The 461,373-nt window shown below is 51.8% G+C and carries 412 protein-coding genes, 8 tRNA genes, 11 pseudogenes and 1 other annotated feature (1 of these 432 running past the window's edge); of the genes and pseudogenes, 192 read left to right on the top strand and 239 right to left on the bottom strand.

Features of this window, described 5'->3' with window-relative positions:
* Both araA and araD read left to right on the top strand, forming a co-directional pair.
* Nucleotides 1-867, top strand: partial view of an L-arabinose isomerase gene (gene araA, locus J4645_RS14085; RefSeq protein WP_000151696.1) — the 3' portion only. The gene continues 636 nt to the left of window position 1, outside the view; 867 of the gene's 1,503 nt are visible here — the last part of the coding sequence; the start codon falls outside the window, past its left edge; its stop codon occupies nt 865-867.
* Between the two features lie 140 nt (nt 868-1,007).
* Nucleotides 1,008-1,703, top strand: a complete 696-nt coding sequence (araD, locus tag J4645_RS14090; RefSeq protein ID WP_000888685.1) for an L-ribulose-5-phosphate 4-epimerase — start codon at nt 1,008-1,010, stop codon at nt 1,701-1,703.
* Between the two features lie 5 nt (nt 1,704-1,708).
* Here araD and J4645_RS14095 read toward each other — a convergent pair whose 3' ends face one another.
* Nucleotides 1,709-2,128: a DUF4751 family protein gene (locus tag J4645_RS14095; protein WP_001102194.1), complete on the bottom strand. Its 420-nt coding sequence runs from the start codon at nt 2,126-2,128 to the stop codon at nt 1,709-1,711.
* Nucleotides 2,129-2,645: 517 nt separating this feature from the next.
* Between J4645_RS14095 and J4645_RS14105 the strand changes: the two genes are divergently transcribed.
* The 4 genes from J4645_RS14105 (at nt 2,646) to rluA (ending at nt 9,412) form a co-directional block, all read left to right on the top strand.
* Nucleotides 2,646-3,266, top strand: a complete 621-nt coding sequence (locus J4645_RS14105) for a YdcF family protein (protein ID WP_000877516.1) — start codon at nt 2,646-2,648, stop codon at nt 3,264-3,266.
* Nucleotides 3,267-3,309: 43 nt separating this feature from the next.
* Nucleotides 3,310-5,661, top strand: coding sequence for a DNA polymerase II (gene polB, locus J4645_RS14110; protein WP_023214740.1), 2,352 nt, complete (start codon nt 3,310-3,312; stop codon nt 5,659-5,661).
* 173 nt (nt 5,662-5,834) lie between these two features.
* Complete coding sequence (gene rapA, locus J4645_RS14115; protein ID WP_001116966.1) at nt 5,835-8,741, top strand: RNA polymerase-associated protein RapA; 2,907 nt, start codon at nt 5,835-5,837, stop codon at nt 8,739-8,741.
* 11 nt (nt 8,742-8,752) lie between these two features.
* Nucleotides 8,753-9,412, top strand: a complete 660-nt coding sequence (rluA, locus tag J4645_RS14120; RefSeq protein WP_000525196.1) for a bifunctional tRNA pseudouridine(32) synthase/23S rRNA pseudouridine(746) synthase RluA — start codon at nt 8,753-8,755, stop codon at nt 9,410-9,412.
* Nucleotides 9,413-9,506: 94 nt separating this feature from the next.
* On the opposite strand, the gene djlA is transcribed toward rluA, so the two are convergent.
* Entirely contained in the window at nt 9,507-10,319 is an 813-nt protein-coding gene (djlA, locus tag J4645_RS14125; protein WP_001200595.1) for a co-chaperone DjlA, read from the bottom strand.
* Nucleotides 10,320-10,572: 253 nt separating this feature from the next.
* On the opposite strand from djlA, the gene lptD reads away from it, so the two are divergent.
* The 6 genes from lptD to apaH are packed head-to-tail and all read left to right on the top strand — an operon-like array spanning nt 10,573 to nt 17,313.
* Nucleotides 10,573-12,927, top strand: a complete 2,355-nt coding sequence (gene lptD, locus J4645_RS14130) for an LPS assembly protein LptD (protein WP_023214739.1) — start codon at nt 10,573-10,575, stop codon at nt 12,925-12,927.
* A 53-nt stretch (nt 12,928-12,980) separates the two neighbouring features.
* Nucleotides 12,981-14,267: a peptidylprolyl isomerase SurA gene (gene surA, locus J4645_RS14135; RefSeq protein WP_023214738.1), complete on the top strand. Its 1,287-nt coding sequence runs from the start codon at nt 12,981-12,983 to the stop codon at nt 14,265-14,267.
* Nucleotides 14,267-15,256 carry a 4-hydroxythreonine-4-phosphate dehydrogenase PdxA gene (gene pdxA, locus J4645_RS14140; RefSeq protein ID WP_000093001.1) on the top strand — a complete coding sequence of 330 codons (990 nt, stop codon included), beginning with the start codon at nt 14,267-14,269 and terminating at the stop codon, nt 15,254-15,256. Before surA ends, pdxA begins: the two co-directional genes overlap by 1 nt.
* The gene (gene rsmA, locus J4645_RS14145; RefSeq protein ID WP_001601738.1) at nt 15,253-16,074 is read left to right on the top strand and encodes a 16S rRNA (adenine(1518)-N(6)/adenine(1519)-N(6))-dimethyltransferase RsmA; all 822 of its coding nucleotides are present in this window, start codon (nt 15,253-15,255) and stop codon (nt 16,072-16,074) included. The genes pdxA and rsmA overlap by 4 nt, the downstream gene beginning before the upstream one ends.
* Before the next feature lie 2 nt (nt 16,075-16,076).
* A complete protein-coding gene (apaG, locus tag J4645_RS14150; protein ID WP_000610894.1) occupies nt 16,077-16,454 on the top strand; it encodes a Co2+/Mg2+ efflux protein ApaG in 378 nt (125 codons plus the stop codon).
* Between the two features lie 10 nt (nt 16,455-16,464).
* Nucleotides 16,465-17,313, top strand: a complete 849-nt coding sequence (gene apaH / locus J4645_RS14155) for a bis(5'-nucleosyl)-tetraphosphatase (symmetrical) ApaH (protein WP_000257211.1) — start codon at nt 16,465-16,467, stop codon at nt 17,311-17,313.
* A 158-nt stretch (nt 17,314-17,471) separates the two neighbouring features.
* Here the strand turns inward: apaH and folA are convergent, their stop codons facing one another.
* The 4 genes from folA to J4645_RS14175 form a co-directional block, all read right to left on the bottom strand.
* A complete protein-coding gene (gene folA / locus J4645_RS14160; protein WP_000624379.1) occupies nt 17,472-17,951 on the bottom strand; it encodes a type 3 dihydrofolate reductase in 480 nt (159 codons plus the stop codon).
* Nucleotides 17,952-18,149: 198 nt separating this feature from the next.
* Complete coding sequence (gene kefC / locus J4645_RS14165; RefSeq protein WP_000377169.1) at nt 18,150-20,012, bottom strand: glutathione-regulated potassium-efflux system protein KefC; 1,863 nt, start codon at nt 20,010-20,012, stop codon at nt 18,150-18,152.
* Nucleotides 20,005-20,535 (bottom strand): glutathione-regulated potassium-efflux system oxidoreductase KefF, encoded by a 531-nt coding sequence (gene kefF, locus J4645_RS14170; protein ID WP_023214737.1) that lies wholly within the window; start codon nt 20,533-20,535, stop codon nt 20,005-20,007. The genes kefC and kefF overlap by 8 nt, the downstream gene beginning before the upstream one ends.
* Nucleotides 20,536-21,086: 551 nt before the next feature.
* Entirely contained in the window at nt 21,087-22,976 is a 1,890-nt protein-coding gene (locus tag J4645_RS14175; RefSeq protein WP_023214736.1) for a sulfatase-like hydrolase/transferase, read from the bottom strand.
* Between the two features lie 897 nt (nt 22,977-23,873).
* Between J4645_RS14175 and srfN the strand changes: the two genes are divergently transcribed.
* The gene (srfN, locus tag J4645_RS14180; RefSeq protein ID WP_000745960.1) at nt 23,874-24,164 is read left to right on the top strand and encodes a DUF1471 family virulence protein SrfN; all 291 of its coding nucleotides are present in this window, start codon (nt 23,874-23,876) and stop codon (nt 24,162-24,164) included.
* Nucleotides 24,165-24,387: 223 nt separating this feature from the next.
* Here the strand turns inward: srfN and J4645_RS14185 are convergent, their stop codons facing one another.
* The 7 genes from J4645_RS14185 to J4645_RS14215 form a co-directional block, all read right to left on the bottom strand.
* A complete protein-coding gene (locus J4645_RS14185) occupies nt 24,388-24,804 on the bottom strand; it encodes a hypothetical protein (RefSeq protein WP_161971892.1) in 417 nt (138 codons plus the stop codon).
* Between the two features lie 299 nt (nt 24,805-25,103).
* A complete protein-coding gene (locus J4645_RS14190) occupies nt 25,104-25,334 on the bottom strand; it encodes a YgdI/YgdR family lipoprotein (protein WP_001172089.1) in 231 nt (76 codons plus the stop codon).
* Nucleotides 25,335-25,422: 88 nt separating this feature from the next.
* The gene (locus J4645_RS14195; RefSeq protein ID WP_001187057.1) at nt 25,423-26,763 is read right to left on the bottom strand and encodes an MFS transporter; all 1,341 of its coding nucleotides are present in this window, start codon (nt 26,761-26,763) and stop codon (nt 25,423-25,425) included.
* A gap of 146 nt (nt 26,764-26,909) precedes the next feature.
* Nucleotides 26,910-27,197 carry a ferredoxin-like protein FixX gene (fixX, locus tag J4645_RS14200; protein ID WP_000203736.1) on the bottom strand — a complete coding sequence of 96 codons (288 nt, stop codon included), beginning with the start codon at nt 27,195-27,197 and terminating at the stop codon, nt 26,910-26,912.
* A complete protein-coding gene (locus J4645_RS14205) occupies nt 27,194-28,480 on the bottom strand; it encodes an FAD-dependent oxidoreductase (RefSeq protein WP_001287763.1) in 1,287 nt (428 codons plus the stop codon). Before J4645_RS14205 ends, fixX begins: the two co-directional genes overlap by 4 nt.
* A 49-nt stretch (nt 28,481-28,529) precedes the next feature.
* A complete protein-coding gene (locus tag J4645_RS14210; RefSeq protein WP_001032188.1) occupies nt 28,530-29,471 on the bottom strand; it encodes an electron transfer flavoprotein subunit alpha/FixB family protein in 942 nt (313 codons plus the stop codon).
* 15 nt (nt 29,472-29,486) lie between these two features.
* The gene (locus J4645_RS14215) at nt 29,487-30,257 is read right to left on the bottom strand and encodes an electron transfer flavoprotein FixA (protein WP_023214734.1); all 771 of its coding nucleotides are present in this window, start codon (nt 30,255-30,257) and stop codon (nt 29,487-29,489) included.
* Between the two features lie 480 nt (nt 30,258-30,737).
* Here J4645_RS14215 and caiT point away from each other — a divergent pair, with 480 nt between their 5' ends.
* The 6 genes from caiT (at nt 30,738) to caiE (ending at nt 37,922) form a co-directional block, all read left to right on the top strand.
* Entirely contained in the window at nt 30,738-32,255 is a 1,518-nt protein-coding gene (caiT, locus tag J4645_RS14220) for an L-carnitine/gamma-butyrobetaine antiporter (protein WP_000787073.1), read from the top strand.
* A 34-nt stretch (nt 32,256-32,289) separates the two neighbouring features.
* Entirely contained in the window at nt 32,290-33,432 is a 1,143-nt protein-coding gene (gene caiA / locus J4645_RS14225) for a crotonobetainyl-CoA dehydrogenase (RefSeq protein WP_000347134.1), read from the top strand.
* A gap of 111 nt (nt 33,433-33,543) precedes the next feature.
* Nucleotides 33,544-34,761 (top strand): L-carnitine CoA-transferase, encoded by a 1,218-nt coding sequence (gene caiB, locus J4645_RS14230; RefSeq protein WP_001016212.1) that lies wholly within the window; start codon nt 33,544-33,546, stop codon nt 34,759-34,761.
* A gap of 62 nt (nt 34,762-34,823) precedes the next feature.
* On the top strand, nt 34,824-36,377 hold the full coding sequence (caiC, locus tag J4645_RS14235) for a crotonobetaine/carnitine-CoA ligase (protein ID WP_023214733.1): 1,554 nt from the start codon (nt 34,824-34,826) through the stop codon (nt 36,375-36,377).
* A 53-nt stretch (nt 36,378-36,430) separates the two neighbouring features.
* The gene (gene caiD, locus J4645_RS14240; protein ID WP_000004378.1) at nt 36,431-37,216 is read left to right on the top strand and encodes a crotonobetainyl-CoA hydratase; all 786 of its coding nucleotides are present in this window, start codon (nt 36,431-36,433) and stop codon (nt 37,214-37,216) included.
* A 109-nt stretch (nt 37,217-37,325) separates the two neighbouring features.
* Nucleotides 37,326-37,922, top strand: coding sequence for a carnitine operon protein CaiE (gene caiE / locus J4645_RS14245; protein WP_000122863.1), 597 nt, complete (start codon nt 37,326-37,328; stop codon nt 37,920-37,922).
* A gap of 76 nt (nt 37,923-37,998) precedes the next feature.
* Here caiE and caiF read toward each other — a convergent pair whose 3' ends face one another.
* The 3 genes from caiF to carA all read right to left on the bottom strand — a co-directional run bounded on the left by caiF (nt 37,999) and on the right by carA (nt 43,062).
* Complete coding sequence (gene caiF / locus J4645_RS14250) at nt 37,999-38,394, bottom strand: carnitine metabolism transcriptional regulator CaiF (RefSeq protein ID WP_000333324.1); 396 nt, start codon at nt 38,392-38,394, stop codon at nt 37,999-38,001.
* A gap of 273 nt (nt 38,395-38,667) precedes the next feature.
* On the bottom strand, nt 38,668-41,895 hold the full coding sequence (carB, locus tag J4645_RS14255; protein ID WP_001126310.1) for a carbamoyl-phosphate synthase large subunit: 3,228 nt from the start codon (nt 41,893-41,895) through the stop codon (nt 38,668-38,670).
* Between the two features lie 18 nt (nt 41,896-41,913).
* Complete coding sequence (carA, locus tag J4645_RS14260) at nt 41,914-43,062, bottom strand: glutamine-hydrolyzing carbamoyl-phosphate synthase small subunit (RefSeq protein ID WP_023214732.1); 1,149 nt, start codon at nt 43,060-43,062, stop codon at nt 41,914-41,916.
* Nucleotides 43,063-43,811: 749 nt separating this feature from the next.
* On the opposite strand from carA, the gene J4645_RS14270 reads away from it, so the two are divergent.
* On the top strand, nt 43,812-43,976 hold the full coding sequence (locus J4645_RS14270; protein WP_023214731.1) for a hypothetical protein: 165 nt from the start codon (nt 43,812-43,814) through the stop codon (nt 43,974-43,976).
* Between the two features lie 126 nt (nt 43,977-44,102).
* Here J4645_RS14270 and dapB read toward each other — a convergent pair whose 3' ends face one another.
* The 7 genes from dapB to citC form a co-directional block, all read right to left on the bottom strand.
* Complete coding sequence (gene dapB, locus J4645_RS14275; RefSeq protein ID WP_023214730.1) at nt 44,103-44,924, bottom strand: 4-hydroxy-tetrahydrodipicolinate reductase; 822 nt, start codon at nt 44,922-44,924, stop codon at nt 44,103-44,105.
* Nucleotides 44,925-45,103: 179 nt separating this feature from the next.
* Nucleotides 45,104-46,012: a triphosphoribosyl-dephospho-CoA synthase CitG gene (citG, locus tag J4645_RS14280; RefSeq protein ID WP_001103238.1), complete on the bottom strand. Its 909-nt coding sequence runs from the start codon at nt 46,010-46,012 to the stop codon at nt 45,104-45,106.
* On the bottom strand, nt 45,990-46,541 hold the full coding sequence (gene citX, locus J4645_RS14285; RefSeq protein WP_000679050.1) for a citrate lyase holo-[acyl-carrier protein] synthase: 552 nt from the start codon (nt 46,539-46,541) through the stop codon (nt 45,990-45,992). Before citX ends, citG begins: the two co-directional genes overlap by 23 nt.
* Nucleotides 46,541-48,061 carry a citrate lyase subunit alpha gene (citF, locus tag J4645_RS14290; RefSeq protein WP_023214729.1) on the bottom strand — a complete coding sequence of 507 codons (1,521 nt, stop codon included), beginning with the start codon at nt 48,059-48,061 and terminating at the stop codon, nt 46,541-46,543. The genes citX and citF overlap by 1 nt, the downstream gene beginning before the upstream one ends.
* Nucleotides 48,062-48,071: 10 nt before the next feature.
* Nucleotides 48,072-48,941, bottom strand: a complete 870-nt coding sequence (citE, locus tag J4645_RS14295) for a citrate (pro-3S)-lyase subunit beta (protein ID WP_001247811.1) — start codon at nt 48,939-48,941, stop codon at nt 48,072-48,074.
* On the bottom strand, nt 48,938-49,231 hold the full coding sequence (gene citD, locus J4645_RS14300) for a citrate lyase acyl carrier protein (RefSeq protein WP_000691461.1): 294 nt from the start codon (nt 49,229-49,231) through the stop codon (nt 48,938-48,940). The genes citE and citD overlap by 4 nt, the downstream gene beginning before the upstream one ends.
* Before the next feature lie 29 nt (nt 49,232-49,260).
* Nucleotides 49,261-50,304 (bottom strand): [citrate (pro-3S)-lyase] ligase, encoded by a 1,044-nt coding sequence (citC, locus tag J4645_RS14305; RefSeq protein WP_000934789.1) that lies wholly within the window; start codon nt 50,302-50,304, stop codon nt 49,261-49,263.
* A 244-nt stretch (nt 50,305-50,548) separates the two neighbouring features.
* Between citC and citS the strand changes: the two genes are divergently transcribed.
* From citS to J4645_RS14335, 6 genes are all read left to right on the top strand, one after another.
* Complete coding sequence (gene citS / locus J4645_RS14310) at nt 50,549-51,889, top strand: citrate/sodium symporter CitS (RefSeq protein ID WP_023214728.1); 1,341 nt, start codon at nt 50,549-50,551, stop codon at nt 51,887-51,889.
* A gap of 158 nt (nt 51,890-52,047) precedes the next feature.
* Entirely contained in the window at nt 52,048-52,287 is a 240-nt protein-coding gene (locus J4645_RS14315; RefSeq protein WP_001001155.1) for an oxaloacetate decarboxylase subunit gamma, read from the top strand.
* 15 nt (nt 52,288-52,302) lie between these two features.
* The gene (gene oadA, locus J4645_RS14320) at nt 52,303-54,072 is read left to right on the top strand and encodes a sodium-extruding oxaloacetate decarboxylase subunit alpha (protein ID WP_023214727.1); all 1,770 of its coding nucleotides are present in this window, start codon (nt 52,303-52,305) and stop codon (nt 54,070-54,072) included.
* A gap of 12 nt (nt 54,073-54,084) precedes the next feature.
* Nucleotides 54,085-55,386, top strand: coding sequence for an oxalacetate decarboxylase subunit beta (locus J4645_RS14325; RefSeq protein WP_000444883.1), 1,302 nt, complete (start codon nt 54,085-54,087; stop codon nt 55,384-55,386).
* Between the two features lie 134 nt (nt 55,387-55,520).
* Nucleotides 55,521-57,140 (top strand): sensor histidine kinase, encoded by a 1,620-nt coding sequence (locus J4645_RS14330; protein ID WP_023215404.1) that lies wholly within the window; start codon nt 55,521-55,523, stop codon nt 57,138-57,140.
* 1 nt (nt 57,141) lies between these two features.
* Nucleotides 57,142-57,828: a response regulator gene (locus J4645_RS14335; protein ID WP_000377415.1), complete on the top strand. Its 687-nt coding sequence runs from the start codon at nt 57,142-57,144 to the stop codon at nt 57,826-57,828.
* A 21-nt stretch (nt 57,829-57,849) separates the two neighbouring features.
* Here J4645_RS14335 and rihC read toward each other — a convergent pair whose 3' ends face one another.
* From rihC to J4645_RS14375, 8 genes are all read right to left on the bottom strand, one after another.
* The gene (gene rihC, locus J4645_RS14340) at nt 57,850-58,770 is read right to left on the bottom strand and encodes a ribonucleoside hydrolase RihC (RefSeq protein WP_023214726.1); all 921 of its coding nucleotides are present in this window, start codon (nt 58,768-58,770) and stop codon (nt 57,850-57,852) included.
* A gap of 15 nt (nt 58,771-58,785) precedes the next feature.
* A complete protein-coding gene (locus J4645_RS14345) occupies nt 58,786-59,988 on the bottom strand; it encodes a hypothetical protein (protein ID WP_023214725.1) in 1,203 nt (400 codons plus the stop codon).
* 199 nt (nt 59,989-60,187) lie between these two features.
* Nucleotides 60,188-61,138 (bottom strand): 4-hydroxy-3-methylbut-2-enyl diphosphate reductase, encoded by a 951-nt coding sequence (gene ispH / locus J4645_RS14350; RefSeq protein ID WP_001166423.1) that lies wholly within the window; start codon nt 61,136-61,138, stop codon nt 60,188-60,190.
* 2 nt (nt 61,139-61,140) lie between these two features.
* On the bottom strand, nt 61,141-61,590 hold the full coding sequence (gene fkpB / locus J4645_RS14355) for an FKBP-type peptidyl-prolyl cis-trans isomerase (protein ID WP_000047269.1): 450 nt from the start codon (nt 61,588-61,590) through the stop codon (nt 61,141-61,143).
* Between the two features lie 154 nt (nt 61,591-61,744).
* A complete protein-coding gene (lspA, locus tag J4645_RS14360) occupies nt 61,745-62,245 on the bottom strand; it encodes a signal peptidase II (RefSeq protein WP_000042736.1) in 501 nt (166 codons plus the stop codon).
* Nucleotides 62,245-65,079, bottom strand: coding sequence for an isoleucine--tRNA ligase (gene ileS, locus J4645_RS14365; protein ID WP_001563101.1), 2,835 nt, complete (start codon nt 65,077-65,079; stop codon nt 62,245-62,247). Before ileS ends, lspA begins: the two co-directional genes overlap by 1 nt.
* A gap of 44 nt (nt 65,080-65,123) precedes the next feature.
* A complete protein-coding gene (ribF, locus tag J4645_RS14370) occupies nt 65,124-66,062 on the bottom strand; it encodes a bifunctional riboflavin kinase/FAD synthetase (RefSeq protein ID WP_000767311.1) in 939 nt (312 codons plus the stop codon).
* A 7-nt stretch (nt 66,063-66,069) separates the two neighbouring features.
* A complete protein-coding gene (locus J4645_RS14375; protein WP_001538903.1) occupies nt 66,070-66,285 on the bottom strand; it encodes a DUF2575 family protein in 216 nt (71 codons plus the stop codon).
* Nucleotides 66,286-66,390: 105 nt separating this feature from the next.
* Between J4645_RS14375 and rpsT the strand changes: the two genes are divergently transcribed.
* The 3 genes from rpsT (at nt 66,391) to J4645_RS14390 (ending at nt 70,567) form a co-directional block, all read left to right on the top strand.
* Nucleotides 66,391-66,654: a 30S ribosomal protein S20 gene (rpsT, locus tag J4645_RS14380; protein ID WP_001518655.1), complete on the top strand. Its 264-nt coding sequence runs from the start codon at nt 66,391-66,393 to the stop codon at nt 66,652-66,654.
* 460 nt (nt 66,655-67,114) lie between these two features.
* Complete coding sequence (locus J4645_RS14385; protein WP_000099988.1) at nt 67,115-68,488, top strand: MFS transporter; 1,374 nt, start codon at nt 67,115-67,117, stop codon at nt 68,486-68,488.
* Nucleotides 68,489-68,527: 39 nt separating this feature from the next.
* Nucleotides 68,528-70,567 (top strand): glycoside hydrolase family 31 protein, encoded by a 2,040-nt coding sequence (locus tag J4645_RS14390; protein WP_023207913.1) that lies wholly within the window; start codon nt 68,528-68,530, stop codon nt 70,565-70,567.
* Between the two features lie 54 nt (nt 70,568-70,621).
* Here J4645_RS14390 and nhaR read toward each other — a convergent pair whose 3' ends face one another.
* The 6 genes from nhaR to J4645_RS14420 form a co-directional block, all read right to left on the bottom strand.
* Complete coding sequence (gene nhaR, locus J4645_RS14395) at nt 70,622-71,521, bottom strand: transcriptional activator NhaR (protein WP_000062872.1); 900 nt, start codon at nt 71,519-71,521, stop codon at nt 70,622-70,624.
* A 61-nt stretch (nt 71,522-71,582) separates the two neighbouring features.
* Nucleotides 71,583-72,749, bottom strand: coding sequence for a Na+/H+ antiporter NhaA (nhaA, locus tag J4645_RS14400; RefSeq protein ID WP_000681340.1), 1,167 nt, complete (start codon nt 72,747-72,749; stop codon nt 71,583-71,585).
* A 162-nt stretch (nt 72,750-72,911) separates the two neighbouring features.
* The gene (locus J4645_RS14405; RefSeq protein ID WP_023214723.1) at nt 72,912-74,627 is read right to left on the bottom strand and encodes an aryl-sulfate sulfotransferase; all 1,716 of its coding nucleotides are present in this window, start codon (nt 74,625-74,627) and stop codon (nt 72,912-72,914) included.
* Nucleotides 74,628-74,753: 126 nt separating this feature from the next.
* Nucleotides 74,754-76,007: a cytoplasmic protein gene (locus J4645_RS14410; RefSeq protein ID WP_077911091.1), complete on the bottom strand. Its 1,254-nt coding sequence runs from the start codon at nt 76,005-76,007 to the stop codon at nt 74,754-74,756.
* 18 nt (nt 76,008-76,025) lie between these two features.
* Nucleotides 76,026-77,216: an anaerobic sulfatase maturase gene (locus J4645_RS14415; protein WP_023214721.1), complete on the bottom strand. Its 1,191-nt coding sequence runs from the start codon at nt 77,214-77,216 to the stop codon at nt 76,026-76,028.
* Nucleotides 77,217-77,314: 98 nt separating this feature from the next.
* Nucleotides 77,315-78,808, bottom strand: coding sequence for a sulfatase-like hydrolase/transferase (locus tag J4645_RS14420; RefSeq protein ID WP_000831886.1), 1,494 nt, complete (start codon nt 78,806-78,808; stop codon nt 77,315-77,317).
* Between the two features lie 594 nt (nt 78,809-79,402).
* Here J4645_RS14420 and J4645_RS14425 point away from each other — a divergent pair.
* The gene (locus tag J4645_RS14425) at nt 79,403-80,164 is read left to right on the top strand and encodes an outer membrane protein OmpK (RefSeq protein WP_000791534.1); all 762 of its coding nucleotides are present in this window, start codon (nt 79,403-79,405) and stop codon (nt 80,162-80,164) included.
* Nucleotides 80,165-80,262: 98 nt separating this feature from the next.
* Complete coding sequence (locus tag J4645_RS14430) at nt 80,263-81,834, top strand: bifunctional UDP-sugar hydrolase/5'-nucleotidase (RefSeq protein WP_000262866.1); 1,572 nt, start codon at nt 80,263-80,265, stop codon at nt 81,832-81,834.
* 45 nt (nt 81,835-81,879) lie between these two features.
* On the opposite strand, the gene J4645_RS14435 is transcribed toward J4645_RS14430, so the two are convergent.
* Entirely contained in the window at nt 81,880-83,598 is a 1,719-nt protein-coding gene (locus tag J4645_RS14435; protein ID WP_001036504.1) for an aryl-sulfate sulfotransferase, read from the bottom strand.
* A 522-nt stretch (nt 83,599-84,120) separates the two neighbouring features.
* Here J4645_RS14435 and J4645_RS14440 point away from each other — a divergent pair.
* Nucleotides 84,121-84,558 carry a transcriptional regulator gene (locus J4645_RS14440; protein WP_000158343.1) on the top strand — a complete coding sequence of 146 codons (438 nt, stop codon included), beginning with the start codon at nt 84,121-84,123 and terminating at the stop codon, nt 84,556-84,558.
* A 7-nt stretch (nt 84,559-84,565) separates the two neighbouring features.
* Here J4645_RS14440 and J4645_RS14445 read toward each other — a convergent pair whose 3' ends face one another.
* Entirely contained in the window at nt 84,566-85,570 is a 1,005-nt protein-coding gene (locus J4645_RS14445; protein WP_001247389.1) for a LysR family transcriptional regulator, read from the bottom strand.
* 369 nt (nt 85,571-85,939) lie between these two features.
* Between J4645_RS14445 and J4645_RS14450 the strand changes: the two genes are divergently transcribed.
* The gene (locus J4645_RS14450) at nt 85,940-86,389 is read left to right on the top strand and encodes a transcriptional regulator (RefSeq protein ID WP_001601508.1); all 450 of its coding nucleotides are present in this window, start codon (nt 85,940-85,942) and stop codon (nt 86,387-86,389) included.
* A 99-nt stretch (nt 86,390-86,488) separates the two neighbouring features.
* Here J4645_RS14450 and J4645_RS14455 read toward each other — a convergent pair whose 3' ends face one another.
* The 12 genes from J4645_RS14455 to J4645_RS14510 all read right to left on the bottom strand — a co-directional run bounded on the left by J4645_RS14455 (nt 86,489) and on the right by J4645_RS14510 (nt 101,068).
* Entirely contained in the window at nt 86,489-86,776 is a 288-nt protein-coding gene (locus J4645_RS14455) for a hypothetical protein (protein ID WP_000839834.1), read from the bottom strand.
* 38 nt (nt 86,777-86,814) lie between these two features.
* The gene (locus J4645_RS14460) at nt 86,815-87,660 is read right to left on the bottom strand and encodes a DsbA family protein (RefSeq protein ID WP_000291397.1); all 846 of its coding nucleotides are present in this window, start codon (nt 87,658-87,660) and stop codon (nt 86,815-86,817) included.
* A 64-nt stretch (nt 87,661-87,724) separates the two neighbouring features.
* Nucleotides 87,725-88,456 (bottom strand): fimbrial chaperone BcfG, encoded by a 732-nt coding sequence (gene bcfG, locus J4645_RS14465; protein ID WP_001135032.1) that lies wholly within the window; start codon nt 88,454-88,456, stop codon nt 87,725-87,727.
* Nucleotides 88,422-88,940, bottom strand: coding sequence for a fimbrial protein BcfF (locus J4645_RS14470; protein WP_001243232.1), 519 nt, complete (start codon nt 88,938-88,940; stop codon nt 88,422-88,424). Before J4645_RS14470 ends, bcfG begins: the two co-directional genes overlap by 35 nt.
* A gap of 15 nt (nt 88,941-88,955) precedes the next feature.
* Entirely contained in the window at nt 88,956-89,501 is a 546-nt protein-coding gene (locus J4645_RS14475) for a fimbrial protein BcfE (protein ID WP_001082038.1), read from the bottom strand.
* A complete protein-coding gene (locus J4645_RS14480; protein ID WP_000701256.1) occupies nt 89,502-90,509 on the bottom strand; it encodes a fimbrial protein BcfD in 1,008 nt (335 codons plus the stop codon).
* Complete coding sequence (bcfC, locus tag J4645_RS14485; protein WP_023214718.1) at nt 90,510-93,131, bottom strand: fimbrial usher BcfC; 2,622 nt, start codon at nt 93,129-93,131, stop codon at nt 90,510-90,512.
* Between the two features lie 4 nt (nt 93,132-93,135).
* The gene (gene bcfB / locus J4645_RS14490) at nt 93,136-93,822 is read right to left on the bottom strand and encodes a fimbrial biogenesis chaperone BcfB (RefSeq protein ID WP_000742551.1); all 687 of its coding nucleotides are present in this window, start codon (nt 93,820-93,822) and stop codon (nt 93,136-93,138) included.
* Nucleotides 93,823-93,922: 100 nt separating this feature from the next.
* Nucleotides 93,923-94,465: a fimbrial protein BcfA gene (locus J4645_RS14495; RefSeq protein WP_000743357.1), complete on the bottom strand. Its 543-nt coding sequence runs from the start codon at nt 94,463-94,465 to the stop codon at nt 93,923-93,925.
* 430 nt (nt 94,466-94,895) lie between these two features.
* Nucleotides 94,896-95,591, bottom strand: a complete 696-nt coding sequence (locus J4645_RS14500) for a winged helix-turn-helix transcriptional regulator (RefSeq protein ID WP_000980522.1) — start codon at nt 95,589-95,591, stop codon at nt 94,896-94,898.
* Between the two features lie 288 nt (nt 95,592-95,879).
* Complete coding sequence (locus J4645_RS14505) at nt 95,880-98,876, bottom strand: hypothetical protein (RefSeq protein WP_023214717.1); 2,997 nt, start codon at nt 98,874-98,876, stop codon at nt 95,880-95,882.
* Between the two features lie 92 nt (nt 98,877-98,968).
* A complete protein-coding gene (locus tag J4645_RS14510; RefSeq protein ID WP_023214716.1) occupies nt 98,969-101,068 on the bottom strand; it encodes a glycosyl hydrolase family 18 protein in 2,100 nt (699 codons plus the stop codon).
* 380 nt (nt 101,069-101,448) lie between these two features.
* Here J4645_RS14510 and J4645_RS14515 point away from each other — a divergent pair, with 380 nt between their 5' ends.
* Together J4645_RS14515 and J4645_RS14520 are read left to right on the top strand one after the other, a co-directional pair.
* Nucleotides 101,449-101,892, top strand: coding sequence for a transcriptional regulator (locus J4645_RS14515; RefSeq protein ID WP_000860681.1), 444 nt, complete (start codon nt 101,449-101,451; stop codon nt 101,890-101,892).
* Nucleotides 101,893-101,908: 16 nt separating this feature from the next.
* Entirely contained in the window at nt 101,909-102,442 is a 534-nt protein-coding gene (locus J4645_RS14520; protein ID WP_001068134.1) for a glycoside hydrolase family 108 protein, read from the top strand.
* Nucleotides 102,443-102,502: 60 nt separating this feature from the next.
* On the opposite strand, the gene J4645_RS14525 is transcribed toward J4645_RS14520, so the two are convergent.
* From J4645_RS14525 to dnaK, 4 genes are all read right to left on the bottom strand, one after another.
* Entirely contained in the window at nt 102,503-102,847 is a 345-nt protein-coding gene (locus J4645_RS14525; RefSeq protein WP_000026889.1) for a phage holin family protein, read from the bottom strand.
* 126 nt (nt 102,848-102,973) lie between these two features.
* A complete protein-coding gene (locus J4645_RS14530) occupies nt 102,974-103,921 on the bottom strand; it encodes a LysR family transcriptional regulator (protein ID WP_023214715.1) in 948 nt (315 codons plus the stop codon).
* Between the two features lie 280 nt (nt 103,922-104,201).
* Nucleotides 104,202-105,341: a molecular chaperone DnaJ gene (dnaJ, locus tag J4645_RS14535; protein WP_001119009.1), complete on the bottom strand. Its 1,140-nt coding sequence runs from the start codon at nt 105,339-105,341 to the stop codon at nt 104,202-104,204.
* 85 nt (nt 105,342-105,426) lie between these two features.
* Nucleotides 105,427-107,343, bottom strand: coding sequence for a molecular chaperone DnaK (gene dnaK, locus J4645_RS14540; protein ID WP_000516126.1), 1,917 nt, complete (start codon nt 107,341-107,343; stop codon nt 105,427-105,429).
* Nucleotides 107,344-107,691: 348 nt separating this feature from the next.
* On the opposite strand from dnaK, the gene J4645_RS14545 reads away from it, so the two are divergent.
* The 3 genes from J4645_RS14545 to satP all read left to right on the top strand — a co-directional run bounded on the left by J4645_RS14545 (nt 107,692) and on the right by satP (nt 109,561).
* Nucleotides 107,692-108,096, top strand: a complete 405-nt coding sequence (locus tag J4645_RS14545) for a DUF2541 family protein (RefSeq protein WP_001258082.1) — start codon at nt 107,692-107,694, stop codon at nt 108,094-108,096.
* A gap of 35 nt (nt 108,097-108,131) precedes the next feature.
* A complete protein-coding gene (gene msyB / locus J4645_RS14550; protein WP_001103472.1) occupies nt 108,132-108,845 on the top strand; it encodes an acidic protein MsyB in 714 nt (237 codons plus the stop codon).
* A 149-nt stretch (nt 108,846-108,994) separates the two neighbouring features.
* Complete coding sequence (satP, locus tag J4645_RS14555) at nt 108,995-109,561, top strand: acetate uptake transporter (protein WP_000528525.1); 567 nt, start codon at nt 108,995-108,997, stop codon at nt 109,559-109,561.
* 56 nt (nt 109,562-109,617) lie between these two features.
* Here satP and mog read toward each other — a convergent pair whose 3' ends face one another.
* Together mog and tal are read right to left on the bottom strand one after the other, a co-directional pair.
* Nucleotides 109,618-110,208 carry a molybdopterin adenylyltransferase gene (gene mog / locus J4645_RS14560; RefSeq protein WP_000380373.1) on the bottom strand — a complete coding sequence of 197 codons (591 nt, stop codon included), beginning with the start codon at nt 110,206-110,208 and terminating at the stop codon, nt 109,618-109,620.
* Nucleotides 110,209-110,318: 110 nt separating this feature from the next.
* Nucleotides 110,319-111,272, bottom strand: coding sequence for a transaldolase (gene tal, locus J4645_RS14565; protein ID WP_000130179.1), 954 nt, complete (start codon nt 111,270-111,272; stop codon nt 110,319-110,321).
* Between the two features lie 268 nt (nt 111,273-111,540).
* Between tal and J4645_RS14570 the strand changes: the two genes are divergently transcribed.
* Nucleotides 111,541-112,971, top strand: coding sequence for a sodium:alanine symporter family protein (locus J4645_RS14570; RefSeq protein WP_001113801.1), 1,431 nt, complete (start codon nt 111,541-111,543; stop codon nt 112,969-112,971).
* Between the two features lie 78 nt (nt 112,972-113,049).
* Nucleotides 113,050-113,823, top strand: a complete 774-nt coding sequence (gene yaaA, locus J4645_RS14575) for a peroxide stress protein YaaA (protein ID WP_000906175.1) — start codon at nt 113,050-113,052, stop codon at nt 113,821-113,823.
* Between the two features lie 93 nt (nt 113,824-113,916).
* Here yaaA and thrC read toward each other — a convergent pair whose 3' ends face one another.
* The 6 genes from thrC to yjjY form a co-directional block, all read right to left on the bottom strand.
* Nucleotides 113,917-115,203: a threonine synthase gene (gene thrC / locus J4645_RS14580; RefSeq protein ID WP_000781092.1), complete on the bottom strand. Its 1,287-nt coding sequence runs from the start codon at nt 115,201-115,203 to the stop codon at nt 113,917-113,919.
* Nucleotides 115,204-115,206: 3 nt separating this feature from the next.
* Complete coding sequence (gene thrB, locus J4645_RS14585) at nt 115,207-116,136, bottom strand: homoserine kinase (RefSeq protein WP_000241685.1); 930 nt, start codon at nt 116,134-116,136, stop codon at nt 115,207-115,209.
* 1 nt (nt 116,137) lies between these two features.
* Entirely contained in the window at nt 116,138-118,600 is a 2,463-nt protein-coding gene (thrA, locus tag J4645_RS14590) for a bifunctional aspartate kinase/homoserine dehydrogenase I (protein WP_001264678.1), read from the bottom strand.
* Between the two features lie 25 nt (nt 118,601-118,625).
* Nucleotides 118,626-118,746, bottom strand: a sequence feature (Thr leader region).
* Nucleotides 118,682-118,747 carry a thr operon leader peptide gene (gene thrL, locus J4645_RS14595; protein ID WP_001575544.1) on the bottom strand — a complete coding sequence of 22 codons (66 nt, stop codon included), beginning with the start codon at nt 118,745-118,747 and terminating at the stop codon, nt 118,682-118,684. (Overlaps the previous feature by 65 nt.)
* Nucleotides 118,748-118,960: 213 nt before the next feature.
* The gene (locus tag J4645_RS14600) at nt 118,961-119,647 is read right to left on the bottom strand and encodes a tRNA/rRNA methyltransferase (protein ID WP_001266763.1); all 687 of its coding nucleotides are present in this window, start codon (nt 119,645-119,647) and stop codon (nt 118,961-118,963) included.
* A 399-nt stretch (nt 119,648-120,046) separates the two neighbouring features.
* The gene (gene yjjY / locus J4645_RS14605; RefSeq protein ID WP_001541509.1) at nt 120,047-120,187 is read right to left on the bottom strand and encodes a protein YjjY; all 141 of its coding nucleotides are present in this window, start codon (nt 120,185-120,187) and stop codon (nt 120,047-120,049) included.
* 95 nt (nt 120,188-120,282) lie between these two features.
* Between yjjY and arcA (J4645_RS14610) the strand changes: the two genes are divergently transcribed.
* The 8 genes from arcA (J4645_RS14610) to sthE all read left to right on the top strand — a co-directional run bounded on the left by arcA (J4645_RS14610) (nt 120,283) and on the right by sthE (nt 128,558).
* Nucleotides 120,283-120,999 carry a two-component system response regulator ArcA gene (gene arcA, locus J4645_RS14610; protein ID WP_001194359.1) on the top strand — a complete coding sequence of 239 codons (717 nt, stop codon included), beginning with the start codon at nt 120,283-120,285 and terminating at the stop codon, nt 120,997-120,999.
* 266 nt (nt 121,000-121,265) lie between these two features.
* Nucleotides 121,266-121,580: a hypothetical protein gene (locus J4645_RS14615; RefSeq protein WP_000749516.1), complete on the top strand. Its 315-nt coding sequence runs from the start codon at nt 121,266-121,268 to the stop codon at nt 121,578-121,580.
* A 384-nt stretch (nt 121,581-121,964) separates the two neighbouring features.
* Entirely contained in the window at nt 121,965-122,636 is a 672-nt protein-coding gene (locus J4645_RS14620) for a winged helix-turn-helix transcriptional regulator (protein WP_000811635.1), read from the top strand.
* Between the two features lie 338 nt (nt 122,637-122,974).
* The gene (locus J4645_RS14625) at nt 122,975-123,520 is read left to right on the top strand and encodes a fimbrial protein (RefSeq protein WP_023214714.1); all 546 of its coding nucleotides are present in this window, start codon (nt 122,975-122,977) and stop codon (nt 123,518-123,520) included.
* Between the two features lie 70 nt (nt 123,521-123,590).
* Nucleotides 123,591-124,274, top strand: coding sequence for a fimbrial biogenesis chaperone SthA (gene sthA / locus J4645_RS14630; protein WP_000680526.1), 684 nt, complete (start codon nt 123,591-123,593; stop codon nt 124,272-124,274).
* Between the two features lie 45 nt (nt 124,275-124,319).
* A complete protein-coding gene (locus tag J4645_RS14635; protein ID WP_023214713.1) occupies nt 124,320-126,857 on the top strand; it encodes a fimbrial outer membrane usher protein in 2,538 nt (845 codons plus the stop codon).
* A gap of 17 nt (nt 126,858-126,874) precedes the next feature.
* Nucleotides 126,875-127,432, top strand: coding sequence for a fimbrial protein (locus J4645_RS14640; protein ID WP_001056991.1), 558 nt, complete (start codon nt 126,875-126,877; stop codon nt 127,430-127,432).
* A gap of 40 nt (nt 127,433-127,472) precedes the next feature.
* Nucleotides 127,473-128,558, top strand: a complete 1,086-nt coding sequence (sthE, locus tag J4645_RS14645; protein WP_023214712.1) for a fimbrial major subunit SthE — start codon at nt 127,473-127,475, stop codon at nt 128,556-128,558.
* A 57-nt stretch (nt 128,559-128,615) separates the two neighbouring features.
* Here the strand turns inward: sthE and creD are convergent, their stop codons facing one another.
* From creD to creA, 4 genes are read right to left on the bottom strand one after another with little or no spacing between them, the layout of a single operon-like run.
* Nucleotides 128,616-129,965 carry a cell envelope integrity protein CreD gene (creD, locus tag J4645_RS14650; protein WP_000920387.1) on the bottom strand — a complete coding sequence of 450 codons (1,350 nt, stop codon included), beginning with the start codon at nt 129,963-129,965 and terminating at the stop codon, nt 128,616-128,618.
* Between the two features lie 57 nt (nt 129,966-130,022).
* Nucleotides 130,023-131,447, bottom strand: coding sequence for a two-component system sensor histidine kinase CreC (gene creC, locus J4645_RS14655; RefSeq protein ID WP_023214711.1), 1,425 nt, complete (start codon nt 131,445-131,447; stop codon nt 130,023-130,025).
* The gene (creB, locus tag J4645_RS14660; RefSeq protein ID WP_001187046.1) at nt 131,447-132,136 is read right to left on the bottom strand and encodes a two-component system response regulator CreB; all 690 of its coding nucleotides are present in this window, start codon (nt 132,134-132,136) and stop codon (nt 131,447-131,449) included. Before creB ends, creC begins: the two co-directional genes overlap by 1 nt.
* Before the next feature lie 12 nt (nt 132,137-132,148).
* A complete protein-coding gene (creA, locus tag J4645_RS14665; protein WP_000875813.1) occupies nt 132,149-132,622 on the bottom strand; it encodes a protein CreA in 474 nt (157 codons plus the stop codon).
* Nucleotides 132,623-132,833: 211 nt separating this feature from the next.
* On the opposite strand from creA, the gene robA reads away from it, so the two are divergent.
* Entirely contained in the window at nt 132,834-133,703 is an 870-nt protein-coding gene (robA, locus tag J4645_RS14670) for an MDR efflux pump AcrAB transcriptional activator RobA (protein WP_208208985.1), read from the top strand.
* On the opposite strand, the gene gpmB is transcribed toward robA, so the two are convergent.
* A complete protein-coding gene (gene gpmB, locus J4645_RS14675) occupies nt 133,700-134,347 on the bottom strand; it encodes a 2,3-diphosphoglycerate-dependent phosphoglycerate mutase GpmB (protein WP_000942358.1) in 648 nt (215 codons plus the stop codon). The genes robA and gpmB overlap by 4 nt on opposite strands.
* 48 nt (nt 134,348-134,395) lie before the next feature.
* Between gpmB and yjjX the strand changes: the two genes are divergently transcribed.
* The gene (gene yjjX, locus J4645_RS14680) at nt 134,396-134,911 is read left to right on the top strand and encodes an inosine/xanthosine triphosphatase (RefSeq protein WP_000554310.1); all 516 of its coding nucleotides are present in this window, start codon (nt 134,396-134,398) and stop codon (nt 134,909-134,911) included.
* Between the two features lie 101 nt (nt 134,912-135,012).
* Here yjjX and trpR read toward each other — a convergent pair whose 3' ends face one another.
* The gene (gene trpR, locus J4645_RS14685) at nt 135,013-135,339 is read right to left on the bottom strand and encodes a trp operon repressor (protein ID WP_000192005.1); all 327 of its coding nucleotides are present in this window, start codon (nt 135,337-135,339) and stop codon (nt 135,013-135,015) included.
* A 57-nt stretch (nt 135,340-135,396) separates the two neighbouring features.
* Nucleotides 135,397-137,334 (bottom strand): murein transglycosylase, encoded by a 1,938-nt coding sequence (gene sltY, locus J4645_RS14690; protein ID WP_000373272.1) that lies wholly within the window; start codon nt 137,332-137,334, stop codon nt 135,397-135,399.
* Between the two features lie 208 nt (nt 137,335-137,542).
* On the opposite strand from sltY, the gene ettA reads away from it, so the two are divergent.
* The gene (gene ettA / locus J4645_RS14695) at nt 137,543-139,210 is read left to right on the top strand and encodes an energy-dependent translational throttle protein EttA (protein WP_000046773.1); all 1,668 of its coding nucleotides are present in this window, start codon (nt 137,543-137,545) and stop codon (nt 139,208-139,210) included.
* 117 nt (nt 139,211-139,327) lie between these two features.
* Here the strand turns inward: ettA and nadR are convergent, their stop codons facing one another.
* The 3 genes from nadR to serB form a co-directional block, all read right to left on the bottom strand.
* Nucleotides 139,328-140,560 carry a multifunctional transcriptional regulator/nicotinamide-nucleotide adenylyltransferase/ribosylnicotinamide kinase NadR gene (gene nadR, locus J4645_RS14700; RefSeq protein WP_000093829.1) on the bottom strand — a complete coding sequence of 411 codons (1,233 nt, stop codon included), beginning with the start codon at nt 140,558-140,560 and terminating at the stop codon, nt 139,328-139,330.
* A gap of 150 nt (nt 140,561-140,710) precedes the next feature.
* Nucleotides 140,711-142,093, bottom strand: a complete 1,383-nt coding sequence (gene radA, locus J4645_RS14705) for a DNA repair protein RadA (RefSeq protein WP_001029710.1) — start codon at nt 142,091-142,093, stop codon at nt 140,711-140,713.
* Nucleotides 142,094-142,176: 83 nt separating this feature from the next.
* A complete protein-coding gene (serB, locus tag J4645_RS14710; protein ID WP_001132983.1) occupies nt 142,177-143,145 on the bottom strand; it encodes a phosphoserine phosphatase in 969 nt (322 codons plus the stop codon).
* 116 nt (nt 143,146-143,261) lie between these two features.
* Between serB and J4645_RS14715 the strand changes: the two genes are divergently transcribed.
* The 7 genes from J4645_RS14715 (at nt 143,262) to J4645_RS14745 (ending at nt 150,469) form a co-directional block, all read left to right on the top strand.
* Nucleotides 143,262-143,906, top strand: a complete 645-nt coding sequence (locus J4645_RS14715) for a YtjB family periplasmic protein (RefSeq protein WP_000090067.1) — start codon at nt 143,262-143,264, stop codon at nt 143,904-143,906.
* A gap of 33 nt (nt 143,907-143,939) precedes the next feature.
* Nucleotides 143,940-144,956, top strand: coding sequence for a lipoate--protein ligase LplA (gene lplA / locus J4645_RS14720; RefSeq protein ID WP_001647421.1), 1,017 nt, complete (start codon nt 143,940-143,942; stop codon nt 144,954-144,956).
* Nucleotides 144,957-145,266: 310 nt separating this feature from the next.
* On the top strand, nt 145,267-145,956 hold the full coding sequence (locus J4645_RS14725; protein ID WP_001527213.1) for a DUF1120 domain-containing protein: 690 nt from the start codon (nt 145,267-145,269) through the stop codon (nt 145,954-145,956).
* Between the two features lie 47 nt (nt 145,957-146,003).
* Nucleotides 146,004-146,693, top strand: a complete 690-nt coding sequence (locus tag J4645_RS14730; protein WP_000722273.1) for a DUF1120 domain-containing protein — start codon at nt 146,004-146,006, stop codon at nt 146,691-146,693.
* A 77-nt stretch (nt 146,694-146,770) separates the two neighbouring features.
* Complete coding sequence (gene stjC / locus J4645_RS14735) at nt 146,771-147,478, top strand: fimbrial biogenesis chaperone StjC (RefSeq protein ID WP_023214710.1); 708 nt, start codon at nt 146,771-146,773, stop codon at nt 147,476-147,478.
* Between the two features lie 13 nt (nt 147,479-147,491).
* On the top strand, nt 147,492-149,900 hold the full coding sequence (locus J4645_RS14740) for a fimbrial biogenesis outer membrane usher protein (protein ID WP_023376826.1): 2,409 nt from the start codon (nt 147,492-147,494) through the stop codon (nt 149,898-149,900).
* Entirely contained in the window at nt 149,897-150,469 is a 573-nt protein-coding gene (locus J4645_RS14745) for a membrane protein (RefSeq protein WP_000841610.1), read from the top strand. Before J4645_RS14740 ends, J4645_RS14745 begins: the two co-directional genes overlap by 4 nt.
* Before the next feature lie 37 nt (nt 150,470-150,506).
* Here J4645_RS14745 and deoD read toward each other — a convergent pair whose 3' ends face one another.
* The 4 genes from deoD to deoC all read right to left on the bottom strand — a co-directional run bounded on the left by deoD (nt 150,507) and on the right by deoC (nt 154,936).
* On the bottom strand, nt 150,507-151,226 hold the full coding sequence (gene deoD, locus J4645_RS14750) for a purine-nucleoside phosphorylase (protein WP_000224864.1): 720 nt from the start codon (nt 151,224-151,226) through the stop codon (nt 150,507-150,509).
* Nucleotides 151,227-151,435: 209 nt separating this feature from the next.
* Entirely contained in the window at nt 151,436-152,659 is a 1,224-nt protein-coding gene (deoB, locus tag J4645_RS14755) for a phosphopentomutase (protein ID WP_000816459.1), read from the bottom strand.
* A 51-nt stretch (nt 152,660-152,710) separates the two neighbouring features.
* Complete coding sequence (deoA, locus tag J4645_RS14760; protein ID WP_001647417.1) at nt 152,711-154,033, bottom strand: thymidine phosphorylase; 1,323 nt, start codon at nt 154,031-154,033, stop codon at nt 152,711-152,713.
* Between the two features lie 123 nt (nt 154,034-154,156).
* Nucleotides 154,157-154,936 (bottom strand): deoxyribose-phosphate aldolase, encoded by a 780-nt coding sequence (gene deoC, locus J4645_RS14765; RefSeq protein ID WP_001519713.1) that lies wholly within the window; start codon nt 154,934-154,936, stop codon nt 154,157-154,159.
* 259 nt (nt 154,937-155,195) lie between these two features.
* Here deoC and J4645_RS14770 point away from each other — a divergent pair, with 259 nt between their 5' ends.
* Nucleotides 155,196-156,746: a YjjI family glycine radical enzyme gene (locus tag J4645_RS14770; protein ID WP_001111686.1), complete on the top strand. Its 1,551-nt coding sequence runs from the start codon at nt 155,196-155,198 to the stop codon at nt 156,744-156,746.
* Complete coding sequence (locus tag J4645_RS14775; RefSeq protein WP_001064951.1) at nt 156,718-157,581, top strand: YjjW family glycine radical enzyme activase; 864 nt, start codon at nt 156,718-156,720, stop codon at nt 157,579-157,581. Before J4645_RS14770 ends, J4645_RS14775 begins: the two co-directional genes overlap by 29 nt.
* Before the next feature lie 32 nt (nt 157,582-157,613).
* Here the strand turns inward: J4645_RS14775 and J4645_RS14780 are convergent, their stop codons facing one another.
* From J4645_RS14780 to J4645_RS14815, 8 genes are all read right to left on the bottom strand, one after another.
* The gene (locus J4645_RS14780) at nt 157,614-158,387 is read right to left on the bottom strand and encodes a metal-dependent hydrolase (RefSeq protein WP_000119022.1); all 774 of its coding nucleotides are present in this window, start codon (nt 158,385-158,387) and stop codon (nt 157,614-157,616) included.
* On the bottom strand, nt 158,384-159,457 hold the full coding sequence (locus tag J4645_RS14785) for a patatin family protein (protein ID WP_000531540.1): 1,074 nt from the start codon (nt 159,455-159,457) through the stop codon (nt 158,384-158,386). Before J4645_RS14785 ends, J4645_RS14780 begins: the two co-directional genes overlap by 4 nt.
* Before the next feature lie 123 nt (nt 159,458-159,580).
* Complete coding sequence (locus tag J4645_RS14790; RefSeq protein WP_000490276.1) at nt 159,581-159,742, bottom strand: DUF1328 family protein; 162 nt, start codon at nt 159,740-159,742, stop codon at nt 159,581-159,583.
* Nucleotides 159,743-159,870: 128 nt separating this feature from the next.
* On the bottom strand, nt 159,871-160,488 hold the full coding sequence (osmY, locus tag J4645_RS14795) for a molecular chaperone OsmY (protein ID WP_000178963.1): 618 nt from the start codon (nt 160,486-160,488) through the stop codon (nt 159,871-159,873).
* Between the two features lie 401 nt (nt 160,489-160,889).
* Entirely contained in the window at nt 160,890-162,479 is a 1,590-nt protein-coding gene (gene prfC, locus J4645_RS14800) for a peptide chain release factor 3 (RefSeq protein ID WP_000175965.1), read from the bottom strand.
* 91 nt (nt 162,480-162,570) lie between these two features.
* Nucleotides 162,571-163,248 (bottom strand): pyrimidine 5'-nucleotidase, encoded by a 678-nt coding sequence (gene yjjG, locus J4645_RS14805; protein WP_208208994.1) that lies wholly within the window; start codon nt 163,246-163,248, stop codon nt 162,571-162,573.
* 21 nt (nt 163,249-163,269) lie between these two features.
* Nucleotides 163,270-163,716, bottom strand: coding sequence for a ribosomal protein S18-alanine N-acetyltransferase (gene rimI, locus J4645_RS14810; RefSeq protein WP_001092434.1), 447 nt, complete (start codon nt 163,714-163,716; stop codon nt 163,270-163,272).
* Nucleotides 163,661-164,098, bottom strand: a complete 438-nt coding sequence (locus J4645_RS14815; protein ID WP_000204003.1) for a DNA polymerase III subunit psi — start codon at nt 164,096-164,098, stop codon at nt 163,661-163,663. Before J4645_RS14815 ends, rimI begins: the two co-directional genes overlap by 56 nt.
* Nucleotides 164,099-164,200: 102 nt before the next feature.
* Here J4645_RS14815 and rsmC point away from each other — a divergent pair, with 102 nt between their 5' ends.
* From rsmC to J4645_RS14835, 4 genes are all read left to right on the top strand, one after another.
* Nucleotides 164,201-165,229, top strand: a complete 1,029-nt coding sequence (rsmC, locus tag J4645_RS14820) for a 16S rRNA (guanine(1207)-N(2))-methyltransferase RsmC (RefSeq protein WP_001272293.1) — start codon at nt 164,201-164,203, stop codon at nt 165,227-165,229.
* Between the two features lie 190 nt (nt 165,230-165,419).
* Nucleotides 165,420-165,506: transfer RNA gene (locus J4645_RS14825), tRNA-Leu, on the top strand.
* Between the two features lie 27 nt (nt 165,507-165,533).
* Nucleotides 165,534-165,620 (top strand) — tRNA-Leu (locus J4645_RS14830).
* 31 nt (nt 165,621-165,651) lie between these two features.
* Nucleotides 165,652-165,738: transfer RNA gene (locus J4645_RS14835), tRNA-Leu, on the top strand.
* 31 nt (nt 165,739-165,769) lie between these two features.
* Here the strand turns inward: J4645_RS14835 and J4645_RS14840 are convergent.
* Nucleotides 165,770-166,006, bottom strand: a complete 237-nt coding sequence (locus J4645_RS14840) for a DUF1435 domain-containing protein (RefSeq protein ID WP_000941878.1) — start codon at nt 166,004-166,006, stop codon at nt 165,770-165,772.
* Between the two features lie 250 nt (nt 166,007-166,256).
* Between J4645_RS14840 and J4645_RS14845 the strand changes: the two genes are divergently transcribed.
* From J4645_RS14845 to J4645_RS14855, 3 genes are all read left to right on the top strand, one after another.
* Nucleotides 166,257-167,321 carry a GGDEF domain-containing protein gene (locus J4645_RS14845; protein ID WP_000211204.1) on the top strand — a complete coding sequence of 355 codons (1,065 nt, stop codon included), beginning with the start codon at nt 166,257-166,259 and terminating at the stop codon, nt 167,319-167,321.
* A 120-nt stretch (nt 167,322-167,441) separates the two neighbouring features.
* The gene (gene fhuF / locus J4645_RS14850; protein WP_001645896.1) at nt 167,442-168,230 is read left to right on the top strand and encodes a siderophore-iron reductase FhuF; all 789 of its coding nucleotides are present in this window, start codon (nt 167,442-167,444) and stop codon (nt 168,228-168,230) included.
* A 150-nt stretch (nt 168,231-168,380) separates the two neighbouring features.
* Nucleotides 168,381-168,839 (top strand): YbaK/EbsC family protein, encoded by a 459-nt coding sequence (locus J4645_RS14855; protein ID WP_000058269.1) that lies wholly within the window; start codon nt 168,381-168,383, stop codon nt 168,837-168,839.
* Nucleotides 168,840-168,889: 50 nt separating this feature from the next.
* On the opposite strand, the gene bglJ is transcribed toward J4645_RS14855, so the two are convergent.
* Together bglJ and J4645_RS14865 are read right to left on the bottom strand one after the other, a co-directional pair.
* On the bottom strand, nt 168,890-169,564 hold the full coding sequence (gene bglJ / locus J4645_RS14860; RefSeq protein WP_000431546.1) for a DNA-binding transcriptional activator BglJ: 675 nt from the start codon (nt 169,562-169,564) through the stop codon (nt 168,890-168,892).
* Nucleotides 169,525-170,250, bottom strand: coding sequence for a response regulator transcription factor (locus tag J4645_RS14865; RefSeq protein ID WP_000936659.1), 726 nt, complete (start codon nt 170,248-170,250; stop codon nt 169,525-169,527). The genes bglJ and J4645_RS14865 overlap by 40 nt, the downstream gene beginning before the upstream one ends.
* Before the next feature lie 711 nt (nt 170,251-170,961).
* Between J4645_RS14865 and J4645_RS14870 the strand changes: the two genes are divergently transcribed.
* The 6 genes from J4645_RS14870 (at nt 170,962) to opgB (ending at nt 176,697) form a co-directional block, all read left to right on the top strand.
* Nucleotides 170,962-171,738 (top strand): threonine/serine exporter ThrE family protein, encoded by a 777-nt coding sequence (locus J4645_RS14870; RefSeq protein WP_001674846.1) that lies wholly within the window; start codon nt 170,962-170,964, stop codon nt 171,736-171,738.
* Nucleotides 171,729-172,202 (top strand): threonine/serine exporter, encoded by a 474-nt coding sequence (locus J4645_RS14875; protein WP_000511329.1) that lies wholly within the window; start codon nt 171,729-171,731, stop codon nt 172,200-172,202. The genes J4645_RS14870 and J4645_RS14875 overlap by 10 nt, the downstream gene beginning before the upstream one ends.
* Nucleotides 172,203-172,294: 92 nt before the next feature.
* Nucleotides 172,295-172,834: a primosomal protein DnaT gene (gene dnaT / locus J4645_RS14880; protein WP_000098578.1), complete on the top strand. Its 540-nt coding sequence runs from the start codon at nt 172,295-172,297 to the stop codon at nt 172,832-172,834.
* 2 nt (nt 172,835-172,836) lie between these two features.
* Complete coding sequence (dnaC, locus tag J4645_RS14885; RefSeq protein WP_000799924.1) at nt 172,837-173,574, top strand: DNA replication protein DnaC; 738 nt, start codon at nt 172,837-172,839, stop codon at nt 173,572-173,574.
* 57 nt (nt 173,575-173,631) lie between these two features.
* Nucleotides 173,632-174,123: a DUF2501 domain-containing protein gene (locus tag J4645_RS14890; protein WP_001090316.1), complete on the top strand. Its 492-nt coding sequence runs from the start codon at nt 173,632-173,634 to the stop codon at nt 174,121-174,123.
* 282 nt (nt 174,124-174,405) lie between these two features.
* Complete coding sequence (gene opgB, locus J4645_RS14895) at nt 174,406-176,697, top strand: phosphatidylglycerol--membrane-oligosaccharide glycerophosphotransferase (protein WP_023214708.1); 2,292 nt, start codon at nt 174,406-174,408, stop codon at nt 176,695-176,697.
* 133 nt (nt 176,698-176,830) lie between these two features.
* Here opgB and J4645_RS14900 read toward each other — a convergent pair whose 3' ends face one another.
* The 7 genes from J4645_RS14900 to J4645_RS14930 form a co-directional block, all read right to left on the bottom strand.
* Nucleotides 176,831-177,841, bottom strand: coding sequence for an SIS domain-containing protein (locus J4645_RS14900; protein WP_023214707.1), 1,011 nt, complete (start codon nt 177,839-177,841; stop codon nt 176,831-176,833).
* A gap of 17 nt (nt 177,842-177,858) precedes the next feature.
* Complete coding sequence (locus tag J4645_RS14905; RefSeq protein WP_000075417.1) at nt 177,859-178,920, bottom strand: SIS domain-containing protein; 1,062 nt, start codon at nt 178,918-178,920, stop codon at nt 177,859-177,861.
* Nucleotides 178,921-178,932: 12 nt separating this feature from the next.
* Nucleotides 178,933-179,781, bottom strand: a complete 849-nt coding sequence (locus tag J4645_RS14910; protein ID WP_000178065.1) for a PTS system mannose/fructose/sorbose family transporter subunit IID — start codon at nt 179,779-179,781, stop codon at nt 178,933-178,935.
* The gene (locus J4645_RS14915) at nt 179,759-180,538 is read right to left on the bottom strand and encodes a PTS mannose/fructose/sorbose/N-acetylgalactosamine transporter subunit IIC (RefSeq protein ID WP_000228866.1); all 780 of its coding nucleotides are present in this window, start codon (nt 180,536-180,538) and stop codon (nt 179,759-179,761) included. Before J4645_RS14915 ends, J4645_RS14910 begins: the two co-directional genes overlap by 23 nt.
* Before the next feature lie 25 nt (nt 180,539-180,563).
* On the bottom strand, nt 180,564-181,025 hold the full coding sequence (locus tag J4645_RS14920) for a PTS system mannose/fructose/N-acetylgalactosamine-transporter subunit IIB (RefSeq protein ID WP_000634729.1): 462 nt from the start codon (nt 181,023-181,025) through the stop codon (nt 180,564-180,566).
* Nucleotides 181,026-181,039: 14 nt separating this feature from the next.
* Nucleotides 181,040-181,462, bottom strand: coding sequence for a PTS sugar transporter subunit IIA (locus J4645_RS14925; protein WP_000820693.1), 423 nt, complete (start codon nt 181,460-181,462; stop codon nt 181,040-181,042).
* Nucleotides 181,463-181,563: 101 nt separating this feature from the next.
* Nucleotides 181,564-184,329 (bottom strand): sigma-54-dependent transcriptional regulator, encoded by a 2,766-nt coding sequence (locus tag J4645_RS14930; protein ID WP_023214706.1) that lies wholly within the window; start codon nt 184,327-184,329, stop codon nt 181,564-181,566.
* 136 nt (nt 184,330-184,465) lie between these two features.
* Between J4645_RS14930 and J4645_RS22260 the strand changes: the two are divergent.
* Nucleotides 184,466-184,540, top strand: a pseudogene (locus J4645_RS22260) (GNAT family N-acetyltransferase); the annotation flags it as partial.
* Between the two features lie 111 nt (nt 184,541-184,651).
* Here J4645_RS22260 and tsr read toward each other — a convergent pair.
* Nucleotides 184,652-186,313, bottom strand: coding sequence for a methyl-accepting chemotaxis protein (tsr, locus tag J4645_RS14935; protein WP_000919521.1), 1,662 nt, complete (start codon nt 186,311-186,313; stop codon nt 184,652-184,654).
* Between the two features lie 366 nt (nt 186,314-186,679).
* Between tsr and btsT the strand changes: the two genes are divergently transcribed.
* The 7 genes from btsT to J4645_RS14970 all read left to right on the top strand — a co-directional run bounded on the left by btsT (nt 186,680) and on the right by J4645_RS14970 (nt 193,038).
* The gene (gene btsT / locus J4645_RS14940; RefSeq protein WP_000379929.1) at nt 186,680-188,830 is read left to right on the top strand and encodes a pyruvate/proton symporter BtsT; all 2,151 of its coding nucleotides are present in this window, start codon (nt 186,680-186,682) and stop codon (nt 188,828-188,830) included.
* A 94-nt stretch (nt 188,831-188,924) separates the two neighbouring features.
* Complete coding sequence (locus tag J4645_RS14945; protein WP_000460616.1) at nt 188,925-189,128, top strand: YbdD/YjiX family protein; 204 nt, start codon at nt 188,925-188,927, stop codon at nt 189,126-189,128.
* Between the two features lie 10 nt (nt 189,129-189,138).
* Nucleotides 189,139-190,095, top strand: coding sequence for a GTPase (gene yjiA / locus J4645_RS14950; RefSeq protein WP_000187838.1), 957 nt, complete (start codon nt 189,139-189,141; stop codon nt 190,093-190,095).
* Nucleotides 190,096-190,131: 36 nt separating this feature from the next.
* The gene (locus J4645_RS14955) at nt 190,132-190,947 is read left to right on the top strand and encodes an AraC family transcriptional regulator (RefSeq protein ID WP_023214705.1); all 816 of its coding nucleotides are present in this window, start codon (nt 190,132-190,134) and stop codon (nt 190,945-190,947) included.
* 47 nt (nt 190,948-190,994) lie between these two features.
* Nucleotides 190,995-191,636, top strand: a complete 642-nt coding sequence (locus J4645_RS14960) for a LysE family translocator (RefSeq protein WP_000438685.1) — start codon at nt 190,995-190,997, stop codon at nt 191,634-191,636.
* A gap of 294 nt (nt 191,637-191,930) precedes the next feature.
* Nucleotides 191,931-192,263 (top strand): endoribonuclease SymE, encoded by a 333-nt coding sequence (symE, locus tag J4645_RS14965; RefSeq protein ID WP_001647389.1) that lies wholly within the window; start codon nt 191,931-191,933, stop codon nt 192,261-192,263.
* Nucleotides 192,264-192,336: 73 nt separating this feature from the next.
* Nucleotides 192,337-193,038, top strand: a complete 702-nt coding sequence (locus J4645_RS14970; RefSeq protein WP_208208988.1) for a hypothetical protein — start codon at nt 192,337-192,339, stop codon at nt 193,036-193,038.
* A 74-nt stretch (nt 193,039-193,112) separates the two neighbouring features.
* Here the strand turns inward: J4645_RS14970 and yjiS are convergent, their stop codons facing one another.
* Nucleotides 193,113-193,277: a DUF1127 domain-containing protein YjiS gene (gene yjiS, locus J4645_RS14975; protein ID WP_000397917.1), complete on the bottom strand. Its 165-nt coding sequence runs from the start codon at nt 193,275-193,277 to the stop codon at nt 193,113-193,115.
* Between yjiS and J4645_RS14980 the strand changes: the two genes are divergently transcribed.
* Nucleotides 193,244-193,387, top strand: a complete 144-nt coding sequence (locus J4645_RS14980; protein WP_001647387.1) for a hypothetical protein — start codon at nt 193,244-193,246, stop codon at nt 193,385-193,387. The two genes, yjiS and J4645_RS14980, sit on opposite strands and share 34 nt — an antisense overlap.
* 95 nt (nt 193,388-193,482) lie before the next feature.
* On the opposite strand, the gene J4645_RS14985 is transcribed toward J4645_RS14980, so the two are convergent.
* Nucleotides 193,483-194,853: an NAD-dependent succinate-semialdehyde dehydrogenase gene (locus tag J4645_RS14985; RefSeq protein ID WP_001647386.1), complete on the bottom strand. Its 1,371-nt coding sequence runs from the start codon at nt 194,851-194,853 to the stop codon at nt 193,483-193,485.
* Between the two features lie 180 nt (nt 194,854-195,033).
* Nucleotides 195,034-195,987 (bottom strand): Rpn family recombination-promoting nuclease/putative transposase, encoded by a 954-nt coding sequence (locus tag J4645_RS14990; protein WP_023214704.1) that lies wholly within the window; start codon nt 195,985-195,987, stop codon nt 195,034-195,036.
* A gap of 478 nt (nt 195,988-196,465) precedes the next feature.
* Here J4645_RS14990 and mdtM point away from each other — a divergent pair, with 478 nt between their 5' ends.
* The 7 genes from mdtM to hypT all read left to right on the top strand — a co-directional run bounded on the left by mdtM (nt 196,466) and on the right by hypT (nt 204,681).
* Complete coding sequence (gene mdtM, locus J4645_RS14995) at nt 196,466-197,707, top strand: multidrug efflux MFS transporter MdtM (protein ID WP_001188918.1); 1,242 nt, start codon at nt 196,466-196,468, stop codon at nt 197,705-197,707.
* Nucleotides 197,708-197,793: 86 nt separating this feature from the next.
* Nucleotides 197,794-199,065 carry a DUF445 domain-containing protein gene (locus J4645_RS15000; protein WP_023214703.1) on the top strand — a complete coding sequence of 424 codons (1,272 nt, stop codon included), beginning with the start codon at nt 197,794-197,796 and terminating at the stop codon, nt 199,063-199,065.
* Nucleotides 199,066-199,284: 219 nt separating this feature from the next.
* On the top strand, nt 199,285-200,469 hold the full coding sequence (locus J4645_RS15005; protein ID WP_023214702.1) for an MFS transporter: 1,185 nt from the start codon (nt 199,285-199,287) through the stop codon (nt 200,467-200,469).
* A gap of 870 nt (nt 200,470-201,339) precedes the next feature.
* Complete coding sequence (locus J4645_RS15010) at nt 201,340-202,011, top strand: nucleoside recognition domain-containing protein (protein ID WP_000068751.1); 672 nt, start codon at nt 201,340-201,342, stop codon at nt 202,009-202,011.
* Nucleotides 202,008-202,469: a YjiG family protein gene (locus J4645_RS15015; protein ID WP_000211979.1), complete on the top strand. Its 462-nt coding sequence runs from the start codon at nt 202,008-202,010 to the stop codon at nt 202,467-202,469. Before J4645_RS15010 ends, J4645_RS15015 begins: the two co-directional genes overlap by 4 nt.
* 12 nt (nt 202,470-202,481) lie before the next feature.
* On the top strand, nt 202,482-203,654 hold the full coding sequence (gene iadA, locus J4645_RS15020) for a beta-aspartyl-peptidase (protein ID WP_023214701.1): 1,173 nt from the start codon (nt 202,482-202,484) through the stop codon (nt 203,652-203,654).
* Between the two features lie 118 nt (nt 203,655-203,772).
* Nucleotides 203,773-204,681: a hypochlorite stress DNA-binding transcriptional regulator HypT gene (gene hypT / locus J4645_RS15025; RefSeq protein ID WP_000383509.1), complete on the top strand. Its 909-nt coding sequence runs from the start codon at nt 203,773-203,775 to the stop codon at nt 204,679-204,681.
* A 5-nt stretch (nt 204,682-204,686) separates the two neighbouring features.
* Here hypT and J4645_RS15030 read toward each other — a convergent pair whose 3' ends face one another.
* A complete protein-coding gene (locus J4645_RS15030) occupies nt 204,687-205,421 on the bottom strand; it encodes an aspartate/glutamate racemase family protein (protein ID WP_000683243.1) in 735 nt (244 codons plus the stop codon).
* Nucleotides 205,422-205,659: 238 nt separating this feature from the next.
* Complete coding sequence (locus J4645_RS15035) at nt 205,660-206,190, bottom strand: Hcp family type VI secretion system effector (RefSeq protein WP_000907671.1); 531 nt, start codon at nt 206,188-206,190, stop codon at nt 205,660-205,662.
* Between the two features lie 717 nt (nt 206,191-206,907).
* On the opposite strand from J4645_RS15035, the gene trpS reads away from it, so the two are divergent.
* Complete coding sequence (gene trpS / locus J4645_RS15040) at nt 206,908-207,921, top strand: tryptophan--tRNA ligase (RefSeq protein ID WP_023214700.1); 1,014 nt, start codon at nt 206,908-206,910, stop codon at nt 207,919-207,921.
* Here trpS and uxuR read toward each other — a convergent pair whose 3' ends face one another.
* Nucleotides 207,922-208,695, bottom strand: a complete 774-nt coding sequence (gene uxuR / locus J4645_RS15045; RefSeq protein ID WP_000841654.1) for a Uxu operon transcriptional regulator — start codon at nt 208,693-208,695, stop codon at nt 207,922-207,924. It lies immediately after the preceding gene.
* A 349-nt stretch (nt 208,696-209,044) separates the two neighbouring features.
* On the opposite strand from uxuR, the gene J4645_RS15050 reads away from it, so the two are divergent.
* Nucleotides 209,045-209,719 (top strand): dienelactone hydrolase family protein, encoded by a 675-nt coding sequence (locus tag J4645_RS15050; protein ID WP_023214699.1) that lies wholly within the window; start codon nt 209,045-209,047, stop codon nt 209,717-209,719.
* Here J4645_RS15050 and J4645_RS15055 read toward each other — a convergent pair.
* The 3 genes from J4645_RS15055 to J4645_RS15065 all read right to left on the bottom strand — a co-directional run bounded on the left by J4645_RS15055 (nt 209,716) and on the right by J4645_RS15065 (nt 212,247).
* Complete coding sequence (locus tag J4645_RS15055; RefSeq protein WP_023214698.1) at nt 209,716-210,177, bottom strand: DUF302 domain-containing protein; 462 nt, start codon at nt 210,175-210,177, stop codon at nt 209,716-209,718. The two genes, J4645_RS15050 and J4645_RS15055, sit on opposite strands and share 4 nt — an antisense overlap.
* 204 nt (nt 210,178-210,381) lie before the next feature.
* Nucleotides 210,382-211,293 (bottom strand): hypothetical protein, encoded by a 912-nt coding sequence (locus J4645_RS15060; protein ID WP_023214697.1) that lies wholly within the window; start codon nt 211,291-211,293, stop codon nt 210,382-210,384.
* 351 nt (nt 211,294-211,644) lie between these two features.
* Nucleotides 211,645-212,247, bottom strand: coding sequence for a DUF1062 domain-containing protein (locus J4645_RS15065; RefSeq protein ID WP_023214696.1), 603 nt, complete (start codon nt 212,245-212,247; stop codon nt 211,645-211,647).
* Nucleotides 212,248-212,734: 487 nt separating this feature from the next.
* Here J4645_RS15065 and J4645_RS15070 point away from each other — a divergent pair, with 487 nt between their 5' ends.
* The 3 genes from J4645_RS15070 (at nt 212,735) to J4645_RS15080 (ending at nt 215,904) form a co-directional block, all read left to right on the top strand.
* Nucleotides 212,735-212,992 carry a YjhX family toxin gene (locus J4645_RS15070; RefSeq protein WP_001054380.1) on the top strand — a complete coding sequence of 86 codons (258 nt, stop codon included), beginning with the start codon at nt 212,735-212,737 and terminating at the stop codon, nt 212,990-212,992.
* Nucleotides 212,993-212,996: 4 nt separating this feature from the next.
* Nucleotides 212,997-214,628 (top strand): class I SAM-dependent methyltransferase, encoded by a 1,632-nt coding sequence (locus tag J4645_RS15075; RefSeq protein ID WP_077911088.1) that lies wholly within the window; start codon nt 212,997-212,999, stop codon nt 214,626-214,628.
* 559 nt (nt 214,629-215,187) lie between these two features.
* Nucleotides 215,188-215,904: a YebC/PmpR family DNA-binding transcriptional regulator gene (locus J4645_RS15080; RefSeq protein WP_000532939.1), complete on the top strand. Its 717-nt coding sequence runs from the start codon at nt 215,188-215,190 to the stop codon at nt 215,902-215,904.
* A 196-nt stretch (nt 215,905-216,100) separates the two neighbouring features.
* On the opposite strand, the gene J4645_RS15085 is transcribed toward J4645_RS15080, so the two are convergent.
* A protein-coding gene (locus J4645_RS15085; RefSeq protein WP_099596388.1) for an IS3 family transposase occupies nt 216,101-217,200 on the bottom strand; the annotation gives its coding sequence in 2 pieces (ribosomal slippage) (nt 216,101-216,945 and nt 216,945-217,200; 1,101 coding nt in all).
* Between the two features lie 201 nt (nt 217,201-217,401).
* Here J4645_RS15085 and J4645_RS15090 point away from each other — a divergent pair.
* On the top strand, nt 217,402-218,781 hold the full coding sequence (locus J4645_RS15090; protein ID WP_023215270.1) for a DNA cytosine methyltransferase: 1,380 nt from the start codon (nt 217,402-217,404) through the stop codon (nt 218,779-218,781).
* A gap of 31 nt (nt 218,782-218,812) precedes the next feature.
* On the opposite strand, the gene J4645_RS15095 is transcribed toward J4645_RS15090, so the two are convergent.
* The 3 genes and pseudogenes from J4645_RS15095 to J4645_RS15105 form a co-directional block, all read right to left on the bottom strand.
* The gene (locus J4645_RS15095; protein ID WP_023214691.1) at nt 218,813-219,505 is read right to left on the bottom strand and encodes a SinI family restriction endonuclease; all 693 of its coding nucleotides are present in this window, start codon (nt 219,503-219,505) and stop codon (nt 218,813-218,815) included.
* 95 nt (nt 219,506-219,600) lie between these two features.
* A pseudogene (locus tag J4645_RS15100) lies at nt 219,601-220,850 on the bottom strand (integrase arm-type DNA-binding domain-containing protein).
* A 188-nt stretch (nt 220,851-221,038) separates the two neighbouring features.
* Nucleotides 221,039-221,123, bottom strand: a tRNA-Leu gene (locus J4645_RS15105).
* Between the two features lie 222 nt (nt 221,124-221,345).
* Here J4645_RS15105 and J4645_RS15110 point away from each other — a divergent pair.
* Entirely contained in the window at nt 221,346-222,365 is a 1,020-nt protein-coding gene (locus tag J4645_RS15110) for an NAD(P)-dependent alcohol dehydrogenase (RefSeq protein ID WP_000152566.1), read from the top strand.
* A gap of 27 nt (nt 222,366-222,392) precedes the next feature.
* Here J4645_RS15110 and idnK read toward each other — a convergent pair whose 3' ends face one another.
* Nucleotides 222,393-222,923, bottom strand: a complete 531-nt coding sequence (idnK, locus tag J4645_RS15115; RefSeq protein WP_000896756.1) for a gluconokinase — start codon at nt 222,921-222,923, stop codon at nt 222,393-222,395.
* A 216-nt stretch (nt 222,924-223,139) separates the two neighbouring features.
* On the opposite strand from idnK, the gene idnD reads away from it, so the two are divergent.
* The 4 genes from idnD to J4645_RS15135 all read left to right on the top strand — a co-directional run bounded on the left by idnD (nt 223,140) and on the right by J4645_RS15135 (nt 227,403).
* Nucleotides 223,140-224,171, top strand: coding sequence for an L-idonate 5-dehydrogenase (gene idnD, locus J4645_RS15120; RefSeq protein WP_023214689.1), 1,032 nt, complete (start codon nt 223,140-223,142; stop codon nt 224,169-224,171).
* A gap of 24 nt (nt 224,172-224,195) precedes the next feature.
* Complete coding sequence (gene idnO, locus J4645_RS15125) at nt 224,196-224,960, top strand: gluconate 5-dehydrogenase (RefSeq protein WP_000998688.1); 765 nt, start codon at nt 224,196-224,198, stop codon at nt 224,958-224,960.
* Nucleotides 224,961-225,021: 61 nt separating this feature from the next.
* Nucleotides 225,022-226,341 (top strand): gnt-II system L-idonate transporter, encoded by a 1,320-nt coding sequence (gene idnT, locus J4645_RS15130; RefSeq protein WP_001128356.1) that lies wholly within the window; start codon nt 225,022-225,024, stop codon nt 226,339-226,341.
* 63 nt (nt 226,342-226,404) lie between these two features.
* Nucleotides 226,405-227,403 carry a LacI family DNA-binding transcriptional regulator gene (locus J4645_RS15135; RefSeq protein WP_001244061.1) on the top strand — a complete coding sequence of 333 codons (999 nt, stop codon included), beginning with the start codon at nt 226,405-226,407 and terminating at the stop codon, nt 227,401-227,403.
* Nucleotides 227,404-227,619: 216 nt separating this feature from the next.
* Here the strand turns inward: J4645_RS15135 and lptG are convergent, their stop codons facing one another.
* From lptG to J4645_RS22265, 3 genes are all read right to left on the bottom strand, one after another.
* Nucleotides 227,620-228,702, bottom strand: coding sequence for an LPS export ABC transporter permease LptG (gene lptG, locus J4645_RS15140; protein WP_001182242.1), 1,083 nt, complete (start codon nt 228,700-228,702; stop codon nt 227,620-227,622).
* Nucleotides 228,702-229,802 carry an LPS export ABC transporter permease LptF gene (gene lptF, locus J4645_RS15145; RefSeq protein ID WP_000584132.1) on the bottom strand — a complete coding sequence of 367 codons (1,101 nt, stop codon included), beginning with the start codon at nt 229,800-229,802 and terminating at the stop codon, nt 228,702-228,704. The genes lptG and lptF overlap by 1 nt, the downstream gene beginning before the upstream one ends.
* A gap of 63 nt (nt 229,803-229,865) precedes the next feature.
* On the bottom strand, nt 229,866-229,916 hold the full coding sequence (locus J4645_RS22265; RefSeq protein ID WP_212724070.1) for a hypothetical protein: 51 nt from the start codon (nt 229,914-229,916) through the stop codon (nt 229,866-229,868).
* A 280-nt stretch (nt 229,917-230,196) separates the two neighbouring features.
* On the opposite strand from J4645_RS22265, the gene pepA reads away from it, so the two are divergent.
* The 3 genes from pepA to J4645_RS15160 all read left to right on the top strand — a co-directional run bounded on the left by pepA (nt 230,197) and on the right by J4645_RS15160 (nt 235,143).
* A complete protein-coding gene (gene pepA / locus J4645_RS15150; protein WP_000397158.1) occupies nt 230,197-231,708 on the top strand; it encodes a leucyl aminopeptidase in 1,512 nt (503 codons plus the stop codon).
* 136 nt (nt 231,709-231,844) lie between these two features.
* Nucleotides 231,845-232,288 carry a DNA polymerase III subunit chi gene (gene holC, locus J4645_RS15155; RefSeq protein ID WP_001523689.1) on the top strand — a complete coding sequence of 148 codons (444 nt, stop codon included), beginning with the start codon at nt 231,845-231,847 and terminating at the stop codon, nt 232,286-232,288.
* Nucleotides 232,288-235,143, top strand: coding sequence for a valine--tRNA ligase (locus J4645_RS15160; protein ID WP_001647332.1), 2,856 nt, complete (start codon nt 232,288-232,290; stop codon nt 235,141-235,143). Before holC ends, J4645_RS15160 begins: the two co-directional genes overlap by 1 nt.
* A gap of 141 nt (nt 235,144-235,284) precedes the next feature.
* Here J4645_RS15160 and J4645_RS15165 read toward each other — a convergent pair whose 3' ends face one another.
* Nucleotides 235,285-236,472: a YjgN family protein gene (locus J4645_RS15165; protein ID WP_001066974.1), complete on the bottom strand. Its 1,188-nt coding sequence runs from the start codon at nt 236,470-236,472 to the stop codon at nt 235,285-235,287.
* A 194-nt stretch (nt 236,473-236,666) separates the two neighbouring features.
* Between J4645_RS15165 and J4645_RS15170 the strand changes: the two genes are divergently transcribed.
* Nucleotides 236,667-237,170, top strand: a complete 504-nt coding sequence (locus J4645_RS15170; RefSeq protein WP_001519079.1) for a GNAT family N-acetyltransferase — start codon at nt 236,667-236,669, stop codon at nt 237,168-237,170.
* A gap of 106 nt (nt 237,171-237,276) precedes the next feature.
* Nucleotides 237,277-237,758, top strand: a pseudogene (locus J4645_RS15175) (DUF3617 domain-containing protein).
* Nucleotides 237,759-238,002: 244 nt separating this feature from the next.
* Here the strand turns inward: J4645_RS15175 and miaE are convergent.
* Together miaE and rraB are read right to left on the bottom strand one after the other, a co-directional pair.
* A pseudogene (gene miaE / locus J4645_RS15180) lies at nt 238,003-238,814 on the bottom strand (tRNA isopentenyl-2-thiomethyl-A-37 hydroxylase MiaE).
* Nucleotides 238,815-238,825: 11 nt separating this feature from the next.
* Nucleotides 238,826-239,242: a ribonuclease E inhibitor RraB gene (rraB, locus tag J4645_RS15185; RefSeq protein ID WP_000002940.1), complete on the bottom strand. Its 417-nt coding sequence runs from the start codon at nt 239,240-239,242 to the stop codon at nt 238,826-238,828.
* A 165-nt stretch (nt 239,243-239,407) separates the two neighbouring features.
* Here rraB and argF (J4645_RS15190) point away from each other — a divergent pair, with 165 nt between their 5' ends.
* The gene (argF, locus tag J4645_RS15190; RefSeq protein ID WP_000103041.1) at nt 239,408-240,412 is read left to right on the top strand and encodes an ornithine carbamoyltransferase; all 1,005 of its coding nucleotides are present in this window, start codon (nt 239,408-239,410) and stop codon (nt 240,410-240,412) included.
* A 72-nt stretch (nt 240,413-240,484) separates the two neighbouring features.
* On the opposite strand, the gene J4645_RS15195 is transcribed toward argF (J4645_RS15190), so the two are convergent.
* Nucleotides 240,485-240,937, bottom strand: a complete 453-nt coding sequence (locus J4645_RS15195) for a YhcH/YjgK/YiaL family protein (protein ID WP_000583457.1) — start codon at nt 240,935-240,937, stop codon at nt 240,485-240,487.
* A 676-nt stretch (nt 240,938-241,613) separates the two neighbouring features.
* Between J4645_RS15195 and arcA (J4645_RS15200) the strand changes: the two genes are divergently transcribed.
* The 5 genes from arcA (J4645_RS15200) to J4645_RS15220 all read left to right on the top strand — a co-directional run bounded on the left by arcA (J4645_RS15200) (nt 241,614) and on the right by J4645_RS15220 (nt 247,027).
* Complete coding sequence (gene arcA, locus J4645_RS15200; protein WP_000410838.1) at nt 241,614-242,834, top strand: arginine deiminase; 1,221 nt, start codon at nt 241,614-241,616, stop codon at nt 242,832-242,834.
* 10 nt (nt 242,835-242,844) lie between these two features.
* On the top strand, nt 242,845-243,777 hold the full coding sequence (arcC, locus tag J4645_RS15205; RefSeq protein ID WP_000428751.1) for a carbamate kinase: 933 nt from the start codon (nt 242,845-242,847) through the stop codon (nt 243,775-243,777).
* Nucleotides 243,778-243,888: 111 nt separating this feature from the next.
* Nucleotides 243,889-244,893, top strand: coding sequence for an ornithine carbamoyltransferase (gene argF, locus J4645_RS15210; protein ID WP_000237031.1), 1,005 nt, complete (start codon nt 243,889-243,891; stop codon nt 244,891-244,893).
* Between the two features lie 55 nt (nt 244,894-244,948).
* Nucleotides 244,949-246,352, top strand: a complete 1,404-nt coding sequence (locus J4645_RS15215) for a YfcC family protein (protein ID WP_023214687.1) — start codon at nt 244,949-244,951, stop codon at nt 246,350-246,352.
* A 186-nt stretch (nt 246,353-246,538) separates the two neighbouring features.
* Complete coding sequence (locus tag J4645_RS15220; protein ID WP_000666051.1) at nt 246,539-247,027, top strand: arginine repressor; 489 nt, start codon at nt 246,539-246,541, stop codon at nt 247,025-247,027.
* On the opposite strand, the gene J4645_RS15225 is transcribed toward J4645_RS15220, so the two are convergent.
* The gene (locus J4645_RS15225) at nt 246,997-247,137 is read right to left on the bottom strand and encodes a hypothetical protein (RefSeq protein ID WP_077905461.1); all 141 of its coding nucleotides are present in this window, start codon (nt 247,135-247,137) and stop codon (nt 246,997-246,999) included. The two genes, J4645_RS15220 and J4645_RS15225, sit on opposite strands and share 31 nt — an antisense overlap.
* Here J4645_RS15225 and pyrL point away from each other — a divergent pair.
* The 5 genes from pyrL (at nt 247,117) to J4645_RS15250 (ending at nt 249,647) form a co-directional block, all read left to right on the top strand.
* The gene (pyrL, locus tag J4645_RS15230) at nt 247,117-247,218 is read left to right on the top strand and encodes a pyr operon leader peptide (RefSeq protein ID WP_000249504.1); all 102 of its coding nucleotides are present in this window, start codon (nt 247,117-247,119) and stop codon (nt 247,216-247,218) included. The two genes, J4645_RS15225 and pyrL, sit on opposite strands and share 21 nt — an antisense overlap.
* A gap of 35 nt (nt 247,219-247,253) precedes the next feature.
* Complete coding sequence (gene pyrB / locus J4645_RS15235; protein WP_000013034.1) at nt 247,254-248,189, top strand: aspartate carbamoyltransferase; 936 nt, start codon at nt 247,254-247,256, stop codon at nt 248,187-248,189.
* A gap of 12 nt (nt 248,190-248,201) precedes the next feature.
* Complete coding sequence (pyrI, locus tag J4645_RS15240) at nt 248,202-248,663, top strand: aspartate carbamoyltransferase regulatory subunit (protein WP_000148567.1); 462 nt, start codon at nt 248,202-248,204, stop codon at nt 248,661-248,663.
* 76 nt (nt 248,664-248,739) lie between these two features.
* Entirely contained in the window at nt 248,740-249,126 is a 387-nt protein-coding gene (gene ridA / locus J4645_RS15245) for a 2-iminobutanoate/2-iminopropanoate deaminase (RefSeq protein ID WP_000047544.1), read from the top strand.
* 74 nt (nt 249,127-249,200) lie between these two features.
* Nucleotides 249,201-249,647, top strand: coding sequence for a transposase (locus J4645_RS15250; protein WP_000252557.1), 447 nt, complete (start codon nt 249,201-249,203; stop codon nt 249,645-249,647).
* A 115-nt stretch (nt 249,648-249,762) separates the two neighbouring features.
* Here J4645_RS15250 and mgtA read toward each other — a convergent pair whose 3' ends face one another.
* Nucleotides 249,763-252,471, bottom strand: coding sequence for a magnesium-translocating P-type ATPase (gene mgtA / locus J4645_RS15255; RefSeq protein WP_060634052.1), 2,709 nt, complete (start codon nt 252,469-252,471; stop codon nt 249,763-249,765).
* Between the two features lie 383 nt (nt 252,472-252,854).
* On the opposite strand from mgtA, the gene treR reads away from it, so the two are divergent.
* The 5 genes from treR to nrdG all read left to right on the top strand — a co-directional run bounded on the left by treR (nt 252,855) and on the right by nrdG (nt 260,288).
* On the top strand, nt 252,855-253,802 hold the full coding sequence (gene treR / locus J4645_RS15265; protein ID WP_001181294.1) for a trehalose operon repressor TreR: 948 nt from the start codon (nt 252,855-252,857) through the stop codon (nt 253,800-253,802).
* A 137-nt stretch (nt 253,803-253,939) separates the two neighbouring features.
* Entirely contained in the window at nt 253,940-255,358 is a 1,419-nt protein-coding gene (treB, locus tag J4645_RS15270; protein ID WP_001631984.1) for a PTS trehalose transporter subunit IIBC, read from the top strand.
* Between the two features lie 49 nt (nt 255,359-255,407).
* Nucleotides 255,408-257,060, top strand: a complete 1,653-nt coding sequence (gene treC / locus J4645_RS15275; RefSeq protein ID WP_023215157.1) for an alpha,alpha-phosphotrehalase — start codon at nt 255,408-255,410, stop codon at nt 257,058-257,060.
* Between the two features lie 408 nt (nt 257,061-257,468).
* Entirely contained in the window at nt 257,469-259,607 is a 2,139-nt protein-coding gene (gene nrdD / locus J4645_RS15280; RefSeq protein ID WP_000187821.1) for an anaerobic ribonucleoside-triphosphate reductase, read from the top strand.
* A gap of 216 nt (nt 259,608-259,823) precedes the next feature.
* Nucleotides 259,824-260,288, top strand: a complete 465-nt coding sequence (gene nrdG, locus J4645_RS15285) for an anaerobic ribonucleoside-triphosphate reductase-activating protein (protein WP_001009178.1) — start codon at nt 259,824-259,826, stop codon at nt 260,286-260,288.
* A 3-nt stretch (nt 260,289-260,291) separates the two neighbouring features.
* Here nrdG and J4645_RS15290 read toward each other — a convergent pair whose 3' ends face one another.
* From J4645_RS15290 to pmbA, 13 genes are all read right to left on the bottom strand, one after another.
* Complete coding sequence (locus J4645_RS15290; protein WP_023215156.1) at nt 260,292-260,576, bottom strand: type II toxin-antitoxin system RelE/ParE family toxin; 285 nt, start codon at nt 260,574-260,576, stop codon at nt 260,292-260,294.
* Nucleotides 260,566-260,808 carry a type II toxin-antitoxin system RelB/DinJ family antitoxin gene (locus tag J4645_RS15295; RefSeq protein WP_000212722.1) on the bottom strand — a complete coding sequence of 81 codons (243 nt, stop codon included), beginning with the start codon at nt 260,806-260,808 and terminating at the stop codon, nt 260,566-260,568. Before J4645_RS15295 ends, J4645_RS15290 begins: the two co-directional genes overlap by 11 nt.
* 77 nt (nt 260,809-260,885) lie before the next feature.
* Nucleotides 260,886-262,799 (bottom strand): BglG family transcription antiterminator, encoded by a 1,914-nt coding sequence (locus tag J4645_RS15300; RefSeq protein ID WP_023215155.1) that lies wholly within the window; start codon nt 262,797-262,799, stop codon nt 260,886-260,888.
* Between the two features lie 16 nt (nt 262,800-262,815).
* Nucleotides 262,816-263,556: a KDGP aldolase family protein gene (locus J4645_RS15305; RefSeq protein ID WP_000779254.1), complete on the bottom strand. Its 741-nt coding sequence runs from the start codon at nt 263,554-263,556 to the stop codon at nt 262,816-262,818.
* Entirely contained in the window at nt 263,553-264,671 is a 1,119-nt protein-coding gene (locus J4645_RS15310) for a DgaE family pyridoxal phosphate-dependent ammonia lyase (protein WP_023137277.1), read from the bottom strand. The genes J4645_RS15305 and J4645_RS15310 overlap by 4 nt, the downstream gene beginning before the upstream one ends.
* On the bottom strand, nt 264,655-265,788 hold the full coding sequence (locus tag J4645_RS15315; RefSeq protein ID WP_023215154.1) for an amidohydrolase/deacetylase family metallohydrolase: 1,134 nt from the start codon (nt 265,786-265,788) through the stop codon (nt 264,655-264,657). Before J4645_RS15315 ends, J4645_RS15310 begins: the two co-directional genes overlap by 17 nt.
* A 58-nt stretch (nt 265,789-265,846) precedes the next feature.
* A complete protein-coding gene (locus J4645_RS15320) occupies nt 265,847-266,491 on the bottom strand; it encodes a DUF4310 family protein (RefSeq protein ID WP_000392127.1) in 645 nt (214 codons plus the stop codon).
* Nucleotides 266,492-266,502: 11 nt separating this feature from the next.
* The gene (locus J4645_RS15325) at nt 266,503-267,279 is read right to left on the bottom strand and encodes a DUF4311 domain-containing protein (RefSeq protein WP_000478578.1); all 777 of its coding nucleotides are present in this window, start codon (nt 267,277-267,279) and stop codon (nt 266,503-266,505) included.
* Between the two features lie 22 nt (nt 267,280-267,301).
* Complete coding sequence (locus tag J4645_RS15330; protein ID WP_000975187.1) at nt 267,302-267,604, bottom strand: DUF4312 family protein; 303 nt, start codon at nt 267,602-267,604, stop codon at nt 267,302-267,304.
* Nucleotides 267,604-267,966 (bottom strand): SFCGS family glycine-rich protein, encoded by a 363-nt coding sequence (locus J4645_RS15335; RefSeq protein WP_000435389.1) that lies wholly within the window; start codon nt 267,964-267,966, stop codon nt 267,604-267,606. The genes J4645_RS15330 and J4645_RS15335 overlap by 1 nt, the downstream gene beginning before the upstream one ends.
* A gap of 10 nt (nt 267,967-267,976) precedes the next feature.
* Nucleotides 267,977-268,315, bottom strand: coding sequence for a glycine dehydrogenase (locus tag J4645_RS15340; RefSeq protein ID WP_001255103.1), 339 nt, complete (start codon nt 268,313-268,315; stop codon nt 267,977-267,979).
* Between the two features lie 277 nt (nt 268,316-268,592).
* Entirely contained in the window at nt 268,593-268,979 is a 387-nt protein-coding gene (gene cybC, locus J4645_RS15345) for a cytochrome b562 (RefSeq protein WP_001232233.1), read from the bottom strand.
* A gap of 98 nt (nt 268,980-269,077) precedes the next feature.
* Nucleotides 269,078-270,430, bottom strand: a complete 1,353-nt coding sequence (pmbA, locus tag J4645_RS15350; protein WP_000852994.1) for a metalloprotease PmbA — start codon at nt 270,428-270,430, stop codon at nt 269,078-269,080.
* Between the two features lie 95 nt (nt 270,431-270,525).
* On the opposite strand from pmbA, the gene yjgA reads away from it, so the two are divergent.
* On the top strand, nt 270,526-271,077 hold the full coding sequence (gene yjgA, locus J4645_RS15355; RefSeq protein ID WP_000166287.1) for a ribosome biogenesis factor YjgA: 552 nt from the start codon (nt 270,526-270,528) through the stop codon (nt 271,075-271,077).
* A 106-nt stretch (nt 271,078-271,183) separates the two neighbouring features.
* Here yjgA and mpl read toward each other — a convergent pair whose 3' ends face one another.
* Nucleotides 271,184-272,557 carry a UDP-N-acetylmuramate:L-alanyl-gamma-D-glutamyl-meso-diaminopimelate ligase gene (mpl, locus tag J4645_RS15360; RefSeq protein WP_023215153.1) on the bottom strand — a complete coding sequence of 458 codons (1,374 nt, stop codon included), beginning with the start codon at nt 272,555-272,557 and terminating at the stop codon, nt 271,184-271,186.
* Nucleotides 272,558-272,731: 174 nt separating this feature from the next.
* Between mpl and fbp the strand changes: the two genes are divergently transcribed.
* From fbp to J4645_RS15380, 4 genes are all read left to right on the top strand, one after another.
* Entirely contained in the window at nt 272,732-273,730 is a 999-nt protein-coding gene (fbp, locus tag J4645_RS15365) for a class 1 fructose-bisphosphatase (RefSeq protein ID WP_000853764.1), read from the top strand.
* A gap of 226 nt (nt 273,731-273,956) precedes the next feature.
* Nucleotides 273,957-274,487, top strand: coding sequence for an inorganic diphosphatase (ppa, locus tag J4645_RS15370; protein ID WP_000055079.1), 531 nt, complete (start codon nt 273,957-273,959; stop codon nt 274,485-274,487).
* Between the two features lie 409 nt (nt 274,488-274,896).
* Entirely contained in the window at nt 274,897-276,060 is a 1,164-nt protein-coding gene (locus J4645_RS15375) for a metallo-dependent hydrolase (protein WP_001647281.1), read from the top strand.
* Nucleotides 276,057-277,265, top strand: a complete 1,209-nt coding sequence (locus tag J4645_RS15380) for an MFS transporter (RefSeq protein WP_000203131.1) — start codon at nt 276,057-276,059, stop codon at nt 277,263-277,265. The genes J4645_RS15375 and J4645_RS15380 overlap by 4 nt, the downstream gene beginning before the upstream one ends.
* A 54-nt stretch (nt 277,266-277,319) precedes the next feature.
* Here J4645_RS15380 and J4645_RS15385 read toward each other — a convergent pair whose 3' ends face one another.
* Genes J4645_RS15385 through tamA form a run of 3 tightly spaced genes read right to left on the bottom strand, consistent with a single transcriptional unit; the run spans nt 277,320 to nt 283,176 of the window.
* On the bottom strand, nt 277,320-277,664 hold the full coding sequence (locus J4645_RS15385) for a gamma-glutamylcyclotransferase (RefSeq protein WP_001219167.1): 345 nt from the start codon (nt 277,662-277,664) through the stop codon (nt 277,320-277,322).
* Nucleotides 277,665-277,666: 2 nt separating this feature from the next.
* On the bottom strand, nt 277,667-281,446 hold the full coding sequence (gene tamB / locus J4645_RS15390) for an autotransporter assembly complex protein TamB (protein WP_023215150.1): 3,780 nt from the start codon (nt 281,444-281,446) through the stop codon (nt 277,667-277,669).
* Nucleotides 281,443-283,176, bottom strand: coding sequence for an autotransporter assembly complex protein TamA (gene tamA / locus J4645_RS15395; protein WP_001120237.1), 1,734 nt, complete (start codon nt 283,174-283,176; stop codon nt 281,443-281,445). Before tamA ends, tamB begins: the two co-directional genes overlap by 4 nt.
* A gap of 212 nt (nt 283,177-283,388) precedes the next feature.
* Here tamA and msrA point away from each other — a divergent pair, with 212 nt between their 5' ends.
* On the top strand, nt 283,389-284,027 hold the full coding sequence (gene msrA / locus J4645_RS15400) for a peptide-methionine (S)-S-oxide reductase MsrA (RefSeq protein WP_023215149.1): 639 nt from the start codon (nt 283,389-283,391) through the stop codon (nt 284,025-284,027).
* Nucleotides 284,028-284,209: 182 nt separating this feature from the next.
* The gene (locus tag J4645_RS15405; protein ID WP_000934970.1) at nt 284,210-285,553 is read left to right on the top strand and encodes a hemolysin family protein; all 1,344 of its coding nucleotides are present in this window, start codon (nt 284,210-284,212) and stop codon (nt 285,551-285,553) included.
* Between the two features lie 83 nt (nt 285,554-285,636).
* Here J4645_RS15405 and J4645_RS15410 read toward each other — a convergent pair whose 3' ends face one another.
* On the bottom strand, nt 285,637-285,843 hold the full coding sequence (locus tag J4645_RS15410) for a DUF1107 domain-containing protein (RefSeq protein ID WP_000689229.1): 207 nt from the start codon (nt 285,841-285,843) through the stop codon (nt 285,637-285,639).
* A 326-nt stretch (nt 285,844-286,169) separates the two neighbouring features.
* Here J4645_RS15410 and J4645_RS15415 point away from each other — a divergent pair, with 326 nt between their 5' ends.
* Nucleotides 286,170-286,727: a YtfJ family protein gene (locus tag J4645_RS15415; protein WP_000175303.1), complete on the top strand. Its 558-nt coding sequence runs from the start codon at nt 286,170-286,172 to the stop codon at nt 286,725-286,727.
* Here J4645_RS15415 and cysQ read toward each other — a convergent pair.
* Nucleotides 286,717-287,457 (bottom strand): 3'(2'),5'-bisphosphate nucleotidase CysQ, encoded by a 741-nt coding sequence (gene cysQ, locus J4645_RS15420; protein ID WP_023215148.1) that lies wholly within the window; start codon nt 287,455-287,457, stop codon nt 286,717-286,719. The genes J4645_RS15415 and cysQ overlap by 11 nt on opposite strands.
* 267 nt (nt 287,458-287,724) lie before the next feature.
* Here cysQ and J4645_RS15425 point away from each other — a divergent pair, with 267 nt between their 5' ends.
* Nucleotides 287,725-289,668, top strand: a complete 1,944-nt coding sequence (locus J4645_RS15425) for a bifunctional 2',3'-cyclic-nucleotide 2'-phosphodiesterase/3'-nucleotidase (RefSeq protein ID WP_000589376.1) — start codon at nt 287,725-287,727, stop codon at nt 289,666-289,668.
* A 57-nt stretch (nt 289,669-289,725) separates the two neighbouring features.
* Here J4645_RS15425 and J4645_RS15430 read toward each other — a convergent pair whose 3' ends face one another.
* The gene (locus J4645_RS15430) at nt 289,726-290,112 is read right to left on the bottom strand and encodes a helix-turn-helix domain-containing protein (RefSeq protein WP_001201297.1); all 387 of its coding nucleotides are present in this window, start codon (nt 290,110-290,112) and stop codon (nt 289,726-289,728) included.
* A gap of 87 nt (nt 290,113-290,199) precedes the next feature.
* On the opposite strand from J4645_RS15430, the gene J4645_RS15435 reads away from it, so the two are divergent.
* The 3 genes from J4645_RS15435 (at nt 290,200) to ytfE (ending at nt 292,859) form a co-directional block, all read left to right on the top strand.
* Nucleotides 290,200-291,048 carry an SDR family oxidoreductase gene (locus tag J4645_RS15435; RefSeq protein WP_000560614.1) on the top strand — a complete coding sequence of 283 codons (849 nt, stop codon included), beginning with the start codon at nt 290,200-290,202 and terminating at the stop codon, nt 291,046-291,048.
* An 80-nt stretch (nt 291,049-291,128) separates the two neighbouring features.
* The gene (locus J4645_RS15440) at nt 291,129-292,094 is read left to right on the top strand and encodes a DMT family transporter (protein WP_000623288.1); all 966 of its coding nucleotides are present in this window, start codon (nt 291,129-291,131) and stop codon (nt 292,092-292,094) included.
* Between the two features lie 102 nt (nt 292,095-292,196).
* The gene (ytfE, locus tag J4645_RS15445) at nt 292,197-292,859 is read left to right on the top strand and encodes an iron-sulfur cluster repair protein YtfE (protein WP_000331471.1); all 663 of its coding nucleotides are present in this window, start codon (nt 292,197-292,199) and stop codon (nt 292,857-292,859) included.
* Nucleotides 292,860-292,970: 111 nt separating this feature from the next.
* On the opposite strand, the gene cycA is transcribed toward ytfE, so the two are convergent.
* Both cycA and fklB read right to left on the bottom strand, forming a co-directional pair.
* Nucleotides 292,971-294,380: a D-serine/D-alanine/glycine transporter gene (gene cycA / locus J4645_RS15450; protein ID WP_000228322.1), complete on the bottom strand. Its 1,410-nt coding sequence runs from the start codon at nt 294,378-294,380 to the stop codon at nt 292,971-292,973.
* Between the two features lie 295 nt (nt 294,381-294,675).
* The gene (gene fklB / locus J4645_RS15455; protein ID WP_000235164.1) at nt 294,676-295,296 is read right to left on the bottom strand and encodes an FKBP-type peptidyl-prolyl cis-trans isomerase; all 621 of its coding nucleotides are present in this window, start codon (nt 295,294-295,296) and stop codon (nt 294,676-294,678) included.
* Between the two features lie 219 nt (nt 295,297-295,515).
* Between fklB and J4645_RS15460 the strand changes: the two genes are divergently transcribed.
* A complete protein-coding gene (locus J4645_RS15460; RefSeq protein ID WP_023215147.1) occupies nt 295,516-296,151 on the top strand; it encodes an OapA family protein in 636 nt (211 codons plus the stop codon).
* 49 nt (nt 296,152-296,200) lie between these two features.
* Here J4645_RS15460 and J4645_RS15465 read toward each other — a convergent pair whose 3' ends face one another.
* From J4645_RS15465 to rpsF, 5 genes are all read right to left on the bottom strand, one after another.
* On the bottom strand, nt 296,201-297,127 hold the full coding sequence (locus J4645_RS15465) for a DMT family transporter (RefSeq protein WP_023215146.1): 927 nt from the start codon (nt 297,125-297,127) through the stop codon (nt 296,201-296,203).
* Between the two features lie 147 nt (nt 297,128-297,274).
* Nucleotides 297,275-297,724: a 50S ribosomal protein L9 gene (rplI, locus tag J4645_RS15470; protein ID WP_001196065.1), complete on the bottom strand. Its 450-nt coding sequence runs from the start codon at nt 297,722-297,724 to the stop codon at nt 297,275-297,277.
* A 41-nt stretch (nt 297,725-297,765) separates the two neighbouring features.
* A complete protein-coding gene (gene rpsR / locus J4645_RS15475; protein WP_000135199.1) occupies nt 297,766-297,993 on the bottom strand; it encodes a 30S ribosomal protein S18 in 228 nt (75 codons plus the stop codon).
* A gap of 4 nt (nt 297,994-297,997) precedes the next feature.
* Nucleotides 297,998-298,312 (bottom strand): primosomal replication protein N, encoded by a 315-nt coding sequence (gene priB, locus J4645_RS15480; RefSeq protein WP_208208989.1) that lies wholly within the window; start codon nt 298,310-298,312, stop codon nt 297,998-298,000.
* A 6-nt stretch (nt 298,313-298,318) separates the two neighbouring features.
* Nucleotides 298,319-298,714 carry a 30S ribosomal protein S6 gene (gene rpsF, locus J4645_RS15485; RefSeq protein WP_001216673.1) on the bottom strand — a complete coding sequence of 132 codons (396 nt, stop codon included), beginning with the start codon at nt 298,712-298,714 and terminating at the stop codon, nt 298,319-298,321.
* A 386-nt stretch (nt 298,715-299,100) separates the two neighbouring features.
* On the opposite strand from rpsF, the gene yjfY reads away from it, so the two are divergent.
* Nucleotides 299,101-299,376, top strand: a complete 276-nt coding sequence (yjfY, locus tag J4645_RS15490) for a DUF1471 family protein YjfY (protein WP_023215145.1) — start codon at nt 299,101-299,103, stop codon at nt 299,374-299,376.
* Between the two features lie 52 nt (nt 299,377-299,428).
* Here yjfY and J4645_RS15495 read toward each other — a convergent pair whose 3' ends face one another.
* From J4645_RS15495 to ulaA, 7 genes are all read right to left on the bottom strand, one after another.
* A complete protein-coding gene (locus tag J4645_RS15495) occupies nt 299,429-299,986 on the bottom strand; it encodes a DUF1440 domain-containing protein (protein WP_000026294.1) in 558 nt (185 codons plus the stop codon).
* Nucleotides 299,987-300,073: 87 nt separating this feature from the next.
* Nucleotides 300,074-300,760 (bottom strand): L-ribulose-5-phosphate 4-epimerase, encoded by a 687-nt coding sequence (locus J4645_RS15500; RefSeq protein WP_001170774.1) that lies wholly within the window; start codon nt 300,758-300,760, stop codon nt 300,074-300,076.
* Nucleotides 300,760-301,614 carry an L-ribulose-5-phosphate 3-epimerase UlaE gene (ulaE, locus tag J4645_RS15505; RefSeq protein WP_000949530.1) on the bottom strand — a complete coding sequence of 285 codons (855 nt, stop codon included), beginning with the start codon at nt 301,612-301,614 and terminating at the stop codon, nt 300,760-300,762. Before ulaE ends, J4645_RS15500 begins: the two co-directional genes overlap by 1 nt.
* A gap of 9 nt (nt 301,615-301,623) precedes the next feature.
* Nucleotides 301,624-302,274: a 3-keto-L-gulonate-6-phosphate decarboxylase UlaD gene (gene ulaD / locus J4645_RS15510; RefSeq protein ID WP_000056761.1), complete on the bottom strand. Its 651-nt coding sequence runs from the start codon at nt 302,272-302,274 to the stop codon at nt 301,624-301,626.
* A 13-nt stretch (nt 302,275-302,287) separates the two neighbouring features.
* A complete protein-coding gene (ulaC, locus tag J4645_RS15515; RefSeq protein WP_000776531.1) occupies nt 302,288-302,752 on the bottom strand; it encodes a PTS ascorbate transporter subunit IIA in 465 nt (154 codons plus the stop codon).
* Between the two features lie 9 nt (nt 302,753-302,761).
* Nucleotides 302,762-303,067, bottom strand: coding sequence for a PTS ascorbate transporter subunit IIB (gene ulaB, locus J4645_RS15520; protein WP_000218358.1), 306 nt, complete (start codon nt 303,065-303,067; stop codon nt 302,762-302,764).
* A 15-nt stretch (nt 303,068-303,082) separates the two neighbouring features.
* Entirely contained in the window at nt 303,083-304,480 is a 1,398-nt protein-coding gene (gene ulaA / locus J4645_RS15525; protein WP_208208990.1) for a PTS ascorbate transporter subunit IIC, read from the bottom strand.
* Nucleotides 304,481-304,842: 362 nt separating this feature from the next.
* On the opposite strand from ulaA, the gene ulaG reads away from it, so the two are divergent.
* Both ulaG and ulaR read left to right on the top strand, forming a co-directional pair.
* Nucleotides 304,843-305,907 carry an L-ascorbate 6-phosphate lactonase gene (gene ulaG, locus J4645_RS15530; protein WP_000049161.1) on the top strand — a complete coding sequence of 355 codons (1,065 nt, stop codon included), beginning with the start codon at nt 304,843-304,845 and terminating at the stop codon, nt 305,905-305,907.
* A gap of 104 nt (nt 305,908-306,011) precedes the next feature.
* Nucleotides 306,012-306,767, top strand: coding sequence for an HTH-type transcriptional regulator UlaR (gene ulaR / locus J4645_RS15535; RefSeq protein ID WP_000133618.1), 756 nt, complete (start codon nt 306,012-306,014; stop codon nt 306,765-306,767).
* Here the strand turns inward: ulaR and yjfP are convergent.
* On the bottom strand, nt 306,764-307,513 hold the full coding sequence (yjfP, locus tag J4645_RS15540; RefSeq protein ID WP_000560303.1) for an esterase: 750 nt from the start codon (nt 307,511-307,513) through the stop codon (nt 306,764-306,766). The two genes, ulaR and yjfP, sit on opposite strands and share 4 nt — an antisense overlap.
* Before the next feature lie 183 nt (nt 307,514-307,696).
* Between yjfP and bsmA the strand changes: the two genes are divergently transcribed.
* Nucleotides 307,697-308,026, top strand: a complete 330-nt coding sequence (bsmA, locus tag J4645_RS15545) for a biofilm peroxide resistance protein BsmA (RefSeq protein WP_000586836.1) — start codon at nt 307,697-307,699, stop codon at nt 308,024-308,026.
* A gap of 130 nt (nt 308,027-308,156) precedes the next feature.
* Nucleotides 308,157-308,432 carry a DUF1471 family protease activator YjfN gene (yjfN, locus tag J4645_RS15550; protein ID WP_001518964.1) on the top strand — a complete coding sequence of 92 codons (276 nt, stop codon included), beginning with the start codon at nt 308,157-308,159 and terminating at the stop codon, nt 308,430-308,432.
* 44 nt (nt 308,433-308,476) lie between these two features.
* Here yjfN and J4645_RS15555 read toward each other — a convergent pair whose 3' ends face one another.
* From J4645_RS15555 to nnr, 22 genes and pseudogenes are all read right to left on the bottom strand, one after another.
* Nucleotides 308,477-310,099 (bottom strand): isovaleryl-CoA dehydrogenase, encoded by a 1,623-nt coding sequence (locus tag J4645_RS15555; RefSeq protein WP_000118990.1) that lies wholly within the window; start codon nt 310,097-310,099, stop codon nt 308,477-308,479.
* Nucleotides 310,100-310,183: 84 nt separating this feature from the next.
* Nucleotides 310,184-311,347 (bottom strand): glutathionylspermidine synthase family protein, encoded by a 1,164-nt coding sequence (locus J4645_RS15560; protein ID WP_023212821.1) that lies wholly within the window; start codon nt 311,345-311,347, stop codon nt 310,184-310,186.
* A 2-nt stretch (nt 311,348-311,349) separates the two neighbouring features.
* Nucleotides 311,350-311,988 (bottom strand): DUF1190 domain-containing protein, encoded by a 639-nt coding sequence (locus tag J4645_RS15565; protein WP_001085585.1) that lies wholly within the window; start codon nt 311,986-311,988, stop codon nt 311,350-311,352.
* A gap of 9 nt (nt 311,989-311,997) precedes the next feature.
* Nucleotides 311,998-312,396, bottom strand: coding sequence for a DUF350 domain-containing protein (locus J4645_RS15570; protein ID WP_000547736.1), 399 nt, complete (start codon nt 312,394-312,396; stop codon nt 311,998-312,000).
* Between the two features lie 17 nt (nt 312,397-312,413).
* A complete protein-coding gene (locus tag J4645_RS15575) occupies nt 312,414-313,097 on the bottom strand; it encodes a YjfK family protein (RefSeq protein WP_023215267.1) in 684 nt (227 codons plus the stop codon).
* A 121-nt stretch (nt 313,098-313,218) separates the two neighbouring features.
* Nucleotides 313,219-313,306, bottom strand: a pseudogene (locus tag J4645_RS22275) (hypothetical protein); the annotation flags it as partial.
* Complete coding sequence (locus tag J4645_RS15580) at nt 313,306-314,004, bottom strand: PspA/IM30 family protein (protein ID WP_000511981.1); 699 nt, start codon at nt 314,002-314,004, stop codon at nt 313,306-313,308. The gene J4645_RS15580 and the pseudogene J4645_RS22275, both read right to left, overlap by 1 nt.
* A 14-nt stretch (nt 314,005-314,018) precedes the next feature.
* On the bottom strand, nt 314,019-314,423 hold the full coding sequence (locus J4645_RS15585; RefSeq protein ID WP_000312612.1) for a DUF2170 family protein: 405 nt from the start codon (nt 314,421-314,423) through the stop codon (nt 314,019-314,021).
* A 132-nt stretch (nt 314,424-314,555) separates the two neighbouring features.
* Entirely contained in the window at nt 314,556-315,287 is a 732-nt protein-coding gene (gene rlmB / locus J4645_RS15590) for a 23S rRNA (guanosine(2251)-2'-O)-methyltransferase RlmB (RefSeq protein WP_001293274.1), read from the bottom strand.
* A 90-nt stretch (nt 315,288-315,377) separates the two neighbouring features.
* Complete coding sequence (gene rnr / locus J4645_RS15595) at nt 315,378-317,816, bottom strand: ribonuclease R (RefSeq protein WP_000076354.1); 2,439 nt, start codon at nt 317,814-317,816, stop codon at nt 315,378-315,380.
* Nucleotides 317,817-317,853: 37 nt separating this feature from the next.
* Nucleotides 317,854-318,279, bottom strand: coding sequence for a nitric oxide-sensing transcriptional repressor NsrR (gene nsrR, locus J4645_RS15600; protein ID WP_001177632.1), 426 nt, complete (start codon nt 318,277-318,279; stop codon nt 317,854-317,856).
* 219 nt (nt 318,280-318,498) lie between these two features.
* Nucleotides 318,499-319,797: an adenylosuccinate synthase gene (gene purA / locus J4645_RS15605; RefSeq protein ID WP_000527972.1), complete on the bottom strand. Its 1,299-nt coding sequence runs from the start codon at nt 319,795-319,797 to the stop codon at nt 318,499-318,501.
* A gap of 102 nt (nt 319,798-319,899) precedes the next feature.
* Nucleotides 319,900-320,097 (bottom strand): DUF2065 family protein, encoded by a 198-nt coding sequence (locus J4645_RS15610; protein ID WP_001089290.1) that lies wholly within the window; start codon nt 320,095-320,097, stop codon nt 319,900-319,902.
* 78 nt (nt 320,098-320,175) lie between these two features.
* A complete protein-coding gene (hflC, locus tag J4645_RS15615; RefSeq protein WP_001232417.1) occupies nt 320,176-321,180 on the bottom strand; it encodes a protease modulator HflC in 1,005 nt (334 codons plus the stop codon).
* 2 nt (nt 321,181-321,182) lie between these two features.
* Nucleotides 321,183-322,442 (bottom strand): FtsH protease activity modulator HflK, encoded by a 1,260-nt coding sequence (gene hflK / locus J4645_RS15620; RefSeq protein WP_000312505.1) that lies wholly within the window; start codon nt 322,440-322,442, stop codon nt 321,183-321,185.
* 214 nt (nt 322,443-322,656) lie between these two features.
* The gene (gene hflX / locus J4645_RS15625; protein ID WP_000460338.1) at nt 322,657-323,937 is read right to left on the bottom strand and encodes a ribosome rescue GTPase HflX; all 1,281 of its coding nucleotides are present in this window, start codon (nt 323,935-323,937) and stop codon (nt 322,657-322,659) included.
* A gap of 71 nt (nt 323,938-324,008) precedes the next feature.
* Nucleotides 324,009-324,317 carry an RNA chaperone Hfq gene (hfq, locus tag J4645_RS15630; RefSeq protein WP_001051875.1) on the bottom strand — a complete coding sequence of 103 codons (309 nt, stop codon included), beginning with the start codon at nt 324,315-324,317 and terminating at the stop codon, nt 324,009-324,011.
* Between the two features lie 82 nt (nt 324,318-324,399).
* Complete coding sequence (miaA, locus tag J4645_RS15635; protein WP_001000734.1) at nt 324,400-325,350, bottom strand: tRNA (adenosine(37)-N6)-dimethylallyltransferase MiaA; 951 nt, start codon at nt 325,348-325,350, stop codon at nt 324,400-324,402.
* Nucleotides 325,343-327,199 (bottom strand): DNA mismatch repair endonuclease MutL, encoded by a 1,857-nt coding sequence (gene mutL / locus J4645_RS15640; protein ID WP_001627583.1) that lies wholly within the window; start codon nt 327,197-327,199, stop codon nt 325,343-325,345. Before mutL ends, miaA begins: the two co-directional genes overlap by 8 nt.
* A gap of 9 nt (nt 327,200-327,208) precedes the next feature.
* Entirely contained in the window at nt 327,209-328,528 is a 1,320-nt protein-coding gene (gene amiB / locus J4645_RS15645; protein ID WP_000640362.1) for an N-acetylmuramoyl-L-alanine amidase AmiB, read from the bottom strand.
* 16 nt (nt 328,529-328,544) lie between these two features.
* Complete coding sequence (gene tsaE, locus J4645_RS15650; protein WP_000981984.1) at nt 328,545-329,006, bottom strand: tRNA (adenosine(37)-N6)-threonylcarbamoyltransferase complex ATPase subunit type 1 TsaE; 462 nt, start codon at nt 329,004-329,006, stop codon at nt 328,545-328,547.
* On the bottom strand, nt 328,978-330,525 hold the full coding sequence (gene nnr / locus J4645_RS15655; protein ID WP_023215143.1) for a bifunctional ADP-dependent NAD(P)H-hydrate dehydratase/NAD(P)H-hydrate epimerase: 1,548 nt from the start codon (nt 330,523-330,525) through the stop codon (nt 328,978-328,980). The genes tsaE and nnr overlap by 29 nt, the downstream gene beginning before the upstream one ends.
* Between nnr and queG the strand changes: the two genes are divergently transcribed.
* Nucleotides 330,524-331,663 carry a tRNA epoxyqueuosine(34) reductase QueG gene (gene queG / locus J4645_RS15660; RefSeq protein ID WP_023215142.1) on the top strand — a complete coding sequence of 380 codons (1,140 nt, stop codon included), beginning with the start codon at nt 330,524-330,526 and terminating at the stop codon, nt 331,661-331,663. The genes nnr and queG overlap by 2 nt on opposite strands.
* A 269-nt stretch (nt 331,664-331,932) precedes the next feature.
* Here the strand turns inward: queG and J4645_RS15665 are convergent.
* From J4645_RS15665 to J4645_RS15675, 3 genes are all read right to left on the bottom strand, one after another.
* A tRNA-Gly gene (locus J4645_RS15665) sits at nt 331,933-332,008 on the bottom strand.
* A 156-nt stretch (nt 332,009-332,164) separates the two neighbouring features.
* A tRNA-Gly gene (locus J4645_RS15670) sits at nt 332,165-332,240 on the bottom strand.
* Between the two features lie 37 nt (nt 332,241-332,277).
* Nucleotides 332,278-332,353 (bottom strand) — tRNA-Gly (locus J4645_RS15675).
* 275 nt (nt 332,354-332,628) lie between these two features.
* Here J4645_RS15675 and J4645_RS15680 point away from each other — a divergent pair.
* Nucleotides 332,629-333,369: an arginine ABC transporter substrate-binding protein gene (locus J4645_RS15680; protein ID WP_000727892.1), complete on the top strand. Its 741-nt coding sequence runs from the start codon at nt 332,629-332,631 to the stop codon at nt 333,367-333,369.
* 61 nt (nt 333,370-333,430) lie between these two features.
* On the opposite strand, the gene orn is transcribed toward J4645_RS15680, so the two are convergent.
* Complete coding sequence (orn, locus tag J4645_RS15685; protein ID WP_001271546.1) at nt 333,431-333,976, bottom strand: oligoribonuclease; 546 nt, start codon at nt 333,974-333,976, stop codon at nt 333,431-333,433.
* A 106-nt stretch (nt 333,977-334,082) separates the two neighbouring features.
* Between orn and rsgA the strand changes: the two genes are divergently transcribed.
* The 3 genes from rsgA to mscM all read left to right on the top strand — a co-directional run bounded on the left by rsgA (nt 334,083) and on the right by mscM (nt 339,540).
* A complete protein-coding gene (gene rsgA / locus J4645_RS15690) occupies nt 334,083-335,135 on the top strand; it encodes a small ribosomal subunit biogenesis GTPase RsgA (RefSeq protein WP_208208991.1) in 1,053 nt (350 codons plus the stop codon).
* Between the two features lie 91 nt (nt 335,136-335,226).
* On the top strand, nt 335,227-336,195 hold the full coding sequence (asd, locus tag J4645_RS15695; protein WP_000934949.1) for an archaetidylserine decarboxylase: 969 nt from the start codon (nt 335,227-335,229) through the stop codon (nt 336,193-336,195).
* Nucleotides 336,196-336,213: 18 nt separating this feature from the next.
* Entirely contained in the window at nt 336,214-339,540 is a 3,327-nt protein-coding gene (mscM, locus tag J4645_RS15700) for a miniconductance mechanosensitive channel MscM (protein ID WP_001236749.1), read from the top strand.
* Between the two features lie 123 nt (nt 339,541-339,663).
* Here mscM and J4645_RS15705 read toward each other — a convergent pair whose 3' ends face one another.
* The 3 genes from J4645_RS15705 to epmA form a co-directional block, all read right to left on the bottom strand.
* Complete coding sequence (locus J4645_RS15705) at nt 339,664-339,984, bottom strand: hypothetical protein (RefSeq protein WP_023215141.1); 321 nt, start codon at nt 339,982-339,984, stop codon at nt 339,664-339,666.
* Nucleotides 339,985-340,048: 64 nt separating this feature from the next.
* Nucleotides 340,049-341,551 (bottom strand): glutamate/gamma-aminobutyrate family transporter YjeM, encoded by a 1,503-nt coding sequence (gene yjeM / locus J4645_RS15710; protein ID WP_000149872.1) that lies wholly within the window; start codon nt 341,549-341,551, stop codon nt 340,049-340,051.
* A gap of 225 nt (nt 341,552-341,776) precedes the next feature.
* Nucleotides 341,777-342,754 carry an elongation factor P--(R)-beta-lysine ligase gene (epmA, locus tag J4645_RS15715; protein WP_000004797.1) on the bottom strand — a complete coding sequence of 326 codons (978 nt, stop codon included), beginning with the start codon at nt 342,752-342,754 and terminating at the stop codon, nt 341,777-341,779.
* Nucleotides 342,755-343,076: 322 nt separating this feature from the next.
* On the opposite strand from epmA, the gene frdA reads away from it, so the two are divergent.
* The 5 genes from frdA to J4645_RS15740 all read left to right on the top strand — a co-directional run bounded on the left by frdA (nt 343,077) and on the right by J4645_RS15740 (nt 347,014).
* Nucleotides 343,077-344,867: a fumarate reductase (quinol) flavoprotein subunit gene (gene frdA / locus J4645_RS15720; RefSeq protein WP_001192952.1), complete on the top strand. Its 1,791-nt coding sequence runs from the start codon at nt 343,077-343,079 to the stop codon at nt 344,865-344,867.
* Nucleotides 344,860-345,594, top strand: a complete 735-nt coding sequence (gene frdB, locus J4645_RS15725; RefSeq protein ID WP_000829509.1) for a fumarate reductase iron-sulfur protein — start codon at nt 344,860-344,862, stop codon at nt 345,592-345,594. The genes frdA and frdB overlap by 8 nt, the downstream gene beginning before the upstream one ends.
* A gap of 10 nt (nt 345,595-345,604) precedes the next feature.
* Nucleotides 345,605-346,000, top strand: a complete 396-nt coding sequence (frdC, locus tag J4645_RS15730; RefSeq protein ID WP_000208749.1) for a fumarate reductase subunit FrdC — start codon at nt 345,605-345,607, stop codon at nt 345,998-346,000.
* 10 nt (nt 346,001-346,010) lie between these two features.
* Nucleotides 346,011-346,370: a fumarate reductase subunit FrdD gene (gene frdD / locus J4645_RS15735; protein WP_000609650.1), complete on the top strand. Its 360-nt coding sequence runs from the start codon at nt 346,011-346,013 to the stop codon at nt 346,368-346,370.
* A gap of 110 nt (nt 346,371-346,480) precedes the next feature.
* Nucleotides 346,481-347,014 (top strand): lipocalin family protein, encoded by a 534-nt coding sequence (locus tag J4645_RS15740; RefSeq protein WP_001221670.1) that lies wholly within the window; start codon nt 346,481-346,483, stop codon nt 347,012-347,014.
* A gap of 16 nt (nt 347,015-347,030) precedes the next feature.
* Here the strand turns inward: J4645_RS15740 and sugE are convergent, their stop codons facing one another.
* Nucleotides 347,031-347,348 (bottom strand): quaternary ammonium compound efflux SMR transporter SugE, encoded by a 318-nt coding sequence (sugE, locus tag J4645_RS15745; protein WP_000118469.1) that lies wholly within the window; start codon nt 347,346-347,348, stop codon nt 347,031-347,033.
* Between the two features lie 256 nt (nt 347,349-347,604).
* On the opposite strand from sugE, the gene J4645_RS15750 reads away from it, so the two are divergent.
* On the top strand, nt 347,605-348,192 hold the full coding sequence (locus J4645_RS15750) for a LuxR C-terminal-related transcriptional regulator (RefSeq protein ID WP_000912959.1): 588 nt from the start codon (nt 347,605-347,607) through the stop codon (nt 348,190-348,192).
* A 30-nt stretch (nt 348,193-348,222) separates the two neighbouring features.
* Here the strand turns inward: J4645_RS15750 and ecnB are convergent, their stop codons facing one another.
* The 3 genes from ecnB to efp form a co-directional block, all read right to left on the bottom strand.
* Complete coding sequence (gene ecnB, locus J4645_RS15755) at nt 348,223-348,369, bottom strand: lipoprotein toxin entericidin B (protein ID WP_000239598.1); 147 nt, start codon at nt 348,367-348,369, stop codon at nt 348,223-348,225.
* 107 nt (nt 348,370-348,476) lie between these two features.
* Nucleotides 348,477-348,611: an entericidin A/B family lipoprotein gene (locus J4645_RS15760; protein WP_001670700.1), complete on the bottom strand. Its 135-nt coding sequence runs from the start codon at nt 348,609-348,611 to the stop codon at nt 348,477-348,479.
* A gap of 60 nt (nt 348,612-348,671) precedes the next feature.
* A complete protein-coding gene (gene efp / locus J4645_RS15765; protein ID WP_000257282.1) occupies nt 348,672-349,238 on the bottom strand; it encodes an elongation factor P in 567 nt (188 codons plus the stop codon).
* Nucleotides 349,239-349,278: 40 nt separating this feature from the next.
* Here efp and epmB point away from each other — a divergent pair, with 40 nt between their 5' ends.
* Together epmB and J4645_RS15775 are read left to right on the top strand one after the other, a co-directional pair.
* A complete protein-coding gene (gene epmB / locus J4645_RS15770) occupies nt 349,279-350,307 on the top strand; it encodes an EF-P beta-lysylation protein EpmB (protein WP_023215140.1) in 1,029 nt (342 codons plus the stop codon).
* A 280-nt stretch (nt 350,308-350,587) separates the two neighbouring features.
* Nucleotides 350,588-351,445: a YjeJ family protein gene (locus J4645_RS15775; protein ID WP_001229228.1), complete on the top strand. Its 858-nt coding sequence runs from the start codon at nt 350,588-350,590 to the stop codon at nt 351,443-351,445.
* A gap of 47 nt (nt 351,446-351,492) precedes the next feature.
* On the opposite strand, the gene J4645_RS15780 is transcribed toward J4645_RS15775, so the two are convergent.
* The 3 genes from J4645_RS15780 to J4645_RS15790 form a co-directional block, all read right to left on the bottom strand.
* A complete protein-coding gene (locus J4645_RS15780; RefSeq protein ID WP_000558210.1) occupies nt 351,493-351,846 on the bottom strand; it encodes a DUF4156 domain-containing protein in 354 nt (117 codons plus the stop codon).
* A gap of 243 nt (nt 351,847-352,089) precedes the next feature.
* A complete protein-coding gene (gene groL / locus J4645_RS15785) occupies nt 352,090-353,736 on the bottom strand; it encodes a chaperonin GroEL (protein WP_000729126.1) in 1,647 nt (548 codons plus the stop codon).
* 43 nt (nt 353,737-353,779) lie between these two features.
* Entirely contained in the window at nt 353,780-354,073 is a 294-nt protein-coding gene (locus J4645_RS15790; RefSeq protein WP_000027827.1) for a co-chaperone GroES, read from the bottom strand.
* 275 nt (nt 354,074-354,348) lie between these two features.
* Here J4645_RS15790 and yjeH point away from each other — a divergent pair, with 275 nt between their 5' ends.
* Entirely contained in the window at nt 354,349-355,590 is a 1,242-nt protein-coding gene (gene yjeH, locus J4645_RS15795) for an L-methionine/branched-chain amino acid transporter (protein WP_023215139.1), read from the top strand.
* A 58-nt stretch (nt 355,591-355,648) separates the two neighbouring features.
* Here the strand turns inward: yjeH and J4645_RS15800 are convergent, their stop codons facing one another.
* Nucleotides 355,649-356,125 carry an FxsA family protein gene (locus J4645_RS15800; protein ID WP_001267291.1) on the bottom strand — a complete coding sequence of 159 codons (477 nt, stop codon included), beginning with the start codon at nt 356,123-356,125 and terminating at the stop codon, nt 355,649-355,651.
* A 339-nt stretch (nt 356,126-356,464) separates the two neighbouring features.
* Here J4645_RS15800 and aspA point away from each other — a divergent pair, with 339 nt between their 5' ends.
* The 6 genes from aspA to J4645_RS15830 all read left to right on the top strand — a co-directional run bounded on the left by aspA (nt 356,465) and on the right by J4645_RS15830 (nt 362,268).
* Nucleotides 356,465-357,901, top strand: a complete 1,437-nt coding sequence (gene aspA / locus J4645_RS15805) for an aspartate ammonia-lyase (protein ID WP_000069439.1) — start codon at nt 356,465-356,467, stop codon at nt 357,899-357,901.
* A gap of 114 nt (nt 357,902-358,015) precedes the next feature.
* Nucleotides 358,016-359,317: an anaerobic C4-dicarboxylate transporter DcuA gene (gene dcuA, locus J4645_RS15810; RefSeq protein ID WP_000637595.1), complete on the top strand. Its 1,302-nt coding sequence runs from the start codon at nt 358,016-358,018 to the stop codon at nt 359,315-359,317.
* A gap of 120 nt (nt 359,318-359,437) precedes the next feature.
* Complete coding sequence (gene cutA / locus J4645_RS15815; RefSeq protein ID WP_023212832.1) at nt 359,438-359,785, top strand: divalent cation tolerance protein CutA; 348 nt, start codon at nt 359,438-359,440, stop codon at nt 359,783-359,785.
* Nucleotides 359,761-361,464, top strand: coding sequence for a protein-disulfide reductase DsbD (locus J4645_RS15820; RefSeq protein ID WP_001636563.1), 1,704 nt, complete (start codon nt 359,761-359,763; stop codon nt 361,462-361,464). Before cutA ends, J4645_RS15820 begins: the two co-directional genes overlap by 25 nt.
* Before the next feature lie 36 nt (nt 361,465-361,500).
* On the top strand, nt 361,501-362,076 hold the full coding sequence (locus tag J4645_RS15825) for a transcriptional regulator (protein WP_001188511.1): 576 nt from the start codon (nt 361,501-361,503) through the stop codon (nt 362,074-362,076).
* 116 nt (nt 362,077-362,192) lie between these two features.
* Nucleotides 362,193-362,268, top strand: a tRNA-Phe gene (locus J4645_RS15830).
* 97 nt (nt 362,269-362,365) lie between these two features.
* On the opposite strand, the gene J4645_RS22415 is transcribed toward J4645_RS15830, so the two are convergent.
* Nucleotides 362,366-362,425: a helix-turn-helix domain-containing protein gene (locus tag J4645_RS22415; protein WP_071667760.1), complete on the bottom strand. Its 60-nt coding sequence runs from the start codon at nt 362,423-362,425 to the stop codon at nt 362,366-362,368.
* A 393-nt stretch (nt 362,426-362,818) separates the two neighbouring features.
* On the opposite strand from J4645_RS22415, the pseudogene J4645_RS22280 reads away from it, so the two are divergent.
* Together J4645_RS22280 and J4645_RS15840 are read left to right on the top strand one after the other, a co-directional pair.
* Nucleotides 362,819-362,905, top strand: a pseudogene (locus J4645_RS22280) (porin family protein); the annotation flags it as partial.
* Nucleotides 362,906-362,995: 90 nt separating this feature from the next.
* The gene (locus J4645_RS15840) at nt 362,996-363,748 is read left to right on the top strand and encodes a non-specific acid phosphatase (protein ID WP_000842407.1); all 753 of its coding nucleotides are present in this window, start codon (nt 362,996-362,998) and stop codon (nt 363,746-363,748) included.
* A gap of 144 nt (nt 363,749-363,892) precedes the next feature.
* Here the strand turns inward: J4645_RS15840 and J4645_RS15845 are convergent, their stop codons facing one another.
* From J4645_RS15845 to J4645_RS15910, 14 genes are all read right to left on the bottom strand, one after another.
* Entirely contained in the window at nt 363,893-364,741 is an 849-nt protein-coding gene (locus J4645_RS15845) for an SdiA-regulated domain-containing protein (RefSeq protein ID WP_023215138.1), read from the bottom strand.
* A gap of 25 nt (nt 364,742-364,766) precedes the next feature.
* Complete coding sequence (locus J4645_RS15850) at nt 364,767-364,928, bottom strand: hypothetical protein (RefSeq protein ID WP_001816720.1); 162 nt, start codon at nt 364,926-364,928, stop codon at nt 364,767-364,769.
* A gap of 260 nt (nt 364,929-365,188) precedes the next feature.
* Entirely contained in the window at nt 365,189-365,401 is a 213-nt protein-coding gene (locus tag J4645_RS15855; protein WP_000063794.1) for a FaeA/PapI family transcriptional regulator, read from the bottom strand.
* A gap of 72 nt (nt 365,402-365,473) precedes the next feature.
* A complete protein-coding gene (locus J4645_RS15860) occupies nt 365,474-366,058 on the bottom strand; it encodes a hypothetical protein (protein ID WP_024147086.1) in 585 nt (194 codons plus the stop codon).
* 125 nt (nt 366,059-366,183) lie between these two features.
* On the bottom strand, nt 366,184-366,897 hold the full coding sequence (locus J4645_RS15865) for a hypothetical protein (RefSeq protein ID WP_023215137.1): 714 nt from the start codon (nt 366,895-366,897) through the stop codon (nt 366,184-366,186).
* Nucleotides 366,897-367,172: a hypothetical protein gene (locus J4645_RS15870; protein WP_023215264.1), complete on the bottom strand. Its 276-nt coding sequence runs from the start codon at nt 367,170-367,172 to the stop codon at nt 366,897-366,899. The genes J4645_RS15865 and J4645_RS15870 overlap by 1 nt, the downstream gene beginning before the upstream one ends.
* Nucleotides 367,159-367,923, bottom strand: a complete 765-nt coding sequence (locus J4645_RS15875) for a minor fimbrial protein (protein WP_023215136.1) — start codon at nt 367,921-367,923, stop codon at nt 367,159-367,161. Before J4645_RS15875 ends, J4645_RS15870 begins: the two co-directional genes overlap by 14 nt.
* A 27-nt stretch (nt 367,924-367,950) precedes the next feature.
* Nucleotides 367,951-368,748, bottom strand: a complete 798-nt coding sequence (gene faeH, locus J4645_RS15880) for a F4 (K88) fimbria minor subunit FaeH (protein ID WP_000704721.1) — start codon at nt 368,746-368,748, stop codon at nt 367,951-367,953.
* Nucleotides 368,749-368,980: 232 nt separating this feature from the next.
* On the bottom strand, nt 368,981-369,751 hold the full coding sequence (locus J4645_RS15885; RefSeq protein ID WP_001636553.1) for a hypothetical protein: 771 nt from the start codon (nt 369,749-369,751) through the stop codon (nt 368,981-368,983).
* A gap of 222 nt (nt 369,752-369,973) precedes the next feature.
* Nucleotides 369,974-370,465, bottom strand: a complete 492-nt coding sequence (locus J4645_RS15890; RefSeq protein WP_023215134.1) for a DUF5462 family protein — start codon at nt 370,463-370,465, stop codon at nt 369,974-369,976.
* Between the two features lie 35 nt (nt 370,466-370,500).
* Complete coding sequence (locus J4645_RS15895) at nt 370,501-371,292, bottom strand: fimbria/pilus periplasmic chaperone (protein WP_024147084.1); 792 nt, start codon at nt 371,290-371,292, stop codon at nt 370,501-370,503.
* Between the two features lie 22 nt (nt 371,293-371,314).
* On the bottom strand, nt 371,315-373,753 hold the full coding sequence (gene faeD / locus J4645_RS15900; RefSeq protein ID WP_023215132.1) for a F4 (K88) fimbrial usher FaeD: 2,439 nt from the start codon (nt 373,751-373,753) through the stop codon (nt 371,315-371,317).
* Between the two features lie 9 nt (nt 373,754-373,762).
* On the bottom strand, nt 373,763-374,302 hold the full coding sequence (locus tag J4645_RS15905; RefSeq protein ID WP_000721295.1) for a type 1 fimbrial protein: 540 nt from the start codon (nt 374,300-374,302) through the stop codon (nt 373,763-373,765).
* Between the two features lie 34 nt (nt 374,303-374,336).
* Complete coding sequence (locus J4645_RS15910) at nt 374,337-374,627, bottom strand: PapB/FocB family fimbrial expression transcriptional regulator (protein ID WP_000773469.1); 291 nt, start codon at nt 374,625-374,627, stop codon at nt 374,337-374,339.
* Between the two features lie 586 nt (nt 374,628-375,213).
* On the opposite strand from J4645_RS15910, the gene J4645_RS15915 reads away from it, so the two are divergent.
* The gene (locus J4645_RS15915) at nt 375,214-375,471 is read left to right on the top strand and encodes a hypothetical protein (RefSeq protein ID WP_001112996.1); all 258 of its coding nucleotides are present in this window, start codon (nt 375,214-375,216) and stop codon (nt 375,469-375,471) included.
* A gap of 244 nt (nt 375,472-375,715) precedes the next feature.
* Here J4645_RS15915 and J4645_RS15920 read toward each other — a convergent pair.
* The 3 genes and pseudogenes from J4645_RS15920 to J4645_RS15930 form a co-directional block, all read right to left on the bottom strand.
* Nucleotides 375,716-375,949: pseudogene (locus J4645_RS15920) on the bottom strand (IS481 family transposase); the annotation flags it as partial.
* A 234-nt stretch (nt 375,950-376,183) separates the two neighbouring features.
* Nucleotides 376,184-376,675, bottom strand: a complete 492-nt coding sequence (locus tag J4645_RS15925; RefSeq protein WP_000625912.1) for a GNAT family N-acetyltransferase — start codon at nt 376,673-376,675, stop codon at nt 376,184-376,186.
* Nucleotides 376,672-376,965 carry a DUF1778 domain-containing protein gene (locus J4645_RS15930; RefSeq protein ID WP_001110450.1) on the bottom strand — a complete coding sequence of 98 codons (294 nt, stop codon included), beginning with the start codon at nt 376,963-376,965 and terminating at the stop codon, nt 376,672-376,674. The genes J4645_RS15925 and J4645_RS15930 overlap by 4 nt, the downstream gene beginning before the upstream one ends.
* A gap of 317 nt (nt 376,966-377,282) precedes the next feature.
* Here J4645_RS15930 and J4645_RS22285 point away from each other — a divergent pair.
* From J4645_RS22285 to rtsB, 3 genes and pseudogenes are all read left to right on the top strand, one after another.
* Nucleotides 377,283-377,505 (top strand): annotated as a pseudogene (locus J4645_RS22285) (hypothetical protein).
* Between the two features lie 263 nt (nt 377,506-377,768).
* Nucleotides 377,769-378,644 carry an AraC family transcriptional regulator gene (locus tag J4645_RS15935; protein WP_208208992.1) on the top strand — a complete coding sequence of 292 codons (876 nt, stop codon included), beginning with the start codon at nt 377,769-377,771 and terminating at the stop codon, nt 378,642-378,644.
* A complete protein-coding gene (gene rtsB / locus J4645_RS15940) occupies nt 378,641-378,928 on the top strand; it encodes a transcriptional regulator RtsB (RefSeq protein ID WP_001269916.1) in 288 nt (95 codons plus the stop codon). The genes J4645_RS15935 and rtsB overlap by 4 nt, the downstream gene beginning before the upstream one ends.
* Here rtsB and J4645_RS22290 read toward each other — a convergent pair.
* Complete coding sequence (locus J4645_RS22290) at nt 378,921-379,103, bottom strand: ATP-binding cassette domain-containing protein (RefSeq protein WP_001527266.1); 183 nt, start codon at nt 379,101-379,103, stop codon at nt 378,921-378,923. The two genes, rtsB and J4645_RS22290, sit on opposite strands and share 8 nt — an antisense overlap.
* Nucleotides 379,104-379,122: 19 nt before the next feature.
* Between J4645_RS22290 and J4645_RS22295 the strand changes: the two are divergent.
* Both J4645_RS22295 and J4645_RS22300 read left to right on the top strand, forming a co-directional pair.
* Nucleotides 379,123-379,222 (top strand): annotated as a pseudogene (locus tag J4645_RS22295) (hypothetical protein); the annotation flags it as partial.
* A 109-nt stretch (nt 379,223-379,331) separates the two neighbouring features.
* Nucleotides 379,332-379,466, top strand: a pseudogene (locus J4645_RS22300) (hypothetical protein); the annotation flags it as partial.
* 294 nt (nt 379,467-379,760) lie between these two features.
* On the opposite strand, the gene J4645_RS15950 reads toward J4645_RS22300, so the two are convergent.
* Nucleotides 379,761-380,666: a YjiK family protein gene (locus tag J4645_RS15950; RefSeq protein WP_001268201.1), complete on the bottom strand. Its 906-nt coding sequence runs from the start codon at nt 380,664-380,666 to the stop codon at nt 379,761-379,763.
* Nucleotides 380,667-380,969: 303 nt separating this feature from the next.
* On the opposite strand from J4645_RS15950, the gene J4645_RS15955 reads away from it, so the two are divergent.
* Nucleotides 380,970-382,370 (top strand): DUF1996 domain-containing protein, encoded by a 1,401-nt coding sequence (locus tag J4645_RS15955; protein WP_023215131.1) that lies wholly within the window; start codon nt 380,970-380,972, stop codon nt 382,368-382,370.
* A gap of 83 nt (nt 382,371-382,453) precedes the next feature.
* On the opposite strand, the gene J4645_RS15960 is transcribed toward J4645_RS15955, so the two are convergent.
* The 4 genes from J4645_RS15960 to J4645_RS15975 all read right to left on the bottom strand — a co-directional run bounded on the left by J4645_RS15960 (nt 382,454) and on the right by J4645_RS15975 (nt 386,958).
* Nucleotides 382,454-383,047, bottom strand: coding sequence for a molecular chaperone (locus J4645_RS15960; RefSeq protein WP_001542855.1), 594 nt, complete (start codon nt 383,045-383,047; stop codon nt 382,454-382,456).
* A 75-nt stretch (nt 383,048-383,122) separates the two neighbouring features.
* Nucleotides 383,123-383,896 (bottom strand): DmsC/YnfH family molybdoenzyme membrane anchor subunit, encoded by a 774-nt coding sequence (locus J4645_RS15965; protein WP_000544921.1) that lies wholly within the window; start codon nt 383,894-383,896, stop codon nt 383,123-383,125.
* A complete protein-coding gene (locus J4645_RS15970) occupies nt 383,889-384,515 on the bottom strand; it encodes a DMSO/selenate family reductase complex B subunit (protein WP_000816143.1) in 627 nt (208 codons plus the stop codon). Before J4645_RS15970 ends, J4645_RS15965 begins: the two co-directional genes overlap by 8 nt.
* 13 nt (nt 384,516-384,528) lie before the next feature.
* Nucleotides 384,529-386,958 (bottom strand): DMSO/selenate family reductase complex A subunit, encoded by a 2,430-nt coding sequence (locus J4645_RS15975; protein WP_023215130.1) that lies wholly within the window; start codon nt 386,956-386,958, stop codon nt 384,529-384,531.
* Nucleotides 386,959-387,332: 374 nt separating this feature from the next.
* On the opposite strand from J4645_RS15975, the gene J4645_RS15980 reads away from it, so the two are divergent.
* The 5 genes from J4645_RS15980 to fumA all read left to right on the top strand — a co-directional run bounded on the left by J4645_RS15980 (nt 387,333) and on the right by fumA (nt 393,492).
* Nucleotides 387,333-388,964, top strand: a complete 1,632-nt coding sequence (locus J4645_RS15980; RefSeq protein WP_000682903.1) for a sensor histidine kinase — start codon at nt 387,333-387,335, stop codon at nt 388,962-388,964.
* A complete protein-coding gene (dcuR, locus tag J4645_RS15985) occupies nt 388,961-389,680 on the top strand; it encodes a two-component system response regulator DcuR (RefSeq protein ID WP_000611307.1) in 720 nt (239 codons plus the stop codon). Before J4645_RS15980 ends, dcuR begins: the two co-directional genes overlap by 4 nt.
* A 316-nt stretch (nt 389,681-389,996) precedes the next feature.
* Nucleotides 389,997-390,263 carry a hypothetical protein gene (locus J4645_RS15990; protein WP_001530565.1) on the top strand — a complete coding sequence of 89 codons (267 nt, stop codon included), beginning with the start codon at nt 389,997-389,999 and terminating at the stop codon, nt 390,261-390,263.
* A 146-nt stretch (nt 390,264-390,409) separates the two neighbouring features.
* On the top strand, nt 390,410-391,750 hold the full coding sequence (dcuB, locus tag J4645_RS15995) for an anaerobic C4-dicarboxylate transporter DcuB (RefSeq protein ID WP_000899149.1): 1,341 nt from the start codon (nt 390,410-390,412) through the stop codon (nt 391,748-391,750).
* A 95-nt stretch (nt 391,751-391,845) separates the two neighbouring features.
* A complete protein-coding gene (gene fumA / locus J4645_RS16000) occupies nt 391,846-393,492 on the top strand; it encodes a class I fumarate hydratase FumA (RefSeq protein WP_000037187.1) in 1,647 nt (548 codons plus the stop codon).
* A gap of 88 nt (nt 393,493-393,580) precedes the next feature.
* Here fumA and melB read toward each other — a convergent pair whose 3' ends face one another.
* Both melB and melA read right to left on the bottom strand, forming a co-directional pair.
* Complete coding sequence (gene melB / locus J4645_RS16005) at nt 393,581-395,011, bottom strand: melibiose:sodium transporter MelB (protein ID WP_023215129.1); 1,431 nt, start codon at nt 395,009-395,011, stop codon at nt 393,581-393,583.
* An 83-nt stretch (nt 395,012-395,094) separates the two neighbouring features.
* On the bottom strand, nt 395,095-396,450 hold the full coding sequence (melA, locus tag J4645_RS16010) for an alpha-galactosidase (protein ID WP_001527488.1): 1,356 nt from the start codon (nt 396,448-396,450) through the stop codon (nt 395,095-395,097).
* Nucleotides 396,451-396,718: 268 nt separating this feature from the next.
* Between melA and melR the strand changes: the two genes are divergently transcribed.
* From melR to pmrB, 7 genes are all read left to right on the top strand, one after another.
* Entirely contained in the window at nt 396,719-397,651 is a 933-nt protein-coding gene (melR, locus tag J4645_RS16015) for a transcriptional regulator MelR (RefSeq protein ID WP_000106992.1), read from the top strand.
* Nucleotides 397,652-397,883: 232 nt separating this feature from the next.
* Nucleotides 397,884-400,151, top strand: coding sequence for an arginine decarboxylase (adiA, locus tag J4645_RS16020; RefSeq protein ID WP_001542850.1), 2,268 nt, complete (start codon nt 397,884-397,886; stop codon nt 400,149-400,151).
* 297 nt (nt 400,152-400,448) lie between these two features.
* The gene (locus J4645_RS16025; RefSeq protein WP_001217075.1) at nt 400,449-401,210 is read left to right on the top strand and encodes an AraC family transcriptional regulator; all 762 of its coding nucleotides are present in this window, start codon (nt 400,449-400,451) and stop codon (nt 401,208-401,210) included.
* Between the two features lie 139 nt (nt 401,211-401,349).
* On the top strand, nt 401,350-402,687 hold the full coding sequence (adiC, locus tag J4645_RS16030; protein ID WP_000093130.1) for an arginine/agmatine antiporter: 1,338 nt from the start codon (nt 401,350-401,352) through the stop codon (nt 402,685-402,687).
* Nucleotides 402,688-402,820: 133 nt separating this feature from the next.
* Nucleotides 402,821-404,464, top strand: a complete 1,644-nt coding sequence (gene eptA / locus J4645_RS16035; protein WP_000919290.1) for a phosphoethanolamine transferase EptA — start codon at nt 402,821-402,823, stop codon at nt 404,462-404,464.
* Nucleotides 404,461-405,129 carry a two-component system response regulator PmrA gene (gene pmrA / locus J4645_RS16040; RefSeq protein ID WP_000697894.1) on the top strand — a complete coding sequence of 223 codons (669 nt, stop codon included), beginning with the start codon at nt 404,461-404,463 and terminating at the stop codon, nt 405,127-405,129. Before eptA ends, pmrA begins: the two co-directional genes overlap by 4 nt.
* A gap of 9 nt (nt 405,130-405,138) precedes the next feature.
* Entirely contained in the window at nt 405,139-406,209 is a 1,071-nt protein-coding gene (gene pmrB / locus J4645_RS16045) for a two-component system sensor histidine kinase PmrB (RefSeq protein ID WP_071585826.1), read from the top strand.
* Between the two features lie 7 nt (nt 406,210-406,216).
* On the opposite strand, the gene pmrR is transcribed toward pmrB, so the two are convergent.
* A complete protein-coding gene (gene pmrR / locus J4645_RS16050; protein WP_000844399.1) occupies nt 406,217-406,306 on the bottom strand; it encodes an LpxT activity modulator PmrR in 90 nt (29 codons plus the stop codon).
* Between the two features lie 69 nt (nt 406,307-406,375).
* Nucleotides 406,376-407,878: a glycine betaine/L-proline transporter ProP gene (gene proP / locus J4645_RS16055; RefSeq protein ID WP_000919710.1), complete on the bottom strand. Its 1,503-nt coding sequence runs from the start codon at nt 407,876-407,878 to the stop codon at nt 406,376-406,378.
* Between the two features lie 467 nt (nt 407,879-408,345).
* Here proP and J4645_RS16060 point away from each other — a divergent pair, with 467 nt between their 5' ends.
* From J4645_RS16060 to yjcO, 6 genes are all read left to right on the top strand, one after another.
* On the top strand, nt 408,346-408,681 hold the full coding sequence (locus J4645_RS16060) for a zinc ribbon domain-containing protein YjdM (RefSeq protein WP_000056482.1): 336 nt from the start codon (nt 408,346-408,348) through the stop codon (nt 408,679-408,681).
* A 119-nt stretch (nt 408,682-408,800) separates the two neighbouring features.
* Nucleotides 408,801-409,244: a VOC family metalloprotein YjdN gene (yjdN, locus tag J4645_RS16065; protein ID WP_001131301.1), complete on the top strand. Its 444-nt coding sequence runs from the start codon at nt 408,801-408,803 to the stop codon at nt 409,242-409,244.
* A gap of 151 nt (nt 409,245-409,395) precedes the next feature.
* Nucleotides 409,396-409,830, top strand: coding sequence for an aminoalkylphosphonate N-acetyltransferase (gene phnO / locus J4645_RS16070; RefSeq protein WP_001527229.1), 435 nt, complete (start codon nt 409,396-409,398; stop codon nt 409,828-409,830).
* 257 nt (nt 409,831-410,087) lie between these two features.
* On the top strand, nt 410,088-410,996 hold the full coding sequence (gene lpxO, locus J4645_RS16075) for a lipid A hydroxylase LpxO (protein WP_000457029.1): 909 nt from the start codon (nt 410,088-410,090) through the stop codon (nt 410,994-410,996).
* A gap of 365 nt (nt 410,997-411,361) precedes the next feature.
* On the top strand, nt 411,362-413,509 hold the full coding sequence (locus J4645_RS16080; RefSeq protein ID WP_011233236.1) for a formate dehydrogenase H subunit alpha, selenocysteine-containing: 2,148 nt from the start codon (nt 411,362-411,364) through the stop codon (nt 413,507-413,509).
* A 176-nt stretch (nt 413,510-413,685) separates the two neighbouring features.
* Nucleotides 413,686-414,375 (top strand): Sel1 family TPR-like repeat protein YjcO, encoded by a 690-nt coding sequence (yjcO, locus tag J4645_RS16085; RefSeq protein WP_023215128.1) that lies wholly within the window; start codon nt 413,686-413,688, stop codon nt 414,373-414,375.
* Nucleotides 414,376-414,532: 157 nt separating this feature from the next.
* Here yjcO and gltP read toward each other — a convergent pair whose 3' ends face one another.
* The 7 genes and pseudogenes from gltP to nrfA form a co-directional block, all read right to left on the bottom strand.
* Nucleotides 414,533-415,843, bottom strand: a complete 1,311-nt coding sequence (gltP, locus tag J4645_RS16090; protein ID WP_000793278.1) for a glutamate/aspartate:proton symporter GltP — start codon at nt 415,841-415,843, stop codon at nt 414,533-414,535.
* A 344-nt stretch (nt 415,844-416,187) separates the two neighbouring features.
* Nucleotides 416,188-416,808: a heme lyase NrfEFG subunit NrfG gene (gene nrfG, locus J4645_RS16095; protein ID WP_001609647.1), complete on the bottom strand. Its 621-nt coding sequence runs from the start codon at nt 416,806-416,808 to the stop codon at nt 416,188-416,190.
* A pseudogene (gene nrfF, locus J4645_RS16105) lies at nt 416,805-419,043 on the bottom strand (heme lyase NrfEFG subunit NrfF). Before nrfF ends, nrfG begins: the two are co-directional and overlap by 4 nt.
* On the bottom strand, nt 419,036-419,992 hold the full coding sequence (gene nrfD / locus J4645_RS16110; RefSeq protein WP_000186606.1) for a cytochrome c nitrite reductase subunit NrfD: 957 nt from the start codon (nt 419,990-419,992) through the stop codon (nt 419,036-419,038). Before nrfD ends, nrfF begins: the two are co-directional and overlap by 8 nt.
* Nucleotides 419,989-420,660 carry a cytochrome c nitrite reductase Fe-S protein gene (nrfC, locus tag J4645_RS16115; RefSeq protein ID WP_001278026.1) on the bottom strand — a complete coding sequence of 224 codons (672 nt, stop codon included), beginning with the start codon at nt 420,658-420,660 and terminating at the stop codon, nt 419,989-419,991. The genes nrfD and nrfC overlap by 4 nt, the downstream gene beginning before the upstream one ends.
* Nucleotides 420,657-421,223 carry a cytochrome c nitrite reductase pentaheme subunit gene (nrfB, locus tag J4645_RS16120; RefSeq protein ID WP_023215126.1) on the bottom strand — a complete coding sequence of 189 codons (567 nt, stop codon included), beginning with the start codon at nt 421,221-421,223 and terminating at the stop codon, nt 420,657-420,659. Before nrfB ends, nrfC begins: the two co-directional genes overlap by 4 nt.
* 69 nt (nt 421,224-421,292) lie before the next feature.
* Entirely contained in the window at nt 421,293-422,729 is a 1,437-nt protein-coding gene (nrfA, locus tag J4645_RS16125; RefSeq protein ID WP_023215125.1) for an ammonia-forming nitrite reductase cytochrome c552 subunit, read from the bottom strand.
* A 431-nt stretch (nt 422,730-423,160) separates the two neighbouring features.
* Here nrfA and acs point away from each other — a divergent pair, with 431 nt between their 5' ends.
* The 3 genes from acs to actP all read left to right on the top strand — a co-directional run bounded on the left by acs (nt 423,161) and on the right by actP (nt 427,319).
* Entirely contained in the window at nt 423,161-425,119 is a 1,959-nt protein-coding gene (gene acs / locus J4645_RS16130; RefSeq protein WP_000083874.1) for an acetate--CoA ligase, read from the top strand.
* Nucleotides 425,120-425,358: 239 nt separating this feature from the next.
* Nucleotides 425,359-425,673: a DUF485 domain-containing protein gene (locus J4645_RS16135; protein WP_000999620.1), complete on the top strand. Its 315-nt coding sequence runs from the start codon at nt 425,359-425,361 to the stop codon at nt 425,671-425,673.
* On the top strand, nt 425,670-427,319 hold the full coding sequence (gene actP, locus J4645_RS16140; RefSeq protein ID WP_000832536.1) for a cation/acetate symporter ActP: 1,650 nt from the start codon (nt 425,670-425,672) through the stop codon (nt 427,317-427,319). Before J4645_RS16135 ends, actP begins: the two co-directional genes overlap by 4 nt.
* A 38-nt stretch (nt 427,320-427,357) precedes the next feature.
* Here actP and J4645_RS16145 read toward each other — a convergent pair whose 3' ends face one another.
* Both J4645_RS16145 and J4645_RS16150 read right to left on the bottom strand, forming a co-directional pair.
* Nucleotides 427,358-428,047 (bottom strand): LrgB family protein, encoded by a 690-nt coding sequence (locus tag J4645_RS16145; protein ID WP_001067096.1) that lies wholly within the window; start codon nt 428,045-428,047, stop codon nt 427,358-427,360.
* Nucleotides 428,040-428,450 carry a CidA/LrgA family protein gene (locus J4645_RS16150; RefSeq protein ID WP_000257347.1) on the bottom strand — a complete coding sequence of 137 codons (411 nt, stop codon included), beginning with the start codon at nt 428,448-428,450 and terminating at the stop codon, nt 428,040-428,042. The genes J4645_RS16145 and J4645_RS16150 overlap by 8 nt, the downstream gene beginning before the upstream one ends.
* A gap of 103 nt (nt 428,451-428,553) precedes the next feature.
* Here J4645_RS16150 and J4645_RS16155 point away from each other — a divergent pair, with 103 nt between their 5' ends.
* Complete coding sequence (locus J4645_RS16155; protein WP_000354962.1) at nt 428,554-429,441, top strand: LysR family transcriptional regulator; 888 nt, start codon at nt 428,554-428,556, stop codon at nt 429,439-429,441.
* 94 nt (nt 429,442-429,535) lie between these two features.
* Here the strand turns inward: J4645_RS16155 and J4645_RS16160 are convergent, their stop codons facing one another.
* The 4 genes from J4645_RS16160 to soxR all read right to left on the bottom strand — a co-directional run bounded on the left by J4645_RS16160 (nt 429,536) and on the right by soxR (nt 434,447).
* Complete coding sequence (locus J4645_RS16160; RefSeq protein ID WP_001549778.1) at nt 429,536-431,182, bottom strand: Na+/H+ antiporter; 1,647 nt, start codon at nt 431,180-431,182, stop codon at nt 429,536-429,538.
* A 149-nt stretch (nt 431,183-431,331) separates the two neighbouring features.
* Nucleotides 431,332-432,681 carry a guanine/hypoxanthine transporter GhxP gene (gene ghxP, locus J4645_RS16165; RefSeq protein ID WP_000106907.1) on the bottom strand — a complete coding sequence of 450 codons (1,350 nt, stop codon included), beginning with the start codon at nt 432,679-432,681 and terminating at the stop codon, nt 431,332-431,334.
* Between the two features lie 346 nt (nt 432,682-433,027).
* Nucleotides 433,028-433,696 carry a glutathione S-transferase gene (locus tag J4645_RS16170; protein ID WP_000958575.1) on the bottom strand — a complete coding sequence of 223 codons (669 nt, stop codon included), beginning with the start codon at nt 433,694-433,696 and terminating at the stop codon, nt 433,028-433,030.
* A gap of 292 nt (nt 433,697-433,988) precedes the next feature.
* Nucleotides 433,989-434,447: a redox-sensitive transcriptional activator SoxR gene (gene soxR / locus J4645_RS16175; protein WP_000412686.1), complete on the bottom strand. Its 459-nt coding sequence runs from the start codon at nt 434,445-434,447 to the stop codon at nt 433,989-433,991.
* 86 nt (nt 434,448-434,533) lie between these two features.
* Here soxR and soxS point away from each other — a divergent pair, with 86 nt between their 5' ends.
* Nucleotides 434,534-434,857 carry a superoxide response transcriptional regulator SoxS gene (soxS, locus tag J4645_RS16180; RefSeq protein WP_000019483.1) on the top strand — a complete coding sequence of 108 codons (324 nt, stop codon included), beginning with the start codon at nt 434,534-434,536 and terminating at the stop codon, nt 434,855-434,857.
* On the opposite strand, the gene J4645_RS16185 is transcribed toward soxS, so the two are convergent.
* The gene (locus J4645_RS16185) at nt 434,845-436,446 is read right to left on the bottom strand and encodes an EAL domain-containing protein (RefSeq protein WP_023215124.1); all 1,602 of its coding nucleotides are present in this window, start codon (nt 436,444-436,446) and stop codon (nt 434,845-434,847) included. The genes soxS and J4645_RS16185 overlap by 13 nt on opposite strands.
* 563 nt (nt 436,447-437,009) lie before the next feature.
* Between J4645_RS16185 and J4645_RS16190 the strand changes: the two genes are divergently transcribed.
* Nucleotides 437,010-437,291, top strand: a complete 282-nt coding sequence (locus J4645_RS16190) for a YjcB family protein (protein WP_000719058.1) — start codon at nt 437,010-437,012, stop codon at nt 437,289-437,291.
* Nucleotides 437,292-437,568: 277 nt separating this feature from the next.
* On the opposite strand, the gene siiF is transcribed toward J4645_RS16190, so the two are convergent.
* The 6 genes from siiF to siiA are packed head-to-tail and all read right to left on the bottom strand — an operon-like array spanning nt 437,569 to nt 460,977.
* Nucleotides 437,569-439,635 (bottom strand): SPI-4 type I secretion system protein SiiF, encoded by a 2,067-nt coding sequence (siiF, locus tag J4645_RS16195; protein ID WP_000358574.1) that lies wholly within the window; start codon nt 439,633-439,635, stop codon nt 437,569-437,571.
* A gap of 39 nt (nt 439,636-439,674) precedes the next feature.
* Entirely contained in the window at nt 439,675-456,360 is a 16,686-nt protein-coding gene (gene siiE / locus J4645_RS16200; protein WP_208208993.1) for a non-fimbrial adhesin SiiE, read from the bottom strand.
* Between the two features lie 16 nt (nt 456,361-456,376).
* Nucleotides 456,377-457,654 carry an SPI-4 type I secretion system protein SiiD gene (siiD, locus tag J4645_RS16205; protein ID WP_001081935.1) on the bottom strand — a complete coding sequence of 426 codons (1,278 nt, stop codon included), beginning with the start codon at nt 457,652-457,654 and terminating at the stop codon, nt 456,377-456,379.
* Nucleotides 457,651-458,970, bottom strand: coding sequence for an SPI-4 type I secretion system protein SiiC (gene siiC, locus J4645_RS16210; protein ID WP_001541306.1), 1,320 nt, complete (start codon nt 458,968-458,970; stop codon nt 457,651-457,653). Before siiC ends, siiD begins: the two co-directional genes overlap by 4 nt.
* Nucleotides 458,960-460,348, bottom strand: coding sequence for a MotA/TolQ/ExbB proton channel family protein (locus tag J4645_RS16215; RefSeq protein WP_000875200.1), 1,389 nt, complete (start codon nt 460,346-460,348; stop codon nt 458,960-458,962). The genes siiC and J4645_RS16215 overlap by 11 nt, the downstream gene beginning before the upstream one ends.
* Complete coding sequence (siiA, locus tag J4645_RS16220; protein WP_000389240.1) at nt 460,345-460,977, bottom strand: SPI-4 type I secretion system auxiliary protein SiiA; 633 nt, start codon at nt 460,975-460,977, stop codon at nt 460,345-460,347. Before siiA ends, J4645_RS16215 begins: the two co-directional genes overlap by 4 nt.
* Between the last annotated feature and the right edge of the window lie 396 nt (nt 460,978-461,373).

The following is a 461,373-nucleotide window of genomic DNA, read 5'->3' on the forward strand; positions in this document are numbered from 1 at the left end:
GATCTGGTGCAGGTGGTGAATTCCATCGGCGACGGCGATATCAACGCTCTGATTGACGAGTATGAAAGCAGCTATACCCTGACGCCCGCCACCCGGATCCACGGCGATAAACGCCAGAACGTGCGGGAAGCGGCGCGTATTGAACTCGGTATGAAGCGTTTCCTGGAACAGGGCGGCTTCCACGCATTCACTACTACCTTTGAAGATTTACACGGTCTGAAACAACTCCCGGGTCTGGCCGTACAGCGTCTGATGCAACAGGGCTACGGCTTTGCGGGCGAAGGCGACTGGAAAACCGCCGCTCTGCTTCGCATTATGAAAGTGATGTCAACCGGTCTGCAGGGCGGCACCTCATTTATGGAGGATTACACCTACCACTTCGAGAAAGGCAACGATCTGGTGCTCGGCTCGCACATGCTGGAGGTGTGTCCGTCCATCGCGGTGGAAGAGAAACCGATCCTCGACGTCCAGCACCTCGGCATTGGCGGTAAGGAAGATCCGGCGCGTTTGATTTTCAATACCCAAACCGGCCCGGCGATCGTCGCCAGCCTGATCGACCTCGGCGATCGTTATCGCCTGCTGGTCAACTGCATTGACACCGTAAAAACGCCGCACTCCCTGCCGAAACTGCCGGTGGCTAACGCGCTGTGGAAGGCGCAGCCGGATCTGCCGACCGCCTCCGAAGCGTGGATTCTGGCTGGCGGCGCGCACCATACCGTCTTCAGCCACGCGCTGGATCTGAACGATATGCGCCAGTTCGCAGAAATACACGATATCGAAATCGCGGTAATTGATAACGATACCCGTCTGCCAGCCTTTAAGGACGCGCTGCGCTGGAATGAAGTGTATTACGGGTTCAAACGTTAATTGGTGAAACGGATTGCCCGGCGGCACTGCATTTACCGGGCCTACGGTCCTGTAGGCCGAATAAGGCATTAGTGTCGCCATCCGGCACACCGTCGCTCGTAGGCCGGATAAGCGAAGCGCCATCCGGCAGGGAGAAAACAATGTTAGAAGATCTCAAACGCCAGGTACTGGAAGCCAATCTGGCGCTGCCAAAACACAACCTGGTCACCCTCACCTGGGGTAACGTTAGCGCCGTCGATCGCGAACGCGGCGTACTGGTGATTAAGCCGTCCGGCGTCGATTATAGCGTCATGACCGCTGACGATATGGTGGTGGTTAGTCTGGAGACCGGTGAAGTCGTTGAAGGTCATAAGAAACCGTCGTCCGATACGCCAACCCACCGTTTGTTATATCAGGCATTTCCGACTATCGGCGGCATCGTACACACCCATTCGCGCCACGCGACTATCTGGGCGCAGGCGGGTCAGCCGATTCCGGCGACGGGAACCACCCATGCCGACTATTTCTACGGTACGATTCCCTGCACTCGCAAAATGACCGAAGCGGAAATTAATGGCGAGTATGAATGGGAAACGGGCAATGTCATTGTTGAAACCTTTGAAAAACAAGGTATTGACGCCGCTCAAATGCCCGGCGTGCTTGTCCATTCGCACGGCCCGTTTGCCTGGGGTAAAAATGCCGAGGATGCAGTGCATAACGCCATCGTGCTGGAAGAAGTGGCCTATATGGGGATCTTCTGCCGCCAGCTTGCGCCGCAGTTGCCCGACATGCAGCAATCCCTGCTGGATAAACACTATCTACGCAAACACGGCGCAAAAGCCTATTACGGGCAGTAATGCCTCTAAAAACGCGTCCCATTGGGGGCGCGTTGATGAATCTGGTCGGTGATATATTCAGCAAATGCGCTTTGATAGACGTAATTATCAGAACTCACATATTCAATAATATTATCATAATGTCCCTGCAACACTTTTCCTTCCAGCGCATGGAAGAAAATATAATCTTCAATTGTTGACTGCCAGCGTTGCCCATTTAACAGATAATTAATAATGGTATCCCGATGCCCGTTTTTTCTGTCGTGTCCTTGCCAGTGAAAAAAAGCATTGCCGTTTTCAATAATTTCGGTACGCCAAATCTGATCTGTCCATGTTTTATACTCAAAAAATCGACTCACGGTTTTTATGGAAGGGTTAGCGCGTTGAGTATTGACGAAAAGATAACGTTCGTTCCCTACCGGACACGCCTGCATATTCACATTCATAAAAGATAATTCCCGAATACCACACATTTTGATAAAAACACCCGCACCTGAAAGTCAAAATAAAATTATATTCTAAAATAAAAATTAAATTATGCAGAGAGTTCCCGACGAATTCGCACTGTAATCCATTTTTATTTAACCATAGCGGCCAATTGGAATATTATATTTCTACCTGACGATGCGGATGTTTCAAATGAAATTCTTACACTTTTCATTAATTAAAACAAACAAAAAATATCGCTTTTTTGTTAATCCGAGAAATAAGTAACAAATTCGAGCAAGCACTATTCTGAAAAATACTTAATGTATGGAAACAGACTTGACACAAAACAGCCAACCTATGGATAAAAATTGTAAATAAACATGATTCAAAATTAGCAGTTATAGGATAATTATATCAGCTGTCTACACCGACATCATTATATTGATAAATACACGTCAGCAAAAATATCTGACGCTAAAAGTTCTTTTATCGTTAAAATATTCATTACACCCGTCACGGGGAACGAACTCATCCATGAAATATCGCTACATCCTCAGAATCGCGGCAGGCATAATTCTCATTATGGCCACGGTGTTTATCAATAACGCTATCGCTATTTATCAGTTCAGTCAGCAAGACCAGACGCGCGTAGCTGACTGCGCGATTGTCGCAGGAGCAGGCGTTAGCGGAAAAACGCCTTCTCCCGTTTTTCAGGCCAGACTGGATCATGCCATCTGGCTTTACCAACAACACATTGTCCGCGCGTTGGTATTAACCGGCGGCTACGGCGCTGGCGCAACGGTTTCCGACGCGGCGATAGCCCGTCAATACGTTCTGGAAAAAGGCATTCCGGCTAAGGCGATTTTTATTGAAGAGCGCTCTACCGTGACGCGCGAAAATATTCGTTACGCAAAACAGATACTGCGACAACAACAATGGCGCACAGCGTTACTGGTCAGCGATCCGCTGCATATGCTGCGTCTGAAAACTATCGCTCAGGATAATGGTATCGATAGCCGCTCATCACCCACGCGATCCACCCGCTATAAATCCTGGTGGGCGCAAACCCGCTTCTTACTGCGAGAAACTTTTTATTACAGCGGATATCGGCTTTTACGTTATATGCCTGTACAAAATAACAGTATTACCCCCTAAAACAGGTTATAATTAGCGTGAATTTTTTAGACAGGTAATCATCGTGGCGCAGGCAGGTTTCATTTTAACCCGGCACTGGCGGGATACGCCGCAAGGAACGGAGGTCTCTTTCTGGCTGGCGACAGACAACGGCCCTGTGCAGGCGACGCTGGCGCCGCAAGAGTCCGTGGCGTTTATTCCGACCAGCCAGACCTCCCGCGCCGCCTCGCTGCTACAGGCGGAAAAAGACTATCGCCTGACGCCGCTCCAGCTGCGAGACTTTCATCGTCAGCCGGTCTCCGGTCTGTATTGCCGTACTCACCGCCAGCTTATGCGGATGGAGAAACTGCTGCGCGAAAACGGCGTCACCGTTTATGAAGCGGATGTACGCCCGCCGGAACGTTACCTGATGGAGCGTTTTATTACGTCGCCCGTTTGGGTAGACGGCGAGATGCGCAACGGCGTTATCCGCAATGCGCGTCTTAAACCCCACCCCGACTATCGACCGCCGCTAAAATGGGTCTCGCTGGATATCGAAACCACGCGACACGGCGAACTGTATTGCATTGGTCTGGAAGGCTGCGGCCAGCGTACCGTTTATATGCTGGGCCCGGCGAATGGCGATGACCGCCAACTGGACTTCGAGCTTGTGTATGTCGCCAGCCGCCCGCAGCTGCTGGAAAAACTCAACGCCTGGTTTGCCGAACATGATCCTGACGTCATCATCGGCTGGAACGTGGTGCAGTTCGACCTGCGTATGCTGCAAAAACATGCCGAACGCTACCGTATCCCTTTACGGCTGGGGCGAGACAATAGCGAACTGGAGTGGCGCGAACATGGCTTCAAAAACGGCGTTTTTTTCGCCCAGGCCAGAGGGCGAGTCATTATCGATGGTATCGACGCGCTTAAATCCGCGTTCTGGAATTTTTCGTCTTTTTCGCTGGAAGCCGTCTCGCAGGAACTGCTCGGCGAAGGAAAATCCATTGATAATCCCTGGGATCGTATGGATGAGATCGATCGCCGCTTTTCCCAGGATAAACCCGCCCTCGCCACCTACAACCTGAAAGACTGCGAGCTGGTCACGCGCATTTTCCATAAAACCGAGATCATGCCGTTTTTGCTGGAACGCGCGACGATCAACGGTCTGCCGGTCGATCGCCACGGCGGTTCGGTCGCCGCATTTGGGCATCTTTACTTTCCGCGAATGCACCGCGCCGGCTATGTCGCGCCCAATCTCGGCGAAGTGCCGCCGCTGGCAAGTCCCGGCGGCTACGTAATGGATTCACAACCCGGATTATACGATTCAGTACTGGTGCTGGATTATAAAAGCCTGTACCCGTCGATTATCCGCACGTTTTTGATTGATCCCGTCGGGCTGGTCGAAGGCATGGCGCAGCCGGATCCGGAACACAGTACCGAAGGTTTCCTTGACGCCTGGTTTTCACGAGAAAAGCACTGCCTGCCGGAAATTGTTAGCCAAATCTGGCACGGGCGCGATGAAGCCAAACGTCAGGGCAATAAACCGCTCTCGCAGGCGCTTAAAATCATTATGAACGCCTTTTATGGCGTACTCGGCACCACGGCCTGTCGCTTTTTCGATCCCCGTCTGGCGTCGTCAATCACCATGCGCGGCCATGCGATTATGCGCCAGACCAAAGCGCTGATTGAGGCGCAGGGTTATAACGTAATTTATGGCGATACCGATTCCACTTTCGTCTGGCTCCGGCGCGCGCATTCAGAAGCCGACGCGGCGGAAATCGGGCACAGGCTGGTGCGTCACGTGAACGAATGGTGGGCGCAGACGTTACAACAGCAAAATTTGACCAGCGCGCTGGAGCTGGAGTTTGAAACCCACTTTTGCCGTTTTCTGATGCCGACCATCCGCGGCGCGGATACTGGCAGTAAAAAACGCTACGCGGGCCTGATTCAGGAAGGCGGCAGCCAGCGCATGGTATTTAAAGGTCTGGAAACGGTGCGGACCGACTGGACGCCGCTGGCGCAGCGCTTTCAACAGGAGCTGTATCTGCGCGTTTTTCGCAATGAACCTTATCAAGACTATGTGCGCGAGACTATTGATAAACTGATGGCGGGCGAGCTGGACGCGCAGCTGGTTTATCGTAAGCGTCTGCGTCGCCCTTTACATGAGTACCAACGTAACATCCCGCCGCACGTTCGCGCCGCCCGGTTGGCGGATGAACAAAACCTGAAGCGGGGTCGTCCGGTGCAGTATCAGAATCGCGGCGCCATAAAATATGTCTGGACTGTTAACGGCCCCGAGCCCGTGGATTACCAGCAGTCGCCGCTGGATTACGAACACTATCTTACCCGCCAGCTACAACCCGTGGCGGAAGGAATTCTTCCCTTCGTTGAAGATAATTTTGCTACACTACTGACCGGGCAACTGGGGTTATTTTGACGCGTGACGAAAGCGCCGCCTTCCAGTACCATAGCGCCCTTTCCATTCCTGGACCTAATTAACGCCACTACCACATTAGCCTGGTAGCGGGGTCGTATACTCGCAATTATCCAGTGCTGTCGCCTGGGAATGGCGAGTAATGCCTGCAATTAAAGATATAGAGCCGAACACATATGCCTTTTACACTTGGTCAACGCTGGATCAGCGATACAGAAAGCGAGCTGGGACTTGGAACCGTTGTTGCGATGGATGCGCGAACCGTCACCTTACTTTTCCCGTCCACGGGGGAAAACCGCCTGTATGCGCGTAGTGATTCTCCCGTGACCCGCGTCATGTTCAACCCTGGCGATACGATTACAAGCCATGAAGGCTGGCAGCTACATATCGATGAAGTAAAAGAAGAAAATGGCCTGCTTGTTTATGTCGGCACCCGCCTGGATACCGAAGAGACCAATGTGACGCTGCGCGAAGTTCTGCTCGACAGCAAGTTGGTTTTCAGTAAGCCCCAGGATCGTCTGTTCGCCGGTCAAATCGATCGAATGGATCGGTTCGCGCTGCGCTATCGCGCCCGTAAATTTCAGAGCGAGCAGTACCGGATGCCATACAGCGGCCTGCGCGGTCAGCGGACCAACCTGATCCCGCATCAGCTTAATATCGCTCATGATGTGGGTCGTCGCCATGCGCCGCGCGTACTGCTGGCGGATGAAGTGGGCTTAGGTAAAACCATTGAAGCCGGGATGATTCTGCATCAACAGTTATTATCCGGCGCGGCGGAACGCGTATTGATCATTGTTCCGGAAACCCTGCAACACCAGTGGCTGGTAGAAATGCTGCGCCGTTTCAACCTGCGCTTCGCGCTGTTCGATGACGAACGCTATACCGAAGCGCAGCACGACGCGTATAACCCGTTTGAAACCGAGCAACTGGTGATCTGCTCGCTGGATTTCGCCCGCCGTAATAAGCAGCGTCTGGAACATTTGTGCGACGCCGAGTGGGATTTGCTGGTGGTCGACGAAGCGCATCATCTGGTGTGGAGCACCGATGCGCCGAGCCGTGAATATATGGCCATCGAACAATTAGCTGAACGCGTACCGGGCGTGCTGCTGCTGACCGCCACGCCAGAACAGCTGGGGATGGAAAGCCATTTCGCCCGTCTGCGCCTGCTGGATCCGAACCGTTTCCACGATTTCGAACAGTTTGTCGAAGAACAGAAAAACTACCGCCCTGTCGCCGATGCGGTGGCCATGCTGCTGGCGGGCAATAAACTCAGCAACGACGAACTGAACAGGCTGGGCGATCTGATCGGCGAACAGGATATTGAACCGCTGTTGCAGGCCGCTAATAGCGATCGCGACGACGCGCAGGCCGCCCGTGATGAGCTGGTGTCGATGCTGATGGATCGCCACGGCACCAGCCGCGTTTTGTTCCGCAACACCCGTAACGGCGTCAAGGGGTTCCCGAAACGTGAACTGCATACGGTAAAACTGCCGCTGCCGACCCAGTATCAGACCGCCATTAAGGTCTCCGGCATTATGGGCGCGCGTAAGAGCGCGGAAGATCGCGCCCGCGATATGCTCTATCCGGAACAAATTTATCAGGAGTTCGAAGGCGATACCGGCACCTGGTGGAACTTCGACCCACGCGTTGAGTGGCTAATGGGCTATCTGACCAGCCATCGTTCGCAAAAAGTGCTGGTGATCTGCGCTAAGGCGACCACCGCGTTACAGCTGGAGCAGGTGCTGCGCGAACGCGAAGGCATCCGCGCCGCCGTGTTCCATGAGGGCATGTCGATTATCGAACGCGACCGCGCCGCCGCCTGGTTCGCCGAAGAAGATACCGGCGCGCAGGTGCTGTTATGTTCTGAAATCGGCTCCGAAGGACGTAACTTCCAGTTTGCCAGCAATCTGGTGATGTTCGACTTGCCGTTTAACCCGGATCTGCTGGAACAGCGTATTGGTCGTCTGGATCGTATCGGCCAGGCGCATGATATCCAGATCCACGTCCCGTACCTGGAAAAAACCGCCCAGTCGGTGCTGGTTCGCTGGTATCACGAAGGGCTGGACGCCTTTGAGCACACCTGCCCGACCGGTCGCGCGATTTATGATTCAGCCTACGCCAGTCTGATTAACTATCTGGCCGCGCCTGAAGAAACCGACGGGTTTGACGATCTGATCAAATCCTGCCGCGAACAGCATGAAGCGCTAAAAGCCCAGTTAGAACAGGGCCGCGACCGCCTGCTGGAGATCCACTCCAACGGCGGAGAAAAAGCCCAACAGCTCGCACAAAGCATTGAAGAACAGGACGACGACACCAACCTGATCGCGTTCGCCATGAACCTGTTCGATATCGTCGGCATTAACCAGGACGATCGCGGCGACAATCTGATCGTGCTGACGCCGTCTGACCACATGTTGGTGCCGGATTTCCCCGGCCTGCCGGAAGACGGCTGTACTATCACGTTTGAACGTGACGTAGCCCTGTCTCGCGAAGATGCGCAGTTTATTACCTGGGAACATCCGCTCATCCGTAACGGACTGGATCTGATCCTCTCCGGCGATACCGGCAGCAGCACCATTTCGCTGTTGAAAAATAAAGCGCTGCCCGTCGGCACGCTGCTGGTCGAACTGGTTTACGTCGTGGAAGCGCAGGCGCCGAAACAGCTACAACTGAACCGCTTCCTGCCGCCGACGCCGGTACGTATGCTGTTAGATAAAAACGGCAACAATCTGGCCGCCCAGGTCGAGTTTGAAACCTTCAACCGCCAGCTCAGCGCCGTGAATCGCCACACCGGCAGCAAACTGGTGAACGCCGTGCAACAGGACGTCCACGCCATTTTGCAACTGGGTGAGACGCAGATTGAAAAGTCCGCCAGAGCGCTGATTGATAACGCGCGTCGCGAGGCGGATGAAAAACTGTCCGGGGAACTGTCGCGTCTGGAAGCGCTGCGCGCCGTCAACCCGAACATCCGCGACGACGAACTTGCCGCTATCGACAGCAACCGTCAGCAGGTACTGGAAAGCCTGAATCAGGCAGGCTGGCGTCTGGACGCGCTGCGTCTTATCGTCGTCACGCACCAATAACGGAGCCGTACATGGGGATGGAAAACTACAATCCGCCGCAGGAACCCTGGCTGGTTATCCTGTATCAGGATGAGCACATTATGGTGGTCAATAAGCCCAGCGGCCTGTTGTCCGTGCCGGGGCGTCTGGAAGCGCACAAAGACAGCATTATGACGCGTATCCAGCGCGACTACCCGCAGGCAGAATCGGTGCATCGTCTGGATATGGCCACCAGCGGCGTAATTGTAGTGGCGCTGACCAAAGCCGCGGAGCGGGAGCTAAAACGCCAGTTCCGCGAACGTGAGCCGAAAAAGCAGTATGTGGCGCGCGTATGGGGGCATCCCTCCCCGGCGGAAGGACTGGTCGACTTACCGCTCATCTGCGACTGGCCGAACCGGCCAAAGCAGAAAGTGTGTTATGAAACCGGCAAACCGGCGCAAACGGAATATAACGTGGTGGAGTTTGCGGCGGATAATACTGCCCGCGTGGTGCTAAAACCGATCACCGGACGTTCGCATCAGCTTCGTGTGCATATGCTGGCGTTAGGCCACCCGATTTTAGGCGATCGGTTTTACGCCTCGCCGGAAGCGTTGTCGCTGGCGCCGCGTTTGCAGTTACACGCCGAAATGCTGACCATTACCCATCCCGCTTACGGTAACAGCATGACGTTTAAAGTCCCGGCAGATTTTTAAATTCTGAGCCAATTTATGCCGGGGCGCTTCGCTTGCCCGGCCTACATTCATTAACGTAGGCCGGATAAGGCGCTAGCCGCATCCGGCAATTCAATCACTTGAAGCCTTTCTGTTCTTTGATTAGCTCATACGCTTTCTGAATTTCCTGCGCTTTTTGCTTCGCCATTTCCATCATTTCCGGCGGCAAACCTTTCGCGACCAGTTTGTCCGGATGATGCTCGCTCATCAGTTTGCGATAAGCGCGTTTAATGGTGGTTGCATCGTCGGTGGTTTTAACCCCCAGCACATTACAGGCATCTTCCAGCGTCGGGCCGCGCTGCGCCTGCTGCCAGCCGCCGCCGGACTGTTGATGATAACCACCGCCAAACTGCGCGCCGCCCTGCATCATGCGCAGAAACTGATCGAACTGTACGCGGGAAATACCTAACTCTTCCGCAATCACATACAGCACTTCCCGCTCATTAGGGTGCAGCGAGCCATCGGCAAACGCCGCCTGGATCTGAATTTCCAGAAACATCCGGATCAGATCAAAACGCCCGAAGCAGACGCTACGAAACTGCCGCATCTTTTCACGTAATGGGTAATTATCCGCTTTTCCGACCCGAAAGGCGTTCTGCGCGGCAGTACGTGAATCGCCGTGTAAATTCATGCGATCCATCAACTGACTGGCGATATGAATATCCGCTTCCGTCACCCGTCCTTTTGATTTGGTTAAGTGGCCCATCACCTCAAAGGTGGTGGCAAAAAACAGCGCCTGCCGTTCCCGCTGGTTGGCAAACCACGCCATTTTTCGGCTGCGGGCTTTGTCGAACATATGGCCCACCAGCAGACCCAGGACCACGCCCCAAAAGCCGCCGCCCATCATCAGGGCTACGGCGACGCCAATTATCTTTCCCCAGTACTGCATAGACTCCCCAAAACGTTACGCTATCGGTGAGGCTATCTCCCACAAAATAAGGTGCTTTTCTGCGAATGAAGGCTACGGTCAATTGTGGGACATCGCCTATAATTTGCATTATCATACCTGTCATTCAATGCCGTGCCTAACACCACAGACGCTAAACGGCAGGATTAACACTGGCGCAGCGAAGATGAGTAAGTTAGGCTGTGACCGTTTGTCACGCGCAACGCTACCGATGATGGAACAATAAATACAACGTATGAAAAAACGTATTCCCACTCTTCTGGCCACCATGATCGCCAGCGCCCTTTATAGTCATCAGGGGCTGGCAGCCGATCTCGCCTCACAGTGTATGTTGGGCGTGCCGAGCTACGATCGTCCTCTGGTAAAAGGCGATACCAACGATCTGCCGGTTACTATCAATGCCGATAACGCTAAAGGTAACTACCCGGACGATGCCGTTTTTACCGGCAACGTGGACATTATGCAGGGGAATAGCCGCCTGCAAGCGGATGAAGTGCAGCTTCATCAGAAGCAGGCGGAAGGTCAGCCGGAACCTGTACGCACCGTCGATGCGCAGGGTAATGTGCATTATGATGACAATCAAGTCATCCTTAAAGGGCCGAAGGGCTGGGCGAACCTGAACACCAAAGACACGAACGTCTGGGAAGGCGATTACCAGATGGTGGGCCGTCAGGGACGCGGTAAAGCCGATCTCATGAAGCAGCGCGGCGAAAACCGCTATACCATTCTGGAAAACGGCAGCTTTACCTCCTGTCTGCCTGGCTCCGATACCTGGAGCGTGGTGGGGAGTGAAGTCATCCATGACCGTGAAGAACAGGTTGCGGAGATCTGGAACGCCCGGTTTAAAGTAGGTCCGGTTCCGATCTTTTATAGCCCCTATTTACAGCTCCCCGTCGGTGACAAACGTCGCTCAGGTTTCCTGATCCCGAACGCGAAATACACGACCAAGAACTATTTCGAGTTCTACTTACCGTATTACTGGAACATCGCGCCCAATATGGACGCCACCATCACCCCGCACTATATGCACCGCCGCGGCAATATTATGTGGGAGAACGAATTCCGTTATCTCACGCAGGCAGGCGCCGGGTTGATGGAATTAGATTATCTGCCTTCTGATAAAGTCTACGAGGACGAACATCCCAAAGAGGGCGATAAGCACCGCTGGTTATTCTACTGGCAGCACTCAGGCGTGATGGATCAGGTGTGGCGTTTTAACGTCGATTACACCAAAGTCAGCGACTCCAGCTATTTTAATGATTTCGACAGTAAGTACGGTTCCAGTACCGACGGCTACGCAACGCAGAAATTCAGCGTCGGCTACGCCGTACAAAACTTTGACGCTACGGTGTCGACCAAGCAATTCCAGGTGTTTAACGATCAGAACACCAGCAGCTACTCTGCGGAGCCGCAGTTAGACGTTAACTACTACTATAACGATCTCGGGCCGTTTGATACCCGGATTTACGGCCAGGCGGTACATTTCGTCAACACCAAAGACAATATGCCGGAAGCGACCCGCGTCCACCTGGAGCCAACCATCAATTTGCCGCTCTCCAACCGCTGGGGCAGCCTGAACACCGAAGCGAAGCTGATGGCGACGCACTATCAGCAAACGAATCTGGACTGGTACAACGCCAATAACAGCAAAAAACTGGAAGATTCGGTTAACCGCGTCATGCCACAGTTTAAAGTCGACGGTAAGCTCGTCTTCGAACGCGATATGGCGATGCTGGCGCCGGGGTATACCCAGACGCTGGAACCACGCGTGCAGTACCTGTATGTGCCGTACCGCGACCAGAGCGGCATCTATAACTACGATTCTTCTTTGCTGCAATCCGACTATAACGGCCTGTTCCGCGACCGCACTTATGGTGGTCTCGACCGTATTGCTTCCGCCAACCAGGTCACGACCGGCGTCACAACACGCGTTTATGATGATGCCGCCGTTGAACGTTTTAACGTTTCTGTTGGTCAAATCTACTATTTCACGGAGTCTCGCACCGGCGATGACAACATTAAATGGGAGAATGACGACAAAACCGGTTCGCTGGTTTGGGCAGGCGACACTTACTGGCGTATTTCAGAACGCTGGGGGCTGCGTAGCGGAGTGCAGTACGATACCCGTCTGGATAGCGTCGCTACCAGCAGCAGCAGCCTCGAATACCGTCGGGATCAGGATCGTCTGGTACAGTTGAACTACCGCTATGCCAGCCCGGAATATATTCAGGCTACGTTGCCTTCGTATTATTCCACGGCAGAGCAGTATAAAAACGGCATCAACCAGGTGGGCGCGGTGGCAAGTTGGCCGATTGCCGATCGCTGGTCGATTGTCGGCGCGTACTACTTCGATACCAATTCGAGCAAACCTGCAGACCAGATGCTCGGCTTGCAGTACAACTCTTGCTGCTATGCGATCCGCGTCGGATACGAACGTAAGCTGAACGGTTGGGATAACGATAAACAACACGCGATTTATGATAACGCGATTGGCTTCAACATTGAGCTGCGCGGTTTGAGCTCTAACTACGGCCTCGGCACGCAAGAAATGTTGCGTTCGAACATTCTGCCGTACCAAAGCTCTATGTAATCTGATTGATTTACAACGTAATCCGCATTGCGGTTAATTGAAATGGAAAAAGTATGAAGAACTGGAAAACGCTGCTTCTCGGTATCGCCATGATCGCGAATACCAGTTTCGCTGCCCCCCAGGTAGTCGATAAAGTCGCAGCCGTCGTCAATAATGGCGTCGTGCTGGAAAGCGACGTTGATGGCTTAATGCAATCAGTCAAACTCAACGCGGGTCAGGCAGGTCAGCAGCTTCCGGACGACGCCACGCTGCGTCACCAGATCCTGGAGCGTTTGATTATGGATCAAATTATCCTGCAGATGGGTCAGAAGATGGGGGTGAAGATTACGGATGAGCAGTTGGATCAGGCCATCGCCAACATCGCCAAACAAAACAATATGACGATGGATCAGATGCGCAGCCGTCTGGCTTACGATGGGCTGAACTATTCAACCTACCGTAACCAGATTCGTAAAGAGATGATTATCTCTGAAGTGCGCAACAACGAGGTTCGTCGCCGTATCACCGTTTTGCCGCAAGAAGTTGACGCGCTGGCAAAACAGATTGGCACCCAAAACGACGCCAGCACCGAGCTGAACCTGAGCCATATCCTGATTGCTCTGCCGGAAAACCCAACCTCCGAGCAGGTTAACGACGCGCAGCGCCAGGCGGAAAGCATTGTTGAAGAAGCGCGTAACGGCGCAGATTTCGGCAAACTGGCGATTACCTACTCTGCCGACCAGCAGGCGCTAAAAGGCGGTCAGATGGGCTGGGGCCGTATCCAGGAGCTGCCGGGGATTTTCGCCCAGGCGCTGAGCACCGCGAAGAAAGGCGACATTGTCGGCCCGATTCGCTCCGGCGTCGGCTTCCACATTCTGAAAGTAAACGATCTGCGCGGTCAGAGCCAGAGTATCTCCGTGACCGAAGTTCACGCTCGTCACATTCTGCTTAAGCCGTCGCCGATCATGAACGATCAGCAGGCGCGCCTGAAGCTGGAAGAAATCGCGGCTGACATTAAGAGTGGTAAAACCACATTTGCCGCTGCGGCGAAAGAGTACTCTCAGGACCCGGGCTCCGCTAACCAGGGCGGTGATTTGGGTTGGGCTACGCCAGATATTTTCGATCCGGCGTTCCGCGACGCGCTGACGAAGCTGCATAAAGACCAAATAAGCGCGCCGGTACACTCCTCTTTCGGCTGGCATCTGATCGAATTGCTGGATACGCGTAAGGTAGACAAAACCGATGCGGCGCAGAAAGATCGCGCTTATCGTATGCTGATGAACCGTAAATTCTCAGAAGAAGCGGCGACCTGGATGCAAGAACAGCGCGCCAGCGCTTACGTTAAGATTTTGAGTAACTAATGAGCAGTGCGCAACGCGTTGTTATCACTCCCGGCGAACCCGCCGGGATTGGCCCCGATCTTGTTGTCCAACTGGCGCAACGCGCGTGGCCGATTGAACTGGTCGTCTGTGCGGACGGCGCGCTCCTGACGGAGCGGGCCGCCATGCTCGGCCTGCCCCTCTCGCTTCTCCCTTACTCGCCTGATGTCCCCGCTGCGCCGCAGCCCGCGGGAACGCTGACCCTATTGCCGGTCTCGCTGCGCGCGCCTGCCATCCCCGGTCAGTTGACGGTAGAAAATGGCCCCTATGTGGTAGAGACGCTGGCGCGAGCGTGTGATGGCTGTCTGAACGGTGAATTTGCCGCGCTGATCACAGGCCCCGTGCACAAAGGCGTTATTAACGACGCAGGCATTCCGTTTACCGGTCATACCGAGTTTTTCGAAGAGCGTTCGCAGGCGAAAAAAGTCGTGATGATGCTGGCAACCGAAGAACTTCGCGTGGCGCTGGCGACCACGCATCTGCCGCTACGGGCGATTGCAGACGCCATCACCCCTGCGCTTTTGCACGAAGTGATTGCTATTTTGCATCACGATTTGCGGACCAAATTTGGTATTGCCGAACCGCGCATTCTTGTCTGTGGCCTGAATCCGCACGCGGGCGAAGGCGGTCATATGGGCACGGAAGAGATAGACACCATCATTCCGGTGCTCGACGAGCTGCGGGCGCAGGGAATGAAACTCAACGGGCCGCTACCTGCTGATACGCTGTTTCAGCCCAAATATCTCGATAATGCCGACGCGGTGCTGGCGATGTACCACGATCAGGGCCTGCCCGTGCTAAAATACCAGGGATTCGGTCGGGGAGTGAATATAACGCTCGGCCTACCTTTTATTCGAACCTCCGTTGACCACGGCACCGCGCTTGAACTGGCAGGTCGTGGAAAAGCGGATGTCGGCAGTTTTATTACGGCGCTTAATCTCGCCATCAAAATGATTGTTAATACCCAATGAATAATCGAGTCCATCAGGGCCATTTAGCCCGTAAACGCTTCGGGCAAAACTTTCTCAACGATCGGTTTGTGATCGACAGTATTGTTTCTGCTATTAATCCGCAAAAAGGCCAGGCGATGGTTGAAATCGGCCCCGGTCTGGCGGCGCTGACGGAGCCGGTCGGCGAACGACTGGATAAGCTCACGGTCATTGAACTTGACCGCGATCTGGCGGCGCGTTTGCAAACCCATCCGTTCTTAGGGCCGAAGCTGACTATTTATCAGCAGGACGCCATGACCATGAACTTTGGTGAACTGTCTGCGCAGTTGGACCAACCGCTGCGTGTGTTCGGCAATCTGCCCTATAATATCTCCACCCCGCTGATGTTCCATCTCTTTAGCTATACTGATGCCATTGCCGACATGCACTTTATGTTGCAAAAAGAAGTGGTAAATCGTCTGGTTGCAGGGCCGAACAGCAAAGCGTATGGTCGTTTAAGCGTGATGGCGCAATATTACTGTCAGGTGATCCCGGTGCTTGAAGTGCCGCCATCCGCCTTCACGCCGCCGCCCAAAGTGGACTCCGCCGTGGTGCGTCTGGTTCCACACGCAACAATGCCTTACCCGGTTAAAGATATTCGCGTGTTGAGCCGTATTACCACCGAGGCCTTTAACCAGCGCCGTAAAACGATCCGTAATAGTCTCGGCAATCTTTTTAGCGTTGAGACGTTGACGGAAATGGGTATTGACCCGGCAATGCGCGCGGAAAATATCTCTGTCGCGCAGTACTGCCAGATGGCCAATTATCTGTCGGAAAACGCGCCTTTGAAGGAGAGTTAAACATGATCAATTCGCCCAGAGTGTGTATTCAGGTGCAAAGCGTCTACATTGAGGCGCAATCCTCACCTGACGATGAACGTTACGTTTTTGCCTATACCGTAACCATCCGCAATCTGGGCCGGGCGCCAGTGCAGCTATTGGGCCGCTACTGGCTGATTACCAATGGTCATGGCCGTGAAACCGAAGTCCAGGGCGAAGGTGTGGTTGGCGTCCAGCCGCGCATTGCGCCTGGCGAAGAGTATCAGTACACCAGCGGCGCGGTAATTGAAACGCCGCTGGGCACCATGCAGGGTCATTACGAAATGATCGATGAAAATGGCGACGCCTTTACCATCGACATTCCCGTGTTTCGACTCGCCGTCCCTACACTCATTCACTAAAATTATAACAATGGCAACTTATCTCATCGGCGACGTTCACGGTTGCTACGACGAACTGATCGCCTTATTACAGCAAGTGGAATTTACGCCAGACACAGACACTCTGTGGCTGACTGGCGATTTGGTCGCCCGCGGTCCCGGTTCGCTGGACGTGTTACGCTACGTCAAATCGCTTGGCAATAGCGTGCGTTTGGTGCTGGGGAATCACGATTTACACCTGTTGGCCGTATTCGCCGGGATTAGCCGCAACAAACCTAAAGACCGGCTGACCCCGCTTCTTGAAGCGCCGGACGCCGATGAGCTGTTGAATTGGTTACGCCGTCAGCCGCTGTTGCAGGTAGATGAAGAGAAAAAGCTGGTCATGGCGCATGCGGGTATTACCCCGCAGTGGGATTTGCAGACGGCAAAAGAGTGCGCCCGCGATGTTGAAGCGGTGCTGTCGAGCGACTCGTACCCCTTTTTCCTCGACGCGATGTATGGCGATATGCCGAATAACTGGTCGCCGGAGTTAAGCGGTCTGGCGCGGCTACGCTTTATTACTAATGCCTTTACCCGTATGCGTTACTGCTTTCCTAACGGTCAACTGGATATGTACAGCAAAGCGTCGCCGGAAAATGCCCCTGCGCCGCTGAAGCCGTGGTTCGCCATTCCGGGGCCGGTGAGCGAGGCTTACAGTATTGCGTTCGGGCACTGGGCGTCGCTGGAAGGGAAAGGGACGCCGGAAGGTATTTACGCGCTGGATACCGGCTGCTGCTGGGGCGGGGAGTTGACCTGTTTACGCTGGGAAGATAAACAGTATTTTGTGCAGCCGTCAAACCGCCAGATGGATATGGGCGAAGGCGAAGCGGTCAACGCCTGATAGGTTTATGCCTGATGGCGCTACGCTTATCAGGCCCACATCTGGCTCAAGGATTGGTTTATGCCTGATGGCGCTACGCTTTTCAGGCCTACATCTGGCTACATCTGGCTCAAGAGTAGGCCGGATAAGGCGTTTCGCCGCCATCCGGCACTACAGCGTTAACGACGTTCCAGAATCTCGAAACAATAGCTGTGAGAATTCTGCGCGTCGGCATCGTGAAACTCACTGAATACCGATTCCCAGTCATCCGGTTCATAATCCGGAAAATGGGTATCGCCTTCGACTTCCGCATCAATATGCGTCAGATAAAGCTTCTGTGCCTTTGGCAGGAACTGCTCGTACACGCGCCCGCCGCCAATGACCATAATTTCCGGCGCGTCGCCGCAAGCGGCAATCGCCTCATCGACAGACTTCACCCACTGCACGCGATCGTCGGTGCCTGGCTGGCTGCTGATAACAATATTTTTACGTCCCGGTAAGGGGCGTCCGATGGACTCCCAGGTGTGACGTCCCATGACGACAGGTTTATTTAACGTGTTACGTTTAAACCAGGCGAGATCGGCAGGCAGGTTCCACGGCATGGCGTTTTCCATACCGATGACGCGATCCACCGCTAACGCCGCAATCAGACTGATCATTAATTATTTCCTGATACAAAAAAAATTGCCGCCACTATACGTAAAGCGCAATCTTTCGTCGACTGACGAAAAGAGGATGAGCACGAAAATTTTTCGTTCTGCTGGCGACGCCACTCATTTGATGTGGAGCGCCAGCATTACAGTAGTTCAAAAACAGCCAATTAGCAGTAAAGTTTGCAGAACATCACATTTTTTACTTTAGATTGACGGTTTGACCTCGGGTTCATCAGCGGCCTCCCCGGAATGTTTGCCCTCAGCCGTTCCCTGCCAGCCGTGGCGCTGAATCAACGACAGATGCTCCCGGTCCTCGGTAATAATTTCGCTCAACATCGCGCTGGTACGTTTATAGGCGGCGGCACGAGATAACGGATCGTTTTCCCCTTTCGCCATCTCTTCCACCATCCGGGTATTAAAATGGCGGAACAGATCCGCGCGCTCGCGGGCTTCATAACGCCCTAGCCCCAGCGCTTCCAGCGCCTGTCGTCCGCTTTTGAGCGCGCCTTCGAAGGTTTCACGTTCGGGCATCGCCACACCAGCCTGGCGCAGGCGAATGTAATGATCGACATCACGGGCGCGGGCGATAATCTGCAGATGCGGGAAATGCGACTTCACCAGTTCACTCAGTTGCAAATTGGTTTGCGGATCGTCAATAGCGTTAATCAATACCTCCGCCTTCGCCGCTCCGGCAGATTCCAGCAAATCCATACGCGTCGCGTCGCCATAAAAAACCTTCATGCCGAATTTACGCAGCGTTTCGATATGATCGGGGTCGTGATCGAGCACCACCATCTTCACCCCGCTCGACAGCAGCAAACGCCCGGCTATCTGCCCAAATCGTCCAAACCCGGCCACAATAACCCGCGGCTGCTCTTCGTCGATTTCATCCGCCTCGCGCGCTTCACCCGTCGCGGTCTTCTCCATGCGCGTCAGCAGCACCAGAAAAATCGGCGTTGCCGCCATCGACAGCGCGACCGCCAGCGTCAGCGCTTTTGCCCATTCCGGCTCAAGTACACCCGCCATTTGCGCCGCGCCAAAAACCACAAACGCAAACTCACTTCCCTGGCCTAATAAGACGGCAAACCAGCGACGCTGTTTTGCCGGTACGCCCAGCGGCCTCGCGACCAGCCACAGCATGACGATTTTGATTGCCAGAAAACCGGCCAACAACAGCAGAATGCGCAGTGGATTCTCCACCAGCGTGCCGAAATCAATCGACATGCCGACGCCAATAAAGAACAGCCCCAGCAGCAACCCCTTAAAGGGTTCAATATCGCTTTCCAGCGCATGACGATATTCTGAACTCGCCAGCAGAACGCCCGCCAGGAACGCGCCCATCGCCATTGACAGCCCAACCTCTTCCAGCAACAGGCCGAAACCAAACACCAGAAATAGCGCCACGGCGCTGAACACTTCCCGCAAACCAGAACGCGCGACAAAGCGCAGCGCCGGGCGCGTGACGTAGCGTCCCAGCAGCACCACCAGCGCCAACGCGCCTGCGACTTTCAACGCCGATAGCGCAAACGCGCCAAGCGTGGTGGATGCGCCGCTGGCGGCCAGCAGCGGGATCATCGCCACCAGCGGGATCGCCGCGATATCCTGGAACAAGAGCACTGCGAATGCGCTACGTCCTACTTGTGAAACGGTCAGGTTACGCTCATTCATTGCCTGCATGGCGATAGCCGTGGACGAAAGCGCCAGCGTCATGCCAATCAGTTCCGCCACCTGCCAACGCAGGCCAAGAAACATGCAGAACAGACCAATCAGTCCGCCGCAGACCACCATTTGTAACGCGCCGCCGCCAAATACCGAGGCGCGCAGCTTCCATAACCGTTGTGGATCCAGCTCAAGCCCAATAACAAACAACATCAGCACAACGCCGATTTCCGCAAAATGCAGAATAGATTCGGCGTCCGTTACCAGCCGTAGCCCCCAGGGGCCGATAATGCAACCCGCAATCAGATACCCCAGCACCGATCCTAAGCCCAAACGTACCGCAATCGGCACAATCAACGCCGCCGAACCAAGATAGATCAGCGCCTGCAGAAGAGTATGGCTATCCATGATTCACCTCCTGCCATGCCAGTAAACGCTGTTTATACTGACGCGCCTGCGCCTGTAAGGTGTCGTCATCGCAAATGAACGTGCAGTGCATGGTAAACGGCGGCAGCCATTTGAGGCCGCAATAGAGCGCCGTCGCCTGTAGCGGCTGAGAAAGGACGTCAAATCCCGGATGTGAACCGATAGTAAAATGGTTTTCACCGCCGCCGGTCGTTACCGCCCACAGCAGATGTTTACCGTGCAATGCCGTACCGCCATGACCGTAAGCCCAGCCGTGGGTGAGGACTTTATCCATCCATAATTTGAGTAAAGGAGGGACGCTGTACCACTGCATCGGATGCTGCCAGACGATAAGACTCGCGCGCGACAGCGCCTCCTGCTCGGCGGCAACGTCAATATTGAAATCGGGATAGAGGTGATAAAGCGAACGTATTTCGACGTTTTCCAGCGTCCCTGCCTGTTCAAGCATCCGTTTATTCGCATGAGAATGATGCGGATACGGATGCGCATAAATAATGAGGATCATGATTAGCCTGTGATGATCTGTTTTTTATTACAAAGTGTAGTGACAAATTCGCCAGGCTAATAGTGAATATTATTGAGCGGCTAACCAGAAAAAATTGAATTAACGCCAGCAAGGGTTGACGCCATCCTGCCCCCGGAAGACGCTCTCGAAGGGCCGCAGGCGTTTGCGGAAAAGCGCGATCCGGTGTGGAAAGGTCGGTGATGATGGCGGCCTTAAATCGCTGACAAATCGGTTTAAGGCCTTCTTGTCGGGCGGCGCTGCGCTAAATTTGCCTGTAATGACTGTAATATAAATCCATTACATGATGACACAGGCCCAATAAGCGCAGCGCCAACAGCATCTGAACCTCCAGACACGCTGGATGCCAGATCGCCGACGCATAAGTTAACCTAATGGGTCAGGTACTTAGAGCCTGGCCCACCAGGCGTAATTGTTGAAGCCAGTTTGGGGCCGACCAGCGCGCAGAAACCGGAGCGTACACGTAGTACGTGAGGATTTTGAGCACTGCCCGGTCCCAAAATGGCGAATAAAATAGCCTAATGGCCAGGCTCTTAATCTTTCGCCATGCGGTTAAACTGCTCAATAGTAAGATCCCACGGCTCACGGGCCGCATCCGGCATAAAACTGCCGTCATCCACGCCAATTTCGTCTTTGATAATTTTATTCAGTTTTTCATTCATCGTAAGTATGAGAGCCTGATATTTCTGTTTATCAGCAGCAAGGTTATGGTTCTCATCGGGATCATTTTTAAGATCGTAAAGTTCAAGATCGTTGTACTTAATAAGATCCTCCCAGGTTTCCGGCGTATTATGCTCCCTTAGCGAGAAATAACGCGCAAACTTATAACGACCATCGTTAATCATCCGCGTCCCTGAACGATGGCTGAAATCAGGATGCAAATGGGATATTTCCTGCTTGATTTGCGCCACCGTTTTTTGTTTATCTCTTTGTAGCGCGATAACGCGGTGGAGATAATGGGCATCGGTATACAAGATCATGCCATAGCAATATAAGCTGGCATTTCTCACCGCATTAACCGCAACGCCCTCCGGGTTTTTTAGCAATCCGCTAAAATTAACGCCTTTGCGGTTGCCTAACGCCTGGTGCTGTTTTTCTTCCGGCAAACCGGTCAGCCCAACTAATGTCGGCGCGATATCAAGATGACAGGTCAACGCCTGACATTTCTTATTACCCGGGTACGCCGGGTGGGAAATAATCATCGGTACATGGATCTGTTCTTTATAAACGGAAGCGCCTTTACCGTGCATCTGATGGCTTCCGCCTAATTCGCCATGATCGGCAGTAAATACAACAATCGTTTTATCAGTTAACTTGAGGGCATCAAGTTCATTTAATATCCGGTCAAGGTGAGTATCACAATCGCGGATACAGTTGAAATAGTAGTCAAGCAGTTTACGCCAACGACGATCTTCATCAGGAAACTGCCCTTCCAGCGCAGCGCGCGCCGTCTGGTATTCAAGATGCGCCGGCGGTCTTCCCTGCTCATTGAATGATTGATGCCTGTTTGCCGGCAGCGGATAGTTCGGCCAGCTTGCCTGATAAAGTTCGTTTTCCGGTGGCTGCGTGGGCGCCAGGGTATTATCATCCTGATCCAACTCGCCACGCCACTGTACCTTTTCTCCCTCTTTATCGGTATCAATAAACATGACGTCATGAGGATTAACGAGGTTAACGGCCAGGAACCAGGGCTTGTGTTGGTCATTCAAGGGCTGCCCCTTGCATCTTAACCAATTTATAGTCTGAGCCGTGGTGGTTGAATCATAAAAATAGCCGCCTTTACTATGGCCTATAATATCGCCGATGCCGTGATAGTCAGCAAAACCATATTTTTCCATAATTTTATGTAATTCTGGTTCAGGAATATCCCCGACATCAATATCCTCATCTTTTTCGTCAGGCAAAGGCTTCTCCAGTTTTTCTGTAAGATGCCACTTACCTTTATAGGCCGTATAGTATCCCAGTTCCCGCATCATATGGCCTGTGGTTCCAAGAGCGGGGTCAAGGTCATAAGGCATCCAGGGCAATCCCAGATTATCAAACATCTTTGTCTGGGGCATATGTAAGCCGGTATACAATACGGAGCGGGAAGGCGTGCAGACATTACTGGTATTCTGATGATTACAGAATGTCACCCCCGTTTTCATAAGCCGCTCTCTGCCGGGTACCGGGAAAGGAAACGTAGGAAAAAAACGCTCCTGGTCGGTCACGACTAACAGAATATTATATCCTTCTGGCAATTTTTCCGGGATTTCGCCAGTAAACGGTTTATCCCACGCCGGTTTCGCCTTGACGGCGCATTTTTCATCAGCCTTTACCGCGCCGGATAACATACCGCCTGCGGCAAGAATACCGGCACTGGTTAACAGTTTCCTACGCGTAAGATCCGTCTCTTCTGCGGACAGATTTTTTTTATTACTCATATTATTATACCTGTAGTCAGTAACTTTATCACATATTCATTTATTACTGTACGAGGAAACGTGGATATGTATCAATGCCTTCCGGGTAAGAATATGTGTTATAAATTGATTTGTATTTCAAATTAGAAATATATTAATAAACAACCATAATTCACTGAAAAATTATTTAGATGAAAAGCTCATTATTTTTATTTTAGAGATACAACTGCAGACATTACTTCATAAAAAAATACATTATTAAACATACTCTATAGCGCTGTGTTCGTGCCTTTTCCCTTCAGCTACGGTGATTACCCTATGCCGCTACAAGAAAATCTCCCCAAAAGAAACACTATCAGTAACAGGCCGCGTAACCATAGACATACAACCGGTAATATCACTCTGGGAAATTAAAACATAACTCAATTCTGTTATGTTGCTTATGAATAAAACTAGCGTATTGCCGCGTCATTCAATAAAAATTACGCCATTAAAAGAAATAATATAAAAACTATTATTTACAGGGGGTTAAGTTTCTTTTTAGCTGGCAGCGCATTATTTTACATTGACAACAACATAAAGAGGTGACTATAACAAGATATAAGACGGTCACACCAAATAAGGCTATTTTCAGATAATCAACCGAGGTTATTACCCAAAATAATTCGAGTTGCTTAAAGGCGGCAAGGGAGTGAGTCCCCAGGAGCATAGATAATTATGTGACTGAGGTGAGCGACAAATCTGCCGGGAGCAGATTTGAACGTCGCGTGCGACGGCCCGTCAGGGCGAGTCCCATAGGTGGGCCGAGTAATCCGTAGCCAACCCATAAGCAACCTGAAGTATGAAGGGTATAAATAATTTCGTTACGGATTACTGATATTGCGCAAACCTTATCATCAATGCAACAGGAACAGAACCATGAAAAAACGCATTATTGCCGCCGCATTACTGGCGACGGTTGCTTCATTCAGCACGCTTGCGGCAGAGCAGGTCTCTAAGCAAGAAATCAGCCACTTCAAACTGGTTAAGGTCGGCACCATAAATGTGTCCCAGAGTGGCGGACAGATTTCCTCACCCTCTGATCTACGCGAAAAACTGTCAGAATTAGCCGATGCGAAAGGCGGAAAATATTATCATATTATCGCTGCACGTGAGCATGGTCCGAATTTTGAAGCCGTTGCCGAAGTTTATAACGATGCGGCGAAATAAAGCTCTGATTGCGCCATAACGAGGGCACAGGCATGAAATAATAAGAGAGCGCCAGCAAGGTGCCATGTTCCGTCACAATCCACTCAGGGCCGTCTGGAAACAGATGCTGGCCCTCTTTTTTATCAACAGTTCATCCGGGGCAGGCAAGTCGGTAGAATGTATGCGCGCAGGCAGTAAGCCCTTCGTGAATAAGACGGTTTTGCGGGCTGTTTTAAGATGATGTTTAGTGCGCTTTTACCTGCCTGAACCAATAATTTTCCATTTTCGTTATCCATTTCCCCTTTTTATTTTTCGGTATTACGCCAGCCCAAAGTAATTGCAGCTGTCGGTTATAGGTTCCAATAGCGTGTCCACCATACGCCCCTTCAAATGCTATCACCATGGGTCCCTGCCCTTTTACCCCCTCTTGTCCTTCATGGCAATAAAGCGCGTTGCGGTGAGTCACGTCAAGTTCATACTGCACGTTCAGTTTCACACATTTTTCCCCGCAGCCTTCTACTGGCGGCAATATTGTCATGGTATAAGTCGGGTTATCTGCCGTGGTTTTCCATGTTCCGATCAGGTCTTTGCAGGCGTTTATCTCCGTAGCCCCGGAGGCGGCAGAAAATAGCGCGAGCAAATAAAAAGGTATTAGTTTCAGTTTCATTACAGACTCCTGTTCCTTATACCTCATCATTTATACCTCATCATAAGGATAAATGCCCTGCGATATGTTTTTTTCCGGGAAATGTTGAGCCGCTGTTCAGAGAAATGTTGATGAGTGTAACCTCATGTAAGCGGACAGCGCGGTGGGGAAAGCGGGAACACGGGCGAATGGTCTAACGTATTTCGACGTTTTCCGGCGTCCCTGCCTGTTCAGGCATCCGTTTATTCGCATGGGAATAAATGGATGCGCATAAAGAGAGAATATTATTGAGCGGCTAATCAGAAAAAATTGAATTAATTATCCAGCTCGCTCATATTTTTCAGCTGATCGCGGTTAATCTGTTCGGTTTTCCCGGTGGCGGCGTTTTTGTAAGACACCATACCGGTATCGTTATCGACCTCGGGTTTCCCGTCGGTGACAATAGTTTTGCCATCCGTGGTTTCAACCGCCTGGTTAGAAGAGCATCCTGCGACGGTGAATAGTGTTGCTGCGGTAAACAGTGCGGTCATAAGACGTTTTTGCATGGTGTTCTCCCTGCTTTTCAGTTGTTTTAGCATGTGACTGTTAACTGTAGCGTTATTGGCGAAAAGTAGGGAGAAATGCAGAACACTCTTAACGAGGGTTATCCGATGGCGTTCCGCGCAAAGTCATGTTTCCGGTCTGTGTTAGCGTCAAGCCGCGAGTTTCCGGGGCAAACATCACCGATACGCCAAGCCCGACTAACGAAATCAACGCGCCAATCAGCATGACGTTATTAATGCCGTAACGAGTAATAAAAATCGGTAATGCCCAGGTGGAGACAATGGTTCCGATGCGGCTTAATGACATGATGACCCCCACGGCCGAAGCGCGAATATCCGTCGGGAAGAGTTCATTAGGATAAAGCCATTGCAGTATGCCCGGCCCGCCGGAAAAGAAGGCGTATACCGCAAACGCCACCACGACCAGTATGATGCCCAGATTTGACACCAGCCCCAGCAGCGCCAGCGCGATAGTCATCATGGCGAAGCTGCCAATAAGCAGAGGGCGACGGCCAATACTGTTTAGCCAGAACATCGCCGGTATACAGCCCAGCATAAAAAAGAGGCTAATCACCACATTGCCGAGCGCCGCGTTGCGCCCCTGCTCCCAGCCGAGTAACCCGACGATCTGCGGCCCAAAGGTATAGATAGCGAACATCGGGATTACCTGACAGGTCCAGATAGCCGCAACGAACAGTACAAACGGGAAATGACGGCGATTAAACAGTTGCAGGAAGCGGGTCTCCTGCGGCGGCTCATCGTCAAAGCAGACCGGTTCGCCGAACAGTTTGATCATCATTTGTTCGCACTCTTTTACCCGTCCTTTTCGCAATAGCCAGCGTGGTGATTCCGGCAGGTCAAATCGGCCAATCAAAATGATTAAGCACGGGATAAAGGCGCTGCCAAGCATCCAGCGCCAGCCGCCTTCCATGTCATACAGCCAGTAACCCACCAGGTTGGCGCAGGTCGCGCCGACGTACCACATCGCGGCGATAAAACCGATGGAGAACGCGCGCTGGCGGGTGTTGGAAAACTCCGTAATCATGGAAGTGGCGATAGGGTAATCCGCGCCGATAACAATGCCAATTAAAACGCGCATCACCAGCAATTCAAGCGGCGTGGAAACAAACATGGTCGCCACGGAGATAACGCCGATAGCGATAATATCAAGCAGGAACATTTTACGCCGCCCGACTTTATCGCAAATATAGCCAAACAACGAGGTGCCGATAAACAGTCCGGCAAGCGTAGCCGCGCCGAGCGCGCCAATCCATTCAGCATCAAGGTGCAATAGCGGCGTCAGTTGTTCCAGCGCCACGCCAATGATCACCAGCACGTAGCCATCAAGGAACGGGCCGCCGCTTCCCCACAGCATAATTCTGCGATGAATGGAGGAGAATTTAAGGTCATCAAAGTTCCTGGGCTGCTGCATGGTGATGTCCTGTTTCAACACGGGCAAAGCGCATCTGTAGGCCGGATAAGGCGTTTCCGCCGCCATCCGGCATTGGCGCCACATGATTGCCGGATGGCGACGCTACCGCATCTTATCCGGCCTACGGGGGCACAACTTCGTACTTATTAGCCGTAGCGGAACTCCACGCCAAACGTCCCGCGCGGGTATTCCCATTTTTCCAGCGCCGTATCAAGGCCGAGGATCCGGCACGTTCCGCACTCCAGGCACCCGGCGTAATCAAAACGAACGCTGCCGTCGTCCTGCTTTTTATACAATCCCGCCGGACAGGCCTTAATCAGCACCTCCAGCGCCTGTTTATCAGGATCGGTTTTGAGAATGATGTGCGGGCTATCTTCATCCACATTGAACTTATTGACGCCCAGTTTGACGTCCACATTAACGGGAGATGTCATAATACGGTCACTCCTTTCAGGCCATCTTTCATCAGATTGATGAAGCCCACTTTCTTCGCATGGCGCAGGATTTTTTTACGCATCGGCACCGGAGCGGAGCCATCCACGGTGAACAGGTCGCGCGCGATATTGACCGCCATTTCGGGATAGGCGGTAAACATGCGGGGATTATCAAGAAAAGCCGGTAGTTTCTGATACATGCGCATATCGCGCATCGGACCTTCGTCCAGATGCTGACGGTATTCCCCCAACGACTGCTTGCTAAAATCGTCGCGCTTCATCGCCGAAAGCACCGTCTTCGCCGCCGCTTCGCCTGCGGATATGGCGAGATCCATACCACGGATGGTAAAGCCGAGGTTCATACACATGCCGGCAGCATCCCCGGCAATCAGTACGCCATCGCCCACCAGTTCAGGCTGCATATTCATTCCCGCCTCGGGTACAACGTGCGCGGCATATTCCACCAGCTTGCCACCGGCGATCAGCGGCGCAACTGCCGGATGCTGTTTGAAATCTTCCAGCATTTGCGGGACCGATTTTTTCGCGTCTTTCAAATGATGAAGACCGCAGACCAGCCCCAGGGAAAGGGTTGTTTCATTCGTATACAGGAAGCCACCGCCCATCAGACCATCGGTTGGCGCTCCGGCAAACAGACAGGCGGCACCTTCGTTGCCCTGTAGCTGGAAACGATCTTCAATGACCGACTTCGGCAATTCGATCAGTTCCTTCACGCCGACGGCAACATGTGATGCCTCAACGCGTTTGGCCATGCCCAGCTTTTCAGCCAGCAGAGAATTCACCCCGTCAGCGAGGATTACGACTTTGGCTTCCAGAATATCGCCATCGGCTTCCACGCCCACGACGTTGCCATCACGCTGAACGACGTTATCGACGCGAATACCGGTGATCAGTTGCGCCCCCGCCTCTTCGGCCTGCTCCATCAGCCAGGCGTCAAATTTACTGCGCAAAACGGAATAAGAAACTTGCGACGATGCGGCGTCCTCGCCGTTGCAATAATCCATCGTCATCGCCCCTTTGTCGGTCATAAAGGCGAGTTTTTCGTGGGTGATCATGCGTTCAATGGGGGCCTGATCCGCAAAGCCGGGAATGATGCGTTCCAGGCTATGTGCATACAAACGCCCACCGGTGACATTCTTCGCGCCAGCAGAATTGCCGCGCTCGATAACCAGCACCTGTGCACCTTCGCGAGCAAGCACCAGCGCCGCAACCGAACCGGCCAGACCTGCACCCACGATGATGGCATCAAAGATATCTTCGGACATACGTACTCCTGTCAGCGGCAGGATACCTTCGCATCCTGCCCGAAATGGTTTATCGCGCTAAGGCAGCCGTCAGCGCAGGCAGGATCTTCAGCGCATCGCCAACGATGCCAAAATCCGCATACTGGAAGATTGGCGCGTTTTTATCTTTGTTGATGGCGAAAATCGTCTGCGCGCCGTTGGCGCCGACCATGTGTTGGATCTGCCCGGAGATCCCCACCGCCAGATACAGTTCAGGCTTGAGCATCAGGTTGGAGATACCGACGTAGCGCTCGTGCTCCATCCACTTCTCGTTTTCCGCCACCGGGCGAGAACAGGCCAGCTCGGCGCCAATCGTCTGGCACAGCGCTTCGGCCAGCGAGATATTCTCTTTGCTGCCGATGCCGCGTCCCACGCTGACCACCAGACGCGCTTTGTCGAGGTCAACGCTGTTGCTCTGACGCGCCTGGGTTGCGGTGCGGGTCACGGCAGTGGCCGGAGCCTGCCACTGCACGGTGTGCATCTCGCCGCTGCGGGAAGCATCCGGTTGTTGTGCGTCAAACGTTCCGCTGCTGAGTGTGATCACGGCAAACGGCGAAGCGATGGTCTCTGCCCCTATCGCCAGACCGCCGTAGACCATATGTTTAACCGCCGCTTTTCCATCCTGCAGGGCGACGTCGCTGGCGTCGTTGGAAACCGCAGCCGACAAGCGATAGCCCAGCTTTGCCGCCAACAGCTTGCCCCGACGCGTATTCGGCAGCAGCACCGCGCCGCCCTCGCTATGCTGACGAATAGTCTCAGCCATCGCAGCAGCGTAGTCTTCGATCATGCGGTCTTCTGGTTTGCCGCTGAGCAGCCAGACATGATCCGCGCCTAAGTGACATGCTGTCGCGCTATCCGCTTCGTTCAGTACGAACGCGTTAACTTTTTCACCTACAGCCTGCGCGCCACTCATCAGTTCGGGCAGACGAGAAGGGGTATCGCTGAATACCCAGACACTGGAAAATTTGTTCATAACATCCCCTGATAATTAAATGATTTTGCGCAGATTCTCGACAAACGCGGCGATTTGTTCTTCACCGTCACCTTCAATCACCACACGCTGACGCTCGCGCTGCTTCGGTGCGGCAACCTGTTGTGCGGAATACGCGGGTACGCTGTTCAGCCCGATATCCGCAGGCGACCAGACCTGAACCGTTTTTTTCGCCGCGCCAAGAATGGCTTTCATCGAAGGGATTTGTGGGGTGTTAATGTCGGTGGAAACCGCGATCACCGCCGGGAGCGGGATGCTCAGCGTTTCAACTTCATCTTCCAGTTCGCGTTCTACCGTCAATGTGCTGTCGGTAAGAGAGAGGATCTTACTCACGCCGTTAATCGCCGGAATGTTCAACGCTTCGCCCACCAGCAAACCAACCTGCTGAGCATAAAGATCGGAAGAACCGTCGCCGCAGATAAGCAGATCGAAACCTGATTTTTGCGCGGCAGCGGCCAGCGCGGTAGCGGTGTGTTGCGGCAGCGCCTGCTCAAATTGATCGTCAATGACCACAATCAGTTCATCAGGGCCACGAGAGAGGACATCTTTGCGCCCTTTTGCATTAGTCAGCGCTTTGCCGCCAACGCTCATGGCGACAACCTGAGCGTCTCCCAACTGCTGTTTTAACTGGCAAGCAGCTTCAATTGCATTCAGATCATATTGGCTGATTTTGCTATCCGCTTTGCTGAAATCGAGTGTTCCGTCAGCATTATTAATCGCAATATCCTGCTCATCAGGTACGCATTTGTAGCAAGTAATTATCTTCATTGCATCTCCAGAAATCATGAAGGAAACGTATTTATATCGGCGGTGTTAAATACAGATATCACGCTCTTTAATTCGGAAATAAAACCTTAATCACCAATATTGAAAATGTCACACATTGATATTCGTAACTTTCAATAGTGTTACGCACCTCACCAATATTGAAAGAAATATGCCAAATATGAAAATTTTCAATATTGTTTGCTGGCTCAACAATATTGAACGTCAGATACTTAAAAAAGTTAAAAAACCACAACCAACAAATTGATAAATAAAGCAAAAATCAAAATTTAGACACAAAATAATCAACGCAAAAAAGTGTGACGAAGATAACAGAATCACCCGAAGTGAATACCCATCATGAGTTACTCATTGAGGCGTCCCAGAGGTTAAAAACTTATCAACAAATCATTAATAATAAATAAACAAACGTTCATGGACTGGCACGCTAAATAAATTTCGTTTTCACACTGGAATTCACTTATGAAAAATGAAAAGAAAAAATCGGGAATTGAACCGAAGGTTTTTTTTCCGCCATTAATAATTGTCGGGATACTTTGCTGGCTAACAGTCAGAGATCTTGATGCCGCTAACGTCGTTATTAATGCGGTATTCAGTTATGTCACCAACGTCTGGGGTTGGGCATTTGAATGGTATATGGTCGTCATGCTCTTCGGCTGGTTCTGGCTGGTTTTTGGCCCCTATGCCAAAAAGAGATTAGGTGACGAAAAACCGGAGTTTAGCACCGCCAGCTGGATTTTCATGATGTTCGCCTCCTGTACATCCGCTGCGGTTCTGTTCTGGGGCTCTATTGAGATCTACTACTATATCTCCACCCCGCCGTTCGGCCTGGAACCCAATTCCACCGGCGCGAAAGAGATAGGTCTGGCGTACAGCCTGTTCCACTGGGGGCCGCTACCGTGGGCAACCTATAGCTTCCTTTCCGTGGCCTTCGCCTACTTCTTCTTTGTACGCAAGATGGATGTCATCCGTCCCAGCTCCACGCTGGTACCGCTCGTCGGTGAAAAGCATGCGAAAGGGTTGTTCGGTACCATCGTCGATAACTTCTACCTGGTGGCGCTGATCTTCGCGATGGGCACCAGTCTCGGTCTGGCTACCCCGCTGGTCACCGAGTGTATGCAATGGCTGTTCGGTATTCCGCATACGCTGCAATTGGATGCCATCATCATTACCTGCTGGATCATTCTGAACGCGATTTGCGTGGCCTGCGGCCTGCAAAAAGGGGTCAGAATCGCCAGCGATGTGCGTAGCTACCTGAGCTTCCTGATGCTCGGCTGGGTGTTTATCGTCAGCGGCGCCAGCTTCATCATGAACTACTTCACCGACTCCGTCGGGATGCTGTTAATGCACCTGCCACGGATGCTGTTCTATACCGACGCCATCGGTAAAGGCGGCTTCCCACAGGGCTGGACTGTTTTCTACTGGGCGTGGTGGGTTATTTACGCCATCCAGATGAGTATCTTCCTGGCCCGTATTTCCCGTGGTCGTACCGTACGTGAACTGTGCTTCGGGATGGTGATGGGTCTGACCGCGTCTACCTGGATCCTGTGGACAGTGCTGGGCAGCAACACGCTGCTGCTGATGGATAAAAACATCCTCAACATTCCGCAGTTGATTGAACAACACGGCGTGGCGCGCGCCATTATCGAAACCTGGGCCGCCTTGCCGCTCAGCACCGCCACCATGTGGGGCTTCTTCATCCTCTGCTTTATTGCCACCGTCACGCTGATTAACGCCTGCTCTTACACCCTGGCGATGTCGACCTGTCGTGAAGTTCGCGATGGTGAAGAGCCGCCTCTGTTAGTGCGTATCGGCTGGTCGGTGCTGGTCGGCATCATCGGTATCGTTCTGCTGGCGCTGGGTGGGTTGAAGCCGATTCAGACCGCGATTATCGCCGGAGGATGCCCGCTGTTCTTCGTCAACATTATGGTGACGCTGTCCTTTATTAAAGACGCCAAAGTGCACTGGAAAGACAAGTAATTCTTATTAACCCAATTGATCAAGAGGCTGAAAGATGGATTTCAACTTAAATGACGAACAGGAGCTGTTTGTCGCCGGTATTCGCGAACTGATGGCCAGTGAGAACTGGGAAGCTTATTTTGCCGAGTGCGATCGTGACAGCGTCTACCCTGAGCGTTTTGTAAAAGCACTGGCGGATATGGGTATTGATAGCCTGCTGATCCCGGAAGAACACGGCGGTCTGGAAGCGGGTTTTGTTACCGTCGCTGCCGTCTGGATGGAGCTGGGACGTCTTGGCGCGCCAACTTACGTGTTGTACCAATTGCCGGGAGGTTTTAACACTTTCCTGCGTGAAGGAACTCAGGAGCAAATTGATAAAATCATGGCCTTCCGGGGCACCGGTAAGCAGATGTGGAACTCTGCTATCACCGAACCGGGAGCGGGATCGGATGTTGGTAGTCTGAAAACCACTTATACACGCAAAAATGGTAAGGTTTATCTCAATGGCAGTAAGTGCTTTATCACCAGTAGCGCCTATACCCCGTACATCGTGGTCATGGCGAGAGACGGTGCATCGCCGGATAAACCGGTTTACACCGAGTGGTTTGTGGACATGAGCAAAGCAGGTATCAAGGTCAACAAACTGGAGAAACTCGGTCTGCGCATGGACAGCTGCTGTGAAATCACCTTTGACGACGTTGAACTGGACGAGAAAGACATGTTCGGTCGGGAAGGTAACGGCTTCAACCGCGTGAAAGAAGAGTTTGACCATGAGCGCTTCCTCGTCGCGCTGACCAACTACGGTACCGCAATGTGCGCTTTTGAAGACGCTGCGCGTTACGCGAATCAGCGCGTGCAGTTTGGTGAAGCTATTGGCCGTTTCCAGCTGATTCAGGAGAAGTTTGCGCATATGGCGATCAAACTGAACTCCATGAAAAATATGCTGCTGGAAGCCGCGTGGAAAGCAGATAACGGGACTATTACCTCCGGCGACGCGGCAATGTGCAAATACTTCTGCGCCAACGCCGCGTTTGAAGTGGTAGACACCGCCATGCAGGTACTGGGAGGTGTTGGTATCGCGGGCAACCACCGCATCACGCGTTTCTGGCGTGACCTGCGCGTTGACCGTGTTTCTGGTGGTTCTGATGAAATGCAGATCCTGACGTTGGGTCGTGCGGTACTTAAGCAATACCGCTAATCGATCCCTTGTAGGCCTGATAAGACGCGGGGCGTCGCCATCAGGCAATCATGCCGGATGGCGCTGTGCTTATCCGGCCTACATACCGCAAAAAATGCCAGGAGAAAAATGATGAATCATTTACCAATGCCAACCTTTGGCCCGCTTGCTGGGGTACGCGTTGTTTTTTCAGGAATCGAAATCGCCGGTCCATTCGCCGGACAGATGTTCGCCGAATGGGGCGCCGAGGTTATCTGGATTGAAAACGTCGCATGGGCCGATACCATCCGCGTACAGCCTAACTACCCGCAGCTCTCACGCCGCAACCTGCACGCCCTGTCGCTGAATATTTTCAAAGATGAAGGTCGGGAAGCGTTTCTGAAACTGATGGAAACCACCGATATTTTCATTGAAGCCAGTAAAGGCCCGGCCTTTGCCCGCCGCGGTATTACTGATGAAGTGCTGTGGGAACATAACCCGAAACTGGTCATTGCCCACCTTTCCGGCTTCGGCCAGTATGGTACCGAGGAGTACACCAATCTTCCGGCGTATAACACCATCGCGCAGGCATTCAGTGGTTATCTGATCCAAAACGGCGACGTTGATCAGCCGATGCCAGCCTTCCCGTATACCGCCGATTACTTCTCCGGGATGACCGCGACGACAGCCGCGCTGGCAGCCCTGCACAAAGTACGCGAAACGGGTAAAGGTGAAAGCATCGATATCGCCATGTACGAAGTGATGCTGCGCATGGGTCAGTATTTCATGATGGACTACTTCAACGGCGGCGAAATCTGTCCACGTATGACGAAAGGGAAAGACCCCTACTACGCCGGTTGCGGCCTGTATAAATGCGCCGATGGTTACATCGTCATGGAGTTGGTCGGCATCACGCAAATCAACGAGTGCTTTAAAGATATTGGCCTGGCCCACATTCTCGGTACGCCGGAAGTTCCGGAAGGCACGCAGCTCATCCATCGCGTGGAATGCCCTTACGGCCCGCTCGTCGAAGAGAAACTGGACGCCTGGCTGGCAACACACACCATCGCCGACGTTCAGGCGCGTTTTGCTGAGCTGAATATCGCCTGTGCGAAGGTGCTCACCATTCCGGAACTGGAAGGTAATCCGCAGTACGTTGCCCGCGAATCGATTACTCAGTGGCAAACAATGGACGGTCGCACCTGTAAAGGGCCGAACATCATGCCGAAATTTAAAAACAACCCGGGGAAAATCTGGCGTGGCATGCCATCACACGGCATGGATACCGCCGCCATTCTGAAAAACATTGGTTATAGCGAAGCAGATATTAAGGAACTGGTCGGCAAAGGCCTGGCCAAAGTTGAGGATTAAACGCGATGCGCTAATCGGTTTTCCGGTTAGCGCTCACGCCTGATTTCAGTGGATAAAGCAATATGGATATCGTTGGCGGACAAAACTTACGTCAGATGTGGGACGACCTGGCCGGGGTGTACGGAGATAAAACGGCGTTAATTTTCGAATCCTGTGAGGGAATCGTTCGGCAGTTTAGCTATGCCTCGCTCAATGAAGAGATTAACCGCACGGCGAACCTTTTTTACTCCTTAGGGATCCGCAAGGGTGATAGGGTCGCGCTGCATCTGGATAACTGTCCGGAATTCATCTTTTGCTGGTTTGGACTGGCAAAAATCGGCGCCATTATGGTGCCGATTAATGCCCGCTTACTGGGCGAAGAAAGCGCCTGGATCCTGCAAAACAGCCAGGTGAGTCTGCTGGTTACCAGCGTCCAGTTTTATCCTATGTACCGTGAAATACGCCAGGACAATAGCACTCCGCTTAATCATATCTGTCTGATTGGCGAGCAGCTTCCGGCTGACGATGGCGTGAGTCACTTTACCCAACTACAAGCACGCCAGTCGGCCACGCTGTGCTATACGCCCGCGTTATCCACTGACGATACGGCGGAAATTCTGTTTACCTCCGGTACCACCTCGCGTCCAAAAGGGGTGGTGATTACCCACTATAACCTGCGTTTTGCAGGCTACTACTCTGCCTGGCAAATCGCCCTGCGCGATGATGACGTGTACATGACGGTGATGCCCGCTTTTCATATCGACTGCCAGTGTACCGCCGCAATGCCAGCCTTTTCCGCCGGCAGCACCTTTGTGCTCCTGGAGAAGTACAGCGCCAGGGCCTTCTGGGATCAGGTACGTAAATATCAGGCGACGGTGACCGAGTGCATTCCGATGATGATCCGCACGCTGATGGTCCAGCCCGCCGCACCAACGGACAGGCAGCATCATCTGCGCGAAGTGATGTTCTATCTCAATCTATCCGCGCAGGAAAAAGACGCCTTTACCGAACGCTTTGGCGTCAGGCTGCTGACCTCTTATGGTATGACTGAAACCATTGTCGGAATTATTGGCGACCGTCCCGGAGACAAACGGCGCTGGCCTTCCATTGGTCGCGTGGGTTTTAGCTATGAAGCTGAAATTCGCGACGATCAAAATCGCCCGCTGCCCGCCGGAGAAATTGGCGAAATCTGTATTAAAGGCATCCCCGGCAAGACTATCTTCAAAGAGTATTACATGCAGCCGGAGGCAACCGCCAGGGCGCTGGAACCAGAGGGCTGGTTACATACCGGTGATTCGGGTTACCAGGATGAGGATGGCTATTTCTATTTTGTCGACAGACGCTGCAACATGATTAAACGTGGCGGAGAAAATGTCTCCTGCGTCGAGCTGGAAAATATTATTTCTGCACATCCGAAAATTCAGGACATTGTGGTGGTCGGTATTAAAGATGCGATCCGTGATGAAGCCATTAAAGCGTTTATCGTCCTTAATGAAGGTGAAACATTAAGCGAGGCCGAGTTTTTCAGCTTCTGCGAAAACAATATGGCGAAATTCAAGGTTCCCTCTTTTATGGAGATCAGAACCGACCTGCCGCGCAACTGTTCAGGAAAAATAATCAAAAAAAATCTGAAATAAACCTTCCGGCAGGAATCCCTCCCGCCGGAAAACTATTTATCTGGAGATGAACTATGAGTGAGTCATTACATCTGACCCGTAACGGCCCGATCCTGGAAATTACCCTCGACCGACCTAAAGCGAATGCCATTGACGCCAAAACCAGCTTTGCAATGGGTGAAGCTTTTCTTAATTTCCGTGACGATCCGGAATTACGCGTAGCAATCATTACCGGCGGCGGGGAGAAATTCTTTTCTGCTGGCTGGGACTTAAAAGCGGCAGCGGAAGGTGAAGCGCCGGATGCCGATTTTGGTCCCGGCGGCTTTGCCGGTTTAACCGAAATATTTGACCTCGATAAGCCGGTTATCGCCGCGGTGAACGGCTACGCGTTTGGCGGCGGTTTTGAGCTGGCGCTGGCGGCGGACTTTATTGTCTGCGCCGAAAACGCCAGCTTCGCGCTGCCGGAAGCAAAGCTCGGCATCGTGCCTGACAGCGGCGGCGTATTGCGTCTGCCTAAGCTGCTGCCACCGGCTATCGTCAACGAAATGGTGATGACCGGCAGACGAATGAGCGCCGAAGAAGCGCTGCGTTGGGGGATCGTGAACCGCGTTGTCAGCCAGAGCGAACTGATGGAGAGCGCGCGCGAACTGGCGCAACAACTGGTCAATAGCGCCCCGCTGGCTATCGCGGCGCTGAAAGAGATTTATCGCGCGACCAGCGAAATGCCGGTAGAAGAAGGCTACCGCTACATCCGCAGCGGCGTGCTGAAACATTATCCGTCGGTACTGCATTCAGAAGATGCGCTCGAAGGACCGCAGGCATTTGCCGAAAAACGCGATCCGGTGTGGAAGGGTCGTTAATGTGACTATGCCGGATGGCGCTTCGCTTATCCGGCCTACAGCACATGCGCAACCGTAGGCCGGATAAGGTGTTTACGCCGCCATCCGGCAAAAAAACCGAGGTACAACCATGAGCTATTACGCCTTTGAAGGACTGATCCCGGTGGTGCATCCGGACGCGTTTGTCCATCCCAGCGCCGTGCTGATTGGCGATGTCATCGTGGGCGCCGGTGTTTATATTGGCCCACTCGCGTCATTGCGTGGGGATTATGGTCGCCTGATCCTGGAGGCAGGATCTAATCTGCAGGATGGCTGCATTATGCATGGCTACTGCGATACCGATACCATCGTGCATGAAAACGGCCATATCGGCCACGGCGCTATTCTACATGGCTGCGTGGTGGGACGGGACGCCCTGGTCGGCATGAATAGCGTCATTATGGACGGCGCAGTGATTGGCGAAGAGAGCATTGTCGCCGCCATGAGTTTTGTCAAAGCCGGATTTCAGGGTGAGGCAAGGCAACTGCTGGTGGGTTCACCGGCGCGCGTACTACGCCAGGTTACGGATCAGGAGCTGCACTGGAAACGCCTCAACACTAAAGAATATCAGGATCTTGCGATCCGTTGTCGAACGGGGTTATCTGAAACGAAGCCGTTAACGCAGGTCGAAGAAAACCGGCCGCGCCTGAAAGGCACGACGGACGTGAAGCCAAAATCAGCACAGTAATTGATGCCGGATGCGCTCACGCTTATCCGGCCTACGCGTCAATTACCGTTTACCCCGCCAGCAGGTAAACAGACAATTATCGACGCATACTCTTGGAGAGCATCATCTGCCATTTCTGCTCACGGTTTAGCTCTGTGGGGGGAACGGCAGACAGTCGCGGCGCTTTCGCCACGCTCACTTTTCTTTCCTGCAAATTATGATTCAATCGGCGATAGAGTTGAGAGTCGATACTCACGACTTTCACCAGACGCTGGCACTGGCAGCCTCGTCCTGCAATCTGGTTAGGGATCATCTTCACTTCACAAACAATTTCCCCCACTTCTGACAGAATATAGGAGAGCGTATTAATTGCTTTGCAGTGTTCAATATCAAATTGACGGGAAATCTCCCTGGCCGTGATCCATCGGTTCTCAGCCATCATCCAGTCAGCAATTAACAAATAAAGCGGTCTTTCAACATATTTTTCACACATAAGCACACCATTTCACAAATTAAAAATCTGGCTACGGCCTGTCCAAACTAATAAAAACTAAGCCATATTAAAATTGTGGATATGCAAGATAGTATGCGACTTAAATATTGATTAGTGTGAGCAATATCGTGCTTATTACATAGAAAATGTGGTTACGGAAACGGACTTCTCCAGGAATGACCTTACGCAAGATAAAAAAAGGGTTTCTTTACAGAAACCCTTTCAGAATTATATTACAGGTCCGGTTAGAGCAATATCCACCGGCCCCTTTATTTACGACTTTTTGATCTGCGCGTGCATTTCCTGCACCGAGGTTACCTTCTCGGTGGCATCGGCATTGAGCGCCATCGTCGTGGCAAAACCGCCGTTCAGCGTGGTGTCATAATGCACTTTATACTGCAGCGCGCTACGACGAATCACCCTGGAGTCTTCAATCGCGCGGCGGCCTGCGGTGGTATTGATGATATAGGTATATTCGCCATTCTTGATGCGGTCCTGAATGTGCGGACGACCTTCATGCACCTTATTCACCAGACGCGGGTTGATACCGGCTTCGCCCAGCACAATCGCCGTACCGTGAGTGGCATCCAGCTCAAAGCCCTGTTTCAGCAGCTTGGCCGCGAGATCCACCACGCGCTCTTTGTCGCCTTCGCGAACGGAGAGCAGCGCACGGCCCTGTTTCTTCATCGTGGAGTTACTGCCCAACTGTGCCTTAGCGAACGCTTCCGCGAAGGTACGGCCCACGCCCATCACTTCCCCGGTGGAGCGCATTTCTGGCCCTAACAGAGGGTCAACGCCGGGGAATTTGTTGAACGGCAGCACCACTTCTTTCACCGAGTAGTACGGCGGGATAATTTCTTGGGTCACGCCCTGCTCGGTCAGCGATTTGCCGGCCATCACGCGCGCCGCCACTTTCGCCAGCGGCACGCCGGTGGCTTTGGAGACGAACGGTACGGTACGCGCCGCGCGCGGGTTGACTTCAATCAGATAGACTTCGTTGTCTTTCACCGCAAACTGCACGTTCATCAGGCCGCGCACCTGCAACTCGAAAGCCAGCTTCTGCACCTGCTGGCGCATCACGTCCTGAATTTCCTGGCTCAGCGTGTAGGCTGGCAGGGAACAGGCGGAGTCGCCGGAGTGTACGCCAGCCTGCTCAATGTGCTCCATAATGCCGCCAATCAGCACCATTTCGCCGTCGCAGATAGCGTCCACGTCCACTTCAACCGCGTCATCAAGGAAGCGGTCCAGCAGTACCGGCGCATCGTTAGAGACGCTGACCGCTGTCTGGAAGTAGCGACGCAGGTCGGCTTCGTCGTAGACAATTTCCATCGCCCGACCGCCCAGCACGTAAGACGGACGTACCACCAGCGGGTAGCCAATTTCTTTCGCCTTCTCAACCGCTTGTTCAATGGCGGTGACGGTGGCGTTGGCCGGTTGCTTCAGCTTCAGACGGTCAACCGCATGCTGGAAGCGTTCACGGTCTTCCGCGCGGTCGATGGCGTCCGGGCTGGTGCCGATAACCGGCACGCCTGCCGCTTCCAGCGCGCGCGCCAGCTTCAGCGGCGTCTGGCCGCCGTACTGCACGATAACGCCTTTCGGCTTCTCGATACGCACGATTTCCAGCACGTCTTCCAGCGTCACCGGCTCGAAGTACAGGCGGTCGGAAGTGTCGTAGTCGGTAGAGACAGTTTCCGGGTTACAGTTGACCATAATGGTCTCGTAACCGTCTTCGCGCAGCGCCAGCGAGGCGTGTACGCAGCAGTAGTCGAATTCGATGCCCTGGCCGATACGGTTCGGGCCGCCGCCGAGGACCATGATTTTATCGCGATCAACGGACGGGTTCGCTTCGCACTCATCTTCATAAGTGGAGTACATATAGGCGGTATCGGTGGCGAATTCCGCCGCGCAGGTATCCACACGCTTGTAGACCGGGTGCAGGTCATACTGGTCGCGTAGCTTGCGGATTTCCGCCTCGCGCACGCCCGCCAGTTTCGCCAGACGCGCATCGGCAAACCCTTTACGCTTCAGCTGACGCAGGAAGTCGGCGTTGAGGCCGGTAATCCCGACTTCAGCCACTTTCTCTTCCAGACGCACCAGCTCTTCAATCTGCACCAGGAACCAGCGGTCAATGTTGGTCAGGTTGAACACGCCATCCACAGACAAGCCTGCGCGGAAAGCATCGGCGATGTACCAGATACGATCTGCGCCCGCATCTTTCAGCTCGCGGCGGATTTTGGTCAGAGCTTCCGGGTCGTCAAGGCTGACTTTCGGGTCGAAGCCGGTAGCGCCCACTTCCAGGCCGCGCAGCGCTTTTTGCAGGGATTCCTGCTGCGTGCGGCCAATCGCCATCACTTCCCCGACCGATTTCATCTGGGTGGTCAGACGGTCGTTGGCACCGGCGAATTTCTCGAAGTTAAAGCGCGGAATTTTGGTGACAACGTAGTCGATAGACGGCTCGAAGGAGGCCGGTGTACGGCCACCGGTGATGTCGTTCATCAGCTCGTCGAGGGTATAACCCACCGCCAGTTTGGCGGCCACTTTGGCAATCGGGAAGCCGGTGGCTTTCGACGCCAGCGCCGAGGAGCGGGAGACGCGCGGGTTCATTTCGATAACGATCAGACGACCGTTTTTCGGGTTCACTGCGAACTGGACGTTAGAACCGCCGGTTTCGACGCCGATTTCACGCAGTACCGCCATCGAGGCGTTACGCATGATTTGGTATTCTTTGTCGGTCAGCGTCTGTGCCGGGGCCACGGTGATCGAGTCCCCAGTATGGATACCCATTGCGTCGAAGTTTTCGATAGAGCAGACGATGATGCAGTTGTCGTTTTTATCACGCACCACTTCCATCTCGTACTCTTTCCAGCCGATCAGCGATTCATCAATCAGCAGCTCGTTGGTTGGCGAGAGGTCCAGACCGCGTTCGCAGATTTCTTCGAACTCTTCACGGTTGTAAGCGATACCGCCACCGGTGCCGCCCATGGTAAAGGACGGACGGATGATGCACGGGAAGCCCACATCAGCGGCAACCGCCAGCGCTTCTTCCATAGTGTGCGCGATACCGGAACGCGCGGTGTCGAGACCAATTTTCTTCATCGCGATATCGAAGCGACGACGGTCTTCGGCTTTATCAATGGCGTCGGCGGTGGCGCCAATCATGGTGACGCCGAACTCTTCGAGCACGCCCTGCCGCTCCAGCTCCAGCGCGCAGTTCAGCGCCGTCTGGCCGCCCATGGTCGGCAGCACCGCATCCGGACGCTCTTTTTCGATGATTTTGCGTACCACTTCCCAGTGAATCGGCTCGATGTAGGTGGCATCGGCCATTTCCGGGTCGGTCATGATGGTGGCCGGGTTGGAGTTCACCAGAATGACGCGGTAACCCTCTTCGCGCAGCGCTTTACACGCCTGAGCGCCGGAGTAGTCAAACTCACACGCCTGACCGATAACAATCGGGCCCGCGCCCAGAATCAGGATGCTTTTTATATCTGTACGTTTTGGCATGGCTCTTATTACTCCTGATTATTTCGCGGACTGACGGTATTGCTCAATAAGCTCGATAAAGTGGTCGAACAGCGGTGCAGCATCGTGCGGGCCGGGGCTGGCTTCCGGGTGGCCCTGGAAGCTGAACGCCGGTTTATCGGTACGGTGAATGCCCTGCAGGGTGCCGTCGAACAGCGACTTGTGGGTCACGCGCAGGTTGGCTGGCAGCGAGTCTTCATCCACCGCAAAGCCGTGGTTCTGCGCGGTGATCATCACCACGTTTCTGTCCATATCTTTTACCGGATGGTTGCCGCCGTGATGGCCGAACTTCATCTTAACGGTCTTCGCACCGCTCGCCAGCGCCAGCAGTTGATGGCCGAGGCAGATGCCAAATACCGGAATGTCGGTTTCGAGGAATTTCTGGATAGCAGTAATCGCGTAGTCGCACGGGGCCGGATCGCCAGGGCCGTTTGACAGGAAGATGCCGTCCGGATTCATTTTCAGCACCTCTTCAGCAGAGGTCTGCGCTGGTACCACCGTCAGGCGGCAGCCGCGATCCGCCAGCATGCGCAGGATGTTGCGCTTGGCGCCAAAATCGTAGGCCACCACGTGGAACGGCAGGTCATCCTCAGATTTCGCTTCCGGTAAACCGTCTTTCAGCGTCCAGCTACCCTGCGTCCAGCGGTAAGTTTCCGCCGTGGTCACTTCTTTCGCCAGATCCATACCGTTCAGTCCAGGAAATGCTTTCGCTTTTTCCAGCGCCAGCTTCGCATCCGGGCTATCGCCTGCAATGATGCAGCCGTTCAGTGCACCTTTCTCACGCAGCAGACGCGTCAGCTTGCGGGTATCGATATCAGCAATCGCCACAATGTTATGCCGTTTGAGGTAAGAAGAGAGGTCTTCGGTGTTACGGAAGTTGCTGGCAATCAGCGGCAGGTCGCGAATTACCAGACCTTGTGCATGTACCTGAGAAGATTCTTCATCGGCTTCATTGGTGCCGACATTACCAATATGGGGATAAGTAAGAGTGACGATTTGGCGGGAATAGGAAGGATCAGTGAGGATTTCTTGATAACCGGTCATTGAAGTATTGAAAACGACTTCCCCAACCGCCGAACCCGTTGCCCCAATGGCCCGACCGTGAAACTGGGTTCCGTCTTCCAGAACCAATAGCGCTGACTTAATCAAAACACCCTCCAGAGAATATTCACTCACTTTATTTGCATATTAATTCATTCAGTCAGTATGAAGCAATGCAAATTTGCTTACCCGTGGATTTCTGGCAAACGGCGGCATTCTGAAGTTAAGCCGGATAAAAGTCAACTTAAAGAGGGTATTTTTTATGTTATTTTGCACATTATAAGGAAGTTATTCTGTTTAACAGGCAAAAAGATCAACTAAGTGACGATAGAAAACGCTTGCGCTTCCTTGAGTTCGAAAAAAGCTGACTGGAACGATAAAAAGTGGACCAAATGGTCAAATTTCACATTAAAACAGCGAAAAACAACGATAAAAATTAAATTAATAACCATTAATACAATTAAATGAATAAAAATTCAAAATAAAGAAAATTAACTATAAAAATAATTTAAAAATCAAGCACTTGTTAAAATAAAAAACAAACCAAACACATCAAAAAATCGACAAAAACAGCAAATTAAGATAATGTAATGAGAATCACAATCGCGATATAAAGGTCTAACTTCTTTTTCTTTAAGACTAACGCATACGATTGAACCACAACCAGCCTCACTACAGCATAAAAAAGCTAACCTATTGAAACAAAAGAGATAAAACGCCCCCCCCCGAGGAACAGCACTCCCCCCCAATGGATATCAGTCTTATCAGTCTGGTCGAGGTGCCTTTTGCATACGGTAAGCCACTGCGGCTGAATATGACTAACATCAGTTCAGGCAGTATTTTTCCCGTTGAACGTAATGGCCCGTACCGATGCGCCTGAAGGGCTAATTAACCGCATTTATCGTAATGGCAATTACGTCACGCAAATGGATGCCGTTGGCCCGGATGTCTTTAAACTGACTATTCTTAACGCGCAAACAGCGGCAGAACATGTCGTGGGCGAAGAAACTGTCGAAACATGAATAGTGAAAGGCGTTATTTATCTGGCCGAATAACCGGGGGGCAAAAAACAAAAGGGCAATAATATATTGCCCTTTGTAATCAATTAATCTTGATTACCACAACCACATCACGAAGGTATTTAGTCGTTATAGTACATCCAGTCCCAGCACATCCCGCATGTCAAATAGCCCATTTTTCTTCGTTTTTAGCCATAACGCCGATCGCAACGCGCCATTTGCAAACGTCATGCGACTGGAAGCTTTATGCGTAATCTCTACGCGCTCGCCAATATCGGCAAACATCGCGGTATGTTCGCCGACGATGTCGCCCGCGCGTACGGTCGCAAAGCCAATCGTGCCCGGTACGCGCTCGCCGGTATAACCTTCACGCGAGTAGACCGCGCAGTCCTTCAGATCTTTATCCAGCGCCCCGGCGATTGCCTCGCCCATTGCCAGCGCCGTACCCGACGGTGCATCCACTTTATGGCGGTGGTGCGCTTCAATAATTTCAATATCGCTATAGTCGCCCATTACCTTCGCGGCTTTCTCCAGCAACTTGAGCATGACGTTAACGCCGACGCTAAAGTTTGCGGCGAAAACGATCGCAATCTCTTGCGACGCCTCGCGAATGGCCTGTTTACCGGCGTCGTCAAAGCCGGTAGTACCAATCACCATCCCTTTACCATGTTTACGGCAAAACGCCAGATGCGCCAGTGTGCCTTCAGGACGGGTAAAATCGACCAGAACATCGAAATCATCTTTGACCGACGCCAGATCGCTTTGAATGATGACGCCCGTTTTCCCCACGCCTGCCAGTTCGCCAGCATCGCTGCCCAGCAAGGAAGAGCCTTCGCGCTCCAGCGCGGCACCCAGCTGAACATCTTCCATCGCCATGGCGGCCTGGATTAACTGCCGTCCCATGCGGCCACCGGCGCCGACAATCGCAACGCGGATCTGTGCTTCATGCATAGCTATTCTCTTTTGTAAAAATTGCGTAAACCGTTTTCAGAGTAACCAGCGCGCCCGGAGGCCGCCATCTAAAATCGCCGATAATTAGAAATTAATGATAAACAGGGAGCGATATCAGTAAAAGACATGATTCATCCCGCAGGATGAATCATTGCTGGAGAGAATGAAAGAAGAGAAACTTACTCAGGATAGAGGGAACCGGCAGGAAAATGACTTAAAAACCAGGTCACTGCCAGTAAATCCGCGCTACCGCCAGGGCTTAAGTTACGCAGGATGAGTTCATCATCGAGGGACTGCATCGCTTCAATGCCCCCCTCAACCAATACGCCCCCTTGCCACAACAATTTTTGTGCCTGCTGCTGCACGTAGTAAAGCCCTTCCAGGCCTCCCCGTGACACCAGATTGGTATCATCATTCCACGCCATCAGATGCAACAATGTTTGCAGCAGGGCAAGATGGGTATCGTCATGCTCCTGCACGACCCGGTTAAACACCGGCAAAGCCTGCGTTCTGACGGTTCGAAAACCGCTTTCCGCTTCTCCCCGCGCGCCCGACAGGCCATAGCACTGGAAATGGGTTTCACTCTTTGTCAGTTTTCCCGCTTTTTTTGCTGAGAGCTCGTGGGCAACAATATTCCGACTCAGGCGGGCAACCTGGTCGCAGATACGATTTTGCTCCAACGGTTCTCCCCGCGCGAGAAGTCGGCCAATCGCTGCGCTCAGCAGGCCAAAAGCGAAAATCGCCCCGCGATGGGTATTCACACCATTGGTCGCCTGTAGCATATCGTTCTCACAGGCCATCCCCAGCGGACGCAGCATCACCAGGACATTTTCTGCCGCCAGCGCCGCCGTGTTGTTGCCCATGATAAAAAACTTTTCCATCCACGGAGCAATGGCGGTAGTGCTACGTTCAAATGCCGCCAGATCCATATCCCTATGCGCTCCCGAATTACGAATATCGACCAGACCGGGTTTTGGTGTCAGCCTGGCTTCCGTCAGCAGCGCTCTTGCAACCAACCCATTAAGTTCGCCAGCCGCCAGCGATGAGTACGCTGGCGTACGCCGTTCAGTCACAACGCTCACGTTCATAGCATTCAATCCTTCGTGCAATTTCATCCAACAAAAGGTCAAGGGTGTGATGCTTGCCCCGGGCACAGAGATGAGCATCCTGCTGGCATATCAAACATGGCCGGGCAGGATGCCCGAGTTCACGGCGTGATAGCGACTTACCGTCGCTATCAATAATGTCGATGTCCCAAAGCCGCCCTAACGGATGGCTCATCTCTAGTGTCGACATGTGCTGTTTCAACGCCATTGCCGGCGCACAGACCGCTGCCATCCATTCCGGGCCGCTGCGTTCATTTACCTGCATTTCCCAGACGTTGACCCACTCCTTCTGTTCGCAAAGCGCCAGTATTTCGGCAATTGCGTAATCGGCGACACGCCGCCAGACCGCTGAGTTTTTAACGGCGCCCGGTGCAACCAGCGTGAGGGAAATCAACGGTAGCCGATAGCAGTTCAACGCCTGACGCTGCCTGGCGGCACGTTTATCGCGCGCTTGTAGCATCTCCTCCAGCGTAACTGCCTGGCCCTGGTACAGCAGGTCTGTGCCCTTCATCAGCCTTTAACCTGGCGAATCACGTCAATCACTGAACCGTCGCGATAACGCACCACCGCCACCACCCGATCGGTAAACTCAATCGGATGCGGTTTACCGGTCAGTTGCTCAGCGCGCTGTTGCAGTTGTTCGATGGTCATCAGCGCCACGCCCGCAGCACGCAGGTTATCAAGCAGATCCTGACGCGCAGGGTTCACTGCAATACCATGGTCGGTAACCAGCACATCAACACTTGCCCCAGGCGTGACGGTAGTCAGCACTTTTTCCACCACGCATGGGATTCGGCCACGGACCAGCGGTGCGGTAATAATGGTGAGATCGGCCCCTGCTGCCGTATCGCTATGGCCGCCCGATGCGCCACGCAGTACGCCGTTTGAACCGGTCATCACGTTAACGTTGAAATTCACGTCAATTTCCAGTGCGCTCAGCATCACCACATTCAGGCGTTCGCATGCCGCGCCTTTAGAGGCGGGGTTCGCGTATTGATTGGTTGAGATTTCAATATGATGTGGATTCTGCGCCAGCGAACGGGCTGCATCGCCATCGAATGATTGCGTATCCAGCAGCGCTTTGATCAACCCTTTCTCATGCAGATCCACCATGGTGCCGGTGATCCCGCCCAGGCCAAAACTCGCCGTAATGTTGTGGCGACGCATTTTGTCTTCCAGGAAACGGGTGACCGCCAGAGAAGCGCCACCGGTGCCGGTTTGCAGCGAGAAACCATCACAAAAATAACCTGAGTGTTCGATCACATTGGCCGCCTGCCGGGCGATCAACAGTTCACGCGGGTTGCTGGACAGACGAATCGCGCCCGCAGTGATTTTTTCCGGATCCCCTACTTCGTCCACCTGTACGATCAAATCAACCTGATCCTGCGCGATACTGGCCGGATAATTGGGGAATTCGACCCACTCTTCAGTCAGGAGCACCACACATTTAGCGTACTGCGCATCAACCTGCGCATACCCCAAAGAGCCGCAGCGTGACTTGCCGCTAAAGCCGTTCGCATTACCAAATTCGTCGCAGCACGGCACGCCGAGGAAAGCGACATCAATATTCAGCTCACCGCTCTGAATCAGTTTTACGCGGCCACCGTGAGAGTGGATCTGTACCGGGTTTTCCATCAGGCCAGCGGAGATCTCTTCCCCTAACTTGCCGCGCAGCCCGGAGGTGTAAATCTGCCGCACCACGCCATTTTTAATGTGTTCGATAAGCGGCCAGTGGGCATCAATTAATGAGCTGGAGGCAAGCGTCAGATCGCGGAATCCCATTTCCGCCAGCTTCGCCATCACCATATTGACGACTTTGTCGCCACCACGAAACGCATGGTGGAAGGATATCGTCATGCCATTTTTAAGCCCGGAACGACGAATAGCCTCTTCAAGCGAGTCACAAATTTTACGCCGACGCTTTTCCGTTTCACTGGCAAGCCACGGGCTGTTCGCTGTTACCCCCTGGTAGGGCTGTAATCCTTCCGGTACGACATATTGCTGGTTGAGCATGGTTACAGTCTCTTTCATGGTTCCTTCCTTAATCACGAATACCGGAAGCCGACAGCGCCACCACTTTGCGCGCGTGGTCGATAATCGGGCCGTCAATCATTTTGCCGTTGAGTGAAACGACGCCCAGACCGCGAGACTCAGCCTCTTCAGCGGCGGCAATCACCTCATACGCATGCTCAACTTCTTTACGTGTCGGAGAATAAGCCTGATGTAACAGCTCAATCTGACGTGGATTCACTAAGGACTTACCGTTAAAACCAAGTCCTTTCGCCAACTGCACTTCCTTCAGGAAGCCTTCTTCATTATTGATATCCGACCAAACAACATCATAGGCGGCAATACCCGCAACACGCGCCGCGTGCAGCACTGCGCAGCGGGCGTAGAACAGCTCGGTGCCATCGCCCCGGCTGGTGCCCATATCCATCACGTAATCAAATGCCGCCAGCGCAATTGCCACCATGCGCGGGCTGGAGGTGGCGATGTCGACGGCATTGACCACGCCTTTCGCTGATTCGATCGCCGCCATCAGCCTGGTACTGCCGACCTCGCGTCCGCATTCACGTTCGATCCGTTCGACCTGCGCTTCCAGCTCCAGCACATCGTTTTTGCTGTCGGTTTTCGGCAGACGCACAATATCCGCGCCACCACGCACGACGGCCTCAAGATCGGCCAGACCAAACGGCGTGTTCAGTGGATTAATGCGCACCACTTTTTCAACATCCTGATAGAACGGATGTTGAAGCGCGTGATGAACCAAAAGACGGGCAGTGTCTTTTTCACGTAACGCTACGGCGTCTTCTAAGTCGAACATCACCGCGTCCGCACCGTAGACAAACGAGGTGCTCAACATGGCCGCATTTGCGCCGGGGATAAACAACATACTGCGACGTGGTCTCATAACGCACTCCATTGAATTTCCGTTTGTTCTGCAGCGCGCAGCGCCGCCGCCTGCACTCGGGCGCGTAAAATACACTCCAGCGCGCCTTTGTCATCGACGCTAACCAGCGCGCGTTCGACGCCCAGCTTCGCCAGCGTTTCGCGCACGACTTGCTCAATCGCCGCGCCGAACTGCTGCTTCACCAGACTCTCTAGCTCCAGCCGAATTCCTGGCTCGCTGGATGGACCAATCCTGATCATCACATCGCTGGATTCCAGCGTGCCTGCCAGGGCATCTTTAATGATTTTCATTAGTTATGTTCCTTGTTAACGGTGTTACGTCATATGGTTTCAGTGTGTCTGGCGGCATGCCGCTGCAGATATGCCAGGGTACCAGCAGGCACCAGCGCGCTTATCGCCGGCCAATTACGTTCGCTATACAGTTTTCTGACGCGAGAGGCGGAAATAGCCGTGCCGTTTTTCTCCACCCGCGCCAGCTCGACGACCTCAATAACCGGGCCGCTACGCTTCGGATCGTGTAAAATGTCGTGCATTCGCTGGTTATAGGCACAGGTCAGAGGACAAAACGGTTCACTGCCGACAAAACGATGGGTAATCCCCAGCGCTGGAGCCAAATGTTCACGGAAGAGTTGCAGATCGATCTGGCAATGGCAGTCGTCCACAACCCCTTTTTCTTTGAGGAAATAGCCGGGAAACGTCGCACGCGAGATCATATAAGCGGAGCCGGAATGCAACGTGACGTTGTCAATGCCCGCGATTCCTTGTTCGATCAGCGCCCAACGGTCGGTATAGGAAAAAAATGAAGCATCTTCTTTGACCACAAACAGATGCAGCCAGTCACAGGCCGCAGCCGCTTGCTCCACCAGATAACGGTGGCCCAATGTAAACGGATTGGCGTTCATGACGATGGCGCCGATCGTTTTTCCCGGTTGACGATAAAGCGCCAGTTGGCGACAAAAGCGCGCTAACCGTTCACTGCTGTTCTCCATTAACACCGCCAGCTGACCTGCCTGCGCAATGGGCCAAAACCCCGCGCCAGAAAACAGCAACCGATTTTGCGGCTTAGTGAACAGGAAAAGCTCGCTGCGGTTTAACTCGTAGGCCAATGTAAGCAACTCAGTCAGCAGTTTGAGGCTGAGCCCTTCCCCTTGTAAAACTGGGGAAACAGCGATGCATTTCAGTACGTTCCCGGCCAGCGAGCCGCATCCAACTATCTCACCCTGCCAATATGCGCATACCGCGATTTCACAATCGTCTTCCAGAGCGAGTCCCTCGCCCTCCAGAAACATGGCGACCGACTCGCGACGCAATACATCCTTTTGCAAATAAATGCGTTTAAATATCAGATTCACTCTATTCAGCATCCGTCAGCAAATAACGCCGCATATTTCGCCAGTGTTTATATTATTCGTCTGGAATAGACATCACACTTTCCCCGCTGCCTTTATGACCTTTATAGTTTTTATTTCCTTAATTAATCAGAGTTAATAAAAACAATTAAATTAATTAAAAACACAACCATTCAGTGAAGATAGTCACATCTCACGGTTCATTGAATTTATTAGTATGCGCAGGTCTTGTTACCCATCAATACACAGGAAAATGTTTATGACCAACATGACCCAGGCTTCGGCTACGGAGAGAAAGGGGGCCAGCGATTTACTCAGATTCAAAATCTTTGGTATGCCGCTACCGCTTTATGCTTTTGCATTAATTACTTTATTACTTTCTCATTTTTATAATGCTATACCTACTGACTTAGTCGGTGGTTTTGCCCTTATGTTTGTGATGGGGGCCATTTTTGGTGAAATCGGCAAACGTTTACCGATCTTCAATAAATATATTGGCGGCGCACCGGTTATGATATTTCTGGTTGCAGCTTATTTTGTCTATGCTGGCATATTTACGCAGAAAGAAATTGATGCGATCAGCAACGTAATGGATAAAAGCAACTTCCTTAACCTGTTTATCGCGGTGTTGATCACAGGCGCTATCCTGTCGGTAAACCGTAAGCTGCTATTAAAATCACTGCTGGGCTATATCCCAACCATCCTCGCCGGGATCGTCGGCGCGTCCCTTTTCGGTATCGTCATTGGTCTGTGCTTCGGTATCCCGGTCGACCGTATCATGATGCTGTACGTTCTGCCGATTATGGGCGGTGGTAACGGCGCGGGCGCCGTGCCTCTGTCTGAAATTTATCACTCGGTTACCGGACGTTCTCGCGAAGAGTACTACTCAACGGCTATCGCCATTCTGACCATCGCAAACATCTTCGCCATTATTTTCGCTGCACTCCTCGATATGGTCGGTAAAAAATACACCTGGCTTAGCGGTGAAGGTGAGTTGGTTCGTAAGGCTTCCTTCAAAACCGAAGATGATGAAAAGGCCGGTCAGATTACCCATCGTGAAACGGCGGTTGGCATGGTGTTATCCACCACCTGCTTCCTGCTGGCCTATGTTGTTGCCAAGAAAATTCTGCCAAGCATCGGCGGCGTCTCTATTCACTACTTCGCCTGGATGGTTCTGATTGTTGCTGCGCTGAACGCATCAGGTCTTTGCTCACCGGAGATTAAAGCCGGGGCAAAACGTCTTTCTGACTTCTTCTCCAAACAACTGCTGTGGGTGTTGATGGTCGGTGTGGGTGTTTGCTACACCGATCTGCAAGAGATCATCGACGCCCTGACGTTCACCAACGTCGTTATCGCCGCGATCATTGTGGTCGGCGCTGTCGTTGGCGCAGCTATCGGGGGCTGGTTGATTGGCTTCTACCCGATTGAATCATCCATTACTGCGGGTCTTTGTATGGCCAACCGCGGCGGCTCCGGCGATCTGGAAGTGCTCTCCGCCTGTAACCGTATGAACCTCATTTCATATGCACAAATTTCCTCTCGTCTGGGCGGCGGTATTGTGCTGGTTATCGCTAGCATCGTGTTCAGCATGATGGTGTAAAAAAACGCACGGCGGTGTCTTTGCCGCAAACGACCTGGAGAAAAGTAGAGGCCAAAGCCAGAGGTGGCCAAGGGAAATCCACTCTACTCCTTAGCCGGATTCACCAGGAAGGTTGTCGTCAAGGCCACCGTCGTGCCTCTCATTATGGAAAATGATTCATGAATGAAGCTGTACTACTGGGTGAAGGTTTCACCCTGATGTTTTTAGGGATGGGGTTCGTACTGAGCTTTCTGTTCCTGCTCATCTTTGCTATTCGCGGCATGTCTGCCGTGATTACTCGCTTCTTCCCGGAACCCGTCGCCGCGCCCGCACCGCGCGCCGTTCCCGTCGTGGACGACTTCACCCGCTTAAAGCCGGTGATTGCCGCCGCCATTCACCATCACCGCCTTAACGCTTAATTCCCGGAGGGATCCATGACTATTGCCATTACCGATGTCGTCCTGCGCGACGCCCACCAGTCCCTGTTCGCCACCCGTCTGCGTCTTGATGATATGCTGCCCATTGCCGCCGCGCTCGATGACGTGGGCTACGGCTCCCTCGAATGCTGGGGCGGCGCCACCTTTGACGCCTGCATTCGCTTTCTCGGCGAAGACCCGTGGCTGCGCCTGCGCGAACTCAAAAAAGCCATGCCCAAAACCCCGCTGCAGATGCTGCTGCGTGGCCAGAACCTGCTCGGCTACCGCCACTACGCCGATGACGTGGTGGAGCGTTTTGTCGAACGCGCGGTGAAAAACGGCATGGACGTGTTCCGCGTGTTTGATGCCATGAACGACCCGCGCAATATGAAAGCCGCCCTGCAGGCGGTGCGCAGCCACGGCGCACACGCCCAGGGCACGCTCTCTTACACCACCAGCCCGGCGCACACCCTGCAGACCTGGCTGGATTTAACGGAGCAACTGCTGGAAACCGGCGTTGACTCGATTGCCATCAAGGATATGTCCGGCATCCTGACGCCGATGGTCGCCTTTGAGCTGGTCAGTGAAATCAAAAAACGTTTTGAGGTGCGCCTGCACCTGCACTGTCACGCCACCACCGGGATGGCGGAGATGGCGCTGCTGAAGGCCATCGAGGCGGGCGTTGACGGCGTCGACACGGCGATTTCCTCCATGAGCGCCACCTACGGCCACCCGGCCACCGAGGCGCTGGTGGCGACGTTGGCAGGTACTGAGCACGACACCGGGCTGGATATCCTGAAACTGGAAAACATCGCCGCGTACTTCCGCGAGGTGCGCAAGAAATACCACGCCTTTGAAGGCCAGCTGAAGGGCTACGACAGCCGCATTCTGGTGGCGCAGGTGCCGGGCGGAATGCTGACCAACCTCGAAAGCCAGCTGAAGCAGCAGAACGCGGCGGACAAACTCGACCAGGTGCTGGCGGAAATCCCCCGCGTGCGCGAGGACCTCGGTTTTATCCCGCTGGTGACCCCCACCTCGCAGATTGTCGGCACCCAGGCGGTGCTCAACGTCCTGACCGGCGAACGCTACAAAACCATTGCCAAAGAAACGGCGGGCATTCTGAAAGGCGAATACGGCCACACCCCGGTGCCGGTTAACGCCGCGTTACAGGCCCGCGTGCTGGAAGGGGCAGCCCCGGTGACCTGCCGTCCGGCGGATTTACTCAAACCGGAACTGGCTGAACTGGAAGCGGACGTCAGGCGCCAGGCGCAGGAGAAGGGCATCCAGCTTGCGGGAAACGCCATCGACGACGTGCTCACCGTGGCGCTGTTCCCGCAAATCGGCCTCAAATTCCTTGAGAACCGCCACAACCCGGCGGCGTTTGAGCCACTGCCGCAGGCGGAAGCCGCGCAGCCGGTGGCAAAAGCAGAGAAGCCTGCCGCCTCCGGTATCTACACCGTGGAAGTGGAAGGCAAAGCCTTTGTGGTGAAGGTCAGCGACGGCGGCGATATCAGCCAGCTCACTGCTGCCACCCCGTCTTCCGCACCGGTTCAGGCAGCCGCCCCGGCAGGCGCAGGCACCCCGGTCACCGCCCCGCTGGCGGGCAACATCTGGAAGGTGATTGCCACCGAGGGCCAGACGGTGGCCGAAGGCGATGTGCTGCTGATTCTGGAGGCCATGAAGATGGAAACCGAAATCCGCGCCGCGCAGGCCGGGACGGTACGCGGTATTGCGGTGAAGTCCGGGGACGCGGTTTCCGTGGGCGACACCCTGATGACGCTGGCGTAACGGAGAACTGAAATGGAAAGTCTGAACGCCCTGCTTCAGGGCATGGGGCTGATGCACCTTGGCGCGGGCCAGGCCATCATGCTGCTGGTCAGCCTGCTGTTGCTGTGGCTGGCGATAGCGAAAAAGTTCGAACCGTTACTGCTGCTGCCGATTGGCTTCGGCGGCCTGCTCTCCAACATCCCGGAAGCGGGCATGGCGCTGACCGCGCTGGAGAGCCTGCTGGCGCATCACGACGCCGGGCAGCTGGCGGTGATTGCCGCGAAGCTTAACTGCGCGCCGGACGTGCACGCCATTAAAGAGGCATTAGCGCTGGCGCTGCCGTCAGTGCAGAGTCAGATGGAAAATCTGGCGGTGGACATGGGCTACACGCCGGGGGTACTGGCGCTGTTCTATAAAGTGGCGATTGGCTCCGGCGTCGCGCCGCTGGTCATCTTTATGGGCGTGGGGGCGATGACCGACTTCGGCCCGCTGCTGGCCAACCCGCGCACCCTGCTGCTCGGCGCGGCGGCGCAGTTCGGTATCTTCGCTACGGTGCTGGGGGCGCTGACGCTGAACTACTTCGGCCTGATTTCCTTCACCCTGCCGCAGGCTGCGGCCATCGGCATTATCGGCGGCGCGGACGGCCCGACGGCGATTTATCTGTCGGGCAAGCTGGCGCCGGAGCTGCTGGGGGCCATCGCGGTGGCGGCGTATTCGTATATGGCGCTGGTGCCGTTAATCCAGCCGCCGATTATGAAGGCGCTGACCACGGAGACTGAGCGCAAAATCCGCATGGTGCAGCTGCGCACCGTCAGCAAGCGGGAAAAAATCCTCTTCCCGGTGGTGCTGCTCATGCTGGTGGCCCTGCTGCTGCCGGACGCCGCGCCGCTGCTGGGGATGTTCTGCTTTGGCAACCTGATGCGCGAAAGCGGCGTGGTGGAGCGTCTGAGCGACACGGTACAGAACGGGCTGATTAATATCGTGACCATCTTCCTCGGGCTGTCGGTGGGCGCGAAGCTGGTGGCGGACAAGTTCCTGCAGCCGCAGACGCTGGGCATTCTGCTGCTGGGTGTGATTGCGTTCGGGATTGGGACGGCGGCCGGGGTGCTGATGGCGAAGCTGCTGAACCTGTGCAGTAAGAACAAAATCAACCCGCTTATCGGTTCGGCGGGGGTGTCGGCGGTGCCGATGGCGGCACGCGTATCGAACAAGGTGGGGCTGGAATCGGACCCGCAGAACTTCCTGCTGATGCACGCGATGGGCCCGAACGTGGCGGGGGTGATTGGCTCGGCGATAGCTGCCGGGGTGATGCTGAAATACGTGCTGGCGATGTAATAGTGGATGGGATACGCATGTCGTATCCCATTTTCATCCAAATTTTTTCTGAAAGAAAAGTAAGTATGAACTGGTTCAGGTTCCGGTGATGCCGAATGCAAGAAAATACCGTAATTAAATATCTAAATACCAATATGTTTATACGGGAAATTACACACTGGTTTGCCAGACGCTCGTTTCAAAACCGGATATTTCTACTGATCCTGTTTACATCCACCATCGTGATGCTGGCAATCACCTGGTATCTGACCGATATCACGAAAGAGCGCCTGCATTATCAGGTGGGCCAACGTGCGCTTATTCAGGCAATGCAAATATCCGCTATGCCAGAATTAGTTGAAGCCGTAGAGGCGCATGATTTGCCACGCATCAAAGCGCTGATTGACCCAATGCGCTCGTTTTCGGACGCGACTTACATTACCGTTGGCAACGAAAAAGGTCAGCGACTGTATCACGTCAACCCGAATGAGATCGGCAAATATATGGAGGGCGGCGATAGCGACGACGCACTGTATAACGCTAAAAGCTACGTATCGGTGCGCAAAGGTTCATTAGGCTCTTCCTTACGTGGTAAATCCCCGATTCAGGACAGTACCGGTAAAGTCATCGGTATTGTTTCCGTCGGCTATACTCTGGAACAGTTGGAGAGCTGGCTTAACTTACAAATCAGCTCGTTGCTGTTCCCGATGGCGTTACTGCTGCTGGTACTGTTGTACTGCGCCCGCCGCTTCTCGCTGCATATTAAAAAGCAGATGCTTAACATGGAGCCGCAGCAGCTTTCACAACTATTAATTCAGCAAAGCGTGTTGTTTGAGTCGGTATTTGAAGGGTTGATCGCCATTGACTCCCATCACCGTATTACCGCCATTAACCAAACGGCTCGCCGCTTACTGAATCTGAGCCAACCGGAGTCTGAACTCATTGGCTATGCAATCCACCATATCGTGTTGCCGGAGGCTTTTTTTTACGATGCGCCGCAAAAAAACAAAAAAGATGAGATCGTCACCTTTAACCAAATGAAAGTCATCGCCAGTCGCATGGCGGTCATTATTGACAACCAGCCTCAGGGCTGGGTTATTAGCTTTCGCAACAAAGACGATATCAATACACTCAGCCTGCAGTTAAGTCAGGTGCGGCAATACGCCGATAACCTGCGCGCCGTGCAGCATGAGCATCGCAACCTTATTTCCACCATTGCCGGACTGCTGTTCCTGAAGCGCTACGATAATGCGCTGGCGCTGATTCAGCAGCAATCGGAAAGCCACCAGAAAGTACTCGATTTTATTTCCCATAATTTCCGCGACCACCACCTTGCGGGGCTATTAATCGGTAAATATTATCGGGCAAAAGAGCTGGGGCTGGAGCTGATTTTCGATCCTTCAAGCTTTGTTGAACACCTGCCGTCATCGCTCTCGCATAATGAATGGATTTCGATTGTTGGCAATTTATTGGACAACGCCTATAACGCCACCCTGCTCAATCGCGAAGGCTCGCGACAGATTGAGTGCCTGATCAACAGCGAAGGTAATGAAGTCATTATTGAAGTTGCCGATCAGGGATGTGGTATTGACGAAAATATCCGCCAGCATATTTTCGAGCGTGGAGTGACCACCCACAACAACGGCGATCACGGAATTGGATTATGGTTGGTGCACAGCTACGTCAAGCAGGCCAATGGTGACATTATCGTCGATAACAATAATCCTTTTGGCACCATTTTTACCCTCTATATCCCTTTTACCAGAGAAGAATAACATGGATAGCATTACGACACTCATCGTTGAAGACGAACCGATGCTAGCGGAAATCCTGGTGGACACCATCAAGCTTTTTCCCCAGTTTTCAATCGTCGGCATCGCAGACAAACTGGAAAGTGCAAAGAAGCAAATACGCCTCTATCAACCACAGTTAATTCTATTAGATAATTTTTTACCCGATGGCAAAGGGATCGATTTAATTCGTCATACCATCAGCACCAACTACACGGGGCGAATTATTTTCATTACCGCCGACAATCATATGGATACCATCAGCGATGCCTTACGCATGGGCGTATTCGATTATCTGATTAAGCCGGTACATTATCAGCGCCTGCAGCATACCCTGGAGCGGTTCACCCGTTACCGCAGTTCGTTACGTTCCAGTGAGCAGGCAAACCAGACGCACGTTGATGCCTTATTTAATATCCAGGCCAAAGAACAAACCGCAGAACCGAATAGCGGACTGCGGGGAATTGATGAAAACACCTTCAACCGGGTACGACAAATATTCGCCGACCCGCAGGCAGTACATACAGCAGACACTCTGGCGCAAATTCTGGGCAGCAGTAAAACCACTGCCCGACGCTATCTGGAACAAGGCGTGAAAAATAACTTTCTCGAAGCGGAGATCAGCTACGGGAAAGTGGGCAGGCCGGAGAGACTCTATCGCGGCAAAGTATGAGATTATGGCGCCAACATGTAATTACGGCGCACAGGCAAACACCTCAGCCACCCACTGACGAAAACCGTCCACATCCAGCGCCAGCGCCACCTGCGCGTTGGCGGGCTGCCCCAGACGCCCTTCAATATCCACCACCGTGGTACCTGCGGTATATTGCCCCTGCGTTTCTACGGCCACAAAACAGGATTGCAGGGTAAAAAGCTCCGAACGCACCAGCCAGGCGATAGCGCAGAGATCGTGCATCCGCAGACCGCTTTGCATACTGCCGCTGCGGTAATGGCTGAACAATGCATGCAGCATGCCGCCGGTTTTATTAAGCGCAGGAAGCGTAGCCAGATACTCCGGCGTCAACACGGCCTGATTGGTGACGTCCAGCCCACACATCACAATCTCAATGCCGCTACGAAATACGTGGGCGGCGGCTTCCGGATCGACAGCAATGTTAAATTCAGCATTAGGCGTAAAATTGCCGCGCCCTGCGGAACCGCCCATAATCACCAGCCGGTGAATGTTGAAGCGGCACTCCGGATAGTGCATCAGTAGCAACGCAATATTGGTCAATGGCCCTATCGCCACCAATGTCATGGGCTCCGGGGCGTTCATCAGCACATCCCGGATAGCGATAAACGCTGGCTTCGCCAACGGTTGGCGCTGATGGTCGACAAAATCATAGCCTTCCATGCCGGATTCGCCGTGGACGTATGCCGCATCGCGTAACGGACGCAGCAGCGGCGTCGCGGCCCCCTGGGCAAGTGGCACATCGGCGTCCCAGAAATGCAGGAGCTGTAAGCCGTTACGGGTGGTTTTTTCGACCGAAACGTTGCCGGCAACGGTGGTCATCAGTTGCAGATCCAGCTCGGGGGCAAACAGCGCAGCGGCAATCGCGGCGGCGTCATCAATGCCTGGATCGGTATCAAGAATAATGTGTAGGGATGCTGCCATTAACGCTCTCCTGACCTATTGTTTTATATCTTCGTACTCAGCGCGACTGATACAGGTATCAGGCACATCGTCATCCGTCACCAGACGCGGACTTAGCTTATTACCTTCGACAAACGGAACTAATGGGCAAAAACGCCCTGGCGATGCTTTGTTTTCCTGCCACTGAATCTCAAGCGATTCGGGCTCAGCGCCGGGTTTTTCTGCCTGAATCACGGTACGAACATTACCGGTTAGCCAAAAAGGTTGACACGTCTCATCAAGGCTAAAAGGCGGCGTCAAATGACCATTTTTACGTACTAGCGGATAAATAATACGCCCATCAGCGTAGGAAGGTATCATGTAGCAGTTATACATTTTGCCTTTACTGATCACAGGCTGAAAATAGCTTTCACCGCGATCGATCAGTTCAATCGTTTTTCCTTTCCAGCGATACACATTGACGCCATGACTGCAGCAACCACCGCGCCAATAGCTAACAATCTGTTTATGTTCAGCATCGATCTCTGGTGAAGTGATTTCCTGATAAGACGCTGGCGCATCAACATAACGCTGTTTGGCGGGGTCATAGAGCCATGTTTGTTCTGGAGCATTCGGCCCTGCAAGTAGCTCTGTTACAATCGACAGATCCGGGTAGCCATCAAAATTGACATCCCCCCATTGAGGCATAAACGGGCTACAAGTGCCCACCGAGGCGGTATCTAAGGTCTGTATGAGTTTACCATCACGGTATAATTTTATCGCCGAAATGGCCGGCGTATTGCCGCAATCAATCTCTTTGGAAGGGTCGTAACCCCCTGCATCATTCGTGTTCGTGACCAGCACAATATCAGGGGAGTTTTTAGGTTTGAGGTAGATAAGGGCAACAGGAAAATGTCGTTTTTTATCTGCGGACGTCCATTCGCCTTTAATCTCACTGCTGGAGATTTCCGCATTCCAGTAACCTGAAAGCGCCTTTACGCGTTCTTCAAGATGCACCTCTTTATCCTGGAGTGAGCCGCGTAGAACAATCGCTGCCTTGTGCTGATTGCAGGGTTCATAGCAGTAATACCCATAAAGCGTGTTACCAAATCGCGTGATATTAACGTTTACCGGTTTCCCCGCGATAGTTCCGGTATAGTTTCGCTCCCAGGCGGGTAGCTCCAGCACCGTGGCGCTTGTCGCGCCCATCCAAAATCCGATGGCGAGTAACGTTGCCAATCCATATTTTATTTTGCCCATTTCCCTTATCCCTGTAGGCATTACAACCCAAAAACCAGCAACGATTGTGCTGGTTTTTCAGATGAATAGCAAAAAGGTGGGGCATTAGCAAAGGATGACGACTACGCCTTATTCTTCCTGTCGCACATTGAATATCAAAAGAAATTCTTAAGATCTGGTCAACGTAGCGTCATCAGGCAGATTTCTGAATTGTGAAATCTTATTCGACCTCACGAACATCCACACGCAGCTCTTTCGGCACTTCGAAAACAATATTTTCTTCGCGCCCCTCAAGCGTGACAGCTTCGCCGCCGCCAAACTCGCGCAGACGCGCAATAACATTCTGCACCAGAATATCCGGCGCGGAAGCGCCAGCGGTGACGCCGACGCAGGCGGCGTCTTTCACCCACGCCTCCTGGATATCCGTCGCATCGTCGATAAGAAACGCGGTTCTTCCCATCCGTTGGGCCAGTTCCGCCAGCCGGTTAGAGTTAGAAGAGTTTTTCGAGCCGACCACCAGCACCACGTCAGCCTGCTCCGCCAGCGCCCGCACCGCTTCCTGACGATTAGTAGTGGCATAGCAAATATCGTCTTTGCGCGGGCCGACGATTTTCGGAAAGCGTTTACGCAGCGCATCAATCACATCGGACGTATCGTCCACGGAAAGCGTGGTTTGCGTCATGAAGGAGAGCTTGCCTTCATTTTTGACATTCAGCGTCCAGACGTCCTCTGGCGACTCAACCAGGTACATCCCCCCTTCCGGGTTGCTGTACTGGCCCATGGTGCCTTCCACTTCCGGGTGCCCGGCGTGGCCGATGAGAATAGACTCTTCACCGCGACGGCTGGCGCGCGCCACTTCCATATGGACTTTCGTCACCAGCGGGCAGGTGGCGTCAAAAACGGTAAGATCGCGGCTTTTCGCCTCGTTACGCACCGCCTGGGAAACCCCATGAGCGGAGAAGATCAGAATGGCGCCATCCGGCACTTCGCTAATTTGTTCTATAAAGATCGCCCCGCGCTTGCGCAGGCTGTCCACTACATAGCGGTTATGCACGACTTCGTGCCGAACGTAAATTGGCGCGCCGTAAATGGCGAGCGCATTTTCAACAATGCTGATAGCGCGGTCTACCCCGGCGCAAAAACCGCGTGGGTTGGCCAACAGGATCTGCATGTTTATGCCTCCAGCGCCGGATCGATTTCCAGCACTTCAATATCAAAGTGAACGGTATGCCCGGCCAGCGGATGGTTAAAATCAACGGTAATCGAGTCGCCGTTGATTTCGCGAATCACGCCAGGCATTTCGCTGCCATCCATTGCGGTAAAAAGCATAATCGCCCCGACTTCCGGTTCGCCCGCCGCCATAAACTCACGGCGCGAGAAATACTGGATCAAGTCCGGACTGGGGACGCCAAACGCGGCGTCAGGCTCCAGCGAAAACGCTTTCTTTTCCCCTTCTTTCAACCCCAGAAGCTGCTGCTCCAGACCTTCGGAAAGCGAGGTATCGCCAAGACGGAACAGGGCTGGCTTGCCGTTATTGCGGGTAGATTCCGCCGTTGAGCCATCATCCAGTTTCAGGGTGAAGTGAACGAGGATCGCGCTGTTGCTCTGTACGGATTTAGACATGCAAATTGCTCACGTGTTTTGCCCGGAGGCACAAAGAACGATAAAACCGTAGGCCGGATAAGGCGTTTTCACCGCCATCCGGCACCACGTTTGCCTGATGGCGCTGCGCTTATCAGGCCTACAAAACCGGATAAGCGCCACCCGGTATTTACGCTTATGCCTGTTCTTTCGCTGTCGGCTTCGGCAAAAAGCCTTCCAGTACTATCAGCGCAGCACCGATACAGATCGCGCTATCGGCAAGGTTGAACGTCGCGAAATGCCAGTCGCCGACGTAAAAATCGATCATATCGACAACAAAGCCGTGCCACAGACGATCGAACAAATTCCCCAGCGCGCCGCCGATGATTAACGCATAAGCGATGTTATTCAGCTTCTGCGTCGCTTTCGAGCGATACATCATCACCAAAAGAATTACGCAGATCCCTATCGCAATCCCGGCAAAGAACCAGCGCTGCCAGCCGCCGCTATCCGCCAGGAAGCTAAAAGCCGCGCCGTAGTTACGCGCATAATGCAGATTAAGCGACGGGAACAGCCCTACCGTATCCCCCAGAGCGAAATTCTGGAGGATCAGGTATTTGCTGCCCAAATCGATAATCAGCACGACTACTACCAGCCATAGCCAGCGTAGTCCTGTTGAACAGAGTGGTTTACTCATCAGGCAAATTTACGTTGTTCGCCATTACCGGCGATGTTGCTGACACAGCGTCCGCAGATATCTGCATGTTCCGCCACCTTGCCGACATCAGTAGTGTAGTGCCAGCAGCGCGGACACTTATCACCCTCGGCACGCGTTACCACTGCCTGAACTGTCGTATTACCAGCATTGTACTGAATATTTTCATCATCAATACCCCCCGCTTGCTCAGAAATCACGAACTGGGAAGTAATGAAGATAAATCTGACCTCTTCACCCAACAGTTTCAGCTTCTTGATCGTACCGTTAGCATCGTCAGCATATTTCAGCGTCACTTTTGCTTCCAGGTTCGATTTGATGCCATTGGCTTTCTGATTTTCCAGCTCTTTGTTGACCTGGTCCTTGATATAGCGGACATCGTCCCAGAATGCGTCATTAAATTCTTCATTCTCTTCCAGGCCAAACAACCCGTCGTACCATTCGCCGGTGAAGACATATTTTTCACGCTCGCCCGGCAGGTAGCCCCAGATTTCATCAGCCGTGAAGGACATGATCGGCGCCATCCAGCGAACCAGAGCTTCTGCGATATGATACAGCGCAGTCTGGCAGCTACGACGCGCGACGCTATCGGCCTTCGCGGTGTACTGGCGGTCTTTGATGATGTCGAGGTAGAACGAGCCCATTTCAACGGAGCAGAAGCGCATCAGGCGCTGTACCACTTCATGGAAGTCGTAAGCTTCGTATGCCTTCAGAATCTCTTGCTGCGCCGTTTTCGCGCAGCCCACCGCCCACCTGTCCAGCACCACCATCTCTTCCGGTTTGACCATATCGGTGGCCGGATTGAAGCCATTGAGGTTCGCCAGCAGGAAGCGCGCGGTATTACGGATACGACGATAGCTGTCGGCGGCGCGTTTGAGGATCTCGTCAGAGACCGCCATTTCGCCGGTATAGTCAGTAGACGCCACCCACAGACGCAGGATATCCGCGCCCAGTTTATTCATCACATCCTGCGGCGACACGGTGTTACCGATGGACTTGGACATTTTGCGCCCCTGACCATCGACGGTGAAGCCGTGAGTCAGTACCTGGCGGTATGGCGCTTTGCCTTTCATCGCCACGCTAATCATCAGGGAGGACATAAACCAGCCGCGATGCTGGTCAGAGCCTTCCAGATACATATCGGCAGCGTGACCGGCGAATTCCGGACGTGCGTCAACCACGGAGTAACTGGTGGAACCGGAATCAAACCAAACGTCCAACGTATCCGGAACTTTCTCGTATTGATCAGCATCTTCGCCGAGGATCTCTTTCGGGTCGAGATCCCACCATGCCTGGATACCGTCAACTTCGACGCGTTTCGCCACCTCTTCCATCGCCGCCAGAGTACGCTCAATCGGCAGCAGCTCCTGCGTTTCTTTATGCACGAACAGCGACATCGGTACGCCCCAGGTACGCTGACGTGAGATACACCAGTCAGGACGGTTAGCGACCATTGATTCAATACGCGCCTGACCCCAGTCCGGGATCCACTGAACGCCTTTGATCTCTTTCAGGGACTGTTGACGAAGCCCTTCTTTATCCATGCTGACGAACCACTGCGGGGTCGCGCGGAAAATGATCGGCGTTTTGTGACGCCAACAGCACGGATAGCTGTGCTGCATTTTTTCGACATGCAGTAGCGCGCCTTTTTCTTTCAGCAGTTCAATAACGATATCGTTCGCTTTGAAGACGTTAACACCGTCAAGCGTTGGATATGTGCCTGGCAGGTAAGCGCCGTCCGGCCCAACCGGGTTAGCCGTTTCCAGGCCATACTTTTGACCGATCACGTAGTCATCCGGGCCGTGACCAGGGGCGGTATGTACCGCGCCGGTACCGGCGTCCAGGGTGACGTGATCGCCGAGGATCGCCGGCACGTCAAAGCCCATAAACGGATGGGTAAAGCGCAGCAGTTCCAGCTCCGCGCCTTTAACTGTGCCGAGAATGGTGTATTCAGCCGCGCCAATACGCTGCATGACGCTTTCAACCAGATCTTTCGCCAGAATCACCGCCTGGCCGTCAATCTGCACCAGCGCATAATCAAAGTCCGGCGCCAGGGAGATGGCGCGGTTAGCCGGTAGTGTCCACGGCGTGGTGGTCCAGATAACCAACGAGATCGGGCCGCTCACGCCCGGCAAACCAAACTTCGCTTTCACCGCATCCTGATCGACGGCGCGGAACGCCACGTCGATAGACGGCGACGTTTTGTCGTAATATTCAACTTCCGCTTCCGCCAGCGCGGAACGGCAGTCAACGCACCAGTGCACCGGCTTAGCGCCTTTGTGCAGATGACCGTTTTTGATAATTCTGCCCAGCGCGCGGATGATGTTGGCTTCGGTTTTGAAGTCCATGGTCAGGTACGGATGCGACCAGTCGCCCAACACGCCCAGACGAATGAAGTCCTTACGCTGGCCGTCAACCTGAGTGGCGGCATATTCGCGGCACTTGGCGCGGAATTCAGCGGCAGTAAATTTCTCGCCCGGCTTACCGAACTCCTGCTCGACTTTCAGCTCGATAGGCAGACCGTGACAGTCCCAGCCCGGCACGTAAGGCGAGTCAAATCCCGACAGTCCTTTGGACTTCACGATAATGTCTTTCAGAATCTTGTTAACTGAGTGACCAATATGAATGCTGCCATTCGCATATGGAGGGCCATCATGCAGAATGAAGGTTTTTTTGCCTTTTTTGGCCGCACGAATGATGCCGTACAGATCATCATCGGTCCAACGCGCCAGCATTCCCGGTTCACGCTTGGCGAGGTCGCCGCGCATCGGGAACCCTGTTTCCGGCAAATTCAGGGTCGATTTATAGTCACTCATCAGATTCTCGGTTCCGTATTTCGGTTTGATAAACACCGTCAGGATTACACCTGCCCGGCTAGCCCAAAAAACTTGCGGGCCGTTAACTCATCGCGTGCGATTTGCGCTTTTAGCTCATCAAGCGACGCAAATCGCTGCTCATTACGTATCTTTTTACGCAGTATTACATCTATATGGCGACCGTAGAGGTCCATTACAACGTCCAGCAGATGCACTTCCAGTTGTTGACGCACGCCAGCCACCGTTGGACGAGTGCCAATGTTCGCTACGCCGGGTAACGGCTTATCGCCAAGCCCGGTGACTTCCACCGCATAGACCCCTTTTACCGGGGAGACCTGACGGCGCAGCGGTAAGTTCGCCGTCGGGAAGCCAATGGTACGTCCCAGCTCGTCGCCATGAACGACACGCCCGGAAATAGTAAAGGGATGTCCCAGCAGGCTTTCGGCAAGCGCCAGGTTATCTTCCGCCAGCGCCTGTCTCACTGCGGTACTACTGATACGCACGCCGCCTTCACAAAAGGTTTGGGTGCTGGAAACCGCAAAACCATACTCCGCCCCCGCCTTCTGTAATAACAAGAAATCGCCCGCGCGGCTAGCACCAAAGCGGAAATCATCGCCGACGGCAAGAAATTGCACGCCAAGTCGCTCCACCAGCAGTTCGCTGATAAACGTTTGCGCCGTCAAAGCGGCAAAGCGGCGATCGAATTTCACGCACAGCACATAGTCCACGCCGCACTGCGCAAGGTAATGCAGTTTTTCACGCAGGCGCGTCAGGCGAGCGGGCGCTTTATCCGTCGCGAACAGCTCCAGCGGCTGCGGTTCGAAAATCATGACCACCACCGGCAGACCGCGTCTGCGTCCTTCTTCCTGCAAACCCTGCAGTAGAGCGCGATGCCCCCGATGTACGCCGTCGAAATTACCAATGGTCAGCACACACCCATGCGGGGCCTGACTGAGATTATGTATGCCGCGTATCAGCTTCATGTCTGACTCAAAACAGTGAAAATCGCAAGAGTATACCTTGTACAGCGGTCAAGGTTAACCGACTATTGCCCTGAGGAAACATAAAGAAGATGCTTTTCATCGCCATGCGGCAAACTCCGCCCCAAAACCCGCCGCTTAATGCAATTTTTCTCATGGAAAGGCTGTATTCACAGCACGCAAGCTGGTAGAATCCTGCGCCATCACTACGCAACGAGTGCTGCAATTTAAACGGCGCTTATTTGCACAAATCCATTGACAAAAGAAGGCTAAAAGGGCATATTCCTCGGCCTTTGAATTGTCCATATAGAACACATTTGGGAGTTGGACCTTGGCTAATATCAAATCAGCTAAGAAGCGCGCCGTTCAGTCTGAAAAGGCTCGTAAGCACAACGCAAGCCGTCGCTCTATGATGCGTACTTTCATCAAGAAAGTATACGCAGCTATCGAAGCTGGCGACAAAGCTGCTGCACTGAAAGCATTTAACGAAATGCAACCGATCGTGGACCGTCAGGCTGCTAAAGGTCTGATCCACAAAAACAAAGCTGCACGTCATAAAGCTAACCTGACTGCACAGATCAACAAACTGGCTTAATCGCCTGCTTGTTATCAGCTTTGTAAAAAAACCCGCGTAAAGCGGGTTTTTTTATGCCTGCTATCTGGCGTTTTTCTCGTCAACCGCTGGCGCCGATCTCACTCGTTAACGCTCTTACTAACCAGCCTCTTTTTTCAGCTACTCCTCCCTTAGCCACGTCACGTAATACGTGAAAGTTATTTTCTTTCACTGTTTTCCTTTTTTTATTTCATTATTAAAAAAACTGTGACCACCTTAGCAAATAGAAACATCGCTCATTCAAAAACTAATAAACGCAATCCTGATGTAAGATTTGATAATTGATTGATGCCGTCGGGTTAACTACTTTTCATGTACACCTTACTCACTCATTTTAATCTGAGGTTAAATTCAGAAACGACATAAAAATAATATTTAAAACTTGCTTAGAAAGTAGAGGTTGTTTTTCTGGGCGTATCGTACCAATATCGGAGTTATCATTATGAGTTCTGTCATTGAGGATACCCAGCCTTCCGGGTCAGCATCATTGTCTTTACTACAGCGTATTAGCTACGGCTCTTTGGATGTGGCGGGTAATCTGCTGTACTGCTTCGGTTCAACGTACATTTTATATTTCTACACAGACGTTGCGGGCATTAGCCTTGCCGTAGCAGGCGTTATCCTGCTGCTGGCGCGTATTATCGATGGCATAGACGCCCCCATATGGGGGATCATCATCGATAAAACGCGTTCACGCTACGGTAAATGTCGTCCCTGGTTTTTATGGTTACCGCTGCCTTTTGCGGTATTCAGCGCGCTATCATTTTGGTCTCCTGATATCAGTATGACAGGAAAAGCCATCTATGCAGCAATATCTTATATGATTGCCAGCATTCTATTTACCGGACTTAATACACCACTCAGTGCAATATTACCCCTGATGACCTTATCTCCCAAGGAAAGACTGGTTTTAAATTCCTGGCGAATGACCGGTGGGCAAATTGGGGTTTTATTAATGAACGCGACCGCCTTGCCGTTAGTCGCTTTTTTAGGTAACGGTGATGATCACGCTGGTTTTATTTATACGGCAATTACATTTGCCATTATATCCTGCGCGCTAACGCTCTTTGCGTTTAAAAACATTCGTGAAATGGATACGGATAAAATACAGCATGAACCTAAGTTGCCGATGAAAAAAAGTTTCGCGGCGATGAAAGGTAACTGGCCGTGGATCCTGATGGTGCTGGCTAATCTGATCTTCTGGATTGCCCTACAGCAGCGCAACACGACCATTGTCTATTATCTGACCTACAACCTCGACCGTAAAGATCTGGTACCGCTGATTAACAGCCTGGCGACGATTCAGATCCTGTTTATCATCGCTATCCCCTTCTTTAGCAAATACCTGGCTAAAACCTGGATATGGGTAGGCGGTCTGCTGGTCGCCACGTTTGGCGGCGTCATGATGTGGCTGGCAGCGGACAACATTACTTTCCTCATCGCCGCCTGGATACTCGGCAATATCGGCAGCGGTATCGCCTGCTCAATGCCGTTTGCCATGCTGGGGTTCGCCGTCGATTTCGGCGCCTGGAAAACCGGTATTAAGGCTACCGGCATTCTTATCGCCTTCGGCAGCACCTTCTGCATCAAGATGGGTAGTGGCCTCGGCACCGCTTTCGCCGCCTGGATCATGAACAGTTTTGGCTATGTCCCCAACCATGCCCAGAGTGCTGCGGGTCTGGAGGGAATTATCTGGGCCTTTATCTGGGCACCCGCCCTACTCTTCGCGCTCGCAGCGATCCCACTACTTTTCTTTCGCAAATACGAAGCGATGGAAGAGAAGATTCGCCACGATCTGGAAACCATCAACTCATAACGTTCTTTACCTTCACCCTCGAATATGGGAGGCACCACCATGCCATTTATGCAACAAGACCCGCGTCGTCTGGTCTGGCAGCAAAACGATCGCTATTTATGGATTGAACCCTGGGGCGAGAACAGCCTGCGCGTACGCAGCGGCCGTCATCTGCCGGTAATGAGAAATGAAGACTGGGCATTGACTGAGCCAGTCGCAGAAAGTCAGTGCCACATTGATTATGAGCACCACCAGGCAACGCTGACCAACGGCAAAATTATCGCTATCGTCAATCAAAAAGGACAAGTTACCTTTTACCGCCATCCACACAAACCCCTGTTGCAGGAGTTCTGGCGCCTGCGGGGCGAAATTGGCGAGGATGAATCATCTCACGGCCAGTACGTCAGCGCACTCAACCTTGAGGGACGCGAGTTCCGCCCTATTCAGGGTGGGAAATATTCACTGAAAGCCCGCTTCGAAGCCACCGAAGGGGAAAAAATTTATGGTATGGGGCAGTATCAACAGGCCAACCTGGATCTCAAAGGATGCGTGCTTGAGCTGGCGCAACGTAACTCCCAGGCCTCAGTACCGTTTATGCTCTCCAGTCTGGGCTACGGATTTTTATGGAACAATCCGGCAGTCGGACGCGTAACCTTTGCCCAAAACGTTACCGAATGGGAAGCGCAGGTCAGCGAACAGTTAGACTACTGGATCACGGCTGGCGATACCCCGGCAGAAATTAGCCGGGCTTACGCGCTGGCTACCGGCACGCCGCCGATGATGCCGGACTACGCCATGGGCTTCTGGCAGTGCAAACTCCGTTATCGTACGCAGGAAGAGCTGCTGGAGGTCGCCCGCGAATATAAGCGCCGCAATCTGCCTATCTCAGTGATCGTTATCGACTTCTTTCACTGGCCGAATCAGGGTGACTGGATGTTCGATGCGCGCGACTGGCCCGATCCTGATGCCATGATTGCCGAGCTGAAATCGCTGGGAATTGAGCTGATGGTCTCCGTCTGGCCGACGGTAGATAACCGTACCGAAAGCTATCGGGAGATGCGTGAAAACGGCTGGCTGGTACAAACGGAACGTGGCTTGCCGATCAATATGGATTTCCTCGGCAACACCACTTTCTTTGATGCGACTCATCCGGGCGCGCGCGACTACGTCTGGGGCAAAGCCAAACGCAACTATTACGATAAAGGCGTGAAGCTATTCTGGTTAGATGAAGCCGAACCTGAGTTCAGCGTTTACGACTACGACAACTATCGCTACCATGCCGGGCCGGTACTGGAAGTGGGCAATATCTACCCACGTATGTACGCTAAAACCTTTTTTGACGGCATGAAAGCTGATGGCGAAGACCAGGTTATCAACCTGCTACGCTGCGCCTGGGCCGGCAGTCAGAAGTACGGCGCGCTGGTCTGGTCAGGGGATATTCACTCCTCGTTTAGATCGCTGCGCAACCAGTTTGCCGCCGGACTCAATATGGGAATCGCGGGGATACCGTGGTGGACGACGGATATCGGCGGTTTTCATGGCGGTAATATTCACGACCCGAAATTCCATGAATTGCTAATTCGCTGGTTCCAGTGGGGCGTCTTTAGTCCGGTGATGCGTCTGCACGGCAACCGCGATCCGCAAATTTTACCCGCGCAACCGTACCGGGATGGTATCGCCCAGTGCCCTACAGGTGCGCCGAACGAGGTCTGGAGCTACGGTGAGGAAGTATGCGACGTACTGACAGGTTGCCTGGCGTTGCGAGAAAAACTCAAGCCCTATATCAAAGCGCTGATGGAGGAAACCCATAAGCACAATTCGCCAGTGATGCGCCCCCTGTTCTTTGAATTCCCCGAACAGGAAACAAGTTGGGCAATCACCGACCAGTATTGTTTTGGTCCTGACCTGCTGATCGCCCCCGTCATGCATGAAGGTATGCGCGAACGTGATATCTGGCTACCGGAAGGGGAAACATGGACGGATCTTGCGACCGGTGAAAGCTATTCAGGAGGGCAAACGCTGCAGTACGCTACGCCACTGAACAGAATTCCGGTGTTTATCCGCGAAGGTGGGCAGTACCGCAGCCTACTGAATTTGTAGAATGACTCCGGCTGCGGGCTAGTACCGCAGCCGGAAGTATTACGGTAGGTATGTCTACTGAAGCTTAAACAATGCCGAGTAGTCCGCATTGCAAATACGCTGCACCGCCGGATGCTGGATCATTCTCTCGGCAAAAATCGCATGATATTCTTCCATGACATTCTCCACGCGTCCAATCTCTATTACCGACTCATCGGCATAAAAATCCAGCGAATAAAGGCTCGGCGCCACAAAAATCGCATCGTGTGTCGCGCCAAACGCCTTCATTAAGGCCGCGTCATCAAATTCGCCGAGGATCTCAACCTGCAACCCCTGCGAATTAAACCAGTTCAACAACTTACGCCCCAGCATTGAGCGCCGTCCCGGCACCAGCAACCGTCTCTCTTCCAGGCAGGCAGGGAACGCTTTTTCAGGAAGCGGATTCGTACACCAGAAACTGACGCTACATTCGCCGATTTTGACTGAGAATAGCCCCTCCTGCTGCGTCGAATCTATCGGGCAGTCGGAGATAATCATATCCAGCTTGTGCTGGCTGAGCTGTTCGAGCAACATTTCGTGCGTCGACTCAAAGCAACGCAGATGTATGGGTTCGTCCACCACCACCGCCGCATCCAGAACGCTGCTGACCAGACGCTTGGATAAAGCATCGGCGACGCCGACATCAAACAACAGGTTTGATTCTTTGCGGTAATTGACGATATCCAGCATCTCCTGGCTTAGCGTAAACATTTTGTCCGCATAGCGAAAAACCAGCTCGCCCAGTTCGCTGGGTTCAAGACCGCGTCCCTTACGTTTAAATAGCTTCCCCTGTAAACGCTCTTCCAGGGCTTTAATTTGACCAGTAATGGTTTGCGGCGTCAGAAAAAGCGCCTCTGCGGCACCCACGACAGAACCTTCTTTATAGACATGCCAGAAGTAATAAAGATGGTTGTAGTTAATATGAGACATGCTCATTCCTCTCCCTGTTCAATGTCGCAAGGGAGCGATACATCGCTCCCCCTTTCCTTCGTACTGGTTATGCCGGCGCGTTCAAACGCGCGCGCAACCAGCTATACCCCACCACTGCGGAGAGCAATGAACCAATCAAAATGCCCAATTTCGCCCAGTTAATAAGTTCCGGATCGACATTGCCAAATGCCAGGCTGGCGATAAAGATGGACATCGTAAAGCCAATGCCACACAAAATGCCGACCGCCATGATTTGCTGATAAGTGGTCCCCTGCGGCAGATGCGCCAGCTTGAAACGCAGCGCCAGCCAGCAAAACAGGCTAATCCCCAGCGGCTTACCAATCAGCAGACCGGCAATAATTCCCAGCGGCAGCATGGAGGTCAGACCGTCAATCGTGACGCCCTGAAGAGAAACGCCGGCATTCGCAAAAGCGAAGAGCGGCAGGATCAGGTACGCAACCCACGGGTGCAGAACATGCTCCAGACGCTTCGCCGGCGAGCGACCGTGTTTTTCTTTCAGCGGAATAAAGAAGCCGACAATGACGCCTGCCAGCGTCGCGTGAACGCCGGACTTCAGTACCGCCGTCCACAGCACTGCCCCGACCAGAATATATACCCCAGTCCGTCTGACGCCGCACAGGTTCAGCAGCGCCAGCACGGCAATCGCGAACGCCGCCACGCCCAGCGAGACGATAGAAAGATCGCTGGTATAAAACAGTGCGATAATAACGATGGCGCCGAGATCATCGATGATTGCCAGCGCCATCAGGAATATTTTCAGCGCCAGCGGAACCCGGCTGCCCAACAGCGCCAACACGCCCAGCGCAAAGGCGATATCCGTCGCGGCAGGAATAGCCCAGCCCTCGCGAGTGACCGGATCGGAGTAGTTAAAGGCCAGATAGAGCAATGCCGGTACAATCATCCCGCCGATGGCGGCAATCACCGGAAAAGCGGCCTGGCGCAGACTGGCTAACGAGCCTTGCATCAGTTCACGCTTAACTTCCAGACCAATCAACAGGAAAAACACGGCCATCAGCGCATCGTTGATCCACAGCAGCATGTTTTTGTTGATTTCAAGCGCCCCAACCCGTAGCTGAACCGGCGTCTCCAGAAAATCATGATACCATCCACTGGTCGCGCCCATATTGGCCATCAGCATAGCCAGCGCAGCGGCGATGATGAGAATGATGCCCCCAGAGGCATCGCTGCTAAAAAATCGGTGCAGATGTTTCACTTTTTATTCTCTCAATCAGGTGAATTCTTCGAATCTACTATCTTACCTCGCCTGACTCATCGTTAAAATTAGATTATATATGATGAATAGCTCGTTTTTTACGAAATGAAGTCCGACTTACGCCGGACCTTTTTAGTGCAGTCAGTTATTGATGATAGACCGCTACGCGTACAGATCCATTTTATACACCCGGAAACTGGTAATATCGTAGCGATAGCCTTCCCCGTTCGTTTCCGCGTTTTTGTAGTAACCTGACGTCATGGTCGCTTCAAAAAGCACGGTTTTCTCCGTAGGCGCAATCTCCTGTAAAATTAGCAGCCCCATCGCCTCACTGCCCGCCTGCGGATCGATAATATCGCTCTCGCCAGGCTGGCAAGAGATGGCGCGGCCATTTTCATCAAACGTGCAGTCGGCAAAATGCACCACAATATTGCCATTCTGTTGAATCGCTTTCGCGCTAACGCAGCTACTATAGCCACGCGCGCCCAGCTCCTTGCCGTATTCAAATGGCCGCATAACGGTCATCTCATTCATATTCACCACGAAATGGACAATGCGGCTGTAGTTATCCGGCGGTAACAGACTTTTGCTGTCATCACGCGAACGGTAGTTACCGTTATCAAACACCATAAACTCCACCATGCCCGGCGTATTATTGGCGATTTCAACGACGTTATGCTGGCCCCACGTCCAAAAGTCACGGTCAGCCGCGTCGATATCCTCCTGTTTGCTAAAGTCGTAAAGCGCCACACCTTCACTGTCGACCGGGGTTAAAAGATAAGGCTGATAAGCGTCGTCCCAGTCTTCATGCGTTGACAAAATAAAGCGTAGCGCTTGCGTTTGTAGATCGACGCCAAACACCGCGCTCTGATGACGCCCGGACGCAATTAACAACTGATTCGTCTCATTCACGTAGCTCTGGTTTATGTGCAGCCAGTCTTTAACCGTCGGGTCTTCTCCCGGCGCCGTACCTGAAGGACGGGAAACCCGCGTCGTATCCAGCACTTTCGCCATATCGTAGTAAGCGGTCTCCAGCCCGGTAGTCAGATCGACAACCGATACGCCGTCTTCATTGGTTTTCAAATCGTCGGGCCGACCCGAGGTATATTCAGAGGGCGCAACAATGGTATTGCTATCCCACGGCCAGATAGAATGGTGAAATTGATTATCGAGATTATAGAATGTGTGAAGACGCCCCATCATGTCGAACTCATACATATCCAGATAGGTATTTTTCGCTTCTGAAGTGGTGAGGAAATGGCCATTATCAATTCGAACAAAATTATAAGACGGATAATCCTGAGTAACGTACCAGCGCACCAGACCATTCTGATCTAATGCGTAATTATAGCGATCGAAATGCGTAATAAAATAAAACCCTGGCGCCATCTTGTCCGCATCGGTAGCAGGTTGCGTCACGTTGATAATCGGAAAACCTAATACGACCTCCGCGGAATCTACCGGCGGTAATGGCTGTGTGATGAGCGTATAGACGGCAAGCGGCGTATCTGCCTGAGAAAAGACAATACGGTTTTCAGTATCCGCTACCAGCCCCAGAACCGGCAACAGATTTGCGCCTGGCGTAAGGGTATAAAGATGTTCTACCGGCATCGCCGTTTTTGCCGCATCCTGGACCGTGACTATGATCTCAGCCGGTTCCAGACTCCAGACGCCGGCATAAGCGCTTAAAGGCGCCGTGCCGTAAGGGTCTAACAACATCAGCGCATTTTCTACCGTATTCTCTTGCGTGACCTGCGCAAGGCAATTTTCATAAATAGCAGTATGGTTAAGCACCATTTCATTATTGATATCGATACCCTGATTAATCGCCGGACGCGGCGCAGGAAGGACAACAGACGTTGCAGTTAACGTATTCATGATAAATCTCCAGTGTATTAATCTCATCACCCCTCATGGGGACCACGAAAATTAATACTCTGGATTTTTAAGCCGTCCGAATAAAATACCGCAACAACACCTCATCACACTTTTTATTTTAGCAATTTAGTTACGTGAAGCGTTATATTCAAATTTTAGGTAATCCAGTACGGCAACAACATTGCCAGGAGACATCCGGTTAAGATGCGGCAGGAAGGGATGGTTGTGAACATAGCGAATAAACGCCGTCGCGCTATTTAACGTCGCATGGCGTAACAAACCCACCTTTTTATTTCCTGTGAGATTGCATACCGCCATCGCATAATCCCGTGTGGAAAATGTACGCCAGACGTTGTTGCGAATTCCGCCGCTCAAAAACAACCGCGGAGGGAGATCGCGCTTGGGCGGCGTAACGCCTCTTTCACGCACAAACGAAATATGGCAGCGACCCTGACGAAGATAGCTAAAATTCGCCATCATACAGCCGCCGAGAATGAAGCATTCGTGATCGAGATAATGCTGGACATTCAGGGAGCGCTCATCCGTCAACGCCTGAACCAACTCAAAATGGCGATAAGCAGGTAATACGGGTTTTACTAACATCCCCGGATCGTTTTTATATAAAATGGCGGGGCCGTAATCCACATCAAATAATACATTGCGGCGCATGGTCAGCGCCTCTTTTCGCTGCACCAGATGCGCCAGCGTGCCGGACGGGAGTCGTTCTTCGTAATCAGAATGATATTGATAATCCGCTTCCACCGGTTGTGCGGAGTAATTCGTTGAGATCGCGACGACCTTACCGCTCTCTTCTTCCGCCGTCACCAACACGTATAAGCTGCTGTCGCCGCCGTTAAATTTCACGCGAAACGCCCGCGTGCTCATAGCGATGTCAAACGCGGGAAACACAAAATCGCGTTCCGCTTGATTAGCGCGACGGGACAGTTTTTGTAATTCGCGGCTAAAACCCGTGCTGTCTATCGCCAGCGCCGCCCGTATTTCAACTAGCGACGCTCCTTCGCCAATCAACGTGGCAAGGTTCTCTTGTCTGGCGTCGCCCCTGATAGCGGTATAGGAGATGAACGTTTTATTACACTGGCGGCAATACATACGCCGCTCACCTTTAGTGGAAAAACCATATTTTTTCAGCGACGTCCCGCCACAATGCGGACAGGACTTCACCAGACCTTTCCAGGATTGATTCGCCGCCTGGCGAAAAAGATTAAGCGATCTGGCTGAGATAATGGGGAACAAAAAACCGCACGCTCGACAGAGAACATTTTTCCCTTGCGGTAGATAGTCTGGACTCTCCAGAATCCCCAGATTTTTGCAGCCGGGCGTTTTGCAAGCATCGACATTAATGTGAGAAAACATATTCACTCCCTGCGAATACTACCTTCAAACAAATATTGACTTTATTTCTGCAGGTGAGATGCCTTTTTCATACAGGGTTCGCATGGCACTCATCGCCGTCGCGGTATGCGAGAAAAAAGCCTGATAACCTGCACACAGATAGTTATGATTGGTTGCGCCTGACGCAGAGAGTAAAAAACGATGTTTCGGACAGCCGCCATAGCAGGCGAACTTCCATTGACAGCGATGGCACTCCTGCGCCATTGAACGCTGTTTATCGCTGCCGAACTGGCGATTTTGTTCGCCCTGATTCATTTGACGCAGCGTCTTCTGGTGGATATTCCCCAGTTTAAATTGCGGATATACGAAGTGATCGCAGTTATAAACATCGCCGTTCATTTCCATCGCAAACGCGCTGCCGCAGGTGGGAGCAAAAACGCAAACCTGCGGCGGCAGGCCGCACCAGGCCGCCAGCGTCTGTTCAAATAGCTGGATGCCGATATCGCCGATATCCTCACGGATCCAGATATCAAATACCGCATTCAGAAACTGACCAAATTGCAGGCTATCGACCGACCACGGCGTCATCGCGATGTGTTTATCCTGCGGCTGCGCCAGCCCATTTTCCCCACAGCGTTCAACTAAAGGGATAAATTGCATATAGCGACTACCAATGCTTTTCAGGTAGCGATAGACCTGAACAGGATGGTGCATATTGGTACGGTTAACCACCGTGAGGGTATTAAATTCCACGTCGTGCTGCGCCAGACAACGCACCGCATTTTCTACTTTTTCATGCGTCGGCTTTCCGGAGCGCGTCACTCGCCATTCATCGTGTAACGCGGCATCGCCATCAATAGAGACGCCAACCAGAAAATCATGCTCCCGGAAGAAGGTCGCCCAGTCGTCGTTGATCAGGATGCCGTTAGTCTGGAAGGTATTGACGATGGTTTTGCCGCCACAATAGCGCTGCTGAAATTCAACGGCTTTACGATAAAACGGGATGCCCATTAATGTGGGTTCCCCGCCCTGCCACGCAAAAATGACCTCATCAATATCCTGTGCGGCAATCTGCTGCCTGATGAAGAGGTCGAGGGTCTCTTCCGACATTTTGTAATGGTTTTTTCGATCCGGATAGAGCTTTTCTTTCTCCAGATAAAAACAGTATTTGCAGTCAAGGTTACACACCGATCCGGTTGGTTTAACCATGACCTGACAACTTTTCCCAAACATCATTACCTTCCCTGAAATAAAAGAACCTGATCCGGCACAGAGTGACCGGATCAGGTGGGCATCGCCCTAAGTGGCATACTTAATTTTTTATAATTATTCCATTAGCCCCAGGTGACAGGCGTCGGCTTATCGCCACGGGCTTTCATCAGCGAATCGTTATCAATATCCTTTTTATACTTCAGGAACTTACCGTAAAGCTGTTTCTCAATCTGCGGCTGTTTACCAATTTGATTGAGCGTCTCGAAACGATCGGTTTTCAGGTTATAGAGATATTTAGGTTTATTCTGGCGATCGATGATCATCTTCCAGTCGCCGTCGCGGATCGCCCACTCATCCGTCGGATCGTCCTGGAACGGCATATCGATACCGAAGATCAGCGGTTTCTGGCGTTTTAAAGTCTTGTCCTTCAGGAGCGGAACTAAAGACTGACCGTCGTAGGTACGATCGGTCGGAAGTTTAAAGTCCATCATGTTGGCCAGCGTCGGCAGCCAGTCAAGACCATATACCGGCGTGTCCGTTACCATCCCCTGTGGAATGTGCTTGCCGTATTTGATGATTGCCGGTACGCGAATTCCGCCTTCCCACAGGTTGTCTTTACGCCCGCGCAGACCGTCGGTTTCCCCGGCCAGGTTCAGCTCGTATACCTTACGCGCTTCACGCGTGACAGGGCCGTTGTCGCTGGTAAAGATGACGATGGTGTTATCTTCCTCGCCCATCGCCTTAATTTTATCCAGCACTTTACCGACCTGCTCATCCATGTAGCTGATATTGGCGTAATATTCGCCGGTGCCGCGCCACGGTTTGTCTGCCCAGTCGCCGTAGAACAGATCCGGATGCTGCTTCTGGTAGTCGGTCATGTACTGCGAATACATATCAAGGTATTTTTTCGGCGACGCCAGCGGGCTATGGACTTCGGTAAAGGCGACATATAAGAAGAACGGATTATCGTCTTTCTTATTATCCAGCCAGTTCACCACTTCAGAGCTCACAAACTCGCCGCTCATCTTATCTGCGCGGCCAATATGTTGGCCATTACGAATCCACCCCGTAGGATGCACCACGCCATAGCGCGGGCGCTCCTTGGCGTTGTCCAGCGTAGCATCGGTGACAAATCCCGCCGGATTAACCAACGTATAGTCAAAGCCCATGTCTTTCGCCTGCGGCTGATCGGTGCGATCGCCGCCCGCATTCAGGTGTAATTTCCCCATCATCGCCGTATCGTAGCCCTGCTGTTTTAGCAGGTTGGCGATAGTCAGTTCATTACGCCCCAGCGCAACATCTTTGCCTTCCGGTATCCAGGAACGGATTCCGGTACGGAACGGCATACGGCCGGTTAACAGGCCCGCGCGGGAAGGAGAACACAGAGGCGCTGGCGCATAATAGTCGGTAAACTTCACCCCCTCCTGCGCCAATTTGTCTATGTTAGGTGTTTTAACGATGCGGTGCCCGTAGGTGGCGAGATCGCCATACCCTAAATCATCCGCCAGAATAATGACTAAGTTAGGACGCTTTGCGGTTGCCGCTTGCGCGGTTGATAATACGCTTCCAGCGCATAGCGCCAACCCTATCATACTGGCAACGACTGTTCTTTTCATTTCAACTCCTTTGAGTTATCGCACGGTCTGATTACGATATATTTGCCGATAGACCCGGCTGCGGAATACAGCCTGAATTAATTGCACTATATATATTCGATTTGTCTTATATTTCTTCCATTAACATCATTTTATCGTAGAAAATTATTCACACTCATTATAATATTAATACCATAAATATATTTCGTGCTAAAGAAAACACGCCTGAAGCAGTCTATAAAAAAAGAAATCGCGAACGAGTGATGCAGATCTCAAATATGGCCCATATGTCAGAACCGCTATTGTGATGTCAATATATGTTGCTGTTTCAACGGTAACACCCTCATTTACTGGCAGTAAGTTGTCTTTACGAGAGATTATTCCCATTCGAAGTTTCATTAATTTCATGCTATCCGGTGTGACTTTTACAACAGAGACATAAACTATAAATCAAATAGTTATTGCGTAATAAACAACATTATCTGACACGAATATTTGACGATTATATGTCGCTGATATTTTTGAGACATCTATCACCTACGTATAAAAAGACACTCCTTAGAATTCGCTTCTTTACACAACATTTCACTGTGTTTTTACCTCATGGAGTTGAGCATGAAAAATAAGAAATATATTAATAGTCTACTCGCCGCATGTGTTCTTTTCTCTTGCTTTAATGGCCAGGCAGCGGAATTGAAACGCGTATACGGTAAACTTAGCTTCGGATATGGCGACTGGAATAAAGGCTTTGTCAATGTCGATCGCGGCGAAGTGTGGAAAGCGGTAGCCGATTTCGGCGCCGTGTTTGACAGGGGCGAATTTGCATCATTTTATGAAATGAACGTGCTCAACCATCCGGTAGAAGGCCGTAACCATGTTACCCAATTTCTGGGACATTATAGGGTGGTAGAAGGCTCTAACTTTACCGCAATGATGAAACTCTATATGTCGATGGAGAATAAATTCGGTGATGAATTAAACATGATGTACGGGGTAGGTTATCTGGGTTTAACCAGCCCATCAGGCTTTATTAAGCCCTATTTCGCTGTTCATAACTTATCGAACGATTATACCTCTAAAAAGTATGGACAGGCGACAGGCTTTAACGGTTATGTTCTCGGTTGGGTCGCGGCTTATAACTTCGATATGTTTAATGAAAAGTTCGTCATTTCAAACTGGAACGAAGTTGAAATGGATCGTAATGACGCCTACGCCGAACAACAGGGTGGGACGACCGGCCTGAACGGCGCGGTAACGTTTACATGGAAATTTATGCCGCGATGGACCGCCTCCGTCTCTTACCGTTACTTCAATAATAAATTGGGGTATGACGGCTACGGCGACCGTATGAATTACCTGATCGGCTTCGAGTTTTAATAATTAATAAACTTGATGAATATTACTTAATTTCCCCGGTTTGTAGTCGTGAATGATACGACTACAGACATTGTTTTTCTTTAATGTAGCGTAAATGGATGGTTTATATGAACAAAAAGTTTTCGATATCCCTACTGTCGCTGTGCATTGGTTTGTCTTCAGCCATTTCCTTTTCAGCCGATGCGCGTGACATCACAATTTATTATACAAACGATTTACATGCCCATGTGACCCCGGAAATTATCCCCTATGTATCCAAGACACGTCCGGTAGGAGGCTTTGCTCCCATCTCGAAAATTGTCAAAGATGCAAAAGCGAAAGAGAAAGATGTCTTTTTCTTTGATGCTGGCGACTATTTCACCGGACCTTTTATCAGTACGCTGACCAAAGGCGAGGCTATTATTGATATTTTAAATACCATGCCTTACGACGCCGTCTCTGTCGGTAACCATGAATTTGACCATGGCCATGAGAATCTGGTTAAACAACTCAGCAAATTGCAATTCCCGGTATTGTTGGATAATGTTTTTTACAGCGGCACAGATACGCCATTAATTAAAGAACCGTATACCATCGTGGAAAAAGATGGATTCAAGATCGGCGTCATCGGTATGCACGGCGTTTCCGCATTCTATGAAGCGATTGCCGCAGGCGTGCGTGAAGGCGTTGACTGCCGCGATCCGATTCCTTATGTGAAAAAACAGCTGGAAGAGTTAAAAGGGAAAGTTGACCTGACCGTGCTGCTGGCCCACGAAGGCGTGCCGGGTATGCAGTCCAGCGCGGGCGAGGCTGATGTCGCACGCGCGCTGAAAACCGACGTTGATATGGCGAAATCGCTGGAAGGCTATGGACTTAACGTCCTGATTACCGGCCATGCGCATAAAGGTACGCCAGAACCGATTAAAGTGGGCGATACCCTTGTCGTTTCCACGGATGCGTACACCATCGAATTAGGTAAACTGGTGCTTGACTGGAACCCGGAAACCAAAAAAGTGGACAGCTACAATGGTAAGTTGATCACCATGTATGCGGATACTTATAAGCCAGATCCGGTCACGCAGGCCAAAATTGACGAATGGGATAACAAGGTTAAGAAAATTACCGATGAGGTGGTCGCGCACTCTCCGGAAGTGCTGACCCGTTCTTACGGTGAATCCGCGCCAACCGGCAACTTAATCACCGATGCCCTGATGGCTACCGTTCCTGGCGCCGACGCATCCTTCTATAATGCTGGCGGCATCCGTACCGAATTGCCTAAAGGTAATATCACCTATGGTGATGTGCTGAGTATGTATCCGTTCACCAACGATGTCATGAGCATGGAAATCAGCGGTAAGGACCTGAAATCCATCATGTCACACGCTGCCGATCTGAAAAACGGTATGCTGCACGTATCGAAAACCGTCCAGTTTAAATATGACAGCACCAAACCGCTGGGCCAGCGTATTGTTGAATTTGATATCAAAGGCAAACCGGTAGAAGACAATAAACTCTATACCGTCGCGCTGGATTCCTTTATCGGTAAAGGTGGTGGCGGATTTACCTTCACTAAAGGTAAAAATATCAAATATATAGGGATACAAACCGCACCAGCGTTGGTTAACTATATGAAGCAGGTTAACAATATTCAACCTGACCACACCATGCGCGTGGATGATATTAGCAAATAAGCCATAATGTTATGCGGTCGATAACCGGCCGCATAACATACTTAGTTATGCAAACAGCGGCATTTTGTATACCCGAAATGCAGAAATATCATAACGATAATTCGTGCCATTCGTCTCTTCGTTCTTGAAATAGCCCGACGTCACCATCGCTTCGAATAAAACCTCTTTCGTCTCTTTATTGATTTCTTGTAATACCAGTCGGCCTAACGCCTGTTGCCCTTCATCCGGATCGACAAGATCGCTGGAACCTGGTTGCGCGGTAATGGTATGTTCAAACTCATCAACCGTCGTCGCGCCGAAGTGAATAACCAGGTGACCATTAGTCAATAAATGCTTAGCGCTCACAAAACTGCTATAGCCCCGGTTCCCGACTTCCGTTTTACCATATTCATACGGACGCGTTACGGTCATCGTGTTTAGGTTTATTTTAAACTGCACCACCCGGCTGAAGTTATCGAGAGGCAACAGACTTTTCGCATCTTCGCGTGAACGATAGTTACCATTATCAAAGACCATAAACTCCAGGATACCAGGCTCATCATTTGGAATTTCAACAATGTTATGCTGCCCCCAGGTCCAGAAATTCTTATCTGCCGCATCAATCCCTCCCGGCGAGGTAAGATCATACAGCGGGACGCCATCATCATCGACAGGGGTTAATAAGTATTGCCTGAATTCGTCAGACCAATCCTCATGGTTCGCCATAATAAAGCGCAGTTCGCCGGAATCCACATTTACGCCAAAAATCGCGCTCTGATGTCGACCGGAACAGATCAGCAAATTGTTGGGTTCATTAATATAGCTTTGGTTGATATGCAGCCAGTCATCCATTGATACGTCCTGACCTGGCGCGCTTCCGGAAGGACGCGGCGATCTGGAATAATCCATCACATACAGCATATCGTAATAGGCGACTTCAAGTCCGGTAGATAAGTTAATAATAGAAACGCCATCTTTCCCGGTTGAGTAACCATCTGGCCGTCCATTGCTATATTCTGAAGGCGCAATCGCCAGATTGTTCTCAATGGGAAGAATGGAGTGATGGAACTCATTGTCGAGAAGATAAACCGTATAAACCCGTCCCATAATGTCAAATTCATACATATTCAGACAATGGTTTATTCCCTGTGACGTCGCCAGGAAATGGCCGTTATCCATTCTGACAAAATTATAAGAAGGGATTTCCTGACTTACATACCACCGGACAATCCCGTTATGATCAAAAGCCAGATTATACCGATCAAAATAAGTGGAGAAATAAAGCCCTTCCTCCATCAGCGAGGCCTGCTGCGCAGGACAGGAGACGCTAATAATAGGGAAACCGAGGCTCACGTTAGCCGAATCCGTGGGCGGTAATGCGTCTGTCATTACTGTATATTGCCCGACAATTTGCGAGGCAAGGCGTAGGGTAATCTGATTATTCACCGCGGATACCATCCCACACACAGGAATAAGGTTAGCGCCCGGATGTACATCATATTGATAACGCACTGCCTCTGTCGTCGCTTCGCTATCAACAACATTGATCTCAAGCGCGGCAGCTTCATCAATCCAAATCCCCAGATAGAGACTCAACGGGGCGGTCCCGTAGGGATTTACGGTGACAATGGCCTTGTCACAGGTATTAGATTGCGTGATCTCCGCTAATCGTTGTTCATATATGGCGTTATGGTTTAACACCAATGCGTTATTGGTATCGATTTTCTGGTTAATCGGCTCACGCGGTGCGGGCAAGTTAACCATTGACGAACTTTTCTTATTCATACGTTTCTCCTTATTAATTCAGATATAGACAACGAGCGGCCACAACATGCCAGCCCGTTGCTTAGCAAATAACCCTACGTCAACAAGAGAAATCGGTTTAATAATTTAAAATAAAACATCCATAAAATAACACCCAGACTAACACTATTCTTTATCATCCGGAGATTTTATTTCCCTGGCGCTACTATAAAAGCATAACAATTATGTAGCATTAATGCTTTGCGACCAATAGCCTATACCTTTTTAATGGTTGGCATAGGCCTTACGCCGTAATTCAAATTATTTTATACCAACAATAAATCAATCAAAGCACATCAATCTACTGATAAAAATTAACACTACTATCATTTTATTTTTAGAGTAACTAAAAATAAAACTTTAGCTTTTCTAAAAAACCATCATTTTTGTGACATGATACGATTTTCTCTGGAAAAAAGGCGCTATTACAGTCACGCCAGTTGATCCCTAAATTTAATATGCATATTATTATCGCCACCCCCATTAAACCCATAAAATAACATCATGACTATTTATTTAATTAACAGCACGCACACTTACAATGATAAGACCAATGAGCTAAAAAACATAAAAACGGGAAAGATGATAAAAATTGCCGCAATGCGTATAAAGTGTCTGGAATATATGCTGAATCACGCACAACAAGAGATTATTTATAAAAAACAGCTCACTAATGAACTTTGGGGGGAAAGAAGTCAATTTATCAGCGACGCCAATCTGACCCAGATTTTATATCTACTGCGGCGCGACCTTAAAGGCTTTGGCCTGAGCCAGTTTTTTTCCACGGTGCCCCGAACTGGTATTAAAGTTGATGCTAACATTATTATCAGCAATGAAAATAAAAACCATCCCTCTTCTTTAAAAAAAGAAGGGTATAAATATATGGCATTACTTTTCGCTTTACTGACCATGGTCATAACGGTTATTTATTTAATACAATAATTTGATATTAAACCGACAAATCGCATAAGGATGTGCTTCCTTCAACCAAAGCGTCAGGCTGCTTTTCCTGGCTAAAAAGAAAGGTCGACTGAAATGTTGATATCAGTTTTTTGGCATTTTTATAATGGATGCTGTTTGTAGCCAGATAAGCATAAACGGGTAACGTACGAAAAATTATTTCATCAGGCATACGTAGTATTTTTATATTATAACGCCGTACATCTCTAAAATAAGTAGCAATCTTTCCTGGCAAAATCGCAACCATATCGCTTTTCTCAACAACACCGATAACTCCAAATAGTGAATCACTATAATAACCTATTTCCCTGCGCCCCGCATAAGGCGTACTGCTCTTGAATAAATCAATGCTATCAGCGGTGAAAGAAGAGAACATATCTGAATGATAGACAGCATGTCTGGCAGCATAAAAATTATATAAAGAAATTTTTTCAAGCCCAACCAATGGACTTTTTTCACCACAAACACAAACAAAATCAGATAAATTATCAATAAGATAACTTTCGATCATCTCACTCTTAATATCCAGAATTCCCATGATGACATCCGCATAACCATGCGTCAGCATGGAGGCTGGCGAGTATTCCCCTGTTTTTTTAATCGCATAGTGTTTAATAATATATCGATTCACCAACATCATATCCAGCAACGCCGGAAAATAGTAATTTTCAGTGATATCACTCCCCAGAACAATGAGTTCATTACTCTCCTGAGCATCTGTTTTATCGCAAAGTGTGTTTTCTATAGATTCAATTGCCTGGCGAAATACCTGGTGGAGCGATTTACCTTTGCTGGACGGGACTAATCCTTTGCGGGTTCTGATAAATAACTCTTCGCCATAAAGATTTTGTAAGCGAAGAAGAGCCTGAGAGATCGCCGCAGGCGTGACATCCAGTTTCCTCGCCGCCCTGGTTGCATTTCCTTCAGTAATAACCGTATCGAATACTTTGATCAGATTGTAGTCAATTTTTTTAGCATTTTTTATTGGCCGCATATAGGTTATCCTGGCTGGTATAATCTGGCACCATCATTTAAAGCGCAGATTAACCTTGCACCACACTTATTTCAATAAGTAAATCATTTCCTCTACCTGTTTGTTATTAAATTATAGTTTTATTGATATCATTTCAGCCTGCATGAAATAAAAACACATGATACTATTTTATAAAAAACATCAAAAACATCTGGCACACTTTATAAAAAAGTAAAAAAGCATAATGTTATCCTGTTTAATCACAAATGATTCTCTTATTTCTTTGAGATTCTCTACGCTTATCCGTGCTGATGCAAGAAGTACTTTACCGCCAGTGAACACACTGACAGTGTGAAACTTACCTTATGAATATCAAAATGGAGTGAATTCATGAGACAATACTCTATTAATAACGAATTTATTTATAATGAGTCGTTAAGAGAAATAATATCATTACATGATAAAAAAGTGCTAAAGATGACGTTAATGCGTGCGCGCTGCTTAAGCTATCTTATTGAAAACGCCTACAGGAAGTTGATTACGCGAGAAATGATTTCACACGCAGTTTGGGGAGAGCGAAGTCAATTTGTTAGCGATGCTAATTTGACGCAACTTCTTTATCTGCTGCGACGAGATTTACAACAAATCGGGCTTTTCGAACTGTTCGTTACGCTCCCCAGGCAGGGAATAAAAATCGATGAAAGATTTATCATTGACGCTGCTGACATACCGCCACAAGCTATTCAACATCATACTCACCGATGTAATAAAATTATATCTATTGGTATTCCCACTCTTTTTTTATTGATCGTACTTTTCTTTTTAGCGCCGTTTATCTGAAGATAAAGTCTGTAGACCGTGTCCCGGGAAGGTGAGAACATTTTTCATAATATCCTCACACGACACTGACGGGACACCATCTGCGGTCTGCTACGCGGTTCAGTCATAGACAATGCGTAGCACTGTTAATTGCTTATCTTCATCCAAATAATCTCGTTTTACCGTTGCATGAGGAGACGATATCGGCGTGATAATATTCTCGACAATAATATAACGTTCAACTCCCTGTTTATTATGGCATTGAATTTCTAAGGTTCCCACGTCATTCCAGCAACCTGCCTCAACAACCGATCCCATAAAATGAATCTGAGCGGTCGGTTTCGCTGTCCCTTCATGAACGATAAAGGAAAGTAAAATCACCGGTATGACGCAACGCATAGACTTCATTTTACTTTCACTCCTGTGCGTTCTCCTCTGAGCGAATATCACCCCTTCGCTTTCTGAATTGCCATTTGCAACATATCCTGAGTCGTGCTTCCCGGGATCACGGTCACCCGTTTTACATCACCGTTTTGCGTCTGAGGCATGACGACAAAAGCAGGCGTGCCGCTAAAATCCATATGCTGCGCCAGTGCCTGGTTAGTGAGGAGCGCATCATGTACTGCACCGCTGCTTTGCGCTTCTTTTACGGCGGCCAACTGCGTCGGCGTTAGATAATGTTGCGCCAGGGTATAGACATCGTGTTCCGTTAACGCGCCTTCCACCTTCCCTGTGGCATAAAGCGCATTATGCCAGTCGAGATATTTCGCCCCGCCCTGGGTAAGCCATACCTGTTCGCCGACTCTGGCCGCCAGTCCGGATACCGGCCAGCGGGAGGAAAAAATAGGAAACTCTTTGAAAATAAACCGGGTATCCGGGTTCGCCTTAATCAGGTTTTCGACCACAGGCGCCATTTTGCTACACCACGAGCACTGGTAATCAAAGAACATCACCACCACCGCTTTTGCCTCGTTGGGCCCAACGGAAGGACTGCTGCTACTGAGCAACTCAGCACGATACTGTAATGCCAGTTGAACATATGCCTGTTGTTGCGCAATCTGCTGACGCTGATGCAATGTCTCGCTGGCGGCGACCAAAAATTCCGGATGTTCGGCCAAATACGTTGCCACCACCTCTCCCACTTTATCCGGATGACTGACGATGTAGGCTTCCGCCGTCGGACCAATTTGCGACGTCGGGGCAGAATCGGCGGCGATTGCCGAGGCGGATACGGCAACGCCTGCCAACGTCAACATCGCCAGTCGGGAAAGTTTTAACGCGTGATAATACATAATAAAAGTCTCGTTCGATAAGATCGGAAAGCCTCCCGCTATCGGGAGACGCCTGAAAAATAGGTTAATGAATACGCGTCAGATCCACGGTTTGCGCTGGCATTACCCGCCCATAGTCATTAATACTTTGCCAGCGCACAGTGCAGCGAACCGTGTGCCGGCACCAGTCCGTTTGACGCGTTGCAAAGGGAGCCACGACCCCGGCGTTGTCCTGGGCGCGCTCGTTAGCGCGTAATAAAAAGAGCGTAACGTAATAGGGTGTCGGATTGCGTACCGTCGCGCCATCAGGGGTAAGCAACCAGATCAGATGCCGGTAGGCCTGCTGCGGATTGCCGGCGAGTCCCTCAGGGCGATAGAGCAATTTTAAAGCCGAACGAAACGCCATTTGTACACGGTTCGCCTCCGGTTTACCGGAGGGAATGGCGGCGATACTCAAGGTAAACAGACTTTCCCTGTCGGCGGGTAGCGGTCCGCCGGTATAAACCACCCGCATTGAGTTTTCCTGGCGCGCTGAAAGCATAAATAATGGCGGCGTGACCACGAAGGGCGTGATATTCCCTTCGTTTTTGGTTCCTGGCCAGCGGCCACCAGGTAAAATATGCGTATCAATTAACCAGGACGCTTCTGAATGGTTACTTACCGGTACGCTTAATGCCGGGGCGCCCGCATGATAGATAAAGCGAGTACCGCCAATCACCACGCCAGCCTGCGCCCATGATATGGGAAGCAAGCACCAATATATCGCGCAGCGTAAAAAGAACTTATTCATAGGCAAGAATGAAGGTTGCGGAGGCATTGGCGTCCCCGGGCGTTACCGCGCCGCCATCAGCAAGATAACGCGCATAAAATTGCAGATGCGCCGACGCCTGGCCCGGACTGAGCGTCACCACATCACTCTCCTGCCCCAGTGGGATTAAGGTTTTATTTTGATCATAAAGCGCAATCCCAATGCCTGAAGCGTCGCTTTCCCCTGCGGTAAGCGCCAATAAATCCGTATTACGGCTGTCCGCCGCACCGCTAAAACTGACCGTTACGCCGCTGGCAGTGCTGCCGCAGTTTTGTAAATCGATAGCAAAAGGTTGCCATGCAGAACCGTCGCCTGCGCGATAAAACTGCCGTTGAGAAACCGCTCCCATCGCCACGTTAATATTTTCCGAGCCTGGAGAGAGCGAACACGTATTGTCCGTGATGGTTCCGGAGACATAGACCCGGCCATCGTGCGCCTGGACGCCGGATGCCGCCAGCAGCATCCCGATGCCGTACAGGATATCGTTACGCATAATTACGATGGCTCCTCATTCATACTGCATATCGAAATACATGACCGCCGTCGCGTTCCCGGACGTGACCGTCGGCCGGGTCGATTTATAGCGAATATAAAAAGACAGCGTGTTGCGTCCGGCTTTCAACGGATAGACCACCGAGTCGGCATTATTGATACTGATGGTATCCTGATCATCATTCAGAATTTCCACCCCAACCCCGCTTGCTAACATGTTTCCGCTTCCCATTCCGGTATCGGTTATCGCCAGTAGCGCGGGATTGTCCGGATCGGGTTCGCCGGTAAACCAGATCTTCGCCCCGGCAATTCCTCGGGAACAATTCTTGAGGTTGATATTAAAGGGCTTAAATTTTGTCGTTGTTCCTGTCGAAGGAAAATCGCCAACTGCAAACTGCCCTAAATCAATACTTTGACTGAGACTGGAAATATCTATGTCGCAGGTTTGCGCCACAATAGTGCCGGTAAATTCGAGGTTGTAAGCGAGGTCGTCAGCGCTGGCATTGATTTGTGGACACAGCATCAGTCCCATGGCAAAAAGAGCGCAGTGTGATCTGTTCATTTAGTCAAAGTCCACTCGCAGGCTGGCCAGCGCGGTAAACGCCCCTTCCGCTGGCGTTTCGCCTGTTGTACTTACCGGGTAGGCCTGCAATGTGATGTTAGCGCGTCCGGCGCTATCGGTGATAAAAGGCGCGACGCTCTGTGCATCATTGGGGATAAGCGCGTTTCCTTCATCGGTTTCGACCACTACGCCGACATCCGCATTATCCGAAGCGATAGCCTGGGGAACGTGGCTATCCGGCGTAGCGATAAGGCGCATTGTTAAATTGACCTGCGAATCCAGGCCGCTGCACTTTACCGGTACGCTAAATTTTTTCGCTCGTACCCCCTCCGGCTTTTGGCCTGCATGGTTGAAATTGCCACTGTACAATGCGCCGAAATTCACCAGAATCGTTTGTCCGGCGTTGATTTCGCAGCTTTGCGGTACGGTCACCGTTCCACTATAAAGAATGCTGTACACGACATCTGTCAGCGGATCGCCTGCGGCGGTCATGACATAAACATTGAACATAGTCTTAGGACTAATATTCACCGTGCCGACGAACGGTTTAACAATTTTGAGCTGAAACTCCAGATTTGAGTCACGAACGTAAAACGGTTGACCCGCTTTCACATTTTCATCATATCCCATCAGGACATTGTTCATTGGCGGATAGATATCGCCCGCCGAAGAATCCTCAATTCGCATTCCGCCTTCAAGATAGTCCGGGTCCAGCTTTAAATATTTCCAGTTACCGCTCGTTTCTACGATCGGATATGGCGACACATAGGAGCGATAAGTCTGGCTATTGGTCGCCGCGCCGGCGGGACACACCGCCTGTACATTAACTTCCTGGCTTTTTTCCAGTTGAACCGTCTTTCCCACCTGGTTTTGTTCTGCCGTCAGAGTGGTCGTTAAATCGTAATTAATACTGGAAGGTACACCGTTAACGTTTTTACACACGTCTGCGAATGCGTACTGCGATACGACACTTCCCACCAGCAGAGCAAATAAAAGAGGTATTTTCATTTAATGACACTCCGCATGTTGTCGACTCAGAATCTGACGGGAGGAAGAGAGATGATAGGACGCGACACACTGTTGATCCGGCAGGTTCCCCCAGCGAACGTGCAGAATGCCTTGCGCTGACAACCCGGAAAGATAGACTTCCCCGGCCTCGTCAACAATCGCCTCCGCATGACGATCATTCACCGTCACCGTTGCGCCAAAGGGTACAGGCTTACCGTTATGATTCAGCGTTACCAGGGCACGCGCGCCGACTCGCGCTTTAAAGCGGGCCAGAACCAGCGCGCCTTCGGTCGGCACAACGCGAGTCACCGCGTCATCAATATCGACATCATCAGCCATCGCGTTAACGTCCAGCGCCATACGGTTTTGGCGATATGTTGTCGCATACGGCACCACCGCATAGCCACGCGCGTCCGTATGAATACCCGGCTGGTCGACAACGCCGACGTTGGCTGCGCCCGGCGCGGCAATCAAAATATTGGTATTGCCCAGCGGCTGGCTTAGCGTCACTCCATGCGCGTGCGCCACCAGGCCGCCGCTCAGGCCATAATTCACCTGCTGGTAATCGCCGTTATCGCTAACGTTATAGCCAATGTTGGCGTTGCCTTTCGCCCCATCGTATTCCAGGCTGGCGGAGCCGCTTTCGCCAATACCGTGATTCTGATAACCTTGCTGTATGTTGTAACTAAGATTGTTTTCGTCCAGCAGTGTGCCGCTAAGGCCCGCATTCTGCGTAACGTTATGCTGTTTATCCGTACTGGTGCTAAAGGTAGCGTAAACATTGTGATGGCGCGTAACCTCATCATCGTGTTGCAGCCATTGACTTAGCGGCACCGAGATATTCAGCGCGAAAATTTGATCGCGCTCCGCATCGCCTGCGGATTTGTTATTGTTATAAGAAACACTCCATGCAATACCCGCCAGCGTATCGCTGTATCCCACCTGCAACAAAGAATCCTTTTCATCAGTGTGCCAGTAACTTTGTTGACTGCCGGTAATAAAAAGCGATCCCAACCCGCCTAGCTGTTGATTGATATCGAGTTGTACTTTCCCCCTTCTGGTATAATAAAGATTGTAATAATCCGCCCATTCCGGCCTGCTTTTATCGCTGTCAGTCCGACTGTCATCGTCATAGCCGCTCATCCGTTTCCACGTGGTATCATCCAGCGTATAAAAGCCCGAGGTTGAATAGCGATAGCCCATAAGCTGTAAATTGGTTCCTGACTGTGCAAGCGATTTGGCATACAGGAAACGCAGCGATTGCCCCTGGTAGGTGTTATTATCCGCCAGCGTACTGGTAGCCTGGGTGACATCCAGCGACACCGCGCCCCAGTCGCCCAGATTTGCGCCGCTGCCGATCGCCAGCGCGTGATAATGACTGGAAAGTTGTGTTCCGCCATACAGCGTAAAACCATGCGGTAACCCCCATATCAAGGTCGCCTGACTGAATTTCACCTTCTCTTTTTGACTACTATCGCTGCGATACTCCGCCACCGTCGCCGCATACTTCAGCCGCCCTTCTCGTTGTAGAATCGGCACGGCGGAATAGGGCACGTTATAGCGATTAATAGAACCGTCAGACTCTTTGACTTCCACAGTCAAATCGCCGCTGGCGGCGGTGGGATAGAGATCATTAATAGTAAATGCCCCGGGCGGCACATAGCGCTGATTGATGATGTAGCCGTTTTGCCGAATGGTCACTTGCGCGTTGCTTCTGGCAATCCCGTGAATGGTCGGCGCGAAGCCCTTCATGCTGTCTGGCAACATATTGTCGTCAGACGCCAGTTGTAGCCCGCGAAAAGGAAGGCTATCGAATAATGCGGAGGGGGTATAACTATCGCCTGCCGTCAGTTCTCCCTGCAAAAAGACCACATCACGTTCCAGATAAGTACTGATGTGCTGCCAGTCGCTGTCGCTATTCTGATCGCCGCTATTCGCGTTCCATGTGGAGTAGTCGCGTAACCGCCAGGCCCCCAGATTAAGGCCGCTATTCAACCCAAGAAAATAGCTGTTCTCCGCACTGCCGCCTGGGCTCCGATCCTGACTATTCGCGCCGGTAAAGGTGTAATTCAATAACAACGCGTTAATACCTTCATCCCAGTATTGCGGTGGGATATAGCCTCTGGCGCTGGCAACCATCGCCGCCTGCGGGATGCTAATGTCGAGACGTTGCTGCGCAAAATCAAAGCGGGTCCGGGCGGCCGGTATCGCACTGGCGAGATCCGGGCAACTTCCCGCCGCCGCCTTCGCCAACAGTGGAAACGCCCCGGTGTTTACCCCCATATTTTTAAGCATTTCAGGCGTCAGGCAGGCGCGTAATCCGCTGTCATCGGTGGGCGCGCTTTTTGCCGTCGTTTTCACCGCCTGGAAGGCAATGTCTCTGGTCGCGAGAAACGTATTGTTCAGGTAAACGTCAACGCGATACATCCCCGCCGCCTGGGCATTACGGGAAAAGGTCGATAAGTCGGCCACCGCAGACGGGTCGTCAGACAGAAATGCCGGGTTGAAATAGTTTTCCGCCCACCCCGGCGCAGGCGCCAATGCGATAGCCAACGCCAGCGGGGTTAATACGGGTTTAGCTACGCTGGAGTAATATCGCGTCATGAAAAGCTGATTACGCATAACATCATGAAGCTGGACAAACGCGTGCTGGCGTCGTTGCGCCAAAATCGTTTACCGTGCGCAAAGATACCTGGCCGGGCGTCGCCGGGAGAGTGATCGCGCCTTTCGGCGGTACCATAGTATTCGGCAGTTTTTTCCCCGCGCTGTACAGTTCAACCATCGAAACGTAGTACGGCGAAGGGTTAGTAATCGTTAGCTGGCCGCGCTCGTTACGGCAGCGAAGCGTCGACGGGGCATGAGCTGGCGCCTCCGCCAGATTTTTCGGGCGGATAAATAGCTTAATCACGCTTTGCGTCGCAATTTGCAGGGAGTTGCCGGTCAATTTATTTTTATCGACAGAGGGTATCGCTTTACTGTTTAAATAAAATACGCTTTCGCGATCGGTCGGTAATGACGGCCCGACATACATAATACGTAATATATTTTCTTTTTTAGGCTGGATCACAAAGAGAGGCGGCGTAATGATAAAATCCGTCGAGCGTGAACCATCGGCATTGGCGACCCATGACTGAATTAAAAAAACATTGCTGGCAGAAGAATTAATAATCGGCAAGGAGGTTTGCTTACTTCCCTGCGGATAAATCACCCTGGTCGCGCCCAGCGCAATGCCTCCCGCCTGCGCGGCAAACGACAGGCCGGCCGCCGACAGCAGTAGCAATAATCGAAGGAAAATCGGTACGTTTTTTTTCATCTGCGTAATATCCTGATGCCGTCGGTTTGTTACGCGCAGTGACGCGCGTAACGCCCCTTTCTCGCCTCCCAACAGACGAGAAAAAAATCCCGATAAGGAATCAGGAATAAACCATGCTAAATGTCGCCGTCGCGGTAACATTACCGGCAGTCGCCGTACCGGTAGCGATATAATCCACGCTAAGCGGAATAACGTTTTCGCCATCGTTCAAGGTAACAGTACTGGACGATTCACCGATATTCAGCGCCTGGCCATCTGGTCCATAAAGTTGTAATGCCACATTCGTCGCCGAACCTGCCCCAGCGGTATTCGCCAGTGAACCCGGCTGGTTTGCGTCCTGCTGGCCATTAAAAATCACCGCCGCATTCTGGCTGGTCTGAGTATCGCAGTCTTCCAGTTTAATGGTGAAATCTTCTTTTTGATTCGCCACCATACCGGCCTCGGTTAATTTACTGGCGCGAACCTGGCCTAATGTCACGGTCTGATCGACAGAGTCAGCGGAAACAGAACAGGCGGCGTCAACGACCTGTCCGACAAAATTTACCGTACCGCCAGTGACGGTTGTAGTATCCGCTTGCGCGGTGGACAACATTCCGCCAAAGGCAATTGCAGAGACCATTAATGCTAGTACAGGCTTTTTCATTCAAGCTCCTTTTAAATATAAAAATGAGGGTAATCAGATTTTTTTAACGAAACGGCTGCTGATATTTTTTCACAGCAATATCACGACTTTTTCTTATGCGAAAAAAAGTGTCTTCTTGTTCTGATATAAATGTCAGAAGCAATAAAACAGCCACTCAACGTCGTGAGTTAATCTTTACGTTATAATGAGATAACGATGTTATTAATTATTAGCAAGCCAACGGCAAGTTGCAATCATCGACATTTGGTTTTATAGGACTAAGCATAACTTATTGTTTTATATTAACTTTACACCAGTCGTTCGGCCTATCTCCTTTAGCAGTATTGACTTTTTAAAAATAGCCTTCATAACAACCTTCAATAAAACATTCTATTAACGATAACAGGCAAATTCAGTCGAGATATGTAAATATATCGTTGCATATAGTACATTAATACGCCACTGGCAGTTTTCCGAGCGCCGTCAGCCGCCCATTATCAATATGGATATACCCGCCTTTTTTTAGTTCAGACAGAATCTTCATGGTCCGACTGCGCGATATCCCGGTACGTCGTTGAATAAAATTCAACACGATAATGCTTTCCCGGTAGGCCTGTGGATAAGCCCAGATTTCAGTCAGCAGCGCCCGAACTTTCAGATAAGAATCGACGCCGACTAATTCACGATCGCGCGCGCTCATCACCATCAGACGGTAAGCCAGACAACGGGCCACGTCGTGCCATAAATCGCATTCATCGGCGATTTTTATAAAATCCGGCAGGCGAACAAATCTACCGGTACAAACCGTTTCTGCGAGCAAAAAGTGTTCCGGTCGCGCGGGGACATTATAGGTAGCGCCATAGCTGTCAACCATACCCACGACCGATGGCGCAAACGATGAAGATATATGGAGTCGTTTGTCATTATGACAGAAAGAAACAACGCCAGACTCCAGTAATACAATGTAGTGTTCATCATTTGCCTGTAAATAAAACTCATCGCCGATACCCAGCGTAAACGGTTGACCAAATGGCAACAATGCCGAAAATAAGGCATCAATCGCCGCGTGAGGTTTAGCCTGCTGAGAAAAAAGAAAAGAGTGTAATGAATTCTCATTATTATCTTTAGCAAAAGCGTCGTTCATCATTTTTTCATTAACGGTTATCTACTCAATGTAGCGCCACAGTATAACCTCTCAAAAAGTACTTAAATTAATAATAAATAACATCGCTATGCAGTATTTCTGTATTCACAAGGCACTAATACGCAATATTTTTAAGATTAAGACAATTCTTAATACAAAATGATTACAGAAAATTAATAACGAATTACGCATAAAGAATGAGAGGTCAGGGGGCGCAAGAAAAGAGATTCGAAAGAACGCGCCTTCGAATCTCAAACTAATAGTCCAGATTAATGCAAATAAGCAGTGATATTATCTGAAATAGCGTGGAGCAGCATAATACTCTACCATTTTATCCGCCAGCCAGCCGCCGTCTTCACCGTTAGAATGGATTGTCGTAATACTGATAGTAGAACCACCGCCCCATAAGATCGAAAAGACGTTAAAGTCCGGTAGGTTCAGCGCCTGCATCTGGCCCCAGTCATACCCTTTATCTTTACGTAAAAAGTCGCCGACGGTCGGGACGCCGTAAGTCGCGCTATTTAAGGCCGTATTGAGTAGCTGCAAAGAGAGCGTGTCAGGATCGCTGCCAATGCGGGCGTCCCCCATAAAAAAGGTTCCGCCGGATGCAAAGTGCGCAGCGCTGATTTTACTGACGCCCTCTTCTACTGTAGGCATATGGCCGCCAGGGATTTGCCACAGCATGGCGGGCGTCAGCAGCGCTTTAGTCACCTGTTTGACCATCGCCAGGTAATTAAGCCAGCATGTCGCATTCCAGCCATAGTGGGCAAGCGCATCAGGACTGAAACAGTCACGCTCAAATTTATCAAACGCAATAAAGTCCGGCGCATATTCTCCGCTATAAACGCCCAGTTCATGAATAAATTCGGCGATCGCCTGCCCTTCAGCTACCGGATCAGCGGTATCGCGCAGCACCCAGTCCGCCGTTCCTGTCGCCCAGACATTCGTCTGCCAGCCAAAAGCCACATCCGGGGCAAACTGACGAACAAGATAGTTCACCGCCTGAATATAGCCGTAGAGATCGTCGCTAAACGTCGGCAACGAAGGCGCGATAAAGCCAGCCATCGCCGGTAATGCTTGTATCGCCGCCGCCAGTTGGGTATTCACCGGCACGCTGTTTTTTTGCCGTACTACGGTATAGCCATACGGTCCTTGCTGTAGCGCCCCCAGAAAATCCGGGTTAAGCACAAAGGTGGCCGGGACAGGATGCGTCTCATCTTTGTATGACTGCGCCGCCAGACACTGGGTAATAAAGTTACCAAAATGGTTACGTAGCTTTTGCGCATCCTGTAAATCCGCCAGGGCGCTACCGCCGCTGGCATTCGCGGTATAAATAACCATTACCGGCATGACGCTACGCCCGGCTTCTTTTTCTATCTGGCGCACCAGCGCAACGGTTTTATGGATCGGTAACGTCGCGTAATCCAGAAAACCATCCCCGTTCACGTCAACCTCCGCGGCCGGAACCGGATCGCCGCCGCCGTCAAAACCATCGTATTTAAACAACGCGCTAAACGGTATATCACGATAAAGAGAAACCGTCTCTGGCGCGTTAACCGTCACGCCGCCATGAGCAAGGTAATCAGGCCAACCTTTTACCTGTAGCGTCACGCCGGGCAGAAACTCCAGCGCCACATGGTTGACCTTTTGCAACAACCGTAGCGGCCCGGCCTGTTCACAACGCCACGGCACGCTGTCGATGAAAATATCGTCCGTCTGAACATCATACAGCCCGGGCGCAAAGCGTAATGCCAACGTCTGCCGATCGCTACCGCTCTCCAGTATTAATGAGTATTGATATTTACCGCTGCTGAACAGATAACGCTGCGGCGCGACGCCATCGGGCAGGCCCAGTAGAGTGGCATCCACCGTCACGAAACTCGCCGTGTCGATCGCTGCCTGCAGGTAAGCGACAGCAACCTCGGCAACCTGCGCCGCGGCAGGGATAAAACCCGTAAGCTGTATGGGTGCCGATATAAAGCGGTTATTAATCATCGCAGGCTGCAGATTGACCGTATAATGATGCCCCGCCAGTAGCCGGGTGATTAACTGCGGTTGGTTGGCGATAAGCGTGACGGTACGCTCATCCGCTTGCGTAGCATCGGCGATCTCAACGGTCAATTTCGCATTACCAAGCGCAGGGGCGTCAATCATCAGACGCGCGCTGGCATAACGGACAATCGGCAGACAGGATACCTGGACCTGCGCGGCGGCATCGCCGGTTTGCAGCGTAACGGTAAAAGAGGACTCGACTGGCGCGATTTGCATCTCATCATTCGCCAGTACCGGTACGGTAAGCCGATACGTTCCTGCGCTAAGATCGCCTATTGTCAGCACCTCTCCCCACTCACCGACAAAGCGCCGGGTTTCGCCGGCAGGAAACAGCAGCTCAATCGCCGGTTTAAGCGCCACGGTCTGCGTCATGGCAGGAAAATGAACGCAAATTTTTCCCTGACGGGCAGGGTCATGGGCCAACGTCACGCTCAAATCGCTGATGGCAACTGGCGTCTGCGTGGCGGCCAGATAGCACTGTAATTCGGCGGTATCCCCCGCCGCCAGCATCAGCGCGCCGTCATGATTAATGGTGATGGTATTCTTCTCGATGGGCCATCCCCCATCGCTGGCCAGCGTCACGGCCTGATTCCCCAGCATTGTTCCCTGAAACGGACTGTAGGGGTCGGGGTGCGCGCTGGCCGTAAAATTCAGTTGAAGCTGATTGAGATCTACCGCCTGGGCGTAGAGGTTGGTCAGCGTAAAGGTGACGCGTTGATACCAACTCGCGGTATTCAACTCGCTAACGTTAAGCGTAAGGCCGCGTTCCTGAAGGTCGTTATCCTTTTCCGGCGCATCGGGTTCGGCGGGGTGTTCATCTGCGGCGGGTATCGCTGGCGTCTCCTCATCGGATAAGGTTTCAGACTCTGTGTCTTCGGATGACGATGACGCCAGCATCAAGGTGATGGTGGACATTTTTACCGGCACCTGTGTCGCCGCGAGGCTGAAAGAGAGCGTCCCGCGTTCGCCCGGCTGAAGAAGTAATGCATCGCTGTTATTAATGATGATGTTGTTAGTTTCCAGCGTGCCATACGAACTATCGTTCAACGTAAGCGGCAGGTTCCCTTTGAGCGTACCGCCGCTATTTCCCCATGGATCGATGTGCCCGGAGGCCGTGAACGATATTGCGGCATGGTTCATATCGACCGCATTACCGCTCTCATTAATAAAGGTTAAGGTGATTTTTTGATACCAGCTGTTGACGTCAAATTCGCTGGCATGGATGGAAATGGTCATGGTCTACTCTTCCTCTGTCCCTGGTGGAGAAAAGCCCCGGTAAACCGGGGCTTGAATCATGAAGCCCAATACATCGTGCTTAATGCCGTGTATTAGTAAGCGCCAAGATCGGTCCATGCACCGCCGACACCGCAGTTCAGGTCAGGCTGGTTGCCCATAGACCACCATTTCACCTGATAGTTATGGCCTTTCCAGCTAACGATTTCGAAAGAACCCCAGTTTGCGCCATAAACGGTCAAAGCATCCCACTGTGCGTAAGGTGACGTTTTGTCATCTGCTGGCGTATCATCCTCAGCTGGCGTGGTATCTTCTTCCTCGTCCGGTACAGGAACGATAATCTCTTCTTCCTCTTCCGGTTCCGGTTGAACCTGAGATAGCGCAGGCACAGCCGTCAGAACAAAGCGCTGTTGAGAGGACGGTTCGTTGTAGCAGTCGCGTACAAACAGGGTGAACTGAAAGGCTGTTTTTTCGCTAACTTCCGGTACCACAACCTCAATGATTTCTGCCGTTTTGTCTGCCACAGCGATTTGAGAAGGCACGCCCCAGCTAAAGGACAACTCATCACTATCTTCATCAGAAGAACCTGCGCCAGACAGCTGTACCGTAGATCCGCCTACGACCAGCAGTTCAATCGCCGCTTTCGGCGCGTGGTTGACTTTCTGCGCGTCGTCGCTATCGCCCTGTTCTTCACCATTTTCTACATTGATACCTTCGAAGTAGAACGGTTCCATATCGATAACTTCAGATTCGATTTCATAACCCAGACCTTCACGCACGGCGTTAACCAGCACGCCGTTGTCCTGATCGATAGTCCAGGTAAACACGCCGCCCAGGCCCAGTTTCGCTGCATATTCGCCTTTTGCTTTGACAGTACGCGGCGTATCCAGGGATAAAAACAGTTTGGATTCCGGGCTATACAGGTAGTCAGCGTCAGCGACCTGGTCGGTGTAAACGTTGAAACCGTTACGACCTTTCTGGTTTTCCAGATCCAGGTAGCTATAAATGACGTCATACCATTCGCTGGTGCCGGATTCGAAAGAACCTGTAGTGTCACCTGTTCCCGGGTTATAAGAACCTTTCAGCGGCGACAGGGATTCAATTTCTACCTGACGAGCGTTACGGGTATAGCCGGCATAACCGATGTTGATACGGTCAGCGGAGAAACCTTCCGCCAGTAGGTGATCAACGATGGTTTCGACAGCCCAGCCACCCTCTTCCAGCGCTTTGCGGTTGGTGTGGTGGCCCAGCGTTTCCGCCCACGGCGTACCGAAGAAATCATAGGTCATCAGGTTGATGCCATACAGGCCGGCAGCCAGCAGATCTTTTACTTTAGCGTGATCAAAAATCGTGGTCACTGCGGAAGCAGCGATAGAGATCTTCACATTGCTCAGACCAGCGGAATCCAGCTGTTTACGCAGTTCGGCAATCAGCAGCGCGTAGTTAGCGCCATCTTCCGGACCAAACGGGTTGCCCGCCCCTTCATCGTTCGGGTATTCCCAGTCAATATCCACTTCGCTGAACATCGGGAACTGTTTGAACAGTTTCACCACGCCTTTGGCGAAGATTTTACGAGAAGAGTCAGAAGCGGCGGTTTCGTGGAACCCGTTACTCATGCTCCAGCCGCCGATACTCATGGAGAGCGCCAGCGTGTGACCTGCGGCTTTCGCTTTTGCCTGCATATCACGCAGCGCACCCAGCATACCTTTGGCGTTAGCCTGGGTCACGGTTTTCGGATCAACATCCCAGCCGCTGGTTTCAAAACCCAGGTTGATATAAGACTGGAAATCGCCCCACGGATCGAGGAAGGTCGGCTCATATTTCACTTTGCCGCACTGTGCTGCCGCTTCTGCTACGACATCGCGGTTTTCTTTATCAATTTTTCTGAAACCGGTGATGCCAACAAAGCCGAAAATCAGTTTGTCATAAGCCGTCGGTGAAACGTTGGTTAAATCATAACCACGGCCCGGTTGGGACATATTGCCTTGCAGACGGCTGTCATACTGTGACCAGTCGGTGTAATAACCGAATACCTTCGGTTTAGTCGTGGAATTTTTATATTTATTATATACCGGTTTCGCAACACGAGCGGAAGTATAGCTTATTTTATCATCGCTTGTTGCAGGGTCAAAACCATTCGCTGCATGGGTAGTTTCAGTAATTGTATCGCCTTGAATCAGTTTGCTTGTAGCCATTTTCAAATTTCCTTTTACGTTTCAAAATTGTCACAGCTCGTTCTGCGGGGTCCATAATCGTTACAGGCATAAAAAATAGCTAATCACAAAACATCATCTTTTTAGATGATATAAAAATCATAAAAATGAGGTTAACAACACCGTCTACCGAAGAGAAAACAACACCTCTCAGCGCCCGCTTAGTCCGTTCTGGTGAGAACATAGTAAATATCATTTATCATGTAATTAAATATCATTTAATTACAATGAAATAATGTGATTACACTCGCTATAGACAATGACAATACAATAAAACCAGTGACATTTATTGGATTAAGACATTTCTCATACAATATAGTCACCACAGACAACCAGGATGTACATTTCTAAAGGAAGACGTTATGAAAACTTATATCATTAATAGCAACTGCATTTACAATGAAGGTAAATATGAACTGAGGACGGTCTCAAATTCACAGGTTATTAAAATGACTGCGATGAGAGCCAAATGTCTCAGTTTCATCATCGAGAATGCTCATCTGGAGATTATCGAGCGACAAAAAATAACCACCGCGTTATGGGGAAGTCGAAGCCACTATGTTAATGATGCAAATCTAACGCAGATTCTCTATTTAATCAGACGTGACCTTAAAGCGCTTGGTATTAACGATCTTTTTATTACCATTCCAAGACAAGGCCTCAAAGTTAATAGTGATATCGCCATTATCGCGACGGATAGCGAAACAAAGGGAAGAAAAAAACAGATTGTACGGCAAACCATCGCTGCCCTGACGACCGTATTTTCAGTAACGTTAGGTTCTCTCATGTATCTGCATATTCACTAAGCGAAGGAAAGGGAAGATGAATCCAATTATAGATGGAATTATTGCGCTTGAAGGCGGTTACGTATTTAACCCTAAAGATAAAGGCGGCGCCACCCATTGGGGCATTACCGAAGCCACGGCGCGAGCGCATGGCTACGCTGGCGATATGCGGGATCTGACCCGCGCTGAAGCCTACGCGATTCTCGAAGAGGATTACTGGATAAAACCAGGCTTTGATGTCATCTCGACGCTATCGTGGCCAGTCTCCTTCGAGCTGTGCGATGCGGCAGTCAACATAGGCGCTTACCACCCCAGCGCGTGGCTGCAACGCTGGTTGAACGTCTTTAATCACGAAGGTAAACGCTACCCGGATATTCATGTGGATGGCAATATTGGCCCGCGGACGCTTGCCGCTCTCGAACATTATTTGGCCTGGCGAGGCCAGGAAGGGGAAGCCGTTTTGGTGAAAGCCCTCAATTGCAGTCAGGGCACGTACTACTTAAACGTTGCTGAAAAAAACCACAATAACGAACAATTTATTTATGGCTGGATCAAGAATAGAGTGACCTAGACCCGGCTGAAAAAAGACGCGTAAAAGGCTCACGGATGAGCCTGATACTGCGAATGATAATTAATCTGAATTATTTCCTTCGATAATTTTTTTAATCCGCCGCCCAAGAATTTTTAAGATCGGACTCGCGAAAACACCGCCTAAGCCTGCCGCCAACAGAACAATGTTGAAACTGCATTCTTTTTCGATTGCAATCGCGCTTAACAAGAAACTGGTGAAGCAGGAAATCACGATCTGCGTTAAGCAATATTTTATACTTTCATGAGAACTATTATATTCTGTCTTATCTTTGCGTAAAAGATAGCTGACAAAGCCTCCCCACGCGCCAATCGAAATAATAGTGAGTAAGATCTCTAGCTCCAATAGCACAACTTCCGTTGTCGACACATGGTTGGGAATAGACATTTTAACACTCCGAAATCATTATAAATGAATAATTAACACAAGGAGTGTAAGCGCCCTGTCAGGCGGGTGAAAATCAAAGCACATCATTTAAAACCATATTAAATCAAAGCGTAAAAATGAGGTGTATTAGCGACGGAAGGAGGAAAGCGTTTGTAACATACTTACCATCTCATTAATCGTCGATATATTTCTACTATTTTTATTCCAGGATGCATAGACCTGAACTGACTTCAAAGCCAGTTCGGGCGGAGGCTGAATAAATTTAATGTCATATTTACGATGGTTTTTATAAAAAAGCGCTAATTTCAAAGGCATCAATGCAATCAATGAGGTTCGTTCGATCATGCTCATCAAACCGTTAAGCGAATCACTGCGATAGCCGACAATACGCCTGCCAGTATAGTAAAGCTCATCCTTAAATAACTCGCTATCATGATATATCACTGAAGCCCCCATCCCCGGCTGATATAACGCATGACGCGAAGAATAAAAATGATGTAGCGATAGCTGTGAGAGGGTACTCAGCATGTGTTTACTGCTACAGATACAAACAAATGATTTAAAACTATCAATAATTTGATTCTCTATGCCGGACTCCAGCAAAGGTTCGGCACCAATCAACAGATCGCCTTGCGCAGTAAACAGAAGTTCGCTGGTATGCTCCCGATTCATATTTCTGACAGAGAAATGATTTATCAAAATACGGTCAAAAATATCGCTGTTATAGAGCTGAGAAAGATAATAGCTTTCAACAATATCACTGCCTAATAACGTTATCTGGAACGCTTCATCTTTTTTGCTATTACAGAGAAATGTGTCATCCACCAGTTTCATCACCTGACTGAAATTTTGGTGAATGTCGACAGCCTTAGCTGTGGGGATGAGCCCGCCTTTCCCTCTGCTAAACAGTTCTTCCGGGTAATAACTCTGCAGGCGCTTTAACGCCATAGAGACGGCAGCCGGTGTAATGCCTAGCTTTTTTGCCGCCATAGCCGCATTTCCTGACAAAATAACAGCGTCAAGAATTTTGATTAAATTATAATCAAAGCTCTTGTTGGCACCTTTCGATCCCATTCGCTGTCTGCCTCCGGAAACTAAAAAAAGCAATATAGATAATACTCAAGATAAATCAATTCACAGCATCTAAAAAAGCAATCGTTAATGTCATCACATCACGTTTTTTTAAAGAATAAGCGTATACAAAACTGCTGATTAACATCAATTTGTTTATCAGTAAAAACAAAATATCAACAAATGAGAGGATACGATGCGTTTAACAGAAGCCTGGGCGCGTACAGGCAGAAAAAAGCCCGGATAAACACCCGGGCTGAAGAAAAATACAACGGGAAAAAGATTAGCGAGTCAAATCGTCAAAGAATTTTTTCACGCCGTCAAAGAAGCTTTTTGAACGCGGGCTGTTTTTCTCTCCCGTCGGGCCGCCAAAACTTTCCTGAAGATCTTTTAGCAATTGCTTCTGTTTTTCGCTCAGACCGACCGGCGTTTCAACCACCACACGGCACAGCAAATCGCCCTGCGCGCCACCGCGTACGGACTTCACGCCTTTGCCGCGCATACGGAACAACTTGCCCGTTTGTGTTTCGCTCGGTACTTTCAGCATCACGCGACCATCTAACGTCGGCACTTCAATTTCACCGCCCAGCGCCGCCATCGCAAAGTTGATCGGCACTTCGCAATAAAGATTATTGCCTTCACGCTCGAAAATAGGGTGTTGTTTCACCTGGACCTGAACGTACAAGTCGCCTGCCGGTGCGCCATGCTCGCCCGCTTCGCCCTCGCCTGCCAGACGAATACGATCGCCGGTATCCACGCCCGCCGGGATTTTAACGGACAGAGTTTTACTCTTTTCAACACGCCCATGACCGTGGCATTTATGGCACGGATCTTTGATCAGCGTACCGCGTCCCTGACAGTGTGGGCAGGTCTGCTGTACAGCAAAGAATCCCTGGCGCATCTGTACCTGACCAGAACCATGACAGGTCGGACAGGTTTGCGGTTGCGTACCAGCTTTCGCGCCGCTGCCGTGGCAAACGTCGCACTCCTCCAGCGTCGGAATACGGATCTCTTTGGTCACGCCACGCACCGCTTCTTCCAGGGTGAGATCCATGTTATAACGCAAATCAGCCCCACGCGCCGCACGTTGGCGACCACGCCCGCCGCCAAAGATATCGCCAAAAACGTCACCAAAAATATCACTGAAATCAGCGCCGCCATTAAAGCCGCCGCCAAATCCGCCGCCCATACCGCCTTGTTCAAACGCGGCGTGACCATACTGATCGTAGGCTGCGCGTTTTTGCGCATCGGTCAGCACTTCATAGGCTTCTTTAATCTCTTTAAATTTAGCTTCGGCCTCTTTATCACCCTGATTGCGGTCCGGATGATATTTCATGGCCAGGCGCTTATACGCCTTTTTGATTTCACGCTCTTCCGCTGTTTTGGAAACGCCTAAAATCTCGTAGTAATCTCTTTTCGCCATCTCTTTTTATCTGCCCTTAACATGCATACACGGGCGGAGAGGAAACCTCTTCGCCCGTGCCAGTAATTACCCGTTCAAAGGGCGATTATTTTTTATCTTTTACTTCTTCAAACTCAGCGTCGACAACGTCGTCATCTTTCGCGTTGTTTGCAGAAGCGTCAGCGGAGCCAGCCTGCTGCTGCGCATGTTGCTGCTGAGCGATTTCCATCAGTTTCTGGGAAACCTGCGCCAGTTCCTGCATTTTCGCTTCGATAGCGGCTTTATCTTCGCCTTTCAGGGCAGTTTCCAGCGCGCTCAGGGCAGACTCGATAGCGGTTTTGTCATCAGCCGGCAGTTTATCGCCTGCTTCTTCAACCTGCTTACGGGTGCTGTGCAGCAGATGGTCGCCCTGGTTACGGGTCTGAACCAGCTCTTCGAACTTGCGGTCGGATTCAGCGTTCGCTTCTGCATCGCGAACCATTTTCTGAATTTCTTCCTCGTTCAGACCAGAAGATGCCTTGATGGTGATCTTCTGCTCTTTACCGCTATTTTTGTCTTTCGCGGAAACGTGCAGGATACCGTCAGCATCGATATCGAAGGTAACTTCGATCTGCGGCATACCGCGCGGCGCCGGGTTGATACCATCCAGGTTGAACTGACCCAGAGATTTGTTATCAGACGCACGTTTACGCTCACCCTGCAGCACATGGATGGTTACCGCAGACTGGTTGTCTTCCGCAGTAGAGAACACCTGGCTGTGCTTGGTCGGGATGGTGGTGTTTTTGGTGATAAGCGGAGTCATCACGCCACCCATCGTTTCGATACCCAGAGACAGCGGGGTAACGTCCAGCAGCAGCACATCTTTCACGTCGCCGGTCAGAACGCCGCCCTGAACCGCTGCGCCGATAGCCACAGCTTCGTCCGGGTTAACGTCTTTACGCGGCTCTTTACCAAAGAATTCAGCCACTTTTTTCTGCACCATTGGCATACGGGTCTGACCGCCAACGAGGATCACGTCGTTGATATCAGACACGGACAGGCCAGCGTCCTGCAGTGCGACTTTCAGCGGCTCGATAGAACGGTTCACCAGATCTTCAACCAGGCTTTCCAGTTTCGCACGAGTCACTTTGATGTTCATGTGTTTCGGACCGGTGGCATCTGCGGTAATGTACGGCAGGTTCACGTCGGTCTGCTGCGCAGAAGACAGCTCGATTTTGGCTTTTTCTGCGGCTTCTTTCAGGCGCTGCATTGCCAGCGGATCGTTACGCAGGTCAATGCCCTGATCTTTCTTAAACTCGTCAACGAGGTAGTTGATCAGGCGGGTATCGAAGTCTTCACCACCCAGGTGGGTATCACCGTTGGTTGCCAGAACTTCAAAGGTTTTTTCGCCATCAACTTCGTCGATTTCGATAATAGAGATATCGAAAGTACCACCACCGAGGTCGTAAACCGCGATAGTACGGTTGCCGACTTCTTTATCCAGACCGTAAGCCAGCGCTGCGGCAGTCGGTTCGTTGATGATACGTTTGACTTCCAGACCTGCGATACGGCCGGCGTCTTTGGTAGCCTGACGCTGAGCATCGTTAAAGTAAGCCGGTACGGTGATAACCGCTTCAGTTACCGGTTCGCCCAGATAATCTTCAGCCGTTTTCTTCATTTTCTTCAGCACTTCGGCAGAAATCTGCGGCGGCGCCATTTTCTGACCTTTCACATCAAGCCATGCGTCGCCGTTGTCGGCGCCGATGATTTTGTACGGCATGATAGAAACGTCACGTTGAACTTCTTCGTCCTGGAAGCGGCGGCCAATCAGGCGTTTAATCGCAAACAGGGTGTTTTGCGGGTTTGTCACTGCCTGACGTTTAGCCGGCTGACCAACCAGAGTTTCACCATCCTGGGTATAAGCAATGATAGAAGGCGTAGTGCGATCGCCCTCGGCGTTCTCCAGCACGCGTGCCTGCGTTCCATCCATAATCGCTACACAAGAGTTGGTAGTACCCAGGTCGATACCAATAATTTTACCCATCTAAACGTCTCCACTAAAAATTCGGTCATCATGTGGTTGTGAATCTGTAATAAGGGCGAAACGTGCGGTTTCAACTACCCTGAATCGTTTTTTTTCAGACTCACCACTGCGGTTGACTACAAGATGGGGTCGTAACCCACGTCATCAAGGGGGAGATGAAAAAATTTTTTAGTGACGAGAGGGCGCGATGGAAAACCAGACAGATAAATATTCATGAAATAAATTAAACAACGAATACCATTCACGGAAAAATTGTAATAAAAAGAAAAGATTACAAAACTGAATCGTTGCCATGAGCAGAGTATGATAGACGGTAATTGCTTATTGAACCCGTCAAAGAGAAATTCCATGCGATCTGTGTTAACGATTTCCGCCGGCCTGCTTTTCGGCCTGGCGTTAAGTAGCGTCGCGCACGCGAACGACCATAAAATACTGGGTGTTATTGCCATGCCCAGAAATGAAACGAACGATCTCGCGCTGAAAATTCCCGTCTGCCGCATCGTGAAGCGCATTCAACTCACGGCGGATCACGGCGACATCGAACTTAGCGGCGCATCCGTCTATTTTAAAACTGCGCGTAGCGCCAGCCAAAACCTGAACGTCCCTTCCTCAATCAAAGAGGGCCAGACGACAGGCTGGATCAATATTAATAGCGATAACGACAACAAACGCTGCGTATCAAAGATTACCTTCTCAGGTCATACGGTAAATTCTTCCGATATGGCGAGACTTAAAGTCATTGGCGACGATTAATCGCTGTTATTTCTATTCCAAAAGCCAGACTGAAAATGAACGTCACCTATTTACACGACGAGGATTTAGACTTTCTTCAGCATTGTAGCGAAGAACAACTCGCCGATTTCGCCCGTTTGCTGACGCATAACGAAAAGGGCAAAGCTCGCTTGTCGAGCGTCCTTAGTCATAACGAGCTGTTCAAAGCGATGGAAGGTCACCCGGAGCAACACCGCCGTAACTGGCAGCTCATTGCCGGCGAGTTTCAGCATTACGGCGGCGACAGTATCGCCAACAAATTGCGCGGACACGGAAAACAGTACCGCGCGATTCTGCTGGATGTCGCAAAACGGCTAAAACTCAAAGCAGATAAAAGCATGTCGACGTTTGAAATAGAACAGCAACTACTGGAGCATTTTTTACGTCATACCTGGCAGAAGATGGACGCGGCGCATAAGCAGGAATTTCTGCAAGCCGTAGACGCCAAAGTTTCTGAACTGGAAGAACTGCTGCCGCTGCTCATGAAAGATCGCCGTCTGGCAAAAGGGGTCTCCCACCTGCTTTCCACCCAGCTTACCCGCATTTTGCGTACCCATGCCGCAATGAGCATCCTGGGTCACGGATTACTGCGCGGCGCAGGTCTTGGCGGCCCGGTCGGCGCGGCGTTAAACGGCGTCAAAGCGATGAGCGGCAGCGCGTATCGCGTGACTATTCCGGCGGTGTTGCAAATAGCCTGCCTGCGACGAATGATGGCAGCCGTTCAGGCGTGAATGCCCTCACAGGGGGAAATATTTTCTTTTCCCCCTTATTAGATCATAGACAGTCCTCTTCCCCCTGATTATTATGCCGCGCCCCGAATACGGAACTCGTTATTCTGGGAAACTATTTCACCATTCAATTATGATGATTTTGAGGAATTATGGGCAACACTAAGTTGGCTAATCCGGCACCGCTGGGCCTGATGGGCTTCGGCATGACCACCATTCTGCTTAACCTGCACAATGCCGGTTTTTTCGCCCTGGACGGTATTATTCTGGCGATGGGGATTTTCTACGGCGGTATCGCGCAAATTTTTGCCGGTCTGCTGGAGTATAAAAAAGGCAATACCTTTGGTTTAACGGCCTTTACCTCTTACGGTTCGTTCTGGCTGACGCTGGTCGCTATCCTGCTGATGCCGAAAATGGGCCTGACGGATGCGCCTGACGCTCAGCTACTCGGCGCTTATTTAGGTCTGTGGGGCGTGTTCACGCTGTTTATGTTCTTCGGTACGCTGAAAGCCGCCCGCGCGCTGCAATTTGTTTTCCTGAGCCTGACCGTACTGTTCGCTCTGCTGGCGGTCGGCAATATCACCGGCAACGAAGCCATTATCCATATCGCAGGCTGGGTTGGTCTGGTTTGTGGCGCCAGCGCTATTTATCTGGCGATGGGTGAAGTACTAAACGAGCAATTTGGCCGCACTATTCTGCCAATCGGCGAGGCGCACTAAATCTCTTTTATTCCTCCCGCACCGGGAGGAATAACCCTACTATCAGTATCTTCCGGTCAGGATGACATATTCTCACGTCTGGCGCTCTTCGGACGGAAAGCGGCAACCACTTCCGGCGCGGTTTCGACATACGGCCCGTCAAGCAGCTGTATGCAATACGGCACGCTCGCAAAAATGCCCGGCACGCTAACGCTGCCATCGTCCGCTTTTACGCCTTCCAGCGTTTCTTTGATCGATTTTGGCTGTCCAGGCAGATTAAGAATTAACGCCTGTTTACGGATAACGCCCACCTGGCGGGAAAGAATGGCGGTCGGCACAAAGCGCAGGCTGATCTGGCGCATCTGCTCGCCAAAACCTGGCATTTCACGGTCGGCGATGGCAAGGGTCGCGTCCGGCGTGACGTCGCGACGCGCCGGACCGGTACCGCCAGTGGTCAGCACCAGATGACAGCTCATCTCATCGACCAGTTCACACAACGTTTGCTCGATAATTTCCTGTTCATCAGGAATTAAGCGCCGTTGGACCTCGAAAGGCGTGGTCAGTGCAGAAGCGAGCCACTCCTCAAGCGCAGGAATGCCTTTATCCTGGTAAACGCCGCTTGAAGCGCGGTCGGAGATAGAAACTAAGCCAATACGTAAGGTATCCATAATTATTCCGTTAAAACAGTCTCGTTAAACAGAATGATACACTGCGAAGGGAAGGACAGACAGGTTTCAGAAGAGGTAGCGTGACCCATATCAGGGCCACGCGTTAATGATTACAGCAGATCGCCGATCATTTTTTCCAGTTTTTCCTGGTCTACCGCAAACTTACGGATACCATCCGCCAGTTTATCAACCGCCATCGGATCCTGGTGATGCTGCCACAGGAACTCGGCTTCGGTAATGCGTTCCGGACGCGCTTTGACTTCGCCGGAGAATGAGAGCTTGCGCTCAATCGCCCCTTCGCTTTCCGCCAGTTCTTTCAGCAATGCCGGCGCGATAGTCAGACGGTCGCAGCCCGCCAGCTCCAGAATTTCGCCTACGTTACGGAAGCTTGCGCCCATAACGACGGTTTCGTAACCATGCTGTTTGTAGTACTCGTAGATTTCCGTTACGGAAACCACGCCCGGATCTTCAGCTGGCGCATAGTCTTTCTTGTCGGTATTGGCTTTATACCAGTCAAGAATACGACCTACGAACGGCGAGATCAGGTAGACGCCCGCTTCGGCGCACGCACGCGCCTGCGCGAAGGAGAACAGCAGCGTCAGGTTACAGTTGATGCCTTCTTTTTCCAGCTGTTCGGCTGCGCGAATGCCCTGCCAGGTGGACGCCAGCTTGATCAGGATACGATCGTTGCTGATACCCGCATCATTGTAGAGTTTAATGATACGTTTTGCTTTGGCGATAGACGCTTCAGTGTCATAAGACAGACGCGCGTCAACTTCGGTAGAAATACGCCCCGGCACCAGCTTCAGGATTTCCAGGCCAATATTCACCGCCAGCTTATCGGTCGCGTCAACAACCTGCTGCGCGCGGTTGCTGCTCTGCTGTTTCGCCCAGGCGACAGCATCGTCAATCAGCTTACGATATTCCGGGATTTGCGCTGCGTTAAGAATGAGAGAAGGGTTAGTTGTAGCATCCTGCGGCTGGTACAGCTTCATTGCCGCAATATCTCCGGTATCAGCCACTACGGTGGTGAACTGACGAAGGGAGGTCAATTTGTCCGTCATGATAGAGTTTCTCTTTAAACAGCTTGTTAGGGGATGTAACCGGTCTACCCTGATGATAACACGACGCACTCACAGCGCAACCGCCTACATGCACCTGGCTGCCCTTGTGCACTGTTTGCGTATCTGCCGACGGTTGATGCGCAATTAAAGGATACCGCCGTATTTATGGTAAACTGCCGTTAATATTAGTCTGACAAGGTCATCTACATCATGGGTCACGCTTATACAGGATTATCAAAGCGTGCCGGCATCAACAAGAGGGACGTTAATGCCTGAGTTTTTCAGTTTTATTAACGAAATACTCTGGGGCTCGGTAATGATTTACCTGCTGCTCGGCGCAGGATGTTGGTTTACCTGGCGTACCGGATTCATTCAGTTTCGTTATATTCGCCAATTTGGCCGCAGTCTGAAAGGCAGCCTTAGCCCGCAGCCAGGCGGCCTGACGTCATTTCAGGCGCTGTGTACCAGCCTCGCGGCGCGGATTGGCAGCGGTAATCTGGCCGGCGTGGCGCTGGCTATCGCCGCAGGCGGTCCCGGCGCGGTATTCTGGATGTGGGTCTCGGCCATCATTGGCATGGCGACCTCCTTCGCCGAGTGTTCGCTTGCCCAGCTTTATAAAGAACGTGACCCGACAGGCCAGTTCCGCGGCGGCCCGGCGTGGTATATGGCGCGCGGGCTGGGAATGCGCTGGATGGGCGTGGTTTTCGCCCTCTTTCTGCTCGTCGCCTACGGGTTGATTTTTAATAGCGTGCAGGCGAATGCCGTCTCACGCGCGCTCCATTTCGCCTTCAACATTCCGCCACTTATCTCCGGCATTGCTCTGGCGTTCTGTGCCCTGTTAATTATCATTCGCGGCATAAAAGGCGTCGCCCGCCTGATGCAATGGCTGATTCCCCTCATCGCGTTATTGTGGGTCGCCGGCAGCGTATTCATTTGCTTCTGGCATATTGAGCAAATGCCTGGCGTTATCGCCTCGATAGTCAAAAGCGCATTTGGCTGGCAGGAAGCCGCGGCAGGCGCAGCCGGATATACGCTCACTCAGGCTATTACCAGCGGTTTTCAGCGTGGGATGTTCTCTAATGAAGCGGGTATGGGGTCAACGCCTAATGCGGCCGCGGCGGCAACGTCGTATCCCCCTCACCCAGTCGCGCAGGGGATTGTGCAAATGATTGGCGTATTCAGTGACACCATTATCATCTGTACCGCCAGCGCGATGATTATCCTGCTGGCGGGGAATCACGCGTCCCACTCGTCAACAGAAGGCATTCAGCTTCTCCAACATGCAATGGTTTCGTTGACCGGTGAATGGGGCGCCAGTTTTGTCGCGCTTATCGTCATTCTGTTCGCGTTCAGTTCTATCGTCGCCAACTATATTTACGCTGAAAACAATCTGTTTTTTCTGCGGTTACATAACGCAAAGGCCATCTGGCTATTACGCCTTGCGACGCTTGGCATGGTTATCGCCGGTACGCTTATCAGTTTTCCGCTGATATGGCAGCTCGCTGACATGATCATGGCCTGTATGGCCATTACCAATCTGACGGCGATTTTGTTGCTCTCACCGGTGGTGTATACCCTCGCCAGCGATTATCTGCGACAACGGAAACTGGGCGTAAGACCGCAGTTCGATCCGCGGCGCTTCCCGGATATCGAACCACAACTGGCGCCAGATACCTGGGATGCGGCATCGCGCGATTAAGCCGACAATCGCAACCATCGGTCAACTCTGCGGCGTTTTTTTGCTAAAGTCGCAGAAAATTCCCTGCAAGGACTGGATATGCTGATTCTGATTTCACCTGCAAAAACGCTTGATTATCAAAGCCCGCTGGCCACGACCCGCTATACCCAGCCGGAGCTGTTGGATCACAGCCAGCAGCTTATTCAACAGGCCCGCCAGCTTTCGGCGCCGCAAATTTCCAGGCTGATGGGAATTAGCGACAAACTGGCGGATCTCAACGCCACGCGTTTTCATGACTGGCAGCCTCATTTTACGCCGGATAATGCACGCCAGGCGATTCTGGCGTTCAAAGGCGATGTTTATACTGGCCTACAGGCGGAAACGTTCAACGACGCGGATTTTGATTTTGCTCAACAACATCTGCGTATGCTCTCTGGCTTGTATGGCGTATTGCGCCCGCTGGATTTAATGCAGCCTTATCGTCTGGAGATGGGGATTCGCCTGGAGAATCCGCGCGGCAAAGATCTTTATCAATTCTGGGGCGATATCATTACCGATAAGCTCAACGAAGCGCTTGAGGCGCAGGGCGATCGGGTGGTGGTGAATCTGGCCTCCGAGGAATATTTTAAATCGGTGAAGCCGAAGAAACTGAATGCCGAACTGATTAAGCCCGTGTTCCTTGATGAGAAAAACGGCAAGTTTAAGGTGGTAAGCTTCTACGCCAAAAAAGCGCGCGGACTGATGAGCCGTTTTATTATTGAAAACCGCTTAACGAAGCCGGAACAGCTTACCGCGTTTGACCGTGAAGGGTATTTCTTTGATGAAGAAACCTCCACACAAGACGAGCTGGTCTTTAAACGCTACGAGCAGTAACGGCATCGCCGGATGGCGGTTACGCCTTATCCGGCTTACAAATCGACACCACCCCATAGGCCCGGTAAGCGACATCGCCACCGGGCGCAATGGTTACTGGCGGGTCATCATTAGCTTACGCAGGGCGGCAAAATCCGCAGGCAGATGATGTGAAAGTAGCGGCAGATCGGCGCGTTCGGCGAGCGCTTCAGGCAAGGCCAGCGTTTCTCCCAGAATGGACTCCACGCTTTCTTTAAACTTCGCCGGATGCGCCGTTCCGAGAAACAAGCCATACTCGCCAGGGTTTAACTGGTCGCGTAATGCCCGATACGCTACCGCCGCATGAGGTTCCGAGATATAACCTTTCGCTTTCAGCTCGCGCATCGTCTGTTGTGTCGTAGTGTCATCCACCGCCGCATAGCCCAGCTCAGTCAGGCGCCAGATTTTACGGCGGAATAGCTCCTCCACGCGCGGCCAGTTATTCGGCTGGCTGACATCCATCGCATTCGACAGGGTCGCCTGCGTCGCTTTCGGCGCCCACTTTCCGTCATGCAGAAAACGCGGCACCGTGTCGTTGACGTTGGTGGCGGCGATAAAACGTTTCACCGGTAGGCCTAACGACTTCGCCAGCAGCCCTGCCGTCAAATCGCCAAAGTTGCCGCTGGGGACGGAGATCACCAGTTGGTTACGCGCCCCCTGCGGCAGTTGCGCCACGGCTTCAAAGTAGTAGCAAATTTGCGCCAACAGGCGGCTGATATTAATCGAATTAGCCGAATTCAGCCCCAGCGCCGTTTTCAGTTCTTCGTCATCAAATGCCTGTTTCACCAGCGCCTGGCAAGCGTCGAAATCGCCGTCGATCGCCACGGTTTCAATGTTGCCGCCCAGCGTACAGAACAGTTTTTCCTGCAACGGACTGATCTTACCGCGCGGGTAGAGAATGACGACCCGCACATTTTCCAGGCCATAGAACGCGTGAGCCACCGCCGCGCCGGTATCGCCTGACGTTGCGGTCAGAATCGTCACCGGTTTGTCGCCGCTGATATGCGTCAGCATTTGCGCCATAAAACGCCCGCCGAAGTCTTTAAAGGCCAGCGTCGGACCATGGAATAGCTCCAGGCAACCGACATCGCTTTCTACCTGCGCTACCGGCGCCGGGAACGCAAACGCCGCGCGGACGCGCTCTTCCAGAATTTGCTGCGGTATTTCATCGCCAATAAATGCCGAGAGGATCTTTGCGCTACGGCTGACAAAGTCCTGGTTGAACATCTCATCAATTTCCGTCAGGCTAAACTCCGGCAGATCGTGCGGAAAAAAAAGTCCCTGCTGTTTGCCCAGTCCTTGCGTGACGGCCTGCGCAAAGCTGACCTGCTCATTATGGTCTTTCAGATTATAGAGTTTCATTGATTATCCCACTACTCGTGCGCCCGCCGTATCCAGCCGGCAAATATGAACGAAGCCTTCCTGATTTTGCAGATAATGTTTGCTCAGCCAGTCCGCGACGCGCTGCGCCGTCTCCGGTTTATCGCATAGCGCAAACAGCGTCGGCCCCGACCCGGAAATCCCGCTCGCCAGCGCGCCGATCTCCGATACCGCCTGCCGCGCCTGGCTAAAGCCCGGCAGTAAACGCGCGCGGTATGGTTCGGCAATAACATCTTTCATCAGCGCGGCGGCAAGCTGCGGCTGCCGCGAGTAACAGGCGTGAATAAAACCGGCCAGATGCCGTCCATGCGCAATGCAATCCTGACGGCGATACTGCGCAGGCAAAATGGCCCGTGCTTCTGCGGTGGAAACTTTAATGCCCGGATAAGCCAGTACCCATAGCCACTCATCAAAGCCCGGCACCTGCTGACTAATAATGCCGTTTTCTTCAATCATCAGCTGCATACCGCCAAGAAAGCACGGCGCGACGTTATCGTAATGGATGCTGCCGGAGATACGGCCTTCCAGCTCGCCCATCAGCGCCAACAGACGCGTGTCGTTTAACGGTTTGCCGCAGTGCTCATTCATCGCGACCAGCGCAGCAACGACGGAACAGGCGCTGGACCCTAACCCGGAACCAATCGGCATATTTTTTTCCAGCGTCATCGCCACCGGGATGGTTTTCCCCAATGCCTGGCAAAAACGTTCCCAGCACTGATAAACAATATTTTCACGCGGCTCCGGCGGCAGTTTATCGGCAAATCGCCCCAGGTTATGCAGACGGAAATGGTCCGCTGCTTCAACGGATACCACATCGCCCAGCAACGTGCCGTCAACGGGTGTGACGGCCGCGCCCAACACGTCGAAACCGACGCTCATGTTCGCGCTGGAAGCCGGGGCATACACTTTCACCATGTTAAACTCCTAACTTCCATGAGAGGGTCCGTAACAGATCGGCAAACACGCCCGCCGCCGTCACATCATTGCCTGCGCCGTAGCCGCGCAGCACCAACGGCAAGGGCTGATAATAGTGGCTGTAGAACGCCAGTGCGTTTTCACCGTTTTTCACTTTGAAGAGCGGATCGTTACCATCAACTTCGGCAATCTTCACGCGGCACACGCCATCCTCTTCGATATTGCCCACATAGCGCAATACCTTACCTTCATCACGAGCTTTTGCCACACGGGCGGCAAACGCATCGTCAAGCTGCGGCAGATGCGCCATAAAGGTGGTCACATCGCCGGAGGCGTCAAACTCGTCCGGCAACACCGGTTCAATCACGATATCGGAAAGCTCCAGCTCGCGACCCGTCTCGCGGGCAAGGATCAACAGTTTACGCGCCACATCCATACCGGAAAGATCGTCGCGCGGATCGGGTTCGGTATAGCCCATCTCGCGCGCCAGCGCGGTCGCCTGTGAGAGACTCATCCCCTCTTCCAGTTTACCGAAAATAAAAGAGAGCGACCCGGAAAGAATGCCGGAAAATTTTTGCAGTTCATCACCCGCATTCAGCAGGTTTTGCAGGTTTTCGATTACCGGCAAACCGGCACCGACGTTGGTGTCATACAAGAATTTGCGCCGTGATTGCGCGGCGGCGAAACGTAGCTGATGGTAGTAGTCCATCGACGAGGTGTTCGCTTTCTTGTTCGGCGTCACCACATGGAACCCTTCACGCAGGAAGTCGGCATACTGGTCGGCCACCGCCTGACTGGAGGTACAATCAACAATCACCGGATTGAGTAGATGATATTCTTTCACCAGGCGAATTAAGCGTCCCAGATTGAACGGCGCGTTCGCTTGCGCCAGTTCCGCCTGCCAGTTGTCCAGATTCAGGCCATGCACATTGGTTAGCAACGCCTTTGAGTTCGCCACGCCGCACACGCGTAAATCGATGTGCTTGTTCTTCAGCCAGGTTTGCTGACGTTTAAGCTGTTCCAGTAGCGCGCCGCCGACGCCGCCGACGCCAATGACAAACACTTCAATCACCTGATCGGTATTGAACAGCATCTGGTGCGTTACCCGCACGCCGGTGGTGGCATCGTCGTTATTCACCACCACAGAAATGGAACGCTCAGAAGATCCCTGAGCGATCGCCACGATATTGATATTAGCCCGCGCCAGCGCGGCGAAGAATTTCGCTGAAATGCCGCGTAGCGTGCGCATACCGTCGCCGACAACAGAGATAATCGCCAACCGCTCAGTAACCGCCAGCGGCTCCAGCAGCCCCTCTTTCAGCTCCAGATAGAACTCATCCTGCATCGCACGTCGGGCACGCGCGCAGTCACTCTGCGGCACACAGAAGCTGATGCTGTACTCAGAGGAGGACTGGGTAATGAGCACCACCGAGATCCCGGCGCGAGACATGGCGGCGAAAACACGCGCCGCCATCCCAATCATCCCTTTCATTCCCGGGCCGGAGACGCTAAACATCGCCATGTTGTTAAGGTTAGAGATCCCTTTAACCGGCAGATTATCATCGTCGCTGGATGCGCCGATCAGCGTTCCTGGCGCCTGCGGATTGCCGGTATTTTTAATCAGACAGGGGATCTGGAACTGGGCGATAGGCGTAATGGTGCGAGGGTGAAGGACTTTGGCGCCGAAGTAAGAGAGTTCCATCGCTTCCTGGTAGGACATCGATTTCAGCAGCCTGGCGTCCGGCACCTGACGTGGGTCACAGGTATACACGCCATCGACGTCAGTCCAGATTTCACAGCAGTCAGCGCGTAAACAGGCGGCCAGCACGGCGGCGGAATAGTCGGAACCATTACGGCCCAGCACCACCAGTTCACCCTTTTCATTACCGGCGGTAAAGCCCGCCATCAGGATCATGTGATCGGCTGGGATCTGGCTGGCGGCGATACGGCGAGTCGATTCCGCGATATCGACGGTAGATTCAAGGTAATGGCCCACCGCCAGCAATTTTTCTACCGGATCAATCACCGTGACGCGATGTCCACGCGCCTCCAGGAGTCCCGCCATAATCGCGATCGACATTTTTTCGCCACGGCAAATCAGCGCGGCGTTGATGCTATCCGGGCACTGACCCAGCAGGCTGATACCATGCAGAACATGTTTGATCTGAGCGAATTCTTGTTCGACAACCATTTTCAACCGTGCAAGCGGGAATCCCGGCTGCGCGCTGGCAAGTCCTGCGAGCAGGTCAGAAAAAATACGTTCGGCATCGCTGATATTCGGCAAAGCATCCTGGCCGCCGATAGTTTTTTCAATCATCGCCACCAGATGGTTGGTAATTTTCGCGGGGGCGGAAAGTACGGTCGCTACCTGCCCTTGCCTGGCATTGCTTTCCAGAATATCGGCAACACGCAGAAAACGTTCTGCATTTGCCACTGATGTACCGCCGAACTTCAACACTCGCATGGTTGTTACCTCGTGATCTCTGGTCGAAAAAAAAGCCCGCACTGTTCAGGTGCGGGCTTTTTTCTGTGTTTCCTGTACGCGTCAGCCCGCACCGTTACCTGTGGTAATGGTGATGGTGGTAATGGTGGTGGTGCTGATGCGGTTCATGGATGTTGTGTACTCTGTCATTTTTATTTGTCTGTCTTGTATTCCTATATTGGTTAAAGTATCTGCCCGCCTAAGTCAATAAATTTTTAAATTGATCACATTCCGAAACTTGTTCATGTGCTGCTGGCGATATATTTATTTTCAACCAATTCCACCTGTTATGATCTCTTGCAACCAGACGTAATCTCTTATTATTTTAAAAATTACAGCACGTTATTTTGTTAGTTTTTTTTCAATATCATGAACCAAACGGTGCAACATTACCGTATCTCGCTGTCCCAGCAGGCCGATTCGCTGTTGTAGCCAGTCGGTTAATTTGTGGTCATCGGCCGCCTCCAGAGTCGTTAACAGACGTAAAAGGCGCGCGCGTAACGCCTGTAACTGCGATTCATCAGCAATATCAACGGATTCAGTGGTCTGTTGCATTAAACCTGCTAATTGATAGCAATACACCATGACTGCCTGACCCAGATTGAGCGAAGGGTAATCCGCCGCCATCGGCACGCCTGTCAATACATCCGCCAGCGCCAGCTCGTCATTGGTCAAACCGGAATCCTCACGGCCAAAAACCAGCGCGGCATGACGCATCCAGCGTGATTTTTCCTGTAATAAGGGAACCAGTTCAGCGGGCGAAGCGTAGTAATGAAATTTTGCCCGGCTGCGGGCTGTCGTCGCGACGGTAAAATCCACATCGTGGAGCGCGTCGGCAAGGGTGTGGAAAATCTCAATATTATCAATAATATCTCCAGATCCATGTGCGACCCAACGGGTAGCGGGCTCCAGGTGCGCCTGGCTGTCGACAATACGCAGGTCAGTAAATCCCATGGTCTTCATAGCCCGGGCGGCTGCGCCGATATTTTCCGCTCTGGCGGGAGCGACAAGAACGATTGTTACACGCATTTCATTACTCTTTTTGACTAATTTACAGGAAATTAGCTGGCGTTTGTAAGCATATTACGCTTCGCAAATTTACAAAATTTTAACGGATATCACTGAAAAAGCATTTTTGATTTCGTAAAAGACGCTACACTATTGCGTATCTGTACTATTGCTGTTTATGTTAACAGAACATCGTTATCCTGCTGTTTATTTAGGATAATTTAATTTAAAATAGATCCTGTTCTTTGGATTCATCACATTTATTAGTTGGCTTACGTAACTAGTTGGAATATTGCAAATTTGTGATGAAAGCTAGCATTTAGCTACGATGATTTCATCAAACTGTTAACGTGCTACAATTGAACTTGATATATGTCAACGAAGCGTAGTTTTATTAGGTGTCCGGTACGTCTTAGCCTGTTATGTTGCTGTTAAAATGGTTAGGATGACAGCCGTTTTTGACACTGTCGGGTCCAGAGGGAAAGTACCCACGACCAAGCTAATGATGTTGTTGACGTTGATGGAAAGTGCATCAAGAACGCAATTACGTACTTTAGTCATGTTACGCCGATCATGTTAATTTGCGACATGCATCAGGCAGGTCAGGGACTTTTGTACTTCCTGTTTCGATTTAGTTGGCAATTTAGGTAGCAAACATGCAGACCCCGCACATTCTTATCGTTGAAGACGAGTTGGTAACACGCAACACGTTGAAAAGTATTTTCGAAGCGGAAGGCTATGATGTATTCGAAGCGACAGATGGCGCGGAAATGCATCAGATCCTCTCTGAATATGACATCAACCTGGTGATCATGGATATCAATCTGCCAGGGAAAAACGGTCTCCTGTTAGCGCGTGAACTGCGTGAACAGGCTAACGTTGCGCTGATGTTCCTGACGGGCCGCGATAACGAAGTCGACAAAATTCTCGGCCTCGAAATCGGCGCGGATGATTACATCACCAAACCGTTTAACCCACGCGAATTGACCATCCGTGCCCGCAACCTGCTGTCCCGTACCATGAACCTGGGTACCGTCAGCGAAGAGCGTCGTAGCGTTGAAAGCTACAAGTTCAACGGTTGGGAACTGGATATCAACAGTCGTTCACTGATCGGCCCGGACGGCGAGCAGTATAAACTACCGCGCAGCGAGTTCCGCGCGATGCTTCACTTCTGCGAAAACCCTGGCAAAATTCAGTCGCGCGCAGAGCTGTTGAAGAAAATGACCGGGCGCGAGCTGAAGCCGCATGACCGTACTGTTGACGTTACCATTCGTCGTATTCGTAAGCATTTCGAATCCACGCCGGATACGCCGGAAATCATCGCCACCATTCACGGCGAAGGTTATCGCTTCTGCGGCGACCTGCAGGATTAATTCGGCCCAGGCGCCAAACTGTAAAAACAGCCGGTAAGTTATTCTTACTGGCTGTTTCTTATGCTCCCCTTCCGCTAAGCGGCCCCGCTTTCCCTCCTGACCTGCCGTTATGACGTACTCTTTTACATAAAAATTGTCATATAGCGCTGTTTATCTCAGCTTGCGAAAGTTAAGGTAGTTTGTGTATTTACATTAAAGAGTAATACACGGGATTTGTTAGTCCCCAAAAAATAAGGGGATGCTCACAGGACGTGAGGTTTCAAAGGATGAAAAAATCACCATTATGCTGCTACCTGTTTTGTGCAGCGATGTCAGCTTCATCAGCCGCGCTGGCTGCTACCGCGCCGGTCTCCGCAGGCGTTATTCATTTCAAAGGCCAGATTGTCGAATATGGTTGTAACCTTGCGCCTCACGATCGCAATATCGAGGTATCATGTTCGCGGAATAATATCCCCCATTTGCAGACAGTCGCCACACCGTCTGGAAACGCTATTTCGTTGATGAATGGAATCGCCACGGTACGGCACGTGTCGTTAAAAGATCATCCGGAGATTCAAAGTTTGATCGTCCAGTACCGCTAACCGCTTATGGCTCCCGCCGGGAGGAGTTCCGGCAGGCGGCGATTTCGCTCAGTAAAACGCCGCCCGCCTGCATTTTGTACTTTTCTCTCATTCGTATCCTACAACAGCGATGAACATCGCTTCGCTATCCTGTACGCTCTACGCGCTCGTTAAGCACGGTACCTATGATAGCTGTCATAAAATGATTGCAAATAAAATCATCACATTTACTATGGTTAACCTTACAAACAGCGTTGTCGCTCATGCATTGATAAGGTGAATACATTGACTTAAATATTCTTGTTGGCTATTTTAATTTACTTAATTATAATTTTAAGTGAATATTAAATTTATGTTTACCTTTTAATAGTCAACCACTTTATCAGCCATAATAATGGGGAAGATATGAAGCAGTTAAACGGCGGGAATGTGTATCGTCCCACAGGGAAAGAAAAAAACCTGCAAGCCATTTTAAATATTCATCGGCACGTTATTCAAAACATCTCTCCTGTCACTATTACGGCCGGTAAAACACTGGATATCAAGATTGATAATCAATCCCACATCCTGTTAATCACTAAAGGCGCTATTAAAGTATGTCGGCGTATCGACAGCATTGTAATGGGCTGCGGTGTCTCACCAATGATTTTAGGCCTTGTAGATGCCTATGCTGACTTATACCAGTTAGAAGAGAATTCAGACGTCTTTTTTATCGCCGAAACCACCTGTGAATATTATCCTGTCCCAGTAAAAGATTTTGTGGAAATAGCCGATGAAAAGCATCTCTGGCGTGACATTTCGAACATCCTGATGTACCGCATTGCTTTCATGACTAACCGTGACAGAAACCTTATCGGGCAGGACGCCTATAGCCAGATAAAAGCGCTGTTACTTGAACTGTGGTCGTATCCTGAAAGCTCACGATTTGAGATCAACGCACAGAACTTCATACAGCAGAGAACCGGGCTTTCACGCAGCCGTATCATGCAGGTACTTTCAGAACTAAAAGCGGGGGACTATATAAAAATACTGCATGGAAGACTGTTAGAGCTTCGAAACCTGCCGGTTTCATTTTAAACGGACAAGCGTCGTATATTCTTAAAAATAAAGCAATATAGAGTTAAATAAACCCTCCAGGAAATAATAACTATTATCAAAAAAGAGATCTTGCTCTATAAATCCAGTCATCAACCGTACTTCTTTAGTGGTATTTTATTAAACTTTGTTACCGGGTCCGAAACTGGACTGCCGTTCAATATTGCATCAGAATTTTTATTGAGTTCATAGTTGATATACGTAGAATAGCCGCCTGCTTATCTACAGAACAGAAAGAAGCGCATACAGAGTAAAATATAATATTTTATTTTATATAGCTATCTTTATTTTTCAGCGAATAGAATCAGGCAACAATTAATATGTTTAATAAGAAAATTATCATCCTGGCAATGTTAACTGCCGTAGCATCCACACCGGTATTTGCCCAGAACACGATTACGTTCAATGGCAAAATTTACGATCAGGCGTGTACGGTTCAGGTTAATGGCTCCACGGATACCACCATTGATTTAGGTAATTACAGCAAAGAACGCATCGCGGAAAAAGGCGCCACAACCTATTACGTGCCGTTTACCGTAAGCCTGGTTAGCTGCCCGGAAGCAGGGACTGGCGTACCAACCCAGGCCATGTTCCGCTTCCACGGCGCAACAGATGATTCTAACCCAACGTACTTCAAAAACGCGGACGAAGGATCGGAAACGGGCGCCGCGGGTGTCGGTATTTCTATTCAGAACGCTTCACATAGCGATGTGACAGATAACACGGATGATGCCGCAGTAAACCTGCCAACCGACGGCTCGACAGCAGACTTTACCTATTACGCCGCCATGGCAAACGATGGTTCCGCAACCGTAACCGGTGGAGATGTTAGCACTCAGGTTACGTATACCGTTTCGTATCAGTAAGGCATTCTCATCCTGATGTGGACAGGCAGGATGCCAGTCCATAGCGTAAAACATCTTTACAGAGTAAAAAATGAAACACATAAAGAAATCCGTGTTGGTCGTATTACTGACAAGCCATGTTGCCCATGCCAGCATTGTTGTTGGCGGAACCCGACTGGTTTTCGACGGCAATAATGATGAGTCGTCAATCAATGTAGAGAATAAAGACAGCAAAGCGAATCTTGTTCAGTCATGGTTATCGGTTGCCGATCCCCAGGTCACAAATAAGCAGGCGTTTATTATCACCCCGCCTCTTTTTCGCCTTGATGCCGGGCAAAAGAACAGCATTCGAGTTATTCGCTCTGGCGCCCCTCTACCTACAGATCGAGAATCTATGTACTGGCTCAATATTAAGGGTATTCCTTCTATTGATGATAATGCCTCCGCGAACCGCGTGGAAATCTCCATTAATACCCAAATAAAGCTTATATATCGGCCGCCAGCATTAACAAAATCGACGCCTGATAGCCAGAGCCAACAATTAAAATGGCAGACGGCAGGTGATGTTATTACCGTAAATAACCCCACGCCCTATTATATGAACTTTGCCAGTGTGACGCTTAACAGCCATGAAGTGAAATCAGCGACCTTCGTTCCACCAAAATCATCAGCGTCATTTAAATTGAGTTCTACTGCCGCCCCTCATGGCACGGTAACGTGGCGATTAATCAGCGATTATGGGATGAGTTTAGAGCCGCATTCCGGTTCATTCTAGCCATTAACGACTTCACTTTACTTTTACCCTTTCAGGACTTTTACTGTGCAATTCTCCAGAGTAGAGCCCCGTTCTCAATTAGCGTTATCGTTTCTCTTTATATGCTGTTCCATAAAACCAGCGTTAGCGCATGATCATTTTAATCCATTATCGTTGGAAAATGATGAACCGGGCGTGGAGAATGTCGATCTATCTGTTTTCGAAAAGGGGGGGCAGGCAGAAGGCACCTATAATGTTGATATTTATATTAATAACACCAGTATTGAAACAAAAAATATTGCCTTTAAAAATAAAAAATCAGCAGATAATAAGCTCTCCCTACAGCCGTGTCTTAGCGTTGAACAACTCAAGCAGTGGGGCGTAAAAACAGAAAACTTCCCCGAGCTTAAAAATGCCCCAAACGGGTGTACCGATCTTAGTCTGCTGGCTGGCGCTGTAGCAAAGTTTAATGTCATCGGTAACCGGCTGGATTTAGCGATCCCTCAAATCGCGTTGATCGCCGACCCGCGAGAATTCGTCCCTACCAGCGAATGGGATGAAGGCATTAATGCTTTTTTGCTGAACTACAGTTTTACCGGATCGCAGGATCACGATATTGATGAAAACCGGACGGAAAATAGCGAATACGCTAACCTGCGCCCAGGTATTAACATTGGCGCATGGCGTTTTCGTAACTACTCAACCTGGAATCATGATAGCGATGGGCAAAATAGCTGGGATTCTGCCTACACCTATGTTTCTCGCGATATCGAATTTTTAAAAGGACAGCTGATCGCCGGGGAAAATAACACGCCCGCGGACGTCTTTGACAGTATTTCATTTAAGGGCGTACAGATCTCTTCTGATGACGATATGTTGCCGGACAGTATGAAAGGGTTCGCCCCGGTCATTCGCGGGGTGGCCAAAAGCAGCGCGCAGGTAACCGTTGAACAAAACGGTTATACCATCTACAAAACTAACGTTCCGGCGGGTCCATTCGCCATCAATGATCTTTATCCAACCGGCGGTTCGGGCGACCTGTACGTCACCATCAAAGAATCCGATGGTTCTGAACAGCATTTCATTGTGCCCTACGCCAGCGTTCCGGTATTACAGCGTGAAGGCCACCTGAAATACGACCTGACGGTAGGCCGCACGCGTTCATCAGATACGCATTCCGCGCAACAGAATTTTGCAGAACTGACGGCCTTATACGGATTAGCAGGCGGCATAACCGCCTATGGCGGAATAGAGAGTACGCTGAGCAATGATGTTTATCATGCGGCGCTCATCGGGACAGGTTTAAACCTTGGCGATCTGGGCGCATTGTCTTTAGACGTCACCAATTCATGGTCAAAAATTAAAGCAGGCGATGTGGTTAGCGATACGCTTACCGGACAGTCCTGGCGTATTCGTTACAGCAAAGATATTCAGTCAACAGGCACCAATTTCACTGTCGCCGGCTACCGTTATTCGACCAAAGATTACTACGCTCTTGAGGATGTGCTGGATACCTATAGCGATAATAGTCACTATGATCATGTACGTAATCGCACCGACCTGTCGTTATCGCAAGACATTATCTACGGTTCCATTTCACTCACTTTATATAATGAAGATTACTGGAATGACACTCATACCACATCATTAGGTATTGGCTATAACAACACATGGCATAACGTAAGCTATGGCATTAACTATTCTTATACGCTGAACGCCGATAATTCTCAGGATGAAGACGACGATACGGAAGACAGTAATGACCAGCAAATTTCAATCAATATTAGTATTCCGTTAGATGCCTTTATGCCGTCAACGTATGCCACCTACAATATGAACTCCGCGAAAGACGGCGATACCACGCATACTGTCGGTTTAAACGGAACAGCGCTGGCACAGAAAAATCTCTCATGGAGCGTTCAGGAAGGTTATTCCTCTCAAGAGAAAGCCACCAGCGGTAATGTGAGCGCAACCTATAACGGGACGTATGCGGATATTAACGGCGGGTATAGCTACGATAATCATATGCGTCGCCTGAATTATGGCGTTCAGGGCGGCGTACTACTACATCGAAATGGCCTGACACTATCCCAGCCAATGGACGACACCATCATATTGGTTAAAGCCCCTGGCGCAGCGGGTGTCCCCGTGAATAACGAAACGGGCGTGGACACCGATTTTCGGGGTTATGCCGTCGTACCTTATGCTTCGCCTTACCATCGTAATGAAGTGTCTTTAGATACGACGGGCATTAGAAAAAATATTGAGCTCATTGATACCAGTAAAACGCTGGTGCCTACCCGTGGCGCGGTGGTCAGGGCCGAATATAAAACCAATATTGGTTACAAGGCATTGATGGTATTAACCCGCATAAACAATCTGCCTGTTCCTTTTGGCGCGACCGTCTCGTCTTTAACAAAACCAGACAATCACAGCAGTTTTGTTGGTGATGCGGGGCAAGCCTGGTTAACCGGACTGGAAAAACAAGGGCGGTTATTAGTGAAGTGGGGGCCAACAGCAGCAGACCAGTGTCAGGTCTCTTATCGTATACCGAGCTCCCCCTCCGCTTCTGGCGTAGAAATCTTACACGAGCAATGCCAGTGATTCTGGTGGGATAAAAGATGAATATGAACAGATTTGCTGCATTAACCGCCCTGTTAACGTTCACGGGTCTGGCATTATGGTCGCCCTCGATCAGCGCGGCATACAATACCGCAGATGCCGTAGACATTAACGTTACGGGATTAATTTATGCCGATCCGTGTACCGTGACGGTACCTGACACGATCTCTCTTGGGCAATATGCCCGGGCGGATATCGCTGTGGCCGGTGGCAATACCGCCACCATTCCTTTCACCATAAAAATGACGAATTGCCCGGCAACGACCACAAAAGCCGCGATTTCATTTAACGGCGTACCTTATCCCGATCCAAATTATGCTTCTGCAATTTATGCAAACAGCGCGGCCAATCCGGCGCAGGATTTAGGATTACAGCTTTTTAACCTGGACGGCAAAAGTCTGGTCAATCTGGCCAACAACGTCACTTACACGGTGGATATCAACAGTAATACCCATGAAGCCAATTTGCCTGTCGCCGCAAGGATGTATACCCCGTATGGAAAAGTCACGGCAGGGGATTTCACGTCCGTTGTGACGATCACTATCGCATGGCAATAACATCTTTCTATTTCACCTGGTATAAAAGCAGGAATTTTTCATGAGAAGGTTATATCTGGCGCTTATTCTGCTGTTCGCGTATTCCAGTCATGGTTACGCCTCCTGTAAACGTTCCGGTAATGAAGGCGCGATCACTATCACCCCGCCGTCGCAGCTTGTGGTGGATAGCCACGCCTATACCGCAGGCGAAGTGTTGTGGCAATCGGGCTGGGTTTCCACCTCCGAAGTCACAATGGATGGCTGTAGTCGCGATTATAAGGTCGGTTTTTTATATGAACCCGGTAGCGCGCAGTCAAATACATCGGCGACAATCAATGCGAATGACGGGAACAACACGCCGGTATTTAGCACCGGGATTTCCGGCGTGGGCATTGCGATTAAAACCCAAACGAATGCTGGCCCTTACGATAATGTCATGCCAATCGATAATACCTACCATAATGGCGATGGCAATAAAACACACCATGCGATGGCTCCCGCCTACAATGTTGAACTGGTCGCCTTAGGCGGTCCGATCACCTCCGGTACCGCGACATTCCAAAGTCCACTGGCGCGCGTATCTTTTCGCGATAGCGCAACAGAAGACTCCGGCGGCGATATCCTGACCCATCTGTATTTGGGGAATACGCAATTGATTATGAAAGCGATGGGATGTCGGGTAGAAACACCTGCCATCACCGTGGATTTAGGCAGCGTCAATTTAGGCAGTTTCGCTAACAGTCAAACCGCGGGCACAGGCGAGCAGGATATCTTATTGACCTGCGAACAAGGCACCGCCATTTCCGCATCGTTAAGCGCCCAACCGGCCAGCGGAAACAATCCTGATAATTCAGTCATCCAGTTGAGCAATGCAAGCGCGCCAACCAGCGCAACCGGCGTTGGCGTACAGTTGGGTATTCAGGCGCCGGACGCCGGTTTCTTTACCGACAGTTTGCCAATCAATCAAAAAATTGATCTCTTTACTCACACGATTACTACCAATGCCGATGGCGGCCAGACGGTTAACGGCGGAACCATGAATATGTCCACCACCCTGAAAATTAGCGCGCACTACTATAAAACCGCCGCCACGGTAACGGCCGGGCAAGCGAATGCCACGGCAACATTAAACCTGACCTATAACTAACGGCATCACAGTTTCTGGCGCTGCGCGGGAAAACGTTAACGCGCGCGCCCGTTAGATTTATTTCCACAAACGTAATTCGTCATCTTTTACTGGCGGTAATGACTTACGTTGCTGACAAGAGAGCGAATACCAGTCCAGATGGCGCGTCAGGAACATCACGCCGCCAAGCGCCAGTAGCAGAACGCCGGTACCCAGAAGCAACGAGCTATCTTCCGAACGCAGCAATCCCCACATCACGCCATCCAGCGCCAATAACGCTAGCGTAAACAGTACGCTATTGCGCCATCCTTTCAGCACCGCCTGCAAATAAACGCTATTCATCAACGCGCCCACCAGGCTTGCGGCGATCCAGGCTGGCGTGAAACCGATATGTTCCGACAGTGCCAGCAACAGCAGGTAGAACATCACCAGCGATAACCCCACCAGCAGATACTGCATCGGGTGTAACCGCTGTCCCGTCAGGGTTTCGAAGACAAAGAAAGCCATAAACGTTAGCGCAATCAACAAAATGGCATATTTCGTCGCTCTGTCCGTCAGTTGATACTGATCGGCTGGCGTCGATACAGCGACGCTAAACGCCGGTAAGTTGTCCCAATCCACCTTTTGCACATCAGCAAACCGTTCGCCGAGATTCGTGGCAAACCGGCTGGTTTGCCACTGGGCCTGAAATCCTGAACCGCTGATTTCGCGTTTACCGGGAAGAAAATCCCCCACAAAATTTGGGTGCGGCCAGTTGCTGGTCAGGGTCATTTCACTGCTACGCCCGACGGGAACCAGTGAAAAGCTGCCGGTTCCGCTTAAATTTAGCGACATCGCCAACGTCAGGTTGCGCGTCGCCCACTGACTGTCCGGCAGCGGGATATGAATGCCCTCTCTACTTTCCGGTAAGCCGGTCCCCGGTTCTACAGTGAGCGTTTCACCATTCACCTGCGGCGCTTTTACTGCGCTGATACCGCGCGCATCGCCGACGCCCACGACGATAAAGGGCTTTCCAAGGGTAATGTTCGGTCTGTTCAGCTCATGCAGACGGGCCACATCAAACTCCGCCTTTATCGCCATATCGGTATGCCACACCTGCCCCTGATAAATACCTATTTTTCGCGCTTCAACGTTTTGATTGCCTTCAACCAATAGCGACTCCGGCAGCCAAAAATAGAGATAGCTGCGCTTATACTGGACCTCTTTCTCCTCTTCCAGCACGGTATAGAGCTCTGTCACCGGAACCGCCACCAGCGGGCCGACAACCTTTTGCGGGCCGCTGGTACTCTGACGAATAGCGGCTTCTACATGGCTTCGATAATCAGCACGTTCCACGATGGTGTGCCGTACCATCATCAGGGGAATTAACAGCAGGATCATGGCGCCGCCTAACGTAATCATTTTCCACAACAGGGGGGATTTCAACATAGCGTTCTCCTTTGCAATGCCAGCAGTGTAAGAACGCGATGTGGGGAGAATTTGAAGTTATGTGAAGTGACGGTGAGGTGTCAACGAGGCCAGCACGCCGCCTTCGGGACGATTGCACAACGTCACCTCACCGTTGAGGAGCCGCGCCGCCTCGCTGACAAACGCCAGCCCAAGCCCGCTGCTTTTACGCCCGTTTTCGCGGGGCAACGAATAGAACCGGTCGAAAATGCGCGGCAGCGCAAAATCAGGAATACCACAGCCGGAATCCGTCACCTGCAGGATCGCTTTCTCCCCCATCGGCTGAGCGCTTAATGTGATAACGCCATTTTCAGGCGTAAAGTCGATGGCATTGTCCAACACATTGCCCAGCGCCTGCGCCAGAAGCTCCGCGTCGGCGACGACAACCAGCGAGGAAGGCCGTAGAGTAAGGGTGATCTTTTTTGCCGCCAACTGAATACTGCGCGCCTCGCTAAGCTGCGTAAATAGCTCATCAACAGCAACCGGCGCGAGAGGGATATCCTGTCGGTTTTCCAGCCGCGCCTGGCGCAGCAGGGTTTCTACCAGCGCCTGCATTCGCGTATTTTGCGCCAGTATATTCTCTGTAAAGCGGGTAACCACATCCGCGGGCGGTCCTTCACGCAGAATCTCCGCCGCGCCGCGTATCGCCGCCAGCGGACTTTTCAGCTCATGAGTCAACGCATACACGTACTGCTCAATGTCATTCTTGCCTTCCAGCTTAATGCGCATACTCTCCAGCGCCTGCGCCAGTTTACGCAGCTCGCTGCTGCCTAATGCAGGTAACGCAAGCGGGCGGTTTTCGGTGACAGAATCCGCATAGCGCGTCAACCGGGCGATGGAGCGGTTAATCCACCAGACCATCCCCGCGCCAATCGCCAGCGCAATCCCCAGTAAAACGGCGCTGGCCCACAGAATGCGCCGTTCGCTGCGCTTAATCACCGGCGCCATTGCCGCATTCGGTTTGCCGACAGTCAGGACGCCGATAATCCGTCCATCGCTGATTATCGGCGCGGCTACGTACATCACCGTGCTATTGGGATCGGCAGAATCTTTTGCCGTGCTGCGGGCGCCATACTGTCCGCGCAGCGTAAGCCAGACGTCATTCCAGCGAGAATAATCCTGCCCCACCGCTTTGTTTTCCGAATCAAACAACACCTTCCCCTGCGCATCCGTCATGTAGACATGGTATTCATTGCGCACTTTGACGATCCCGCTGATATTGGCGCGAAACGGGCGATGTTGCAGCTGGGCGAATGCCTTCGCCAACTGGCCGTCAGTCGGGTTGCCGGAAAGGAGATCGTCGCGGGCCAGCGCCGCCAGCAGCGTCGCGGTGTCAATCAGCGTCCCTTCCGTCGCGCGGCGGACGCCCGGCTTTATCTCCTGAACGAAGATAGACAGCACAAACACGGCGGCGACGGCGACAATAAGAAAGTAGCCCAGCAGCAAACGCATTCCGATGCGCATCAGACGCTCCTCAGGCTGTATCCCATTCCACGATGCGTGTTAATTGGCGAGAGATCCGGGTTGATCGCGCGTAGCTTAGCGCGCAGGGTTTTGATGTGTGTATCGACCGTCCGATCGAAGGTCTCCTGGGCATCAGACCAAACAATATCCATCAATTGCTGGCGCGAGTACACGCGCTCCGGCGACAGCAGCAGGGTTTTAAGGAGCAGAAACTCATAACGCGTCAGCGAGAGCGGCGTACCAAACCAGGCGATCTGCGCCGCCGGTTCATTGAGTTCAAAATGTCCGGTACGCACCACCGGCGACGGCGCAGCAAACTTTTTCACCCGGCGCAGCAGCGTGCGCACGCGGGCGCTCACTTCGCGCGGCGAGAACGGCTTGGCGACATAATCATCTGCGCCGATCTCCAGACCAAGCAATCGATCCACTTCATCGCTACGGGCAGTCAGGAAAAGAATCGGCAGCGCAGGATGGCGTTCCAGCAACTGCCGACACAGCTCAAAGCCGCTGATATCCGGTAGTCCCACATCGAGAATCACCGCATCCGGCCGTTGCTGACGCGCTTTTTCCAGCGCGGGCAGCCCGCGAGCGAATAGCTCAACGGTAAACCCTTCCAGTTGCAGGGTGTAGATGAGCGTATCGGCGATTCCCTGTTCATCCTCGACTAACCAGACCTGCGGTTGCTGCATACGCTTTCCCTGTTATTGTCGCCACGGCATGACCGGCACCGCGCTGATGGCGTTCTTCGGCGACCCGTCGACTACTTTGTCGGAGTAGGCCAGATACGCCAGCGTGTTACGTTTCTCATCATAGAAACGCACGACCTGCAATGACTTAAATATCAATGAGGTGCGTTTTTTGAAAACCACCTCTCCCTGCGCCTTGCCGTTCTTAATTCTGTCGCTCAGTTCAATAGGCCCGACCTGCTGACAAGAGATAGCGGCGTCAGACGTATCTTCCGCCAGCCCCAATCCGCCTTTTATGCCGCCCGTTTTCGCCCGGCTAACATAGCACGTCACGTTTTTGACATCAGGATCGTCAAAAGCTTCCACCACGATTTTATGGTCAGGACCGAACATTTTAAATACCGTATCGACTGAACCAATTTGTTCCGCGCGGGCGCTCTGCCCCAGCAGCAACAAAATTGAGAAAAGTACTAAGCTCTTGTATTTCATATTGTTACCATTCATAAAAGTTACATTGCGTAATTATTAGACATTCTAAAATAAAATGGTTATAGATCACAGGATTAGAATAATTACCTGTCACGTTGCCTAAAAAAAGCATTTAAGCTCAAAAAAAACACTGAATGCTAAAAGAACAAAAAATGCTATTATCCTCTTACCTGATATCGGGTGCTCGTTGTTGAAAGGATGGGGATATTTTATGGATCAGGCTGGCATAATTCGCGACCTGTTAATCTGGCTGGAAGGTCATCTGGATCAGCCGCTGTCACTTGACAATGTGGCGGCAAAAGCAGGCTATTCCAAGTGGCACCTGCAGAGAATGTTTAAGGACGTGACGGGCCACGCCATTGGCGCTTACATCCGCGCCCGTCGTTTATCGAAATCAGCAGTGGCGCTGCGTTTGACCGCGCGTCCAATTCTGGATATTGCTCTTCAGTACCGCTTCGATTCTCAGCAAACCTTTACGCGCGCCTTTAAGAAACAGTTTTCCCAGACGCCAGCGCTGTATCGTCGCTCCTCGGAATGGAGCGCCTTTGGCATTCGTCCGCCATTACGGCTGGGCGAGTTTACCGTGCCGGAACATCAGTTCGTTACGCTGGAAGATACGCCGCTCCTTGGCGTCACGCAGAGCTATTCCTGCTCGCTGGAACAGATTTCCGACTTCCGCCACGAAATGCGCGTGCAATTCTGGCATGATTTCCTCGGTCATTCGCCAACTATTCCGCCAGTGCTTTATGGGCTTAATGAAACGCGCCCCAGCATGGAGAAAGACGATGAGCAGGAAGTATTCTATACCACCGCACTGCCGCAAAAGCAGGCCGATGGCTATGTTCAGTCGGCGCATCCTGTGCTGTTGCAGGGCGGTGAATACGTCATGTTCACCTATGAAGGGTTAGGAACCGGCGTGCAGGATTTTATCCTGACCGTTTACGGCACCTGTATGCCAATGCTGAATCTGACCCGTCGTAAAGGACAGGATATAGAGCGATACTACCCGTCAGAAGATACCAAAACCGGCGATCGCCCTATCAACCTGCGCTGCGAATTTCTGATCCCGATTCGTCGTTAACGCTGTAGCTCATCCAATGCAGGGGCGTCCAGATGCGAAACGTCCCCTGCGGTTTCTACCACCCACCCAGACGCCAGCCACTGACTTTCCTGGTAATCGATGCGAGAAATAGAGCAGTTGCGCAAACGTAACCGGCGTTCCGCCCAGGCGGGTAGTCCCAGTATAGTACTGACCAGACAGCCCAACGCGATACCGTGACTGACCAATAAAGGTCGGCTGCCCTGCGGTAGCTCCAGACAGGACGCCAGCGCGGCATGAACGCGATCGCTCAACTCCTGCATCGATTCCCCGCCGGGAATGCGGCCATCCTGCGTGCCGTTGACCAGCTGACGACGCCAGCCCTCTTCTTCTTCCGTCAGCGAATCGATCTGGCGCTTTTCCAGCACGCCCATATCCAGCTCGCGCAGGCGGGAGTCAAAGGCGATATCACACCCGCACGCCTGGGCGATAATCTCCGCCGTGCGTTTTGTGCGGCCTAAATCGCTGCTGATGATATGGGTGATGCCGAGGCTGCGGGCGCGTTCTCCTACCTGCATGGCCTGCTGCTCGCCTTTTGCTGTCAGGGGACTGTCCGATTGGCCCTGAATACGTCGCTCGGCGTTCCACTGCGTTTCACCGTGGCGAACAAGGTATACCTGTAACATGTTTTTTTTCCGTTATACTGCGATAAATTTTTAAAACTGAGCTTAATTATGCACCAGGTTATCTCTGCGACCACCAATCCTGCCAAAATTCAGGCAATTCTACAGGCATTTGAAGAGATTTTCGGCGAAGGATCGTGCCATATTACGCCCGTCGCCGTCGAGAGCGGCGTACCGGAGCAGCCCTTCGGAAGCGAGGAAACGCGTGCTGGCGCACGAAATCGCGTGGATAATGCGCGACGCCTGCATCCACAAGCTGATTTCTGGGTAGCCATTGAAGCCGGAATTGACGATGACGCCACCTTCAGTTGGGTGGTGATTGATAACGGCGTTCAGCGCGGTGAAGCGCGATCGGCCACGCTGCCGCTGCCCGCCGTCATTCTCGACAGAGTCCGCCAGGGAGAAGCGCTTGGCCCGGTGATGTCCCACTATACCGGTATTGACGAGATTGGTCGCAAAGAGGGCGCCATTGGCGTATTTACCGCCGGAAAATTAACGCGCTCCAGCGTTTACTACCAGGCGGTGATCCTGGCGTTAAGCCCGTTTCATAACGCGGTGTATCGATAATTATTTGCGCTATGTTGTAGGCCTGATAAGCACAGCGCCATCAGGCATTTCGCGGCGATGTTGCCGGATGGCCGCTTCGCCTTATCCGGCCTACGAGCAAATCAGGCGCTTTTCAGCAGTATCTGCTCAAGCCAATGACGCAGTTCAACCGGCGCGGATTTCAGGCTGTTTGACCCGCGCGTGATGGTGGCGATGCCCGCCCCCAGCTCGGTTTTCAACTCGCGCTGGCTCATTTCGCCACGCAGCAACTCCTCAATAATGCGCACACGCGTTCCCAGCGCTTCACGCTCGTCCGGCGTAAGCATCAGTTGTAATAAAGGCAGATGCAGATCCTCTGCATATGCCTGACGGAGTAACTCCACAAAACGAAGCCACTCCTGATTACGTTGTTCGGCGATAGCCGATGAATAAGGGGAATGCTGGGTCATGTTATACCGCCGTTTGTACTGTTACACGAGTACAAATGATAACATAACCCGTCTGCATTAATACCGTCGCTGCCACTCAGAGTCGCTCATTAAGGCCTCTTTCTGCCCCATAAAGTGGCGATAGTAAGCGTCATAGGCCAGAACGTTTTTCACGTAGCCGCGCGTTTCCGAAAAGGGAATGCTTTCGACAAACGCTACGGCATCGATACGCCCGGCGCTATTGCCAAGCCAGGTGCGCACGCGCCCCGGCCCGGCGTTATACGCCGCCGAGGCGAAAATGCGGTTATTGCCAAACTGCTGATAAACATACTGCAAATAGCTGGTGCCAATGTTGATGTTGGTCTCCGGCTCCAGCAGTTGGCCGGGGCCGCGGTAGTCCGGAATCGAAAACATTTTCACCGTATGGGTGGCCGTGCCCGGCATAATCTGCATTAAGCCGCTGGCCCCTACCGGCGATTTTACTTTCGGGTTCCAGGCGCTCTCCTGGCGGGCAATCGCCATGGCATAGCTTTGTGAGATATCTTTTCCGCGGGTATAGCGGGTAAAAAGATCGTTATACGCCAGCGGAAAACGCTCCTCCAGATGATCCCACAGTTTTCCGGCGATCGTCGCCTGTACGCTCAGATCCCACCAGTGCTGGTTAAACGCATAGCGCGCCAGCTGCGCCTGTTCAGATTTACTACGGCTTTTTACCAGATTCGCCCATTCGCTGCGCGCCGTGTTATCCAGGTTCCAGTACATCAGCTCCCGTACACGCGCCATCTCCGGCCCCTGCGTCAACGCGCTGTTTACGTTGGCGGGCGCTTTATCGATTTTAAGCGTGTACTCTTCGCCTAAACGCTGCGCCGCGACCATCGGATAAAAACCGCGCTTCTGCATTAAAGCATGAAGGATCTCTTTCGCTTCGGCGTCACGACCGCGCTCCAGCAATAAATCCGCCTGCCAGTAACGCCACTCGTCTTTCTCTTTCGCCTCCATCGGCAGTCGGGCAAGCCAGGTATTGAGACCGCGACGATCGCCCATCCCCAGCGCCATACGCACGCGCCGCTCGATAAGCGACGTCGATTGCGAGCGCATAATCGCGTCATCGCGCCATTTCGCCTGCGCATCGGTCACATCGTTGCCCATCAGTCGCCAGGCAACGATATCGCGCAGCGCCTGCGTTTGTTCCTCATTAAGTTTCTGCGCCTGTACCAGCGAGGGGATCATCAGACGCGCATTTTCCGCGTCCTGGCGGGCGACGCTGGCAAACGCGACTTCCGCCATCTGGCGGGTAAAATCGGTGGCGCCGGTGGTGCGTGCGAAGGTCAACACGTTATTAGGGTCATTAGCCAGGGTAATGATCGCTGAGGCGATCGTTTGATATTCCGCCGGCATCTGTCCGGCCAGCACCGTAACCAACCCCGTATTCCCGGCTTTCATCGCCAGCCGAATACGTTCCAGATACGCCAGCGGGTCTTGCTTGCCGGAGGCCCGCCAAACGCTGAAAAGTTTATCGCAGGCATTCGGCTGACTTTTGCCGGTCAGCCAAAGGTCTTTCGCGCCCTGCCAGGCCGCTTCCGTTTGCCCGGTACTCCATTTCGCGTAGTAATAGTTACATTGCGCTTCCGTGGTGCCGGGTTTCTCCGGGCTAAACGCCAGCAAGCCGCGCCAGTCTTCACGACGCGCCAGCTCATTGACGAAGCGTGATTGCAGCGTACGCGCAGGCGGAAGCGTAGGATTGGCGCGCACAAACTGCGTGACAGCAATCGCCGGTTGGTTCATCAAATCGTCGGTGATCTTACGGTATTCCAGATACGGGTAGAGCGGATAATCTTTCAGACCCGGCATCATCTGCTCTACCACATCCATCTGGCGGTTGTCCCAGGCCTGCTTAATCTGCGCATAGCGGTTACGCTGCTCTTCCAGTGAGTCGGCCCGCGCGAGGTGACAAAAGGTCAGCAGGCATACGCTGGCGGCGACGAGACGCCAGACAAATGGTTTGGCTCTATCCACAAGCACTTCCTCAATTGTTATCCAATGCAGCATCATGCCGCGTAATGAATTTATGCTAACCAGTCATAGCCATTTGCGCCACGTTACGGACACTTTTTTACTTTTATTGCGAGTGCGATCTGCTGGCTGGGCTTAGGCAGGGAAAAAGGCTACACTTCGCCTTTGACATCTATTCACCATCACGATAAACATAGAGGCGAAGTCCAACGTGGCTCAATTCGTTTATACCATGCATCGTGTCGGCAAAGTGGTTCCGCCGAAACGTCATATTCTGAAAAACATCTCGCTGAGCTTCTTCCCTGGCGCCAAAATCGGCGTGCTGGGCCTTAACGGCGCCGGTAAGTCTACCCTGCTGCGCATCATGGCGGGTCTCGATAAAGATATCGAGGGCGAAGCGCGCCCGCAGCCCGGCATTAAGATTGGCTACCTGCCGCAGGAACCTCAGCTAAACCCGGAACACACGGTACGCGAGTCGATTGAAGAGGCCGTTTCGGAAGTGGTTAACGCCCTCAAACGTCTGGATGAAGTGTACGCGCTGTATGCCGATCCGGATGCCGACTTCGACAAGCTGGCCGCAGAGCAGGGCCGGCTTGAAGAGATTATCCAGGCGCACGACGGTCATAACCTGAACGTGCAGCTTGAGCGCGCAGCTGACGCTCTGCGTCTGCCGGACTGGGATGCCAAAGTCGAAAAACTGTCCGGCGGCGAGCGCCGTCGCGTGGCGCTGTGCCGTCTGTTGCTGGAAAAGCCGGATATGCTGCTGCTCGACGAACCCACCAACCACCTGGATGCCGAATCTGTTGCATGGCTGGAACGTTTCCTGCACGACTTCGAAGGCACGGTCGTGGCGATTACCCACGACCGTTACTTCCTCGATAACGTCGCCGGTTGGATTCTGGAACTTGACCGCGGCGAAGGTATTCCGTGGGAAGGCAACTACTCCTCCTGGCTGGAGCAGAAAGATCAGCGTCTGGCGCAGGAAGCGTCTCAGGAAGCAGCTCGCCGTAAATCCATTGAGAAAGAGCTGGAGTGGGTGCGTCAGGGCGCGAAAGGCCGTCAGTCGAAAGGTAAGGCGCGTCTGGCTCGCTTTGAAGAACTGAACAGCGTTGAGTATCAGAAACGTAACGAAACCAACGAACTGTTTATTCCACCAGGACCGCGTCTGGGCGACAAAGTCATTGAAGTCAGCAACCTGCGTAAATCCTACGGCGACCGCGTACTGATCGATGACCTGAGCTTCTCGGTACCGAAAGGCGCTATCGTCGGGATCATCGGGCCAAACGGCGCGGGTAAATCGACCCTGTTCCGCATGATGTCCGGTCAGGAGCAGCCTGATAGCGGCACCATTACGCTGGGTGAAACCGTCAAGCTGGCCTCGGTCGATCAGTTCCGCGACGCGATGGACAACAGCAAAACCGTCTGGGAAGAAGTGTCCGGCGGGCTGGATATCATGAAGATCGGCAATACCGAAATGCCAAGCCGCGCCTATGTAGGCCGCTTCAACTTCAAAGGCGTCGATCAGGGCAAACGCGTTGGCGAACTGTCCGGCGGTGAGCGCGGTCGTTTGCATCTGGCGAAGCTGCTGCAGGTGGGCGGCAACGTCCTGCTGCTCGACGAACCGACGAACGACCTGGATATCGAAACCCTGCGCGCGCTGGAAAACGCCCTGCTGGAGTTCCCTGGCTGCGCGATGGTTATCTCGCACGACCGTTGGTTCCTTGACCGTATCGCCACCCACATTCTGGATTATCAGGATGAAGGTAAGGTGGAATTCTTCGAAGGTAACTTTACCGAATACGAAGAGTACAAGAAACGCACGCTGGGCGCCGAGGCGCTGGAGCCGAAGCGTATCAAGTACAAGCGTATTGCCAAATAAATGTCTGAATGCCGGGTGGCGCTTGCGCTTACCCGGCCTACAAACCCAGCGATTCCAGTACGTTGTGAAACTGTAGGCCTGATAAGACGCGGTAAGCGTCGCATCAGGCATTGGTTCTTATCCCTGCTCGCCCATCATCTCTTTCACCAGTTCCACACAGCGCAAAAAGCGGCCATCGTAATCAGCCTCTTTAACGTGAACGAACTCAATGTTGTTCTCTTTCAGCATCTCGACCAGCAGGTTCTGGAACGCTTTGCGATCCACTGAACTGCCCAGACTTCGCAGTCCGTCAGCTACCCACGGCGTATTATTCTCCAGCAAAATCACCAGGTCGAAGCGATACTCGTCGATCAGCGCCTGGACAAAGGGATGCTCGCGCCCTTCGTATTTTTTGCAAAATGCCTGGGTGGTGACGAAATCGGTATCGATAAACGCCACTTTATTCGCATATTTCACTGCAAAATCAATATATTGTGCATGACCCAGCGCGATTTTATCGTAATCGGAATACTGTAACGCCATCTCATCGCCGCCCAGATGCGAAAAGACATAGTCGCGGCCATATTCCCAGGCGCTGGTGGTATTAAAAATATTGGCGAGCTTATTGACCAGCGTAGACTTGCCGCTTGATTCCCCGCCCAGTATAGCGACGGTACGCACGAAAAACGGCTTCACTTCGGTAGGAATATATTCCCAGTAACGAAACGGATTTTCGCGGATTTGCGCCCCGCTGATATTCATAAACGTGCGTTCAGGATCGACCAGTACCGTCTCAATCCCTAAATGCTCCAGGTACTGCGGCGCATCAGCCTCTTCGGAAGTGTAGATCCAGCTCGGCTGTATTCCCTTCTCTGCCATAAACGCTTTAATGCCGTTGCTCCAGACGTCCCAGCCATGCGGATAAGGCTCCATCCCCTCTTCATTAAAGGCGTGGATACGAATATTTTTTTGGTATTTGAAGGTTTGCAATAACCAGCGCAGGCGATCCGACACGGTGGGCTGCTGCGACATGGCGCTATCCTCAAACAGCCCACGGTCGCGCGTATCGTCATAACCCATAATGATGTGCAACTCATCCACCTGGCTACAGGCGCGCTGGATCAAGTAGATGTGTCCGGTATGCAATGGATAAAATTTACCGAACACCACGCCAATGTTTTTCTGCCGGCGGGGAAACTCCAGCCCGAGAAAACGGTGTAGCGCCTCCAGTTTTTGCGCGCTGGGGCTTTTGATTTTGGCGTTAAGTAACTGACTCAGATACCCCTTGGTCATACCGCTGGCGTCAGCCACCTGTTGCAGAGTGCAACCTTGCTGCTTAATCGCGGTTTTGAGATAGTCGAACGATGACACAAGAGCCTCCTGCTGGAAAAATCGCATAACACTGCCTGATAGCGCTTCGCTTATCAGGCCTACAACATCAATCCGTATCAATCCGTAGGCCGGATAAGACGCATTGCATCGCCATCCGGCAAATTATACAACATCACTACATACAGAGAATTATAAGTCGTCAAACACGCTTAACGCATCTGCGAGCTTTTTAACACCGAACACCTGCATTCCTTCCGGCGGCTTTTTCGGTACGTTGGCGGCAGGCACAATCGCCCGACGAAAGCCGTGTTTCGCCGCCTCGGAAATACGCTCCTGCCCGCTCGGCACCGGACGAATCTCGCCTGCCAGCCCCACTTCGCCAAACACCACCAGATCCTGCGGCAACGGCCTGTCACGCAGGCTGGAGACCATCGCCAGCAGTAAAGCCAGATCCGCGCTGGTTTCGGTGACTTTCACGCCGCCGACCACGTTGACGAAGACGTCCTGATCCGACATTTGCAGACCGCCGTGTCGGTGCAGCACCGCCAGCAGGATTGCCAGACGGTTTTGTTCCAGACCGACCGCCACGCGTCTGGGGTTCGCCATCATCGAGTGATCGACCAGCGCCTGAATCTCCACCAGCAACGGCCGCGTGCCTTCCCAGACGACCATCACTGAACTGCCGGAAGTGACCTCATCGCCGCGGCTTAAAAAGATGGCGGACGGATTGCTCACTTCGCGCAACCCCTGTTCGGTCATGGCGAAGACGCCCAGCTCATTGACTGCGCCAAAGCGGTTTTTGTGGCTGCGCAGCGTGCGGAAACGAGAATCGGCGTCGCCGTCGAGCAATACTGAGCAATCGATACAGTGTTCCAGCACTTTCGGCCCCGCCAGCGACCCGTCTTTGGTGACGTGGCCGACCATCACGATCGCCACGCCGCGCGTTTTGGCGAAGCGCGTCAGGTAGGCTGCCGTTTCGCGCACCTGGGCGACGCTGCCTGGCGACGACTGGATGTCCGCCATATGCATCACCTGTATAGAGTCGATCACCATTAGCTTCGGCTGTTCTTCTTCGGCAATCAGGCAGATCTGCTCGATGCTGGTTTCGGAGAGCATATTCAGATTCGCGGTCGGCAGGCCGAGACGGTGCGCGCGCATCGCCACCTGCTGTAGCGATTCTTCGCCGGTGACGTACAGTGTTTTCATCTGCTCGGCGAGCTTGCACAGCGTTTGCAGCAGCAACGTTGATTTGCCCGCGCCGGGGTTACCGCCAATCAAAATGGCGCTGCCGGGTACCACCCCGCCGCCCAGCACGCGGTCAAACTCTTTAAAACCGGTAGAAAAGCGCGGCAATTCCTCAAGACTGATGTCAGACAGTTTCTGCACTTTTGATACGCCCGCACTGCCGGCGTATCCGCTCAGACGTTCGTTACGCGCCACCGTCGGCGATGCGGCAAGGCGCACCTCGGTAATGGTGTTCCAGGCATGACAGGCGCTGCATTGCCCCTGCCAGCGCGGGTAATCGGCCCCGCATTCATTACAAACAAAGGCGCGTTTGGGAGCTTTTGCCACGTTTTACCTCTTTCGTTAACGCTGTTGCCGGATGGCGCTGGCGCTTATCCGGCCTACGGTCGCCTTGCCATTGGGCAGGTTAATCATTTCTGGTTCATGCTGCCGGAGAGAATGCAAAACACGCCCATCAGGTCAGCGTGGCGGATCGTAATCTCCGTCTTTTCGTTTACTTTTGGCTTGGCATGGAAGGCAATACCTAACCCTGCCGCTTTGATCATTGGCAGATCGTTAGCGCCGTCGCCAATCGCCACCGTCTGCGCCAGCGGGATGTCATGCTCTTGCGCCAGACGAAGCAAGGTATTGGCTTTATACTCAGCATCCACAATATCGCCGATAACGTGACCGGTAAATTTACCGTCCATGATCTCCAGCTCATTGGCGACCGCCGCCGTCAGACGTAGCTGGTCACGCAGATAGTCGGCAAAGAAAGTGAAGCCGCCGGAGGCGATAGCGATTTTCCAGCCAAGCGCTTCCAGTTTTAGCACCAACTGCGTTAATCCTGGCATTAGCGGCAGATTCCCGCGCACCTGACGCAAAATATCGGCATCCGCGCCTTTCAGCGTCGCCACGCGGCTACGCAGGCTGGCGGTAAAATCAAGCTCGCCGCGCATCGCGCGCTCCGTCACTTCAGCCACCTTCTCACCGGTACCAGCCAGCTTAGCGATTTCATCGATACACTCAATCTGGATCGCCGTGGAATCCATATCCATGACCAGCAGCCCCGGCGTGCGCAGATGCGGAATTTTACCCAGCGGCGCGACATCCAGCTGCGCCTCATGCGCCAGCCGCGTCGCACGCGGCGTTAGCGACCCCGCCAGACGAATGACCTGATAATCCTCCACGCACCAGGCGGCGACAATCACCATTGCGGCGCCCAGTTTGGTCTGATATTGAGTTAAACGCTGCTTATCCAGCCCGCGCCCATACAACAGCCAACCGCTGCGGCCTGCATGGTAATCCAGAGGCATCACCTCGTCGCCGCTTAAAGAAAGAGGCAAACCAGGCCATAAAGAGACATCTTCAGGCAGATCGCACCAGGTAATGTTAGGCATTAAAGCTCCTGTAAATCGTTCAGGCCGGTAACCGCCCCGCGGAAAATAACGCATGAGGCTACCTTGTAACCATCGCTTCTGGCAACATTAAGCCTCAAATTTTCAGCAGGTGGAATATGGCTCGCGCAAAACTGAAATTTCGGCTGCATCGTGCAGTCATTGTATTGTTCTGTCTCACACTGCTCGTCGCGCTCATGCAGGGCGCGTCCTGGTTTAGTCAAAACCACCAGCGACAGCGCAATCCGCAGCTGGAAGAGCTGGCCCGCACGCTGGCGCGCCAGGTGACGCTCAACATCGCCCCGCTGATGCGCAGCGAAACACCGGATGAAAATCGCATCAACGCCGTGCTGCGTCAGCTCACGCAAGAGAGCCGTATTCTGGATGCCGGCGTCTATGATGAACAGGGCGATCTTATTACTCGCGCTGGCGAAAGCGTCAACGTGCGCGACAGGCTGGCGCTGGATGGCAAAAAAGCGGGCAGCTATTTTAACCAACAAATTGTCGAGCCTATCCAGGGCAAAAACGGCCCATTGGGCTACCTGCGTCTGACTCTGGATACCCACACGCTGGCCACCGAAGCAAAGCAGGTCGATAACACCACCAACATTCTACGCCTGATGCTGCTACTCTCGCTGGCGATAGGCGTGGTGCTGACGCGCACCTTGCTACAAGGTAAACGCACCCGCTGGCAGCAGTCGCCCTTCCTGTTAACGGCCAGCAAGCCTGTTCCGGAAGAGGAAGAGCGTGAGGAAAAAGAGTAAAATGACGGCTTAATAAAGGTAAGGAAAACCACCATGACTACATTACGCCTGCTTATTTCTGACTCTTACGATCCCTGGTTTAACCTGGCGGTCGAGGAGTGCATTTTCCGCCAGATGCCCGCCACCCAGCGCGTGCTGTTCCTGTGGCGCAACGCGGATACGGTGGTCATTGGACGCGCGCAAAACCCGTGGAAAGAGTGTAATACGCGGCGTATGGAAGAAGATAACGTCCGTCTGGCCCGCCGTAGCAGCGGCGGCGGCGCGGTATTCCATGACCTCGGTAATACCTGTTTTACCTTTATGGCCGGTAAACCGGAATACGATAAAACCATCTCCACCCATATTGTGCTCGCGGCGCTGAATTCACTGGGGGTCATGGCCGATGCTTCGGGACGCAACGATCTGGTCGTAAAAACGCCGGACGGCGATCGCAAAGTCTCCGGTTCAGCCTATCGCGAAACCAAAGATCGCGGTTTCCATCACGGTACGCTGCTATTGAACGCCGACCTCAGCCGTCTGGCGAACTATCTGAATCCCGATAAAAAGAAACTTGCGGCGAAAGGGATTACCTCCGTTCGCTCCCGCGTGGCTAATCTTACCGAGCTATTACCGGGTATCACCCATCAACAGGTCTGCCAGGCGGTCACGGAAGCCTTTTTCGCTCATTACGGCGAACGTGTCGACGCGGAAGTGATTTCACCGGATAAAACGCCGGATCTGCCGAATTTTGCCGAAACCTTTGCGCGCCAGAGCAGTTGGGAGTGGAATTTCGGCCAGGCACCGGCGTTCAGCCATCTGCTGGACGAACGCTTCACCTGGGGCGGCGTCGAGCTGCATTTTGACGTCGAGAAAGGTCATATCACCCGTGCGCAGGTGTTTACCGATAGCCTGAACCCGGCACCGCTGGAAGCGCTGGCGGGGCGACTGCAAGGGTGTTTGTACCGCGCGGATATGCTGCAACAGGCGTGCGAAGCGTTACTGGTTGATTTCCCGGAGCAGGAAAAAGAACTGCGGGAATTATCGGCGTGGATTGCCGGAGCAGTGCGCTAAATGAATAATATCAGAGAGATGAATGTGTCTCTGATATTATTTAAACATAACAACATATTCTGAAAAATGAGCGAATAGCACAAATAGTTAAAACACACTCGCCAACTACTATAATCTTTAAAATTAATATTATTCCCCCGCACTTCATAAACCCAGCGAATTATAAACCTTTTATCATCACCAATGATGATTAAAGTTTTTCTTAAGCAAGATTTAATTTTATTAAATTTACAACCTATCATTCTCTTCATAGAATCCCGGCGCGCATTACATGTTCTTTGGAAATATACTTAATCGTTAGGGATTACTGATGAAAAAATTATTAATAGCGACCTCTGTCGTAATAGGATTATCAGCTTCAGCGCAAGCGGTTGAATCCACTGCTGTGTTAAAACTGACTGGCGTTTTGACCAACGGCGCATGTATACCAGAGTTAAGTGGTGGTGGAGTTGTAGATTTCGGTACTAAGGCCGTTAGCGATCTGCTGCCAACTGAGACGAATCAACTGGGATACAAAGATGTGACACTCACCATTCAGTGTCTTGCACCGTCAAAAGTTGGCTGGACCGTTACCGATAACCATCCCGATTCGGTAACATCATTGACTATCGTTGACGCAACATTTAAACATCAGGACAATAGAATACCAAACTATCAGCTAGGTCTGGGTAAAACAGCAGGTGGTATCAACATTGGTTCATTCGGCCTCTCTACGGACTTGAATAATACGACCGCCGATGGAACTCAGACGAAGATGGTGGCGTCAAGTAGTAATATTCCAGATACCTGGGCTATCTCAGGAAACGAATTCGTTGCGCTTACAAATACATTTCCATTTATCACTACATATAGTGTCGGCGATGAAAATGGCCCCGTCTCTTTTACCACCGCAACATTTCCTATACGCGTAGCTGCCGCTATACAGGGAACGGACACACTGGCTATTACCGATAACACCACGCTTGATGGTCAGGCGACCTTTACACTCGTATATCTGTAACTCCAGCATTCACATGGAATATTCAACACCTCTTTAATGGAACTATAATGAAAAAAATTTTGCTTATTACTGCAATTGCAGCAGCCTTTGCTACAACCAGCGTGAATGCTGACACCACCGCCGTATTAAAAGTCACCGGTCAACTGGTTGTTGGCGGTTGCACCCCAGAACTCAGCGGCGGCGGCGTGGTTGATTACGGTACTATCCGCCTCGCCACACTTTCCGCAACCGATGTAAACCAACTGGGCACTAAAGATGTCTCTCTGAGTATCTCTTGTCCGTCTGCAACCAAAGCAGCCTGGACTATTACCGATGACCGTGCGGACACCCACCCAGGCGCATCCGTTATCTCCATAGCCAATGGCGATATGACTAATGGCACGGTGTCTGATACCACAATGTCCTACGGCGTTGGCAAAACAACCGAAGGTGTAAAAATCGGCGCGTTCTCTATTTATACCGATACCGCGAACGTTACCGCTGACGGTGTAAAATCTGACGCTATCTCAGGAACCGTTGATAGCCCAGTCTGGCAGAAGTCCACCACCGGGATTATCAAAAACGGCAATATGGAAATGTTTACCGTTGCTACAAAAGGTACTACCGAACCTGTTCCGTATACCCTTGCCATTTTCCCGCTGAAAACCTCACTGGCTATTCAGGATACTGCAACGCTGGCCATTACTGATGATACTGATCTGGATGGTCAGGCAACCATCACGCTTAAATATCTCTGATCCAGACCGTATAAAAAGGTTATTGATCTGTCTCCCTTATTATGGGGAGACAGATTAAAATTAAAGGACTAATTCTGATGCCAGCAGTGACTAAACTTCCATTATTATTACTCAGCGTCCCCTTTGTTTTTTCAGCACTCTTTTCACAGGCTAACGCTGCCGGCATGGTACCGGAAACTACGCTACTGGTGATTGAAGAATCCACACACAGCGGCGTAATGAATGTTAAAAACACCGACAGCAATCCGGCTTTGTTATATACCACCGTCGTTGATTTACCTGACGACAATGGTGTGAAGCTGGATGTCACTCAACCGGTTGTTCGCGTTGAAGCAGGCCAGCAGCAGCAACTACGCTTTATTATGGAAAGCACGGAACCGCTCACCGTCGAGCACTATAAGCGCGTCACGTTTGAAGGTATTCCTCCGAAATCTACCAATAAGGGAATGAAAATAGGTTTTAATCTACGCCAGGATTTGCCGGTATTAATTCGTCCTAAAAATCTACCGGTCGTTACTGATGCCTGGAAATTATTAACCTGGTCCAGAAACGGACAAACAATCAACGTCAAAAATCCGTCTCCCTACGTTGTACGTTTAGCCCAAAATATTACCTTCTTACCTTCCGGGGGCGAAGGCACGATTAAAAAAACCTATATTCTGCCCGGCGAAACATTGAACGTCAGTATAAAAACGCCCCTTGCTGCTGATGCATCCGTACGTTTTTACCCTGCCAGCCGTTACGGTATTGAAGTCCCCAGCTTTACCTCACCGCTGGTGCCGTGATGAGAGCTAGCACGTGAAGTATTTAAAACTGCCGCTATACATCAAAACTGCGCTTTATTGCTCACTAGCGACCACGACGTTTTCGGCTCTGGCGGAGGAGCTGAATTTTGACATGGGTATTCTCACCTCCAGAGGCATTAGCCCCAACGTGGCACAATATTTTTCCCGTGCGCCGCGTTTTCTACCAGGCAGCCACACCGTCATGGTAAAGATCAATGGCGTAAATAGAGGGTCGTTGGTCGCGCGTTTCGACTCAGAAGGCCAGCTTTGCGTGGATGACGATTTCCTCAGCGCCAGCGGGCTAGTACCGCTTAATATCAGCGCCAAAGAAACATGCCATAGCCTACAAGAAGATTATCCCTCAGCGATTATTACCCCACTGCCAAACAGTGAATCGCTGGAGCTTTTTGTTCCGGCGCAGGCTCTGGATAATAACTTACTATCGCTAAACAACGTGATTAAAGGCGGCACCGCCGGGTTATTTAACTATAACCTGTACGCCAGTCGCAGCGAGTCATCAGGTAGCGATAGCCGAAACTATGCCCAGGCAAACCTTGAAGCTGGCTTAAACTTCGCGGAATGGACGCTGCGCAGCCGCTACATGCTGACGAATAATGATGGAGAATACCGTACCGATAGTCTATATACCTATGCGGAGCACGTATTTCAGGCACAAAAAATGCGCGCGCAAGTTGGGCAGATCAACGTCAACTCCAGTCTATTCAGTGGCGCGCCGATCAACGGCGTACAGCTTATCCCTGAACAAGGGCTGGCACAGGATACACAAGGCGTAACCATTAACGGTATTGCCCGAACCCACCAGGCTCGCGTTGAAGTTCGTCAGTCCGGACAGATTATTTATACCGCACCAGTGAACGCTGGGGCATTTACCCTTGAAAATGTCCCCATCATACGCAGCAATACCGACCTTAACGTCAGCGTCGTTGAAACCGATGGCTCAACGACAACCTTCACGGTGCCGGCAGTATCCTTTAATTTACGCGAACTCACGCCCGCAGGCTTGACAATGTCCATAGGGCGCGTACGTGATACCACCAGCGACTATTCTCTCCCCTGGATCTATAACATCAGCGATGGTTGGAAACTGAGTGAAAACTGGCTGGCGCAGGCGTCTGGCGTACTGGCACAAGACTATCAAGCGGCAGGAGGTATGCTGCAATGGCTTCCAACCAACAAATGGACGTTTTCCGGCTCAATGCTGGGCAGTAAAGCGTCCTTTGGCGAATCTCTGCAGGGTGCGAAAAGTGAACTACGCGCCAGCATGGCGCTGCCCGGGGAAATTAGCCTTGACGTCAGTACCGCCCGCTACAGCGACGGATATCGAGAGTTAACGGATGCGCTCAATAAAGATGCTTACGAATACCAAAGCAGCTCCAGTGCTAATATCGCCTGGAACCATAATCTGTTAGGTACCTTCTCTCTGGGTTATTACACTTATCAGGCTACGGATAATGACAACGACTCTCGCAGTATAATGGCTTCCTGGGGCAAAACATTTAAATATGCCTCAATTACCGCTAACTGGCAGCACGCTGTTAATCAGGATGATGAGAATCATAACGGCAGTAATGATGATGATATGTTTTACATCAACATCAGCATTCCACTAGGTGAGCAGCGCGTCGGCGCTTATATGCGTAATCAAGGTGATAAAACAACCTACGGGCTACAAAATAATGGTTCGCTGAGTAAAGATACCCATTACTATATTTCTGCGGATCGTGATGCAAAAAACCAGCAAAATAGCTTCAACGGTAATCTCAATAGCAATCTCCATTACACTCAACTCAGCGTGGGCGGCGGCACTGATGGCGATAATTACCGCAACTATAACGCAACCTTCAGCGGGGGCATCGCTGCACACGAACATGGCATAACGTTCTCGCCTTACACCATCAAAAATACCTTTGCTATCGCACGCCTGAGTGAACCAGAAAGCGGCATTGAAATCGCCACGCCACAGGGGCGAATCTGGACTGACCACTGGGGGCAGGCCGTCATTCCGGGGCTAACTGAATGGCGGAAATCCCGCGTAGAGGTTAATGCGAATACGCTACCAAAGAGTATGGAACTGGCAAACGGTATTAAGAATATTACCGTCGCGCACAGCGCTTTTCGGGTACTGGATTTCAACGTGCTGAATACACGCCGTGTGATGCTGGCAGTAAAGCGTCCGGACGGCTCATGGCTACCTAAAGGCACCAGCATTGTAGATGAAAAAAATAACTATTTGGTCAGCGCTGTCGACAGCGGACGCGTATTTATCACCGATGTTGCGGATAATCCTGCGTTATATGCCGCTGATGATGATATGAATCGTCTGTGTCGCATCCACTACACGCTGCAGAAAATCCAGGATAAAGAGGCATTTTATGAAACGGCAAAGGGAGTCTGTCAATGAAATCCAACAGCAAATGGTTGAGGATTGCTATATGTTGTATCTTCACCGCACTACTCCCTCCATCAGCCCGTGCCGACGATGACTGCCAAATAACGTTCTCTTCGCCAAACGTCAGCTTTGGCTGGCTTAAGCAAGATGATATCGTCAATTCTCAGCAAGGCTGGAATCAAATGTCTTCACAGGAGATTCACGTTAGTGTGAGTTGCCCAAAAAGCCAGAATATTGCTCTTTTTGTGCAGGCCTCTGCGGGGGAAAAGGGACGATTTTATTTTGGAAATAACGGTGGTCTCGTCGTACGTGTTAGTCAGATGATAGTAGATGGTAAAAGTTATCCTATTGCCAGCACCCTTGATAGAGTGAGCTTTGCTCCCAATGACAGTGCCCTGGATAGTCTGTTGCTACATAATAACAACGGTATTATCGCGATGGATAATAACCAGCAGGTCAGTGGGAAAATGATGAACGTCACGCTGACATTAACACCTGTCTTGAACGATAATCAATTTACACATTCTACCGATACGGTCATGCTAGAAAGCAATTTACAGTGGGAAGTGCTGACGAAATAAACGATGAAGGGGGCCTGCTCTGGCCCCCTTCACAATCTTACTCTTTATCGCCCAGCAGTACGGATTCCAGCGCGATTTTGATCATGTCGTTGAAGGTCGTCTGACGCTCAGCGGCTGTGGTCTGCTCGTGGGTACGGATGTGGTCAGACACGGTGCAGATGGTCAGCGCTTTCGCGCCAAACTCAGCCGCAACGCCGTAGATACCCGCCGCTTCCATCTCTACGCCCAGTACGCCGTATTTTTCCATCACGTCGAACATTTCGCCGTCCGGAGAGTAGAACAGGTCTGCGGAGAACAGGTTGCCCACGCGCGCGTCTACGCCCAGCGCTTTTGCCGCATCAACTGCGTTACGTACCATGTCGAAGTCAGCGATAGCCGCGAAGTCATGATCTTTAAAACGGATACGGTTCACTTTGGAGTCGGTGCAGGCACCCATACCGATCACCACGTCGCGCAGTTTGACGTCCATGCGCACAGCGCCGCAGGAGCCGACGCGAATGATTTTCTTCACACCGAAATCGGTGATCAGCTCTTTGGTGTAGATGGAGCAGGACGGGATACCCATACCGTGGCCCATCACGGAGATCTTACGGCCTTTGTAAGTCCCGGTGAAACCTAACATGCCGCGAACGTTGTTCACTTCGCGAACATCTTCGAGGAAAGTCTCAGCAATGTGCTTCGCGCGCAGCGGGTCGCCCGGCATCAATACGACGTCAGCGAAATCACCCATTTCTGCATTAATATGTGGAGTTGCCATCTTCAGTTCCCTTTAAATTTGTTGTTATTGCCTGATGGCGGCTACGCCTTATCAGGCCTACAAAACGTCTGTAAAAACAGTGAAATACCCTAAGGATTTCGCGTTGTAGGAAGGCGACGAATTCGTGAATCCCCGGGAGCATAGATAAACTATGTGACCGGGGTGAGCGAATGAAGTCAACGCATCTACAGCGCGAAAGACAACGGGTATCACAGCATGTTTTTACCGTAATCCATTGGCGATGTACCAAAGTAGGTCGCCAGCGTCTGGCCGATATCCGCGAAGGTTTCACGGTGACCTAAAGAGCCCGGTTTGACTTTTGGACCGTAGATCAGCACCGGAATGTGCTCACGGGTATGGTCAGTACCGGTCCAGCTCGGGTCACAGCCGTGGTCAGCGGTCAGGATCAGAATGTCATCTTCACCCACCAGCTCCATCAGCTCCGGCAGACGGCGGTCAAACAGCTCCAGACCTGCGGCGTAGCCCGCGATGTCGCGACGGTGGCCCCAGGAAGAGTCGAAGTCAACAAAGTTGGTGAAGACGATGGTTTTATCGCCCGCTTCTTTCATCTCTTTGAGGGTCGCGTCGAACAGCGCGTCCAGACCGGTCGCTTTCACTTTCTTAGTGATGCCGCAGTTGGCGTAGATGTCGGCAATCTTACCGACGGACACCACGTGGCCCTGTTTTTCATCGACCAGTTTCTGCAGCACGGTCGGCGCTGGCGGTTCTACGGCCAGGTCGTGACGGTTGCCGGTACGCTGGAAGTTACCGGCCTTGTCGCCGATAAACGGACGCGCGATCACGCGGCCAATGTTATAGCCGCCTTCGGTCAGCTCTTCACGGGCGATTTCGCACAGCTCGTAGAGTTTATCCAGGCCAAAGGTCTCTTCGTGGCAGGCAATCTGGAACACGGAGTCAGCGGAGGTGTAGAAAATCGGCTTGCCGGTTTTCATGTGCTCTTCGCCGAGCTGGTCCAGAATGACCGTACCGGAAGAGTGGCAGTTACCGAGATAGCCCGGCAGGTTGGCGCGTTTCACCAGCTTATCCAGCAGTTCCTGCGGGAAGCTGTTTTCGTGATCGCTGAAATAGCCCCAGTCGAATAGCACCGGTACGCCGGCGATTTCCCAGTGGCCGGACGGCGTATCTTTGCCGGAGGACAGTTCGTGCGCCCATGCGTATGCGCCAATAACGTCCGCGTTGCCGTCCATGCCGGCGGCAATTTTACCGGTAGAGCCTTCATGCGCTTTCACCAGACCCAGACGAGTCAGGTTAGGCAGATTCAACGGGCCCTTACGGCCATTGTCAGCTTCGCCATTGGCGCAAGCTTCTGCGATGTGGCCCAGAGTGTCGGAACCTACGTCGCCAAAACGATCCGCGTCTTCAGTAGCGCCGATGCCGAATGAGTCCAGCACCATAATAAATGCACGTTTCATATCTTCTCCGTACTTAGTGCTTCAAAAATAATTGATCAGATCAGTATACAACTATTCAGTAATTCGACGATAGACCGAAGGTGTGCTTGCTGGCGCTTTATCGTCAAGGATAATTGCCGCTTTGACGGCCTTCGCCGCTTCCTGCCAACTGGCTTCGTCTTTGGCATGAACCACCGCCAGCGGGCGCTGCCCGTCGATGCTGTCGCCCAGACGGGCCATGTCGGTAAAGCCAACGCTGTAATCAATGGTGTCAGACGCCTGACGACGGCCACCGCCCATCGAGACGACCGCCATCCCCAGCGCACGCGTATCCATTGCGCTGATAAACCCTTCGGTATCAGCATATACCGCTTTGCTCAACATGGCGGTCGGCAGGTATTTATCGTAGTTCTCAACGAAATCGCTCGGCCCTTTCTGCGCGGCCACCATACGACCAAAGACTTCTGCCGCTTTACCGTTATCCAGCACCGCCTGCAGTTTGGCACGCGCTTCGGCGTCGTCTTTCGCCAGCTGGCCGGAGATCAGCATCTCCACGCATAGCGCCATGGTAACGTCAAACAAGCGCGGATTGCGGTATTCACCGGTCAGGAACTGCACGGCTTCACGCACTTCCACCGCGTTACCGGCGCTTGAAGCCAGCACCTGGTTCATATCGGTTAACAACGCCGTAGTGCGAACTCCCGCGCCGTTTGCCACGCCGACAATCGCTTCAGCAAGGGCTTCAGAAAGTTCATAGGTTGGCATAAACGCGCCGCTGCCGACTTTGACGTCCATTACCAGCGCATCCAGCCCTTCGGCCAGTTTCTTGGCGAGGATGGAACCGGTGATCAGCGGAATAGAGTCCACCGTCGCGGTAATATCGCGGGTGGCGTAAAAACGTTTGTCCGCCGGTGCAAGCGAGCTGGTTTGCCCAATAATCGCCACACCCACGTCTTGAATAATTTCACGGAAACGGTTGTCGTCCGGGAAGATGTCGAAGCCCGGGATCGCTTCCAGTTTATCGAGCGTACCGCCGGTATGACCGAGGCCGCGACCGGAGATCATCGGCACATAACCGCCGCAGGCCGCTACCATTGGCCCCAACATCAGAGACGTCACGTCCCCTACGCCGCCGGTCGAATGCTTATCGACAATCGGGCCATTGAGATTCAGGCTTTTCCAGTCAAGGACAGTACCGGAATCCCGCATCGCCATGGTCAGCGAAACACGCTCCGGCATGGTCATATCGTGGAAGAAGATGGTCATCGCCAGGGCGGCAATCTGCCCTTCAGAGATAGTATTGTCACGAATACCATTGATAAAGAAACGAATTTCTTCGTCACTCAACGCATGACCATCACGCTTTTTACGAATAATTTCTTGTGCGAGAAACACGGTACCCTCCTGAGGGAAAAGAGTAGAAGGCTTACATCGCCGGATGGCGGTTAACGCCTTATCCGGCCTACAGGCCTGGATTTGTAGGCCGGATAAGCGCAGCGCCATCCGGCAAATCAGAGCTTAGTAGCTGCTGGCGCTCTTACCGTCGCCGTGACCCAGCGCTTTCAGCAGGCTTGCCAGCAGGCTGGATGCGCCAAAGCGGTAGTGACGAGAATCTGCCCAGTCAGCGCCAAACAGTTCGTCTGCAATCGCGAGGAATTTCTGCGCGTCTTCCGCCGTACGTACGCCGCCCGCCGGTTTGAAGCCAACGGTTTTGGAAACGCCCATGTCGCGGATCACTTCCATCATGATGCGCGCGCTTTCCGGCGTAGCGTTTACCGGCACTTTACCGGTAGAGGTTTTGATGAAATCCGCACCGGCTTTAATGGAGATTTCAGAGGCTTTACGAATCAGCGCCTCTTCTTTCAGCTCGCCGGTTTCGATGATCACTTTCAGCAATACGTTCGCTGCGGCACAAGCGTCTTTACAGGCTTTTACCAGGTCAAAACCCACCTGCTCGTTACCGGCGATCAACGCACGGTACGGGAATACCACGTCCACTTCGTCAGCGCCGTAGGCGATCGCCGCACGGGTTTCCGCCAGCGCAATATCGATGTCATCATTGCCATGCGGGAAGTTAGTCACCGTTGCAATGCGGATGTCCGGCGTACCTTGTTCTTTCAGAGTCTTACGCGCAATCGGGATAAAACGCGGGTAAATACAAATCGCCGCCGTATTCCCGACCGGGGTTTTTGCCTGATGACACAACGCGATCACTTTTTCATTGGTGTCGTCATCGTTCAGAGTGGTCAGATCCATCAGTTTGAGCGCACGCAGGCTGCTTGCTTTTAAATCAGTCATGACATTCTCCAACGGCATTGCCGTATAAAATTTCACCTTGCGAGTCTGTTAATATTCTAACATTCACTCGCGATTACACTTCGATATACATCACAGTTAATGAAAACTACGTACAAATTTGCATTACTGTAATGAGATCTGAATCAAATTATCCCGCCGTCACCGTCTGTTCTTCGAGCGATAAGCGCATCAGGATCAAAGTCGGTTTGCCGCCATTTTCTACAATAGCGCATCGTCCCGGCATAAAGAGGAAACGAAGATGCCTGCCTCATGCGAAACTGCGCTCCAGCAGCGTTGCCAGCAAATTGTGACCAGCCCGGTGCTCACGCCTGAACAAAAACGCCATTTTCTGGCGCTGGAAGCTGAAAACGCCCTGCCTTATCCCACCCTGCCGGAAGATGCCCGCCAGGCGCTGGATGAAGGCGTCATTTGCGATATGTTTGAGGGGCACGCCCCCTTCAAACCGCGCTACGTGTTGCCCGATTACGCCCGATTTCTGGCTAACGGTTCACAGTGGCTGGAACTGGAAGGCGCGAAAGATCTGGATGATGCGTTATCCCTACTCACCATTCTGTATCATCACGTACCTTCCGTGACGTCCATGCCGGTTTATCTCGGCCAGCTTGATGCGTTGCTGCAACCGTATGTTAGAATTCTAACACAAGATGCGATCGATATTCGAATAAAACGTTTCTGGCGTTATCTCGACAGAACGCTGCCAGACGCCTTTATGCATGCCAATATTGGCCCTGCCGATACGCCTGTCACACGAGCGATTTTGCGCGCTGATGCCGAGCTAAAGCAGGTGGCGCCTAACCTGACGTTTATCTACGATGCGGAAATTACGCCGGACGATCTGCTGCTGGAAGTCGCCAAAAACATTTGCGAATGCAGTAAGCCACACATTTCCAACGGCCCTGTAAATGATAAAATTTTCACAAAAGGCCATTATGGCATCGTCAGTTGTTATAACTCGCTACCGCTTGGCGGCGGCGGCAGTACGCTGGTACGTCTCAACCTGAAAGCCGTGGCAGAACGCAGTACGTCTGTCGATGACTTCTTTTCACGTACGCTACCGCACTACTGCCGACAGCAGATCGCCATCATTAATTCACGATGTGAATTCCTCTATGAAAAGTCACATTTCTTTGAGAATAGCTTTCTTGTACAGGAAGGTTTGATCGATCCCGAACGTTTTGCGCCGATGTTCGGTATGTACGGGCTGGCGGAAGCCGTGAATCTGCTGTGCGAAAACGCGGGCCTGAACGCCCGTTACGGCAAGAATGAAACGGCGAACGAGCTGGGCTACCGTATCAGCGCCCAACTGGCGGATTTCGTCGAAAATACGCCAGTGAAGTATGGCTGGAAGCAACGGGCGCTGCTCCATGCCCAGTCTGGCATAAGTTCCGATATCGGCACTACGCCGGGCGCGCGTCTGCCGTATGGCGATGAACCGGACCCTATCACCCATTTGCAAACCGTCGCACCGCACCATGCCTTTTATCATGCCGGGATCAGCGACATTCTGACGCTGGACGAAACCATCAAGCGTAATCCGCAGGCGTTGGTCCAGCTTTGTCTTGGCGCGTTCAAAGCCGGGATGCGGGAATTTACCGCCAATGTCAGCGGCAACGATCTGGTGCGCGTCACCGGTTATATGGTGCGCCTGTCGGATCTGGCGAAATTTCGCGCCGAAGGCTCGCGCACGAATACCACCTGGCTGGGAGAAGAAGCCGCACGTAATACCCGCATCCTGGAACGACAGCCACGCGTAGTCAGCCATGAACAACAGATGCGCTTTAGTCAGTAAGATCATTGCGTTTTCCTGCGTCGATGGGCCAGGCAGCCGCCTGGCATTATTCTTACAGGGCTGCAATTTGCGCTGCAAGAATTGCCATAACCCGTGGACGATGGGTCGCTGTAACGACTGCGGGGAATGCGTATCGCAGTGTCCGCATCACGCCCTCAGCGTTGATGGCGGGAAAGTGGTATGGCGGTCGGACGTCTGCGAGCAGTGCGATACCTGCCTGAAAATGTGCCCACAGCGGGCAACGCCAATGGCGCAAACCATGAGCGTTGACGATGTGCTGCGTCATATTCGTAAAGCATCGTTGTTTATTGAAGGTATTACCGTCAGCGGCGGAGAGGCGACCACGCAATTACCGTTTATTGTGGCGCTATTTACGGCGATCAAAGCCGATCCGCAGTTACAACGGCTGACCTGTCTGGTGGACAGTAATGGTCAGTTAAGCGAGACCGGCTGGCAAAAACTACTGCCGGTTTGCGACGGCGTAATGCTCGATCTGAAAGCCTGGAAGAGCGAGTGTCATCACCGTCTGACCGGACGTGATAACACGCATATTAAGCGCAGTATCCGCTTTCTTGCTGCGCGGGGAAAACTGGCGGAGCTGCGGTTGCTGGTTATCCCGGGTCAGGTGGACTATGCGGCGCATATCGATTCACTGGCGGCGTTTATTACTTCGCTGGGCGAGGTTCCGGTGCGTTTGAATGCCTTTCATGCGCATGGCGTCTATGGCGAAGCGAAAGCCTGGCCAGGCGCGACGCCGCAAGAGGTGGAACAGCTGGCTGACGGATTGCGCGCGCGTGGGGTGGCGAAACTGATTTTGCCGGCGCTATATTTGTAAGCGTCACCTACCGGACAGCGGCTGCGATGCCCTCAGAGCCGAAACAAGGTAATGGTATTGCGATACAGCGTATCGGCTATCACCTCTGCGGGCTCCGGACGTAATTCGCAGAGCGCATCAAATACTCGCGCCGCCTGCTCCGGGCGATTCGGCTGCCCCTGAAACCCCTTTAGCGGCATATCCGGCGCATCGGTCTCCAGCAACAGCGCGTCCAGCGGCAACCGCGCCATAACATCACGGGTTTTACTGGCGCGCGGGTAGGTGATGGTGCCGCCGACGCCGATTTTATAGCCCAGTCGCACAAAGCGTTCGGCCTGTTGCAGACTGCCGGCAAAACCATGCACCACACCGGTTCGCGGCAGATCCTGGCGCTTTAAGTGCATCGCCAGTTTGTCATGCGTGCGCCGCGAGTGCAGGATCACCGGCAGATCGTAGCGTTTTGCCAGTTGCAGTTGCGCGTCTAACAATCGCTCTTGCCTGGCGAACTGCGGATCGTCACGATAAAGATCGAGACCGATCTCGCCTACCGCCACGACGTTCTGTTGTTGCGCCAGCGCCTGTTGTAGCTTATCAGGATCGTCATCGGCATGACGCTCAATCACAATGGGGTGTAATCCCAGCGCAGCATAAAGCGACGGGAAACGCGCCGCCAGCGCCAGCACGCGGGGAAAGTGCGCCGCCCCGGTCGCCGGCACGATGATTTTTTCAACGCCCGCCTCACAGGCACGCTGAATACTGGCGCGCTCATCGCCCGTAAAGGGCGGGAAATCAAAATGGCAGTGTGTATCGATAAAGCGCCAGCTCACGCCAGATCCTCGTCGGTAAATGTGGTGTCGTTTGCCTGCGGCGCGCTAATGACCTCCGCCACATGCGTATCATTGGCCACCGGCGCCGGAGGCACGACCACCGTTTCCGGCACGGCAATCCGTGACGTATGGCGCAAGAGAGGCGGCGTTGCGGCGAGCAATTTACCAACGGTGGCAAGGAAATAACGCCCGCATAATTGCCCGGTTTTGTAATCCTCACGCAGCGCCGGGATACGGCTGCCCAGCGCCATGCTGTGCAGCGGTTTCGGCGGATAAATTTCAATGATCCGCAGCTTACCCGGCGGCTTTTCAATAAATTGTTGGATCGCGCTGTAGGACGTTTCATGATGCTGCACCAGGTTGACCAACGGCTGTAGACTGCTCTCTCCCAGCCAGCGCTCCATACGCTTAAACCACTGCGGCGTGTAATACATTTGCGAGGGTACGGTGCGGATCACCACAATGGTTTTCGCTCCCCGCTTTGCCGCCTCCTGAACCGGAATGGCGTCGCTAATGCCACCGTCCAGATAGTTGATGCCCTCTAACGTAACGCCGGTACGGTAGAAACCCGGTATGGCGCTGGAGGCGCGAATGATATCAAGCCAGTTTTGTTTTGTCGGCGAGAAATAGCCCGGCGTGTAATCATCCCCCCGGCAGGCGCACATATAAAAGGATTTTCCGCTGTCGAACAGGCGCGCTGCGGTATCCATTTGCAGCGGCATCCGGGCGGCGGTGGATTCTACCAGCCAGTCGAGGTCGATAAGGTTTCCTCCGCGTACAAATCGCAACGGATCAAAAAATTCGCGCCTGGTGGTATAGCGCATAATGACTTTACGCCCGTAGCCGGGCTGGTTGCAGAGATACGCCGAGAGATTTTGCGCACCGGCTGATGTGCCGAAGTAGAGATGGAAAGGATTAAACTGCGCACGCATAAACTCATCCAGCACGCCTGCGGTAAAGATGCCCCGCTGCCCCCCGCCCTCACAGACCAGCGCCATACGGCCTGGCCGGAACGGTGTTAATGATAACGGCGCAATATTGCCGAGCGTAACCGGTATTCGCTGGCCCACCTCTGCCTTCCTGTTTTTCATTTTTTTCCAGGCTGACAAGGTAACGCAAAACGTTAACGGCTAAAACCGTAAAAGCCAGTCCGCTGGACTGGCTTGATAGCAATATATCTTTACAGATGCCTGCTAGGGTCGTTTACGGCCCATGAACAGGCTGACCAGGAAGAGCACGATCCCGACGACGAAGACGATTTTCGCCGCGCCGGCAGCCGTACCAGCCAGTCCACCAAAACCCAATGCGGCGGCAATTAACGCGATAACCAGAAATATAATGCCCCAACGAAACATAAGCCTCTCCTTTACCATAGTTAATGTCGACCGCTAAATATGAGCGCTCAGGCTACTCATTCGCGATATTTTTAGTGTGGTGCACATTACGCCTCCCGACAAACGTCGGGAGGACGAATTACGACGAATTACTGAACTTTCAGATCGTTTTTAACACTTTTTACGCCATCAACGGCTTTCGCGATGCTTTCAGCGCGGTCGCTTTGTTCCTGAGTTTCAACGGTACCGGAGAGCTGTACGACGCCATCGGTCGTTTCCACTTTTACTTTACGGGAAGGGACGAGATCGTCCGCCAGCAACTTGGCTTTGACTTCACTGGTCGTGGCCGTATCACCGGCATAACCTTTCACGGAACCTTCTTTATTGTCGCGAACGTGAAGTTTGTCGCTAACGGAGGTCACGCCTTCTACGCCTTTCGCCACTTTCACGGCGGCTTCAGCCTGCGCCTGACTTTCTACAAAGCCGCTCAGGGTGACGACTTTCTGATTGGTTTCGACAGAAATATCGGTGCTTTTAATATTGTCATGGTCTACCAGCGCAGCTTTTACTTTCGCAGTGATAGCGCTGTCATCCATGAAGTTACCGACTTTATTCATAGAGCTATCGACTTTTTGCCCTGCGGTTTCGGTTCCGCTTTGCGCCTTGTCCGTTGTTGCGTTTTCTGCAAAGGCAGAACCTGTCGCAACGGCAGAGGTCAACATTACGGCCAGCAGAGTTTTAGAAATCTTCAGTCTTGTCATAGTCATCGATTTTGTCCTGTATAGTTTGCTCGTAATTTGAGCTCAGGCAACACGAGGTTGCATTGCTGAATGCGGTGAAACTCACCGGTTTCTGAAGTCAATGACTGGCATCACATTCGTGAATTTGTAACGACGCGTCGCCTGCCACCCTTCCGTTTCAGTTATTAATATCGTGACTGAAACAAATCTCAGCTTTAAGCTCTCATATTCACGCATTGAACAGGCATTAAAGCCGACATTTATGTCATCACTTTGTTAAATATAGATCACAATTTTAAAATCGCTTGTCGGTGCGTATAAAAAACAGGCAGATCGGAGAAAAAACGCGGGATTTAAGAACATTCCGTAAGCGGTTAAAAAGGCAGGGAAAGTACGAAGGCGCGGCGGATGCCGCGCCCGGAAAGGGATCAGTGTTCGCGCGTTTTACGGAACTGAACGTCAGGGTAACGTTCCTGGGTCAGGTTCAGGTTAACCATCGTGGGGGCGATATAGGTGAGGTTGTCGCCGCCATCCAGCGCCAGCTGCGTTTCATTCTTACGCTTAAACTCTTCGAATTTCTTCGCATCGGCGCTTTCCACCCAGCGCGCCGTCGCCACGTTGACGGATTCATAAATCGCCTCAACGTTGTATTCGCTTTTCAGACGCGCGACAACAACGTCAAACTGCAAAACGCCCACGGCGCCGACAATCAGATCGTTGTTGGAGATGGGACGGAATACCTGAACCGCCCCCTCTTCAGAAAGCTGCACCAGCCCTTTCAGTAGCTGCTTCTGCTTGAGCGGATCTTTCAGGCGAATACGACGGAACAGTTCCGGCGCAAAGTTCGGGATACCGGTAAACTTCATCATCTCGCCCTGAGTGAAGGTATCGCCGATCTGAATGGTGCCGTGGTTATGCAGACCCAAAATATCGCCCGGGTACGCTTCTTCAACGTGCGAACGGTCGCCCGCCATAAAAGTTAACGCGTCGGAAATCACCACATCTTTGCCAGTACGGACCTGGCGTAGCTTCATGCCCTTCTCATACTTACCGGAAACCACGCGCATAAACGCCACGCGGTCGCGGTGTTTCGGGTCCATATTGGCCTGAATTTTAAAGACAAAACCGGTGAATTTCTCTTCCGAGGCTTCCACTGTGCGGGTATCGGTTTGACGCGGCATCGGCGCGGGCGCCCACGCCACCAAACCATCCAGCATATGGTCAACGCCAAAGTTACCCAGCGCGGTACCGAAAAATACCGGGGTAATTTCCCCTGCCAGGAACAGCTCTTCATCAAACTCGTTAGACGCGCCCTGCACCAGTTCCAGCTCGTCGCGCAGCTGCTGCGCCAGGTCTTCACCCACGGCGGCGTCCAGATCCGGGTTATTCAGCCCTTTAACGATGCGCACTTCCTGAATGGTGTGGCCCTTACCGGTCTGATACAGATAAGTTTCATCTTTATAAAGGTGATAAACGCCCTTAAACAGCTTGCCGCAGCCAATCGGCCAGGTGATCGGCGCGCAGCCGATTTTCAGCTCGTTCTCGACTTCATCCAGCAGCTCCATCGGGTCGCGGATATCACGGTCGAGTTTGTTCATAAAGGTCAGGATTGGCGTATCACGCAGACGGGTAACTTCCATCAGCTTACGAGTCCTGTCCTCAACGCCTTTTGCGGCGTCGATCACCATCAGACAGCAGTCCACCGCCGTCAGGGTACGGTAGGTATCTTCGGAGAAGTCTTCGTGCCCCGGGGTGTCCAGCAGGTTCACCAGACAGTCGTGATACGGGAACTGCATCACCGAGGTGGTGATAGAGATACCACGCTGTTTTTCCATCTCCATCCAGTCAGATTTTGCATGTTGGCTGGAGCCACGGCCTTTTACCGTACCGGCAGTCTGAATCGCCTGTCCGAACAGCAACACTTTTTCGGTAATGGTGGTTTTACCGGCGTCCGGGTGAGAAATAATGGCAAAAGTGCGGCGTTTGGCCACCTCTTGCAAATAAGGAGACAACGTCATAGTCAAATCTTCTTGAGTAAGCGCGGCGTTTGACCACGCATGTTGAATACGAAAAATGCGGCTATTTTACCCATCAACCAGGGGGAGGCAATCAGTGTTTACACAGGAGCTGCTCCAGTTCGCTTAATGACGCCACAGTCCAGGTTGGATGAATACCCGCGGGCTGCTCGCGATGATGCGCGTTAAGCCAGCAGGTCGACAGCCCGGCGTTAATGCCGCCAAGAATATCGGATTCCGCGGTATCGCCAACCATTAATACGCGCGAGCGGTCAGGATTCCCCGCCTGCTCCAGGGCGTAGTTAAAGATTTTCGGATCGGGCTTCGCGACGCCAACCTGCTCGGAAATCACCAGCAGATCGAAATACTCGCGCAGCCCGGTGTGCTCCAGACGAGTTTGTTGTAGCGCGGTAAAACCGTTAGTAATAATACCGATTTTAGCCTGCCCGCGAATCGCATTAAGTAGCGAAACGGCGCCCGGCAAAGGAGAACAGATCTCCGCCATCGCACTAATAAAAGCGTCATTCAGCAGCCCCGGCGCAACGTTTAGCCGTTCAGCCCAACTTTGAAAACGCGCGTGCTGCAATTGTAATGAGGTAATCGCGCCGTTCTGATAATCCACCCATAGCGGCTTATTCACGGCCTGGTAATCCTGGAAATCCTCAGCGGTAAAGGTGACGCTATAGTCAAGGAACATCCGCTGTAAGCCGGTGAAAGAATCAAACGTAAACAGCGTTTCATCGGCATCAAAGAAAATCCAGTCCCACTTCATCATTACACCTTGCCTCTTTTATTACATGCTTATCGGTAACGCCATGATGATGGCGTCCTCATGCCCTTGTGCCGTGGGATAGTAATTGCGGCGAATCGTCGCCTCGTTAAACCCCAGACTTTCATACAGCGCGATGGCGGCAGCGTTAGAGGCGCGTACCTCCAGCCATAGCGTTACAACACCGCGCTTTTCCAGCTCATCAATCAGATGCTCAAGCAGCATACGCCCCAGCCCCCGACGCTGAAAATCCGGATCGACGGCAATATTGAACAGCGTCGCTTCGTCCAGCACCACCTGTGTAATGGCAAACGCGGCCATTCTGTCAGCAGCGGTCAGCTTAAGATTGAGATACCGTTCGCCCTGGTTGCCGAAAAACGTTTTTTCGCTCCACGGAAACGCATGAGCGCGTTGCTCAATCTGCCAGGCTGCGGGGAGATCGGTCGTGCTGAGGATAGAAATCGTGTTCATGTTCGCAGATTTGTTGCCATAGTGCGGCGCGTGCCGCCGGGTTTGCCCGGAGTTCATTAAACGCCGGCGTCGTGACCTGAGCGCCTTCGAGTTGGAGCGGCGCGTCAGTTCCTAACCGCCAGCTATTACAACGGCTGCCCTGCGGCAGCATGGCGACGCGCTCAGGCGCCAGGGATAAAACCTGATCGGGACTCACGGTCAACGCGCGTAAAATATCGCGCATTAGCGGCTCGTTCAGCGCGGGTAATTCCTCTGCAACCACGATCAGACGAACGTGCGCGGGAAGGGAAATCGCAATCTCGCCTTGTAGCGCGCCAGGACGTCGCAGCGCCCACTGCGTAATACCCAGTTGCTGTAACTGCCAGTCTCGTCGGGATGTCATAGCGAAACGCTCCTGTAATCAGGGGCGCAAATATAGCAAATCTGTCGAATCTCCGCCATCAAACTACTATAATCGCCGCCAGTCTGAATTAAGGAGCATTCCATGTCTGCTTTTACCCCGGCAAGTGAAGTCTTGCTGCGCCACAGTGATGATTTCGAACAAAGCCGTATTCTTTTTGCCGGAGATTTGCAGGATGACCTGCCCGCGCGCTTTGAATGCGCCGCCAGCCGCGCGTATACGCAACAGTTTCACCACTGGCAGGCGTTAAGCCGCCAGATGGGCGATAACGTCCGTTTTAGCCTGGTCGCGCAAGCCAGCGATGTCGCTGACTGCGATACGCTGATCTACTACTGGCCGAAAAATAAACCCGAAGCGCAGTTCCAGTTGATGAATATTTTGTCGCTGATGCCGGTGGGCAGCGATGTTTTCGTCGTGGGGGAAAACCGCAGCGGCGTGCGTAGCGCCGAACCGATGCTGGCGGACTATGCGCCGCTGAACAAAGTAGATAGCGCGCGACGTTGCGGCCTTTACCATGGTCGTCTGGAAAAGCAGCCGCAGTTTAGTCTTGAATCCTGGTGGGCCGAGTACAACATCGACGGGCTGACTATCAAAACGTTGCCGGGCGTATTCAGCCGCGACGGACTGGATGTCGGTAGCCAACTGCTGCTGTCTACGCTGACGCCGCACACCAAAGGTAAAGTGCTGGATGTCGGCTGCGGCGCTGGCGTGCTTTCCGCCGCGCTGGCCAGCCATTCGCCGAAAGTGCGCCTGACGCTGTGTGACGTCAGCGCTCCGGCGGTGGAAGCCAGCCGCGCCACGCTTGCCGCTAATGGTCTTGAAGGCGAGGTATTCGCCAGCAACGTCTTTTCGGAAGTCAAAGGACGTTTTGACATGATCATCTCCAACCCGCCGTTCCACGACGGAATGCAAACCAGCCTCGATGCGGCGCAAACGCTCATTCGCGGCGCAGTGCGCCATCTGAACAGCGGCGGAGAGTTACGCATCGTGGCGAACGCCTTTCTGCCCTATCCTAAGATTCTGGATGAGACTTTTGGCTTCCATGAAGTCATCGCGCAAACTGGGCGCTTTAAGGTTTATCGTACCGTGATGACCCGTCAGGCGAAGAAATAGTTGGCCTGATAAGCGCAGCGCCATCTGGTTGCATGTGCCGGATGGCGACGCCAGGCGTCTTATCCAACCTACGTCTCGCGCCCATTTTTGCAGCAATCAATCTATCCCATGCAATTAACTATTGACGAATAGCTGAAAACCACTAGAATGCGCCTCCGTGGTAGTGATTCTTTTCAAGAATCGATGGTATGCGAAGGTGGCGGAATTGGTAGACGCGCTAGCTTCAGGTGTTAGTGTCCTTACGGACGTGGGGGTTCAAGTCCCCCCCCTCGCACCAAAACCACGTTGATATTGCTCGCACTGGGCGAAGGTGGCGGAATTGGTAGACGCGCTAGCTTCAGGTGTTAGTGTTCTTACGGACGTGGGGGTTCAAGTCCCCCCCCTCGCACCAACGAGGCGATATCAAAAAGTAAGATAACTGTGCGAAGGTGGCGGAATTGGTAGACGCGCTAGCTTCAGGTGTTAGTGTCCTTACGGACGTGGGGGTTCAAGTCCCCCCCCTCGCACCAATTATCTTATCCTTCCTTTGTCTCTTCATTTTCATCCCTGATTCCAGTTCATCATTGCCAACATCATGCCGCCAATAAGCGCTATACACGATGGCAGCAGTACAAAATGCCGTAATTGTTTGTGATACAACATCAGCGCAGACAGTAGCAATCCTGATACAATCAACAGCTTCAGCGCATAAGCTGACAGGCCGATAAACGCCAGTCCAACAATAATCACTCCAGGCAATAATACGCCCCATCCGCTGCCTAACGTTCGCTGCAACATGGTTTCACCTCTGGAATTGATAATGATAACTAATATCATATGATATATTTTCTCATTTGTCAGCCAGGGAGGAAGCTAAAGAGATGAGTTTTACTTAACGGTTGATGACACGTATTCAGTAAGGTGATAAATTGTCCGACTGTTAACGTAAAAACAACAACACCTCGCTTTAGGCGACCTTTTCTCATACGTTATTTTCATGTTGGCGCCCGATTCCGTGTATATCACCGATAAATAACGACAATTACCCATGACAACACCATCCTGGCGGTCGCTTCGTATTAAGAAGTATCAGTTTTCTTTACGTCTTTTCTTGTTTCTCAACGCCGTGTCGGCGCTATTTACTCTCGTTTTCCCCCTTTATCAAATCAATGTATTTTGCACGCCAATGATTGGGATAATGGTCCTGAGCGTATTACTGTTGATATGGCATGGGAAATATGGACAAAAAAGAATTAATCTCCCCTTTATCTCCCTACTCTTTGGGGGAATATGGGCGGCGCATATTGCGCTAAAGTATCCGGCATTAGGCCATTATGATTTCTCTTTTTTACTGATTTCCCTGCTTAGCGTTCTGTTTATCGGCTCGATAGCCTTTGCCGCGAATATCGTCGCGTTTACGCTCTATTCGCTACCGCCAGTCGCGGTCTGCCTGTGGCTGAATGGTAATGAACAAGGTTTGCGAATTCTCTATTTGCTGGCCCTGCCAATGGTGGGAATCGCTATTCAACATGTTATCCAGAAACGCTACGATAACTTTGCCCAGCAGCTCATGTTTAAGCTGCTGGCCGAGCGGGAAACCCTCAATGGCCTGAGTATGCTTGATCCATTAACCGGCTTATATAACCGCCGTGGCCTGCAAAATCGGCTGGATACGTTACAGGCGCCGGGCAGCCATGAACACTACGTCCTGCTATTGGATATCGATCATTTCAAAGCGTATAACGATCACTACGGTCATATGATGGGCGATCAGGCGTTAATTCGCGTCTCAGCGGCAATTCGGGACGCCGTGCGATCGCGCGATGTCGTCTGCCGTTTTGGCGGGGAAGAATTTCTGGTGTTGCTGACCACCGCAGAACCACAGCAAGCCCGCGCTACCGCAGAACGTATCCGACAGGAAGTATACGATCTTAAAATCCCGCATATGTTTAACGAAAGCGTCGCCACCAATGTCACTGTCAGTATCGGCATTGCGCCCCTGACGGATCGCAATATCGGAGACGCTATCGAAAAAGCGGATAAAGCGCTCTACGAAGCCAAGCATCTTGGACGTAACCACATTCTGGTCAGCGACGACATGCGCGCCCTATGAATCCTGCTGGCGTAATCGTGCTACGCCAACAGCGTTAACCATAAACCGCTTGCCATCGTTTATCGCTATCGATAGGATTAGCAATCATTATCATTTAGATTAACATCATTAAACTGCGCTATGGCCTACCGTTCCGCACCGATTGCTGACGATATTATCTGGCGAGCTGCTCCCCAGCCGGAAGACGCCTCGCTGGCGGACGCAGTACGCGAGACGATCGCCTCTACCCGTGAGCACCTGTTGGACTTCATTCGGCTGGATGAAACGCCGCCGCCAACGGCGATGACTCTTGCCCAGTGGACGCGCCCCGCGACGTTTCGTTCATTGCTGGCCGCCTATTCCGATCACATCTATCGCCACACGCCAGGCCTGCCACGTGAAAATAAGCCGTTACTCTCCCTGTGGGCGCAATGGTATATCGGGCTGATGACGCCGCCGCTGATGCTGGCATTACTGACGCAAGCGCGCGCTATCAATGTCTCGGCAGAACATATTCACGTTGAATTTCATGAAACCGGGCGCGCCGCATGTTTCTGGCTTGATGTGCATCAGGATAACCTGACAACGGGGCGTTCCCCGGAAGAACGAATGGAAACGCTGGTAGTCTCCGCACTACAGCCGGTCATTCAGGCGCTGGAGGCGACTGGCGACATCAACGCGAAACTTATCTGGAACAATACCGGTTATTTAATCAACTGGTATCTGACTGAGATGAAACCGCTGCTTGGCGAAGCCCTGCTGGCAACGCTACGCCAGCGCTGTTTTTTTGAAAAGCAGCTATCCGACGGTCAGGATAACCCGCTGTGGCGGACCGTCGTAATGCGCGACGGTCTTCTGGTACGCAGAACCTGCTGCCAACGTTACCGCTTACCTGACGTACAGCAGTGCGGCGACTGCACGCTAAAGTAAACTGCGTTACGTTGCCTTCAGTTATCGTCACGGCTTACTGCTGCTGGCCTGTCACATTATTATATTTACAGCTGCGCTCTCCGTATGCCAAATTACGTTTTGCCATTTTTGGGTCTACCGTGGCTATTGGTAAGGTCTCAGGAGAGAAGAATGAGTCTGCAATCTGTACGGCAATTTCTGGCCGATCATGCTCCCGATATTGAAATTATCGAATTAAATCAAAGTACAGCGACAGTCGAACTGGCAGCCAAAGCGCACAATGTAGAGCCAGGGCAGATAGCTAAAACGCTCTCGCTTAAAGTAAAAGACACTATTATCCTGGTGGTCGCCAAAGGCGATGCCCGCCTGGATAATAAGAAGCTTAAAAGCACTTTCGGCGCAAAAGCCCGTATGTTGAGCAGCGATGAAGTGGTCAATGCAACCGGACATCCTGTCGGCGGCGTATGTCCCTTTGGGCTGGAGCACCCGCTGCCCGTTTATTGCGACATCTCTCTGAAGGGGTATAACGAAGTATTGCCTGCCGCAGGCGCCACGCACAGCGCAGTACGCATCGCGCCGGAAAGAATGGCTGAACTGACATCGGCGACCTGGGTAGACGTGTGCCAATAACGTGCCTGACCCCCGGATTCCCCGAACAAGCACGGCGCATCCGGCGCGGGCTATACCCGATGCTGGAGCGCGGTAGCATCTCCGGCGCGCAGATATAACAGAATATCCGCCGCATCGAGTAACCCGGCATCAGAACTCACGCCCAGCTTGGACATCACATTAAACTTATGCGCCCGGATAGTCTTAATGTTACGTTCTAACTGGACGGCAATTTGCGGCATTGAGTAGCCGTTCGACATAAAACGCAGAATCTCCCGCTCGGTTGGACTAAGCATACAATTCTGGTGAAGTTCCCAAAGATTATCTGTACGCTCCGTTGTCCGCCGGGCGCTATTAAGCGATGTAAATAAGGCATCCTGTAAAACATCCAACGGCGACGCTTTGCTGATGACCCCATCCAGCGGCAGCGGGGATAGCGCGCTGATTAAGCGGGCTTCAGCATCATCATCTGCAATCACCAGACGCCGCATATGGGGATAATTTATCGCCAGTTCCGTCAGGCTGGATAATCCTGTCCGGCGTTCAGTTCTTAACGCAGAAAGAGAAAAAATAACGGCAGAAAACGGCGTCTTTAGCGCAGCCTTATAAAACGCGGATGGTTTTGAAAAAATATGAAGCGTATGTCGGCAATCCGGCATTGCATCAAATAGCCCTTTAATACCAATGGTGCTCATCACGCATTTTTCTACGAGCGCAACATTTCTCTTGCTGATTCTGTTTTCCATTCCATGGTTTCTCCATATACCGAAGGTAGGTTCAATTCTCTGGCTCCCTGAGAACTGTTTATCCATGCATACATCTCTGCATTACTGTGTATTGATAAGCGTCGCATGGCGCTATTTTTTTGGGCGCTAATTGTTTTATTACTTTTTTTAAGTAATGCCGCAATTTGGTTAATGCCCCACCCTTTTCCTAAAAGGCGTAATACTTTTCGTTCAGACAGCGTAAGGACAATCGGCCTGTCGTGGGACTGCTGAATTTCAGACGGTACCTGAGGCGATAATAACGTTTTGCTTATTCTTTCCGAACGAGCGTTTCCCGCATGGATAACGCTAATAAGATTCTCGATTGGCTCTTCGTCTGAAAGCAAGGTGCTGACGGGGCCCATCAGGAGATCAACCGCATGTGGATAGCTGGATTTAGGAACCAGAAATACCCAATGTATGTCGCGATATTGCGAGAGTAAGCTATAAAAATATTCGCAGATAGCACGGGGAGAGGCATTGTTAACTGCTAAATCAGCAATAACTAAATTACTTCGACGTAGTTGTAGCAGCGTTAGCTCTTCTATCGTACGGCAATACGCCAGTTTATAATCGGGGAAATTACCTGTTATAGCCCCTTTAAGGCCTTCCTGTATAAGGGGGGTTTTACTGATAATAAGTCCATTTTTGCAGCATCCTGGCAGCATAATTCCTCCGCACCCACGCCGCCCCTTTTCATTGTCCCATTAATAAAAATACTATTAACAATGAGCGCAAAGAAATATAAGCCGAGTGGATTAATTATCCTTGTTTTATTTTTAAAAATATAACATTGATTGCGCTACAATCCACATAGCACAAAAACATGAAATCACTATCGCATAGTTACTCATAAAACCAGAAGCAAGACAATTAAATTAACTAAATTTGCACATTAGTAATTCTAACGAAACTCATCATATTAATAAATTTAAAATATGAGTTCGTCCTTCATTCATATTGCTGAATCCTGAAATAAAAGCCCAACAATACTGACTGTCACCCATAAAATCCATGTAATATCTGCAAATTACACTAAGTCACGCCTATTTTTACACCTGCTGCTCACGCCATTGTTGTAAAACAATTAATGCATGTCGTTGATAAAATTCACCACATCATTGATTCAAAAATGAACGGCCAGGCTGGCATAATGTCTCTATTCTGGAAACGGACATACGAGAACCGTCGCCCATAAGGATATCCTGCCTGTGACGAAGCGCACGTCTCAGAAAGCTTATGCGTTGCGTCTGGCGGTTGACGTTTTTATCAACAAGAAATTGATCTTAACCAACGCCATCATGCCTGCGCTTCGTGTTAAAAAGGAAGCCTCTGTCATAGTGGCGGCGCATAAAATGTCTTTTCGGACAGGACGAGTCATGCAAGAAGAGCAATCAATTCAACGAGCAGTAACACGGTTATGTATTCAATGCGGGCTGTTTTTATTGCAGCACGGGGCGGAAAGCGCACTGGTTGATGAGCTTTCCACCCGCCTCGGTTTGGCGCTCGGTATGGATAGCGTCGAAAGCGCGATCTCCTCTAACGCCATTGTACTGACGACCATTAAAGACGGACAATGTCTGACATCGACACGTAAAAACCAGGATCGCGGCATTAATATGCACGTCGTCACGGAGGTTCAGCATATCGTTATCCTTGCGGAACATCGTCTGCTGGATTACAAAGGCGTGGAAAAACGTTTTAGCCAGCTCCGCCCGCTGCGTTATCCGCGCTGGCTGGTGGCGTTTATGGTCGGTCTTTCCTGCTCCTGCTTTTGTAAGCTGAATAATGGCGGCTGGGATGGCGCGGTTATCACCTTTTTCGCCAGTATGATAGCCATGTATATTCGCCAGATGCTGGCGCAGCGGCATTTACATCCGCAGATCAATTTTTGCATTACCGCCTTTGTCGCTACCACGATTTCCGGGCTGATGCTCACCCTCCCCGCCTTTAGCCAGACGCCCACTATCGCCATGGCGGCGAGCGTACTGCTACTGGTGCCGGGCTTTCCGCTGATTAATTCCGTCGCAGATATGTTTAAAGGACATATTAATACCGGGCTGGCGCGCTGGGCTATCGCCAGCCTGTTGACACTGGCCACCTGTGTGGGCGTAGTGATGTCAATGACAGTATGGGGGCTACGAGGATGGGTATAATCGACTTTTTACTGGCGCTAATGCAGGACATGATCTTGTCTGCGATCCCCGCCGTCGGGTTTGCGATGGTCTTTAATGTTCCCCACCGGGCACTTCCGTGGTGCGCGCTACTGGGGGCGCTGGGTCATGGCTCGCGTATGCTGATGATGAGCGCTGGCTTTAATATCGAATGGTCGACGTTTATGGCTTCGCTGCTGGTCGGCAGTATTGGTATTCAGTGGTCACGCTGGTATCTCGCTCACCCTAAAGTGTTTACCGTCGCGGCCGTGATCCCGATGTTTCCGGGGATTTCCGCCTATACCGCGATGATTTCCGCAGTAAAAATTAGCCATCTGGGCTATAGCGAACCAATGATGATTACGCTGCTAACCAATTTTCTGAAAGCCTCTTCCATTGTTGGCGCGCTCTCAATTGGCCTCTCTGTACCGGGATTATGGCTGTACCGCAAACGCCCCCGCGTGTGATCGGTGGAACGCCTCCTGCTGTTCTTACAGGTCTGTGTGGTACTATAAAAACAGTCGCCCTTCTCGGTTGTTGTTCCATATTGAGAAACATTATGTCTTCCAGAATTTTAACGTCGGACGTCATCGGTATTGACGTCCTTTTACACGATCATCATGCTGTGCTGGCGAAGTCAACGGGCGGCGCAGTGGCGGTATTCGCTAATAATGCGCCTGCCTTTTATGCCGTGACGCCTGCACGCATGGCTGAACTGCTGGCGCTTGAAGAAAAGTTATCACGTCCGGGAAGCGATGTGGCGTTAGACGCGCAATTTTACGAAGAACCCGAAGCCGCCCCCGTTGCGATTCCCTGCGGAAAATTCGCCATGTATCCAGCCTGGCAACCGGATGCGGATTTTCAGCGTCAGGCTGCCCTTTGGGGCGTGGCGCTTCGGGAGCCGGTCACCGCAGAAGAGCTGGCGGCGTTTATCGCCTACTGGCAGGCGGAAGGTAAGGTTTTTCACCATATCCAGTGGCAGCAAAAGCTGGCGCGCAGCGTGCAAATCAGCCGTTCCAGCAATGGCGGAATGCCGCAGCGCGACATCAATAGCGTCAGCGAACCTGACAATCATATTCCACCAGGTTTTAGGGGGTAACGATGAAAAATGTTGGCGACCTGATGCAGCGTCTACAAAAAATGATGCCTGCGCATATTACGCCGGCGTTTAAAACGGGCGAAGAACTGCTGGCGTGGCAGAAAGAGCAAGGCGAGATCCGGGCGGCGGCGCTGGCGCGGGAAAACCGGGCAATGAAAATGCAGCGCACCTTTAACCGTTCCGGCATTCGACCGCTGCATCAGAACTGCTCGTTTGATAACTATCGGGTTGAGTGCGACGGACAAATGAACGCGTTAAGTAAAGCCCGACAGTACGTTGATGAATTTGACGGCAATATCGCCAGCTTTGTCTTTTCCGGCAAGCCGGGAACCGGTAAAAATCATCTCGCCGCGGCTATTTGTAATGAGCTGCTGCTGCGCGGAAAGTCGGTACTGATTATCACCGTAGCGGATATTATGTCAGCGATGAAAGACACGTTCAGCAATCGGGAAACCAGCGAAGAGCAGTTGCTTAACGATCTGAGTAACGTTGATCTGCTGGTGATCGACGAGATCGGCGTGCAGACCGAATCCCGTTATGAAAAAGTGATCATCAATCAAATTGTCGATCGTCGTTCCTCGTCAAAACGTCCCACCGGCATGTTGACGAACAGCAATATGGAAGAGATGACGAAAATGCTTGGCGAACGCGTCATGGACCGTATGCGTCTCGGCAACAGTTTATGGGTTAATTTTACCTGGGACAGTTACCGCAGCCGGGTGACGGGTAAAGAGTATTAAATTGCAACGTGCGCCAGGGCGATACAACGCCTGGCTGGCATAACACAGGTGATTACCATGAATACAGCGAAACATGTTCTGTGCTGCGCGGCGGTCGCCTGCGTACTGATTTCCACCAGCGGTATCGCCGCCTCCTGGCAGGATTCGCTTTCCAGCGCCGCCAGTCAGTTAAGCGCTCAGGGCGCGAACGCACAGCAGGGCGGGATGTCGCTTTCGGCGCTAACCGGTCTGCTCAGCAACGGCGCCCAGTCGCTCAGCGCTGATAATATGAATAATGCCGCCGGAATTTTGCAGTACTGCGCCAAACAGAAGCTGGCGTCCGCTACCAACGTGGAAAACGTTAAAAATCAGATTCTGAACAAGTTGGGGTTGGATACTACACAGCAGGAGCAGGACACTAACTACCTGAACGGCCTGCAAGGGTTGCTCAAGACGAAGGACGGCCAGCAGTTGAACCTCAATAATATCGGCAGTACGCCGCTGGCGGAAAAGGTGAAAACCAAAGCTTGCGATCTGGTGTTGCAGCAAGGGCTGAATTTCCTTTCCTGACTGCGTTTTTCTGACCGTGCGCCACGCCGGGACGTCCTGATAAAAGCCGTGTTTTGGCCCTTTACCCGCCAGCACGGCATTAACCCGACTTTTCCTTTCGTCTTTTCCTGTTATTAACCGCTATGTCAGGAAGTGATGCCGATCAAAAAAACAACTTTCTAAACTCATTCTAAATAGTAGCGCCGTGTAAAGTCATTAGAATTGCAGCAATGTGACATCGCTATTACATTGTTAGAAATTTTTTCCTGCCAGCGATAAGCCTGGTTTATTGAGGATCGTCAGTTGTCCGAGTTGCTCTCTGTCGCTCTGTTTCTCGCCTCTGTGCTGATATATGCCTGGAAGGCGGGCCGTAACACCTGGTGGTTTGCCGCCACTCTCACGGTGCTGGGACTTTTTGTCATTCTGAATATTACCCTGTATGCCAGCGACTATTTTACCGGCGACGGGATCAACGACGCAGTGCTTTATACGCTCACGAATAGTCTGACGGGAGCGGGAGTCGGCAAATATATTCTGCCGGGAATCGGCATTGCCCTGGCGTTAGTGGCGGTATTTGGCGCGCTGGGATGGGTACTACGCCGCCGCCGTCACCATCCTCATCATGTCGGTTACAGCCTGCTGGCGTTACTGCTGGCGTTGGGTTCGGTCGACGCCAGTCCGGCGTTTCGCCAGATTACCGAACTGGTAAAATCACAAATGCGCGATGGCGATCCGGATTTTGCCGTTTATTATAAAGAACCAGCAAAAACCATTCCTCATCCGAAGCTCAATCTGGTCTATATCTACGGCGAGAGCCTGGAACGGACCTATTTTGATAATGACGCTTTCCCCAATCTCACGCCAGAGTTGGGCGCGCTTAAAAATGAAGGGCTGGATTTCAGCCATACCATGCAACTGCCGGGAACGGATTACACCATCGCCGGGATGGTGGCTTCCCAGTGCGGTATTCCGCTGTTTGCGCCGTTTGAGGGCAATGCCTCAGCGTCGGTTTCCAGCTTCTTCCCGCAGAATATCTGCCTCGGCGATATTCTGAAAAACTCCGGCTACCAGAACTATTTCGTGCAGGGCGCTAACCTGCGTTTTGCCGGGAAAGACGTGTTCCTGAAATCACACGGATTTGATCATCTGTACGGCGCTGAAGAGCTGAAAACGGTGGTGGCAGACCCGTCTTATCGTAACGACTGGGGCTTCTACGACGATACGGTGCTTGATGAGGCATGGAAGAAATTTGAAGCGCTTTCCCGCTCAGGCCAGCGTTTTTCGCTGTTTACGCTGACCGTAGATACTCACCACCCGGACGGGTTTATCTCACGCACCTGCAACCGCAAACGCTACGATTACGACGGCAAGCCCAACCAGTCCTTTAGCGCCGTAAGTTGCAGCCAGGAAAACATCGCCGAGTTTATCAACAAAATCAAAGCGTCACCGTGGTTTAAAGATACCGTTATCGTCGTCTCTTCCGACCATCTGGCGATGAACAATACCGCCTGGAAATACCTGAATAAGCAAGATCGCAACAATCTGTTTTTCATTCTGCGCGGCGATAAACCACAGCAGGAGACGCTGGCGGTCAAACGCAACACGATGGACAACGGCGCAACGGTGCTGGATATTCTCGGCGGCGATAATTTTATCGGTCTGGGACGTAGCAGCCTTTCCGGGCAGTCGCTGTCGGAAGTGTTCCTGAATGTAAAAGAGAAAGTGCTGGCGATGAAGCCGGATATCATTCGCCTGTGGAATTTCCCGAAAGAGATAAAAGATTTTACCGTCGATCGGGACAAAAACATGATCGCGTTTTCCGGGAGCCACTTCCGCCTGCCGTTACTACTGCGCGTATCGGATAAGCGCGTCGAGCCGTTACCGGAAAGTGAATACTCCGCTCCGCTACGGTTCCAGTTGGCCGACTTCGCCCCGCGCGATAATTTCGTTTGGATCGATCGCTGCTACAAAATGGCGCAGCTATGGGCGCCGGCGCTGGCGCTCTCCACCGACTGGTGCGTCTCGCAGGGGCAGCTTGGCGGGCAGCAAACCGTACAGCATGTCGATAAAGCGCAGTGGCAGGGTAAGACTGCGTTTAAAGACACGATGATCGATATGGAACGCTACAAAGGCAACGTCGATACCTTAAAGATTGTCGATAACGATATTCGTTATAAAGCTGATAGCTTTATCTTTAATGTCGCGGGCGCGCCGGAGGAGGTGAAGCAGTTTAGCGGCATTTCCCGGCCGGAGTCCTGGGGGCGCTGGTCAAATGCGCAGTTGGGCGATGAGGTTAAAATCGAATATAAAGCGCCGCTGCCGAAAAAGTTTGATCTGGTGATCACCGCCAAAGCCTTCGGCGACAACGCGAATCGGCCGATTCCGGTACGCGTAGGCAACGAAGAACAGACGCTGGTGCTGGGTCACGATGTGTCCACTATCACGCTGCATTTCAACAACCCGACGGATGCGAATACCCTAGTCATTGCGCCGCCCGCTCCCGTCTCCACCAACGAAGGTAATATTTTGGGCCATTCGCCGCGCAAATTGGGGATTGGCATGGTGGAGATCAAAGTGGTGAATGTTGAGGGTTAAAAGAGAATGTCGTATATGCCGGGTGGCGGCTGCGCCTTACCCGGCCTACACATCATCTTTATCAATAAACTGGCGCGTAGGCCTGATAAGCGAAGCGCCATCAGGCACTGTATATGCTACACGCCCCTTTCTGTTAATAATCGAACTGACGGTAGTAACGACGAATATCCAGACTGTGGCCGGTATATTTCTCAAAGTGCGCCGCCAGTCGGTCAACTAACAATGTCGAAACAACACACGGCGCCATGATCCAGCGGAACTCATCATCAATACCGTCCAGCGCATACGCTTTCGGATCAATCACCACCAGGTTATCGGTAATCTGACTGGCGAAGCGCTCAACGCGTTCATCCAGCACGCGGCATTTCCCTTCCCCTTTCACCAGAATGAGCGGCACCTCTTTTTCCAGCAGCTCCAGAGCGCCGTGGAAAAATTCCGCAGAGCTGACGGGGCGCGTGCGCTTCCACTGCATCTCTTCCAGGATACACATGGAGAACAGATAGACCTCGCCCCACATCTCCGCGCCGCCGACCCACATCATATAATCGCTGTTATGATAACGGCTGGCGATAGCATCGGCCTGCGGATCAAATTTTTGTTTCGCTTTCAGCAGATTCGCCGGCAGAATTTCCAGTTGGCTGGCGAAGCGATCGTAACTGGCGAATTCGTTATTGCGCGACAGCACGCGGAAAAACAGCCAGTACAGCAGCATATATTCATATTCCACGCCATTTTTGTGACGCATCGGAATATGCCATGTCGCCGCCTGCGCCAGCGGAGAGTCCGCATTTTTGGTAATAGCGACTACGCGTATTCCCTGCGCTTTACACCACTCGGCGATCGCCACCGATTCTTTGGTATCACCGGATTTAGACAGCGTAATAACCACAGAGTCTTTATTCAGCCGCTTATTTCCTTTATGAATTAATTCTGCCGCCTGCTCAACATAAACCGGCAACGTTGTTAATTCTTTGGCAAATTCATTAATTGCCATCATTGGCGCCAGTGAACCGCCAACAGAGGCGAAAAATAAAGAACTGAACCCGTCCTGATAAATCTCGTCAGCAACCTGTTCTGCCTTCTGGCGCGCAGCGATGATCTCACGAGCACTCGTCAGGTACTCGTCCTGATTAAAACCCAACATATTTTTCTCCTGATTGTTCAGATTTTACTTTTTAAAACGCGATCGAAATCGTCAAAAATGCGTACCGAAAGGTCGATGCCTTTCAGTGAGGCGATATGAAACGCCATGAGTTGTACCGGCACAATCAACAGCAATGGCGAGAAATGGTGATCAACCGCCACATCCAGCGCAAGCGTCTGGTCATCCTGTGCCGCCTTCGCCAGCGTGAGAGTAAAGGTTTTGGCGACCGCAGGCGTCATATACTCCCGTAGCGCCCTGGAGCGCGCGTCGGGCCGGTCCTCAAAGAAGAACATCACATGTTCCGCATTGGCTTCCAGATACGGGCCGTGCATATAGGCTTCCAGCTCAAACCCGCTTGAGGGAACACGCACCGTCTCGGTAAATTTAGTTTCCAACTCTTTTGCCACCCCAACCAGCGCGCCGTAGCCTATCGCCACAAAACGCGTCCCGTTTCGTAAAACGGACTGGTGCTGGTGAATAAACGCTTCCGTACGCACGATAACCAACGGCAGGGTTGCCGCGATGCGTTGAAGCTGCGCCACATACTCCTCGACCTGCGATTCCGTCAGTCGCTGCTGCTGACGGGCAATTAACAACGCGATAAGCAACAGATTCAGTACCGTCGCGCTAAATCCACGGGTAACAAAGCCGACGGACTCAATCCCGGTCAGAATATCCAGTGGATAATCGCTGGCCTTGCCAAAAGGGCTTTGCGGATCGGCGGTCAGAGCGAATACCGGACGTCCCTGCGCCTGAACTTTACGCATCGCCTCCAGGGTGGAAGCGCTTTTCCCGCTCTGGGAAATAGCAATAACCATATCGGCTTGCGGATCGCTATTCTCATAATGACTAAAGGTGTACGGCTCTTTAATATCGATAGAGATACCGCAGCGCTCAAAGAAATAACGGGCGCAAAAGGCGGCATTCAATGACGATCCGGTGGCTAATATCAGGATTCGCCGTAACGTTTTTTGGCTGGCGAACCGCGATACTTCTTCCAGCGACTGGCGATGGCGGAGAATAATATTCGCCAGGACGTCAGACTCTTCGTTAATATAGGTCAGCATGGTTGGTGACATTGTGTATCCCTCTTAAAATAACCCTATCCAGGAACCGAAAATTCCCACCAGCGCAATACCGCCAATGATGGTTAACGGTTTCACTTTTTTCCCTAACAGCCAGTACACAATGGCGAAGCTAATTAACGGCAGCAGACAAGGCATGATGTCGTTAATAATGTCCTGAACATGGGTTTTCGCCTCTCCCGTACCAAACGTAATGGGAATGGTGATATCAATCATGGAGGCCGTCATCGCGCCAACCACCATCAGACCGATAATCGAGGCGCCATAGGTTAGGCTTTCCATCATTCCGCTTTGCTGAATACGTTGCAGTACGCCGGTTCCCAGCACATAGCCCCAGCGGGTAAAGAACCATCGGGCCAGAATATGCGGTACGTTAAACACCAGCAGAAATAAAATCGGCCCCAGAATATTGCCTTTCAGCGCCAGACTGGTACCGATGCCAGTGGCGATAAGACGCAATGTTCCCCAGAAAAAAGAGTCGCCAATACCCGCCAGCGGCCCCATTAACGACGCTTTGACGTTATCGATAGAACTGGCGTCCATCTCTTTCTGCTGGCTATTTTTCTCCTCCATCGCCACGGTAATACCGAGGATCAACGTCACAATGTGCGGCGTGGTATTAAAGAAAGCCAGATGGCGTTTTAGCGCTTCGGCAAGATCTTCTTTTCGGCTATACAGTTTCTTTAATACCGGAATGAGCGTATAGACGAACGCCAGGTTCATTTGTCGTTCATAGTTCCAGGAAAACTCCATCTGGAATGACCGCCAGAAAACGCGGCGTAAATCACGCGCGGTGACCAGTCCTGTGGTTTCCGCCTGCTGGCGGTCTTTATCAGAAATCATCTTCATCGTCATGAGACGCTCCTTGCGCAGGTGCCGGTTGCGAGGCCGCAAATTTCGGCATATTGACCATCACGACGGCGACGATCGCGCCAAGAATCGCAATACCCGTCACCGGAATTTTTAAATACGCCATTAAAACAAAACCGAGGAAAAAATAGGGGGCGACCTTTTTATTAATTAATAAGCGCGCCAGCATGGCAAAACCCAGCGCGGGAATAATACCGGTGGCAACGCTTAATCCATGTTTAATAAACTCTGGAATGGCATCCAGAAAACCTTTAACCATATTCACGCCCGCTAAATAAGAGACCGTGACGATAATCCCCAACGTCAGCGACAGCCCAATGCCGGAGATTAAATGCATACGCTCAATGCCCCGGGTATCCCCTACCTCAGCGTAAGCATCGGCTTTATGACAGAGCAACGGAATAAACATTCCGTTATAGATATTTTTCACAATTAACGCCAGTGTCGCGATAGGCAAACCTAATAACAGCGCGGTTTCCGCCCCGGCGCCGGAATTAATCGCAAAGGCCACACCTAAAATACCGCCAGTGACCACATCCGGCGGCAGCGACGCACCCACCGAAAAGGAACCGATAAACGCCAACTCCAGCGTCGCGCCCATCACAATTCCGGTTTCCATGTCGCCCAGCACCAGTCCGGTTAACAGTCCGGTCACGATAGGTCTGGAAATCAGCGACGTCCCTAATGCATATTCAGACTGGGCGATAAACGCCACCAGTCCAAGTAAAAGCGCCTCTACCATAATATGTCCTCAGGAGGGTATCCGCTCAGGCAAAAAGTTGTTTACGATCGTTAGGCACCAGCCGAATTTCTATCTCTACTCCGCCAGCCGCCAGCTCCCGAAGTTGAGTCATTTCATCCGCTAACAGATTGATGGCTTTAGCAATATTCTGACTCCCTTCACGCACCTTCGTGCCGCCTAAATTAATACTTTTAATGTCGGGTAATTCGCGCGCCAGCCGGTACGCATCCGCCACGGATTCAACAACAATAAAAAGTTTATATTTATCGGTAACGCCGCTTTTTATCGCTTCAATTGAATCGGCAATATTTTTAATAACCAGCTTCACCGCGGGCGGCTTCGCCATTTTAATGGTGGTTTTACGCAGGTCATCATTAGGTACGCTGTCGTTGGCAATTAAAATACAGTCGGCGCCAACGTACTGCGTCCAGGAAAAGGCGACCTGTCCATGTAATAAACGATGATCCACCCGTAAAAAAACAATCATGACGCTTCCTCCCCTTAAAAATCTTTATCGCTTTGCATGGCGCTGGTGATAGTTTGATTGCAGTACTGAATATTTTCTTTTGAATCCGCTAACGCCGTCATTATGGTATGCGTGGTATTGCCATCGTTTTCCGACATAAAGAGATCGATAACCAGCGGCAGGTTAATCCCTGCCAGCAGATGAAAATTTTCCCGTGATAAATAACGGACAAATTCATTATTCACGCTGCCGGCAAAAATATCGGTCAGCGCAATAATTTCATCTTCCGGCGGGATCCGGGCAATTAGCGTATCTACCTGCTGGCTTAAATCCACGCTCTCTTCAACGTAAGCGCACAGCGTCCAGACATTTGACCGTTTGCCTAAAATCAGCTCCACGGAGTTTAAAACCCCGCTGGCCAGCGTGCCGTGGCTGGCGAAAATATAATGTCTCTTCATCCTGACCTCTAAAACACATTCCACTGTGATAAAAGAGAGCAAGCGGCGTGCCAGAAAAAGTGGCGCGCCGAAAAAAGATGCGGGTTAACAGAGAGGAATCGTTAAAACTGTTGATCTTGCTCGATAAGTTCTGTTTCGAAGGTCAGAATATTATGGATATAGCCAAGCTCGGCGGTGGGGATTTTGACACTGTAGTTACTCTCAATGACACTAAACGCTTCCCGTAGCCGATTCAGTTCCTGTTCCGGACACTGTTGTCCACTATAAGCAGTAATGCCCGCATGGCGGATCAGACGCTCAATCAGGCAACTAATATGCACATAGAGCGCCACCTTTCTTTCATTCGAGACGGTAACGCCCGCCAGATGCTCATAGCGCAGCAGAAACTGCTCAACGTGGTTGATGACTTTGCTGGTGTCGAGGATGGTGACGGATTCGATCACTCTTCGGAGCGAGAAGTTTTTCAGCAGCAGGTTATTGATCTCCGCCACCTGCTCCGGCGTGGTCAGCGAACCAAACAGCCGCATCAGATAGTGGTTCCCCTCGCCGGAGATCAGCGAGTCGAGCGAAATCCACGGCACGCTGGCGATGTGCGGGTCCAGAGTGCCGACTATCGCCAGTACGTCGTAGCGCATAAATACCGGCTCCTGGGTTTTATTGCTCGCCAGCATCGCATAATCGCAGGCGACGACGTCAATCTCCAGCGCCTGCGGAATACTGGCGCTCAGTAATGCGCAAAGATTAGTCGCCACACCGATACCGGTCGCGCAGGTAGTCAGTATGGCGCGCGGTTTGTTGCTTTTCGGCCAGTAGAGCTGATACTCGACCGGCACATCCCGGGCGATATCGCGGGCGATCTCTTCAATAAAATGCCCCTGTAAAATACGCTCCCCGACATACAGGGCCATGCTGGTCGATACGTTGTTGATAATCGTCACCGGCGTGGAAAGCGCGCGATCAAAATGACGATGAATGGCCTTGAGCGATCCCATATCCACCAGAATCATCAGGCCAGAGGCGAGCGGGTGCCCTTCCAGATAGCGCATCACCTGCTGCGCTATCGCCTCCGGCGTGACGTCCAACGGCATATCGAACGATTCAAAAATCGTATTTTTCAGTAACCGGTTGGCGACGTTGGCGATACTGCTGGCGGTGGCATAGCCGTGCGCCAGAATCACCGCATGCGTCACCTGTTTTTGGTTGTTAGCCCCCTGTTTATGCAGCCAAAGCGCCAGCAGCAGCATATCAATGCGTCTCGGCTCCAGATCCAGCTTCTGGCCCAGCGTCTCCAGAATTTGTAAACAGAAGCTGTACAGCAGCGGATATTTCTGGGCGAGGAAGGCGTCCAGTTGGCGGATCTGCTCGCTGTTGAGACGAGAAGGCGCCAGTGCGGTACGATGGATTAAATAGTGGCTAAGCGCGTAAATACAGTTGCCGTTAAGCTGCATATTGAAACGCTTCTCCAGACGATAAAACTCTTCCCGCACCTGGCTTGTAATTAACAGCAACCGCTGGGAGTGCACATTATCGTCGCCGGTAAAAATCAGACGATCGAAGAGAGCTTCAATTTCATCGCCCATTCTTTTTTGTACCGTCTCCCACCCCTCTTTCCCGCTACGTACCAGCTCGTACAGCGCCAGCACATGACACTGCGTATCATGGATCATGCCCTGCATCTCGTCGCGGGCGCGCAGCAGCCAGGTCAGGTTCGTGTCGGGCGAGATGCTCACCGGCGTGTCGTCCGCCAGCGATTCATTTAGTGACGGCAATGCCGACAGCATGGCATCCGGCAGATCGTGCAGCGACACGGTAACGGTTTCCTGCCCAGGCTTTTTCGCCCATGCCGTAGCCACCGCATACTTCACCACATTTTTCAGTTCGCCGACGTTGCCGCGATAAACATACTGATTGAGGATCTGCAACAAACGCGGTTTGAGGATAAGCGTGGCCGAGAGTTTTTTCGCCTCCGTCCAGAAAAACAGTAAGATCAGCGCCTCTTTTTCCTGGCGGCTGCGGTGCTGGAGATCCGGCAGGTTGACCTGAATCGGGATGCGCCGCAAAAATGTCGTCAGAAAGGTACTGTGTATCTCTTCGGTCGTCGCAAATACCAAACGTACCGAAACCGGATGCCCCTGCGCGGTGTCGCCTACCCGATAAATTTCACCACGATCGAGCCAGGTAAAGAGCTTCTCCTGCCCTTCGGCGCTCAGCCGGTGGACTTCATCCAGAAATAACATGCCGCCGTCAGCCGCCTCGAACGCGCCCGGTCTGTCGCTCTGCGCGCCGGTAAACGCGCCCTTCACATAGCCAAAAAGATTCGCCGCCAGCAGTTCGGGATTGCTCGCATACTGGGCGCAATTAAAACTGATAAATGGCGCATCCGGCGACAGAAGCGCCTGGGCGATGGCATATTCGTGCATGAGCTGCGCCAGATAACTTTTCCCGGTGCCGCTTTCGCCGGTCATCAGTAGCGGCAGTCCGCCGTCGGGATAAAACAGCGCGGTTTTCAGTTGCTCAATCGGGCGCTTCAGGCTTTCGTTATGGCCAATCAACAGGGAAAAGTGATCGTCCGGCGCGCACTCCTGTTCCCCGTGCGCTAACAGCTCCGCGACGCTGGCGTATTCATTACGCGAAAGGGTAAAAAACTGTTGGCTAAATGCCTGCTTATGCAGGAAATAGACGGGACGGGTATTGATTTTGCAGAGCACGCCCTGCGCCACCAGTTGGTTCAGATAATGGCTGGCGGTATTGCGCTGCATATTAAAACGCTGCGCCAGATAGCGCGCGGTAAACACCTCACTGACATTTTCCGGATCAAAAAAATCCGTTTGGTTCATCAGGAAAGCAAGCAGGGCATCTTTGCGCATCGTATCCTCTCACGATTATCACATCAGCAATTATGATGCCGCGAAACAAGGCTCTCCTGTCGTGCAATCTCTTGCTTTATTCATTTTTTGTGGATCACCGCACACCTTCACTCAACGTTGGATTAGCGCGCGATATCAGAAAAGAGAGGAGGAAGCGGCGCACGGCCTGGCGTATAAATCACGCTGCGCCATGCGCCTGATGCTGGTTTAAAATCGGCCTGCGCGGACTGCCAGGCCTGATAAGCGAAGCGCCATCAGGCAAAAGTGTGAGCATCTCATTCGGCCTACGGTCATCTGTAGGCCGACTGTTCACCATACGCCCTTAAAACGTTTCCCAATTATCGCTGCCATCGGCCACAGCGGCCTTTGGTGACGACACGGCTGCCGGGGTTTTTACCGCTGCCACTTCACGCGCACGCTGCTGTTGCTGTTGAATACGGAACACCGCGACGGCCTGGGTCAGACGGCTGGCTTGCTCTTCCAGCGCCGCAGCCGCGGCGGCGGATTCTTCCACCAGCGAGGCGTTCTGCTGCGTTACGCGATCCATCTCCGCTACCGCCAGGCCCACCTGGTCGATACCACGGCTTTGCTCGTCGGACGCCGAGGCAATCTCGCCCATGATATCGGTCACGCGGGTCACTGCATTGACGATCTCATCCATGGTTTCACCGGCGCTTTCGACCAGCGTCGAACCCACATCAACACGGCTCACGGAATCCTCAATCAGACTCTTGATCTCCCGTGCCGCCTGCGCGCTACGCTGGGCCAGATTACGGACTTCACCGGCCACCACCGCGAACCCGCGTCCCTGCTCGCCTGCGCGCGCCGCTTCTACCGCCGCATTCAGCGCCAGGATATTGGTCTGGAAAGCAATACCGTCGATTACGCTGATAATATCGGCGATTTTCTGCGAACTGGAGGCGATATCGCGCATTGTTTGTACGACGTTATCCACCACTTTGCCGCCTTTTTGCGCTGTTTCAGAGGCGCTCAATGCCAGGTGACTGGCCTGACGGGCGTTTTCGGCGTTCTGTTTCACGGTCGCGGTCAGTTGTTCCATACTGGCGGCGGTCTCTTCCAGAGACGCTGCCTGCTGCTCAGTACGGGAAGAGAGATCGTTGTTGCCCATCGCAATCTCGCTGGCGCCGCTGTAAATGGCGTTGGCGCCGTTGCGCACATCGCCCACGGTACGCACCAGTTCGCTCTGCATATGACGTAAGTTGTCCGCCAGTTGCCCCATTTCGTTAGAGCCTTCCACATCAATACGTTTCACCAGATCGCCGCTGGCGATATGGCGAATACTTTCAATCAGACGATTCATCGGGGCGATAAGCGACAGTTTGATGCCGAACCAGACGGCGATAATGACCACCAGAACGGCAATCAGCACACTGACCAGTACCCACATCGCCTGGTTGTAGGAACTGTTGTTATCCTCAACAGCAATATCGTACAGACGATCGTTTTGCTGCATATAGGCCATGTACTGCTTCTCAAAAGCGTCCTGATAGCTTTGAGTCGGTTGATCAAAAAACTCGTTAATCTTACCCGCGCCAAGAAGCTGAATAAGCTCCGCCAACGCGCCGTGGTAGATATCATAGGTTCGTTTGATCTCAAGGAAAGCCGCCTCACTCTGACGTGGATCGCGCGGTAACGACTCATACTGCGCCCAGTTTTTTTCGGTGAGCTTCAGCGCATTGGTCGCCCCCTGCATCAGTTCAGCGACAGTTGCGCCGCTGCCAATATTGCTCTGGTCCATCATCCAGCGGATACCCGCGCGATTCAGGGTATTACGCGTTTGCAACAGCTCCACCCAGGTTGAATTCAGGGCAGACTGCTGCTGACGAATGGTTTGCAATACGGTGAAGTTTTCTTTGTCATTCTTCAGCGAGTTGAAGAACAGCCCGCCGGATGTCAGTTGTAAAAGGCCAAATAGCGCCAATACCAGCAGTAAGCTGGTAACAATTTTAATTCGTTTTAACATGTTTTCTCTTTCCGCTAGACAGATACAGAATTTTCGGCCTGGAAAGGGAAAACTTTATGGGATGCGCGCCATTAATATCACGATTAGCTCAGTTAAGTCGTTATGACGCCCCGCGCAACAAGGATCGTCCCATTTTATATCGTGATCTCAATCACATAAAATAGTCCACGCCCTCCTCCGCGAAACCGCTTACCGGTACGTCCGACCGCTTAAACCGCCATACAACCACTCACTGATTTACCTAACTTTACGCGCGCGATGATCTGGCAAGATCCTCTCAGCATAGCAGTCAATCTACCTCCTCAAACACGAACTCAATGTCCACCCAGCTTCGGCTGATAATTAAACTTACAACCAGGTTTTACTATGGATACGAAAAAGATATTCAAGCACATACCCTGGGTGATTCTCGGAATCATCGGTGCTTTCTGCCTCTCGGTCGTTGCCCTACGTCGGGGTGAACACGTGAGCGCCCTGTGGATCGTGGTCGCTTCCGTTTCCGTCTATCTGGTGGCTTACCGCTACTACAGCCTGTATATCGCCCAGAAGGTCATGAAACTCGACCCGACGCGCGCGACGCCGGCGGTTATCAATAACGACGGCCTGAACTACGTGCCGACTAACCGCTACGTGCTGTTTGGTCACCACTTCGCCGCCATCGCCGGCGCAGGTCCGCTGGTCGGGCCGGTATTGGCCGCGCAGATGGGCTATCTGCCGGGGACGCTGTGGTTGCTGGCGGGCGTGGTGCTCGCGGGCGCAGTGCAGGACTTTATGGTGCTGTTCATCTCTTCCCGCCGTAACGGCGCCTCTCTTGGCGAGATGATCAAAGAAGAGATGGGTACCGTTCCAGGCACCATCGCGCTGTTCGGCTGCTTCTTAATCATGATCATCATCCTCGCGGTGCTGGCATTAATCGTGGTTAAAGCGCTGGCCGAAAGCCCGTGGGGCGTCTTCACCGTCTGCTCAACGGTGCCGATTGCGCTGTTTATGGGCATCTACATGCGCTTCCTGCGTCCGGGACGCGTAGGCGAAGTCTCCGTTATTGGTATCGTGCTGCTGGTGGCGTCTATTTACTTCGGCGGCGTGATTGCCCACGACCCGTACTGGGGCCCGGCGCTGACCTTTAAAGACACCACCATTACCTTCGCGCTGATCGGCTACGCCTTTGTTTCCGCGCTGCTGCCGGTATGGCTGATCCTCGCCCCGCGCGACTATCTCGCTACCTTCCTGAAAATCGGCGTGATCGTCGGTCTGGCGCTGGGGATTGTGATCCTCAACCCGGAACTGAAAATGCCGGCGTTGACGCAGTACGTCGACGGTACCGGCCCGCTGTGGAAAGGCGCTCTGTTCCCGTTCCTGTTCATCACCATCGCCTGTGGCGCCGTCTCTGGCTTCCACGCGCTCATCTCTTCCGGTACCACGCCGAAACTGCTGGCCTGTGAGACCGATGCGCGTTTTATCGGCTACGGCGCGATGCTGATGGAGTCCTTTGTTGCGGTGATGGCGCTGGTGGCGGCCTCGATCATTGAACCGGGTCTCTACTTCGCGATGAACACCCCGCCGGCAGGTCTGGGCATTACCATGCCAAACCTGCACGAGATGGGCGGCGAGAACGCGCCGCTGATTATGGCGCAGTTGAAAGACGTTACCGCACACGCGGCGGCGACCGTCAGCTCCTGGGGCTTTGTGATTTCCCCGGAACAAATCCTGCAAACTGCGAAAGATATCGGTGAACCGTCAGTATTGAACCGCGCAGGCGGCGCGCCAACGCTGGCAGTAGGTATCGCGCATGTGTTCCACAAAGTCCTGCCGATGGCGGATATGGGCTTCTGGTATCACTTCGGTATTCTGTTCGAAGCGCTGTTCATCCTGACCGCACTGGATGCGGGTACCCGTTCCGGCCGCTTTATGTTGCAGGATTTGCTGGGTAACTTCGTCCCGTTCCTGAAAAAAACCGATTCTCTGGTCGCGGGTATCATCGGTACCGCAGGCTGCGTCGGTTTGTGGGGCTATCTGCTGTATCAGGGCGTGGTCGACCCGCTGGGCGGCGTGAAGAGCCTGTGGCCGCTGTTCGGTATCTCAAACCAGATGCTGGCCGCCGTGGCGCTAGTGTTGAGCACCGTGGTACTGATCAAAATGCAGCGCACCAAGTACATCTGGGTAACGGTGATCCCGGCGGTATGGCTGCTGATCTGCACCACCTGGGCGCTGGGCCTGAAACTGTTCAGCGCCAACCCACAGATGGAAGGTTTCTTCTACATGGCAAACCTGTATAAAGAGAAGATTGCCAACGGCACCAACCTGACCGAGCAACAGATTGCCAACATGAACCATATCGTGGTGAACAACTACACTAACGCTGGTTTGAGTATTCTGTTCCTGGTGGTGGTGTACAGTATTATCTTCTACGGTTTCACCACCTGGATGAAGGTACGCAACAGCGATAAACGTACCGACAAAGAAACCCCGTATGTGCCCGTGCCGGAAGGCGGCGTGAAGATCTCTTCACACCACTAAAACTGATGCCGGGTAGCGCACAGCGATCCCGGCTAGTGTAGGCCGGATAAGGCGCAAGCCGCCATCCGGCTTTATTCATTAACAGGACGGCAGAATGTTTGATACTTTAGGTCAGGCAAAAAAATATCTCGGCCAGGCGGCAAAAATGTTGATTGGTATTCCGGACTACGACAACTATGTCGAGCACATGAAAACCAACCATCCCGACAAGCCGTACATGACCTATGAAGAGTTCTTCCGCGAACGTCAGCAAGCACGTTACGGCGGCGATGGCAAAGGCGGTATGCGCTGTTGTTAATGGAGAGACTATGACCCCGATTGCAGTTACCCTACTTACCGGTTTTCTTGGTGCCGGCAAAACCACCCTACTACGCCATATCCTCAACGAACAACATGGTTTTAAAATCGCCGTTATCGAAAACGAATTTGGCGAAGTCTCCGTTGACGATCAACTGATTGGCGATCGCGCCACACAGATCAAAACCCTGACTAACGGCTGCATCTGCTGTACCCGCTCCAACGAGTTGGAAGATGCGCTATTAGACCTGCTCGACAGCCGCGACCGCGGCGATATTGCTTTCGACCGCCTGGTAATTGAATGCACCGGCATGGCTGACCCCGGCCCGATTATTCAGACCTTTTTCTCCCATGACGTATTATGCGAACGCTACCTGTTAGACGGCGTGATTGCGCTGGTCGACGCGGTGCACGCTAACGAGCAGATGAACCAGTTCACCATCGCCCAGTCGCAGATAGGCTACGCCGACCGTATCCTGCTGACCAAAACCGACGTGGCAGGCGACAGCGAGAAACTGCGCGAGCGGCTGGCGCGTATCAACGCCCGCGCCCCGGTTTATACCGTGGTACACGGCGATATTGACCTGAGTCAGTTGTTTAATACCAGCGGCTTTATGCTGGAAGAGAACGTGCTGGCAAGCCAACCGCGTTTCCACTTTATTGCCGATAAACAGAACGATGTGTCGTCAATTGTGGTGGAGCTGGATTACCCGGTGGATATCAGCGAGGTTTCGCGGGTGATGGAAAACCTGCTGCTGGAATCAGCGGATAAACTGCTGCGTTACAAAGGGATGCTGTGGATCGACGGCGAACCCAACCGTCTGCTGTTCCAGGGCGTGCAGCGTCTCTACAGCGCCGACTGGGACAGACCGTGGGGCGACGAAACGCCGCACAGCACGCTGGTATTTATCGGGATCCAGTTGCCGGAAGACGAGATCAGAGCGGCATTTGCGGGGTTAAGGAAGTAAACGGGCGCAGAAAAGCCGGGCCGCACAGGAGATTGTATGCCCCTTATCCGAGATATTCACCAACGCTTCTGGCGTCTGCCACAACTGCCGTGGCTGGAGCTACGTACCACCAGTGAAAGCCGTCAGGCCTATAAGCGCCACAGCCACCCGCAACTGTCGCTGGGCGCAATTATCGCCGGAGAAACCCGCTGCATCAGTAACGGACAAGAGTATCTGTTACGCCCCGGCGAGCTGATCCTGATCCCCCCGCAATCTCCACACAGTTGTAACCCGCTCCACGAGCGACCACGCAGCTATCATATGCTGTATCTCGATGCGGACTGGTGCCTGACGCAGCTCCCCCATTTGCCGGCGAATAGCCGCCTGCATACCACGCAGCCACAGTTGCAGAACCCGCAGCTTTTCCAGCTTTATCAGCAAATTGTGACGTCTATTACTCAGCAGCAAACCGCCGGACTTCCGGCGCTTATTATCCACCTGTTGCGCGCCCTGCCGCTACAAAGCGCCGACGCCGAACCGCCATGCGCCATCAGCCGCCAGTTGGTTGCCCGCTTAGTCAGCAACCTTCAGGAACCGCCGACGCTGGACACACTGGCGCAGGAGTTTGCGCTCCGTAAGGAGACTCTGATTCGCACTTTTAAGCAGGATACAGGCCTGACTCCTGTCAGCTTTACCAATATGGCCCGCATTGAATATGCCCGGCACCGATTGCGCGCCGGGGACGATATTGCCGATGTTGCCTATCAGACCGGTTTCGCCGATCAAAGTCATTTCCACAAAACCTTCGTCAGCTACACGGCGGCAACGCCGCGTCAGTACGCGCAGAACAGATCAATATCCGACAATAAATAGCGCATCCGCAGGTATAGGCTGACCTCAGTATCATCACTGAGGTTACTATGGAACAGGTTACAACGTTATTTCCTCCGGCGTTTCCCGCACTGGCGCTGGCGCATTTTATGGCGCTGCTCAGCCCGGGTCCGGACTTCTTTTTGCTGGTCGGTTACGCCGTACGCTATCGGCTGCGCGGTAGCGTCGGGCTGTGCCTCGGCATTGCGGCGGGAAATGGGCTCTATATTCTGCTGGTGGTGATTGGGTCAGGGCTACTACGTCAGACGCCGCTGCTCTTTACCATCATCGAACTATTGGGTGCCGCCTACCTGCTATGGGTGGGCCGTCAACTGTTGAAAAGCCGCGCCGGGCCGCTGGAGTGGCGGTACGCCGCATCGGCATGTCCGTCACTGGCAAAACAACTATTACTGGGGCTAGGTTCATCGCTGTTGAATCCGAAAAATGCTCTGTTTTATCTGGCGCTAATGACCGCCCTGCTGGGCCCAAACGTGACCGTTACACAGCAGGCCATATGTGGAATCTGGATGACCAGCGTAGTGTTACTCTGGGATCTGCTGCTGATAACGCTTATCGCCCTGCCGCAAATTCAAGGTCGTCTGGGTAATCTTGTCTGGAAAATTGAACGCGCCGCCGGCGGCATTCTGATCGCCTTTGGCTGCTGGATTGTGTGGCAGTTCATTACAAGTTAAATCAATGAGGGGCAGATGAATAGGGTCTGCATCATTCGAACCCTTTCCTTCTTATAATGCCGACGCCGCCATAAATTAACCCACTCTCGGACACCAATAAAGTGGCTAAATAGCCGCTTTATTCTCATCACCAAATATAATATCACCTCTCATCCAGCGGCTTATTTTCATTGATTTTCAGCTGGACTTTTCTTTTATTTACTGATGATATATCCAGGTATTTAGCGCGGTGCGAGCGTGCGCCAACACGCCCGCACCGCTAATCACAATCCCTATTAAACAGGAATAGAGACCATGACTACCCCGCATTCTATTGCAGAATTCACCGATCCTGAAGTCTCCCCGACAAATAACCGTCACTTGACCGTGAGTTATGCGAGCCGCTACCCGGATTACAACCGTATTCCCGCTATTACCCTGAAAGGTCAGTGGCTGGAAGACGCCGGGTTTACCACCGGTACGCAGGTCGATGTAAAGGTGATGAACGGCTGTATTGTGCTCAGCGCACAGCAGCCGCAACCAGAAGAAAGCGATTTGATGCAGTCGCTGCGCCAGGTGTGCAAGCTATCGGCGCGTAAGCAAAAGCAGGTGCAGGCGTTTATCAGCGTGATGGCAGGATCTAAGTAAATACATAAAATAAGCTGGCAAAGAACCCTTGCCAGCTTTAATTATAATTAATATCAATGATTGAAGGGAAACCATGCAGCTAAAAGTAAAAGAAAACATTACGCTTTGGAGAAATGAAGGATTAATTTTTTATATCATCCTGGGATTTCTATGTACTTTATTTATGGAGGTCAATGCACTATTACCATACTATCTTCAGCAAAGTATATTTTTCGAAACGCTGATGAATTACATGGTCTTCAATACGTTATTTTCGCTTGCCTTATGTGAGATTTTTTTTGCGATGCTGGTAGTTGTTTGTAATAACACTAAACTAGAGAAGCTTACAAATAATATTTTGAAAGAGTTACATAAAAGAATTATGCAAGGTTCTTTCGTTATATCCTTCTTATCTTTCGGAATATCTCTATTTTGTATGATGGCATTCTGTATTGGTTCGCTGATAATAAATAATAATTACTATGGAAAACATGCCATGAATTTTGCTTACCCATTTGTTTTATTTCTATCCTTCCCTTATCTTATACATAAATGTATAACAATCCTGTGTACTCAATTAAAAGGATTTCCTAAAAGCAAAATTCATGCAGCCATAATAATGTTACTGATAATTGCAGCCGCCATTATCATTCCATGCATATTTAACAAAAAAGAAAAAATGACTATAACCATTGATAAGGAAAAATATCATGCAATTGAGCAAAAAACTAAGGTAAAACCAGAAAAATATATTGAGAAAAAGATTAATGATATTAATATTAATGATATAAAATAGTGAGCACGCATAACATAAGGGCATAGTAATATATCATAAAATCCTTTAACTACTATTGCCCTTGAATAGATCCACTATTCCACATCCTTCCTTTCCAACCCGATATCCCTTAACTGCTCGTCACTCATTCGCCGCAGCGCCTGACAGGCCCGCTTACGCAGCCACCACCTTTTTAGCGCCCGTCTGAGCTGCACAAAGCCAATGAATGGTTGTCTGGGGCGGTTCTCGTAAAATTCCATACCGGCCTCCGCATAGAACAGAAAATGCGGGCATCATGAATGTCTGTACAAACAATACCGGGATAAAAAGCACGGTTAGTACAACGTGGATAAATAAGGAGGGCAATTGAGGGGGTTTTGTTCGCTTATTTCGTTCTGATTTAAGATCCGCGTCCTTCGCTGCAAAAAAGCCAGGCCCCTCCCGTTTTCAGAGGGGCAACAGGGATTAGCGGCGCACCACTACCAGCTTCTGGTTCACAAACTCCTTAATCCCCAGATCCGATAGCTCGCGTCCGAAGCCCGAACGCTTAACGCCGCCGAACGGCAGCTCCGCTGCGGTGTCGGTCAGCCAGTTGATATAAACCATCCCGGTTTCAATCCGGGAGGCCATGCGTTTAGCACGCTCAATATCCTGACTAAACACCGCGCCGCCCAGACCGTAGTGGGAATCGTTGGCGAGCTTTACCGCCTCGTCATCGTCTTTCACCACATACATCTGCGCCACCGGGCCGAAGAACTCTTCAAAGTACGCCGGATTGTCACGCGTAATGTGGGTCAGAATGGTCGGCTCAAAGAAGTTGCCTTTGCTTTCCAGCGGCTTGCCGCCAACGTGCAGCGTCGCGCCATTTTTCACCGCTTCCTCGACCTGTCTGGTCAATGTTTCCAGCGCATCTTTCGACGACAGCGGCCCCAGTTCGGTAGAAGCGTCCATCTGATCCCCCACCTTCACCTTCCTGAACGCCTCGGTGAACTGGCTGAGGAATTGATCGGCGATTTTCTCATGCAGGATAAAGCGCTTCGCCGCCGTACATACCTGCCCCGCATTAGTGAGCCGTGCCTGTACGCCAATTTTCACCGCTTTCTCAAGGTCGGCATCGTCCAGCACGACGAACACATCGTTCCCGCCCAGTTCCAGCGTCGATTTTTTAATGTGCTTCGCCGCCTGTGCCGCCACGGCGCTCCCCGCTTTTTCAGATCCGGTCAGCGCCGCGCCCTGCACGCGCGGGTCGGCGATGATGTTCGCCACCTGATCGGAGGAAATAAACAGGTTGGTCCATGCGCCGTCCGGCGCGCCAGCTTCACGCACCAGATGGGCAAACGTCTCGGCACAGTGCGGTACGATGCTGGCATGTTTCGCCAGCACCGGGTTACCTGCGGCCAGGTTCGGCGCCAGCACACGCATCAACTGATAGTACGGGAAGTTCCACGGCTCAACGGCCATGATGACGCCAATCGGATGATGTTCTACCCACGCGTCGCCAAACTCGGTTTTATAAGGCACCGGGGCAAGAAACTGCTTCGCGTTATCCGCATAATAGCGAGCGATCTGCGCGCACAGTTTGACTTCGCCACGGCTCTGCTCGATGAGCTTACCCATCTCCTGGCTGGCGATTTTTGCCAGTTCTTCAACACGGCTGTCGATCAAGTCAGCCAGTTTATGCAGTACCGGCAGACGTTGGTCAATCTCTCCTTTGGACCAGTCGGAGTGATAGAGCGCGTCAGCTTTTTGCAGCGCGGCTTCAATATCCGCGTCCGTGTCCGGGGGATACTCTTTAATGAGCTGATTATTGGCAGGATTCACTGTCTGGTAAGCCATATCACATGTCTCCTTGTTATCGTCATTAAGGCAGCCGTAAATGCCGCTCAGAACAATAAGGGTAGTAGAGATGGCTGGCGCTATCGGTAAAGTTCGGTATATTCGTGCGGTTATCAGCGATAATTATAGAGAGCGTTGCCCGGCGATCACCGGGCCTGCAACATTCAGACTGGAACCGCGTTAGTGGCTAACATCCTGAAGCTCTTCAGCCGTAAGGCCGGTGAACCGCTGGACAGTCTCGCGGTCAAGTCCGTCCGCCAGCATCTGTCTGGCGATACGCAATGCGGCAACACGCTGACCTTTTTCCAGCCCTTTTTCCAGCCCTTCCTCCAGACCAACCTGTCTTCCTTGCCGTTCCCCTTTTCTGCGATCCGCTGCGCGGATCCTCTCTATCAGCGTCATCAGTCTCTCCTTAGTGTGCGGGACATGCCCTACCACATCACGAATAAACGTGGTGAAACGAGGCGTATGTCCGTGCTGAATCATAAGATAATTAAACAGCGCTTTAAGCTGCCTGTCATTAGCGCAACCAGTAACTAACAGCGAAGCAATCCGTTCAACCAGTCCCAGCAGGTCGCGCTGGCGGATATGTTTTTGGATGAGCTCCAGCAGCGCAATGCGGCGGTGCTGCATAATGTCATCATCCGATACCACCGTAGTGTCGACCAGCGGAAAGGCAGCGGCATAGAGTCTTCTTGCCACTTCCGGGTTCGCAAACTCATCCAGCCAGCACAGCGAAAAAGGATACGGGCTATCAACACCGTGATAAAACAGCATCGGCACCACCAGCGGAAGATGCTTATGCCCCGCATCCAGATGCTGCTGCATCGCCGCCATCGCATACCGCATCAGCCGAAACGCCATATGCGCATCCGGCGTGCTCTGATGTTCAATCACGACATAGATATAACCGTCGCCCTCGCGCGTTTTCAGCGACCAAAGCACATCGGAATAATAGGCTCGCAGATTTTTTTCAATAAAACTGCCGGGTTCCAGCTTTAGCGTCCGCAGGTCGCAAAGCTGGCGTAACGACACCGGCAGATGAATCTCCATAAAATCGCGGGCGGTTTCCGGGTGGCGCAAAAAGGTTTTAAACACCGCATCATGCGGTGTTGAGGTCGTCGATTTTTTCATGGCGCTCCATCACCCCAAACCAGGATGCTGCGACTCTACCTCCTGAAAATTCCTTTCTCATCCGTACCTTTTCAGCATTGCGAGGCGCGACGGAAGATAAATCCTGTTATCTGTAATGCACATGCATTTTCGGAACTGAACACGCAAAACGCCAGTCTGCGCGCCCTGCCTTTATCTTTATTAACCAAACAAACTCTTTTGATTAACATCAAAATTTAATTACACTTAATGTGTATATTTTCCGTGCAACGTAAATTTCCCGAGGTGTGATGTGCTGATTGTTATCTGTAATCGCCACACGTTCTGACGAGATGCAGAACGCGTCTCTTCCTGTCTGTGTTTTCACCGGCAGCGTTTTTGATTACATGAAATTCAGTACATCCGCAGCCGCTGTTTCCATCGCCAGCCTGACGTCACGATGACGGTATTGAGTTTCGCTGTCCCATCATGGGGTTCTCCGACATGGAGCGCATTTTTTATGCAACGGATTATTCAGTTTTTCTCCCAACGCGCCACAACGTTATTTTTCCCGATGGCGCTGATTTTGTACGATTTTGCCGCCTATCTGACGACGGATCTGATTCAGCCTGGCATCATTAACGTCGTGCGCGATTTTAATGCTGACGTCAGTCTTGCGCCGGCCTCGGTCAGTCTCTATCTGGCGGGAGGAATGGCGTTGCAATGGCTTCTGGGGCCGCTATCCGACAGGATTGGCCGCCGGCCAGTGCTGATCGCAGGGGCATTAATTTTTACTCTCGCCTGCGCGGCAACGCTGTTGACGACCTCAATGACGCAGTTTCTGGTTGCCCGTTTTGTGCAGGGCACCAGCATTTGCTTTATCGCAACGGTCGGCTACGTCACGGTACAGGAGGCTTTCGGTCAAACCAAAGCCATTAAGCTGATGGCGATTATTACCTCCATTGTGCTGGTCGCTCCGGTTATCGGCCCGCTCTCCGGCGCCGCGCTGATGCACTTCGTTCACTGGAAGGTGCTGTTCGGTATTATTGCGGTGATGGGACTGTTGGCGTTGTGCGGCCTGCTGCTGGCGATGCCAGAAACGGTGCAACGCGGCGCGGTGCCGTTCAGTGCGGTGAGCGTACTGCGCGATTTTCGTAATGTGTTTCGCAACCCGATTTTTCTCACCGGGGCGGCGACGCTGTCGTTGAGCTATATCCCGATGATGAGCTGGGTGGCGGTGTCGCCGGTGATCCTGATCGATGCCGGCGGGATGAGTACTTCGCAATTCGCCTGGGCGCAGGTGCCCGTATTCGGCGCGGTGATCGTGGCCAATATGATCGTTGTGCGCCTGGTGAAAGATCCAACCCGACCGCGTTTTATCTGGCGCGCCGTACCAATCCAGTTAAGCGGGCTGGCGACATTGCTCCTCGGTAATCTTCTTCTGCCGCACGTCTGGCTTTGGTCTGTGCTGGGCACCAGCCTGTACGCGTTCGGCATTGGCATGATTTTCCCGACGCTGTTTCGCTTCACGCTTTTCTCCAACAACTTGCCAAAAGGGACGGTTTCGGCCTCGCTGAACATGGTGATTCTGACGGTGATGGCGGTGTCGGTCGAAGTTGGCCGCTGGCTGTGGTTTCACGGCGGGAGACTGCCGTTTCACCTGCTGGCAGCGGTGGCCGGGGTGATTGTGGTCTTCACCCTGGCGACATTATTACAGCGCGTGCGCCAGCATGAGGCGGCAGAACTGGCCGCTGAGAAGTAACTACTCTGCCGGATAGAGGCTTATCCGGCACAGGATAATCTGATGTTTTTTGCACGTTCCTGCCGTCTGGCTCTATCCTTAACCCTATGAATAAAATCGCCGAACTCAAACGCGCCAAACGCCTGGCGCTCTCACTGTTGCTGATAGCCGCCGCGACGTTTGTAACCACGCTTTTCCTGCCGCCCAGTTTCTGGGTGCTGGGCGTAAAAGCTATTGCCGAAGCGGCGATGGTTGGCGCGCTGGCGGACTGGTTTGCCGTGGTGGCACTATTTCGCCGCATTCCCATTCCGTTTATTTCACGACATACGGCGATTATTCCCCGTAATAAAGACCGAATCGGCGAAAATCTTGGGCAATTTGTGCAGGAGAAGTTCCTTGATACGCAGTCGCTGATCGCGCTAATCCGCCGCCATGAACCCGCGCTGCTTATCGGAAACTGGTTCAGCCAGCCGGGCAACGCCAGCCGGGTCGGGCAGCATCTGCTGCAAATTATGAGCGGCTTTCTGGAACTAACCGATGACGCCCGTATTCAGCGGCTGCTCAAGCGAGCGGTACATAAAGCGATTGATAAAGTGGATCTTTCCGGCACCAGCGCCCTGATGCTGGAAAGCATGACCAAAAACGATCGTCACCAAGTGTTACTCGATACGCTGATCGCCCAGCTTATCGCCCTGTTACAGCGTGACAGTTCCCGAACATTTATCGCCAGACAGATCATACACTGGCTGGAGACCGAGCATCCGTTAAAAGCGAAGATTCTGCCGACCGAATGGCTGGGAGAACACAGCGCTGAACTGGTCTCCGACGCGGTAAATTCTCTGCTGGATGATATCAGTCACGACCGCGCGCATCAGATTCGTCATGCCTTCGATCGCGCGACGTATAAGCTGATCGATAAACTTAAACATGATCCGGAAATGGCTGCCCGGGCAGAAAACATTAAAAGTTACCTGAAGGAAGATGAGGCGTTTAACCGTTATCTCGGCGAGATCTGGGCGGATCTACGTCAGTGGTTAAAAACAGATATCAACGCCGAAGACTCGAAGGTAAAGCAGCGCATCGCTCATGCCGGACAATGGTTTGGCGAGACGCTGATCGCCGACGACGCATTACGCGCCTCGCTTAACGGTCATCTGGAACAGGCCGCGCACCGCGTCGCACCGGAATTCGCCGCCTTCCTGACGCGCCACATCAGCGATACCGTAAAAGGCTGGGATGCGCGCGATATGTCGCAGCAGATTGAGCTTAATATCGGTAAAGATTTGCAGTTTATCCGCGTGAACGGCACGCTGGTCGGCGGCGCTATCGGTCTGGTGTTATATTTACTGTCGCAAATACCGGCACTGCTCAGTATCTAAGAAGGGGAAGGCGCAATTCTCGTTCAGATTAACTGCCAAACCCCGCACGTGGGAGGCATTAATTTAATGCTATTTCCCACCGATGCCCCTCTTCTCAATCCGTTATTCGCCTGCGCTTCACTTTCTTTTCTTGCAAATTTGAAACATTAATTTTACTTTTTATTATCATTTACAACAACAATCCGGCATTCCTGCCTTACTTTAGCAAAGAGAAAAACCATGGTTCATGCTCAGAGCGCTTCACCTCGCCATCCCATTTTTACGGCGCTTTTCGGTATGGTGGTATTGACGCTGGGGATGGGAGTTGGCCGCTTTCTGTATACGCCCATGCTGCCGGTAATGCTGGCGGAAAAGCAGCTAACGTTTAACCAACTCTCCTGGATTGCCAGCGCCAATTATGCAGGGTACCTGGCGGGAAGCTTACTGTTTTCCTTTGGCCTTTTTCATCTCCCCTCTCGTCTACGCCCCATGCTGCTGGCTTCGGCGGTCGCCACCGGTATTCTTATTCTGTCTATGGCGATATTTACTCAGCCCGCGGTCGTCATGTTGGTGCGCTTCCTGGCAGGCGTCGCGAGTGCGGGAATGATGATTTTTGGATCAATGATTGTGTTGCATCATACCCGCCATCCGTTTGTGATCGCCGCGCTCTTTTCCGGCGTCGGGGCCGGGATTGCACTGGGCAACGAATATGTCATTGGCGGTTTACATTATGCGCTTTCGGCCCATTCGCTATGGCTGGGGGCCGGAGCGCTCGCCGGTATATTGCTATTAATCGTGGCAATGTTGACTCCCCCCCGCGCTCATGCGCTGCCGCCTGCGCCCTTAGCAAGAATCGAAAATCAGCCTATGCCCTGGTGGCAACTGGCGCTGTTGTACGGTTTCGCCGGATTCGGCTACATCATTGTCGCTACCTATTTGCCGCTGATGGCGAAAAGCGCGGGCTCTCCGCTACTCACGGCGCACCTTTGGTCGTTGGTCGGCCTGGCGATCATTCCCGGCTGCTTCGGCTGGCTGTGGGCGGCAAAACATTGGGGCGTCCTGCCATGCCTGACCGCGAACCTGTTGATCCAGAGCGCCTGCGTGCTGCTGTCTCTCGCCAGCGACTCGTTGTTGCTGTTAATACTGAGCAGTATTGGTTTTGGCGCCACGTTTATGGGCACAACCTCGCTGGTGATGCCGCTTGCCCGACAGCTCAGCGCGCCGGGCAATATTAATTTATTAGGCCTGGTGACGCTAACGTATGGTATTGGGCAAATTCTCGGTCCGCTCGCCGCCAGTCTGTCAGGCAATGGCGCGTCGGCAATTATCAACGCCACGCTTTGCGGCGCCGCGGCGCTCTTTTTTGCCGCGCTGATCAGCGCCGCGCAGCAGATAAAACAAAAACGGTTTGTGATACGTGAATAAGCGGTAGAGTAAACTCGCGCTCTCCGCACCGGGTTGTATCTTTAACGCTATTCGCGGCGCAATGCGGATCTGTTTTTAATAGCACATCCTCAACACGTTATTTCAAGTTAAAAATGACACTAAAAACCATGCTTATTTTATGGTTTTTGGTGTTATCAATCTGCCTATTATTTTATATACCCTTCATACTTCAAGTGGATTATGTGTTGGCTACGGATTACCCGGCCCATCCATAGGCCTCGCCCTGACGGGCCGTTGCTCACCCCAGTCACATCGTTATCTATGCTCCTGGGGACTCACTCCCTTGCCGCCTTTAAGCAACTCGAATTATTTTGGGTATATATACCATTATGATGATTATCGCGCCCTTTCAAATCATCACAATTATAAATAAATCACATCATGAAATTAATTAGATGATTCGTTTTTTATTACCTGCCCGTAGGATTCTTAGGACGCAAACTGACCCATCAGCGGCTACTGACCTGACCGTGACAATTCCTCTTAAGGCGTGAAAAATTACAGTAAAAAGTAAAATTTAGGTTAAAAAATCCTATTTTTTAACAACGATAATTAAGTGGCGTGAAATTGACTAACGTCAAATTTATTTCCTCTTTTTCCTGCTCCCGGCTCCGGCCTGCGTCAACACCTGTTTCTTTGCTTTTTTACCTCGCGTTATACCGTCCACGGTTCCCCGCGCCTCCGGCAGTAGCGAGGATGGTGATTTTTCGCGCTGCCATGCAAGAAACGCATAGCACGATACATACTTGCATTTTGTCCTTACCCTTATGGCTGATAAGGTCTTTCTGTTTCGGGCTTTTTGGCCTGTGGCTACAACCAACACATCATCAAAAAAATTCGGGGATCGCTATGGCGCAACAAGTGGACGGGGCGGCCATGCCGCTTGATACAGAAAAGGTCGGGATAAAGGGATACCTGGCGTTTTTTCTCACCATTATTTTCTTTTCCGGCGTATTTTCCGGAAGCGAAGGCTGGTGGCGCGTTTTTGATTTTACCGTACTCAACGGGTCATTCGGTCATGTGACCGGTACGCAGACCTTTCGCGGCGCGGGCGGAACGGGCGCGAAAGATGGCTTCCTTTTTGCGCTGGAGCTGGCACCGTCGGTTATCCTTTCTCTGGGTATCATCGCGATTACGGATGGACTGGGCGGTCTGCGGGCGGCGCAGCAATTGATGACACCCATCCTGAAACCATTGCTTGGCATTCCCGGCATTTGCTCACTGGCGCTGATCGCCAACCTGCAAAATACCGACGCCGCGGCGGGTATGACCAAAGAGCTGGCGCAGGAAGGCGAAATCACAGAACGCGATAAAGTGATTTTTGCCGCCTGGCAGACCAGCGGCAGCGCTATTATCACCAACTATTTCTCCTCCGGCGTTGCGGTATTCGCCTTTCTGGGAACGTCAGTCATCATTCCGCTGGTGGTCATTCTGCTATTCAAATTTATCGGCGCAAACCTTTTGCGCATCTGGATTAACATCGAAGAACGCCGTAACCCTGCGCAAGGAGCCCAATCATGACGACTCAGGTACGTAAGAATGTCATGGATATGTTTATCGATGGCGCACGCCGCGGTTTTACCATCGCCACGACCAACCTGTTACCCAATGTCGTCATGGCATTTGTCATTATTCAGGCGCTGAAAATTACCGGTCTGCTCGACTGGGTAGGCCATATCTGCCAGCCCGTGATGGCGTTGTGGGGGCTTCCCGGCGAAGCGGCTACGGTACTTCTGGCTTCGCTGATGAGTATGGGCGGCGCCGTTGGCGTGGCGGCCAGTCTGGCTACCGCCGGCGCGCTAAGTGGCCACGATGTTACCGTACTACTGCCAGCCATTTACCTGATGGGAAACCCGGTACAGAATGTCGGCCGCTGTCTCGGTACTGCCGAAGTCAACGCCAAATATTACCCGCATATTATCGCAGTCTGCGCCATCAATGCGCTGCTGTCGATCTGGGTCATGCAGCTTATTGTTTAATAAGGAGTTATCATGCCTGATTTATCCGCCGCGGAGTTTACCTTGTTACAGGGTGCGCACCTGTTTGCGCCAGAAGACCGGGGCATCTGTGATGTTCTACTCGCGAATGGCAAAATTATTGCCGTCGGCGCTGACATCCCCGGCGATATCGTACCGGACTGTGCGGTGATTAATCTTAGCGGTCGTATGCTGTGCCCGGGTTTTATCGACCAACACGTTCATCTGATCGGCGGCGGCGGCGAAGCGGGGCCGACGACGCGGACGCCGGAAGTCTCCCTGAGCCGCCTGACGGAAGCTGGGATAACAACGGTCGTCGGCCTGCTTGGCACCGACTCCGTTAGCCGTCATCCCGCGTCGCTGTTAGCCAAAACGCGAGCGCTAAATGAGGAGGGGATCACCGCCTGGATGCTCACGGGCGCTTATCACGTTCCGTCGCCGACCATTACTGGCTCGGTAGAAAAAGACGTCGCGCTGATCGATCGCGTCATTGGCGTGAAATGCGCAGTCTCCGACCACCGTTCCGCCGCGCCCGGCGGGAATCAACTCGCCAGCATGGCCGCCGAATCACGCGTTGGCGGCCTGCTGGGCGGCAAACCCGGTGTCAGCGTTTTTCATATGGGCAGCAGCAAAAAAGGGTTACAGCCGCTGTATGACATCCTGGAACACAGCGACGTGCCGATCGGTAAACTGCTGCCTACCCACGTCAACCGTAGCGAATCTCTTTTCGAGCAGGCGCTGGCGTTTGCGCTTAAAGGCGGCGTGATCGACATTACCTCCAGTATCCCGGATCCCGTCGCGCCGGCGGAGGGCATTGCCAGAGCGGTAAAAGCCGGCGTCCCGCTTTCCCGGGTGACGCTCAGTTCAGACGGCAACGGCAGCCAGCCGCTATTTGACGCTGCCGGAAATCTGACGGGCATCGGCGTCGCGGGCTTCGAAAGTTTGCTGGAGACGTTGCAGACGCTGGTTAACCACTACGGATTCAGCCTGACCGATGCTCTGCGTCCGCTGACGACCAGCGTAGCCGCCTTCCTCAGTCTGGACGGCAAAGGCGAAATCCGTCCCGGTAACGATGCGGATCTGCTCGTCTTTAGCGCAGATTTACGCATTGAGCAGGTGTATGCGCGCGGCAAACGCATGGTCAATGAGGGGAAAGCCTGCGTAAAAGGTACCTTTGAACCGGCGTAATTCCCGCTAGTTTCAGACTGCCCCATCACGGCATTCTGAAAGAGGACGGGATAAGCGGTTGTCAGCCGCCCGAATGGACGTAGAATGCCCTTTCGGGCGGCTGACAGGATAACGGTAAATGGATGTAACTGGAGCAGGTTTGCACAATATTGAGACAAAATGGCTGTATGATTTTCTGACGCTGGAAAAGTGCCGCAATTTCTCTCAGGCCGCCATTATCCGCAACGTATCGCAACCCGCTTTTAGCCGGCGGATTCGCGCCCTGGAACATGCCGTGGGCGTTGAACTGTTTAACCGACAGGTCTCGCCGCTACAGCTTTCCGAACAGGGTAAAATCTTTCACTCCCAGGTTCGCCACCTGTTACAGCAACTGGAAAGTAATCTGACCGAACTGCGCGGCGGCAGCGATTATACGCTGCGTAAAATCAAGATTGCCGCCGCCCACTCGCTCTCCCTCGGCCTGTTGCCGACCATCGTTAAGCAGATGCCGACGCAGTTTACCTACGCCGTTGAGGCGATAGATGTCGACCAGGCGGTGGATATGTTACGTGAGGGACAAAGCGATTTTATCTTTTCTTATCACGATGAAAACCTGCAACAAGCGCCGTTTGATAACATCCGCCTGTTTGAGTCGAGACTGTTTCCGGTTTGCGCCAACAATGGCCGGGGCGAGCCGCGCTATACGCTTGAGCAGCCGCACTTTCCCCTGCTTAATTACAGTCAGAACTCCTATATGGGCCGGCTGATAAATCGTACCCTGACTCGCCATGCTGAACTGAGTTTCAGTACATTTTTCGTCTCTTCGATGAGTGAATTGTTAAAACAGGTTGCGATGGACGGCTGCGGAATCGCCTGGTTGCCCGAGTATGCTATCCGTCAGGAGATTACTGACGGGCGCCTGATCGTGCTTGATGCCGACGAACTGGTTATCCCGATCCAGGCTTATGCTTATCGCATGAATACCCGCATGAGTCAGGTAGCCGAAACATTTTGGCGCGACCTGCGTGGGCTTCAGGCCGCACTGTAAACACATCAGGCGGTAAGGCGTTGTTCCCCGGTCAAAGAGGCGCGGGTGTCCGGCCAGGACTCATACCAACGAATCGCCGCGCGCACCAGCGACGCTGTGGAATCAATCATCGGGCACGCTATCGCGCGTTCATGTCCGGCCACAATAAGCGGAATTTCGGTACACCCCATAATAATTGCCTGCGCGCCACGGGCAATAAGGCTATCGATTTGCGGCAGCAGCAGCGCTTGCGCCGCAGTTTTATCGCCACGTTTAAGCGTATAAATAGCCTGCATTACCAACGCCTGCCCCGCGTCTTCTGGCTGAATTAACGTCAGCCCCCGCGCCAGAGCTTTCTTTTGATATAACCCGGTTGCCAGCGTCGCATTGGTCGCCAGCAGACCAACGTGCCGCGCCGATGGCGGAATATCCCCCAGAGTAGCGTCCAGAATGCTGATCATTCGCGCTTTCGCGACGTTCTGTAAATCATCAAACCAATAATGCGCAGTGTTGCATGGGATAACGATACACTCCGCCCCGGCGTCTTCCAGCATATGCAGATAACGCTCCAGATAACGGAATGGCGAAGGCCCGCCGGATAACAGACATGCTGTACGATCGGGAATATCAGGAATAGAGCTGACAATGAGCGGGATGTGTTGTTGATCACAACTGGCATGTCGTAATTCAACAAATTTTTCCAACATATCCGCCGTTGCCGCAGGTCCCATCCCCCCCAGTATCCCAATGGTGTGTTTCATCGCTTTTCCCGCTTATTTACGTCAAGGTCAGAAACACACTATCAACTTGATGTGTATATAAAAAATGCCGTTTTATTAGCGGCTATGCGTAAAAATCATAACGGGTGTAAGGGCCACGCGTTATCGCCTTTTCTGGCAATCGATTGGTTACATGAGCGCTCATCGACCTTCGCAAGCCGCTAAATGCCATTTCGCTACACCGCATTGCCCACTGCGAGTCCGCACGCTTGTTTTATCCTCATCGCCACAGCGCCTGTCGGTGAAGGGGCCGCCGTGTTTTGCTTTTCGACGCTAATGCGGGAATATCCCAGCGAATATGGCTATAAACCAAATCCACGGTCTCCGTGGCGCTGCCTTCGGCGTCGCCATGATTGCTCATGCGTGAAATCCGCACATTGGTGAGCGTATAAATAATAAATGGCAGCATTGCGCCCTTATCACGACGGCATAATGTCAGCACGCCTTCTTTCACCGTTTTCCCGTTACAATAGTGCTCATAGAGGCCAGGCGTAGCAAGATCGACAGGCTTTGTCAGCGTCAATCCTCCAATATATGTCCCTCTCGCTTCGCCGGACTCCCGTTTCGTCGGGTTGTGGTTGTAAGCAATAAGTTTTATTTGGTTTTCAAAACCTTTGATCCGGCTTTCGCCTTCAATACCGTCCAGTTTTAAATAGATGGCGTCCATCCCCCCTCCGTGATTATCATGCGGCAAAGCAGGCTGACAAGGACGGAACGCCAACAATGAAAGAACGTTCCATTTTCCAGCCATTTCGTTGGTGTCTCTGTATACCAGATTAAATACCGACAATCTGCTATAACTGGATTATTGCTAAATACCTTCTGCCATCAACAATCCATTTTACAATAGCGCTACTGACCTGAAATCTATTACGCCTGGCATTCAAGCATCGTTTCCTGAATAACCATAGCCGCTATAAGAACCATATCAAAAAAGAAATATCAATATCATTTCTTATTTTTATCCGAGAAATTACTTAATTACACAGAATCGGAATATAGACAATTCTTATTCCTTTTCACATCAATGGGCTTTTTAGACTTTTGTCATATCGAAAACAACCATTCCAATAGAACATATTTACTATGTGAATATATTTAATGTTTTTATCGCGCGCAGTGTTATCACAGTAATAAATGATTTGCATCAAAAATGCGCCTTTCAGCGCCACGTATTTTTGAGCAGCAAATTATAAAATCGCGTTTCAAAGTCAGTAACATGTTCTCTGTTCAGGCGATATGACTTTATACCCGAACGACACGCCAGCCGCTTTACCCTTACGTTTAGTCGTGATACGTTAGATCACATGAACACGAAACGATCCAACGCTACGCAACGTCATCTCCGCTGGTGGCTGCCTTCCTGAAGGCGGCACGGATCACTATCCCTCTTTAAGTAGCCGCCGAAAGGCGGCTACTGTGTTTCGGGACGTCTTTCGGCTTTACAGTAAGCATAAAGGAGTCCTTAATGAACACCCTTCCCATCATTCTGACTGGCGATCGCCCCACCGGCTCGTTGCACCTCGGCCATTATGTCGGTTCACTGCGCCAGCGCGTCGCGCTACAGCAGGATCACCAACAGTATGTCCTGATTGCCGACCTGCAGGGACTCACCGATAACGGCAGTAATCCGCAAAAAATCCGCGATAATATTCCGCAAGTGTTAGCTGACTATCTGGCCGTCGGCATCGATCCCAAGCTGACGACGATCTGCCTGCAATCCGCATTACCCGCCCTCGCTGAATTAACGGTGCTGTATATGAATATTGTTACCGTCGCCCGAGTCGAGCGTAATCCTACGGTAAAAAATGAGATTGCCCAAAAAGGCTTTACCCGTTCCCTGCCGGTCGGGTTCATGGCGTATCCCATTAGCCAGGCGGCAGATATCACCGCCTTTAAGGCCGAAATGGTACCAGTTGGCGACGACCAATTGCCCATGATTGAGCAAACGAATGAGATCGTTCATAAGATGAATAGTCTTTTCTCCTCGCCGGTATTGCGACCCTGTCAGGCGCTCCTGAGCGATACGGGCCGTCTGCCCGGCATTGACGGCAGCGCCAAGATGTCGAAATCGCTCGGCAATACCCTGCTTCTTTCCGCCAGCGAAGAGACCATCCACCGTGCGGTCAGCGCGATGTACACCGATCCCAATCATTTAAAAATTAGCGATCCGGGAAAAATAGAAGGTAACGTCGTCTTTACGTGGCTGGATGCGTTCCATCCGGATAAAGCCAAAGTCGCGGCGATGAAAGTACATTATCAACAAGGCGGATTAGGCGATCGTGTCTGTAAAAATGAGCTGGAGACCTGCCTGCAAGAACTGATCGCGCCAATACGCGAACGGCGGGCAACCTTTATTGCGGATAAGGGAATGCTAATGGAATTGCTGAAAAAAGGTAGCGAGCGGGCGCATGAGGTCACTCAAAAGACGCTACAGGAAGTAAAACGTGGACTGGGTCTGCCCACGCTATTCCAGGTATAATCAGGCATCAACGTTGTCCAGCGGCCATGACTCAAACAGATAGCCATCAAAGTAGATGTCATCAACATTGGAAAACTCCAGCAGACGCTGCTTCACGTTTTCCAGGTGCTGCCACATCGCCAGCTTCGCTGCGCGGGCGTCTTTCTTAATTAACGCCGCGAGGATCTGTTTATGATCAACCAGCCACTCCTTACGGTAAAGCGTATCGCCCAGATGGCTATGAAGCTGGAGCCACATCGGATTATTTTCACGCCATTGCCAGGACTGGCGGAAGAGCTCTACCAACATACTGTTATGGGTCGCTTCGGCAATGGCCAGATGAAACTGCATATCGCCGCTTTCTGAGCCGCCCGGCGCGCTGGAGGCGAGCTCTCGCTCTTCCAGTTGTAACGCCTGGCGCATTTTAATGATGTCTTCGCGGGTGGCCTGCAGAGCGGCAAATTCAGCGATATTGCTTTCCAGCAACTGACGCGCCTGTAACAGTTCAAACGGCCCGGCGTCATTACAGTGATTGACGTCAGCGCCTTCCATCTCGTTATTATCCGCGCTGTCGAGCACGTAGATCCCGGCGCCGCGGCGGACTTCAACCAGACCTTTAATTTCCAGCATGATCAGCGCTTCACGCACGACGGTACGCGTCACATTGAGCCTCTCAGCGATCTCTCTTTCCGGCGGCAAGCGCTCCCCGGGGCGGTACGGCGTCTGAACAATCAGATCCCGTATCATTGCGCCCACTTCCTGGTAAGGTCTTTGCTGAGAAGTGTTTGATTTCATATTGGTCGTGCCCGTCCGATGCGATTTCCCGGTATCAGACTATAGCATTTGTAAAGAGGGATAGCACGCGTAGCACACCAAAAACGCGAAACTGGTCAACCAACAAAATAATAATGCGCCCCGTTTCGCTAATGAGGCCAGATGAAAGGAAAGGCAATAGACAATACACGACTGATGTTCCACCTTTAGCCCTGATGCCTGAATATGAACAGCATATTGGTTTACCAATATAAAATTTATCAACCAAAAATCAGGCCATAAAATGTGTCTGTACATTGACAGGAACAACGCCTCTGACATAGCGTGATCGGCGAAAATACAGCCGCTCTCTTTGTATCAAGAACGCGTTATGATAAAAGACACCGTGTTTTTCGCCCCAGGCGTATCCGGGGAAAGCAACGCCTCCAGTCTGTCGAGCCGCCATCGCCGGGCAGCGATTATTCTGCATGAAATTTATGGTATTAACGCTCATATCCAACGCGCAGGCCATGAATGGATGACGCGCGGATTCGACATCTATATTCCCGCGCTGTTTCCTCACCATACCCCCTTTCGCTATGAACAGCAGGAGGAGGCTTACCGTCACTTTTCAGCAAATGTCGGCTTTGATCCCGCCGTCATTACCACGTTACTCCACGATCTCAGAACGCAGTATGAGACGTTAATCGTTGTAGGATATAGCGTCGGCGCAACGCTCGCATGGCTAAGTGCAGCCAGTGGGTTATGCGATGGCGTCATTTGCTATTACGGTTCCCGTATACGCCAGTACCTTCATCTTGCGCCTCTCTGTCCGGCACTGGTTATTATCGCGCGTTATGAGCCGGCGTTTGATCCCCTCGCCATGCGACAGGCGCTGGAAAAGCGACCCCGGGTGCAGTGTAAAATGTACGATGCGCGGCACGGGTTCTGTGATGCTGATAGCGCCACCTTCGATGCCGCCTTATCGCATCAGGTAATGGACGATGTGAGCGCATTTATTCGCGACATCACCTGTGCAAACACATCGCCCGCTTTTCAGCTTTAGTGGAGACTTTTTTCAACGAGCTGTTCCAGTTTTTTCAAAGCCTGTATGTCTGCGGCATCAAGACCATAACGTTGCAGCGTTTCAGCGGGATGATAACTGACTAACGTTCGCCCATCGGCTTGCTGGCTAATGAGCACCCGAAATGGTAAATCCAGCGCCAGTTCGGGATGCGCCAGCATGAGAGGCGTTCCGCCTTTAGGATTGCCAAAGACCAGAACCGTTGTCGGCGGCATTTTCAGGTTAACATTCTGTGCCGCTCTGGCATGATCAAATTCCCCAAATAACACCAGACCGTGATCGGCGACAGCGTGCATCAACCGCGCTCGGGTCTGCAAATAGTCATAAGCGCTGTAGGTTTTAACCATGGTTATCGCTCCATCCTCTATTGCAAAGCCAGGCCTTATTAAGATTAACATCAGGGTTACCGCCAATAAAAAAGGCTTTAAAATAGTACTCATTCTTCTCTCTCCCTGACCCAATACCCATGAGTAAATGCGACACAGATGATATGCAGTTTAAAAATCAGTCATCGTACTGTACCCCTTATTATTGCACTGAACAGCTCATCACTAAAAAAACAGACGGCAGAACAAAAAATTCCGACGTCTGAACAAATTCAAATAACGATGATGCAGTCTGACTGAGCGACAGCGCGATCATTATTATGGCGCGGCACCATCTTCTTCAGCCCGCTGGGTAAGAAAAAATATACTCCGCTCAGTAAGATAATAAATACTACAGGCCAACTCTTCAGAGATACGGAGCATCATTGCGTAGTGATGATGCGATTTTTCTGGCGCCATCGGCAGAAATATTTCTGATTCCAGCACGTCACTTAAAAAATGAAATTTATGTACATATTCAGCAGATATAACGCCTCTCGCCATCAGATTAGCCATTAGTGTATTTAAACTATCTTGTTCATGATACACGATACCTTTTCTCTCATGAATTCTGAGAAGAACGCTTCTGAAGGCTGCATGACATTCCTTTACGACACAGGCAAAATCATTAAGCATCAGGCGATTATACGCTTCCATAAGATCATATTCGACAAAGCCATACTCTCCAGGAGAGTACAAATAATAACATATGTTTTTAAGCCGTTTTATTCTGCGCAACCTTACAATTCTACCATTTTCATATCGATATTTTAAACCATGCTCATGAAATAGATTATTTAATTCACTAATCGCCTTATCCGGTTCTAACCCAAGCGTAACTTCATAGGTCCGAAGGTAGGTATCTATATAGTTAAAAGCAAGTTCAATGGTATCAATATGCTTTCTTTTATCATCTGTTTTTAATAACAGATTACTCATTTCATCCAGATATGACGTTGAATGCGCATATAAGGTGAATAAGCCATACTCTTTGCGCAACGTTTTACATATTCTTCGATAAACTTCATCAGAATGACTATTATGATAGCAGTATAATGTCATATCATAAAAAGAGGAGCAATTTCCTAGCGTATTGATAATCAATAATATTATTTGCTCGCGTATTTCTAACGGAATATCTTCATATAACAGATCGCTATGCCTTAGTGAGTATGGTCTAAAGGTGTGCATTCCTCCCCCTTTAACCGCAACAGAACAGATTACGCTATGGATAGCTTCACATTACTCTAATTCAGTGATTCAGGTATTAATATCAGCTCAACAGTGAGTCATTTTTTCTTATTTTTTAATGGTGTTGCGTGAATATTTATTTACTCTACAGTTAATTATAACCCATCGCCCTTTGTCATTCTGCTGATCATCACTGGTGCGAAAATCTGGATTATCCATGGCATTCAGTCTTCACTGAATGCCACAGACAAGGGTTATTCAACTAAAGCTCACCTGTCCCTTAGCCCTGCTTTCATTCCGTTACGTCACTGCCATACCAGCACACTTAAACGTAAGGTGAGCTTATTGTTTTTATCGACGGGTCAGAACAATCCTTCGCCGGTCATACAGTGTTTCAACAGAGAGCTGCAAATCATATTTCGCATTCTTCAGTTTTCGCGATTTAAGCATTTTCATCGTGACGCCACTTATTTGCCCTGTTTCAATCCGTCTCTTGATTTCGGCTGTGCTTAACAGGAGTTGCCTCTTCAAAATCGACAGCAGGCTGACCTGAAAAGAACGGGAAATCCTGACGCTAACCTGCTTGTGGGAGGCGATACTGACCAGCCACCGTTCCTGAATGTGAAAATCAGGCTGCCCCGATAATTCAGCATTGTTTCGCTTCAGGATCGCGTTGTCATAAGCAAAATATTGCACCGTGGCAGCATCATTCGCCATCAGTCGGCCATAAAGATCGCGGTTAATTTTGCTGACTGGCAGGCGCGAGAACAGGGAGATATTCCAGGTGTAATCGCAGTGTGTGCATTTATAGATACTCCAGACATCGAGTACCTTCTTTTGCGAATTAACCCGAAATGCCCCAGAAGGCGTGAAATCCCGTTTTACGCTGCATGAAGGGCAACGTTTCGCTATGCGCTGATACCCCACAGGAGTGACAGTCCATATGACTTTCATAACGTACCTTTTTTAACCCATACAAAACCGGATCCGAACTCAGCGGACCATAAATGTTTATGCATGAAAAATATTTAAGTGATATTTTTCAGTGGGTTAAAAAAAGATTTCCAACGCAACAACCCTGTCAATGGCTAAAAAGATACGTCGAGACTATCAAAGCGGCCATTATCGGGTATATGAGTTTAATCAATATTCATTATGGTAGCGGCGGTATCTATTCAACTGACTTACTAAACGCATGATCCTCCCTTTGAGATCACACTTTTCACTCCCGGTTATTCACTTACAGAAAACAGGTGTTATCATTCACGACGTAAATACCTTTCAACTCAACCCGAGGCTTTGATGCTGGAGAATGTCATCATCTGATAATCAGTTCCCCGACCTTTTCAGGCCGGACTGATTATCAATGCGCCGAAATCGAATGCGGACACCGCAGTGTGTTTGCACGTTTTGCCTATGATGATTAAACAGGTTCTTCAGTATGAATTTATCCCGTCAGGAACAACGTACCTTACACGTTCTCGCCAAAGGCGGACGCATTACGCACATCCGCGATGCGTCAGGCCGCGTCACCGCCGTTGAATGCTATAGCCGCGAAGGGCTGTTGCTCGCCGATTGCACGCTCGCTGTATTCAAAAAACTCAAAACCAAAAAGCTGATCAAATCCGTTAATGGTCAGCCCTACCGCATTAATACAACCGGGCTGAACAACGTTCGCGCCCAGCCTGACAATCGCTAAGGAGATGATGATGGATATCAGCGCCGTTATTTTTGCAACGCATCGCATTCGGCTATTACCCGATGAAGGCAAAATCCCCTGGGACGAGCCAGCCTTCAGTCAACGTATGCTGGAAAATCATCTGTCGCAGGACCACGACTGGGCCAGCCGCCGGCTAACCGTGATTGAGCAACAGGTAACATGGATTACCCGTCAGTTACCCGCTGGCGCCCGCATTCTGGATCTCGGCTGTGGACCCGGTTTTTATACCCGCCTGTTAGCGGAGCGTGGGTTTCACTGCACAGGCGTAGATTTCTCTCCGGCATCCATCACATGGGCTCGCCAGCAGGCGCAAGCCGCAAACCTGAATATTGACTACATTCAGCAGGATATTCGTACGTACCACCCCACGGAACCTTTTGATTTCATTATGATGACGTTTGGGGAACTGAATGTCTTTAGCGCTGCTGATGCGCAAAGCCTCATCAGTTGTTGCGCGCAGTGGTTGAAACCGGACGGCAAACTGCTTGTTGAAGTGCATACCTTCGATGAAGTTAAACGCCAGGGCATGGCGCAGCCAGGCTGGCAGCGTTGTCCGCACGGCCTGTTTCTTGCCGTGCCTCATCTGCTGTTAACGGAAAATGCCTGGGATGAAGAGGCCCAAACCAGCTCAACGCAGTTCTGGGCGATAGCGGAAAACGGCTGTACCACCCGTTTCGGTAGTCAAATGAAGGCCTGGCGCGATGATGAATATATCAGCCTGCTTGGTGATGCTGGCTTCACTGTGTTGCAGCGCCCGGACAGCCACACCTGGCCGGTCGGCGAGACTTTTGCAGGTAAGCTGTTTGCGCTGCTGGCTGAAAAAGCAACCACTTCTGAGGGTATTGCCCTCAGTAAAAGGAATAACCCAATGGATATCCCACGTATTTTTACCATTAGCGAAAGCGAACACCGTATCCATAATCCGTTTACAGCGGAAAAGTACGCCACGCTGGGCCATGCGTTACGCATGAAACCAGGCACGCGGATTCTCGATCTCGGTAGCGGTTCGGGTGAGATGCTCTGCACCTGGGCTCGCGATTACGGTGTTACAGGTACTGGCATTGATATAAGCCCGCTCTTCACCACACAGGCAAAACAACGTGCAGAAGAGCTCGGCGTCAGTGAATACGTACATTTTATTCATAACGACGCGGCCGGTTATATCGACGAGGAAAAATATGACGTGGCGGCCTGCGTAGGCGCTACCTGGATTGCGGGCGGTGTCGCGGGGACAATAGATCTGCTGGCCAAAAGCCTCAAACCAGGCGGGATCATTCTCATCGGTGAACCGTACTGGCGTCGGATCCCCGCAACGGAAGAGATCGCCCACGCCTGTGGCGTCTCATCTGTCGCCGATTTTCGTCCCCTGCCCGAGCTGGTCGCCTTTTTCGACCAACTCGGCTATGACGTAGTGGAAATGGTGCTGGCGGACCCGCAAGGCTGGGACAGATATGAAGCCGCGAAGTGGATGACCATGCGCCGCTGGCTGGAGGAAAACCCTGACGATGAGTTTGCGCAAGAGGTTCGAACAGAACTGACGGTAGCCCCCAAACGTCACGTCACCTGGACACGAGAATACTTTGGCTGGGGCGTATTTGCGTTAATCGCGCGATAACGTGAAGCAGGAGGTATAGCCTACAAGAGGTATACCTCCATTTAAAAGTATTCAACAAATTAACGCGGCTCAAGGCGGGAATATATCGTCTTAGAGACTATCCCAGTAGGCGTTATTGGCGCAGCCAGTTTGGACACGGACAGCGCGCAAAAACCGGAGCGTACACGTAGTACGTGAGGATTTTGAGCACTGCCCAGGTCCAAAATGGCAAGTAAAATAGCCCTAATGGGATAGGCTCTTAATTTCGCCATTAAGTTTCTGCCACAATATGTCGCAAGACGTGCAAGCGTTCCACCTCACCTGATGAGCGACACCACCATCAATAAGACGTTATTGCTGCGATTCAATTATTAAGAATAAAAAAAGAACCAGAAGAAAATTAAAAAATGACTTACCCACCATATTAGCCATTGTTAAAATCAAAGTACCCCCCCGTAAAAGCTGGATGTTTTTATTTCTCATAGACGAGAATTTATATATTATGATATAATGCGGCAGAAAAACATGCAGGTTATTAACCTGCCATTAATGTAAATAATTTTTTGAGGAGATGTTTCCAGTGGGACGTAAATGGGCAAATATTGTTGCTAAAAAAACGGCTAAAGACGGTGCAACGTCTAAAGTATATGCAAAATTTGGTGTAGAAATCTATGCTGCGGCTAAACAAGGTGAACCAGACCCGGAATCAAACTCAGCTTTAAAATTCGTTATTGAACGTGCGAAACAAGCACAGGTTCCAAAACATGTTATTGATAAAGCCATTGATAAAGCCAAAGGTGGCGGAGATGAAACGTTCGTGCAAGGGCGTTATGAAGGCTTTGGACCAAATGGTTCAATGGTTATCGCTGAAACGTTGACGTCTAATGTTAACCGTACGATTGCTAATATCCGCACAATTTTTAATAAAAAAGGCGGGAATATCGGAGCGGCAGGTGCTGTCAGCTATATGTTTGACAATACTGGAGTGATCGTATTTAAAGGAACAGACCCTGACCATATTTTTGAAATTTTGCTTGATGCTGAAGTTGATGTTCGTGATGTAACCGAAGAAGAAGGAAACATCGTTATTTATACTGAAGCTACAGACCTGCACAAAGGAATTGCAGCGCTAAAAGCAGCTGGAATTACTGAATTTTCAACAACAGAATTAGAAATGATTGCTCAATCAGAAGTTGAACTTTCACCAGAAGATTTAGAAATCTTTGAAGGACTTGTTGATGCCCTTGAAGATGATGATGATGTGCAAAAAGTATATCATAACGTTGCAAACCTCTAATTATAAATTAAACAAATCTGTCTCTATGGCAGATTTGTTTAATTTATAAAGCTGTTATAAAAAAGTCTATCTGGCCAGATATATAAGTTTTTAAATTTATGTTTATGAGTCGCTGTAAATAGACCCGTTTTAGTTCCATGCTTTTTTTGAGATCCCGGCCAAATTGACCCTGGCCCAAATTCAGTACAGTGCTAAATCAGAGATCTTCGTCTTTCCGGAGACTTCGGATAAATTCAGCCGGAGTCATGTCATTTAATGATGAATGCGTTCTCTCATGATTGTATTCCCTGCGCCAGTTGTCGAGTTTTTCCTGCGCATCTTCCAGTGACAGGAACCAGTGAATGTTCAGGCATTCATCCCGCAGACTGCCGTTAAATGATTCAATAAACGGGTTATCTGTCGGCTTTCCGGGGCGCGAGAAATCCATTGTGACGCCTTGTTCATACGCCCATTTATCCAGACTTTTTGAGATAAACCCGCTACCGTTATCCGTCTGGATACGTACCGGCAGCCGCTTATCCGGCACCCGCAGTGCCTCCATTATTCTGACCACATCCTCGCCTTTTAACGATTTTCCGGCATGGATCGCCAGGCATTCCCGACTAAAATTATCCACTACAGTCAGCGCCCGAAAACGCCGCCCGTTAAACAGATTATCTGATACAAAATCCATACTCCAGCACTGATCGACATGCGTCAGGACCGGGTGCTGCTGACGGCGTGCTGCACTGACATGTCTGCGGGGGCGTTTTCTGCGCAGGTTCAGGCCTTCCGGACAATAAATCCGGTGGGTTTTCTTGTGGTTAACAGGCCATCCCTCCCGGCGCAACTGAATATGAATACGCGGGCAACCGTAGCGTATCCGGGTTTCCGCTATTTCCCGGATACGCAGGGTTATCGCCCGATCGTCACGCCGGCTCTGCCAGTGGTAAACGGTTCTGCTCTGCATCAGCAACCCGCATCCCCGCCGGACGCTGATACGGTAAGCCTCCAGCAAAAATGTCACCGCCTGGCGCTTCTGAGCCGGCCTCAGAACTTTTGCTTCAGTACCTCCTGCAGCATCTCCTTGACCAGACTCAGCTCAGCGACCAGCTTCTTCAGCCGCTGATCCTCATCCTCCAGTTGCCGCAGACGCCGCAGTTCGGTCACGCCCGGCCCGGCAAATTTTTTCTTCCAGTTGTAAAATGTGGCCTCAGAAATTCCCATCTCTCTGCAGACTTCCCCGACGCGGGTGCCGGTTTCAGCCTGTTTCAGGGCAAATGCAATCTGTTCTTCGGTATAACGGGTCTTTTTCATGACAATGCGCTTCTCTGTGAGATGGAAGAAAGACCGGAAACTTCAGTTTAGACTGGCACTGTTTACAGGGGGAAGGTCATCAGGCGCGGCAGGTTGGTATTATTCAGCCGTTATTCAAATCGTTGTAATAATTTTATTGACTACAAAACGCACTTGGTACATAATTTTGTTTCCAATTGGAAACAAAAAGAATGCATGATAATGAATGACATCATTACCGTAACAGAAGCAGCACAGTTGCTTGAGCTAACTCCTCAACGTGTAAGAACTATGTGCAAGCAGGGGAGCATTGATGCATATCAATCCGGTAGAACTTGGTTAATAAAAAGTTCAAGTGTTGAAAAGTTGATGCTTGTTAATAGCCTAAGCGATGCTCAAAATAGCTACAGCATGTTGGCCTCTGAGCCAAAAAACAAACCAAAAGCGTTAAGTTTTTTCAGTGGGGCTATGGGGCTAGACCTTGGTATAGAACAAGCAGGGTTTGAAACCCTACTAGCGAGTGAAATAGATAAAGCCGCAAGAGATACTATTTTATCTAATAGACCCAACATGGCCCTTATCGGAGATATTCGTGATTACACAACAGAGGATATTTTAAAATTAGCTGGAGTTTCTTCTGGTAATGAAATTGATTTGGTTATGGGCGGCCCACCGTGTCAAGCGTTCTCAACAGCGGGAAAACGTTTAGGTCTAGAAGATGAGAGAGGGAACGTTTTCATTAAATATTTAGATGTCGCCTTGGATATCAGACCTAAGTATATTGTAATCGAGAATGTTAGAGGGTTATTATCTGCGCCAATGAAGCATAGGCCGCACAATGAACGTGGTGAAGGTTTGCCACCTTTAAAATCTGAAGAACAGCCTGGTGGAGTACTTCATTATATTATCAGAATAATAAAAAGTGCAGGATACTCTGTTTCTTTTAACTTATATAACTCTGCTAATTTCGGCGTTCCTCAAATTAGAGAAAGGGTAATAATAATATGTTCGCGGGACGGCAGTAGAGTTCCCTTTCTACAACCAACACATAGTGAAAAAGGTGAATATGGCCTTCCAAAATGGATAACGTTGCGTGAAACCATAACTAATTTAAAAAATATCACGCATGAGCATGTACTATTCCCAGAGAAAAGATTAAAATATTACAGACTTTTAAAAGAAGGTCAATATTGGAAACATTTACCTGAGGATTTGCAAAAGGAAGCATTAGGTAAATCGTTCTTTCTTGGCGGAGGTAAAACAGGTTTCTTACGACGAGTTGCATGGGATCGTCCATCACCCACATTAGTGACGCACCCAGCGATGCCAGCTACTGACCTTGCTCATCCAGATGAATTGAGACCATTATCAGTTCAAGAATATAAAGTGATCCAACAATTTCCTGAAGAATGGGTTATCAAAGGTAAACTTCTGGATAAATACAGACAATTGGGTAATGCTGTGCCCATTGGTTTAGGGTTAGCTGTTGGAAAAAACATTTTAGATCATATGAATGGAAGGAAAATCGAGTCATTCCCAAATTTTCGTTACTCTCGATATAAAAACACTTCTGACTTGGATATATTTGGAGAGTTGGTCTAAATTATTAGGAAGGGGAATCCCCCTTCCATTGTTATTTGATTTTTCGTAAGTAGCTTTCAACAAAAGCTCTAAAATCATCTTCATTGAGGTCTTTGGATGAAACTTCGTCAGGGAAATTTTCCCAATTTGTAGCATCTCTTTGTGAGAATGTTCTAAACCATTTTTTAATTGGCGTATTGTCGCGAATTTTGCTACTTGAAGAGTTCTCAGTATTATCTCTATTTTTTACTTGTAGAAGACCCCACTCATCTTTTTCATTGTCATAATGAATAAAATCTACTGCTTTTACACTTGTTCCTGAACACCATATCCATCCACATGGCTCTAATTTTTCAGCAAGATATCTTTCCAGAAGATCTCCAACAATGTTTTCAGAAGCCATAGAGAGTCGATGTTCTTCTTTAATTCTATTGAGATTTTCTTGCGGTATATCAAAGCTTACATTAAGGACTAAACTGACAACCTCATCAGGGATAGTAGTAGGTGGCGTTGGCTTTTTCGGAAGCCGACTTTCATTGAAATTTTGAGCTAAATATTCTATATGTTCTGCTTTACCAAAGTTTTTTCTAACTTGTTTCGAGCGCGGATTTGAACAACTTTCAGGAAATCTTGAAAGAAATTTAATTAAAAGCTGGAATTTTTCAGAAAGTTCAGGATTAATATTATCCATTTTCTGTTTTGCCAACTCTTCAGCATTCTCGACGAAAAACACTGCCTCTGACATCACAACCTCCTTATGTATTAAGGCAGTATAATTCTTTAAATCAAAAAGTTACAGTTAAAACTAGCATGACCTATTCATTTACATCAGGTGAATTATCACCTGCTTGCAAACTCAAACGGCCTGACCATATCGTTAAGATTGATATCAAGATAATCAGCCCACCACAGAAGCATGAGCCTCCGTTCATCAAGATGCTCCGCAAGATAGATGTAAGCAGCGCGGACGTTGTTATGCTCCTGATGGCTCATTTGTCGCTCAACAGCATCCCTTGACCATAAACCTGATTCGACTAACGCACTACAGGCCATCGCCCTAAACCCGTGTCCACAAACATCCGTTTTAGTGTCGTAGCCCATTGAGCGCAGAGCCTTGTTAACAGTGTTCTCACTCATCGGCCTATCCGGCTGGTGATCACCAATGAAGACCAACTCGTAATCCCCACTGATTTGTTTTATCTCTTCTAATATTTTCAGTGCCTGACGGCTTAGAGGTACAAAATGAGGCTACGCATTTTAGAACCACGATGTGAGTACTTTACACCCTTTAGAGGTTCTCGTTCTGCAGGTATCGTCCAAAGCGCATTTTTAAAATCGATTTCTTCCCATCTTGCAAAACGCAGTTCACTTGAACGTATGAATACCAGCAGTGTTAGTTTCACTGCCAATTTAGTCAACTTTCGACCTTTAAAGCATTCGATACGATCGAGCAATTCGGAGAAGCGTTCGAAATCCAGAGCTAGACGATGCACTCGTTTAGCCACGGCTACCGCACCAGCCATGTCTTGGGCCGGGTTATAATCAAGCAGACCATTTTGTACCGCGAAACGCATGATAGCAGTTGTACGTTGTTGAAGACGAGAGGCAACTTCATATCGTCCGCTCGCCTCAACTACCTTTATCGGGGCGAGTAAATCTCTTGTCTTCAGCTCCGAAATTTTCCGCTGACCTAACGCAGAGAAAAGATTATCCACTAAGCTTTTAAGCACCCGCTCACTATGGGACTCCGACCATTTTTTGCTACAGGATGCATGCCAATCTCTTGCTACAGCCTCAAAGGTTAGTGCTCCGCTTTCTTCAATCTTGTCCTCTTTTTTCTTTTGAGAGGGATCGATACCATCAGATACCAGTTTCTTCGCGGCATCGCGCCTCTTACGAGCCTCTGCCAATGAAACCATTGGATAAACCCCTAACGCCAGCATCTTCTGTTTGCCACTAAAACGATATTGAAGACGCCAGTATTTTGAGCCATTGGGGTTAACCAACAGGTGCATCCCCTCACCATCGGTAAGTTTGAAAGGTTTGTCTGCAGGCTTAACTGTTCTGACTTTGATATCAGTAAGAGCCATTGATCCCCCTCCCCGTGTTGGTATCAATTTCAATCGAACCGAAGCTACCAACAGTTATACCATCATTTGTTGGTAGATGTTGATATACGACAGTAGACTTTAATAGACCTAAACCAAGAGGTAGGATTTCTAACTGATTGATTTTGTATAAGTAAATAGACTTTAGTAGACGAAAAAAAAGACTTGATTGGTGCCGAAGGCCGGACTCGAACCGGCACGTATTGCTACGGTTGATTTTGAATCAACTGCGTCTACCGATTTCGCCACTTCGGCACTGAAGAGGTATGCGGAAAACGTTGTGGATTATACCTGTCATACGCCGCCATGCAAGCACGAGCGTACACCTGTATCGCTAAGTGCTGAAAATTTCAGCAGCGTTGAGTATTAAATAGAATAATCAGGCTACTTCCCGCCTTCTCCAGCAGATTAACGCCGGGCGTCCCTTGCCTCCATGCTCTACACTTTTCAGTTCAACACCACATTAAGGGAAACACAATGACGATAATAAAAAGCTACGCCGCCAAAGAGGCGGGCGGCGAGCTCGAACTCTATGAATATGACGCGGGAGAACTCCAACCGGAAGATGTCGAGGTACGGGTCGACTACTGCGGGATCTGCCATTCCGATCTGTCGATGATCGACAATGAATGGGGGTTCTCTCAATACCCTCTGGTTGCCGGACATGAGGTCATCGGTCGGGTGGCCGCACTCGGCAGCGCGGCACAGGATAAGGGGCTAAAAGTCGGCCAGCGCGTTGGAATCGGCTGGACGGCGCGCAGCTGCGGACACTGCGATGCCTGTATCAGCGGCAATCAAATTAACTGCCAGGAAGGCGCAGTGCCCACTATCCTCAATCGTGGCGGTTTTGCCGAGAAGCTTCGCGCAGGCTGGCAGTGGGTAATTCCTCTTCCGGAGAATATGGATATGGCGTCCGCAGGCCCGCTGTTATGTGGCGGCATTACGGTCTTTAAACCGCTACTGATGCACCATATTACTGCTACCAGCCGCGTTGGCGTCATCGGTATCGGCGGGCTTGGGCATATCGCCATAAAGCTGTTACATGCAATGGGCTGCGAAGTCACCGCGTTCAGCTCAAATCCATCGAAAGAGCAGGAAGTGCTGGCAATGGGGGCCAATAACGTGGTGAACAGCCGCGATCCGGAAGCGTTAAAAGCACTGGCGGGCCAGTTCGATCTCATTATTAACACGGTCAACGTCGATCTCGACTGGCAGCCCTACTTCGAAGCGCTGACCTATGGCGGCAACTTCCATACCGTTGGGGCCGTATTGAAGCCGCTGCCCGTACCGGCGTTTACATTGATTGCCGGCGATCGCAGTATCTCAGGCTCGGCAACCGGAACGCCATATGAACTTCGCAAACTGATGAAATTCGCCGGACGCAGTAAAGTCGCGCCCACCACGGAACTGTTCGCAATGTCACAAATCAACGAGGCTATTCAGCACGTTCGCGACGGCAAAGCCCGCTATCGTGTAGTGCTAAAAGCTGACTTCTGACCGCCTGACTCAGCGCTTTGACAATGATCAGGAAGCGCTGAGTGCCTGACGAAAAGCCTGTACAGCCAGTCGGCACTGCTCCGTCACGTGCTCGATGTCATGATTAACATCGATACGCGCAATATCATGTTCATCGGCACAGGGTCGCTCCAGCGCGTCAAACTGACTTTGCAACAGGTCTGGCGGCATAAAATGCCCGGCACGACGCTGCATTCGCTGCAGAATAGTGGCGTAATCGCCGTCCAGCCACAGGAAATGTACGTTAGGGCTGCTCTTACGTAAAATATCGCGGTACTGTTTTTTTAATGACGAGCAGACAATAAATCCCGTCTCATTTTTTTTATAAAGACTGTATGAAGCGTCATTTAATCGTTCCAGCCAGGGTAAACGGTCTTCATCAGTTAACGGTATTCCCTGAGACATTTTATCAATGTTTTTCGCCGGATGGAGATCATCGCCGTCAATAAACTTCGCAGAAAATAATGTTGCAATTTTGCTGCCTATTAAAGATTTACCACTACCTGAAACCCCCATTAAAATATAGCTTTCCCCGGCCATTTAAATACCTCTGAGTCATATTCCACTCCACAATATTACGCCTCTACGTTCGACAATTTCACGTTTTTTAATTTCCATAGAGAAGAACTCTAAGGCACATCACGTTATGCGTAACATTGTAGTGTAACAATTTTCCAGCGTGACATAAGTCACAAATAATGACAAATAAAACCGCTTAAATGCGTTCAGGGTAACTACCTGACCAGTGAGGAATTTATGGAAGTAAAAACTCAATCCTGCGTTGTTGCGGGTAAGCGTGCTGTTGCCGTTACGGAACAAAATATTGAATGGAATAATAAAGGAACACTCGTACAAATTACCCGAGGCGGCATTTGTGGGTCTGACTTACATTATTATCAGGAAGGCAAAGTCGGCAATTTTACAGTAAAAGCGCCAATGATTTTAGGTCATGAAGTGATTGGCAAAATCGTTCATAGCGACTCAGATTTATTACGTGAAGGACAACCGGTAGCGATTAATCCATCGAAGCCTTGCGGTCATTGCAAATACTGTCTGCAGCATGAAGAAAACCACTGTACTGAAATACGTTTCTTTGGCAGCGCCATGTATTTTCCGCATGTCGATGGCGGTTTTACCCGATTTAAAGCTGTCGATACCGCTCAGTGCATTCCCTGGCCGGAACAGGCAGACGAAAAAGCCATGGCCTTTGCCGAACCGCTGGCGGTTGCCATTCATGCGGCTCATGAGGCGGGCGATCTGCAGGGCAAACGCGTCTTTATCTCCGGCGTTGGCCCTATCGGCTGCCTGATTGTTAGCGCGGTAAAAACGCTGGGCGCGGCGGAAGTGGTATGTGCCGATATCAGTACCCGTTCTCTCTCGCTGGCCCGGCAGATGGGCGCGGATACGCTGGTGAACCCACAGCATGACTCTCTTGATGGCTGGAAAGCAGAAAAAGGGTATTTCGATATCAGTTTTGAAGTCTCTGGGCATCCTTCCTCTATCTCAACGTGTCTGGAAGTCACACGGGCCAAAGGCGTGATGGTGCAGGTTGGCATGGGCGGCGCAGTCCCCAACTTCCCGATGATGATGCTAATAAGCAAAGAGATCTCGCTGAAAGGCTCTTTCCGCTTTACTACCGAATTTAATACTGCGGTTTCCTGGCTTGCCAACCGCGTTATCAATCCGCTGCCGTTACTGAGCGCGGAATATCCATTTACCGACCTGGAAGCGGCGCTGATCTTTGCCGGAGACAAAACACAGGCGGCAAAAGTTCAGCTCGTTTTCTGAGAAAGTAAAATAAGGGACACAATCATGAACGATCTTTTTTCACTGGCAGGTAAAAATATCCTTATCACCGGAGCCGCTCAGGGGATTGGTTATTTGCTGGCGACCGGTCTTGGTCGCTATGGCGCGCGCATTATTGTTAACGATATCACCCCGGAGCGCGCCGAAACAGCCGTGACGAAACTTCAGCAGGAAGGGATAAAGGCTATTGCCGCTCCCTTTAATGTCACCCATAAACAGGATATTGAAGCTGCGGTTGAACATATCGAAAAAGATATCGGCGTCATTGACGTCCTGATAAATAACGCCGGTATCCAGCGCCGTCATCCGTTTACTGAGTTTCCCGAGCAGGAGTGGAATGACGTCATCGCCGTAAATCAGACCGCGGTTTTTCTCGTCTCTCAGGCCGTTACGCGCCGTATGGTGGCGCGGCAGGCAGGAAAAGTGATCAACATCTGTTCGATGCAAAGCGAGCTGGGCCGCGACACGATTACGCCATACGCCGCGTCGAAGGGTGCCGTGAAGATGCTGACTCGCGGCATGTGCGTGGAGCTGGCGCGTCATAATATCCAGGTCAACGGTATTGCGCCGGGATACTTCAAAACGGAGATGACCAAAGCGCTGGTTGAAGATGAAGCCTTCACCTCCTGGCTATGCAAACGTACGCCTGCCGCACGCTGGGGCGATCCCCAGGAGCTTATTGGCGCAGCGGTGTTTCTCTCGTCAAAAGCCTCCGACTTTGTTAACGGACATCTGCTGTTTGTCGATGGCGGTATGCTGGTTGCCGTCTGACCAGGGAAATACGATGCAGCGCGTAAGCGCTGCTATTTTGGCGCTAATAAGAGAGACGAATATGCCATTAATAATTATTGCGGCAGGCGTTGCGCTGCTGTTGGTCTTAATGATTGGCTTTAAAGTTAACGGCTTTATCGCCCTTGTTCTGGTTGCCGCCGTGGTGGGTTTTGCCGAAGGGATGGGCGCGCAAGACGTCCTGCACTCCATACAAAACGGAATTGGCGGTACTCTGGGCGGACTCGCCATGATCCTCGGTTTTGGCGCGATGCTGGGAAGATTAATTTCCGATACCGGCGCCGCGCAGCGCATTGCGACGACGCTCATTAATACGTTCGGCAAAAAACGCGTGCAATGGGCGCTGGTGATCACCGGGCTTATCGTCGGCCTGGCAATGTTTTTTGAAGTCGGATTCGTACTGCTGTTGCCGCTCGTTTTTACGATTGTGGCCTCATCGGGACTGCCCTTGCTGTATGTCGGGGTTCCAATGGTCGCCGCCTTATCCGTTACGCACTGCTTCCTGCCGCCGCATCCCGGCCCTACCGCTATTGCGACAATTTTTGAGGCAAATCTCGGTACGACCCTGCTGTATGGGTTAATCATTACCATACCGACCGTGATTGTTGCCGGCCCTCTGTTTTCAAAATTGCTGGCGCGATTTGAAAAAGCGCCGCCTGAAGGATTATTTAATCCTCATCTATTCAGTGAAGAAGAGATGCCGTCATTCTGGAACAGTATTTTTGCCGCCGTGATCCCGGTCATTCTGATGGCCATCGCAGCGGTATGTGAAATCACGCTGCCAAAAACGAATGCCGTGCGGGTTTTCTTCGAATTTATCGGTAATCCAGCAGTGGCGTTGTTTATTGCCATTATCATCGCCATTTTTACGCTGGGCCGACGCAATGGACGTACGGTTGAGCAGGTGATGGATATCGTCGGCGAGTCCATTGGCGCTATTGCGATGATTGTTTTTATCATCGCGGGCGGCGGCGCGTTTAAGCAAGTGCTGGTGGATAGCGGCGTGGGTCAATATATCTCGCAATTAATGACCGGCACCTCGCTATCTCCGTTATTAATGTGCTGGACGGTAGCCGCCGTGCTGCGTATTGCGTTAGGTTCCGCGACCGTGGCCGCGATAACCACAGCGGGCGTCGTATTGCCGATTATTAACGTAACCCACGCCGATCCGGCGTTAATGGTACTGGCGACAGGCGCAGGAAGCGTTATTGCATCACATGTTAACGATCCCGGTTTTTGGCTGTTTAAAGGGTATTTTAATCTTAGCGTCGGGGAAACCCTACGCACCTGGACCGTTATGGAAACATTGATTTCTGTCATGGGGTTGCTGGGCGTACTGGCGCTGAATGCGGTTCTGCATTAATTCATCATCCGCAGCCCAATTAACCATGGGGGCGACGTTCCCGCCCCCGGTACTGGAGAAAACATGAGGAATCACAGAATTTCTTTGCAGGATATCGCTACGCTTGCTGGCGTGACAAAAATGACGGTGAGCCGTTACATCCGCTCGCCGAAAAAAGTCGCCAGGGAAACCGGCGAGCGTATTGCGCAGATCATGGAAGAAATTAACTACATACCAAATCGCGCGCCAGCTATGCTGTTAAACGCGCAAAGTTACACTCTGGGCGTGCTGATCCCCTCTTTTCAGAACCAGTTGTTTGCCGACATTCTTGCCGGGATTGAATCCGTAACGTCGGGTCATAACTACCAAACTCTCATTGCGAATTACAATTACAATCGCGATTCGGAAGAAGAGTCCGTTATCAATTTACTGTCTTACAATATCGACGGCATTATTCTTTCAGAAAAATATCATACCCTCAGAACCGTCAAATTCCTGCGCTCAGCTACCCTTCCGATTGTAGAACTCATGGATATCCAGGGCGATCGCTTAGATATGGAGGTGGGGTTTGATAACCGTCAGGCCGCCTTTGATATGGTCAGCACCATGCTGGATAAACGCCAGCGGCGTAAAATCCTCTATCTGGGTTCAAAAGACGATATCCGTGATGAGCAGCGTTATCATGGCTACTGCGATGCGATGACGCGCCGGGGGCTGGCGCCGTTGCGCATCAATCCCCGCGCTATCTCCTCTATCCATCTGGGGATACAGCTAATGCGTGATGCGCTTGCTGCGCACCCGGACGTGGATGGCGTCTTTTGTACTAACGACGATATCGCAATGGGCGCTCTACTGTGGTGCCGCGAGCGTCAACTGGCCGTACCGGAGCAGATCTCCATCGCCGGCTTCCACGGTCTGGAGATGGGCAGGCAAATGATACCGAGCCTCGCCAGCGTAATTACCCCTCGTTTTGAGATCGGGCGCAGAGCCGCGCAGATGTTGCTCAACAAAATTAAAAATAACGATCTCAACCATAATACGATTGATTTGGGTTATCAGATTTATCACGGCAGCACGTTATAAATTTTTTGATCTACTTTTTCCCGCAGCTTGCCTGAGCTTAACGCGTAGCCAAAAGCGCCACGCGTCAGGTTACGCACTACATCATTCGAGGAATACCAGGCGGTCTGCCGGATGGCGGCGGAAAGGACTTATCAGGCCTACGGGTCATAGTAGGCCTGATAAGCGCAGCGCCATCAGGCACTGCGCTTTACTGCATTGCCGGATGGCAGCCTGTGATTACGACTTACGCAGCATTAGCCACAGGCTAATCAGGAAGAAAGACGCGCTCGGCAGCAGCGCGCCGACAATCGGCGGAATGCCGTATACCAGCGTCAGCGGGCCAAAAATCTGGTCGAGAACGTAAAAGACGAAGCCGAAGCTAATCCCCGTCACCACGCGCACGCCCATCGGCACACTACGCAGTGGGCCAAAGATAAACGACAGCGCCATCAGCATCATCACCGCCACGGAGAGCGGCTGGAAGATTTTACTCCACATATTGAGCTGATAACGTCCGGCGTCCTGTCCGCTCGACTTCAGATATTTAACGTAGTTATGCAGACCGCTGATGGAAAGCGCATCCGGGTCCAGCGCCACCACACCTAACTTATCCGGCGTCAGATTCGTTTTCCAGGTACCGCTCACCGTCTGCGAACCGGTGATCTGTTTCGGGTTTTGCAGATCGGACTCATCCACCTGCGACAAACGCCAGACCTTATGCTCCGGGTCGAATTTTGCCGAAGCGGCGTAACGCACCGACTGCAAACGACGCTGATCGTTGAAAGCGTAAATACTAATGCCGGCCAGCTCCTCGTCGCCCTTCACCCGTTCAATATAGACAAAGTTATTCCCGTCTTTCGCCCACAGACCTTGCTGGGTGGAAAGCAGCGAACCGCCATACATCGCCTGCGCACGATAGTTACGCGCCATCTGCTCGCCCTGCGGGGCGACCCATTCGCCGATCGCCATGGTTAACAGCACCAGGGGGATAGCCGTTTTCATCACCGACAGCGCCACCTGCATACGGGTGAAACCCGATGCCTGCATCACCACCAGTTCGCTACGCTGCGCCAGCATCCCCAGTCCCAGCAACGCGCCAAGCAGCGCCGCCATAGGAAAGAAGATCTGGATATCCTTAGGTACGCTGAGCAGGGTGTACATACCCGCGCCCAGCGCGTCGTAGTTACCCTGCCCCGCTTTTTTCAGCTGATCGACAAACTTGATGATCCCGGAGAGCGACACCAGCATGAACAACGTCATCATGATGGTGGTAAAAATGGTTTTACCGATATAGCGGTCAAGTACACCAAATGGCTGCATTATACCGCTCCTTTACGCAGAAAACGGGCACGCAGGCGGCGGACCGGCACCGTATCCCACAGGTTTAAACCAATCGCCAACGCCAGATAGATCAGGTTGACCGCCCACATCCAGATAACCGGGTCCAGTTTGCCTTTACCGCCATTCGATTTAATGGAGGTCTGGATCAGGAAGAACAGCAGATAAAGCAGCATGGCGGGCAACATAGACAAGACGCGCCCCTGACGTGGATTCACCACGCTGAGCGGCACGACCATCAGCGCCATCATAAATACGGTAAAGACTAACGTGATACGCCAGTGCAGCTCGGCGCGAGCGCGATCGTTGTCGGTATTCCACAGCGTGCGCATGTCCATCTGGTCGGTATCGTTCGGGTCCAGCGCCACGGCCTGATGGCCAATAATCGCCTGATAGTTCTGGAAGTCGGTGATGCGAAAATCGCGTAGCAACGCCGTTCCTTCAAAACGTGTCCCTTTGTTTAAGGTGACAACCTGGGAACCATCGCGCAACTGAGTAAGGTGTCCGGAATCAGCCACTACCACAGAAGGACGAGCATTGCCCTTAGGGCGAATCTGCGCCAGGAAAACATCGTGGAAGTCGCTGCCATCAACGCTTTCGATAAACAGCACCGAGCTGCCGTTGGTCGCCTGCTGGAATTGCCCCTGCGCCAGCGCCGCCATACCGGGGTTCGCTTTCGCCTCCGCCAGCACTTCATCCTGGTGTTTTGACGACCAGGGACCGGCCCACATCACGTTAACCGCCGCAAGGATACCGGTAAATAACGCCAGTACCATGGCGGCCTTTACCAGCACGGCTTTGCTCAACCCACAGGCGTGCATGACCGTAATTTCACTTTCGGTATACAGTTTGCCCAGCGTCATCAGCAGCCCCAGGAACAGGCTTAAAGGCAGGATGAGCTGCGCCATTTCCGGTACGCCCAGCCCCAGAAGCGAGAGCACCAGATTTGCGGGAATATCGCCGTCAACCGCCGCGCCGAGAATCCTCACTAACTTTTGACAAAAGAAGATCAAAAGTAAGATGAAGAGTATCGCCAGCTGGCTTTTGAGCGTCTCCCGCACCAGATATCTTATGATTATCACTTTAAATACGCCCGTAAAAACCCATTTTTTTGCTGGAATTTAGCTTGTTTCATGGCTTAAACGTCATTTATTCTCTTGAGTCGTCGAAATCATCGCTAAGATCATTATACTCAGCGGATTCACCTCTCAGAACTTGTTCTGACGTGCCAATGCCGTAATAACGTTAAGATTAACACGAAGTCACCGCAACAGCGGATATGAGTTACGAAAGCTTTCAATTTCTATACTCTAATGGATTTCGAGTTGCAGGCAGGCGGCAAGACTGTGGAGCCCCGGAGCTTACATCAGGTAAGCGACAGGGGTGAGCAGGCGCAGCCAACGCATCTGCAACTTGAAAGACGACGAGTATAGCTGTAGCCACCACTGTTGTCTTTAAGATTCAGGAGCATAGTGCATGGAGTTCAGTGTAAAAAGCGGTAGCCCGGAGAAACAGCGGAGTGCCTGCATTGTCGTGGGCGTCTTTGAACCGCGTCGCCTTTCTCCGATTGCAGAACAGCTCGACAAAATTAGCGACGGATACATCAGCGCATTGCTGCGTCGCGGCGAACTGGAAGGAAAACCGGGGCAGACTCTGTTGCTGCACCATGTTCCTAACGTTCTTTCCGAGCGAATCCTCCTCATTGGTTGCGGCAAAGAGCGCGAGCTTGATGAACGTCAGTATAAGCAGGTTATTCAGAAAACGATAAATACTCTGAATGATACCGGTTCGATGGAAGCCGTCTGTTTCCTGACCGAACTGCACGTCAAAGGCCGCAACAACTACTGGAAAGTGCGTCAGGCCGTCGAAACGGCCAAAGAGACGCTTTATAGCTTTGATCAACTCAAGACCAACAAGAGCGAGCCGCGCCGCCCGCTACGTAAGATGGTCTTTAATGTGCCGACCCGCCGTGAGCTCACCAGCGGCGAACGCGCCATTCAGCACGGTCTGGCCATCGCCGCCGGGATTAAGGCAGCGAAAGATCTCGGCAACATGCCGCCCAATATCTGTAACGCCGCCTACCTGGCGTCACAGGCGCGCCAGTTGGCCGACAGCTACAGCAAAAATGTCATCACCCGCGTAATCGGCGAACAGCAAATGCGCGAACTGGGTATGAACGCTTATCTGGCGGTCGGCCACGGTTCGCAGAATGAATCGCTGATGTCGGTGATTGAGTACAAGGGCAATCCGTCCGAAGACGCGCGCCCGATCGTGCTGGTGGGTAAAGGCCTGACCTTCGACTCCGGCGGCATCTCCATCAAGCCATCTGAAGGGATGGACGAGATGAAGTACGATATGTGCGGCGCGGCGGCGGTTTACGGCGTGATGCGTATGGTCGCCGAGCTTCAGCTACCGATTAACGTTATCGGCGTACTGGCGGGCTGTGAAAACATGCCGGGCGGACGCGCGTATCGTCCGGGCGACGTGCTGACCACCATGTCTGGTCAAACCGTTGAAGTCCTGAACACCGACGCCGAAGGCCGTCTGGTTTTGTGCGACGTGCTGACCTACGTTGAACGCTTCGAACCGGAAGCCGTCATTGACGTGGCGACGCTAACCGGGGCCTGCGTGATTGCGCTGGGCCATCACATTACCGGTCTGATGTCGAACCATAACCCGCTGGCGCATGAGCTGATCGGCGCGTCCGAGCAGGCGGGCGACCGCGCGTGGCGTCTGCCGCTGGGCGATGAGTTCCAGGAACAACTGGAGTCCAACTTTGCGGATATGGCAAACATTGGTGGTCGTCCTGGCGGCGCCATCACCGCGGGCTGCTTCCTGTCGCGCTTTACCCGTAAGTATAACTGGGCGCACCTGGATATCGCCGGCACCGCCTGGCGCTCCGGCAAAGCGAAAGGCGCGACGGGGCGTCCGGTAGCGCTGTTGTCGCAGTTCCTGCTCAATCGCGCGGGCTTTAACGGCGAAGAGTAAGTTTGAGATTACCCCGTAGGCCTGATAAGGCGCATTAGCGCCGCCATCAGGCGTTTTGCCGGATGGCGCTGCGCTTATCCGGCCTACGGGAGGCATCATGGCAACGCATTTAAATCCACCACAAGAAGCCCCATATATGAAGAATGCGACGTTCTATCTTCTGGATAATGACACTACCGTCAATGGTTTAAGCGCCGTTGAACAACTGGTGTGTGAAATTGCCGCAGAACGTTGGCGCGCCGGCAAGCGCGTGCTGATCGCCTGCGAAGATGAGAAGCAGGCCATTCGGTTGGATGAAGCGCTGTGGGCAAGACCGGCGGAAAGTTTTGTCCCGCACAATCTGGCAGGCGAAGGCCCACGCGGCGGCGCGCCGGTTGAAATTGCCTGGCCGCAAAAACGCAACAGCAGCCCGCGCGATATTTTAATCAGCCTGCGTACAAGCTTTGCAGATTTTGCCACCGCTTTCACAGAAGTGGTAGACTTCGTCCCTTACGAAGAAACTTTGAAACAACTGGCGCGCGAACGCTACAAAGCCTACCGCGTGGCTGGTTTTAACCTGAATACGGCAACCTGGAAATAATGGAAAAGACATATAACCCCCAAGATATCGAACAGCCGCTTTACGAGCACTGGGAAAAGCAGGGCTATTTCAAGCCTAACGGCGACGAAAGCAAAGAGTCCTTCTGCATCATGATCCCGCCGCCGAACGTCACCGGCAGTTTGCATATGGGACATGCTTTCCAGCAAACCATCATGGATACCATGATCCGTTACCAGCGTATGCAGGGTAAAAACACTCTGTGGCAGGTCGGCACCGACCACGCCGGGATCGCGACCCAGATGGTGGTTGAGCGCAAGATTGCCGCTGAAGAAGGTAAAACCCGTCACGACTACGGCCGCGATGCGTTTATCGACAAAATCTGGCAGTGGAAAGCGGAATCCGGCGGCACCATTACCCGTCAGATGCGCCGTCTCGGCAACTCCGTTGACTGGGAACGCGAGCGCTTCACCATGGACGAAGGCCTTTCCAATGCCGTGAAAGAAGTCTTTGTTCGCCTGTACAAAGAAGACCTGATTTACCGTGGCAAACGCCTGGTGAACTGGGACCCGAAACTGCGCACCGCCATCTCTGACCTGGAAGTGGAAAACCGCGAGTCCAAAGGCTCGATGTGGCACATCCGCTATCCGCTTGCCGACGGCGCGAAAACCGCAGACGGTAAAGATTACCTGGTTGTCGCCACCACCCGTCCGGAAACCGTACTGGGCGATACCGGCGTGGCCGTGAACCCGGAAGATCCGCGTTATAAAGATCTGATTGGCAAATTCGTTATTCTGCCGCTGGTTAACCGCCGTATTCCGATTGTGGGCGACGAACACGCCGATATGGAAAAAGGCACCGGCTGCGTAAAAATCACCCCGGCGCACGACTTTAACGACTATGAGGTCGGGAAACGTCATGCCCTGCCGATGATCAACATCCTGACCTTTGACGGCGACATCCGCGAAAGCGCGGAAGTGTTCGATACCAAAGGTGAAGAGTCTGACGTTTATTCCAGCGAGATTCCGGCTGAGTTCCAGAAGCTGGAACGCTTTGCTGCCCGTAAGGCCATCGTTGCTGCCGTTGACGCGCTCGGCCTGCTGGAAGAAATTAAACCGCACGATCTGACCGTCCCTTACGGCGACCGTGGCGGCGTGGTTATCGAACCGATGCTGACCGACCAGTGGTACGTCCGTGCCGACGTGCTGGCGAAACCGGCAGTGGAAGCGGTTGAGAACGGCGACATTCAGTTCGTACCGAAGCAGTACGAAAACATGTACTTCTCCTGGATGCGTGATATCCAGGACTGGTGTATCTCTCGTCAGTTGTGGTGGGGTCACCGTATCCCGGCATGGTATGACAACGACGGCAACGTCTACGTTGGCCGTACCGAAGACGAAGTGCGTCAGGAAAATAACCTCGGCGCCGACGTTGCGCTTCGTCAGGACGAAGACGTTCTTGATACCTGGTTCTCCTCCGCGCTGTGGACTTTCTCCACCCTCGGCTGGCCGGAAAACACCGACGCCCTGCGTCAGTTCCACCCCACCAGCGTGATGGTGTCCGGCTTCGATATCATCTTCTTCTGGATTGCCCGCATGATCATGATGACCATGCACTTCATCAAAGATGAAAACGGCAAGCCGCAGGTGCCGTTCCATACCGTCTATATGACCGGTCTGATTCGCGACGACGAAGGCCAGAAGATGTCCAAATCCAAGGGTAACGTTATCGACCCGCTGGATATGGTGGACGGCATCTCCCTGCCGGAACTGCTGGAAAAACGCACCGGCAACATGATGCAGCCGCAGATGGCGGAGAAAATTCGCAAGCGTACCGAGAAGCAGTTCCCGAACGGCATCGAGCCGCACGGCACCGACGCCCTGCGCTTTACCCTGGCGGCGCTGGCCTCGACCGGCCGCGATATCAACTGGGATATGAAGCGTCTGGAAGGTTACCGTAACTTCTGTAACAAGCTGTGGAACGCCAGCCGCTTTGTGCTGATGAACACCGAAGAGCAGGATTGCGGCTTCAACGGCGGTGAAATGACGCTGTCGCTGGCGGACCGCTGGATCCTGGCGGAATTCAACCAGACCGTTAAAGCGTACCGCGACGCGCTGGACAGCTTCCGCTTCGATATCGCCGCGGGCATTCTGTACGAGTTCACCTGGAACCAGTTCTGTGACTGGTATCTGGAGCTGACCAAGCCGGTAATGAACGGTGGCACCGAAGCCGAACTGCGCGGCACCCGCCATACGCTGGTCACCGTACTGGAAGGTCTGCTGCGCCTGGCGCACCCGATCATCCCGTTCATCACCGAAACCATCTGGCAGCGCGTGAAGGTTATCTGTGGCATTACCGCCGACACCATCATGCTACAGCCGTTCCCGGAATATAACGCCGCACAGGTGGATGAAGCCGCGTTGGCCGATACCGAGTGGCTGAAGCAGGCGATCGTCGCCGTACGTAACATTCGTGCGGAAATGAACATCGCCCCGGGCAAACCGCTGGAACTGCTGCTGCGCGGCTGTAGTGAAGAAGCCGTTCGTCGTGTTAACGACAACCGTAGCTTCCTGCAAACCCTGGCGCGTCTGGAAAGCATCACCGTGCTGCCAGCCGATGACAAAGGTCCGGTTTCCGTGACCAAAATCATCGACGGCGCTGAACTGCTGATCCCGATGGCTGGCCTCATCAACAAAGAAGATGAGCTGGCGCGTCTGGCGAAAGAAGTGGCGAAAATCGAAGGCGAGATTGCCCGTATCGAAGGCAAACTCTCCAACGAAGGTTTCGTTGCCCGCGCGCCGGAAGCGGTCATTGCCAAAGAGCGTGAGAAGCTGGACGGTTACGCAGAAGCGAAAGCGAAACTGATTGAGCAGCAGGCGGTTATTAGCGCGCTGTAATCTGAAAGCCTGATGGCGCTTCGCTTATCAGGCCTACACGTTCGCTTATTGACATGGCGCGATCGGTAGGCCGGATAAGGCATTCACGCCGCCATCCGACAACATGAATTATGGGCCGACGTAAACGTCGGCCTTTTTACATCAGATAAACGGGAAGTAAGGCATGATGCCACGAGAAATCCACATTAGCAGGCTGTTTTCCAGCGGCTTCTCATCATTGGTTAACTCAAGCGAATCCAGATCGCCCTGGACCTGTGTATTCTGCGCCAGCCAGCTCACCAGCCAAATTTTCAACCACGGATAAGCCAGCCCTAAGGTCACGCCGGAAATCACAAACACCACCAGTAACCGCCACAGCATACCGTGTGCAGTGACAGAGGAATGAAAACGAATCGAATCGTTCGCCAGTGACAAATTGTTTAAAAACAGGTTGCGTAACGCCACATATAAGTAACTGGTTACCACAATAATCGCGAGAAAATAGAGGAAATAACATGCCATTATCTGGCCATAATATTGCAGAATAAGCGCCCCTCCTGCCTGCGCATTCCCCATCATACTCAAAAGAATCATGTCGGTGAACACCGGCGCGATTAGATAACCAATCACGACAGCAAAAGGGAAAAGGGTCAACATTGCCAACACGCACCCTCTGATGCACGTTTTAACATTAACCTGAATCGAGAAACGATGAATGCCAAAGTTTGCGCCATTGCCAAACAAGGTCATCCATTTGCTGTAGGTAATACCGTTAATGACCCCTATCCCAATAATAGCCAGCAAACCGAGAAAAACGATATTGAACACTAAACCGCCGACGGCGATGGTTACCAGTGAGATAATATAAAGAACAATATAAAGCGCCACCATCAGGAGTACCGGGAGAGCGAACATGTACCACCAGGCGCGCCGCATGGAACACTGGAATCCAAAATGTACGCCATTAAGCGAAGTCATCATCGCCTGATACTGTAATCCTTTCACCGCCATAAAAGGAATAATCGCAATTAATAAGCCGAATAGCGTAAAACCGAGACCGGGATGACCGTGTTCAATAAGAGAGAGGCTAACAATATAAATAATAAAAACTAACAACACACTAATAAATAATGCGCCGCCCGTGGCTTTGTAAGCAAAAGGCTGATTGTTTAGCGTCATATTAGTATAAATATAACGTCGACATTTCACCATCGCCCACGGCGCATAGATTCCCAACGTGATACACGTCAACAAGAAATTCACAAGGCAAATAACAAAATACTTTCCGCCCTTGCCTGTAAACACCAACGTGTGATTATGGTTATCTTTACTACTGATAACGTTATTCATGAATCATATCCCTGAATTACAATCTATTAGAATTAATAATAAAAACCAGTAAATTGTTACTGATTTGACTACGATACTATTTTTGTTTAATTTTTCCGCCTTTTATTTTGTCTGATTCAGGATCTCCTTGCGCGTAACTCAAGACGGTGGTATTAAAGTAATCTATAAATAAATTTTAAAAATTGAGCCATATTATGAATAATGTCGCCTCGCCAACGCTCACGGTGCGCCGAATCACTACCGCCGACAATGCCGCTATTGCCCGTGTCATCCGTCAGGTTTCAGCGGAATACGGACTTACCGCCGATAAAGGTTATACCGTTGCCGACCCCAATCTGGATGAACTGTATCAGGTTTATAGCCAACCGGGCGCGGCCTACTGGGTGGTAGAGCAAAACGGTTGTGTGGTGGGCGGCGGCGGCGTGGCGCCGTTATCCTGTAGCGAACCAGACATTTGTGAACTGCAAAAAATGTATTTTTTACCGGTAATTCGTGGTCAGGGGCTGGCGAAAAAGCTGGCGCTGATGGCGCTGGATCATGCCCGTGAACAGGGTTTTAAACGCTGCTATCTGGAAACAACGGCTTTTTTACGCGAGGCGATTGCGCTATACGAACGTTTAGGATTTGAACATATTAGCGAACCGCTCGGTTGCACCGGACATGTCGATTGCGAAGTGAGGATGTTAAAGGATCTCTGAAAACCAGGCGTTTATTTATCCTCGCCAGGTATTATTTTTGCTGATATAAGTAATCCCGGAAACATCCTGTTATCCGGGAATCACTTATTATTCAAGGAAGTTATAAATGAAACACCTATTATCAGCAATTGTTTTCCCCGCTATGTTTATTAGTATCTCTAATGTATATGCATTAGATATACAGCCCGGCGAATGGAAAATATAGAAATGCGCACCATCAATCCAGATACAAAAGAAGTATTAATGGATGAAAAAAATTCGGGCATAGCGACGCTTATGTGTTATACCCCTAAAATGTCTGAAGATTCTAAAAAAATGGTGAAGGGGTTTTCTACCAGTGCAGGCGGTTGCACGACAACTTTTGTAGAAAGTACGGATACCAAACTGATCAATGAGACTGTCTGTAATAATCCTGATGCCAAATCGCACTCTATTGTAGAAACGACGAAAATAAGCGATACAGAATTTGCGATGACCATGAAATCGGATGTCGATGCAGGAGGTAATAAAACAACCTCCATCAACAAAATTAAACAAACCTTTGTTGGCAAGACCTGCTCTGAAGCGTCAAAAGGCGTGAAACAGTAACTATTTCAACACAAAAACCCGTAGTGATTGATGCAATAATGGCATTGTTCACGGTCACCTTTCGGGAATATAACACTGAGTGAGTTCTTTTTTGCCTGCCGCTGGCAGGCTTTACTCAGAGCAGAATATCATGAAAATGACCTTTCCTGCTCGCCAGCAGCTTGATGCCGGGCGGATGACCACCACAAATTTTGCAGACGGCGACAGCGTAAAAGATAAAAACGCTAATCTTTAATTTTACCCTTTATCCGGCGGCTGGCACGCCGCTATGAAAACGAAACTCGCGGTCTGGCGACAAGATAAGGTCAGCTTCCACCTCGCCAAAATAGCGCACGCGCGCAGAAATGTCCTCGGTGGAAATCTGCTGCGCCAGCGCCAGGTAATCCTGATAATGCCGCGCTTCGGAGCGCAGAAGCGAGAGATAAAACGTCTGTAAATCCTCATCCAGCCAGGGCGCCAGAGCGGCAAAACGTTCGCAGGAGCGGGCTTCGATATACGCCCCACAAATCAGCTTATCAATTAAGGTGAGCGGTTCGTGCGTGCGTACCGCTTTCAACATTCCTTTCGCGTAGCGGCTGGCGGTGATTTTCACATAAGGAATGTTTCTGGCCTGCATGACCTCGCGTACCTGCCAAAAATGGTGCAACTCCTCTTTAATCAATAACACCATACGGTCGATAAGCTGACGACCCCAGGGGTCATCAGTTTGCGGCATGGCGCTTTTGCTAATCTGTCTATGCAGGGCAACAAAATCCGGCTCCGGCCCCTGACGAAACGCGAACGCCTCGTAAGGTTGCAGCCAGGCGAGCAGCGCGTCGGCGCCCGATTTATCGGCGACATATTTACGCACCAACAGCAACGCGGTTTGCGCAGCCTTCAGTTCGCAGATCAAGTGATCGGTAAGCAGAAGAGGAAGATTTTGCGGATCGCGGGCCTGGACAATCCACGCCTGCGGCGTCGGGCAATGCAGGAAATTAAGCACCGGAGAGAGTATTTGCGGGTAATTCATACGTAACCTGTAAAAAAATACGACAGCAGACGCTGCCGTACCGTCATACTATACAGCTTTAGTGACGCACGCCGTCGTCATCTTCATCGACATAATCGTCGTCATCACCCTCTTCGCCATTAGGGTCTTCAAAATAGGTTCCCCAGCCGTCGTATTCAACATCATATTTTTCCGCCAGGTTCATCAGTTGCTCAACCTGAGCGTCGATGAGTTCGGCGTTCAACGCGCACTCGCTGAGAATGTCGCAACAAATAACCGTATCGCCCTCTTCCACTTCCAGCTCTTCCGGCTCCGTCACTTCATAGCCGAGTTTAAAGGCTTCTACCGCGGCTTTTTCCAACGTTTCGAAATCGTCAGCGGAAAGGTGATGCTCGATAGTGTACAGCGCATCCGGATCGCTGCCGTCCTCAAGTAACTCTTCAATAATTAACCGCGTTTCTTCACGCTGCTCTTCCAGTAATTCCGGGTTTGCCATAGCTCGTTCCTCATAGATGTCCTGCCGATACTCTTATTGTCACATACCGCCGACGTTGCCTCCACCTTATCGAGAAAAGTTTTATCAAACAGGGTTGCAAATGAATAATCATCCATATAAAGTGAATTTTAATTCAATTAGAGGCCTAAGCCATGTGAGGGAAGTATGTCTACGTTTTACCAAAAACCTTTTTTAAAGTTACTTGATTTCACCGCCAGTGAACTCACTGCTCTGTTGCAGCTTGCCGCCAAACTGAAAGCCGATAAGAAAAACGGTAAAGAAGAACAAAAGCTGGTGGGTAAAAATATTGCGCTCATCTTCGAAAAAGACTCGACCCGGACACGATGCTCTTTCGAAGTTGCCGCATACGATCAGGGGGCGCGCGTGACGTACCTGGGCTCCAGCGGGAGCCAGATCGGCCATAAAGAGTCCATCAAAGATACTGCCCGCGTCCTGGGCCGGATGTTTGACGGTATTCAGTATCGAGGATATGGCCAGGAGATCGTCGAAACGCTGGCTGAATATTCCGGTGTGCCGGTATGGAACGGTTTAACCGATGAGTATCACCCAACGCAATTACTGGCGGATCTGCTCACCATGCAGGAACATCTGCCGGGTAAAGCCTTTAACGAGATGACGTTGGTCTATGCCGGAGACGCGCGTAATAACATGGGTAACTCCATGCTGGAAGCCGCCGCGTTAACAGGATTGGATCTCCGTCTGGTCGCGCCAAAAGCCTGCTGGCCGCAAGCCGCGTTAGTGGCGGAGTGCAGCGCCATGGCGAAAAAGAACGGTGGCGCCATCACCCTGACCGAAGATATCGCCTCGGGCGTAAAAGGCGCGGATTTTATCTATACCGATGTTTGGGTCTCTATGGGCGAACCCAAAGAGAAATGGGCGGAGCGTATTGCCCTGCTGCGTGATTATCAGGTCAACAGCCAGATGATGGCGTTAACCGGCAATCCGCAGGTTAAGTTCCTGCATTGTCTGCCTGCGTTCCATGATGACGAAACCACGCTCGGCAAAAAAATGGCCGAAGAGTACGGTTTACATGGCGGGATGGAAGTGACCGACGAGGTTTTTGAGTCTGCGGCCAGCATTGTCTTTGATGAAGCGGAAAACCGAATGCATACCATCAAAGCAGTAATGGTAGCGACGCTGTCTAAATAATGTCGTTATGATGCCGGATGGCGGTTGGCCTACAAAATCGCAACGTGCAGGCGCCGCCATCCGGACAAAATATTACGCCATCAGCATTTTCACCACCGCTTTACGTACCCGCGCCGGTTCTCCCACCGCGCACAGGGGCTTATGCACTTCGCCGGGATAAAACACCACAAAGTCGCCTTCGTTCAGGACGACGGTTTTCTCGTCGACGCTCGTCGGTAAAAATGCAATGTCTTTATCCGTCAGCCAGTCCGTGTGCGGCGTTCCTGCAGGCCGGGTACTGAATGCCATCCCTTCCTGACCTTGTAGCACAATCTGAATATCAAGATAACGGGCGTGATACTCTGCGCTGCGCGATTCGCCCGGCTCCGTCATATTTTCAGAAATCATATAAAACAGCCTGTCGCCGTCAATGTCATACTTACCTGGCGCGGTCGTTGCCGTGACATGCGCATTGACGTGCTCAATCGCCTGCCGTAACGCCGTCGGCAGCCAGGCCTCCAGATGTTCAATATTGCCAATAATCATCGCATCCCCTTAGTTAAAACAGCATTTTATTTTTTCTCTTTATACGAGAAAAATGGCTGCCATACTACCCTTACTCTCATCGATTTTGCGCCAGCGCATGTTTATCGCCAGCGGTGTTTATATATTGTTAATAGTTCGCCCAACTTTATGCAGTACCTATGCATAAACCCCAGCGGCGCCAAATCGCCATCACTAACAACCCTTTGATATTAAAGGCGTTAACATAAAAACGTTTTAGCGATCACAATTCGCTCTCCCTGCATAAATGACTTCTATATCCATAGTTATTTTTAAATTATTTAAATATCCCCGATAATAAAATCCCCCTCACGCATAGTTATGCAACTCTTAAAAATAATCACTTTGTTTTCAATTAGTTAAGATTTAAATATCATTCAATACAACAAACAAATAATTAACAATAAAAAAATAACAAACCATATAGCTGCGTAGTAATTCATTTAATGCCTTATTGTTTTTTGAATTTCTCTGACCCGGCTCATATATTAAATAAGAAAAATAGCACTCCTTGATTGATGTGAATCTCATCACATTAACAACCCCAATAAAATTCAATCATTGCTCCCGAATTTAACTGAAACGCCGCGACTGCAAGCACGCTAAATATTTGCAGCCACTCCTTCTTTATTCTTGAAATTATGTAAAAGGTATAATGATGGAAAAGCATTTTGTCGGTTCTGAAATCGGTCAATTACGCAGTGTAATGTTGCATCGGCCCAATCTCAGCCTAAAAAGACTTACCCCTTCAAATTGTCAGGAATTACTTTTTGACGATGTATTATCCGTAGAGCGCGCTGGCGAAGAGCATGACATTTTTGCCAACACGCTGCGCCAGCAAGGGATAGAAGTGTTGCTGTTAACCGACCTGCTCACCCAAACGCTGGATGTGGCTGACGCTAAAGCCTGGCTACTGGACACGCAAATTTCCGATTATCGCCTTGGGCCCACCTTTGCCGCAGATATTCGCGCCTGGTTGGCGGATATGCCGCACCGTGAACTGGCTCGCCATTTAAGCGGCGGTTTAACTTACGGCGAAATCCCCGCCTCCATAAAAAATATGGTGGTCGATACTCACGATATTAATGACTTTATTATGAAGCCATTACCGAATCACCTATTTACCCGTGACACGTCCTGCTGGATATATAACGGCGTCTCAATTAACCCCATGGCGAAACCTGCACGCCAACGTGAAACGAATAATTTACGTGCTATTTATCGCTGGCATCCTCAATTCGCAGACGGTGATTTCATTAAATATTTCGGCGACGAGGACATTAATTACGACCACGCCACTTTAGAGGGCGGCGATGTGCTGGTGATTGGCCGCGGCGCGGTGTTGATCGGTATGTCTGAACGTACTACGCCGCAGGGCGTCGAGTTCCTGGCGCAGGCATTGTTTAAACATCGTCAGGCGGAACGCGTCATTGCCGTTGAACTGCCAAAACATCGCTCCTGTATGCACCTTGACACCGTCATGACCCACATTGATATCGACACCTTCTCCGTCTATCCGGAAGTCGTTCGCCCGGACGTTCAGTGCTGGACGCTGACGCCAGACGGACGCGGCGGTCTGAAACGAACCCAGGAGAGCACGCTGGTTCATGCTCTTGAAAAAGCGCTTGGCATCGATCAGGTGCGCTTAATCACCACTGGCGGCGACGCATTTGAAGCTGAGCGCGAACAGTGGAATGACGCCAATAACGTGCTCACCCTGCGTCCCGGCGTGGTGGTGGGCTATGAGCGCAACATCTGGACCAACGAAAAATACGACAAAGCCGGCATTACCGTCCTTCCCATTCCCGGCGATGAACTGGGTCGCGGGCGCGGGGGCGCACGCTGCATGAGCTGTCCACTGGAACGCGATGGTATTTAAAGGAGACGTTATGGAAAACAAACGCACACTGGTCGTCGCGCTGGGCGGCAATGCGCTGCTCAAACGCGGCGAACCGCTGGAGGCTGATATTCAGCGTAAAAATATCGAACTGGCGGCCAGAACCATCGCCCAGCTTACCCGGCAATGGCGCGTGGTGTTAGTGCATGGCAACGGCCCACAGGTAGGACTGCTGGCGCTACAAAATAGCGCCTACGCTAACGTTACGCCCTACCCGCTTGATATTCTCGGTGCGGAAAGCCAGGGCATGATTGGCTACATGCTGCAACAGGCGCTGAAGAATCATCTGCCGGAGCGTGAAATCAGCGTCCTGCTCACCCAGGTCGAAGTCGATGCCAACGACCCGGCATTCCTCAATCCAACCAAATATATCGGACCGATTTACGACGAAGCGCAGGCCCGTGCGTTACAGGCAGAAAAGGGCTGGGTATTCAAAGCCGACGGTAACGCCTTCCGCCGCGTTGTGCCCTCCCCGCAGCCGAAACGCATTGTGGAAAACGATGCCATCCGCGCGCTGATTAGCCGCGATCACCTGGTTATCTGTAACGGCGGCGGCGGTGTGCCGGTCGTGGAAAAAGCCGATGGCTACCACGGTATCGAGGCGGTGATCGACAAAGATCTGTCCGCCGCCCTGCTTGCCAGCCAAATTCACGCCGACGCGCTGCTCATTCTGACCGATGCCGACGCGGTGTATCTCGACTGGGGCAAGCCCACCCAACGCCCGCTGGCGCAGGTTACGCCGGAGCTGCTTCGTGAAATGCAGTTCGACGCCGGTTCGATGGGCCCGAAAGTGACCGCCTGCGCTGAGTTTGTCAGCCATTGCCGCGGCATTGCCGGAATCGGCTCGCTGGCGGATGGGCAAGCCATTCTCGCGGGCGAGAAAGGTACTTTGATTCGGTGTGAAACCGCCGACGTTGACGCATAAGGCTTTTTACCGGATGGCGGCTTCCGCCTTATCCGGCCTACAGCGCGCGCATAACCGTGGGCCGGATAAGCGCAGCGCCATCAGGCAATTCATTTTAACAAGGATATTGTAATGGTTATTTCACTGAAAAATCGTAACTTTTTGAAGCTGCTTGACTACACCCCGGCGGAAATCCAACACCTCATCGATCTGGCTATTGAGCTGAAAGCCGCAAAAAAAGCCGGATGCGAAAAGCAAACGCTGATCGGCAAAAACATCGCGCTGATTTTTGAAAAAACCTCTACCCGCACCCGATGCGCGTTTGAAGTCGCCGCTTTCGACCAGGGCGCGCAGGTGACTTATCTCGGCCCAAGCGGCTCGCAGATCGGCCATAAAGAGTCCATGAAAGATACTGCTCGCGTCCTGGGGCGGATGTATGACGGCATCGAATATCGCGGTTTTGGTCAACACATTGTGGAAGAGCTGGGGGAATACGCGGGCGTTCCCGTCTGGAACGGCCTGACCGATGAATTTCACCCCACACAGATCCTGGCCGATCTGATGACCATGCTGGAACACGCGCCGGGTAAAACGCTGCCGGAACTGAGCTTCGCCTACCTGGGCGACGCGCGCAACAACATGGGCAACTCGCTGATGGTGGGCGCGGCGAAGATGGGCATGGATATCCGCCTGATAGCGCCAAAGTCCTTCTGGCCTGATGCCGCGCTGGTCGCGCAGTGCCGGGAAATCGCCAGCGTTACCGGCGCTCGTATCACCTTAACGGAGAGCGTTGAAGACGGCGTTCACGGTGTGGATTTCCTCTATACCGACGTCTGGGTCTCGATGGGAGAACCCAAAGAAGCCTGGGCGGAGCGCGTCAGTCTGATGACGCCATATCAGGTCAACCAGCAGGTGGTAAACGCTACCGGTAATCCTGATGTGAAGTTTATGCACTGCCTGCCCGCCTTCCATAACGAGCACACCAAAGTGGGACGCGAAATCGAAATGGCTTACGGCCTGAAAGGACTGGAGGTCACGGAAGAGGTGTTCGAGTCCGCAGGCTCGATAGTCTTCGATGAAGCGGAAAACCGGATGCACACCATCAAAGCGGTCATGGTGGCGACGCTCGGCGACTAATCCCACAGGATATGCGCCCTCGCGGCGCATATCCGTGATATCAGGAGAGAACATCATGGGTAAATTTAAATTTCCCACCGCTTATACCATCCTGTTTATTCTTATTGCCCTGGTCGCGGTGATGACCTGGATTGTGCCGGCGGGAAAATACCAAATGGCGATGAACGCCACGCTGGGAAAAGAGGTGCCGGTGGCGGGAACGTATGCCCCCGTGGACGCGCATCCGCAAGGGATTACCGCTGTTTTACTGGCGCCGATTGACGGCCTCTATAACCACGAAACCTACACCGCCGGCGCCATTGACGTCGCGCTGTTTGTCTTGATTATCGGCGGCTTTCTGGGGGTGGTGAATAAAACGGGGGCGATTGATGCCGGTATTGAACGGGTAACAGTCAAACTCAACGGCAAAGATGAGTGGATGATCCCCATTCTGATGGCGCTGTTCGCCGCAGGCGGCACTATCTATGGCATGGCGGAGGAGTCGTTGCCCTTCTACACGCTGCTGGTGCCGGTTATGATGGCGGCCCGCTTCGATCCGTTAGTGGCGGCGGCAACCGTACTACTCGGCGCGGGGATAGGCACGCTCGGTTCGACCATTAACCCTTTCGCCACGGTCATTGCCGCCAACGCCGCCGGCATCCCTTTTACTCAGGGAATGCTGATGCGCGTACTGCTGTTAATTGTCGGCTACGTACTGTGCGTGTTTTGGGTAATGCGCTATGCGCGCAAAGTCCGCGCCCATCCTGAGCTTTCTGTCGTGGCGGATAAAATGGAGGAAAATCGCGCCCATTTCCTCGGCAATCGCGCCAATACACTGCTGGAGTTTACGGCTACCCGGAAATGGGTGCTGCTGATCTTCACCGCCTCTTTCGCGGTGATGATTTACGGCGTGGCGGTTCTCGGCTGGTGGATGGCGGAAATCTCCGGCGTTTTTCTGGCGGCGGCGATTATCGTTGGCGTGATAACGCGGATGGGCGAGGAAGCGTTCACCAGTACCTTTATCGACGGCGCGCGGGATTTGCTCGGCGTGGCGCTAATTATTGGTATCGCGCGCGGCATTGTGGTGGTCATGGATAACGGTATGATTACCCACACCATTTTGCACAGCGCGGAAAGTCTGGTTTCCGGCCTCTCTACCACCATTTTCATAAACGTAACCTACTGGCTGGAAGTATTGCTTTCCTTCCTGGTGCCCTCCTCTTCCGGTCTTGCCGTATTGACGATGCCCATTATGGCGCCGTTAGCGGATTTTGCCCACGTACAGCGGGATTTGGTCGTAACCGCCTACCAGTCGGCCTCCGGGATTGTGAACCTGGTTACTCCCACCTCCGCCGTGGTCATGGGCGGTCTGGCAATCGCGCGGGTTCCCTATGTCCGCTATCTGAAATGGGTCGCGCCGCTGTTGCTGATCCTGACATTGCTGAATATGGCGGTACTGAGCATCGGAGCGATGATGTAACGAGCCAGATGGCGACGCGTCTTATCCGACAGGACTGATAAGCACAGCGCCATCAGGCACGCCGTCACCTTTTTTGATCGGCTTCTCATTTTCCTGCAAAACCGCCCGATTGATCCGCAATCGATGTGACAAATGTGATGAATTTCGCCAGTCCGTTGATATTAATAATAAAGATAAGGTGCATTTATGAAGGAATACGATGATTACTCCGCCAAAGAACAACAGCAACTGGCGGTTTGTCAGCGCCTGATTAGTGAAAAAAGTTACCTGTCCCAGGAGGAGATTCGCCGCGATTTACAAAATGAGGGATTTGAAGGTATCAGTCAGTCTACGGTTTCGCGCCTGCTCAAGCTGCTGGGCGCAATAAAAATCAGAAACACGAAGGGACAAAAGATTTATTCCGTAAATCCCCAGCGGCGACCTTCGCCGGATGCCGGACGTTCAATAGCCGAAATGGTCGTCAGCGTTGAACATAATAGCGAATTTATCCTTATCCATACGGCGGCAGGTTATGGTCGCGCCGTCGCGAGAATTCTGGATTACCACGCATTGCCGGAAATTCTCGGCGTCGTTGCCGGTAGCAGTATTGTCTGGGTCGCACCACGGGTCGTTCAGCGCACGGCGCTGGTACACAAACAAATTAATTATTTGCTTAAAATGAATTTAAATTCATAAGAACCGTTTGCGATGAGTAAATCATGCATTAATTGCTTGATCCCCAAACAGAGCTGAGTATAATCGCGGACAATTTGCCGGGAGGAAGCATGGTTCAGTGTGTACGACATTCTGTCTTACCGCGTCTGAAAAAGGACGCAGGCCTGCCGTTTTTCTTTCCGTTGAAAACCAATACCAAGCCCCTCAATTGAGGGGCTTTTTTTTGCCCAGGCGTCAGGAGATAAACATGGCTAACCCGCTATATCAAAAACATATCATTTCCATAAACGACCTCAGCCGCGACGATCTTAATCTGGTACTGGCGACGGCGGCGAAATTAAAAGCCAACCCGCAGCCGGAGCTATTGAAACATAAAGTGATCGCCAGCTGCTTTTTCGAAGCCTCCACGCGTACCCGCCTGTCGTTTGAAACTTCAATGCATCGCCTGGGCGCCAGCGTAGTGGGCTTCTCCGACAGCGCCAACACGTCGCTGGGGAAAAAAGGAGAAACGTTAGCCGACACGATCTCAGTGATTAGCACTTACGTGGACGCGATTGTGATGCGCCATCCGCAAGAAGGCGCGGCACGTCTGGCGACGGAGTTTTCCGGTCATGTGCCGGTGCTCAATGCGGGCGACGGTTCGAACCAGCATCCGACGCAGACCCTGTTGGATCTGTTCACCATCCAGGAAACACAGGGCCGTCTGGATAACCTGCATATCGCGATGGTCGGCGATCTGAAATATGGCCGCACCGTGCATTCGCTAACCCAGGCGCTGGCGAAATTTAGCGGCAACCGTTTTTATTTTATCGCGCCGGACGCGCTGGCGATGCCGCAGTACATTCTGGATATGCTGGATGAAAAAGGAATGGCCTGGAGCCTGCATGGGTCTATTGAAGAGGTCATGGCCGACGTCGACATCCTCTATATGACTCGCGTACAGAAAGAGCGTCTCGACCCGTCGGAGTACGCCAATGTGAAGGCGCAGTTTGTTCTGCGCGCCAGCGACCTGAACGGCGCGCGTGAAAATATGAAAGTGCTGCACCCGCTGCCGCGCATTGATGAAATCACCACGGATGTGGATAAAACGCCACACGCCTGGTACTTCCAACAGGCGGGCAACGGTATTTTCGCTCGCCAGGCGTTACTGGCGTTGGTACTGAATAGCGAACTGAGTCTGTAAGGGAGAAAAGCGATGACACACGATAACAAACTGCAGGTTGAAGCCATTAAATGCGGCACCGTGATTGACCATATCCCTGCGCAGGTAGGCTTTAAACTGCTGAGTCTGTTTAAATTGACCGAGACCGATCAGCGAATCACTATCGGTCTGAATCTCCCGTCTGGCGAGATGGGGCGTAAAGACTTAATCAAAATAGAAAACACCTTCCTCACCGATGAGCAGGTTAACCAACTTGCTCTGTACGCGCCGCAGGCCACCGTTAACCGCATCGACAACTACGACGTAGTCGGGAAATCACGCCCCAGCCTGCCAGAGCGTATTAATAATGTGCTGGTTTGCCCGAACAGCAACTGCATCAGCCACGCGGAACCGGTATCCTCCAGCTTTGCAGTGAAAAAACGCGCCAATGATATCGCCCTCAAATGCAAATACTGTGAAAAAGAGTTTTCGCATTATGTGGTGCTGGCCAACTAATTTGGGTTGGTTATGAGATCCCGGCTCCCTATAATGAGCGGGGACATTCTATTACCGCTGTAATTCAGGAGAAATCATGAGCAAAACTATTGCGACGGAAAATGCACCAGCAGCAATCGGCCCATACGTACAGGGCGTTGACCTGGGTAGCATGGTAATCACTTCCGGTCAGATCCCGGTCGATCCGAAAACCGGCGCCGTAGCGGAAGACGTATCCGCTCAGGCACGTCAGTCGCTGGAAAACGTTAAAGCTATCGTGGAAGCCGCTGGCCTAAAAGTAGGCGACATTGTGAAAACGACCGTATTCGTGAAAGACCTGAACGATTTCGCGACCGTCAACGCCACCTACGAAGCCTTCTTCACCGAGCACAACGCCACCTTCCCGGCGCGTTCCTGCGTGGAAGTTGCCCGTCTGCCGAAAGACGTGAAAATTGAGATTGAAGCGATCGCTGTTCGTCGCTAAGCGCCGGACGTCATCCCCGCCGGGCGGCGCAAGTTTGCCCGGTTCGGGGCACCAACAGCCATGGAGAGGCGGCAATGGTAAGATCGCGTTTTACCGAGGAACAAATCGCCGATTTTCTGCAACAGTCGAAAAACGGCGTACCGAATAAGGCGTTGTGCGAAGAATATGGATTTAGCAACAGCACGCTCCGTCGCTGGCAGGAGAAGCATGCTGAAAGCGTACGCCAGGAATTAAAACAGATAGAATCTACCGCGAAGATAGTCTTTTTATGCTTCATTGTCGCAGCCATATTGCTTACCCTTATGTTTCCTAAACCCACTGGCGCCTTAGCGATTCCTCCTTACTTAGTTTATTGCGTTAGCTATATTCGCCGCTTTCGTCGCATATCCGCAAAACATATCCGGCGGTGGGATATCTCCTCCTCTCGTTCCGGATTGGGGGCAGAGAACACATTTTACAAACTTAGCTGGACATTCCTCTTTTTTATGCCTGCATATAGCATTCTACAGCTGCTTGAATAAGCCCTGAAATTTAAAGATAAAGCCGATCGCGTTAAACTTGTCGAGCTTTACGGGCATCTGGTTTGGCTAGCGATATCGGGGATTAAGCACGCTGGCGAATCCCCGACGAAAGTGTTTACTGCCAGCCATAACGTCGGCTGTAAAACCCTTTCACCAACTGGGTTAACGTCATATAGCCCGCCAGAATGGCAATCAGCCACGGGAAATAGCTTAACGGCAGCGCCTGCAACTGCAGGTAAGACGCCAGGGGCGAAAACGGCAACGAAACTCCCACGACCATCACCAACAACGTCATCGCCATCAGCGGCCAGGCGGCGCGACTTTGAATAAACGGCAGACGGCGGGTACGGATCATATGCACAATCAGCGTTTGCGACAGTAATCCCACCACAAACCAGCCGGACTGGAACAAAGTTTGCGTTTCTGGCGTATTCGCATGAAATACCCACCACATCAGACAAAAGGTCAAAATGTCGAAAATCGAGCTGATCGGACCGAAAAAGACCATAAAGCGCCCCAAATCCGCCGGATTCCAGCGCTGCGGCTTTTGAATTTGTTCTTCATCGACATTATCAAACGGAATCGCCACCTGGGATACATCGTACAGCAGGTTTTGAATCAGCAAGTGCAGCGGCAGCATTGGCAAGAACGGCAAAAAGGCGCTCGCCACCAGTACGCTAAACACGTTACCGAAATTTGAGCTGGCCGTCATCTTGATATATTTCAACATATTAGAAAAAGTACGACGACCTTCAATGACGCCTTCTTCCAGCACCATCAGGCTCTTTTCCAGCAGAATAATATCGGCGGCTTCACGGGCGATGTCCACCGCGCCATCTACCGAGATACCAATATCCGCCGCCCGCAACGCCGGGGCATCGTTAATCCCGTCGCCCATAAAACCGACCACATGCCCCTCGCGTTTGAGCAAAGTGACGATGCGCTCTTTATGCATCGGCGTCAGACGCGCAAACAACGTCGTACGGGTGGCCAGCGCCGCCAGCGCGTCGTCGCTTAACCCTTCAATATCACTGCCAATAACGACATCGCCCGCATCCAGCCCAACTTCATGGCAAACTTTCGCCGCTACCAGCTCGCTGTCGCCGGTGAGAATTTTCACCGTAATTCCGCTCGCCTTCAGCGCTTTCAGCGCCGGCGCGGTGGTCTCTTTCGGCGGATCGAGAAAAGCAATATACCCTTCCAGGATCAGGTCAGATTCATCGATACGCTGGTAATCGCCCTCACGCGCAGGCAGGTATTTGGTCGCGACGGCGACCACGCGTAGCCCCTGACAGTTCAGCGTGTCGGTAACACGTTTCACCCGGCGCAGCATATTGTCGTCCAGCGGCACAATATCGCCGTTGTGGCGCACCTGAGTACACACGTTCAGGATCTCCTGTAACGCGCCTTTGCAGACCAGTTGATGCACGCTCGAATCTTCGGCCACCACCACCGACATCCGGCGACGCTCAAAATCAAACGGAATCTCATCGATTTTCTGCCAGCGTCCGGAGAGCTGACGCGCGGCGGTTTCGTCTACTCCCTCCAGGACCGCCGTATCCAGTAAGTTTTTTAGACCGGTCTGATAATGGCTGTTCAGCCAGGCGCAATGCAGTACATGCTCGCTGGGCTTACCAGAAATATCCGTATGATTCTCCAGCACAATTTTATCCTGCGTCAGAGTGCCGGTTTTATCGGTGCACAGAATATCCATCGCGCCGAAGTTCTGAATCGCATCAAGGTGCTTCACGATAACTTTCTGTTTCGAGAGCTTCACCGCCCCGCGCGCGAGGGTGGAGGTGACGATCATCGGCAACATTTCCGGGGTGAGCCCTACCGCGACCGAAAGCGCAAATAACGCCGCTTCCCACCAGTCACCTTTCGTGTAACCATTAATAATCAGTACTACCGGCGCCATGACCAGCATAAAGCGGATCAGCAACATGCTGACGCGGCTAATTCCTTTCTGGAAAGCGTTCTGCTCGTTATCTTGTTCCGACACGCGCCCCGCCAATTGACCAAACCAGGTGTCGGCGCCGGTCGCCATCACCACGGCCTGCGCCGTTCCGCTCACGACGTTCGTCCCCATAAAGCACAGCGTGTCGCACTCAAGCGGGTTATTTTGCCGGGGCTCACGCGTCGCGGCGACTTTCTCGACCGGCAGAGATTCGCCGGTCAGCGACGCCTGGGCGACAAACAGATCGCGCGCCTGGATAATCCGTAAATCCGCCGGGATCATATCCCCCGCCGCCAGCTTAATAATATCGCCGGGCACCAGTTGATCGATGGGTAATTCCAGCCAGGCGTTTTCGCCATTTTCATTAATAACCCGCAGTACGGTAGCGGTATTACTCACCATCGCTTTTAGCGCGTCCGCTGCTTTCGTCGAGCGCGCTTCCTGCACAAAATTCAGCAGCGTTGAGATACCGACCATCAGGGCGATAACGCCTGCGGCAAACAGATCCTCCGTGGCATAAGAAATGCCGCCAAGAATCGTGAGTAAGATGTTGAAAGGATTGCGATAACATACCCACAGATGCACCCACCACGGCGAGGGTTTCTGTGCCGGAAGGCGGTTTTCGCCATGCTTTTCACGCGCGCGCGTTACCTCGGCGGCGTTTAATCCCTCCGGGTGCGTATCAAAAACGCGCCAGAGAGTCTCCTGCTCCATTGCCGCGACTTTCAGACAGCGTTCGCTCAGCGAAGGCGGGATAGTCGCATTTACCGCGGTCTGCGCGCCGGGCAGCGGATCGCGGTGAACCAGACGATAAGGCAAATGACGATTAAGCCGGGCAAAAAGCTGGCGGGTAATGGTTTTTAGCATAGGTAATCCCTCCGCGCCGAAGTCAGGCGCAGAAAATTCTTCAGGCGCGGCAAAGCCTTGCCCGATGAGCAATGTTTAAATAAAAACAGGGACGTTATTGTGTCACTGTCTTACACACCGGTAAGACAGCAGAGGCAGTCTTACCGGAAAAGGAAAATTCTCCATCGCGGGAGAGGGGTGGGTTCAGGGTCCATGTCGCCTCCGGTAAGTAAACGATTTGCGCCGTGGATTATACGCATAAATCCATAAGTTTTGTGGCAATTATGGCGGTATCATACCGTTACGTAATTAAACCAACGATAAACCAGACTTTGCCCATTGCCCTTCGCTTGAGTAAAGTTACTCTTTTTATCACCATCAGCGTCACGCCACGGGAAAACAGGATGCAAAACCGGCTCACTATCAAAGACATCGCCCGCCTGAGCGGCGTAGGGAAATCAACCGTTTCCCGCGTGCTTAACAATGAAAGCGGCGTAAGCGAACGTACCCGCGAGCGTGTCGAAGCGGTGATGAATCAACACGGTTTCTTTCCGTCCCGCTCCGCCCGTGCGATGCGGGGACAAAGCGATAAAGTGGTCGCTATTATCGTCACTCGCCTTGATTCGTTGTCTGAAAACCTCGCGGTTCAAACCATGCTGCCTGCGTTTTATGAACAGGGCTACGACCCTATTATGATGGAAAGTCAGTTCTCGCCGACGCTGGTAATGGAACATCTGGGCATGCTCAGACGACGTAACATTGATGGCGTGGTGCTGTTTGGCTTTACCGGCATCACAGAAGAGTTGATCGCCCCCTGGAAAGCCTCACTGGTGCTGCTGGCAAGAGATGCGCAAGGTTTTGCCTCCGTCTGTTACGACGACGAGGGCGCAATTCATATCCTTATGCAGCGGCTGTATGAGCAGGGACACCGCAACATTAGCTTTCTGGGCGTTCCCCATAGCGATATTACCACCGGCAAACGTCGGCATGACGCATACCTGGCGTTTTGCAAAAAACATAAACTTCATCCCGTCGCCGCCCTGCCCGGTCTTGCCATGAAGCAGGGCTATGAGCATACGGCAAGCGTCATCATGCCGGATACCACCGCGTTAGTCTGCGCCACCGATACGCTGGCGTTGGGCGCCAGTAAGTATTTACAGGAGCAACGTATTGAGACGCTGCAACTGGCAAGCGTCGGGAACACGCCGCTGATAAAATTCCTGCACCCGGAGATCGTCACTGTTGATCCTGGCTATGCTGAAGCCGGACGGCAGGCGGCTTCGCAGCTGATCGAACAGATCAATGGCCGCTGCGATCCGCGCCGGATCGTCATTCCTTCTACCCTCGCCTGAGTGACTGATTAAACGGAATACCACGAGTAATTTGTGATCGTCGCTGCGTTTCGGGAACGTTCCCATTTTTAAACCAACGTTGAAGAGATACTCTTGCGCCAACCCATAACATACCTCCTCTGCCATGAGGCTTTACGATGAGCAAAGTAAAACAAGCCGATATCGACCGGCTGGTTGACCTGGTCGGCGGGCGCGACAACATCGCCACGGTGAGCCACTGCATTACTCGCCTGCGCTTTGTACTCCACCAGCCCGCGAGCGCCAGACCAAAAGAGATCGAACAATTACCGATGGTTAAAGGCTGTTTCACCAACGCCGGACAGTTTCAGGTGGTGATCGGCACCGACGTCGGCGATTACTATAACGCGCTGCTGGAGACCACCGGCAAAGCGTATGCTGATAAAGAGCAGGCAAAAAAAGCCGCTCGCCAGAACATGAAGTGGCATGAGCAGTTAATTTCCCACTTCGCGGAGATCTTCTTTCCGCTACTACCGGCGTTGATCAGCGGTGGTTTGATCTTAGGCTTTCGTAACGTGATCGGCGATGTGCCGATGAGCAACGGCCAAACGCTGGCGCAGATGCATCCGGCGCTAAAAACGCTTTATGATTTTTTATGGTTGATCGGCGAAGCGATCTTTTTCTATCTGCCGGTGGGGATCTGCTGGTCGGCGGTGAAAAAAATGGGCGGCACGCCGATTCTTGGTATCGTGCTCGGCGTGACGCTGGTGTCGCCGCAGTTGATGAATGCGTATCTGCTGGGCCAGCAAACGCCGGACGTCTGGAACTTCGGCTTATTTAGCATTGAGAAAGTGGGCTACCAGGCGCAGGTTATCCCGGCGCTACTGGCAGGGCTGGCGCTTGGGTTTATTGAAACGCGGTTGAAACGCATCGTGCCGGATTATCTCTACCTGGTCGTCGTCCCGGTGTGTTCGTTAATACTGGCCGTCTTTCTCGCCCACACCTTTATCGGCCCCTTTGGTCGTATGATCGGCGACGGCGTGGCCTTTGCGGTACGTTATCTGATGACCGGCAGTTTCGCCCCGATAGGCGCGGCGCTGTTCGGCTTCCTGTATGCCCCGTTGGTCATTACCGGCGTCCACCAGACAACGCTCGCTATCGATATGCAGATGATCCAGAGCATGGGCGGTACGCCAGTCTGGCCGCTGATTGCGCTGTCGAATATCGCGCAGGCCTCCGCCGTGGTGGGCATCATCATCTCCAGCCGTAAACACAATGAACGCGAGATCTCCGTTCCTGCCGCCATTTCCGCTTACCTTGGGGTAACCGAACCGGCGATGTACGGTATCAACCTGAAGTATCGTTTTCCGATGCTGTGCGCGATGATCGGCTCTGGTCTGGCGGGACTGCTCTGCGGTCTGAACGGCGTCATCGCCAACGGTATCGGCGTGGGCGGCCTGCCGGGCATCCTGTCTATACCGCCGCGCTACTGGCAGGTGTACGGCATGGCGATGGTTATCGCGATCGTTATCCCGGTGATTCTGACCACCTTTATCTATCAGCGTAAGCATCGTCAGGGCACATTACAAATTGTCTAATACTTCTTCGGGGCGCAGTTGCGTCCCAACGCACTTGCAGGAAACAACAATGACTATTCCCCTCTGGTGGCAAAACGGCGTTATCTATCAGATCTACCCGAAAAGTTTTCAGGACACGACCGGCAGCGGCACCGGCGATTTACGCGGCGTCACGCAGCACCTTGACTATCTACAGCGACTCGGCGTAGATGCCATCTGGCTCACGCCGTTTTATATCTCGCCGCAGGTGGATAACGGTTATGACGTCGCAAATTATACGGCCATCGACCCGACCTACGGCACGCTGGATGATTTTGACGAGCTGGTCGCGCAGGCGAAAGCACGCGGTATTCGTATCATCCTGGATATGGTGTTTAACCATACTTCTACCCAGCACGCCTGGTTTCGCGAAGCGCTGAACAAAGAGAGTCCATACCGTCAGTTTTATATCTGGCGCGATGGCACGCCGGAGGTCTGCCCGAATAACTGGCAATCCAAATTTGGCGGCAGCGCCTGGCGCTGGCATAGCCAGAGCGAACAATATTATTTACACCTTTTCGCGCCTGAACAGGCCGACCTGAACTGGGAAAATCCCGCCGTGCGCGCCGAGCTGAAAAAGGTCTGCGAATTCTGGGCCGATCGCGGCGTGGATGGCCTGCGTCTGGACGTGGTGAACCTGATCGCCAAAGATCAGGATTTTCCTGACGATCCGACGGGCGACGGACGCCGCTTTTATACCGACGGACCGCGCGCGCATACGTTTTTACGCGAAATGAACCGTGACGTTTTTACGCCGCGTAATCTGATGACGGTAGGCGAAATGTCCTCTACCACGCTGGAAAACTGCCAGCAATATGCCGCGCTTAGCGGCGACGAACTCTCGATGACCTTCAATTTTCATCATCTGAAGGTGGATTACCCGAATGGCGAAAAGTGGACGCTGGCAAAACCTGATTATGTGGCGCTGAAAGCGTTGTTCCGCCACTGGCAACAGGGGATGCATAACGTCGCCTGGAACGCGTTATTCTGGTGTAATCACGATCAGCCGCGCATCGTTTCCCGCTTTGGCGACGAGGGTGAATACCGGGTTCCAGCCGCGAAAATGCTGGCGATGGCGCTGCACGGTATGCAAGGGACGCCTTATATCTATCAGGGCGAAGAAATCGGCATGACCAACCCACACTTTACCCGCATCACCGATTATCGCGACGTGGAAAGTCATAATATGTTTGCCGCGCTACGCGCCGCCGGACGCGACCCCGACGAACTACTGGCTATCCTGGCCAGTAAATCCCGCGACAACAGCCGCACGCCGATGCAGTGGGACAACGGTAAAAACGCCGGTTTCACCCAGGGCGAGCCGTGGATAAGCCTGTGCGATAACTATACGGAGGTTAACGTCGAGGCGGCATTACGCGATGAAAACTCGGTGTTTTACACCTATCAAAAGCTGATTGCGCTACGTAAAACCCAGCCTGTACTGATCTGGGGCGATTATCAGGATCTCCTCCCGGATAGCCCATCAGTATGGGGTTATCGCCGCCAGTGGCAGGGGCAAACCCTGCTGGTCGTCGCCAATCTGAGCGACCAGTGTCAGGAGTGGCATCCGCCGCATATCAAAGGACAGTGGCAGGCGCTACTGCACAATTATGGCGAGGTCGCCAGCCAGCCAGCGGCGATGACGCTCCGCCCATTTGAAGCCATCTGGTGGTTACAACGCTAACGCGACGTCCTTATACGGATAAACGCCACAGGCCTATTGACACGGGCTGTGGCGTTGCTCCTGGTTACTGTCTGTTTTTGTTGAATAATTAATCAGATTTTTCTTGCTATCTTTTACAAACGCTACAGCGCCCGCCATCTGTACGCTCTGATTTTTACCTTGTTCTACATCAATAAAATTGCAAACATCCTTGATGCAAATCACTACATATAGACTTTAAAATGCACGCCGCCCCAATATGTTGTATTAATTGACTACAATTGCTACAACACCCGTTCACTCGACACAAGGTGAATTGTGGATAACCTGGGTCAGGATTGCGGGAAGTCATTGGAAAAGAGATGAATAAACCTGTTATGGCTTCCCCGGCCTCTGTGGATAACCTGTTCTTACAAATATGGAGTGATCATGACACCGCATGTGATGAAACGAGATGGCTGTAAAGTGCCATTCAAATCAGAGCGCATTAAGGAAGCCATTCTACGTGCAGCTAAAGCAGCGGGAGTCGATGACGCAGATTACTGTGCCACCGTCGCAGAAGTCGTTAGCAGCCAAATGAACGCGCGCAGTCAGGTGGATATTAACGAGATCCAAACTGCGGTTGAAAACCAACTGATGTCCGGCCCGTACAAACAGCTTGCCCGCGCCTACATCGAATACCGTCACGATCGCGACATTCAGCGTGAAAAGCGTGGTCGTCTGAACCAGGAAATTCGCGGCCTGGTAGAGCAAACTAACTCCGCGTTGCTCAATGAAAACGCCAACAAAGACAGTAAAGTCATTCCCACCCAGCGCGATTTGCTGGCCGGGATTGTCGCCAAACACTATGCCCGCCAGCACCTGTTGCCGCGTGACGTAGTACAAGCGCATGAGCGCGGCGATATCCACTATCACGATCTCGACTACTCGCCGTTCTTCCCGATGTTCAACTGTATGCTGATCGACCTGAAAGGCATGTTGACCCAGGGCTTTAAGATGGGTAACGCCGAGATCGAACCGCCAAAATCTATCTCTACCGCCACTGCCGTTACCGCGCAGATTATCGCTCAGGTCGCCAGCCATATTTATGGCGGCACCACCATTAACCGGATTGATGAAGTGTTGGCACCGTTTGTCACCGAAAGCTATAACAAGCACCGCAAAACCGCCGATGAGTGGCAGATCCCGGATGCCGAAGGATATGCGCGTTCTCGCACCGAAAAAGAGTGCTACGACGCCTTCCAGTCGCTGGAGTACGAAGTTAACACGCTGCACACCGCTAACGGCCAGACGCCTTTCGTGACCTTTGGTTTTGGCCTCGGCACCAGTTGGGAGTCGCGTCTGATCCAGGCGTCTATTTTACGTAACCGTATCGCCGGTCTGGGTAAAAATCGCAAAACCGCCGTGTTCCCGAAACTGGTCTTCGCTATCCGCGACGGTTTGAACCACAAGTTTGGCGATCCGAACTACGACATTAAACAACTGGCGCTGGAGTGCGCGAGCAAGCGCATGTATCCGGACATCCTCAACTACGATCAGGTGGTCAAAGTCACCGGTTCGTTCAAAACGCCAATGGGCTGCCGCAGCTTCCTCGGCGTGTGGGAGAACGAAAACGGCGAGCAGATCCACGACGGGCGTAACAACCTGGGCGTGATTAGCCTTAACCTGCCGCGCATCGCGCTGGAAGCAAAAGGCGACGAAACCGCATTCTGGAAACTGCTGGATGAACGTCTGGCGCTGGCGCGGAAGGCGCTGATGACCCGTATCGCCCGCCTTGAAGGCGTGAAAGCCCGTGTCGCGCCTATCCTGTATATGGAAGGCGCCTGCGGCGTGCGGCTGAAAGCGGACGACGACGTGTCTGAAATCTTTAAAAATGGTCGTGCGTCCATCTCTCTGGGCTACATTGGTATCCATGAAACCATTAACGCGCTGTTCGGCGGCGAGCACCTGTACGACAGCGAGCAGCTGCGCGCCAAAGGTATCGCCATTGTGGAACGTCTGCGTCAGGCCGTGGATCAGTGGAAAGAAGAGACCGGCTACGGCTTTAGTCTGTACAGCACGCCAAGTGAAAACCTCTGTGACCGCTTCTGCCGTCTGGATACCGCCGAGTTCGGCGTGGTGCCGGGCGTAACCGATAAAGGTTACTACACCAACAGCTTCCACCTCGACGTGGAGAAGAAGGTCAACCCGTACGACAAAATCGATTTCGAAGCACCGTATCCGCCGCTGGCGAACGGGGGTTTCATTTGCTACGGCGAATACCCGAACATTCAGCACAACCTGAAGGCGCTGGAAGATGTCTGGGATTACAGCTATCAGCATGTACCGTATTACGGCACCAACACGCCGATCGATGAATGCTACGAGTGCGGCTTTACCGGCGAGTTCGAATGTACCAGTAAAGGTTTCACCTGCCCGAAATGCGGCAACCACGACGCCGCCCGCGTCTCGGTCACCCGCCGCGTGTGCGGTTATTTAGGCAGCCCGGACGCGCGCCCGTTTAACGCCGGCAAGCAGGAAGAAGTGAAGCGCCGCGTGAAGCATTTAGGCAATGGGCAGATAGGTTAATTCTCCGTTTGCAATGCGTAAATGCCGGATGGCGGTGTAAACACCTTATCCGGCCTACAACCGCTGGCTATAGTTCCAATTTCATGAGTTTCCTCTAAGCAGTTGGTGTTGTAGCAAGGCGGCAAACGAACGAATCCCAGGGAGCTTACATAAGTAAGTGACCTGGGTAAGTGAGAACGGCCAACGCCGCTACAGCGCCAAATGCAACGAGGAAACATGAACTTTCACCAATACTACCCCGTAGACATCGTTAACGGCCCCGGCACCCGCTGCACCCTGTTTGTGTCAGGGTGCGTGCATGAATGCCCTGGCTGCTATAACAAAAGCACCTGGCGGCTGAACTCCGGCCAGCCGTTTACCAAAGAGATGGAAGATAAGATCATTGCCGATCTGAACGACACGCGCATTCACCGTCAGGGGATCTCGCTGTCGGGCGGCGATCCGCTGCATCCGCAAAACGTACCGGATATTCTGACACTGGTACAACGTATCCACGCGGAGTGCCCGGGGAAAGATATCTGGGTGTGGACCGGCTACAAGCTCGATGAACTCAACGCCGCGCAGATGCAGGTGGTCGATCTCATCAACGTGCTGGTCGATGGCAAATTTGTGCAGGATCTGAAAGACCCGGCGCTTATCTGGCGCGGTAGCAGCAACCAGGTAGTGCATCATTTGCGTTGATCGCTAAAGCCGTTTGTTTGCATCGTGATAGACGGCTGAATGTTCTCGCTTGCCGACCGCGACAACAAACACAATCACAACGTCATCCCGAACCTGGTACACCAGACGATAACCGGACGATTTAAGCTTAATTTTATAGCAGTCAGGAAGACCGTTTAAACGGACAGAGTCGATTCTGGGGTTCAATAGCACATCAGCCAACTTTTTCTTAAGCTGAGCCTTCACCGTATCGCCCAGCTTATGCCACTCTTTTAAGGCCCTCGGGTCGAATTCCAGTTCATAAGTCATCCAGACTAACCTTGATTCCCTTTTGCGGACTAGACAGCCTCTCCCGAACTGTCTGAATCAGTGCATCTTCATTGTCGCTAAGAGTGACAGTTTTCACTGGCATGCGCCCCGTTTCCGCGACGTACTGGAACAGTAATCGCACGGCTTCCGTTGGAGTAATGTTCAGTTTTTCCAGCACGGCATAAGCCTCATTTTTGAGTTTGTCATCCAGACGGACGTTCAGCGTGGCCATTATGCCTCCAGTAAAATCGAATGTGTAATGCAGTTTAGCATTACATTCGCATTACATCGAATTCTGGATAACGCCTCTCAAAAACGACTCACGCACTCCATCGCGACCGTTTTGAATTGCGTAAAATTCTGACATGCGCAGAGGCGCGTCATGGCGCGTTCGCGCAGGAAAGTGACGAAAATATCGTAGATGGCCATCGCCTCTTCATATTCACTTTTGCTGATGGCGAGTAAAAAAATAACGTGCGCCGTTTCGTCACCCCAGACAATCCCCTGCGGCGCGAGCACCGTATAAACCACCGTTTTCTTCGCCAGCAGCCCCAGCGCGTGTGGCAAGGCAATCCCGTCGCCTAATAACGTACTGACGATAGCTTCACGTTCAATAACCGAATCGAGAAACGCCGCATCAACAAAGCCTTCCTCATGCAACTGATCGCACAGCGTTTTAAACAGCGTCTGTTGATCTATTTCCCCTTCCACGATGCGAAAATGCGAGGCATCGAAATATTTATCCAGCATCCACGGGCGGGTTCTGTCTACCAGCACCAGCTTACCGATCTGCTCCAATTGATAGTCGGTAGGAAAGGGCGCGATCATGATGACCGGTTTATCTTTTTCACCGATCCGCGCCGTGGAAATCACAAAATCCTCCACAATACTGTCCCGCGCCTCATAGTCGCGTAGCGTCAAAGTGCGGGCTATCTCAATCTGCGGGTATTTCCGCGCCAGTACCGCTTCAATCATCCGCACCATCGCATTACCAGCATCACACACCAGCAGTACCTGCGGCTGCCGCTGGTAGCCAATGTTGTAACTACGTTCCAGCCCAACGCCAATATGCAGCACCAGAAAACCGATTTCGTTTTCGCTAATGGTATACGGCGTGTATTTTCCCCAACTCGATATCGCCGCCAACGTCATATCCCACGCCATCGGATAGTGCTGCTTAATATTTTCCAGTAGTGGGTTGGGGATCATGATCTGGTAGCGCACGCGGGTGATCATCGTTTTGATGTGGGTCAGCAAGTCCGCGTGAAGCTGTTTATCATTCAACAGGTTATAGTTGTACTGGGTATTAATAAAATTGAGGATATAGTGCACCAGCGCCTCTTCATCATCGGCATTAATGGCGCTGGGGGCAATCTCCTGTACCTGGCGGGCGGCAATATGCACCTTCAGCCAGCTTACTTCCGGCTCCGACAGCGGCTTGTCAGCCAGCTGTTGTAGTAGCTCCGCAATCTCATGCGCCGCATGGCGCACCTTTTCATCGACCTCCTCTGCCACGCATTCCGATAACGGATACCCCTCGCGAATACGCCGTACCGCCACCGCGCAGTATAAACGCAGAAACAGCTCGCCCTCATCGGTCAGGCGGATTTGACAATGAGAGAAAATATCCGGCAAAAGAGACTGCAGCCGTTGAGACACCTCGGTGTTCAGCGTGGTACTAACAATTAACGGATGGGAGGGCTCCTGCTGCGCCAGCGTCCATAAAAGGTCGGTCAGACAGGCGCGAATCGCCATCTCTCCGCCAAACAATTTCATGCCATGACGCGGACGCGTTTCCAGCGTCAGATGATAACGCAGCAAATGCTCGCGCACGTCCGCCATGTCGTTCTGCAGCGTCGCACGGCTGACAAACCATTCATCTGCCAAATCCTCCAGCTTCAGCGAGAAGGCGGAGGTTAAAAAACGCGCCAGCAAATAGTGTATCCGCTCCTGGCTGGTGCGCGGACCGCGCGCCAGGGCGGGAGATTGCTGCGTTTGCAGGGATTGATAACGTGCCGGATCATCAATTTTGAGCTGATACCCGTTGCCGCGGCTGAGAGTAAATTGCGCGCCATGCGGCGTCAGCAACATGTTCAGCGCGGCGATATCCGCCCGAACAGTACGCGTGGAGACCGACAACCGCTGCGCCAGCTCGTCCTGCGGCAGCGTCTCGTTTTGCAGCATCGCAAATAGCTGCGCTAAACGTTGGTTGGGGAATCGCACGTCTCTCTCCTCATGATTAGCCGACACGCGACCGGACGATAGCGAGTAACTGACGCACATCGTCCGCACGGGTGTTGCCGCTCACCTTATCAATAATCGAACTATAAATGTGAGGAATGATTTTGCTTACACCTGCATCAAGGGCGATGTGCAGAATCTCGGCGAAGTTTTCCAGATCGATACCGCCCGTCGGTTCCAGCCAGAAATCATGGCGGGCGCAGGCGTCAGCCACCGCTTTATACTCGTCGCGACAGGTGAGTCCTCCCATCGGAAAGTATTTAACGGAGCTGCCGCCCATATCTTTGAGTAGCGCAATCGCCGTTTCTATGGGTACGATGCCGTCCGGCGCGCGGCTGCTTAGCGGGCCGGTGGAAATTTTCACCAGTCCCGGCGTGCCGGTCGGCGAGACAAGACCGTTCACCACCGTCTCGTTTTGCCCCAGCAGCGCCCGGCTGGCCCCTACGCCGGTAAACACCTGGTTGACATGCTGCGGCTGTACCTGACGCGAGATTTCGCTCACCATCGCCGACTGGTTAGGATCGCCTGCCCCCAGTCCGACGGAGAGCGCATTGTCGATAAGCGCCGCATATTCACGCATATCCGCGACTGCGCTTGCCACATCCGGATAGTTTTTGGAGAGCACGCCAACCAGCACATGACCTTCCGCCGCCGCGTAGATTTCCCGGGCGTTATCTTTCGAACCGGCCAGTACGTTCAGGCAAACGCGATCGCGGTAAAAGTTAGGGGTCAGTTTCATGCTTGTTTCTCCTGATTAATCACCTCGCCAATACGACGCGCCACAATCGCTAACTGCGCGCGATCGACGCTGCGGACATCCGCTTCAATAATTCCTTCGTTGGCTTTGTATCCGCGAAAGTAAATCGCGTATTCCCCTTGCTTCAGCGCGTCGACCAGTTCACCTGTGGCGATGCCGGTAACGGCTTCATCAAACTTAATTTCCGTGCGCGCGATGTCGCGTCCGGCGCTGTCCCACACCACACGGGCGCTGACGCCGTTAAACGTGTTCAACGTGTCGATAAAGGGCGCCATTTTTTCTACCATCTCCGCGCCGCTCTCTTTTTGCGCCCGCAGGTACAATTCAATGGCGCAGGTCAGGCCAATAATTCCTTCTTTGCCGACCTTCATCGCCCGGCCAATGCCCGCTGACTGACGTTTTACCCACTCAACATACTGCGTTTTACCAATCACCAGCCCACTGGTCGGCCCTTCAATCGCTTTCGCGCCGCTATAGATAACGAGATCTGCGCCCACGCGGTAGTAGCACTGCAAATCTTCTTCCGCCGCCGCGTCCACAATCAGCGGGAGATTATGCGTGCGTGCCACTACCGCAGCCTGCTCCACACTAAGCATACTTTTCTGTACGCAGTGGTGAGATTTGATATAGAGAATAGCCGCCGTGCGCGGCGTAATGGCCGCCGCCAACTGCGCGGCGGAACATTCGTTGGCGTAACCGGCTTCCACCAGTTTGCCGCCGCCCAGCGCCACCATCGTTCCCACCGGCGCGCCAAAGTTGACGTTGTGGCCCTTTGGCAGGACGATTTCGTTATTTTCAATCGGTGTAACGTGCAGGTTTTCCAGCAGCCAGTCGCTGTCCTGAACCAGTACCGCGGCAACCGACTGGGCAAGGCCCGCACTGGCGCAGGAGACTACCGTCGCCCCTTCCACCTCCAGCAATTTCGCAATGTACTCGCCAGTTTTATTCACCAGATCTTTCATCTCGAAATACTGATTCATTCCGGCCATCGCCGCGTCTATCACTTCCGGGCGCGGCGTGGAGACGCCGAGCGCCGTCATACGTCCGGAGGCATTAATCACCTGTTTTAATTGATACTTCTCAAAAATCGAAGGCATGTTCCGCGCTCCCTTGTTCGGTCATATAGCCCTTGCCTGCGCGTATCGCGGCAAGCGGCGTCAGCAATTCTTCAGCCTGTAAGCTGTCGTTTTCCGCGTCTACCAACACGGCGGGCTGGCGTTTAAGCGTAAAGAGGGTCAGGTCGGCATCCAGACCTGGCTGAAGACGCCCTTTGGTTTTCAGATTCAGGCTATCGGCGGCATTGGCCGTCACGCACGCAATGACCTGCGGCAGCGACATGCCGATGGCGAGGAATTTCGACATCACATTAGCCAGCGAATGCACCGGGCCATTGATGCGGTTACGGCAGTAGATATCGGAACTAATGGTATGCGGTAAAATCCCCAGGCTAATGGCGTGTTTCGCCACCGCAAAGCTCATGCTGGCGGTACCATGCCCGACGTCCAGACGCACGCCGCGCGCCAGCGCTCGTGTCACCGAGGCGCGCAGCTCGCCTTCCGGCGTCAGAATACGGTTCGGCTTACCGTTGTAACAGTGGGTAATGATATCGCCCGCCGACAGACGCTCCGCTATTTCGTCCAGATCCGGCGGGTTATTGCCAATATGCACCATCAGCGGCAGGTTGCCGTTTTCTTGCTGCATGGCTTTAGCGCGTTCCAGCGGTGTGATGCCGTTAACGCCTACCACGCTGCTGCTCATCCGCGCCTTGAGGCCGACGATAAAATCCGGATGGCGTTTTACCGCCTGCCGGACCGCATCGGCGTCAATATTGGCCATGTTAGCCAGTTCATTCTGAGCTATCAGCCCGACGCGGGAAATATTCAATAGCGCATAAACGTCGGTGGTCGCCTGACGGGTCACGGTGTAAAAATCGTCAATATCATCTGCGCCAGTGCTGCCGGCATCAATCACCGTCGTCACCCCCGTCGCGATGCCGATACTATCCGGCTCATCGAAATAAATCGGCGATTTTGGGTAGCAGTGAACATGAGAATCAATCCAACCCGCACTAACGTAACACTCGCCGCGCAGGTCAATGGTTTTCACCGCCGGGCCATCAACGTCACCCAACGCCGCGATTTTGCCATCTTGCAGGGCAATATTAGTCAGCGTGTCATCGACCAGACACGCATGGCGCAGGAGTAAATCAAACATCGTTCTCTCCTTTGCCGGATGGCGGCGCAACCGCCTTATCCGGCCTACAAATCAACAGTTAGCTAATCGCAATCGGGAAGATGGAACCGAGGATCATCGCGCCTAAAATCGCGCCGCCGGTAATCGGCTTCTGCCAGATATAAAACAGCAGCGCGCCCACCAGAGAGCCCAGACCAATAGGAATCGATGCCGTCATGGCGCTGAGGATAATCAACGGCCCCAGAAAACGGCCTGAAGTGTTACCAGCCCCCATCATGACGTCCGCCCCGTACGTGGAGTCGCTCTGATTAATGGTGAACTTACGCGCCAGAATAATGATGTAGCCAATCGCCAGGCCAATCACCAGACCGGTTATCAGCGAAGCGATAAAGTTCGCCACCGGGAAGACAAAGCCAGCCCCCAGCAGTAACGCCGGAACCCCTAAGCCCACGCCAGTCTGAATTGCCCCGCCGATATCCAGAATCCCGACCAGCGAACCTTCGATAATGCGGGCAAATAAAAAGCTGGCGCCGAAAGCGGCGACCGCGCCGTAGACGCCGGTATCCATCCCCGCTTTCAACATCGCCACAAAAGCGACTTCGTTAAATGCGCCGATACCGTACAGATAGTACATATGCGTCCCGGCGAAAACGCCGGAGGAGAGCAGGCCAACAAAGATCGGGAACGACCAGTCGGCATACCAAAAACCTTTATTCTCTTCCATTGTGGCCTCCGTTATTTGCCGCTGAGCGAGTTGTGGATCAGTTCAAGCCAGTTCGGTACCGTCATGTTGAAAGACTCGATCATTTTCATGTCGAAGCCGCGGAAGAAGCCGCTCAACACAAACAGCAAAACGATGGCGACCATCATCACTTTGGTGACATGGTTCCAGCCGCTCTCTTCTACGCCTTTACCGATCAAAATACCCAGCACCAGCCCCGGTACGGCGTTCCCCATGATGAGCTGCGCCGCGCCGCCGAAAACGGTGGCCCAGAAGCCCGATTTTTTACCAGCGTCGATCGCCGCTAACCAGAAGATCACAGGCATGACGATGTTGACCAGCAGGTTTGCCGCCGGTACCAGCACCTTAACCGCCGTCACCTGTAGCGCCTCTGGCACGGATGAGGCGGTCAGGTTAAGGAACGTTACGACAATCATGCCGATGACGGCGCAGGCGATCGCCATTTTTTTCGGGTCGTGCAGCGTCTCGCCGACGTTACGGTTTTTGATCATTAGCGCCGCCGCGCCCCAGTTAGGGATGATGCGGTGATCGACATCCTGGGTGAACGATCCGGCCGCCACAGACGACGCCCAGGCGTTAAAGAAGAAACCCAGTCCAAAGGAGAAGTGAGATGCCGGGTCGCCTTCACAAGAGTTGAGTTCGCCCAACGTACGGAACGCGCCCATCCCCTGTGTGGTTGGCGCGTGAAACATGCGTGCAGCCCCAGCGCCCACCCCTACGCCGACCAGCGCGCCGATAATGAGCGATTTAATTAGTATTATCAGGAACATAACTATGCCTTTTTAATAAAAATCAGCGTTTCGCGACGAAATCCACCCTGTCGAGATTGATGGCGGTCACGTTGACGGTCACATCCAGCTCCACGCTGTAAGTGCGTCGTTCCCGGCGCAAAAAGAAAAACAGAAAGGCCTCTTTACGCACCGACTCATGCGCCTGAACAATCCGCACATCCTGTGGCTCAATACGCAGTAAGATATACGGCGACTCTCTCATCACCGCCGACTGAACATGGTTCAGCGCATCGGCAAAGGCGCGTGCTTTGGCGTCGCCCTTGCCTTTTACTCTCACCGTGGTGGTGAATTGCTCTTTCATCATCAGGCGCCGTATTTCTTTTGCCACGCCTGCACCAGGCGCTCGCCGAGCTCTTCTTTATCCATAAAGCCGAAACCCAACACGTTGCAGCCTTCATTAATAGCGGTGACGCCTTCATCCACTGACCGCATGCCATATTTGGCTTTGTAGCCATGCTTGTTTTGCGCGGTGATAGCGCCCGCGCCGCCGCTGCCGCAAAATGAAATGCCGAAGGTGGCGTTTTCCGCTTTCATCACATCGCCCAGTTTCATGTCTGCCGCGACGCCCGGTACGACGACCGCGCGACCGCCCGCTTTTTCCACGCCTGCCGCCACTTTCTGGCCTTTACCCAGGCGATCGCCAATCACGACGGTAATCTGTTCCATTTTTTGCTCCTTAGAGGTTGTCTTTCGCGACTTCAAAATGTACCGATAATAGCCAGGCTTCTTCGTCAGGAAGGTTGCCAAACGCCGCCACGATTTCGCGGGCGAGCGCCATTGATTCGGCTGAGATTTCATCAAACAAGCTGGCATCGACTTCCGGTAAAGGCTCGCCGGTAATTGACCGGTGCGCCATCGCGCGAACGTGCGAGGTCAGCATTTGCGTCTGTACCGCATTGGGGACAATGTGATGCCGCCCCAGCAGGCCATCCACCTGCGTTAACACCTGTTCAGCCAGTTCGTTAATTCGCTCACCGGCATCGTGTTTTACTGCTCCGTTATCCACGCGTCTCACCCCGTTAATGGCAATGAGATAAAACTAGCGGCAAGGGTTAAAAGTTTGTAGCGAGTTATTTTCCACCTCGAAGTGGAAACGCGAGTGGGATAGGTGATCTGCGCCACAGAAAAGGCGGCATTAATGAATTATCGCCGGGAAAGTGTGAGATCTATCGCGGCATAAAGAGGAAATGGCGAAACAATGACGTTGTCGTATAAAGTGAGAAAGTGTGATGGGTATTACATTTTGCCGGATGGCGACCTGCGGATAAAGCGAAGCCGCCATCCCACAAAAATTAACGATACTTCTTATGATACGTATTGCGGGTGGTTTTTAGCGCTTCCGCCGCCGCTTTCGCTTCTTTAACGTTACCTTCGTTCGCCAGCTTCAGCGCGCCATCAATTTGGCCGACCAGAATGTCAAAACCGTGACGAAAATCCTTCATTTCCGGGCTATCCGGCGCTTTATCTTCCAGCTTTGGCGGCGTAGTTTTTTGAGCATCCAGCGCGGCCGCGCGCATTTTGGTTAATGCCGCTTTCAGTTCAGGGGCACTATCCGTTTTCTCAACAACTTTCAGGTTATCATTGAGAATATCCATATTATCTTCAAGATCGGCAGCAAAAACAGCCGAACCGAATACCAGCGATGACACAGCAAGAATAGCTAACAGGCTTTTACGCATTGCTCACTTCCTTTTTTATTATTAACGATAAGTGTAATACCCTGAATAATTCAAGTTGCAGGCAGCCAACGCGCCTGCAGCCTGAAGTATGACGGGTATTATTGTCCGGCGATTTTCATCTCCGGTAACAATACCGAACCACACTGTATATTACTGCGCGTTTCAATATCATCACCCACAGTGACAATATTACGCCACATCTCTTTTAAATTACCGGCAATGGTAATTTCACTTACCGGGTACTGGATTTCACCATTTTCAACCCAGAATCCCGCAGCGCCGCGGGAGTAGTCGCCGGTAATACCGCTGACGCCCTGGCCCATCAGTTCCGTCACCACCAGGCCGGTGCCCATCTCTTTCAGTAACTGCTCAAAGTTCAGCCCCTGCCCGGCGATACGCCAGTTATGAATGCCGCCAGCATGACCGGTACTTTTCAGCCCCAGTTTGCGGGCGGAATAGTTGGTCAGCAACCATTGCGTCAGTACGCCATCCTTCACAATGTCCCGGCGCTCCGTACGCACGCCTTCGCTGTCGAACGGTGAAGACGCCAGCCCTTTTAGCAGATGCGGGTGTTCTTCGATGGTTAACCATTCCGGCAGAATTTGTTTGCCCAGCGAGTCGAGCAGAAAAGTGGATTTACGGTATACCGCGCCGCCGGCAATCGCCCCAACCAGATGACCAAATAGCCCTGTCGCCACTTCATTGGCGAAAATGACCGGCGCTTTCATGGTGGAGAGCTTGCGCGGCGACAGGCGGGATAAGGTACGGCGCGCGCACTCGGCCCCGACCCATTCCGGCGCTTGCAGATCCGCCATTGCCCGACCGATGGTGTAAGCGTAATCACGCTCCATATCGCCGTTCTCTTCGGCGATGACGCAGCTTGAGAGCGAATGGCGCGTGGAGCAATATCCCTGCAACATGCCGTGGCTGTTGCCGAACACTTTAATGCCGTAATGGCTGTTAAAGCTCCCGCCTTCGGTATTGGTGATGCGTTTATCCGCCTTTAGAGAAGCCTGTTCCGCACGCGCGGCCAGTTCAATGGCTTCGTCTGGCGTAACCTCTGCCGGGTGGAACAAGTCCAGATCCGGCGCGTCAAACGCCAGCAGTTCTTTGTCCGCCACGCCTGCGCACGGGTCCGGCGACGTGTAACGCGCGATATCCAGCGCGGCCTGCACGGTACGGGCAATCGCCTGCGGGCTTAAATCCGTCGAAGAGGCGCTGCCTTTGCGGTTCTGGTGATACACCGTAATGCCCAGCGCGCCGTCGCTATTAAATTCGACATTCTCTACTTCACCATAACGGGTGCTGACACTAATGCCGGTGGTCTTGCTGACGGCGACTTCCGCCCCATCCGATTTGCCTGAGGCTAACTCCAGCGCTGTCGAAACTGCTTCTTCCAGAATCTTACGCTGCGCTTCAACTTGTGAGATTACTTTCATTGCAAATGCCATAATGTAGAGAGAGTTTCTCTGAAGTCTAACAGAGAACCGTTTTTCAGTGCGCATCTTAACTGGTAACATTAGCCTCTTTTTTTAAGGAGCCTGACATGACAAAGCAGCCCGAAGACTGGCTCGACGACGTTCCCGGTGATGACATCGAAGACGAAGACGATGAAATTATCTGGGTCAGTAAAAGTGAAATTAAACGCGATGCCGAGGAATTAAAACGCCTGGGCGCGGAACTGGTGGATCTGGGGAAAAACGCGCTGGATAAGATCCCGCTGGACGCCGATCTGCGCGACGCCATTGAACTGGCCCAGCGTATCAAAATGGAAGGACGCCGCCGCCAGTTGCAGCTTATCGGAAAAATGCTGCGCCAACGCGACGTTGAACCTATTCGCCAGGCGCTGGACAAGCTGAAGAACCGCCATAATCAGCAGGTGGTGCTGTTTCACAAGCTTGAGCATCTGCGCGATCGTCTGATCGTCGAAGGCGATGACGCGGTAGCCGAAGTACTGACCCTGTGGCCGCACGCCGATCGTCAACAGCTTCGTTCATTGATCCGCAATGCGAAGAAAGAGAAAGAAGGCAACAAACCGCCGAAATCAGCGCGTCAGATTTTCCAGTATCTGCGCGAGCTGGCGGAAAACGAAGGATAATTTTACACGTTGGTAGCATCTGCCGGATGGCGGCGCTGGCGCCTTATCCGGCCTACGGGAATGTACGTATTGTAGGCCCGGTAAGCACAGCGCCACCGGGCATTTTTTACTCCACAACCAGTGCTTTTTTCGCCAGCCCATCCAGCAATTTCTGATGGATGCCGCCGAAACCGCCGTTGCTCATCACCAGGATGTGATCGCCAGGCTGTGCGGTTTTCACCACCATTTCCGCCAGCGTATCGACATCGCCACTCCAGTGAGCAGGCTGTACGCAGGCTTCGGCGACTTCCGCCACTTGCCACGGAATATGCGGCGGCTGCAGCAGGAACACTTCATCCGCACGCCCTAACGACGGTGCCAGGTCATCCTTGCATAACCCCATCTTCATCGTGTTAGAACGCGGCTCCAGCACTGCGATAATGCGCGCGGTGCCGCCCACTTTACCGCGCAGCGCCGCCAGCGTGGCCAGAATTGCCGTCGGGTGATGAGCAAAATCGTCATACACCGTCACGCCGTTCGCTTCGCCGCGCAGTTCCAGACGGCGGCGGGCGTTAATAAATGACCCCAGCGCGCTGGCCGCTTCAGCGGGCGCGACGCCCACGTGGCGCGCGGCGGCAATCGCCATCAGCCCATTATGCATATTGTGCTCGCCGACCAGGCCCCATTTCACATCGCCGACTTTTTCGCCGTCCAGCCACACTTCCCACTCGGAAGCATCCGTAGTCAGCTTCTTCGCCTGCCAGTGTCCCTGCTCGCCCACCAGCTCCTGCTCGCTCCAGCAGCCCAGAGCCATGGTCTGTTTCAGGTTGATGTCGTTTTCCGGCCAGATGATGCGCCCCTGCCCCGGCACGATGCGCACCAGATGGTGAAACTGCTTCTGGATCGCTTTCAGATCGTCGAAGATGTCGGCATGATCAAACTCAAGGTTGTTGAGGATCAGCGTCCGCGGGCAGTAATGCACAAATTTAGAACGTTTATCAAAGAACGCGCAGTCGTACTCATCCGCTTCGATAACAAAGAACGGGCTCTCGCCCAGGCGCGCGGAAACCTCAAAGTTGCCCGGTACGCCGCCGATCACGAAGCCCGGTTTGTACCCGCACGCTTCCAGTATCCAGGTCGCCATGCCTGCGGTCGTGGTTTTGCCGTGGGTACCGGCGACCGCCAGTACCCAGCGGTCGCGCAACACAAAGTCATGCAGCCACTGTGAACCAGACATAAAGGGAATGTTTTTTTCCAGCACCGCTTCCACGCACGGATTCCCGCGCGTCATCGCATTACCGATAATCACCAGATCCGGCTGCGGATCAAGCTGGCTGGCGTCATAACCCTGGATCAGATCAATGCCTTGCTTCTCAAGTAAGGTACTCATCGGCGGATACACATTGGCGTCCGAACCCGTTACTTCATGACCAAGCGAGCGAGCCAGCATCGCCAGCCCCCCCATGAAAGTGCCACAAATTCCCAAAATATGAATGCGCATACGTCACTATCCTTTTTTTATCTGCGAGCCATTTTACGCACATGTCTGGCAAGTGAGAAACGCATTTCAGGTAAATCTGTACTTTGCTGGCGCGATTCACCTGAGCGCATCATCTGAAATGTTTGTTAAGATTGTTACGGTCGCTTTACTCCAATCAATTGCAGGGAAAGTGTTATGAAAACGTTAGGTGAATTTATTGTCGAAAAGCAGCACGAGTTCTCTCAAGCTACCGGTGAGCTCACTGCTTTGCTGTCGGCAATAAAATTGGGCGCCAAGATCATCCACCGCGATATCAATAAGGCCGGTCTGGTCGATATCCTGGGTGCCAGCGGTGCTGAGAACGTACAGGGCGAGGTTCAGCAGAAACTCGATCTGTTCGCGAACGAGAAACTGAAAGCTGCACTAAAAGCGCGCGATATTGTAGCGGGCATCGCATCGGAAGAAGAGGACGAAATCGTCGTCTTTGAAGGCTGCGAACACGCGAAATATGTGGTGCTGATGGACCCTCTGGATGGCTCTTCTAACATCGACGTTAACGTCTCTGTCGGTACGATTTTCTCGATTTATCGCCGCGTGACGCCCGTCGGCACGCCGGTCACCGAAGAAGATTTCCTGCAACCCGGCAACAAACAGGTCGCTGCGGGATATGTCGTGTATGGCTCGTCCACCATGCTGGTTTACACCACCGGCTGCGGCGTCCACGCTTTCACCTACGATCCGTCGTTGGGCGTGTTCTGTCTGTGCCAGGAACGTATGCGTTTCCCGGAAAAGGGTAAAACCTACTCCATTAACGAAGGCAACTACATTAAATTCCCGAATGGCGTGAAGAAGTACATCAAATTCTGCCAGGAAGAGGATAGTTCAACAAGTCGCCCTTATACCTCACGTTACATTGGCTCTCTGGTGGCCGATTTCCACCGCAACCTGCTGAAAGGCGGCATCTATCTCTACCCCAGCACCGCCAGCCATCCACAGGGAAAACTGCGTCTGCTGTATGAATGCAACCCGATGGCGTTCCTCGCGGAACAGGCCGGCGGCAAAGCAAGCGATGGTAAAGAACGTATTCTGGATATCATTCCGGAAAGCCTTCACCAGCGCCGCTCGTTCTTCGTCGGCAACCGCCATATGGTTGACGATGTGGAACGCTTTATCCGCGAATACCCGGACGCGTAATCTTTACCACCATGCGGAATAACGCATGAAGCCGCCATTGGGCAATAACATGTCCGATGGCGGCGTTGCCTTATCAAGCCCGTGATTTTTTCGGTTCTTAACCTTTGTCATTCATGCTCCGCAACGACGCGCCAGATGAGGCGGAAACGAAAACAAGCGAAGACTTTCGGCGTGAGTTGGCTATAATACTCGCCACTTGTTTGTCATAAATTCAAAGGAAACAGACATGAGCTTACTCAACGTCCCGGCGGGTAAAGAACTGCCGGAAGATATCTACGTCGTTATCGAGATCCCGGCTAACGCAGATCCGATCAAATACGAAGTTGACAAAGAGAGCGGCGCGCTGTTCGTTGACCGCTTCATGTCCACCGCGATGTTCTATCCGTGCAACTACGGTTACATCAACCATACCCTGTCTCTGGACGGCGACCCGGTAGACGTTCTGGTCCCGACGCCGTACCCGCTGCAGCCAGGCGCCGTCATCCGTTGCCGTCCGGTTGGCGTACTGAAAATGACCGACGAATCCGGTGAAGATGCGAAACTGGTTGCCGTACCGCACACCAAACTGAGCAAAGAGTACGATCACATTAAAGATGTGAACGATCTGCCGGAACTGCTGAAAGCGCAGATCACTCATTTCTTCGAGCATTATAAAGATCTCGAAAAAGGCAAATGGGTGAAAGTTGACGGTTGGGACAACGCCGAAGCGGCTAAAGCGGAAATCGTTGCCTCCTTCGAGCGCGCAGCGAAGAAATAAGTTCGCTTTTACATAAGCGTCAAGATAAAGGCTCTCATAGTAATGAGGGCCTTTTTATTGGCTAATGAATAGAACACAATTTTTATCATTATTAGTTTAACATTCACGGAATGAATAAGACTTTACCTTATTTTTTATTAAAAAGGGTTGAATACGCTCACGGTTTCTCTAAAAAGCTCAAGATAATAATTGTTTTGTGAATGCCCCCAGACTCCCCTGGACTTACGCCCTAAATATTAGCAAGCGCTAAATTCTTATTTAGTGCATAAGCCCGATTACCTTTTTAATAAGGTATCCTAAGCTCTCCCTACCAATAATTGTATTTTTAATCCAACATAACATCCGCTCAAAACACACTTTTTAATATATTTTTAAGGGCTGCCATAATTATTTACTATTTTAAGAGATTATGATGAAAAATGATATATTAATTACCGGTGGACATATCATCGATCCCGCTCGTAATATTAATGAGATTAACAATTTACGCATCATTAACGATATTATCGTTGATGCCGATAAATATCCTGTAACTTCGGAGACCCGGATTATTCATGCCGACGGCATGATCGTCACTCCCGGTCTTATCGATTATCACGCGCATGTTTTTTATGACGCGACGGAAGGCGGCGTCAGGCCTGATATGTACATGCCGCCGAATGGCGTCACTACCGTCGTGGATGCAGGTTCTGCCGGTACGGCAAACTTTGATGCCTTCTACCGAACGGTGATTTGCGCCAGCAAAGTTCGAATCAAAGCGTTTCTGACCGTGTCGCCGCCGGGCCAAACCTGGTCACAAGAAAATTATGATCCTGACAATATTGATGAAAATAAGATCCACGCGCTGTTTCGCCAGTATCGCAACGTTCTTCAGGGATTAAAACTCAAGGTTCAGACTGAGGACATTGCTGAATATGGCTTAAAACCGCTGACTGAATCCCTTCGTATTGCCAACGATTTAAGGTGCCCCGTGGCAATACACTCGACTCATCCCGTTGTTCCCATGAAAGAACTTGTCTCCTTGCTACGCTGCGGCGATATTATCGCTCATGCGTTTCACGGCAAAGGTAGCACCATTCTTACTGATGAAGGCGCTGTCTTAGCCGAAGTCCGTCAGGCAAGGGAAAGAGGCGTTATATTTGATGCCGCCAATGGTCGCAGCCATTTTTCAATGAACACGGCACGCCGGGCCATCGCCAATGGCTTTCTTCCGGATATCATCAGTAGCGATCTCTCAACCATCACTAAACTCGCCTGGCCTGTTTACGCCTTACCATGGGTTTTATCGAAATATTTAGCACTCGGCGTCGCGCTTACCGATGTCATTAACGCCTGTACCCATACCCCAGCAGTTTTAATGGGTATGGCAGCAGAAATTGGTACGCTGGCCCCTGGGGCATTTGCCGATATCGCCATCTTTAAATTAAAAAACAGGCATGTTGAATTTGCCGATATTCATGGTGAAACGCTCACGGGGACGCATGTGCTGGTACCACAAATGACCATAAAATCCGGTGAGATATTATTTCGTCAAATTGATTTTGGCGCACGGCCAAACGGAGTTGAAAAATGACCTCAATGCAAAAATGGCTACGGATCGGCGCGACATTAATGTTCGGCCTTTTTGTTGCTTATCTTGACCGTTCTAATCTTTCCGTTACGTTACCTACGATTACACACGACCTGAATATTGATGGCGCAACGGCCAGCATTGTATTAACCATATTTCTTATTGGCTATGCCTTTTCAAATATTTTTGGCGGCGTATTTACCCAGCGATACGATCCGAAAAAAATAGTCATTCTGATGGTGCTAATCTGGTCGATTGCGACCGTTTTTGTCGGATTTACCTCGTCAGTGTACGTTATTTTGATTTGCCGGTTGGTGCTTGGCATTACCGAAGGCATTTATTGGCCGCAGCAGTCCCGCTTCGCCAGCGACTGGTTTTCAGACAAAGAACGGACGCAGGCGAACAGCATTATCCAGTATTATGGACAGTTCCTGGCATTAGGCCTGGGATTTATGATTTTGTCCCCGCTGGATGCTGCCTTCGGTTGGCGAAATGTTTTTATTATCACTGGTGTGATCGGCATTGTTGTTGTAGTTCCACTTTATATAACAATGCTGAAAAAACAGGAAGAAGCGCCTTATTATCGTGCGCCGGCGCCAACAGAGAAAACTAAGCTTACCCTGGAATCGCTGGGCGGAACCCCCTTCCTACTTCTTATTTTTACCTACATCACTCAAGGGATGTTGTTCTGGGGAATTACGTTATGGATCCCCATGGTTGTCAATTCTCTCGGCTATACCGGATTCAGTAAAGCATTGGTCAGTTCTCTGCCTTATCTGACTGCGGTTATACTGGCAATCCCTATCTCATGGATCAGTGATAAGACACAAAAGCGTGTACTTATTGCTTCACTGGGCCTACTAATCCCCGGCGTAATGTTATTTCTCTTGCCATTTGTCGATGCGCCGGGCTTTAAAATCACGCTCATTACCCTGGCGATGGGTTATTATGCCGCCAGCTTTACCCCCAATATCTGGTCGATTATCCAGTCGAACGTTAAACCCCATGCGATTGGCCCAGCCTCCGGTATTATTAATGGCATCGGCGCTGGCGGCGGCGGTACGTTGGCAGGCCTAATGGTCGGCTATTTTTACCGGACAACCGGCAGCTACATGCAGGGATTTATGGTTCTCGGATGCATTGTTATCCTGGGCGGCGCGTCATTATTGATCTACGGCAGAATAAGAGCTCACCATGCCCGACGCTAGCGCCATCAGCCAGAATGTAAAAAAACAACGCCACCCGAGGGTGGCGTGTTCAGTTCAGGGCTGGTTTCTGTCTAACCAGTCACCGCTTTCAATCAGAGTTAACCCATCAACAGGACGTTGATATACATACATCCATGCGCTGCCGTAAGGCGTCTGGATTAACTGGCGTGCGTATTCACCGCCCCTGGTGCGCAAAGCATCAAGTTCGGCCAGCGTGGCGTTATCAATTCGATAAACTTCACCGTATACCGCTCCGTTTCCCGGAACTGCGCCTGGATAGTGGCCCAGACTATACAACTGGTAGTTATCGATACGGTAATCGCCAAGCAATTGGGCATTGGTCATCCAGTGACTGTTGCCTTGTTTCTGTCGTAAACTGCCATAGACAAATATTCGCATTGCTAAAACTCAAACTGATAGAGCAAATCAAGTGCCTGATCTACGCCAGACACTGCTTCCAGATATAGCTTAGGCATCAGGCGATAACGTAACGTGAGCGTCGCCAGAGAGTCAAATATCCCTACACCATACTTCACCTGTAGACCCGGCAGTACATAGCCGCTGACCACAACCTGAGACGAATCGCCCACCCCTTGCGTGTCCAGCGCCAGATTACTTACGCCGAATGTCTCTCCGATTTTACCCACAACCTGACCACTTTGCGCAACCCCCAGGCCAATAAGCATGGAGGTCATTGCTGCGCTATCACTCTGATTGCTGTCCAACCCCTGCCCACGCAGCAGATAAGAAAGCGCTTCAGCCTGCGGCATCGCCGGATCGGAGAAGATTTCCGCTTTGGGTTCATCAGCAGTGCCTGTGACACGCACGCCCGCAATGACATCGTCTTCGGTGGCGTCAGGGTTACGGATCGCTTCGATATTGAGCAGCGGCTGATCCGGCGGGCCGGAGAACAGCAGCTCGCCTTTACGGACAAGCAGGTCCTGGCCGTAGGCGCGGAATCGGCCGTCAGGAATATTGATTTGACCATTCAGCCCCAGTCCCTGCTTATCCTGCGCGACTTTCAAATCGCCGGTCAAACGCGCTTTAAGCCCGAAGGCGTCGATGCGCACGTTGTTGCCGACGTGGACCGTCAGATTACTGTTGATGGGAATAGACGCTGTCTGCGGCGTTTCTGGTTGCAGGTCATTATTGAGCATAACCACATCGCTGGAGACGCCAACCGCGCTCTCCGGCAGGTCGTGCACCACAATTCGCGCCCACGGAACGTCCACACGCCCATCCAACGTGAACAGCGAAGGCGTCGCGTCAAAGACCACATCCGGCGAGACATCCAGGCGCACCATCGGCGGAACGGTAATCCGCACCCGGCTGCCTTTCGCCGTCACCCGCGCGCGCCAGTTGTCAATCTGGCTCCAGTCGGCGTTACCGTTCAGGTTAATTTGCCCTTGTTGTGTTCGCACGATACCGGCGAGCGTCGAACGCGTACCGCTAAAGTTCATGGTGAGCTGGCTCGGCTGCATCTCAAACGGCATAAAATTACCGTCAATATCCAGCGCGCTAAGCTGCAACTGACCAAACAACTGCGGGCTTTGCACATCGCCGCCCAGACGTAGCCTGGCGTTTAACATTCCCGCCGCTTTTTCGCCGCGCGAAAAGACAGGGTTGACCATCGCCAGATTGAGATTGCGCATGTTGACGTTACCGCCGAGATTGCGCCGCCCCTGAGGATCGGTTACCTGCACCTGGCCATCGAATTGACCATTGTTCGTCAGGCGAATCAGCCATCCCAGCTCGGCGCGATTATTATGCAGTTCGGCGCTGAGGTTCAGCGTCTCAAACGCGACCGGTAACGGCGCGTCATTGACGGTCTGCGTGACCTTCACGTTACGACCGGAAAGCGTGACCTTCCCCTGCGGCAATCCCTCCTGGGTGGTATCCCACGACACGTCCGCTTTCCCGCTAAAGACCCCGCTGGCCTGAGTGGTATCAGGCATAAATGGCTTCAGCATCGCCAGATCAAAGCGGTTGAGATTGACCACCGCCCGCCCTGCGGCGCCCGCATCAATGGTTTGCGGGATGCACAGCTCGGCGTTCGGGTTCAGCCAACAATGCGGCCCGATACTGATTTTCTGTTCTTTATTACGGTAGTCCAGCGCAATCGCGCGGGTCAACGACCATGGCCCCACTGGCGTCTGGAAACGGGTATCGCTTAACGTCCCTTTCCAGCGCGCCGCCTCGCGATCAAAACTGCCTGTCAGGGAGAGTTGACCGGATACCGGTTCTCCCTGAACACGGAGCTGTAGCTGATGCTGCTTCTCGCTGCCTTTGGCGTCAAGCGTCACCAGATTGATGTTAACGTCGGGCTGCGAAATCCGCTCTACGCGAACGTTGAGATGGCCCGCTATCTGATCGGTGGATTTAATATCGCCTTCAATGCGCGCCTGGGCGACAGACAGCTCCTGCCAGCGCAGACCGCGGGCGGTGATATCCGCCAACAGCTGCGGCGCTTCTACCGTACCGCGGACTTTAACGATTCCTTTTGCCATGCCGCCCAGTCCTGGCAGCGCATTATCCAGCCCCGGCGCATCGATGGCGGCGTCAAGATTCAGCTCCTTAACGCCAAGCTCGCCTTTTATATCGGCGCTGTTTGGGCCCAGCGCAAGGTGCAGCCCCGGGATCGTCCACTGCATGTAGCTGTTGCCCTTTAGCGTCCCGTTGACGTTAACGCTGTTCTGCTTCACATTGCCGGTCAGCTTGAGCTCCGGGACATCCATCTGCCAGGTGCCGCCGTAGAGGCTGCCTTTGGTTTTCATGACGCCGTTAAGCTTCGCGGGCCAGTCCGGGATCTCTTTAGCGGTATTGATGCCATTCAGCGTCAGTTCGCCACGCCAGCTAATCGCCTGCTGCCAGTCCACCAGCGCTTTCAGTTCGGTTTTTCCCTCCAGAGCGGCGACGGTGAGTTTATCGAGATTAATCTGCCGCTCATTCCCTTTGGCATCCAGCGTGATGGTCGCCGGCGGAATATCTTGTCCTTTCACGGCGGTTCGCATCGACAACGTATAGTCGGTCATCTTACCGCTCAGTTGGAGCTTCAGATCGTCAGCCTGAAACTGGGTATCACCCGTCAATGGCCAGGCAATGCGTTGGCTGACGACTTCAAGATTGAGCGGTAAACCGGCCTCCGCCAGCCGCGTCTGGGCGCGAAGCGCGACATCCATCGGCCCGGAAAGGTTCACCCCGACCTCCAGTTGTTCGCGTAACGCGCCGCCGACCTTGAGTTTTATCTTTTCACCCTTTAGCGGATCGATATTCAGCGTACTGTTGAGCGTAATATCAACCGGCCAGTTATTGGCGAGCTGCGCCGTACCGGAGGCCTTCACCGTGCCCTGGTTGGCGTCGATATCCAGAGTATCCAGCTTCATATTACCGTCGATACTGCTGACTTTAAGCAGCATCGTGCGCACCGTCAGATCGGTATCGCCGGTGATGCGTAGCTGCTCGCCGCGAAATGACTCGATATTCAGATTGAGCGGCAGGTGAACATCGGTCATCTCCGGCATTACCGGTTTTGCAAACAGATCTTTTAGCGTTTCGCCAAGCGGCTTTTCATCCGGTTGAGGTTTCTCGATTTTGGGTTCAACCACCTCTTCCTGCGCCACGTCAGCGACCTTCGGCAGAGCGATCAGCAGTCCCTGAAGCCGCGTCGGTTTCAGGGTCAGGTTCTTCTCCTGCCATGCCAGCCCGGAGGTAAAATCCAACACCGAAACGGTAGTGTCATCAATCTTGATATTGATGTTATTCAACGCCACGCGCGACAGCGTGATGGGCCAGGGGGTGGAGAGGTTCAGCGGTCCGCTTTCTTCCTCTTCTTGCGCCGGTTCGGAAGGCGGCATTTTTTTGCTGTCGATAGCGACATTGATGTCTTTTAGCGCCAGATCATTGACGCACAGGCTACTACGCCACAGGCAATCAAGCCCGACGGCCAGATAAATTTCGCCCGCATTCACCGCAACGCCCGGCTGCTCATAGCGGATATTTTTTAATGATAAGTCCCGCCAGCCGCCGGTGACCTGCCCAATCTCCAGCCCCGGCACCCAGCGGTTCGCCGCACTGAATACCAGATGCAGCCCCGTCGTCGTCCCGACCAGAAACGCAACGCTCGCCAGTAACACCACAATGAAAATCAACACGCCGAGGCTTATTTTCTTCCATAAACTCATAATTCAGGCCCCAGACCGATATAAAACTGTAAACCGTGTTCGTCTTTGTCGCCGACCGGTACGGCAAAATCGAGTTTGACAGGCCCAACCGGCGACGCCCAGCGCACGCCGACCCCGGTCCCGGTTTTGAAATCGCTGCGGCGAATATCACTCACCGCCTCGCCGCTATCGACAAACACCGCCCCCCACCATTTGCCGGTGACGTTATACTGGTACTCCAGCGATCCGGTTGCCAGTTTTGAGGCGCCTTTAAGATTGCCGTCGCTATCTTTAGGCGAAATAGATTTGTATTTATAGCCGCGAATACTGCGGTCGCCCCCGGCGAAGAAACGTAAATCCGGCGGAACTTTGTCGAAATCACCGGTTTCTATCCAGCCCAAATTGGCGCGCATCACAAAACGGTGGCGATCGTACAAAGTCCGAATCCAGACGTTTTGCGCCTGCAGTACGGAGAAATCCACGTCGGAGCCCCAGGCCGTATTCGAATAGTCTACCGAGTAGCGCTGCGAATCGCCCCAGGTTGGCATCAGTCCCCCTCGCGAGCGGGTTCGGCTGATCATCACGCCCGGGTAGAACAGCATGGTGGTATTGGTGACGTTCCCCTGGGTAAAGTGGTCGAAACTCCAGCGCAGGTTAATCGCCCGCTGCCAACCGCTGGAAAGGTCCCAGTAACGCGACACGGCAAGCGTGGTCGAGTCCTGCTCCGTATCATTCAAATCGGTACGTTTAAAACCGCCCTGTACCAGATAGTATTGCTCCAGCGGGTTTTTCAGCAGCGGCATTTTATAACTAAAATCCAGCACCTGTTCCGGCGCAGAAATACTGGTGCTGGTGGTCAGGCTATGACCGTAGGAGTTCATCCACGGTTTTTTCCACGACGCTTTCACACGCGGCCCGACGTCGGTGGAGTACCCCACCCCGGTTTCAATCGTGTTTTCGGTTCGCGGCGATACCACGCCTTTTAACGGCAGAATTTTTGTTTTACGCGATTTCTCAAATTCCGGCGCCACCACAACAGAATTAAACCATCCGGTAGCGGAAAGTCGGCGGTTTAGTTCCGCCAAATCTTTCGATTCGTACTCATCACCCTCTTTAAACGGCAACAGATTTTGTAAATATTCATCACGAATCTGCGAACCTTCGAAGGTGACAGGCCCGAAGCGATAGCGCTCACCGCTATCATAATCAATATCCCAAAACGCCTGATGACGGCCCAGAGCAATTCCCAACTGACTTTTAACGAATTCGCTGTCGAAATAGCCTTTACGTAGCGACACGCTGGTTAACGACTTTTTAAAATTGTCATAGTCTCCCTGGTTCAGCACCGTGCCGATTGCCGGACGCGTTTTCAGTAAGGCCAGATAATCTTTGTCCGTGCGCGCGCCGCCGCGTAAAATGACTTCTGTACCGCCAATCAACACCGGCTGGCCGGGCGTAACCCTGGCGATTAATACCTGCCGTCCTTTCGCAGGCGGTGGAAGCAAGTCGAATTTGATAGTGGGTTCGTAATAGCCTAACGCTTTAAGCCCTTCGCGAATCGCATCATCAACTCGGGCGCGAAAGCGCCGATCCGGCGTCACCTCATCGCTCTGAATCGTAGAGAGCTGTGCGCGAACGTTTTTTTCCAGCTCTCCGGATAGCCCTTCGACTTTCAGACGAACATTTGCGGCTACCGCAGAACTGCTCAGGCACAGTAAGCTAACCCAACATAACTGACGGATATGTGGCACATTTTCTCCTGAATATCCCCTATTCCCACCCCTGGAAAAAATCACACTACCGCTCCGCGGCTTAACATAAAATCAACAATTGCGATTGAAAAGCAGACGACTGCCCAAATATTTCTTATGGTTAAATCCAGATACATTAATGTTGTTATTGTGTGCAAAGATGCGTCTCGTTACAACCTTAACGCCAATTAACGCTTTCGGGAGAATAGCTCATGAGTTTATTTGATAAAAAACATCTGGTTACTCAAGCAGATGCGTTACCAGGACGCAACACCCCGATGCCGATCGCCACTCTGCATGCGGTAAATGAACACTCTATGACCAATGTCCCTGCCGGGATGGAGATCGCCTACTTCGCTATGGGCTGTTTCTGGGGCGTAGAACGTTTATTCTGGCAATTGCCCGGCGTATATAGCACCGCGGCAGGGTATGCGGGCGGTTACACGCCTAATCCAACCTACCGGGAAGTCTGCTCCGGGCAGACCGGTCATGCCGAAGCGGTACGGATAGTGTACGATCCTGCCGTTATCCGTTATGAGCAGCTTTTACAGATTTTCTGGGAAAATCACGATCCAACGCAGGGGATGCAACAGGGTAACGATCACGGTACGCAATACCGTTCTGCGATTTATCCCTTAACGCCGGAACAGAGTGCCGCTGCTCACGCCAGTCGCGAGCGCTTTCAGTCGGCAATGGCCGCCGCCGGAAACCATCGCCCTATTACCACGGAAATCGCCCATGCGACGCCGTTTTACTACGCCGAAGATGAACACCAACAGTATCTGTACAAAAACCCATACGGTTACTGCGGGATTGGCGGGATCGGCGTTTGCCTGCCGCCTGACGCGTGACGACGCTGGCGTAGGGGGAACTTGTCGGAGTTGAAAATGAACCCTCTGGCGACTTTACAGTAGCTTACGCTATACTAGCCCTGAACTTATCGGCTCACTGCTACGAGCCGGTTTTCATTAAACGTTACCACACGGATTTATAAACTTCCCTTCCGAGGATCTGGCGTTTCGCCGGATAAGATATGTTAAACAGTATATTCATTATATTCTGCCTGATCGCTGTAAGTGCGTTCTTCTCCATCTCCGAGATCTCGCTTGCCGCATCACGTAAGATTAAACTTAAGTTATTAGCTGATGAAGGCAGTATCAACGCACAACGCGTATTGAAAATGCAGGAAAATCCCGGCATGTTTTTCACCGTTGTGCAAATTGGCCTGAACGCCGTCGCTATTCTTGGCGGTATCGTCGGCGATGCGGCATTTTCGCCCGCCTTTTCCGCCCTTTTCTCGCACTATATGTCGCCAGAACTCTCCGAGCAGCTGAGCTTTATTCTCTCTTTCTCGCTGGTGACGGGGCTGTTTATCCTGTTCGCGGATTTAACCCCGAAACGCATCGGTATGATTGCGCCAGAAGCTGTGGCTTTGCGTATCATCAACCCGATGCGCTTCTGCCTGTTCGTTTTTCGCCCGCTGGTGTGGCTGTTTAACGGCATGGCAAACAACATCTTCCGCCTGTTCAAAATTCCAATGGTGCGGAAAGACGACATTACTTCTGATGATATTTACGCAGTGGTGGAAGCCGGCGCGCTGGCGGGCGTCTTGCGCAAGCAAGAGCATGAACTGATTGAAAATGTGTTTGAACTTGAATCCCGCACCGTACCGTCTTCCATGACGCCGCGCGAAAGTATCATCTGGTTTGATCTGCACGAAGACGAGCAAAGCCTGAAGAAAAAGGTCGCCGAACATCCGCACTCAAAATTTTTGGTGTGTAATGAAGATATCGACCACATCATCGGCTATGTAGACTCCAAAGATCTGCTGAACCGCGTGCTGGCGAACCAAAGTATGGCGCTGAATGGCGGCGTGCAAATTCGCAATACCTTGATTGTGCCGGATACGCTGACCCTTTCTGAGGCGCTGGAAAGTTTCAAAACGGCGGGCGAGGATTTCGCGGTCATTATGAATGAATACGCGCTGGTCGTCGGTATCATTACGCTGAACGATGTGATGACCACGCTAATGGGTGACCTGGTCGGCCAGGGACTGGAAGAGCAAATTGTGGCACGCGATGAAAATTCCTGGCTGGTTGACGGCGGCACGCCGATTGACGACGTCATGCGCGTGCTGGATATCGATGAGTTTCCGCAATCCGGCAACTATGAAACCATTGGCGGCTTTATGATGTTTATGCTGCGCAAGATCCCAAAACGTACCGATTCGGTGAAGTTTTCCGGCTACAAATTTGAAGTGGTGGATATCGACAACTACCGTATCGATCAGTTGCTGGTGACGCGTCTCGACAATAAAAGCAACGTACCGGCACCGAAACTGCCCGATGCGCAAGGTAAAGAAGACAGCGCGGCCTGAAATCCGTTTGCCAGAAACATCAACGGCTCCTGATTCAGGAGCCGTTTTTTTTACTTTTTTAACCTACTGCATAGCACTTTTGGTTACGCCATCTCAGTTTGCAGACGCATAACCTGACGGTTAACTTCAGACATCACAGACAAGTGCTGCTTGTCTCTCACTTTTGGGATAAGAATCTTACCCTTATCGAACTCAAAAGCGCCAACATCCTTGATATATAACCGTCCACGGAACAGGATCTTCACGTACTTCGCCACCTGTAGCGGGTTGTAGCGTTGGAAAATTTTCATTGTTGTCTCCTGCAGAGTATTACGCCCTTGCGGTGCCACAATCGGCCCAACAGTTTTAAGGCGCAAATTTTAATGCCATATGACTATAGACCATATCTACGTCGTTTCCAGTGTGCATAAGTATATTTACCTTTTGATTACAGTTATTCAGAATTATCTAAACATCAGCTCATTTTTCTCAGTATATGCCTTCATTTTTCACAGGAAGTGTGCGCCCGCCCGCAAACTGGCATCCCCTTTGCGGGAAAAAGCATCAATCGCACATATGATTAACTATCGGCCCAAAGTGGTCGGATCACCTGCAAAAAAATAAAGAAGGAATGACCATGACCCTACGTAAAATTCTGGCGATGTCGTGTCTGCTACTCCCCATAATGGCTTGTGCGCATAACCTTGAAGTTAACCAACGGGTGCCGCCGGTAGGCATTGCCGATCGTGGCGAACTGACGTTGAATAAAGATGAGTTTAGTTATAAAAACTGGAATAGCGCGCAGCTGGCGGGAAAAGTGCGCGTCCTGCTGCACATTGCGGGTCGAACGTCAGCGAAGGAAAAAAACGCCACGCTGATTGAAGCGATTAAATCCGCCGGGCTTCCGCATGACAGATACCAGACGACCACAATTGTGAACACCGATGATGCGATCCCAGGCTCCGGTATGTTCGTGCGTAGCAGTATAGAAAGTAATAAAAAGCTCTATCCGTGGTCGCAATTTATTGTCGACAGCAATGGCGTGGCGCGTAACGCCTGGCAATTAAAAGAAGAGGGGTCCGCCGTCATTGTGCTTGACAAAGACGGTCGGGTTCAATGGGTGAAAGATGGCGCGTTAACCCAGCAAGAGGTACAGCAGGTGGTCGGCCTGCTGCATAAGCTCCTCAGTAAATAGTCACCCGGAAGCCGGGGTTAAGGAACGATTCACGAGGGGTATAGTCCAGCGTTTTTCCCTGCCAGTCGTGAACGTGCGCCCCGGCTGCAACGGCAATGGCATGACCTGCGGCAGTGTCCCAGACGCTGGTCGGCCCAAATCTGGGGTAAAGCTGCGCCTGGCCTTCCGCCACAAGACAGAATTTCAGCGAGGAACCAATAGAAGTTGTCTGATGTTCGCCAAGCTGTTGGAGATATTCGGTGAGTTCATCATCCGTATGCGAACGGCTAATCACCACCAGCGGCGGGCGGGCATCCCGGACCTGAATCTGCTTACGCACTCCGCACTCCTCTTTCCAGGCCTTACCTTCCGCCGCGTAGTACATCACTTTCAGCACCGGCGCATAGACCACGCCCAACACCGGTTTGCCCTGCTCAATCAGCGCGATATTGACCGTGAATTCGCCATTGCGCTTGATGAACTCTTTGGTGCCGTCGAGCGGATCGACCAGCCAGTAGCACTGCCAGTGCTGGCGCACTTCCCAGGCAGGTGGATCTTCTTCTGAAAGCACCGGAATATCCGGCGTGAGCGTGCGTAACCCTTCGAGAATCACGGTATGTGCGGCGATATCCGCCGCAGTGACTGGAGAATCGTCCTGCTTGCGGGCGTACTCCATCGGTTTGGCTCCATCATAAACCTGCATAATGGCATCGCCCGCGTTCCGTGCAAGCTGGCATACTTGTTCTAACATTCTCCACCTCTTTATGACGGGGGCGTTAACTCGTTGTTTTACTTATACCCGATCGTTAAGGGTTCCGCCAACTGTGATACCGTCTGCGGTTTTGATAATACCTTTCATGGCATGATTCACCCTTCTGTGAACACTCGCAAAAAATCGGCCGGATGGGGCGGTTTCGCCTTCTTCTGGCGACGGTCGGAACGATATCGGGTTTCACTGTTTATCATCGCTATTTTTCACTATCCGGCTTTTCTATTGCGTTCTTAAAAGGTGCCTCTGATGATTAAGTTTAGTGCAACGCTTCTGGCTACGCTGATCGCCGCCAGCGTGAATGCGGCCACCGTCGATCTCCGTATCATGGAAACTACTGATTTACATAGCAACATGATGGATTTCGATTATTACAAGGATACCGCAACCGAAAAATTCGGATTGGTACGTACCGCAAGTTTGATTCATGCCGCCCGAAATGAAGTCAAAAACAGCGTGCTGGTGGATAACGGCGACCTGATTCAGGGGAGCCCTCTGGGCGATTATATGGCGGCAAAAGGGCTCAAAGACGGTGATATTCACCCGGTCTATAAAGCGCTCAACACTCTGGATTACGCGGTTGGAAACCTCGGCAACCATGAGTTTAATTATGGTCTGGACTATCTGCATAACGCGCTGGCCGGCGCGAAATTCCCTTATGTTAACGCCAATATTATCGACGTTAAAACCCAAAAGCCGCTCTTTACGCCTTATCTGATTAAAGAGACGAGCGTTATTGATAAAGACGGCAACCCGCAAACTCTGAAAATCGGCTATATCGGCTTTGTTCCGCCGCAAATCATGATTTGGGATAAAGCGAATCTGAGCGGCAAAGTTACCGTCAATGACATTACGGAAACCGCCCGGAAATATGTGCCCGAAATGCGCGAGAAAGGCGCTGATATCGTGGTAGTCATTGCTCACTCAGGCCTTTCTGCCGATCCGTACCACAGCATGGCGGAAAACTCGGTTTATTACCTCAGCGAAGTTCCCGGCGTCGACGCGATTATGTTTGGCCACGCCCACGCCGTCTTCCCCGGTAAAGATTTTGCCGACATCAAAGGCGCGGATATCGCCAAAGGTACGCTTAACGGCATTCCTGCGGTAATGCCTGGCATGTGGGGCGACCATCTGGGAGTGGTCGATCTGGTGCTCAATAACGACAGCGGCAAATGGCAGGTTACGCAGGCGAAAGCGGAAGCGCGGCCTATCTATGACGCCGCCGCTAAAAAGTCGCTGGCGGCGGAAGACAGTAAGCTGGTCGATATTCTGAAAGCCGATCACGATGCCACCCGCGAGTTTGTCAGCAAGCCCATCGGCAAGTCTGCCGATAACATGTACAGTTATCTTGCTCTGGTGCAGGACGATCCTACCGTACAGGTGGTGAATAACGCGCAAAAAGCGTATGTGGAACACTTTATTCAGGGCGATCCGGATCTGGCGAAACTGCCGGTGCTGTCCGCCGCCGCGCCGTTTAAAGTTGGCGGGCGTAAGAACGATCCTGCCAGCTTTGTCGAAGTGGAAAAAGGCCAGTTGACCTTCCGTAACGCCGCCGATCTTTATCTCTATCCGAATACGCTGGTGGTGGTGAAAGCCAGCGGTAAGGAGGTAAAAGAGTGGCTGGAATGTTCTGCCGGACAATTTAATCAGATTGATATTCATAGCAACAAACCGCAATCGTTGATCAATTGGGATGGCTTTCGCACCTATAATTTCGATGTCATTGACGGCGTGAATTATCAAATCGATGTGTCACAGCCCGCCCGCTATGATGGCGAATGCCAGATGGTGAATCCGCAGGCGGAACGTATTAAAAACCTGACCTTTAACGGTAAGCCTGTCGACCCGAACGCTACGTTCCTGGTCGCCACGAATAACTATCGCGCTTACGGCGGCAAGTTTGCCGGTACGGGCGACAGCCATATCGCCTTTGCGTCTCCGGATGAAAATCGCGCCGTGCTGGCGGCATGGATTGGCGCAGAGTCAAAACGCGCGGGCGAAATCCATCCGGCGGCGGATAATAACTGGCGTCTGGCGCCAATCCACAGCGATACGGCGCTGGATATCCGCTTTGAAACATCGCCAGGCGATAAAGCCGCTGCCTTCATTAAAGCGAAAGGGCAGTATCCGATGAAGAAGGTTGCCGTCGATGATATTGGTTTTGCCATTTATCAGGTGGATTTGAGCAAGTAACGTGAGTCCCGTATGGCGCTGCGTTTATTCGGCCTGACTGGCAGGCCGAATAAAGCGCTAGCCGCCATCTGATAAACGCTCCCGCTGCGCCAATACCTGGGGCAAATTCAGTTCTATCCAGTCCGCCAGTGCGGCGACTTTATCGCTCACCTGCTCGCCAAGCGGCGTCAGGCTGTACTCTACATGCGGCGGAACAACTGGATATGACACCCGGTTGAGAAATCCGTCCTGTTCAAGCGCCTGTAACGACTGCGCCAGCATCTTTTCACTCACGCCTCCCATCTTGCGGCGCAGGTCGCTAAAACGGTGTGTACCGTCGCGTAACGCGACCAGAATCAGTACGCCCCAGCGACTGGTGACATGTTTTAACACCTCACGGGACGGGCACTGTTCAGCAAAGAGATTGCCTTCACGCAACTGCCGGGAAAGAGTATGAGCGCGCATTGATACTTACCTTTTTGTACGTACTTACTAAAAGTAAGTTTAGGTGGTAGCGTAATAAAACACAAGACCAACACTGAGGAGTTCACCATGATTGCTATCACTGGCGCAACGGGCCAACTGGGCCAACACGTTATTGAAAACCTGCTAAAAACGACGCCCGCCAGTCACCTCGTCGCGATCGTCCGTAACCCGAAAAAAGCCGCCCCGCTCAGTCAGCGCGGGATTGCCGTTCGCCAGGCGGATTACGCTAACGAAGCCGCGCTGACCACCGCCTTACAGGGCGTTGATAAACTGCTGCTCATTTCATCCAGCGAAGTGGGACAACGCACCGCGCAGCACCGCAACGTCATTCAGGCCGCCATTGCCGCGAAGGTGAAATTCATCGCCTATACCAGCCTGCTACATGCGGATAAATCGCCGCTGGCGCTCGCCGATGAACATATTGAAACGGAAAAAATGCTGGCTGAGTCAGGTATTCCTCACACGCTATTACGTAACGGCTGGTATACGGAAAACTACCTGGCGAGCGTCCCTGCCGCGCTGAAGCATGGCGTCTTTATTGGCGCAGCGGGAGAAGGGAAAATCGCCTCCGCAATGCGCGCTGACTATGCCGCCGCCGCCGCGTGCGTCATCCGTGAAGAGGGTCACGCCGGGAATGTCTACGAGCTGGCGGGTGATGACGCCTGGACATTAAGCCAGTTGGCGGATGAACTTACTCATCAGAGCGGAAAAAAAATCGTCTACCAGAACCTGAGTGAAGTCGATTTTGCCGCCGCGCTGAAAGGCGCAGGCCTGCCTGACGGACTGGCGGATATGTTAGCCAATTCTGACGCTGGCGCGGCGAAAGGCGGCTTGTTTGATGACAGCCATACGCTGCGTAAACTCATCGGTCGCCCGACGACGACGCTCACAGAAAGCCTTCGCTCCGTACTGTAAGTGTTAAAATTTAGTTAATTTATGTGGCATCCTCATAGACCTTCTCTGATAATGACGGAACGGTTTATGAGGAGAATCTGATGATTAGCGGCGTGCTATACGCCCTGCTGGCAGGGCTAATGTGGGGATTGATTTTCGTCGGCCCGTTAATCGTGCCGGATTACCCGGCCCTCTTACAGTCAATGGGACGCTATCTGGCGCTGGGGCTGATTGCCCTGCCGATTGCCTGGCTAGGCCGCACGCGGTTACGCCAGTTGACGCGCAAAGACTGGTCCACCGCCCTGTCGCTGACCCTGATGGGCAATGTAATCTATTACGCCTGCCTCGCCAGCGCCATTCAGCGAACCGGCGCGCCGGTGTCGACGATGATCATCGGGACATTGCCGGTCGTCATTCCGCTTTTCGCTAACGTTCTCTATAGCCAACGAGACGGCAGATTATCCTGGCGGCGTTTAGCGCCCGCGCTGGCGCTTATCGGTTTTGGCCTGCTGTGCGTCAATATTGCTGAACTTAGCCAGGGATTGTCCGATGTTAGCGGCTGGCGCTATGGTTCAGGCATTGTGCTGGCGCTGATTTCCGTAGCGTGCTGGGCATGGTATGCGCTGCGCAACGCCCGCTGGCTTCGGGAAAATCCCGACAAACATCCCATGATGTGGGCAACGGCGCAGGCGCTGGTTACGCTGCCGGTCTCGTTAATCGGCTATGCGGCGGTCTGTCTGTGGCTAAGTATCCAGAAACCGTTGTTTATCCTGCCCTTTGGCCCGCATCCCGCGCTGTTTATCGGTCTGATGATCGCCATCGCGGTGCTGTGTTCCTGGGTGGGCGCGCTGTGCTGGAATATCGCCAGCCAAAAATTGCCAACCGTGATTTTAGGGCCGCTGATTGTTTTTGAAACGTTGGCGGGACTGCTCTATACCTTCATTCTGCGCCAGGAAATCCCGCCATTCCTGACGTTAAGCGGCATTGCGCTCCTGGTGGCGGGCGTGGTCATTGCCGTGAGAGCGAAACCGGAAAAAGCGACCGTCGTTCCGGTCACGGAACGCTAATCTCATCCTGGCTTAAATTATACGCCCCCCGAAAGAGTTATAGCCTCGCCTTAAAGATGCATTTAAAATACAACTTATATTGTTGCAAATGAGGTAACGGCTATGGCTTATCGCGATCAACCTTTAGGCGAACTGGCGCTCTCTATTCCCCGCGCATCGGCGCTGTTTCGCCAGTACGATATGGATTACTGCTGCGGCGGAAAACAGACGCTGGCGCGCGCCGCCGCGCGTCACGACGTCGATATTGACATCATTGAAGCGCAACTGGCGCAATTGGCTGAACAGCCCATCGAAAAAGACTGGCGCGCCGTTCCGCTGGCGGACATTATTGACCATATCGTTGTGCGCTATCATGATCGACACCGCGAACAACTGCCGGAGCTTATCCTGCAGGCAACCAAAGTGGAACGCGTTCACGCGGATAAGCCAAACGTCCCACGCGGCCTGACAAAATATCTCACCGCGCTGCATGAAGAGCTTTCCAGCCATATGATGAAAGAAGAACAGATCCTGTTCCCCATGATCAAACAGGGTATGGGTCGCCAGGCAACGGGCCCGATAAGCGTAATGGAAAGCGAGCATGACGAGGCGGGAGAGCTGGTAGACGTCATCAAACACGTCACCCAAAATGTAACGCCGCCGCCAGAAGCCTGCACCACCTGGAAAGCGATGTATAACGGCATTAATGAGATGATTGATGATCTGATGGAGCACATCAGCCTGGAGAATAACGTGCTGTTCCCACGCGCGCTGGCCGGGGAATAATCGCCAGCCAGGCATTTTGCCGGATGGCGGCTGTAAACCGCGCCTTATCCGGCCTACAAATCAACGCTACGCTGTAAGCCCGGTAAGCGCCAGCGCTACCGGGCAAAACAATTAACGCATTCCCGCCATCCGTTTCTTACCTATCAACAGCCAGCCCAGACCCAACGCGATAAACCACAGCGGCGTCACGATCAGCGCCTGGCGCGTATCGTCTTCCAGCGTCAGTAATACCAGCACGAACGCAAAGAACGCCATACAGACCCAGCACATCAGCTTACCGAGCGGCATCTTATAGATGGATTTTTCATGCAAGTGGGGACGCTTTTTGCGGTACACCAGGTATGAACACAGAATGATGGTCCAGACAAACATAAACAGGATAGCCGAAACCGTAGTGATCATGGTGAATGCGCCAATCACGCTCGGGTTGACCATCAGCATAACCACGCCGCCCAGCAGGCAGATACAGGAGAAGGTCAGGCCTTTCGCCGGTACCGCGCGTTTCGATAGCTTAGCGAACGCTTTTGGCGCCACGCCTTCTTGCGCCAGGCCAAACAGCATACGGCTGGTCGAGAAGACGCCGCTGTTGGCGGAAGACGCCGCCGAGGTCAGCACAACAAAGTTGATCACGCTAGCGGCGGCAGGCAGACCCACCAGTACAAACAGCTCAACAAACGGGCTCTTATCCGGCACCACGGAACTCCACGGCGTCACCGACATAATGACAATCAGCGCAAAGACGTAGAACATGATGATACGGATCGGTATTGAGTTAATCGCGCGCGGCAGCGATTTTTCCGGATCTTTAGTTTCTGCGGCGGTAGTACCGACCAGCTCAATGCCCACGAAGGCGAACACCGCAATCTGGAAACCGGCAAAGAACCCGCTAATACCTTTCGGGAACCAGCCGCCGTCATTCCACAGATGCGCAAAAGACGCTTCAACGCCTGTCGGCGATTTAAAGTGCATCGCAATCATGACCAGCCCGACCACAATCAACGCCACGATGGCGACGATTTTGACCATAGCAAACCAAAATTCCATTTCACCAAACATTTTAACGGTGGCGAGGTTGAGGCTTAGCAGCAGGATCACTACCGCCAGCGAGGCGACCCAATCGGAAAGGCCGGGAAACCAGAACTGCGCGTAGGCGGTAATCGCCACCACGTCAGCCATACCGGTCACTACCCAGCAAAACCAGTACGTCCAGCCGGTGAAATATCCCGCCCAGGGGCCAAGCAGGTCGGAAGCAAAATCGCTAAACGATTTATATTCCAGATTCGAGAGCAGCAATTCCCCCATGGCGCGCATCACGAAAAAAAGCATAAAACCGATGATCATATACACAAAAATGATCGACGGTCCGGCGAGACTGATCGTTTTACCCGATCCCATAAACAGACCGGTACCAATAGCGCCGCCAATAGCGATAAGCTGTATATGACGGTTTGTAAGATTGCGCCGTAGCGACTGTTCAGCCGGAGCCTGTTCGTCGGCTGCGACTTTTACCTGATCTACCATGTTTTTCTTCCTGTACCTGTCTGTGTTGTGCGGGCTCTACGGCCTTTGGTCTATGATACGACGATCCTGTTATCAGGACTCATCGATATTAGGTAAGAATCGGCGGGATGAATACTAAGATTCAAATACAATGTTAATTTTATGTTTAAAATGAGTGTTATATCACTTTGATAATGCGAATTAGCTCACAAAAATACACGTAACGACGCCATTTGCAAAATAAAATATTGGCATTTGCTGAAGTCAGGGTTACCGGATAAGGCGTTTACGCCGTCATCCGGCAAACTCGGGGCGCTTACAGAATTTCCAGCAGTTCCACCTCAAACACCAGGGTGCTGAATGGCGGAATAGATGCCCCGGCCCCACGCTCGCCATAGGCCAGCTCCTGTGGGATAGTCAGTTCCCATTTGGAACCTACCGGCATCAGAGTCAGCGCTTCAATCCAGCCGGCGATCACGCCATTTACCGGGAATTCAGCCGGTTCGCCGCGCGCGACGGAGCTGTCAAATACGGTGCCATCAATAAGCTTACCGGTGTAATGCACGCGTACGCGGTCGGTACGCGCCGGAATCGCGCCTTCGCCCTGCGTCAGAACGCGGAACTGTAAACCAGATTCAGTACTGTTCACACCGTCTTTTTCGCGGTTTTCTTCCAGGTATTTCACGCCTTCGGCCGCCATCGCTTTGAAACGCTCACGACGCACCGTGTCCGCACGCTCATGAATTTCACGCAGCGCGCGATGCACCACATCAACAGGAACCGCCGGGTGTTTACCTTCCAGCGCATCAGCAATGCCTGCAACCAGCGCTTCAGGCAACAGCCCTTCAAGACCGGATTCGCTGAGCTGCTGCCCTACCTGCAAACCAATGCCGTAGCTCGCTTGCGCTTCAATAGTGTCAAAAGTCGGGGTGGCCATTATTTTTCCTTCATCGGATATCAAAAAAGTAGCGGGCAGCATAACAGCCACGCTTCTTCTGGTAAAACTTTGTCTCAGGGAGGATGACAAATCGCAGGGAAAAAGAAACAATAGATTATCCGTATTGATGTCACGAAAGCGGATAGCACTACCAGTATCATAGCGTTAGCCATCTATACTCTATGATTAAGGAACGAGATGCGGAGCAGGAGGTAAACCATGCCCGGGCGCTTTGAATTAAAACCAACCCTGGCGAAAATCTGGCACGCGCCGGATAATTTTCGCATCATGGAGCCGCTGCCGCCTATGCATCGTCGTGGCATTATCATTGCCGCTATCGTGCTGGTGATCGGTTTCCTGCTGCCCGCCAGCGAGACCAGCGACTCGCCTGTCGTCACGCGGGAAGCGCAATTGGATCTGCAATCGCAATCACAGCCGCCGACAGAGGCCCAGCTTCAGGCGCAGCTGGTCGCGCCGCAAAACGATCCGGATCAGGTGGCGCCCGTTGCGCCGGAACCTATCCAGGAAGGCCAGCCGGAAGAACAAAACCAGCCGCAAACGCAGCCTTTCCAGCAGGATAGCGGCATCGGTCAACAGTGGCGCTCGTACCGGGTAGAGCCTGGTAAAACTCTGGCGCAACTGTTCCGTGACCACGGACTGCCCCCAACAGACGTTTATGCAATGGCGCAGGTAGAAGGCGCTGGCAAGCCGCTGAGTAATCTCAAAAATGGTCAAATGATTAAAATTCGCCAGAATGCCAGCGGGGTGGTGACAGGTTTAACGATAGATGGCGATGACGGCCAACAGGTGCTGTTTACGCGTCAGCCTGACGGCAGTTTTATTCGCGCACAGTAACGCCGGCTACGCCTTACCCCGCCTGTACCCTATTCGTTCAGGTGAAGCATTACCGCTTCACCTTATTCACCCACCAGATCCCCGAACACACCAGCACCAGCGCAATCATGTATTTCCACTCCAGAATATTCTCGCCGAGGAAAATAGCCGAAAGAGCCGCGCCGGAAACCGGGATCAGAAAGTTAAACGGCGCAATCATCCCCACGCGATTATATTTGAGTAAAATGCTCCATAGCGCAAAAGCGACCGACGAGAGCAACGTCAGGTAGACTAAAATCGCCACCGACGAGAAGCCATGTATCGTCAGCGTACCGCCAAAAACGTAGCCGCCAATGACCATTACCAGACCGCCAATCCCCAATTGATAGCCAGTCATGACCATCGGATCGACCGTCTGCGAGAGACGTTTGCCATACAATGTGGCCGCAGAAAGAATAAACGCCGCCAGCACCACGGAGCCTTCTCCCGGCAGATTAAAGCTGAAATCCAGGCCGTTGCTGACGTTCACCACCATGACGCCCGCAAAGCCCAGAATACAGCCGAGCGTTTTGTTGTAGCTCAATCGGTCGTTCTGATAAATAAAATGCGCCAGCAATACGCTGAAGAATGTGCCTGTCGCGTTCATGATTGAGCCTTTCACGCCGGAGGTAAACGCAAGGCCGATATAGAAAAAGAGATATTGCAGCGACGTCTGAGTCAGCCCCAGTAACGTTAACTGAGCAAACTGGCGCGGACGAAACCGACCAATCGGTTTACGCTGAAGCAACGCGAACAGTAGCAGCAACCCACCCGCAAACAAAAAACGATAACCAGCAAAAACAATTTTAGAAGGGATATCGTCGGTGGCTATCTGAAAGAGGTCATAACCGCTTTTGATGGCTGGATAAGCGCTGCCCCATAGCAGGCAACAAAATGCGGCACACACATAAACGACGTTTTTGCGGGCAAACGGGGAGGCCTGGCGTTGGGTATCCATTCTTTCACCAAGAAATTAAAATAATGTTTTATTTTTGATTATCGCGAAAAGAGGGGGAGATAGCCAGTCGAAAAGCGATGGGGTTAAAAAAGCAAAACGTCGGCGCTGGGCCGACGTTTCGTTGCTAGCAAAAACGAGAATGCCTGATTACTCAGCAACCACGTTGATGATAACTTTTGCGAATACTTCGCTGTGAACCTGGAAGTTCACTTCGTGTTCGCCAGTGGTACGCAGAACGCCGTTCGGCAGACGAACTTCGCTCTTAGCCACGTCAACGCCAGCTGCAGTCACAGCGTCAGCGATGTCGCGAGTACCGATGGAACCGAACAGTTTACCTTCGTCGCCTGCTTTAGACGCGATAGTAACGGTTTCCAGGGCGTTGATTTTCTCTGCGCGTGCATTTGCAGCAGCCAGAACGTCAGCCAGTTTAGCTTCCAGTTCAGCGCGACGTGCTTCGAAGTATTCAACGTTTTTCTTGGTAGCCGGAACAGCTTTACCCTGTGGTACCAGGAAGTTACGAGCATAGCCCGCTTTAACGTTAACCTGATCACCCAGGCTACCCAGGTTTGCTACTTTATCAAGCAGAATAACTTGCATTACCTTATCCTCTCAAAGTCGTATTAATGGACCGTGACCGATTACTGATGGCGATCAGTGTACGGCAGCAGAGACAGGTAGCGAGCGCGTTTGATAGCGCGAGCCAGCTGACGCTGGTATTTTGCACGGGTACCGGTGATACGGCTTGGGACAATCTTACCGCTTTCGGTGATGTAGTTTTTCAGCGTAGCGATATCTTTATAGTCGATCTCTTGAACGCCTTCCGCGGTGAAACGGCAGAACTTGCGACGACGGAAATAACGTGCCATATGGCTAGTCTCCAGAATCTATCAATTCAATCTGCTCGGCATGCAGAACCATTTTGCTCAGACCGTTCTTTGCCTTGTGGCAAGAGATAAACCCCTGAACGGTTATGCGGCTGCCGACCGTTATACTGTGAGTAATGGCCTGGTTTTCGTGTCCGCTAACAATAACGGGCATTTGGCACCACGCCTGCCGGTGAAAGCCGGCTTCCTCTTGCACAGAACGATGCTCAAGCACGAACTGGCAATGCGGAATTCCTGATGGACTGACCTTTCGAAGGGGGGCCTTGCACACGGTGCCGGACAACGCCAGACGGTTGGTCATCAGAAATTACTCTTCAGAATCCCCAGCTTCAGCATCATCTGCGGTTTCGTTAGCGAAATCATCGCGACGCTCACGGCGCTCGTCTTTCGCTTTAACCATCGGAGAAGCTTCGGTAACAGCGTGCTTAGTACGCATAACCATGCTGCGGATAACGGCATCGTTGAAGCGGAAGGTAGTTTCCAGCTCATCGATCACTTCCTGCGGCGCTTCAACGTTCATCAGAACATAGTGCGCTTTGTGCAGTTTGTTGATCGGGTAAGCCAGCTGACGGCGGCCCCAGTCTTCCAGACGGTGGATCTTGCCTTCTGCGCCAGTGATGGCGGCAGAGTAACGCTCGATCATGCCCGGAACCTGTTCGCTCTGGTCAGGATGGACCATAAAAACGATTTCGTAATGACGCATCGAATTGCTCCTTACGGATTATTCAGCCTCCTGTCTGGGTCAGCCGCGGCCCATGGAGGCAAGGAACGTGTTAAAGGTCGGCTGAAAAATGACGCGTTATAATACTGACACGCCCGGCGAAACTCAAGGCAATAGTTCGATTATTTATGTGCCTGCCGATCAGTTCTGAAATGTAAAAGATTAAGGCTGAGATACCGACCTGTTAACTACCATAACAGCTAGCGAGTTGACGATTTATCAGGCATCAGCGGGAAATGCGGTAATTTTTTGAACAACTGCATCAGAAATGGTCGCTATCGCTCCTGCTGGTAGCGATTAAAATAACATCAGAGGTTCACAAAAAAGGAGGCAGGGCCAGGTCAGCAACCGCCGCCGAGGAGGTCACTATGTTCTTCCGTATTTTCCCCCTTCTGGCTGGATTTTTGCTCAGCGTAAATACAATGGCAGCCATTGAAATTGATAATCGTCAGGTCAGAAATATGGACGATATACAGAGCTTAGGCGTGATTTACATAAACCATAATTTCGCGACCGAAAGCGAGGCCCGCCAGGCGCTGAAAGAAGAAACTGATGCGCGAGGCGCAACTTACTACCACCCGATTTTGTTACGGGAGCCCGGTAGTAACGGCAACATGCATGCCAGCGCGGAGATTTATCGCTAGTATCAGGAAAATGCCATAGTTTTGCCCCCTGGTCAGGGGGCATTTTTTTCGCTTATCGGGTTGTTAATGGCACTTCGGCATCCGGCTCATGCGTTATGCGGTTTCGCAGATCGCGGCGCATTAATTCAATCACCCAAAACCAAAATACATGTCCCAGAATTTCAGAAGCGTACTCGTCAAAAGGAAGTTGTGTAAGCGGAGGCGTTAAGTTCAGCGCCGGGCAGAATATGCCATGCACGACAACCGTAACAATCAGCCCCGCCAGTATCCCCTGCCATAATTTAACTTTCGGGAAAATTTCCGCGACGACGCAGTAACCTATTGCGAACACCAGCGAAAAGATAATGTGAGTTACCATCACAGGGTTAATAACATGCTCAGAAAAGGTATAAACCGTTTGTGTTGGGTCAATGCCTAAATAATCCCGCAAAAAAATATACGGTGGATTAAACTCATCGCGCCCGCCGGAAAACGTTCGCGGCGGTAAAGGAACTTCCGCGCCCCATTTTACAAATGCTGAAATAATACCCGCTGCAAAACCAATTAACGCAGCTACTCCATACCGACGCCGCTGTGGGTCAGTTTTAACAAACAATCCGTTGATAGACACAGTAGTATGATTCTATAGAGTGTTATGAAAGAAGCTCCGGAATCTGACCAATTACATCCCTGAGGGATAGGATCCCGGAGCGTTGTTTTACTTCTGCCCGTAATACGCATTCGGGCCATGCTTACGCATGAAGTGCTTGTTCATCAGATAATCGTCGATGGGGTTGAGGCCAGGGTTAATACCGCGCGCAATCCACGCCATTCGCGCCACTTCCTCCATGACGACCGCGTTATGTACCGCATCGTGCGCATCTTTCCCCCAGGCGAACGGCCCGTGTTGATACACGACAATGCCTGGCGTATGCAGCGGTTCCACCTCGCCCAGCGTTTCGATAATCACCTTACCGGTGTTCAGCTCGTACTCGCCCTGCACTTCTTCTTCGCTTAACGCTCTGGTACAAGGAATATCGCCAAAGAAATAGTCCGCGTGCGTGGTGCCGAGCGCTGGAATAGCCATCCCCGCCTGCGCCCATGCCGTGGCGTGGGTGGAGTGGGTATGAACGACGCCGCCAAGCGACGGATAGCGTTGATACAGCGCCAGATGGGTAGCGGTATCGGAAGAAGGACGATAACCTCCCCCCACCACTTTGCCATCCATATCCACCACCACCATGTCATCTGCCTGCATGGTTTCATAGGCGACACCGCTTGGCTTAATTACCACCAGCCCGCGTTCGCGATCGATAGCGCTGACGTTGCCCCAGGTAAACGTCACCAGTCCATAACGGGGCAAATCCATGTTAGCGTCAAATACCTGCTGCTTGAGTTTTTGCATTAGGCTGCCTCCACCAGACCGGCGCTGGCCATGCGCGCTTTCACCCAGTCACGCGCTTTCGCTACCTCTGCCGCCGGGTTCTCTGCTGTTTCGCTCCACATCTCAATCAGATAGGGCCCGCAATAGCCACTCTGTTTGAGCGTTTCGAAGCAGCGTTCGAAATCGACAACGCCTTCGCCAAACGGCACATTTTTGAACACGCCGGGTTTAGTATCTTTGACGTGTACCGCGACGATATGCCCGATTCCCGCCTGTAGCTCCATCTGTACGTCGTTATCCCAGGCAGACAGATTGCCGATATCCGGATAGAGCTGGAACCACGGGTTATTGAGGTAGTGAGCATAGCCCAGCGCTTTACTGATGGAATTCATCAGCGGGTAGTCCATGATCTCCATCGCCAGCGTCACCTGGGCGCGGCTGGCCATATCAACGCTCTCTTTTAACCCATCGCGGAAGCGGCAACGCGTTTCGTCGTTGGCCTGCTGATAGTAAACGTCGTACCCCGCCAGTTGAATGACGCGAATCCCGACATCCTGCGCAAACTGAATCGCTTTACGCATAATCTCCAGCCCCTGCGCCCGTACCGCGTCATCTTCGCTACCGAGCGGAAAACGACGATGCGCGCTCAGACACATGGACGGCACGCGCACGCCGGTTTCAGCAACCGCGCTCACCAGCGCCAGACGCTGCTCGCGGCTCCAGTCAAGCCGCGCCAGTCGGGCGTCGGTCTCGTCCACCGACATTTCAACGAAGTCAAAACCCAGCGTTTTCGCTAGCCGCAGGCGCTCCAGCCAGCACTCCCCCGCAGGGAGCGCTTTTTCATAGATGCCGAGCGGAATTTGTTTCGACAGCATAGCCGCTCCTTAGCCCCACAGTTGGGCAATGGAGCGTTTGAACTGCCGTGCGGCTTCTACCGGCGATTCGGCATCGCGAATGCTGCGCCCCGCGATAAAGACATGGATCGGAATGCCTTTGAACAGCGGCAGGTCTTCCAGCGCCAGCCCGCCGGTCACGGTCACTTTAAAGCCCATATCGGACAGCCGCTTAATCGCAGTAATATCCGCTTCACCCCACGCCACGCCTGCGGCCTGCGCGTCGCGGCTGCGGTGGTAAACCACTTGCTGAATGCCCGCATCGCGCCACTGCTGCGCCTGTTCCCAGGTCCAGTAACCGGTCAGCTCGATTTGCACATCGCCGTTAAACTCTTTTGCCACATCCAGCGCGCCTTTCGCAGTGTTGATATCCGCACAGCAAATCACGGTCACCCAATCTGCGTTGGCTTCGAAGCACATACGAGAAAGGATTTTGCCGGCATCGGCAATTTTGGCGTCCGCCAGCACAATTTTGTGCGGATAGAGCGCTTTCAGGTCGCGAACGGCGCGCACGCCTTCGCCCACGCACAGAATGGTGCCCACTTCAATGATATCGACTTCTTCGGCAATCAGGCGGGTGGTTTCATAGGCGCTATCCATAGTCTGGTTGTCCAGCGCGACTTGCAACATCGGTAATGACATGTTCAATTCCTTCTTAAGCTGCCGCGTTGGTGCGGTCAATGAGATCCAGGACTTCCTGCGCGGTACGGCAGGCGCGTAAACGGTCAAAATTGGCTTCGTCTTCAAACAGATTAACGATCTGCATGATGCCCACTTCCTGGTGAGTGTTGGCATCGACCGCCGCCATGGTGATGAGAATATCGACCGGGTCGTTATCTTCGTGGTTGAACTCCAGCGGCTTTTTCAGCGTCACCAGAGAAAAACCGGTTTTCTTGACCCCTTCTTCCGGGCGGCCATGCGGCATCGCCAGGCCGGGGGCAATCACAAAATAGGGGCCAAACTGCTCAACGCCATCGAGAATGGCCTGGTAATAGCGCGGCTCCACCACGTCGGCAGCCACCAGTAAATCGACGCCGATCTTGACGGCTTCCTGCCAGGTATTCGCTTCAGCCTGCAGGCGGATAGAATTATTCTCCGCCAGTGAATCACGTAATTTCATGTTGCATCCTTACTTCACGTCTTGCGGGAAATGTTCTTTGATCACTTCCAGCAGTTTCGGGCCGAAGTCAGCTGGAGAGAGCATGTTGCGCACGCCAACCACATATTTGTTGCCGGTCACGCTGATTTCGCCTGCAATATGGGTAGAAGCGATGATGATATCCGCGCCGCTCAACTCGCTTTTGTACTCGCCAACCGCGCAGCTGTTTACCGTGTGGTCAATGTTTGATTGGGTTAAAAACTGGTCCACTTTCATTTTCATGATCATGGAACTGCCTTGTCCGTTGCCACACACAGCCAGAATACGTACGGTCATAATCAAAACTCCTTATTAAGCAGACTGTTCTGCCAGTTGTTTTTCTGCATCTTCTTCTGCGCGCAGTGCGCGGCCAGCGAAGAACATATAAGCCAGTGCAATTACAATGATGACGGCCATAAAGGCGATACCGAGGGAGAAGAAGCCCTGCATCATCGGCGGTGCCAGAATCGACCAGTCCGCCATACCCATCCAGGCACTCATACCGGTGAGTTTCACCGCCCAGACGCAACCAAAGATTTCAATCATCCCCATCACCAGACAAATTTTCAGCGCCGCACGCCAGCCGCCGAAGTGGTTAGCGAACACGCCGATAGTGGCGTTAGAGAAGAACATCAGGATAAAGCCAGGAATAATCAGGATCGAGGAGCCGCAGGCAACCAGGATGCCAACCGCAATCAGCTGACCAATGGTGCCCCACATAAAGCCCCAGACCACCGCGTTCGGCGCGAAGCTATAAATAGCCGCACAGTCAATCGCCAGTACTGCGCCCGGAATCAGACGCTGGGAGATACCGTTAAAGGCCTCAGAGAGTTCTGCCACAAACATGCGCACGCCCTGAGTGATGATGAAGATCGCCACCGCAAAGGAGAAACCGGTTTGCAGGATGTAGACCGTCCAGTGCACTTTGCCCGCCATCGCCTGCACGGTGTCGATACCGAAGGAGAGCAGAATGGCACCAAAGAAGATGGTCATTACAATCGCCGTGGAGACGATGTTGTCGTGGAAAATGTTCAGCCAGCCCGGCAGTTTGAGGTCTTCAACGCTTTCCTCTTTTTTGCCCAGGAACGGCGCGACTTTATAGGCAATCCAGGAAGCAAACTGCTGCTGGTGACCGATGGAGAAACCACAGCCATCGGTCACTTCCTGAGTCGGCTTATACATCATGTTGGAGGTAATACCCCAGTACAGGGAAACCAGTATCGCCGTGCAGATAATGGTGGTCCACATGGAATAGCCGAAGATATAGAAAGAGACCGCAATCAGCCCCGCCTGCTGGAACATGATGTGCCCGGTCAACATGATGGTGCGAATACCGGTAATGCGTCGCAACAAGACGTAACAAATATTCAGCGCCAGCGCGAGCAACACCGCGTAGCCTACCCAACTATACGCATCACCCATCCGTTCGATCGTTGCCATCATCGAAGCATAGGTATCGGAAATCGCGCCGTTGATGCCGTAAACCTCAGACATTTTCGCCACCACCGGTTTAAAGGTGCTGGTCAGAATGCCGGACCCGGCCTGTAGCAGCATGAAGCCAATGATGGTTTTGATCGTCCCTTTGATGATCACGCTGACGCTTTTACGCAGCAGGATATAGCCCAGGCAGGTCACAATACCCAGTAATAGCGGGGCATTGGTCATTACCTGATTAAAAAAAATGGTAAAGATGTTGTAGAGGATCTCCATAACGATCTCCGGTAGACAAGGTTGCTGAGTCACAGGCGCTCAGAATAATGTCCCTCCACTGTAATTTTCAAAAGTAATCACAACAAGATTGAATTTGATTAAATGTGACGTAGCGCGCAAATAATTAGCACACTTAATACATGGTTTACTTATAAATAACTCATTTCTTCATTAAAATAAGTAAAATCATAAAGATGAATACATCCCCATGACGCCAGAAAAGATTAAATTTTCTTCTGGCTGCGTTCTCCTCTACCCAAAAGTCAAAAAATAGCCCATTGCCTTCTTGAGAAAATAGTGCCAGGATTAATCAAAACAAATCACGTTTTGAACCATTTTGAACAAACATGAAGGTAAATGCGATGAGTAAAGTACAAAGCATCACGCGTGAATCATGGATTCTGAGCACGTTTCCGGAGTGGGGAAGCTGGCTGAACGAAGAGATTGAGCAAGAGCAGGTCGCGCCGGGTACGTTCGCTATGTGGTGGCTGGGCTGTACCGGTATCTGGCTAAAATCTGAAGGCGGCACTAACGTATGCGTCGATTTCTGGTGCGGTACCGGTAAACAGAGCCACGGTAATCCGTTGATGAAAACCGGCCATCAGATGCAGCGTATGGCTGGCGTCAAAAAATTACAGCCTAACCTGCGCACCACGCCGTTTGTTCTCGATCCTTTCGCTATCCGTCAAATTGACGCCGTACTGGCGACCCACGACCATAACGATCACATTGACGTCAATGTCGCGGCTGCCGTAATGCAGAATTGCGCCGATGATGTTCCGTTTATCGGCCCACAGACCTGCGTGGATTTATGGGTTGGCTGGGGCGTGCCGAAAGAACGCTGCATCGTGGTAAAACCGGGCGATGTCGTGAAAGTGAAAGATATTGAAATTCATGCGCTTGATGCCTTTGACCGCACCGCATTAATCACCCTGCCCGCCGATCAGAAAGCCGCTGGCGTACTGCCGGACGGCATGGATGTACGCGCGGTTAACTATCTGTTTAAAACGCCGGGCGGCAATCTCTATCACAGCGGCGATTCTCACTATTCCAACTACTACGCGAAACACGGCAACGAACATCAAATTGATGTCGCGCTCGGTTCTTACGGTGAAAACCCACGCGGTATTACGGACAAAATGACCAGCGCGGATATTTTACGCATGGCGGAATCGCTGAATACCAAAGTGGTGATCCCGTTCCATCACGATATCTGGTCGAACTTCCAGGCCGATCCGCAAGAGATCCGCGTGCTATGGGAAATGAAGAAAGATCGCCTGAAGTATGGTTTTAAACCGTTTATCTGGCAGGTTGGCGGCAAGTTTACCTGGCCGCTGGATAAAGACAATTTCGAATACCACTATCCGCGTGGGTTTGACGATTGCTTTACCATTGAACCCGATCTACCGTTCAAATCCTTCCTGTGAGTCGATATCATGCCGGGATTACCCGGCATTTTTTCCATTTACTTTAGTATTTCCAGGCTATTTCAAATATCATCTTTTCAAATCAATTTGTATCGGAATAGCTCATGACTGAAGCACAAAGACATCAAATACTGCTGGATATGCTGGCACAGTTGGGCTTTGTTACCGTCGAAAACGTGATTGAGCGTCTGGGGATCTCCCCGGCGACAGCGCGCCGCGACATCAACAAGCTCGACGAAAGCGGGAAACTTAAAAAAGTGCGCAACGGCGCAGAGGCCATTACCCAACAGCGGCCCCGCTGGACGCCGATGAATCTGCACCAGGCGCAAAACCACGATGAAAAAGTACGCATCGCGAAAGCGGCGTCGCAGCTGGTGAACCCAGGTGAAAGCGTAGTGATTAACTGCGGCTCCACCGCTTTCCTGCTGGGGCGCGAAATGTGCGGGAAGCCGGTACAGATCATTACCAACTATCTGCCGCTGGCGAATTATCTGATCGATCAAGAGCATGACAGCGTGATTATCATGGGGGGTCAGTATAATAAAAGCCAGTCGATTACCCTGAGCCCGCAGGGAAGTGAAAACAGTCTCTATGCTGGCCACTGGATGTTTACCAGCGGAAAGGGCTTAACCGCGGATGGCCTGTACAAAACCGATATGCTAACCGCCATGGCGGAACAAAAAATGCTCAGCGTCGTCGGGAAACTGGTCGCGCTGGTCGATAGCAGTAAAATTGGCGAGCGCGCGGGAATGCTGTTCAGCCGCGCCGATCAGATCGCTATGCTTATTACCGGCAAAAATGCCAATCCGCAGGTTTTGCAACAGCTTGAAGCCCAGGGTGTAAGCATACTCCGCGTTTAAAGATGCTGTCGGAAAAACGCTACCGTCGCCGACAACGCTTCTGGCGTAATGCGATGCCGCACGCCTGCGGCCCATAAACAGGTCACATGCTTATCCAGCTTCGCCGCGGCGAGTGCCTGCTGGAGCCGGAAGGTTTCGATAGCAGGCACCACGTCATCCTCCTGACCATGCCACAACAGAAGCGGCCTGTCGGCCAGTCGCTCTAACTGATGTGTGACTTCCCATTCACGTAGCGGCGCGATGATATTGTCGAATTCCGCCTGCTGTGCCGGGTTCTGCGGGGATAACGGCGGGAAAAGCGTCCGGGCGAGCCCGGTAAAATAGCCCGACCCCATTAAACTGGCCCCGCATTTTACCTCTCGGTGACGCGTCATAATGCCCAGCGCCGTCATACCGCCCATGGATGCGCCGCCCACCGCCAACCGCCCGTCAAGTAGCCAGTTTTCCGCCTGAATCGCCGCACGTAACGTCGTAAATTCCTGCATGTTTTGGTGCAGAATCTGCCAGAATCGGTGTATCCGTCCCTGTGAGTCGCCGCCGAAGCGAGCGCCATGCTCCGGCGCATCCGGCATGACTACCCGGAATCCTGCCTGTGCCAGGGCAACGGCAAAATAACTATAAACCAGGCTGGAGGAGGTGAAGCCATGATAGAACACCACACAGGGAAGCGGCACGGCGCGTTTCCCTTCCGGGAAGGCATGTAGTACGACGCCTCCGGCTAATTGTCGTGTTTCAATCGCTATCATTATTCTCTCCTTTCTATCCGGTATGCCACGGAGAAATACTTAACGCAAGTTTATGGATAGCGCAATAATTCATAATGTTTGAGAACTGGGTTACGCTTTCGCAACGTTTTCATTCGAAAATCGCGTGACAGGTAACACTTCGGGAACATTCCCCCTAAAGGGAAATCAATAAGGCATTACACTATGATTATCAGGAAACGAGATAGAGTTATGCGTCGGTTTGCTTCATTGATAGCAGCGCTGTTATTAAGCGCGTGTAGCGTGCTGCAGGGTACGCCGCAACCTGCGCCGCCTGTCGCCGATCACCCGCAGGAAATCCGTCGCGATCAAACGCAAGGACTACAGCGGATGGGGACCGTAAGCGCGCTGGTTCGGGGCTCCCCGGATGATGCTATAGATGAAATCAGAGCGAAAGCCGTCGCTGCGAAAGCCGATTATTACGTTATCTTAATGGTTGATGAAACGGTTGTAACCGGCCAGTGGTATTCACAAGCCATTTTGTATCGTCAATAACAGTAGATTGATTTTTAGTCAGTTTTACATTGCTTTGCGTCCCTATGCGTTTACCTGTGCACAATAAACAAACAGGTTTACCGTGATGGAGCGTCCTGTTAAATGCGGGGTATGTAATAAGGAGCTGACGATGAAACAAGAACTTGCCTTATCCTCACTGCTGCTTTCTGCCGGACTGGTGAGTACGACGGCACAGTCTGCCGAATTCGCCAGTGCTGACTGCGTAACGGGTCTGAATGAAATCGGCCTGATCTCGGTCAGTAATGTTGCAGGAAACCCACAGGATGTAGAGCGGATTATCGCCCTGAAAGCCGATGAACAGGGTGCGTCCTGGTACAGAATTATTCAAATGTATGAAGAACAACAGTCGGATAACTGGCGCGTACAGGCGATACTCTATGCCTGATGCCGCGTGGCTCGCGCCGGATGGCATGTACTACAGGCCAAACGTTACCGCAGTCCCCCGGTCGCCCTTAACAGTAAATCATTTTGCACCTGGGCAGGCAGCGGCATTTCGCCGCGTGTATCCAGCATCATCTGACACCACGCTTGCGCCAGCGGCGGCGAGGCATGACGCAGCATTTCCGCTCCGCATCCCAGCAAGAAAAGCTGCTGCGTAATCTCTCTGCCCATTGCTTCGTCCGGTTTGCGTAAACGTTGCTGTAGCTGACGTACCGCGCGGTCGTAATGGCGATCCTGACCTTTGACTTCCGCAAAAGCTTCACTCAATACGTCATAGACGCCGTGTTGTTTTGTCAGCACCCGAAGTACATCCAGACACATGATATTGCCGGAACCTTCCCAGATACTGTTCACCGGCATTTCACGGTACAGGCGCGGGAGTTCGCTCTCTTCGCAATACCCCATCCCGCCGAGAACCTCCATCGCCTCAGCCACAAAAGGGATTCCCTGCTTACAGATGGCGAATTTCGCCGCTGGCGTGAATAATCGCGCCCATAATGCCTCTTTCGCCTCGCGACGTTGCTCCCAGGCGCGCGCCAGCCGAAACAAAAGCGCCGTCTGCCCCTCCAGGCATAGCGCCATACGACTTAAGGTTTGTCGCATCAACGGTTGTTCGATCAGCGGCTTACCAAAAGCCTGACGCTGATGAGCATGGTAAATCGCGACTGAAAACGCACGCCGCATTAAGCCATGACTCCCGAGCGCGCAGTCAAGACGCGTCATACCGCCCATCTTTAAGATATGCCGAATCCCGTCGCCCTCTTCTCCCAGCCGCCAGCCGACGGCATCCTGAAACTCGACTTCGGCGCTGGCATTAGATCGATTACCGAGTTTATCTTTCAGGCGTTCAAGACGAACAGAGTTCCGTTGCCCGTCTGGCAGGAAACGCGGCACAAAGAAACAGGATAATCCTCCTTTTGCCTGCGCCAGCACGAGGTGCGCATCACTTTGCGGCACAGAGAAAAACCATTTATGTCCCACCAGCCGATATGAATCATCCGCCAGCCGCTCCGCGTGGGTCGTATTACTGAGTACGTCCGATCCGCCCTGCTTTTCCGTCATTCCCATGCCGATGAGCAGACCCCGTTTTTGCCCGCCCGGCAGCAAATGCGAATCGTAGCGATCGCTGCGCAGCGGCGCCAGCCAGTCATGGAAAGTGGCGGGAAGCATCTGCAATAGCAACGGTGTCGCGGCAAAGGTCATCGTGACAGGACAGAGTGTTCCCGCTTCTACCTGAGCATGTAATACAAAACGCGCCGCCCGGGCGACAAAACTTCCCGCCCTTGCCTCTTCCTCCCAGGCCAGGTTATGTACCCGATTAGCGCAAAGCCCCTGCATCAACAGGTGCCAGGCGGGATGAAAGCGAACGTCATCCAGACGTTGCCCCTGGGGATCGTAACGCAGCAACTCAGGAGGATACGCATTCGCCAAACGACCCAGTTCCAGTGATTCCGCCGTTCCCAGTTGTTGGCCAATGCTGGCGAGAAGATCGCTATCCCATCCCGCGCCTTCCCGGGAAACCGCTTCACACAGCGCGCCATCAGACAGGAATAAGTTACTGTTATTGAGCGGAGCAGGTTGATTAAAGACGGTATGTGTTTGCCAGGACATGGTGTCTCCCTCCTTCAATGGCGCTGAAGTCAAGTATGGTCATGACTGCGCCATTGACGCCGGAGCAAGATCACAAAAGTATGATTAACCGGCAATATAATGTGGGACGAAACGGGAAGTGTCTTTGGTAATCAGCGTATTGTCCTCGCGAATCCCCATCCCGGAGGCTTCATCGTCAATGATCCAACTGCCAATCAGCGTATAGCTATCGCCAAAGCGCGGCAAAGGCTGAAACGCCTGGTAAATCATCGGCTCGTCAGCGTAGTCGCCGTCGGCATGATCGATAACATTTTGCCGCTCGTCGAAAATCGTGACGTTGCCGCCTTCACGTGAATAAATCGGCTTCCGTACGCTGCTTTCGCCTGGCGCTGCGAGCGATTTTTCGCCCTCAAACCAGGCCGGTAGCAGATTCGGATGGCCAGGGAAAAAGCGCCACAATAACGGCAACAGCCCTTTGTTACTCAGAATACTTTTCCACAATGGCTCAATCCATTGCTCACGCCGTTTTCGCAGTAGCGGGCCGTTGTCATCGCGCATCATCCATTCCAGCGGGTAGAGCTTAAAGGCGCGGCGAATCACGTTATCGTCCAGATCGGTCAGCACGCCGCCTACGCCAAGCCCCAGTTCTTCAATATAGATAAATCGCGTTTCCTGGCCCGCCTGCTGCGCGCAATCCTGAAGGTACAGCACCGTCGTACGATCTTCGTCGGTATCTTCACAACAGCAAAAGTAGAGCGGTTCCCGACTGTACAGCTCGCTGAAGCGGGCGATCAGCCGCTCCTGTATCGCGTTGTATTGATCGGCATCACGCGGAATGGCGCCGCTACAACGAGCATCCTCCAGCCATAGCCATTGAAAGTAGGAGGATTCATAGAGCGATGTCGGCGTATCCGCGTTGTATTCCAGCAATTTAACCGGATCTTTGCCGCACCAGACGAAATCCATCCGTCCGTAAAGCGAAGGATCGCGGCTGCGCCAACTTTCGGCGATGACATCCCAGTACAATGGCGGGATCGCCAACTGCTGCATGATCTGCTCATCCCGGACGGCCCGCTCGACAATCTCCAGACACATCTGATGAAGCTCTGCGGTCGGTTTTTCGATCTGTTCTTCAATTTGCCGTAATGTAAAACGGTAGGCCCGGCTTTCATCCCAGTAAATTTCGTTATCGATAACATGAAAGTCAAAACCGTGATCGCAGGCGATCTTATCCAGATCCCGGCGTACCGGTACGTTATGTCGTAGCATGGTTAGCCTCCCCAGTGCCCGCGGGCGCTGGAAGAACGGCCATAGCCGCCGCGGGAGACGGTGGACGCTTTCCGTGTGATATAACCAGGGCTGGTCGCGGTATCGCTTTTCCCGGTACCGCTGCGCCACGCATAATCGCCGGACGTGGTGCGCCAGACGGGACGGGAGGCGTAGGATGAACCGCCGCTGCTATAGATGTATTGTTCGTCACGGTTTTGACGAATCGCGCGGCTGAGCAAAAAGCCGCTTAATACCGGAACCCAACTCCGATCGGTGCTATCAAAGTAGCAATCGCCAAACTGCGACTGACAGCTCTCCTGCGTCAATTGCTTAGGCACATTCGCGTAAAATTCTGTTTTCGCATTATTCCAGCCGTCAGCGCAAACGCTGGCACTATTGCCATCGTCAATACAGTCGTTCACCGTGGCGTAAAACGTCCCATCGCCGTCGTTGTCAGTATTGCCGCCATCACCGCACCCTTTCAGGAGAAAAAAGGCCGCTCCGCCCATAATCGCCAGCGTCAGGCATTTTGGCGTGTAGCGATTTCGTTGCCGCTCAAAGGGATTAACCGGTTCGGCTATCCGTCTTATTGCCGAATGGCCTACGCCGGATGTTCTTCTGGATTTTCGTTTTTTTGCCATGATCTTCCGTTACCATGTCATACAGGCAGCGTTAAAAATACCGCCAGCCAGCGCTGCGGTTCCCATAAATAGCCCCGCCGCCACGTTGTGATGAATAATTTTTTCGCTCAGCGTAGGCATGTATAACCTTACGCAGCCATAAATCAGCAGTTGAATCACCAGCGCAATGCCGCCCCAGGCAAAATAGTCCGGGATGCTGACCGAGTTTATCGCCGCGCTGGATAAGGGGATGACATAGCCCAGCAACGTACCGCTAAAGGCCAGCGATGCCGCAGTATTGTTATTTTTTATCAACTGCCATTCATTATGCGGCGTTATCTTTGAGTAAATAAAAAGAAATGCGATGACCATTGCCGCGCCAATAAAAAAATAGGCGCAGAAAGCCAGTAATGCGTCCAGTATATGCATAATTGTCCTGTATGTGCTTAACTAATAACCGTCAGTGAGGTGAGCGGGATATCCACGCCGAGCGCGCGCGAAAACACCCATTCAGGCTCACCGCGCTCGTTAAATGATTCTTCCCCGGTCAATAAAAGATACTCCCAGGCGTCATCCGTCACCTGGCGCTGGAAGCCCATCGTAAAATTGTGAACGTCCCATTTCTCTGCCTGCTGATTTTCAACCTTTTCCAGCATGTAGACAGGTTCAATATTGCCCGGCTCTTCATGGTTAAAAAAGCGTTGCCAGCGCCGTTCTTGCCAATTGAGCGTCATCGGCCCTATTGCCGCTGGCGCAATGGCTGAACGCCAGTGACGTTCCTCGTTAATACCGAAACTTTCCTCATATACAAAGAGTTTGATGTCATCAATGTCGTCAACATCCGTGCCGCCAGTGGTGTTAATTTGCAGAAACTCATCGCCAGAAGTGTAGTAGCGAAAAATCTGACTGCCGCCGCCTAAATCTATGCGACTCGCTGCCGCGACAGTGTATTTTTCACCCGGTAGCTCTACCAGCAACGACGACTTCAGTAGCCGGAATGCCAGCGTATCCAGCGTGAAACCGGCGTTAAGATGTAATCCTAATGGTCCGCGAATCGGCGCTGGCGCGCTTGTTTTACCGAGCAAACGCTGAAAAAATTGCATCATAGGGGAACCTCTATCTCTTGCCATGCGACCTCTTCAGCCAGAATGCGATTGTCGTTAGGCATAATGCCATTTGAGATCGCGCATTCATGTGCCGTCTCGTATGAAAGCGACGAGCTCAGCACGGTAGCGCGCTTTCGCGCTACCGATAACAAAGCAGATACTGCCCGATAAACAGGCCAGGTCAGTCTGGACAAATGACGCTGGCAGGTTTTGACCATCCACGTAAAGAGCATTATTCGCCTTGTTGACGCTGTAAACGCGCCAACACATCCTGAGCATTGCTTTTATTGGTTGCGCCAATGCCGGCCTGCGCCAGTTTTTCGTCCAGGTCGCGTCCATCGGCGACTTTTTCCAGCTGCGCGGCGGCATCCAGCCGGGCCTGGCGTTCAGCCTGACGCGTTTGTAAACGTTTAAGCGACTCCGCCGCCGTAGACACATTCGACGCGGCTCCGACGGTCGAAGTCGTCACCGCCTGCTGGGCGCGCTGCATGGCTTCTGTCGCCTTAACCACTTCAAGTTGCTGCTCAAACTGCGCAATCCGCTGGCCTGTCGCCGTTACGGCCTTCTCCACCGCATCACGAGAGGCTTCCAGATTAGTCAGCACCTGTTCTTCGGCAAGAATGGCATTTTCCAGACGGGCTATTTCTTCCGCCACTTCGTTGAGTAAAGCGGCGTCGACATTCTTACTCATTGCCGCCAACGCCCGCGTTTCAAGGCTGGCTTTACGCTCACGTAAATCATTCAGCTTGTCATGGCTTAGCTTCACCCGCGCCAATAAATCCACTCTGGATTTACCCGCTTTATCCAGCTCGGCTTTTGCGTCGCGAATATGCTGCTCCAGCATACGTACACCCTGTGCTTCATCAATGGCTTCTTCTGCCTGAGCAACGAATGATTTACCTAACGTGAACAAACTTTTTAAAATTCCCATGTAAGCCGCCTGTATTATTCCTGTGAATAGACTTGTGTTATTTCAGCGATATCCAACGCATTTTCTACAAGCGTGGTGATTTCCAGCGTCACGTCGGCAAGCGACGAATTTAACGACAACGCGCCAAAAGCGACATAATATTCCTCCTGTTTTACCTGGGTAATACCGACCGAAGACAGCGGTAAAACCTTCTGATTTCTCAGCAAGAAAAGATTAAATTCCGCGGTATCTCTAATCGTATTTACCGGACAGATATAAGTCTCGATAACTATTTGTTGCGAGGTAAATAAAACCGCCAGTGGTAAATCGCCATAATCATTCATTTTTATTATTAATGAAGATTCATTATTTTCTATATCAATATTTAATTCAGCGATGTTGTTTAACGCATCCGCCAGCGTCCGTGGAGTCCATGCCATATTATTATCTCTATCTCTTTTTTATAAATAAAGGGAGTTACAGGGTAGGTTTTGCTTTTTATATTACCAGCCAAAGATAAAAAAAAACCATCCGATTATGGATGGTTATTTTCTTAAAAAAGAATATTAGCGTCAGGTGCGCTGGCGAACGGCTTCAAACAGACAAATCCCGGTCGCCACAGAGACATTCAGCGACGACACGCTACCGGCCATAGGAATGCTGATCAGCTCATCGCAGTGCTCACGGGTCAGACGACGCATACCTTCACCTTCTGCGCCCATGACCAGCGCCATGCGGCCAGGCATTTTGCTCTGATACAGCGTATGGTCAGCCTCGCCCGCCGTTCCGACAATCCAGATATTCTCTTCCTGCAACATGCGCATCGTGCGCGCCAGGTTGGTGACGCGGATCAACGGCACGCTTTCCGCTGCGCCGCAGGCGACTTTCTTCGCCGTCGCGTTAAGTTGCGCGGAGCGGTCTTTCGGCACGATTACCGCATGTACGCCTGCGGCATCGGCGCTGCGCAGACAGGCGCCAAGATTATGCGGATCGGTGACGCCATCGAGGATCAACAAAAAGGGGCGATCGTGTAATGCGATCAGATCCGGCAGATCGTTTTCCTGATACTGCCGGCCTGGTTTCACGCGAGCGATAATGCCCTGATGCACGGCACCGTCGCTTTTCTCGTCGAGATATTGGCGGTTTGCCAGCTGGATAACCACGCCCTGGGACTCAAGGGCGTGGATCAGCGGCAACAGACGTTTATCTTCACGGCCTTTTAAAATAAAGACTTCCTGAAAACGTTCAGGGGCGCGCTCCAGCAGGGCCTGCACTGCGTGGATGCCGTAAATCATTTCGCTCATTAATGTACTCATTGTTTACGTTTTGCCGGGGGCGCTACGCTTGCCCGGCCTACAGATAATTCACCCTCTTCTGTTTGAAGAGGGTATTGCTCACTCTGCCGCTTTTTTCTTCGCCGCACGCTTCGCTTTGGTCGCTGCGGCTATTTTCTGCGTTTTAGCCGATGGCTTTTTTGCTTTTCTCGCGTCTTTTTTCGCTGCTTTCGGCTTCGCTTTTTTCTCGCCGCGGAAGGCGCTATCAGGCTCGAAGTTAACTTTTTTACCTACCTGACGACGTTTACCGGCGTTTTTACTTTCACCTTTTTTCGCTTTTTCACGCGCCGTTTTGCCGACGTTACGCGGTGCGCGCTCGCTGGAGATCAGGCTAAAGTCAATTTTCCGTTCGTCCATATTCACCGCTTCGACGCGTACCTCGACCCGGTCGCCCAGGCGATATGTCTGCCCACCGGACTCGCCAATCAGACGTTGCCCTACCTGATCGAAGCGATAGTAATCGTTATCCAGTGAGGAAACGTGTACCAGCCCATCGATAAACAGTTCATCAAGACGGACAAAGAAGCCGAAACCGGTGACGCTGGCAATCACGCCCTTAAAGACGTTGCCTACCTGATCCAGCATAAAGTCACATTTCAGCCAGTCGGAGACATCACGCGTCGCTTCATCAGCGCGGCGTTCCGCCATCGAACAGTGCTGACCGAGCTGCAACATCTCTTCCATCGAGTAGTGATAACCGCCCGTTTCTGTGGTGTTGCCCTTGTTCCCTTGCTCTTTCGCCAGCAGGTACTTAATGGCGCGGTGCAAAGAAAGATCCGGATAGCGGCGAATCGGCGAGGTAAAGTGCGCATAAGACTGCAACGCCAGGCCAAAGTGCCCGCGGTTTTCCGGATCGTAAATCGCCTGCTTCATTGAACGCAGCAGCATAGTTTGCAGCATTTCGGCGTCCGGCCGGTCGGCAATCGATTCAAGCAGTTCGGCATAATCGCGCGGTTCCGGTTTGTTTCCGCCCGGCAGCTCCAACCCCAGCTCCGCCAGTACGGAGCGGAATGAGGTGATCGCTTCGGTGGTGGGCTTATCATGAATACGGAATAACGCCGGCTCTTTAGCTTTTTCGACAAAGCGCGCCGCCGAGATATTCGCCATGATCATGCACTCTTCGATAAGCTTATGCGCGTCATTACGCTGGGTCTGTTCGATACGCTCAATGCGACGATCGGCGTTAAAGATAAACTTCGCCTCTTCGCTCTCAAACGAGATCCCCCCGCGCTCTTCACGCGCTTTATCCAGCACTTTGTAGAGGTTGTGCAGCTCTTCAATATGCTTCACCAGCGGCGCATATTGTTCACGCAGATCCTGATCGCCCTGCAGCATATGCCAGACTTTGGTATAGGTCAGACGCGCATGGGAGCTCATCACCGCTTCATAGAATTTGTAGCCGGTCAGCCGACCTTTCGCCGAGATGGTCATTTCACAGACCATACACAGCCTGTCAACCTGCGGGTTTAGCGAACACAGGCCGTTGGAGAGCACCTCCGGCAACATTGGGACAACCTGTGACGGGAAGTAAACCGACGTGCCGCGATTGCGCGCCTCGCGATCCAACGGCGTTGGCGGCCGTACATAATAGCTCACGTCAGCAATAGCGACCCACAAACGCCAGCCGCCGCCGCGTTTTTTCTCACAGTAAACCGCGTCGTCAAAGTCACGGGCATCTTCGCCATCAATAGTGACCAGCGGCAAATCGCGCAGATCGACACGACCGACTTTCGCCTCTTCCGGCACCTCTTCTTTCAGCCCGGCGACCTGCTGCTCTACCGCCTGCGGCCAGATGTAGGGTATTTCATGGGTACGCAGCGCCATATCAACCGCCATACCGGTGCCCATATTGTCGCCCAGCACTTCGACGATTTTCCCTACCGCTTTAGTACGGCGAGTTGGACGTTGGGTCAGTTCAACCACGACCACGAACCCCATCCGCGCGCCCATGACGTCTTCTGGCGGGATAAGAATGTCGAAGCTGAGACGGCTGTCGTCCGGCACTACAAAGCCGACGCCCGCATCGGTGAAATAACGCCCGACTATCTGACTGGTTTTCGGTACCAGTACACGGACGATACGCGCTTCGCGGCGACCTTTACGATCGGCGCCCAGCGGCTGCGCCAGCACCTGATCGCCATGAATACAGGTTTTCATCTGCTCGCTGGAAAGATACAGATCGTCTTTGCGGCCTTCGACACGTAAGAAACCGTAACCATCACGATGACCGATCACGGTGCCTTTCAGCAGGTCGAGGCGTTCCGGCAGCGCATAGCACTGGCGGCGGGTAAAGACCAGTTGTCCGTCGCGCTCCATCGCGCGCAGACGGCGACGCAAGGCTTCAAGCTGCTCTTCGCCTTCAATATTCAGTTCTACGGCCAGTTCTTCGCGACTGGCCGGTTTTTCACGTTTCGTTAAATGTTCGAGGATAAATTCCCGGCTCGGGATAGGATTCGCGTATTTTTCTGCTTCGCGTTCCTGGAAAGGATCTTGTGACATTGAGGTTCCTCCATTGTCATCTCTAATGAAGTTTACTTCACTCCACCAGTAATAATTTATAAAGCGGTTGATTCTCTTCAACCAAATCGGCAAGCGTGTAGTTATCCAGCTCCTTGAGAAAACTCTGCACGGCCTTAGAAAGCGCCTGTTTCAGACGACAGGCAGGGGTGATGTGGCAAAATTCGCTGCTACAGTTGACCAGTGATAAGGGTTCCAGCTCACGCACCACATCGCCAATACAAATAGTATTAGCCGGTTTACCCAGGCGGATACCGCCATTTTTTCCCCGAACGGCGGTGACAAAGCCCGCCCGGCTAAGCTGATTGATAATTTTGACCATATGATTACGGGACACGCCGTAGACTTCTGTCACCTCAGAAATGCTGGTCATTCGTCCATCTGGTAACGACGCCATATAGATTAGCGCACGTAAGCCGTAATCGGTGAAACTCGTTAACTGCACATCAACCTCAGGAAAAGGGAAAACGGGATATAACTTATCTGTATTGATGATAAACCAGCCACCTGTCAGGCTGCTAATTTATTTCGGTTCAGGAAGGAAAAAAGCGGGGAACAATGACGCATTTGAACCGAAGGGTGATGCAAAGCATCTTATCCGGCTATCAAATGCGTACTCATCATAGACCCGGTAAGCGTAGCGTTACCGGGCATCATCCATCAATTACGCGTCGAACGGATCGCGCAGAATCATCGTCTCAGTACGATCGGGGCCGGTAGAAATAATATCAATCGGCACGCCGGTCAGTTCTTCGATACGCTTGATGTAGTTCAGTGCCGCCTGCGGCAGACCGCTACGATCTTTCACGCCGAAGGTGGATTCAGACCAGCCCGGCATGGTTTCGTAAATCGGCTCTACACCTTTCCAGTCGTCAGCTGCCAGCGGAGTGGTAGTCACTTCGCGGCCATCCGGCATACGATAAGCCACGCAGAGTTTCACCTCTTTCAGGCCATCCAACACGTCCAGTTTGGTCAGGCAGAAGCCAGACAGGGAGTTCAGCTGTACCGCACGACGAACGGCAACGGTGTCCAGCCAGCCGGTACGACGACGACGGCCGGTAGTAGCGCCGTATTCGTTACCCTGCTTGCAGAGGAACTCGCCGGTTTCATCAAACAGCTCAGTCGGGAACGGACCTGCACCTACACGAGTGGAGTAAGCCTTGAGGATACCCAGAACGTAATCAACATAACGCGGGCCCAGGCCGGAACCGGTCGCCACGCCACCTGCAGTGGTGTTAGAAGAAGTTACGTACGGATAAGTACCGTGGTCGATATCCAGCAGGGTACCCTGCGCACCTTCAAACATGACGAAATCGCCACGCTGACGCGCCTGGTCGAGCAGGTCCGAAACGTCAACAACCATAGAAGTCAGGATGTCGGCAACAGCCATCGTATCATCCAGAACTTTCTGGTAATCAACCGCTTCAGCTTTGTAGTAGTTAACCAACTGGAAGTTGTGATATTCCATCACTTCTTTCAGTTTTTCAGCGAAGGTTTCTTTGTCGAAAAGGTCACCAACACGCAGACCGCGACGTGCCACTTTATCTTCATAAGCAGGCCCGATTCCACGACCGGTGGTGCCGATCGCTTTCGCGCCACGCGCTTTCTCACGCGCGTTATCCAGCGCAACGTGATAATCAAGGATCAGCGGACAGGCTTCAGACAGCAGCAGACGCTCACGAACGGGGATGCCACGGTCTTCCAGTTCTTTCATCTCTTTCATCAGCGCGCTCGGAGACAGCACAACACCGTTACCGATGATGCTGGTTACATTCTCGCGAAGAATACCTGATGGAATAAGATGGAGAACGGTTTTTTCACCGTTGATTACGAGAGTATGGCCTGCATTGTGACCGCCCTGGTAGCGTACAACATATTTAGCCCGTTCAGTCAGAAGATCGACGATCTTTCCTTTACCTTCGTCACCCCATTGGGTGCCCAGTACGACGACGTTGTTACCCATTTTTCAAAATCACCGTTTGCTTAAAAATGGATTCTACCATCGCTTTTTCAGATATACAGCACTTTTTGCACTCAATCTGCGGCAAATCCGACCACTTTTTGCTCAGCCAATCGTTTTCCTCAACATGTAGTAGACCACAACTCCCGCAACCACAAGTCCGCCGCCAAAACGTCGTAAAACATTTTCCGGCAGTTGCGCCAGTGCCGAAACCATTTTTTTCCATGCGCCGGGATACAGCATCGGTCCCAGCCCTTCGAGGACTAATACCAGAGCAAGCGCCAACCAGATTGTTGAATTCATTTATCGCCCTTATAAAAGAAAACCACCGGCATCCTTTGGATGCGGTGGTTTTGCTGGTCTAAAACCGCTGACGCTATTTTAACGTGTCGTCGAACTCGGTGTCTTCATGTAGCGGAAGAAATCGCTGTCCGGGCTCAGTACCATCACGTCCTGATTACCTTCGAAGCTCTTCTCGTAAGCGCGCAGACTACGAATGAAGGCGTAGAAATCAGGGTCCTGGCTGAACGCATCGGCAAACAGCTTCGCGGCCTCAGCATCACCTTCACCACGCATGATACGCCCCTGACGCTCGGCTTCCGCCAGAGTTTTCGTCACCTCATAGTCAGCAGCCGCACGCAGTTTTTCCGCTTCTTCCTGACCTTGTGAACGATGACGACGCGCGACCGCTTCACGCTCGGCACGCATACGGTTGTAAATCGCCTCAGAAACCTCGGTCGGCAGGTTGATCTGCTTAATACGCACATCGACCACTTCGATACCCAACGCCGCCATACTGTTCGGGTTGATGACCGGTACTTTACCTTTGGTTTCCGCCGTGACGCGTTCCGCCGCTTCGGCAATCGCGTCATCCGCCGCCGGGGTCGCTACTTCATCATCGGTACCGGCTGAACCGGAGTTCAGCGCGTCGCGCACTTCCAGAGTCAGACGACCACGAGAATCGGTCACGATGTCTTTTACGTCCAGGCGACCAATCTCAGAACGCAAACGGTCCGAGAATTTACGTTTTAACAGCACTTCGGCTTGCGAAATATCGCCGCCGCCGGTCGCCAGATAGTAACGGCTAAAGTCGCTGATACGCCATTTGATGTAGGAGTCGACAATCAGGTCTTTCTTCTCTTTAGTCACAAAGCGATCGGCCTGGTTATCCATCGTCTGGATACGCGCATCAAGCATTTTCACTGATTCAATAAACGGGATCTTAAAGTGCAGACCCGGCGCGTAAACCAGCGGTTTGTTCTCATCGTCACGCAGAACTTTACCAAAACGCAGCGTAATGCCACGCTCGCCCTCTTTGACCACAAAGACGGACATGTAGAGCACTACCAGCACGATGATGATAATCGCAATAACTGACTTACGCATCGTTATTCCCCCTGACGCTGGTAGTCGTTACGCTGCGCATTCGCGCGGCGTTGGTCCATAATATCGCCCTGATTTGAGGACGACGTGTTGCTTGCTCCGCTGGCGTTAGACTTTGTGGACGGCGGCAGGCGCAGCAGGTTGCTGGCGCTATTGTCGCTCTTTGCCGCCGGCGCATTCCCGCCTTTCAGCATCTGATCTAACGGCAGCACCATTAAATTACCGCTCTTGTCGTTAACCAGTACTTTACGGGTATGGCTCAGCACTTTTTCCATCGTTTCAATATACAGACGCTCGCGTGTAATCTGCGGCGCGGCTTTATATTCCGGCAAAATCTTCGCAAACCGGGCGACTTCACCCTGCGCTTCCAGGATAGTCTGGGTTTTATAGGCGCGTGCCTCTTCCAGAATACGCTGCGCCTGACCGTTGGCGCGCGGCTGAACTTCGTTGGTATACGCTTCCGCTTCACGAATGTACTGCTGCTCGTTTTCACGTGCGGCAATCGCGTCGTCAAAGGCGGCTTTCACCTCTTCCGGCGGACGCGCAGCCTGGAAGTTCACGTCCAGCAGGGTAATCCCCATGTTGTACGGTTTGATAGTCTCTTCCAGCTCGCGTTGGGTATCGCTACGAATAACGGTACGACCTTCGGTCAGGATGCGATCCATCGTGTATTTACCAATGACGCCACGCAGCGCGCTGTCGGTGGCCTGACGCAGGCTATCGTCCGGGCTGGTCACGCTAAACAGATATTTCTGCGGATCGGTGACGCGGTATTGCACGTTCATTTCAACGCGCACGACGTTTTCATCAGACGTCAGCATCACGCCTGACGCCGCCAGTTCGCGCACCGCTTCGACGTTCACCGGCGTGACGTCGTCAATAAATGTCGGCTTCCAGTTCAGACCTGGCTCTACCAGATGGCTGAATTTACCAAAACGCGTCACAACGCCGCGCTCGGCTTCTTTAATGGTATAAAAACCGCTGGCCGCCCAGATAATGACTACTGCCGCCGCGGCGATGGCGACAATACGGCCTCCCAGTTGCGGACGCGGGCCTTGCGATGAGCTACCGCCGCCGGAACCGGTGCCTTTACCGCCCCCAAAACCACCGAGTTTTTTACTCAGCTTACGGAAGATATCATCCAGATCGGGAGGTCCCTGATCGCGGCCACCTTTGTTTCCATTTCCCCCAGAGTTGCTGCCAGGTTTGCTGCTTCCCCACGGGTCGCGGTCCTGTCCGTTATTACCGGGCTGATTCCACGCCATGTTTGTGCTCCATATTTGTTATGCGGTGATCCCCGTTGTCTTTCGACCTCAGAGGATAAGGCGAAATTACTCCATGCTTCAGACGAACCGCCGTTACAGACATCATCTTTCAGACTGCGTCCTGAGTGGCGGCTTTTTTACCCCAGGTCACTTCGTTGTGAGCTCCTGAAATTCTCTCAGCTACCGCTTCAATACGACCTGAATGACTTCGCGTCTAGATCACGTATTCGATCAACGCCGGTTCTTGTTTACAGAGGCGACGCCAGTCGACAATCGGCATTCGTACCTGCAGACTGACGCTACCGTCTTCCTCCATCCACTCTTTTTCTATTGCCTGAAGCTGATAAAACCGGCTTCTCAGACGCCCTTCCTGCGGCGGCAAACGCAGCGTATGCTGCGCCACCTCGCCGGAAAGACGCTCCGTCAAAGCCTGAAAAAGCTGTGGTATTCCCACGCCGCTTTGCGCTGAAAGCCAAACGCGGATGGGTTTATTCTCTTCATCTCTGTCGATACGCGGTTCAAAGTCGTCCAGCATATCGATTTTGTTCATCACCATTAAGGTGGGGATTTCGTGAGCGTCAATCTCTTCAAGAACGGTGTTTACCGCCTCGATGTTTTCCTGCACACGAACATCCGCCGCATCGACCACATGCAGCAGCAGCGTCGCCTGACGCGTCTCCTGCAGGGTAGCTTTAAAGGCAGCCACCAGATCGTGCGGTAAATGGCGGATAAAGCCTACCGTATCCGCCAGAACGGTTTCACCGACATCCGCTACATCAATACGACGTAACGTGGGGTCCAGCGTCGCAAATAGCTGATCTGCCGCATAGACCCGCGCTTCAGTGATCTGATTAAAAAGGGTGGATTTTCCGGCGTTGGTATAGCCCACCAGCGATACCGTCGGAACGTCGGCCTTGATGCGCGACTGCCGCCCCTGCTCACGTTGCTTCTCAACTTTCTCCAGGCGCGACTGAATCTGCACAATGCGATTACGCAGTAAACGACGGTCGGTTTCGAGCTGGGTTTCACCCGGACCGCGCAAACCAATCCCGCCTTTCTGACGTTCAAGGTGGGTCCAGCCACGCACCAGACGCGTAGCCAGATGGCGTAGCTGCGCCAGCTCAACCTGCAACTTACCTTCATGGGTACGTGCACGTTGGGCAAAAATATCTAAGATAAGACCGGTGCGATCGATAACCCGGCACTCGCACAAACGCTCCAGGTTTCGCTCCTGGGCTGGACTCAATGCATGATCAAACAATACGACCGCTGCGCCAGTCGCTTTCACGGCTTCCGCAATTTCAACTGCCTTACCTTCACCTACAAAGTACTTCGGGTGCGGTGCTTTACGGCTACCGGTAATCACCTGCATTGCTTCGACACCGGCGGAAGAGACCAGAGATTCAAACTCCTGGAGGTCTTCCATATCTTTGTCTTGCGAAAAATAGATGTGTACCAGTACCGCCTGCTCACCGGCATCATAACGGTCAAACAAGCGTAAACCCTCTTAATAACCAGCGGGGGCGATTATCCGACGCCCCCGACATGGATAAACAGCGCGTGAACTTATTCAGTCTCTTCGCTGTCCTGTTGCGCAGTAGAACCCTGCGCGTTGCTACCGTGATGGTAGTTATTGCTGGCGCCGCCACCGGCATTGTTGCTGTGATGGGAAACCGGGCGAGACGGGACAACAGTAGAAATCGCGTGCTTATAAACCATCTGGCTGACCGTGTTCTTCAACAGGATCACGAACTGATCAAAGGACTCGATTTGACCTTGCAGCTTAATACCATTCACCAAATAAATAGAAACTGGAACACGTTCCCGACGCAATGCGTTCAGGAACGGATCTTGTAAAGATTGCCCCTTAGCCATTCTCTTTTCCTTATATGCTTATTTGTACTTTGAACCTTTCGATTCTGAAAAATTGCGCACGATACGTCTCAATTGTACACATTCAGTCTGCGATAGCACCAACAACCTGTAATACTTCTTTTCGCGCCCGATCGGGATTCTCACTGTCAAGCCAGCGCACCCCTTCCCAACCGCGCAACCAGGTCATCTGGCGCTTCGCCAACTGTCTCGTGGCGCAAACACCTCTATAAACCATTTCATCATATGAGATTTCGCCCTCAATGTATGACCACATCTGGCGGTATCCCACACAACGGATGGAAGGCAAGTCCGTATGCAAATCTCCTCGGGCAAAAAGCGCCCGGACTTCTGCTTCAAAACCTGAAGCCAACATCTGATGAAAACGCAGTTCAATGCGCTGATGGAGCAGTTCACGGCTCGCCGGGGCGATAGCGAACTGATGCACCTGGTACGGTAGCGCGTCTCCTGACGTTTGCGTTAGCTCCGTTAAAGTTTTACCCGAAATGAAAAAAACTTCCAGTGCCCGGGAAAGTCTTTGCGGATCATTTGGATGAATTCGCGCGGCGGCAACCGGATCTATCTCCTGAAGTTGCTGATGCAACGCCTCCCATCCAAGCTCCGCTGCTTGCTGCTCTATCCGGGATCTGACTTCCGGATCTGCTGAAGGCAGCGGCGATAAGCCTTCCAGCAATGCCTTAAAATACAGCATGGTACCGCCCACTAACAGCGGGATACGCCCCGCAGCGGTGATCTCCGCCATTTGCGCTAACGCGTCGCGGCGAAAATCCGCCGCCGAATACGCCTGCGACGGGTCGCGTATATCCAGCAGTCGATGCGGCGCCGCTTTCAGCTCATCGGCATTCGGCTTAGCCGTGCCAATATCCATTCCCCGATAAATGAGGGCGGAATCAACGCTTATCAACTCTACTGGCAAAACTTTACGCAGTTCTATCGCCAGCGCCGTTTTGCCGGAGGCCGTCGGCCCCATCAAAAATATCGCCTTAGGCAGGCTCGCCTTGCTTACATCATTCATGCTTCAGGGCGTTCATCGCCGAATGTAAATCAACAGGTTGTAACAGGCCACCCGGCGGCGCTTTTACCAGCTGCGGACATAGCCGCTCAACATCCGCCAGCAGCGATATGGCCTGCGCCATCGACCACTGCGGATGTTCGCTCTGCACATTACGCGCTATCCATTGTGCAATATTGACCGTTGCAAATGTGGTCTGCTGCGCCAGGTAGCCTATCAGTTCAGGAATCAAGATTTGTAAATTTTGTTGTCGTAAGGGTAAAGGCACCGCCCGAATGGTCACATGCTGCGCATCTGACTGAAATTCAATACCCAATTCTCCCAACAAAGATTGGGCTTGTTGCAGCGCGGCTTTTTCATCGGCGCTCACTTTTAAACGCAGAGGAATCAGCAACGGCTGCGCGCAAACCGGACTTTGACCCGGTGTAAGCTGCGCCTGACGCAGCCAACGCTCCGCAACCGGCAGCGACAAGAGCTGGATAGTCCCCGCATGTTCCAGCAACGCGCAGTCACCGCCGACTATCGTCAGTACGCGACCAAAACTCTGGCTATGTCCGTCAAGCGCAGGCGCAACCGCCTCCGGCGCGGGGCTCGTCGTCGGCGTCTGTAAAAGCGCGCGATAAACCTCGCCCTGCTGCTTCTGATAACCTGGCTGCGCGTGCGGCCAACCACCTGCGGACTGACGCCCGCCGTTGCCGCCCGATGCGCCGCCGGAATAACGCGGTGTCGCGGGCTCGCGCGCCGCAGTTGGCTCGGCGGGTACAGCAAAATGGTTGCGCCCCGCGGCGATACGGTTTTCCGGGACATGCCGCGGCGCTGGCGCAATCTCCTCCAGCGGCAGAGTCGTTTCCGTCTGCTGTTGCAGAACGCTCAGCACCCCTTGATAGATGAAGTCGTGCACCAGCCGGGATTGATGAAAACGCACTTCGTGCTTGGCGGGATGAACATTGACATCCACCTGATGCGGGTCAATCTCCAGATACAGCACAAACGCAGGCTGTTGGTCCGCGCCCAGTTTATCTTCACAGGCCTGGCGAATGGCATGGTTGATCAAGCGGTCGCGCATCATGCGGCCATTCACATAGCAGTACTGGATCTCCGTTAACGCCGTGGTGGTGTGATTCGGATCGGCGACCCAGCCGCGCAGGGTCAGATCGCCATGCTGCCACTCGATCGCCAGTGCCTGTTCGAGAAACGGCGTGCCGCAGATGGCGCCTAACCGGCGCTCTTTTTGCCCGTCCTTTGCGACAGCGCGATACTGCCGTACCAATTTGCCGTTGTGCGACAGGTTAAGCGTGACGTCAAAACGGGCCAATGCAATACGACGGATGATCTCATCGATGTGATTAAATTCCGTTTTTTCGGTACGCATGAATTTGCGCCGGGCGGGCGTATTATAAAAGAGATCCAGAACTTCCAGGGTGGTGCCGACCGGGTGCGCGGCGGGTTTTACCGTCACGTCCATGTCGCGCCCTTCCGCATACGCCTGCCAGGCTTCCGCCTGCTCCGCCGTACGCGACGTTAGCGTCAAACGCGAGACCGAACTGATACTGGCCAGCGCTTCGCCGCGAAATCCCAGACTGATAATCGCTTCCAGATCGTCAAGCGAGGCGATTTTACTGGTGGCATGACGGGCCAGCGCCAGCGCCAGCTCCTCTTTTTTAATGCCGCAGCCATTGTCGCGAATACGAATAAGCTTCGCGCCGCCACGCTCGATGTCGATATCAACGCGGGTGGCGCCTGCATCCAGACTATTCTCTACCAGCTCTTTAACAACCGACGCAGGGCGTTCCACCACTTCGCCAGCGGCGATTTGGTTCGCAAGCTGCGGCGGCAGAACCTGAATCGGCATGAAATCTCCTTAATTCGCGGCGGTTATGGCGCCAGGCTGGTTGGTACTGGCCGTCTGGCCTGGGCCGCCCTGCGGCGCAGACTGGATCGGATGCGCTGCAAAGTACTTACGCAACCCCCGGTATATAGCGTCAGCAATCTGCTGCTGATAGCGGTCGCTCGCCAGCAATCGCTCTTCGCCGTGATTACTGATAAAGCCCGTCTCCACCAAAATGGACGGGATATCCGGCGAACGCAACACGCCCAGGCTAGCGTGTTCCGGGCGACGTTTATGCAGCGACCCCACGCCGTCGAGTTGGCTTAGCACGTTCGTCGCCACATCATACCCTACCCGCTGCGAATGACCGAATTGCAAATCCAGTACCGCCTGGCTCAGGTAAGGGTCTGACTGACTGTTCGCCAGCACATCGCCAGCGCCGCCTAACAGTTCGGATTGCTTCTCATGCTGCTCAAGCCAGTTTGCCATTTCGCTGTTCGCGCGACGATTGGACAATACCCAGACGGAGGCGCCAGTGGCGTCGCGATTTGGCGCGGCATCCGCATGAATAGAGACAAGGAAGTTGGCGTTTTGCTTACGCGCCACGTCAGACCGCCCCATCACCGAAATAAAATAGTCGCCGTCACGCGTCAGCACTCCTTTAAACATCGGATCGTTATTCAGCAATGTGCGTAACTTACGCGCGATGGCGATGGTGACATTTTTCTCGCGCGTACCGCCCGGGCCTATCGCACCGGGGTCCTGGCCTCCATGTCCGGCATCAATAGCAATCACCACTTTATCGCCAGCGCCTGCCGACGCGCGCGCCGCAGGCCGCGTAACGGTATTGCTGCTGGTTACGCCGGTCAGGCGATCATCAGAAGATTTAAACGGATTACGGGCAGGCTCCGTCGGGCGGGGCGCGCTTTCAACCCGTTTCGCGACGACAGGCGGTGGCGGCGGCGGAACATCGGCATTAATGGTGAAAATGACCGTATAGTTGCCGCCGTTTTGCCGCTTCACAGCCTCGGTTTTACCATTTTCCGTCAGATCGACAAGCAACCGTAAAGATTGCGCATCTTTCGGCGTTCCGGCACGGATCGTTTTCACCAGATTGTTACCGCTAAACTGAAGCGGCAGCCCCTGAATCACGCCGGTCTGCCTGATATCCAGCGCCACGGTACGTTTACCGTCCTGTGAGTAAGCATATTCCGGCTCGCCGATAAAACTCAGCGTAATGCGCGCCTGCTGCTCGCCGTTGGACACCTGAATATCAGAGAGACTGGCGGCGCCCGCCTGCGCGCACAGCAGGATTAAGGCTGCTATTACGGCATTTTTGATGCGATAAATCATCCCGCCACCTTTATAGCTAATCGGCTAAACGCGCCAGTAACGAATGACCCGATGAGGATACCGCGCTTACGCGAGCCTCACGCCCCTGCGCCTGGTAATCAATATGGATTTCGACGTCCGGGTCGGGGAGAACGCCTTTACCTTGTTGCGGCCACTCCACCAGACAAATGGCGTCGTTGGCGAAATAATCGCGAATGCCCATAAACTCCAGCTCCTCCGGGTCCGCAAGACGGTACAAGTCGAAGTGATATACCATCATGTTATCAAGCGCATAAGGCTCTACCAGCGTATAGGTGGGGCTTTTTACATTACCGTTATGGCCTAACGCCTGTAAAAATCCCCGGCTAAACGTCGTTTTACCGGCACCTAAATCGCCATACAGATAAATAACGGTCGCGCCATCACAGGCGTTGGCTACCCGTTGCCCCAGGTCTAGCGTCGCCTGTTCGTCAGGTAGCGGAATTACTCGATTCATCATGGTTTACGTCAATCACATCAGGGTTAACAATACGCCGCAGCGTAGTAAAAAGATCGGTCGCCAACATGCCGCGAGCGCCATAACGCGCTGCCAGTAAGTCCGCCGCCGCGCCGTGAGCCACACATCCCACACATGCCGCATCATACGGGGTAAACTTCTGTCCGAGCAATGCGCCGATGATGCCGGACAGGACATCGCCCATCCCGCCGCTCGCCATCCCTGCATTACCAGCGTCAATGATAGCCAGAGGGTGGTGTTCAGCGGCGATAATCGTTCCTGCGCCTTTTAACACGACCACGCCTCCGTACCGTTTTACCAGACGCTGTGCTGAAAGTAAGCGATCACTTTCAATTTCTGCCACAGAACATCCTAACAGGCGGGCAGCTTCTCCCGGATGCGGCGTAATCACGCGATTGTGACGTTTATCAGGATTGATTGCCAGTAGGTTCAACGCATCCGCATCCCACAGCATAGGTTTACGGACGTTTTCTACTTTCTGTAAGGCTTTTTTGCCCCATTCCTGCTGCCCAAGCCCCGGGCCGATCACCACAACGTCAGCCCAGGTCAGGCTCTCTTCCAGCGACTGAGGCGTAAGTTCATGTACCATCAGTTCCGGGCGGGCTGTCAGCAACGGCGCGATGTTTTCACCGCGAGTCAGTACTCTGACCAACCCAGCCCCCGTACGCAGCGCCGCCTCGCCAGCCATCCGAATCGCGCCCGCTGTTCCCTGGTCGCCGCCGATAATCGCCAGACGACCATGATCGCCCTTATGCGAGGTCGGTCGACGCGGCGTTAGCCATTGCCCCAACTGCGTCGCGTCAAAACGCCGGAGCGGCGGCGTCTGGCTCGCCAGCCAGCCTTCCAGCCCCAACGCGTCATAATGCAATATGCCGGTAACGTCACGCGCTTTGCCGGTCAGCAGGCCTGGTTTCAGGGCGATAAACGTGACCGTATGCGCGGCGCTTATCACCGCGCCAGGCGTGGCGCCCGTTTGCGCCAGCAGACCTGACGGGATATCGACGGCGACAACCGGCGCAGGATGGGCGTTCGCCTGTTCAATCAGACCGGCTACCGAGTCGCGCGGCGCCTGGGCTATGCCGGTGCCAAGCAGCGCGTCGATAATTAGATCCGTCGCTTCCGGCCAGATAATATCGGCAGCATGGATAATGCCGCCGGCATTCAGCCAGGCATCGCGCGCCTGCGCCGCTTCTTCAGGTAACGGTTTGTCGCTCTCCTGCGCCAGCAACGTTACGCTAATGCCCGCCGCTTGCGCTAGTCGCGCCACGACGTAACCATCGCCGCCGTTGTTGCCATGACCACACAACACCAGCCAGTGTCGGGTGTCAGGATAACAGTCACGGGCTACCCGAAATGCCGCGTCGCCAGCGCGCAGCATCAATTCATAGAGTGTGAGTCCGAAGGCATCCGCCGCATCGCGTTCCAGCCGTTTGATGTCATCGGCGGGCCAAATGGAGTGTGGTATACTTACAGGGTTTTTCTTCATGTTATGGTCCATCATGTCAAAGCCCCTCGATCTCAATCAGTTAGCGCAAAATATTAAGCAGTGGGGGCTGGAGCTGGGCTTTCAGCAGGTCGGTATTACTGATACCGATCTGCGCGCATCCGAACCTGCGCTGCAGGCGTGGCTGGACAAACAATACCACGGCGAGATGGCATGGATGGCGCGCCACGGTATGATGCGCGCCCGGCCTCATGAACTCTTACCCGGTACGCTACGTGTCATCAGCGTGCGCATGAACTATCTGCCCGCCAACGCCGCGTTTGCCAGTACGTTGAAGGATCCCACGCTGGGCTACATTAGCCGATATGCGCTGGGGCGTGATTATCACAAGCTATTACGCAGCCGCCTTAAAAAACTGGGCGAGCAGATCCAGCAGTACTGCGGTTCGCTGAATTTTAGACCGTTTGTCGACTCTGCGCCTATTCTTGAACGCCCATTAGCGGAAAAAGCCGGACTTGGCTGGACGGGTAAGCACTCACTTATCCTTAATCGGGAGGCGGGCTCATTCTTTTTCCTGGGGGAACTGCTGATTGATTTACCGCTGCCGGTCGACCAGCCGGTCGAGGAAGGTTGCGGCAAATGCGTCGCCTGTATGACCATTTGCCCGACCGGGGCGATCGTCGAACCGTATACGGTGGACGCGCGGCGCTGTATTTCTTATCTCACCATTGAGCTGGAAGGCGCTATTCCGGAAGCATTTCGCCCACTGATAGGCAACCGTATTTACGGCTGCGATGACTGCCAGCTTATCTGTCCGTGGAATCGTTACTCTCAGTTGACCGACGAAGCAGATTTTAGCCCACGCAAGGCGCTGCATAACCCAGATTTGCTTGAGTTGTTTAGCTGGAGCGAAGCGCAGTTTCTGAAAGTCACTGAAGGTTCTGCGATTCGGCGCATTGGCCATTTACGCTGGCTGCGCAATGTTGCCGTCGCGCTGGGGAATGCGCCGTGGAGTAATGCCGTCATTACGGCGCTGGAAAGCCGCAAGGGTGAGCATCCACTTCTTGATGAGCATATCGAATGGGCGATTGCGCAACAAATTGAAAAGCGCAACGCCTGCATCATTGAAGTGCAGCTACCGAAAAAACAGCGTCTGGTCAGGGTGATTGAAAAAGGGCTGGTGCGCGATGCCTGAATTATTCACAGGCTGTGTATAAAAATAAAAACACATTGCGATTCAAGAGGGAAAAAAGGAACAGACAATAACGCTAACGTTTTGAAATCTTATTTTTTCTATACTTTTCAGTAAATTATAGAAATTCTACGCGTCAGGTATGATTTTTTGCATTCCAGGAGTAATGGGCCGTCCTGTGGATAAGTCTGTTTACAAGGATCTGACGAAAGCGGAACAAAACGTGCCCCAACGCGATATTCGTTGTGGATAATTTCACTGTAGATAAGAATTGGAGCGGGAAACGAGACTCGAACTCGCGACCCCGACCTTGGCAAGGTCGTGCTCTACCAACTGAGCTATTCCCGCATAATCTTCGTCTTTCGAACCGCTACTGCGTTGGCTGCCTTCACTCGCCTGAGTCACTTACTTCAGTAAGCTCCTGAGGACTCATTCAGTTGCCGCCTTGTCGCAATTCGAAATCCTGCGATTGGTGGTCTGTACTTAACAAGTACTTTCAAATTTTGGAGCGGGAAACGAGACTCGAACTCGCGACCCCGACCTTGGCAAGGTCGTGCTCTACCAACTGAGCTATTCCCGCTTGGGTGCGCTTGTACTTAACAAGTACTTTCAAATTTTGGAGCGGGAAACGAGACTCGAACTCGCGACCCCGACCTTGGCAAGGTCGTGCTCTACCAACTGAGCTATTCCCGCAAATTTGTTGCTGTCGTAATTCGCATTTCTGCGTCGTTACGGGAGGCGCATTATACGAGAAATCCATTTAGCTGCAAGCCCCTGAACGCATTTTTTCGCGATTTTTGTTTGAATGCTGATTAAATCACCAAACAAGACAAAAAACGAGCAAAGCGTGCGCTATGCAACAAAAAACTTTCCACGCCACGCCTAAAGGCACAGAATCAGAATAGCACCCTGCGCCAAAAAAAGAATAGCACGGTGACCACAACATCCAATTGATATCAGGGATCAAGATGAAAAAAAAACTTATTGTCATGCTGTTAGCCAGCCTCTCCGTTCACGCCGCTTCCGTTTCCGCCAGAACATTACATTTTGGCACCTCCGCCACCTATGCGCCCTATGAGTTTGTCGATGCCGATAATAAAATTGTTGGTTTCGATATTGATGTTGCCAACGCGGTCTGCAAAGAGATGCAAGCGGAGTGCTCATTCACTAACCAGAGCTTTGATAGTCTGATCCCCGGCCTACGCTTCAAAAAGTTTGATGCGGTGATCGCCGGTATGGATATGACGCCCAAACGTGAACAGCAGGTCTCCTTTAGCCAACCCTATTACGAAGGTCTATCGGCGGTAGTCGTCACGCGTAAAGGGGCTTATCACACTTTTGCCGATCTGAAAGGCAAAAAAGTCGGTCTGGAAAACGGTACAACGCATCAGCGCTATTTGCAGGATAAACAACAAGCCATCACGCCTGTCGCCTATGACAGCTATCTAAACGCCTTTACCGATCTGAAAAATAACCGTCTTGAGGGCGTGTTTGGCGATGTCGCCGCGATTGGTAAGTGGCTAAAAAACAATCCGGATTACGCCATCATGGATGAACGCGCCAGCGATCCTGACTACTACGGAAAAGGGTTAGGCATTGCGGTACGCAAAGGCAACGACGCGCTATTGCAAGAAATTAATGCCGCGCTCGATAAGGTGAAAGCGTCGCCGGAATATGCGCAAATGCAAGAGAAATGGTTTACGCAGTAATTCAGTGGCGGGAGAGCTGCCGGATGAGACGCTCTGGCGTTGCCATCCGGCATGTTACGCCTCACAGCTTAATGAAATGCTCGCGGTAGTAAGCCAGCTCCGCCACCGACTCGCGAATATCATCCATCGCCTGGTGCGTGCCCTGCTTGGTAAAGCCAGCCAGAATCTCCGGCTTCCAGCGGCGCGCCAGTTCCTTGAGCGTACTGACATCCAGATAGCGATAGTGGAAGTAGGCCTCCAGTTCTGGCATATATTTAAACAGAAAACGACGATCCTGACCGATGCTGTTACCGCAAATCGGCGACTTACCCGCAGGCACCCACGTTTTCAGAAATTCAATCGTCGCCAGTTCAGCGTCTCGTTCGCCCATCGTACTTGCCTTAACGCGATCCACCAGACCGCTGCCAGTATGGGTGCGCACGTTCCAGTCATCCATTAACGCCAGTTGCGCATCGGATTGATGTACCGCAATCGTCGGCCCTTCTGCCAGAATGTTCAGGCTGGCATCCGTCACCAGCGTGGCTATCTCAATAATGCGATCGCGCTCGGGGTCCAGACCTGTCATCTCCAGATCGATCCAAATCAGGTTGTTTTCATCGGCACTCATGCTATTTTCCACCCTTCAGAGGTCACATTCACTGTGACTATATTCATCTACAATTGCGTGTATCATAGATGTTTTGCCCACTATGGGCGACCAGGAGCCAGTACGATTGAGCAAAAATAAACTCTCCAAAGGCCAGCAGCGCCGTGTGAACGCCAATCACCAGCGTCGTTTAAAAACGTCCGCGGAGAAAGCCGACTACGATGACAACCTGTTTGGCGAGCCTGCAGAAGGTATCGTCATTAGCCGTTTTGGTATGCATGCCGATGTGGAGTCTGCTGACGGCGAGGTTCACCGTTGCAATATCCGCCGCACTATCCGTTCGCTGGTGACGGGCGATCGCGTCGTCTGGCGTCCAGGCAAAGCCGCCGAAGAGGGCGTCAACGTAAAAGGCATCGTTGAAGCGGTGCATGAGCGCACCTCGGTATTGACGCGCCCGGACTTCTACGACGGCGTGAAGCCTATTGCCGCCAACATTGACCAAATCGTTATCGTCTCCGCGATTTTGCCGGAGCTGTCGCTGAATATCATCGATCGCTATCTGGTCGGCTGTGAAACCCTACAGGTTGAGCCGCTTATCGTACTCAATAAAATTGATCTGCTGGACGACGAAGGTATGGACTTCGTTAATGAGCAGATGGATATCTACCGCAATATCGGCTATCGCGTGCTGATGGTCTCCAGCCATACGCAGGATGGTCTGAAACCGCTGGAAGAGGCGTTAACCGGTCGCATCAGTATTTTTGCCGGGCAGTCCGGCGTCGGAAAATCCAGTCTGCTAAACGCTCTACTCGGCTTACAGAACGAGATTCTGACGAACGATGTGTCGAATGTCTCCGGTCTGGGTCAACATACCACTACCGCTGCTCGTCTGTATCATTTCCCGCATGGCGGCGATGTCATTGATTCCCCCGGCGTGCGCGAGTTCGGCTTATGGCATCTGGAGCCGGAACAAATCACCCAGGGCTTTGTCGAATTTCATGACTATTTGGGACATTGCAAATACCGGGACTGCAAGCATGACGCCGATCCAGGCTGCGCCATTCGCGAAGCGGTAGAGAACGGCGCTATTGCGGAAACCCGTTTCGAAAATTATCACCGAATTCTTGAAAGTATGGCGCAGGTAAAAACGCGTAAAAACTTTTCTGATACGGACGACTGACAGATACGCTAGGCGTCGTTAGAATCGTCCCCTTTTTTCAGGATACCGGTATAACTGCCGGTTCAGGAACAACAATGGCCTGGAGGCTACCTTGTTAAACTCATTTAAACTTTCGCTACAATACATTCTGCCGAAACTATGGCTCACTCGCCTGGCGGGCTGGGGCGCAAGCAAACGAGCAGGATGGCTGACAAAACTGGTTATCGATCTCTTCGTAAAGTATTACAAAGTTGATATGACTGAGGCGCAAAAACCGGATACCGCCAGCTATCGTACGTTCAATGATTTCTTTGTTCGTCCGCTGCGTGATGACGTGCGTCCGCTCAATACCGATCCTAACATCCTGGTGATGCCTGCCGACGGCGTGATAAGCCAGTTGGGTCGTATCGAAGAAGATAAAATTTTACAGGCCAAAGGCCATAATTACAGCCTTGAAGCGTTGCTGGCGGGTAACTACCTGATGGCGGATAAGTTCCGCAACGGCACGTTTGTGACCACTTACCTCTCCCCTCGCGACTACCATCGCGTGCATATGCCATGCAACGGCATCCTGCGCGAAATGATCTACGTACCGGGCGATCTGTTCTCCGTTAACCATCTGACCGCGCAAAACGTCCCCAACCTGTTTGCCCGCAACGAGCGCGTTATCTGTCTGTTTGATACCGAGTTCGGTCCTATGGCGCAGATTCTGGTCGGCGCAACTATTGTCGGCAGTATCGAAACCGTCTGGGCGGGGACCATTACCCCGCCGCGCGAAGGCATCATCAAGCGCTGGACCTGGCCAGAAGGCGAACATGAAGGGTCTGTCGCCTTGTTGAAAGGCCAGGAGATGGGGCGCTTTAAACTGGGTTCCACGGTCATCAACTTATTTGCGCCGGGGAAAGTGAATCTGATCGCGTCGCTGGCAAGCCTGTCCGTTACCAAAATTGGCCAACCGCTGGCGACGTCGACCGAAACATTCGTCGCGCCGGAGGTAGAACCTGCTCCGCTGCCGGCAGAAGAAATTAAAGCCGAACACGACGCCAGCCCGCTGGTTGACAATAAAAAAGACGACACCTAATCAAGAGAGAATGCTGACGTGCGCCTGATTATCGCTTTTCTGATGGCCTGGTGCCTCAGCACGGGGGCCTTCGCCGCAACGGCCCCCGACGCCAAACAAATCACGCAGGAACTGGAGCAGGCAAAAGCGGCGAAGCCCGCTCAGCCGGAAGCCGTTGAGGCGCTCCAGACTGCGTTAAACGCGCTTGAAGAGCGAAAAGGCTCGCTTGAGCGCGCGAAACAATATCAACACGTTATTGATAATTTCCCTAAGCTATCCGCCACCTTGCGCGCCCAGTTGAATAATCTGCGCGATGAACCTCGCAGCGTACCGCCAGAGATGTCCACCGAAGCGTTAAATCAGGAGATCTTGCAGGTTAGCAGCCAGCTACTGGATAAAACCCGCGAGGCGCAACAGGAGCAGGAGCGCGTCAGGGAGATCGCCGACTCGCTCAGCCAGCTTCCCCAACAGCAAAACGACGCCCGCCGCCAGCTTAATGAGATTGAGCGACGACTCGGCGCCGCAGGCGGAAGTGCCGCGCTTAGCCAGGCGCAAAGTCTCAATATGCAGGCGGAGTCCGCCAAACTAAAAGCGTTAGTCGACGAACTGGAGTTGGCGCAACTGTCCGCCAACAACCGGCAGGAACTGGCTCGTCTGCGTTCCGAGCTGGCGGAAAAACAGAGTCAGCAACTGGATGCGTATCTTCAGGCGCTGCGCAATCAGCTCAATAGCCTGCGTCAACGTGAAGCGGAACGCGCGCTGGAAAGCACTGAGCTGCTGGCGGAAAACAGCGCCGGTTTGCCGGAAGGCATCGTCGAACAATTTAAAGTCAACCGCGAGCTGTCACAGGCGCTCAATCAACAAGCGCAGCGGATGGATCTGGTCGCCTCGCAGCAGCGACAGGCCACCAGCCAAACGTTACAGGTGCGCCAGGCGCTCAATACGCTGCGGGAGCAGTCGCAATGGCTTGGCGTGTCCAACATGCTTGGCGAAGCGCTGCGCGCGCAGGTCGCCCGTCTGCCAGAGATGCCTAAGCCGCAGCAGCTTGATACGGAAATGGCGCAGCTACGCGTCCACCGTATGCGCTATGAAGAGTTACTCAATAAGCAGCCGCAGCTACGGCAAATACGTCAGGCCAATGGACAGCCGCTGACCGCCGAGCAAAACCAGATCCTTGACGCCCAGCTTCGCACTCAGCGCGAGCTGCTCAACTCTTTGTTACAGGGCGGCGACACGCTGATCCTGGAGCTGACCAAACTGAAAGTCTCCAACAGCCAACTGGAGGATGCGCTTAAAGAGGTTAATGAAGCGACCCACCGTTATCTGTTCTGGACCGCTGACGTTAGCCCGCTATCGCTCTCCTGGCCTGTTGATTTGGTTCAGGATTTACGCCGGCTTATCTCATTAGATACATTTAATCAGTTAGGTAAAGCCAGCATCATGATGCTGACCAGCAAAGAGACGCTACTGCCGTTATTCGGCGCGCTGGCGCTGGTCGGGTTTAGCCTCTATTCACGCCAACACTTCAACCGGTTCCTTGAGCGCTCGGCCTCGCGCGTCGGGAAAGTCACCCAGGATCACTTCTCGCTGACGCTGCGAACGGTGTTCTGGTCGATTCTGGTGGCCTCGCCGCTGCCGGTCTTGTGGGCGACGCTCGGCTATGGTCTACAGGAAGCCTGGCCGTATCCGCTGGCCGTCGCCATCGGCGATGGCGTGACGGCGACAGTACCGCTGTTGTGGGTAGTCATGATTTGCGCTGCGTTTGCCCGCCCTAATGGTCTGTTTGTGGCGCATTTCGGCTGGCCGCGAAACCGGGTAGCGAAAGCGATGCGCTACTACCTGATGAGCATTGGGCTGATCGTGCCGCTCATCATGGCAGTGATCATGTTTGATAATCTTAACGATCGGGAGTTTTCCGGCTCGTTGGGCCGCCTTTGCTTCATCCTGATATGCGGCGCGCTGGCGCTGGTCACGCTGAGTCTGAAAAAAGCGGGCATCCCGCTCTATCTTGATAAAGAAGGCAACGGCGACAACATGGTCAACAGCCTGCTGTGGAATATGTTGATGGGCGCGCCGCTTATCGCGATTCTGGCGGCGGCGGTGGGTTATCTGGCCACAGCGCAGGCGCTACTGGCGAGACTGGAAACCTCGGTCGCCATCTGGTTCCTGTTGCTGGTCATCTATCACGTCATTCGCCGCTGGATGCTGATCCAACGACGCCGACTGGCTTTTGACCGCGCCAAACATCGTCGGGCGGAAATGCTGGCGCAGCGCGCGCGCGGCGAAGAAGAACCGGCGCACTCCTCCAGCCTGGAAGGCGCGGTCGACATCGATGAAAGTGAAATCGATCTTGACGCTATTAGCGCTCAGTCGCTGCGTCTGGTCCGCTCAATTCTGATGCTTATCGCCCTGCTATCGGTAATTGTACTGTGGTCGGAAATCCACTCGGCATTCGGCTTCCTGGAGAATATTTCGCTGTGGGATGTCACCTCTACGGTGCAAGGCGTGGAAAGCCTGGAGCCGATTACCCTCGGGGCTGTGCTCATTGCGATTCTGGTCTTTATCATCACCACGCAGTTGGTGCGTAATCTGCCCGCGCTGCTGGAACTGGCGTTATTACAGCATCTCGATTTAACGCCTGGTACCGGTTACGCCATCACGACCATCACCAAATATCTGTTAATGCTGATTGGCGGGCTGGTCGGTTTCTCAATGATCGGCATTGAGTGGTCGAAGCTACAATGGCTGGTGGCCGCGCTCGGCGTTGGGCTTGGTTTTGGCCTGCAAGAAATTTTCGCTAACTTTATCTCCGGCCTGATTATTTTGTTTGAAAAGCCGATTCGTATCGGCGATACGGTGACCATTCGCGATCTCACCGGCAGCGTGACCAAAATCAATACCCGCGCCACCACCATCAGCGACTGGGATCGTAAAGAGATTATCGTGCCGAATAAAGCCTTTATCACCGAACAGTTTATCAACTGGTCGCTGTCTGACTCCGTTACGCGCGTGGTGTTAACCATCCCGGCGCCGGCGGATGCCAATAGCGAAGAGGTGACGCAAATTCTACTGACGGCGGCGCAGCGCTGTTCTTTGGTGCTGGATAACCCGCCGCCTGAAATCTTTCTGGTGGATCTCCAGCAGGGTATTCAGATTTTCGAACTGCGTATCTATGCTGCGGAAATGGGACACCGTATGCCATTACGCCATGAGATCCACCAATTGATTCTGGCGGGCTTCCGCGAGCACGGTATTGATATGCCGTTCCCGCCTTTCCAGATGCGTCTGGAGAGTCTCGGCGGTAAACAAACGGGGAGAACGTTAACGTCAGCGGGTAAAACCAGCCGCCCGGCGGGCAGTTTGTAGCGCATGATCCAGGCAAGAAATGCCGGATGCGACCCGTCGGGTCTTATCGGCAATTAATCTGTAGGCCCGATAAGCTTGCGCCATCGGGCATTTCATCGCAGCTCACAGACATTTTCGGACTTATTATGCGTCCAGATCGGCAACAGGCAGGTTAATTTCGCTATAGCGCATTCGGAATAAATCGCCGTAACCCACCAGTTCTCCGCGAAATACGAGGCATCTTATAACATACGCGCAATAAATATCCGACACATGTTTCCACTTATCCTCATCGCGATCCCTTAACGTGCCAATAGTCATTCCTACTACCATCGCAACCTTTCGACGTGCAACATGAACGGAAGAAAGAATAACCTTTTCTATTTCAAGGATATCTTCCGGAGTAAAATTGAGTGCCTTAACCTCATCTTCCGTGATAATCGGGTCTCTCGAACTATCATTCATAACGTTCTCCATCGGGCAATAAACGCCGGATGCGACCCGTGGGGTCTTATCCGGCATACGGCCTTTACTCCGCCGCCCACTCCGGATCAGCGCTCATGCGGCTGCTGTAATTCTGATAAATCGCCATCGCCAGCAGCGAGAAGAAGATCGGGCCGCCGATCATCCACAAGGCGCTGTCCCAGTCCCCAGCTTCAATCACTGGCTGGATGATGGTAAAGACGTTGGCAAACGTCACCACCAGCACCACAACACCCGTCGCGACCAGGGTAGAGGCTTTGGTTTTAAAGAGAACAAATGGCCGCTCCAGATCCTGACGCGCTTTAAAGAAGGGAAATGCCAGCGCAAGGAACAGGTATGGCAAGGTCATTGAGACGTTCGCCATCAGCGTGAGTTTGTTATAAAACGCCGATGCGGTGTCACCGCCAAAAGAGACCAGCAAAATAAACAGACTCACCAGCACGCACTGTAGCCACATAGCGGTCGCCGGCATACCGTTAGCGTTCAGTGTCGTCATCGGCGCGGGCCACAACGCTTTTGGCGTCCCCTGAATAATGGCTTTCAGCGGTGAATAGCTCAACGTAAAAAACGCGCCAGTATAAGCCAGAAACATAGAAAGGCCGGTGATACGCGCAAACCAGACGCCCACCGTCATCGCTGCGTCCGGAGAAAGGTTTAACGCGTTACCTAATGTCGTGCCTAAACTCGACATCAGAATGTAGGTGATATTCCCTAAGTTAACGGCGCTATTACTTAATATCTGTTGCCAGTTAGTGCTGACGCCCCATAAAAAGATCGCCAAAGAATAACCAATTGAAATCACAATAGCCGCGAAAACAATACCTTTCGCAAAATTCTTTTCCGGTTTCTCGGTTTTATCCACCAGTCCGCCGACAGCCTCAATACCGCCGTAAGCAAAAATAGCAAATACCACAAATGACAACATTGCCAGGCCGGAGTGATAACCCGGATTCGGTGACGAGGTAAAATTAATTTCTTGTGCAAAATGCCCACCATTTAATAACAAAATAGCGACACTCACTAACAATAAAACTAAATTAAGGCACATTACGGCAATACCTCCGACCGCCGTAATTCGCGCAATTTTATTGATCCCTCTGGCGGCGACACACGTCACCAGAATCATCCAGCCGACGGCGAGCAGCCCGACAACCTGCGTAGGCTCAAGCCCCGCAATACGCCAGTGCTGCGTCATATCGGCGCCAAAAACAAAAGTAGAAAACGGTACCCAAATTTTTGCCGCCGTACTTACCATCCATATGACATACGATGAAAACCACATAAACGTGCCGATAAACGCGTAACGTGGCCCCACGCTATTATTCATCCACGAATAGATCCCGCCCTCTTCTTTGCGATAAGCGGAACCCATTTCAGCCATCATTAAGGCGAATGGAATAAAAAACAGCAAGGCAGAAAATATATACCACGGGATTGCGCTATACCCCATTAAATAAAACGCCGACGGGCTATTCGCAAAACCAAAAACAGAAGTAAAAATCATCAGGATAAGCCCAATAAGGCTCATCTTTTTTATCGTGTGGGTCATTCAACCATCCCTTACTCTTGAGCGCGTTTGCCAGACGCCGCTCACCGATTGACGCCGCCTTCTTTTTTACAAAGGTCAGCGATAAAAAAATCAACACAGGATTGATACCTAAATGGCATCAAAGTTCCAGCCTTATGTTGTGGCAAACAGAGGATAATTGAAAAAATATGCTACAAAATGGCGCTTATTGCGCCATTTTATCTCGCGAAAGAGTGAATTTCAGATTTACGCCCGATCGACCGTAAAAGCAATCACGTCCGCCAGACTTTCTGCTCCCAGCGCCAGCATCACCAGACGATCAACACCCAGCGCCACGCCGGAACAATCCGGTAGACCGGCGGCCAGCGCATCCAGTAGATTTTGGTCAATCGGCTGCTGCGGCAGACCGCGCGCGGCGCGCTTACGATTGTCCTGTTCAAAGCGCTGTTGTTGCTCACGTGCATCCGTCAGTTCGTGGAAACCATTCGCCAGCTCAATACCTTTGTAGTACACCTCAAAGCGCTCGGCGACGCGATGATCCTCGGTACTGATTTGTGCCAGCGATGCCTGACTTGCCGGAAAGTGATAAATAAAGGTCGGCTTTTCTTTACCTATATGCGGCTCAACCCCCATCGTGAACAGCAGTTGCAGCAACGTATCACGGTCTTCTTCCGTATCAGCGATATTGCTTAAATCAAGCTTTGCCGCCGCCTCACGCAGTTGCGTTTTATCTGCTGATAACGGGTCAATCTCCAGATGGCGCTGAAACGCCTGTTGATAGGAGAGACTTTCCGCAGGTTGACAATCCAGCACTTGCTGAAGCAAATCATCCACTTCATTCATCAGGCGGTACATATCGTAATGCGGGCGATACCACTCCAGCATGGTGAATTCCGGATTATGATGTCGTCCCATCTCTTCATTACGGAAACTGCGGCATAGCTGGAAAACCGGGCCGCACCCTGCCGCCAGCAGGCGTTTCATATGGTATTCCGGACTGGTCATTAAATAGAGGTTCATCCCCTGGGAATGGCCAGGTCCGACGAAACGCGTTTCGAACGGGAACAGATGAATGTCTGTGACCGTCGCCTGACTCATGCAGGGCGTCTCAACCTCAAGCACTCCACGATCGGCAAAGAAACGACGGATTTCCGCCATAATCGCCGCACGTTTTAATAAATTGGGGATGGACGCGCTCGGCTGCCAGGTTGCCGTTTCGCTCATGATTCTTTCTCCAGTTTAAGACAAGGTCACGAAGTCTACTCGCAACGCGCGGGCGAAACAAATTTTGCGCGGGCGTATCGGGCGCCTTCTGGAGGGTAAAAAAAGTGATTTCAGATGGTTTAGTAATTAAATTAATCAAAATCAATGATAATTCATCCCTCTGATACGCTAAAAAAATCGAACACGTCAAATTTCCCTCACATCCCTGAGACTATACTGTTGTACCCATAAAGGAGCAGTGGAAACGCATTCATACTTCGCAGAACCCAGAGGCTTTATCTGGCTGCGCGAGGGTGAAATTACAATAATCTGGAGGAATGTCGTGCAAACCTTTCAAGCCGATCTTGCCATTATAGGCGCCGGTGGCGCGGGATTACGTGCTGCAATTGCTGCCGCACAGGCGAATCCCAATGCTAAAATCGCACTGATCTCAAAAGTGTACCCGATGCGCAGCCACACCGTCGCTGCCGAAGGGGGTTCAGCCGCTGTCGCCCAGGATCATGACAGCTTTGACTACCATTTTCACGATACGGTAGCAGGCGGAGACTGGCTGTGTGAGCAGGATGTCGTGGATTACTTTGTCCACCATTGTCCCACTGAGATGACGCAGCTGGAGCAATGGGGCTGCCCGTGGAGCCGCCGTCCGGACGGTAGCGTTAACGTGCGTCGCTTCGGTGGTATGAAAATCGAGCGTACCTGGTTCGCCGCGGATAAAACCGGCTTCCATATGCTGCATACCCTGTTCCAGACTTCCCTGCAGTTCCCACAAATCCAGCGCTTTGACGAACATTTTGTGCTGGATATTCTGGTTGATGACAACCATGCGCGCGGCCTGGTGGCAATGAACATGATGGAAGGCACGCTGGTGCAAATCCGCGCCAACGCCGTGGTCATGGCGACAGGCGGCGCAGGCCGCGTATACCGCTATAACACCAACGGCGGCATCGTCACCGGCGACGGGATGGGCATGGCGCTGAGCCACGGCGTTCCGCTGCGTGATATGGAATTCGTTCAGTATCACCCGACCGGCCTGCCAGGTTCCGGTATCCTGATGACCGAAGGTTGCCGCGGCGAAGGCGGTATTCTGGTCAATAAAAATGGCTACCGTTACCTGCAAGACTACGGCATGGGCCCCGAAACGCCGCTGGGCGAGCCGAAAAACAAATATATGGAACTGGGGCCGCGCGACAAAGTATCCCAGGCTTTCTGGCACGAATGGCGTAAAGGCAACACCATCTCCACGCCGCGCGGCGATGTGGTTCACCTCGACCTGCGTCATCTCGGCGAGAAGAAACTGCATGAACGTCTGCCGTTCATTTGCGAACTGGCGAAAGCCTATGTCGGCGTCGATCCGGTTAAAGAACCGATTCCAGTACGTCCGACCGCGCACTACACCATGGGCGGCATTGAAACCGACCAGAACTGTGAAAGCCGTGTCAAAGGGCTGTTTGCCGTTGGCGAATGCTCCTCTGTTGGCCTGCATGGCGCGAACCGCCTCGGTTCCAACTCACTGGCGGAACTGGTGGTATTTGGTCGTCTGGCTGGCGAACAAGCAATGGAACGCGCTGCGACGGCAGGCGCCGCAAATAGCGCCGCGCTCGACGCCCAGGTTGCCGATATTGAACAACGTCTGAAAAATCTGGTGAACCAGGAAGGCAACGAAAACTGGTCGAAGATCCGCGATGAGATGGGTCTGTCTATGGAAGAAGGTTGCGGTATTTACCGTACCCCGGAACTGATGCAGAAAACCATTGATAAACTGGCCGAGCTTCAGGAACGTTTCAAGCGCGTACGTATCTCCGATACCTCCAGCGTGTTCAACACTGACCTGCTGTATACCATCGAACTGGGTCATGGTCTGAACGTGGCGGAATGTATGGCGCACTCTGCGCTGGCGCGTAAAGAGTCCCGCGGCGCGCATCAGCGTCTGGATGAAGGCTGTACCGAGCGCGACGATGTGAACTTCCTCAAGCACACCCTCGCCTTCCGCGATGCTGATGGCACGACCCGTCTGGAATACAGCGACGTGAAAATCACCACCCTGCCGCCAGCCAAACGTGTTTACGGCGGTGAAGCGGAAGCAGCCGATAAGAAGGAGAAGGCGAATGGCTGAGATGAAAAACCTGAAAGTTGAGGTGGTGCGCTATAACCCGGAAACCGATACCGCGCCGCACAGTGCTTTCTATGAAGTTCCTTATGATGAAACAACATCGCTACTGGACGCGTTGGGCTACATCAAAGATAACCTGTCGCCAGACCTGAGCTACCGCTGGTCCTGCCGTATGGCGATCTGCGGCTCTTGCGGCATGATGGTCAACAACGTCCCTAAACTGGCGTGTAAAACCTTCCTGCGCGATTACACCAACGGTATGAAGGTGGAAGCGCTGGCGAACTTCCCGATTGAGCGCGATCTGGTTGTCGATATGACGCACTTTATCGAAAGCCTGGAAGCGATCAAACCGTACATTATTGGCAACTCTCGCACGCCAGATCAGGGGCCGAATGTCCAGACCCCGGCGCAAATGGCGAAGTATCATCAGTTCTCCGGTTGCATCAACTGTGGTCTGTGCTACGCCGCGTGCCCGCAGTTCGGTCTGAATCCTGAGTTTATCGGACCGGCTGCGATTACGCTGGCGCATCGCTATAACGAAGATAGCCGCGATCACGGTAAGAAGGAGCGTATGGCGCAGTTGAACAGTCCGAACGGCGTATGGACCTGTACTTTCGTGGGCTACTGCTCCGAAGTCTGTCCAAAACATGTCGATCCGGCTGCGGCCATTCAGCAGGGTAAAGTGGAAAGCTCGAAAGACTTTCTTATCGCCACCCTGAAACCACGCTAAGGAGTGCAACATGACGACTAAACGCAAACCCTATGTGCGGCCGATGACGTCCACCTGGTGGAAAAAACTGCCGTTTTATCGCTTTTATATGCTGCGCGAAGGCACAGCGGTGCCGGCAGTCTGGTTCAGTATTGAACTGATTTTCGGTCTGTTTGCGCTCAAACACGGCGCGGAATCCTGGATGGGATTCGTCGGCTTTTTACAAAACCCAGTGGTAGTGATCTTAAACCTGATCACTCTGGCGGCCGCGCTGCTGCACACCAAAACCTGGTTTGAACTGGCGCCGAAGGCGGCCAATATCATTGTAAAAGACGAAAAAATGGGGCCAGAGCCAATCATCAAAGGGCTTTGGGTGGTCACTGCGGTAGTCACCGTAGTCATTCTGTATGTTGCCCTGTTCTGGTAAGGAGTCCCGGATGATTAATCCAAACCCAAAACGTTCTGATGAACCCGTATTCTGGGGACTGTTTGGCGCAGGCGGTATGTGGGGCGCGATCATCGCGCCGGTGATCGTGCTACTGGTTGGCATCATGCTGCCGCTGGGGCTATTTCCGGGCGATGCCCTGAGTTTTGAGCGCGTACTGACGTTCGCCCAAAGCTTTATTGGTCGCGTTTTTCTGTTCCTGATGATTGTGCTGCCGCTATGGTGTGGCCTACACCGTATGCACCACGCGATGCATGACCTGAAAATCCACGTGCCCGCGGGCAAATGGGTCTTTTACGGTCTGGCGGCAATCCTGACCGTTGTGACGGCGATTGGCGTTATCACTCTCTAAGTTGCCACGACGCCCTCTTATCTACCCGATAAGAGGGCGTTTTTTCTTTTCCTGCCTCTCATTTTCCCGCCAGGTTCTACACTTAGAAAAAACACTGGAAGGAAAATCTTATGCGCATTCTGCCCGTCGTTGCTGCAGTTACGGCCGCATTTCTGGTCGTCGCCTGTAGTTCGCCTACTCCGCCTAAAGGCGTTACCGTGGTAAATAACTTTGATGCCAAACGTTACCTCGGCACCTGGTATGAGATCGCACGCCTCGATCATCGATTTGAACGTGGACTGGAACAAGTCACGGCCACCTATAGTCTGCGTGACGATGGCGGGATTAATGTCATCAATAAAGGCTATAACCCGGATCGGGGAATGTGGCAAAAAACAGAAGGCAAAGCGTATTTTACCGGTAGTCCAAACCGCGCCGCGCTCAAGGTCTCTTTTTTCGGCCCGTTCTACGGCGGCTATAACGTGATTGCGCTTGACCGGGAATACCGTCATGCGTTGGTGTGCGGCCCGGATCGCGACTATCTGTGGATACTCTCTCGCACGCCAACGCTTTCTGAGGAAATAAAACAGCAAATGCTGGCCGTCGCGACCCGGGAGGGGTTTGACGTCAATAAATTAATTTGGGTAAAACAATCAGGTTCGTAGCAATGTCAGCGACGAATTAATGCGCACTGAGTTTTAGCCCAATGATACCCGCGACGATCAAGCCAAGACTGAGCAAACGCGCCGGTGAGGCAGACTCGCCCAGCAGAAGGATACCGGTGATTGCCGCCCCGACGGCGCCGATGCCGGTCCAGATGGCGTACGCCGTTCCAACGGGCAGCGTTTTCATTGCCCAGGAAAGTAACGCCATACTGATAACCATGGCCGTAATGGTGATAATACTGGGGGTCAGACGAGAAAAACCGTGGGTATACTTCAGGCCGACAGCCCATACCACTTCAAGTAAACCAGCGATTAATAGAATGATCCAGGACATAGCAGGCTCCAGATAATTAATGGGGCCGTCCCCGGTGAGAATAGCGTTTACAGGTCGTCCTGTAACGTATACGGATGAAAAGCCATTTTTGCCTGAGAGAAAATGAATTTCAACCTTTTTATTTTTTTCCGTCTAAAGGCGGGAATTGGCCCTTTTAAGCCGCGTAGTTTTCGCATTTAGCGCCCACAGGAGTTCTCTATGATGGAACGCCTTCTGGGAAAGAAAGTGCTTTATCTACTTCCGGGTGCAAAAAACTATGTTGAAAATTTTAGTGATAGACCGATGCCACTTTACCCGTACGGGCATGGAGGCCTGGCTTAATCACACTGATGTGCTCAGTTCTTCACTGCTGGTATCCGGGATGAATAACCTTATACTGGCGAAAGAACATATTCTGCAATGGAAGCCCCATCTGGTTATCGCTGATTTATATGGTTTTCTCAACGATGCCTTACCCGAACAGCCTATCAATGCATTTTTTGCCGCCTGCAGGATGACGCCGTTGGTATTATTACAGTCAGGGAATATGCCGTACAGACCACAATATGCCAGTCATGCGGTGTTATCTAAACACACGCCTTTACATGAGCTTGCACAACGAATTAAAGGAGCTCTATATACTCATCCACTGCAGGAAGCGCCGGAAAGCGCCACGCCATTGCTCTCTCCGCAGGAGGAAAAGGTACTCGCGATGTGGACGGAAGGCACCAGCAATAAAGAGATTGCGTATGCGCTTGGTATTCACGGGAAAACGGTTTACACCTATAAGCGTAATATCCGTATGAAACTTCATATGGATAACCGGTATTCTCCCTTTCTTATGCTTCCGGAGAAAATCGATTAACGGTACGACGCCATGCCGTACCGTTGATGATTACTGCTGAGCTCTGGTTGCAGCGCCAGAGATCGCACTACCACCGTCCGAGATGTCCTCGCCCACGCCGCGCGTGGTATTACAAGCAGTTAATACAGTGGAAAGTACCAAAACAGAAAAGATCGCTGCAATTGTCTTTTTAACCATAATGTCTTCCTTTTCTAGCCAATGTTGTTTGTGTATAGCAACTTAATAATAGACAACATCCCAGAAAATGACGGGCGATCGACTAATTTTAGGAAGACGAGAAGCGATTAGCTGGCTGCGCGGGAGATGGCGTGGCCAAGATGCTGAATATCTTCGCCGAAGCCGCGGGCGGTATTACATGCCGTTAATAATGTGCCGGTAAGAAGAACCAGCGCGACAAGGCAGATAAAGCGTTTCATCATTGAGGCGCGAAAAATAGGATGGCGCAGCATACGCTGCACCATTTTTCCCGATAACGTAAATTATTTTACGCGGGATACGTATTCGCCGGAACGGGTATCGACTTTGATCACTTCGCCAATCTGCACGAACAGCGGAACTTTAACCACTGCGCCAGTAGACAGCGTGGCTGGTTTGCCGCCAGTACCTGCGGTATCGCCCTTCAGACCTGGGTCGGTATCAACAATTTCCAGTTCAACAAAGTTCGGCGGAGTGACAGAGATAGGCTGACCGTTCCACAGGGTTACGATGCATTCCGCCTGATCCAACAGCCATTTTGCGTTGTCGCCGATAGCCTTGGCATCTGCAGACAGCTGTTCGAAGGTTTCGTTGTTCATGAAATGCCAGAACTCACCGTCGTTGTACAGGTAAGTCAGGTTCATATCGACTACATCCGCGCCTTCAGCGGAATCGGTCGATTTGAAGGTTTTCTCAACGCGCGTGCCGGTCAGCAGACGGCGCAGCTTAACGCGGGCAAACGCCTGGCCTTTACCCGGTTTCACGAATTCACTGGATTCAACCGCATAAGGTTCGCCATCCAACATGATTTTAAGACCGGAACGAAAATCGTTGCTATAGTAAGTCGCCATAAGGCCCTCTGAAATTGTTAACTGGTAGCTAAGCCACAAAATGGCGCATATTGTAACCCTAAATACCCCATTGCGAGAAGATTGGTTAGCGCAACTTGCCGATGTTGTGACCAATCCCGACGAACTGCTGCATCTTTTACAGATTGAAGCTGATGAAAACCTCCGGGCAGGACAGGACGCCAGGCGCTTGTTTGCCCTCCGCGTGCCGCGCGCTTTTATTGCGCGCATGGAGAAGGGCAACCCTGACGATCCTCTTTTACGTCAAGTGCTGACGTCCCGGGATGAATTTATTGTCGCCCCCGGTTTCTCCACCGACCCGCTGGAAGAGCAACACAGCGTGGTGCCAGGATTATTGCATAAATACCAAAACCGGGCGCTATTGCTGGTAAAAGGCGGATGTGCGGTAAATTGCCGCTACTGTTTCCGTCGTCACTTCCCGTATGCGGAGAATCAAGGCAATAAGCGCAACTGGAAAGTCGCGCTGGAGTATATCGCCGCACACCCGGAACTGGATGAGATCATCTTTTCCGGCGGCGATCCGCTGATGGCGAAAGATCATGAGCTGGACTGGCTGCTCACGCAACTGGAAGCCATTAAGCACGTCAAGCGGCTACGCATCCACAGCCGGTTGCCTATCGTCATCCCGGCACGCATTACTGACGAACTGGTCGCCCGCTTTGACCAGTCACGTCTGCAAATTTTGTTGGTGAACCATATCAACCACGCCAATGAAGTGGACGAGGCGTTCTGCCTGGCGATGAAGAAACTGCGCCACGTGGGCGTCACGCTTCTCAACCAGAGCGTCCTGCTGCGTGGCGTGAATGATAACGCGCGAACGCTGGCGAATCTGAGCAACGCGCTATTTGACGCTGGCGTGATGCCCTATTACCTGCATGTGCTGGATAAAGTGCAGGGCGCCGCGCATTTTATGGTCACCGATGACGAAGCCCGGCAAACCATGCGCGAACTGCTCACGCTGGTATCCGGCTATATGGTGCCAAGACTGGCGCGTGAAATCGGCGGCGAACCGAGCAAAACACCGCTGGATTTACAGCTTCGTCAGCGCTAATCCTCGCGGGCGCGTCAGGGACGACGAAAATATTACCGCGCAATATCACGAGGAGATTCCCCCGCGATTCTCCTCACCCTCTGGCGACGATAAAATACCCTTCGTTAAATACACCTTTCCGCTACTCTCTTTTCAATAAAGTCCGTTTTAGGACTCGCTTAGCGTGTACTGCATTTTCGAATTATACTGGTTCTCCTTTTTATAGGGCGGCATAAACAATTTATATATCAAATACATTTCAGTAAAACATTTAATTATTTTATATTTGTGGAGAATTGACATGGCCTTAACGATTAAGGGACTAAATACCGGCGTTATTCGTCACAATGATAAGTTTATCGCGCTGGCGCTTAAGGTGAAGTCACTGAGAAATAAAGAAACACTGCTTTTCTTTCCTGTGCTCGCGCTGCGAGACTTGTTGATCGGCCTTGAACACCGGCTTTATTTACAACACTCGCTGCCGGAACAAGAGCAGGAAAAACGCCAGAAAGCCAAAAGCAGTCATGTGCTTAAAATGCATGAGAATATTCCGGCAATACTCCGTGAAGAGCTGGAAAACGCCGATGTTAATCAGCGTGTTGAATCTTTAGCGTTGAGCGATAATACAGAAAAAGTATTAACTTTTACGTTAAAGCTGCACAATGGTAGCCATCTTGATTTACAGGTCGGTGAGTGGCAGGTTGAAGTTCTGGTGATGGCTATTATTCACGCCATTAATAATGCCGAAATGCGTGAGCTCGCATTGCGTATTTCTTCAATGCTGGACTTTTTACCATTATACGATGCTGACTGCCTGGAAAACGGTAATATCGAATTCGATACCTATAACCAGCCTGACTGGAAACATAATCTGTATAACCATTATTTAGCGCTCGTTTATCGTTATACGGATGAGGCAGGACAATCGCATGATTGCGGCACCATCATTAAGACCCGTAGTCAGTCAGGCTCTAAAGAAGCTGAAGCAATATCACGCCGCTTGCTGAATTTCAGCCCGCGTCTTAAAAAGCTGGAAGGAAAACCGTGTAAGGTTTTTGTCAGAACGCTTGGAACCGGTAAAGCAGCGCGTCTGACGCAAGATCAATGCATGCGCGCGTTGCATAATCTACGCATGGCATCATCGCAGGGAAAACGCTAACCATATCGCCCTCTGAATCTTTCAGAGGGCGTTACGATTCAGACATATCAATTCGGACATTTATAAACCTGGCCGTTCATCTCGCTGGCCGTCGGGACAAAACTGGACAACATGCCCTGTGACGGACTACTTACGCCATACAGCACGTTTCCACCCATCGCGGCTGCCTGATTACGCAGATCGTTCGCTGCGCCACGCATTGAGCCACCCTCTTCGCCGTGCTGGCCTGAAAACCAGTTACTCTGTTTACCGGTTGCCGTACCAATAAGCTGGCATTCCGCGCCCGGCTTATCTTCGACAAAGCGTACATTTTGGCCGGCAGCGGTGAGTTCGTTGCTGGAGCTACAACCCGCCATCAGCAGCGCGGCGCCAACGATCCCTGCTAAATATTTCACGTGCATGTTATTCCCCATAATCAATGAGCTGGACGTTTTGTCCGTATCTGAATCTTATACTAAAAAGATGACTAAAAGAAAAACCCCCGGTCATTTCTGCCCGGGGGTTTCTCAATTCTGGGAGATAAGCACCCAAATCATTCTGGTTGCAGGAAGGCGACCAGTTTGTTAATCCCCAGTCACTTACTCAAGTAAGTGACTGGGGTTAGCCAACGCATCTACAGCCTGAAGGATGCAGGGTGTGGGCAATTACATCATGCCGCCCATACCACCCATACCACCCATGCCGCCAGCAGCGCCTAAATCAGGAGCATCGCTTTTCGGCAGGTCGGTCACCATGCACTCGGTAGTGATCATCAGACCAGCCACTGAAGCCGCGTACTGCAGCGCAGAACGGGTAACTTTGGTTGGGTCCAGGATACCCATATCGATCATGTTGCCGTATTCTTCAGTTGCTGCGTTGTAACCGTAGTTACCGTCGCCGCCTTTAACGGTGTTAGCGACAACAGACGGCTCTTCGCCGCAGTTCAGCACGATCTGACGCAGCGGAGCTTCCATTGCGCGCAGCGCAACTTTGATACCCACGTTCTGGTCTTCGTTCTGGCCTTTCAGGTCAGCAATTTTAGAAGCAACGCGGATCAGCGCAACGCCACCACCAGCAACCACGCCTTCTTCTACCGCAGCACGGGTCGCGTGCAGGGCATCTTCAACGCGGGCTTTCTTCTCTTTCATTTCAACTTCGGTCGCAGCGCCAACTTTGATAACCGCAACGCCGCCTGCCAGTTTCGCTACGCGCTCCTGCAGTTTTTCACGATCGTAGTCGGAGGTCGCTTCTTCAATCTGCTGACGGATCTGAGCAACACGGCCCTGGATTGCAGCTTCTTCACCCACGCCATCGATGATGGTGGTGGTGTCTTTGTTGATCACAACGCGTTTCGCCTGACCCAGGTCTTCCAGGGTTGCTTTTTCCAGCTCCATACCGATCTCTTCAGAGATTACGGTACCGCCGGTCAGGGTAGCGATATCCTGCAGCATTGCTTTACGACGATCGCCGAAGCCAGGTGCCTTAACCGCAGCCACTTTCACGATGCCACGCATGGTGTTAACAACCAGGGTAGCCAGCGCTTCGCCTTCAACATCTTCAGCGATGATCAGCAGCGGTTTGCCTGCTTTTGCAACGGCTTCCAGAACCGGCAGCATTTCGCGGATGTTGGAGATTTTCTTATCAGCCAGCAGGATGAACGGGCTTTCCAGCTCTACTGCGCCAGTTTCCGGCTTGTTGATGAAGTAAGGAGACAGGTAGCCGCGGTCAAACTGCATACCTTCAACCACGTCCAGTTCGTCCTGCAGACCGGTACCGTCTTCAACGGTGATGACGCCTTCTTTACCGACTTTATCCATCGCTTCCGCGATCAGTTTACCTACGGTTTCGTCGGAGTTAGCGGAGATAGTACCTACCTGAGCAATCGCTTTAGAGTCGGAGCACGGTACGGACAGGGCTTTCAGCTCTTCAACCGCAGCAGCAACCGCTTTGTCGATACCACGTTTCAGGTCCATCGGGTTCATGCCCGCAGCAACGGCTTTCAGGCCTTCGGTAATGATGGACTGCGCCAGTACGGTCGCGGTGGTGGTGCCGTCGCCTGCAGCGTCGTTCGCTTTAGAGGCAACTTCTTTCACCATCTGCGCGCCCATGTTTTCAAACTTGTCTTCCAGCTCGATTTCACGCGCTACGGAAACACCATCTTTAGTGATAGTCGGCGCACCGAAAGATTTATCCAGAACCACGTTACGGCCTTTCGGACCGAGGGTTACTTTCACTGCATCTGCCAGTACGTTTACGCCGCGCAGCATTTTCACACGAGCGTCGTTACCGAATTTTACGTCTTTAGCTGCCATTTTCTCTTTCCCTTAAATTCGTATGTTCAGTGTCGTTCGCGGATTACGCTTCAACAATTGCCAGAATGTCGCTTTCAGACATGATCAACACTTCTTCATTGTCGATCTTTTCAGATTTCACACCGTAGCCATCGTTAAAAATAACGATGTCGCCAACTTTCACGTCCAGCGGCTGTACAGTACCGTTGTCCAGGATGCGACCCTTACCGACAGCGATGATTTCGCCACGAGTTGATTTACCCGCTGCGGAACCGGTCAGTACGATGCCGCCAGCAGATTTGGACTCAACTTCTTTACGTTTGACGATCACACGATCATGTAACGGACGAATACTCATTGATAGCTCTCCTTTGAGAAAGTCATTATCAGTTATGGGTGACGCCGGCCCGTAAACGGTTTCCCGGCTGGTGACCAGAGAGATGGGGATGGGGTTTTGCCCCTTCAAGGGGGGAGATGAAAAAAAATTCTTCTGAGCGAAAAAAGCGGTAAAAACGCTACTTATCTCACGTTTACCCAAGGTTTAGAACATCCTGCTATAAGAAAAGGCGTGTGTGATACGCTTAAAAATGCCTGTCGTCACCTGACGTTACAATGCCGCCGGATAATGAGCTGATGAATGAACTAAAAAAAGAGCTTGGGTTGGTTCAGGGCGTTATCTTGTTAACCACATCATTATTAGGGACTGGCGTTTTTGCGCTTCCGGAGCTGGCTGCGCTGGCGGCAGGCGACATCAGCCTTTGGGCATGGCCGCTGCTCATTATTTTGATTTTCCCTATTGCGATTGTCTTTGCTGTGCTGGGGCGTCATTTTCCACACGCTGGCGGCGTAGCGCATTTTGTCGGGATGGCATTTGGCCCGCGTCTGCAACGAGTGATCAGTTGGCTGTTTTTATCAGTCATTCCTGTTAGTTTTCCCGCAGCCTTGCATATTGCGGTGGGTTTCGGCCAGGCGCTGTTTGGCTGGCAAAGCGAACAGCTCTTATTTGGGGAGCTGGGTACTCTAGGTTTACTATGGTTTATGGGATCGCGCGGCGCCAGCTCCAGCGCCAACCTGCAAGCCATTATCGCTGGATTAATTATCGCGCTTATTGCCGCCATTCTGTGGAAAGGCGCAATTAAACCTGCAGATATCACCTTCCCAACCGCAAACGAAATCACCTTTTCCCGACTGTGTACCGCCCTGGCGATCATGTTCTGGGGATTTGTGGGAATTGAGGCTTTTACGCATTTGTCGTCTGAATTTAAAAATCCTGAACGTGATTTTCCGCGCGCATTGATCATTGGCCTGATGCTGGCCGGCGCCATTTATTGGGCCTGTACCGCCGTGGTGCTGCATTTTGGCGTCTATAGCGACAAGATAGCGGCAACAGCATCGCTACCGCTTATTATTGTTCATCTCTTCGGTATCCAGGCGTTGTGGGTAGCCTGCATTATTGGTTATCTCACCTGCTTTGCCAGCCTGAATGTGTATGCTCAGAGTTTTGCGCGTCTGATATGGACGCAAATGCAATATCAGCCCGATCACTATCTGGCTCAACTCTCTCCCGGGCGCCTTCCCTTGCACGCGTTAAACGTTATTCTGGCCTGTTGTTGCGTGAGTTCCCTGGTCGTCTATGCCCTGAAGATTAACCTCAATGCGCTGATCGTCTATGCTAACGGTATTTTTATTATGCTCTATCTGCTTTGTATGCTGGCGGGCTGTCGACTGTTGAAAGGGCGTTGCTATGCACTGGCGGTGACGGGTTGTCTACTGTGCCTGTTATTGCTGGCAATGCTGGGGTGGAAAAGCTTATATGCCATTATCATGCTGGCTGCATTATGGCTGTTTTTACCGAAGCGAAAACGCATGGCGTAAGACGCATCCGCTGGCCGGATAACGCCTCGCGCGACTTATCCGACCAACATCTCTACCTTTAATCCCGACGATCGTCTTTATGTTCAATACGATCGCGATCGTCATCTTTACGCTGATACTCGCCGTCAAATGTTTCGCCACCGCCAGTACCCGCGCTAAACCCGCCGCCCGGCATCCGGGAAAAACGTAAATGCGGCAGCAACTTCAGCGTCAAATGTTTTTGCACTGGCGGTAACAAAAGGAGGAGGCCGAGAAAATCGGTGAAAAATCCCGGCAACAGGAGCAGTAAGCCAGCGATGATCAGCGATACACTCTTAATCATTTCTGCCGCCGGGCTCTCACCGGCCGCCATTTTTTGTTGCATCAGCAAAAAGTTTTTAAAACCCTGGTTACGTACCAGCGACATACCGATAACAGACGTAAAAATCACCAGGATTAGCGTCATCAGGACGCCAAGCACATGGGCGACCTGGATAAAGATAGAAATCTCAATGTAAACATAGAGAAAGACAGCTAAAAAGGGTATCCAGCGCAAAGGACTCTCCTGTAAGTCATGGCCGTCTGCGACGACCATTTGAATGGGGTTGCGATTCGCATCGATTCGATATGGTGGTGCGTAGCAAAATTTCAAGTGGTTTGTACACCTATTTTAGGTAGTAATACTAAAGCGGTGACCTATTTCACAAAATAATAAATAAGGGGTAAATTCCCACACTTTAAGTGATCCAGATTACGGTAGGAATTCTGAACCAGCATATGATCTCGTTTATCAGGCCGATGGAGGGGATAATCGTCGGTCAGAAAACATTCGAAATCACATATATCCTGTGTGTTTTAAAGTAAAATCATTGGCAGCTTGAAAAAGAAGGTTCACATGTCAAACAACATTCGTATCGAAGAAGATCTGTTGGGTACCAGGGAAGTTCCAGCTGAAGCCTACTATGGTGTTCACACTCTGAGAGCGATTGAAAACTTCTACATTAGCAATAACAAAATCAGCGACATCCCTGAATTTGTGCGTGGCATGGTTATGGTAAAAAAAGCGGCGGCGCTGGCCAACAAAGAGCTGCAAACCATTCCTAAGAGTGTGGCGAACGCCATCATTGCCGCATGTGATGAAGTCCTTAACAACGGTAAGTGCATGGACCAGTTCCCGGTAGATGTCTATCAGGGCGGCGCGGGCACTTCCGTCAACATGAATACCAACGAAGTGCTGGCCAACATCGGGCTGGAACTGATGGGTCATCAGAAAGGTGAATATCAGTACCTGAACCCGAACGACCACGTGAATAAATGTCAATCCACTAACGATGCCTATCCGACAGGCTTCCGTATAGCGGTTTACGCCTCTATCGTCAAACTGATCGATGCCATCAACCAGTTGCGTGAAGGTTTCGAACGTAAAGCGGTTGAATTCCAGGACATCCTGAAAATGGGTCGTACCCAGTTGCAGGACGCCGTACCGATGACGCTTGGTCAAGAATTCCGTGCGTTCAGCATCCTGCTGAAAGAAGAAGTGAAAAGCATCGAGCGTACTGCTGAGCTGCTGCTGGAAGTCAACCTTGGCGCAACGGCAATCGGTACCGGTCTGAACACGCCGAAAGAATACTCTCCGCTGGCGGTGAAAAAACTGGCTGAAGTCACTGGTTTCGCCTGTGTTCCGGCTGAAGATCTGATTGAGGCGACATCTGACTGTGGCGCGTATGTTATGGTTCACAGCGCGCTGAAACGTCTGGCAGTGAAGATGTCCAAAATCTGTAACGACCTGCGCTTGCTCTCTTCTGGTCCTCGTGCCGGCCTGAACGAGATCAACCTGCCGGAACTGCAGGCGGGCTCTTCCATCATGCCAGCCAAAGTGAACCCGGTTGTACCAGAAGTCGTAAACCAGGTATGCTTTAAAGTCATCGGTAACGACACCACCGTTACGATGGCGGCGGAAGCCGGTCAGTTGCAGTTGAACGTTATGGAGCCGGTTATCGGTCAGGCGATGTTCGAATCCATCCACATTCTGAGCAACGCGTGCTACAACCTGCTGGAAAAATGCGTTAACGGCATTACCGCGAATAAAGAAGTGTGCGAAGGGTACGTTTATAACTCCATCGGTATCGTCACTTACCTCAACCCGTTCATCGGCCACCACAACGGCGACATCGTCGGTAAAATCTGTGCTGAAACCGGTAAGAGCGTACGTGAAGTTGTGCTGGAGCGCGGCCTGTTAACGGAAGCCGAGCTGGACGATATTTTCTCCGTGCAGAACTTGATGCACCCGGCTTATAAAGCTAAACGTTATACTGATGAAAGCGAACAGTAATCGTACAGGGTAGTACCAAAGAGGCACGTCACGATGACGTGCCTTTTTTCTTACAAGAAGTTACCAAATAACAACAATTTAATATCAACTTGTTAAACAACAAGGAAGGCTAATATGATAGTTGTCGAACTTATCATTGTTTTGCTGGCAATCTTTTTGGGCGCCAGACTTGGGGGCATCGGTATTGGATTCGCAGGTGGGCTGGGTGTTCTGGTACTTGCCGCCATCGGCGTGAAGCCAGGGACAATTCCATTCGATGTCATTTCCATCATCATGGCGGTTATCGCCGCGATCTCTGCTATGCAGGTCGCGGGCGGTCTGGATTATTTGGTAAACCAGACGGAAAAACTGCTGCGTAAGAACCCGAAATACATCACTATCCTCGCACCGATTGTGACCTATTTCCTGACTATTTTTGCTGGTACCGGGAACATTTCCCTGGCAACGCTGCCGGTTATTGCTGAAGTCGCGAAGGAGCAGGGAATCAAACCTTGCCGTCCGCTCTCGACCGCCGTGGTATCCGCGCAGATTGCGATTACCGCCTCGCCGATTTCTGCGGCCGTGGTGTATATGTCTTCTGTTATGGAAGGTCATGGCATTAGCTACATTCACCTGCTGTCCGTGGTTATCCCCTCTACGCTGCTGGCGGTGCTGGTGATGTCCTTCCTGGTCACGATGCTGTTCAACTCCAAACTGTCGGACGATCCGATTTACCGCAAGCGTCTGGAAGAAGGGCTGATTGAACTGCGTGGTGAAAAGCAGATTGAAATCAAACCGATGGCAAAAAATTCCGTCTGGCTGTTCCTGCTGGGCGTTATCTGCGTGGTTGTTTATGCGATTGTCAACAGTCCGAGCCTCGGCCTGGTTGAAAAACCGCTGATGAACACCACCAACGCTATTTTGATCATCATGTTGAGCGTCGCAACGCTGACCACCATCCTGTGTAAAGTGGAAACTGACGCCATCCTCAACTCCAGCACCTTTAAAGCAGGGATGAGCGCCTGTATCTGTATTCTGGGCGTGGCGTGGCTGGGCGATACCTTCGTATCCGCTAACATCGACTGGATCAAAGACACTGCGGGTAGCGTCATCCAGGGTCATCCGTGGCTGCTGGCCGTCATCTTCTTCTTTGCTTCCGCGCTGCTCTACTCTCAGGCGGCAACAGCGAAAGCGCTGATGCCGATGGCGCTGGCGCTGAACGTCTCTCCGCTGACGGCAGTCGCTTCCTTCGCCGCCGTTTCCGGCCTGTTCATTTTGCCGACCTACCCGACTCTGGTTGCGGCAGTACAGATGGATGACACCGGTACAACCCGTATCGGTAAATTCGTCTTTAACCACCCGTTCTTCATCCCAGGCACCCTGGGCGTCGTTCTGGCTGTCTGCTTCGGCTTCCTGCTGGGCAGCTTTATGCTGTAAGTGTTTCACCCGCGGGGCGTATCACGCCCCGCATTCTCCCGCCCTTTGACTAACATCCTGCCCTCGTCCGTTGTATAGTGACCGTTCACTTGCGGGTCTTTTTGTTCTTTCGAGGTGTTTATGCTTGATGTTAAGAGTCAGGATATTTCCATCCCCGAGGCCGTTGTGGTGCTTTGTACCGCCCCGGATGAAGCTACCGCCCAGGATCTGGCCGCCAAAGTGCTGGCGGAAAAACTGGCCGCCTGCGCCACCCTCCTCCCCGGCGCGACATCGCTGTACTACTGGGAAGGCAAACTGGAGCAGGAGTATGAAGTTCAAATGATCTTAAAGACCACCGTTTCACATCAGCAAGCGCTTATCGAGTGCCTGAAGTCTCATCACCCGTATCAAACGCCTGAACTTCTGGTTTTACCTGTTACTCACGGAGATACTGATTACCTCTCATGGCTCAACGCATCTTTACGCTGATCCTGCTGCTGTGCAGCACATCCGCCTTCGCCGGATTATTCGACGCGCCGGGTCGCTCGCAGTTCGTCCCTGCCGACCGGGCGTTTGTTTTTGATTTTCAGCAAAATCAACACGATCTTACCCTCTCCTGGCAGGTAAAAGAGGGTTACTACCTTTACCGTAAACAAATCAGCATCACGCCAACGAAAGCGGATATCGCCGCAGTCCAACTCCCGGCAGGCGTCTGGCATGAAGATGAATTCTACGGAAAAAGCGAAATCTACCGTAAGCGGCTAAACGTTCCGGTAACGGTTAACCAGGCGGCGGCTGGCGCGACATTAACGGTAACGTACCAGGGGTGCGCCGATGCGGGATTCTGTTATCCGCCGGAAACGAAAACGGTGCCGCTAAGTGAAGTCGCCGCGGCAATAGACGCCACGCCGACGCCTGCTGTCACCCAGACGGGTGAGACGTCAAAACCCGCCGCCCAGCTACCTTTTTCCGCGCTCTGGGCGCTGCTGATCGGCATCGGCATCGCCTTTACGCCCTGCGTTTTACCCATGTATCCGCTGATTTCCGGTATTGTCCTGGGGGGAAGGCAACGTTTGTCGACGGGGCGCGCACTGCTGCTGGCCTTTATCTATGTACAAGGGATGGCGCTGACCTATACCGCACTGGGTCTGGTCGTCGCCGCGGCGGGATTACAGTTTCAGGCGGCGCTGCAGCACCCTTATGTGTTAATCGGCCTTGCCACCGTGTTCACCCTGCTTGCGTTGTCGATGTTTGGCCTGTTCACACTACAGCTCCCCTCCTCACTGCAAACCCGGCTGACGTTAATGAGTAATCGTCAGCAAGGCGGCTCGCCCGGCGGCGTTTTTGTTATGGGGGCGATTGCCGGATTAATTTGCTCGCCCTGCACTACAGCGCCGTTAAGCGCGATCCTGCTTTATATCGCTCAGAGCGGCAACATGTGGCTGGGCGGCGGTACGCTGTATTTGTATGCATTAGGTATGGGTCTGCCGCTAATGCTGGTCACCGTGTTTGGCAACCGCCTGCTACCGAAAAGCGGCCCGTGGATGGCGCATGTCAAAACCGCTTTTGGTTTCGTGATCCTCGCGTTACCGGTCTTTTTACTGGAGCGGATTATTGGCGAGGCCTGGGGTTTACGTCTGTGGTCGCTGCTGGGCGTCGCTTTCTTTGGTTGGGCCTTTATCACCAGCCTTCAGGCCAGACAAGCGTGGATGCGTATCGTACAGATTATCCTGCTGGCGGCTGCGCTCATTAGCGTGCGGCCTCTACAGGATTGGGCGTTCGGATCGCCATCCGCGCAAGCTCCAGCGCACCTCAATTTCACGGCTATTTCTACCGTGGACGAACTCAATCAGGCGCTGGCGCAGGCCAAAGGCAAACCCGTTATGCTGGATTTCTACGCCGACTGGTGCGTGGCCTGTAAAGAGTTTGAAAAGTATACCTTCAGCGATCCGCGGGTCCAGCAGGCGCTCGGCGACACGGTGCTCTTGCAGGCTAACGTCACCGCTAACAATGCGCAGGATGTCGCGCTGTTAAAGCATCTGCAAGTCCTCGGGCTGCCCACCATTCTGTTCTTTAATGCCCAAGGCCAGGAACAGCCGCAATCGCGAGTCACCGGCTTTATGGACGCTGCCACCTTTAGCGCGCATTTGCACGATCGCCAACCGTGAGCGACACTTGCAAAAGCAAAGACGGAGGAGAATACCGTGCAACGTGAAGATATTCTGGGAGAAGCCCTGAAATTACTGGAGACGCAAGGGATAGCCGATACTACGCTGGAAATGGTGGCGGAGCGCGTAAATCGCCCACTCGACACATTACAGCGTTTCTGGCCAGATAAAGAAGCCATTTTATATGACGCGCTACGTTATCTGAGTCAGCAGGTAGATATCTGGCGACGCCAGCTTCTTCTTGATGAGACGCTTTCTGCTGAACAAAAGCTACTGGCACGCTACAGCGCGCTCTCGGAATGTGTCAGTAATAACCGTTATCCCGGTTGCTTGTTCATTGCCGCCTGTACGTTTTATCCCGATCCAACCCATCCTATTCACCAACTGGCTAATCAACAAAAACGCACGGCACATGATTTTACCCATGAACTACTGACCACGCTGGAAATTGACGATCCGGCAATGGTTGCAAGGCAGATGGAGCTGGTGCTGGAAGGTTGTCTCAGCCGAATGCTGGTCAACCGCAGTCAGGCTGATGTAGATACCGCTCAGCGGTTGGCGGAAGATATTCTGCGTTTTGCACAGTGCCGTCAGGGTGGAGCGCTCACCTGACGGGGTACTGATTTTATGCATTTTGCCTGAAAAGCAGGCAGTCAGCGCGCTTTTATCACTTTTTTCGTGTAAAGCCGTTGACGACCGCGTCCCTTTACGGTTTAATGCGCCCCGTTGCCCGGATAGCTCAGTCGGTAGAGCAGGGGATTGAAAATCCCCGTGTCCTTGGTTCGATTCCGAGTCCGGGCACCACTTATTCAGAAAACCCAGCCTATGGCTGGGTTTTTGCTTTTCTGGGAATGGAAATCCGTAGCCCCCATCTCCGGCCTGACTAGCTATTCCGGCCTGACTAGCTATAACGAGAAGGCCAGATTTTCTCTGGCACAACGCCCAGCGCTTCGGCGATCAGCCGCTCATCTTTGGGCCTGGGTCAAAAGCTTACTTAGCTACAGGGAGATTATTACCAGTAATAACGCGTATCACTCCATCTGACGGTTCGCTAGCCTCGACAAGTGAGTCCAATATCTCCGCCATGAACTTTTCCATCACTGACAACAACAATTCCTTCGCCAATTTTAGCATTTTTTCTTTTTCGGTTTCTTTATTCTTAAATACTGTTTCCGGCTCTTGTTCATAATCATAAATTAATACTCAGCACATCATAACTGGTGGTAACTATCGGGGTAACAGGGCACATATTTTAAAATACTTATTCATACTTTGTTATTACGTAAACATTTTAACCTAATGCGTGTCAGTCAGGCACGCAGATAAAAAATAACCGGGGGAAAAGTTAAACAAAATGCTGTTAGCCGGAAGTACCAGTATTGTTCTGTTGTCCGCTGCAGTCAGTTCGGTATGGGTAGAGGATAATGCCAGTACAGCGTCCTGCTTTTTTACCTGTATGTTGAATAACCATTTCAATAAATCATTATAGAATCACATCTGTTTATTATTGTATGATCCGGAGTGAGTCTTTATGAAAAGTCGTTATTTACTATTTTTTCTACCACTGATCGTAGCTAAATATACATCAGCAGCAACAGTGCAACTCTTTCATTCTCCTGAAGAATCAGTGAACAGTCAGTTCTACTTACCACCACCGCCAGGTAATGATGATCCGGCTTTCCGCTATGATAAAGAGGCTTATTTTAAGGGCTATGCGATAAAGGGTTCCCCACGATGGAAACAAGCTGCTGAGGATGCAGATGTAAGCGTGGAAAATATAGCTAGAATATTCTCGCCAGTAGTGGGTGCTAAAATTAATCCCAAAGATACGCCTGAAACCTGGAATATGTTACAGAATCTTCTGAAAATGGGCGGCTACTACGCTACTGCTTCGGCAAAAAAATATTATATGCGTACTCGCCCCTTTGTCTTATTTAATCATTCCACCTGCCGTCCTGAAGATGAGAATACTTTGCGAAAAGATGGCTCTTACCCTTCCGGGCATACTGCTTATGGTACACTTCTGGCATTAGTATTATCCCAGGCCAGACCGGAACGCGCGCAGGAGCTCGCCAGACGAGGATGGGAGTTCGGGCAAAGCAGAGTGATATGTGGTGCTCACTGGCAAAGTGATGTTGATGCTGGCCGTTATGTGGGAGCAGTAGAGTTTGCAAGACTGCAAACAATCCCGGCTTTTCAGAAGTCACTGGCAAAAGTCCGTGAGGAGCTGAACGACAAAAATAATTTATTGAGTAAAGAAGATCACCCCAAACTTAATTACTGAAGGTGAAAGTCTTCCCGCAAACTGGCCACAGCAAATGAAAGGAAGTGCAACTGCGTAGGGGCGACCGGGCGTGGAGAACGCCTTTGGTTTCCCCGATTCGCATGAATTCAACGCCTCTCCCCCGTTTGCAGTCCGTCCAGACCGTCATGACGTCGTTGTCCGGCTGAAGCGGTAAAACCGGTCTGGCTCACTGACTATCCACAGCGAATTCCGGCCATCAGAAGCTATCCCTTCCGCCTGCGGAATGTCCCGCTCCAGACCACTGTGTCCCCGGCGCAGCGGCATCACCCTCCTGCCGCCCTCCGGGTCTGACACCAGTACCAGGGCTGATTCATGGGAAAGCACATATAGCCGCCTGTTTATCCTGTCGTAATGCAGACCGGAGATATCCTTCAGGAACCACGGCAGGGACAACCGGTGCGTCAGTGAATCACTGACCGACAGAGAGTCATGGCTGTGGTCCGTTTCTAAAAAACGAAGCGGTTTCTTTTCCTGCGCCACTATCAGGGCATTCTCTCCCCGTCCACGGGCAAGGCCTTCAAAACCGGCATTGTCGCTTTTTCTGTCCACATCCAGGGTCAGGGTGTATGACGCCGGCGGCAGGACAGACGTATTCCTGTCAATGTGGTGGGTGGTGAGTATCCGCTCCCGTTCCCGGGACAGGACATAGCGGTTCCGGCCGAGATACTCAATGGCCTCAAAATCATGGTCGCCATGCGATGGTATCACCCGCAGCACGTTCCCGTCCGTGTCCAGCTCCACCACCGACGACGGATGGTCGGTCACGGCAAACAGCGTTCCGCTGTCCGGGTTCCACGTCAGGCCGGAGAGACCGCCCTGTATACCGGGAATGTCTTTTTCTGTCGCAAGCTGCCACTGCGTTTCCTCCGGGTACCAGGTTTCCGGAAAATACAGTGTGGCCGCACCGGCCACCATCAGAAGAGCGCCAGCCAGCAGTGCCGGTTTTTGTTTAAGTAAACGTCTCAGAGTCATGGTTCCGGATGTTCAGTTCATCGCATTACATGCAGTCAATGACAAACCAGAGCATGGCCAGGGCTCCGGTCAGGAAGCCGGAGATGAAAGCGCTGGTCAGCAGCAGTAAAATCAGCGCCCGGAGCGAAAAGCGTCCCCCGCCATACCCGGCGCGTCTTTCGTCATCCGGCATGTTGTCCTTCTGCAAAAAAATTCTCCGGGGAATTACCGGTATGGAGATGTCCGGATAAAAAGAGCTTTATTCCCGTAAGGCCTGTCATGCAGCCCCGGATTATATTCATTCAATATTCAGTAACAGAAATACCGATACAAAAAACACCAGTGATATCATGACGACAAAAGAAATACAGATGTAATAAATCATCTTCAGAAAGTTCATCAGTCAGTTACCACAATATCTGTTCCGGCCACTTGTTCTCTCCATGCCCCTGTTTTACCGGATATCCGTCAGACCAGCCGCCATCGGCCGGACACGCCTTTACCTGCATTCATTTTCTCCACCACGCCCGCTCCCTCAAGCGTAACCAGATAAGCCCTGGCCTGGTATATTGTCAGCCCGGCCGCATCCGCAATACTCCGGGTTCTGACAGGTATATTTATCCTGCCGTTTGCCTGTGACTGCATAAAAGACAGAATTTTGTCGCAAGCGTCATTACTCATTTTGTTCTCCTGTGACTACGGGGAAGCAATGCTGTCCCGGAAGCTGAAATACCTGCCCCGGGTCTTCACATATCAGAACCGTTGTCCGGTTTCATCTGTAATCACCCCGGGTAACAGGCCGCTCGTGCACAGTACATGCAGGTTCTCCACCCCTGCATACTCCACCAGGCAGGCCCGGAGGTAATAATCCTTGCGTGATGCCGCCTTCAGTGAGGCATTCCTGTTTATGGCCGTACACAGGGATATCAAAGTCCGCTTTCGCAACTCAGTCAGTTCACCTGAGCTTTCCGGCCCGGCACTTCCCTCAAGCGCCTGACGCAGCATGTCACGCAGCCGGAGGAGGCTGTCCCGGCCACTGATAACCTGCGCAGTTCCTCTCAGGAGTCGCATTTCCTGCAGCCGCGAAGGTACCAGAACAACCATGGGAACCGGACTGGCCGCGTGCAGCATTCTGATACCCTGCAGATGCCGTCCCCAGCCGACCAGCGGCTCCGCACTCAGTGCCACCAGAGCCAGGTCATATGCCCCGGGAGGTGACATCTCCGGTCGCACCACGGCATACCCCATACCGGCAAGCAGATGTGACAGCCCCAGCAGTTCATATTCACAGTTCCCCGTCAGCAGTATGCGTTTCCGGCGGGACATGGCATTTTCCATTTATCCTGCCCCCGCTAACTTAACGCCGGGCTTATCAGCTCTGCCAGCATGGCTGCCAGTCCCACAAGAACCAGCAGATAAACCGTGACCAGTACACGTACAGATATTTTCATTACGATCCCTGCTCAGAAATAGTTCACTACCGGCGTCAGGTTGCCCTGCCAGCGCGTCACGGGCTCCTCCGCACCAGGAAAACGAACCCGGATACCCTCCAGGGATGTCACCCGGGCCCCGGCAATACGGTTTTTTATGCCGTTATCCGGAAGGAAACTGCCGGGCATTACCGTAAAGGCGTCCGGCCGGGCCTTCAGACCCGAGTAAGACGGGTTCCACCGGTAATCTCTTACCTGCCACAGCAGGCGTTTTATCTCCTGCGCCGCATCCGGCGTGACGTTGCCGCTGACCACGCTCCAGCCCTTCTCTGCGGTGGTACTGTCCTGCCAGGCCAGTACATGGCTGGCAGTAAAGGTAATTTCGCCATACCGCACCTGCCCCTTCGCCAGTTCGCCCCGGGCCTCAAGGCAGACGACGCCATGTCCGGCATGCAGCAGGCTTACCGACGGCTGCAGCCCGGGACGGGCTGATGTCAGGGTCGTGGTATACCCTTTAAGAATGTAATAACGTCTCCCCGGACGGCTTTCACTCACCATGCCCTCCTGCCGGCTCATCTCCAGCGGGACGGGCTGCCACTGCCAGGCCGTATCCCGGATATACAGTGTGCCGCTGAGTTCAGTCACGCCCACGGCCATGCCTTCCTGCCAGTGGGCCTGTGCGACTGTCAGCGGCTGGCTGCTCACGGATGCGGATGCCAGCATCAGCAACAGATAATAGTTTTTCATTACACATCTCCCCCGGTTACCTTTCCTGCGGAACTGTCAAAAAAAGAGCGACCACCGGCCTCATATAAGGCAGCAGAAAACTCAGACAGCGTCATTCTGGTCATGAATGTCGTGCCTTCCCCGAATACCAGCCTGACCCGGCCGTTATGTTCCTGCGCCTGCCGGATATCCCGGACACTCACAAAGAAAAACACGCCGTCGGCCCGCTCCAGCCCCATAAAAACGGCGGGGTCCGGAACGGGTGACCGGGGGCCTGCAGCCTTACCGGTATTCAATGCTCACCGCCAGGGAGGTATGCCAGCGGGACGGTACCGCCCCCTTAAAACGCAGCTCACCGCTGTCCGCCACCGTCTGTGCGCCGTATACCCCGTCAACCTGGCGCAGGGCGGCGTCACTGAACCGGCTCAGTCCGGACACGCTGCTGACCGTCATCTCCCGGAGCCAGACCGGGCCTTCACTGTCAAACAGGGTCTGCAGCACACCCGGCGTCTGCCCTGCCGGCATCACCTGCGTCTGTGGCGACAAGCCGTTGCCCTGCAGGTCGCCATACAGCCCGGCATACTCCGCCCGGTCCCCCAGGACATGGCGCAGCACACCCGCCGCCTGCATCCGGAAGGTGAATGTCCCGGTACGGACATTTCCCTCCCCCGTCACCGGCAGTGTCACCGATGCCATACCCGGTGCCGTCCACGTCAGTGCAAAACCCTCGGTTTCCTTACCGTACGTCACCTGCGGCGCAAGCCCCTCCCGGCCGGCCGGGGTGGTCAGGATAGTTTTTCCCAGCAGGACCGTCATGGCCGGCAGGGGAACCGGTATTACCTGCTCCCCACTGCGCAGGACAGAGACAGCTTTCGTGTTTATCTGTGTGTTCCCTTCCCCGACCTTCCAGACCCAGGGATTACGGGTGCTGGTCACCGGCCCGCCCAGCTTCAGCTCTCCGCTGAAGTCTTCCCCCGGCGTGTTCCACGCCAGCACACAGGACGGCAGCAGACTGGCGGCCAGCAGTAAAATCGTCATTCGTTTCATTGTGTTCTTCCTCTCCCTGCCCGTTCTTTACTGGACCGTCACCGTCACACTCAGCCCGGCCTGCCACTGCGCCGGCGTGTTTTCTGCCGGCAGGCGCAGCTCAAAATCCGAGACGGCGGACGCATAGGCCGCCGCCAGCCGGGTCACCCGGCCGTCAGCCAGCACGCCCTGACTGATAACCTGACCGTTATCTGCCGTGCTCATTCCGTTACCGAAGCCCCGGTTCAGCATCAGCAGGGAAGGCAGACGGCTTTTGAGCCACTGCGGCAGGGTGCCGGCCTGCACACCGCTCACGCTCTGCCCGTTTACGAGCGACATGCCTGCCGGCAGAACCGCCCCGTCTTCCTGGTGTCCGGCGCTGACGGCCATTCCCTGGTCAAGGGTGAAAGAAAGCTGTCCCGCCACGTGACCGTTCTCCGGGTTACGTACCGGGACAGAGGCGCGGAAGTGTTGCGCCGTCGTGCTGCCGCCATCCGTCACGGAAAACGGCTGCCCGTTACTGCTGAAGGAGATAAAAGGGGTGAAGCCGGGACCACCGCGCTCTGCCACCTCATACAGATGGCCTTCCAGAAACGGCAGGGAGCCCTTGCCGCGTAAATCAAAAACCAGTTGTCCGTTCGCTGTACGGGCATCAGCGGTATCCACCGCCCATGTCTGGTCAGGGGAGCCCACCTGCCAGGTCCATTTCGGAGCCTCGTCAGTGACCAGACCGTGAAACTGTATTTCCCCGCCGTCAAGAATTCCGGCCCGGGGTGCTGCGGAATAAAACAGGGCCAGCGCGGCCAGGGCGGAAATAATAGATTTATAATGATGCGTTATTTTCATCGTTATTCACTCTGTTTTATCCGTTGGTCATAATTAATAAACAACGAGCATTCAGACAAGCTGAAAATAATAAACCCGGCACCGGCGTACGCGGACATTTCCTGGCTGACAGAGAAGCAGGAAATAACTATGCCGGAATACCGGGTTTATTACCGGTGAGCGGCCGTAAAGCAGAACACCGTTTTTAACAATCAGGCAAATTACTTTCTGTTATGCCTGACAACCTGATGTATTATTGATAGGTAACCGTAGCAGGCAAACCAATTTTCCATTTAAATGAAGCATCGGCACTAACGGGAGCATTCATGGTCATTTTAACTATACTATTTTTAGCAATTACAGAACCATAATAGGAAGAGAATTTCCAGTCAGATTCACTAAATGTCTCTGACCAAGGATTTCCCATTGAGGCACCTTCGGGGATGACAAAGTTATTTGCAATATCAGGCCACCCCTCAAAAATGACACTGCGAACATCCGCAATACTACTAGGTGCTGTTGGAAGACCACCGAAGTACCCCTGCCCCTCATTTGCAGCCATCAACCTCTGATAAGGACGGCTACCATCAAGCTTGGCTGCGGCCACGATTCCCTGAGCAGTTAAAGGGAAAACAGCCTTACCTATTACCTGTCCCGCTTCGTTCCGTACTGCTGCTGAAGCTGTTACAGAACTATTATTCCAGTCATCACCGATCCAGCCATACTTAATAGTTGGAACAATGCCAGCCCGACCTGTAAACTGCGCAGTAGAGCGAATGGCCAGGATAGGGAGGGTTTTTGGAACAGTAATCTCAAGTTTTGTGTCATTTTTCTGAACTTGACCGTTAAGGTTTGTGACAGCAGCACCGACTGCAGTTTCCCACGGAGTCGCTTTCGTCACTGGTGTCAGTGACCCGCCAATCTCAACCTGACCACCGCCGCCGTTTGCTGTCCACGCAGCCATAGCCGAGCCGGATACCACTGCAGATGCAGCCACTGCCAGTGCAATCAGTGTTTTTTTCATGAATTTATTCCTTTCAGTTTTATAAAACAATTAAAGAACTATTTTGTTATTAAATAGTAATTCCGTCTGTTACCCGGTCTTACCGCAAAGCCATCCCCTGCCACCTTATTTATGTGGCATCACTGAGATATTTATCCCTGTAATACAGAATGGCTTTACGTTATTGCCGTAAATAACTGTGCGTCATTCACTCAGGTAATTCGTGGTGCCCTGCCGTTCTTTTTAACCGGCGCTGATACCTTCCACTTCCACCGGCACCTGCACATTCCCCCGGTAGTTCGCCGGCACCTCCAGCTCCGCCGGCGCGTCACTTCTCAGCTCCACCTGCCGGGTTGCCGCCGGCACCGTGATAACCACATCCTCTCCCCGCTGGCTGACCGAGAGGGCCGCCCGCTGCCCGTCCACCATCAGGGTGGTCTTCAGCGTGAGCCGTGCGTCCCGGCCGTCTCCCAGTGTCCGTTTCACCGTGATATACGCCATGTTTCCGGATGCCGGGCGACTTTCGGCATTACGGATGACCAGCGTCTCCGGCAGCGGACCGTTGCTCTCCGTCCGGTACAGCACCGGGTCCGCCGGGGTGCGCGTCACCTTCACCACGCTGTTGCCCACCACCTGACCGTTCACCACGCCCAGGTACTGCGTCTTCTCGCTGTAATCCGCCGCCAGGACCGGCAGGGCGCTGAAGAGGGCCACCGCCATCAGTGCTTTTTTCATCATGGTTTCTCTTTATTCCGCAGGACCGGAAAGGGTTATTTTTTACCTGCTTTATCAGACGAATTAACCGCCGTATCAGATGTCTTCTGCCTGGGAGAAGTCGCCGTTTTTTTCTGGTTGATGGTCCAGGTCTGCAGCTCGCCGTAATCGTTCAGGGAATCCACCTTCACCACATCCCCCTTCACCTGCACCTCATCCCCCGGCATAAACATCAGCAGTTTCTGAGCCGTGTCGTTGTCCACCGCAACTTTTTTACCGTTCGCATCCAGCAGGCTGCCGATGGCGTAGATATACGGCGTGGTGTTGACCAGCATCGTCCGCCCGTCCGGACGGACCTGCAGGCTGATGCCTTCCTCGGCGCCTTTACGGTCCTTCAGCAGCGCCTCCGGGCGGTAGAACAGCTTCAGCTTCGTGCGCAGGGCAATGGCAATTCCGCTGCCCTTCAGCGCCGGCGGAATATCCTGCAGGTTCAGCCAGTACACTGACTCTTTATCCTTCGGCAGGTGGTCAGAGGCCATGATGATACGCAGCGTCTGCTGCCCCTGCGGTTTCACCTTAAAGAAGGAGGGCGTCACCACAAACGTCGGGCGGGTGTCTTTCTCCACAATATTGTCCACCCACGCCTGGCCGCCGAAAGTACGCTCCTTGTCATTGTTGGTCACCGTGATGGTCAGCGCGTCCTTGTCGCCGCGAAAAATATAGCGGGTCTGGTCCGCCGCCAGGGAAGCCAGCGCACTCTGGCTCGCCATCATCAGGGCCAGGGTCATTCCCAGCGCCTTCGTCACTCTGTTACGGAAAAAAGAACGCATTTTCTGGGTCTGTTTCATCGTCATCATTGTCCGGTTATGCTTATTCGCACGTAATTTCCTGTAGTTTCGCCGTCTCCTGCAGTTTCGCCGCAGGTATCCGGCACTGTCCCAGCGTGATATCGCCGGGGCGGTCCACCGCGTTAATCATCAGCACGCCGTTGTTCGCCACAAAGCCCAGCGGCGTGTTATTGCTGTCCCGTGCCCATGTGCCGCCCGGCACAAAGGCCCCGTCCGGCATCCTCACCTGCAGCAGGTAACGGTGCACCTTCAGAGCATCAAACGGCATCCACACCACCGCGCTGTCCGTCGGCACCACCTTCCGGCTGGTCGTGGACAGCTCCGTGTCCAGCGGCAGCGTGCCCGCATCTATGGTCACCGTATTCCAGTCATAGCTGTTCAGCGGTACTACCAGGTTCCCGTCACTGTCCGACGTTTCATTGCCGGACATCACCTTCACCCCCGGCGTGTCCTTCACGCTCACCACCGCCACCGTGTCCCCGGTGGTCCGGCTGAACATGATGTCCCGCGCCGCCGGCACCGCCAGTACCGAACCGCTGGCTGACACCGAACCACTGGTGCCCGAACCGGACGAGTGGTTCACCGTGCCGTTCAGGTTCGCCCGGTCGCCGCTGTAGGCGGCGTTCAGGTAACTGCTGATACCGCCGTCACTGTCACGGCCGCCGCCCAGACCGTAGCTGAACCGGTCGTTCAGGGCCCCGGAGATACCGGTACTGACGCCGGTGCCGCCATCTTTACCGGTGCTCACCGTGGTGCTGCTGCTGTACTTCCGCTCAAACAGGGTGAACGGCACCGACACCGACGCGGAGGCCGACCAGGTGTTCTCCCCGTTCATGTTCCGGGACCCGGACCAGCCCAGATTCAGGCTGACGCTTTTTATCTGTGTGCTCAGGGTACCGGTAATTCCTGTCTCCTTACCGTTGTCATCAGCGTACCGGTAACTGCCGGTCGTGGAGGCCGGGTAATAGCTCCGCTGCCATCCCGACGCCGACAGGCTGAACAGCCCTCCCACCGGCTGGCTGATGCCCGCATTCCACTCATCCCGGGTCCGGCGCCCCTGGTTCTGCTGCAGCCATGTTTCAGCCGGGTTAAAGGAGGACATGTCCTCATATTCCTCACTCTGATGTGACCAGCTCACCCGCAGTCCGGTGTTCGTCAGCGCCAGCTGTTTGCTCCAGGCCAGTTTCACCTTATTCCCGCTGCGGCTGCCGTCCCGGTACTTCGCCGTGGCATAAGCGCCGTCAGCGGAGAGCGCCCCCAGATACCCCAGCCCCAGAACCGCACCGGCACTGGCACCCTGCCAGTCCTGGTTGAACACGCCCCCCGTGCGCAGCGTCAGCCCGTCCAGACCATACCCGTATGACGCGGCAAACACCCCGCCCTCCAGGTCGCTGTCATCGTCCGGTATCCCGGCCGCCACGCTGAACTCGTGCTGTCCCGGACTCAGCTGCCCGGCCATTACCGACAGCGGAAAGACCTGCGTCTGCTCCCGCCCGTCATCCCCGGTGACCGTCATCGTCACGTCCCCGCTGCTGTACAGCGGCACATCCGTGACGGAGAACGGCCCGGACGGCATCATCCCCGAGTACAGCATCCTGCCGTTCTGGGTCAGGGTCACCCTTGAGGGACCGTTCGCAATGCCGCTGAACACCGGGGTATACCCCAGGCTGCCCGGCTTCATGCTGTTGTTCCGCGACAGGGACACACCGTACGTGCCGGTACTGCCCAGCAGGCTGTCACCGGTCGAGGTCTTCCCGACCGCCAGGTCCGCACTCAGGGAGCGGATGGCCCGGGTGGCCGTGAACATGTTTATCGTGGCCTCGTTGCTCCCGCCATCCCCGGTACTGGCCGTGGCTGACGAGCTCACCACCCAGCGACCGATGTTGGCCTTCAGGTCTGCTGAGCCGAACGCCGACGTGTTGTACCGCCCGCTGTTGGCGTTCGCGTTGTAGTTCATCCGGAACGCCTCCGTGCCGTAGTCCCACTCCACGTTCTCCGGCATTTTCACCAGTCCTTTCTGCGGAATGGCCAGCGACAGGCTCTGGGTGGCGACATCAAAGTCCACCTTCACCGCCGGCGCTTTCGCCAGCACCCAGCACTGCCGCATGGCGTCATATCCCTTACGGAAGTACTCCGCGCTGACATAAATCCCGGCCTTTGCCAGCCACGCTTCTGACAGACACAGCGCTTCGCTGTCCTGTGGTGTTACGTCCAGGATCCGCTTCCCGATATCCTTCCCGTTCAGGGACAGATCCACCAGGTAACGCCCCGGCGCATAATCTCCGTTCAGCGCCGCCCAGACCTCAGGGTTAATCCCCGCCCCACCCTGAATAAAGGACATGTCCAGTTTTTCTCCGGCACTTGCGGTACCGCTGCCCAGGGCAACCGCTATCGCAAGTGCCAGCACGGCATGGCAAAAAGACATCTGGCAGGCTGGCTGTCTTACGTTATTCCCGTTCATCAGCATTCCTTACTGGTAGGTGACCACAAAGGTCAGGGCGCCGTTGTACTCACCCGCCTTCACGTCCGCCGGAAACACCGGCTGCGCACGAAACCGGAACTGCCCCTTCGCGGCAAAATCCACCGGGTACTTCACCTCATGATTTGCCTGCGTGATGCGCCCCCGGAAGTCCGCCTGCGTATCCGCGGCCCGCACATCGATACGGATACCGTCGCCAGCGCCACGGGTGACCACACCCTGTCCGTCCAGCTGGCCCGGGTTGCCGAAATTCAGGGTGGCGATCTGCCCGGCCAGAAAGGCCGAACAGCCCTGAACGGTGGCGCCGGTCTCATACAGACGCACGGTGAAATCACGCGGCGGCACGGGTGCAGCGGACGACTTACGGTATGTCCCGAAGGTCAAACGGCTGCTGCCGGTACCGTCAGCATCCACCACCACATGACAGGCAGAGGCCACCACATCAGCACTGAACAGGGTTTTCTGAACGGAAGCGTGAGAAAGCCCGCCCCCTGCCAGCAGCAGAAGGAAAAGTATCTTTATTTTTTTCATCGCAAATCCGGAGCAGACGGTTCAGTCTGCTTTATCATTCATGATGGCTGTAATAACCCGCCAGTTTATGCACATTCCTGCTGATAAAATTCAGCCGGTTAACACTGGTGCTGAGATATCCGCCACTCATACCGTGGCGTTCGCACACAACCTTTCTGGAATACCCGGAAACGAAATAATCTTTCAGGGCCAGAATAATCTTTTCACTGTGTATCGGGGATATATCAACAAGTAGCCAGAACTGCTCTTCGGACACGGCCCCCGGTTCGAGTTCCCCGGCCCTCACTATCCTGACGCCGGAAAATGATTTTTTATTCAGTTTCAACGGAACTTCCTTCCTTAACTTTTCCTTAACCTTCCCGGCAAGGAAAACATGTAAAGGGAAGATAACTAATCTTTTCGCTTATTATATTTAAGACGTTAATTCTGAAAAGCATATCTTTAACGATCTTTTCATCCATAACAAAACACATACCCAAAATATAACACTAGAAAATATAATGAAAACAGAATTAGATTCTAAAAAATAACATCAAATCAATACAAAAGATCGCCAAACCATCCATTAACCATGCATTACACTCCCAAAAAAAAGAAAAGATAAATTAATCAAAATCAAAAACAGAAAATAATAACGAAAAAGACAGAACTTCATGTAATAAAACTGAATATCACGATATAAAATACATTTAAATCAAATGGATACACAGCAACCTCGCAGCACTTAAAAAAGACGTTGATTTATAGTTAAGCCGGAATCGACCGCAAACAAAGAGGTTTCCCAGCCCCGAACAAGTACCGCAGGATATTATTCACCACGCAAGTATCTTCCTGTTTTTCAACAAAACGCAAAACAGTAACCGAGAATTAAAGGGCCCGATGAACAGGGTATATAAAATACAGAACCATTAATGCCGGATAAAAACAACGTTCAGAAAACAGGCTGGGAGAGTATTAAATTATGTTCAGATATTAAAAAAAGGGAAATAAATAAAAAAAACGGACATGGTTGCCGTAATAAAATAACCTCCGTTCCATTCTTAAACATGGAGCAGGTGGAAGAAGGGAAGGTGTTTACACACAGAGAAAACGTTCAGTCAGCAGATAAACAACCCGCAATGCCTGACTGCTGGAGCTTAAAGAGTCTCTCCGGGTTAATACATAATTAAACAACAGACAGTGTAATTTTCGACAGGAAAGGAATGATCAGGGGAGATATAACACGGCTCCGATAACGGTCAGGTGCAGGACACAAAGTTGCGCAAACCAGCGGCCACCGGGCAGCAGACCTGACAGCATCATCACGCCCCCGGACGGGACATTGAGCAGCAGGACAGACATCGTCAGTCTGGCGGCAGCCATCATCTTCTGACATCCGATCGTCAAAAAGAACAGAACACACAGTCTGGTCGAGAATGTCTGCTGGTAAATACGCCCAACGCCTTTCAGGTTGCCAACATAGAATATGTCCTGTGCCCCCAGATAACCGGGATGCGCCGTTTCGATTTCTCCACACGCCTCGTCGTCACTGGCTCTACGTTCCAGCGCTTTCAGGCGCTTTTTGAAGTTCTCAAGGTTATGGCGAAACCAAACAGAACGGACACCGCTTCCGGAGATAAAGACTCTCTGTTTACGTAACTCATTACTTATTGGTTCTGTGCTGACCTCGCTGCTGCATAATAACAAGCGATAACTCTTATAAGTAACGTAGGACCAGGGTGTGTTTCGTAACTATTTTTTTGTACAACTTGACGCTGCATATCGACGAAAACCCACTTAATTTGATGGAAAATGTTCAAAACTGAATTCATTTTTTATTTCAGGGGCAATGTTCATCCGTAACTTGAAGTGTCTGTGAGGTTAATGGATACGTTCTGGAGTTTAAACACTCTCCACCAAATCCCCCAACGTCACCATCAACATCATCGGATCCATCGGCGACGGTACAAACCCCACCCGCTGGTAAAATTCCCGTGCTTCATCCGACAGGGCGTGAACCAGCATCCCGCGAATGCCGATAGTCTCCGCCACTTGAATAACCCGCAGCCCTGCGTCGCGTACCAGCGCCCGACCAACGCCCTGCCCATGAAGCGATTTATCCACCGCCAGACGCCCCAATACCACAATCGGAATCGGGTCAGGCATATTGCGACGAAAGCGACCGGGGGCGGTATTCGTCGTGACCGCGCTGGACGCCAGCGAGTAATAGGCCAGTACGCTCGAATCGCTGCCACAACACACAAAGGTACGGGACGCACCAGTGGTCTGATTTTTCATCGCCCGCTGTTTCAGCCAGTTATCCATAGAATCCACACCGCAGCAAAACGGAGTAAGAATATGTCCGGCATGAAGCGGCTCAGGGGAGGAAATCATTTTTCCTGCTCCCACGGCGCAGGGGTCTGCATGGTTTTACGCAGTGCGGCATTAGGTGAAGGTGTTTGATCCAAACGAGCCAGAAATTCCTGATAGGCCTCTGGATCGGCCATAATGATGCGTTGTTCGATCAGCGCTTCCTCGGCGGCAGCACGGGCAGCTTCCAGCACAAAGTCAGTGCGGTTTTTCCCTCTGGCTTTCGCCGCTCTATCAATAAGATCGCGCTCGGCGGGTTTGATACGCAGGTTCAGGGTTTCGCGTTTCATCGCCATACTGTTTGCGGCTGGCATAGTGTTGTCCTCTTGTACTTCTGTGGATATTAAGTATACAACACGCGTAACGCAGATGTCATTACGATAAATTTAGAAGGAATAGAACCGGAGTATCGAACCGAAAGGTTTTCTACTCATTTAGAGATTCAGTACCAGGCTGTGCGCTGGCATTCGCTGTGAGTGATTCCTCCTCGGGGCCGACGCAGCAAAAGATTCAATACTGCCGCGCCAAAACACGCAACATTATACAATCCAGAAAGCATAAACCTAACGGATACGCACAGTAAGAACCTCAATAACGTGTTACACCGTTTTTCATAAAGCCAACCATACGATTGAATGCGTCCCCTCCCCCTCAAACTTCCGGATATCGCTACGCCATCTACCCGCCGCAGTATATATTTACCGCGTTGTATGCCTTTCCTAACCGAGAACGTTAATATTTACCTCCAGGATAAACCTTATCACAAATTAAAATCAGATCTTATACCTCATGCTAACTACCTCCATGAAATTAAAGAGCTATTCTCTAAAAGATTAAAGGAAATTATTACTTAATTCAAATTTTAAAGAGATAATTTGATAATAACATGAGCCAATTCTTGTAAATTTCCATCTTTTTTTTATACGCGACATAGTTTTTTAACGATACTATAATATGTAGAAATGCAATATAAAATAGCATTTTCCATAGAAAATGAAAAGATCGCCACCTGATACCTTAAGTTCGCAAATAATTATATAGCTATATATTAGTTTTTTTGAAATATTTTTCAGAATAATTTTTGATTTACACGCACATTTAATAAAAGGAAATTATCATGCTAAAAGTATTTAATCCCTCACCTGTCCAGGTGGGGAGCATTGAATGTTTACAATCAGCGCAAAACTGGCAGAGGAAATCCTTATCACTTCAGGGATTAAATTTACTGCAGTCCGTGCTCATCAAGCTCACCACGGGTAAAATTTCAATTACGACATCGTCCGGGGAGTATATTACGGCATCAGGGCCAATGTTAATATTTTTAGCTAAAGATCAAACCATTCATATCACAATGGAAGAGACTCATGAACAGTTAAATTATAATTTAATTGAATTAGATTCATCGTCAATAAAAAATGCTTATAATTTTTTTCTGTATGAACATGCAGACTTTTCGGCCCCATTAACAAAACCGACGACAAAACATCTGTTAGCGCCAATAGAAACAGGCGTAGCAAGAGTATTCAACCTCTTACACTCTTCAAATAAAAGCCAAAAACTATCCCAAGATAAAAAGGAATATTTAATAAGATTTCTACTTTCAGAGTTCATCTATGAACCCGAAGCATTTGCTCTCTTCAGAGAACTATCGCAAAATACATTAGCCGAAAACATTTATAATATTATTATAAGCGACATAAGTCGAAAATGGGCGCTCAAGGATATTTCTGACTCACTCTATATGAGTTGTTCCACATTAAAGAGGAAATTGAAACAAGAGAACACCTCATTCAGCGAAGTTTACCTTAATGCGCGAATGAATAAAGCGACAAAACTTCTACGCAATAGTGAATATAATATTACCCGAGTGGCTTATATGTGTGGTTATGATAGTGCTTCTTATTTTACATGCGTTTTTAAAAAACACTTCAAAACTACACCATCGGAATTTTTAGCGTTTTTATCTTCCTCTCGTCATCAATATGTTAATTGAGATATCTGACAATGCAGTATAAGAACAAAGCAAAACATATTAATATAAGAGATGGAATTCTGTTGCTCGCTAAAAAATTCGACCTAACATTGAGCGAGAAAAAAGTCATTTATTACGTGGCAGCAGGATTATCTGTTAAAAGTTGCTCAAATTTATTAGATCGAAATATAAAAACGATTTCAACACAAAAGAGATCAGCCTATAAAAAAATGGATATTACTACTGATGTTGAATTAATCCATTTGATGCTGAATGAGTTTTACATATCAGTCGATATTACGTAATTTTTTCTAAAATGTTGCCAAAGTGGTAGGCAAGGCAATTCTGGATATCATCTTCAGAGATCGGTGTGATATCTACGTTGTTTAATTTAACTGTTCCCGTATAGCAATGACTGGAATTTGATAGTGCTTTGATTAAAGAAGATTTACCTGAACCTGATGTACCGATAATACCCATAAAATCTCCGGGAACAGCAGTGAATGAAAGCTGTTCAATCAGTGTTCGTTCCGCAAACGCTATGGGGTAATTCTTCGCTGTCTATCGGCTGGCTGACGATCGACTCTACTCCGCCAGTGTTGATAACGATACCGGTAACTGGTATGTTTCTGTTCCGCAATCCGCTATTCTGTCGGGGGGGAGAATCAGTACATCATTACGGCCACCGATCCCGCCGGGAATAGCGCCACCGCCAATGGAACATTTACAGGCACATCGCCGACGTAAAACCCGGTTAACAAGAGTTCCGGCGTAGATGAAATGATTTCGCTTAGCGAGGCGACATGGCATTCGGTAAGTGTTGATGAAGAATATTATGCCTGATAACTAAACATCACCATGCGAGGTCTCTTCGGAGGCCTCCTGAAAAAAACAGAATAATATTTATTGTCTGTTAATTATTACAGAGAGAGTTAATTTATAAAAAAAAGCGGCAGACTACGCTGCCGCAAATATGAGGAGGACAATTACCGTTACGCTACACCACAAAGTAATCCGTTACTGAGGTAAGTAAAACATAAATATCCCCAACAATGAATCAACGAATCAAGCAATCGTCAAATCATGGTATTAATAACCTTGTTCTGTTTTAGCATACTGTGACAGTAAAAATACATTTTAGTCATTCTGTATATCACACGAAAATTTATAAAACAGATTTGGTTCACTCACAATATACAAATTATTTTCATTATCCATGGCAATCCCTTCTGGTTGGGGGATATCATCTCTGAGCCCTGACCACTCCGCCGTCAGGAACAATCGATCGCGCACCCGCCACTCGGAACTGACCTCCAGAATCATTTTTGACTCGTCCGACAACACCAGCAGCGAATCCGTTGGGGCATGGTATTCAAGTCCGGAGACATCGCTCACACTTGCAGTGATGGCAGAAGGCAACGCTCTGGTGATACCATTTTTGCTCATTTCTACTTCTTTGATCACTATGGGTTTTCTTTCTTTTGCGGCATATAATCTCTCATTTTTCGCATCCCATGCCGTACCTTCCAGCCCTTTATTTTTTGCTTTGTCATAGCCCTCAAGCTTCACCATGGAGATTATCTGCATGGTGCCGCGCTGAATATCCACCTGTGTTTTATAGACCGCGCCATCTTTCTCACTGCCTATCTGGAACTGGTTGCCCCCACTCCATGCAATAGACTCCGGGTCGTGGATGCCCTGGAGCGGCATCCGCCCTACCAACTGCCCTTCTGTCGTTAACCAGACCAGTTCAGGGGGATTATTAATAACGGCGAAAAGCATCCTGTCTTCGGCGGAGTAGGTCAAACCTGAAAGGTTACTCTTAACTCCTGCGACTGGTTTTTGCTGAATAACCGCTTTATAGCTACTCAGTGCCAGCGCCGAGGGTTTATCACCATATTTGAGGATCAGTTGATAAACATAGCGTATATCGTCCCTGACCATAAATAAAATCACGCCCAAGAGTACAACCACAATAACGCGTTTTAGTAATCTCATAAAAAATCCATAGCAGATCGCGTCACGACTGATGTCGTAACGCATTTCTTAAAAATAAAGCCGATGTCCGATAGAATCGTTATTCGGTTATGGCGAGCGCCATTAGCATAGGCAAAATGAAATAGTGAGGGTTATCACAAAAAGCCCGATTTTAATCACTAACGTACCCTTTTTGTAAATTGACATAATCAAGAGGAGGGTAGTTTCGGCTAATTATTTAAATAGTACGTCTGCAAATTCGCCCCTGTATGCAGGGCAAATGACAAAAAGTGATAATTAATGAGATGTAACACCGCAATCTGATCTGCTATTGCTGCTTCCACTTCTATTCAACCGGGCAGCAAAAAAATGAAACTCAACCTTATTACCGTCAGCCTGGCTACGCTCGTTGCCGCTGGCGCATTCCCGGCCCATGCCGGTCCTCAGGCACATGTCGTGTGCGGCTATCACCACACGCTGGGCGATGACGCGATTATGATGTTTGGTAAAGCGAATCAGGCGATGTGGCATGACTTTTTTGGCAACACCCACACCGACGCGGTCTCTACCTACCAGACGTTGCGCGCGCAACCCGATACCACCTGTGATAATAAAGCCGACAGCTCCGCTTACTGGGCGCCGTCCATGAAATTACCTGATGGTGAAATCGTAAATCCGGCCTACCAAAAGACCTATTATCAATCCACAAATATAGCGCAATATCCGCTCCATCCATTCCCGGCCGGGCTGGAGTTACTGGCAGGCGATCATCACGGTACTGGCCCCAGTTCCGCAATCACCTTTTTATGTGCCAACGGCAAAGGTTACACCAACAAGGTAGGCGAAATATGCGGCCTGCGTAAAGCGGACGATGCCGTCCAGTTTAATATAGGGATCGCTTTCCCCAACTGTTGGGATGGCGTCAACCTGAAACCAACCCATAGCCACAATAACGCTATCTATGCCGACCACGGGAAATGTTCCGCAGACTATCCGGTCAAAATCCCAACGGTTAATATGAACATCGCCTGGGTACTCCCGCAGATCTCCTCGCTGGATACGTCCAAAGTGGAATTGTCGATGGACCCGGTAATGCATGGCGAAACCCGGGCAGATCGCTGGGGAAGTCTTTATACCGCCCATGCCGATTTTATGAATGGCTGGACGGAAGATGGCGCGCAGTTTATGACGGATCTGTGTATGAATCAGGGACTGGATTGCGGCACTACGGTTCCTTACGCCTACAGTAAAGCGGAAGAAAATACCTGGGTAAGCAGCGAAGATGACAAGCCTCATGCCAGCATCGATACCTTGTACGTACAGGATGACTGGACAAATGGCGGACGCACGCAGCACCCGGAAACGCTCACGCTGGTGAAATTTAAGATCCCGCCCCTGCCTGCCAATATGGACGCTTCGCTATTCAAATACCGTATTCGCCTTTTTGGCGGCAAAACGGAAACGAACGGCGCCGATCAAATTTTCTTTTACCCGACCAGCAGTGACTGGCACGTCAGTACCGTGTCCTGGAACAATAAACCGGCGATCAACTACCGTTCCGATGCCGTGTTATATCTAAACCATTCACATGAGTATCGCATGGTTGATGTCGATAAAGCGGTGCGCAAAGCGCTGGCGGAAGGGAAAACGGAAATATCCTGGTATATCGGCGGCGACCGTCAGGGAAATCACTACGATTTCACGCCAGCGGACTCAAAACAGAGCCTGGTGCTGATGCTGACCGGTTTCAAAAAGACGCCGGAGCTGTAATAGTAAACTGTGCCCGCTGACGCAACAGCGGGCACGATGGCGGCACAAGCATTATGGCACGCCATCAAAACCTGACCAATACCTCAGAAAAACAACCGTTTATTCTCAGGCTGTAGTCCCTGTTGCTGCTGAACATCCTGCAGATAACAGGTCGCTACGATGGCAAGCCGGGCATAGAAGGCGCTAACGGTATTGCGTTGCAGCAATTCCAGATAGCGGAATCCCCAGGGCAGCAGATGCGCCTCCAGTAACCGGTTGGCCGCCACGTTGTCGCCTCGAGCCAGCAGATCGCTACAGGCTAATAGCATCAGGCCAAACTGATCTTCCGGCTCGCGTTCACGGTCAGTGAATACCATGCCCTGCGCCTGTAAAAAAGCTCGATAATCGGCGGTGGTTTCCCCCATCAGCAAATTATCTTTTTCCAGATAGACCGATCCCCAGGGCGGGACGGGCATCTTTCCCTGGCCTTCAAACAACACGGAAAATTGCCATGTAAGCGCATCATCATCCGGTAGCGACCATGACGCACATAGTGATTCAATATGTCCGCGATCGCGCCAGGGGTAAAGCTCAGGCAACGTTGGCAAACAGTCGAACAACGCTTTCACCTCCGGCCTCTCAGGGGAGAAGTAAAACAGTGCGCCGAGGATACGCGGCAAAACAGCACGGGAAGGCATAGCAATAGCTCCTGAAATATTTCGCCTGATAACGCTACGCTTATCAGGCTTACATGGCATAAACCGGGCAAAAAACTACATTGGCAGCGTCCACAGATTGTAAAACGCAATCCTACCCGCCAACTCCGCCGCGATAACCACCACTGCCGTCATGGCCAGCACCGCAGCGCTCGATTTCAGGCGCGCGCAGACCACCACCCCGACCACACCCGCCGCCAGCAATATCGCCTGGGCGGTAAACCAGCTATGCTGCGCGGCGGTCAGAGCGCTATCGGCGCTCATCAGCGTCGCCATATAGCCCGGGCGCAGACAAAAGCTCACCAAAATCGCCAACACGCTGACCAGTAGCCCCAGACGGCGCACGCCAAACAATGCCGCCAACGCGCCGCCGCCAATCAACGGCGTCAATATCATCATTGCCGTGGTGTAAGATGAACGCCAGGTCGCCACCGTCGGCAGTTGGTAAATCTGCGGAACGGCGTATAAGAAGACCACCCCGACTATCGCTGCCAACCATACCAACGCGTTACACAGCGGCGTCGCCCGGTTCAGCAACAAACCGAGCGCCCCCAGACCGCCGAGCGCCGCAAAAGCCGCCGACAAGACAATCTCGTTACTCATCGGCGAATGTCCGACGCGCAGCAGCATATTCAGCGCGCGCAGCGGTTGCCCGACGTGGAAGATGCCGACAATGACGCCAAGCCCAAACAGGCACATCACCGAGAACAGACCGATAGCCTTACGCCGCGGCGCGACCAGCCCCATTGCGCCGCCAATCAGCAGCAGAATAAACGCGCCGACCGCGCTCTGGGTAAAGACCGTAAAAAAGACCAGCGGTAACTCATGCATGGCGCACCTCCCGAATGTTCATGATTGCGCCTTCCGTATCGCCTGTGGGTCTCGCTTTCGGATGCGGTTTAATAATGAGGTTAGGATGGGTGAACGACGCCGAAGGCAGCGGCGCAATTTGATTCTCCGTGCCATATTTTGCCCGTAATTCATCGACAGGGCCAAAATCCAGCGCTCGCTGCGGGCAAGAATCCACACAAATAGGGCGCAGATTGTTCTCCAGTCGGTCAAGACAACCGTCGCATTTACGCATCACGTTCGCCTGCGTATCAAACTGCGGCGCGCCGTAGGGGCAGCGCATTTCACAATAGCGGCAGCCGACGCATACGCTGTCATCCACCACGACCAGACCATCCTCTTTGCGTTTATGCATCGCCCCGGTCGGACAGCCGGAGACACATACCGGCTCATCGCAATGGTTACAAGCAATAGAGAGGTAGTAGGTAAAGGTGTCGTGATGCCAGCTTTCCCCCTCTTTCACCCAGCTTCCGCCGCCATATTCATAGACGCGGCGCAGTTTCGGACCGACATCCAGATCTTTATTATCCTTGCAGCTTACCTGGCAGGTTTTACAGCCTGAACAGCGCGAGGAGTCAACATAAAAGCCATACTGTTTCATCGTACATCACTCCTTAAGCGCGTTTAATTTCAACCAGATTGGTATGCTGCGGATTGCCTTTCGCCAGCGGCGAAGGGTGGTGGCTGGTCAGCGTATTGATACAGCCGCCGACATCAACGCCGTTGCCGTCAAGCCGCGTCCACGCGCCCTGCGGCATCGCCGCCACGCCGGGTAAAATGCGCTGGGTCACTTTACAGGGAAGCTCCACCACGCCGCGGTCATTGAATACATGCACCCGATCGCCGGACTTCAATTGGCGGGCGCTGGCGTCAATCGGGTTAATCCAGACTTCATCCGGCACCGCCTCATGCAGCATCAGCACATTGCTGTAGGTCGAGTGGGTATGCCCTTTGGTATGGAAGCCGCTTAACTGCAACGGATACTTCGCCGTCAGCGCTTTGTTAAGGTGCGACTCTTTCGCCGGACAAAATTCCGGCAATGCGGGAATTCGCTCGCCTTCTGGCAAAGTCCACGTTTGCGCCAGATCCGCCAGCGCCTGGGAGTAAATTTCAATTTTGCCCGACGGCGTGGAGAGTGGATTAGCCTCGGCGTCGGCGCGGAAATCGGCAAACGCAAGGCTCTGCTGCTCGGTCGCGATACGCTGGTCAATCACGCCCATCTCTTTCGCCACGCTCCACTCCGGCAGGTATGGACGTTTCTCACGGATCTGCTGATAGTGCATCTCCGCCCACTGCGCCTGAGTTCGGCCCTCGGTATATTGCTCGCGCAGTCCAAGATGCCCGGCGATATCCGCGCAGATGTCATACGTGCTGCGCACTTCCCACATCGGTTTAACGGTTTTCTGAATCGCAATCATATAGTTATGCGATCCCGCCGCATAGGAGCTGTCCACCAGGTCTTCCGCCTCAAGATAGCTGGTCTCCGGCAACAGCAGATCCGCATACATCGCGCTGGGCGTCATATGGTTTTCAATCACGATAATGGTTTCACACAGCGATTCATCCGCGAGAATTTGACGGGTGCGGTTCGTTTCGCCGTGCTGATTCAGCAAGGTATTACCGGCCTGGTTGAAAAACAGCTTAATCCCGGTTTTTAGCCTGTCCGCGCCTTTCACGCCCATTGTCGTCGCGGTCATTTTCTCCGGATGCTGAATGGCGTCCGTCCATAGATAGCAAGGAATAGAGGTTTTGATCGGATTCTTACCGACAGGCAACAATGGCACGCCATACGGCGTACCGTAAGGCCAGTTGCCATTGTTGGTGCCGGGCCGCCCGAAGTGGCCGGTTAACGCTGGCAGCGTCTGAATAGCACGCACGGTTTGTTCGCCGTTGGCATGACGCTGCGGCCCCCAGCCCTGGCAAATATAGCAGGCGCGCGCCGAGGCGATTTCGCGCGCCAGTTGGCGAATACGCGTTGCCGGAATACCGGTGATATCCGCCGCCCATTCCGGGGTTTTCGCGATACCGTCATCGCCCGTGCCAAGAACATAATCTTTATAGCTGGCGTTAGGCGCAGCCGTGTCCGGCAAAGTGCTACGGTCATAGCCGACGCAATAGCGGTTTACCAGCGCCTCGTCGAGAAGCTGTTCGGTAATCAGCGTATGCGCGATGCCGGCGACTAACGCAGCGTCCGTGGTTGGGCGAATCGGTAGCCATTCGGCGTGTTCGGTAATCACCGAATCGGTATAGCGCGGATCGATAATAATGACTCGGGCTTTCGAGGTCTCCAGCGCCCGGCGCAGCTCTTCAACCTGACCGCCGCCGGACATCCGCGTTTCTGAGAGATTCAGACCAAATAGCACCACCAGATCGGAATGCGCGATCTGCGTAAAATGGCTACCGACATAATCGCCGTGGGTATAGGGCGTGGCGGTGGCGATTTGCGCCGTGGAATAGGTGTTGTGATAATTTAAATAACCGCCGGTGAGATTTAATAATCTTATCCAGGCGGGCCTGCCCTGCGTATGATAATATGCCCCGGATTGATAATTATAATAAATAGCTTCCCGGCCATATTGTTCGCTAACGCGCGTTAATTCCGCTGCAATAAAGGCCGTGGCCTCATCCCATGAAATACGTTTAAATTTTCCTTCACCGCGTTTTCCCACTCTTTTCATCGGATACTTAATGCGATCCGGGCTATAGACGCGCCAGCGACTGGAACGCCCACGCAGGCAGGGACGAATCTGATGCTCGCCGAATACCGCGTCATCTTTCGCGTCTTCCGGCTCAATGCGCACGATGCGATCATTTTTCACGATAACCTTAAGCGGGCATCGGCTGCCACAGTTGACCAGACAGGCGCTGTGCCTGACGGTTTCGTCGTTGGCATTCTTCGGTATCGGGGTATCCTGCGCCTGGGCAGTGGTAGCAAAAGGCAGCGTAATCGCCTGACTTAGCGTCACCGCCGCCCCTACTTTTGCAGTAGCGACAATAGCATCACGTCGGGTTATGGTTGTGTTCAGCCATTTTTTTATTTCCATTTTTTATTTCTCACATTGCTTCCATAATTATTAATAATATGTAATGAAAACTAATCATAATAGATTAAACATTAGCGCTGATTGATTGTGATCAAACGCATTCTGAACGTCAGTAAAAATAAAACGTGACACCGCATACGTTATTATAAAAATTAATGAAAAATTATTTTATGCAATTCTGATGAAAATAAATTACCCATCACGGTATCCGGCGATATTAATTAACGACATGACGTTTGCCAGTCGACATGAGCAGGTAGCGCCCCCTACAAGGTAAGACGGGCTTTTCAACACTGGAGCAACATCGCCTATGCCTTTGAATTAGACGCCTCATCAGGGATAATAACCTTACGATTCGTCCGCTCAGGTCCACTATGAAACACTCCCTGCCATGCCGGGCGTTACGCAAACGCCCCATGAAACTCGGCACTACCGTCATTCTGATGGTCAGCGCCGTTTTGTTTTCGGTGCTCGTTGTGGTCCATCTGATCTATTTTTCGCAAATCAGCAGCATGACGCGCGACGCGCTGGCAGATAAAGCGCTGGCGGTGGCGCGCTCGCTGGCGGACTCTCCGGCAATTCGCGAGGGGCTGAAAAAACCGCCTGCGGAAAGCGGCATTCAGACGCTCGCCGAAGCGGTGAGCCAGCATAATGGCTTTTTGTTTATTGTGGTGACCAACATGCAGGGCATCCGTTATTCACACCCAGAAACGCAGCGAATCGGCCAACCGTTCAAAGGCGATGACATTCTGCTCGCGCTGCAGGGAAAGGAAAACGTTGCCATTAATCGCGGCTTTCTTGCCAAAGCGCTGCGCGTTTTCACACCGGTTTATGATGAACGCCACCGGCAGATCGGTGTGGTAGCGATCGGCCTGGAACTCAGTCACGTTACGCAGCAGATCAACAATAGCCGCGGCAGTATTATCTGGTCCATTCTGTTCGGCGCTCTGGTGGGGTTATTAGGCACGTATGCGCTGGTCAAGGTGCTAAAACGTATCCTGTTTGGCCTCGAACCCTATGAGATCTCAACCCTGTTTGAACAACGCCAGGCGATGCTGCAGTCAATCAAAGAGGGCGTTATCGCCGTGGATGATAGCGGCGAAGTCACGTTGATTAACCATGCGGCGCAGGCGCTGCTCGATTATCGAAAAACGCAGGATGACGCCAGATTATCCACCCTGAGTCATGCCTGGTCGCAGGTGGTGGACATTAGCGAAGTGTTGCGTGACGGTACGCCGCGCCGCGATGAAGAGATTATCGTCAAAGGCCGCCTGCTGCTGGTGAATACCGTTCCGGTGCGCAGCAACGGCGAAATTATCGGCGCGATATCCACCTTCAGGGATAAAACAGAAGTTCGCCAACTGATGCAGCGGTTGGACGGGATGGTGAACTACGCGGATGCGCTCCGTGAACGATCCCACGAATTCATGAACAAATTACATGTGATTCTGGGATTATTGCACCTGAAGAGTTATAAGCAGCTTGAAGCGTATATTATCAAGACGGCCAATAACTATCAGGAAGAGATCGGTTTGCTGCTGGGTAAAATAAAGTCGCCGATTATCGCTGGCTTTTTGCTCAGTAAAATTACTCGCGCCTCTGATTTCGGGCACAGCCTGGTGATAAGCAGCGACAGCCAGTTACCGGATAATAACAATGAAGATCAGGTTACGGTGCTGATTACGGCGCTGGGTAATTTGATTGAAAACGCGCTGGAAGCATTGAGCCAGGAATCCGGCGGCGAAATCAGCGTCTCGTTACACTACCGCCATGGCTGGCTGCATTGCGAAGTGAGCGATGACGGTCCGGGTATCGAACCTGAGCGCATCGAGGCGATTTTTGAAAAAGGCGTCTCGTCGAAAGGCGCCGAACGCGGCGTCGGTTTAGCGCTGGTTAAACAGCAGGTTGAAGCGCTTGGCGGCGTAATTTCCGTGGAGTCCGAGCCTGGGATCTTCACACAATTTTTTGTACAGTTACCCTGGGATGGAAAAAGGACCAGCCTATGATCAATGTATTAATTGTCGATGACGATGCGATGGTCGCGGAGTTAAATCGCCGCTATGTCGCGCAAATCTCCGGTTTTCATTGTTGTGGAACCGCTTCGACGCTGGAAAAAGCGAAAGAGTTTATCTTCAACAGTGAAAATCACATTGACCTAATCCTGCTGGATATCTACATGCAGCAGGAAAACGGTTTGGATCTGCTGCCTGTCCTGCACAGCGCAGGCTGCAAAAGCGACGTTATTGTCATTTCTTCTGCCGCTGACGCCGCCACCATTAAAGATTCGCTTCACTACGGCGTGGTGGATTATCTGATCAAGCCTTTTCAGGCCACGCGCTTTGAAGAAGCGCTGACCGGCTGGCTACGTAAGAAAACGGCGATGGAAAAACGCCAGTATTACGAACAGTCTGAGCTTGACCTGCTCATTCACGGTAATTCATCCAGCGAGCAGGAGCCTCGCCGGCTGCCAAAAGGGCTGACGCAGCAAACGCTACGCACCTTATGCCAGTGGATTGATGCGCATCAGGAGCAGGAATTTTCTACCGACGAGTTGGCCAACGAAGTGAATATCTCGCGCGTCTCCTGCCGTAAATATCTTATCTGGCTGGTGAATTGCCATATCTTGTTTACCAGTATTCATTACGGCGTGACCGGCAGGCCGGTTTACCGCTACCGCGTTCAGCCGGAACATTACTCTTTACTGAAACAATATTGTCAGTAAGGATACCGCATAAATCCGACGCGAAGCGTTATATCCTGGTAACATTTATTATAACAATGCCAATAAAAACGCTATCACATTAATAACAAACCTGGGAAATTGTGTCAGATCAAATATACTCAACCCAGGCCTGTTAACGTTATTTTCTATAATTACAGCGCTATGCGCTGTTTTTAATTTCAAAACGCTAACAAAAGTTAATTAAGTATTATCCCATGCCGAGAGTGTGTATTTTTATTAAAAAAGGGATTTGTCCGGAATTTTCCTGACACTTAAATAAAATTATGTTTGTAGCAATGGAGCTTGTGCTACGCCTATGGACAATACGTATATTGGTGAGCAGATACGCGTCTCCACACGCCATACTAATAATTTAAAAAAATGGCGTGACAATGATCACATAAGTCACATTCTGTTCGCTTTATCTCGTGATTTACCTGATGGCGAGACACAAAAATTAAAGAATAAACGCCTGTTTTTAAAACAGACAAATCATAATTTACTGCTCTCGCTGACTCCACCTGCCCATCGCCAGAGGGTACTCCCCTCTGAACATCACCATCGCAAGAAAATAATTACTTAAAGCAACTCTGTAAAAAGCTTAATCGTTAATCGTCGCCACTGGCGCATTGAATATTCGCCATTTCCTGATGCTCATTCACACAAATCAGAAGATGGCTGTGATCCATTTATCAAAATTGACTGGGTTTATCGCGAGGATAAATAAAAATGTTATTTAGTATACAGCTTCTCATAATATTAATATGTCTGTTTTATGGCGCCCGAAAGGGCGGCATCGCGCTCGGGTTGTTGGGCGGTATCGGTTTGGTCATTCTGGTGTTTGTTTTCCATCTCCAGCCAGGTAAACCGCCCGTTGACGTAATGCTGGTCATTATCGCGGTAGTCGCCGCGTCGGCAACGTTGCAGGCGTCAGGCGGGCTGGATGTGATGCTGCAGATTGCCGAAAAGCTGCTGCGTCGCAACCCCAAATACGTCTCTATTGTGGCGCCGTTCGTCACCTGTACCCTGACGATTCTGTGTGGGACAGGCCACGTGGTCTACACCATTTTGCCGATTATCTATGATGTGGCGATCAAGAATAATATCCGTCCGGAACGTCCAATGGCGGCCAGTTCTATCGGCGCGCAAATGGGCATCATCGCCAGTCCGGTTTCCGTCGCCGTTGTTTCTCTGGTAGCGATGCTGGGCAACGTGACATTTGACGGAAAACATCTGGAGTTCCTCGATCTGCTGTCGATCACCATCCCGTCTACCCTGCTCGGTATCCTGGCAATCGGTATTTTTAGTTGGTTCCGCGGTAAAGATTTGGATAAAGACGAAGCGTTTCAGAAATTTATCTCCGTACCGGAAAACCGTCAGTACGTGTACGGCGATACCGCGACGCTGCTGGATAAAAAACTGCCGAAAAGCAACTGGCTGGCGATGTGGATCTTCCTGGCGGCGATTGCCGTGGTCGCTCTCCTGGGCGCGGACTCCGACTTACGCCCAACCTTCGGCGGCAAACCGTTGTCGATGGTGCTGGTCATTCAGATGTTCATGCTGCTGACCGGGGCGCTCATTATCATCCTGACCAAAACCAATCCTGCGTCTATCTCAAAAAACGAAGTTTTTCGTTCCGGTATGATTGCGATTGTCGCGGTATACGGGATCGCCTGGATGGCGGAAACCATGTTCGGCGCGCATATGTCGGAAATTCAGGGCGTGCTGGGCGAAATGGTCAAAGAGTATCCGTGGGCCTACGCCATCGTTCTGCTGCTGGTCTCCAAGTTTGTTAACTCCCAGGCAGCGGCGCTGGCGGCGATTGTTCCCGTCGCGCTGGCTATCGGTGTCGATCCGGCGTATATCGTGGCCTCTGCGCCGGCATGTTATGGCTACTATATTCTGCCGACCTACCCAAGCGATCTGGCGGCGATTCAGTTTGACCGTTCCGGCACAACACGTATTGGCCGCTTCGTCATTAACCACAGCTTCATTCTGCCGGGTTTGATTGGCGTGAGCGTCTCCTGCGTCTTTGGCTGGATCTTTGCCGCAATGTACGGATTCCTGTAATGGCCGCGCGCGCCGCCCGGCTATGCGCGGCGCGCGACTTAGAGCCTGGCCCATGAGGCTCTTAATACATTTTCTTACTATTAGGCTGGAAGCACATGTCGAAAAAAGAGTTTATCTATCAGGCGCCTTTCCCGATGGGAGAGGACAAAACAGAGTATTATCTGCTCACCTCCGATTATGTCAGCGTCAGTGAATTCAATGGAGAATCTATCCTAAACGTTGAGCCGCAGGCGTTAACGTTGCTGGCTCAGCAGGCCTTCCATGATGCGTCTTTTATGCTCCGTCCTGAACACCAGCAGCAAGTCGCCGCCATTCTCCATGACCCCGAAGCCAGCGAAAACGACAAATATGTGGCATTGCAATTCCTGAGAAACTCCGAGATCGCCGCCAAAGGCATTCTGCCGACCTGCCAGGATACCGGCACGGCGATTATCATGGGTAAAAAAGGCCAACGCGTCTGGACGGGCGGCGGCGATGAAGCCGCGCTCTCCAAAGGCGTGTTTAATACCTATATCGAAGATAACCTGCGCTACTCGCAGAACGCACCGCTGGATATGTACAAAGAGGTCAATACCGGCAGCAACCTGCCAGCGCAAATCGATCTCTATGCCGTCGATGGCGACGAGTACAAGTTCCTTTGCGTGGCGAAAGGCGGCGGTTCAGCAAACAAAACGTATCTCTATCAGGAGACCAAAGCGCTGCTCACCCCAGGCAAGCTGAAAAACTTCCTCGTTGAGAAAATGCGCACGCTGGGCACCGCAGCCTGTCCGCCATACCATATCGCCTTTGTCATTGGCGGCACCTCGGCGGAAAGCACGCTGAAAACCGTTAAACTCGCCAGCACCCACTATTACGACGCGCTGCCGACGGAAGGTAACGAGCACGGCCAGGCATTCCGCGATCTCCACCTGGAACAGGAACTGCTGGAAGAAGCGCATAAACTTGGCCTCGGCGCCCAGTTCGGCGGGAAATATTTCGCCCACGATATTCGCGTAATTCGCCTGCCTCGTCACGGCGCTTCCTGTCCGGTGGGGATGGGCGTCTCCTGCTCGGCAGACCGTAACATCAAAGCGAAAATCAACCGCGAAGGCATCTGGATCGAAAAACTGGAACACAATCCGGGCCAGTATATTCCGCCAGCGCTGCGTCAGGCGGGCGAAGGCGACGCGGTGAAAGTCGATCTCAACCGTCCGATGAAAGAGATCCTCGCCCAGCTATCGCAGTACCCGGTCTCGACTCGCCTGTCGCTGACGGGCACCATTATCGTAGGTCGCGATATCGCCCACGCGAAGCTAAAAGAGCGTATTGAATCCGGCGAAGACCTGCCGCAGTATATTAAAGACCACCCCATCTATTACGCAGGCCCGGCAAAAACCCCGGCAGGTTATCCATCTGGCTCATTAGGCCCCACCACCGCAGGCCGAATGGACTCTTATGTCGATCTGCTGCAATCCCACGGCGGCAGTATGATCATGCTGGCGAAAGGCAACCGTAGTCAGCAGGTCACGGATGCCTGTAAAAAACACGGCGGCTTTTATTTGGGCAGTATCGGCGGCCCGGCGGCGGTACTGGCACAGCAGAGCATTAAGCATCTGGAGTGCGTCGAGTATCCGGAACTCGGCATGGAAGCTATCTGGAAAATTGAAGTAGAAGATTTCCCGGCCTTTATCCTGGTGGATGACAAAGGCAACGATTTCTTCCAGCAGATTGTCAGCAAACAGTGCGCTAACTGCGCGAAATAACCTGGTAGGCCCGGCGTTCACCCGGGCCGCGTTATCGGTTAATTGCCGGATGGCGCTACGCTTATCCGGCCTGCACGAGAGACCATGCTCACGCTTTTACATCGCTGGTCGCTACCACAGAAATCGCCGGGCTATCCGGCTGTTCGACGAATGGCGGCGTTTTCCGGTATTTATCCAGCAGGTGGATCTGAATCTTGCGCAGCATATCGCCGTTCAAACGGTAGTAGCGGAAGTAGAGAACCAACGTCATCATGAAAAACAGTACCGGCAGGACAATCATAATAAACTGCATCCCCTGCAGGGTTTGCGCAGACTGCGCCACGTTCGGCGTGTAGCCAATCAGCCCCAGCACCAGAGCGATAAAGAACGCCGCAAACGCCGAGCCGCCCTTCACGACCATCGTCTGTACGGAATAAGCGATACTCTCGCAGCGAATATTGAGCTTAAATTCCCCATAATCGACCGTATCCGCCACCATGATCACCTGAAGCACCCAAAAGAGCGCGGTCCCGATATTCAGGAAAATACCCGCCGCCACGATTAAAGCGGCATTATAGACATCCGCCAACGCCATCGCGAAGAGCCCTGCGCAGCTCAGAACGGGCATCACGGAGGCGCCCGCCCACAATATCCGCCGCGATAACATTTTCACCAGCCGGGGGAAGACAATCAGCGTCAGCAGATTCGCCGCGCCGGCGTAAGAAAGGTAATAGGGAAAAAGATCGGCATCGCCAATCACATAGGTGAAGTAGTAGATCGCAAAGCCATTGATAATATTGGAGGCAATGTTATACGCCAGCGCCATTCCCAACAGGCAAGAGAGCTGATCGTTTTTGTATATCAATCCAACGATCGTTTTTAACGTCAGATGTGGGCGGCCCGCCGTTACACCGTTGTCGGAGGAGTACACCTCATGTACGTTGCGTAATGTCACGATAGTCGAGGCGATAAAGAACGCAATCAGTACCAGCGTAAACATCTGAAAGCCGAACCCACGATCCGCTCCGCCAACGTAGTTCACAAACGGCAGCGTTATACCGGCAGTGACGAAGCCAGCCAGACTGGCGAAGAAACGCGGGAACGGCACCAGTTGTTCGCGTTCTCGCTTATCAAGCGTAATGGTCGGCACCAGCGACCAAAATGGGATATCCATAATGGTATACGTCATGCCCCACAGGATGTAGGTTACGCAGACAAATACAACCTGCGCGGTTCCCTCAAAAAGATGGGCGCTGAACAGCAGGAAAAGCACCAGCGAATTGGTTAAGGTGCCGATCAATATCCACGGCTTAAATTTCCCCCACCGCGAACGCGTGGCGTTGACAATCCATCCCATGATGGGATCGTTTATCGCATCCCAGATTCGCGCGACCAGAAAAAGGGTGCCGACGAGGCCGACCGAGAGTCCCACCACATCGGTGTAGTAATACATCAGGTACATATACACAATGCCGATGGCGAAATCCTTACCAAACGCACCGAACCCGTAACTCAGCTTTGTTGTCAGAGAGATGCTCATTGGGTACCGGGTCGCTGTTACCAGCGCCCGCCTTCTGTTAGTAGAGGTTAAACGCCGGATCTGCCGTCCAGCGCGGCTGGAGATTAACGGCGTAACCAGGCCGGAAGCCAGTCGCCATGCGCGGCGATCAGATCGTCAACCAACGCATAGATTTCTTCGATACCCAGCACCGCTGCGGTATGAGGGTCCATCATCGCCGCGTGATACACGCGATCGCGGTTTTCCGTGAGGATGGCTTCGGTCAACAGCGTTTGCACGTTGATGTTGGTCTGCATCATCGCCGCCAGATGAGAAGGGATCGTCCCCACCTTCGTCGGTTGAATGCCGTTGGCATCCACCAGACAAGCCACTTCCACGCAGCTTCCCTGCGGCAGGTTATCAATCAGCCCCTCATTACGCACATTGCCGTAAATCACGCTCGGCTCGCCGGTCCACAGAGCGTTCATAATGGTGCTGGCGTACTCGCGGGACGGTTTGATGTCGATACGCTCGGCGGTTTTATACTCCTCCAGCTCTTTATGCCAGTTCGCCAGTTGTTCTACGCAGCGTTTCGGATATTCATCCAGCGGCACCTTGTAGCGCGCAATCAGATCCTCGCGTCCCGGTTTAATAAACCACGGCGTGTACTCGGCAAAATGCTCTGATGACTCGGTGACGAAGTAGCCCAACTTTTTGAACATCTCGTAGCGCACAATGTTCTGGCAGCGTTCATTGCCGTGAATATTGGGCTTCGGCGCCTGTCCGGCGTCATAGGCCGCCAGCAATTCAGGATAGAGATCGACATAAGTCCCGTCAGCCGTTTTGCGCTCCAGTTCGAGGTAAAACGCCATGTGGTTAATGCCGGCGCAGCGGTAGCGCAGCGAGGCGGGATCGATATTCAGGTCGCGCGCCAGTTCTTCCGCCGTTCCCTGTACCGAATGGCACAGGCCGACCTGTTTGATATGCGGATAGCGGGCATACATAGCCCAGGTGTTCATCGCCATCGGGTTGACATAATTGAGCATGGTGGCCTTCGGACAGACTTCCGTCATGTCTTCGCAAATCCGCCACAGATGCGGGATGGTCCGCAGCGCGCGCATAATGCCGCCCGGCCCCAGCGTATCGGCGATCGTCTGTTCCAGGCCATGACGCTTACAAACCTCAAAATCGGTCACGGTGCAGGGTTCGTAGCCGCCAATCTGAAAGGCGACCACCACGAAATCCGCATCCTGTAGCGCCGCTTTCTGGTTGGTATGGCAGGTAATCCGGCCAGAAGCGCCCGCTGAGTCCATCAGTTTCCGTACCACAATGTGCGACTCTTCCAGCCGGGTTTCGTCAATATCCATCAGGGCGACATGCGCTGATTTTAGCGCCTCGCGGTGAAACACATCGCCGAGGATATTTTTGACGAAAATCGTAGAACCTGCGCCGATAAAGGTAATTTTGGGTGCCGTCATCATGACTCTCCAGAACAGTAGTGAACACCTTCATGGTGGCACGCGTTCCCGGTGAAAACCTCCGTCTTCCCCGATGAGCATTCCCGAAAACTCAGATCGTATGCTGACGCGCGGGAGATCTGAGTTTTTGGGACAAAATGGCGTAAAAAGCAGAGTATTCGGCCTGAAAGTCAGGCTACGCTCTACAATATCGACGGATTCTGTGTCCGGATTCCCGGTTTCCTCCCGGCTAAAGGGGCATAATTCTGATAATTCAGGAAATGGAGTGACGATGAGTACGCAAGCAATATCCCTCCTCCCGCCCGACCCGCACATGTGCAACGGCGATGAAAAGCAAACCCGTAGCCCGCTGTCGCTCTATTCCGAATATCAACGACTGGACGTTGAGCTGAGGCCACCGCACAGAATGGCCAGCAGTCACTGGCATGGGCAAGTAGAAGTGAATGTTCCGTTTGACGGCGATGTGGAGTATTTAATCAACAATGAAGTCGTGCAGATAAAGCAGGGACATATCACCCTGTTTTGGGCCTGTACGCCACACCAGCTTACCCGCCCCGGCAACTGCCGCCAGATGGCGATTTTCAGTTTGCCGATGCACCTGTTTCTCTCCTGGCCGCTGGATCGCGATCTTATCAACCACGTCACGCACGGGATGGTGGTTAAATCACTGGCGACCCAGCAGCTTAGCACCTTTGAAGTGTTGCGCTGGCAGCAGGAAACAAGCAGCCCGAATGAGCAAATTCGCCAGTTGGCGATCGATGAAATCGGCCTGATGCTTAAACGCTTTAGCCTTTCCGGCTGGCAGCCTATTTTGCTCAATAAAACATCACGCACCCACAAGAATAGCGTCTCACGCCATGCGCAGTTTTACGTAAGCCAGATGCTGGGATTTATTGCCGATAACTACGATCAGGCGCTCACCATTAACGACGTCGCGGAGCATGTCAAACTCAATGCTAATTACGCGATGGGAATATTCCAGCGGGTTATGCAATTGACGATGAAGCAGTACATCACGGCGATGCGCATCAATCACGTACGTGCCTTATTGAGCGATACTGACAAAACGATCCTCGATGTCGCTCTGACTGCCGGGTTCCGATCCAGCAGCCGTTTTTACAGTACTTTTAGCAAATTTGTCGGCATGTCTCCGCAACAATATCGCAAGCTAAGCCAGCAACGACGCCAGACGATGCCCGGCTAAAGCCGGATACCACTATCAGCCAAAAAAATAATTCACCTGTCGATAAACGGCAGGTGAAATCGCTCGATATCCATAATTAACCCATTGTTTATTAAACAACAATATCAATAACTGACCATTATTCCATCACTTTACACCCCCTATTTGACGGGGTAATACTTGCCCACGTCACATTCATACGGCGGGTCGGCAAGGCGTAAATTGCACGGCCTCCACAACCGGGTAAAAGATGATGAAAGTATTAATTGTTGAAAGTGAGTTTCTGCATCAGGACACCTGGGTTGGCAACGCGGTTGAGCGTCTGGCGGATGCCTTGAGCCAACAAAATGTTACCGTCATTAAATCGACATCTTTCGATGACGGCTATGCCATCTTGTCCGCGAACGAAGCCATTGACTGTCTGATGTTTAGCTACCAAATGGAACAACCGGATGAGCACCTGAGCGTCAGGCAATTGATCGGTAAGCTTCACGAGCGTCAGCAAAACGTGCCCGTTTTCCTGTTAGGCGACAGGGAAAAAGCGACGGCATCGCTGGATCGCGACCTGCTGGAGCTTGTCGATGAATTCGCCTGGATTCTGGAAGACACCGCTGACTTTATCGCCGGACGCGCTGTTGCCGCCATGACCCGGTATCGCCAGCAACTGTTACCGCCGCTGTTTAACGCGTTGATGAAATACAGCGACATTCATGAATATTCATGGGCGGCGCCGGGACACCAGGGCGGCGTCGGTTTCACTAAAACGCCTGCCGGTCGCTTTTATCACGATTATTATGGCGAAAACCTGTTCCGCAGCGATATGGGGATTGAGCGTACCACGCTCGGTTCACTCCTCGACCATACCGGCGCGTTTGGCGAAAGCGAGAAAAACGCCGCCCGCGTATTCGGTGCTGACCGCTCCTGGTCCGTGGTTGTCGGGACCTCCGGTTCTAACCGTACTATTATGCAGGCCTGTATGACGGATAATGATGTCGTTGTACTGGATCGTAACTGCCATAAATCCATCGAGCAGGGGCTGATCCTCACTGGGGCCAAACCGGTATATATGGTGCCAAGCCGTAACCGTTACGGCATTATCGGGCCAATCTACCCGCAGGAAATGCAGCCTGAAACCTTGCAGAAAAAAATCAGCGCCAGCCCGCTGACCAAAACCAAAGCCGGACAGAAACCGTCTTACAGCGTGGTGACCAACTGTACCTATGACGGCGTATGCTATAACGCCAAAGAGGCGCAGGATCTGCTGGCAAAAACCAGCGATCGCATTCACTTCGACGAAGCATGGTACGGCTATGCGCGCTTCAACCCGATTTATTGCGATCACTACGCGATGCGCGGCGAGCCAGGCGACCATAACGGTCCGACCGTGTTTGCCACCCACTCCACGCACAAACTCCTGAATGCGCTTTCACAAGCTTCCTACATTCATGTCCGTGAAGGCCGTGGCGCGGTGAATTTCTCCCGCTTCAACCAGGCATATATGATGCATGCCACCACCTCTCCGTTATATGCCATCTGCGCATCCAACGATGTGGCGGTATCGATGATGGACGGTAACAGCGGCCTGTCCCTGACTCAAGAGGTGATTGACGAAGCGGTTGATTTCCGTCAGGCGATGGCGCGTCTTTATAAAGAGTTTACCGATGAAGGCGACTGGTTCTTTAAACCGTGGAATAAAGACGTCGTCACCGATCCACAAACCGGTAAAACGTATGACTTCGCCGACGCGCCGGCAAAACTGCTGGCAACCGACCAGAACTGCTGGGTCATGCGCCCCGGGGAAACCTGGCACGGCTTTAAAGACCTGCCGGATAACTGGAGTATGCTGGATCCGATTAAAGTCAGTATTCTGGCGCCGGGTATGGGCGACGATGGCGAACTGGAAGCATCCGGCGTACCTGCTGCGCTGGTCACAGCATGGCTTGGCCGCCACGGTATCGTGCCGACCCGCACCACCGACTTTCAGATTATGTTCCTGTTCTCCATGGGGGTCACTCGCGGGAAATGGGGAACGCTGATCAACACGCTGTGTTCCTTCAAACATCATTACGACGCGAATACGCCGCTGGCGCAGGTGATGCCGGAACTGGTGCAGGATTATCCTGACACTTACGCGAACATGGGTATTCATGACCTGGGCGATAAAATGTTTGCCTGGCTACGTGAAAATAACCCGGGCGCCCGTCTCAACGCCGCCTATTCCACCCTGCCGGTTGCGGAGATTACCCCGCGCGACGCCTACAACGCGATTGTGAACAACAATATTGAAATGGTGGCGATTGAAAATCTACCGGGTCGCATTGCGGCGAACTCCGTTATTCCTTACCCGCCAGGAATCCCGATGCTGCTCTCCGGCGAAAACTTTGGCGATGAAAACAGTCCGCAGGTGGGTTACTTACGCTCACTGCAATCCTGGGATCATCACTTCCCTGGCTTTGAGCATGAAACCGAAGGCACGGAAATTATTGATGGCGTATATCACGTTATGTGCGTGAAAGCCTAATCACAAAGAGTCTTTTTTTTGAGGATGGCATGTATTCCCTGAGTATTGCTGCAAAACAATAATACTGTCATACCTTTTTGCGCGGGCCCCATCCCGCGCTTTTTTTATACAAAAATGACAAGTTGCCACTCGCGTACAACTTTTTGTACACCCTAATTCATCGTACAAATATTGTAATATTATTCAGGAAAGTTATTTTAGTGCAGTTTCAATTCATCACACAATTGACTCAGTCCCCGTTATCTCTCCCGTTTGGCGAGATCCGGTATTTTATGTTCATATTCCAGGAGTTCGGGTATGAGGATTTGCAGCAACGAACCTTGCATAGTGTTATTAACCGAAAAAGATACATGGTTACGAGTAAATGGTAAGGAGCCAATCAGTTTAAAAGCGAATCATATGGCCATTCTGGCTTGTGAAAATAACGTTATTGACATTTCATCATTAAATAGCGTGCTAGTAATACAAGTGAGTCGCAATAATATTAAAGACTATTTACAATTCCTGAATAAAGATCTCTCACACCTTCCCGTCTGGCAACGCAACGCCGATCCCTTATTGACCGCCAACTGTCTGACGCCGGATATCTTCAGGGTCGCTGCCCGCTACAGCGCGATGGAAACACCGGATGAAATTGTTAGTGAACGTACCCGTGCGCTCCTTTTCACCGTTTTATCCCGCTTTCTTGACCACAAAAAATTTATTTCTTTGTTAATGCACATGCTGCGCAGCCGCATCAGTGACAGCGTTTACCACATCATTCAGAGCGATATTCATAAAGACTGGAATCTGAGCGCCGTTGCCAGTTGCCTGTGCCTGAGTCCAAGCTTGTTAAAGAAAAAGCTCAAAAACGAGAATACCAGTTATAGCCAAATAATCACGACCTGCCGAATGCGTTATGCCGTAAACCAATTATTAATGGACGGAAAGAATATCTCTCAAGTCTCACAGCTGTGTGGGTATAACAGCACATCGTACTTTATTTCCGTGTTTAAAGAGTTTTATGGTATGACCCCCCTGCATTATGTTAGCCAACATCGGGAACGATCGGCTGCCTAATTTTTCTACACTCAACGATAAGACACGATAATAACAGCATTGGCGATAACCCGTCTCCGACATAATTCAGCGGCATTCTGAGGGGGTATGATACGACGTAATTTATCGTAACGAAGTCACCTTTTCAGGAGTCCAAATTATGTCTTCGGATGCTGATGCTCACAAAGTGGGCCTAATCCCCGTCACCTTAATGGTATCGGGGAATATTATGGGTTCAGGGGTATTCTTACTCCCTGCCAACCTGGCAGCCACTGGCGGGATTGCAATCTACGGATGGCTGGTCACTATCATCGGCGCCCTGGCGCTGTCGATGGTTTATGCCAAAATGTCGTCCTTAGATCCCAGTCCCGGCGGTTCCTATGCCTACGCACGTCGCTGCTTCGGGCCGTTTTTGGGCTATCAAACGAACGTGCTGTACTGGCTGGCATGCTGGATCGGTAATATCGCGATGGTCGTTATCGGCGTCGGCTATCTGAGCTATTTCTTCCCGATTCTGAAAGATCCGCTGGTATTAACGCTTACCTGCGTCGCGGTGCTGTGGATTTTTGTTCTGCTGAACATCGTCGGGCCGAAAATGATTACCCGCGTACAGGCCGTCGCCACCGTACTGGCGCTGGTGCCTATCGTAGGGATTGCGGTCTTCGGCTGGTTCTGGTTTAAAGGCGAAACCTATATGGCGGCCTGGAACGTGAGCGGCATGAATACCTTCGGCGCGATTCAAAGCACGTTGAACGTTACGCTGTGGTCATTCATCGGGGTAGAAAGCGCCTCCGTTGCGGCCGGTGTGGTCAAAAACCCGAAACGCAATGTGCCTATCGCCACCATCGGCGGGGTACTGATCGCCGCCGTCTGCTATGTACTCTCCACAACGGCGATTATGGGGATGATCCCCAACGCAGCGCTGCGTGTGTCGGCATCGCCTTTCGGTGACGCGGCGCGTATGGCGCTGGGCGATACCGCAGGGGCTATTGTTTCCTTCTGTGCGGCAGCAGGTTGCCTGGGCTCTCTCGGCGGCTGGACGCTGCTTGCCGGTCAAACCGCAAAAGCGGCGGCGGACGATGGTCTCTTCCCGCCAATCTTCGCACGGGTTAATAAAGCCGGTACGCCAGTGGCTGGGTTGCTTATCGTCGGCGTGCTGATGACTATCTTCCAGTTCAGCAGTATGTCGCCGAACGCCGCGAAAGAGTTTGGTCTGGTCTCCTCCGTGTCGGTTATCTTCACCCTGGTGCCTTATCTTTACACCTGTGCCGCGCTGTTGCTATTGGGCCACGGTCACTTTGGTAAAGCGCGCCCGCTGTATCTGCTGATTACCTTCGTCGCGTTTGTGTATTGCATCTGGGCGGTCATCGGTTCCGGCGCCAAAGAAGTGATGTGGTCGTTCGTCACGTTGATGGTGATCACCGCGCTGTATGCGTTGAATTACAACCGCATTCACAAAAACCCGTATCCGCTGGATGCGCCGGTTAAACAGGATTGACCACGTGTAGTTAATGTTATCGCAACAGGCCGGATAGCGCAGGTTATCCGGCCGCCACCAACATTAAGTTCTTAAGGTTCACTTAATTTTACTTTGTCACGATTAGCGTCACCGAATCGATGGACGCATCAACATGTTAAAGCGCTTTCTTAAAAGACCTGTTCTTGGGCAAATCGCCTGGCTTCTGCTTTTTTCCTTTTATATTGCCGTCTGCCTGAACATTGCGTTCTACAAGCAGGTACTACAAGACCTACCGTTAAACTCGCTGCGCAATGTGCTGGTGTTTATTTCCATGCCGGTCGTCGCGTTTAGCGTGGTCAATAGTGTGCTGACGCTGGCCTCATTTATTTGGCTAAACCGACTGCTGGCCTGCGTTTTTATTCTGGTCGGCGCTGCCGCGCAGTATTTTATTTTGACTTACGGCATCATCATCGATCGCTCCATGATCGCCAATATGATGGATACCACGCCTGCGGAAACCTTTGCGCTGATGACGCCGCAAATGGTGCTGACGCTGGGATTAAGCGGCGTTCTGGCCGCCGTGATTGCCTTCTGGGTCAAAATCCGCCCGGCGACGCCGCGCTTACGTAGCGGGCTTTACCGCCTGGCCAGCGTCCTGATCTCTATTTTATTAGTTATTCTGGTCGCCGCCTTTTTCTACAAAGATTACGCCTCGCTATTTCGAAATAATAAACAGTTGATCAAAGCGTTAAGCCCATCGAACAGTATTGTCGCCAGTTGGTCATGGTATTCGCATCAACGGCTGGCGAATTTGCCGCTGGTACGCATTGGCGAGGATGCCCATCGCAATCCATTAATGCTGAAAGGCGATCGCAAAAACCTGACGATTCTTATCGTTGGCGAAACCTCGCGCGGCGATGATTTCTCTCTTGGCGGCTATCCGCGCGACACCAATCCGCGGCTGGCGAAAGACGATGTAATCTATTTCCCGCATACCACCTCTTGCGGTACGGCGACCGCGATCTCCGTTCCCTGCATGTTTTCTGATATGCCGCGCAAACATTATGACGAAGAGCTGGCGCATCACCAGGAAGGGCTACTGGATATTATCCAGCGCGCGGGGATTAACGTACTGTGGAATGATAATGACGGCGGCTGTAAAGGCGCATGCGATCGCGTTCCGCATCAAAATGTCACCGAGCTAAACCTGCCCGGACAATGTATCGACGGCGAGTGCTACGATGAGGTGTTATTCCACGGTCTGGAAGACTATATCGACCATTTGAAAGGCGATGGCGTTATTGTACTGCATACCATCGGCAGCCACGGCCCAACCTATTACAACCGTTATCCACCGCAGTTTAAAAAATTTACCCCAACCTGTGACACTAACGAAATTCAGAACTGTTCCCAACAGCAGTTGATCAACACCTATGATAATACCGTGCTGTACGTGGACTATATTGTAGATAAAGCCATTAACCTGCTGAAATCTCATCAGGATAAATTCACAACCAGCCTGGTCTATCTTTCCGATCACGGCGAATCATTGGGTGAAAATGGCGTTTATTTACACGGTCTGCCGTATTCTATTGCGCCGGATACGCAAAAACATGTCCCGATGCTCATTTGGCTTTCTAAAGATTATCAACAGCGTTATCAGGTGGATCAGGCCTGCCTGCAAAAACGGGCGAGCACGCTGGATTATTCACAGGACAATCTTTTCTCAACCATGCTGGGATTAACCGGCGTACAAACGACGTATTACCAGGCCGCAGATGATATTCTGCAACCGTGCAGGAGACTAAGCGAATGAAGATACTGATTGTTGAAGACGACACGCTATTATTACAGGGGTTAATACTCGCCGCGCAAACCGAAGGCTATGCGTGTGATGGCGTTTCGACAGCGCGTGCCGCCGAGCATAGTCTGGAGTCTGGTCATTACAGTCTGATGGTGCTGGATTTAGGGCTGCCCGATGAGGATGGCCTGCATTTCCTGACGCGAATCCGACAGAAAAAATATACCCTCCCGGTACTCATTCTGACCGCCCGCGATACGCTCAACGACCGCATTAGCGGGCTGGATGTCGGCGCAGATGATTATCTGGTTAAACCCTTCGCCCTGGAGGAGTTGCACGCCCGCATCCGCGCGCTGCTGCGCCGCCATAATAACCAGGGTGAAAGTGAACTGACGGTTGGCAATCTGACGCTCAATATAGGCCGCCATCAGGCATGGAGGGATGGACAGGAACTGACCCTGACGCCTAAGGAGTACGCGTTGCTCTCACGGTTGATGCTCAAGGCAGGCAGTCCGGTGCACCGGGAAATTCTTTATAACGATATCTACAACTGGGATAACGAACCCTCGACCAACACTCTGGAAGTGCATATACATAATTTGCGCGACAAAGTCGGCAAGTCGCGCATTCGCACGGTTCGCGGGTTTGGCTACATGCTGGTTGCCACTGAGGAAAGCTAAGTGAGCCTGATGCGTTTTCAGCGAAGAGCGATGACCCTTCGCCAGCGTTTAACTCTGACAATTGGTCTTATTCTGCTGGTGTTCCAGCTAATCAGTACCTTCTGGTTATGGCATGAAAGCACTGAGCAAATCCAACTGTTCGAGCAGGCGCTGCGGGATAATCGCAACAACGATCGCCATATCATGCACGAAATTCGCGAGGCGGTCGCCAGCCTGATCGTCCCCAGCATATTTATGGTTAGCCTGACGCTGCTGGTTTGCTACCAGGCGGTACGGCGTATTACCCGCCCACTCGCCGAACTGCAAAAAGAGCTGGAAGCGCGGACGGCGGATAATCTGACGCCGATCGCCATTCACAGCTCCACGCTTGAGATTGAGTCCGTCGTCTCGGCGATCAATCAACTGGTTACGCGTTTGACCACCACGCTCGACAATGAACGCCTTTTTACCGCCGATGTGGCCCATGAGCTACGCACGCCGCTGTCGGGGGTGCGTTTGCATCTGGAATTATTGTCAAAAACCCACAATGTTGATGTCGCGCCGCTTATCGCCCGTCTTGACCAGATGATGGATAGCGTCTCCCAGCTTCTGCAACTGGCGCGCGTGGGCCAGTCATTCTCTTCCGGGAATTATCAGGAAGTAAAACTGCTGGAAGATGTGATCCTCCCCTCCTACGATGAGCTGAACACCATGCTGGAAACGCGTCAGCAAACTCTGTTGCTGCCGGAAAGCGCGGCGGACGTGGTGGTGCGCGGTGACGCGACGTTACTGCGTATGCTGCTGCGAAATCTGGTGGAAAACGCGCATCGCTATAGCCCTGAAGGAACCCATATCACTATCCACATTAGCGCCGACCCCGACGCTATTATGGCGGTCGAAGACGAGGGGCCGGGTATTGATGAAAGCAAATGCGGGAAGCTAAGCGAAGCGTTCGTGCGGATGGACAGCCGTTATGGCGGAATTGGCCTGGGGCTGAGTATCGTCAGCCGCATCACCCAGCTACATCAGGGACAGTTTTTCCTGCAAAACCGTACGGAAAGAACAGGCACCCGTGCCTGGGTGATGTTGAAAAAGGCATAACAGGCGTTTAATACGTCGTGACCCACACATAGATAAAACTGCTGACAATCAGCACACTACACAGGGTCGTCAAACTTTTATAAATATAGCTTTTCATGACGCTCTCCTCCAAAGGTATGGAGGAGAGTATGCCCGCGAGAGATTAAGCGAACCTTAAGCGCGAAATTTATTCATCGATACGCGGATGTTGCTGTACCAGACGCGAACGTTTGACCTGCAGCTCCGCGATTTCCTGATCGATGTCGTCGATTTTCTGCTCAATATTATCGTAATGCTCGCCCAGAATTTCCTTCGCTTCCTGGATGTCCGACGCCGCTGGCGTTGCGCCTTTTAACGGACGATTGGCCGTCTCTTTCATGGAAATACCGGTAATCAAGCCTATCACCGCGATGACCATCAAATAATACGCCGGCATCATCAGATCCTGCGAGCTTTCCACCAGCCAGGCCGCCAGCGTTGGCGTCAGACCGGCAATCAATACAGAGATATTAAAAGCCGCCGCCAGCGCGCTGTAACGAATATGCGTCGGAAACATCGCCGGCAATGTCGAGGCCATCACCCCGGTAAAGCAGTTCAGAATCACCGCCAGCATCAACAAACCGGCAAAAATCAGGCCAATAACGTTACTGTTAATCAGGATGAAGGCCGGGATCGCCAGCGCAAACAGCGCAATGCTGCCCATAATCACAAATGGACGTCGACCGAAACGGTCGCTCAGCAGCCCCATCACCGGCTGCACAAACAGCATCCCGATCATAATGGCGATGATAATCAACACGCCGTGATCTTCAGAATAGTGCAGGTTATGCGACAGGTAGCTCGGCATGTAGGTGAGCAGCATGTAGTAGGTCACGTTGGTGGCAATCACCAGACCGATACATGACAACAGGCTACGCCAGTGTTTGGTGGCAATCTCTTTAAAGGAGACTTTCGGCCCATCCTGCAGCCCTTCGCGGTCGCCCTGCTCCAGTTTATCCACGTGCTGCTGAAACGCTGGCGTCTCTTCCAGCGCATGGCGTAAGTAGAGACCAATAATTCCCAATGGCAGGGCGATAAAGAACGGAATACGCCAGCCCCACTCCAGGAAATTCTCCTCGCCGACAATCGTTGAGATTAAGACCACCACGCCCGCGCCCAGCACGAACCCGGCGATGGAACCAAAATCCAGCCAGCTTCCCATAAATCCGCGTTTACGATCCGGCGAATATTCCGCGACAAAGATCGACGCGCCGGTATATTCCCCGCCAACCGAGAAGCCCTGCGCCATTTTACACAGCAACAACAGTATTGGCGCCCAGATACCGATCGTCGCGTAAGAGGGAATTAACCCGATACAGAAAGTACTGATCGACATAATCACAATCGTGATCGCCAGGATCTTCTGGCGCCCGTATTTATCGCCGAGCATACCAAAGAATAACCCGCCGAGCGGACGAATCAGGAAGGGAACGGAAAACGTGGCCAGCGCGGCAATCATCTGGACGCTGGGATCGGCACCGGGGAAAAAGACTTTACCCAACGCGTAGGCAACAAATCCATAAACACCAAAATCAAACCACTCCATCGCGTTGCCCAGCGAGGCGGCGGTAATCGCTTTGCGAAGTTTACCATCATCAATGATGGTCACATCGCCCAGTGTAATCGGTTTTATTTTTTTCCTTTTCAGCATAGCTGTCCTCATAGGCTAAGCCCTGTAGCGCTATATACGGCGGGCACTGGCATACCGCGCCAGCGTCGCCGTCGAGCGGAGGGAGGGGCGCGAACGCTCTCCCTCATACAAGCGTAGCAGGTTTACTTACACTGTCCGGTTACGGACTGTACAACCGAACCTGTTGACGCCTGAATGGGCAGTTAATGACCTTTTTACCCTAACAGGGTTTAAATATGTGATCAACTTCACACATATATGTCAATTCGGTCAAAAGGTGTAAATAAGGACGCCCTAATGCGCTGTGGTGACAGTAAAAAAGCGGTTATTTGAGTGTAAACCATTGCTGACTGGCGTGGCGCAGTCCCTTTTATAAAAGCGGCAATAGTCCCGACAACGCTAAGGATTTTGTGTATAATTGCGGCCTTTTTCGGCGATCTGCCATTTTTGGGCGCGTTTGCCCCCGCTGACTTTTTGAGGATACCAACATGTCATTACCCCACTGCCCGCAATGTAACTCCGAATATACCTACGAAGATAACGGCATGTTCATCTGCCCGGAATGCGCTCACGAATGGAACGATGCGGAACCCGCTCAGGAGAGCGATGAGCTGATTGTCAAAGACGCCAACGGCAACCTGCTGGCGGACGGCGATAGCGTCACCATCGTGAAAGATCTGAAAGTAAAAGGCAGCTCTTCCATGCTGAAAATCGGCACCAAAGTGAAGAATATTCGTCTGGTTGAAGGCGACCATAACATCGACTGCAAAATCGATGGTTTTGGCCCGATGAAACTGAAATCCGAGTTCGTGAAAAAGAACTGATTTACCGTGTCATTGCCCGGTAGCGCCTCGCTTACCGGGCCTGAGCGGCCCTGCCACCGGCAATATTGTGCCAATTTCGAACTACACTTAACGAGCATCTCTTACCTGAGGTAACCATCATGCCGTTAAGTCCCTATCTCTCTTTTGCCGGCAACTGTGCCGACGCCATCGCGTATTATCAACAAACGTTAGGCGCAGAACTGCTTTATAAACTCAGCTTCGGTGAAATGCCCCCCTCGGCGGCAGATAACGAAGAGGGCTGCCCGTCAGGAATGCGCTTTCCCGATACTGCTATCGCCCACGCCAACATGCGCATTGCCGGCAGCGATATCATGATGAGTGATGCCAGCGCGTCGGGAACGGCGCATTATTCCGGCTTTACGCTGGTGCTTGATACCCAGGATGTAGCAGAAGGGAAGCGCTGGTTTGATAACCTTGCCGCACAAGGGCAAATCGAAATGGACTGGCAGGAGACCTTCTGGGCGCAGGGGTTCGGCAAGGTCAGCGATCGTTTCGGTGTGCCGTGGATGATTAACGTGGTTAAACATCAGCCTGCCACCTAACTCCCCGGGAGGCTCGCCCTCCCCCTTGCCATCAGAGTGATCTTTGGCTGCACGTTATCCGCCGTTTAACTGCCATAGAATAAATAATGACGGTAGTTTGTTACAGTCTGTCGAAAGATGGTTGATCCTGATGAAGCATCGGGAGGACATTATGCCAGTCTGTGAATTACGCCACGCGACAACAGAGGATACCGATTCTGTTTACGCGCTTATCTGTGAGTTACTTAAAGATGAGCTTGATTATCAGGCTTTCAGGGATGGGTTCGCCGCTAATTTACTGGACCCCAACTTTCATTATCGTTTAGCGCTGCGCAACGGAGAGGTAGTCGGCATGATCAGCCTGCATATGCAGTTTCATCTCCATCATGCCAACTGGATTGGCGAAATTCAGGAGCTGGTGGTATTACCGCAGATGCGGGGACAAAAAGTTGGCAGTCAGCTTCTGGCCTGGGCAGAAGAAGAAGCACGTCAGGCGGGCGCCGAGCTAACGGAGCTTTCCACAAATATTAAACGCCGCGATGCACACCGTTTTTATCTTCGCGAAGGTTACAAGCAAAGTCATTTTCGGTTTACGAAAGCATTGTGATCTGGCAGCCGTCATCAGGAGATAAGGCATAACGTAATCAACCGTCACCGGGTGAAGTAGCGGAGCCATCTCAATTCTACTGTCGGCAAGCCTGGATAAAGGTTAAACGGGCTGACTCGCTTCTTTAGCAAAAATGGCCCTTTTAAGTTGTAGAAATGTAAATTTATTGTCAACGAACTACACTTTTCTCTTTGGCATCACCGGGAGGGTTGCCTGAAAATCCCGGGATGAGGTTTTCTTAGAAGGACAGTGACGTTATGTTCGCAGCAATCATTATCGGTATTTTTATTATCAGCGTCATTTATGCGCATTCACGCGGGGTGGAAAAACAAAAGCTTTCCCGTCAGCTCTTTGACCACTCGACGTTTATGGCGCCGATCAATATGTTCATGACTCGCTTCTCAACGTTACCGGCAAAGCAGCCGTACTTTGATACCACGGCATTTCCAGAGCTGCAGAAGCTGACGGAAAACTGGCAGGTGATTCGTGAAGAGGCGCTACGGCTTCAGCATCACATAAAAGCCGCGCAGGCCAATAACGACGCCGGATTCAACACCTTTTTCAAGCGCGGCTGGAAACGGTTTTACCTTAAATGGTATTCCGATGCCCACCCGTCGGCGGAAACGTTATGCCCGATAACGACAAAGCTGGTCAACAGCATCCCCTCTATCAAAGCGGCGATGTTCGCCGAGTTGCCTCCCGGGGCCTATCTGGGAAAACATCGCGACCCCTATGCCGGTTCAGTACGTTACCACCTTGGATTAAGCACACCGAATGACGACCGCTGTTTTATTGAAGTTGATCGACAGCGCCATAGCTGGCGCGACGGCGAAGCCGTCATCTTCGACGAAACCTACGTTCATTGGGCGGAAAATAAAACTGAGCAGACACGTATTATCCTCTTTTGCGATATTGAGCGCCCAATGAAATGGCGCTGGGCGCAGAGCGTAAACCACTGGGTCGGCGCATCGTTGATGTCCGCCGCCAGTTCGCCAAACGACGAGAACGATCGCACCGGTGCGATTAATCGCATCTTTAAATACGTTCACGCAGCACGCGATGCCGGGCAACGGCTGAAAAAGAAAAACCGCACTCTCTATTACGCGCTGAAATATCTCGTTATTGCCGCTATTTTTGCCGCGATAATCCTTTTCAGCCTCCTCTGAAGCCGGGCCGCGGTATGGAACTGCCTGCCGCGGCCTGTTCTATCCTGGCGTTAGTCTCAACGCGTTCCCTGGCCTTGAGTCTATCCATCCGGACAATTTATTAAAAACCCCCACTTCAGGCAGAGCAGATTGCCGGATGGCGGCTCCGCCCTATCTGGCCTGCGCTCAGCGTTTCTCCCCATAATAAATGTCATGCGGCATTTTCTTTCGACACGTCAAAACTGACGATAGCCTGTTTTTCGTCAGGGTTTTGAACAAAATTCGCCCGTAATATCAGGGAAAGCCCATACTAAAAAAGTGGCATAAAACATGCATACTGAGGGCGACAGCGCGTATGCGCGATTTGATTAACTGGAGCGAAACCGATGAAAAAAGTCGTCACGGTTTGCCCGTATTGCGCATCAGGTTGCAAAATCAATCTGGTGGTCGATAACGGCAAAATCGTCCGGGCTGAGGCGGCGCAGGGGAAAACCAACCAGGGTACCCTGTGTCTGAAGGGCTACTACGGCTGGGATTTTATTAATGATACCCAGATCCTGACCCCGCGCCTGAAAACCCCAATGATCCGTCGCCAGCGTGGCGGCAAACTGGAATCTGTTTCCTGGGATGAAGCGCTCAATTACGTCGCTGAACGTTTGAGCGCCATCAAAGCGAAGTACGGTCCGGATGCAATCCAGACAACCGGCTCCTCTCGCGGTACCGGAAATGAAACCAACTATGTAATGCAAAAATTCGCACGCGCCGTTATTGGTACCAATAACGTTGACTGCTGCGCTCGCGTCTGACACGGCCCATCGGTTGCAGGTCTGCACCAATCGGTCGGTAACGGCGCAATGAGTAATGCGATTAACGAAATTGATAACACTGATTTAGTGTTCGTCTTCGGGTATAACCCGGCGGATTCCCACCCTATCGTGGCGAATCATGTGATTAACGCTAAACGCAACGGGGCGAAAATTATCGTCTGCGATCCGCGCAAAATTGAAACCGCGCGCATTGCCGACATGCATATCGCGTTGAAAAACGGCTCGAATATCGCGCTGCTCAACGCCATGGGGCATGTCATTATTGAAGAAAACCTGTACGACAAAGCGTTTGTCGCCAGCCGTACCGAAGGTTTTGAAGAGTACAGCAAGATTGTCGAAGGCTATACGCCGGAGTCCGTCGAAGAGATCACTGGCGTGAGCGCACAGGAGATTCGTCAGGCGGCGCGGATGTATGCCAGCGCGAAAAGCGCAGCGATCTTGTGGGGGATGGGCGTCACCCAGTTCTATCAGGGTGTGGAAACCGTGCGTTCACTGACCAGCCTCGCGATGCTGACCGGCAACCTCGGCAAGCCAAGCGCGGGCGTTAACCCGGTTCGCGGCCAAAACAACGTTCAGGGTGCGTGCGATATGGGCGCGCTGCCGGATACTTATCCGGGCTACCAGTACGTTAAGTTCCCGGAAAACCGCGAGAAGTTTGCTAAAGCCTGGGGCGTAGAAAGTCTGCCTGCGCATACCGGCTATCGCATCAGCGAGCTGCCGCACCGTGCGGCGCATGGCGAAGTGCGCGCGGCGTACATTATGGGTGAAGATCCGCTGCAAACCGATGCGGAACTCTCTGCAGTACGTAAAGCGTTTGAGGATCTGGAACTGGTCATCGTGCAGGATATCTTCATGACCAAAACCGCGTCGGCGGCGGATGTGATTTTACCCTCCACCTCGTGGGGCGAGCATGAAGGCGTCTTCTCTGCGGCTGACCGTGGCTTCCAGCGCTTCTTTAAAGCTGTTGAGCCGAAGTGGGACCTGAAAACCGACTGGCAGATTATCAGTGAAATCGCCACCCGGATGGGCTATCCGATGCACTACAACAATACCCAGGAAATCTGGGATGAGTTGCGTCATCTGTGCCCGGATTTCTACGGTGCCACTTACGAGAAAATGGGCGAGCTGGGCTATATCCAGTGGCCGTGTCGCGACACGTCGGATGCCGATCAGGGAACCTCGTACCTCTTTAAAGAGAAGTTCGATACCCCCAACGGTCTGGCGCAGTTCTTCACCTGCGACTGGGTAGCGCCTATTGATAAACTCACCGAAGAGTACCCGATGGTACTGTCGACGGTGCGCGAAGTCGGCCACTACTCCTGCCGCTCAATGACCGGTAACTGTGCGGCGCTGGCCGCGCTGGCCGATGAACCGGGCTATGCGCAAATCAATACCGCCGACGCCGCGCGTCTGGGCATTGAAGATGAAGCGCTGGTGTGGGTTCATTCGCGCAAAGGCAAAATCATCACCCGCGCGCAGGTCAGCGATCGCCCGAACAAAGGGGCGATTTACATGACCTACCAGTGGTGGATTGGCGCCTGTAACGAGCTGGTGACTGAAAACCTCAGCCCGATTACCAAAACGCCGGAGTACAAATACTGCGCCGTACGCGTTGAGCCGATCGCCGATCAGCGAGCCGCCGAGCAGTATGTGATTGATGAGTACAACAAACTGAAAACCCGCCTGCGCGAAAGCGCAATGGGTTGATCTGCCGGATGGCGGCATCAGAATGCTTTATTCGGCCTGCGTCTACTGTAGGCCTGATTAGATGCATTAGCATCGCCATCAGGCATTTTCCCTATAACAGCCTCCGCCCGGAGGCTGTTTTTTTATCCATACGATCTCTTTATACTGTATTTTCCGTACCCTAAATAAAATTCAAAATGAAACCACTTCTTGCATTGATGTTGTTTATGACATTCTTTGCCCATGCCGCAGATCCTGAGCCGGGTAGCCAGTATTTGCAGGCAGCAGAGGCAGGTGACAGACGCGCGCAATATTTTCTGGCCGACAGTTGGTTGAGCTATGGCGATTTGAACAAAGCTGAATACTGGGCGCAAAAAGCCGCCGACAATGGCGACGCCGACGCCTGCGCGCTACTGGCGCAAATCAAAATCACTAATCCGGTAAGCCTGGATTATCCCGACGCGAAAAAGCTGGCTGAAAAGGCGGCTAACGCGGGCAGTAAAGCGGGCGAAATTACGCTGGCGCAGATCCTGGTCAACACCCAGGCCGGGCGTCCGGACTACCCAAAAGCCATCTCGCTGCTGCAAAAGGCCTCTGAAGATCTGGATAACGACTCCGCGGTGGATGCGCAAATGTTGCTTGGCCTGATTTACGCCAACGGCGTGGGCATTGCCGCCGATGATGAAAAAGCCGCCTGGTATTTCAAACGCAGTTCCGCCATTTCCCGTACCGGCTATTCAGAATACTGGGCGGGAATGATGTTTTTAAACGGTGAACCGGGCTTTATTGAAAAGAACAAGCAGAAGGCGTTGCACTGGTTGAATCTAAGCTGTCTGGAAGGGTTTGATACCGGTTGCGAAGAGTTCGAAACGCTAACAAATGGCTGATGTTTATTGCCTGATGAACGTAGTCGTTGTAGGCCTGATAAGCGTAGCGCCATCAGGCAACCCGGAGCAGGGTGTCGGATGACGGCGTGAACGCCTTATCCGGCCTACATTTTCTTTCTCTGTAGGCCGGATAAGCAAAGCGCCATCCGGCAATCCGTTATTGGGCGGTCTTATCAAATTTCCCCAGTACGTCGCGCTCATAGGCCAGCGCTTTTTTACGGTCAAACTTGTGTTCCCACTTGGCAATCACCAGCACCGCCAGCGCATTCCCCACCACATTTAGCGCAGTACGCGCCATGTCGAGGATACGGTCGACACCGGCGATAAACGCCAGCCCTTCCAGCGGAATGCCCACGCTGCCCAGCGTCGCCAGTAACACCACGAAGGAAACGCCTGGCACGCCGGCAATCCCTTTCGACGTCACCATCAGCGTCAGCACCAGTACAATTTCCTGCCACAGCGACAGGTCGATACCGTATAGCTGCGCGATAAAAATGGCGGCGATGCTCTGGTATAACGTGGAGCCGTCGAGGTTAAATGAGTAACCGGTCGGCACCACGAAACTGGTGATAGAGGCTGGCGCGCCGTAAGCTTCCATCTTCTCGATAATGCGCGGCAGCACGCTCTCGGAGCTGGCGGTCGAGTACGCCAGAATCAATTCATCTTTCAGAATGCGAATCAGAATCCAGATACTTAACCCGCACAGGCGCGCCACGATGCCCAGCACCACCAGCGCAAAGAAGATAATGGCAAAGTGTACCAGCAGCACCAGTTTCGCCAGCGGCCACAGCGACGCGAAACCAAAATTCGCTACCGTGACGGCGATCAGCGCAAAAACGCCTACTGGCGCATAGCGCATCACCATATGGGTGACTTTAAACATGGTTTCAGAGATGGAACGAAATACCGTCACCAGCGGTTCGCGGTGCGTTGCCGGCAGGGACGACAACCCCAGCCCAAACAGGACCGAGAAAAAGATAATTGGCAGCATATCCCCTTTGGCCATCGATGCGATGATATTGGTCGGCACCAGCGACAGTATTGTCCCCATCAGCCCATGCGCATGACTTTGTACTTCCGCCGTGGTGTTCTGGTATTTCGAAATATCGACGGTCGCCAGTTGCGACATATCAATGCCTGAGCCTGGCTGAAAGACATTCGCCAGCGTAATGCCGAGGATAATCGCCACCGTGGTGATCAGTTCAAAATAGAGAATGGTTTTGGCGCCGATACGGCCTAGCTGTTTCGCATCGCCAACGCCGGCGATGCCGACAATCAGAGTCGAGATCACGATCGGCACAACGATCATTTTAATCAGGTGGATAAAGATATCGCCAGCAGGCGACAGCAGGTTGGCAATCAGCCATTCACGACTGTCACTGTGATAATGCAGATAGCTGCCCAACAGAATGCCCAGCACCATAGCCAGCAAAATTTGCCAGGCCAGGCTGACTTTCAAATTTTTCATAACAACAGACTTCCTCGATGAAGCGTTGCTCTCCGCCGAAAGCATGAGAGCAATACATACTGAAAGGGTATGATTTGTGTTGCGTTGGTTTGTAGAGTTTTTTAACGCGCATAATCAGTATCATTTGCATAGCGTCTTGCGCAACCCTTTCATAACAGGGCTTTTGGCTGTTTTTATGCATAATAACGCGAGTTTATGGCGTTAATGATGAATAACTATTTGTTATGGAAAGTTTTTTACTTCGTCAAAAACGAATAATACACTGAGGTAATTAATTTTTACTTGTGTCTCATTCGCCGTTTTTTTAAACAGCACACATGACAAAAGTCACAAAAAAGAAAAAATTATTTCTGCCGATTTTGTAACAATTTAGCCAAATTAATGGCCTCTACCAGCTGCGCGCGGTTCACTCGCGGCGAGTTAGCGTCCAGTAAGGTTTGCCACAGCGACACGGCTTGCGCATAATCCGCCTGCATAAACGCATCCGCCGCCAGCAGCATCTGCGCGGTCACTTCTGTCGCATCCAGCGCTAACGCTTTACTAATCATTTCACGCGTCGCAGGCGTCATATGTTGCCCGGCCTGGTAATACAGCACCGTTGCCAGCGCGGCGAAAAGCTGCGCGTTATCGCCTCGCAGACGCAACGCCTGACGATATGCCAGCAGCGCATTGTCATACGCATTGCGATAGAGATAATACTCGCCCAGCCGCGCCCATTGCTCGCTATCCTGCGGATTGGCGCGGATTTTTTCTTGCAGCCTGGAAAGCTGCGCCTCTGGCGTTTGCGGGTTCGTAAAGTCACGTAGCGGATCGGCCAGACGCTGTTGCTCGCTACGCACAGCCTGCCATTTCGGCGTCAACAGATAGCCGCCGACACAGGCAGCCACCATCAACACCGCCGCAGCCGCCAGACGCTTTACGGGCATGGGACGTAACGGCGCAGTGGAGTGTTCAGACTGGCTCATTGTTCCCCCTTTTCTGCGTGCTGACGCTTTCTCACCCGCCAGGCCACCACACCCACCAGCAATAACAGCAGGTACGGCAGCGTCCACAACAGCAGCGTTTGCTCATTCAACGGCGGGTTGTAGCGCACGAAATCACCATAACGGTCGGTCATCCAGGCGGTGATTTCCGCTTCGCTTTTACCTTCGGCCACCATGCTGTAAACCTGATGGCGCATACTGACCGCCACGGGCGCATTGGATTCCAGCAAATTCTGGTTCTGACACTGCGGACAGCGCAGTTGACTGGCAATAGACAGCGCTTTTTCCTGCTGTTGTGGATTGTCAAAGCGCCAGGTATCCACCACCTGGGCGTGGGTGGCGAAGGTGATTAAAAACAGGACGATCGTTAAGAGTAAAAACTTTCTGCCGGATGGCGCTACGCTTATCCGGCCTACGGTTTGCGCATCCTGTAGGCCGGATAAAGCGTTTACGCCGCCATCCGGCAACGCTGTGAGTAATTTACGCATCACGCTTCCTCCCCCGCCATCCGCTCAGCAGCGCGCCACACACCATCAACAATCCCCCACCCCAGATCCAGCGCACGCCGGTCTGCACGTATAAGCGCATGGCGTAACGATCCGCTCCGGTTTTTTCGCCCATCACCGCGTACCAGTCATGTAGCAGGTTCCAGTGAATCCCCGGCTCCATCATCTGTTGACGACGCGCGGCATAGAAGCGCCTTTCAGGCTGCAGGCTGCCAATGCGTTTTTCATTCCGCCACAACGTGATCCGCGCTTTTTCACTGGTGTAGTTGCCTTTGGCCTCCAGATCCAGACGCTCGAAACGAAAGGTATAGCCCGCCAGTACTACCTGCTGACTGGGGCTGAGGTTAAGGCTGATTTCATGCCGACTACCGCTGGAAACCATGATCCCGGCGGCGAAGATAAATACGCCCGTATGCGCCAGCAATGCCGGAAGCTGACGATGCACAGAGACTTTGCGGCTTCTGATTGTCGCCAGTACGATAACCACCAGCATCAGCAGACCAAACGGCAGCGTGACGCGATTAAAATAGGGCGCGCCCACCGAAAGCCTTCCCCAGCCCATCAAACCATAAATCATGGGGTAGAGCGTCCCGACCAGCACGATCAACAAGACGGCGCTAAAGAGCAGCAACGTCGCCAGAATGAGCGTTTCGCACTTTCCGCCGTCCAAACGCGTCGCCGGATACGGCTCCCGCGCCCGCCAGCCGTACAGAGCAAGCGATGCCAGACTTAACGCGGCAAAAAGGGTAAACAGCGGCACCGCGCGCACGTTATCTAACGCAAAAGCATGTACCGAAACAAGAATGCCGGAACGCACAATCAGCGTTCCCAGCAACGAGAGGATCAGCGTCAGTATCGCCAGCAGCAACGACCAGTGACGGAAGCTCCCGCGCTGGCGGCTGACATACAGACTGTGCAGCAAGGCGCTGGCGGCAAGCCACGGCAACAACGAGGCATTTTCCACCGGGTCCCAGAACCACCAGCCGCCCCAGCCCAGTTCGCAATACGCCCACCACGATCCGAGAATGATCCCCAGCGTCAGAGCGCACCAGCCGGGTAACGCCCAGCGCCAGCACACCCAGGCGGTTGCCGCGTTAAAGCCGCCGCACAGTAGCGAAGCCAGCGCTACGCTCGCCGCGATCATCAGGCCACCATAACCCAGATAGAGCAAAGGCGGATGTAAGATCAGCCCCAGATGTTGCAGCATGGGATTAAGGTCGCGCCCTTCCATGGCGGGAGGGAAAATACGCAGGAACGGATCGGACCACAGCACAATAAATAGCAGCAGCGAGGCCATAATGAGGGACAAGATGCTCAGGGTCAGCGGAAAAAGCGCGTCAGATTCATGCCGGGAGCGCCAGGCGAATAGCGCCGTCCACCCCGAAAGAAGCAGCGCCCACAGCAGGAGCGAGCCTTCATGACCGCCCCATACCGCCGCCAGTTTCAGTCCCCATGACAATTGACTATGGCTATGCTGCGCAACATAAACGACCGAAAAATCGCTGGTCAGAAAACAGCTAACCAGAATCGCAAACGCCAGTAGCAGCAGCGTGAACGCCATCCACGCGCCGCAGGTCGTCAGGCGCATGACGCCACGCCAATGCTGACCCATCCCGCACCACGTCGCCAGCGGGGTCAACACGTTGACCCCGAGACTCAACAACAGCGCCAGAAATCCGGCTTCAGGAAGGAAGATGTCCAGATTATGCAACCGTTAGCTGTCCCGCATAAAGAATGAAAAAGCGCAGCAGCAGCACGCCGGTCAAACTGGCGCCGCAAACGGCCAGCACGCCGTGAAACGTGACGCTACGGTTAGCCCAGGGTTTCAGCAGCAGCGGGATAATCAATCCCAGCCCTACGACGCCAAGCCAGAACCACCAGCTCCAGAATCCGCCGCCCAGCGCCGCCGCCAGCGCGCGCATTTTGCCATCATCGCCCAGCGCCAGCCCGATAAAAAAGGCCGCCAGCAGGAAGATCTCCAGCCATACCACTGGGGTTTCCATGCGATGTACAAAACGCGCCTCGGTGCTGTGCGGGTTGCTACGATGGCGTAACGCCATAACGATCAGCGCCACCGCCGCGCCGGAGGAGATGCCGGAGAACAGAAACAGCGCCGGCAGGATCGGGTTATTCAGGAACGGATAGGATTTCAGCGCCGACAGCAGAAACCCGGTGTACGCCCCGAGCAGAACCGCCAGTACCAGCATTAACGTCTCCAGCACGCGATGAAACGGCGTTATTAGCGCCAACACTTTCTGCACGATCCCTAAACGCGGCAGCCAACGCTGTTGCAGGGCAATCACCTCTTTTCCAAAGATTTTTGCCAGCCACAGTACTAACACCACCATGTACAACTGGAACAGCATCACCCCCATCGACATCACCGAGGTAAAGCTGTAGTGGAACATCAGTTTCCAGAAGGTCCACGGGCGCGTCAGGTGGAAGACCAGAATCAGCAGACCAAGAATAATCGCCCCCGGCCCTAACACCAGCGTAGTGCGCAGCAGCGTGCTGTCCGAACCGCCCGCCTCCGGATGGAAGCGACGCAGCAGAATCGCCAACGTAACCAGTCCGGCGGAGATGCCAATCAGGAACAGATAGATGGCGATGGGCCAGTCCCACACCAGTGATGCAAAATGAAATGCAGAAGCGGGTGTCATTGGCTCACCTCCCCATAGTTAAAGGGAACGCGGTAGACCTTCGGTTTTGTGCCCAGCGCCAGCTTGTAACGATAGGTAGTTTTTTGCCGCAACAAACGGGAGATATCGCTGTTGGGATCGTCCAGATTACCAAACGTCAGCGCCTTCGTCGGACATGACTCAACGCAGGCGGGCTGTTTGCCCGCTTTCAGGTTGGTTTTCCGGCAGAAATCGCATTTATCCGCCGTCTTACTGACCGGATGGATAAAGCGCACGCGGTAGGGACACGCGGCAATGCAGTACTGGCAGCCGACGCAAAGGTCCGGATTCACATCGACAATACCGCTGGCGGCATCGCGGAATGATGCCCCCGTCGGGCAGACGTCAACGCAGGGGGCATGGTCGCAGTGCTGGCACGAGTGGCGGAAAAAGCGATATTTCACCTCCGGAAACGTCCCCTGCGGCTCGCTGCGAATAATCGTCAGGCGCGATACGCCTTCCGGCACGTTGTTGACTTCCCGACAGGCATCCATGCAGGCCGTGCAGCCGATGCATAATGACTCATCGTGTACCATGCCATAACGCACGCCATTAATATTCAACGTGTTCGCTACAACGCGTCCTGCCATCCCACTGACCGCCGCCAGCGCACCGACGCGGGTAATAAATTGACGTCGGGTGCAACTCATGGCTGCTCCTTAAGCAACGGAACGGACGCCGGGTTAAAGTACGGGTTAGTACGCTGATCGCTGTGGCAATCCACGCATATTTTGATCCGTCCTTTCTCGCTTAGCGTCTGCATCGTGTCTTGCTGCGGATGCAGGGAATGGCAACTGGCGCAGGTCACTTTAGTAACATGAACATCGTGCGGCCAGAACGCTTTTTGCAGTTGTTCAGGCAAGTGGCAGGACATACAGACGCTGTTCTGCTGCTCTACCGTATACATCGGGTCGTTAAAACGCATCACATCTTTCACCCCTTCACGGTGGTGAAGCGACGGTTGACCGTGGCAGTTGGTACAGGTTATCGGCAATTTATTGTTCGGGTTGATAGCGCCCGTATGTTTACCGTGCATACCTTCGGTGTCCGGCTTGTGACAGTCCAGACAGGCAGCATCCGGATTACGCTGCTGGGTGACCGTCCAGCGTTGATCCGACTCCTGCTGCGTTGGCGTGGCAGTGATTCCACTCAGGCTCCAGAACAGGCCTGACGCCAGCACCCCAGCAGTTAATAACGAACGTAATACGCTCATATTCACTCCATTACATAATGCCGGATGACAGCGCAAGCGCTTTATCCGGCAAATTTGTCACATGTGAGGTTATTGGCTTAACAGACCGTTTTTACGCGCCTGATCTTCCCACTGCGGTACGACCGTTTTCAGGAAGTCCTGCTTCTCCGCGTTGATTTGTTGCATATTCAAACCAATCGCTTTCTGCGCCTTCTCTTTCGTCGAAATATCCGGCAGCGGAATTTCATGGGTAATGCCTTTGGTCGCCAGCAGTCGCGCCAGTTTAGTACGGGCATCCGCGGCTTTATCCATCGCACTGCCTAACATCCGTAGACCTTCTTCCGGGGCATGCATATGAATACCGTGTGACGCAATCGCCAGATCCCAACGCCACTGCGCGCGGCGAATATCGTTCAGAATCGGTTTCATTTCCGCGTCTGTCGCCCCCGCATCCCATGCGGCTTTCGCTTCGAAGTGCGCATGTACCAGCTGATCTTCAACCTTGATTTTCAGGTCATGAATCGCCTGTTTACGCTCGGCGACCACTTTTTGCAGGGACGCTTTGTCCTGGGTGTGGCAGTTGGCGCAGGTTTGCGCGAAATTGTCGAACGGGTTGCCGATTTTATGGTCGGTGTAGAGCTTGCCTTCGGCGTTCTGTACTTTCGGCATGTGGCAGTCAATACAGGTCACGTTGTTCTTACCATGAATGCCCGCGCTCCAGGTTTCATATTCCGGGTGCTGCGCTTTGAGCATCGGGGTTTTGGACAGAGAGTTAGTCCAGTCAGAGAAGGCGATAGTGTCGTAGTATTGCTCCATGTTCTCGACTTTCATGCCCTCATCCCACGGGAACTTAACGGCTTTGTTTTTACCGTCAAAGTAGTACTCCACGTGGCACTGGCCGCAGACCATCGATTGCTGATCAAATCGTCCCGCTTTATCAAACGGTTTGCCGATAGCCTCCATCGCCCGTTCAGCATAGGGGCGCGACAACGTTAACGCTGGCTTCCCCTGGGCGAAATCGTCCGACGCGGTGTTATGACAGTCGGCACAGCCCAAATCGTTGACAATTTCCGGGCCGCCTCGCGCCCATTTGCCATGGAAGTAGCCGTCTTCGCCTTCTTGTTGGATAAGGCGCGCGACATCGGGGCTTTTACAACTCCAGCAGGCCATCGGCAGCGGGCCGTCTTCCGCCGTTTTTGGCGCGCCGGTACGCAGTGTTTCGCGCACGTCAGTTACCGCATACGCGTGGCCGCGTGGTTTGTTGTAGTCACGGGAGAAGGGATAGCCCGCCCACAGGATCACCAGACGAGGGTCTTCCGCCAGCGCATCTTCACGGGCAGACTGTTCTGACGTCGCTTTCCATGACTGATATTGGTCGGGGTGTTGAGGCGCGAACGTTTCATTTTTCGCTTCAACAGTAACGGTTTTTGCGGATACAGGCGTTTGCTCAGCGTAAACAGAGGTAATGAAGAAAAAAGGAAATATAAGGCTGAAGAAACGGCGTGCGCGTAGTGTTTTCCTTGCCATAGAGGTCTCATCCAGATTGCGCCATTATCTTTAATGGCGATTTTTTATCGTTTTCCATAACAGCAACCGCACAAATACTGTTATTACATTGATCTCCTCTATGTGTAACAAATAACCACACTTAAAATGTTGTCTTTAATCAATTGTAAGTGTATGTAAAATACCACTTTAGAGTTAGCAACCTGGACAAAACTCCCTCTCTTTTCTGATTTCCGGACACGGATCACTTTTTTAAAAAATTTCATATAACGTCATGTTATCCCGAAAATTTATCTAATTTTGCGGGACACAATCAAAAAATAGATTGCTGCTTATTTGCACAGTTCCCTTTTTGCGTGATCTGTCGCCCAAATACTAAACAAAACTTATTAAGACCCTACATTTAACGTTTATGCGACATATTATTAACATCCTACAAGGAGAACAACAGCATGAGCCAAACACATAAACACGCCATTCCCGCCAACATTGCGGATCGTTGCCTGATAAATCCAGAGCAGTATGAGACTAAATATAAACAGTCTATTAACGACCCCGATACGTTTTGGGGCGAACAGGGAAAAATTCTCGATTGGATCACGCCGTACCAAAAAGTGAAAAACACCTCCTTTGCGCCAGGCAATGTGTCGATTAAATGGTACGAGGATGGCACGCTAAATCTGGCGGCGAACTGTCTTGACCGCCATTTGCAGGAAAATGGCGATCGCACCGCCATTATCTGGGAAGGCGATGACGCGTCGCAGAGTAAACATATCTCTTATCGCGAACTGCATCGCGATGTCTGCCGTTTCGCGAATACACTGCTGGATCTGGGCATTAAAAAAGGCGATGTGGTAGCGATTTATATGCCGATGGTGCCGGAAGCGGCGGTGGCAATGTTGGCCTGCGCCCGCATCGGTGCGGTGCATTCGGTGATCTTCGGGGGGTTCTCGCCGGAAGCCGTCGCCGGACGCATTATCGACTCCAGCTCGCGGCTGGTGATCACCGCTGACGAAGGTGTACGTGCCGGACGCAGTATCCCGCTGAAAAAGAATGTCGATGACGCGCTGAAAAACCCGAATGTCACTAGCGTTGAGCATGTGATCGTCCTGAAGCGCACCGGCAGCGACATTGACTGGCAAGAAGACCGCGACCTGTGGTGGCGCGATTTGATTGAAAAAGCCAGCCCTGAGCACCAGCCTGAAGCGATGAATGCCGAAGATCCGCTGTTTATCCTTTATACCTCCGGCTCCACCGGCAAGCCGAAAGGCGTGCTGCACACCACCGGCGGCTATCTGGTCTACGCCGCGACCACCTTTAAGTATGTCTTTGATTATCACCCTGGCGATATTTACTGGTGTACCGCCGATGTGGGTTGGGTGACGGGGCACAGCTATCTGTTGTATGGCCCGCTGGCCTGCGGCGCGACCACCTTAATGTTTGAAGGCGTGCCGAATTGGCCAACGCCCGCTCGCATGTGCCAGGTGGTCGACAAACACCAGGTCAACATTCTCTATACCGCCCCAACGGCCATCCGCGCGCTGATGGCGGAAGGCGATAAAGCCATTGAAGGCACCGACCGCTCTTCACTACGCATTCTGGGTTCCGTCGGCGAGCCGATCAATCCCGAAGCGTGGGAATGGTACTGGAAGAAGATCGGCAAGGAAAAATGTCCGGTCGTCGACACCTGGTGGCAGACTGAAACAGGCGGTTTTATGATCACGCCGCTACCGGGCGCTATCGAACTGAAAGCCGGTTCCGCCACCCGTCCTTTCTTTGGCGTACAGCCTGCGCTGGTGGATAACGAAGGTCATCCGCAAGAAGGCGCGACGGAAGGCAATCTGGTCATCACCGATTCCTGGCCGGGCCAGGCGCGCACTCTGTTCGGCGATCATGAACGTTTTGAGCAGACCTATTTCTCTACCTTTAAGAATATGTATTTCAGCGGCGACGGCGCGCGTCGCGATGAAGACGGCTATTACTGGATCACCGGTCGCGTGGATGACGTGTTAAACGTCTCCGGCCACCGTCTGGGTACGGCGGAAATCGAATCGGCGCTGGTGGCGCATCCGAAGATCGCCGAAGCGGCGGTGGTGGGTATTCCACACGCTATCAAAGGCCAGGCGATTTACGCTTATGTCACGCTCAACCACGGCGAGGAGCCGTCGCCAGAACTGTACGCGGAGGTGCGCAACTGGGTACGTAAAGAGATTGGCCCGCTGGCGACGCCGGACGTGCTGCACTGGACCGACTCACTGCCAAAAACCCGTTCCGGCAAAATTATGCGCCGCATTTTGCGCAAAATCGCGGCGGGCGATACCAGCAATCTGGGCGATACCTCGACTCTCGCCGATCCTGGCGTGGTGGAGAAACTGCTCGAAGAGAAGCAGGCCATCGCGATGCCGTCGTAACCATAAATGCCGGATGGCAACGCGAATGCGTTTTATCCGGCCTACGACCCTACCCCTGCCCTCTCTCAAACCGGGAGAGGGAAATATAAAAAAACCTCCCCCAAAGGATTTCGTGTTACAGGAAGGCGGCAAGCGAGCACATCCTCAGCAGCATAGTTCACTATGTGGCTGGGGCGCGCGAGTGCGGCCAACGCGCCTGTAGCGCGAAAGACGCAGGGGGACCTCTGGAGAGCTCTGTGATGAATGACCAAATTTATCAGCGGATAGAAGACAGTGCGCGTTTCAGGGAATTAGTCGAAAAACGGCAACGGTTTGCCACGATTCTGTCGGTTATCATGCTGGCGGTTTATATCAGCTTTATTTTACTGATCGCCTTCGCGCCTGGCTGGCTGGGCACGCCTCTACATGCGGGAACCAGCGTCACCCGAGGAATTCCCATTGGCGTCGGGGTGATTGTGATTTCTTTTGTGTTGACCGGAATTTATATCTGGCGGGCGAATGGCGAATTCGATCGTCTTAATAACGCCGTACTGCATGAGGTGAAAGCATTATGAAGAGAGTTCTGACGGCGCTTGCCGCCGCACTCCCCTTCGCCGCTCATGCGGCGGATGCCATTAGCGGCGCGGTTGAACGCCAGCCCACCAACTGGCAGGCGATTATCATGTTTTTGATTTTCGTCGTGTTTACGCTCGGTATTACCTACTGGGCCTCTAAACGCGTACGTTCCCGTAGCGACTACTACACCGCAGGCGGCAATATCACCGGGTTCCAGAACGGCCTGGCGATTGCCGGCGACTATATGTCTGCCGCGTCATTTCTCGGCATTTCCGCGCTGGTGTTTACCTCCGGTTATGACGGGCTGATCTATTCGCTGGGCTTCCTTGTCGGCTGGCCAATCATCCTGTTTTTGATTGCCGAGCGCCTGCGTAATCTGGGACGTTATACTTTTGCTGACGTTGCCTCTTATCGCCTGAAACAGGGGCCAATCCGTATTCTTTCGGCCTGTGGCTCCCTGGTAGTGGTAGCGCTTTATCTCATCGCCCAAATGGTCGGCGCCGGTAAACTGATTGAACTGCTGTTCGGCCTCAACTATCACATCGCCGTGGTGCTGGTCGGCGTGCTGATGATGATGTACGTGCTGTTCGGCGGGATGCTGGCGACAACGTGGGTGCAAATTATCAAAGCCGTCCTGTTGCTGTTTGGCGCCAGTTTTATGGCCTTTATGGTGATGAAACACGTCGGCTTTAGCTTCAATAATCTGTTTACCGAAGCCATGGCGGTACACCCGAAAGGCACGGCGATTATGAGCCCAGGAGGGTTGGTGCAAGATCCGATTTCGGCGTTGTCGTTGGGTCTGGGACTGATGTTCGGCACCGCCGGCTTGCCGCATATTCTGATGCGTTTCTTTACGGTCAGCGATGCCCGCGAAGCGCGCAAGAGCGTGTTCTATGCCACCGGTTTTATGGGCTATTTCTACATTCTGACCTTTATTATCGGCTTCGGCGCTATCATGCTGGTGGGGGCGAATCCCGCCTATAAAGATGCCGCGGGCGCGCTGATTGGCGGCAATAACATGGCGGCGGTGCATCTGGCCAACGCGGTAGGCGGCAACCTGTTCCTCGGCTTTATTTCGGCAGTGGCGTTTGCCACCATTCTGGCAGTGGTCGCCGGTCTGACGCTGGCGGGCGCATCGGCGGTGTCGCATGACTTGTACGCCAACGTGTTCCGCAAAGGCGCAACCGAACGTGAAGAGCTGAAGGTGTCGAAAATCACCGTCCTGGTGCTGGGCGTGATCGCCATTATCCTCGGCGTCCTGTTTGAAAATCAGAACATCGCCTTTATGGTGGGCCTGGCGTTTGCTATCGCCGCGAGCTGCAACTTCCCCATCATTCTGCTTTCCATGTACTGGTCAAAACTGACCACGCGCGGCGCTATGCTGGGCGGCTGGTTAGGTTTACTGACAGCGGTGGTGCTGATGATTCTTGGCCCTACCATTTGGGTGCAGATCCTCGGCCACGAAAAAGCGATCTTCCCGTATGAGTATCCGGCGCTGTTCTCTATCAGCGTGGCGTTCCTGGGGATCTGGTTTTTCTCGGCCACCGATAACTCGGCAGAAGGCAACCGTGAACGTGAGCAGTTCCGCGCTCAGTTTATCCGCTCCCAAACGGGATTCGGCGTACAACAAGGGCGTGCGCATTAATCTTACCGTTTCCTCCGGCCCCGTGGGTCGGAGGAAAATCAGAACATTACCCTCGCCACCAGCGGGGCTGCCAGCACCATCACCACGCCGGACAGCATCATTACCAGACTGGCGACGACGCCCTCCTGCTGACCCAGTTCATAGGAACGCGCCGTGCCCGCCCCATGTGACGCCGCGCCGAATCCTGCCCCTTTTGCCATGCCTTCCCGGATAGAGAGACGCAAAAATAGCGCGTCGCCGACCGCCATGCCAAACACGCCAGTGACGACCACGAACAGCGCCACCAGATCCGGCTGCCCGCCCAGGGGTTCTGCCGCCGCCAGCGCAAACGGCGTAGTAACGGAACGTACCGCCAGACTACGCTGAATCTCATCCGATAACGTGAACAGACGCGCCAGCCAAACGGAACTAGTGACCGCCACCACCGTCGCCGTCACTACGCCCGCGGTGAGCGACATCCAGTGACGTTTGATAATCGCGAGGTTATCGTACACCGGCACCGCAAAGGCAATGGTCGCCGGGCCGAGCAGCCACAATAGCCAGTGCGATTCACCAATATAGTTTTGCCAGGAGATATGACCGAACACCAGCATTAACACCAGCAGTGCTGGCGTCAACACTAATGGCATCAACGGCAGTTTGCGAAAACGGCGATACAGACGCTTATTGGCGAAGTAAATCCCCAGCGTAATCACCAGGCACAGTACGCTTAACTGAACGTTATTCACGGTTTAGCCTGCTCATCTCATAGCGATACACTTTATCCACCACCCACGCCGTCGCGCCGAGTACCATTAAGGTACTGATCGCTATCACCGAGAAGATGCGCCAGCCGTCCACCAGTAACAGATGGGCATAGTTCACTACCGCCACGACGGCGGGAACAAAGAATAACAGCATCTCCGCCAGCAGCCAGCGTGCGCCTGCGCGTACCCAGCTAAGCGGAATAATCCGGCAAACGATCAGCGCCAACATAAGTACCATGCCGACCAGATTCGCGGGCAACGGCAGGTGCAGCCAGGAGACAAGATATTGGGAAAAAATGAATAAACCTGCATAGAGCAGTACCTGAACCGGTACCTGGAGTCGTTGCACAACGGCAGGCGTAACGCGGCTTATCGCCACAGCCATGAGGGAATGTCCTGAAAAATAATACGGAGCGCCAGTATAGAGAACCTCCGTCACGGGCAGAAATGAATTAAAATCATTGCAGGCATAGTCGGAAGGAATAATCATGGATATCAGAACGCTGCGTTATTTTGTCGAGGTGGTGCGCCAGCAAAGTTTCACCCGCGCAGCGGAGAAGTTATTTGTCACCCAGCCCACCATTAGCAAGATGCTGAAAAATCTTGAAGATGAGCTTAACTGTACGCTACTGATCCGCGACGGACGTAAGTTATTGCTGACCGATACCGGACGCGTGGTGTTTGAACGCGGTCTGGCGATCCTCGCTGAGTTTCGCCAGTTAGAGGCCGAGTTGAGCGATATTAACCATCTCAATAAGGGCGTGCTGCGGCTGGGTATTCCCCCGATGGTCGGCATGTTGATGGCCGGGCCAATCAGTTTGTTTCGACAACGCTACCCTGGCGTTGAACTCAAAATTTCGGAGTTTGGCGGCCTGACGGTACAGCAGGCGGTAATGAATGGCGAGCTGGATGTTGCGATGACCGCGCTCCCGGTGGAAGAAGCGAGCGGGCTGACGACGTTATCGCTGTTCAGTCATCCGCTGTGCGTGCTGGTTCCCCGTTCCGGTCAGTGGACAACCTGCGACTCCATCGCGCCTGAAGCACTGGCGGAGCATCCTCTTCTTATCTACAACGAAGACTTTGCCCTGAGCCGCCAGTTGATGACCTTATTTAGCCAGCATGACGTAAAACCACGGATTGCCGTGCGCAGCGGGCAATGGGATTTTCTCGCCGCCATGGTGCAAGCGGGCGTCGGTATCGCCATTTTGCCGGAGCCGATTTGTCAGCGTCTGGATAAGGCCACGCTGCGCTGGCTACCGCTGGAAAGCGATCTCCGCTGGCAGTTGGGCATGATTTGGCGAGAGGGCGTGTATCTGTCGCACAGCGCCCGGGCATGGTTAACCTGTTGCGAAGGGTTTTGGCTGAAACAACCGTAAGCCATGGGTTAAAACCCTTGCCGGATGGCGGCGCAAGCACCTTATCCGGCCTACTTGTAGGCCCGGTAAGCATGGCGCCACCGGGCCACAAGGACTACTGATTTTCTATCAGTAACGCCTCCATCAAATCCAGGTCGTGCAGCAGCTTTTGCAATGTTTCATTGCTGATTTCTCGTGTGGCGCGCAGATGATACAACTCGGCGCGTTCGGAACGCAGCGCGGCAAGACGGAAACGTCGCTCCAGGTTTTCTTCCTGTATGGAGCTTTCGACATCGTTTCGCCCATCGGCACGGCGACGCAAGTTACCGATGACACGCGAGCTTACTTCAGTAAGCAACTGATTATCGATGTTTTCTTCGGTATCCGCCGCCAAACGCTCTTCCATTTTCTGAATGGCGACAATCGCCACTTCCGCCGTCGCCGCACGGGCGATACGCTCCTCTTTCAACTGTTGCGCATGATCGGCGACTTCCAGATGTTGCAACAGCAGCGGCAGCATGATCACGCCGACAAATAACGAGAACAGAATGACGCCAGCCGCCAGGAATACCAGTTCATAACGCGCCGGAAATCCGCTGCCATCCGGCAAAAGTAACGGTATAGAGAGCACACCAGCCAGGGTGATCGCCCCACGAACGCCAGCGAAGGAAGCAATCAGAATTTCACGCGACGTCCAGCTGGCGAACTCCATCGGTTTCTTCTTCAAAAAACGCAGGCTGAACTTTTTCATGGCCCACAGCCAGCCGAAGCGAACCAGCATCAATGCCGCATAAATCAGCACGATATCGGTAAAGAGCATCCAGGTTTCGACATTCGGGTCAGCTTCCGCCGCCGCCAGCGAAGATTCCAGAATACCCGGCAATTGCAGTCCCAACAGCAGAAAGACCATACCGTTAAAGACAAATTCCAGCATCGCCCAGGTACTGTTCGCGCGCAAACGCATTGCCAGCGGCGCGCGGCGCATTACGCCAGAACGGGTGATGGTCATCCCGGCGGCAACCGCGGCCAGGATGCCTGAGACGCCAATATGCTCGGCAATCAGGTAAGACGCGAAGGGCAGCAGAAACAGCAGGACAATTTGCGTCGCGGGTTCATCGCCGCCCCAGCGGCTCAAAAAACGCAGCGAGCGGCCATACAGCCAACTGACCACAAAACCCGCCAGAATACCGCCGATAGCGACCTTAAAAAATTCCAGCGTCGCGCCGCCGACGGTAAAGACCATCGTCCCCATCGCCACCGCGACGGCGAATTTCAGCGATACCAGACCGGAGGCGTCGTTCATTAACGCCTCTCCCTGCAGAATGCCCATGATTTTTTTCGGGATACGCCCCTCGCCCACAATTCCGGAGAGCGCTACCGCATCGGTCGGCGACAGCACGGCGGCCAGCGCAAAGGCGGGGATCAGCGGAATGCCGGGCACCAGCCAATAAATCAGGAAGCCGATTCCCACGACCGTTACCAGGACCAACGCCAGCGCCAGCCCGAAAATCTCTCGTCCATGCTCAAGAAATTCACGGGTCGGCGTCTTCCAGCCATCCGCAAACAGCAGCGGCGGAATAAACAGCACCAGGAAGAGTTCCGGGTCGAATTCCACATGCAAACCAAACGTCGGCCACGCCAACAGCGCGCCAACGGCGATCTGCATAAGGGGTAAAGGAAGCTGGAAGGGTAATACACGCGTAAATACCCCCGACAGCGAGACCACAAGGGTCATGATGAGTATTGTGAAGAAAATTTCCATGCGTTCCCTGTTTGCGATGTTTTTTATGATGGAGAAAGGCATCATGCCTCGGTTTCACCTTCTTCAGATTAACGCAAAAGGTAACGTGATGTGTCCTGAAAATGAAAACGGGCGACCAACGCCGCCCGTTTTTCAGAATGAAGGCAGAACTAGATAGCCCAGCCGCCGGCATAAAAAGCGACCAGCGCGACCGCAATGACGACAGTTCCGATATTCAGCTTACGCCATTCGCCGGAAACCAGACGCCCGACGACCAGCGTGGCAAAGCCGATCATAATCCCGGTGACAATGTTACAGGTCAGTACAATAAATACGGCCGTTACCAGCCCCGCCATCGCATCGACGAAATCAGCAAAATCGATTTTCGCCACGTTACTCAGCATCAGCAGACCGACATACATGAGCGCCGGGGCGGTTGCGTAGACGGGAACGAGATAAGAGAGCGGCGAAAGAAACAGGATCAGCAAAAACAGCACGCCCACGGTAATCGCCGTCAGGCCCGTTTTACCGCCCGCCGCCGTACCGGCCGCAGACTCGATATACACCGCGGCTGGCGCTGCCCCGACCAGGCCGGAGAAAACGCTACTCAGGGAGTCGGTGGTTAGCGCTTTACCGCCATCGATAATTTGTCCATCTTTGTCCAGCAGATTAGCCTGCCCTGCGACCGCACGGATCGTTCCGGTCGCATCAAACACCGCCGTCATCACCAGCGCCAGTACGCTTGGCAGAACGACAGGGTTTAACGCGCCCATAATATCCAGGCTGCCGATCAGCGAGTTGCCGTTTTCATCGCTCAACGAAGGCATGGCGAAAATGCCGGAAAAATGGACGTTAGGATCGAAGAGCAAACCCACAATAGAAATGCCAATAATGGTCAACAGAATGCCGCCGGGGACTTTCAGCTTTTCCAGACCGAGAATAACAGCCAGCCCCACAAGCGACATAATCACCGGGAAGGTGTCGAAATCGCCCAGCGCGACCGGCAGGCCATCCAGCGGGTTTTTAATGACCAGGCCGACGCCGTTGGCGGCAATCAGCAACAAAAACAGGCCAATACCGATACCGGTTCCGTGGGCCACGCCCTGTGGCAAGTTACGCAAAATCCAGCTACGAATGCCGGTGGCGGAGATAACGGTAAACAGTACGCCCATCAGGAATACGGCGCCAAGCGCGACCGGGACGCTAATATGCTGCCCCAGGACCAGGCTAAACGCGGTAAACGCTGTCAACGAGATAGCGCAACCGATAGCCAGCGGCAGATTCGCCCAAAGCCCCATAACGATAGAGCCGACGCCTGCGACCAGGCAGGTCGCTACAAAGACGGCGGCAGGCGGGAACCCGGCTTTACCCAGCATCCCTGGCACCACGATGACGGAGTAAACCATCGCAAGAAACGTGGTTAAGCCAGCAACGACTTCCTGGCGAACGGTGCTCCCGCGTTGTGAAATTTTAAACCAGGCGTCGAGTGAACCGCCGGTACGCGCTGAAGGCGTAGACATAGAAAACATCCCCTGAGAATTTATTATTCGTCGGTATACGCGGGAGGTAATCCACTAACAGCGCAACGTTATCTCCTTGTGCTACATTTACGACAACCGGGGCGCCGCAAAAAAGCAAACGTTTAGCTCCACGTATACAAAACGGGTGGCAAAAAAAAGCAAACGATTATCCAGCGATCATCAACGCTTTTTCAACTGAACTTTGCCGCTTTTTATGCTTTTCTGCTTAGTATGCTCAATAAATCGCCAGACGATGCGCAAACGTTATCGTCCCTGCGCAATCCAGCAACAATTTTTCGCATCGCTGTTAGCAAATACGTTGCGCAATCTGCTCACAAAAACGCCATTATCCGCCAGGAATGGTAAACGGACCGCCCTGCTGAATCGCTCGTTGCCAGGCTGGACGCATTTCTACCCGCGCTTTCCATGCGTTGATATGGTCGAGATGAGCGATCCCGCCTCGGGCAAGCAGCGCAAATAGCGGGAAGCTCATCTGGATATCCGCCATACTTAACTGCTCTCCGGCAAACCAGGGGTGATTTGCCAGATGCCCGTCAATAAAGCGCGCATGGGTTTCCAGTTGCGGATTGAGGTACGCTTTTTGCGCGCCCTTACCGATAACGCCGCCCAACGTTCGCAGGCCCAATGGTACCGGCGGTTTACCCAGAGAGGTAAAGAGCAGTCTCATCAATAGTAAGGGCATGAGCGAACCTTCAGCGTAATGTAGCCAGAATCGATAGTGTTGTTTCCCCTGCGCATCCGCAGGTTTAAAGCGTCCGATACTGTCGTAAGTGTCCTGCAAATATTCCAGGATGGCGCCCGATTCCGCAATAACCATACCGTGATCTTCAATAACCGGAGACTTGCCCAGCGGATGCACTTTTTTCAATGCCGGCGGCGCCAGCATGGTCTTTTCACGCTGGTAACGCACAATCTGGTAAGGCAACGCCAGCTCTTCCAGCGCCCAGAGGATGCGCTGCGAACGAGACTGATTTAAATGGTGCACCGTCAGCATGGCTGTCTCCTGTAAGGTATGCCAACTAACTATAGAAAATTATGGCAGTTGCCGTAAAAATTTCGGCTAAAAAATCAGCATTTCGCTGGCGAACAGGGCGTCGTCGCTTACACTTACAGTATCAACACAAACCGGAACCTCCACCACGTGCTCGATATGAGGGGTGTTGACGTCGGGGGAAACCCTCCTGTAATCAGCGGGATAGAGCGAAAGACAAAGACCGGAAACAAACTAAAGCGCCCTTAGCGGCGCTTTAGTTTTAGGTGAACTCAGCCCGATGGCCGAGTGCATATTAATCATCTTCAAGCAGCCGGGCACCCGTCCCGTGTTCGCCAAGCCTGTCGCCTGGATTTCGCAGCGGACAGTCGCTACGCGATAAACAGCCGCAGCCGATACAACCGTCCAGCTCATCGCGCAACGCCACCAGCGTATGAATACGTCGGTCTAACTCTTCGCGCCACTGCGAGGAGAGCTGCTTCCACTCTTTCGCGCTTAACGTATGCCCTTCCGGCAAGATACCAAACGCGTCGCCGATAGTTGCCAGCGGGATGCCGATACGCTGGGCGATCTTGATAATCGCGACATAACGCAACACGTCACGCTTGTATCGCCGTTGGTTACCGCTATTACGGATACTGGTAATTAGCCCTTTGCTTTCATAGAAGTGCAGGGCGGACACAGCAACACCGCTACGTTTCGCAACTTCCCCCGGCGTCAGTAAGGCTTTTAAACGGGGAGATTTTTTTTCCATAAATCGCTTTACCTCAAGTTAACTTGAGGAATTATACTCGCCCGCAGACAAAACGACGAATCGAATACTGTTTAAGAGGCAACAATATGTCGCATCAGCAGATAATTCAGACCCTTATCGAATGGATTGATGAACATATCGACCAACCGCTAAACATTGATGTGGTGGCAAAAAAATCGGGCTACTCCAAGTGGTATTTGCAGCGGATGTTTCGTACGGTAACGCATCAAACATTAGGCGAGTATATTCGCCAGCGCCGTCTCCTGTTGGCGGCCGTTGAGCTACGAACGACCGAGCGCCCGATTTTTGATATCGCGATGGACCTGGGCTATGTATCGCAGCAAACCTTCTCGCGTGTATTCCGCCGCGAGTTCGATCGCACTCCCAGCGATTACCGTCACCGCCTGTAGGGCGTCTGCCCGCGTATCGTCAGAGGCGCGGGCGTTTGTTGTAGCCAGGAGATGAATTCCTGCGGTGGTAACGCCTTCGCAAAGTGCCATCCCTGACAATACTGAACGCCGCGTTTTAGCAACCAGCTAACCTGTTCAGCCGTTTCAACCCCCTCCGCAATGATTTTTAGCCGCAAACTTTGCGCCATTTCAATAATATGTTCCACAATCAAATGGCTGGCGCTATTAGTGGTTAGCGTGTCGACAAAAGATTTATCAATTTTTAAAAGGTCGACATTTAATGAGTACAGGTTATGCAAGTTCGAATAGCCGGTACCAAAGTCATCAATTGCCACCTCGTATCCCGCCTGGCGAAACGCCTGAATAATCGGCGTCATTTTAGGCACATCAATAAATCCGCGCTCGGTCACTTCAACCTTTATCTGTTGCGCAAGCACTGAATGCTGACGCGTTTTTTCATGAATCATCACAATTAGTCGGGAAGAGAGAAAATCGGCGGCAGAGAGATTGATAGAGACATAAAGATGCGGGTGCGCGGCCAGAAAACCACCTAAATCATTAAATACCTCTTCGACGACATAATCGGTGATCTGCTCAATCATCCCCTCTTTTTCCGCCAGCGGAATAAATTCGCACGGGCTCATCACCGGACCGTGATAGCCCGGCCAACGCAATAGCGCTTCGGCACCTACACATGTCCCGTTTCGGATATCAATGATCGGCTGATAATGAAGGCAAAGCTGGTGCCTGGTAATGGCCCGTTGCAGCAATCGACGCGGTGAGTAATATGCCTGCCGGGATCGTGACCACATAAATAAGACGATAATGCTACAGATGATCCCTAACGGTAGCGTTAACGTAAGCTGATGAAAGAGGTTCTGGTAAAAGCGTTGCTTTGAGGTTGACACAATCGCGGCAACCGGTCGTTTTGCTGATTTAACCAGAGTATAAAAACGCTCACCCTGTTGGAACACAGGTTCACTCCGTCGTACCAAAGGTAATAGGTGATCAGCCTGCGCCTGTTCACTCAGAGAGAAAAAGGTGTTGGTCACCGTATCATACATTCCCCAGACCAACGCCGGATCGTCTGACATCACCTCGCTATAAGATAAGGGATTGATAACCGCGACATAGTTTCCCCGCTGCATATATGTCATTTTATAACCGTTGAAAAAAGGCGTATCACGATAGTAATAAATAGCGATGTCAGGCTTTCGTTTATAGTCAGCGCGGGGAATAAAATAAGGACTTGTTGGCGTCATAACCGTAGAGCATAGAAAACGCTGGCCCTTAGCATAAATCAACTCATTAATGTACAAACGACCGCGGATAATATTCAGCATTCGCTGTTGATGGGCTGGCGTACAGGCTTGCCCCTGATATTGTTCAGCGGCATCGCGGGCTAAATTCGCTTGCAGGATAACCCGCTCCGTTTTATCTAATACCAACTGCGCAAATGAATGTAACTGATTTCTGGTTTCAGAGACTGCCCGGATATGAGCAAACCAGATCGCCAGCAATACAGGAAGTAACACCACAATGATCGTTCCGAGAAATCTCAACACCTTGCGTCGTGTGCTTTGACTCATTTTCAGCCTATTTCCCTGCATTATTTGTGACTATTGTTGGCAAAATAAGACGTGAACCAAACGGAGGTTTACGGTGCATGAATTTATCAATATTAGCAACAGACTTTTACCGATCAACATTTACCATTAATAACTAAGCGCAATCTCTCTCGCATACCAGGCAGGACGCTAAATATTTTTGATAACATCAGATTTATACCTAAGTAAACGATGGGGTATACATCTTTACTCCTTTCTTTTGATAAATAACTTGATATTTTTATCAGGTCTGAATTTCACGAAAAAGAAATAAAAGAGTAGTAATAATACATCTTTGCTTTCCGGCTGTTTCTCTACGGACGCGCAGAAGTCACACAAAAAATAAGGTTATAAAACGCACAAAAAATACATTGCCGATCTGGCGAACAAGCCTGTTTTTGTGATATAGTTCACAAAAACAATGAAACAGAAACAATGTTTCATTCGATGTTGATGTGACGTCCGTTGATAGCCAGAATGTCCCACGTTTCCCGGGAACAACGCCGTGCTGTCCTGGACAAAGGTCTATTCAGAGGAAATGTTTCATGGCTGCCATAACCACTGGTGTCGTTCTTCTCCGCTGGCAACTGTTGAGCGCCGTGCTCATGTTTTTAGCCAGCACGCTCAATATCCGTTTCCGTAAATCAGATTATATTGGTCTGGCGGTGATCAGTAGCGGTCTGGGCGTGGTATCCGCCTGCTGGTTTGCCACCGGTTTACTCGGTATTACCATGATGGATCTCGCTGCGATCTGGCATAACATTGAAGCCGTAATGGTCGAAACGATGAGCCAGACCCCGCCAGAATGGCCGATGGTGCTGACCTGATACGCTATCGCTGCCGATGAAGCCGCCCACCGGTTATCTCAACGCGGAATCGCGCGCCAGGAGTAGCCTTGCGAACCATCACGTCCCTCGCATTGCCGTTGATGAGGGCCGCCAGGTGTGGTTATCCAAAAATGGCAAGTGGAATAGCCCTAACAGAATCGAGCTAAACTTATTGAAGTCATTGCCGACTCGTTAAATGACAAAAAAGACCCGTTTGTGCAACGGGTCTTTTTTATTAAGCAGTACCACCTGATAACAGCGACAAGCGCTGCTTATTTTACATTAATAATTTATCCGGAGAACAATCACGGATTATTTTTCCACCTTTCATTACCAGAACCCGGTCAAAATACTTTATCAGATATCGACGATGCGTCACCATGATCAACGTTTTCCCATGAATAAACTCATCTAAGTTATCAAAAATTTGCTTCTCGGTATTTTCATCCAGATTTGATGTTGGTTCATCCCATAAAAAGACGCTGGCGTTACTGCTCAGACTACGTGCTAATAATAACTGCTGTTGCTGTCCGGATGACAGGTTTTTAGCCATAAAATTCACCGGAAACTTCAGCCCCATAGGATGTTGCAAGATAAAACCACAGTTCGCCAGATGGAGCGCCTTGAGTACCCGGCCCCTGTCGTTTTGCGGTTTTAACGCGAAATTACTTTCAATGGTTCCGGTGAATAAAACATCATGTGTCGTCACCACGCTTAAATGCTGAGAAAAAAAGTTCTGCGATAAATGCCCTAAGTTATATCCATCATATAAGATGGCGCCGTCTGTTGGCGAAAGGTAGCCAGATAGCATTCCCAGTAATGAGCTTTTTCCTGCACCGCATTCGCCTATCACTGCGACACGCTGCCCCGCAGGTATGTCTATAGACAGTCGGTTAATAATCATCGGAGATTGAGCGTCATACTGATAACTCACACCCCGAATAGAGATATCGCCATTGCACTTTGATATGGACTGTAATGCCGGTGTTTTTTCTGCCTGATCTTCATCAAAAAAAGAAAGCAGATCCTTACCGGTTTTTTCTGCTGATAAAATAGAGATTAATGTAGAAGAAAAATTCGAAATGATCCCGGAAATACGACCAGAGACAATGACAGATGAAACAATTGCGCCAGTAGTAACATCACCCTTGATTACCATAAAAAAGGCTATTACCATAATAGTTATTTGGGTAATAGATGACATACTCCCCAATATAGATTGATAGATAAGATTTAATTTCCTTATCTTCAGGTTAAGATACGACTGTTCATTTGATGTGTTGACCCAATCAAAAAGTAAACCTTGATTATTTAAGGTATGGATCATTTTAATAGATAAGAAAACCTCTGAGATGAAGATATTCCTGTTCTTCTGTCCTTCTTTTTGTTTGTTCATTAACTCATTAGTATAATGGTGGTTAACGAGGGAAATAATAATAGAGACGATAAACATGGTAACAGGGACAATAACGACCAGACCTAAATTTACATATATAACAATGAGAAATATAATAAATATTGGAATATCGGCTATACGTTGAAAGATCGAGTTTAATAAAACGGGTTTAATTTTCTGAAACTCATTCCATAGCACAAATGCTGATGACATGGATCTGCCATTTTTCTTTTTACTATAAAGTACCGCTTCAAGAAATGCGATATCAATATCGACGTCATCCTGCCTTGCTGTGATAGACTGATAAATATCTTTCGAAGTACGAAGGATAAACTCAAAAACAATAAATACAGCAACAATTATAGCCACGCCAAATAAAGATGAAACCGAAGCACTTGGAACAAGCTTATCATAGAACAGATTACTAAATACTGGAATAGTTAACGCAAAAATTGCCATAAAAAGAGATGAAAAGAAGTATTTAGTATAAAAAATCTTGTTCATCGATAAAGAGTTTTTTATGATATTTTTTACTCTTATACTATCAACAACTTTATTTAAAGGTAGTATACTAAATGCAGATAACTCTTTTAAATATTCATCTTCAATTTCAACATAGCAGAGTTCACCGCGCGCGTTTACCAACTTTATTTTTTGCCCGCCACTCACACACACCATCCACTTCATTTCTGGTGTTAATAGTAAAATCGGCATAGGCTCATTTAGTAAATCCTCACCATTATTAAATAATATATCCTGTAGAGAAAGCCCTAACGACAAAAAGAAATTCTTCATTTGTATAGAGTCGTCAGTGTTATTTCTGTCGTACTTTTTAAATCTTAAATTTATATCATCTTCTTTGATGTCAATTTTTATGTTGAATTTTTTAGACACTATAGATAATGCCGTTTCCGCACTTAAATAATAAGGTTCTAGTTTTTTATCCATAAGTAAACCCCCTCACCCAAAGGTGAGGGGTCTCCGTTATTATGCGTGTTCTTCTTGATTATCTACAGGTAACGTAACTTCATTAACGGCGAAAACTTCAATAGCGCCGTTATTGTTGTGCCCTACAGAACTCGTTGAAGGGGAATCATTAATATCATCCTCGGTCTTTCCTCTTGCATTCATTGCGTTCACAATATCCGCCGAGGAGTGATCGACTGAGAATGTTTTCTCCTTAATCAGGAAATCATCGTCCTTATCAAGGAATTTCACGTCCATAGTATATTCACCATCTTCCAAAGATAGCGGAACTTCGAATATTGCTTTCTGGTTAGTTATCGGCAGAGTAAACTCTTCTCCTTCAAACATAACACTGACATTAACAATATTCTCAGGTACTGATATTTCAAAAGAAGGTGTCTGACTAATTGAACGATCTATTTCATCCCCAGAGTCAGCGTTTAACAATGTAATACTATAGGCTGTCTCCTTCACCACACTTTCTTCCGCCGCAGACGGCACTGTACGAAGATGCGTAGCGCTTTCGGCATTCACTGTTTCAGACTCCGGTGGAGTAACCGCTGTTGGCGTGGCGTCATCGCTCGCATCGTCATGCTGGCTATCCGCTGTTACCGTCACCGTTGAGTCAACCGTCACCTCCAGCGAAGCAGATTGCAGTGAGTTCCCCGCGCGATCCACCACCGTCACGCTCAGCGTGTAGGTACCATCATTCCAGGCGGCTGGCGGCGTGAAGGTCCAGCCATCCGCGCCTTGCGTCGCCTGATAGATGTCTGTCACGCCATTATGCGTCACGTTTACGGTCACCCCGGTCACGTCAGCATCAATATGCTGCAGCGTGAACTTAGGCTGGGTGTGATTGTGATTCGTCACGTTATCGCTGTCTGAAGCGCCATTGCCTTCACCTGCTGCCAGCGCAATCTCCGGCACGGTCAGCGTACTGTCGATCGTAACGGTAATGGGTAACGAGTTTTTCTGATTACCCGCGGCATCGCTTGCGATTACCGATATCGTATAGGAACCATCAGCTAACGGTGTACCTGGCGTAAAGAACCAAACGCCATCGGCATTTTTTTCAGCATTATATACGGTCCCATTGATATCGACCTGAACGACCACAACATCGCTTTCCAGATTCCCGATAATAAAGGTAGGCTGATTATCTCGCGTAATATTATCGCCCACCGTACCACTGTCTGAGTCTGGAGATAATGAAATAACAGGAGTCTCTTTCATGATATCGAGAGGGACATCATCACTCCGGTTACCAATCGCATCCACACTCGTAATGGTAAACTTCCCTTCCGATGGATACGGGATCGCCATACTCCATTTACCATTATCAGGAACGGTTAACGTATAAGTATTCCCATTACTATCGGTTATTATTAGCTGAGATTTGGCTTCCGCCGTTCCCTGCATAATAATTAGATCGTTGACAATATCTGAATAAGTTACGACCGGAGCGTTTGGCGGCGTTCGATCAATAAATATTTCATGTACCTCTTCCTTACGGTTGCCTGCGTTATCCTCAATACTCAAAGTGATATCGTATTTCCCTTCCGGAAGTTGATCGGTCGATAACTCCCACTGCCCATTAGCCGCAACGACAGCGGTTGCCAGCGTGACCCCTGCCACGATTAATGATACCGTAGCGCCAATTTCCCCCATACCTCTCATGGTAATAGTGGAGCTATTACTCCACCAGTCCGTTTTCGATGATGATTTATTGTCATCAAGCTCGCTGGTAAATACCTGGATATGCGTATCGACCCAAATGGAATACTTTTCCTGATTTACGTTACCAGCACGGTCCGTAGATTTAACAGTGATATCCAGCTGGCCTTCTGTGAAATAAAGCGGGTTCACCGGCATCTGCCAGTGGCCTTTGTCATTAACCCAAACTTCCCCCACATTTAAGCCATTAATGATGATTTCTATTTTGCTATTGGGCTCAGCACTGCCACTAAACAATAAGTTACGTGTCGTGTCCGTTATATATATTTTGCCATCACTACCGGTCATCTCTGCTAACGTTTGTCCACCGATAGAATCAATGGCGACAGGCGTCGTATTAAAGGTATCGATAGTAAAGTTTAGCGTTTTCGAGGTAGCCGTGTTGCCTGCTTTATCGGTGATAACATAATAAATGCTATGGGAACCATCGCCCAACGGCGACTCAGGTCGATAAACTTGATTTCTGTCCGTCACCGTGATCGTATCGACTAACACCCCATCAATGAAAATCTGAACACTCTGGTTCATTTCTCCATAAATACTAAACGCAGGCCGGGTTTGACTCGTTATACTATCATTACTGAAAATACCGTTATCAGAACCTGCCATCATAACAGGATTATCGATAAACGTACTGGTATCTATCGTGACGAGTAAGCGAGGCGATTCTGCCGTATTACCTGCCGGGTCTTCGGCAACCACTCGGATAGAATATTCACCATCTTTTAACGCATTATCAAACTGATAGGACCAGGTTCCATCTTCAAGCACAAGAACATTTGCCACGATCTTTTCATCCACATAAATATGGATTGTGGCTCCCGCTTCTGCGGTGCCAACTAACACAGGCTTGTTGTGACTAGTAATCAGATCGTCAAGTGAACCAGAGTTGCTCGCATCTTCAAGGTTGAGCGTTGGGAAGTCGGTTGATGAATCGACATCCACGCTATAATCCTTGCTCACTTCAGTGTTGCCAGCAACGTCAGTAATGCTGAAATGAATATTAAACGTACCATCATCTTGCAGCAGTATCGGCGCGCGCCATGTGCCATCAGCCTCAACCATAACAACGTTGACTAATTTACCATCGACAAAGATGCTGACCTGAGAACCTGCCTCCCCGACACCTGAGACTGACAACGCCCGGTTATTAGAGAGGGCCGGTAATGAATCTTCATCAATGTCAAAGACAGCAATTTGAGAATCGATTGTCACGGTTGTAATCGCAGACTCAACCCGGTTACCAGCAGTATCCGTAGCAACAAATTGCACCTGATACTCGCCGTCGGCGCTATTTGCCGGCATGGTATAGCTAATATTACCTGACGAACTCGCCTCTACTGTGCCTTGTAACACACCATTAATATAAACCTGTACCGTCGCGCCGGGATCGGTCATGGCAACCAGTACCGGAGACTTATTATTGGTAATCAGATCATATTTATCACCGCTATTAGTATCCCGACTTAATGAAATATCGCTGATTTCAATCTGCGTATCATGTTCTATCAGGATATCTTTTTGTTGGCTGTTGCCCGCTTTATCTTCCGATACCACGACAAAGGCATTACTACCTTCACGCAGATCTAATTCTGCGCTCCATCGACCATCATTGCCTACCACCAGGGTAGCAATAACCACCCCCTGCGGATTCCTGATGGTTAAAGTACTTCCGGCTTCGGCAGTACCATCGATGGTGACATGAGATTTATTGGTGATCCAGTCGCCAACTTTGCCACTGTCATCAGCTTCGCGTAATACCACGGTTAACGGCGAAATTACCGTATCCAGTATCACATTCTGCGGACCAAACTCTCTGATATTGCCGGCAACATCTTCAACTTTAAACGTTAATACATAATTACCGTCATTACCCAAAGCAGGTAATACTACGCCCCAGTGTCCTGCGCCTGTCGTATAAGCAATCGCTTTTTCAACGCCATTCACAAAGATAGTGATTTTGCTGTTTGGCTCACTGGTGCCGCCAATCTCCGGCGTCACCGTATTGATATATCCGCCCTCATGCATTCCAGATATATTCCATACCAGTTCAGCAACCTCGGTATCGATAGTGACATCAACGGCGGTGGAACGCAGTTCGCTATTATCGCGAGGGTTGACGATACCCACCTGGACGACATAATGGCCATCTTTCATTTCCGATAACTGGAAAGTATATCGACCCGCTGTATCCGCTGTCGCCTCGCCGACCTTCACGCCATCCACATAAATACTCACAATCGCATTAGGTAACGTGTTCCCAACCAGGGTCGGCGTTTTATTATTCGTGGTAAAGTCTCCTAAGGCACCACTATCGCTCTCCTCGCTGAGCTTTATGGTTGGAGGCGTGACATCAATAACAGGTATTACGACAGGAAAGTCGACCTGCGACGATTCATTACCCGCTTTATCTTTGGCAACAATGCTCACAACATAGGAGCCTGGCGCTAATACTGATGGCGGCGTCCAACTCCATTCGCCATTCGCATTGGCGTTTGCCGAGCCGACCACTTTCCCATCCCACTGAATCATAATCGTCGAGAACGCTTCGGCTAGCCCTTTGAACTCAGGACGCAGGCTGGTTGCTTCATACTGATCATCAATAGATGGATCCGAAAGGCGAATGGTAGGATCGATCGTAACCGTATCGATAGTGAATCTTTCCTGCGTTTGCGCAGTATTTCCCGCGACATCTGTTGCGACGACGTTGATGGTATACATGCCATCCGGCAGTATATTCGGCGTCACACTCCAGTTGCCATCGGCGCCAACCGTAATCGTGTGTTTTAGAACCTCCCGACCTGACTTATCATCAACAATGGTAATCACCAGTTTCGCATTAGGCTCCGCAGTACCTTCGAATTTGGGATTTTGCTTATTCGTAAGGTTATCGCTATTGGAGCTGCCGGTATCAGACGCTGGCTCCATTCTGACACTGACGCTTGTCGTGGTATCAATGGTAAAGGGCAGCTTAGTTTCAGAAGTATTTCCGGCAATATCTCTGAAGACAACAACGGCTTCATATACGCCATCGTTTAACGCAACGGGAACCTGAAATTCCCAGAGGTTATTGCCATTTGCCGTAACCGGATAAGAAACGCCGTTAATTCTGATTACAACAGTATCAATATCGGCGGGTACATTGCCAATAACGAAACGTGGTTTAGTGACACTCGTAATATTATCAACAGCGCTTTCGCCAGTATCATCCGCATCCAGCAAATCAATACTGGGATCAGAAACAATAGTGTCTATTGTGAATGATACCTCTTTGCTAATTTTATTACCTGCGATATCTTCAGCCACTATTTCTATTTTGTAAGTTCCATCCACTAACGGTGTATCAGGGGTAAACAGCCATTTATTACCTGCCCCCTGAGTCAGTGTGCTGGATTTCCCGTTTAAAATTACCGTCACGCTCTGCAGCGGTTCTCTGGCTGAAATTTCAAAACGTGGAGAGGTAATATTCGTAATACCATCCGTAGAATCCTTTCCGGCGTCGTCCAGCATCACGACGCTCAGGCCGTCAATCTGCGTATCCACGGTGAAGCCCAGCGTGGAATTTGCCGTATTTCCTGCCCGATCCGTCGCCTGGACATGGAGAGTATAATGACCATCAGGCAATGCGCTACCTGCAGTAAATTCCCACTGCCCGGCCGCATTTTTACTGATAGGCGTCCAGTTTACGCCATCGAAAGAAACCAGCACCGATGTCACATCATCAGGCGTTGCAATTTCAAAAGAGGGACGGGTAGCATTTGTGACATTATCGTGATCGTTGACGCCGCTATCTGTTGTTAACGTAACACTGTCAATCTGAACCTGCGTGTCGATTTCAATCTGCAGTTCGGCCGATGTTTTGGTATTACCAGCAATATCCGTTACGGTAACAGAGATCGTATGCTGACCGTCAGACAGCGGTTGATCCGGCGTAAAGGTTAAATTCCCCCCTGTGTTTTCAATGGTGTAATCCCGACCATCAATATGAACCACAATGTGTGATACATCATTATCGACATTACCGATAATAAACACCGGTTTGTTAATCCTGGTAAGATTATCATTAGTATCATCACCAGTATCATGGGTGGGATCGAGTACAATTGTCGGCTCTCGCAGAGTCGTATCAATCGTAAACTGCAGCGTTTCTTGCGCAACGTTGCCAGCGATATCAGTCACATCAACCAAGAGAGTGTGTTTCCCATCAGGTAATGCCGAACCGACATTAAATATCCAGCGGCCATCCCCTCCTTTTGTGAGTTCAATCCAATTAGCGGCGTTATCGATTTTAACGCGCACATGGGTAATATCATCAGCGGTAACAATACTAAACTGCGGCTTGTCGACTTTGGTAATGTTATCTACATCGCTATCACCGCTATCTGTAACCAACGTGACGCTTTCAATTTCAGCCGTCGTATCTATCACAACAGGTAATGGTTTCGATGTCGCGGTATTTCCGGCCTTATCTTCAACCGTAACGGTAATATTATAAGAACCATCCGGAATGGCATTGCCTGGTGTAAATTGCCAACCAGCCCCAACCTTAGTCGCGTTATAATCATGACCATCAATCGTCACCACGACTTTAATAACATCGGGGTCAACATTACCAATCGTAAAGGTGGGTCGTGAAATATTAGTAATATTATCGGCGGTATTCGCTCCGGTATCTTGTCCTGCGTCTAAAGCAATAGTCGGAACCTGTATATTAGTATCGATATTAAATACTAAATCTTTATTCGCAATATTACCTGCCTCATCCGTGGCCTCTACGCGAAGGGTATATGTGCCGTCAACCAGAGTATTCGGACTGTCAAAAATCCACTGTCCGTCGGCATTTTTGCGTATCACATTCCAGTTAGCGCCACCATCCAGGGTTACGCGTACCTGGATGACATCACCGGGAACGTCAATTCTGAATGACGGTTTGGCAACATTCGTTAATTGATCATTCTGCACGCCAGTATCATTAAGCAATACGATATTGTTAATGGTTGTCGTGGTATCAATACGCACCTCTAACGGCGCAGATTCTTTTACATTCCCCGCCAGATCTTCCACCACAACGGCTAACTGATATGAGCCATCAGCCCAGCTCGCAGAAGGCGTAAAGCGCCATTGACCATTGGTGAATACCGCCGCTTCCTCGTGCGTTTTACCGTTGTAAGTTACTTTGACCATCACGCGCGTAACGTCAGAATCAACCTGGCGTATGTCGAACACAGGCCGATCGTGATTGGTGAGGCGATCGCCAACAGTACCGCTATCTTCGCCAGCTGCCAGTTCAATCACCGGCGTAGTCAACGTACCGTCTATCGTCACCTTTAAAGGCGCTGATGTTTGCTGGTTGCCTGCCACATCTGTTACCGTCACGGTGAATGTGTAGCTACCGTCCGCCAAAGCAGAATCCGGTCGATAGCGCCAGCCGTCGGCTGATTCGGTGAGTACCACCGTTTTAAACGTGCCGTTATGCTCAATACTCAATTCCACGTGTCGAACATCTTTATCGATACTCCCCAACACAAATACCGGCTGAGTGACACTGGTCAGATTATCGTTCTTATTCTGTCCGGTATCCTGATCGGGCGCTAGCTCAATGGTTGGCGTCAACAACGTGATGTCGATAGTGAAATCGAGCGTCCCCGTCATCTTATTACCCGCACCGTCAGTCACTTCCACGATCAGGGTATGCTGTCCCTCTGGCATATCCGTCGGCCAGGTGTAATCCCAAATGCCAGCCGTCGAACTCTTGATTGCAGTAACCCAGGTCGTGCCGCCGTCAATACTCAGAAGAACCTTTTCCACATCATCCGGTACCGAGATCTGGAACTGCGGACGCACATGTTTTGTGATATTATCGCCAGGGACGCCGCTATCGTTGACTAATTCAATATGATCAATGGCTATTTGCGTATCCACTGTCACCGTCAGCGGCGTAGACGGACGCGTATTTCCCGCCCGATCCTCCACTGTCACCGTCAGCGTATAATCACCGTCGCCCCACGGTGCTGGCGGTGTAAAGCTCCATCCTCCAGCCCCCTGTGTCGCAGTAAACGAGGTTGTCGTTCCATTATGCGTGACGCTGACTGTAACGTTGATAACATCCGAATCGATATTCTGCAGAATAAAGGTCGGTCGGGTGCGATTGGTCATATCATCGCCAGGCGTACCGGTATCATCCGTGCTATCCAGCGCAATGGTCGGCGTCGACAACCGGGTGTCGATGAAAAATTCAAGCGTTTGCGTCGCCGTATTGCCCGCTCTGTCGGTGACCATGACGGTTAGGGTGTGTTTTCCATCGCCCATATCCGTTGGCCAGGTATAGCCCCAGACGCCTTCGATACCCTGCGCCGCGCTCACCCAGTTTGCGCCGCCATCAATGCTCAGTTGCACAGAATTCACATCCGCCGGCACCGTGATCTCAAACTGCGGACGGGTGCTGTTAGTTAGATTGTCATCCGGCACGCCATGATCATTGACCAATGTAATATCAGTAATGCTGGTTTGCGTATCTACCGTCACTATCAGCGGCGTGGACTGACGAACGTTTCCTGCGTTATCCGTTACCTCTACCGTCAGTGTATAGCTACCGTCCGCCCAGTCAGCATCTGGCGTAAAGCGCCACTGTCCTCCAACCTGGGTTAGTGTCACTTCCTGGCTATTGCCGCCCTGTGTGATCCGCAAAATGACCGATTGCGCATCGGAGTCAATATTGCCAATGGTAAAGCCCGGTCTTTTGACGCTCGTAATATGATCGCCAATGGCACCTGTATCGTCCCTGCTATCCATAGTGATGGTAGGCGTTGACAGCCGGGTATCAATGGTAAAATCGAGCGTCTGCGTCGTCTTATTTCCCGCCTTATCGGTCGCTTCTACCGTCAGGGTATGTAGCCCGTCGGTCACATCTTTCGGCCAGGTGTAATCCCAGATCCCTGCCGTGCCCTGTGTTGCACGAACCCACGTATTACCGCCGTCGATACTCAGACGTACCTCGTTGACATCCCCTGGCACCGTGACGCGGAAGTGTGGACGAACGTCATTGGTCAGGTTGTCGCCGGGAATACCGTTATCATTAACCAGTTCAATAACATCGATGGTGATTTGGGTATCAACCGTGACCGTCAGCGGCGCCGAGTATTTTACGTTACCCGCTTCATCCTCCACCCTCACCGTCAGCGTATAGTCGCCATCTGCCCATGTGCCGGTCGGTGTCACGCTCCAGATGCCGGTCGCGCCTTTGGTGGCCGTCAGCACTTCTTTCGTGCCGCCATGCTGCACCTCAACCGTGACATACCGCGCGTCTGCGTCAATATTGCCCAGTATAAACGTCGGCTTATTCGCGTTGGTCAGGTTATCGCCTTTTGTTCCGCTGTCGTCCGTGCTGTCCAGCACGATAGTCGGTTCTGACAGCATGGTATCGATGATGAAGTCCAGTTTCTGCGTCGTCTGGTTTCCCGCCTTGTCGGTCGCCTCCACTGTCAGGGTATGCTTCCCCTCTCCCACATCAGCCAGCCAGGTATAATCCCAGACGCCCGGCGTCGCGCTCTGGGTAGCGTTGAACCATGTCTTGCCGCCGTCAATGCTCAGGCGCACCTCGTTAACATCCGTCGGTACCTTCACCTGGAACTGCGGACGCACGTTATTAGTCAGATTATCGTCGGGAATACCGCTGTCATTGACCAGTTCAATGTTATTAATGGCGATTTGCGTGTCCACCGTCACCGTCAGCGATGCCGAATGGCTGGTGTTCCCCGCTTTATCTTCGACTGACACACTCAGGGTATAATCGCCCGCCCCCCATGATGTCGGCGGCGTAAAGGTCCATCCGCCTACACCTTTCGTGGCGTCAAATGTGGTGGTGACGCCGCCATGCTCCACGCTGACCGTAACGCGAACGGCATCATCATCAATATGTTGCAGGTTAAATGTCGGCTGGGTGCGATTGGTCATGTTATCGCCCTGGATGCCGGTGTCGTCCGCGCTATCCAGTACGATGACCGGCGTCGACAGCGTGGTATCAATAGTGAAGTGGAGTGTCTCCGTCACCGTATTACCCGCATTGTCAGTCGCTTTCACATTCAGCGTATAGTCGCCATCCGGCACGGTGCCCGGCCAGGTATAATTCCAGACGCCCGGCGTCGCGCTCTGTGTCGCCTTAACCCAGGTCACGCCACCGTCAATGCTCAGACTGACTTCGTTAACGTCCCCCGGTACCGTCACGCGGAACTGCGGATGGGCGTCGTTAGTCATATTGTCGCCGGGAATACCGTTATCATTAACCAGTTCAATAACATCGATGGTGATTTGGGTATCAACAGTGACCGTCAGCGACGCTGAGTGTTTTTCGTTCCCCGCCTCATCTTCCACCCTCACTGTCAGCGTATAGTCGCCATCTGCCCATGTGCCGGTCGGTGTCACGCTCCAGTTGCCGGTCGCGTCTTTGGTGGCCGTCAGCACTTCTTTCGTGCCGCCATGCTGCACCTCAACCGTGACATACCGCGCGTCTGCGTCAATATTGCCCAGTAAAAACGTCGGCTTATTTACGTTGGTCAGGTTATCGCCTTTTGTTCCGCTGTCGTCCGTGTTGTCCAGCACGATAGTCGGTTCTGACAGTAGGGTATCGATGATGAAGTCCAGTTGCTGCGTCGTTTTGTTTCCCGCCTTGTCGGTCGCCTCCACTGTCAGGGTATGCTTCCCCTCTCCCACATCAGCCAGCCAGGTATAATCCCAGACGCCCGGCGTCGCGCTCTGGGTAGCGTTGAACCACGTCTTGCCGCCGTCAATGCTCAGACGCACCACGTTGACATCCGTCGGTACCGTCACCTGGAAGTGCGGACGCACGTTATTAGTCAGATTATCGTCGGGAATACCGCTGTCATTGACCAGTTCAATATGGTCAATGGCGATTTGCGTATCGATGGTAACCGTCAACGGCGCTGAGTGGCGAATATTACCCGCCTCATCTTTCACCGTTACCGTCAGCGTATAGTCGCCATCAGTCCACGCGCTGCCGGGTACAAAACGCCACTGCCCGTTAGTCTGCGTCAGCTCCACCTCCTCGCTGTGACCATCGCGCATCACCTGCACGACGACCTGAGTCACGTCAGAATCAATACCGCCGATAATAAAACCCGGCGTTTTAACGTTAGTCTTATTATCGTTGGCGGTGCCGCTATCATCTGCACTATCCAGCGTGATGGTCGGTGTCGACAATGTGGTATCAATGATAAAATTGAGCGTTTCCGTCGCCGTGTTGCCTGCAACATCGGTTGCTTTCACTGTCAGGGTATACGTATTTTCGACCAGATCTGTCGGCCATATATACTCCCAAACGCCGTCAGACGTCAGCGTTGCGTTAACCCAGTTGATGCCGCCATCAAGACTCAGTTGCACAGAGTTCACGTCCGTCGGTACCGTAATATGAAACTGTGGACGTGCTTCATTGGTCAGGTTATCCCCGACAATACCCGTGTCATTAAGAAGTTCAATGCGATCAATAGACGTTTGCGTATCGATAGTCACCGTCAGCGGCGCAGAATAATTTGTATTACCCGCCTTATCTTCTACCTTTACCGTCAGCGTATAGTCGCCATCGGTCCAGGCTGCGCCCGGCGTAAAGCGCCACACACCGCCGTTCTTAATCAACTCTATCTGTTGGTTCTTACCATCATGCGCCACCGTCACCACCACTTTGGTCACGTCGGCGTCGATATTACCGAGGGTAAAGCCTGGCATCTTAACGTTGGTGATGTTATCGCCAGCGGCGCTGTCATCCGCACTGTCCAGGGTAATCGTCGGTTCTGACAGCATGGTATCGATGATGAAGTCCAGTTTCTGCGTCGTTTTGTTTCCCGCCTTGTCGGACGCTTCCACCATCAGGGTGTGAGGGCCGTTAGCCACATTCGTCAGCCAGGTATAATCCCAGACGCCCGGCGTCGCGCTCTGCGTGGCGTCAAACCACGTTTTGCCGCCATCAATGCTCAGTCTTACACCGTTAACATCCGCCGGTACTGTCACCTGAAAGTGCGGGCGCGCTTCATTGGTCAGATTATCGTCGGGGATACCGCTGTCGTTAACCAGTTCAATACGGTCAATGGCGATATGCGTGTCCACTGTCACCGTCAACGGCGCGGACTGCTTCACATTTCCGGCCCTATCTTCTACCTTCACCGTCAGGATATAGTCGCCGTCCGCCCAGTCGCTGGTCGGCGCAAAGCGCCACTGTCCGCCGGTCTGAACCAGTGGCACCTCCTGTTTAATGCCATTGTGCATTACCTCCACTGTTACCCAGCTGACATCGGTATCAATATTGTTGAGGGTAAAGCCCGGCGTTTTAACATTGGTGATATTATCGCCCGCGATGCCGCTGTCATCTGCGCTGTCCAGCGAGAGGGTCGGCACAGACAGAGTGGTATCGATGGTGAAATCGAGCGTCTGTGTTGTCTTATTTCCCGCCTCATCGGTCGCTTCTACCGTCAGGGTATAGCCTCCGTCGGCCACATCATCCGGCCAGATATAATCCCAGACGCCCGGCGTCGCGTTCTGGGTAGCGTTGAACCACGTCTTGCCGCCGTCAATGCTCAGGCGCACCACGTTGACATCCGTCGGTACCGTCACCTGGAAGTGCGGACGCACGTTATTAGTCAGATTATCGTTGGGAATACCGCTGTCATTGACCAGTTCAATGTTATTAATGGCGATTTGCGTGTCCACCGTCACCGTCAGCGATGCCGAATGGCTGGTGTTCCCCGCTTTATCTTCGACTGACACACTCAGGGTATAATCACCATCCGCCCACGCCCCTGTCGGCGTAAAGCTCCATCCGCCTACGCCTTTCGTGGCGTCAAATGTGGTGGTGACGCCGCCATGCTCCACGCTGACCGTAACGCGAACGGCATCATCATCAATATGCTGCAGGGCAAATGTCGGCTGGGTGCTATTCGTCATGTTATCGCCCTGGACACCGGTATCGTCCGCGCTATTCAGTACGATGACCGGCACTGACAGCGTGGTATCCACCGCGAAATCGATGGTCTTCGTCACTGTATTGCCTGCTTTATCAGTCGCTTCCACCGTTAGCGTGTATTGACCATCTGCCAGGTCTGTCGGCCAGATATACTCCCAGCTTCCTGCCACGCCCGGAGTTGCCTGAACCCACGAATTACCACCGTCAATGCTCAGACGGACTTCATTGACATCGGTCGGTACCGTCACACGAAAGTGGGGACGGTCGTCGTTGGTCATATTATCGCCTTTCACGCCGCTATCGTTGACCAGTTCCACCCCATCAATGGCGATTTGGGTATCGATAACGACCGTCAGCGGTGCTGAGTAGTTGGTATTTCCTGCCTTATCTTCTACTTTCACCGTTAACGTGTAGCTGCCATCCGCCCACGTATTCCCTGGTGTAAATAACCAACTACCATTGAGGTGAGAAAGTTCGATCTCTTCGCTCACGCCATTGTGCATCACCTGTACGACGACCCGATGCGCATCGGCATCAACACCGGAAATAGCAAAACCTGGCTTATTGATGTTGGTCAGGTTATCGCCTGTAACCCCCGTATCATCCTTAGAAAGCAGGGAAATCACCGGCGTTGATACTGTGGTATCGATAGTAAAATCGAATACCGCGCTGTTCGCTTTATTACCCGCAATGTCCTCAACCTTGACATAAACCTGATGCAAGCCTTCCGTTAAATCTGAAGTAAAGGTATAGGCCCATGAACCATCAGGTTGTTGCGTGGCAACACCGATCTGCGTATCAGACGCGGCATCCCATACCTGAACACTGATAATGTCCGGATCAATATCTTTTAGGTGCAAGGTAGGTTTAACGATATTCGTTAAATTATCATCTGAAATTCCCGAATCTGAATCCGGGCTCAATGAAACTATCGGTATTGAAATAGCAGTATCGACGCTAATTAAGAAAGGATCCGAATGGGCAATGTTGCCAGCGATATCTTCAACTGAAGCGGTTATTCTATGATCGCCATCAACCAAACCTTGATCGGCTTTTAGAGTATACTCCCATCTGCCATCTTTATTTGTTCTGACCTCAGCGATCAGCGCACCATCAATATAGAGTTTAACCGTTGAATAGGGTGCAGCGGTTCCTGTCAGTGCAGGATTCTTTTCATTAATAATATGGTCTGTATTATCAACCCCCGTATCGTTGACCAACTCTATTGTTGGTTTTTGTGTTTGCGTTACGATTTGGAAATTATACGCTGATGAGGAGGCAGTATTACCGGCAATATCTTCTACCTTTACCGTTACGTCATGCGAGCCATCGGATAACGCTGTGGTAAATTGAAAATTCCATACACCATCATCGCCAGCAATAGCCTCGCCACTTAACACACCGTCAACATAGATGGAAACCTTAGCATTAGCTTCAGCCATCCCGGTAAACAACGGCGTATTAATTTTAGTAATCATATCGCCTTTAACGCCAGAATCAGCGCTATCATGCAACATAACAGTAGGGATCGGCGTAAAGCTATCAATGGTAAGCTGATAATCTACAGATGACGTTCTTCCTAAAGGATCGATGGATTCAACCGTAATCTTATAAACATTGTCAGACAGATTTCGGGAAATATCAAAATTCCAGTTACCGTCTGCATCTGCAGTCGTCACGCCTATCGTTTTACCATCAATAAGGATATTTACGGTAGCAAACCTATCCGCTGTTCCCAGTAACGTCAGAGCATTATGTTTATTGGTAATCCAGTCGCCTTTTGCACCGGAATCATCACTGGCATCGAGTTCCGCTTTTGGAGGTACAACTTCAGTTTGAATAGTAAAAGAATATTTAACAGTAGAGGATTTATTACCGGCGGCATCCTGAGAAATGATTTCAATATCATAGGCACCCTGAAGAAATTTATTACTAAACTGATAATTCCAGGTCCCGTTTGAGTCAACCTCAATGCTGTCATATAATTTACCATCTCGCATCAATAAGATGGTAGACTTTGGCTCTGCCGTACCGACTAAAGCCGGTAAATCATTCCCTGATAAAATTATACCATTCGGTAAAACAACAAAATCCTCCAAAGAAACTGTCGGAGGTACAGGGGCAACAGTATCGATAACGTAACTAAAGGAAAAATCCTTTTTGTTGCCAGCGACATCTTCAACAGTGAACGTAAGATTGTTAACCCCTTCCACTGAGTCGGAAGTGAAATTGAACGTCCATTCGCCCTTGTCATTCGCTTTAAAAATAACCTCTTCGCCAGTCTCACTATTTATGACACTGATAATAGCATTTGGCTCAGTTTTACCTGTAAAGGTTGGGCGAGTATTGTTAGTAACGTTATCTCCGACAATACCGCTATCATCAGTCGTTTCAATCTCAGCGCTGAAATAGCTGATACGTGTATCAATAGTAAAAGGCAGATTTGCCGTCGCTGAGGTATGCCCGGCAATATCAGTAGCTGTTGCTGTTATATTGTATTCGCCATCCTTGAGCGGCGTAGTAAGCGTATAGCTCCATGTCCCATCTTTAGCAACAATGACCTCACCAAGATGTTTAAGTCCAAGATAAATAGAGACTGTAGAACCGGGTTCCGCCACACCAATAAATGTTGGCAGGGTGCTATTTGTAATGCTGTCATTTTTAATGCCGGAATCACTACTATCATCCAGCTCAATCGTCGGCTTTTCCGGAGCAATGGTGTCGGTTATGATACTATCCGTCGTTTCGTTTTTATTACCTGCTTTATCTACGGCAACGACTTTTATACTATTTTCGCCCTCAGATAATTCATTATCTTTAAATTCATAACTCCAGTTTCCATCTTTATCGACATCAACGCTGGCAACCAGTTTATTATCTACATAAATGTCAACCTTGGCATTCTCTTCCGCCGTACCAACAATTGAAGGCGTCAAGGTCGGCGTTAAGCCCTTATGACCAGACACACTACTTTCAGGCGAAAGTTCAAATGTTGGCTTATCGGTAACGGAATCGATAGTAATGACAAGTTTGGCGCTACCGCTCCCATCAGCAGTCTTGGCCTCTGCCTCCAGATTGTATGTTCCATCAGTCAATGTTTCAGGCGCTGTGAAGGTGAAGTTACCCAAACTATCCGCTACAGCCTGACCGACAGCAATACCATTAATTTTAATAATGACCGTGGCATTGGGAGCAGTGCTACCTACAAACTGAGGTTTGGTAAAATTAGTTATACTATCATCTTTGCTACCGCTGTTACTCTCGGCCGCAAGCGCTAATGTGACTTTAAGCGGCTCTTTAACAGACTCGGCATCGAGCTTATTTTCCTCATTTTTACTGCTATTACTTTTGCCAGTGCTGGTATTTTTATTAATAGGTTGAGGAAGAACTTTTTCAGCATCGTTCTGTTTAGAAGCCTGCGTTGCTTTAGCCTGTGTATTTTGTTGGGAAGCATCGCTTTGCTGAGCCAGATTGTCTTTTGCTACATTGTCAGCCAAAAAGTTCTGCAGCATTTCTTCAATTTGCTTTGACGAGTTCTGTACTTCAAACGCTTCATTGAGCGCTTTTTCTGCAGCCTCCTTAGCTTTCTCAGCTTCTTCCTTCGCCTTATCAGCTTCTTTCTTTGCGTTTTCAGCCTCGTCAAGCTGCTTTTTTAATTCCTCTTCTTCCTTCTTATTTCGTCGTTTGCCATTACCTTTCTTTTCTACCTGAGCAGAATCAACCAATGAGCTGTCAATTCTCTCTAGTTGAATATCTTTTAAATCTACGCTGCCCAGAATTTTAGCGCCGGTAATAGTCTTATCTTTAAATTTAACAGCGAGGTTATTGCCTTTGATACTTGAATAAAGAGCGCCATTGACAATGATCACTGACCCATGCGGCGTCGTAATGTTCATGTCTGGCCCGGAAAGAGAAACTTTTGCGCCTTTGGCATTACCCAAAGAAGATAAATCAATTACAGAATTTTGATCGGCAAAAAACTTTTGTATGCTTTTATTTCCCATAATATTATATTCACTCTCAAGGTGTATCTAATCGTTTAGTATTAACGGGTTCTGAAAAGGCTTTGTCCACGCCTTTCATCAAGGGAGATAACAGGTATTCCATAATGCTGTGTTTTCCGGTAATTACACTGGCGTCAACAGTCATACCTGGTTTTAACCACCGTAAATCATCTTCATTAACATCGAATGCAATAATTACTTTATAATAACGCTGAATTGTTCCTCCGGTATTTTCCTCATAGGAATCAGGGCTAATATTATCGATAGTCGCATTATACGATTTTATCTTTGGTTGGATAATTGACTGCACATCCAGTTTAACGGCTTCATCTACATATATTTGGTCACGGTATTTGGGTAATATTTTCACATCGGCCAGCATAGTCCTTACTTTTGGTTTTATTTCAAAAAGTAAGTCCGCCGCCTGAATCACACCACCATGAGTAGTGGCACTTTTATTGATTTTATAAATTACACCGTCAACCGGTGAATAGATATCCTCCTCATTTATCTGCTTCTCTATTACTTTTAATGTAGAGTTAACAACCTCAAGTTCCTGAAGATTTTTAGATATTATTTTAGATAAAGATAGTCGCAATTCATTATTAAGCGCCTCAATATCATTAACAACCAACTCAATATCATCTTTTTTTAAAGTGATGCTACTTTCAATATCATTAATTTCAGACTTAACTTTTATATACGCCTGTTTCTTGTTAAGAAAATTGGTATATGGGCTAATTCCTTTTTTTACCAGTGGGGAAAGAATATTTATTTCTTCGGCAAGCAATGCGAGTTCTTTTTCTTTCGAACTCAGCTTCTCTTGTAATCCGCTAATCTCAGAATCAAGAGAGGTTTTTTTTAACTCTTTAGCTCTTATCTGACTATGCACTAATTCAATATTCGCTTTTACCTCTTTATTACTTAAAGAACGGGTGCCATCCAGGGTAATCAATCCACTCTCATTTTCTTTATCAAGAATGAAAGATATTTCGTTAACATCTTTATCCAGATACCCTTTTTGAGTTCTATACCTTTGATATTCTTTTTGCAGATCAAGGTTAACGACCTTTGCAAGGAGTTCTCCTTTTTTTACAGTATCACCCTCGGCTACATAAATATCTTGTATCGTCCCTCCTTTAGAAAGAGATATTAACTGAGCATTATCTTTAGTGGTGATAACGCCCTGACCATGAACCACTGAATTAATTTCTATAAAGTAGGTAAGGATAATAATTAAGATCGTCAAAGAAATAATTATCATCATGAGATGATCGCTTTGTCTTCTATTCATTTCATTACATTTAACTCACTTTCAGTATTTCCTTTTAAATAATCCATTAAATGAAAAATCAATGAGAGTTGCTGTAACTTTAAAATATACAGGCTATATTTGCTGTCGATCATGCTTACATATGCCTGAAATGCTTCATTACGGCTTGAAATTAAATCAAGCAAACTTTTTTGCCCTAACTGAAACTCCTGCTCATATAATTCAGTAAGCTGTAACGCGTTTGTATGTGAACGTTCCGCCACTGAGTAAGTCTCTTTTGCAGCGGCGTATCTTGAAAGTTGTGAATCAATGTTATAACGCGTTTTAATCAAAAAATCGTCAATTTGCAGCTTAGCCTGCGAGTAACTTGCCACCATTTTTCTTTCCTGGGCTGAATTTCTGAACCCATTAAAAATGTTGAAACTGACATTGATACCCGTTTTGAATTCATCTTCATAATCACTTTTTTTGGCACTACCGCTCGGGTTATTCTGTACATAGCTGGAAACGAGATCTACAGTCGGAAAATAGGATGATTTTGCGGCATTAATATCTTCGGTCGCGGCTTTTCGGGTATTGACAAGCATCTTATAGTCATCATTGTATTTCATCACCATGTCCATAAGTTTTTCAGGACTTTCGACAAAGATATATTTTTTGAAGAGGTTGAATTTTTCATCGCTTTGAATCTGAACTGGTGATAAATTCAGACCAGTCATATTCTGCATTTTATACATTTCATCATCCAACATCGACTGATACATAATGCTTCGGGTATTTAATGCATCGATAGATACTTGTACTTTACGCATATCAGATTGCATCGCTACACCGGAAGATACCAACAGCGAAAAAGTTTCCAGCATCTTTTTATAAAACTCTTTCTCCAGATTTACGCCATCAATCATTTCACGATATTTACTGATGTTATAATAGGTTGTCACAACCTCCTGAGACACTATATTCTTTGTTTTTTCATAGTCAGTTTTACTATTATCTCTTTCGTATTCAGATTTCCTGATATTAGCCCCCCTCACTCCAAAGTCCGTTATTCGGTATGATAAAGACACCTTATTTTCAACGTTTCTCTCGGTACCTGATGACTCTTTCCTGTTATTATTAAGGCCAGATGTTAGATCCAGGGTAGGATAAAGTGCTGCCCGTGAAAGATCTAAGTCACTGTTTTTCTTTTCAGTCTCATAATATGAAACAGCAACAGAGGGCTGATGCGTTAATGCGGCATTAACTAAGTCTCTTAGAGGAATGACCGGAAGCTCGCTGGCGTATGTGCTTTGTGTAATAAAAGCAGTCGTCAGAAAAAACATCTTAATCTTCATTTTTTTCCTCCTTGTTTAACAAACGTTGCTTTACTATTTCCTGGTGCATAGATGTTATTTTTTCCATTAATGGCATATAGGTATCACGGTAGCTAACCATTTCAGCACTAATCTCTTTAGTATTGGCAATAATCTTTTTATCAGTAGCCGATAGATCGGATAGCGCTAAATGAACATTGTTCATATCCTCATCCATTTCTTTTCTCAGCCCATCGAGAGTATGAGAAATATCGGCACTGCCAGCGGCAATATCGTTTATGGTCTTACCATGTGAAAGAGATTCCTGATAACATTTATCAACTGATGCCATTATTGAATCATTCTTTTTGTCTATAATATTTTGTATTGTACTCATTGCCTCCAGCCGTGCATTATTATCAGCAAGCAGGATATTACCTTCAGATAAACGAGAGGTAATTGTTATTACACCGTCAGATAATTTTTTGAGATTTTCGTTACTGCTTACCAGATAACCATCAATCAGCGTAGAAAGTTGTTCCAGTTTTGCTGAGTTATCCGATAGTCGGTTTTGCAAAGTGACAAAGCTATCTGATAGCATCACTCGTTTCTTTTCTTCATCCTGCGTCCGTAAGTTTTCAACTGTCAGGTAGTTATCAAAAAACGCTTTAAACAACTCTTTAAATTCTACAAGCGTCTCTGATTCAACCCGCAGGCTTCGTTGTTTATTATTGGATCTGTTGCTTATGATTTTTAATTTTTTGATTTCCGTAGAAACAAGGGAATAGGAGCTGCGAACAAAAACACTTTGTGAGGTCAGGAGTATGGCGCAAACAACACCATAGATAGAAGATACAAATGCGGTATTCATCCCTTTCAATGGTTCAGAAAGCGACGCTACCATTGTCACGATCATATTGAGTGTATTACTTGCATTATCACCGCCAACATCTGATGGCGAGCTCAATAAATTCCCGATTGAACCAATCGTAATAGACAGACCCGCAAACGTCCCCAACAGGCCAACAAGCGTCGACACATTGCTACAACTCATAATAAATGACAATCGTTGGTTACGGGCGGTAGACACATTGTCATCTAATTCCATCAGCAAATTGAAATCACACTGTTTGGGTTCTCCGGAAAACAAAATCTGATTGAGGTTAGAAAGAATACTATTTTTTCTGCTGGCGTCCTGAGCTATTAATATGTCTTTTGCTGAAATATTTTTAAAAATAGTGAATAATGCACACAAAGAGCCTGTAATATAAATGGCAATAATGACTCCATTGTAAATTGCAGAAACCATAAAGTTATCAAAAACATACTCTCTTATACCGGGAAAAGATAAAGCGGAAAAAGGGAGTATGGCAAGGAAAAAACAGACAAACAAATAGCGGTAATGATTTATATATTTCACTCTGACACCTTTTTATTAATAGTCGTGATAATAGCTTTACTCGTTGTACTTGATGCTGCGGAGTTAACACTCATGTCAATAACTACATCAGGATATATCTTCTTAATCTCTTTCATTAAAATAATTCCCCGTTCATATCCCAGTCGTAAAGAGTCAGAGAAAGAGATGTCTGCCTGAGGAATAACCATTTCTATCAATAAATTACTATTGATTTTGTCTTCTAACCAAGCCTTTATTTTATGGGTGTCCTCTTCTGAAAAGCTTCTCAGCCTGCCATGATACGTAATAACAAGCTCATTTTTTGTAGATGTTATATCAATTTTCTGACCATCGGCGATATCGTATACTCCAACCTCCTTACCTGACATTGTAGTCATTCCGTCCGACACATCTTGAGTATTCACTTCCTTATTAACTATTTCATTAGGATTTGAATTGTCATTGGCTCCGCTATTTTGAGCAGTAGATTTAGTCTTATTCTCTATATTTGCTTTATAAACTTTAATTGAGTTGTCATACATAATAATCATATTATTAAGTGCAAACACCAACATAAGAAATATAAAAATGCACAATACCGTAGAGAATGTATCAACAAAACTAGGCCACGGATTACTTTCGTCTTCCATGTTGTCTCCTGATATTACATTGTGAATAAAATGTTTTTGTGGATTAGAAAGGATAAAGGATGCTCAACTTATTCAGAAAGTGAACGCTACCGCCCTTGGCTTCCTGCTACCAATACGCTTTATAGATTTCAGTTTTCCTACATCTCGTAATCAGAAAAATAAAAACAATGACGCCATTTTTATGCGCCCACAACAAAGATGAGTGCTTTAATTAAAAACACTCTTTATTTTTTAATTAGGTAGACATCAATTATTGCACTAACTATATCTTCCCCAATAATAGGTATCGCATAAGCTCTCAGCTCATAAATAAAAAATAGTCATCAGCAAATTAAAACCACTCGCCGATAAATAGATTTGTTAGCTAATCATTGAAACTCTAAATCATTTTAAGGA

It is taken from the genome of Salmonella sp. 32082101201600294FB01SM01 (assembly GCF_017572865.1).
Taxonomy (GTDB): Bacteria; Pseudomonadota; Gammaproteobacteria; order Enterobacterales; family Enterobacteriaceae; genus Salmonella; species Salmonella enterica.

What these genes read in the sequence shown, in the direction of transcription:
- J4645_RS15895 (WP_024147084.1), bottom strand. Translation starts at nt 371,292, where the DNA reads ATGAAACAGACCCAGAAAATGCGTTCTTTTTTCCGTAACAGAGTGACG.
- creA (WP_000875813.1), bottom strand. Translation starts at nt 132,622, where the DNA reads ATGAAATACAAGAGCTTAGTACTTTTCTCAATTTTGTTGCTGCTGGGG.
- surA (WP_023214738.1), top strand. Translation starts at nt 12,981, where the DNA reads ATGAAGAACTGGAAAACGCTGCTTCTCGGTATCGCCATGATCGCGAAT.
- tsr (WP_000919521.1), bottom strand. Translation starts at nt 186,313, where the DNA reads ATGTTAAAACGAATTAAAATTGTTACCAGCTTACTGCTGGTATTGGCG.
- yjgA (WP_000166287.1), top strand. Translation starts at nt 270,526, where the DNA reads ATGACAAAGCAGCCCGAAGACTGGCTCGACGACGTTCCCGGTGATGAC.
- J4645_RS15780 (WP_000558210.1), bottom strand. Translation starts at nt 351,846, where the DNA reads ATGCACGTGAAATATTTAGCAGGGATCGTTGGCGCCGCGCTGCTGATG.
- yjiS (WP_000397917.1), bottom strand. Translation starts at nt 193,277, where the DNA reads ATGGAATTTTACGAGAACCGCCCCAGACAACCATTCATTGGCTTTGTG.
- cutA (WP_023212832.1), top strand. Translation starts at nt 359,438, where the DNA reads ATGCTTGATGTTAAGAGTCAGGATATTTCCATCCCCGAGGCCGTTGTG.
- J4645_RS14440 (WP_000158343.1), top strand. Translation starts at nt 84,121, where the DNA reads ATGACTATTTATTTAATTAACAGCACGCACACTTACAATGATAAGACC.
- idnD (WP_023214689.1), top strand. Translation starts at nt 223,140, where the DNA reads ATGGAAGTAAAAACTCAATCCTGCGTTGTTGCGGGTAAGCGTGCTGTT.
- J4645_RS14970 (WP_208208988.1), top strand. Translation starts at nt 192,337, where the DNA reads ATGCAGCTAAAAGTAAAAGAAAACATTACGCTTTGGAGAAATGAAGGA.
- mutL (WP_001627583.1), bottom strand. Translation starts at nt 327,199, where the DNA reads ATGCCGATTCAGGTTCTGCCGCCGCAGCTTGCGAACCAAATCGCCGCT.
- J4645_RS15840 (WP_000842407.1), top strand. Translation starts at nt 362,996, where the DNA reads ATGAAAAGTCGTTATTTACTATTTTTTCTACCACTGATCGTAGCTAAA.
- J4645_RS14455 (WP_000839834.1), bottom strand. Translation starts at nt 86,776, where the DNA reads ATGAAGTCTATGCGTTGCGTCATACCGGTGATTTTACTTTCCTTTATC.
- J4645_RS15310 (WP_023137277.1), bottom strand. Translation starts at nt 264,671, where the DNA reads ATGCCTTCGATTTTTGAGAAGTATCAATTAAAACAGGTGATTAATGCC.
- rpsR (WP_000135199.1), bottom strand. Translation starts at nt 297,993, where the DNA reads ATGGCACGTTATTTCCGTCGTCGCAAGTTCTGCCGTTTCACCGCGGAA.
- J4645_RS14480 (WP_000701256.1), bottom strand. Translation starts at nt 90,509, where the DNA reads ATGAAAATACCTCTTTTATTTGCTCTGCTGGTGGGAAGTGTCGTATCG.
- J4645_RS14415 (WP_023214721.1), bottom strand. Translation starts at nt 77,216, where the DNA reads ATGATGTTTGGGAAAAGTTGTCAGGTCATGGTTAAACCAACCGGATCG.
- idnK (WP_000896756.1), bottom strand. Translation starts at nt 222,923, where the DNA reads ATGGCCGGGGAAAGCTATATTTTAATGGGGGTTTCAGGTAGTGGTAAA.
- J4645_RS15425 (WP_000589376.1), top strand. Translation starts at nt 287,725, where the DNA reads ATGATTAAGTTTAGTGCAACGCTTCTGGCTACGCTGATCGCCGCCAGC.
- thrA (WP_001264678.1), bottom strand. Translation starts at nt 118,600, where the DNA reads ATGCGAGTGTTGAAGTTCGGCGGTACATCAGTGGCAAATGCAGAACGT.
- argF (WP_000103041.1), top strand. Translation starts at nt 239,408, where the DNA reads ATGTCTACGTTTTACCAAAAACCTTTTTTAAAGTTACTTGATTTCACC.
- J4645_RS14600 (WP_001266763.1), bottom strand. Translation starts at nt 119,647, where the DNA reads ATGCGTGTAACAATCGTTCTTGTCGCTCCCGCCAGAGCGGAAAATATC.
- J4645_RS14930 (WP_023214706.1), bottom strand. Translation starts at nt 184,329, where the DNA reads ATGCGCAAAGATGCCCTGCTTGCTTTCCTGATGAACCAAACGGATTTT.
- fhuF (WP_001645896.1), top strand. Translation starts at nt 167,442, where the DNA reads ATGGCCTACCGTTCCGCACCGATTGCTGACGATATTATCTGGCGAGCT.
- J4645_RS15380 (WP_000203131.1), top strand. Translation starts at nt 276,057, where the DNA reads ATGACCTCAATGCAAAAATGGCTACGGATCGGCGCGACATTAATGTTC.
- msrA (WP_023215149.1), top strand. Translation starts at nt 283,389, where the DNA reads ATGAGTTTATTTGATAAAAAACATCTGGTTACTCAAGCAGATGCGTTA.
- J4645_RS15055 (WP_023214698.1), bottom strand. Translation starts at nt 210,177, where the DNA reads ATGAGTACTATTTTAAAGCCTTTTTTATTGGCGGTAACCCTGATGTTA.
- mgtA (WP_060634052.1), bottom strand. Translation starts at nt 252,471, where the DNA reads ATGCTAAAAACCATTACCCGCCAGCTTTTTGCCCGGCTTAATCGTCAT.
- J4645_RS15865 (WP_023215137.1), bottom strand. Translation starts at nt 366,897, where the DNA reads ATGAAAAACTATTATCTGTTGCTGATGCTGGCATCCGCATCCGTGAGC.
- J4645_RS14570 (WP_001113801.1), top strand. Translation starts at nt 111,541, where the DNA reads ATGCCTGAGTTTTTCAGTTTTATTAACGAAATACTCTGGGGCTCGGTA.
- J4645_RS15320 (WP_000392127.1), bottom strand. Translation starts at nt 266,491, where the DNA reads ATGGAAGAGAATAAAGGTTTTTGGTATGCCGACTGGTCGTTCCCGATC.
- frdC (WP_000208749.1), top strand. Translation starts at nt 345,605, where the DNA reads ATGACGACTAAACGCAAACCCTATGTGCGGCCGATGACGTCCACCTGG.
- epmA (WP_000004797.1), bottom strand. Translation starts at nt 342,754, where the DNA reads ATGAGCGAAACGGCAACCTGGCAGCCGAGCGCGTCCATCCCCAATTTA.
- J4645_RS14325 (WP_000444883.1), top strand. Translation starts at nt 54,085, where the DNA reads ATGGAAAGTCTGAACGCCCTGCTTCAGGGCATGGGGCTGATGCACCTT.
- J4645_RS14960 (WP_000438685.1), top strand. Translation starts at nt 190,995, where the DNA reads ATGGAACAGGTTACAACGTTATTTCCTCCGGCGTTTCCCGCACTGGCG.
- J4645_RS14345 (WP_023214725.1), bottom strand. Translation starts at nt 59,988, where the DNA reads ATGGGCAAAATAAAATATGGATTGGCAACGTTACTCGCCATCGGATTT.
- J4645_RS15740 (WP_001221670.1), top strand. Translation starts at nt 346,481, where the DNA reads ATGCGCATTCTGCCCGTCGTTGCTGCAGTTACGGCCGCATTTCTGGTC.
- J4645_RS14510 (WP_023214716.1), bottom strand. Translation starts at nt 101,068, where the DNA reads ATGGCTACAAGCAAACTGATTCAAGGCGATACAATTACTGAAACTACC.
- J4645_RS16060 (WP_000056482.1), top strand. Translation starts at nt 408,346, where the DNA reads ATGTCATTACCCCACTGCCCGCAATGTAACTCCGAATATACCTACGAA.
- fixX (WP_000203736.1), bottom strand. Translation starts at nt 27,197, where the DNA reads ATGACATCTCCCGTTAATGTGGACGTCAAACTGGGCGTCAATAAGTTC.
- hflC (WP_001232417.1), bottom strand. Translation starts at nt 321,180, where the DNA reads ATGCGTAAGTCAGTTATTGCGATTATCATCATCGTGCTGGTAGTGCTC.
- J4645_RS14470 (WP_001243232.1), bottom strand. Translation starts at nt 88,940, where the DNA reads ATGCGTAACGATATCCTGTACGGCATCGGGATGCTGCTGGCGGCATCC.
- J4645_RS15220 (WP_000666051.1), top strand. Translation starts at nt 246,539, where the DNA reads ATGAAGGAATACGATGATTACTCCGCCAAAGAACAACAGCAACTGGCG.
- J4645_RS14715 (WP_000090067.1), top strand. Translation starts at nt 143,262, where the DNA reads ATGGCTCGCGCAAAACTGAAATTTCGGCTGCATCGTGCAGTCATTGTA.
- J4645_RS15325 (WP_000478578.1), bottom strand. Translation starts at nt 267,279, where the DNA reads ATGTTCCTGATAATACTAATTAAATCGCTCATTATCGGCGCGCTGGTC.
- J4645_RS14855 (WP_000058269.1), top strand. Translation starts at nt 168,381, where the DNA reads ATGAGTCTGCAATCTGTACGGCAATTTCTGGCCGATCATGCTCCCGAT.
- J4645_RS15330 (WP_000975187.1), bottom strand. Translation starts at nt 267,604, where the DNA reads ATGATGAAAGAGCAATTCACCACCACGGTGAGAGTAAAAGGCAAGGGC.
- sthA (WP_000680526.1), top strand. Translation starts at nt 123,591, where the DNA reads ATGAAACACATAAAGAAATCCGTGTTGGTCGTATTACTGACAAGCCAT.
- ulaR (WP_000133618.1), top strand. Translation starts at nt 306,012, where the DNA reads ATGACTGAAGCACAAAGACATCAAATACTGCTGGATATGCTGGCACAG.
- J4645_RS16160 (WP_001549778.1), bottom strand. Translation starts at nt 431,182, where the DNA reads ATGGAAATTTTCTTCACAATACTCATCATGACCCTTGTGGTCTCGCTG.
- caiE (WP_000122863.1), top strand. Translation starts at nt 37,326, where the DNA reads ATGAGCTATTACGCCTTTGAAGGACTGATCCCGGTGGTGCATCCGGAC.
- orn (WP_001271546.1), bottom strand. Translation starts at nt 333,976, where the DNA reads ATGAGTGCCGATGAAAACAACCTGATTTGGATCGATCTGGAGATGACA.
- melR (WP_000106992.1), top strand. Translation starts at nt 396,719, where the DNA reads ATGAGTACGCAAGCAATATCCCTCCTCCCGCCCGACCCGCACATGTGC.
- dnaT (WP_000098578.1), top strand. Translation starts at nt 172,295, where the DNA reads ATGTCTTCCAGAATTTTAACGTCGGACGTCATCGGTATTGACGTCCTT.
- J4645_RS15315 (WP_023215154.1), bottom strand. Translation starts at nt 265,788, where the DNA reads ATGTTTGATTTACTCCTGCGCCATGCGTGTCTGGTCGATGACACGCTG.
- J4645_RS14175 (WP_023214736.1), bottom strand. Translation starts at nt 22,976, where the DNA reads ATGAGTAATAAAAAAAATCTGTCCGCAGAAGAGACGGATCTTACGCGT.
- treR (WP_001181294.1), top strand. Translation starts at nt 252,855, where the DNA reads ATGCAAAACCGGCTCACTATCAAAGACATCGCCCGCCTGAGCGGCGTA.
- J4645_RS15065 (WP_023214696.1), bottom strand. Translation starts at nt 212,247, where the DNA reads ATGAAAGTCATATGGACTGTCACTCCTGTGGGGTATCAGCGCATAGCG.
- J4645_RS16190 (WP_000719058.1), top strand. Translation starts at nt 437,010, where the DNA reads ATGGCTGCCATAACCACTGGTGTCGTTCTTCTCCGCTGGCAACTGTTG.
- J4645_RS15905 (WP_000721295.1), bottom strand. Translation starts at nt 374,302, where the DNA reads ATGAAAAAAATAAAGATACTTTTCCTTCTGCTGCTGGCAGGGGGCGGG.
- ulaA (WP_208208990.1), bottom strand. Translation starts at nt 304,480, where the DNA reads ATGGAGATCCTCTACAACATCTTTACCATTTTTTTTAATCAGGTAATG.
- J4645_RS15170 (WP_001519079.1), top strand. Translation starts at nt 236,667, where the DNA reads ATGAATAATGTCGCCTCGCCAACGCTCACGGTGCGCCGAATCACTACC.
- J4645_RS15030 (WP_000683243.1), bottom strand. Translation starts at nt 205,421, where the DNA reads ATGAAACACACCATTGGGATACTGGGGGGGATGGGACCTGCGGCAACG.
- J4645_RS14190 (WP_001172089.1), bottom strand. Translation starts at nt 25,334, where the DNA reads ATGCAAAAACGTCTTATGACCGCACTGTTTACCGCAGCAACACTATTC.
- pmbA (WP_000852994.1), bottom strand. Translation starts at nt 270,430, where the DNA reads ATGGCATTTGCAATGAAAGTAATCTCACAAGTTGAAGCGCAGCGTAAG.
- J4645_RS14840 (WP_000941878.1), bottom strand. Translation starts at nt 166,006, where the DNA reads ATGTTGCAGCGAACGTTAGGCAGCGGATGGGGCGTATTATTGCCTGGA.
- lspA (WP_000042736.1), bottom strand. Translation starts at nt 62,245, where the DNA reads ATGAGTAAACCACTCTGTTCAACAGGACTACGCTGGCTATGGCTGGTA.
- J4645_RS14205 (WP_001287763.1), bottom strand. Translation starts at nt 28,480, where the DNA reads ATGTCCGAAGATATCTTTGATGCCATCATCGTGGGTGCAGGTCTGGCC.
- J4645_RS14945 (WP_000460616.1), top strand. Translation starts at nt 188,925, where the DNA reads ATGTTTGATACTTTAGGTCAGGCAAAAAAATATCTCGGCCAGGCGGCA.
- yjeM (WP_000149872.1), bottom strand. Translation starts at nt 341,551, where the DNA reads ATGACCCACACGATAAAAAAGATGAGCCTTATTGGGCTTATCCTGATG.
- J4645_RS15585 (WP_000312612.1), bottom strand. Translation starts at nt 314,423, where the DNA reads ATGGCATGGACTCCACGGACGCTGGCGGATGCGTTAAACAACATCGCT.
- holC (WP_001523689.1), top strand. Translation starts at nt 231,845, where the DNA reads ATGAAGAATGCGACGTTCTATCTTCTGGATAATGACACTACCGTCAAT.
- pmrB (WP_071585826.1), top strand. Translation starts at nt 405,139, where the DNA reads ATGCGTTTTCAGCGAAGAGCGATGACCCTTCGCCAGCGTTTAACTCTG.
- J4645_RS14730 (WP_000722273.1), top strand. Translation starts at nt 146,004, where the DNA reads ATGAAAAAAATTTTGCTTATTACTGCAATTGCAGCAGCCTTTGCTACA.
- J4645_RS15915 (WP_001112996.1), top strand. Translation starts at nt 375,214, where the DNA reads ATGCCGGATAAAAACAACGTTCAGAAAACAGGCTGGGAGAGTATTAAA.
- J4645_RS16155 (WP_000354962.1), top strand. Translation starts at nt 428,554, where the DNA reads ATGGATATCAGAACGCTGCGTTATTTTGTCGAGGTGGTGCGCCAGCAA.
- rihC (WP_023214726.1), bottom strand. Translation starts at nt 58,770, where the DNA reads ATGGCAGCATCCCTACACATTATTCTTGATACCGATCCAGGCATTGAT.
- J4645_RS16170 (WP_000958575.1), bottom strand. Translation starts at nt 433,696, where the DNA reads ATGCTGACGGTGCACCATTTAAATCAGTCTCGTTCGCAGCGCATCCTC.
- nrfD (WP_000186606.1), bottom strand. Translation starts at nt 419,992, where the DNA reads ATGACACCCGCTTCTGCATTTCATTTTGCATCACTGGTGTGGGACTGG.
- sthE (WP_023214712.1), top strand. Translation starts at nt 127,473, where the DNA reads ATGAGAAGGTTATATCTGGCGCTTATTCTGCTGTTCGCGTATTCCAGT.
- queG (WP_023215142.1), top strand. Translation starts at nt 330,524, where the DNA reads ATGTCAAAGCCCCTCGATCTCAATCAGTTAGCGCAAAATATTAAGCAG.
- J4645_RS14615 (WP_000749516.1), top strand. Translation starts at nt 121,266, where the DNA reads ATGAAAAAATCACCATTATGCTGCTACCTGTTTTGTGCAGCGATGTCA.
- J4645_RS15980 (WP_000682903.1), top strand. Translation starts at nt 387,333, where the DNA reads ATGAAACACTCCCTGCCATGCCGGGCGTTACGCAAACGCCCCATGAAA.
- robA (WP_208208985.1), top strand. Translation starts at nt 132,834, where the DNA reads ATGGATCAGGCTGGCATAATTCGCGACCTGTTAATCTGGCTGGAAGGT.
- nrdD (WP_000187821.1), top strand. Translation starts at nt 257,469, where the DNA reads ATGACACCGCATGTGATGAAACGAGATGGCTGTAAAGTGCCATTCAAA.
- idnO (WP_000998688.1), top strand. Translation starts at nt 224,196, where the DNA reads ATGAACGATCTTTTTTCACTGGCAGGTAAAAATATCCTTATCACCGGA.
- J4645_RS14925 (WP_000820693.1), bottom strand. Translation starts at nt 181,462, where the DNA reads ATGAAGAGACATTATATTTTCGCCAGCCACGGCACGCTGGCCAGCGGG.
- epmB (WP_023215140.1), top strand. Translation starts at nt 349,279, where the DNA reads ATGGCGCATATTGTAACCCTAAATACCCCATTGCGAGAAGATTGGTTA.
- stjC (WP_023214710.1), top strand. Translation starts at nt 146,771, where the DNA reads ATGCCAGCAGTGACTAAACTTCCATTATTATTACTCAGCGTCCCCTTT.
- folA (WP_000624379.1), bottom strand. Translation starts at nt 17,951, where the DNA reads ATGATCAGTCTGATTGCGGCGTTAGCGGTGGATCGCGTCATCGGTATG.
- ulaG (WP_000049161.1), top strand. Translation starts at nt 304,843, where the DNA reads ATGAGTAAAGTACAAAGCATCACGCGTGAATCATGGATTCTGAGCACG.
- rpsF (WP_001216673.1), bottom strand. Translation starts at nt 298,714, where the DNA reads ATGCGTCATTACGAAATCGTTTTTATGGTCCATCCTGACCAGAGCGAA.
- J4645_RS14475 (WP_001082038.1), bottom strand. Translation starts at nt 89,501, where the DNA reads ATGAACAGATCACACTGCGCTCTTTTTGCCATGGGACTGATGCTGTGT.
- caiC (WP_023214733.1), top strand. Translation starts at nt 34,824, where the DNA reads ATGGATATCGTTGGCGGACAAAACTTACGTCAGATGTGGGACGACCTG.
- J4645_RS15975 (WP_023215130.1), bottom strand. Translation starts at nt 386,958, where the DNA reads ATGGAAATAAAAAAATGGCTGAACACAACCATAACCCGACGTGATGCT.
- J4645_RS15090 (WP_023215270.1), top strand. Translation starts at nt 217,402, where the DNA reads ATGAATGACATCATTACCGTAACAGAAGCAGCACAGTTGCTTGAGCTA.
- hflK (WP_000312505.1), bottom strand. Translation starts at nt 322,442, where the DNA reads ATGGCGTGGAATCAGCCCGGTAATAACGGACAGGACCGCGACCCGTGG.
- creD (WP_000920387.1), bottom strand. Translation starts at nt 129,965, where the DNA reads ATGTTGAAATCCCCCCTGTTGTGGAAAATGATTACGTTAGGCGGCGCC.
- purA (WP_000527972.1), bottom strand. Translation starts at nt 319,797, where the DNA reads ATGGGTAACAACGTCGTCGTACTGGGCACCCAATGGGGTGACGAAGGT.
- J4645_RS14495 (WP_000743357.1), bottom strand. Translation starts at nt 94,465, where the DNA reads ATGAAAAAGCCTGTACTAGCATTAATGGTCTCTGCAATTGCCTTTGGC.
- bcfC (WP_023214718.1), bottom strand. Translation starts at nt 93,131, where the DNA reads ATGCGTAATCAGCTTTTCATGACGCGATATTACTCCAGCGTAGCTAAA.
- J4645_RS15580 (WP_000511981.1), bottom strand. Translation starts at nt 314,004, where the DNA reads ATGGGAATTTTAAAAAGTTTGTTCACGTTAGGTAAATCATTCGTTGCT.
- J4645_RS15410 (WP_000689229.1), bottom strand. Translation starts at nt 285,843, where the DNA reads ATGAAAATTTTCCAACGCTACAACCCGCTACAGGTGGCGAAGTACGTG.
- nnr (WP_023215143.1), bottom strand. Translation starts at nt 330,525, where the DNA reads ATGATGGACCATAACATGAAGAAAAACCCTGTAAGTATACCACACTCC.
- caiD (WP_000004378.1), top strand. Translation starts at nt 36,431, where the DNA reads ATGAGTGAGTCATTACATCTGACCCGTAACGGCCCGATCCTGGAAATT.
- J4645_RS14335 (WP_000377415.1), top strand. Translation starts at nt 57,142, where the DNA reads ATGGATAGCATTACGACACTCATCGTTGAAGACGAACCGATGCTAGCG.
- J4645_RS15565 (WP_001085585.1), bottom strand. Translation starts at nt 311,988, where the DNA reads ATGGCAAAAAAACGAAAATCCAGAAGAACATCCGGCGTAGGCCATTCG.
- frdD (WP_000609650.1), top strand. Translation starts at nt 346,011, where the DNA reads ATGATTAATCCAAACCCAAAACGTTCTGATGAACCCGTATTCTGGGGA.
- J4645_RS14385 (WP_000099988.1), top strand. Translation starts at nt 67,115, where the DNA reads ATGAGTTCTGTCATTGAGGATACCCAGCCTTCCGGGTCAGCATCATTG.
- J4645_RS15050 (WP_023214699.1), top strand. Translation starts at nt 209,045, where the DNA reads ATGATAAAAGACACCGTGTTTTTCGCCCCAGGCGTATCCGGGGAAAGC.
- J4645_RS14420 (WP_000831886.1), bottom strand. Translation starts at nt 78,808, where the DNA reads ATGAAAAGAACAGTCGTTGCCAGTATGATAGGGTTGGCGCTATGCGCT.
- faeH (WP_000704721.1), bottom strand. Translation starts at nt 368,748, where the DNA reads ATGAAAATAACGCATCATTATAAATCTATTATTTCCGCCCTGGCCGCG.
- apaG (WP_000610894.1), top strand. Translation starts at nt 16,077, where the DNA reads ATGATCAATTCGCCCAGAGTGTGTATTCAGGTGCAAAGCGTCTACATT.
- efp (WP_000257282.1), bottom strand. Translation starts at nt 349,238, where the DNA reads ATGGCGACTTACTATAGCAACGATTTTCGTTCCGGTCTTAAAATCATG.
- J4645_RS15560 (WP_023212821.1), bottom strand. Translation starts at nt 311,347, where the DNA reads ATGCTACGACATAACGTACCGGTACGCCGGGATCTGGATAAGATCGCC.
- yjjX (WP_000554310.1), top strand. Translation starts at nt 134,396, where the DNA reads ATGCACCAGGTTATCTCTGCGACCACCAATCCTGCCAAAATTCAGGCA.
- yjjY (WP_001541509.1), bottom strand. Translation starts at nt 120,187, where the DNA reads ATGACTAAAGTACGTAATTGCGTTCTTGATGCACTTTCCATCAACGTC.
- rsmC (WP_001272293.1), top strand. Translation starts at nt 164,201, where the DNA reads ATGTCTGCTTTTACCCCGGCAAGTGAAGTCTTGCTGCGCCACAGTGAT.
- J4645_RS14525 (WP_000026889.1), bottom strand. Translation starts at nt 102,847, where the DNA reads ATGTCTATTCCCAACCATGTGTCGACAACGGAAGTTGTGCTATTGGAG.
- J4645_RS15305 (WP_000779254.1), bottom strand. Translation starts at nt 263,556, where the DNA reads ATGAAACTGACCCCTAACTTTTACCGCGATCGCGTTTGCCTGAACGTA.
- carB (WP_001126310.1), bottom strand. Translation starts at nt 41,895, where the DNA reads ATGCCAAAACGTACAGATATAAAAAGCATCCTGATTCTGGGCGCGGGC.
- rplI (WP_001196065.1), bottom strand. Translation starts at nt 297,724, where the DNA reads ATGCAAGTTATTCTGCTTGATAAAGTAGCAAACCTGGGTAGCCTGGGT.
- J4645_RS15610 (WP_001089290.1), bottom strand. Translation starts at nt 320,097, where the DNA reads ATGAATTCAACAATCTGGTTGGCGCTTGCTCTGGTATTAGTCCTCGAA.
- J4645_RS15845 (WP_023215138.1), bottom strand. Translation starts at nt 364,741, where the DNA reads ATGACTCTGAGACGTTTACTTAAACAAAAACCGGCACTGCTGGCTGGC.
- J4645_RS15225 (WP_077905461.1), bottom strand. Translation starts at nt 247,137, where the DNA reads ATGTCGTACACACTGAACCATGCTTCCTCCCGGCAAATTGTCCGCGAT.
- btsT (WP_000379929.1), top strand. Translation starts at nt 186,680, where the DNA reads ATGGATACGAAAAAGATATTCAAGCACATACCCTGGGTGATTCTCGGA.
- J4645_RS15195 (WP_000583457.1), bottom strand. Translation starts at nt 240,937, where the DNA reads ATGATTATTGGCAATATTGAACATCTGGAGGCCTGGCTGCCGACGGCG.
- J4645_RS15415 (WP_000175303.1), top strand. Translation starts at nt 286,170, where the DNA reads ATGACCCTACGTAAAATTCTGGCGATGTCGTGTCTGCTACTCCCCATA.
- symE (WP_001647389.1), top strand. Translation starts at nt 191,931, where the DNA reads ATGACTACCCCGCATTCTATTGCAGAATTCACCGATCCTGAAGTCTCC.
- J4645_RS14870 (WP_001674846.1), top strand. Translation starts at nt 170,962, where the DNA reads ATGCAAGAAGAGCAATCAATTCAACGAGCAGTAACACGGTTATGTATT.
- J4645_RS15215 (WP_023214687.1), top strand. Translation starts at nt 244,949, where the DNA reads ATGGGTAAATTTAAATTTCCCACCGCTTATACCATCCTGTTTATTCTT.
- siiE (WP_208208993.1), bottom strand. Translation starts at nt 456,360, where the DNA reads ATGGGAAATAAAAGCATACAAAAGTTTTTTGCCGATCAAAATTCTGTA.
- bsmA (WP_000586836.1), top strand. Translation starts at nt 307,697, where the DNA reads ATGATTATCAGGAAACGAGATAGAGTTATGCGTCGGTTTGCTTCATTG.
- hypT (WP_000383509.1), top strand. Translation starts at nt 203,773, where the DNA reads ATGGATGTAACTGGAGCAGGTTTGCACAATATTGAGACAAAATGGCTG.
- yjeH (WP_023215139.1), top strand. Translation starts at nt 354,349, where the DNA reads ATGAATGAACTAAAAAAAGAGCTTGGGTTGGTTCAGGGCGTTATCTTG.
- J4645_RS14445 (WP_001247389.1), bottom strand. Translation starts at nt 85,570, where the DNA reads ATGCGGCCAATAAAAAATGCTAAAAAAATTGACTACAATCTGATCAAA.
- J4645_RS16185 (WP_023215124.1), bottom strand. Translation starts at nt 436,446, where the DNA reads ATGAGTCAAAGCACACGACGCAAGGTGTTGAGATTTCTCGGAACGATC.
- J4645_RS14890 (WP_001090316.1), top strand. Translation starts at nt 173,632, where the DNA reads ATGAATACAGCGAAACATGTTCTGTGCTGCGCGGCGGTCGCCTGCGTA.
- dcuR (WP_000611307.1), top strand. Translation starts at nt 388,961, where the DNA reads ATGATCAATGTATTAATTGTCGATGACGATGCGATGGTCGCGGAGTTA.
- caiB (WP_001016212.1), top strand. Translation starts at nt 33,544, where the DNA reads ATGAATCATTTACCAATGCCAACCTTTGGCCCGCTTGCTGGGGTACGC.
- sugE (WP_000118469.1), bottom strand. Translation starts at nt 347,348, where the DNA reads ATGTCCTGGATCATTCTATTAATCGCTGGTTTACTTGAAGTGGTATGG.
- J4645_RS14195 (WP_001187057.1), bottom strand. Translation starts at nt 26,763, where the DNA reads ATGCAGCAGCCCAGGAACTTTGATGACCTTAAATTCTCCTCCATTCAT.
- msyB (WP_001103472.1), top strand. Translation starts at nt 108,132, where the DNA reads ATGAACGTCACCTATTTACACGACGAGGATTTAGACTTTCTTCAGCAT.
- bcfB (WP_000742551.1), bottom strand. Translation starts at nt 93,822, where the DNA reads ATGAAAAAAAACGTACCGATTTTCCTTCGATTATTGCTACTGCTGTCG.
- osmY (WP_000178963.1), bottom strand. Translation starts at nt 160,488, where the DNA reads ATGACTATGACAAGACTGAAGATTTCTAAAACTCTGCTGGCCGTAATG.
- yjfN (WP_001518964.1), top strand. Translation starts at nt 308,157, where the DNA reads ATGAAACAAGAACTTGCCTTATCCTCACTGCTGCTTTCTGCCGGACTG.
- J4645_RS14905 (WP_000075417.1), bottom strand. Translation starts at nt 178,920, where the DNA reads ATGTCACCAACCATGCTGACCTATATTAACGAAGAGTCTGACGTCCTG.
- citX (WP_000679050.1), bottom strand. Translation starts at nt 46,541, where the DNA reads ATGAAGGGCACAGACCTGCTGTACCAGGGCCAGGCAGTTACGCTGGAG.
- creC (WP_023214711.1), bottom strand. Translation starts at nt 131,447, where the DNA reads ATGCGCATCGGAATGCGTTTGCTGCTGGGCTACTTTCTTATTGTCGCC.
- ileS (WP_001563101.1), bottom strand. Translation starts at nt 65,079, where the DNA reads ATGAGTGACTATAAATCGACCCTGAATTTGCCGGAAACAGGGTTCCCG.
- J4645_RS14105 (WP_000877516.1), top strand. Translation starts at nt 2,646, where the DNA reads ATGAAATATCGCTACATCCTCAGAATCGCGGCAGGCATAATTCTCATT.
- rsmA (WP_001601738.1), top strand. Translation starts at nt 15,253, where the DNA reads ATGAATAATCGAGTCCATCAGGGCCATTTAGCCCGTAAACGCTTCGGG.
- J4645_RS14530 (WP_023214715.1), bottom strand. Translation starts at nt 103,921, where the DNA reads ATGGGATCGAAAGGTGCCAACAAGAGCTTTGATTATAATTTAATCAAA.
- pyrB (WP_000013034.1), top strand. Translation starts at nt 247,254, where the DNA reads ATGGCTAACCCGCTATATCAAAAACATATCATTTCCATAAACGACCTC.
- J4645_RS15075 (WP_077911088.1), top strand. Translation starts at nt 212,997, where the DNA reads ATGATGATGGATATCAGCGCCGTTATTTTTGCAACGCATCGCATTCGG.
- dnaJ (WP_001119009.1), bottom strand. Translation starts at nt 105,341, where the DNA reads ATGGCGAAAAGAGATTACTACGAGATTTTAGGCGTTTCCAAAACAGCG.
- mdtM (WP_001188918.1), top strand. Translation starts at nt 196,466, where the DNA reads ATGCAACGGATTATTCAGTTTTTCTCCCAACGCGCCACAACGTTATTT.
- J4645_RS14430 (WP_000262866.1), top strand. Translation starts at nt 80,263, where the DNA reads ATGGTTTATATGAACAAAAAGTTTTCGATATCCCTACTGTCGCTGTGC.
- satP (WP_000528525.1), top strand. Translation starts at nt 108,995, where the DNA reads ATGGGCAACACTAAGTTGGCTAATCCGGCACCGCTGGGCCTGATGGGC.
- rapA (WP_001116966.1), top strand. Translation starts at nt 5,835, where the DNA reads ATGCCTTTTACACTTGGTCAACGCTGGATCAGCGATACAGAAAGCGAG.
- J4645_RS14770 (WP_001111686.1), top strand. Translation starts at nt 155,196, where the DNA reads ATGCCTGCCTCATGCGAAACTGCGCTCCAGCAGCGTTGCCAGCAAATT.
- nrfC (WP_001278026.1), bottom strand. Translation starts at nt 420,660, where the DNA reads ATGAGTTGCACCCGACGTCAATTTATTACCCGCGTCGGTGCGCTGGCG.
- tal (WP_000130179.1), bottom strand. Translation starts at nt 111,272, where the DNA reads ATGACGGACAAATTGACCTCCCTTCGTCAGTTCACCACCGTAGTGGCT.
- soxS (WP_000019483.1), top strand. Translation starts at nt 434,534, where the DNA reads ATGTCGCATCAGCAGATAATTCAGACCCTTATCGAATGGATTGATGAA.
- nrfG (WP_001609647.1), bottom strand. Translation starts at nt 416,808, where the DNA reads ATGAGCCAGTCTGAACACTCCACTGCGCCGTTACGTCCCATGCCCGTA.
- arcC (WP_000428751.1), top strand. Translation starts at nt 242,845, where the DNA reads ATGGAAAACAAACGCACACTGGTCGTCGCGCTGGGCGGCAATGCGCTG.
- yaaA (WP_000906175.1), top strand. Translation starts at nt 113,050, where the DNA reads ATGCTGATTCTGATTTCACCTGCAAAAACGCTTGATTATCAAAGCCCG.
- aspA (WP_000069439.1), top strand. Translation starts at nt 356,465, where the DNA reads ATGTCAAACAACATTCGTATCGAAGAAGATCTGTTGGGTACCAGGGAA.
- J4645_RS14450 (WP_001601508.1), top strand. Translation starts at nt 85,940, where the DNA reads ATGAGACAATACTCTATTAATAACGAATTTATTTATAATGAGTCGTTA.
- caiT (WP_000787073.1), top strand. Translation starts at nt 30,738, where the DNA reads ATGAAAAATGAAAAGAAAAAATCGGGAATTGAACCGAAGGTTTTTTTT.
- J4645_RS15430 (WP_001201297.1), bottom strand. Translation starts at nt 290,112, where the DNA reads ATGCGCGCTCATACTCTTTCCCGGCAGTTGCGTGAAGGCAATCTCTTT.
- J4645_RS15890 (WP_023215134.1), bottom strand. Translation starts at nt 370,465, where the DNA reads ATGAAAAAAGCACTGATGGCGGTGGCCCTCTTCAGCGCCCTGCCGGTC.
- uxuR (WP_000841654.1), bottom strand. Translation starts at nt 208,695, where the DNA reads ATGAAATCAAACACTTCTCAGCAAAGACCTTACCAGGAAGTGGGCGCA.
- araD (WP_000888685.1), top strand. Translation starts at nt 1,008, where the DNA reads ATGTTAGAAGATCTCAAACGCCAGGTACTGGAAGCCAATCTGGCGCTG.
- J4645_RS15680 (WP_000727892.1), top strand. Translation starts at nt 332,629, where the DNA reads ATGAAAAAAAAACTTATTGTCATGCTGTTAGCCAGCCTCTCCGTTCAC.
- pmrR (WP_000844399.1), bottom strand. Translation starts at nt 406,306, where the DNA reads ATGAAAAGCTATATTTATAAAAGTTTGACGACCCTGTGTAGTGTGCTG.
- rimI (WP_001092434.1), bottom strand. Translation starts at nt 163,716, where the DNA reads ATGAACACGATTTCTATCCTCAGCACGACCGATCTCCCCGCAGCCTGG.
- miaA (WP_001000734.1), bottom strand. Translation starts at nt 325,350, where the DNA reads ATGAATGATGTAAGCAAGGCGAGCCTGCCTAAGGCGATATTTTTGATG.
- J4645_RS15775 (WP_001229228.1), top strand. Translation starts at nt 350,588, where the DNA reads ATGGCCTTAACGATTAAGGGACTAAATACCGGCGTTATTCGTCACAAT.
- J4645_RS15375 (WP_001647281.1), top strand. Translation starts at nt 274,897, where the DNA reads ATGATGAAAAATGATATATTAATTACCGGTGGACATATCATCGATCCC.
- J4645_RS14435 (WP_001036504.1), bottom strand. Translation starts at nt 83,598, where the DNA reads ATGAATAAGAAAAGTTCGTCAATGGTTAACTTGCCCGCACCGCGTGAG.
- citG (WP_001103238.1), bottom strand. Translation starts at nt 46,012, where the DNA reads ATGAACGTGAGCGTTGTGACTGAACGGCGTACGCCAGCGTACTCATCG.
- ecnB (WP_000239598.1), bottom strand. Translation starts at nt 348,369, where the DNA reads ATGGTTAAAAAGACAATTGCAGCGATCTTTTCTGTTTTGGTACTTTCC.
- dnaK (WP_000516126.1), bottom strand. Translation starts at nt 107,343, where the DNA reads ATGGGTAAAATTATTGGTATCGACCTGGGTACTACCAACTCTTGTGTA.
- J4645_RS15790 (WP_000027827.1), bottom strand. Translation starts at nt 354,073, where the DNA reads ATGAGTATTCGTCCGTTACATGATCGTGTGATCGTCAAACGTAAAGAA.
- J4645_RS15875 (WP_023215136.1), bottom strand. Translation starts at nt 367,923, where the DNA reads ATGAAACGAATGACGATTTTACTGCTGGCCGCCAGTCTGCTGCCGTCC.
- citC (WP_000934789.1), bottom strand. Translation starts at nt 50,304, where the DNA reads ATGCTGAATAGAGTGAATCTGATATTTAAACGCATTTATTTGCAAAAG.
- J4645_RS15570 (WP_000547736.1), bottom strand. Translation starts at nt 312,396, where the DNA reads ATGCATATACTGGACGCATTACTGGCTTTCTGCGCCTATTTTTTTATT.
- J4645_RS14460 (WP_000291397.1), bottom strand. Translation starts at nt 87,660, where the DNA reads ATGTATTATCACGCGTTAAAACTTTCCCGACTGGCGATGTTGACGTTG.
- fklB (WP_000235164.1), bottom strand. Translation starts at nt 295,296, where the DNA reads ATGGCCACCCCGACTTTTGACACTATTGAAGCGCAAGCGAGCTACGGC.
- gpmB (WP_000942358.1), bottom strand. Translation starts at nt 134,347, where the DNA reads ATGTTACAGGTATACCTTGTTCGCCACGGTGAAACGCAGTGGAACGCC.
- pyrI (WP_000148567.1), top strand. Translation starts at nt 248,202, where the DNA reads ATGACACACGATAACAAACTGCAGGTTGAAGCCATTAAATGCGGCACC.
- J4645_RS15750 (WP_000912959.1), top strand. Translation starts at nt 347,605, where the DNA reads ATGTTGAAAATTTTAGTGATAGACCGATGCCACTTTACCCGTACGGGC.
- ulaB (WP_000218358.1), bottom strand. Translation starts at nt 303,067, where the DNA reads ATGACCGTACGTATTCTGGCTGTGTGTGGCAACGGACAAGGCAGTTCC.
- prfC (WP_000175965.1), bottom strand. Translation starts at nt 162,479, where the DNA reads ATGACGTTGTCTCCTTATTTGCAAGAGGTGGCCAAACGCCGCACTTTT.
- tamB (WP_023215150.1), bottom strand. Translation starts at nt 281,446, where the DNA reads ATGAGTTTATGGAAGAAAATAAGCCTCGGCGTGTTGATTTTCATTGTG.
- trpS (WP_023214700.1), top strand. Translation starts at nt 206,908, where the DNA reads ATGAACACCCTTCCCATCATTCTGACTGGCGATCGCCCCACCGGCTCG.
- pmrA (WP_000697894.1), top strand. Translation starts at nt 404,461, where the DNA reads ATGAAGATACTGATTGTTGAAGACGACACGCTATTATTACAGGGGTTA.
- cysQ (WP_023215148.1), bottom strand. Translation starts at nt 287,457, where the DNA reads ATGTTAGAACAAGTATGCCAGCTTGCACGGAACGCGGGCGATGCCATT.
- arcA (WP_000410838.1), top strand. Translation starts at nt 241,614, where the DNA reads ATGGAAAAGCATTTTGTCGGTTCTGAAATCGGTCAATTACGCAGTGTA.
- J4645_RS15135 (WP_001244061.1), top strand. Translation starts at nt 226,405, where the DNA reads ATGAGGAATCACAGAATTTCTTTGCAGGATATCGCTACGCTTGCTGGC.
- J4645_RS14745 (WP_000841610.1), top strand. Translation starts at nt 149,897, where the DNA reads ATGAAATCCAACAGCAAATGGTTGAGGATTGCTATATGTTGTATCTTC.
- J4645_RS15960 (WP_001542855.1), bottom strand. Translation starts at nt 383,047, where the DNA reads ATGCCTTCCCGTGCTGTTTTGCCGCGTATCCTCGGCGCACTGTTTTAC.
- J4645_RS15165 (WP_001066974.1), bottom strand. Translation starts at nt 236,472, where the DNA reads ATGAATAACGTTATCAGTAGTAAAGATAACCATAATCACACGTTGGTG.
- J4645_RS14955 (WP_023214705.1), top strand. Translation starts at nt 190,132, where the DNA reads ATGCCCCTTATCCGAGATATTCACCAACGCTTCTGGCGTCTGCCACAA.
- siiA (WP_000389240.1), bottom strand. Translation starts at nt 460,977, where the DNA reads ATGGAAGACGAAAGTAATCCGTGGCCTAGTTTTGTTGATACATTCTCT.
- hfq (WP_001051875.1), bottom strand. Translation starts at nt 324,317, where the DNA reads ATGGCTAAGGGGCAATCTTTACAAGATCCGTTCCTGAACGCATTGCGT.
- oadA (WP_023214727.1), top strand. Translation starts at nt 52,303, where the DNA reads ATGACTATTGCCATTACCGATGTCGTCCTGCGCGACGCCCACCAGTCC.
- J4645_RS14270 (WP_023214731.1), top strand. Translation starts at nt 43,812, where the DNA reads ATGGCCCGTACCGATGCGCCTGAAGGGCTAATTAACCGCATTTATCGT.
- J4645_RS15405 (WP_000934970.1), top strand. Translation starts at nt 284,210, where the DNA reads ATGTTAAACAGTATATTCATTATATTCTGCCTGATCGCTGTAAGTGCG.
- J4645_RS15060 (WP_023214697.1), bottom strand. Translation starts at nt 211,293, where the DNA reads ATGCACACCTTTAGACCATACTCACTAAGGCATAGCGATCTGTTATAT.
- J4645_RS15435 (WP_000560614.1), top strand. Translation starts at nt 290,200, where the DNA reads ATGATTGCTATCACTGGCGCAACGGGCCAACTGGGCCAACACGTTATT.
- J4645_RS15250 (WP_000252557.1), top strand. Translation starts at nt 249,201, where the DNA reads ATGGTAAGATCGCGTTTTACCGAGGAACAAATCGCCGATTTTCTGCAA.
- J4645_RS15460 (WP_023215147.1), top strand. Translation starts at nt 295,516, where the DNA reads ATGCCCGGGCGCTTTGAATTAAAACCAACCCTGGCGAAAATCTGGCAC.
- idnT (WP_001128356.1), top strand. Translation starts at nt 225,022, where the DNA reads ATGCCATTAATAATTATTGCGGCAGGCGTTGCGCTGCTGTTGGTCTTA.
- siiF (WP_000358574.1), bottom strand. Translation starts at nt 439,635, where the DNA reads ATGGATAAAAAACTAGAACCTTATTATTTAAGTGCGGAAACGGCATTA.
- dnaC (WP_000799924.1), top strand. Translation starts at nt 172,837, where the DNA reads ATGAAAAATGTTGGCGACCTGATGCAGCGTCTACAAAAAATGATGCCT.
- J4645_RS15290 (WP_023215156.1), bottom strand. Translation starts at nt 260,576, where the DNA reads ATGACTTATGAACTGGAATTCGACCCGAGGGCCTTAAAAGAGTGGCAT.
- cybC (WP_001232233.1), bottom strand. Translation starts at nt 268,979, where the DNA reads ATGCGTAAAAGCCTGTTAGCTATTCTTGCTGTGTCATCGCTGGTATTC.
- J4645_RS15160 (WP_001647332.1), top strand. Translation starts at nt 232,288, where the DNA reads ATGGAAAAGACATATAACCCCCAAGATATCGAACAGCCGCTTTACGAG.
- lplA (WP_001647421.1), top strand. Translation starts at nt 143,940, where the DNA reads ATGACTACATTACGCCTGCTTATTTCTGACTCTTACGATCCCTGGTTT.
- caiF (WP_000333324.1), bottom strand. Translation starts at nt 38,394, where the DNA reads ATGTGTGAAAAATATGTTGAAAGACCGCTTTATTTGTTAATTGCTGAC.
- phnO (WP_001527229.1), top strand. Translation starts at nt 409,396, where the DNA reads ATGCCAGTCTGTGAATTACGCCACGCGACAACAGAGGATACCGATTCT.
- J4645_RS15500 (WP_001170774.1), bottom strand. Translation starts at nt 300,760, where the DNA reads ATGCAAAAACTCAAGCAGCAGGTATTTGACGCTAACATGGATTTGCCC.
- J4645_RS15860 (WP_024147086.1), bottom strand. Translation starts at nt 366,058, where the DNA reads ATGGAAAATGCCATGTCCCGCCGGAAACGCATACTGCTGACGGGGAAC.
- adiC (WP_000093130.1), top strand. Translation starts at nt 401,350, where the DNA reads ATGTCTTCGGATGCTGATGCTCACAAAGTGGGCCTAATCCCCGTCACC.
- J4645_RS15010 (WP_000068751.1), top strand. Translation starts at nt 201,340, where the DNA reads ATGGCGCAACAAGTGGACGGGGCGGCCATGCCGCTTGATACAGAAAAG.
- J4645_RS14215 (WP_023214734.1), bottom strand. Translation starts at nt 30,257, where the DNA reads ATGAAGATAATTACTTGCTACAAATGCGTACCTGATGAGCAGGATATT.
- yjcO (WP_023215128.1), top strand. Translation starts at nt 413,686, where the DNA reads ATGAAACCACTTCTTGCATTGATGTTGTTTATGACATTCTTTGCCCAT.
- serB (WP_001132983.1), bottom strand. Translation starts at nt 143,145, where the DNA reads ATGCCTAACATTACCTGGTGCGATCTGCCTGAAGATGTCTCTTTATGG.
- citS (WP_023214728.1), top strand. Translation starts at nt 50,549, where the DNA reads ATGACCAACATGACCCAGGCTTCGGCTACGGAGAGAAAGGGGGCCAGC.
- cycA (WP_000228322.1), bottom strand. Translation starts at nt 294,380, where the DNA reads ATGGTAGATCAGGTAAAAGTCGCAGCCGACGAACAGGCTCCGGCTGAA.
- groL (WP_000729126.1), bottom strand. Translation starts at nt 353,736, where the DNA reads ATGGCAGCTAAAGACGTAAAATTCGGTAACGACGCTCGTGTGAAAATG.
- J4645_RS14545 (WP_001258082.1), top strand. Translation starts at nt 107,692, where the DNA reads ATGCGATCTGTGTTAACGATTTCCGCCGGCCTGCTTTTCGGCCTGGCG.
- J4645_RS16025 (WP_001217075.1), top strand. Translation starts at nt 400,449, where the DNA reads ATGAGGATTTGCAGCAACGAACCTTGCATAGTGTTATTAACCGAAAAA.
- priB (WP_208208989.1), bottom strand. Translation starts at nt 298,312, where the DNA reads ATGACCAACCGTCTGGCGTTGTCCGGCACCGTGTGCAAGGCCCCCCTT.
- J4645_RS15820 (WP_001636563.1), top strand. Translation starts at nt 359,761, where the DNA reads ATGGCTCAACGCATCTTTACGCTGATCCTGCTGCTGTGCAGCACATCC.
- bglJ (WP_000431546.1), bottom strand. Translation starts at nt 169,564, where the DNA reads ATGGAAAACAGAATCAGCAAGAGAAATGTTGCGCTCGTAGAAAAATGC.
- J4645_RS14865 (WP_000936659.1), bottom strand. Translation starts at nt 170,250, where the DNA reads ATGCTGCCAGGATGCTGCAAAAATGGACTTATTATCAGTAAAACCCCC.
- J4645_RS14095 (WP_001102194.1), bottom strand. Translation starts at nt 2,128, where the DNA reads ATGAATGTGAATATGCAGGCGTGTCCGGTAGGGAACGAACGTTATCTT.
- citF (WP_023214729.1), bottom strand. Translation starts at nt 48,061, where the DNA reads ATGAAAGAGACTGTAACCATGCTCAACCAGCAATATGTCGTACCGGAA.
- yjfP (WP_000560303.1), bottom strand. Translation starts at nt 307,513, where the DNA reads ATGATAGCGATTGAAACACGACAATTAGCCGGAGGCGTCGTACTACAT.
- actP (WP_000832536.1), top strand. Translation starts at nt 425,670, where the DNA reads ATGAAGAGAGTTCTGACGGCGCTTGCCGCCGCACTCCCCTTCGCCGCT.
- ppa (WP_000055079.1), top strand. Translation starts at nt 273,957, where the DNA reads ATGAGCTTACTCAACGTCCCGGCGGGTAAAGAACTGCCGGAAGATATC.
- creB (WP_001187046.1), bottom strand. Translation starts at nt 132,136, where the DNA reads ATGCAGCAACCGCAGGTCTGGTTAGTCGAGGATGAACAGGGAATCGCC.
- J4645_RS15015 (WP_000211979.1), top strand. Translation starts at nt 202,008, where the DNA reads ATGACGACTCAGGTACGTAAGAATGTCATGGATATGTTTATCGATGGC.
- citE (WP_001247811.1), bottom strand. Translation starts at nt 48,941, where the DNA reads ATGAGACCACGTCGCAGTATGTTGTTTATCCCCGGCGCAAATGCGGCC.
- deoD (WP_000224864.1), bottom strand. Translation starts at nt 151,226, where the DNA reads ATGGCAACTCCACATATTAATGCAGAAATGGGTGATTTCGCTGACGTC.
- argF (WP_000237031.1), top strand. Translation starts at nt 243,889, where the DNA reads ATGGTTATTTCACTGAAAAATCGTAACTTTTTGAAGCTGCTTGACTAC.
- ytfE (WP_000331471.1), top strand. Translation starts at nt 292,197, where the DNA reads ATGGCTTATCGCGATCAACCTTTAGGCGAACTGGCGCTCTCTATTCCC.
- yjjG (WP_208208994.1), bottom strand. Translation starts at nt 163,248, where the DNA reads ATGAAGTGGGACTGGATTTTCTTTGATGCCGATGAAACGCTGTTTACG.
- J4645_RS14330 (WP_023215404.1), top strand. Translation starts at nt 55,521, where the DNA reads ATGTTTATACGGGAAATTACACACTGGTTTGCCAGACGCTCGTTTCAA.
- J4645_RS15465 (WP_023215146.1), bottom strand. Translation starts at nt 297,127, where the DNA reads ATGGATACCCAACGCCAGGCCTCCCCGTTTGCCCGCAAAAACGTCGTT.
- nhaR (WP_000062872.1), bottom strand. Translation starts at nt 71,521, where the DNA reads ATGAGCATGTCTCATATTAACTACAACCATCTTTATTACTTCTGGCAT.
- J4645_RS14315 (WP_001001155.1), top strand. Translation starts at nt 52,048, where the DNA reads ATGAATGAAGCTGTACTACTGGGTGAAGGTTTCACCCTGATGTTTTTA.
- J4645_RS15760 (WP_001670700.1), bottom strand. Translation starts at nt 348,611, where the DNA reads ATGATGAAACGCTTTATCTGCCTTGTCGCGCTGGTTCTTCTTACCGGC.
- siiC (WP_001541306.1), bottom strand. Translation starts at nt 458,970, where the DNA reads ATGAAGATTAAGATGTTTTTTCTGACGACTGCTTTTATTACACAAAGC.
- J4645_RS15005 (WP_023214702.1), top strand. Translation starts at nt 199,285, where the DNA reads ATGGTTCATGCTCAGAGCGCTTCACCTCGCCATCCCATTTTTACGGCG.
- J4645_RS14985 (WP_001647386.1), bottom strand. Translation starts at nt 194,853, where the DNA reads ATGGCTTACCAGACAGTGAATCCTGCCAATAATCAGCTCATTAAAGAG.
- proP (WP_000919710.1), bottom strand. Translation starts at nt 407,878, where the DNA reads ATGCTGAAAAGGAAAAAAATAAAACCGATTACACTGGGCGATGTGACC.
- frdB (WP_000829509.1), top strand. Translation starts at nt 344,860, where the DNA reads ATGGCTGAGATGAAAAACCTGAAAGTTGAGGTGGTGCGCTATAACCCG.
- mpl (WP_023215153.1), bottom strand. Translation starts at nt 272,557, where the DNA reads ATGCGCATTCATATTTTGGGAATTTGTGGCACTTTCATGGGGGGGCTG.
- J4645_RS14515 (WP_000860681.1), top strand. Translation starts at nt 101,449, where the DNA reads ATGAAAACTTATATCATTAATAGCAACTGCATTTACAATGAAGGTAAA.
- J4645_RS14405 (WP_023214723.1), bottom strand. Translation starts at nt 74,627, where the DNA reads ATGAATACGTTAACTGCAACGTCTGTTGTCCTTCCTGCGCCGCGTCCG.
- fbp (WP_000853764.1), top strand. Translation starts at nt 272,732, where the DNA reads ATGAAAACGTTAGGTGAATTTATTGTCGAAAAGCAGCACGAGTTCTCT.
- J4645_RS14500 (WP_000980522.1), bottom strand. Translation starts at nt 95,591, where the DNA reads ATGATGAACGACGCTTTTGCTAAAGATAATAATGAGAATTCATTACAC.
- J4645_RS15925 (WP_000625912.1), bottom strand. Translation starts at nt 376,675, where the DNA reads ATGATTTCCTCCCCTGAGCCGCTTCATGCCGGACATATTCTTACTCCG.
- J4645_RS14900 (WP_023214707.1), bottom strand. Translation starts at nt 177,841, where the DNA reads ATGTTGGGTTTTAATCAGGACGAGTACCTGACGAGTGCTCGTGAGATC.
- thrB (WP_000241685.1), bottom strand. Translation starts at nt 116,136, where the DNA reads ATGGTGAAAGTGTATGCCCCGGCTTCCAGCGCGAACATGAGCGTCGGT.
- yjdN (WP_001131301.1), top strand. Translation starts at nt 408,801, where the DNA reads ATGCCGTTAAGTCCCTATCTCTCTTTTGCCGGCAACTGTGCCGACGCC.
- J4645_RS15885 (WP_001636553.1), bottom strand. Translation starts at nt 369,751, where the DNA reads ATGAAAAAAACACTGATTGCACTGGCAGTGGCTGCATCTGCAGTGGTA.
- tsaE (WP_000981984.1), bottom strand. Translation starts at nt 329,006, where the DNA reads ATGATGAATCGAGTAATTCCGCTACCTGACGAACAGGCGACGCTAGAC.
- ulaE (WP_000949530.1), bottom strand. Translation starts at nt 301,614, where the DNA reads ATGCTGTCGAAACAAATTCCGCTCGGCATCTATGAAAAAGCGCTCCCT.
- J4645_RS14775 (WP_001064951.1), top strand. Translation starts at nt 156,718, where the DNA reads ATGAACAACAGATGCGCTTTAGTCAGTAAGATCATTGCGTTTTCCTGC.
- J4645_RS14625 (WP_023214714.1), top strand. Translation starts at nt 122,975, where the DNA reads ATGTTTAATAAGAAAATTATCATCCTGGCAATGTTAACTGCCGTAGCA.
- ispH (WP_001166423.1), bottom strand. Translation starts at nt 61,138, where the DNA reads ATGCAGATCCTGTTGGCCAACCCACGCGGTTTTTGCGCCGGGGTAGAC.
- J4645_RS14425 (WP_000791534.1), top strand. Translation starts at nt 79,403, where the DNA reads ATGAAAAATAAGAAATATATTAATAGTCTACTCGCCGCATGTGTTCTT.
- thrC (WP_000781092.1), bottom strand. Translation starts at nt 115,203, where the DNA reads ATGAAACTCTATAATCTGAAAGACCATAATGAGCAGGTCAGCTTTGCG.
- mog (WP_000380373.1), bottom strand. Translation starts at nt 110,208, where the DNA reads ATGGATACCTTACGTATTGGCTTAGTTTCTATCTCCGACCGCGCTTCA.
- djlA (WP_001200595.1), bottom strand. Translation starts at nt 10,319, where the DNA reads ATGCAGTACTGGGGAAAGATAATTGGCGTCGCCGTAGCCCTGATGATG.
- J4645_RS14815 (WP_000204003.1), bottom strand. Translation starts at nt 164,098, where the DNA reads ATGACATCCCGACGAGACTGGCAGTTACAGCAACTGGGTATTACGCAG.
- bcfG (WP_001135032.1), bottom strand. Translation starts at nt 88,456, where the DNA reads ATGCCTCCGCAACCTTCATTCTTGCCTATGAATAAGTTCTTTTTACGC.
- arcA (WP_001194359.1), top strand. Translation starts at nt 120,283, where the DNA reads ATGCAGACCCCGCACATTCTTATCGTTGAAGACGAGTTGGTAACACGC.
- ribF (WP_000767311.1), bottom strand. Translation starts at nt 66,062, where the DNA reads ATGAAGCTGATACGCGGCATACATAATCTCAGTCAGGCCCCGCATGGG.
- melA (WP_001527488.1), bottom strand. Translation starts at nt 396,450, where the DNA reads ATGATGACGGCACCCAAAATTACCTTTATCGGCGCAGGTTCTACGATT.
- J4645_RS15035 (WP_000907671.1), bottom strand. Translation starts at nt 206,190, where the DNA reads ATGGCTGGAAAATGGAACGTTCTTTCATTGTTGGCGTTCCGTCCTTGT.
- siiD (WP_001081935.1), bottom strand. Translation starts at nt 457,654, where the DNA reads ATGAATAGAAGACAAAGCGATCATCTCATGATGATAATTATTTCTTTG.
- J4645_RS16150 (WP_000257347.1), bottom strand. Translation starts at nt 428,450, where the DNA reads ATGGCTGTGGCGATAAGCCGCGTTACGCCTGCCGTTGTGCAACGACTC.
- J4645_RS15295 (WP_000212722.1), bottom strand. Translation starts at nt 260,808, where the DNA reads ATGGCCACGCTGAACGTCCGTCTGGATGACAAACTCAAAAATGAGGCT.
- lptG (WP_001182242.1), bottom strand. Translation starts at nt 228,702, where the DNA reads ATGCAGCCATTTGGTGTACTTGACCGCTATATCGGTAAAACCATTTTT.
- J4645_RS14875 (WP_000511329.1), top strand. Translation starts at nt 171,729, where the DNA reads ATGGGTATAATCGACTTTTTACTGGCGCTAATGCAGGACATGATCTTG.
- amiB (WP_000640362.1), bottom strand. Translation starts at nt 328,528, where the DNA reads ATGATTTATCGCATCAAAAATGCCGTAATAGCAGCCTTAATCCTGCTG.
- fumA (WP_000037187.1), top strand. Translation starts at nt 391,846, where the DNA reads ATGTCGAAAAAAGAGTTTATCTATCAGGCGCCTTTCCCGATGGGAGAG.
- J4645_RS14520 (WP_001068134.1), top strand. Translation starts at nt 101,909, where the DNA reads ATGAATCCAATTATAGATGGAATTATTGCGCTTGAAGGCGGTTACGTA.
- J4645_RS15440 (WP_000623288.1), top strand. Translation starts at nt 291,129, where the DNA reads ATGATTAGCGGCGTGCTATACGCCCTGCTGGCAGGGCTAATGTGGGGA.
- treC (WP_023215157.1), top strand. Translation starts at nt 255,408, where the DNA reads ATGACTATTCCCCTCTGGTGGCAAAACGGCGTTATCTATCAGATCTAC.
- J4645_RS15385 (WP_001219167.1), bottom strand. Translation starts at nt 277,664, where the DNA reads ATGCGAATATTTGTCTATGGCAGTTTACGACAGAAACAAGGCAACAGT.
- J4645_RS15935 (WP_208208992.1), top strand. Translation starts at nt 377,769, where the DNA reads ATGCTAAAAGTATTTAATCCCTCACCTGTCCAGGTGGGGAGCATTGAA.
- J4645_RS14790 (WP_000490276.1), bottom strand. Translation starts at nt 159,742, where the DNA reads ATGTTTCGTTGGGGCATTATATTTCTGGTTATCGCGTTAATTGCCGCC.
- J4645_RS14915 (WP_000228866.1), bottom strand. Translation starts at nt 180,538, where the DNA reads ATGGTAGAGGCGCTTTTACTTGGACTGGTGGCGTTTATCGCCCAGTCT.
- J4645_RS15970 (WP_000816143.1), bottom strand. Translation starts at nt 384,515, where the DNA reads ATGAAACAGTATGGCTTTTATGTTGACTCCTCGCGCTGTTCAGGCTGT.
- srfN (WP_000745960.1), top strand. Translation starts at nt 23,874, where the DNA reads ATGAAAAAACGCATTATTGCCGCCGCATTACTGGCGACGGTTGCTTCA.
- dcuA (WP_000637595.1), top strand. Translation starts at nt 358,016, where the DNA reads ATGATAGTTGTCGAACTTATCATTGTTTTGCTGGCAATCTTTTTGGGC.
- kefF (WP_023214737.1), bottom strand. Translation starts at nt 20,535, where the DNA reads ATGATCCTCATTATTTATGCGCATCCGTATCCGCATCATTCTCATGCG.
- J4645_RS15095 (WP_023214691.1), bottom strand. Translation starts at nt 219,505, where the DNA reads ATGTCAGAGGCAGTGTTTTTCGTCGAGAATGCTGAAGAGTTGGCAAAA.
- J4645_RS15555 (WP_000118990.1), bottom strand. Translation starts at nt 310,099, where the DNA reads ATGTCCTGGCAAACACATACCGTCTTTAATCAACCTGCTCCGCTCAAT.
- nrdG (WP_001009178.1), top strand. Translation starts at nt 259,824, where the DNA reads ATGAACTTTCACCAATACTACCCCGTAGACATCGTTAACGGCCCCGGC.
- lpxO (WP_000457029.1), top strand. Translation starts at nt 410,088, where the DNA reads ATGTTCGCAGCAATCATTATCGGTATTTTTATTATCAGCGTCATTTAT.
- rnr (WP_000076354.1), bottom strand. Translation starts at nt 317,816, where the DNA reads ATGTCACAAGATCCTTTCCAGGAACGCGAAGCAGAAAAATACGCGAAT.
- treB (WP_001631984.1), top strand. Translation starts at nt 253,940, where the DNA reads ATGAGCAAAGTAAAACAAGCCGATATCGACCGGCTGGTTGACCTGGTC.
- J4645_RS15990 (WP_001530565.1), top strand. Translation starts at nt 389,997, where the DNA reads ATGGACAATACGTATATTGGTGAGCAGATACGCGTCTCCACACGCCAT.
- J4645_RS14910 (WP_000178065.1), bottom strand. Translation starts at nt 179,781, where the DNA reads ATGACGATGAAGATGATTTCTGATAAAGACCGCCAGCAGGCGGAAACC.
- J4645_RS15070 (WP_001054380.1), top strand. Translation starts at nt 212,735, where the DNA reads ATGAATTTATCCCGTCAGGAACAACGTACCTTACACGTTCTCGCCAAA.
- deoC (WP_001519713.1), bottom strand. Translation starts at nt 154,936, where the DNA reads ATGACTGATTTAAAAGCAAGCAGCCTGCGTGCGCTCAAACTGATGGAT.
- ridA (WP_000047544.1), top strand. Translation starts at nt 248,740, where the DNA reads ATGAGCAAAACTATTGCGACGGAAAATGCACCAGCAGCAATCGGCCCA.
- melB (WP_023215129.1), bottom strand. Translation starts at nt 395,011, where the DNA reads ATGAGCATCTCTCTGACAACAAAGCTGAGTTACGGGTTCGGTGCGTTT.
- dapB (WP_023214730.1), bottom strand. Translation starts at nt 44,924, where the DNA reads ATGCATGAAGCACAGATCCGCGTTGCGATTGTCGGCGCCGGTGGCCGC.
- J4645_RS22290 (WP_001527266.1), bottom strand. Translation starts at nt 379,103, where the DNA reads ATGGGTATTATCGGTACATCAGGTTCAGGTAAATCTTCTTTAATCAAA.
- soxR (WP_000412686.1), bottom strand. Translation starts at nt 434,447, where the DNA reads ATGGAAAAAAAATCTCCCCGTTTAAAAGCCTTACTGACGCCGGGGGAA.
- apaH (WP_000257211.1), top strand. Translation starts at nt 16,465, where the DNA reads ATGGCAACTTATCTCATCGGCGACGTTCACGGTTGCTACGACGAACTG.
- J4645_RS14210 (WP_001032188.1), bottom strand. Translation starts at nt 29,471, where the DNA reads ATGAACAAATTTTCCAGTGTCTGGGTATTCAGCGATACCCCTTCTCGT.
- rlmB (WP_001293274.1), bottom strand. Translation starts at nt 315,287, where the DNA reads ATGAGCGAAATGATTTACGGCATCCACGCAGTGCAGGCCCTGCTGGAG.
- dcuB (WP_000899149.1), top strand. Translation starts at nt 390,410, where the DNA reads ATGTTATTTAGTATACAGCTTCTCATAATATTAATATGTCTGTTTTAT.
- J4645_RS15575 (WP_023215267.1), bottom strand. Translation starts at nt 313,097, where the DNA reads ATGGCAAGAGATAGAGGTTCCCCTATGATGCAATTTTTTCAGCGTTTG.
- J4645_RS14920 (WP_000634729.1), bottom strand. Translation starts at nt 181,025, where the DNA reads ATGATTGTTTTTTTACGGGTGGATCATCGTTTATTACATGGACAGGTC.
- J4645_RS15955 (WP_023215131.1), top strand. Translation starts at nt 380,970, where the DNA reads ATGAAACTCAACCTTATTACCGTCAGCCTGGCTACGCTCGTTGCCGCT.
- J4645_RS14725 (WP_001527213.1), top strand. Translation starts at nt 145,267, where the DNA reads ATGAAAAAATTATTAATAGCGACCTCTGTCGTAATAGGATTATCAGCT.
- caiA (WP_000347134.1), top strand. Translation starts at nt 32,290, where the DNA reads ATGGATTTCAACTTAAATGACGAACAGGAGCTGTTTGTCGCCGGTATT.
- nrfB (WP_023215126.1), bottom strand. Translation starts at nt 421,223, where the DNA reads ATGAGCGTATTACGTTCGTTATTAACTGCTGGGGTGCTGGCGTCAGGC.
- J4645_RS15930 (WP_001110450.1), bottom strand. Translation starts at nt 376,965, where the DNA reads ATGCCAGCCGCAAACAGTATGGCGATGAAACGCGAAACCCTGAACCTG.
- nrfA (WP_023215125.1), bottom strand. Translation starts at nt 422,729, where the DNA reads ATGGCAAGGAAAACACTACGCGCACGCCGTTTCTTCAGCCTTATATTT.
- eptA (WP_000919290.1), top strand. Translation starts at nt 402,821, where the DNA reads ATGTTAAAGCGCTTTCTTAAAAGACCTGTTCTTGGGCAAATCGCCTGG.
- J4645_RS14620 (WP_000811635.1), top strand. Translation starts at nt 121,965, where the DNA reads ATGAAGCAGTTAAACGGCGGGAATGTGTATCGTCCCACAGGGAAAGAA.
- pdxA (WP_000093001.1), top strand. Translation starts at nt 14,267, where the DNA reads ATGAGCAGTGCGCAACGCGTTGTTATCACTCCCGGCGAACCCGCCGGG.
- yjiA (WP_000187838.1), top strand. Translation starts at nt 189,139, where the DNA reads ATGACCCCGATTGCAGTTACCCTACTTACCGGTTTTCTTGGTGCCGGC.
- J4645_RS14845 (WP_000211204.1), top strand. Translation starts at nt 166,257, where the DNA reads ATGACAACACCATCCTGGCGGTCGCTTCGTATTAAGAAGTATCAGTTT.
- iadA (WP_023214701.1), top strand. Translation starts at nt 202,482, where the DNA reads ATGCCTGATTTATCCGCCGCGGAGTTTACCTTGTTACAGGGTGCGCAC.
- J4645_RS14505 (WP_023214717.1), bottom strand. Translation starts at nt 98,876, where the DNA reads ATGACCATTTCCATCCATGCCAGCGAATTTGACGTCAACAGCTGGTAT.
- J4645_RS15000 (WP_023214703.1), top strand. Translation starts at nt 197,794, where the DNA reads ATGAATAAAATCGCCGAACTCAAACGCGCCAAACGCCTGGCGCTCTCA.
- ulaC (WP_000776531.1), bottom strand. Translation starts at nt 302,752, where the DNA reads ATGAAATTACGTGATTCACTGGCGGAGAATAATTCTATCCGCCTGCAG.
- J4645_RS14980 (WP_001647387.1), top strand. Translation starts at nt 193,244, where the DNA reads ATGGTTGTCTGGGGCGGTTCTCGTAAAATTCCATACCGGCCTCCGCAT.
- ghxP (WP_000106907.1), bottom strand. Translation starts at nt 432,681, where the DNA reads ATGTCTACGCCTTCAGCGCGTACCGGCGGTTCACTCGACGCCTGGTTT.
- J4645_RS15965 (WP_000544921.1), bottom strand. Translation starts at nt 383,896, where the DNA reads ATGCATGAGTTACCGCTGGTCTTTTTTACGGTCTTTACCCAGAGCGCG.
- J4645_RS15110 (WP_000152566.1), top strand. Translation starts at nt 221,346, where the DNA reads ATGACGATAATAAAAAGCTACGCCGCCAAAGAGGCGGGCGGCGAGCTC.
- faeD (WP_023215132.1), bottom strand. Translation starts at nt 373,753, where the DNA reads ATGAACGGGAATAACGTAAGACAGCCAGCCTGCCAGATGTCTTTTTGC.
- J4645_RS14640 (WP_001056991.1), top strand. Translation starts at nt 126,875, where the DNA reads ATGAATATGAACAGATTTGCTGCATTAACCGCCCTGTTAACGTTCACG.
- deoB (WP_000816459.1), bottom strand. Translation starts at nt 152,659, where the DNA reads ATGAAACGTGCATTTATTATGGTGCTGGACTCATTCGGCATCGGCGCT.
- citD (WP_000691461.1), bottom strand. Translation starts at nt 49,231, where the DNA reads ATGAAAATCATTAAAGATGCCCTGGCAGGCACGCTGGAATCCAGCGAT.
- fkpB (WP_000047269.1), bottom strand. Translation starts at nt 61,590, where the DNA reads ATGTCTAAATCCGTACAGAGCAACAGCGCGATCCTCGTTCACTTCACC.
- pepA (WP_000397158.1), top strand. Translation starts at nt 230,197, where the DNA reads ATGGAGTTCAGTGTAAAAAGCGGTAGCCCGGAGAAACAGCGGAGTGCC.
- adiA (WP_001542850.1), top strand. Translation starts at nt 397,884, where the DNA reads ATGAAAGTATTAATTGTTGAAAGTGAGTTTCTGCATCAGGACACCTGG.
- gltP (WP_000793278.1), bottom strand. Translation starts at nt 415,843, where the DNA reads ATGAAAAATTTGAAAGTCAGCCTGGCCTGGCAAATTTTGCTGGCTATG.
- rraB (WP_000002940.1), bottom strand. Translation starts at nt 239,242, where the DNA reads ATGGCAAACCCGGAATTACTGGAAGAGCAGCGTGAAGAAACGCGGTTA.
- J4645_RS16135 (WP_000999620.1), top strand. Translation starts at nt 425,359, where the DNA reads ATGAATGACCAAATTTATCAGCGGATAGAAGACAGTGCGCGTTTCAGG.
- lptD (WP_023214739.1), top strand. Translation starts at nt 10,573, where the DNA reads ATGAAAAAACGTATTCCCACTCTTCTGGCCACCATGATCGCCAGCGCC.
- trpR (WP_000192005.1), bottom strand. Translation starts at nt 135,339, where the DNA reads ATGACCCAGCATTCCCCTTATTCATCGGCTATCGCCGAACAACGTAAT.
- kefC (WP_000377169.1), bottom strand. Translation starts at nt 20,012, where the DNA reads ATGGATAGCCATACTCTTCTGCAGGCGCTGATCTATCTTGGTTCGGCG.
- J4645_RS14390 (WP_023207913.1), top strand. Translation starts at nt 68,528, where the DNA reads ATGCCATTTATGCAACAAGACCCGCGTCGTCTGGTCTGGCAGCAAAAC.
- J4645_RS14990 (WP_023214704.1), bottom strand. Translation starts at nt 195,987, where the DNA reads ATGAAAAAATCGACGACCTCAACACCGCATGATGCGGTGTTTAAAACC.
- rluA (WP_000525196.1), top strand. Translation starts at nt 8,753, where the DNA reads ATGGGGATGGAAAACTACAATCCGCCGCAGGAACCCTGGCTGGTTATC.
- J4645_RS15335 (WP_000435389.1), bottom strand. Translation starts at nt 267,966, where the DNA reads ATGGAACAGATTACCGTCGTGATTGGCGATCGCCTGGGTAAAGGCCAG.
- yjfY (WP_023215145.1), top strand. Translation starts at nt 299,101, where the DNA reads ATGTTCTTCCGTATTTTCCCCCTTCTGGCTGGATTTTTGCTCAGCGTA.
- acs (WP_000083874.1), top strand. Translation starts at nt 423,161, where the DNA reads ATGAGCCAAACACATAAACACGCCATTCCCGCCAACATTGCGGATCGT.
- J4645_RS15950 (WP_001268201.1), bottom strand. Translation starts at nt 380,666, where the DNA reads ATGCGTTACGACATCAGTCGTGACGCGATCTGCTATGGATTTTTTATG.
- J4645_RS15855 (WP_000063794.1), bottom strand. Translation starts at nt 365,401, where the DNA reads ATGAGTAATGACGCTTGCGACAAAATTCTGTCTTTTATGCAGTCACAG.
- J4645_RS15705 (WP_023215141.1), bottom strand. Translation starts at nt 339,984, where the DNA reads ATGAATGATAGTTCGAGAGACCCGATTATCACGGAAGATGAGGTTAAG.
- pyrL (WP_000249504.1), top strand. Translation starts at nt 247,117, where the DNA reads ATGGTTCAGTGTGTACGACATTCTGTCTTACCGCGTCTGAAAAAGGAC.
- ulaD (WP_000056761.1), bottom strand. Translation starts at nt 302,274, where the DNA reads ATGTCATTACCGATGTTGCAAGTCGCGCTGGACAACCAGACTATGGAT.